Source organism: Desulfovibrio intestinalis (assembly GCF_014202345.1).
Taxonomy (GTDB): domain Bacteria; phylum Desulfobacterota; class Desulfovibrionia; order Desulfovibrionales; family Desulfovibrionaceae; genus Desulfovibrio; species Desulfovibrio intestinalis.
The window spans coordinates 227,404-646,695 of record NZ_JACHGO010000001.1 but is presented as its reverse complement, the minus strand read 5'-3'; the positions used below and the strand labels follow the sequence as shown (position 1 = coordinate 646,695).

The window sequence follows — 419,292 nt, the reverse complement described above, 5'->3', positions numbered from 1 at the left end:
TTGAGCGTATCCGGTATTAGCAGCCGTTTCCGACTGTTATCCCGATCATAAGGGCAGATTATCCACGTGTTACTCACCCGTGCGCCACTTTACTTAGGGCCGAAGCCCCTTTCACGTTCGACTTGCATGTGTTAAGCACGCCGCCAGCGTTCAATCTGAGCCAGAATCAAACTCTCCAGTTCAAATCTGTACAAGATTCCTGCTTTCGCAGAAATCGGAATCTCAAAGACTTTCTTCCCACTCGCTATTCACTTGTCAATGAACCACTCGGCCGTTTCGGCCCGCCGTCCTTTCGGGCGGCGCGAAGGAGGTTTATGCCCCCTTTCGTTCTCGCTGTCAACAACTTTTTTTCAATTCCGCCGAATTTCTTCAGGCGGCGTTGTTTCTAGCTGTATGCAGTTTTTGTAAGAACGAGGGAGGGTTATGCTCCCTTTCACTCAAGCTGTCAATCACTTTTCTTCGCTTTCTCGAAAATCTTTTCGGAGCAGCGAGTCAAAGTCATTATGCAGTTTTTCATGAGCGCGGAGGAGGTTTATGCCTCTCTTTGCCCAGACTGTCAATCACTTTTTTTCGCTTCCCAGAAAGTTTCCGGCATCGCAAGTCAAAGTCATTATTCAGTTTTGTATGAGCGAGGGAGACTTATGCTCCTCTTTTCGAACCCCGTCAATCACTTTTTTTCGACTTCGCGAAACTCTGTTTCGCTTGTGTGTCGTTTTGAAGTCACCGACGCGACGTGTTGGAAGATAGGCAACACGCTCTCTTTTGTCAACATAGATATTTGCCAGCAACGACTGAGAACAAACCAAAACACAAACATATTAAATTATTTCAGTTAATTAAAAATAAACATTATCCTTTAAGACAGAACGAGTTTCCCCAAAGGCAAACATGTACCTTATATTTCGCACAATAACGAAATATACTTGACACACAATATGTTCATTTTTATATTTCGCCAGAAGACGAATTAACACTTGTTAGTGTTCAGGTTTGCAGCCAACAGAAATAGCACCTTAAGGCAATCAGCCTATATTATAGGTGGCAACCGTTTGGAGCTTTACCAGTATCGAGGAGGGACGATGTTTAACTTTATCACGACAGTACGCGCACTTGGAGACGAAAATCGTGCTCGTATCCTCATGGCCCTGCGCCTGAGAACACTTTGCGTATGTGAAATTACAACGCTTCTCGGATTGGCGGCGTCTACCACATCCAAGCACCTGTACCTGCTCCGTCAGGCTCGACTTATTGAAAGCGTCAAAAAGGGCAGATGGGTCTACTATCGCCTGCCACACAACCCGTCACCGAGCATCCGTACCGCTCTCGACTGGGTTTCTTCCGAGCTGGCAGACAGCCCCCAAATTGCGCAAGACGAGGCTGCCTTGTTGGGCATCACCCATAACACCAACATTCATGAGTTTTTGAAACGCAAGCATATTCAAGTTCCCGCTGACGAAGTGGATGGCAGCGAAGACGCCTATACAAGCGTTGAAACTGTTTCCTCTGAAAAATAATGGCAATTGAACAGCACATCAGGTCTGCACAGGAGATTCACCCATGAGCAATTGCTCAACTGATCACAGCAAACATCAAGGCCAAGGTTGCGGCTGCTGCGCCACAGACAAGCTGACACCATTAGAAGAGCATGGACAAGCTTGCGCTTGCGTCGAAGCGTCGCCCACCGCTGCCCCCTCTGTTCTTAATGAAGAAGACTCTGGTTGCGGCTCCAGCTCCTGCGGTTGCCATAATCACGAGCACGGCCTGGGAGATGAAAAGCGCGAGCTTATGAGAATGGGCATCTCTGCCGTGCTTTTTGCTATTGGTATGGTTGCAGACGAGCGTATGGCCCAGCACATTCCCAACTGGCTGGTCATAACAATATTTTACGCACTGCCTTACATTCTTTGCGGTTACGATGTTCTTCGCCTGGGATTGCGCAGTATTCTGAATAAAGATTTCTTCAATGAGTTCACCTTAATGGGTGGAGCAACCATTGCGGCGATTGCATTGGGGCAGCTTCCAGAAGCCGTTGGTGTTATGCTGTTTTATTGTGTTGGTGAATTTGTGCAGGAACGGGCTGCCGGTCGTTCTCGGCGTTCGGTCAAAGCCCTTCTGGCTGCACGGCCGAGCATAGCGCATCAGGTCACAGACGACGGCAGTACACGAGATGTCAAACCTGAAGACCTTGGACCCGGCAGTCTCATTTTGGTGCGTCCTGGTGAAAAAATCCCGCTGGATGGTACAGTGCTCGAAGGGGATTCACAGGTTGATACATCGCCCCTTACCGGAGAATCCGTACCGCAACGGCTCTTGCCTGGCGGCCGTGTGCACGCAGGAACCATCAATCTTAATGGTTCTCTGCGGATAGAAGTTACTGCGGCCTTTGCCGAATCATCCATTGCTCGCATTCTGGAAATGGTAGAGACAGCAGTTGCCCGCAAGGCACCGACTGAACGCTTCATTACCCGCATGGCGCGCTGGTATACTCCGGCAGTTACGGGGCTCGCCCTGCTGGTCGCTGTAATTCCGCCGCTTTTAGGTTTGGGTGATTTTTCGCAATGGCTCTATCGTGCCCTTGTTCTTCTGGTTATTTCCTGCCCGTGCGCCCTGCTCATTTCCATACCCCTTGGCTACTTTGGCGGTATAGGCGCGGCATCGCGCAGGGGTATTCTTATTAAGGGCGGAGCAGTTTTGGACAGTTTGCGCGATATCAGAGTAGCTGCACTGGACAAGACAGGCACCCTGACCGAGGGCGTTTTTGAGGTCAATGCCGTGCTGCCCGCCTCAGGCATTGCGCCCAATGAATTGCTGGCAACGGCGGCTCTTGCTGAAAGTCGGTCCAACCACCCTATTGCGCGCTCTGTTATACGAGCGGCCCTTGCAGCTGATATTGTTACTGACGACGCAGCCATAACAAGCATGCAGGAAGTCCCTGGCAAAGGTGTGGTCGTCAGTATTGCCGACACGACCCTTCTGGCTGGTAACGCAGCTCTTATGGAGTCTCACGGTATCACGCCTCAGGTAGTGACCATCCCCGGAAGTGTCGTTCAAGTTGCCCAAAATGGACGTTTGCTTGGAGCCATTGTGGTTGCTGACCGACTCAAGCCTCAGTCACCGGAGGCCATTGAAGGACTGCGCCATATGGGTGTGAGCACCATAGCCATGCTTACCGGAGACCGCGAAGAGCAGGCCCGCCCCGTGGCACAACGTCTCAAGCTGGATATCCTCAAAGCTGACCTGCTGCCAGAGGACAAGGCCGGGGCTCTCGAAGCCCTTGGTCCCGTCAAGCATACGCTCTTTGTGGGAGACGGCATCAATGACGCGCCCGTACTGGCCACAGCAGGGGTAGGCGTGGCGATGGGCGGGCTTGGCGCAGAAGCCGCCATTGAAACCGCCGACGTTGTTATTCTTGATGACAACCCGGCCCGATTGCCCGAACTACTCCGCATTGCCCGCCGTACCAGAACCATTGTCTGGCAGAATATCATTATGGCACTGGGCATCAAAGGAGTGTTCATGGGCCTTGGCATTGTAGGTCTTTCAGGCCTGTGGGAAGCTGTTTTTGCTGATGTGGGCGTGGCCCTCATGGCTGTGCTTAATGCCGCTCGCGCAGGAAAGATTGATACCAAATAGAACGCTCACACTCTGCAACGCAATGAAGGGCATCGCTTACGAGCGATGCCCTTCATTCATTACTATGGAGGTGTTTGGGGATGGCACTGGGGCTTCGCTACAGCGGCCTAAAAGCCTGAGACGGCGCTTCCCTATTTTTCCAGCGGTAAAATAGCCCGGGGCACCTCATATCCAGCCAGTTCGAGAACCTCAAGCGCCTTCGTGAATTTTTCCTCTTTCACCAATATATAATCCGTGTCAAAGGTTGAAAGTGCAAAAATGCTGATGGCCGCCTGCGCCAAAACGGCAGATAAACCTGCCAGTACGCCCGTCAGACCAAAATCCATCTGCCCGGCAACTCGAAAGGCACGCCACCCGTCTTCACGCGCAAGACTTTGCGCCGGAGCATGTTCAACCAGATAAACCACAGACAATTCTGTGTCTGTTTTGCCCACAAATACCCAAGGCACGTCAAGGTTCACGGCTTTCATATCTGCCACCTTGCAGATGCAAAACTCTCCCTCCAACACCTCAAGCAGCATAGACTTTTCCGCCTATTATAAATGTAAACGGCCACCGCAAAACACAGGCAGCCGATTTCAACAACAATTTTTTGGTGAAACTCATTACGCGCACAAAACCGCGCAAACAGCTTTCGCCATATGCAACATCAGGAAAGCAGCAGCTTCAGATGCGTATAGGCTCTGGCAGTGGCCATACGACCACGCGGCGTACGCTTGAGAAAACCGCACTGGATGAGATATGGTTCGTAAATATCTTCAATGGTGCGCACTTCTTCAGAGCAGGCAACAGCCAGAGTTTTGATGCCTACAGGCCCACCATCATAATGCTTGATAAGCACTTCAAGCAGCTTGCGATCCATTTGGTCCAGGCCCTGCTCATCCACGTCCATACGCTTAAGCGCCACAGACGCCTCATTGCCCGTCACCTGGCCGTTACCATGCACCAGGGCAAAATCCCGCACGCGACGCAGCAGCCGATTGGCAATACGCGGTGTGCCACGGGATCGGCGGCCAATTTCTTCTGCTCCTTCAGGCGTGATAGCCACATCAAGAATACGGGCGGTACGCTGCACCACGCGGGCGAGATCGGCGGGGCTGTAATACTCAAGCCGGGCCACAATACCAAACCGGTCGCGCAGCGGAGACGAAATAAGCCCCATGCGAGTAGTGGCCCCTGCCAACGTGAAGGGCTCAAGATCAATTTTGACAGTTCTGGCTGCTGGCCCCTGACCGATAACAAGGTCGAGTTTGAAATCTTCCATAGCGGGGTAAAGAACTTCTTCCACTGCGATGGGCATACGGTGAATTTCGTCCACGAAAAGAATATCGTGGCGCCCCAGATTGGTAAGGATGGCGGCCAAATCGCCACTACGCTCCAGCACGGGGCCAGAGGTGCAGACCAGATTGACACCAAGTTCCGCAGCCATAATCTGGGCCAGCGTTGTCTTTCCCAAGCCGGGATTACCGTAAAAAAGCGTATGATCAAGCGCCTTGCCACGCTCACGGGCGGCATCAAGAAACACGCGGAGATTGGCCCGCAGGTCATCCTGACCAATAAAATCATCCAGGCTACGCGGGCGCACGCTATCGTCAATAGTAGCGCACTGGGGCTGACAGAGGTCCGACATCAGGATCTCCCTCTGGCCAGCGCTTTTAACGCGGCCCTTAGTGCGCCTGTCACGTCAAGATCAGGCTCTTCGAGTATGAGTTTTTTGACCATGGGAGCGCACTCGTCCTCGGCATAGCCCAGGTTGGCCAGGCCATCAAGTACGTCACGGAACACCGAACCGGGCTTTTGTCCAGTTGCAGCCAGAACAGCAGTTTGCGGAGCTTCATCGACCTTAAGTTTATACTTTAACTCCAAAAAAACATGCTGAGCTGTTTTTTTGCCGATTCCTGATACACGCGTAAGCGCCATCACGTCGTCTTCAAACACTATACGGCGCAAATCGTCGGGCCTGTAAATGGACAGAATGGACAAGGCCGTGCGTGCCCCCACTTTGGAGATGGAAACCAGCACTTCAAAGGTTTGCCGTTCTTCAAAGGTAGAGAAACCGAAAAGTTCCAGAGCATCTTCACGCACTGCAAGGCTGGTATACAAGGCGAGGTGCTCTCCCCTGCCTGGCAAACCTGATAACGTGTGCGCGGGCAGAGCCACTTCGTAGCCAACGCCGCTTTCTGTGACAAGCAGACAGGCATTACCCCATGTTTCGGCCAAACGGCCTTCCAGATAGGCTATCATGAATTCCCTTGCAGGTCTGAAAAGTACTGCTGATGATGCAAATTGCTATGCTACTGCTGGCTGCTATGCCCCTGCCTCAAAAAAATAGTCCTTTTAATGACGGGCGATTCTAATGACGGGCGATTCTGCTGTAATGGCAGAGCTTATTTTCGTTTTTCAATACCACTGCCCCTGATGAAAACATAAGTTCATCGGTGACAAAAAATTGCTCAGCATTGAAAACATCCGTGGTTTCAATTTTAACAAGCCTACACGGAACAACCTGAACTTTCAAATACCGCATGACTGGGCAACTAACCGCCGATACCTACCATCTGCTTACTCGCAACGGCCTCTTTGGTTCGACTGGCCAACAGCTCTGCGCCAATAGGTTTTTCAGCACAGGCCTGACTTAAAATTTGCCCGATTTGGGCATCAGTTACAGTGGTATTACGCAGCATATCGCGCAAACCGTATTCTTTGTCGTCAAAAAGGCAGGTACGAAGATTGCCGTCACTGGTAATCCGAAGCCGATTGCACGATCCACAAAAATGGCAGCTAACTGCTGTAATAAAGCCAAGTCGCCCCTGACCGCCCGCAACTGCAAACATACGGGCAGGCCCGGCCTCTGCCAAATCATCGCGCACAGGCAGAAGGCGGATTCTCTTCTCAGCTTCAGCGCGAATTTCTGAAGCAGGCCAAAAGGTGTTTTCATTCCAAAGAGTTCCACTCCCCATTGGCATAAACTCTATGAAACGCAAATCGACGGGCATGCTGCGGGCCGCGTGGACAAAATCGTCCATTTGACCGTCATTGATGCCGCGCATGGCCACAGCGTTGATTTTGACCTTGATGCCTGCTGCAAGTAATTTGTCCAGTGAGGCCAACACGGCGGGCAGCATGTCGCGCCCGGTTACACGGGCAAAGGTATCCCGGTCAAAGCTGTCCAGCGACATATTGACGACTTTGACGCCAACTTGTTGCAACAAGGGAATATGCGGTTCCAGTAAAGTTCCGTTGGTCGTAAGGCGGAGATCCAGGTCTGGAAAGCGCTTATGCAGCATAAACAAAAAATCGTCGCATCCCTTGCGAGCAAATGGCTCTCCACCCGTCAAACGAACCTTGACCACTCCCATGCGGGCCATGATGCCCACCATGCGGGCCATTTCTTCATACCGAAGAACCTGTGGATGAGGAATGCAGGTCTGCCGGGCATTGCTACAGCAGTAAATACAGCGAAGATTGCAACGGTCAGTAATGGAAAGCCGCAAATAGCGAACAATACGTCCGTGGCTGTCCACAAGGCGAGACAAACCGTGCTCGTCGGGGTTCGGACCGTTTTTTTTCATGACGTTGTCCGATTCCGTAACGTCTCCCCTGTTGCCAAGAAGCGAAAATGGATTTACATCTGCCTGCATGAAACACCTGCTTATAGGAGCGACCCTCGCGGTCATCCTGAGTTTTGCCTTGTTCGCCCCCCCGGATGCCCGGGCTTGGGACGGTTTTGACGCTGCCTCCTCAGACTTGGTGGAAGTAACCCCCGATCGTGTGCCTTCACAGGGCGACGCAGTGGATGTTCGTAATTACGATTCCGACACCATTGAAACTTGTCTTGTTGAAAGCGTTGCGCGAAATGCGCGTACCGTGGAACTGGTCGTACGCACCCCTTCTGGTGCAACGCGAACCCTTGTTATGGAAGGACGCTAACAGCCATTGGGCGCAGCCTGAATAGACAGCGCCCAATAGGCTTTTTCTTAATTGGGAGTACCTTCATCTGTGCCGTGCTCATAGCCCGGCAAAAGGATGCTGGCGCTCTCTGCCTGTCCCTGCCCCTTGGGGCACTGAGCCTGAAGATGGCAGATTTCACAGCCACCCCGAAATGGAAAATGCGTCACAACCGCATAGCGGCGGGCCAGTAACGTTCCACCGGGCTTATATTCAAGTCCAAGATCAGCCAAAGCGGTTCTCAGCGCTTCTGTAGGCCTGGGCGAAGGTGCACAGCCTGCGTCCTCCACCTGGGGAAGTATGGTCTGTACTGCGTTCATGCACATGAATTGCGCCAGATTGTTTATCATGAACCCGTCAGACGCAGACTTTCCCCAAGCCTCGTCCACTTCCACTTCCACTTCTTCTGGAAGCCATATTGCCAGATACGAAATTTTTCCGGTGGTGATTTCACGCACTTTGAGTTGCGGCAACCACTGCCCCCACAATTCGATCAAACGTTCCAGAACTGCGCCCCCAAGGCGGGTTTCTTGGCTCATGACCAAAAAACCTTCCATATCAAAATAGGGGCGGATGTCGTGTTCCTTCACGCCCGTGCTGTTTGCCTCGCTCACATATGCTCCTTCAATAGAAATAAAGAACGGCTTTTGGCCGTCACTGAAACAGATTTGCGACCGGCGACCGGATTCGCATACTCCCAACTAATAGTTTAACCAAGGGCCGGGTGTCGTCAAGAGCCCTAGGCACAAATTGAGCCAAGTTTATGCTGGCGTGCCAATATTCTTCGGCTATTTTCATAGGCGGCCAAGCAAAATAATCTTTGCACTCAGCCCACAGTTGTGAACAAAGCAAACACGCGGCCATTGGCATGGAAGCAGCTTTACTTGGCAGAGCCGCTTTTTTATCATATTCCATTGCCCCATACATATACGAAATGTAAAGGAAGGCGCATGAACAAACCAAACGCACATCCGGCTAAAATACGCTACAGATATAATACGGACAAAGAGGCCCGCCTTCAGACGGCCCACGGCGTGTGGGGAGGCATTAATCCTCAGGGCGAAATAGAAATGAACTTCTATCACGAAAGTGATTCGCTGCCTGCCTTTTCCGAGCAGCTTGTAGCCCCTGACGGCTCTATTGGCCATGAGATGGTGCCTGGTGAGGACGATTTGCGCGAGGTTACCCGCTGCATTCACAGCCGTGTTCTGCTCAACTATCATACGGCCCGCGCCGTACTGGACTGGCTGGAAGATCGCGTTGCCGCCCTTGAAGAGGAAGGGGCTTCCGGTATGTACGAGGCTGATCTGGATATCGAACAATAATCGCCATGACTGAAAAAACTTACCATATCATAACATTCGGCTGCCAAATGAATGTGCACGACTCCCAATGGTTGGGGCGTGCCCTCGCAACGCGCGGTTTTACCGAGGCTTCGCTTGAAGAGGCGCAGGTGGTTGTAGTCAATACCTGCTCGGTGCGCGAAAAACCGGAACAAAAAGTTATCAGCGCTCTTGGGCGCATCCGCCAGGTTACTGGGGGAAATCCCGGTGTTTTGGTGGGGGTGGCTGGCTGTGTTGCGCAACAGCTGGGCGAAGCATTTTTTGCAAAAGAAAAACAGGTTCGTCTGGTGGCAGGCAGTGACGGCATCAGCGGCGCTCCGGCGGCCATTGAGCGCCTGCTTGAAGATCCGGGCTTACGGCTTTCACTCTTGGACTTCACAAGCCATTATGTGGAACGGGAAGCCGGCCCAGAAACCTCTGCGGTTCCTTCTGGACCCGTGGCCTACATCAATATCATGCAGGGATGCGACAACTTCTGCGCCTATTGCATCGTCCCCTTCACACGCGGGCGGCAAAAATCGCGTTCCTCGACGGCCATCCTTGAAGAATGTCAGGCCGTTCTTGACAAGGGGGCACGAGAAATCAGCCTGCTTGGGCAAAACGTCAACGCCTTCGGTCAAGACAAAAGCGGTGATGGAACGAGCTTCGCGCAGTTGCTGCGGCAGGTGGCGGCCTTACCGGGTCTTGAACGTCTGCGGTATGTGACGCCACATCCCAAGGATATGGGCCCTGAAGACGTGGCAGCGTTTGCAGAACTGCCTCAATTGTGCCCGCGCCTTCACCTTCCCCTTCAGGCGGGTTCTGATGCTGTGCTCAAGAGTATGCGCCGCCGCTACGATAGCGAAGCCTTCTTGCGCCTTGTAGAAAACCTGCGCAACGCAAGGCCCGACCTAGCCTTGTCCACTGACCTTATCGTCGGTTTTCCAGGGGAAACAGAAGAAGACTTTCAGGCAACGCTGCACATGATGCGGGCCTGTGATTTTATGTCCAGTTTCTCCTTTATTTATTCAGACCGCCCTGGCGCACGAGCGGCACTTTTTCCAGATAAAGTCCCCGCAGACATCGCTCAGGACCGCCTGCTTCGCCTGCAAGCGCTTCAGGATGAACTGGGCGCGCGCTGGCTAGCTGACCGCAAAGAAGCGCACGAGCAAACCACCCTTCTGCTTGAAGGACCGAGCCCCAAGATCGGCGAAGGGCAGGAACCCAGCTGGCAGGGGCGCGATCCATATGGCGTGCCGGTGCATGTGCCCTTACCTGCAGGCACCGACCATACAGGGCGGCTGGTGCAGGCGCGTATTACTGAGGCAAAAAAGCACAGCCTTATGGCCATACGCACGGGGGAGCCATGGTAGAGATGAATGTCTTCGGCTTGACCATAGACCCGCAGACAAAAACCCCCATTGTCATTCTGCGCGAAGTGGACGGTGAAACCGTCCTGCCCGTCTGGGTTGGCGCTATGGAGGCTATGGCAGTATCTCTGGTGCTTAACAAGGAAAGCCTGCCGCGCCCACTCACGCACGACCTTTTACTTATGACCCTGAGGGCGCTCAAGGCATCACTCGCTCGGGTGGAAATCACAGATCTCAAGGAAGGCGTTTTTTTTGCCCTTCTGGTTCTTAATGGGCCAGAAGGACGAGTGCGGGTGGACTGCCGGCCGTCAGACGCCATTGCCTTGGCAATGCGAGCAGAAGCGCCAATTATGGTGAATGAGGACGTTTTGCGTAGGGCTGCAGAAGCTCAGGAAAAGGCGGAGCAACGGCTGCACGAAGAGGTTTTGTCGCCTGTGCCCGATGCAGCAACCGACATGGTTCGCAAGGCTGGTGCTCGCAAAGAGGCTGACATTTTACACAGTCAGCTGTTGCGCGGCACTACCCTGCCCGACAACATCGACCCGGAAGAAGATCGCCGTTTTCGTGAAATGCTGCGTTCACTCGAACCGATTTCACGCCGTAAAATGTGACTGAAATCCTGCTGGAAAATTCTATCAACTTTCCAGCTAGCTCAAAACATACGCAAAACCATAAGTATTGTTCACATACCTAGCGAAAGAACAGCTCAAACCCAGCCTAAAGCTTTTTTCTCCCATTCCGAAGAGATGGCATAACAGGGAAAAAAACATGCTGGACTATCGCCTTTTCAAAGAAATAAACGATCTTTTTACTTCGGGACAATATCGTAAGGCGCGTCACCTGCTCATGGAGGTTCAATCTCGGTCTATTGCGCTTCGTGACGAGATAAGCATGCTTCGTGCCCGCCTGAAAACACTGGAAGATGCAGCCTTTCTTAATGAGAATCTTCAATGCCAAAACGGATTTTATTGGCTGTTCACCAATAATTTGAGACAGGGACCGTTTTGTCCCCATTGCTACGAAAGTGAGGGCGGCCTCATCCGATTGGAACGCTCGCATAAAACTCTCTGTTGCCCGTACTGCCACGCCACATATCCAGGCATGGCAAATGAAGAGTTTCAAGAAGGTGACGCAGTGCGCCACGCCCGCATCATCCCCTTTGCCCGTTGATTCGCTTGCCTACAGAACCACACATCTATAGAATTTGTGGAGGAACATAACGGGCACCAACCCGTTGCAAATTTTCTACGCCTCCGGCGGCATTTGCCCCCTTGCCCGTAAGGATCTACATGACCCGCCCCACCTCTATGAATATTCTTCTCCTTTGCGAAAGCGATTCTCTGGCCAGCCTTGATCGTCGTGCCTTGCGCGATGCCGGGGCCAGCCGGGTGGAATGCATGACGTCAGGTATAGACGCAGCCCGAATGCTGGCTGGTCTTGACACTGGGCGGGCGTCCTTCATGCCTGATGTAGTCGTCTGCACGCAGAGACTGGCTGACATGGACGGCGAACAGTTCTGCGCGATCCTGCGTCAGCATCCCCTACTGCTGGATTTGCCCATTCTGCTTATTTTGCCCAATGACGGCGAAGTTGAGCAACTCAAGACCCTGGGCTGTGGAGCCAGTGCCTTACTGGCGCGCCCATATTCCATCAATGTTCTCAAAGCCCATCTTGAATCCCTTACTGCGTCGCGTCCGAGCTTGCAGCAGCTAGAGACCGCCCAGCGCTACACGGATACCAGTTCTTTTGATCAGGCGCTTGCCACCTACGGCATTTTGCTCAAACCAGTGCGCGAGCCTGAAGACTACTTTCGCGTTGGCATGCAATGCTTGCAGCAACGGCAGTGGAACAATGCCATAAATGCATTTCAGCGTGCGTTGTGCGGAGCACTTATTCAGGGTCATGCCGAATTGGGTATGGCTGTTGCCTGGAAAGGCAAGGGGGATGTAGCACGCTATCGGTACTATCTTGGGCTGGCCGCGACTACCTTTGTACGCGCCCGCCATTGGCACCGGGCACGGGCTGTATATGCTGGCCTGCTCAAGGAAGATCCGGAAGCCAAGAGCCCTTTTCTTGCAGAAACTTTTCAAATGATGCGCCAAGGGCAGTATGACGAAGCCGCCGAAATACTGTCGCAAGGGTATGACGTTACACCACGGCGTCAGCTCACTGAACGCGTAGCCCAGACCTGCCTTAGCGCTGACGCGCCGCAACATATGTTGGCGGAGCTGGAAGCAAGCCTTGGTCGTGTAATGGGCATGGCTGCTGGCCCGCTGACGGAAGCCATTCGTTCAAATCTGGAAAACCTTGCACGGCAGCAAGAAGAAAAAAAACGGCAGGAAGCGGCGGAAAGTCAGTGGTTAGCGGCCCGCCAAGCGGCTCGTCAACGCGAAAATGCCGAACAGCCTGAAAACATCCGAGATGCAGACGCATCAAAAACCCCAGCAAGCTCAAGCGTAAGCACTGCTACAGATGCTCAAGCGTCAGCGGCAGCCTCTGCGACAAATCCTTCCCGGGCTGCTAACGAAACGCAGGAAAAACAGCTTGGTGGAAATAGTGCTGCCGTTCTCCCCGTCCCCCTATGGGGACAGGGCAAAACGGAATTTATGGATATGGAGGTAGACTCGCAAAGCCTGCAAGCAAGAGAAAAAAACAAAGAACATCAGCAGGACGTGGACATATTTCCGCTGGAACCATTTGGCGAAGCCAGCAACAGTGACCAGGGCAACGGTAAATCCGGCCTTGGCGACCTGCTGTCTGTGATGAAATATACCTGGAAGATGGCCCGCCGACCCAAACAATAGCTTTCAACCCTACCGCCGAACCCGCCCAAGCGCCGCTTCTGGCGTAAGGCCATGCAAAAAGCGCACACGCAGCAAATAGCATAGGGCTCCGAACCCAAGGGCTGCAATGTAGGCTATCCAAAAGCCCTGCGCCCCCATAAGCGGAGTCAGCAGATTAGTGCGCGCCAGCACGAAGCCCAAGGGTAATCCAATAACCCAGTAGGCTATAAAACAGATCGCGGAAATGATCCGCGTATCGTTGTAGCCGCGTAATATGCCGATCCCTGTGACCTGAAGGCCGTCTACCACCTGATATGCCGCCTGAAAAAGCAAGAGGTGTATGGCAAGGGCCGTGACTTCTGGATTATCAGTATAAATGCGCACAATTTCCTGCCTGAACAGAACCGTGACGCAAGCAATGGCGAGCGCAAAGGCCACGCTGAGAATAAGGGCCGTCCGCGCTACCAGTTGGGCCCGTTCTACTTGCTGTGCACCAAGGCAGCGCCCCACGCGGATGGTTACGGTCATGCAAAGGGACAAGGGAATCATAAAAGCCAGCGAGCCAAAATTGAGTGCTATCTGGTGGCCTGCAACCATTACGGTGCCCAGCGGAGCCAACAATATGGCGCTGAGAGCAAAAAGCGAAACCTCAAAAAAAAGGGCCAGAGCTCCAGGCGTGCCGATGCGCAACACCCGCCAGACCAGCGCAGCGTCGAAACGTGGTTGCATCTCAACTTTCCCATCTCCATGCCCCTCTCTGCCAGAAGAAGCTTTACGCCACAAAGGCGCAAACAAGGGCTGTAGACAAGTATTTTTTGAGTCGCGGCGCACATAAAATAACATACTCAAAGCCATAACCCAAAAACTGATGGCAGTGGCTACGCCACACCCAACCCCGCCCAGCTCAGGCATGCCGAATTTGCCGTAAACAAAAATGAAATTGCATGGCACGTTGATGGTCAATCCAATGAGCCCGATAATCATTGCCGGACGTGTTCGTGCAAAACCTTCAAGAAAGCTTCGAAGATTCACAAAAAGCATAAATCCGGGCAATCCCCACATAATAGCACGTAAAAACCCTCCGGAAACGCGTGCCATTTCCGGCTCCAATCCAAAGGATTCCATCTTCCAAGAGGCCATGTAGAAAAAGCTCATAAGCACGATGCTCAACCCTAGGGTCAGCCACAACCCCTGACGCAAAAGGTGCGCGGCTTTTTCCGGCTTTCCAGAGCCAACCATCTGGGCACTCAAAGGGGGCAGGGCCAATAGACAGCCAATACCAAGCAGTGCAACAGGAACCCACACGCTGCTGCCCACAGCCACAGCCGCCATATGTTCGGCGCTGTACTGACCGGCAATGGCGGTATCGGCAAAAGTCATACCCGTCTGTGAAAGCTGGGCAATAAAGATTGGCAGGCCAATAGCGTAAAAACGCCGGGCTTCGGACCAGGAAAAATATTTGTGAAGCATACTAGTTTTTTTGGGGGGTTGAAAGTGATCCGTGGCGACTTGCCGCAAACATGACATGGCTGCCGAATACTGGCCGGTGCGATTTAAAGCCAGACAGGTTACGCAGTAATCACCAGAAATAAATAACGAAGAGCGGCAGTTTTACTGCCATTTGCGCTGTTAGCGCAGAAACAATCCCTCGGCAGGAAGGCTTTTACCCGCAAGTTTAGCGGCGCGTTGAACAAGATGCTCAATGGCAGATCGTCCTGCTGCTCCAAGATCCAGACTAAAATCCGTCACAAAGGTCTTGATGTGGGCGCGTGTAACATTTGCATCCATTTCCTGCGCATGGGAACGGATATATTCATGCGAAGCGTCCGGATGCGCGTTAGCATGAGCCAGACTGGCCGTTATGGCCCCCTGTACCCGGCGGGCCAGAGCTAAAGGCACATCCCTTCGTACCGCTATGGCGCCCAAAGGCAGGGGCAGATGAAATTCACTCTCCCACCATTGGCCCAGATCAAGTATCTTTGTCAGACCAAGTTTGTCGTATGTAAAACGTCCTTCGTGGATGACAAGGCCCATATCTGCCTCGCCTCTTGCCACGGCGGGCATGACGTCACTGAACAGCATTTCTTGCCGCGCCCCCTGAAAACCGCCGTGCAAGGTAAGCAGAAGGTTAGCTGTGGTCAACAGGCCTGGCACCGCCACAGTGGCATTTTTCCATTCTTCAGGCGACATCTCTTTTCGGGCCACAACCAGCGGACCGCACCCCCATCCCAAGGCCGCTCCCGAAGATAACAGGGCGTAGTTGTCCATAACTTCAGTTACTGCGCCCAATGAGAGCTTGGTGACTTCAAGTCGGCCTTTTTGCGCCAGAGAGTTCAACTCTTCCACATCAGCCATATGGGGACGCAGAGCCGCAGGCGCGGCCACAAGGCCGTGCAGCAAGGCATGAAAAATATAGGTGTCGTTGGGGCAAGGCGAAAGGCCAAACCTCAGAGTTGAAAACGGATTGTGGGGCAAAACAGAAGACATAGTTTCCTCACATTGACAGCGTGCGGCGGGCGGCCTACTCTGCTTTCGGTCATTTTGGCCCAATCCACCCCACAGGATTTCATCATGTTAGACGCCGCATACTACGCCGCACTTGGCCTTTCGTCCATCCACGAAAAAGTGCTTTCCGGGCAACGCCTGAGCTTTGAAGACGGCATTGCCTTGTTCAACTGTCCAGACATCACTGCCGTTGGAGCTCTTGCCCTGCATGTGCGATGCCGCTTGCACGGACACAACGCCTTTTATGTGGTGAACAGGCAAATCAATTATACCAATGTTTGCGTTAATGGCTGTACATTCTGCGCGTTTCGGCGTGATGCTGAAAGCGATTCAGGCGCGTTTGCGCTGAGTCTAGACGATGTGCTGGCACGTCTACGTGATGCTGATTCCACGCCACTGCACCTGGATGAACTGCACATTGTTGGCGGCTGCCATCCAACACGCCCACTGTCCTGGTTTGAAGACATGATTCGCTCTGTGCGCGCCTTCAATCCCGATCTGCCGGTAAAAGCCTTTACCGCTGTTGAGATAGAACATTTTTCCCGGCTTGAGGGCATCAGCACAGTTGAAGTTCTTCGCAGGCTGCAAGCCGCTGGCTTGGTCATGATGCCAGGAGGCGGCGCTGAAATTTTTGATGAAAAACTGCGACCGCAAATCTGCCCCCACAAAGCTGACGCTGCTGCGTGGCTGCGCATTTCTGGCGAAGCGCACAGTTTGGGGATCAAGACCAACTGCACCATGCTTTTTGGACACCTTGAAACCTATGAACACCGCATTGACCACCTTTGCCGCCTGCGCGAACAACAGGATAAAAGCGGCGGTTTCACCTGTTTCATTCCTCTGCCCTTCCTTACGGAAAACAGCCTTCTCAAACTGCCGGAAGACAAGGTCGGCCCGCAACGTGGCCTTGACCAACTCCGAACAGTAGCTGTTGCGCGCCTCATGCTGGACAATATCCCACATCTCAAGGCGTACTGGATCATGATGGGCCCCAAGCTGGCTCCCGTGGCTTTGTGGTATGGCGCAGACGACCTGGACGGCACTATCATTGAAGAGCGCATTGGACACATGGCTGGAGCACAGTCAGCTCAGGGCATGACCATTGCGGAACTGGAGCACACCATACGCGCTTCCGGCTTTACGCCTGTGCGACGTAACGCTACTTTTAACATTTTGGATGACTCAGACAGCCCGGAGGCGCGCCAGTGAGCAGCTTTACCCCCGCACACAGCCCCTTTGAAGAGCAAGGCCCGGAATTCGCCGACGTGCGCGAAGCCGCAAAGCTCGCAGCTAGTGGCCAAAGACTTGATCGCTCTGCCACTGAAGCCTTGTACTACAAGGCCAGCCTGCATACCTTGGCCCAGCTTGCACACCGCATGCGCTTGCGTATGCACCCCGAACCCATAGTTACCTATGTGGGCGACCGCAATATCAACTATTCCAATGTGTGTGTGTGCGCCTGTCGCTTCTGTGCCTTCTTTCGCGCTCCAGAGCATGAAGACTGCTATGTCATCAGCCGCGAAGAAATGGCTCAGAAGGTGGAAGAAACTCTGGAACTCGGCGGGACGCAGATACTGCTTCAGGGGGGCCATCACCCTGATTTGCCTCTTGAATGGTATGAGGATCTTTTACGCTGGCTGCGGCAAACGTGGCCTCAGCTGCATATTCACGCATTCTCTCCGCCGGAAATTTTCTTTTGGGCCGAAAAGTTCAATCTCTCCGTGCCAGAAGTGCTGAAACGCCTCAAAGATGCCGGGCTGCATTCTCTGCCTGGCGGCGGCGCTGAAATTTTGCATACAGGCGTGCGCGCACAGGTCTCACCCAACAAATGCACAGCCGAACAGTGGCTTGGCGTAATGGAAGAAGCACATAAGCTGGGACTGCGTACTACGGCTACGATGATGTTTGGGCACGAAGAAACCCCGGCGCACAGATTGGACCACCTTTTTGCTGTACGCGAAGTACAGGACCGGACGCACGGGTTCACGGCTTTTATTCCCTGGACTTTCCAGCCAGCCCATACCCGCATCCAAGTAGATCCTCTGCCTGCACCAGCCTATCTGCGCATGCTGGCAGTTTCACGCCTTGTGCTGGACAATGTGACCAACATCCAGGCGTCCTGGGTGACAATGGGACCGCATGTGGCCCAATTGGCGCTTTTTTACGGCGCCAATGACTTTGGCTCATTGATGATTGAAGAAAATGTCGTGGCTGCTGCGGGCGTGTCATTTCAAATGAGCCGGGCTGACATCCACAAGGTCATCAGCACCGCTGGCTTCACGCCGATACAGCGCACAATGGATTACAAACCTGTGGAACCACAGCCTGTAGCCTAAACTGATGAAAACAATCCCGGGAGGAAGCAACGAAACAGCTTTCCTCCCGGGTGTTTTCCACTCATTTTTTAGCAAGTTAGATTAACTGCTATATTTTTACACGTTGGCATTCTGCTCTGATGTGGTTTTCGGTTGGATTTCGCCGTATTGCTGCGGGCAGTTTGGCTTCCGCCAAGCAATCCCTTCCACCAATGTCAGAATACCCAAACCTGGAAGGCCGCTCTCCCCTTTTTCGCGTCAGGCTAACAACGCACACCCTCCAAACAAGATTGTCGCCATGACCAGTTCAACACAAAAGCCCACCTTGCGTATGGGCCGAATCGGCTACCTCAATGTTCTTCCTATCTACCATCCGCTGGAAGCGGGCATTCTGCCGCACGACTTTGAACTGGTCTCCGGCCCGCCAGCTCTGCTCAACAACATGATGGCACGGGGAGAACTGCACGTTTCTTCCACGTCCTGCTTTGAGTATGCAAGCCGCCCCGAGCGGTACTATCTTGTGGATGACCTCTCCATCGGTTCACGTGGCCCGGTCATGAGTGTGCTTCTCCTTTCCCGTGTCCCTCTGGATCAGCTGGATGGTCAGGAAATTCTAATCAGCGGGGAAACGCATACCTCTGTGGCGCTGCTTCGCCTGCTCATGCGTGACCGTTATAAGCTCAACGTTACTTACAGCACGGGGCAGGTGACTCCAGCCCTGCGCGGCGAAAAGCCACCCGTGGCTTTTTTGGCTATCGGCGATGAGGCTTTGCGCTTGCGCGATCACGCCGAGTACCCATATCGCCTTGATATGGCTGAAGCCTGGCGCGACTGGACTGGCCTACCCTTTATTTTCGGTCTGTGGGTTGTAAGCAGATCTGCTGCTGACGCAGGCCTCTTCACAACGGATCCAGGCGCGCTTTTGCGTCAGGGACGGGACTGGGGCTTAACCCACATGGATGTAATACTTGATCTTACCGGGCATGGCTGCCCCTTGAGCAGAGACGAATTGGCCCTCTATTACAGCAAGGGGCTTGTTTATAGCCTTGGGGAAGAAGAACAGCGCGGCCTGAAACTTTTTTACGAAAAACTGGCCGCCGCCCAGATGATACCCGCTGCGCCGCCCTTGGAATTTTTCAAATTATGACGCCAACAGGCAACAAAAAACCCGCTCAAGTGTGCGGGTTTTTTGTTGCCAAGAATCGTAATTAACCTAACAGGTTAATGTCTTGAAAAATTGCTGCGCGCTCCTGTTTTATACAACACTGGCACACTCAAATTTTTCGAAGTTCAAGTGCTACTGCAAAGCCTTCAAAATACTTCCGGCGGATACAGAGGAAAGAAGCTGTCCGTTCACGATAACTGCTGGCAGATTTTTGATTCCATAATACTTGCTGATCTGCTCAGCCTGATAGAGGTTCACGTTGCCCGCATCATAGCAATACTTGGCCACGCTCAATTCCTGGTTAGCAGGAACAGGCGGGCGCAAGCGTGAGAAATAGCTGTAATGGATGGGGTAGTCTGTGTTCTTGACGGTAGCGTCGTATTCGTTCTGGAAGGGAACAGCAAGGCCACGCGAACTCTTCTGCTCGGCTTTGACCTTGTTCCATTGGCCCAGAGCATAGGTCAGATATGGCATCGCCTGACCAGGACGTGAATGACTGATCCAGATGGCAAGCCCCATAAGATCGGTGCCGTAGTATTCCTTGCTGTTGGCGAAAACAGCTATTTTACACTGCTGGGGTGAAAGCGAACGGCTGGCTTCCACCACTGCCTGCCAGACTTTCTCACTCTGTGGCGCAGCAAAATCAAGCACTACAAGAATTTCGTGCGGCGCAGCGGCATTACCGAACACCACGGGATAAATTTCGCTTTTCCACTGCGGCCTGTGTCCGGCTTCACCTTCGATCGTCGGCACATTGCCGCCCAGCTTATTGAGCATGGCAGCTCCGTCTGGCGAGTTAGATCGAAGATTGGGCGTGTTTTGGTGCATGTAAGGGTTATACTGGTTTGCGTTGCCGTTTTGCACTGAGGCTGACAGGTTCACAGCCCCTCTGGGGCTGCTTTCCCCGCTGCTGGCAGCTCCACAACCAGAAAGCATCACGGCAAAAAGCAACGTGGCCATCAATATTCCGCGCATAAATCACCTCATGCAAATTCAAAGCAAAACTGGGCGGCACTATTGAGATGCCGCAGCCATATTTCAGCAAAACCGGCGTATTCCGCCGTACCTTTCAACACAGGTATGCACTGGCATCCCAAGGCTTCCACGCGGCTACGCCAGGATTGGTTGCCGTGGCCTGCCATATCCTTGAGAGCGTGGTTGCCTACGACGGAAAGCAAGGGCATGAGCCACACGCGCTCGGAAGAAAGCCGGGGTAAAATATCATCAAGCAGTACCGCTCCGTTCATAGCGCCAACATGCACTTTGGAATCAAGCGCATACACGGCCTGCGCAAGGTCGGCATAGCGCTCCACAGCGTGGTGCTCTGCTCCATGCCCCATAAAAATCACATCTTCATGAGCAGCGCGCTCTGCGGGCAGATGGTGCAACACAGCCTGCGCGGCTGCATGCAAGTCTTCTTCTGTGGTCAACAGAGGCACGCCTACCTGGCAACGCAGATTGTCCTGTGCCATAGCCTCGTCAACGGCTGCGCACACTTCACCGTGTTCGCGCCCGGGGATGGTTTGTAAAGGCTGCACGGCCACGTGCGTGAAACGTTCAAAGCTGAGACGTTGCAAAGCCTTACGTACAGAATCACTTTTTTGCCGGGCCTGCGCCAGGCGCTCGCGCAATAAAAGTGAGGTGTAGGCCCAGCGCACAGGGATTCCCGGGTAGCGTTGGCGAACCAGAGAATCAAAACCTTTAAGGGCATTTTGCCCCTGAGCGCTGCTTGCGCCGAAAGCTACCAATAATATCGCACGTCTCATAGGGCTCATTTGTACGTTACTTGCATTATGGTGGCAAGGAGGCAACTGCTGCAGAATTACCAATATGCGTTCCATATTGACCAGTGTGCCGCACAAAGATAGAGTACCCACAATATGGGGTCGCATACTCTCGGTAAAAATGGAGTATGACGCCTGGGAGGGTTTAAATGGCAAAGGCGCTGATTTTAGGGGGCGCAACCGGTCTGCTGGGGCAGGCTCTTGTGCATGTACTCATGGCACGAGGCTGGCAAGTTGAGACGTTGGGGCGGCAGGATGGCAATGTACTGGATTTCAGTTTTTTGCAATCCCGCCTGCATGCAGCCAACGCTGATGTAGTTTTTAATGCAGTAGGCTACACTGCTGTGGATGCTGCTGAAGACGATTCCCCCAGCGCGCGTGAGCTCAATCGAGCCTTACCGGATGCCCTGGCGCATATCCTTCGAGGTCTCGGTAATGGACATCTCGTCCATTACAGCACTGATTTTGTTTTTTCTGGTCATGGCGAAACCCCTTTGACCGAAGAAGACGAAGCACACCCGCAGTCAGTGTATGGCAGCACCAAGCTGGAGGGTGAGCAGGCGGTACTTCGCGTACTGCCAGAACGGTCCAGCGTACTGCGAACGGCTTGGCTTTTTGGCCCGGGCCGGAAAAATTTTGTGGATACCATTGTGGCCGCCTGTGAAAAGCGCGATGCCATCAATGTGGTTTATGATCAGGTTGGATCGCCTACTTACAGTATGGATCTCGCCCAATGGAGCGTGGCCCTGGCTGAAAAACAAGCCACAGGCTTATGGCATGCCGTCAATAGTGGTCAGGCAAGCTGGTGCGAGCTGGCGTGCGAATCCATAACGCTGGCTGCAGCTTCCTGCCGTGTGGTGCCCATTGATTCGGCACAATGGCCACAGAAAGCCCACCGCCCGACATTTTCCGTTCTGGACAACAGCAAGTTAAGCGCATTTCTTGGCAAAAAGCCGCGCCCCTGGCCTCAGGCTCTGCGCGACTATATCTATAGCGACTACCTCCCCACTCACCGAAAGGATAAGGATCTGCATTGATCGCAAGCCTGAATATACGCCCGCTGGAAGCTACTGAGGGACAGACCTTGCAGTTGACCGCCGCGCCAAAGGCGGGGACAGCGCGCGTTGTATCAGGCACACGCCCCACCACGACAGAAAAATCCTCTGCTGGCAGAAAATGTTCTGCTTTTATGCGAATTTTTCCGCAATTGCTTCTTGCGCTGCTAACTCTGCTTGTGTGGCCGCCTGAAGCTCAGGCACGTCCCAAAAGCATGCAAGAGCTGGCGTCCATTACGGGCAAGCTTGTGGAAACAGGGGTCGCGTACGGAGCGATTCCCTCGCTGTACAGGCCCCGTTACGATCGCGTGATGGATGCGGACCTCAACACCAGCGCTGAAGAAGTGGTTTTTGTTGTCATGCTGCCCAATGGGCCGCACATTTACCCGCAGCGCTTCATGGTCTGGCATCAGGTAGTTAATGAGCTGATAGATGATGTGGCCTATGCCATTACATATTGCCCGACTACCGGAACGCTTATGGCCTACAATGCCTCGATGGAGGGCCTCAACCTCATTTTTGACACTGAGGGCCGCCTCTACGACGGAAACAGCGTACTCATTGACCGGAACTCCGGCAGCCTATGGCTGCAAGAAACGGGGATGGCCTTTGAGGGGCCTCTTATGGGCCGAGGCATGCCCACTGTTCCGGTGTTCTGGACGACCTGGGGAGCGGCACGAAGCGTTTATCCCAATGCGCCTGTTATGGGCAAACCCGCAGGCACACGCCCTTATGGGCGAGATCCCTACGGCAACTATCAACGCAAGGGAACCTACTACGACAATGACAGGCTCATATACCCAGTGCAACGCATGGATAAGCGCTTTCCGCGTAAAACGCACATGCTTTGTCTGGAATATGAAGGCTATTTACTGGCCATTGACGTCGCTTATGTGAAAAAAAAGGGAACTGTGAACTTTTTTGTGGGACCAAACGCCCTCTTGGCCGCCCATGACCCAAAACTGGACGTCGTACGTGTGTTCAATCGGCAAATATGGGCAGAACCCTTTTTATTCATCAGCCGTTATGGCAAACTTATGGATCTGAAAACCCGCAGCGTCTGGGACCCCTCTACTGGTAAAGCCATTGAAGGAAATATGAAGGGCGCATCAATGCCGGAGTACTTCGGGGGCTATTCGATGTGGTTTGCCTGGTACAGTATTAACCCAGAAACGTTCACAGTACCTGGGCCCGGTGTTGTGCCAGAAAACCTGCTGTCGCCTGATGCACCGGGGAGTGACAATCTTGCTCCGGCGGCTCCAGCAGCTCCGGGCCCTTCCGTCATTCCCAACATGCCCGCAGCCCAATAATTCTACAGATTGTTCGAATCTGTCAGCATAGCCACAACACATAACAATTGAGTGCCATCTGTTGCGTTGCACCGGAATACAAAAACTGAGCAAGGCGTTGTCCTGTGAAGCCTACTCTGTATGAATGGTGGACTCTCTTCATGTTAACAGTAAAGCAGTATGGCGTACTGGGATTGATCAGTCTCAAACGCGCAAAGGCTATGGCTTCAAAAAGCTTGCATCGCCCTTATATGTCTAAAAATTACCAATAAAATAAGATCGATAGACAACATGACGAACAACGCTGTAAATGCTTCAATTAATCAAACACAGTTAATGTTTTCCATTAACAATCCATAGAATCAGCTCTGCGCAGATACCCGTAGCATCACGGCTGCCCCGCCCAATAGGTTCTGACGGCCAGAAACTGTAAGTCCCAAACGATAGACCAGGCCCTCCAATCCTCCGGCACGCATAAATAGCGAGGTATGGGCATACCAAACCCCACGCACACCAGCCGCCAATAAAGCACAAGGTAGTTCCAGATTTCGTTCGGCACACTTGAAGTCCACCACCAGCACTTCGCGCGCAGCAGCGGTAGTCAGACTCAAGAGAGCTTCTCCTTGTGCAAGCGGGAGGTAAAAAAGTCTGTAGGCCAAGCGTATGAGGGGCACGGGGCAATCTACCATATGCCGCAAGCTTGCAGGGGCGACATTGAGCGGCGCGGAGCCGACATCATCAGGCCAGGGAATTCTTGAAACAAGCGTGGCAAACGGAAAAAACCGGGGACAGGCAGGTAGGGCCAGATCTGACATTACTTCTTTATTTGGTAGCACAGAAACCTGCCCACTCGTTTGTGTGGAAGGTGCAACTTCAGAAAATTCCTTAGACGTGCGCTGAAATACTGCATTGGCTTCAGTACGATGGCGCGTCACGCAATGCTCCAAGCTTTTCAAGCAGCCCTTGCCGTACGGCCTTATACGGTGGAAAATCCGGCAACCCCTGCAGGAGATTCAGAGCATGCCCATCTTCCACAAACTGACGCCGGCTTGAATCAAAATGCATATCAAAAAACCAGGTACCCAGTAGAAGACGAAAATCATTCACACTGCGCAGGTCCGCATAGGCTGCCACACGTCCTTCAAGCGCAGCCTGTATCACCGCTTCGCTGTACATGCCCGCAGTATCGGGCAAACTTAAAACGACTGTGGGATTATAGGGTTTTGGGCCTTTCAGGTGCTCATCCATCACTTGCAGAATATCCAGCTTATCTGCATCACGCACAACATGCGCTGCGATCGCCGTATCCTCCGGCAGGCCTTCTGGCAAAGCGAAGCGGTTATGCAAAATCACGGCAGCCAGCACAGCTTTACGAATGGCAGGATCTTCGCCATCCAGGCGTTTTTCCTGTTTGAGAATGCGTAGCCCCAACTGCCCGTGGTTGCATGATTCTTTGTCTTTGAACGTGTGAAAACGCAGGTACTGCTCAAACCGGCCCACATCATGATATAAAGCAGCCAGAAGACATATTCGTCCCTGAACAACAGAAAACCGCTCGCTGTCCACCATACGCCGGGCATTATTCAGCACAGCCATACTGTGCCGGGTTTTCAGATGCATTGGGCCAACATCGCCACTGGGCCGGGCCGCTTCAATAGCACAGCGATTGGCGGCATAAGCCGCAAACCATTCTTCGTGATCTCCAATAAAACTGGCGCTTCCGAGGTTTGTTTCCATAGACCGTGTGTACTCCCAGGCGGCGCACAAGGCAATGTTCCGGCCTTGAGTATCAGCCTTCCAGCTATTGCTTGAGAGGCGGTGACTCATTTGCTATGCTTCACGACCTGACTCGCAGCGCGCATACGGCGCGCTGCCCCACACGCTTAAATCCACTCTGTTTAGTGCTTCCCGGAGCTTTCATGTCCGATTTCGTTCATTTGCATTGTCACACCGAATACAGCCTTCTGGACGGCGCCATACGCATCAAGGATCTTTGCGCCCGAGCCAAAGATTTTGGCATGCCCGCCTGCGCCATTACAGACCACGGCAATCTTTTTGGAGCAGCCTATTTCTATCAGGGCTGCAAAGAGTTCGGGGTAAAACCCATATTTGGCTGCGAAGTGTACGTTTGCCATGACCATACTGATAAAAAAACCGAATCTCCTCTGGCTCGTAAGCGCAATCATCTTATTTTGCTGGCGCAGAACAAGACAGGGTACCACAACCTGGTCAAACTGGTAAGCCAAGGCTTTCTTGAAGGATTTTACTATAAACCGCGTGTAGACAAAGCCCTTCTGCGAAAATATTCCGAAGGACTGACCTGCCTTTCGGCCTGCATTGCTGGTGAAATTCCTCGCGCAATCTTGGCCGACGATATGGATTTAGCCAGAAAACTCACTCTCGAATATGCCAGCATCTATCCCGGTCGGTTTTATCTTGAACTGCAATCAAATGGCTTGAAGGAACAGGAAAAAGCCAACACAGCCCTGATCGAGCTGGCTGAAACCTGCAACCTGCCGCTGGTGGCCACCAATGACTGCCACTATCTCAGTGCCGACGACGCTGAAGCCCATGAAGTGTTGCTCTGCATCCAGACGCAGACCACCATGGATGATCCCAAGCGTATGAAGTTTGGCACTCATGAACTGTATTATAAATCCATTGAAGAAATGGAAAAATCTTTCAGTCATGTACCCGAAGCTCTGTCCAACACCATGCGTATTGCTGAAGAATGCAATGTAGCGCTGGACTTCGGTAACCATTACTTCCCGGTATACCAATTGCCCGAAGGGGCCAGCATGGAATCTGAATTCCGTCATCTGGCTGAAGATGGGTTGAAAAAAAGACTGGAAAAGCACCCAGACCGGGCTTCCATCAATACTGAACTCTATCATGAACGCTTGCAGTATGAGTTGCGCGTCATTCTGGAAATGGGCTTTCCCAGCTATTTCCTCATCGTGCAGGAGTTTATCAACTGGGCAAAAAACAACAACATTCCTGTGGGGCCGGGGCGCGGATCCGCCGCCGGATCACTTGTGGCCTGGGCCTTGCGCATCACCAACCTGGACCCTATCCCCTATAATCTGCTGTTTGAACGTTTTTTGAACAGCGAACGCGTATCCCTGCCCGATATCGACGTCGACTTCTGCGAGCGGCGCCGCGGCGATGTCATCAAGCATATGGTTGAGACCTACGGAGAAGGCTCTGTTGCGCAGATTACCACGTTTGGCACGATGAAGGCCAAAGGTGTGGTTCGCGACGTAGGCCGCGCGTTGGGTATGAGTTTCGCCGAAACAGACCGGATTGCCAAACTGGTGCCCGCCGACCTCAAGATGACTATCAAAAAAGCTCTTGAAGCCGAGCCAGAGCTGGAAAAACTTTACCTCGAAGACTCGCAGGTCAAACACCTGCTTGATACAGCCCGCCGCCTTGAAGGTCTGGCTCGCCACGCCTCCACCCATGCCGCCGGCCTTGTGGTGTCTGACAAGCCTATGGAAGAATACTTGCCCCTTTATCTGGGCAAGCGCGGCGAACTTGTTACCCAGTTTGACGGCCCCATGACAGAAAAGGCGGGCTTGGTAAAATTCGACTTTCTGGGTCTCAAAACCATGACCCTTATTCAGGATACCCTGGATAACATCAGCCTTCAGGGCCAATCGCCGCCAGATCTTGACGATCTGCCTCTGACGGATTCAGAAACCTACGATCTCTACGCCAGAGGCGAGACCGACGGGGTTTTTCAGGTTGAAAGTTCCGGCATGCGACAGTATTTGCGCATGTTGCGGCCTACCTGCTTTGAAGATGTTATCGCTATGTTGGCTCTGTACCGTCCGGGGCCCCTTGGTTCTGGAATGGTTGACGAGTTCATCAAGCGAAAACACGGTCAGGTGCCCGTTATTTACCCCCATGACTCGCTTACTGACTGCCTGCGCGATACATACGGCGTTATTGTTTACCAAGAACAGGTCATGCAGATCGCCCAGATTATTGCCAGCTATACGCTGGGCGGGGCCGACCTTCTGCGCCGCGCCATGGGCAAGAAAAAAGCTGAAGCCATGGCCAAGGAGCGGGTCAGCTTTGTGGCCGGCGCCACGAAAAACAATATCACTGAAGAAAAAGCCAACGAAATATTTGACTTGATGGAAAAATTTGCGGAATACGGCTTCAACAAGTCGCACTCCGCCGCCTATGCCCTCATTTCATATTATACTGCCTACCTCAAGGTTCACTATAAAGTTGAGTTTATGGCAGCCCTGCTCACTTCAGAAATGGGCAATCAGGATAAACTGCTCAAGTATGTATCCTGCTGCAAGGATATGGGCATTGATGTCGTGCAGCCCTCAGTAAACCGCAGCCAACGCGAGTTTTCAGCTTACGAGGGCAAAGTGGTTTTTGGTTTGGGCGGCATTAAAAACGTGGGTGATGAAGCCATCCGCGAACTGGTCGAATCCCGCAGAGATGATGGAGAATTTGCTTCACTTTTTGACCTGTGCTGCCGCGTCAATCTTCGCAAAGTTACCAAGCGCGTGCTGGAATCTCTTATCAAGGGTGGCGCTTGCGACTGCTTTGGTGTGGCGCGTGCGGCCATGCTGGCTTCACTCGAAGCCGTGGTCACCCGCGCCCAAAAGAAAGCGAAAGATAAAAATTCCAATCAGGTTTCCTTGCTGGCTATGGCCCCTGCTGTGGAAAACGCGCCGCAGCCTGGCGTAGGGCTCGACTGCCCAGAGGCAGATATACCTGAAATGCCGGATGAAGATAAGCTTCGTGCTGAAAAAGAGGCCTTGGGCTTCTTTCTTACAAGCCACCCTTTGCAGCCCTTTGTGCGTGAAATACGCCGCCTGGGCCTTACAACGCTCGAAGATGCCCGGGATATGTTCCCCGGTGCAGAGGTGCGCTGCGCAGTGCTTGTGACCAGTGTTCGCGAGGTCATAACCAAGAGTAAGGGTGAACGCATGGCTTTCGCAGCCATTGAAGACCTTACTGGTCATGGCGAGGTTACTTTTTTCCCTCGCAGTTACGCTGAAGTGCGCCAGCTGCTGCATTCGGAACAGCCCCTTTGCCTCACCGCCCGGCTTGATAAAGAGCCGGAAGATAACCGGGATATGGACGAAGACAGTGAAGATGCCCCCCGTGAACTCAAACTGCTGGGGCAAAGCCTGCTGCTTATGGCCGAATGCTGCAGCCTCAACGACACCCCGGTGTGCGTCCAGATTCCTCCGCACCGCATGAGCAAAGAAGATTTACTGGCTTTGCGTAATATTCTCGAAGGCCATCCCGGTCCTGTGGAAACCCACGCACAGATCTGCCTGGATGGGCATGTCTGCCACCTGCATTTGGACAATACTCTCAAGGTCACTCCTGGCCCCGAGTTGGACAAGGCCCTTGCGGCATGGGCATCGTGAGGCCCACTCTTTTATGCTGAAATTTTTTGTTGTGACAGGCATTGGGCTGGCTCTTCTCAACGGCTGGATTATCTGGTGGCTATGGCGTGCTCTTGAGCATACGGGCTGGTTGCGTCCAATGCTTTGCCTTGTCGTGGCTGTATTGGGTGTTTCCTTTCCCCTGCTTTACAAGTTGGGAGGCGACTCCGCCATTGAAGTTTGGTTACTGCGGGCAGGGTCATTCTGGCTTGGCATGCTTTTCTATGTATTCATGCTGGTTCTGATCATGGATATATGGGGATTGGCCAGCCGCTTGTGGGCCGAGCCGCCCGTTGCCCCACGTTGGGGAGGCGCCCTGCTTGTTATGGGCCTTCCTCTCGTTATTGGCTGCGCCAGCTGGTTTAATGCCGCCAATCCTATCGTTCGGGAATATGATCTGACCATAAGCACCAACGACCCCGTGCCTCAGACTTATGCTCAATCTCCGCTGATATTGGGCGTGCTGGCTGACATGCACTTGGGCCGCATCATCACTGCACCGCGTCTTGTACGCGCGATGGATTTGCTGGCGCCTTACAAACCGGATGCAGTCCTGTATATTGGCGATATTATTGACGACCATATTCTTGTGGATGTTGAAGGCATGGCTGCGGCCCTGGCCCGCGTGGAGCCTCGGTTGGGGCATTGGGTTGTGCCAGGCAATCATGAATATATTTCAGGCTCCATCAAAGATAGCCTGGATATTTTGCGTCACAGCGGAATGCAGGTGTTACGGGATCAGTGGCGTATTCTGGACAACGCCTTTGTGCTCGTGGGTAGAGATGACATGAGCCGTCATGCTTTTGAAGGAACACCGCGAAAGAGCCTGCCTGAAATTCTTGCAGACATACCTCACGCGCACCGTAATCTGCCCATTTTCGTTATGGACCATCAACCAAGTATGCTGGACGAAGCGCGCACTGCCGGGGCAGTGCTGGAACTTTCGGGACATACCCACTTTGGGCAGCTTTGGCCCTTTCATTGGGTGGTAGAGAGTATGTATGAAAACCCGATGGGCCTACTGATCAAAAACGGGCTGCACTCCGTTGTATCGCCAGGCGTTGGCACATGGGGCCCGCCTATGCGTAATACTTCACGCGCGGAAGTGCTTATTGTCAAAGTACATTTTACGCAAACTGCTCAGTAGAAAAAAGGCGGCTCAGGCCGCCTTTAATTTATATCAAAATTTCTTTCTCTTATTCTTCTACCACTGGCGTTCCAGTGACAGGCAAAGACCCTTGCCGAATAAAGTGGTCTACGAGACCAAACACTATTTCGTTACCGCAAAAATTACCCGTTGCAATAGCGGCCTTGTAAGCGGGCAAGTTTGCTTCAAAGCGTTGCAGCAGCTCAGGCTCAAGGGTAAGCATATCGGCCTGCATGCCATAGCCAAGCCGATCAATATACAGGGCGTTGAACCGTTGCTCCACCATTGCTTTAAGAGGCAAGGTCAATATTGGCTTGCCAAGATACAGAGCCTCGCCCATGAGCGTATGCCCCCCCCCCTGAATGACATATGAGCACCCTTCAAGCAGGCGCAAAAAGCCCTCTTCGCTCTTGCGCATAAAAATAACGTTGTCTTCTTGCCCTTCAGTGCGGTCATAGCCGAAGACATAGCAGGTCTTACGGGTGGCAGCACGCAAAAAGTCTACCAGTTTGCGATGTGTGGAGTTGCTCTGGTACACAAGCACATGGCCGTCATCGCGCGGATTCAAGCCCAGAACGCTGTCACGCAGAATGGGCGGCGCCACCCGGGCTTTATACTGAGGCAACACCGGCGGCGCATAGAAAGAAATGATAAGGTTTTCTGCCGTGGGTCGAAAAAGATACCGTGGCGTCAGCCCTTGCACAAAGCTGTCCCACCACATATTCAAGGGCAGGTCATGACGGCAGCAGGTGATCACATGCTGGTGATCCAAAGTCAGACATGGCAGACCTGCTTTTTCTGCGGCCCGCGGCACAAAATACTCAAGGTCAGTCATGCACACATCGGGCTTGAATTCGTCAATCAGGCGTGAAACCTGATCAATATATCGCTGCCTGTGCCAGAGGATGGGCAGAGCCTTCGTGATGGTCGCTGCCAAGTCCACTTTATAATTCTTAAAAACCGTGCCCAAATTGGGCAGGCGGCGTACCGGGAACTCCGGTTCGAGAATTTTTGGGGCATCGTCGTTGGCAATAAAAAGGAATTCGTGGCGAGACAGTCGGCGAGCGATGGTCAGGCCACGCATGGCGTGGCCATGTCCTGTTCCGTGTATGCCATAAAGAACACGCGCCATAATATTCCTTTTCCAGTTGGTGAAATTGTCTGTAGCTGGCCGATCAAGCGTCGGCAGGCCAAATGTGCATGCGCTTTGGAGCAGATCAATTTTGAAATGCCCCATATTTTCAAAATTGCCGTTCTGACCAACAATGCGGTCTTCAGCAGAATCCACGCCGTTACGGTGCGCCGTTCCCTCGTGCAGCGTTAGAGCATGTAAACATTTTCAAATTAAAAATGCTAAACTTCTTAACAAAACCGATGCCTGCCCTGCCACACAATTGGGCAGGTTAGCAAGCAGCAAGGTCAACCGTCAATGGCACAGTTTCATCACACATCTGCAACGTCTTGACGGTACAGGCTTTTATTATCTAGCATCCTGACAACGGTTGCATGCTTGCCGATCGTTCTGGCAGTCTGACTGCCAACAACCCACTATTACTTTCTAAGCCTGTATTATAGACCAGATGAGGTAGCAATGAACAGCCGTAAAATTCGGGAAGACCTGGGCCGTGCCAGAGCCAGTAGCGCGCGCCGCGATCCTGAGCGCGCGCTCTACTTGACCATATCGGCCCTTAAGGACCTGGGTGGACTGCCTGCCCCCACTGACCTGCGCGGCGACTTGCGAACCACGGTTGGCGCGCTGACAGCAGATCCAGACCTGAAGGAGTATCTGCCAGCAGGCCTGGGCTACCAACCCGGCAACGAAAAAGATCTGCTTCAGGTTTTGGCTAATGCCTATCAAAACATGAAAGGTAGTGCAGAGCAGGAAGATTACGAAACAACCCTGCAGCGCAAGCTCAATATTGACCGCAACCTGCGGGACGGCAAAAAATTTCTTTCTGAGGGGCGTGCTTCAGAAGCTGATGCGTGCTTTGCAGAAGCCATGAAGTTTTACAAAGATGAGTTTGCTATCTTTGCCATGATGGGCACTGCCATGATCGATGCAGGGGAATACGTGCGTGCGCTCGGGCATGTTCGTAACGGTCTAAAAGAAGACCCTCAAAATGCGGAATTGATACACATGGCAAATGAATGCATCCGCCTGCGCAGCCTTAGCTGAAAAAGTTTAACTCATTACTGCTCTTGCAGTGCCATCAAAGCTGACTGCCAACGGTAAGTCCGCTCTTTTACCGGAACGCTGTCAGTTTATACTTGTGTGAGCTTGTCATGCTTCAAGAAAAAATCTAGAGTTTAGCGCCTATTCATTATCACTTTCCCATGAGGCCAAGCATGGACGTTGTACGTTATATTCACGCAGCCGATTTACATCTGGACACACCCTTCCGGGGGCTTTCTCGTGAAGCCGCTCAAGGCGGCCATCTGGCGCGCTTGCTGCACGAAGCAACCTTTAAAGCACTGGATAGGCTTTTTCGCCTGTGTGAAACGGAAAAACCAGACTTTCTAGTATTGGCTGGTGACGTGTATAATGAAGAAGACCGTAGTGTTAAGGCACAGTTACGTCTGCGCGATGGATGCTTGCGCCTGCGCGATGCTGGTGTGCGCGTCTTTATCGCCCACGGTAACCATGACCCTCTCAATTCCTTGCTCTCCTCCATTCGCTGGCCCGACAATGTGACCATTTTCGGCCCTGAAGTGGAACGTCACGTTGTTGAAAAAAATGGTAAAGCATTGGCTGTTGTGCATGGCATCAGCCATGCCAAAGCCCGCGAAGGCCGTAATCTGGCACGCCTTTTTCGCCGAGAATTCGAGCAGCCTTGCTTTCAGCTTGGCGTGATGCATTGCACTGTAGATGGTGAAACAAAGGCCGACCGCTACGCCCCCTGCTCGTTGGACGATCTTAAGGACACTGGTCTGGATGCCTGGGCTCTTGGGCATGTTCACGAACGCCGCACACTGAGCCAAGAGCCTTTTGTCGCATACAGCGGCAATAGCCAGGGGCTGCACGTCAATGAGGCTGGCCCCCGGGGCTGCCTTCTGGTGACGGCCCGCGCAGAAAATCTTCAAGCCGGGCAGTCCGACACCGCGTCATCGTGGCAATGTCAGGCTGACTTTGTGCGCCTTGGCCCGGTGCAGTGGACGACTCTGGATCTGGACATGAACGGCATCGAACAACTCGATCAAGTTGAAAACCGTTTGGTCCAGAGCCTGGATCAGGCTGCCGCAGACACCGATCCCGGCTGCGAAGCCCTGCTTGCCCGCGTGCGTCTGTATGGCAGCACGTCCCTTGACGCCATCCTGCGTGACTCCAACAACCAGGAAGACCTGCTGGAACGTCTGGGGCACCTTGCCTCTGGCACGCCCGGAGTTTGGGTCAAAGATTTGCGCATAGACACCATCCCGGCAATAGACCATGTCCAATACCTGCAACGTGAAGATCTGCTTGGCGAAACGCTGCGTATGGCTCAGCGCATGAGCGAAAGCCACGAGGCATTGCAAGAGGTAGCAGGGCCAGCTCTGGCTCCGCTTTTCACCCACGGCCAGTTGCGCAAGATTCTGGCGCAACCCGATGATACTCAGATGCAGGCACTGCTTGATGAGGCCCAACGACTTTGCACTGACCTTCTGGAGGTACGCTGATGTATATCCAGTCCTTTCATATGGACGGATTCGGCATTTTTTCTGATGTGACTGTAGAAGGTCTTGGCCCCGGTCTTTCCATTTTTTTGGGTGAAAACGAAGCAGGCAAGTCTACATGCCTGGAATTCTTGCGCTCGACACTGGCAGGGTATCCAGCTCCCAACAGTAAAGAAGGAAAGCTCATACCTGGCGCGCTTCGCGGCGGCAGCGCGGGTGGCAGCCTGACACTATATACTGGTGAAGACTCACTGATGCGCCTTACGCGCCGCCCCGGCGGCGGGGCAAACGGGCAGGTCTCTCTCACAGACAATCAGGGTAAACCGCTTGATGAAGATGTTTTGCGCCGGCTGCTCTCAGGTGTCAGCCGCGATGTTTACCGTAATGTCTTCGGCTTCAGCCTCACCGAGCTGGAGCATATGGGCAACCTCACCGGAGAAAGCGTGCGGCACGCTCTGTATGGGGCCAGCTTTGGCCCTGGCCTGCGCGCCCCTGGCGAAGTACTCAACATCCTGAAAAAACAGAACGACGAAATTTTTAAATCTGGCGGTAGCAAACCTCCTCTCAATCAGGCCCTCAAACAGCTCAACGACCTGCGTCAGCGCATGGCCGAACTGCGTCAGCAGCAAGCCGGATTTGACGAACTGGCCAGAGAATTGGATGAAAAACGCGAAGAGTTGGTTGCAGCGCGCGGCTATAAGGCCCAGTTGGAAGAAGAAAGGCGATTGCTCGAACGGCGTTTGGGCGTTTGGCTCCAATGGAATGAGTGGCGTATGGTCTGCGCTGCCCTGGAGCGGCTTGGTCCTGTCAATGAAACTTTTCCTGAAGACGGGCAGGCCCGCCTGGCCCGTGCTCAAGAAGCCCGCGAAATCTGCGAACGCCATTTGGCCGCCCGCACCGAAAAACTGAACCTCATGCGTGAACGCCGCGATGCGGTGCAACTTGATTTACCACTGCTGGACGCCCTGCCAGCACTGCGACGCATGGCCGAGCGCAAAAGCGGCTTCCGTCAGGCGTCAACTGCGCTGCCTGCGCAGAAGGACCGCTGCCGTCGCGCAGAGGAAGACCTTGCCCGAGAACTTGCGCGCCTTGGCCCTGACTGGAGTTGTGACCGCATCCGTCAAACCGACCGCTCGCTTTTTGCCCGCGAGGATCTTGAAAAACAAGCCCGCGAAATGACGGCGTCGGTTTCAGCCCATCAGGCCGCAGTGGACACATTGAACCAATGCAATCGCGAGGTGGAAACAGCCGAGCGTGATGTGGCCTCTTTCCAGAAAGATCTTGCCGTATTGCCTACACCGGTAGCTGCACTTGACGACGATCAGCGGGACACTTTGCGTCAGGCTTTGACCCGGCAGGAAGAAGCGCGCCGCCAGATACCATTGCGGCAACGTGCAGTGCAAGAAGCCCGCACGACGTTTGCTCGTGCTCTTACCCCACTGAGGCTTTCTGGCGTAGGCGCTACAGATGCCAGTGACACTGCTGTCGCCACACTCGACGCGCTGCTGACCCGGCAAGATGAAGCTCTGGAACTGGCGGCCAGTGTACAGGAACGGCTGGAGCATGCCTCTGAAGCAGCCCTGGCAGTACAGCAAGCTGAAGAGCAGATGGCTTCTGTCAAAGGCCGGATGGATGCCCTGCGCGAAGAACAAAGAGGTAAAAATGGCCCCACACGCGAAGATCTTGATGGACGCACAGCAGCGTTACGTTCTTTGCGCGCCCTGTCTTCATCACTCGGCACAGAAAGGCAAAGACTGGATGAAGTGGACGCGCGACTGGAAAACGAGCCGCCTGTCAAGAGTGTCAAAAATCTTCCTCTCCTGATTTTGGGGTTGATTTTCTTTGTAGCTGGCGTCGGCATGCTGCTTACATACTGGCGTCTTGGCCTCACGACCATCTCGCTGGCAGAGGGCATGGATTTGCCCGTCAACCTTTGGTCTGGCTACCTTATTTTGCTCTGTGGCGTGGGCTTTTTGGCTGGCGGCCTGCCGCACAACGGTCCTGAAGCGAAGCGTCGCAAAAAAGAGCTGACCAACCTTCAGAACCGCCGCGAAACATGTGCCAACCATGTGGCTGAACTCGAAGAGCAGGCACGGCAACTCTGCCAGACTGCACACGTTCAGAGCATGGATATGGTCACTCTTGAAGCTACCGAAGTGCTGCTGGAAAGAGAACGCGAACAGTGCTTTCATGAAGAGCGGGCGCGAAAGGATATGGAAGGCCTCAAGCGTGCGACAGACCTCGCTCGTACCGAGGTAAGCAGACGTCAGGCACTGTGTCAGGAAGTTGAAGGAGTCGTGCAACAAACCCGGCGCCGTTGGCATGAGTTTATGCTTACGCTCAAAGTTGGCAACGTTCCTGCCCCTGAGGGCGCTGCGGCCTTTTTTGCCAGAGCAGAATCAGCGCGGCTGGCATTTAGTGGCGTGGCTGCTGCTCAAGCTGAACTCAAATCCCTTGAAGATGACCTTGCGCGAACTGAAGAACGCATGCGCCAAGTCGCCGCAGTGGCGGAACGCCTTCCAACTGTGACCGATACTGCAAGTTCGTTGCAAACGGAAGAAAGCCTTTCAGATATACTTGCAGAAACCGCCCGACAGATACTGGAATCCTGCCGGGAAGCAGATGCCGCCCGTGAACAGCGCATCAAGGCCGAGGCTGCGTTGCAAAATGCTGAAAACGACAGGCAGCGCAGCAGAACAAGGCAAAACGAAGCCACAAACGAGCTGCGTGCGGCTGAAGAACGCCTTAACACGGCTCGCAGCCAATGGGCACATTGTCTTGAAGGACTTGGGCTGGGTACGGATCTTGACCCGGAAACGGTTCGCGAAGCTTTCAAGTATATGGAAAATTGTCTGGCTGCGGAATCCGCACTCGAGCGCGCCCATCTGGAGCAGGCGCAAAGCCTGGCAGAATTGGCTGCCCTGCGCGATCCCTTGTCTCAGCTGCTTGTCAGCCTGAACCGATCTCCCGTAATCGACAGTAACGAAGAACCTGATTGGCTGGCCAGCCTTGACGCCACTCTCGAGGCGGCAGAAGATATGGCCATTGCGCAGACCCGTCGGCACGGTCTGGACCAGGAACTGGCGGAGCTAGTAAGCGAAGCTCGGGCTGCAGAGGCCGCACTGGATTCAGCCGCGCACGCAGAACGCAGTCTTTTGGCCCTGGCCAGTGCTGTGGATTCTGAAGATTTCTTGCGACAGGCCGCCCGGCATGAAGAACAGCGTAACCTTGCCCACCGCAAGGTTGATCTTGAAGACGCTTTGCGGTTGGCTGCCGATAAGTGCCCCCTGGAAGAATTTTTGGCTCAATTTGAAACTGAAAGTCAAGAAACGCAGGAAAAACGCTGTACCAACATTAAAGATGAGCTAGCTCAACTTCAGGACAGAGAACAGGAATTGGGCGACAGAGTGAGTACGCTACGCTCTGGCGTCGAAGCCCTGTCTCATAACGATGAGTTGGCGCAACTGCAGCAGGAAGCTGCCACGCTGGAAGAAAGCATGCAACGCATGGCTTTTGACTGGAGCCGCAAGGCATTGGCGCGGGCGATTCTTGAAGCAGCAAAAAACAATTTTGAGCGAGAACGGCAACCTGAGGTTATTCGCCTCGCTTCAGAAATTTTTGCACGCATTACAGGGCGGCGCTGGTTGGGTATAAGCGCATCACTTGAGGACAAGACCTTAAGTATCCTGCCTGCACAGGGTGAAGCCCTTGCTCCGGAAAACCTTAGCAGAGGCGCACGCGAACAGGCCTACCTTGCGCTCCGCCTGGCTTACATCAAAAACCACGCAGCTCACGCCCTGCCCCTGCCCATAATTATGGATGAAGTACTCGTCAACTTTGACCCCCAAAGAGCTGAGCGTACAGCCCGTGCTTTTGTGGATTTGACTGATGCTGGAAGCAGTAACGGGCATCAACTCCTGTATTTTACATGCCAGCCCCACATGGTAGAGCTTCTGCGCAAAGCAGAGCCTACGGCAGCACTTTTTCATGTAGAGCAAGGTCAGATCTGGGCCGCCTGACACTGTTGTTCCACATAGCGCATTATTTGAAGCCGCCGCCTTATATAAGGTGGCGGCTTTTTCTGCCCACTGCTGATGGATTATGCAAGAATAAATAATCTAGCTAATTGTTGAACAACCCGCCTACAAAAATTGAGGCAACTAGCATCACACTAATTAGCTAGAATTTCATATCATAATAATTATTATTTGAAAAAGAATTTCATTTCTGTTGACATCGATTTTCAATCATGACAATGTGCGCCATGCCAATAACGCATTTCGGAGGAAAGCATGGCGCATAATGGTAGTTCCACTTTGAACTCAGACGTTACTCACCGCTTCAGTCACGACAACCTCCACATCAGCCTCAACGATCAGTTTGATTCTCCTCAGGCCGATGCCGTAATTGCCCTCCTGCAGCATAATCACATGAATTGTAAACGCATATTCATTGATGTGCGCCAAGTTCACCGCCCCAATCCTTCAGCGGTGGATATTCTGAAAAGCTCTCTACTTCTCAACGGATTCAACAAAGAGCAGGTAATCTTTAAAGGCAAAAGCGGCTTTGATATGGCCGTTAGCGGCAATCGTGTGCTCATCCAGCAAGAAAAAAAGCACGTTTGCAAAGGCAACTGCGCCAATTGCAAATGTGGACATCATAAAGGCGGACAGCACAAACACGATCATTCACATGACGATCACCACGCTCATCATGGGCACACAAATCATAATTGATAACTCTCAACCTCTAAAGTGCGCCTGGAACAAGAGTACTGCATTTCCACTGCAAGCGAATGAACCGCACACGTACCTTACTGGGATCGCACAGATCAGGCTCACAACGCGACAAGGTATTGGTTTACCCAATGCCGCAGCCGCGAAAACCATAACTGGAGGAAATGGTATGAATGCCAAAGAAAGGAAAGGGTTGCAACGCTTCAAAAAGACCTGCATGGTGGCACTGCTTGCCGCTGGTCTGCTGATGGGCGTGGCCGGGGGGGCCAAAGCCATCGAATTTAAAGCTCAGGGCGAATGGCTTGTAGGCTTTGGCCTCGCTGACGCCACGCTGTCTGAACACACCCGTGGGCCCAATCACGGCGCTAAAGAAAAAACCAACGACAACGATACCTTTGGTGCGGCTCAGCGTCTGCGTTTGCAGTTGGACGCAGTGGCTTCTGAAGCCCTGTCCGGTACTGTGTACTTTGAAATTGGCACGCAGAACTGGGGCAAGTCTGATGAAGGTGGTGCTCTTGGCGCTGATGGCAATAACGCCATCAAGCTCAAAAACGCCTATATTGACTGGCTCATTCCCCAGACTGACGCGCGAGTGCGTATGGGTATCCAGGCTCTGGCCCTGCCGAATATGGCTGGTGGCTCTTCGGTTCTGGATGCTGACGTTGCTGCTGTTGTGGCCAACTATAAATTCAATGAAAACGTTGGCCTTACCGCTTTTTGGGCGCGTCCTGTCAATGACAATTTTAACGCCAGCACCTACGGCAATGGCGATAGCAAAGCCAAGAGCAACTACCTCGACAATATGGACCTCTTTGCCGTCAGCCTGCCTATGACTTTTGACGGTGTTGAAGTGACGCCCTGGGCCATGTACGGCATGCTTGGCCGTAATGCTCTGCGCGGCCTTGAAACCATAGACGACAACGAACCTTGGGCGACAAACGACGGCGCTCTTGGTTTGACCATTCCTGGCTTAACACCTGGGTTCAACTACGTTAACGGCACTCCGCTTGACTCACGTACTACCAGCAAGCAATATGGCAACATGTTCTGGGTTGGTTTGCCTGTGGGCATCACCATGTTTGATCCCCTGAACATCGAATTCGACGTCAACTACGGCTATGTGGAAAGCATGGGCCGCTTTGATGTCAGCAAGCGCGGCAGCGACACTGACATCGTGCGCGGCAGCACTGAGCGTCAGGGCTTTGTCGTCAAGGCATTGGTGGAATACAAAATGGACTGGGCTACTCCCGGCATCTTCGGCTGGTACGGCTCCGGTGACGATGGCAATATCAAGAATGGTTCTGAGCGCATGCCTTCCATCGCGGGCGCTGGCAACTTTACCTCTTTCATCGGCGACGGCAACCTTGCCTGGGGCGCTGGCCCCGGTGATGTTGCTGACTGGAATATGACCTATGCTGGCACCTGGGGCATCGGCGGTCAGTTGAAAGACATGAGCTTCCTTGAAGACCTCAAGCACACCCTGCGCGTGGCCTACTGGGGCGGCACCAATGCTCCCTCTATGGTCAAGTATATGGCTGAGGCTTCTTCCTGGAGCGAAGGCTATGGCGGCGATGGTCCTTACCTGACCACCAACGATGGACTGCTGGAATTCAACTTGATCAACCAGTGGCAGATCTACGAAAACCTGGAAGCCAATCTTGAACTGGGCTATGTGGTCAACATGATTGACCAGGATACCTGGAAGAAAGACGGCTACTACAGCGGCGGCGGCAACGGCAGCTTTGATAAAAAAGATGCCTGGAAAGCCCAGCTTGTTTTTGCATACAGCTTCTAGCACCTGACTGCACACGCCGGGGCGCACGCGCCCCGGCAATTCAAACCACAACTGCGCGCGATTCCTTCCCGTGCGCTTCTTGGCCGCCGCCTTCTTAAATGAAGGCGGCGGTTTTGCCATCTGTGTGCTTGAGGCTTTAGGTCGTGCCGGGCTAGGCCCATGCCATCAGATAACAAAAATGCCCTCACGGATTTACCGCAAGGGCATTGAAAAGAAGCGAACAAGAGCAAAAACTATTCTTTGGCTTTCTGCAAAGAAAAAATTTCTTTATGCCTTGGCGCAGCTGGCGCAGGCCTCAGGTTCTTTACCGCTTTTCTTAAAGACGATCAGCGGACAGTTTTTACAAATGTCAGCGCCGGGGAAAGGATCGCCAGGACGTGTTATGGATGAGGCCCCGGTCTGGGCTATGCGTTCCATCAAGCGCTCAACCGTAGGACCAATGTGCGCCCCGGGTATGAACACGTTCAGTTCGCCGCGCTCGGTTTTTCCAGAGTTGTAGCTGCCAGAGCAGGATGGGCACATGTTCATGGTCTGCTCAAGGTGCGTAAATACAGACCCGCCGCAAGCGGATGAGCTCATGGTCACCATGGGGCGCAGGGGGTGGGTGTCTGTTGCCGCCATGTAATCAATGGCCAGATGGTAGGATTGCATGTTGTCGCAGTAAAAATGCACAACATCTGGCTGAATGACGGCATCCCCCAGCGGGGCGACAGACACCGCAACAATGGAGTTCAGCGGCAGACGGGGTTTGGAACGCATGAAGCGCTCGGCCTGCGCCAAGTCTTTGCAGTACTTGGCCTGTGTTTTTATTTCTTTATCGTCGATGTCCTTCCAGCCGAAGGAGACATGGGAGTTGGAACAGCCCAGATTTTCCTTGGTCGCCAGTACGGTCTGGCCCTGCATGCGGGCGGCTATTTCCCACTGACAGAAGGTGATCGGCTTGACGGGCTCAACATAGCGGGCCTTCTTTTTGAACGCTTCCACATCAGCCTGATCTTTGAAAAAATTTACAGCGATAGGATAATGATACAGCCGCAGCTCCCGCATCAGCAGATCCTGCATTTCTTTATAGCTCAGGGGCATTTCAGTCTCCTTTTGGTAATCTATAAACATTGCCAATATGGGTGGCAATACTAAAAGAAATTGTTCACTATGGCTATAGCCTAAAGCGCGTTTTTGAGGTTTTTACTTCAATGCGGCACAGCCCTTGGGCGGAATAAAAAAAGGACTCACGGAAATTCCGCAAGTCCTTGAATTTTCTGGTGCGCCCGACAAGAATCGAACTTGTGGCCTACAGCTTAGGAGGCTGTCGCTCTATCCAACTGAGCTACGAGCGCAACCTCATATATATATTTGTACGATTGCATGGTGTCAAGTTCTTTGCTTTTATTTGAAAATGATCCTGATGAGCAAACTCATCAGGATTGGTTAAAATTATCTTATAGGCGAAAAAGGGTGAAAAACTGTTTATGCGCATCTAGTAATTATTATGAAGGCTGTCGGCAAACTCTGCTCCCCGCTTATGGTACCAAACATGCCCCTCGCATTCCAAGACTGTAAAAAATTTTGAGTTAGATACCTACACCGGCAAAATTGCGCAGTATTGACCGACATTATAGACACACGCAAATGACACGCAGTTCTATCAATACTCATAATTCAGGGTTGGTCGTAGGCTGGGATCTCTGCAGGCGCAGTTATAAGGCAAGGGATCAGAAACGCCGAAAGGCAATGCAAAATGAAATTTTTGCTAAAAAAATCACTAACAAGCAAAGATGCTCCCCAATTGCCCATACTTTTTGGCCTGTTATTCCTATAGAATAAGTTTTTCCACCTTTTTTTCAGAAGGGAACTCGTTTTGTGTGTCTGCCCAGCAAACAGCCGAACGCATACCTAAAAAAAAACAACACAAAAGCTCATTCGGCGGTAAATAGAGGAACATCCCGCTAAAGCATAACGGTTGAACTTACAAAAACTGTCGTTCGACAAGCTCCTGAAGCACTCTGACTAGAAAAACAATACTTCCCTTGATGTTCGCCCTACCCGCCACACACTTTGCATGCCCGAAAGCCTTTTGCTCGTGCTTCTTGCGGGGATACCAACGGCACGGTGCAAGCCTTGCAATTGAAGTACTTACAGCCACTATTATGGTAAATACGGGATTTTGCGTTGCCCCTGTAGGCAGGCCACTCAGCCTGAGCTGTCATGCCGGGCGTCGCCGCCAGCAAAGCGAGAGTCAAAACAAATACTATTGTCAAAATACGTGGCATGCTACACCTCCAGTAAACGCATTTAGCTGAATGAATGCAACGCCGTAATCCCAAAGTAATATCAACCAAGCCAGTTATACAGCGTCACGGGGCGTCCTTGCCCACCATAGTCTTTGGCACTGCCAAGCCTGCCAGCTTCCATTAAATAATCAAAATACTTCTTCAAAGAAATTCTTGAAATTCCAGTTAATTGCTCAATGTCTTTCAAGCTGAATGGTGCAACTTGCTTCCGCAAAACACTCACAACTGTTTCAAGGGTTTGCGCATCCACCCCCTTGGGCCTTCCTGCTACCCCTTCGGGCTTCTTGATGAATATACGCCTGTCCAGAATATCCTGAGTCATAGGGACCTCAGGCGACAAGAGCAGACGGCGTTTTTCTTGAAACTGCAACATTGATTCGCGAAAGCGCTCAAAAGTAAAGGGTTTGACTATGTAGTCAGCCACTCCAAGGCGCAGAGCCTTCAAAATATCCTCGCGGTTCTGTGCCGCCGTGATCATAATGACATCAGAGTGGAAGAATTGAGACTTGATAATGCGAAGTAGCTCCATACCGTCCATGCCAGGCATAAAAACGTCAAGCAACACAAGATCCACATGGCACGTTTGCAACAGCTCCAGCCCGGCCTCGCCTGAGCGGGCAATATGGTCAAGGCAAAACCCATCAATGCGCTCTAGATATCCGGCAGCCAGATCGGCTACCATAGGATCATCTTCAACTATTATTGTGCGAATCACGCCTGTCCTCCGTCTGTGAGCCTGGACAAGGGAACATGCACGGTGAACGCTGTCCCCTGTCCCACACGAGAGTCTATTTCAATAGAGCCATCAAGCTCGTCAAGGGTCAAAAGCAGCATATACAAACCAATGCCTCTTCCCGCTCCCTTGGTTGAAAATCCCTTGCTAAAAATTTTCTGTATATGCTCTTCGCTGATACCATGTCCTGTATCCGCCACAGTTATAACAAGAGTGCCGTGATCACAGTGCACAGTCAGGGCTATGTGTTTTTCCTGTGTGTAACTGACGGCATCAAAAGCATTATCCACAAGATTTCCAAGCACAGTCACAAGAGCGTGCGCCCCCGTTGAAGAAAGATGTGGAATAACCCCACTGCCGCCCAGTGACAACGTAACGTTACGTTCGTGAGCACGGCTGAATTTGCTTTCCAAAAGCCCCACAAGTATGGGGTCTTGCACATTAACCTTGATAGACGAAGTTTCACGTATTTTACTGCCGATAATGTCCGACAAATACTCTTCCAGCTCATCATAGCGTTTATTGCGCAGCAGGCCAGAAATAACATGTAGTTTGTTCAGATATTCATGTGACCTGGAGCGCAATGCTTCAGCATAATTACTCAGGCCGGTCAATCGTTCCGCCAGGGCGCGCATCTCCGTCATATCCCGAAAAGTTGCCACAGCTCCCACAGTTTTACCCTGAATAATAATAGGGGCGCGGTTGGTCATGATGACCTGACCATTGATATTCTGCTCGCAGTCGTACTCTGGCTTGCCTTCGTTGAGAATGGAATCAAGCCTTGTTGACGGCACCACTTCATGCACGGGCCGCCCCAGCAACTCGCCTTTGACTCCAGCGGAACGAAGAATTTTCTCGGCCATCTCATTAACAACTACAAGCCTGTTGCTCTTGTTAATGGCAATAATGCCTTCACGAACAGTGCTCAAAATGGCGTTGCGCTCTTCAAGAAGCCGTGCAATTTGATGTGGCTCAAGCCCAAAAAGAATTTTTTTGATTTTGCGTGAAAGTTGTACCGCCAACAGCACCCCTATCAACAGCGCCAGGCTGAACAGCCATGTCATGGGGCTGGTAAGCCGGGAGACATTTTTTTCAATGTCTTTAGACATAATGCCAACAATCACAGCACCAATCTGCTTGCCATGCTCATCAAATACAGGCCTGAACGCGCGCTGCGAAAAGCCGAACGTGCCGCGGGCAGAAGATATATACGTCTTACCCTGCAAGGCATTTCCCTCATCTCCACCCACAACATGAGCGCCTATTTTAGGCGTTTCAGGGTGATAGATGCGGTTGCCATCCATATCAATAAGCACAATAAATTTAACGTTGGATACGCTGGTGAGCATTGTTAAAAAGTCGACCATCTGAAGCCACACGTCGCTATTCAAAGGCGACTGCATGCCCTCAATGACGGAAGGAGCTTCCGCTGAAAGCTGCGCCACGGTGGACACCGTCTGCTCCGCCTGCTCAAAGCCGTATTTGCTAATGAAATACGAACTTGCCAGATGACTCAAAAGTATGGGAGGGCAGAGAGCCAGACTGACCATAATGACAAGTTTGACAAACAAACTGTTGTTTCTGATAAAATTCATTTTGGAATGTGCCGGGCAATTGCCGAAGTTGGAAGTGCTTATACAGAAAACCAGAGCATGTTTTAACTAACTATCTGAAATACCGCTTAAACATCTGGAACACCTTGGAGAAGACAACCAAATTTTTCTATCGGTACTTCACACAAGCCTCAAGACAGCAAACAGGCGCTTTCGTATGGTGCTTTGACGTTGCAATGACATACTGGCACAATAAATATTCAATTATTACTATAATTAATTTTTGATATATAATTATTTTGCATAACAAGATACACCTATGATAGATGTCAAAAGATTAGCAATATGTTTATTCCTGCGGTCATCCATTATAATTGTGGCCGTAAATCATTCCTTCTCTTGCTGATTAACGCTATCAGAGGCGTTCGCTTTATTGGCAATATCCGGTTGATGATTTTCCACAGTTTTTTTATCAAACTGGCACACCCCAATGCAGCGTACACCGCCACAGTGCGGGCAGGAATTACGTGGTTGCGGCAAAAAAAGGTCACGAGCTATTTAAAAAAAATTGCTTATTTTCATACCATCCCTTTATCGCAGCGAAGGCTAAACCGCAACGCTGCCCGGGGCAAACAGCAGCTTGCCATTATCAACAAATTTAGTCGATTATGGGCAAAGAAAACGCTCACGCAAACATTGCAAAGGCAATAGAAGTGTCGAACAAAAAATTCATGAAAAAAGCCATCGAGCTTTCCGAAAAAAGTATGCGAACTGGCGGCGGTCCTTTTGGCGCAGTGATTGTGAAAGATGGCCAGGTAGTAGGAGAAGGCATGAACGGGGTTGTCCCCCTCAACGATCCAACAGCGCATGCCGAGGTCGTAGCCATACGCAATGCTTGCCAGAATCTTGCGACGTTTGACCTGTCTGGATCAGTGATATTCACGAGTTGCGAACCCTGCCCCATGTGCCTGAGCGCCATATGGTGGGCGCGCATTGAAAAAATATATTTCTGCAACACACGGGACGACGCAGCGGCAGCCGGATTTGACGATGCAGCCATCTACTGCGAGATATCAAAAAGCCTGCCAGAAAGAACCCTGCCCATCGAACAACTTTCGTGTGAAGGGGCATGCAAGGCTTTTCGCGACTGGCTGGGCAGCGAAAAAAAAGTAGCGTACTGACTTCGGGTATTGCGAACGGTCATGCCTCAAAGGCCTGACAAAATGCACAACGCCGCCTTTATTTATACAGACAAAGAATATGATGGCCGGCACTTACTTAGCTGCACCCCCTGACCAGGAGAGACCTTTCTTTGCAAGAGCCCACCTTGACAATCAGCCTTTTTAGCGCTAAGTGACATAAATTCAAAACCTGACGGTGCGCTCCAGTTTCATTGTGAATTATGGCGTCGCACCAAGCGGTAGGAATAAAAACTATCTTGTTGGTATCGCTCAAATTTCTTTTCACGCCGGTGATTTTTGGCGCTTTCTCTGCACCGCAAGAAAGCGCCCTTTTTTATGGTGGAGCACATACATGCAAGTAGCTGAATTAATTAGTACCATTGAAGAAATAGCCCCTCTGGAAGCTGCAGCATCCTGGGACATTTCTGGCCTTCAGGTGGCGGCCCTGCGGCAAGAGGTCAGCAGCGTAGCTGTGTGCCTTGACCCCACGCCACAATCAGTGAGGCAAAGTCTCGACCTTGGGGCGCAGTTTATTCTGAGCCACCACCCGCTCACGCTCAAGCCTGCCCTGCCTGCGAAGCTTGACGCATACCATGAAGTTTTGCGGCTGCTCATTCGCGCGGATGTGCCCCTGTATGCAGCGCATACATCACTGGATGTCAATCCATGCGGCCCAGTCGGCTGGCTTGCAGCAGATTTGAAGCTCGTCAACCTCACAGTGCTCGAACCCGTGCCCTCAACAATCGAGGGGCGCATACTAGGCTACGGCCTTGCAGGTGATCTTCCGCAGCCACAAACTGTGGAGCACATAATTCGGGCACTTGAAAGCATTCTCGACCTTTCCACAGCGACTCTAAGTGGGCCGCCCCCGGCAAAAATACACCGTCTGGCGTATTGCACCGGTTCCGGTTCATCGCTTCTTGCTGCGGCCCACAAGGCCGGAGCACAGTTGTTTATTACCGGAGATGTAAAATACCACACTGCGCTGGACGCGGAAATACCCCTTCTGGACGTGGGTCACCACAGCCTTGAAGAAGAAATGATGCGCCGCTTGTGCCACGTGCTCCAGCAACGGTGTAATGGCCTCACAGTGCACTTTGTGCCCTCTGCTTCGCCGTTCCGCACCGTTGCCCTGTCATGAATCACCAGGAGGATTTTTCGATGAGTAATGCCGTTTACTTTGAACAGATAAAGCAGCTTGTTGAGCTGCAAAAAGTTGATGATGCCATATACACCGTGCGGCAGGACATGGAGCGGGCCCCGAGCGAACTGGATTCGCTTGAACAGCGTTTCAATGCCAGCGAAACACAACGTAACTACATTGTGGACAAACTGACGCATCTGCAGGAGCAGCAGAAGCGCCTTTCGCTTGAAATTGATGATGATAGCGCCCGTATCAAAAAGAGCAAGAACAAGCTCATGCAGGTTGAGAACACGCGTGAATACCATGCCATGATGCGCGAAATGGACAGCATGGAAAAAGTGAACCGCTCCCGTGAGGAAGAGAAAATGACTCTTCTTGAAGAGCTGCAGTTCCAAAAAGACGCGCTGGCCGAAATTGACCTCACCCATACAGCTATTCAAGCCGAGCTTGAAGTCAAGCGTGACGGCCTTGAAGAAAAGCTGAAGAAAGGCAATGCCGCACTTAGCGAACTCAACGCCAAGCGCGCTCATGTCAGCAAGGCCATTCCCCAGCCTGTCTTCATGCGCTATGAATTCATCCGCGAACGGCTTGAGCACCCCGTGATCGTTGCCGTCAAAGAAGGCATCTGCTCCGGCTGCCACATTTCCGTTCCGCCGCAGTCCTTTATTGAACTGCAGCGCGGCCAGCAGATTTTGAGCTGCCCCAACTGTCAGCGCCTCATTTTCTGGTGCGAGCACTTTAGCGTGACTGATGCGCCGCAATGCGCTCCCAAGATGCAGCCGCTGACTGACTAAAACTTTTGCTCATGAAAATGACCGGGCCGCTCAGTGAATATTGCGCGGCCCGGTCTAGTGCGGCGTCCTTTGCCGCCCATGCAGCTATAGATTGCGGGAGTCGGACAGACCGTCGCCGCGGGTGAAAGCCCGGGGAGGAAAGTCCGGGCTCCACAGGGCAGAACGCTGGATAATACCCAGGGGGGGCGACCCTCGGACAGCGCCACAGAAAGCAAACCGCCCGATTTCGGTCGGGTAAGGGTGAAACGGTGGTGTAAGAGACCACCAGATGCCGCGGTGACGCGGCATGCTCGGCATACCCCGTTCGGAGCAAGACCAAATAGGGAAGGCGGCTGGCCCGGCCACAGCCTTCCGGGTAGGTTGCTTGAGGGTGCGAGTAATCGCACTCCTAGAGGAATGACGGTCACACGCGGGCAACCGTTGTGACAGAACCCGGCTTACAGTCCGACTCCCGCATACTGTCAGCCAAAGGCTCAGCCATGCCTGAATCTTCCATCCCCCCCCCAGGGCAAAGCAAGCCTTGGGCCATTTTACTGGCTGCCGGACAAGGCAGCCGTCTTGCTGCTGCCACAGGCGGCAGCGCCAAGCAGTTTATCTCGTGGCGTGGCGTGCCCCTGTACTGGCATGCAGCAAGAGCCATGAGCCGCAGTGCCACGATTGCCGGCATTGTTTTTGTTTTTCCCCAAATCGACCATAATGCGCATAAAGAGCGCTTGCGCGAGCTTCATGCCGCTGATGACCTGGGGTTGCCGTGGCTCACGGCGACCGGGGGCGAGCTGCGGCAAGATTCCGTATGGAACGGCCTGCGCGAACTGCCTGCTGATGCACGTCATGTTCTTATTCACGATGCGGCGCGTCCATTTGTGACACCTGTTTTGATCCGCAATGTGTGCGAAGCCCTGCAGCAAGGCATCGCCGGAGCCATTCCGGCCCTGCCCGTGACAGACACCATCAAGACTGTTGCTGATGGACTTGTTACTGGCACCCTGCCGCGCCAGACACTTGTGGCAGTTCAGACGCCACAAGGATTTTCTCTTGAACAGCTGCGCCAGGCCCATCTTAACGCCCAGGAAAAAGGATTGGGCGTTACTGACGATGCCTCATTGCTTGAAGCCTTGGGGTACAAGGTACATATAGTCGAAGGTGAGGTTTCCAACGTGAAAATTACCAATCCGGATGACCTGGCCCTTCTGCAGGATGCCCCGGCCCTTCCGCGCCCCTGCACAGGCATGGGTTACGATGTTCATCGGTATGCTCCGGGTCGCCCTATGAAACTTGGTGGAATTCTTATCCCCACGGGCCCTGAAGTTGTGGCCCATTCTGACGGCGATGTTCTTCTTCACGCCCTCACCGATGCGGTGTTGGGTTGCGCAGGGCTAGGCGACATTGGCCAGCATTTTTCTGATAAAGACCCCCGTTTTGACAATATCTCTTCATCTCTATTACTCGATCAGGCTCTCGACATGGCGCGTCAGGCAGGCGTTCGCCTCTGCCATGCCGACCTGACAGTCGTTGCCCAAACGCCGCGCCTGGCACCCTACCGCGAAGAAATCAAAAAAAACATTGCTCGCTTGCTGGCTCTGCCGCAAAGCTGCGTCAACGTTAAAGCCAGCACCGAAGAGGGGCTGGGTTTTACGGGCCGCGCCGAGGGCATCAAGGCGTATGCAGTTGTTACAGCGTGGGCGGAAACCGCCCCTGCACCTGTAGCGTCTTCCTCATTTTAACGCGACTTCTGATTCATAAGGATCGCCATGAACACAGAATTGTACCGTCCCTGGTTTGCCCACTATGACGCGTTTGTCCCCCGCATTACCGAGACATGGGACAAACCCCTATACGCCATGCTGGACGAAGCGGCGGACAGGTATCCCAACCGTCCGGCGATCATTTTTCATAATACTCGTATTTCCTATAAAAAATTGCGCGAATCCGCAGAACTTTTTGCAGGTGCGCTCAAGCGGATGGGGGTAAAAACAGGCCAGCGCGTGGCCCTCATGATGCCCAACATGCCCCAGACTGTGATAGCCTTTTGGGGCATCATCAAGGCCGGGGCAGTGGTGGTCATGACCAACCCCCTGTATATGGAAAAAGAGATTATGGCCAATATGCAGGACTCCGGTGCAGAGCATATTGTGATGCTCGACCTGCTCTGGCCCCGTGTTTCAGCTTTGCGCGACCGCCTGCCGTTACGTAACTTCATTATTACCGGCGCTGCCGATGCCCTGTCGTTTCCTCTTAACTGGTTGTACCGCCTTAAAAAGGCACGCAACAAAAAAGCGCCTATCCCATACGACGGAAAAAGCGTTTTTGAGTGGAAAAAAATATTCAAGGGCGCAGAACGCTATTCGGCTCCCATTGCCGATCCCCTGCATGATCCGATCATGCTTCAGTACACTGGCGGAACCACGGGCCTGCCCAAAGGGGTAACGCTTACACACAGCAACCTGGGCACAAACTGCCGCCAGGTTCTCGACATTATCAACGTAAAGGCCGAAGACCATCATACATTCATTTCTCTTCTGCCTTTCTTTCATGTGTACGGCCTCACCACTGGTCTCATCATTCCCATTGCCCTAGCCGCCACCACCCTGCCCCTGCCGCGCTATGTGCCGCAGGATGTGTTGCGCCTGATAGCGAAGCACAAACCCAGTATTTTTCCTGGGGCTCCCTCGGTATATATTTCGCTTTTGCAGCAAAAAAATCTGGCGCAGTTCGACCTGCACAGCATCAAAATATGCGTGTCCGGTTCTGCACCGCTGCCCAGAGAAATTTTCCGCCAGTTTCAGGAAACAACCGGAGCCTCCATCCTTGAAGGTTACGGACTTACCGAAGCGTCACCCATTACCCACTGTAACCCCTTGGGCAAACAGGGACAGAAAGCCAATTCCATTGGCATGCCGCTGCCGGGCACCGACGCCCGCATAGTGGATATGGAAGGCGGCTCTTTGACGCTTCCTCCTGGCAAAATGGGCGAACTCATCGTGTCCGGCCCGCAGATCATGAGCGGTTACTGGCGCCGTCCAGATGAATCGGCCAGCGCACTGCGCAATGGCTGGCTCTATACTGGCGACCTGGCCACTATGGATGAAGACGGCTATTTTTACATTGTCGACAGAAAAAAAGACATGGTCATCGTCAGCGGCTACAACGTCTATCCTCGCGAGGTAGATGAAGTATTGCTGGAGCATCCCAAAATTCAGGAAGCCGTGAGTGTGGGCATACGCGACGATATTCGCGGCGAGATACTCAAGGCCTATGTTGTGACGCAGGAAGATGAAGAACTTACCAAGGCCGATGTTATTGCATGGTGCCGCCAAAAGCTTGCGGGCTACAAGGTGCCGCGCCTTGTAGAATTTCGTAAGGAACTGCCCAAAACTATCGTGGGTAAAGTGCTCCGGCGCGCCCTGCGTGACGAAGAAGAAGCCAAGATAGCCAAGCGTAAGCAGCGCAAAGCGCAAAGTACCGCTGTTAACGCCGACAACGGTGAAGAACCTTTGGGACACTCCTGATGCGAATTTTGGCCCAAAGGGTGACTGAAGCTTCGGTAAGCGTTGATGGCCGCCAGGTGGCGGCCATCGGCCCCGGAATTATGGCCCTGGTGGGTTTTGGTCAGGATGATGGGGCGGACTTTCACACCCATCCTGCGTTTATGGGCATGATTCACAAACTTGTCGGTTTGCGCATTTTTCCCGGTCAAGGGACACTGGCCAACAAATTTCACACCTCTCTTGAAGAGTTCGGAGGTCAACTTCTGCTCGTGCCGCAGTTCACCCTGTATGCAGACTGCCGAAAAGGACGCCGCCCGTCTTTTACAGGTGCCGGAAATCCCACCTGGGCCGAGCCCATGTTTGACTATTTTGTGAAGATGGTTGACGAATCTTGTAACGTCAGCGTATCTTCAGGCATCTTCGGTGCCGATATGGCAATACGTCTGTGCAACTGGGGACCAGTCACTATATGGCTCGATTCAGAAAATCTGTTCAATAGTTGACGCCCCGCGTTATCCGGAGGACGGGCCTGTGTTTACCCTGCAAGCGGAGTCTCACAAAAACGTCATAGTTCTGCGCTACCTGGGCGACATGCAATTACCTGATGTACCCCAATTCAGCCGCCAATTGGACGAACACCTCCTGACTCCAGGCATCAAGCAGGTTGTTCTTGATCTGAGCCATGTAGGCAAGGTGGACACATCAGGCTTGGGGGTGCTTGTAAGCGCCAGTACCAAAAGCCGTGGACATGGCAGAAGACTTGTATTGCTAATGCCTGCTCCACATGTGGCAGATCTTTTGAAAAAAGTGGAAATTGAAGGATTTTTTCCTACCTTTGATACTGAAGAGGAATTGAAGGGCTATATTCCCGATACTGCGGACTAACCGCATCCGGGTGCATGCTCATCAGGTTCTACGGATGGTGCATGGTGCAATACTATCTGCGGCATTACTTCAATCCCGATTTTGACTACCTTCACCTTAAACCTGGTGGAGAGAACGGCTCGTCTGACGTCTACAGCCTGGGGTATGTCCAGAATGTCATTGACGGACAGGTGCTGGCCGAAATTATTCCGCTTGAAGATGCAGGGCCGGATCCTGACCCACGCTTCATGCTTGAAAAGCACAGGTTTCCTGCTGGCTCCAATACCCGCATAGACCCTCAGTATCCCAATTACCTTCTTGCTGCCGCCAATGGATATGTTTTCTATTTGGACGGTAGAATTACGGTAAAGTGCCTGCTCAATGTCCGTCAGGACATCAGTTTTCAAACCGGCAATATATTCTTTGTAGGCGACATGGCGATCCACGGCTCTGTACGGGCCGGATTTTCCGTGCAGGCCAATAATGTGCGTATAATGGGCATGGTTGAAGGCGGCGTGGTTCGCGCCCGGCGCAATCTCATGATTGACGGCGGCGTGCGCGGCGGTGCTGGGCAGCATAGCCTGGTAGACGCAGGCGGCAAACTTCTTTCTCCTTTTTTAGAAAAGGTAGAGGCCCGTGCACGCGACAATATCGTCATTGAAAAAAGCTGCCTCTACTCCACGGTTTATGCCGGAGCCAGCATGGTTGTGCGTGAGCTGGCCTACGGGGGCATCATCAATGCCTACGGCAGCGTTTACGTAGGCAAACAGCTTGGCAACAAAGCCGGAATCCCCACCAAAATCTATCTGGGCTATGACCCGCTGAGCATTCGCCAACTTGAAAAGATCGATGGCATCATTGCGCAGCAATCACAAACAATAACCCACCTCAACGCTGTTGCCGGGCACCTGGCGCCTGAAACCAATGAAACCAGCCGAAAACTGCAAGCCCTGCGGATACAGCGCACGCAACTGATCAAAAGACGCGACGAACTCTGGGCACGTCTTTCACAAGACGAAAGCTATATGCATAACTGCCGACTGCTCGTACCCGGGCGTATCTATCCCGGCGTGGAGCTCTCCATCGGCCGTGCCTACCTCACTATTGACCAGACGTATGACAAGGTTATGTGCCGTCTGGTTGAGCATGAAATTATTATTGAGCATTTACAGCACTCCCACCTTGGCGCTCCTCAATGACCCATCCAGACTCCCGGTCAGATCAGGTAGTATTCCGGGCGATCTTTCCTTCTGACGCCGTTTCTGGCGAACATGCGGCCCCCACTGATCTGGAAGCCGTTGTTGGCGCACGCAGCTTTGCCATGCTGTCTCCCGGCGGCCCGGCAAGAGAGACTGCGCTTGTGCAAACATTGCCATCTGAACACCTGGACACTGCCCTGCCAGTACTTCTTGGGTGCGGAATGGGCCACGCGCTGAAGCTTCTGCTGGAGCGTTGCTCCGGGCCAGTGGCTGTAGTGGAAAAAGAGCACGAAATCCAAAAAATAAGCGGGGCGCTTGCGTCTCTGACGCCACAAGACCGCCAAAGAGTGGAACTTGTTTCAACGGCCAATGCCGATGAAGCTCTGATGCAGCTGACTCATTGGCAATCGTGCCACAATGGGCTGCGCCTGCTGCCAATAGCCCTCCCCTTCTATCTCCGGCTTGACCGCGCCTACTACGGATGGCTGCAAAAAGAACTGGCCGCCAGTGCCCGCTTCGACTTCTGGAGCCGCGCGGCTGGCCCACGCTTTACAGGCAGCCAACCGCGCGTTCTTCTTCTTACCAGCAAATATTTTCTTATGGGCGAAGTTGAAGGCGCATGCCACACGCTTGGCATTGAGCACAAGCTTGTGCATATCAAAAATGATACCGTGGCCCGCACCGACTTTGTCGAACAGTTGCTTGAAGCTGTGGTTTCCTTTCGCCCAGACTGCTGCATAACGCTGAATCATATGGGCGTGGACGTTGAAGGCGTGCTTATGGACCTGCTTGCCCGCCTTCAGTTGCCTCTGGCCTCCTGGTTTGTGGACAATCCCCATCTGATCATCCACCTGTATTCACGTTGCGTCAGCCCCTGGACGGCTCTGTTTACCTGGGATGCGGACAACATTGAAAGCTTGCAGGCAGCAGGTTTTGAGCATGTGTTTTATCTGCCGCTCGGCACAGACCCGGATCGCTTCCATCCCGACAAGGGCGCAAGCGCCCCGGCTGCATGGCAGGCAGATCTTTCCTTTGTTGGAAATTCTATGGTGTACAAGGTGGGCAGCCGCCTGAAGAACGGGCGTTTTCCCCGTGATCTGCTGCTTCCCTTCTATAAGGTTTCACTCGCCTTTATGAAAAGCGAACAACGCTCTGTCGCTGAATTTCTGCGTGATGCCTTTCCACAGGTATTCACCCACTATGAGGCCCTGCCGGACAATGAAGCCAAGCTGGCCTATGAAACCGCAATCACCTGGCAGGCCACTCGTCTCTACCGCAATGGCTGTGTACGCCGGTTACTGCCCCTGAAGCCTCTTATTGTAGGTGATGACGGCTGGAAAATAGAATTCCGGCACGAACCTGTGCAGCCACGGTATATGGAACCATTGAGCTACTATACAGATTTACCGCGCTTCTATTGCCGCTCGCTTGTGAATTTCAACTGCACAAGCAAGCAAATGAAAGGGGCTGTGAACCAGAGAATCTTCGACGTGCCTGCCGCAGGGTCCTTTGTTTTGACTGACTGGCGTCCACAAATGGAACAGCTGTTTGAACCCCACGAAATGCTCTGCTATCGCGAGCCAGATGAAGCCCCCGAACTGGTACGGCATTATCTGACACACCATACTGAGCGTCAAAGCACTGCTCTGCGCGCGCGAAAACGGGTACTGGCCTGCCATACCTGGGCACACCGCCTGCAAACACTGCTGGAACGTATGCGGCAGGTCTATGGAACGCCCGTAGCCCAAAACTCCCAGAGGCGCAGGGAGCGTGCATGAGCGCCGACCCGATACTTATTCTCCAGATGCACCGCATGGGAGATTTGATTCTTACCATGCCCCTGCTTGTTCATTTACTCAGGCACTGGCCCGAGCACGAGGTTTGGGTCGCAGCCGAACCGCATTTTTTTCAAGGTCTCATGCCTCTTTTGCCCAATGTCGTTTTTTTCCCGCCAAGTCATTGTGCTGCTTTGGCAGAACGTCACTACGAAATCGCCATCAACCTGAGTAGCCGCCCTCAGGCGCTGGACTGTCAGGCACGCCTTAAGGCTGCCCGCAAACTTGGTCCTGAGTTTCTTTCTGGCAGTCACCCTTCTGATGGCTTAAATCAGCACATCCGCGGCTTTTGGCAGCTGTACCGGGCCGCCCTTACGCAAAACAATTGGAATAATGCCTTCCATTGGGCAGACCTTCACCTGCTCGACCTTTTTGAACACCCTAATCTTTCACGTGTGCCACATCCTCGGCCACAGGCTGCCAAGTCTGGCCGCATAGGGCTGGTTCTTGGCGCAAGCGAGGCGGCCAAGCGGCCAAGCATAGATTTTTGGGCCAGACTGGCCCGACGCCTGGCAACTGAAGGGGCCGTCCCCTTTCTGCTGGGCGGTTCTGCGGAGCAGGAACTGGGCCGTGAAGTAGCGCGAAGAGCCGATTTACAGGGATCTGACCTGTGTGGACGCCTGTCCATCAAGGATCTGGCCGCTCTAATGCGCACGCTGGACCTGTGCATTACCCCTGATACTGGTCCGATGCACCTGGCCGATCTTGTTGGCGTACCGGTACTCAACCTTTCAATGGGTCCGGTTCACGCCCGGGAAACAGGACCAACCTCGCCTGGGCAGTATGTGCTACGCGCTGCCATGAGCTGTGTTGGCTGTTGGCAATGTCATCGCAGCCAACTTTATTGCAAACAGGCCTTCACTCCGTCTGGAGTAGCGGCACTGGTTTTGAGCCTTCTGCGCGGCTCAGGGGAGCCATATGTTCCGCCAGGATTGGCTCTCTCACGCACTGGACGGGATTTTCTGGGACTGCACAGTCTTGAAAGACTTGGCACCGCCACCGAGTTAAGCTGCCGCCCCTTGCTGGAAGATTTTTGGCAGGCCATTTTTCTTTTTCTCTACGACCCCACACAAAACGCTTTGGTGACACAAAGGCTGAACCACTTGCGTTCAACCTTCCCCAATGTTGTGAGGAATATCGCCTCAGGGCTTGCTACGCTATGTAGCATCTGCGCGCAGCACCTCAAGACACACAACTCCCGCCTGTCGGACGATTTTTGGCGCTCACAGTCACCCTCCATTCGCCTTTTCAGTGGCTATATCCATATGCAACTGCAAAATGGCGGCTACTCCACACAAGCTTGGGGGGAAGCGTTGAAAAATCTGGACAAAACCAGCACTTTTTTTACAAATCCATCCTGAGCTCTCCTTCCCTTAAGTCATAAAAATTTCGCCTTGCTCCCTTGGGCTCTGCGCAGTTTCCGATGCAGAAACAGCATCGGCAATACTTGCCTTCTTCCCTCGCCACAACAAAGTTTAACACTATGATATAATTATATTTTAATTTTTGGAACAGTCTTTGAAAGAGATCTGGCGCAAGGAGTGCACGATGCAGATTATTCCCACTAGCGCCGGTTCATTTGATGTCCTCATCTCCAGCAGCAAGGAAAACTCATCCTTCGCTGACTTTTTCGCTTCCGTACATGAAGCTATTGACAGCATCGAGCGCGGTGAAAACGTTTCTGTCAGTACGGCGCTTGAAGAAGAGCAAACCACTACGGCTGCAACCCCCAAGGTGCAAAGCCCTTACAGTCGTTCCACCACCAATGGCGTGACCTATACCCTTGATGAAGTATGCTTCACCAAGCAGGAACTGGCCCAACTGCGCCGTGACCTCATCAAGTCAGGAGCACCCGAAAATGCTCTGAGCAAATTCGACGCTCTGGTCGGACAGCCTGATGGCGCAACGCTGGCTCAGGTCATGGCCAGTTTGCAGACTTTGAGCGGCGCTCCCCAGCTCAGTGATGATGACAAGGCTCAAATCACTTCACTGCTCAAAAAAATTGATTCTTCTGGCGTTCTGGACGCGAGAGTGCAGCAGCTCATGGCCGACGGTAAAGGCGAAGCGGCCCTTGGCACTGTCTACGCTTTTATCTCGCAGATGGACCCCACGACAGCCCTTGAAGTGGGCGCTACTGAGGCGATCGCTTTTGGCCGTGGCCTGGGCCTTGATACTTCAAGCCTGCAAACCTTGGCCAACAGTTTTGGAGGCAATAACAACGCCAATTTGCTTGTGGGGCAGCTCTCTGCCCTCATGGCTCCGGTAAGCAGTTTTTTCAATGAGCAGAAAACTGCTCAAAAACAGTTGGACACTGCCTTAAAAAATACCTTGCAACCGCTTGTAAGCAAGGCGCGGGCGCGCACTGAAAAAGAGCTTCAGGCCAGTGCGTTGCGCAACAAGGAAGCACAGCAAAGCAAGCTTCTCATCGACCAGACTGTCATGAAAAATAGCCGCCAAATGCTCGAAGAAACATTGGGCGCTGGCGGACAGGACGGGGCGAAGGCCGTCGATATGGAAACTGCGCTGCGCCAGAGCGACGCCATCAGCAAAAAGCTTGACGGCAGTCAAAGCGCTGGTGTTGGGCATGCTGGCAGCCAGGAGGCGAAAGCTTCTGCCGATACAGGCTTTTCCAAGGCTTCCTCCAACAAGGAGCAGGCTTCTAACGTCCAGAGCGCCACAAACAGACGCTCTGAGGACACTCCCTTGGCGCGCACCACCACAGACGAACGCCAAAACGAATCAGGGCGCCGCCACTCTGGTGACAATCGCCAGGAAGCCAACTCCGAAGCAGGGCGTGATCCGTCCTGGAATGAAGTTACCCGCAAAGTTGAAACAAATCCCCTCTTCACCATGCGGCAGGATAATCAGGTTGCGGCTTCTATGATCCAGAACCTCGGCGCTGCTGTTGAGCAACCCGAAGCCATTTCACAGCCTGCTCCTATTGCCAGGTATGTTTCCCAGCAAGTTGAGCAAGGGCTGCTCTCAAACTTCCGTAACGGCACTACCCGTCTCGACCTGCAACTGCATCCACAGGAGCTTGGAGCCATCACCCTCAGCCTCAGCCTGCGTAATGGCGAGGTAAGTGCGACCATTCGCTCTGAAAAAACGGAGACAGCCGAAATAGTCACACGCCAGCTTGAAGCCATTCGCACAAATCTTGAGCAGCAAGGGCTCAAAGTGGACAAGGTGGAAGTGCAGTTGAACTCGCGCCAGCAGGACGAAAATGCCTGGCAGAACCTCGATCAGCACAATTCGTGGCAGGAAGAAGATGCCCGGCGTGAAGAACTTGCGCGACTTAAGAATCTTTCAACAATGCGTAGTTCCTCAATTAATTCAGAATCAGCAGATTTGGAACAACCTGTGCATTCTTCTGTCCATGCGGCAAGATATGCCACCCGTACACTAAACGTGGTAGCGTAAAAACAGCCCCGTGTGAGGAATGAATCATGGCCAGCAGCATTACACAGTCACTGAACCAGACCAATAATGAGTTCAATACCGCCCTGAGCAAACAGAAGGGCAGTAATCTGGATAAGGACTCTTTCATGCTTTTGCTGGTAACGCAGTTCAAGTATCAGGATCCCTTGAATCCTATGGAAGACAAGGAATTTATTGCCCAGATGGCGCAATTCTCCAGTCTTGAACAGCTCATGAACCTCAATACCAGCATGGAAGGGCTCACTGACGCCACTAACAATCAACAGATGATCAACGCCACTTCCTACATCGGCAAACAGGTGACGGTTACCGGCAATTCTATCGGCAAAACCACGGACGAGACCACCAAGGAAACCACCATTACGCGCTTCCGGTATGCCCCTGCTGACAACACGGTTGGCGGCACTATCACAGTTCGTGATTCTGACAACAACGCTGTCTACGTTGAAGAAATCAGTGCCAAAAACAAGGGCACGACATACGAATTTCTGTGGAACGGCAAAAGCAATGACGGCACTGTGGCGGGCGACGGCGTATATACGGTCAGCCTTGTACTGCGTGATTCCAACGGAGACGCAGTTCTTTCCGATCAGGTGGTTGACGCCAAGGTTACAGGCGTTGTTACAGACAACGGTGTTGTCTACCTCGGCCTTGAAGGTGGTCAGCTCATGCCCCTTGCCAACGTGCGTCAGGTTATGCTGCCCGCAACCACGGCAGCCAGTGACGACAAGGACACGGGCACGGGCACCGATACAGGTACGGATAGTGGCAGTGGCACAGATACAAATAACAATGCCGCTGCCAGCAGCAAAAGCCTTGTTGGCGACGTCAATATCAGCAACATCAGTCTCAACGGCACACTTTTCTAACAGGCAACACGGCAATAGAGAGTCGGGGCAGCGCACAACAGCGCGCCCACTCTGAAAATACATATCCCCCTATCCCAAGACGCGGAGGAAATTATGGGTCTTTCAGCCAGCATGTGGACAAGCGTTTCAGGCCTGCTCACTCACGGCCAAAAAATGAATGTGGTCGGCAACAATATAGCTAACGTGAGCACTCTTGGTTTCAAGAGCCAGCGCATGGACTTCAACGATTATCTGTACAGGGGCATCGGCACAACCAGTGGCGGTAGCCAGATTGGTGCTGGCGCTGGCGTGTACGCCATCCTTGGCGACTTTTCACAGGGTTCGCTAGAGTCTACCAACTCTGTGACGGACCTTGCCATTGACGGTAACGGGTTCTTTCAGGTTCGCAAGACCAACAGCAACCAGATGTACTACACCCGCGCAGGTGATTTTTACTTCAACAAGGATCGTGAACTTCAGAATCCTGAAGGCTACTTGTTGCAGGGCTGGAAGGTCAACAACGAGAAAAAGCTGACTTTCAACAGCGGCGCGACCAATCTGGGCAACTCCAACCTGAGCGAATCTGCCTATGTTGGTTCCGGCACGCCCACCGACATTGTGCTGGACAGTTGGAACATTGTTCCCCAGCAGACTACCAACGTCACCTTTACTATGGGTCTTACTAATGACGGTAAGGGCGACCGCACGACCAGCAGCACCAGCCCCATGACGGCCCTCTTTGACTTGTGGGACGCCAGCAGCCAGCCTCCTCTGGCAGACACGTCTTATGCCACCCAATCCAGCATTGACGTTTATGACGAGGGTGGGGCCACCCACACGCTTACCGTGTACTATGACCAGGTAGACGCAAAAAAGACGGACACCAACGGCAACACTATTTATGACATCAAGGGTCTGCCTGCCGGGTACACCATGTATGAATACCTGGTGACCATTCCCCCGTCTGAAGACAAGCGCAGCTACGGTGGCGAAGGCTACAATGCTGCCACCAATACCTGGACCAAGGAACCCACGCAATTTTATGATGACCCGACCTTAGGCACCAACAAGCAGGCTGGTGTACTTATGAGTGGCGTCATGATCTTTGACGCCAGCGGACGCCTCGTCAACCAGACCGCTTATAGCTATGGTGCTACGGAAACCCCAGCCGCCAACAATCAGGTCGCCGTTGACCCGGCGGAAAAATCTTCCTGGCAGCCCACCAAAACGTCCAGCAATGGTCTGCCCGTGTTCTCGGCCAACTTTAGCGGCCAGCCTTTGGCCAACAGTGTGAGCGAGACCGTACAGACCAGCCTGGGGGGCACTCCTGTAAGCCAAGTGCAGAACTACATTACTGAGCTGGATTTCGGCCTGAAAAACATCGGCAATCCGGCCTGGAACAATCCTATGGCCACTGCCGTGAAGACCAACAGCCTCGGCCAGCCTGTCGACGCCAGCGATAATGCTCTCGGCATGGACAAGTACGGCTACTACTACATCGGCGCTCCCAATCCGGGTTCCTATGGCACGACGACCTCCGTTGGCGGCAGTACAGAGCAGGTTTACGCTGATACTACCGGCTACTACTATCTGAATGGCACTAACAAGGTCTATGGTTCCGCATCCGTTGGATCCCCTGCAGCCACAGTCGAAGCCTTAAGCAATGGCAGCAGCTATTACTTCGTCGATGCCACCAACGCCAACGCCAACTGCTTCAATACGACAGTTGTCGGCGGCAATACACTTCCTGCCTATCAGGACAGCTACGGTTATTATTATATGAGTGGCACCGATCAGGTGTACGGCAGCGTGCCCAGCGGTGAAGACGTACTGCACGACAGCAGCGGTTATTATTACATGGCAGGCGGCACTACCAAAACTTCTGTGACCTCCGGCAACTTCACAGCCGTTACGGCCACAGCGTTCAAGCCTGATTCGTATACAGTGCCTACGGATGCTTCACGCCCCGTTGCCGCTACTGAAACGGCTAACAACAGTCTGGCCAGTCTTACAACCATGTCCAGAGTCAGCGGTACCTCATCCACAGGTGTGCCGATCTTTGAGAACGTCATCAACTACGGCACCACTGTGCCCACCATGACCGGTGTGGAACGTCAGGAATACTCCAGCGTGGCCAACACGACATCATACACGGTGCAGAACCGTAGTCAGGACGGCTATGCCTCCGGCACGCTGAGCAACGTGAACATTGATAGTTCCGGTGTTGTTTACGGTATCTACTCCAACGGTAAAACCCTGCCGCTGTATCAGATAGCCCTGTATGACTTCCAGAACCATCAGGGGCTGTACCGCGAAGGCGGCAACCTCTTCTCCTCCACTCAGGATTCAGGTGAGCCCCAGTTGGGTGTTGCTGGCGACAACGGCTTTGGCACAACGCGAGCCTACAACATAGAACAATCCAACGTGGATATGACCACAGAATTCGTGCAGATGATTTCGACGCAGCGCGGGTTCCAGGCAAACTCCAAGGGCATCACCACTGTGGATACCATGCTGGAAACAGTTATCGGCATGAAGAGATAGTAATCGGTCTGTTTGAAAGGATGGAGAGTTCGGCTGTTCAGCTGAACGTCGAACTCTCCACGGCGTTGGGGATAGCGCCGTACCCTTTCTTCCGTGCAGGCGTCGGTTTTTGACCGACGCCTTTTCGTTTTAAATCCGCTTTATTAGCCAGTTTTAAGCCTACTGGCATCTCAATTATCCATCTTTATGTAACAATCTGAAAAAAATTGTAAAAATCCGCTTGACACTTTGCGTATTTTTCACATAAAAGAACACCTCACAGCGCGTCCCCATCGTCTAGCCGGCCCAGGACAACGGCCTTTCACGCCGTCGACAGGGGTTCAAATCCCCTTGGGGACGCCAAATGAAAAACACGGGTTATATCGAAAGATATAACCCTTTTTTCATGCAGAAGCGGCTACAGAAACGGTTTGAAAAAACTGTAAATAACAAAGGGGAGGCTCATACAAGAGCCTCCCCTTTGTTATTTTATATTTGATCCAGTCCTACAGCTTGTAGGCTTCTTCGCCGTGCAGACTTTCGTCCAGTCCCTTTATCTGCTCTTCAGCAGGCACGCGGATAGGCCCGATAGCATTAATGACTATGAGAATAATGTAGGTAACAACAAAGGAGTACGCTGCTACGCTGACAACGCCCAACAATTGCATAAGAAACTGATGCGAACTGGCATTAACCACATCAATGGTCCTGCTGGCCAGCACGCCCAATAGCAACGAACCTGTGACCCCGCCCATGCCGTGGGCGCGCCAGACTTCAAGGGCATCATCAAAGTGCAGGCGCTGCTGCACTACTTTGGCAAAATAGCACACCGTTGCCCCGGCTGCGCCGATGATTATGGCAGCCCAAGGATCTACATAACCTGCGCAAGGGGTAATGGTGGCAAGCCCGGCCACTGCGCCCACAAGAACGCCATCAAATGATGGTTTACGCGAAAGCGACCAGTCCAGGGCAAGCCAGACAACCATAGCCACAGAACCCGCCACAGTTGTGTTTACAAATGCGTAGCTGGCAAGAGCATTGGCGGCATAGGCACCGCCAGAATTGAAGCCAAACCAGCCGAACCACAGCAATCCCGCCCCTACGGCAACCAAGGGCAAGTTGTTGGGCGCCACTTCCTGTCCGGGTTTAACATCCTTACGCCATCCAAGATAAATCACGGTAGCCAGGGCAGAAAAACCTGCGCTCACATGCACCACAATACCGCCCGCAAAATCCACTACTCCAAGCTTGGCCAGCCAACCGCCGCCCCATATCCAATGGCAAACGGGCAGATAAATTACGATTGTCCAGAGTATCAAAAATTTGAGGTACCCCCTGAAATTGAAACGTCCGGCAAAGGCCCCGGTAATCAGAGCAGGAGTAATGATGGCGAACATCATCTGGTAGGCAAAGAACATGATAAAGGGAATGGTGGGCGCGTATACCGGGCTAGGATCGCCGCCCACCTTGTCCAGGGCAAAGTGATATGTGACGTCGCCGATGACGCCGCCAATATCCGGACCGAAGGCCAGACTGAACCCTCCAAATATCCAGATAAGAGCCACAATCCCCATCGATATGAAGCTCTGCATCATGATGGTCAGAACATCCTTGGCCCTGACCAAACCACCGTAGAAGAAGGCCAGGCCGGGCGTCATGACGCAGACCAGGGCTGTGCACAAAAGAATGAAAGCGGTATCACCCGAGTTCAAAACTGGCATAATTCCTCCACAATATTTTTAATTGCATTAAGCAAACTTGCTGGTGACGGCAGAAGTGGTACTTACGCCTTTACAATATACGGGTGCTCACGCAGCCCCAGAGTATTTAAAGGCAAAACGCTTTAGTTTCTGTGGGTTTCTGGCACCAGATCAAGATTGGGCAGCAGGAATATCCAAGCAGCCACAACAAAGGGGAAGGTAAGCGTAGGCACGCCGTAAACATTGAGCACGACGTTCAGGGCACCTTGGGCCACCACGGTAAAAATTGTTCCCACAATAGCGTAAATGGCTACACGCCAGGACGGACGATAAAAGGTCGTTCCCAGCCCAATAGCTGTCAGCACTGCGCTGAACTGAAAGAGGCCAGCCACGATGGCCGTAGTTCCTGCGCCCAGAAAAAGGGCCGTGCCTACGGCGAGCATAGAAGCCAGAAAAGCAAAAATGGCTGCCCAGACAAAATTGCAGGCCAGCCCCACCAGAAAAAAAACGCCCGTAACCACGTTATTAATCAGAAAAACCTGCGAAACTCCGGCAAAGGCGGCCTTCCAGAATTCGGGCATGGTAACAGCATAAATGTCTGTTGGTTGTACGGAAATACTGGCATGAGGAAGGCCCGAGATTTTGATATTGGCAAAATTGTACGCCGCAAACATCAAAAACCATGTAGTTATAACAAAGGGAGCCGTCATGGCGGCCACCTTCCAGGTCTTGAACACACGGGCTATGGCCAGCATAAGAATGGTAGAAAAAATGCCCCCGGCTACTATGTAGGCCCACAAAGTGGGCGTGGGAGAGAAAAAGGTAGGTAAAGCCACCCCGACAAGTACACCATTGTAGCCATGCAGGCCAATATTGATGTCTTCCTTGGGAGCGTTGATGGCATAGGCCGTCAGTGTGCCCATAAGAAGACCCAGCAGGCCGCCCCAGGCCACAGCGGGCATGTTAGCGCTATAGGCTCCCCAAAAGATGCCCACCAGAAACAGCAGGCCTGTGAGGGGATTGTTTTGAAACATGACCTGCCCTACGCCACGCAGCAGCACGTCCATAAAATGCAGCGCCGGATTTTTGGCCGCCGCGGTATTCCACCAGTTGGCGGGCATATCACTGGCTGTGCTCATAACACTGCCTCCAGTTTGTCCGTTTGAACCGTTACAGGGGTAAAATTTGCCCCCCAATTATGCGCTGCTAACTCTGGCAGTCGGCAAAATGAAGAAATCTCCAAAAGAATGACTGCCAAGCAGAAGCTCTATCGCCATAGAAATTCTGCGGGCAGCGACGCGCCCGTTATGACTTCACGGGCTGTGCCCCAAAATTTTCTGACCTTGGCCCTTACAGATTCGGAAGTATCGCCGAGAACCTTGAAGACCAGTCCATTCTCGCCGGGCAGCACTGAAGCCCCGAAGGCGATACGATTGGCAAAATCCACATCAGCACCCACAACATCGCGAATCTTGAGCGTATTTTCTGGCTGCGTGAGCAGCACTACGTTGCCGAAAACCTCAAATCCATTGTTAATGCCCGTGCCGAGCACTCCGGCAACCTTTGGCTCCAGAACAAATTTTTCGGCAAATATTTTTTCTCCACTTTCTTGCCGGATGGCCATAATGCGCGAAGAAAAAAGATCAAACCCGAAAAGCTCTTTTTCATGATGATACTTTCTGCCGGGTAGCAGAATTTCTGAATAAATCATGGATGCACTTTCCGAAATCTCAATGCGTGTTTCGGAAAGAAAGCGCGTATCGCGATGCAGGATGAGTGGGTCGGGCATAAATTCCAGATAGCCCCCCTGCTCCACCGTTATTTTCTGATACTGGGCGGCATAGTTGGCTTCCATCATGTGAACCTTTGTCGCAGATTGCGTGGTCACATGGCCCATAGCGTCAGGTTCCACATTGATTTCAAGATACATGCGGTCGCCCTGAATAACGCAGCCCGTGGTGCTGATTATGAAGATGCAGGGCATGCCGGGCAGCCCCTGATCCCAATACAGGCCGCGCTGCGCCAGAAATGGCACCCGCCTGTCAATATCGTACAAACGGCTATGCCCCTCAGCTTCCTTGCGGAACCCCAGGCGCAGATAGCCGTATTTGCCTACTACCCCGCTTTGCATCTGTATTGGCTCGTCCCGGTAGGGGCTGCACTCCACGGCCTCCTCGCAGATGCGGTCCAGCTCTTCCTTGGCAAGCTCCACCCGGGAGCGGCTGCTCGCAGCACTTATAGCCTCGCGCGCCAGAAGCGCCGCCTGTGGCGTAAGCAGGTATGCCGGTGCGTTCATGCTAGACTCCCTTCGGGTCTGGCTTGTAATCAAAGAGCGCGTCACGCACGATCATGTCCGTCAGCTCTTCAATGTTTTTTCCTGTCATGCAATTGGTGAAAATAAAGGGTTTGTCACCGCGCATAAGGCGCGAATCGCGGTCCATAACTTCAAGGCTGGCGTTCACATAAGGAGCGAGGTCTTCCTTGTTGATGACCAGAATGTCCGACTGACAAACACCCGGACCGTTTTTGCGGGGAATTTTGTCTCCCGCCGCCACGTCAATGACGTAGATGAAAAAATCTGCCAAAGCCGGGCTGAAGGTCAGGGTCAAGTTGTCGCCGCCGCTTTCGATGAATATGAGGTCACTGTCAGGGAAGCGCGTTTCAAGATCCTCAACAGCAGCCAGATTCATGCTGGGGTCTTCGCGTATGGCAGTGTGCGGGCAAGCTCCGGTTTCCACGCCCACAATGCGGTCTGCTTCAAGTATGCCAGCCAAGGTGCGCTGCACATGCTTGGCGTCTTCAGTGGTGACCACGTCGTTGGTGATAATGAGCGGTTTAAAACCGCGCTTGATAAGAACAGGAGTTACCGCCTCAATGATGGCCGTTTTTCCGGAGCCGACAGGCCCACCCACGCCAATGCGCGTAATTTTTTTCACGAAAATATCCTTGTATTTATGGCTGTCGGGCCTTGCGGCACACAGATCAGCCCTTTTTTACAATACAGTCAGTTCATGAACATGCGCACATGTGCCTTCACGTGCACTGCGCCAAGAATTTCAGACATGGGAGCATAAGTGGACATACGCTCAAGCGGCACTGAAGAAGCCACAGCGCACTGACGGTCAATATTTTCCATAAGTCGGAATAGGATGCGCTGTGTATCCAGATGAGTGACTCTCATGAGCCGCAAGGCCGCGTTAAGAATGGTTGCGGCAAGGCCATACTGGTGCACCACCAAAGCCTGCTGCACGGGCAGCCCCATGCGGCTGAACAACAAGCCAAGGCTTACGGGATAGGTGCCGGGCGTTTCGTGCGCATTAATGCGCCCGAGCCAGATATCCAGGCCAGACAGGCCCGTGGTGCTCAGGCACATTTCCACAAGCTTTTTCCCCATACGCACAGACATAAGGCGCGACTCTTCAGGCAGCCGGCGACAATGCACTTCATGATCCACCATGACGAGATCGTCCCAGGCGTCCTGCGCGGCATAGCGCATGGCCCAGGCAAGGCCGATGGCGTCACTTGTGGCGGCCTGTTCAATGGCGCAGGCCGTGTAATCCTGCAAATCTTGCGCGTCCCGCACTATGCCTTTCTGTACAGCCGATTCCAAAGCATTGGAAAAAGCGAAAGCGCCAATGGGCAATGTTGAATCGCCAAATTGCATCATGCGCACCAATGAAAGCACGCCACCGCCCATATGCCCGAACAAGCTTGAAGCCGAAGAGGTGAATACTCTTTGGCCGGATGCCGCATCTGGTTGCTCCGCCTGCCTGGCAGTTTTTACATTGGCGGTACGCCGTGATTTTTGCGGGTTTTTCATACCCTACCCGCCGTGCTTACGGCCGTGGCAGTGGTCATGCTTGTGGCCGTGATGCTCATGATGGTCGTGCTCATGATGCTTGCCCTTATGTCCATCGGCGTGATCATGCTTATGCTCGTGCCCTCCATCGTGCGGGTGCTTTTGCTCATGATTGCGCTGATGGTCTTCGCCGTGGCCTTCATAGCCGTCATGATGATGGTGTTCATGACCTTCGCCATCATGATGGTGATGGTGTTTGTGCTCGTTTTGGTGTTCGTGATGGTGACCATGCTCGTGGTGATGGTCGTGATCGTGCTCACGGTGATGCTTGTGTCCGTGGCTGGAATCTTCATCAAGAATGGCCACAGGCTTGTGCGAATGGCCGTGAGTGCGCGCATCAACGGGGCGTTCACTGCCACCAAACAGTCTGCGCGACTGTGCAGGAGAAAGCAGGGCCGCCACCTCTTCGCCAGAAACAAAACTGTAACGAACCCCAGCGAAATGATGCGTGTTCATGACGGAGTTCATGACTGTCCTGTCCACGGACATTGGCACATAAATTCTGCCTTCACGCACGACGGCAGGCCAGTGTTGATTGCCCAGCGCGTGCCCAAGGGCAACGCTGCGCTCAACCAGAGTGCCCGGATCAAGCTCCGTCAAGGCTTCCAGTTCCACCACCAGCACTTCACAAAGATCTATTTTGCAAACCACGGCGGTTTTTGACTCTTCATCCCAAACAAGAACATCGCCGTTATGCAAAAACTCATCACGATCAAGAGATACAGCCACAACACGCCCGCCCCTGCTTTGCTTGCGAAGGCGATTTTTTTGCGCGTCCCACTGGCTCAGATCAAGTATATCAATAGTGGCATCGACGAGTTTTTCTTTCCAATGACCGTATTCAACATTGCCAAGAACGTGTTCCACTAACTGCATAATGATCTTTCCTCGTATATATTTGGTTGCTTCCGGGGGTTTATGGCCCCCGGAGGCTCATGTATCAAATAAGATAATCTCCAGATCATTCTCGCCTTTACATCGGCCATACATCCGCAGTGGTGTCGCTGTGCAAAACAAAGCTTGTCAGGGCCAAAGTGTTTTGCACAGGCAAGCGCTGCTTGGTTTGACAGCTCAATGTAAAGTCCGCTTGCCCTAGCTGAAGAAATGCAGATGTCCCAGGGCAACCTTGCTGGCAGGTTTAACCGTGGCATGCACGCCGTCTACCTTGACGGCAAAGGTTTCCGGGTCAACATCAATGACCGGAGTTTTACCGTTGCGAACGAGATCATGCTTGGACAGACTGCGGATGCGTTTGACGGGTTCAACCATGCTGCACAGCCCCAGTTTGTTCTTGATGTCCCTTTCAGCCGCAGCCTGGGAAACAAAGGTGATGCGCGTGTCTGTGAGGGCCTTGCCATAGGCGCCGAACATGGGACGGTAATAGGTGGGTTGCGGCGTGGGCAGGGAGGCATTGGGGTCCCCCATATTGGCCCAGTTGATCATGCCGCCCTTGATGATCATTTTGGGTTTGGCCCCAAAGAAAGCGGGTTCCCACAGTACGAGGTCAGCGACCTTGCCAATTTCCACAGAACCCAGCAAATGGCTGAAACCATGGGTAATAGCTGGGTTGATAGTAATCTTGGCCACATAGCGCAGCACACGAAAGTTGTCGTTGCCGGGTGCGTCTTCAGGCAACTTGCCGCGCCCAGCTTTCATAGCGTCGGCGGTTTGGATGGCACGCAGCCAGTTTTCGCCCACACGGCCCATAGCCTGCGAATCGCTTGAAAACATTGAGATAACGCCCATGTCATGCAGAACGTTTTCAGCCGCAATGGTTTCAGCGCGCACGCGGCTTTCCGCAAAGGCCACGTCCGATGGCACATTATGATTGAGATTATGGCAGACCATAATCATGTCGAACAATTCTGCCTGGGTATTGATGCCGTAAGGCAAGGTAGGATTTGTCGAGCTGGGCAGCACATTGGGATAAGAGGCCACCTTGATGATGTCGGGAGCATGGCCGCCACCCGCACCTTCAGTGTGGTAGGTGTGGATGACACGGCCATCAATGGCGGCAATGGTGTCTTCAACATAGCCCGCCTCATTCAGGGTGTCGGTATGTACTGAAACCTGAACGTCCATCATGTCGGCCACGCTCAGAGCCGCATGCAGCAGCGCGGGCGTTGTTCCCCAGTCTTCGTGGCATTTGAGCCCCACGGCCCCAGCTTCAATCTGCTCTATAAGCGGCGCGGCATTGTAAGCGTGCCCCTTGCCCAGAAAACCCATATTGATGGGCAGACCTTCAGCGGCCTTTATCATCTTGGCGAGGTTCCACGAACCGGGAGTGATGGTTGTGCCATTGGTGCCATCGGTGGGGCCAACACCGCCGCCAATAAAGGTGGTCACGCCGTTGGATAAAGCCGCATAGGCCTGCTGGGGCGAAATCATGTGAATATGGGTGTCGATGCCCGCAGCAGTGAGGATGAGATGCTCGCCAGAGATGGCGTCAGTGGCATTGCCGCACACAAGATTGGGGTCCACATTGTCCATCATTGAGGGATTGCCAGCCTTGCCGATGCCAACAATCTTGCCATCGCGAATGCCCACGTCTGCCTTGATGACGCCCTGCACAGGGTCAACGATGGTGACGTTGGTGATGACTATATCAAGCACGCCCGTATCGCGGGTCATCCGGGCGTCACCGCCCATGCCGCCACGCAGGGTCTTGCCGCCGCCGTACACGGCTTCGTCGCCGTATCCGCGCAGATCTTTTTCAATTTCAATATAGAGGTCAGTGTCGCCCAGACGGATTTTGTCGCCAACGGTAGGGCCAAACAGAGCTGCGTATTCCTGATGAGAAATCTTGGGCATAATATTCTCCTTGCGTTAGCCAGCGTGATTCGCTGGCACAGCCGCGGAATTACTTGGAGTTTTTGAAGCCTATGTCTATGGCATTTTTGACATCAATAGGTTTGAGATGGGGATTGCCTGTCCAACCGTCCACCAAGTTGTTAAACCCGAAGGTGCTGGCCGTACCACCAATAGCCACCAGGCTGACGGTTTTCTCGTCGCCGGGTTCAAAACGGATGGCGGTGGTAGCTGAAATATTGAGGCGCATGCCGTAAGCGGCTGCACGGTCAAACTCAAGGGCCCGATTCACTTCAAAAAAATGATAATGCGAACCAACCTGGATGGGCCGGTCGCCTGTATTACGCACTTTGAGCGTCACAGTGGGACGCCCTTCGTTAAATTCAATGGGAGTATCAGAGTAGATGACGCCGCCCACGGGAACTTTGGATGATGAAGTTTGCGACATGTCCGGCCTCCTGATCAGTTGATGGGATGATGGATGGTAACCAGGCGACTGCCGTCAGTGAACACGGCTTCTACCTGTACGATAGGGATCATGTCGGCCACACCGTCCATAACATCGTCTTTGGTGAGCACCTTTCTGGTGCCGTCCATGACCTCTTCCACTGTTTTGCCTTCACGCGCACCTTCCAGAGCAGCAGCAGACAGAACAGCCACGGCTTCAGGATGGTTGAGTTTGAGCCCCTTAGCCTTGCGCTGCAGAGCCAGCATGGCCAGAGTATGGATCATCAATTTGTCCAATTCTCGCGGAGTAAGATGCATAGTGCTCTCCTTATTTGAAGAATGCCGGGGAATCTTCGCGTTAAGCGAAACACCGACGAAGAAATTTGGCTGGAATAGCAGAGAAGCGGTGCTCAAACCCTCTGGCAAGAGAGTAAGATTTTTCAGATGGGCAAACAGCTACACAGACCTGATGTGTGCTGGCGAGAGATTCTTGCTCTCTAGTGAGCTTTGTTCTCAAATATTTTCGCGGTCAATTAACGCAGCGACTATATACATTAATAGCTATCAGTTAGTTTATTTAGATACAAGGGACCAGGGGCAGTTTCGAAACAATAATTAAAACTAACCTTATAGTTTTCATAACATGCATGAATGTTTAAAAATTTACGACAATATTTTCGCCCTGACCTGCAACTCAATGAAATGATTTCAGCTTTGCAGTAAAATTTCTTTCGGCGGTGGTGGCGAGGGATAAATAACACATTCCCATTGAGCCAACAGGAAAAAAGACTAACAAATTACCCGCAACAGATAGAAATAGTTTAACATGTAAAAAAGGAAAAACTGGCATAGGTTGCCAGCATAGCTGTGAGAAGCAAGGTTGAGTACGACAGTTATTTTGTGCATATGGCTTTAACAATCTGATCGTGCTGATAAGTACTGCGCCCCCAGAAAACGTTTAGTACTGAAAAGTTCGTAAGAAGCCCCAATTAAGCAAACTGGGGCTTCTAATTTAAGCCCTACACATGGCATAAGCATAATATCAAACTGACTAAAGCTGTGCGGCCTACATTCAGATGATTGACTTTTCCTATGGAATCAAACGCAGGCAACCATTACTTGCCACATTGCTAGCGTTAGGCCATATAGCTATTTTTTGAACACTTCCTCCAGAAATGGGATCACCTGTTTTTTACGGCTCATGACGCCGGGCAGCCAGGCAGATGAATCCTTGAATTCAGTCTTGAAGGCCGTTGACGGAAGCGCGGAATCATCGCTTATCGCCAGCATTTCTGTACCTTGCTTGCTGATGTCGGTAAGCATAAGAAAAATGCTGTTCAGATTCGTTTCTTTTTTGATTTGGGCCATTGCGGCCAACAGGTCTTTTTTCTTTTCCGCCAACATGTCCAAGGAAAGTACTTCAAGCTGCCCCACTCCCACAGGGGTGCCGCTCATTTCAAAATTTTTATAGTCACGAAGCACCATTTCACGAGTAGAAACGCCGTCCAATGCTGATTTCGCCTTGAAAAGCTCGTGAGCCAGAGCCTTCTGGTCGCGTACACCCGAAATTTTGGCCAATGCGTTGCCAGCAGCCTTGTCACGCTCTGTGGTTGTAACAGACTGATACATGACCGTATCAGAAATAATGGCGCACAGCATTCCACCAGCAAGTTCTTTGGGAATGTCCACCTTATAAAAAAGCATCATTTCATAAAGCACGGTATTCACGCTGCCGAGCGGCAATAACCACACTTCCAGCGGAACAGCTGTACTCAAGCCTCCAAGTTTGTGGTGGTCGGCAATAAAAACCAAAGAAGCTTCTTTGAGGTCATCCGGCCCCTGTGCGGCATCGTTGAAGTCCACAATGCCCACAGACCTGCCAGCCACAGGACCAAGCATAGCGGGCATGGAAAGCCCAAACTTTTTAAGCACAAATTCCGTTTCAGGATTCGCCTTGCCCTGCGACATGGCAATGGCAGGCCTGCCGGTTTTATTTAGCAAATGGCTTGCAGCCAGTGCGCCCACAATACTATCTGTGTCAGGATTTTTGTGCCCGAATACAAGAATTGCTTCAGGCGAAGAGGACGCAGCAAAGCAACATGAAAATGCCAATGTGACTGTAAGTAGGGCGATGCTCAAACAACCAACGCATTTCCCCAGTAATGGAGCAATATTTTTAATCATATCATTCCCCTTGATTGATTACACCGTTGAAACAACCTTATGCACCAAGTAAAACATGCAGAAAAATCAGATTATCTTTTCAAGCACTTGCATAACTAGCATGTTTTCTATTAGCATATTCAGTAATAAATCATAAATAATAAATATTTATCGCTATAATAGTTATAGCTTATATATAATTATAATTACAAAACATGATTAATTATTGTCATTAATTATATATTATGAATTTCTATTACTTAAAAATATTGCTCGTTACAGTACTTTTACTATTCACAATTATCCAATATGAACTGCGAGTGTCGCATGGCATACTTGGCAAATTTGTCAGCACAGATCCGTCTTAAATATGGAGGCAGCCGCTCAAGTAATGAACTTCGCTCAACGGCATATGTCCTTTCACAAAGCAAATAGCACCTCATAAAAAAGCCCCCTGTGCGGAACCCGTCCGAACAAGGAGCTTTTATACAGACTATAAAAAACCAACGGTATCATATATGCTTTGTAGTTGTGCGCTGAAAATTACCTTGCGGGCAAAATCCTGCTACGCTGAACCGGATGGTCCTTCCTATCCGCCACGACAACAGAACTATTTAAAAACAAAAAGTTCTATTGCATATCCCGCAGCATCTTCAACTTGGAACCGCTGAACTTTCCGCCATCAGGCAGTTTCATGTGACCAAGGCCCTGCATCAGCACCTTACGGTAAAACTCATTGCCAGCGGCTACGACCTTGGGGATGGAGTAATAGTCCTGATCATCAACACTGAAAGAGATCTCCAGCGCTATGGGTTCACCGCCCCACGAAGCCGTCCAGGCTTCAAACGCAATTTCCGCCTCAACCCCAGCCAAATCCACCGAACCCATTTTGGCCGAATAGGTGCAGACATTCACTGCTTTAAGGATGGTATCAGCTGCAAGACCGCTCTTGGTGAGTGCAGGTACAAAGCGTGAAAACTGCTGCAAGCGCGGCCGGTCAAGTTCACCAAACGTATTTTCATCACCGCGTATGTTAACGCTTTTTTCCAACCTGGTGCCCATGTTACCCTGCGCGTCGAGGTAAGGATGGTCTTCAGCGGCTATCTCCCCCTTGATACCCACAGGAACCAGCGACGTTCCGAGGATAAAGGCAGGATCCTTACCGGATGTTTTCACTGTGAGCCTTCTGCCTTCTTTTACGCTGCCATCCTTTTTGTAATTGGTGGTAATGCGCACGACAAAGCCCGCATCCCGCAAGGCCAGATTATCCGTATCATAATAGCTTCGCATGCGCAGCCGCACCTTGCCCTTCTCGGACTTGGTCAGCAGAAAGCCGTTTTTTGAGGCTGAAGCAGACAGGGCGTCCCAAAGCTTGTTGAAAGAGGCTTTTGGCTTGTCTGTAGCAAAAAGTACCGGGTTAAGGGCCATTTTATACTCAAGGCCATTCACAGAGCCGTGAGGTTTCCAGGCCGCAACATTACTCTCATACTGAGATGGACCGGCAGCCAGCGCAACCGCAGCAGATAACAACACACTCACAACTAACAGTGGAATCAGTCTGAACATATAGACTCCTTGCAAGCAAATAAGGTTATTTGGCAAATTATGACAAATAACGCTTCGTTTTGTACAATAAAAATAAAATATACAAAATATAAGTTCGCCTTATGAAAGTTATATACATCGACGGTGAATCATAAATATAGCTTATGAATAACGCAGGCACTTCTGATTTTTATCTTGTGCCTGCCAGAGATACGTTAGCACAGACGTCAATGAGACGTTTTTATGAAATCCAAGGAGAATACAGTGGCTAAAGAAATTGAACGCAAATTCCTTATAAAGGGAGAAGCATGGCGCGCTCTGGCAGAGGGCACCATGTATCGTCAAGGCTACCTCAACAGCGCCAAGGAACGCACCGTTCGTGTGCGCACGGTGGGCGACAAGGCGTTCCTGACCATCAAGGGCATCACGGTGGGCGCCACTCGGGCAGAGTACGAGTATGAGATTCCCTTCGCCGACTGCAACGCTCTTTTGGACGACCTTGCCGAAAAGCCCTTGATCGAAAAGAAGCGCTACAAGATCAAGCAAGGCGAATTTACGTGGGAAATCGACGAATTCTTCGGCGACAACCAGGGGCTTATTGTGGCTGAAATCGAACTTACCAGCGAAGACCAGAAGTTCGACAAGCCAGACTGGATTGGTGATGAAGTGACCGGCGACCCGCGCTACTTCAACTCCAACCTCATCAAACATCCCTTTACCCGCTGGTAGATCAAGGAGAGTTCTCATGGCTGACGTCTTTGCTAAAAACGTTTCCACTTCTGCGGCTGAAGCCGAAAAAATCGTTCCCCGCGCAGAATTTCGTGTTTTCGGTCACGATATCATCGAAAAAGTCAAAGAAAGCATGTGGGGCTGCGGTGCTGTGCTATTCAAGGCCCGCAGAATGCCCGCTGAAACATACTTTCTGTCGGTGCACACTACAGAAGCCAACGTCAAAGTGCGCGACGGCTTGCTGGATATCAAAACCAAGGTGGGCGAAACCCCCGAAGGGTATGAAATTTTTCAACCTCGCGGCAAATTTCAGTTTCCCGTATCCAAGACCGATCTGGCCGTGATCCTTTCCCACCTCAAGGTGGAAATGCTCCTTGATAAGGATCAGTACGGCATTGACGAGTTCATTGAAATGGTGCGCAAACACCCGGATATGGCAGCCGTCAGCGTTGAAAAAATGCGCTATGGCTTCACGGTGGAAGGCATCATTTGTGAATACGCCCAGGTGTGGTTCAACGGTGCCCTGCTTGAGTCGGCCTGCTGCGAAAGTGAAGACTACGCAGGCATGAAGAAAGCGGTAGAAGCCCTTGGCATTGCTGCAATGCCCAACACCAACTACCTCAAGGCCGCACGCCGCGTTGTCGGCATGGAATAATTTGCTGAAGCAGTCGTCAGCCCCTCACTTCTGACGACGTTTCAGCGCCTTCCCAAAGGTCATCTCCCGTGGCCTTTGGGAAGGAGCCAGATCAAGGAGGCAACGTGTCGCAAGTAGCAAGCACCAAGGCCTTTGACCCTTTGGATATCAGGAATTACTCGCTTGATAAGCTTCCTGATCTCAAGGGTGGCGTCTGGATGGACCGCATAAAATTTGCGGGTCTTCCGCTCGGCGTTATCTCTTTTCTCTATTTTTACCTGCAATGGTGCGGCCCCATCGGGGTTTTTGAAGAACAAACAAAGGTTGCGCCCGAGCACTGCTATGCGGCACTAGGTATCTTTGTTTCATCGCTTATTCTCTGGCTTTCTGAAGCCATTCCCAATTACCTGACCTCATTTCTCATTATTGTTGCAACCATTCTCACCGGCGTTATGAAGATGCGCCCGGCCTTTGCCATGCTGGGCGAGCCGGTCATGATTCTTAATATCGCCAGTTTCATCATGGCCAGTGCCCTTGTAGTTACCGGGCTTGCCAAGCGCATATGCCTTTATGTGGTTTTATCAATGGGCAATAATGTTACACTCATTCTGGCCTGCTTTATCGCCCTTAATCTGCTTTTAGGCGCATTCATCAGCGCCACTTCAGCAAAAACAGCCCTGCTTCTTCCACTATTCATGGTTATATCCGCCATGTACGGCTCCACAGGCGGCGAAAACCGCAATAATGTGGGGCGCAACATGGTGCTGCAAAACCTGCTGGCCAACAACGTTTCAGCTTCTGCCTTCATCACCGGATCGGCAGCCAACCTTCTTGCCGCGCAACTGCTCGAGAACGCGGGTTACAAGGTTTACTACAGCGACTGGATCATGGCTCTTTTGCCTTTGTCCATCATCCAGTGCGCCTTTGCCTGGTATACGGGCACACGCCTGATATTCCCCATCCGCAAGGAAGACTCCACTCCCAAACTAGCCGGGGGACACGACAGACTGCGGCAGGAGCTTTTCAAGCTCGGCCCCATCTCATCTGCTGAAATTCGCGCTGGCATTGTTTTTCTTACTGTTCTTCTGCTTTGGGGCACTGACCGCTACCACGGCATACGGGCCGAGGTCATAGCCCTTATGGGCGCCATAGCTGTGCTTATGCCTGCGGTGTGCAAGTTGCCGCGTATTGGCGTCATCAAGTGGAACGACGCCGACATCCCCTGGCATATGCTCATGTTCAGTTGGGGAGCCTACGTTCTTGGCGGGCTTATGGACAAAACAGACATCGTAGGCCTGTGGATGCATTATTCCCTGGACGCGTGGGGCGCTGCCTCTTTGCCCAAGGTGGCGGTATTCACTCTGCTGGCTTCGCTTTTTGCCCTCACTACCCTTGTAAGCGAAAGCAAGACAGCCCGAACCATCGTGCTTTTCCCCATCATCATAAGCGTCGCCAAAAAATTCGGATGGGATGTCATTGGCTTTTGTTTGCCAATGGCCTTTCTTATCAACCAGGTTTACGTGCTTTATTTCAACTCCAAGCCTGCCAATATCAGCTACCTCACAAATCAGTACACCAGTTGGGAATCATTCAAGTTCGGCATATTCCAGCTGGCTGCGTGCGTAGGAATGCTCATTTTGTGGACGCAGTACGTCATGCCGCTTATGGGCTTTGACAGCAGGCTTTGGTAGCAATGCGCGCCATTGGCGCGGCAAGCTCAAACGGAGGGTTTATGCGCAAAGTACTTGGTCTATTGTTGCTGTTCGGCCTGCTGGCGGTAATTCCGGCCAAAGCCGCCGAAGTATACCAGCAGAACCTGTCACAATGGAAAGGACAGGTGAAAGAAATTACCGGGCGGGAATACAAATTCCTTGTGGCCCCGGAAAAAGTGAATGCCGATGTAACCAAGGCGTTCAAAGAAATATGGGATCAGGCAAAGGATGTAGCCGCCAAACTGAATATCAGCATGACGGAAAAGAAAAAAGATCCTTTCGCTCTGGCCCCTACCATCAAAACCTATTTTGACACCCCTGATTTTGCTTTGTGGCAAAAAGGATTCCTCATCCGCGTCACCACCAACTATCAGCGCGGCTACCCCGCAAGTCCGCTGCGTGTTTCGGTAAAGGGCATAAACGGTTCCTTCAGCAAGGTTCTTGCAACCAAGCTGGAAGCCAAAGGCGTAAAAAGCAGCAGCAATGCTGAAGACAACATTGGCATCGGCAAAGGCGGCCAGCTTGTAAGCTATGTGGACAAGGCCGTGAACTTTACGCTGACGCGCGGTGAACTCGGCCAGATGAACCTGGCGGACTTTGGCGCTTATGTGCCCGAACTGCTCAAACTCGGCCTGCCCGCAGACACCAAGTTGACGGCCCATGTGGCCTATGGCATGCGCTGCCGCCCCGGCCATATGGAATTGCCCGGTCTTGACAAGCCCCTTTCCGTTTCGATGGAGGCATGGTCGCGTACCGAGGGCGGAGCCCCCTTTGTTTATGATTTTTCATTCGGTTACGACGGCGACTTCACCAAGCAGATAGAAGCCCACAAAGCTGGTGAAAAGCTGATGCAGGCCCTCTATGCACAGCTGGGAGAAAAACTTGCGATGAAGGACGTGCACACATGGATAGGTTCCAAAGTACGCGTACTGCTTAACAAGCCGCTGTAAGGGCCAACCCCGGAGCAATATCATGAAAAAATATCTTGCTGTTATTTTTGGCACGCTCTTCGCCTTGGAAGGCGCGGCCCTGGCTGCTGAAAACCTTGACGTTCTTTACGGCATCGCCAACAGACCTTCCTACATCAAACACTATGAAGCGAATAAAGAACACAATGTCCTGCTTAATCCCTATCTTCAGGTAGCCACGAGGGGTGCCCACGCCGTGCTTGACGTCAAAAGGCCTGTGTACAACTTTGTAATCACCCCTGAAGGAGGCGTGGCCCTTATTGAAGAAGCGCCCCATCCTTATGGCCGCACTTATCCCAAGGGATTTTTCCGTCCGGAAGACAAATCCCAACGCAAGCCCGGCACCACTGAAAACTATGGGCATGTTTCTGGCACAGCTGGCGGTCCTGGCCGTATAAGCGGCGAAATCATCAACGACCGCAAGAACAGCTGCTGGCTGGTAAACAACAAGTCTGGCCGTTACTCCAAGCGCAATATCGACCGCACCCCGGAACAACTGCTCAATGCTTTTGTACTGATGCAGGAAACCATTGATCCGGGCGATCAGCCGTGGTGCAAGGGCGCGGCCTACCTGCTTGGCTATGCCCCCGATTACATCAGCGAGCCCCTGCGCAAGAGCCCTGAAATGCGCTATGAAGACCCCGATACCAAGAAAAATGCGCACATCCTTCTTGTCCCCGGCGTCAAACCGCCTCACTTCGCCATACCCCAGTACCAGCACATTTCCCTGGATGCTCTGCCCTCCGGCGACGCTGCTGGCGGACAAGCCAAGGAAGCAGCCAAGCCTGAAAGCAAATCTGCGGACAAATCCGGCAAGGGTGTTCCGGCTCCTGAAAAAGCCGCCTACAATGACGATCCCTCCTAAGGCCAGGCATGGCTAATCGGCAATACCATTCAGGAGCGTAATACCATGAAAAAGTATATCATTTTGTTTGCTTTGTGCCTTCTTGCCATGCCTCTGGCAGCCTTTGGCGAATCTGTTGGGGTTCGTGCCCAGCAATCTGTACTGAAAGGTGAAAAAAACTTTCTTGCTGACTACACCACCCACAATCAGGACGGTACCGTCAACGTGGTGGTTGAAATTCCTGCCGGAACAACGGCCAAATATGAGGTCGATCACAAGACAGGCCTTATGGTCCTTGAACAGAAAAACGGCCAGCCCCGTTATGTACAGTACCTGCCCTACCCCGGCAATTACGGCTTCGTGCCCCGCACAGTGCTTGCCAAGGAACTTGGCGGCGACGGCGACCCGCTTGATGTTATTGTTTTGGGTGACGCCGTCCCCAGAGGCAGTGTTATCAAGGCCCGCCCTCTGGGTGTGCTGACCTTGAAAGACGGTGGTGAGGAAGACAGCAAGGTCATCATGGCCGCCATCGGTTCACCCTTTGAAAAAGTACGCAGCGTGAAGCAGCTGAACGAGCAGTTTCCCGGCGTGACCGAAATCCTCCAGACCTGGTTCACTTCTTACAAGGGCAAGGACAAAACCGGCAAACTCCTGCTGAGCAGCGATGGCGTCAAGGAGCGTACCGAGGCCATTCGCGTGATCGGCGATGCCGCTCTGCAATTTGAGCGTTCCAAGGTATCGGAAGCCGACAAGCCCAAGCTCGACCCTGACGGCAACCCCTACGTGTATTTTTCACCCGAGGCGCGCAATATCAGCGATTAGGGCAGATCGTCTTGAGAATGTATATTCTCGAGGCTATGTAATCTGATTTTTCACACACACCCTCTAACAGAAGCCATTGCCAAAGAAAGCGCCCCAATGTGGGGCGCTTTCAATTTTATGGGTCTTGCCGGGCAAAGCCCGAGACACTGTCTAATGAAGACGGGCCAGAATATCTTCGGGCAAGGGCACGCCAAGTTCAAAGAGCATGGAAAGGAAGTGGCTTACCGTACGGCTCAGACGCTGGCCTTCCATATATACCAACGAATAGTTCACATGCAGGTCAAAGGATTTCAGCCGTAACTGGGTCAATTGCCCCGCTGCCAGCTCAAGAGCTGCGGCATACTTGGGCAGAGCCGTTATGCCTAGCCCGCTGATCACGAGCTGCTTGGCCACTTCCATATTGTCCACGGTCATGAACGAAGGCCGCTGCGGACTTTTTGCATGATTTTTGAACCATTCATGTACCTTGTTGGTCACGCGCGTGCCCTGCTCTCGCAAGATGAAAGGGTGCCCCAATAGTTCGTCGGCGCTGATGGGGCGTTCGATTTTCGCCAGATCGGATTTTTTTCCAGCCACCACAATAAGAGGTTCGCGGTGTAAAAAATGTGTTCGAAGGCTTGGATGCGATGGGGACGATCCGCAGAAACCGATTTCCAACTGGCCCTTGTACACTTTTTCGGCAATGATATGTGAGTTATGCACCGCCAGATCCAGCGTCACACCGGGGTACCGCTGATGAAACAGCACCATATAATTGGGCAGATAATAGGCGCTCATAACTGCCGAAGCGCCCAGCACCAGACGTCCTGTATTCAGGCTGCTCAAACTTTGAAATTCGTCCTGCATCTGCCCCACAAGGCTGAAAATACGCTGTGTGTATTCGTAGAGAACCCGCCCCTCGCTTGTAAGATTCACCTTGCGGCGCGAGCGGTCAAACAAGGGTACACCAAGAGTATTTTCAAGGCTTTGCACCTGCATGCTTACCGCAGGTTGCGTCAAAAAAAGATCACGGGCCGCCTGAGTAAAATTGCCGGTTTCAGCAATTCTGTGAAACGTCTTCAAATGATCTATATTCATGCGTTTACCGATCTTTGCTATACTATTTTGTCTTATTCCACTGATGCTGTGGCAGATGGAGCTAATTGTCAATCATTTCTGCCTGCTGGTTCATGCATTTCAATATAGCCATAACATGTATATTATATACACTTTTTACAATGAATAACGTTTCATTATCTTCACCATTGGCAATTCTGATTTTTACCAATGAGTGCCCCGCTGTAGGCTGCACACAGAAAGTAAAAAAGCATGAAGTGTCTGAGCAGGGCTGACCGCTGCTAGTGCAGGGGCAACCTGAAAGTAGATTAACCGTATCTGCACTACTGCATGGAGAATGCCAATGCGAAAGCTTTCCCCCCTGATTCTGGCCGCCGCGATCACTCTTGGCGGAGCAACCACAGCCAGCGCCATTGATTTCAAGATCAAGGGATACTGGAGCCTCTCTTACGAAGTGGCCACCAACAGCGCCTTTGCCAACAGCCGCGCTGGAGACAGTACCGGAGACGATTTTTCGGCTGGCGAAAGGTTGCGGTTACAACTTGAAGCCAAGGCGTCCAAGTATCTTTCAGGCACAGTGGGGCTTGAAATTGGCGACGTCTATTACGGAATGGCTGAAAAAAGGGGACGGAGCGTTGGCGGAGCTCTGGGTGCCGACGGCAATCCCATTAAACTTAAGCGCGCTTTTTTGGACTGGGAGGTACCCAGGACCGACATTAAGGTGCGCATGGGCATTCAGGGGATGAAGCTGCCCCTGTTCGCCTCTGACGGCAACTTTGTTCTTGATGACGATGCTGCGGGCATTGTGGTTTCTTCACGCGTCAATGAGAACGTATCCGTAACGGGTATGTGGGCAAGGCTGCTCAATGACAACCCCCTTGAAACTTCCCCTCAGTATCACGACAGCCTCAATTACGATGTCAGTAATCCCGATAATGACGCCCTTGATTTTTTCAGTCTGCTCGTTCCACTCCGGTTTAACGGCCTGCAAGTGACTCCCTGGCTGGGGCTTGCCACTATGGGTGACGGTATAGGCCGCAATCCCAACAAGGATTACTCTGAAGATTTCATCAGAACATCGCGCAAAAAACTTCAGGAAGGTATGGGCGTATATACCGGAACAGGCAAGGCCCCCATGCTGCTCGAATATGGCGGCGGCGAAACCTACACATGGTGGGGCGGCCTGTCTGCCAACCTGAGCCGCTTTGACCCGTTTATTCTGAAGTTTGACTTCATGTACGGCAACAAGCGCGGCAACGGTCTGTACAGGGACAAAACCTACACGAAGGATAACGGCAAGGTTAAAAAGCTGGGCAAGCACGCCCCCCTGGATGCAGACCGCTATAACCGCAGCGGCTGGTTTGCCAGCGTATTGGCCGAATACAAGCTGGATTGGGGCACGCCCGGAATTTTCGCATGGTACAGTTCAGGCGATGATGACGACCTTGGCAACGGTTCTGAACGTATGCCGGCCATGTCGGGCAACTGGGATTACACACACACGGGCTTCAAGGGCACCACAGCTTCTGGTGCTTATGACGGTCTGTTTGCCTACCAGCCTATCGGTCTCTGGGGGCTCGCCTTGCAACTGCGTGAGGTACCCTTGATGGAAGACCTCAAGACGCACCTCAAAGTTCTTTACATGCGCGGCACAAACTCCGCCAACATGCCAAAAAAGATAGCAGAATCGCAGTTCATGCTGGGTGAAAGCGTCAGCGGCATCGCGCCCGCAGGCGCCATCGGTTCCTACCTGACCACCAATGACTGGGCGATGGAAGTGGACTGGAACACCGAATACAAAATCTACGAGAACCTAAAGCTTATTGTGGAAGCCTCCTACCTCTACGTTGATTTTGACAAGGACACCTGGAGCTACACCGCACCGGACGGCGTGAAGTATGGGCGCGACTGGGTGCAGCGGCCTGACAACCCCAACGTGTTCAAGGTCGGCATGAACTTCCATTACTCGTTCTAAATCCTCCCCAGGCCCCTTCGGATGGAAATACGAAGGGGCTAGTCAGCCCCTCTTAGACGCGAAATAAGAGGGGCTTTCGTTACACATGAATTTCTGCCGCGGTGCACTCAGTCAGGGCCAACGACACAGATTGGAGCATTTTCCAATGAAAGAACTAAGGTACATTGCGGCGGAACCCCAAGCTGCCTGTCACAGGGCGGCTTGGGCATTCAGCTGAAATCTCATTTTTTGCTTCATGCCCGACTTTGCCAATACGAAATTTCAAAATTAAGCGGGTCAGCATACTGACCTGGCTGCTCAAGAAATCATATCTCCACGGGAATATGTATGTCAGTCGAAAACAAGGCGTGTAGATCAATTACATGCACGGGCAATCCTTCCCCCCACCGCGCGCCGTGGCTGTTTGATCCACAGGATCATCAACTCGTTCATCTGGTTAACGACTTTTCTGCCGCCCGTGCCAGCAACAAGCCATTATCCCAGCCAGACCCGGCCCTACACCCAAGTGGTATCATTGAACTAACTTCGGAACCCGGATTGCGCATGGCTCGGGCAGTAATCATCCTGCTCGAAAGCCTTGAAGCCGGGGGACCGCAGGAAAGGCTTCACGCTCTGCGCCGTTTGCACGACGAGGTGCTGTACGCAGTACATTCTCCACTGCAAAAAAACACCGCTCGCGTACTCATCCAGCTCATGAAGGATCTGGTTCGCTCTTGTCCGCACGCCCAGATGCAGTTGCCGCTTGCACATGAATTTCACCAAGCTGTGCGCGGCACACCACGCATCATACGCAAGTTGTTGTGTCGGTATCATCTGTTGGAAATGCCCGAGGCCTGGAACCAACAGGCTTTTGACCATCATGTGCACGACGCCAACACAAAGGGACGCAAAAACCCTACCCATCTGGTTATGGACGCATGGGTCAAGGGAATACGCTTTCTGACGGTCATCTATTACAATACCGTAGACCCGGAAGCCGCCAGCGAACTGCTGCGTGCCGCCCGTATCATGGGCATCAGCGTTCGTATTGGCATAGAATTTCGTGCTTGTTTACGCGAAAAAATGGTGGAGTTTACCTGGGTTCCCCTCAACACAGACAGTCCCAAGGCTTTTATTGATCTGCTGCACAGACCGGATATAGCCGCCATACTGGCTGCATACGCCCCGGTCAATACCTGGACCCAGCAGCATGTTCTGCACCTGCTGCGCGCCTGGAACCAGAAACATGTCCAGGTGCTGGCCGGACAGCTTGGCGTGGATGTCCCCTCCCCCATACAAGAAGACGCATTTCTGGCCTATGTGGGTCAACGTCAGCCTTCATCCCTGCACCTTGCCGAATACATTTTTTCCCAGTGGATTTCGCACATACGGCAGGCAAGTGCCGACCTGCGCAAAAAAATGAATAAGCAGAACGGGGCGGAGTACGCTGCCACACTGGGGGCCGTTACACGGCTGGAAGCTCTTGTTCCCGACACCATACGTACGGTGTGGCTGGGGCCAGAAGCCAATGCTGACCTTGTTTTTCCGCACAAACCACACAGGGATTTGCCAGAAATCCTTTTGCGTAAGCCGGAAGCTTTGCTTGAATCCCTCACACCGCTGCACCCGTGCCAAATGGTGCTTAACCTCGCCGGGTTGACGTCTCAGGACGTCTTGGAATTGCTATGGCGAGGCAAGGGACGCATCACCCATCTTGAACTTTTTAATCTGCGTGAATGGACCAGTGGGCAGCTTGACCATGCCGCGCCTATTAACAAACTGCAAAGGGCCATCAATGAAGGCAGCATCTTGCGCCTCAAGCAGGTGGTCAGACATATCGTGCGTGAAGGGCGAGAAGATCCGGACCGGCAACCCGTATTTCAGGCTATACTCAGTCATCTGCCCAGACTTCAGGAGTATTATTCAACCTTACGGCTGGGCTCGCGTATCGGCACGGACTCCACAAGCCGTTCACACCATACGCACGGCATGGGGCTTGTTTTTATTGAAACCCTGCCGCAGCAGGCCCGTAACGCCATGCGCCGCGAAGACAAGGAGCAAAGGCTAACCTTGCCCGTACACACGGATATATACAGTTTTGAGCAGCATCATGAACCACAGTATCCCCAACCGTGGTGGATCAGAATGCTGAGACGTCTTCCTGGCCTGGGTAAGCTGGGTTGCCATTCTGTAAGCGGCTGGGGGCTTGAAAAAAAGACAACCACAGTGGGACAAGACGGCAACCTTGTAACATTGGGCGGCGTTGACGCCAGAGGCATCAATACCGAAAACACCCCAATCAACTGCAAGACAGCGGCAGAAATAAGCCCCTGGAATCCTGCTTATATCAACAGCGACGTAATCAATACGCTCAAAATCATTGCGGGCTTTTTACCAGCGCAATGGGCCTTCTGGTATGTGGGCAGTTGGTGGGTGCTGACGTGGTTTGGCGCTCTGCTCTGGTTCGTCATCACTGCTGTACGCAACGTTGCACAGTCTATGGTAGGTGGCGGGGCCTTCAGTCGTTCTATGCTGCTGCCGTGGAACCGCTATGTCAGTTGGAGCCGCATGGCCGACTCTCTGCTATATACAGGAATTTCCGTCCCACTTCTTGAGGTGGTCGTGCGCCTGTGGCTGCTTGAAAACCTGTTGGGCATCACCGTACAGGACAATGCCGTGATGGTGTACACAGTCATCGCCCTGGTCAACAGCGTCTATATATCCGGGCACAATATCTTCAGGGGGCTGCCCAAGGAGGCCGTCATTGGCAACCTGTTCCGCAGCGCGCTGTCCATCCCCTTGTCAATGCTTCTCGGGCAGGCTTTGCTGCAATGCTTTATCCTCATGCATCTGCCTGACCCTATGGTTTTGCTGCAAAACTGCGCAGCCATTGTGTCCAAATGCTCCTCGGACGTCGTGGCGGCAGTCATTGAAGGTTTTGCTGACCGTAACCACTACCTGCGCATGCGGCAAAGCGATTATGACAGCAAGTTTGCGCAGATTTTTAAAAATCTGGCAAAACAGGAACTGCTGTTTCCACATCGCAATCTGACAAAAATGTTGCAATCTCCCCACGAATTCTGGAGCCAGCTGGGCAAAAAGGACGCGCTGGTTGCGCGACAGGCCTTGGAGCACATGCTGGACATGATGTATATGTGGTATTTTAAACCGCGTGCCCGGCAGGCTTTCTGGCAGAGAATAAACGCCATTCCGGCTGAAGAAAAACAGGGCATTCTTGCCTTGCACTCTCTGTTACGCCTTGAACATGAAATAACCACTCAACTCTTACAGGGATTACTTGGCAAGGATTTTTCGCGGGCCCTGACTTTCTATCTGCAAAAGCATCATGAATACCTTCAGGAACTTAAAAAATAGGCAACAGCACTAGAACTTCCAAGGCCCAGCCGGAACTAGTAAGCAAAGCCGCTCCCGGCCAAAAGCCGGGAGCGGCTTTGCATCAGTTAGCCGACTTTTTCCATCTTGCCGTAGACGTTGCGCATCCTCAGCACCAAAGCGGAGGCTTGTTCAAGAAGGCAACCAAGGCTGGCAATAACATATCCTTTCATGCGCATATTGTGCGGCGTGCTTCGCATAACCTTGACCACGCCAGTCAGCAACAAGTGCGTTTCAGCCAATAACCCGCGAAAATCTTCAACATGATATTTTTCCAACAGCTCTTGCTCATGCCGCACTTTTCCAGCAGGAAGATAATAGCAGCGGATTTCTCCACCCATGCCCTGCCCTTCTTTCGCAGGCTCATACATGGCAAGCAGGTCTTGGGCGGCTTTTTGAAAGTTTTCAATTCGCCGTGGCAATTCAAGGTCGGGTTGAAATTGAGAAGATGGCGCTAAAGGCTGCGAAGCAGCATTCGAAGAAAGATGGGGCATAAGAACCTCTCAGGATTTTTTGAGTGGAGCCTTTCAAACAAAAGACTCCGGGCGCTCAAAACTGCCTGAGAGCAGCGGACTATTTTCCGGCAAGCCGGTATTATATTTCGCCCACACCCGGAGATACAATGCAGGAAGAGCGTCCTCAAAAAAGGACGCAACAAGACCCACAAGCTTTCGGGGTGGGAAAACCGTCTCAGGAGGTGTTTTGAGCACCTTCACTATAAAATCATATTGAATTTCACACGTCAATGCGTCTTAGGCAAAGCCAAAACCTTTAACCCAGCGCCCATAAATCTGAATCACTGCAGGCGCAATACGGACAGGACAAGGCTGCCGTCTTGATTTTCAAATCTTGCCTATCCGCCGATGAAAGAAGCAACGTGACTAACAGCACGCGCGTGTTCTTCTGCAATCCTTAATCAGTAATATTATATAAATCATGACATACCACTCTCTTAGATTAAAAATTTTATTTAATTAAATTATATATTTAACTATCATATTAAGAATTTTATCACCCCTTCAACACACTCTTTTTATAAAATCGCGACTATTTCATCTTCTGCCACTTAATTACTGATAGTTCTTATTCATACTTTTAAGCTAGTTACAGCGTCACAAATATATACCCCGCCACGATCCTTATAACAATTCATATACATTGTTATTATTTATAAAAATCATTAAACTTATGAGTGAATACTATCCAGTCGATAGTATTAAGTTCACTGATTTGTCCCTCTGTTTTCATTTTCATCAAAAATTACAAGCGGAAACAACATATCCCAACGCACCAAACACCTGGATTGTGAAGCTACACATGGCGGCGACACAACATATCCATATGTTTTTCAATCCCCTCAAACTGGAAAGGCCCTGTCATGAGTAAAGAAGCTATTGTTGCCAGAATTGAAAAAAAGCCATTGAGCATGACTATAAATGGTAAAAAAATCGGTCCCATTGACGTTCCTGTTGGAATGCCGATGATCGATTTTTTACACCATTACCTTAACCTTACCGGAACGCACTTTGGCTGCGGCGAGGGGGTTTGCCATGCCTGCACTGTCGTGGAAGTAAAATCAGACGGAAGCATGGTTGATACGCGAACCTGCATTGCCAATGCACATTCCTTTGATGGTAAAACGATCATTACAATTGAAGGACAGGCCAAAACAGATGCGTCTGGCAATGTCACACAACTGACACCTATCCAGACCGCCTTCATTGAAAAATTTTCTTTTCAGTGCGGCTACTGCACATCAGGGTTTATTGCTGGAGCCACGGCGTTTATTGATCGATTGAAGCGTGAGCCAGTAAAGCGGGCTGACCTTGAAACCGCCATTGAAGAAGCGCTTAACGACCATATTTGCCGCTGCACGGGCTACGTACGATACTATGAAGCGGTGCGTGATGTGGCGCTTGCCACGCCCGGCTGTGTTATCGGCCAGGAGGACAAACGATGAAAAACCGTACCCTGCGCAATACAGTTGTATTTATCATCGCTTTGGGCGTTGTGGTGGCGCTTGCTGTTCTGCTCGGCACCTTTCGCTCGTCAAGCGTGGCTTCGCAGGCAGATCAACCTCTTTCACCTGAACAGATGCAGGCACTTATACCGCGTGGACGCGAACTGGCGCTGGCTGGCGACTGCTTTGGCTGCCATTCTCAGGCACAAGGGCCTATGGGAGCGGGAGGCCTGTCCATACCCACTCCTTTTGGTACGATTTTCTCGACCAATATCACACCTGACAAGCAGTACGGCATTGGCAATTATACCCGCGCAGACTACCACCGCGTGATGCGTGACGGCATAGCACCGGGCAATCGCAATCTTTATCCGGCCATGCCCTTTGTTTTCAGCCACATTACAACGCCTGACGATATTGATGCGCTCTATGCCTATAATATGAGTATTCCGGCCATGCCCGTGCCCAACAAGGCCAATACCGGAGTATTTGTTTTGCCTGTGCGTCCGTTCATGAACTTCTGGACGCTGTTGAACTTTCCTGACCGCAAAGCACCTCACAACGAACAGCGCTCTGCTGCCTGGAACCGGGGCGCATACCTCGTTGAAGGATTGGCGCATTGCGGCTCCTGCCATTCGCCCCGCAACTTCATGATGGGTCTGGAATTTTCACGAGCCCTGCAAGGTGGAGAAATCGACGGCGTGGCGGTTCCCAATATTACCGCCCCCTCGCTTGCCAAGCGTGGTTATGATGTTCCTTCTTTAAGCGCTTATCTCGCAACGGGAGTCTCCCCCCAGGGCACTTCATTCGACGCTATGTACACAGTCACCCACTTTTCGACCAGCGCTATGAATGCGGAAGATGTCAACGCAATTGCCGTTTATCTTCTTACTGACGCAAGCGGCAAGCTCACAACACCTTCCGCTCCCCCTGCCCCGCTGCCACAAGCTGTTTCTCCAGAATCCGGCACGCCTTTGGCCACAGGCCGGCTTGCCTACATGGCGTCCTGCGCAGGCTGCCACGGTTTAAATGGCGAGGGGATTCCCAATGTAAGCCCGGCCATGAAGGGCAATGCGGCGTTGGCGATGGAAAACCCGCAAACACTCATCAAAGTCATTCTCAACGGCGTTCCTACCCAGATCTTCAAGAACGGCCAGCGCATGTATGCCATGCCCCCGTTTGCACATCGCATGAGCGACGCCGAAGTCGCAGATATTGTGAGCTGGATCAGGGCGGAATGGGGCGGCCAGGGTACACCAGTAACCGCCAGTCAGGTGAGTGCCCAGGAAACAGCCGTAAAGTAACCGGAATGATGAACAACCCTGCTGCACGCAAAATTCTTCATCGTTCACGGTACTCGCAGTCTCCGACGCAAACGGATTCCGAACAGGAGAAAGACAATGACTATTGATATTTCACGGCGCAATTTTATCAAGCTGGGGACGTTTTTTGGCATTTCCGTATTGATCGGACGCCTGCCCGACGCCCATGCTCTTGAAATACATTCCGGCCCCAGTTCAACAGACTGGATATCGCCAGACGGAAAAGTACGCTATCGGTGGGATGCCCTGAATAAAGTGACAGGGCAAAAAAACTTTGCGCGAGATTTTCGTGCACAAGACTTGCCAGGCTGGCCTAAAAAACAGGCTCACGCATTTTTCATCAAGGCAACGCAAGCTGACCGCACCTTTGAGGGTGTTGATCTGAGCATTCTGGGGCCGGATATGCAGCCCGACCGCCTTATCCTGCAAGAAGACCTGACCGGCGATGGCGTGGCTGTTCCGCAGCCCGAGGGTCTGCCTACCGATTTTTACGGCCAGAACTTTCTGGTGCCTAAGGGGCATACGCCTCCCCTGCTCGGGCAGCCAGTGGCCCTGCTGATTTATCACGATTTTGACAAGTTTGAAGCTGCAAAACGTTCGCTGCGCTTTGCAGAAGGCGTTGTGAAGTATGGCGCAGAAACGGGCCCCAAACCGCCTTCCAACTACGGTGCGGCACGCTATGTTCGTATCGGTGGTGATACCCCTATTGCCTCTTCAGTCTATTCTCCCATGCAGGATGCCGTCATTTGGGGAGCTTTTGACGGCAACAAGCCCGTATGGCCGCCCGAAAGCCCCACAGGCGTTTTTGTGCCAGCCTCTGTTATGACCCTGCACCGTGGGGGCGGTGGTGTTCGCGACCCTAAAGCGGTTGCCCGCGAAACCTACGAACCAATGCGGCGTGGCATGAACGCGGCCGCTGACATTGAAAAGGCCATTGAAGCAGCGCGCCAGGATAAAAACAAGCTGGTGCTGGATCGCCACGGCTTCTCGCAATCAATCGACGCAAGTGCTATGGAGCCGGACAACGGCAACGCGTGGTATGACGCCAAAACCCACACGTTACATATAATTACGGCGGCCCAGTCGCCTTATGAAGTTGCCCGCGTTGCCGCGTTAATGGTTAAAAACAACAAACGCTTCCCGGTCAAAACCATCAAGCTGCTCACGGGCACCACCGTGGGTTACGGCACCAAGGACCACTCCATTTTCCCCTTCTATGCCATCGCAGCCTGCTTTTATGGAGGCGGACTGCCCGTGCGGCTTGCCAATGACCGTTACGAACAGTTCCAGCTTGGCATAAAGCGGCATTCCATAGAAATGGATGTGACCATTGTTGCCGACCGTAAAAGCGGCAAGTTTGAAATCATAAAAGGATTTTATAACCTCAATGGCGGCGGCCGGGCCAACTTCTCCTTCTCGGTTGCTCAGGTGGCGGCAACTGCAGCGCAGTCGATCTACTACTTCCCCAAATCCGACCTCGCGACAATCGCACTTGCAACACCAGCTGTAGAAGCCGGGTCCATGCGTGGCTATGGCACCATTCAGGCAATGAGCATCACGGAACTGCTGGTTGATGAAGTTGCCGCAGACCTGGGCATCGACCAGATTGAACTGCGTAAGCTCAACGCCATGCAGGCTGGATTCGAAAACACGCAAGGCGCGCAACCGCTTGGCGAGCTGAACAATATTGAAATGCTTGACCTTGCTGCCAAGCATCCGCTGTGGGTGAACCGCGCAAAGGCCAAGGCTGATTTTGACAAGGCCAACCCCGGAAAAATGTACGGCGTCGGCTTTGCGCAGGTACAAAAAGATTATGGCACCGGAGCGGATACCAGCGCCCTGACACTGGAATTTGATGCCAATGGCAAGGTGCGCATGCGCCATTGCGTGCAGGAAATAGGCACCGGAGCCACAACCGCACAGCAGGTCATTGTGCGTGACATGCTGGGTAAAGCGCCCGACGCCGTTGAATTTGGCGTTGCAGAATTTCCCGAACTGCCAGTGGTCAGCAACTGGTCGCCGTACACGACTACGCAAAAACAACAGGATGAATTCCAGAAAAATCCCCACTGGGTTCCGTTCATGCTGCCAGCAATGAGCGCCTCAAACAGCGCCTACTTCATTGGGTTTGGCACAAGGCAGGCTGCAAAGTTTCTTTTTGAAAACTCGCTGTGGCCTGCGGCACGCGCCATATGGAGCGAAGGCCCCGCTGGCGGGCAGATATCCAGCGGTTTCATGACAGTGAATGATCTGCGCGTTGTTGAAGGGGGCATTGGCGGTGGCGGTATGGAAACCCTTTCGTTTGAGCGCGTTGCCAAAAAAGCTCACGCAATGGGCTTGGTAACAGGGGTTTCCCTGCATTGCTTCAGCCGCTGGGAATGGGCCACTGCAACATTTGACGTCCCGACCATCGGACCAATCAAGGTAGCCGCAGACGTACTTTCCGTGCGCTACGGCGATGGGGCCGCCCCAAAGCTCAAAAAGCGCATGACCACCGGGGGATACGACTTCATCAAAAGAAGCAGCGTAAACTTCCCTTCCGTGCAGCGCAATAATGCCGGGGTAACTACCTACGCGCCTGCCGCCTGCATAGTTGAGCTCAATGTTAACAGCTTCACTGGCGAGGTTGAGATCATGCGCCACCACAATCTGCTCAACACTGGCAAGGTGATTGTGCCAGAGCTTGTCTCCGGCCAGTTGCAGGGCGGATTGGCTATGGGCATCGGGCATGCCCTGATGGAAGAATTGCCCCTTTATGCCGACGGCCCGGGCAATGGAACCTGGAACTTCAACCGTTACACGTTGCCGCGCGGTAAGGATGTGGCTGTCTGGAATCAAACCGCCGAATACCTTGCGCCGCTTTCTGACAGTTCCCCCACCAAGGGCATAGGAGAAGTGGTGATGGTTCCCGTTGTTGCGGCAACCGTCAACGCTATCACCCATGCCATTGGCAAACGCTTCTACGAGCTGCCTGTAACGCCTGAAAAAATCAAAAAGGCATTGGGGCAGTAAGCGCACAGCAGCGCAATGTGACGTGAATAGCCACTGCCTGCGGCAATTGGCTTGCTCACCTGACTGGCCTGCTTCCCGGCAGTGCTTGCCGCTGTCAGACACACCTTCAATTGAGTAAATGACATGCAAAAACGGGCCACATCGTGAGATGCGGCCCGTTTGTTATCAATGCAGCTACGCTGTTTTTACATGCGAATGCTGTTACGGATATCTTCCAGTCTGGCCTTGGCAAACAGCAGGTACGAGAGCACCAGCTCACCAGAATTGAAAGACGATGTAATATACAGCGGATCATAATCACAGATGCGGGTCAGGTACGACATGGCGGCAGCCATATTTTCTTCATTGTTCTTGGCCCGAATTTCCGGGTACAGCATGTAAAGGGTGTGGATGAAGTCACGCAGCACCAATACTATGCCCTGCACTTCGTAGATGCGGTTATCCAGAGTGTAAAAATTCATATCCTGAGCGTTTTGCAACAATCCCAAGGCATAACCCAGCATATTTTCGCCAGTCACAGCTACGAAAGACGCGTACAAGTCATCTGAGCGGCAGTTGAACACGCCAGTGCCGTTATCCAGAGATTTTTTGTATTCTTCAAGCAGTTTGAAGCCTTTTTTGTACGACCCTTCCGCAGAGGGCAGCATAAAGCTGCGTGGATCAATGGCAAAGCTGTTGATACGCGCCTTGTACAAAAACTCGCTTTCACGGTCGCTGGTTCCAAGCTTGGCTATCTGGCTGGAGTAAAGATCCAGCAGAAACCGCGTGGCATGGTAGACGCCGTACTGGCGATAGGCGCGGTTATCCATCACAAAGCGGTTAAAAATTATGTCGTTAACGCTCCAGCCAAAGGTAGAATCGAGTTCCCGCCGCATCTCGTAGGTGATGGAATCCAGCAGGATTTTTCCCTTTTCATTTTCAGGCAGTTTGTCTGCCTCGGCCGGCACAGGCATGGGTTCTGGGAAGGTCGTGGCGTCAATCAACGAATAAGCGCGTTGGGCCCCCCAGACCAGAAACAAGATACCCAAAAGAAGAGACAACTGAACGGCCAGAGTTTTGAGTACAACCTGCAATTTCAAAATTGGTGGAAGCGTGGGCAATTTCATATACTTAATCCTCAACGAAATCGTTCTTTTTGAAAAATATGAAGTGGGATACCGAGTCAATATACAGGCGAACAGGCAAATGGGGAAGAGCCTGATTTGCACCCTGTAAGCAGTAAGCCCCAGGATTTTAAATTTTACTACAGTTATCTGTGCATTGATGCCAGTTACGACGCACAACACTTTATCCACATACAAATACACCTGCTTCGCAGATAAAAAACGTCTTCATTTCATATTTATCAATATATTTTGTGCATATTATAGTTCAAATTTCAGAATATCAGCATATTCGTTAATTCCAGCCATCATCTTCAGATCATGTAACAGCTTATTATTTCTATTCAGGAATATTTATGCAAAATGGTCTTCATCGCTGCCTGTTATTGCAGAAAATGAAGACCATTCACATTATATTGTAAAACAGGTCAGTTTTACATCTTAATTCAAGGTTGTACGGCTGATTATTTCGTCCTGTACTTCCTTGCACAGTTCTACAAAAAAAGCGCTGTATCCAGCCACACGCACAATAAGATCACGGTGTGCTTCCGGGCTTTGTTGTGCCTGAACCAATGTTTCCCTGTCCACGCAGTTGAACTGCATTTGGGCATTGCCAAAAATTGAGGCCGTGCGGAGCAAAGAGCTCCATCCGGCGCGGCCATCCGGCGTATCCAGAACACTGCTGGCCAGTTTAAAGTTGTGGGCCATCCCCAGGCTCATTGATTCCACATTAATCTTTGAAACAGATTTTATAATGGCAGTCGGTCCGTTGTGGTCAGCCCCCTGAGAAGGACTCATAGCATCAGACAACGGCGCTTTTGCAAACCGCCCATTGGGGGTAGCGCCAATCATGCCGCCCAAAGGCGTGTTGAAAGATTGGGAGAGAGTGCCGTGAATGTGGCGGGCATAAAGGGATTTGTGCTGATTGAACATGCGCTCCGTATAGTCGACAATATCGGCAGCAATCAAATCAGCATAGTCGGCATCATTCCCGTACTTGGGCGCTGCGACGCAATCTTTGTGGACAGACTCATAACCCTTCCAGTTTGCATCAATAGCTTCTTTCAGCTCATGCAACGTATATTTTCTTTCATCATATACAAGCTTTTTTACAGCAGCCATACTATCAACATAGGTAGCAAGTCCGGCAAATATCGTTCCCGGCCCTTCATACAAGGCAGCACCACCAGCCGTGACGTCCTTTCCCGTCTGCATACAGCCGTCTACAAACAAAGACATATATGGCGTAGGGGTCATGTCCCTGACTGCTTTTTGAATAAGTACAGAGCCTCTGGCCGTGAGTTTGATAATATGGTCCAGCTGCCGTTTTACCGCAGCTTCAAACTGTTCGTAAGTCTTCAGATCGCCAAGATCTCCGGTATCCAGGCCCAGCTTCGTTCCATAGGAAGGAAGTACACCACGGTGAAAAACAAACTCTATGGCAATGGGCCACTGGGTAAAACCTCCAACAGTCCATTGATGGATACGGCCGGACTTCTGCGGTTCAACGCATCCCATAAGGCAGTAATCCCGGGCGTCGTCAAAATCGAAGCCCTTCCGCAGCATCATTTTGATATGCGCGTCGTCAAAATGGCAGGCAGGCATTCCCGCACCAGCCTTGATGACATCCAGAATTTTATCAATATATGGCTGCGGCGACTGGTTATGAATGCGGCATGCCAGCGAAGGCTGATACATTTTAACCTGTTCCACTGCATCCATGATGAGGTAGGTCAGGCCATTTGTGCCATCGCCCCCTTCCCGCCTGACGCCGCCCACACACATATTGATGAACGGCATGTACCCTGCAAAATAGGTTGCGGTAGACGCCGGAGTATACCAGATCATCTCGGAGCATTTGATAATGAAGCAGCCCATAAGCTCGAAAGCTTTCTCGTCACTCAAAGTTCCTGCTGCTATATCAGCAGCGTAGCACGGGTAAACATATTGATCGAGGCGACCCAAAGAAGTACTGCACTGGTTTTCTTCCATCAAAAACAGCGACTGTATTGTCCAGATAGCCTGTAGCGCTTCATGAAAAGTCTGCGGAGGATGGGCAGGAACACGAGCGTTCACCTTTGCTATTTCTTCCAGCTCGGCCTTCCGCTGCGGGTCTTGTTCTCGCCCAGCCATTTCCTGCGCATAGGCAGAAATGCGTGCGGCATACGTCAGAACACCTTCGCAAACCTCCAGCGCCGCCTGATAAAAAGAAGTTTTTTCCTGTGCATCTTTTGCGGCAGACGACAATTGGGCCAAATGCGCTTCTGCCTCTGCCTTCAAACCCAGTATGCCCTTTTTGAAGAGGAGTATGTCATAGCCTGGGCTTGTATCTCCCCCGCCGCTTGAAATGTGATAGGTCAAATCGCTCACGCAAGCTTCTGCACCGAATTCCCACAGACCTTCTTGCCGAAGTTCTTCTTCGCACGCCTCTGCAAGCGACTTTCCCTCCCAAAAAGGAAAAAGCTGCTCGCGCATGATCTGCTTATCTTTTTCACTAATAAAATATGGATCCTGGGTTCTTGTACCTATGGTTTCAAGTTCATCGCGCACCCACTTCCATGCCGTGTCGGGTGAAAAGGCTCCCGCGCGAGCTTTGCCACAAGGATGGCCCACAATAAGCTCGTCATCTTGAATAAGCATGGGGGCAGTTTCGCAAGCGCGTCTGAAAGCTTTGGCGCGCAAAAGATTTTTGGGCAGGTCGGGATATTCTTTTGCAACTTCGGTGTAAGCCAAGGCACGACCAATTGTAATACTTGGCTTGACTTTTAAGTACGCATCCTTAAGCCGCTGGAGACGTAGAGACAATTTTGTTTGCATTTGTAACATCCCTTATTGCCGTGAAGAATAGTGAGTACTTTATAGCGTACCCAGCCTTACAATAAGGTGCCAGCCAACTGGAAAGTCAATGCTTTTATCAATACTATAATCTTATATTATTTCGCATGCATATTTTATATTTAAACACGGATGATATAAAATATGGCATTTTCATGCCTTATAACATTCCCCCACAGGCAACCCTTGCAACTGCCAATATTGCCAAACTGCAAGTCTCACCCCTATCAAAACCCCTTTGAGGTGCACATATCGCCACAATAGTACGCGTAAAAATCAACCCCAATATGGCTTGTGCAATGCAGCTAGTAAAAATTTAAGTCGCGAAGTGAATGAAAGTCAGTACGCCTTGAGCCTATGAGTGAACAAGGTGTGCTCCCGCACGCCTTAAAATACTGAGGCACTCTCACTAACCCACTGTCCGTTTATCACACTGCGTTTTTTAAACGAGAATTGGCAGATTTCTAAACATTAGCACTCCAGTTCCTGTGTTAAAGAATTTTTCCACTCCGGTCATGCACAACAGACCAGCTGTATTCAAAAACAATACGCTATTACCATAAAAGTGCTGCCCTCTTTGCCTTCAAGGTTAATCAAATGGCTTGGGGCATATCTTAAGCATTTGTGACCAACGAATATGTATCAATGCCTGCAAGCATGCCCCACCCTGTTGTGGAGGCGCCAGACGCTGCGCTTGCACGTCTACACACCCCCACATTTACGAGCGTAAAAAGCATAGCCAACGCGCATTTTTGAAGATTGGCCAATGTTGCGTCGCACAGGATATTTCCCGTAAATTAGCTGTATTGGCTAATAAATAGGCATTCTCCCAAGCCACCGCAAGCCAGACATTCACCCAAGTATTCTAATTCAGAATATCAGGCCATGCTAAAAAACCATTTTGGCTTTTCATTTTCCTATGGCACAAACTCGGAAAAGAAATCCCATTTCAAATTCAAACCGAGGCTAGGATGAGTAAAGTCAACTGGTTTAAGCAAGTGTTTTGCGCCTGCCTGCTTACTGGCAGCGTGCTTTTGACGGGTCAGCAGGGTAATGCAGCTCCCGAGGCCAAGGACACTCTGAATTTCGTGAATTACCGTGACATTCGCGATCTTAACCCCCACCTGTACGCAGGGGAAATGTACGCCCAGGAAATGCTGTTTGAAACATTGGTGGACATTACGGCTGACGGCTACAAACCTTGCCTTGCTGAAAGCTGGGAAATTTCGCCCGATGGCAAGATTTATACCTTCAAAATTCGTAAAGGCGTAAAATTCACTGATGGTGAACCTTGCGACGCCTTTGCCATCAAGGCCAACTTTGACGCCATCATTGAAAATAAAAAACGTCATACGTGGCTTGAAATGATGCATCTGCTCGAAAAGGTCGAAGCCCCTGATGCCGAAACCTTTCGCATCACTATGAGTCAGCCCTATTATCCCATGCTGACCGAACTTGGCGTAACCCGCCCCTTTGCGATGATTTCTCCAAAGGCTATGAAAGATGGTTCCACCAAGGACGGCGTGCAGGCCTTCATCGGCACTGGCCCCTGGACGTTGGAGGAAGTAGTCACGGACGAATACGCGATCTTTAAGCGCAATGACAGTTATTGGGGCGAAAAACCCAAATTTGAACGCGTGATAGTCAAGGTTATTCCCGACAATCAGACTCGTATTCTCGCGCTGGAAAAAGGCGAGATTGACCTCATTTGGGGCAAGAACATGCTGGATGCCGATGCGCTGAACAAGTACAAAAACAGCGAAAAATTCGGTATCGAGCTTTCCGCGCCCACATCCACGCGCCAGATACTGCTCAACACCACCAATCCCATTCTTAAAGATCTCAATGTGCGCAAGGCTCTGCAACACGCCACCAACCGCGCGGCCATTGCCAAGGGAGTTTTTCACGGCCTGGAAACTCCAGCCGACACGCTGTATGCCCCCTCTGTTCCCTACTGCAACATTGGCCTCAAGCCCTTTGAGTATGACATGAAGAAGGCAGCGGCCCTGTTGGACCAAGCTGGCTGGAAGCCCGGCCCTGGCGGCGTGCGCATGAAGGATGGCCAGCCTCTGGCAATCAGCCTGCTCTACAACAGCAATAGCGTGACAGAGAAAAACATTGCCGAATACTTGCAGCATGAATTTGGCAAGCTTGGCATGAAGGTAAGCATCAGCGGCGAAGAAGAACAATCCTACCGCGACAACATGAAGAACGGCAAGTTCGACATGGTCTTCAACATCTGCTGGGGCACGCCCTACGATCCCCAGTCTTCGCTTTCCGCCATGCGCCAACGCGTGTACGGCGACTATGCCGCCCAGCTCGGTTTGGATGACAAGGCCGAAATAGACAAGGCCATCACGGCCATACCCACCACTACGGACAAAGAAGAACGGCAGAAGCTCTATTCGTATGTGCTGACCCATCTGCATGAAGATGCCGTGTACATTCCCCTGACCTTTGAATGCAACAAGGCTCTTTTCAACAAAAACCTCAAGGGCGTTGGTTTTACCCAAACCCAGTACGAAGTGCCCTTTACGCAAATCTACATGGTCCAATAACTGACTTCATGCGCGGTGACATACCGCGCAAATGAGCCAGAAATGCCCGGCTTCCCCCGGAAAGCCCTTCCAGCCGGATGCATATCTGGAATCTCCCGGCCCGTCAGCCACGACGGACCGGGAGGTTGAAACCCGACGCTACGAGATTACGGAATTATGGAACCAAGGGTATGAAACACTACGTCATCAAAAGGCTTCTGGCCACCCTGCCGCTTCTGTTGGGCATTTCCTTCCTGTGCTTCGTCTTCATCAACCTGATTCCTTCTGATCCGGCTGAGGTAGCCCTGCGCGTGCGGCAGACCCCCATCATAACCGAAGGGGCCATTGCGCAGATGCGTCAGGAACTTGGCCTGGATCAGCCTTTTATGGTGCGCTATGTGCGTTGGCTGTGGGACTGCCTGCACTTTGATTTTGGCATCAGCTACACAAACCCCACGCGTACAGTGCTGGGCGAAATCGCGCGGTGCCTGCCTGCTACTCTCAAACTGGCCGGGCTTTCCCCTGTATTTGTAATCGGCCTGAGCCTGCCCATAGGCTTTCTGAGCGCGGTGTATCAGGACTCCTGGTTTGACAGAATCATGCGCGGGGCAGTTTTTGCCACTACCGCCATGCCTGCCTACTGGGTGGGGTTGCTGCTCATCTGGCTTGTGAGCATCAAGATGGATCTTCTGCCCACCAGTGGCCACGGCGGATTTAAGCATCTCATTTTGCCGGCATTTACCGTGGCTCTGACCTATATTTCTACATATATCAGACTGATACGTAATAACATGCTTGAAAACATGCGTGAGGATTATGTGCTGTACGCCAATGCGCGTGGTCTCAAGCAGCGCAGCATCTTTGTACGGCATATTCTCAAAAACTCCCTGCAATCGTGCATCACGGCCATTGGCATGAGCATACCGCAGCTCATTGCCGGCACCATTGTCGTGGAAAACGTCTTTGCATGGCCCGGCATTGGAAAGCTGTGCATAACCTCCATATTTAACCGCGATTATCCCGTCATTCAGGCCTATGTGCTCATGATGGGTGTTCTTTTCGTATTCTTCAACCTGGCCTTTGACATAGTGCAATACGCCGCTGACCCACGCCTGCGCCAGGAGAGAGACTGATGCTCAAACAGCTCTTCAAAAACCCTATGCCCCTGTTATGCATGGTTATTATAGGCATTACGGCTTTGCTGGGCATCTTCGCCCCTTGGGTGGCCCCGCATGATCCTTATTCAAACGATATTCTCAACAAATTCGCTGGCCCGTCGTGGCTCTATCCCCTGGGCACAGACCAGTTGGGTCGTTGCGTATTTTCACGCATGCTCCACGGCATACGCCCCACTCTTTTTCTGGCCTTGTTAACTATGTTCGGCACGATGACGCTCGGTATCGTCATGGGTATGCTGGCCGGGTATTTTCGAGGAGTGGTGGACGAAATCATCATGCGCATCGTGGACGTTATGCTGTCCTTCCCCAGCCAGATCATGATTCTGGCTGTGGTGGCCCTGCTTGGTGTGGACATACGCAATGTCATCATCGCCAGCATATTCATCAAATGGGCCTGGTATGCCCGCATGATTCGCACAGCAACCATAAAGTACACTGAAACAAACTTCGTGCTCTATTCCCGCAGTGTGGGCTCTGGCAATTTTTACATACTTACGCGCCACATGCTGCCCTGCATTGCCGCTGAACTGGCGGTTCTGGCCAGCCTTGATACGGGTTGGGCCATCCTGAACATATCTACTCTATCCTTTCTGGGGCTTGGGGTTCAGGCGCCCACCCCCGAATGGGGAGCCATGCTCAACGAAGCCAAAAACGTCATGATTTCCAACCCGGAGCAGATGATCGTGCCAGGCATTGCCGTGGTGGTGCTGGTGGGGGCCTTCAACCTTCTGGGCGACAGCCTGCGCGACGCCCTTGACCCCAAGGCGGTGCGTCAATGAGCGCGGTGCTGACAGTCAAAGACCTGCATGTGCTTTTTCTGCATGAAGGCAAAAGCCTGCCTATTGTAAGCGACATCAATTTCAGCGTCCGGCGTGGTCAGTGCCTGGGCATACTGGGCGAATCTGGCAGCGGAAAAAGCATGACCTGCAAGGCCGTGCTTGGCCTGCTGGACAAAAATTTTGAAATTCGCGGCAGTGCGCGTTTTGAAAACCGTGAACTGCTGCTCGAAAGTGCCGAAAACCTGCGCAGGCTGCGTGGCTCAAAAATATGCACTGTCTTGCAGAACCCCATGTCGTGCTTCGACCCCTTGTTCCGCATCGGCGAACAGATGGAAGAAACCCTGGTGGAACATACGCCGCTGCGCCGCACCGCCCTGCGTGAAAAATGCCTGGAAATTCTCAACCTCATGCGCATCAACAATCCGCAGGAAGTCCTGCGTAAGTATCCTCATCAACTGAGTGGCGGCATGCTGCAAAGGGTCATGATAGGACTTGCCGTTGGCCTTGAGCCCGACCTTATTATAGCTGACGAACCCACCACTGCCATTGATTCCATAAGTCAGCACTCCATCATGCAGGAATTCATGCGCATCAAGCAGACGGGCAAAACATCTATGATCTTCATTTCCCACGATCTTGGCGTTCTTTCCTACATAGCGGACGAGGTGCTTGTTATGCACCGGGGGAAGGTTGTGGAACAAGGAAGCCCAGAGCATGTGTTTGACCATGCCTCTGATCCTTATACCCGTCATCTAATCGCACAACACAAAGCGGTCATGCGCAAATTTTTACGCGCCATTCACCCCGCTAGGGAGGCCATGGCATGAGCGCCGTGCTGACAGCCACAGATATTCAGGTGTCCTTTCTCAAAGAGAGCCAGAAAACCATTTTTTCTAAAGAACGCCAGCAGGTGCTGCGCGGCATAGACCTTGAAATAAATGAAGGAGAATGCCTTGGCATTATTGGCGAATCCGGCAGCGGAAAAAGCACTCTGGGGCGCGTACTGGCGGGCCTGCTGCAACCCGACAGCGGCAAAGTTGTTATTGAAGGCATTGACATCTACGACCGCAGCTTTCGCAAGCAGGCCGCTCTCAGGCACAACCTTGCCATAGTGTTTCAGGACTACACTTCTTCTGCCAACCCGCGTTTTCGCGTGTCGAGCATTATAGGCGAATCCCTGCGCGTGCTGGAAAAAACCGGGGAGCGTATAGATCGCAAAGCCCGTGTTGCCGAACTGCTTGAGCAGGTGGGATTGCCCACCGACTTTGCCGGGCGCTACCCCCACGAGCTCAGTGGCGGCCAGTTGCAGCGTGTGTGCATTGCCCGCGCCATAGCCTTGCGCCCCCGCGTCATCCTGCTGGATGAGGCTATCAGCTCTTTGGACGCCAGCACCCAGATTCAGGTCATGGACCTGCTTATGGACCTGCGCAAACGCCACGGTCTTTCATATCTCTTTATCACTCATGATCTGACCAGCATAACTTACCTCTGCGACCGCGTACTCTTTTTCCATAACGGCAGCGTGGTGGAACGCGTGGACCAGATGGACCGCATTGGTTTCATCCGCAACGACTATGCCCGGCGCCTGCTGGAATCGGTCATGGGCATCGGCGTGACTGGCGGCCTTCCCACGCAGGAACAAAATTCTCTGCAACCTGCCAGAACACGCATTGGCAATCTGCCATTGCATATGCCGCAGCAGATCAGGGCTGTCTGACGCAGACTGAACATACGACGCCAAAAACACAGTAAAAATTTCGACCAAAGGCCCTCAAGTGACTGTCCCCAATAGTTACATTAGCCAGCGCGACTACGTCCGCCTGCTCTTGCCCTTTGTGCTGGCCACCGCCACCCAACCTTTATTGGGGGCCGTGGATACCGCCGTGGCCGGGCATTTGCACAGTCCGGCCCACATTGCAGGTGTGGCCGTGGGAGCGGTTATTTTCAACACCATATACTGGTTACTGGGCTTTCTGCGCGTTGGGGTTACAGGATTCAGCGCGCAGGCGCAGGCCGGGGGGCAGCCTGACGAGATATGGGCCTCGTTTGCCCTGCCCTGCCTTTTGGCCGCCTTGCTGGGCGGGACAATCGTACTCCTTCAAAAACCTGTTTTCGCCGCCGCCATGCTGGTGCTGAAACTTGAAACAGACGCACGCGTGGTAACTGCCGCATACTATGGCATTCTGGTATGGGCGGCCCCACTGGTGCTCATTAACTACGTCATTCTGGGCTGGCTTATGGGCCAAGCCCGGATACGCGCCGCCCTGACCATGCAGATGGGCGGCAATGCCCTTAACATCGCGCTTGATATTCTGCTTGTGCTGAGAGGCGGATTCGGCGTGGAGGGCATAGCACTGGCCGCCTGCGCGGGTCACATTTTTTCTCTGTTGGCTGGCCTGTATTTTCTGCGCCCTCTTTTGCCGAGGGTGGATCACGTACGGGAAAAACTTCTGCAATTGGACGATCTGTGGCGCATGGTGCGCGTCAACGGAAACTTGCTCTTGCGCACAATCTGCCTGTTGGTTCAGACCAACATCTTTATGGCCTCTTCGGCATCCTTTGGCACCCTCACCCTTTCGGCCAACGCCATTCTTTTTCAGGTCATGCTCTGCTTTTCATATGTTTTTGAGGGCATTGCCAACACATCCAGTGTGCTGGCCGGCCGCGCGGCTGGCAGCCACTGCCCCGACATGCTGACCAGGGTACGCCACTGCACACTCCTGTGGACCATAGGCAGCGCCCTTGGCATGGCGGCTCTGTATCTGCCCTTGCGTACCTCCTTGTTGGCTCTATTCACTGATCTGCCAGATGTGCTGGCCACGGCAGCAACCTACAGCTTGTGGGGGGTACTTTTTCCCTTGTGCGCAGGTTGGGGTTTGACATTTTACGGCCTGTTTACGGGGGCCAGCGTGACCCGGCCTGTTTTTTTATCAACGCTTTGTGCCCTTGCGGCATTTGTTCTGGCCTGGGCTGTGGCTGTGCCCCTGTGGGGCAACAATGGTCTGTGGTTTGCCTACACGGTTTTTTATCTGGGACGCAGTGTTTTTCTCGCGCCCTGGTGGCAATTTTTGCGCCGCGCCGCCACCTTCGCGCCGCGCCCTGTTACCGCATAATAACTGAATCATTTGAGTATAAAGGAAGGACTAATGGACGACATCAAAAGCGTATGGAGCAGCATGAAAGCCGGAGAAAAAAAACGCGCCGTCATGTGTGCTGAAGACGTAGACATGCCTGCCACCATCATCACCGGACTGCGCCCAGGCAAAACTATTTTGCTTACTGCGGGCATTCACGGTTGCGAATATTGCAGCATACAGGCGGCCATTGAGCTGGCTGACGAACTGCGCCCCGAAGAAGTGAGCGGAACCTTGCTTATCATCCACATTGCCAATCCTTCTGGCTTCAAGGAACGCCTGCCCGAAGTGGTGGCCGAGGACGGCAAGAACCTTAACCGCGTTTTTCCCGGCAAGGCTGACGGCAGCAAGGCCGAACGCATCGCCTGGCATATTACTGCCCTACAGAAACGCGCCGACTTTTATATCGACATGCACGGCGGCGATCTACACGAAAGCATGCATCCCTTTGTTTTTATCCCCGGTGTGGCCGAGGAATCTGTAACCCAGGCCGCTCGCGATGCTGCACAGACTCTTTCCGTAGATATGCGTGTGCGCTCACGGGCAACCACCGGAGCCTATAATTCAGCCGCTATTTTGGGGGTGCCGTCCATGCTGATCGAGCGTGGGGGCAACGGCCAGATCAGCAGAACCGAGGTTGACGCCTATAAACGCGATGTTCGTTCTGTGCTGGCTCATCTAGCCGTATTGCCTGCCGACCGTCTTATACCGCCAGCACAGCGCCCGCAGCAACGTGAACTGGACAGCGCCGTCTACCTTGAAGCTGACACGGAGGGATGCTGGCACCCCTGTGTTGCACCTGGGCAGCCAGTGTCACAGGGGCAGCCCCTTGGCGAGGTTCGCACCAGTTTTGGTGAACCGTGCCGTCAGTATGCGGCTGAACGCGATGGCAGGGTTTTATACATGACCGTGTCTTTGGCTGTGGAAAAAGGCACCCCCCTTGTAGCTTACGGCTAGCAAAAGTTCGACCGCTCCGCTTCTTCAAGACATGTATGCCAATAGGTCACAGGTAAAATTATGGAATTTCGCCAACTGGAATGTTTTGTCCGCACCGCAGACTTCGGCAGCACATGCCGGGCCGCCGAATCACTGCATACTTCGCAGTCCAGTGTCAGCAAGCACATCACCGCTCTGGAACGTGAGCTTGAAATCACGCTTTTTGTGCGCACAAACCGGGGGGTACGCCTGACCCCCGACGGGCATGAACTGTACGATCATGCACGGCGCATACTGCAAAATGCCCGAATGATGCAGACAATGAGCGGAAAAAAACGGCATCAGAAATTCCGTATCGCCTGTTACGCCTCAGCGATGATCTCAAGGCTGTTTTGCGATTACTACATGACGTTACCGCAAGGGGAGTACAAAGGCATCTTTCTGGAGGGCACGGTCGAAGAAATTATTGACTATGTTCACAATGATATTACCGAGATCGGCATCGTTTTTCTTCCTGAAAACAAACACAAGTATTTTGAACGTCTGCTAGCTGGTAAGAATTTGGATTTTGTGGAGATTTCTCGCCACGATCTCTGCATTTATGCCAGTGAAAAAAGCTCTCTGTACAACAAAAGCATCGTCCATTTTTCAGAGCTTGAAAATATACGCTTCATTCAGCGTGTGGACGGATTTTTCTCTGTAGAAAACAACCTTGGCGGCTATGGTCAGGATCTTTTTGCAGATGTGCAGATCAACAAGGTCATTACCACCAATAGCGACAATCAACTCATAGAGACCATCCTCAACACCGACCTCTGCAACATCGGCATACGCCTTATCAACAGTAACTACCGTAAATACGCCATTAAAGACATCCCTATAGCGGGATGCAGCGGCTGCCTGAGCCTCGGTTACATCAGACGCAACAAAAGTACCATGTCGCCTGAAGTGGGCAGTTTTCTTAAACGCATTGTGGAAAACCTTTGCGCCGTGCAGCACGGCCAAAGGCGGGGGCACAAGCATAATCAGCACAGTTTTCTGTAAACCAATACGAGAGGAGAGGAGTTTTTCATGACACGCAAACTCACCACACTGCTTCTTGCAGCAACTATGCTTCTGGGAGCAGTCAGCGCCAGCCACGCTGTGGATTTCAAGATCAAGGGCGTCTGGAACATGAATTTTGAATACGGCAGCGGCGGCAATTTTACAGAGCGGGGGCGCTCTGTAAACGGCAACAAGGCGGCGCATGTGACGGGTTGGGGGCGGTATGGCGAAGACCAGTTTGAAGCCAAATCCCGTGTACGCCTGCAACTGGACGCGGTGGCCTCAGAATCACTGTCAGGCACTGTGTACTTTGAAATTGGCGGCGTCACCTGGGGCAGATCCAGCAAAGGCGGAGCGTTGGGTGCAGATGGCAGCAATGTGGTCAAGATCAAGCACAGCTATCTTGACTGGGTTGTACCGCAAACCAACGTCAAAGTGCGCATGGGTATACAGCGCGTCTTTTTGCCAGACTTTACTACCGAAGCTTCACAGGCATTCGATGCTGACGTAGCAGGCATTGTGGCTTCCGCCCCAATCAACGACAACCTTTCTCTGTCGGCATTTTGGGTTCGTCCCTATAACGACAACTGGGCCGGGGACACTCAATCCCCGCAGAATTATCTGGATAACTTCGACATTTTCGGGTTGAGCGCCCCGGTGCGCCTTGATGGCGTGAACGTCACGCCCTGGGCCATGCTTGGGATGTTCGGCAGCAATACGTTTCGCAAGGGCGATGATTTTTACGGCAAAAATTCCACTGGCGCGGGCGCTTTGGGCCTGGCCCCCGCCGTGTATGCCCTCAAAGATTCAAAAGTGGGCCGCCAGCTTGCCGATGCCTATTCCACAGTGCTTTGGGCGGGGATAACAGGTGAAGTGGTAAAATTTGACCCCTTCCGCGTAGCGGCCAGTTTTAACTATGGCGCGGTCGATACGGGCGTGGAAGCCCTCAACCGTAAAGGTTGGTACAGCGCACTGCTGGCTGAATACAAGCTCGACTGGGGAACGCCCGGCATATATGGCTGGTACTCCAGTGGCGATGACGACAACATCAAGAACGGCTCAGAGCGCATGCCCAATGTTGAAGCCAACAATGAAAGCACCAACGCCATGTCCAGCTTCGGTACTTTGGGCACCTGGACCTTGGGCCGTGATACCCTCATTGGCTCCACCTTCGCAGGCACCTGGGGCGTGGGCGCGCGCGTCAAGGACGTAAGCTTTTTTGATAAGCTCAAGCAGACCTTCCACGTGAATATCCTTGGCGGCACCAACAGCCCGTCAATGGCCAAGTACATCAAAGGGGCCAAGGGCGTGGACGGGCACACCAGCTTCACTCCCGATACGGGCACTGGCTCGGCTGATTTTAATTCCGCCAACTACTACGGTCTCTATCTGACCAGTCAGGACTACGCGGCAGAATTTGGCGTCACCACCACCTACCAGATATATGACAATCTGCGCATGCTGGTGGAAGCCAACTACATCGCCCTGTGGCTGGATCAATCGCGTGGCGTGTGGGGCGGCTACACGGCAACTGACGGCAGCCGGGTGGGCGGCAACAGCACCACCGATGCATGGAACGTCAACGTGAGCTTTATCTATAAGTTCTAGTTAATTACAGCAGAATATAAAATACAGCACGCGCAGAACCGTAAACTTTACGGTTCTGCGCGTGCTGTATTTATTATTGTTGCTTTTTCAATACGCCGACAAACGGCGTATTCTCATTATTACGGCTATTACTGCCCGGCGGGAAGGAAAGCAAAAGGCTTTGCTTCTTTAAAGAGCCCAGAAACTTCGCCAGCAAAAATTACCCCGCCCTGAAGAGTCAGCTTTTTCACAGGTGCGCCGGGCTTTAAGTCCAGCCTGTCCATAGAAACCCAGAAGGTGTTGGGAGTTGTGGCGGAATCAAAATAATAGGTCAAATTTTTCTGGTCAGCGATAGAACGCCAGATTGTTGAAGAAATATTCGGCTGGCCCGGTGTTGTAATGCCAAGCGGCACGCTGACCGCGCGCTGCAAGCTGAGCATGCTGGCAATCGCCTGATTGTTGAATGTTTTACCTGGAACTCCGGCAATATAGTTTTTATCCAGCGCTTTGGGTATGGCCTCCAGAAAAAAGGAGGCGCGGGCAAAGCGGTCAGCCGCGCGGTTGGTTCCGGGCAAAAACACAAGCCCCCCTATTTCCTTCCAGTAGGCGTTCAGGGCAAGCTGCTGATCGTAGCTGGGAGAGTTGGTCATGACGGTGTAATCCTTACCGTGGTGTATGACCAGCTTTCCCTTGATATATTCAAAAATGGCCGAATCGCCGCTGGCATCAGAAATAGCCAGATGCATCGTACTTGCGGCCCCGTTGGGCAGTTTGGGGGCGGCGATCTGAAAGGGTTCGCTCTTCAGAGCTTCTACCGTTTCTGCAACGTTGGCAAAATTATCCAGAACGTATTGGGCCCACGTTGCTATGGACATAACGGGCTTTTTGGGGTCACGCGCGCCATAATCGGATTCCGCCAAATACAAAATGCTGGTCACCAGGCCTTTTTCATTCATTCCATCCGCAGTGCCCACATCGTAACCAGCCGCTATAATGCTGCCGTATTTGGACACCCAGCGCACAGACTGGCTACCCGCTGCACCGTCTTTTTTCATGCCAGCTGGGAAGACCCACAGGTTGGTGCCCATATCTTCTTTCCAGTCCATATTGCGGCCTGTGATAACGACGTTTCCATCAGCAGAAACATACAGTGTTCGCGTGCAGGCAAGTACTGGTTCACAAGAAATTGCCGCAACAAGCAACAAGCCCATCAGAGAGGAAAATAATTTAAACTTCTTGATGTGTTGGATCATAGAATCGCTCCTGTGAGCTTGTTTTATAAAAACGACATGACAACTGTGGGCAGATTGGTGAAAAGCCCTTGCCCCCAATAATTTGCAGGCAGCAGTAACAAATTGCAGACAGCCCGCACGCGTAGCCGTAGCGTAGTAGCGTGCGGTAAAAAACTAGAGAGAAATGATCGCGCCGTCAAACACAGCCTGTGTTTATGGAGCGGCCCTTCCACACGGCAACAAAAAGAACCGCAAAACTGGCAAAGATAAAAGCCCCTGGCAGCAAAAGTGCCAAGGGCTTTTTTGTATGTAGCCCCCCCGCCTAGCGGGGGGGCTACATACAAAAAAGGCTGCATTTTCATGCAGCCTTTTTTCAAAGCTAACCCTGGGTTTAAACCCCTGCGGGTATCTGGTGAGGTTTTTAGCGTAACCTCTTGTAATCAGTTGGCGTCCCCAAGGGGATTTGAACCCCTGTCGACGGCGTGAAAGGCCGTTGTCCTGGGCCGGCTAGACGATGGGGACGCACTGTGTTTTGGCTGGGCTGCAAGGACTCGAACCTTGATTAACGGAGTCAGAATCCGTCGTCCTGCCAATTGAACGACAGCCCATCGCGAGGAATGTGTATATGTGATGGCCGCCTCGCTGTCAAGCAGAAAACGAAAAAATTTAATTTTTCTTATTTACTCTACGTAGATATGCCTACCCTTCTCCTGCCAACATGCGAAATGCATGAACAATACCCCGTTGCCAGCCAGAGCATAGTGCTCTCCAAACAGCATACGAAAACTGCGCGCAGAGGTGTTCTCGCAAACCGTCTCCTGCCCGAGCGCGCAGCCATAAGCATGTCTTCCAACACAAATTTACACGAATATCCGGTCAAGCATGTCCAGATACTCTATCCAATCAAGCCCAAGTTTATGTGAATTCTTCAGTCAGAAACCGTGAGAGGAACTATGGCATCCAGAATGCCCCGTATATTAACGGCCATATTTTTTCTTTCACAATCTACGTAAATACCAACGAATTTGCCCAGATTAACAAGTCATTTTGAATAGCACAGACATGAGAACGCGGCTGTGGCAACCGCAACCATGTAAATATTCAGCAATAAATCTCCTCAAATTATCGTTGTGCAACCAATCAAGAACCCTGCACAGGCTTGATCATTTCGCCGCCAACCCACCACAATCATTCACATCAAGACCATAAAGATACTTGCGCTATCGGATTTCCCATGCTACTCGGTTCAAAGACCTAGCCTTCTAACCCCAACAAGTTTGTGAAAAAATGTTTATAACCTAACACTGCATGATGCCGGAGGAAGACAATGGAAGACAAAGGACTGCTGGGTAAAATCATAGCAATTATTCCCGGCTTGGCACTGATGGTCGGCACATTAGCCGTACTTCGTATGTACGTGGTGCCCTGGTTGGGCGGCATAACGCTCTTTGGCATTAAGGGCTGGCCCGTCCAAGTGCTGAGCCTTAACTATATTCTGCTTTCCATCATTGCGGGCATGCTGTTCCGTAACTTGCTTTTTGGTGGAAAAATTCCCGGGTGGGCAGATGCTGGCTTTCGTACTACCCGTCTTTTCATAAAAACGGGCGTTATCATGCTGGGTTCGCTGTATACCCTGCAAAGCCTTCTCAAGCTTGGCATCAGCGCTGCTCTGCTGATCATGGCTTTTGTGTTCGGCACAGTTTTCCTCATTATGTGGTTAAGCAAGTTATGGAAAGTTGACCGGTCTGTGGCGGCGGTTATGGCCGCAGCCTGCGGCGTGTGCGGTGTTTCCGCGGCTGTGGCTGCTGCGCCCGGTGTGCGCGCCCGCCCTGTTGATCTGGCCCTTGCCATAGCCACTATTCTTGGCTTCGGCATTGTTACAATGTTTATCAGCCCCTTTATCGGCAAAGCCCTTAACCTGTCAGACCTCCAATACGGCGCATGGGTGGGTACGGGCATTCTGAACTCAGGGCAGGTACTTGCCACATGCCTTGCCTTCAACCCTGTGATCGCCCCAGGAACCGCTGTGGCTTACGGTGAAGTGTGGAACGTGGTGCGCGTCATCAGTATCCCCTTCGTGGTCTTTGCCATCACTGTCTGGTACTGGAAGGGCGAAGGCGAAGCCGAGCGCATCAGCCTTAAAGAAATCCTTATCTCCAAGTTCCCCATCTTCGTTCTGGGCTTTTTTGGCATGACCGCGTTGTCTTCTCTGGGCATGCTTGGCGCTGAAGGATCCGAGACTCTGCATTTCCTGCGTGACTGCATGCAGTGGATATTCGGCATCGGCCTTGTGGGTCAAGGAGCGTACATCGACTTTCGTGAAATCAAGGCAGCAGGCGGCAAGCCTTTGCGCCTTGGCCTGACTGCGGGTATGGCGAAGTATGTGCTGGCCCTCATCGTCATTATGTTGTTCATGCCCAAAACCGGCGCATTTTAGTCAAAGGAAGATGCAATGAGTAACGACAAGCAAAAAATGACGGTATTTAAAAATGACCGGCATGAAGATATCGCCTCCATCATCTTCGCCGGGCTTGTAGTAATTTTCGTGCTTGGCTACATGGCCTTTATTGTGCCCACGGTAAAAGTAAAAGCCAGTCAAGATGGAAAACTTGTTTCCGTGGCGGTTGAAAAAGGCTCCCAAGTCAAAAAAGGCGACACCATATACACTCTGGAAGTTGTTGAAAAGAAATGGAAAGACAACGTAATGGAAGAAAAGGTCGTCACCAGGGATATAAGTGTCAAAGCCAATGGTAAAGTGCTTGAAGTTCCCGGCAAACCAGGTTCTGCGGTGAAGAAAGGCAAAGACACCATCATAGTTCTGGACCATGAAAAAGGCACGCTACCTTAATGGTCACGGCAGCCCCCAAAAAAATATTACTGCTTCTTGATGAAGACAGCCCCGTGACGGCGGAAGCCGTGCGCATTGCACAGGAAAACTCCGCCCAGTTGACCGCCCTTTTCGTGCTGGACGCAACGTGGAATGACTATGTTGGGCATGACTGGCTTTCTGGCAGTGGCTCACGCGCAGACTTTATTGACTATGTGCAGCAGGAAGAAGAAAAAAGCGCGGAAAAGGCCTTTTCCCGGCTAAAAAACCTTGCGGGAGAAGCCATAGAAATTCAGTGCATCACCAAGGTCGGCAATGTGGTGGAACAGACGCGGCAGGAAATGGAAAAAGGCTATGATCTGCTCGTCGCATCCAACCCTTTACGGCGAGGTCTTGAACGGATTCGCGGCAATCTTGCCGCACTCTGCGAAAAGGCTCCCTGCCGGATACTGCTTGTACCAGCAGACATCTGACAGACTGGCATGTCCTGCTATGCAGCGGCACAGCTATTAAAAACTAGAACCCCCCGGCCATGGCCGGGGGGTTCTAGTTTATTGAAATCAGCTTACCCAATTACAAGATCAGCAATGATCTGCTTTTTGGGTTCAAAGCTCAGCTCTGCAATACTATTTGCCAAACAGAATTTCCTGATAGTTGGGCAAAGCCCACAGGTCATCGGCAACACGGGTTTCCAGCATGTCAGCATGGCTGCGCACCGTAGCCATATGCGGCAGCACCTCGCTGCAATAGCGGCGTGCTGCCTCAATGCCAACACCTTGAGCGTCCACATCGGCCAGCACGCTTTCAAGCGTCGCAGTGGCCGTCTGCATCTGGCGAAGCTGCTCGGTTACTTCCTCAAGGGTTATGGTCTTGGCGTCCAGCCCCAGAGACCTCATGCTGGCAGCAGTGCTTGCCAGCTCCCCCTGATAGCGCATGGCAGCCGGGAAGATGATAGTGCGGGCCATGCGGATGACGAGGTTTGCCTCGGTGCGCACAGTTTTGCAGTACTGCTCCACATAAATATCCTGACGGGCACGCAGCTCTGCCTTATTAAGCACGCCGGCCTTTTCATAGACCTCCACCACTTCGGGAGCCACAAGCTCTGGCAGGGCTTCGGGGGTGGTACGCAAATTGGGCAAGCCGCGGCGTACAGCTTCCTTGTGCCAGATCTCGGAATATCCGTCTCCGTTAAAAATAACGGCGCTATGTTCTTCAATAACATGACTGATAAAGGATTCCAGAGCTTCATTAAAGCTTCGGCCCTGCCCTGTTTCTCTTTCCAGCCAGTCGGCTGCAAAGCCCAGAGAATCCGCCATCATGACATTGAGTGCCGTAATGGACCCAGCGGCGGACTGGCTGGAACCCAGCGCGCGGAACTCAAAGCGGTTGCCCGTAAAAGCCACGGGGCTTGTACGGTTGCGGTCACCCGGATCGGCGGGCAGCGGCGGCAAGGTGTCCACACCAATGTTGAGCGCCCCACGTTTTTTGCCGTTGGCGGCATCGTCGATGCGGCCAGCGCGAAAGGCTTCAAACACTTCGGTGAGCATGTCGCCCAAAAAGATGGACATGATGGCCGGAGGAGCCTCATTCGCCCCCAGGCGGTGGTCGTTGCTGGCGCTGGCAACAGTGGCGCGCAAAAGGCCGCCAAACTTATGCACGCTACGGATCATGGCCGCGCAGAACACCAAAAACTTTGCATTGGCGTGAGGCGTTTCGCCAGGATCAAAAAGCGACCCCAGATCCGCGTTACCAATGGAATAATTTACGTGCTTGCCCGAACCGTTGACCCCTGCAAAAGGCTTTTCATGCAGCAGACACTTGAGCCCATAGCGTTTGGCCACATTGCGCAATGTGGACATAATGATGTGGTTGTGGTCCACGGCCAGATTACTGACCTCGTACAGAGGCGCGATTTCATACTGGCTGGGAGCCACTTCGTTATGGCGGCAGCGCACAGGCACGCCCAGCTTGTAAAGCTCGCGCTCCACTTCCATCATATAGGAAAGCACCCGCTGGGGAATGACGCCAAAATACTGGTCACTGAACTCCTGCCCCTTGGCCGGACGCGCACCAAAGAGGGTACGTCCCGCGATCTGGATATCGGGCCTGGCGAAGTTGAAGTTGTGATCAATGGCGAAATATTCCTGTTCAAGCCCGGCGTAGGCCACCACAGGCAGTTCTGTTTCCTGCCCGAAAAACCGCAGTACACGTTTGGCTTCGCGGTTGAGCGCCTGGCTGGAACGCAAAAGCGGTGTTTTTTTGTCCAGAGCCACACCAGTCCATGAAAGGAACATGGTGGGGATGCACAAAAAAGTGCCATTGGGGTTTTCCATAATATAGGCAGGGCTTGTCACGTCCCACGCCGTATAGCCGCGCGCCTCAAAGGTGGAGCGCAGGCCGCCGGAAGGAAAGGACGAGGCATCAGGTTCGCCTCGAATGAGCATGGACCCGGAAAATTCGGCAATCACCCCGCCGGAGCCGTCAGGCATGAGAAAGCTGTCATGCTTTTCGGCAGTCTGCCCGGTGAGCGGGTAAAAAATATGCGTAAAGTGAGTAGCCCCTTTTTCAATGGCCCAATCCTTCATGACCGCCGCCACGGTATCAGCAATGGAGGGGTCCATGCGCTGACCAAATTCAATGGTCTTGTGCAGGGAGCGATAAACGCTCTTGGGCAGACGCTCACGCATGACACGGTCATTGAAAACGTTACAGCCAAAAATATCCGTTGGCCTGGTATCGGCAAAATTAAGGGGGGCCGCTTCAGGCTTGTAGGTGGTGATAGCCTGAATGGCACTGTGTCGGGCGGACTTGCTGCTCATGTACGAACCTCGCGTCTAAAAGGGGGATGACGCACCAAAAAAATCGTTCTGAAACTCATCTGCCGAAAAGCTGCGCAGTAAAACTGCCGTGTTGCCGCATTCGGCAGAGCCTTATAAAAAAGGCCGGCAGACTGTCGCCCGCCGGCCTGACGTCTCATACTATTTGACGCCGACGATCTCGATTTCAAATGTGAGGGACTTGCCCGCCAAAGGATGGTTGGCGTCAAGGGTCACTTCGTCAGCGGTCACTTCGGTAATGGTCACGTCCATCTGGCCCTGCTCGTTGGACAGTTGCAGGGGTACGCCGACATTGAGGGGAATGTGATCCGGCACCTGAGCGCGGGCCACAGTGAAAATCAGCTCCGGATCGGCTTCGCCATAGGCTTCGGCGGGAGCGATGGTCACAGTGACAGTTTCTCCGGCTTCACGGCCTTCAACGGCGGCTTCAAAACCAGGAATAAGCATGCCCTGGCCCATGACGAACTCCAGGGGATCGCGCTCACGCGAGGAATCGAACACTGTGCCGTCGTCCAGGGTTCCCGTATAGTGCGCACGCACCGTATCGCCTTTTTTGATGGGCATAATAAATACTCCAAGGATAGTCTTGTGGGCGGTTTGGCGGGTGCCCTGCCGCATGGTTCCATCTGCACGGCCCAACGGCACAAGCGCATGAAAAGCGCCCGTTATCAAAAAAGAAAGCAAAACACGGCAGGCTTTTTATGTCAATCCAACATTGCCATACGAACACTTACAGGCGGGGCAAGACTTGACAGTGCGCACCTTGACCGGGATAATTATAAATTACACCCCCCAAGGTAAATTACTGCCCGGGCACGGGCGGCACCAGAAATTTTTGAGCTATCCCCAGAGGTATTTATGTCCGACATCCGCTCCAGCTATACTGATGATCTGCAATTTTACGGTCGCCACACCCCGCGCGAACTGGCCGAAACCTTTGGCACCCCGCTTTATGTGTATAATGAGAATGTGCTGCGCCAGCGCTGCCGCGACCTCATGGGTCTTTCGAAACACCCTGGCTTTGGCGTCAACTACTCCATCAAGGCCAACGCCAACCCTGTTCTTTTGCGTATGGTGCGCGAAGAGGGTCTGGTTGTGGACGCGATGAGCCCCGGTGAGCTTTATATGGACCAGCTTGCTGGCTTCTCGTCTGAACAGATCCTTTATATCTCTAATAATAATTCGCGCGAAGAGCTGAAAAATGCCCTCAAGCACAATCTGCTGGTCAGCGTGGACTCACTTTCGCAACTCGATGACCTGGGCGCCATCAACTGGGGCGGCAAGGTTATGGTACGTTTCAATCCCGGTATCGGCGCAGGCCACCACGCCAAGGTTGTGACTGCGGGCAAGGAAACCAAATTCGGCGTCAACCCCGGCCAAATGGACGAAGTTTTCGCCCTGCTGAAAAAGCACAACATGACCCTGGCCGGCATCAACCAGCATATCGGTTCGCTCTTTATGGAAGCCGAAGGTTACCTCAACGCTGCGGAAGTGCTGCTGCACATGGCAGAACAACTGCCCGAAAGCGCGCTGAAAGCTCTTGAAATCATCGACTTCGGCGGCGGCTTTGGCATCCCCTACCACAAGTATGAAGAACAACCCCGGCTGGACATGGCCGAACTGGGCAGCCGCCTGCATGCCCTTATCAGCGATTGGGCAGGAAAAACCGGCTATACTGGACGTTTTCTTGTTGAGCCGGGCCGCTATGTAGCGGCAGAATGCAGCGTACTGCTCGGCAGCGTGCATGCAGTGAAAAATAATGGCGAAAAGCGCTATGTGGGCACGGATCTTGGCTTCAACGTGCTGGTGCGCCCCGCCATGTATGATTCCTTCCACGATGTTGAAATTTATGGCAAGGCCGACGGCAATCCCCGCAAGGAGATGGTGCAGACCGTGGTTGGCAACATCTGCGAAAGCGGTGATATTCTTGCAAAAGATCGTGAACTCCCAGAAATATGTGAAGGAGATGTGCTCGGCATACTTGACGCGGGCGCATACGGATTTACAATGAGTTCGAATTATAACCAGCGCCAACGGCCTGCTGAGGTGCTCATTCAGAGCGACGGCACGGCAAGGCTCATCCGCCGACGTGAATCTCTTGAAGACCTGGTCAGCTGCCTTGAAGGACTCAACTAGAGCTTTTTGAACGTAAAATAGTCGCGTTAAGGCGAGCAACGCTCGCCTACGCCTATTTCGTGGCAAGAGTTTGCACGCAAAACCTTGCAGAACGATTGACTCATTTCATTCGTAACTTGCTCTAGCCACATATAACTTCGTAACGGACTGCCGTGACGGAACTGCGATTCTGCCGTGACTGAACAACGCGGTCTGTCCGCTTCTCAGAGTCGACCTAAACCCGACCTGAGCACATCTCCCCGTGCCGTATGGCGCCTCACATGGCCTCAGCTGCTCATGATGTACCTTGTGTTCTTCATGGGCTTGGTAGCAGTGTGGGTTGCAGGACAAATCAGCGCCGAAGTCCAGGCTGCTCTGGGCATGGTCAACCAATGCGGCATCTTGCTCATGGTGGTTGCCATGGCCATCTCCAGTGGAGCCACCGCCGCCGTAAGCCAGTCGCTTGGGGCGCTCAAGGTGGCGCGTGCCCAGCGTTATGTGGGCACGACCGTTGTGGGGTGTTTTGCTCTGGGCTTTGCGGTGGCGCTGTTTGGCTGGTATTTTGGAGATGCCATTCTGGGCATGCTTATGGTGCCAGACAGCATCATGCCTCTCACAAAAGAGCTTTGGCAGGTCGGCATGCTGGCACTGCCCGCTCAGTACGTTTATGCAGCCACAGGCGTTATGTTTCGTGCCACGCGGCAGGTTATTCCTCCTCTTTGGGTGGCCGCCATTGTTTGCGTGGTAAACCTGCTGGCCTGCCTTGGCTTTGGTCTGGGCTGGTTTGGTTTGCCCAACTGGGGCTATATGGGATTGGCGTGGGCCACCGTAGGCTCGCAGTGTCTTGGCGCAATTTGCAACTGCGCCCTGCTTATGCATTCTGGCTACCTGCAACGCCGAACCCTGCCCACACCACGCTGGCTCAAAGCAGGCCTGCCCTATCTGCTCAAAGTGGCCCTACCTGCCGGAGCCGCACAGATCGTCTGGCAATCGGGCTATCTGACCCTCTTTGTTCTGGTGGCCTCTCTGCCCTTTGACAGCGTCAACGCCCTGGCCGGACTCACCGCAGGCCTGAGAGTAGAAGCCTTGCTGTTCCTGCCCGGTATGGCGTTTAACATGAGCGTGGCCGTTCTTGTGGGCAACAGCCTTGGCGCTGGCAAGCCCGAAGAAGCCAAAAAAGTTGCTCTTACAATGGTGACTGTTTCGGCCATTGGCATGAGTCTCATTGCAGCCCTGCTCTGGCCTTTCAGGCAGGATATTGCTGTGCTGCTTTCTCAGGAACCGGGCACTCAGGCCCAGATTGTAAACTACCTGACCTATAACCTGCTCTCCACCCCCTTTTCTATTGCCAGCACCGTCATGGGCGGCGTCATGACAGGGGCGGGAGCGACCAAGTACAACCTGATGATTTTTGGCGGCACCTTCTGGCTGGTGCGGCTTCCCCTAGGCTGGCTGCTTGGGCATGTTCTTTGGGGCACTGCCTCTGGCGTATTTGTTGCCATGCTTGTTTCCCAATGCCTGCAAACCAGCATCATGCTTTATGTGGTGCTGCGCCGCGACTGGATGCGCTTTGCCATGAGCCGAAGCCGCCAGCCGCACCAGGTCTGACCCTGTCAGAAGCTGCAGATCCCCGCGCGGCCCCTTCCAAGGAGAGTATTGTGAGCAAAAGTTTTTCCCCCGTAAGTCTGGATGACAGTCAGCGGTATTATGAGCTCTGGCAGCGTACCCCTCAGCGTTCGCTGGACTATACCCTGGCCAACCTCTGGGGCTGGCAGGACTACTACGGTCTTGAGTGGTGCTTTGACGACAATCTTTGCTGGATACGCCAAATGCGCCCATATCCCATTTGCTGGGCTCCGGTGGGCGATTGGAACGCTGTTGACTGGAAAAGCCTTCTGCCCTGCTCATTCAACGAAAACGCACATGACGTGGTACGCGTGCCGGAAAAGCTGCTGTACATCTGGCAGGAACATCTGCCCGGCCTTGTAGATGCTGACGAAGACCGCGGGCAATGGGAATACCTTTACAAGCAGGAAGAGCTGGCAGAGCTGCCTGGTAACCGCTATCACAAAAAACGCAACCATTATAACAGCTACGTCAAAACCTACGGCGAACCGGACTATCACAGCCTTGATGATGCAATGGTGGAAGATGTGCTGGCAGTTCAGGACGACTGGTGCCAGTGGCATGAATGCGAAGAGTCCCCTTCCCTCAGGGCCGAAAATGAGGCCATCAACCGCGTGCTGAGCCATTGGAACAGCTTTCAGGGGCTCACGGGCGGTTCGCTCTATGTGGATGGTAAAATGGTAGCCTTCAGTGTTGGTGAAGACCTTGATGGCGAAAGCCTTGGTGTTCACTACGAAAAGGGCCTTAACGGATTCAAGGGCGTTTACCAGACCATCAACTGCACCTTCGCCCGGCGCGCGGGAGCAGGGTTCACCTATATGAACCGTGCACAGGATCTGGACGAAGAAGGCCTGCGCCAAGCCAAAATGACCTACCTTCCCGCCGATTTTCTGCGCAAGTACAAAGTGCGTATCCGCAAGGTCTGATGCCCGCACGGGTTTATCAAAAAATATTCACGCATAACAAATGATTACATCTGCAGATGACAATGCAGATATTACCCTCACGATCCGCACCCTGCGGGCCGTGAGGGTTTTTCTGGCCCACCAAATACCGCATGAGTAACAGCGTAGCTTATTGCAGCAGAGCGTCTCTCGACCTTGGGCTTTTGTTCTGGCATGCTGCCTTGCGAGGGGTTTCGTCAACAGCGCAAAACGCAATTTATGCCAAAGAAGCCGTATGATTTTAAAAACATTCTTGTTGTTTGTGGTGACTGCCATTGCTGAAATTGTCGGTTGCTACCTGCCCTATTTGTGGTTGCGAAAAGGCGGCTCGCCCTGGCTGCTTGTTCCGGCGGCATTAAGCCTTGCCGTTTTTGCATGGCTTCTGACCATGCACCCTGCGGCCAGCGGCAGAGTATATGCGGCTTACGGCTGCGTGTACGTTATAACGGCTCTTTCGTGGCTCAAGTTTGTGGACGGAATTTCTCTCTCCACTACAGATATGGTCGGCGGCGTAATCGCTCTTGCCGGAATGCTCATTATTGTTTCCGGTTGGGGCAGCGCGGCCTGAACCCGTCGGACAAACTGGAAAAAGCCGGTCTTAGACCGGCTTTTTTTGAGGGGAAGGAAAAGGAGATGATATAGAGGTGAAGTGCCTGCAGGAGAGGTTTCGGCTTGGGGCTGCCGAATGAATTAACCTTATAATTATCAACCTGTTTTGTTGTGTCAGCACTATGGCTTCTGGGTGACAAAATCTCGCTGGCCCAATGCACAAAATTTCAAAATATCAAACACTATTACTGGGCAGTAGACCACCCGCAAAACACTGCGTTTATTCCTGCCGCGCCCTTCCCGCTTCCTGAGCCGCCAAAGCCCATTCGTCCGCGAACCGCTGCAAATCAATATTGTCCTCATCAGCAAATGGGTACACATCAATTCTCTTTTTCAATTCCAGCATGCTTTCTTCAATAAGCTTCATGCGCAGATCAATTTCTTTCAGAACACTCAAAATCTTCAATAGAATTATGATGACAACCGCGAATAGAAAATAGCCCAAGTATCGTGCAAAAAGGCCAAACATGAAACCAAATTCTCTTGAAATTTTTAGATCATAGCTCATATAGAAAGAACATATGACAACACAGAAAAACAATCCCCAGATCACCACTGGCAGCAATCTTTTCAGTATAGCCCAAGACGAGGATAATTCTTCTTTGTCCATGTGTGACCGTGCTCCTGTTTTTCTATCCACCCTCACTCTGTGCGATGGAATTTTGTACAAATTCGCAATATTTCTTCAGCCATCCTCACAAACAGAGTCAGCATTTTTCTAATTTTGCTTTGATCCAAATGCGTTCAACATACTGCGCCAAAATGAGCCTGTACAACGCCAAGAACACATGCATTCAAGCATAGATTCAGTACTGCTTGTTGTATCAACCTTTTTAGGGTGCTCCATTCAAAAGTTCGCAAGAGGCAACCACACTGCCTTCGGAAACACCTAACAATTTCGCAATCTGCCCGATGCGCGCATAGGGCCAACCGAAACAACAAGGCAAAACGGCGGAAAAAACCCGCCCTGCGCCAGCCAGGACGGGCTCCCCTGCCTCTCCTTACTCTTCCCATAAACTTTTAGATAAATTCTATATACAGCAATAAGCATATCCATTGCCGCAGCGTCAACAATATAGACAAATAGAAAAAATTAGCTGCATAGCTTTAAAAAGACCCACCTTGCACTAGGGCAAGGTGGGCAGCTTCAATTGGCTGCATCCACACAGGAATACAGCCAGGGCCAACGAAGCACCATAACCATATAGACAGGGAAGAAAATTCGTCAAACTCTCTTTGTAATCGATAGCCTTCTTAAAAAAAACGAAGCTCTGGCAGAAGGACTGCCGTTGAACCAGCTCAAGGCACCTTGCAAGGAATTATCCGGCAAATCGTCTTCAGCCATACCTTTTATGTATGATTTCCCCGCAATACCGATACAGGTTGGGCAAATAAAGCTTTCAAATTCAATATCGGCTATTGCTAAAACACAGGCAAAAATATCAATATGTAAATCTTCAACTATCCTACATTGCAGATTTATGCCCGCATTGAAGAACAAATATACTAGTTAAGGGGCCGATGCGTGCCCGCCCGTTTTTACATGCTCTCTCCATTAGTCTGCGCAGTTCCGCAATGTGAGGATTCTCAAAAAACGATTGGCAACATTGCCTGCGTCTGCGCATAGAGCCGTATCCAAGTCAAAAACAACTTGCGTAGAACGACAAAAACGGAGAGAAATTCCCGCTTTTTTATTTGCACCAATATGCCAACATGCGCGCAAATCAATGACAGCCATCGCACCCGCTTGTTCCAGCGCGCTCAACTGGCTAAAGCCATAAAGAAAAAGGTACTTACAGCCAAAGACTGTAAGTACCTGATTTAATTTGGCGTCACCAACGGGATTTGAACCCGTCTTAGCGGCTTGAGAGGCCGCCGTCCTAACCGGATAGACGATGGTGACAGCGAAGTCTCTTTTAAGAAGGTAGCGAACTAATGTCAATATTACATATGCTGGCAACAGACGAAACCTGCTGAAAAGAATGCATTGCCGACTACATATTTGAAGTGCTAATATGTAAAAAGACCGGATGATCCCGGTTAATTCCCGCCCGGAGGGTCCCTCATGTTTTCCCGCCTTCGTCTGGTTTGTCTTGCATCCCTTCTGCTTCTGATGGCCGCATGTGGCGGTAAAAGTGTTCCTCCCCGCGATGGAAGTGCCCCCTCATGGATGGGCACCATAGCCGACCTGCGCCAATTCCCACAGAACCTTGAAGTTTACGCAAAAAACGCAGGGCAAAATAAAAGGCTTATTTCTCAGGCAGAACAGAGCCGTCAGCTTGCCCGCTTTGACCGAATTTTTTTTGGCCCCTGGGAAATGCGTAAAACCTCCGTGCGCAAACGCGATGTTGCCGTCATTTTCAATAAGGCCCGTGGCTATAAGCAAGGCAGCGAACGCTGGACCCAGATGGAATGGGACGCTATGGCCCGCAACGCCAACCTCAAAAACTTCCCCAATCGCGCTCAGGCTGCCATTACAGTACGCAATACAGACCTGCGTGAAATGCCCACGCACCTGACGCGTTTTTCCGAACCCACGCCTGACCCGCGTGCCAACCCATTCGACTACTTTCAGTATTCCTTACTGCCCCTGGGCACGCCTGTGCTGATTGCTCATACATCCAACGACGGCAGATGGCACTTTGTGGAATGCCCCATAGCGGGCGGATGGGTTGATGCCGAAGACCTGGCGCTGGTTGACGACAGCTTTATGTCGCTTTACCGCAATGCTTCGTTTGCGGCAGTTGTACGAGACAACGTGCGCCTCACAGACCAGACCGCCCAGTATGGGGCTTCCGCCTCAACCGGGGGGCAAAACGTAAGTATAGGCACCATACTGCCCACCCTTGCCGGAGGGGGCTTGAGTGCGTCAATCGTATACAACGACCCAGCAGCGCCGCCAGTCACCTTGCTGGCCCCGGTTAAAGACAGTAACGGCATGGCCCGCACAGCGCCATTCACGGTATCTTCATCTGATGTAGTTGCCCGCCCCCTGCCCCTGACGCCAGACAATGTGGCTGCCGTGGGCAATGTCATGATGGGGCAGCGCTATGGCTGGGGCGGCATGTTTGGCGAAAGGGATTGCTCTGCCCTCACCCGCGACATTTTCACGCCTTTCGGCATCTGGCTTCCCCGCAACTCCGGTGGGCAGGCCCGCGTAGGGGCCGTCAACTCCCTTGAAGGCATGACCACCAGAGAAAAAGAAGACACCATCCTGCGCTACGGCGTTCCCTTCCTGAGCCTTGTGGGCATGCGCGGGCACATCATGCTTTATGTGGGCAAATACGACGGTCGCCCGGCCATTTTCCACAATGTCTGGGGGGTTCGCACGGTAGAAGGCAATGACGACAATGCCCGCTTTGTCATTGGCAGAGCTGTTGTCACGTCCATCACGCCTGGCAGTGAACTGAAAAATCTGTACAGGGGCACGACCTTTGTGGACAGGTTGCGTACCCTTTCCACCCCGGCGGATACCCTTCAGTGAGCAGCCTGCAACTGGAAATCACCGCCGCTCAGGCAGGCCAGAGACTTGACCGTATACTGAGCGCCGCCAAACCTGATCTTTCGCGGGCGGCCCTGCAAAAAGCCATTCAGTCCGGCCACTGTACCGTGGACGGACTCGTCGAAACCAGACCCGCCGCCAAGGTCAAGACGGGGCAGCAGGTACACCTGCAACTGCCGGAAATATCCAGCCAGCTTCAGCCTGAAGACGGGCATCTGGAAGTACTCTGGCACGACGAACACCTTGTGGTTTGTAATAAACCTGCAGGTCTTACTGTGCATCCTTGCCCCTCCTGCCCGGAACAGACCTTGGTGCAGCGCCTTCTGGCGCGCTTTCCCCAGTTGGGCAAAATCGAAGGGCAACGCCCCGGCATTGTGCATCGGCTCGATAAAGACACCAGCGGCCTTCTGGTTGTGGCCCTTACCGAAATCGACCGTCTCAGCCTCAGCAACGCCTTTTCTGAACGCCAGGTCCACAAGGAATATCTGGCCCTTGTGGCAGGACTTCCTCCACAGAGCGGGCAGTGCCTTGAACCTGTGGGGCGTCACCCCACCGCCAAGGTAAAAATGGCCATTGTGCCGGAAAATCGCGGTGGCAGGCATGCCCATACGGAATGGCAGCGTCTCTGGCATTCGGAAGACAAGAGCATCTCACTACTCGCCGTGCGTATCCACACAGGACGAACCCATCAGATACGCGTACACATGACTCACTTGGGATACCCCCTGCTGGGCGATAAACTGTATGCCCCCAAAGCCGTGCAAAGCATGGCCCCCCGCCAAATGCTGCACGCGTGGCGCTTGAGCTTCACGCATCCTGTCAACGGCGAAGCCATGAATTTTTCCTGCCCGCCGCCCGACGACATGCCGGACGCAGCCCTGCAAACAGACAGCCGCATGCAGCGGCTTGTCATCACTGGCAACCCAGGCAGCGGCAAATCTGCCTTTACGGCTTTTCTGGCCCAAAAAGGCGTGCCTGTCATCAGTGCCGACACGATTGTGGCAGACCTTTATGCTCCCAAAGGCGCTGGCAGCCAATGGATAGGCCGATTGCGCGGTAGCAGCCTGCTTGAAGCTGACGGTTCCGTAAACAAGGAAGCTCTTTTAGCCGCCATGCAGGAAGATCCCGTGCTGCGTCGGGACGTGGAGCAGACCGTTCACGCCCTGACCAGACAGGCTGTGGAAATTTTTTGGTCGCACCTGGAAGATCAGGGTGCCCCCCTGGCAGCGGCTGAAATTCCTCTGTATTTCGAATGCGGCTGGCAGCAGCTTTTTTCGCCGAAGCCGTTGACCGTAGGGGTGCATTGCCCCCTGCCCCTGCGCACTGCACGCACGGCAGAGACCAGAGGGTGGAGCCCGGAAAAAATGGCTGCCCTTGAGGCCTGGCAATGGCCTGAAGAACGCAAGATGGCCGCGTGTGACATGATTATAACGAATGATAAGGATTTACAGCATCTTGATGAAAAAGCGGCTCGCTTTCTCCAACAACTGCGCCTTCATCTTGAGAAGAACCACCAGCAACAGGCCGATCGTCTTGCCTCTCTGTGGGTAGAGGACTAGAGCAGTTTAACTTTGAAATGCATTACATTTCACAGTTATCATTCTGCCGGAAATACGATTTTCGACGGAATTCACGCCGCGGTGCAGCGTTAGAGGATTTAAGCTTTTTCAAAGTTAAAATGCTCTAACGAAATACCAGCTCTATAGTGCCCCTTTTATTGACACCCCTCTCTTCAACCGGATATGGTGCCACCTTATCGCAGCAATTTGCTTAACCTTTTTTGGAGCGCCGCATGTCAGCCCCTTTCAAGGCCTCTGACGGCCCCTATGCCAACCCCCTGATTCTGGCACTGGAAATTTCCAGTTCAGCGCTCCTTCACGACCGTAAGGAACCCTTCCTGCAGGCCAGTCTGGCCAGTATTGGCGAAACCCTGCACTGCGGGCAGGTAACCCTTATAGAATACATCAACGACACATGGTTCGAGCCCTTTGCCTGGACAAGCGCCCGGCAAAGCTCAGCCTGCAGCCTGCCCCCGCCCACCCTTGATGATCTTGCCCCGGTGCTTGAAGCTTTTACCCGCCGGGCAAGCCTGTGCATTTCAGACGTTGAGCACTTGCCCGAAGGACCACAAAAAAAATCGCTGCAAGCCCGCCAGATCAAATCCGCATTCTGCATCCCTATCCTGCACGAAGGCCAGTTGTACGGGGGGCTTTGCCTCACCCGGCAAACCCAGGCGCGGGAATGGACGCCTGAAGAAACCAGTATCTGTCATTTACTGGGCAATATCCTGGCAATGGTACTGACGCACTTTCGTCTTTACGGGCGACTACGCCGAAAACATCGGCAACTGCGCGACATCTTGGACGCGTTTTCCAATCCTGTCTGTATTATTGACATGGAAACCAACAAGATACTGTTTTCAAACAAAAGCGTAAAAGAAACCTTTCCCGATCCTGAAGATCTACAACACGACATCTGCTACAAAAAACTCATGGGGCGCGAACACCCCTGTCCCTACTGCACAAATTCCATTATTCAGGAAACGGGCGAGCCATATCAATGGACCTACCAGAACGAGATGTCCAAGCGCACCTATACGGTTGTGGACAAAGTCATCAAGTGGGATGACGACAAACCCGTGCGCCTGTCTATCGCCACCGACGTTACAGATATTTTGCGCACGCGGCACGAAAAACAGTCTGCAGTCATTGCCTCGCAGGCAAAAAGCGAATTCCTGGCTCACATGAGCCACGAAATACGCACCCCGCTCAACGGCATCATCGGCCTCACACATCTGGCGCTGCAAAGCGCACCTGACGGGGATATTAAAGAATACCTGCACAAAATACGCTCATCCTCCACAAATCTGCTTGCAATCATTAACGACATCCTCGACCTCTCCAAAATTGAAGCCAACAAGATGGTGTTGGAAAACGTCAACTTTATGGTCGAAGAAGTTCTTGATTTTGTATACACATCCATTCGCTTTCCCCTGGAACAAAAGGGACTTCAGTACAAATGTGAACTGGCGGATGACGTGCCTCTCAAACTGTGGGGCGATGGCTTGCGCCTGAAACAGGTGTTGCTCAATCTTCTGAGCAACGCGGTCAAGTTCACGGCAAGGGGCAATGTAGGCCTGCAAATTATCAGAGAACAACACAAGTCAGAAGACAGCCTGCATTTTATCATTTCAGATACGGGCATGGGCATCAGCCGCGAATACCAGCAACATCTTTTCGACCCATATACTCAGGCCAGCTCCAGCATCAGCCGCCGCTTCGGCGGCACAGGCCTTGGACTGACCATCTGCAAGCGCATTGCGGAACTCATGCAGGGCAGCCTTTGGTGCGAAAGCGAACTCGGTTCCGGTTCGTGCTTCCACCTGCGCATCCCCTGCATGCCAGCCCGAAATGTATACAGCGAAGCCGAGGACGATTCACACGGCGTCCCCCCGCTGGAGAATACAGAAGATCTCAAGATACTTCTGGTGGAAGACAACGAGATCAATCAGGAAATCGCCAAGGCCATGCTGCGCCATCTTCACATTGAATGCGATCTGGCCCAAAATGGCCGGGAAGCCGTGCACATGGCGCTTGAAAATTCTTATGACGCCGTTCTTATGGACGTGTATATGCCGGTTATGGATGGCATGACCGCCACCACTGAAATCCGGCAAAAGATGAAAATCGGCAAAAAACCCTTGCCCATTATTGCAATGACCGCCGTTACCCTGCCCGAAACCGTAGATGAAATCATGCGCTCGGGCATGAGTGACCATATTTCCAAACCCGTCAGCCTGGCGGCTTTGCGTAAAAAATTGTCCCATTGGCTCAACCGTTCCTGACAATTTTTCGCCAACCGCCCAACTAACCGATCATGGCAGCCAAAATCAGCAAAACCAATGCCGCCCGGCAACTGGAAAATCAGGGCATCGCGTATACCCTGCATCAGGTTGACGTGGACGAAAACGACCTTTCTGGTGTCACGCTGGCCCACCATCTGGGAGTGGAGCCGAATACGGTCTTCAAAACACTTGTTGCCCGGGGTGATAAAACTGGCGTGCTTATGGCGTGCATACCCGCCAATGACGAGCTGAACCTCAAGGCTCTGGCCTCCGCCTCAGGCAACAAGCATGTGGAAATGGTACCCCTCAAAGACGTGCGCCCTCTTACCGGATATGTGCGGGGCGGCTGCTCCCCCCTGGGCGGCAAAAAAGATTATCCCGTCTATGTGGACCTCAGCGCGCTTGAGCATCAAAGTATATACATAAGCGCCGGACTACGCGGGGTTCAGATACTGCTGAACCCAGAAGATCTGTTGCGAGCCGTTAGCGGATCCCTGGCGGAAATTGCCCGCAACGCTGGCGACTAGCAAACAAACTTGAAAATGTTCGCACTTCAAAGTTGGCGTCCTGCTGGCAGCACGATCTCTTACTGAGTTTACGGCGCATCGCTGCAAACAACAATTCTGCTTTCCCGTTGTTAAACATCTTGCATTTGCAACGACAATGCGCCCAGCCAGCCGTAGCCCCCTATCAACCACGACATAGGGAGAAATATCATGACCAGTCCCCGCATTCTTGTGACAGATTTTGACGGAACCATCACCGCTCACGATTTTTACAAGATGGTGGTTGAAAATCTGTTAACACCGCAGGATATTGCCCCCTGGCAGGAATACCGAGAAGGAAAAATCACCCACCTTTCTGCGTTGCAGCAAATTCTTGCCAAGGTTCGCGCTTCGGAATCCGAACTGAACGCACTGGCCCTTGCAATGAATCCTGATCCACGCCTGAGCGCCGCTGTTGACAGTTTGCGCAACGCGGGCTGGGAAATTGTAGTGGCTTCAGCCGGGTGCGACTGGTATATCCGGCGGGTGCTGGCCGCAGCCGGAGTGGACCTTGAAATCTATTCAAATCCCACAAGCCTTGAGGACAACGGCAGCCTGCGTATGCAAGGCCCAGTGGATTCTCCTTTTTATTGTCACGAGACAGGCGTGGACAAGGCAGGTATTGTGCGGTCATACACACGCCAGGGCTACACCGTTGCCTTTGCTGGCGACGGATTTGCCGACCTGCCTGCCGCCCTTGGCGTAAACCCCGGCCTGCGGTTCGCCCGGGCCGATCTGGCCACAGCCCTTGGCCGCTATCACGAAGAATTTCAGAGTTTTTCTGTCTGGTCAGACGTAGCCGATGCCCTGCTTTCCAGAGACACGCAAAGGAGCGCTCAATGAACAACAGCCATATCCGTGTTCCTTACCTCGTGCGCATCAAACCGGGCGCATTGTCGCGCCTTGGCATCTACCTGAGCCGCTCCGGCTTTACCAATGTTCTCATACTGACCGGGCAACTGCCGGATGCCGTCACCCAAAAGGCTCGGAACGGACTGGAGGAAAACCACATCCACACCGGCCCCTGGATTGATGTGGACGACAACAGCTTTGAAGACGTGGTGGAGCTGTTCACCCTTCTGCCCAAAAAGACCACGGCCATTGTGGGGCTGGGCGGTGGTAAAGCCTTGGATATGGCAAAATATCTGGCTTTTCTGGCCCGGCTTCCCTACCTTGCCGTGCCCACCTCTCTTTCCAACGACGGCTTTTGTAGCCCGCAATCCAGCCTGACCATGCACGGGAAGCGCCGTTCCCTGGCAGCCACGCTGCCACAGGGCGTTATCATTGATGTGGACGTGTGCCTTTCAGCGCCGCGGTCTCTCTGGCTGTCGGGCATCGGTGACCTGGTGGCAAAACTCACCGCTGTCTATGACTGGAAACTGGCCTTTCACAACAAGGGCGAACCCGTCAACGATCTTGCGGCCCTGCTTTCCGATGCCACGGTGCACCAGTTTCTCGCCAATCCCTCGTATGACGCTCCCGGTATGGCCTTACTGGGCACGGCTCTCATGCTGAATGGCATAGCTATGGAAATCTGCGGCAGCTCTCGCCCCACAAGCGGCAGCGAGCATCTTATTTCTCACGCTCTGGATGCTACATCGGCGCATCCGCATTTGCATGGCCTTCAGGTTGGTATGGCCACCTACTTTGTCAGCCAGTTTCAAGAGCGGAATACGGAAATTCTGGCCGATGTTTTCACTAAAACCGGATTTTGGGATGCCCTGCGTGCCGCACCCTTTTCCCAACAGGAATGGCTTGAGGCCATTCGTCTTGCGCCCAGCATGAAAGAAGATTTTTTCACCGTGCTTTCACTGCGCGATTGTCTGCCTGAGGCGCGCCGCATTCTGGACGAAGACCCATTATTAAAAGGCTGCTTCGTCTAGCACACCTTGGCTCTGAAAGCAGATGACTTTAGCGTTGTTGCATGACGTATCTCGCTCGAAAATATGCGAGAGATCGTACTGCTCCGTCTTTTTCCTGGTACTGGGTAAATAGCCTCATTCTTTTCCGGAAAAAACGTAAGAGCACACTTCTGACATAGAAAAGCTGCTTTCCCTTATGTCATCTTCAGCCGCAGCTCGGCCTTGGCCGCTACCCCGCTTGATGCACATCTCGATTAATCAGGCAGCAATTCCTTTTATCCAGCCAATCCTACCATCCAAACAGCTTTGCCGAACATTTTTGCCTGACATCTTAGGCAGCAGCATCACATGATACATCCTCAGTTATATCAAAAATCACGCGCCTCGTATGCAGGATGTGTCCTCTAGCCGCGCTCGACGGGATCAAAGCGGAATTCGGCGCAGAAATAACTGAAAAGACGCTTGTGGCGACACAGCCTAACGCATGGTTAACGCCTTCTGCGGCAAGATGATTTTATGTTCTTTACCTCGTCAATGTCCATGTACGGAAACCGCGCCGCCCTTGACTTGGCAGCAGTGTGCGCTACCTTTTCACATGCATGTTTTTAGAGCATTTTACTCTTTAAATAGTCGCTTTACGGCAAGCAAAGCTCGCCAACGCCTATTTGGTGACACAGATTTACACACAAATTTGTGCAGAACAATTGACTTATTTCATTAATAAATTGTTCAAAATCATCTCTGTTTTCGCCTTTGAGGCCAGTAGTACGCACCCTCTGACTGCATGCCCCACACCGCAACCGGGACAACCAGATGACAATGACCAGCCCCGCAACTGAATCCATGCCAGATATAACGTCAGTTACAGATGCAACCCTTGAAAAAATAACATCTTTTCCCAAGGATTTTACACAGCATCGGCAGCTTCTTTCTGACCTCAAGGAAGATCTTGTGGCTTTGTGCGCCGCAAAATCAACCAGCGCAGACATCCCCGAAGATTTGCGCTGGAGCCTTGCCCGCGACATGCCGGATTTTTCCACTGATGTCCTGTATGTAAAGCGGTACTCCCTGCCGAGCATGGCAGGTATCGTTTTTCTTGGCTTCTTTATTGGCGGCCTGTTGTCAAACCTGTTGGGCCTCATAGATATGGGCGGGGAAATAATCCGCGTGACCACGGTGCTTGGCATGCTCTACGGCGCTGAGTATCTGGCAGGCAATCCCAAGGCACGAACCCGGCTTTTGATCTTTTTGGGTCTGGGCGCACTGGCAACCTTTGCCGCCAGCATAGTCGCCGGAATTCTTCGGCTGACCTCCTGGGCGGATTTCAAAAGTGCCGTTTTTGGAACAAGCAGCGCGCCGGGCCTCTTGAAGCGCACATATCTGCTGCTTGGAGCCGCATTTCTTTTTGTGCTACTGGCAAAAAAAACCACCTCGCTTGACGTAATTGCCTTCAAGCTTTCTTTGAACCAGCAGGCGCAAGCCCGCGCTCGTAATCTCATGACCTTTTTCTCTGTCTGGGACCAGTTGCAGGCAGAGCTGGACAGCCTCAGGGGCACAGAGCTGGCAACACCGCAATCGGGCAAATGCCACAGAAATGACTGCCCCCTGGCCCAAAGCGTTATTCACCTGCTGGACGGTATGGAGGAGGAGCCCAGACAGTTTCTCACAGAACAGCTTGCGTTTATGGGGTACAACCTTGCCGAAAACGATGGTCATATTCTGTGGGACGACGCCGTTCATGCAGAACTTTACGACACCATCGGCCTTGTGAAAAACGGCGACCATTGCCGTGTGCTACGCCGCTATTCCCGGGCAGGCGACGCGGTCATCAAGGGGCATGTACAGAAAGAAACCGCCCCCTTCGGGAGGGCCAGAGCATGAAAATACTGGGCATAGACCTTGGCACCAGCAACACCTACGTCTACGGCGCGCATAAAAGTTCATCGGCTCCACACCCCGTGATACTCCCTCGGGTCAGCGCGCCGGATGGTTGCGTTGAAACCGCCATTCTTTATGAAAACGATTCACCTCTTTTGATCGGCCATTTGGCAGAGAGCGAGTATTACGCCAATGCCAGCCTGCGTTCACGCCGCGAACTTCGCAGTCAGTTCAAACCAGAAATAGGCGAAGAAAATGCCGAGGCTGCACGCTGGATGACTGATTTTCTTCGCATGCTGCGCAAAGAATTGCCGCAGGATACTTTGGAATCAGATAGCCAGATATTTGTAGGTGTTCCCTCCAGAACGCGCGAAAGCTTCGGTATAAGCCTTTCACAATGCTTCAAAGATGCGGGCTGGCCTGCACCCTCCCTTATCAAGGAATCTGACGCGGCCATGATATCCTGCCTCCAGTCTGGGGCCATAGAGTTGGATGACCTGGAACACAGCCTGCTCATATTGGACTTTGGCGGCGGCACCTGCGATTTCACCCTGGCTGAGAATTCGGAAATCCTACAGTGCGGCGGCGATCGCCTGCTGGGTGGACGCCTTTTTGACGACCTGCTTTTTCAACTTTTCTGCCGCCACAACCCCGGCCTGCTCAATCAGGTCCAGGCTGACGTTTGTGAGTATTACGTCCACTGGGTTTTGTGTAAGGCAGAAAAGGAACGCTTTTCCAAAATATTGCAGCAGGATGTCAACAGTGCCGTCAGCCTGCACCTTTCGTGGTTCGATGCGCAGGGCAAACAAAAACACGCCTATTTACATGAGCTTACATGGCAGCAAGTGGTCAACGCGGCTGAAAGCTATACGGCTTCGGAATCGCTGTTGGGCATACTTCGTCAGTATGCCAACAGGGGCGCGCTGGGGGCTGTTGCCGGAGATATGCTGCAAGGCCGCCAAGTAGGGCTCATCTCCTGGTTCAAGGATATTCTTTACGAAATCAGGCGGCAAAAGAGCATAGACAAAGTCATTCTCACAGGCGGCAGCAGCGGCTGGTTTTTTGCGCACGATGCGGTTCGTGACGTTTTCGGCACAGATAATATTGTTATGAGCCCGCGCACCTATGAAGATATCGCCTTTGGGCTCGCCCTTTATCCTATGCTGCTGAACACCCACCTCAGGATAAAGACCCTGCTAGAGGAACAAAGCGAAGATTTTTGCATGAGGGTCTCTGATCTGGCACAGGGCATTTTTGAAAAGCACACCAAAATGGCAGCCAAAACCTGTGCAGAACGTATTGCTGTCAGAGATATATTAAGTGTTCTTGAATCTGCTCAGGAAGCCCGAAAAACGGTTGAAGACATCGAGCGGGAAATCAGCGAAAGAATCCAGAATGATACTGGCCTGTTAACCATAGTTCAAGAGCGAACAGAAGCAGCCCGCAAAGAAATTGAAAAAGAACTACGATTGCAATTCAACCGCTGGTTGCGTGAAAATGGCGTCTACCTCGCACCCAGACTGAATTTTTCAGCCCACACCCTCAGCACAAGTTTTTTCGACGCCGTGCAGGTGAAGGTTTCACGCCTTACGCTGCTTAATACTATGGATGTTATGGCTGTGGCCGTTTTGCCTGGTGTGGCGGCCTTTGCCATTGGCGAAAAAATGCTGCTTACAACAGGTGAGCCAATATCCGCGGTGCTCGGAGGGGCTGCAGCCTTTGCCGGAACATGGGCCTTGGGCAAATTTGGCAAAAAATTTCTACAGCGACAAAGACTGCCCAAATTTCTTCTCAATGAAAAAAATCGGGAAAAGATCACCGCAAAGAACAGAGAATATATTGAAGAGGTTCTGGGGCAGGCTTTTCAGGAAATTCGGCAAGACCTTATGGAAGACGCCAGAAGCAAGATCCGTTACGCCCTTAAGGGTTTGCTGCAACGGCTAACGGTTCTGAACCATATTCGGGTGGAACGCGGAAACACCGTATAGACAGAGCAAAAACTCTGTACATGCCTTTAAGGGAAGGTCATCTGCCTGCCCCCGTCATCTCGACACACAAAAACTCTCATAACAGCCAGATTTATCCCATAAACAGACAAGGCCGCCCCTTTGCCCGGGCGGCCTTGTTTTTGTAGTTATTCTGAGTGAAAAGGCGGCCTTGGTCACCAACATCTGCTTTTTTAGAGCATCAGCCACACGGGCCTGGGGGGCCTTTTCCCGCAGAACATTCATTGCACTAGCGTGTGCCGCTTCAAAAAAGGCAATCTGCCAAAGCACGATCTTTTACGAATCTACGCTCTTTGCAGCAGGTATTTCAACCTGTACTTTGGCGGATATTTTACTTTTTTTTGCAGTTACCATGCCCTAAGGCATCGTGTATTCACGCACGAAGTTGAACACATTGCCGTCCTCTTCCAACCCCTGAGCCTTGGCTTTCCCGTACCATATCTGCGCTTCAGCCTTGTTTTCAGGCACGCCGACACCGAATTCATAGCAGGCGCCTACATACCGTTCTGCCTGGGCATAGCCGTGATCAGCCGCAATTTTGGCCAACCGGAAACTTTCAGTGGGGTTTTTAGCAAAGCCGTACTTGCCCTGACCGTGGTAAAGGGCCAGATTGAACAGAGCTTCAGCATTACCGGCATTGGCGGCGCGGGTCATAAGGTCGACCACTGTCGCGTCATTCTTGGGTACGCCCACTCCCAACTCATACTGATACGCCAGAAGTACCTGGGCTTCGCTGTTGTTTTGCTCCGCCGCGAGACGGAACCACTTGGCAGCCATTTCCATATCCTGAGGCACACCAAGACCATTTTCATAACAACGGCCAAGGATAATCTGAGCCCGGGCGTTGCCGTCCGAAGCCAAAGGCTGCACCAGTTGCAGCACCTTCGGGTATTGGCCGATGTTATAGGCTGTCCACGCCTCGTCGAGTTTTTTCTCCACCTGATCCACGGGTTGCGCACCCGCGGTCAAAGCTGAGAACAAAAAAACCGCCATTGTCAGAAAAATCGCAGCGCATTTCTTTTTCATAAAACCTCCTCAGGCCTCGGCCAACGTGACCGTGCCCTCTGCCAAAAGATTAGCGCCGCCAATTGGACTTGGCAAGAGTTCAGGATGGGCATCCAGTGATACCACACAAAGCTTTTGCGCCACCTCAGGGCATACCCCTTGACGCTCCGGCATCCAGCAGGCACAAACACTGCAAGCCTTTGTTATCAGTCCTATCAATAATCCGCCCGCGTGAAAGGCACAGACCAGGAGGCCGAGCATGAGCCACCCCCCGAACGTTCCCCCAAACAATCCCGGCGATGAGCATTTGCCTCATGACGAGCGCCTGCCTGTTCCGGCAGAACGACAGGCAGGCAACGCCAATGCCGGGGATGAACAGCGGCGAGTTATTGATGCCGAAATAATTTTTGATTCATCCCACGAACAGGAAGGGGCCCATCACCAGGGTCAGACATTTGGACCGAATGGCGGCCAGGGCAGCCAGAACGGCTACAACCAGAATGACGCACAGGGACGTTTTTATCGTCGTACCTTCAATGGAGGCAACTTCGGCGGCTTCCAGGCCGGGTCACCCTTGGGCCAGATATGGATGACAGGCTCGGGAAATTCCAATGCCTGTCTTGCTCCTTGCGTCACCTTTGCCATTTTTCTCGTCTGCCTTGCACAGCTCGGATTTCTCGCTGGTCTGGGATTTGTATTTTTTCACACCATAGGTTCGATAGTTGGTACGTTGCGGCAAATGCGGCTCATGACCACGGGAGTCATGCCCAACCCCTGGCTCTGGCGCATGAGCAACTGGGTACTGTCCTTTTTTCTCACCGCATGGCTTGCCGGGGGCTTTGATTAACGCCCGTTGGCATCTTGTGAACGCTGCCCCCTGTAAAGGCAAAATAGGCCTTGCATGCGGATCATGAGGCTATGTGCCAATACGGCCAATATTCCTTAATGGTTAGCCAGGAATAAAGCCCTCTCTTGCAGACAGGACTAGAGCGAACCTTTACATGAACGAGCTATGACAGCATCATAACTATGTACAAAGAATGGCGATGACATCTGACTGCTGGCTGGTCTACCTTTTGGAATGTGCTGACGGCACGCTGTACTGCGGCGTTACCCGTGATATAGAGCGGCGTTTGGCGCAACACAACGGTGCCTTGCCGGGGGGAGCGCGTTACACGCGTGGCAGACGCCCGGTACATCTGCTGACCAGCCGAAGCTGCTCGTGCAAGTCTGACGCCTTGCGGCTGGAGATCGCAGTCAAGGGCAAACCCCGCCACGCCAAAATCGCATTTTTGCTGGATGGAGAACAAAAATAATGCTGACTGTGGACGTAGCTCTCGCTTTTTTTGCTGCTTCTCTTCTTCTGGGCATCGCACCGGGGCCGGATAATATTTTTGTGCTCACGCAGTCTGCCGTCTACGGCGTTGGCGCTGGCATTGTAACAACCCTGGGCCTCGTCACTGGCCTTTGTGTGCATACAGCTGCCGTTGCTTTAGGCGTGGCAGCCATTTTTCAAAGCTCTCCCCTGGCGTTCACAGTACTCAAAACTGTAGGCGCCGGGTATCTGCTGTGGCTGGCATGGCTGTCATTCAAGGCAGGAGCCGCTCTGGCTGTGACCAGGGGGGATGGTGCCCCCTTTCCCGGCTTCGCACCCTTGTATCGACGCGGCATTGTCATGAACGTGACCAACCCCAAGGTCTCGCTCTTTTTTCTCGCCTTTCTGCCGCAGTTCTGCGATCCGGCGCGAGGCAGCATGGTCATGCAGGTTCTGAGTCTGGGCCTTTTATTCATGCTGGCCACCATTGTGGTCTTTTTCAGTATAGCTTTGCTGGGCGGTCGGCTGGCCCTATGGTTCAACAAATCACCGGGCGGGCAGGTGCTTATCCACCGGGCGGCCGGATTGGTTTTTGTGGGCTTGGCCGTGGTTCTTCTTTTTGCCGGACTCTAGAAAATCATCGTTTAAAATAGGTGATTTACGGAGAATGCCGTTCACCTCTATCTATTTTGCGGCAAGAATCTGCGTTCCCCCCTGGAGAACAGATTAGTTCTGAAAGTACTGTCCTCTTGTGTAAAATACGCCTATTGCTGCGTTTAGGTCACACATCAATAGCCGTGCTTTTGCGCACGAACCGCCAAAGCATTTTCAAAGTGTAATGCTCTACTCTGTTGACATTGCCGTATTCAGGCATACATCAGCAAAACCACAACGACATATAAAATGCCGCAAAACAGCAGCCCCAAACACTTCACCCTGAAGCGAAGAACCTTTTTGGCGGGTCTGGCAGGATTGGCCTGTTTTGCAGGGCTATGCGCTCTACCCCGCCCCCTCGATGCCGCAGAGGCATTGGGATTTTCTTCATCATCGCTCTTGGGGCTTGGCCAGACCGAGCTGACGGGAAAACTTTCGCGGCTTGAGGCCGTGTCAGGCGGCAGGCTTGGTATAGCCCGCCTCGATTGCGCCACAGGGCGTCTGTATACTTACCGGGGCGAAGAAGCCTTTCCCGTTTGCAGCACGTTTAAAGTTCTAGTAGCAGCGGCCGTGCTCAAACAACACCCTCATAGAATAAATGACCTTGTGCATTACGGGCAGGCAAAAATCATTTCCTGGTCGCCCGTGACTGAAAAACATGTGAACACTGGCATGACAGTAGAGGCGCTGTGCGCAGCGGCAGTGCAATATAGTGATAACACCGCCGCCAACCTGCTTCTGGAAATGATCGGCGGGCCTGCTGGTCTGACAGCTTTTGCCCGCTCCATTGGAGACGATGTTTTTAGGCTCGATCGCATGGAGCCTGCCCTCAATCAGGCAGACCCCGGCGACATGCGCGACACATCAAGCCCCGCAGCTATGGCCTTGACGCTAAACGCTCTATTAATGAATGACATATTGCCTTCACAGCACCGCGCACTTTTACAGCAATGGTTAATGGAATGCGCTACCGGGGCCAGTCGCATACCTGCGGGTGCTCCATCCGGCTGGAAGGTCGGACACAAGACAGGCGGCGGCAACAATGGCACAGCCAATGACGTGGGTATTCTGCTGTCCCCAACGGGAAAGCCCGTTATACTGGCACTCTATCTTACCCAAAGTACAGTAACTGAAAGCGCCCGCGACGGCATTCTGGCAGAAGCCACCCGGCTGCTTTGCCTGCCCGCTGGGTAAAAATGGCCTTTGCTGTCTTTCTTGACAACTGGTATGAGCAAGGGTATGTAGTCCAACTTTCGAGGTACAGCATGCAAAATTATCGCATCTCTCTCAACGACCTCCCCCCGGAGGGCAGAGAATTTCACCTGGACGACCAGGCAATCTGGCAGAACTCCATTAAGGAGTTCGGTATGGACTGCCGCGTGACCAAGCCCCTGAGCGCCAGCATCTACGTGCTGCCCACTGAAGGTGGCTGGCTCGTGCGCGGCACTCTGACCGGCGAAGTGGCTCTGCCGTGCAGCCGCTGTGCCGAAGACGCCCCCGCTGTCGTCAATTCACGGTTTGAAGATTTTGAAGAACAGCCAGAAAGCGATGAGCTTGATAGCCCCGGTGTACATACCCCTGCCATGCCAGAGGAAGACACCGCCAGTCGCCTTGTTTTTGTAAACAATGCGCCCATGCTTGATCTGGCCGCCATCTGCTGGGAAGAACTTATGCTGGCCCTGCCCGTGACGCCCTTGTGCAACACGACGTGCAAAGGCCTGTGCCCCAATTGCGGAACAAACCTCAATGAAGGACTCTGCGCCTGCGAGCACGAAGAAGTTGACCCCCGTATGGCTGTTCTGCGGGGACTTACCCTGCACAAGAACTAAACAAATTTTGACAAGCCGACTCATCTTCACATCAGATGGCGGTTTGCAAAAAACGGCTCACGACTGACGGATTACTGTAGACGGAGCCTAGACATTTCTAAAGTTTTTTACTAAGCTGCTGAGTCTTGCGGGCAAGCCCTTTTTTGGAGCTACCCGCCATACCTTTGCCTTATGAGTCCGTAAGGACAGAAAAGGAGAATACCATGGCCGTTCAACAGAACAAAAAATCCCGCTCCCGTAAGGGTATGCGTCGCTCGCATGATCGTGTGGCCATTCCCGCCGTTATCTACTGTTCCTGCGGTGAGCCTACCGTGCCCCACTGCGTCTGCCCCAGCTGCGGTACGTACAAGGGTCGCCAGGTCGTTGCTAAGACCGATAGCGAGTAATGAACGAGCGCCCCATCATCGCCGTGGACGCCATGGGCGGGGACTTCGGTCCCTCCGTGGTGGTACCGGGCGCCATTGAGGCTGCCCGACTTTATGATCTGCATGTCCAGCTTGTGGGCGACACCCCCAAGCTGGAGGCCGAGCTGGATAAGCTTGACCTCAAAAACGTGCATTTTGATATTGTTCAGGCCGATGATGTGGTGCACATGAATGAGAAGCCCTCAGACGTTCTGCGCCGCAAAAAGAACTCTTCTATTCAGGTGGCCTGCCGCCTGGTTAAGGAGGGTGCCGCTGACGCCGTAGTCAGCGCCGGACATTCTGGCGCTACTGTGGCCTGTGGCATGTTCATTATGGGCCGCCTTCAAGGTGTGGAACGTCCGGCTCTGGCCGCATTGCTGCCCACGGAAAAGAATCCTGTGGTCGTGCTTGACGCCGGAGCCAACGTAGACTGTCGCCCCTACCACCTCTTTCAGTTTGGCCTTATGGGCGACGCCTTCGCAAGGGATCTGCTAAGCTATCCCTCGCCTCGAGTCAGCCTTCTGAGCATCGGCGAAGAGGAAGGAAAGGGCAACTCTCAGGTCAAAGAAGCCTATGAGCTTCTAAAGATGGCTCAAAACCTCAATTTTGTGGGTAACGCCGAAGGGCGTGACATCTTTACCGGCGATCTGGATGTAGTGGTCTGCGACGGTTTTGTAGGCAACGTGGTGGTCAAAATGAGCGAAGGCCTGGCCTCATCGCTCATGCGCATGCTTAAAAAGGTCTTTACCAGTGGCGTTCTGCCAGCCCTTGGCGGCATGCTGGCCAAAGGGGCTTTTAAGCGGTTTGCCAGCACCATTGACTATGCCGAATACGGCGGCGCGCCACTCTTGGGTCTTCAGGGGTTGGCCATTGTCTGTCATGGCCGCTCCAGTTCCCTGGCCATGACCAATGCCATCAAAATGGGCGGCACCTTTGTTCGCAAGGGCACCAACAGCCACCTTGCCGAGACCATTCTGGCCAACGAGGAGCTTACGCGCTTCTCACGCGCCATCTAACCGACGGTATTACAGCATGAATCCTCTTTGCCATTTGCTTGCCCTGAGCACCTATGTGCCGGACGCGGTCCTGACCAACCAAGACCTCACCAAGGTGGTTGACACCAATGAAGAATGGATTGTCACCCGCACTGGCATAAAGCAGCGTCACAAGCTGGCCGACGACGAAAACGCCTCCGATCTGGGCCTTAAAGCTTCCCGCAAGGCGCTGGCAGAAGCTGGTATTGAGGCCTCTGAGCTTACTCACGTCATCACAGCCACTTGCACCCCTGATGTGCTCTCCCCTTCTGTAGCCTGCATCATTGCGGGGCAGCTCGGCACCGGGCCTGTTATGGCTTTTGACTTTGGCGCGGCCTGTTCCGGCTTTATCTACGGGTTATCCCTTTGCCGCAGCCTGCTGGCCCACCAGCCAGATGCCAAAATACTTTTTGTGTGCACCGAAGCTCTGACCCGCCGTGTAAACTGGAGCGACAGAAGCACTTGTGTACTCTTTGGCGATGCGGCCACAGCATGCATTGTCACCGGATCTCCGGGCAATGTCCTTGCCGGACTTGAAGACGTAGTGTGCCAGAGCGACGGCACACAGCGGGATCTTATTGTGGTAGGCGGCGGCACCAGCAGCCGTTACGCCAAGGGTGATCCCATCGGTGACGACTTCTTCATCACCATGCAGGGACGCGAAACTTACAAGCACGCAGTTCGCAACATGGTGCATATTTGTGAAGAGGTGCTGACCCGCAATGGTCTTTCTACCAAAGACGTGAACCTGCTCGTCCCCCATCAAGCAAACATGCGCATTATTGAGGCCGTTGGAAGCCGCCTGGACATGGCCGGCGACCGTGTTTTTGTCAACGTGGACAAGTACGGCAATACATCTTCAGCCTCCATTCCGCTGGCCATTTCAGAGGCTCGTGCCGCCGGACGCATCAAACCTGGCGACCGTCTGCTTGTTACGGCTTTTGGCGCGGGCTTGACCTGGGGCGCGGCCCTGCTGCGATTTTAATCTTTTCATGATGTTCCGCGCTCAAGCCGCCAACCTGTAGCCTTTTTCACGCGCGGATTTTACACAAACGCCTCATGGCGAGGCCAGCCTCCGAAGGCGGCGCTTTCAGGCCAGAGCACAGTTTTGCTGTAGGACATATTTGATATTCCTTGTTCTCTGGCATTGAAATCAACGTATGGTCACGCTATAAACAGCACTCTCAGCAAAGGCAGAACGAGCATGAGTACAGAGCATTCCACGCCCACCGCTACGCCCACAGCTCTTGTGACTGGCGGCTCGCGCGGTATTGGGCGGGCTATTGCCCAAACCCTTGCCCGCGACGGTTTTCAGGTTTTTCTTACCTATGTGAGCCGCCCCACTGAAGCGGAGCAAGTGGTTGCCGAAATCAAGGCAGCTGGTGGACAGGCAAGGGCTTTTGCGCTGGACGTAAGCGACAGCGCCGCTGTTTCCGATTTTTTCGCTCGCGAGATCAAGGACAGCGCTAACCTTGCCGTGTTGGTCAACAATGCGGGTATCACCAAGGACGGCTTCCTTGTCCGTATGAAGGATGAGGATTTTGATCAGGTCATTAACGTCAACCTGCGCGGTGCCTTCATCTGTACTCGCGAGGCTGCCAAGATCATGAGCAAAAGCCGCAAGGGCCGCATTGTAAATATTTCTTCGGTGGTGGGTCAGATAGGCAACGCAAGCCAGGTCAACTACTCCTCGGCCAAAGCCGCCCTGTTGGGCCTCACCAAGTCCTGCGCCAAAGAACTGGCCGCCCGGCAGATTACGGTCAACGCTGTGGCCCCTGGCTTTATTGAAACAGACATGACCGCTATTCTCAGCGACGACGTGCGTAAAGGCTATGAGGATTCTATTCCGCTCAAGCGCATGGGCACAGCTCAGGAAGTGGCCGAAACTGTGGCCTTTCTAGCATCGGACAAAGCCGCCTACATCACCGGGCAGGTGCTTGGTGTAAATGGGGGCATGTACTGTTAGGCGAAGCTCCGAAGACACTCCCGATCTCAGCGGTCGGGTTTTGGAATGATCATTAAAATTACCTGGAGGATACCATGTCTGATGTCGCCGAAAAAGTTAAAAAAATTATTGTGGACCAGCTGGGCGTGAGCGCTGATGAAGTGAAGCCCGAAGCCAGCTTTGTGGAAGACCTGGGCGCTGACTCCCTTGACCTGACCGAACTGATCATGGCCATGGAAGAAGAGTTCGAAATCGAAATCGCCGACGACGATGCCCAGAAGCTTCTGAAGGTTCAGGACGCCATTTCCTATATTGAAGAAAAGAAATAGCCAAGGTTTTTTGTCAGATCTGCAGCGAGTGAGGGGGCTGTTAGCCCCCTTTCCGCCTCAAAGGAGCATGCATGACCCGTCCCCGCGTAGTAATCACTGGTGTTGGTGGCGTTACGCCCCTCGCCAACGATATTGAGAGCACCTGGAAAAAACTGCTCGCAGGCGAGTCGGGCATCGCGCCCATCACGCTTTTTGACGCTTCCGCCTATGATTCACGAATCGCTGGCGAAGTGAAAAATTTTGTGCCCGAAGATTTCATGCCCGCCAAGCAAGTGCGGCGCATGGACCGCTTTACCCAGTTTGCCGTGGCTTCGGCCCAGATGCTGCTCAAGGATGCGGGCTATGAAGTGACGGACGCCAATGCCTATGACACCGCCGTGATACTCGGCATTGGCCTTGGCGGCCTGCACACCCTTGAAACCTACCACGCCAAGCTTTTGGAACACGGCCCCAGCAAAATTTCGCCCTTCATGATTCCCATGCTTATTTCCAACATGGGTCCGGGCCAAATTTCCATTTTCACGGGAGCCAAGGGCCCCAATATTGTCACCACAACGGCGTGTGCCTCGGCTATTCACGCTATGGGCACGGCATTCAGCGAAATTTTGCTTGGCAGGGTCAAAGCTGTCATCAGCGGCGGCGTTGAAGCTACGGTTACTCCTCTTGGAGTCGCCGGATTCACGGCCCTCAAGGCGCTCTCAACCCAGAACAACGACGAACCAACAAAGGCTTCGCGTCCTTTTGATGCCAAGCGTGATGGTTTTGTTATTGGTGAAGGTGCTGGCCTGCTGCTGCTTGAAACGCTGGAGTCTGCGCAGGAACGCGGCGCGAAAATCTACGCCGAAATGGTGGGCTATGGCGCTTCGGGCGACGCCTACCATATGACCGCTCCTTGCGACAATGGTGAAGGCATGGCCCGCGCCATGCAGAACGCCCTGCGCGAAGCTGCCATTGATCCCGCAGCTATCGGCCATATCAATGCCCACGCGACTTCCACGATGCTCAACGACAGCATTGAAACCAAAGCCATCAAGCTTGTCTTTGGCGATCATGCGCGCAAGATCAAAATCTCGGCTACAAAGTCCATGACTGGGCACCTGCTTGGCGCAGCTGGCGGTATAGAATCCGTATTCACAGCTTTGGCCCTGCACGATGAAATGCTGCCTGGCACCATCAACCTTGAAAATCCTGATCCGGCCTGTGATCTTGATTATATGGCTGATGGATCAAAAAATATCGCCTGTGAGTACGCCATGTGCAACTCATTTGGTTTTGGCGGCACCAATGCCAGCCTGATATTGAAAAAGTGGGATAAATAGTGCGTTGTAACTAGCCCGCCTGTGTCAACAGGAAAACCCGGGAGTCCCTCGCTGCGACAAAACCGCAGCGATGCCCCCCGCGCCGGGTCCAGCCTATTCACATCACTGCCCGCCACTGTGGCGGGCAGTATATTTCGCTAAGGATGCCAAGTTCATGGATGAAATTCTGCTTCAGGATCCGGAAATCGCCCGGGCCATCGCGCTGGAATCACAGAGGCAAATGGGTAAGCTTGAGCTTATCGCTTCCGAAAATATTGTTTCCGCTGCAGTACGCCAGGCGCAAGGCAGCGTACTCACCAACAAGTATGCCGAAGGTTATCCGGGCAAACGCTATTACGGCGGTTGCGAATATGTGGATATGGTCGAGACTCTTGCCCAGGAAAGGGCCAAGCTGCTTTTTGACGCCCAATACGTCAACGTGCAGCCCCATTCCGGCTCGCAGGCCAACATGGCTGCCTACCTGGCCTTTCTTAAGCCAGGCGACACCATTCTTGGCATGGACCTTTCGCACGGCGGACACCTCACGCACGGCAGCCCGGTGAACTTCTCTGGCCGCCTTTTCAAGATCTTTTCCTACGGCGTGCAACGCGAAACCGGCCGGATCGACTATGATGATGTGGCAGCCAAAGCCCGCGAACACAAACCCAGTGTTATCGTGGCTGGCGCCAGTGCCTACCCCCGCGCCATCGACTTCATCCGCTTCCGCGCTATCGCTGATGAAGTAGGCGCCAAGCTTGTGGTGGATATGGCGCACATCGCTGGTCTTGTGGCCGCTGGTCTGCACCAGAGCCCGGTGCCTTATGCCCACATCACCACCACAACCACGCACAAAACCCTGCGTGGTCCCCGTGGCGGCATGATCCTGTCCACGGAAGACATGGCCAAAACGCTCAATAGCCAGATATTCCCCGGCATTCAGGGCGGCCCTCTCATGCATGTGGTAGCCGCCAAGGCTGTGGCTCTGGGCGAAGCGCTGCGCCCCTCATTCAAAGCCTATCAGCAGCAGGTGATAGACAACGCGGCCACCCTGGCTGGCTGCCTTACCGAAGCTGGCTACAACCTCGTTTCCGGCGGCACGGACAACCACCTCATGCTGGTTGACCTGACCAACAAGGACATTACGGGCAAAGACGCAGAAATCGCGCTGGATACTGCTGGTATCACTGTGAACAAAAACACTGTGCCTTTTGAAACGCGTTCTCCCTTTGTGACGTCTGGCGTACGTCTGGGCTCTGCGGCCCTGACGACGCGCGGCATGAAGCAGGATCACATGCGTACCGTGGCCCAGTTTATTGTGACGGCTCTTGAAAAACGCGACAACACAGCGGAACTTGAAAAAATCCGCAAAAATGTCGAAGAATTCGCCCATCAGTTCCCCTTGTTTGCCTATTAAGGCATAGTGCTTTTTACGGCCTTCCTCGGCCCGAGGGTTAACTACCTTCGGGCCGTACTTGTGAAGCGCCACTGTCACGCACAGGATGCTGAATTTCGCCTTGAGCGCGAATTATCTGAATTGTAAGGCGGGCAGATAAACGCTCTTGCCTTTTATTTTCAGCGCAGTTTTTCTCCTTGGGGGTTCCGTTCCGTAGCTTGGCTTTTACGCCGCCACTATGTACACTGAACAAAATTCTAACGGGTGCCCGATGCAAAGATTACCTTGGCCTGAATATTTCATGAATATCACTTATCTTGTAAGTGGGCGATCGACGTGCACCCGCCGTAAGGTTGGCGCTGTTGCCGTAAAGGACAAGCGTATTCTTGCAACAGGGTACAACGGTGCTCCGGCAGGCGTTCCTCACTGCTTAGAAGTGGGTTGCCTGCGCGAGCAGATGGGTATTCCTTCCGGCCAGCGGCATGAAATCTGCCGCGGTTTGCATGCCGAGCAGAACGTCATCATCCAGGCGGCTGTGCACGGCATCAATATCAGCGGCGCTGAGCTGTATTGTACCACCCATCCTTGTGTACAGTGCAGCAAAATGCTGATCAATTGCGGCATACGCCATATTTATTACGCGGAACAGTACCCTGACGAGCTTGCTACAACCATGCTCGACGAAGCAGGAGTACATGTGGAAAGACTGAACTTCGTTCCTCCTGTTATTAGCCCCCAGCCGGAGTAGGCGCCATGTCTGAACTGGATTACAGCCCCTTCATGCGTGAAGCCATTGCCCTTGCGCGAAAGGGTCGCTGGAAAACTTGGCCCAATCCAATGGTGGGCGCAGTACTGGTGCGTGACGGCCAAGTTGTGGCCAGGGGCTGGCACCGGGCCGCAGGGCAGGACCATGCCGAGGTAGCTTGCCTGAAAGACGCTGCCGCCAAGGGTATAGACGCGTCCCAATGCACGCTTGTTGTCACGCTTGAGCCCTGCTGCCATCAAGGCAAAACGCCGCCCTGCACCAACGCGGTGCGCCAGGCCGGGATTAAAAAAATTGTGGTTGGTCTGTCCGACCCCAACCCGGAAGCCTGTGGCGGAGCTTGCCAACTGCGTGAAGCCGGTTTGGAAGTCATTGAAGGCGTATGCGCTGAAGCCTGCCGTGATCTTGTGGCGGACTTTTTGGTCTGGCAGCAAAAGCAGCGGCCCTATGTCATTCTGAAGATGGCCGCGACGCTTGATGGCCGCATAGCTACCCGGCGGGGCGAATCACAGTGGATCAGCTCCGAAGAATCCCGGCAGGAAGTGCAACAACTGCGCGCTGGTATTGGCCGATGCGGCGGAGCTGTGCTTGTGGGTGGCGGCACCTTTCGGGCTGACAATCCCCGCCTCACAGTGCGCCCCATCAGCGAAGACGAACCCGACTGCCCTCAACCGCTGGCTTGTGTGCTGACCTCACGTCTGCCCCAGCCGGACGCAGATTTTTACCTGCTCAAGGAACGGCCAGCGCAGACAATATTTCTCGCTTCGCCCGCAGCGGCGGCCTCTACTACCGCCAAGGCTCTGCGAGATATGGGCGTACGCGTGCTTTCGCTTGGCCCCGCGCTGCGCGGCGGGCCAGACCTGACCCACATGCTGCACACCCTGTGGGAAGAGCTGCACTGCCCCTATCTTTTGTGCGAAGGCGGCGGCCATCTGGCCCTCAGCCTTCTGGAATCTGGCGTGGTGGACGAATTTCGCCTGCATATGGCCCCAATGATTCTGGGTGATGAGGACGCGCATCCGCTCTTTTCCGGCAGGGCTCCCCTGAGCCTGGACGAGGCTCTGCGCATGCGCGTTATTGGAACCCACATCAGCGGCGGCGACATTCATATTGAACTGCGCCCCTTGCAGCTTGCTGAAGGAAAGTAGAACTTCATGTTTACAGGCATCATCCAGGGACAAGGCGAAGTACGCTCACTCCGTAAAACAGGGGCTGAATGCCGCATCTGCCTGCGCCCCCTTTTTTCTCTGACTGACATTGTTGATGGCGAATCCATAGCAGTCAACGGTGCCTGCCTGTCTGTGGAAGAACACGGAGCCGACACGTTTACTGCCTACGCATCAAGCGAGACTCTCTCGCGTACCACACTGGGCAACCTGCAAACGGGGCATCTGGTCAACCTTGAGCGTGCCCTGGCACTGGGCGATCGGTTGGGCGGGCACCTTGTCAGCGGCCATGTGGACTGCCTTGCTACCGTGAGCGAAGTGCGCCAGGTGGGACAATCGCTACGTTGCCGCCTCTCCTTTCCTGCAGAATTCGGAGTTGAAATCATTTCCAAGGGTTCTGTAACCCTTGACGGCATTAGCCTTACGGTCAATGATTGTGGCCCGGATTTTCTTGAGGTCAATATCATACCAGACACCCAGAAGCGCACCACCATGCTGCACTGGCGTTCTGGCGTGTCCGTCAATATGGAAACAGACCTTATTGGCAAGTATGTGCGCAACCTGCTGGGTCCTTGGACAGCTGCTGCAAATGGAAAAAACGCGCCTCCGAAATCTTCTGGGTTGAACATGGAATTTTTGCTGCGACAGGGCTTTTTATAGGCACGGTTCGGGATCGCGCCCCCTGTTATTTTTGCACCACATTACTATAGAATGAAAGCGCATCACCATGCGCCGAGGAGTTGCCATGAACACAATGACAACCATTGCGGGCCAGTTGGACGCCAAGGGGCTTAAAGTAGCCATCGTGGCCACCCGCTTCAATGATTTCATCGTAGACCGCCTGGTGGGTGGTGCTCTTGATTATCTTGAACGTCACGGGCTGGACACGAAAAACGTCACTCTGGTGCGTATTCCCGGCGCTTTCGAAATGCCCCTGATTTGCCAGAAGCTCGCTGCATCGGGCAAGTATGACGGCATTCTTGCTCTGGGCGCTGTTATTCGCGGCGGCACCCCCCATTTTGACTATGTTTGCGCTGAAGCGAGCAAGGGAATTGCCCACAGCATGATGGAGCATAACATGCCCATCGGCTTCGGTTTGCTCACTTGCGATAATATTGAGCAAGCTATTGAGCGCGCCGGTTCCAAGGCTGGCAACAAGGGCGTGGAAGCTGCTGCTGCCATGCTGGAAACCATTCGCGTTATGGAGCAGTTGTAAACTTATGGCCAAGGCCAAAAATGCTACAAGACGCGGTGAACGCGAGCTGGCTTTTCAAGTTTTGTACGGTCTTTCCTTCACACCGGCCCGGACCCTTGAGGAACTGCGCCGCAGCTTCCGCACGTCACCGGACAATCTCGTGCGTAGTGAAGAAAGTGGCGTTCCTGTCGAAACCTGCGGTTTTTCCTGGGAGCTGGTGGAAGGCGTGTGGAGCAACAGCGACGCTCTGGATAAAGCCATCACCAAATTTTCCCACAACTGGCGTGTAGACCGTATGGGCCGAGTGGAACTGACGCTGCTGCGTCTGGCCGTATTTGAGCTTTTGTTCCGCAATGATGTGCCGCCCAAGGTTTCCATAAATGAAGCTCTGGAGCTAAGCCGCCAATTTGGCGAAGGCAATGCCAAAAACTTCATCAATGGTATTCTAGACGCTGTAGCCAAAGCTCTGGAATCTGGCGAACTGCAACGATCCGTCACATCAGCCAATTAATCTTTCTGAATCGGTATGCCCCATGACACACGAAGAACGCTACAATCCCCAAGCTATTGAAGAAAAATGGCAGGCCCGGTGGCAGGCTGAAAACGCTTTTGCCTGCAGCCATGACAGCAATAAGCCCAAATACTATGTGCTTGAGATGTTTCCCTATCCTTCGGGCAACATCCACATGGGCCATGTACGTAACTATTCCATCGGGGATGTGGTGGCACGCAGCAAGCGCATGCAGGGCTTCAACGTGATGCACCCAATGGGTTGGGACGCCTTTGGCCTGCCTGCCGAAAACGCAGCCATCAAAAATAATACCCACCCCGCTGAATGGACCTACGCCAATATCAGCAACATGCGTACGCAACTGAAGCGGTTGGGCTATTCTTATGACTGGTCCCGCGAACTCGCCACCTGCCGCCCGGAATACTACCGCTGGGAACAGATGTTTTTTTTGCGCCTGCTGGAAAAGGGCATGGTCTACCGCAAAAAAGCTCCTCAAAACTGGTGCCCGTCTTGCCATACCGTGCTGGCTAACGAACAGGTCATCGATGGCCTGTGCTGGCGTTGCGACAGCCCTGTGGTGCAAAAGGACCTGACGCAGTGGTTTCTCAAAATCACCGCCTATGGCGATGAGCTGCTTGAAGATCTTGCAAAACTCGAAGGTGGCTGGCCCGACCGCGTTATCGCCATGCAGCGCAACTGGATTGGCAAATCCACTGGCGCCTCCATTTCCTTTGGTCTTGAAAAAGCCATCAAGGGTATCGAAGGCATCGACGTGTTCACCACCAGGCCTGACACGGTCTTTGGTGTTACCTTCATGACCCTGGCGCCCGAGCATCCCCTGGTTGAAAAGCTTATTGAGGGATACCCCAAGGCCGAAGAAGTTCGTGCTTTTGTGGAACGTATCCGCAATATGGACCGTTTGGATCGCCAGTCTGATGCCGTCGAAAAAGAAGGCATTTTCACCGGAGCTTATGCCATACATCCGTTCACAGGGCAGCGCGTGCCTCTGTGGCTCGGCAATTTCGTTCTGGCCGACTATGGAACAGGCGCGGTCATGGGTGTGCCTGCCCACGACCAACGAGACTTTGAGTTTGCCCGCAAATATGGCCTGCCCCTGCACGTTGTCATAAATCCCGCAGGCGAGGCACTGGACCCGGAAACCATGACCGAGGCCTTCACCGGCGACGGCGTTATGGTCAACTCCGGCCCCTTTGACGGCATGCCCAACGATGATGGCAAAAAGGCCGTGGCCCAGAGCCTTGAAAAACAAGGCAAAGGCAAGGCCACCACACAGTTTCGCCTGCGCGACTGGAACATATCGCGCCAGCGCTACTGGGGTTCACCCATTCCTATAATTTATTGCGACCAGTGCGGGATTGTTCCTGAAAAGGAAGAAAACCTGCCTGTGCTTTTGCCTCTGGATGTAAAGACCCACAGCGATGGACGTTCGCCCCTGGCTGACACCCCATCGTTTGCGCACTGCACGTGTCCCACGTGCGGCGGCCCTGCCCGGCGCGAAACCGATACTATGGATACCTTTGTGGAATCGTCCTGGTATTTCGCCCGGTTTACCAGCGCCCGTGACAGTGAAGCCCCCTTCAATATAGAGGCCATAAAATACTGGCTGCCTGTGGATCAGTACATAGGCGGCGTGGAGCACGCTATTCTGCACCTGCTCTACTCCCGCTTTTTCACCAAATTGCTCCGCGATATGGGATTCTTTCCTGCGGAACTTGCCGAACCTTTCAGCAACCTGCTCACTCAGGGCATGGTGCTCAAAGACGGCGGCAAGATGTCCAAATCCAAGGGCAACGTGGTGGACCCCACGGCAATGATCAAAAAATACGGCGCTGATACCGTGCGTCTGTTCTGCCTTTTTGCTGCGCCGGCGGAACGCGATTTTGACTGGTCCGATTCCGGCATCGAGGGCGCTTCACGCTTTATTGGCCGCGTATGGCGACTGTTCTCGGAAGAACAGGAGCGTCTGCTGCCCATCAAGGCCTGCGCCTCCACCGAGCAGGACGCTGTAAGTTCCGAAGCCCGCGACCTGCGCCGCCGTGAACACCTCACTGTCAAAAAATCCAGAGAAGACATGGGCGATCGGTTCCAGTTCAACACGGCTATCGCCGCAGTTATGGAACTGGTCAACAGCATGTACCTTTCGCGGGAAAAGTTGGGCATGGATGAGGCTGACCGCCGCGTGTTCTCCTCCGCCATGAGCACAGTCATAACCTTGCTTTCGCCTATTATCCCCCACGTTTGTGATGAACTTTGGGAGCGTCTTGGTCACAGCACCCCGGTTTCTGACGAACTCTGGCCAGACTGGAGTCAGGCAGCAACCGCTCAGGACATGCTTACCGTAGCCCTTCAGGTCAATGGCAAACTGCGGGGCACTGTGGAAATTCCTGCTGAGGCTGACAAGGCCGCTATGGAAGCCACTGCCCTTGCCGACAGCGCTGTGCAGCGTCATCTTGCCGGGCTCACCGTACGCAAGGTGGTGGTGGTGCCGGGCAAGCTGGTCAACATTGTGGCCAACTAGGCTTCATAACGCTCCACTGGAACACTTTATTGAAGGGGCGCTTTTGCAAAAAAGCGTCCCTTCTCCTTTCCTCTTCCCTGCAAAAGCGTTTATCGGTATGCTACTGCCCTGACAGGCTTACCCTTGACACAATGGTCTGGCCACTGCCGGAACCACTACAGCACGGCATTCAAACATGAGCACCGCCCATCCCGGTTTTACCTTCCTTGTCTGCCCCGACGGGCAGCTGCTACGCGCCCATTTGAACCGACTGCTGGCCGCGCATCCTCCAGTAACTGGCGGCGGCCTTATGCCCCAGGCCAGTTCCGTTCAGTGGGAACGCCACGTTTATTGGGGGGATGAAGAACCTCCCCAGCGCTTCTGGGAACACCTCACGCTTCAAGGACTCTTTGGAGCGCCACGCGCCTTGATCATACGGCAGGCCAACCAGTGGCCCGCTGCTGTGTGGAAAAAAATTTCCCACGCTTTGGCTCGCCCTTCAGACCAATGCTGGCCTTTCTTCTGCCTTGAAGTAAACTGGGAACGGGGCCAACCCAAAATTCCCGCTCACTTGGGCAAATTGCCCTGCACGGGCTTTGCCGACAAGCAGGGCTGGATATGGCGGCATGAAGGGCTTAACGAGCGCACGGTTAAAAAACATGTGCTGCAACGCTGCCAATCACTTGGATTGCGGTTTGAGCCCGATGCTCTTGAGCAGTTCTGCGCTTCTGTTCCTCCTGACGCGCTGGCCATTGAAAATGAACTCGAAAAACTGCTTCTGCTCCGCGCAACGCTGACAAAGGGCGAAGATGTGGCGGGCAACCCCACTGGCGATGCGCCCGGCAACCCTGAGGGCAACATAAGCCTTGCAATGATTTCCACTGCCTCGTGGAGCCCGGAGTGTGACGTTTTTGCCTGCATACGCCATATGCAGGCTGGCAATTTGCCTGCCGTGTGGAGAGAGCTTGCGCGCAGTAAAGACGGCGACAGTCTGCTGTTTTCCCTTCTGGCTCTGTTGGCCCGCGAACTGCGCCTCCTCTGGCAGTGTCATGCAGGCGAAAACCCACGCATGCGCCCACAGGACGCTGGCACAAAGAAACAGCTCGCCCAACGCTTGGGGGCAGAAGGCATCGCTCAGGGGATGACCCTTGTGGTCGACGCGGAGCTGTTCGTAAAAAGTGGCCGGCGCAGCCCGGAACAAAGCCTGGATTTTCTGGCAGCCCGCATGACAGCCCTTTTTGCCCGCGCACAGGGCCGCGCATGATCCACCGCAAGCAACACCCAGTTTCCCGCCCACTGCGGGCAAAATCCCTGTAGTCACCTCTCTGCCTCTTGCATAACCTCCAAGACTGCTTACCTTATGACAGCAAAGCCAGACCCGACCCCACTACACGCAGGCCACAGAGCCAGACTGCGTGAGCGTTTTGAGCATGAACCAGCAGCTGTGGCAGATTACGAGGTACTGGAACTGCTGTTGGGCTATGGCCTCACACGGAAGGACACCAAACCTCTGGCCAAGGAACTGCTGCAAAGGTTTGGCAGCATCAGGGGCGTTATGGACGCCCGGCCAGATGAACTTCTGGCAGTCCCCGGTTTTGGGCCAGGACTGATGACCTTTTTTGAGGTCATACGCGAAACCCGCAGCCGTTATCTGGCTTCGGCCATGCGCAAAAGAGAAGTTCTGGCAACACCTCAAGCAGTGGCCCGCATGGCTCAAAGCCGATTGGCGGGTTGCCCTCACGAAGAATGCTGGCTGGCGCTGGTAGACCAGCGAAACAGGCTTACATCGTGGGAGTGTTTGCGGCGAGGTGGAGTTGCAGAGGTTTCTATGAAACCCAGAGAAGTGTTTGAGACAGCGCTGTTGCGTAAGGCCAGCGGTATCATAATGGTGCACAACCATCCCGGCGGCAACCCCGCTCCTTCGGAGGCGGACAAAACTTTTACCGCCGAACTGCAAAGACTTGCACCACAATTGGGCCTGCGCTTTCTGGATCACGTTATTGTTACTGAGGGAGACTGCTACAGCATCACGCAGATGCAGACCATATAATAGGCAGTCAGGGAGACTATATGGCTGATTACAATGACAAAAATATTTTCCTGAATATGGAAGAGCTCGGCTCAAGCACTGACCCGGGCATCGAAAATGAAGAACAGCGGGACACTAACCCTCTCGCGCAGGATACGTCGGAAAACGAAGGCGGCCTCATGGCTGCCATGCAAAGCATACCGGATACGCTGCCCGTTCTGCCCGTGCGCGACGTGGTTATTTTTAACTACATGATTCTACCCCTCTTCATTGGTCGTGAAAAATCCGTTCAGGCTGTGGATGCGGCCCTGAAAAACGGACGTCATCTGCTTGTCTGCGCCCAAAAAGAAGAAGGCACTGAAGACCCCGGCCCGGACGATCTCTATCAGGTTGGCACGGTTGTGCAGGTCATGCGCATGCTCAAGATGCCCGACTCTCGGGTGAAAATTCTTGTGCAGGGCGTAAGCCGCGCACGTGTACGCAGCTTCAGTCAGGTTGAGCCTTTCCTTGAAGCTCAGATTGAAACCCTGCAAGAAACCACGCCCAAGATAGATCCCACGGTGGAAGCCTTGCTGCGATCAGTACGCGAACAGAGCGAAAAGGTGCTGTCGTTGCGCGGCCTTTCTTCGCCGGACGTGCTGGCCGTTCTGCAAGGTGTTGACGATCCGGGTCGCCTGGCCGACCTCATTGCCGCCAATATGCGCATGAAGACCTCTGACGCCCAGCGTATTCTGGAGGCTGAAGATCCTCTGGACCGCCTCATGCTGGTCAATACCCAGCTGCAACGCGAGGTGGAGGTAGCCACAGTTCAGGCTCGCATCCAGAGTTCCGCACGCGAAGGGATGGATAAAGCGCAGAAAGACTACTTCTTGCGCGAACAGCTTAAAGCCATCCGCACGGAGCTTGGCGATAAGGAAGAGGAAGGCGAAGAGGAACTGGAAACCCTGAAGGCCGCTCTGGACAAGGCAGGCCTGCCCAAGGATGTTCGCAAGGAAGCTGACAAGCAACTGCGGCGTCTGGCGGGCATGCATGCGGATTCCTCCGAAGCCAACGTTGTGCGTACCTATCTTGACTGGATGGTAGAGCTGCCGTGGAAAAAGCTTTCGCGTGACAGGCTGGACATAGCCTATGCCAAGCAAATTCTAGATGAAGACCACTGTGGTCTGGAAAAGGTTAAAGACCGCATCCTTGAATTCCTGAGCGTGCGCAAGCTCAACCCGCAGTCCAAGGGGCCGATTCTCTGCTTCGCGGGCCCTCCCGGTGTTGGCAAAACCTCTTTGGGCCGCTCCATCGCTCGTGCGCTGGGCCGCAAGTTCCAAAGGCTTTCGCTGGGCGGTATGCACGATGAGGCAGAAATCCGCGGGCACAGGCGCACCTATATCGGAGCCATGCCTGGCCGCATCATTCAAAGCCTCAAACAGGCAGGCACGCGTAACCCGGTTATCGTGCTGGACGAAGTGGACAAGCTCGGCTCGGATTTCAGGGGCGACCCGTCTTCGGCCCTGCTGGAAGTGCTGGATCCGGAACAGAACTACACCTTCAGCGACCACTACCTGAATGTGCCCTTTGATCTGTCAAAGGTGATGTTTCTGTGCACGGCCAACCACCTTGAAACCATTCCGGCGGCCCTGCGAGACCGTATGGAGGTCATTACCCTACCCGGCTACACCATGCAGGAAAAAGCCGAAATAGCGCGTAAGCATCTGCTGCCCAAGAAAATCAAGGAAAACGGCCTGGAAGAAAAGGACGTGGTTCTGGAAGAAGCGGCGCTGGAAAAGGTTATTAAAGAATACACGCGCGAAGCGGGCCTGCGCAACCTCGAACGCGAATTGTCTTCCATCTGCCGCAAGCTTGCACGCCGCAAGGCTGAAGGCAAAAAAGGCCCCTTCAAGGTTGACGTGGCCGATGTGGAGAAGTTGCTGGGTGCGCCGCGCTTCATAGAAGACGAAAAGGAAAAGAAGCTCATGCCCGGCATGGCTCTTGGTCTGGCCTGGACTCCTGCGGGCGGCGAAGTGCTTACCGTGGAGGCCACTGTCATGAAGGGCAAGGGAGGCCTTACGCTCACAGGCCAGTTGGGTGATGTAATGAAGGAAAGCGCCCAGGCTGCACTGAGTTATATCCGCAGCCGCGCCGAAGAACTGGGTGTAAATCCGTCTTTTGTATCGGAATTCGACATCCATGTGCATGTGCCAGCCGGGGCCACCCCCAAGGATGGGCCGTCGGCAGGCGTCACCCTTACCACAGCCCTCATTTCGGCCCTCAGCGGCCGCCGTGTGCGGGCCGACCTGTGCATGACTGGTGAAATAACCCTTCAAGGCCGGGTGCTGCCCGTGGGCGGCATCAAGGAAAAAATTCTGGCAGGCGTGGCGCGTGGCCTCAAGAACGTGATCATCCCCTGGCAGAACACCAAGGATCTTGAAGATGTGCCCAAGGAACTGCTTAAGCGTATAAGCGTGCATCCTGTGCACCACTACGACGAGCTGCTCCCCCTCGTTTTTGAAGGCAAGAGCGGCCGGGGCGGGGCTTCAGGTTCCGACAAGAACGGCAAAAACAAAACTGAAGACGGCAAGAAGGACAAAGGCGTGGTAGCTGCCCGTGCTCGCAAGGCGACAGCTCCTGCTGGCCCCAGACGCAAGACCAGCCGCTCCGGCGATGAAGCTGGAGCCTGAGCCTAGTGAAGCTGCGCCAGTACCTTACTGAAGCCGCACAAACACTGCAAAAGGCGGGGGTGGACAGCCCCCGCCTTTGCGCGCATGTGCTGGTAGGCCACGTACTCGGCCTGGATCGTATCGCTTGCGTGGTCCAAGGCGAACGCGAACTGCTGGAACATGAACTTACCAGCCTTAATGCGCTCATTGGCCGCCGAACTGGTGGGGAACCGGTGGCCCACATAACAGGCAGCAAGGAATTTTACGGGCGCGACTTTTTGGTGACGTCCCATACGCTAATTCCACGCCCCGAAACAGAGTTGCTCATTGATAAAGCTCTTGAGGCGGCAAAAGAACTAGAATCCCAGATGGACATGCAGGGCGCAGGTCTTCATTTCGCAGACCTGGGCACAGGCTCGGGCTGCATTGGCATTACACTGGCTCTGGAGCTTCCCCGGTGGCATGGCCTGCTCATGGATATCAGCGGCAACGCACTGGAAACCGCACAGCAAAATGCTCATCGGCTCAAAGCGCAACACTGCGTGGCCCTCGTGCGTGGCGATATGCACAGAGCGCCTCTGGAGCAAGGGGCATACGCCATGCTGGTAAGCAACCCGCCATATATTGCCGAAGGCGAGCGCTCTATGGTAATGGACGAAGTGCTTGCTTACGAACCGCACAGCGCGCTATTTTCGCCGCATGAGGGGCTGGCCCACCTTGAAGCCGTTATTCATGCGGCAGGCGGTGCGCTCAAACCCGGTGGGCGGCTGTTGCTGGAACACGGCGCAGCACAGGGTGCAAGCACACGTCGCCTGCTGCGGGCGAGCAATTTTTTTGAACATACCGAGACTCATAGAGATTTGGCCGGGTTTGAGCGCTGCACAGTGGCTCGTCGAACCTGTCGCTAGTTTTTGACGACAAAACGCCATTTCTTCAGATTTGGCGCTGCTTTTTAGGACTTATCCGACTGCCGCGCCAGAGAAAGTTATAAAAAAAATTCGCAAAAATGCATTTTTTACTTGCCAAGCACATCAGAAGTCGCTAAATAGCACTCTTGCCGCTGGCGTAGCTCAACTGGCAGAGCAGCTGATTTGTAATCAGCAGGTTGCGGGTTCAAGTCCCATCGCCAGCTCCAGAATTACGCCGGTCAAAGGAAGGACACTTGCCCTACCTTAAGCGGCACGAGTGGAGGGGTTCCCGAGTGGCCAAAGGGAACAGACTGTAAATCTGTCGTCGTAAGACTTCGGTGGTTCAAATCCACCCCCCTCCACCACCACTTTTCCGTCTCCATAAACTCAGACGGTTGGTGGCTGGTTACAAAAAACTGCCTTGGCTGTAGGAGACAGGGTGCCTGTCGGGGAACTACGGTAGCGTGCGGGAATAGCTCAACGGCTAGAGCATCAGCCTTCCAAGCTGAGGGTTGCGGGTTCGAATCCCGTTTCCCGCTCCATTCCTGCTGATTTCCTCCCCTCAGTCAACCCGTCCGCCAATGCACGTTCCCTGGTGTCCAGGGACTGAATGCGGACAGCGGGCCGCCCAACGGTTTTTTTCCCACTGCCGCAGCCGTTACGCGAGGAGCAGGCGTTACACACGCAAAGCTTGAAGCACTTTTTTGTAACGCAGGTAAAACGCAAACATTATTTTCTCCAGGGAGACGTACAATGGGCAAGGAAAAATTTGAACGCAAAAAGCCCCATGTAAACATCGGCACCATCGGCCATATCGACCACGGCAAAACCACTCTGACTGCCGCCATCACCAAAGTGGCGAACATGAAGAACGGTGGCAAGTTCATTTCGTATGACGAAATCGACAAGGCCCCCGAAGAAAAGGAACGTGGTATCACCATCTCCACCTCGCATGTTGAGTACGAGACCCCCAATCGTCACTATGCGCACGTGGACTGCCCCGGTCACGCCGACTACATCAAGAACATGATCACCGGCGCTGCCCAGATGGACGGCGGTATCCTGGTGGTAGCAGCCACTGACGGCCCCATGCCCCAGACCCGTGAGCACATCCTGCTCGCCCGTCAGGTCGGTGTGCCCCAGCTGGTGGTGTTCCTGAACAAGTGCGATCTCGTGGACGACGAAGAGCTGCTTGAACTGGTGGAACTGGAAGTGCGCGAACTGCTGTCTTCCTATGACTTCCCCGGCGACGACGTGCCCGTTATCCGCGGTTCCGCTCTGAAGGCCCTTGAAACTGACAGCCCTGATTCCGCTGAAGCCAAGTGCATTCTCGACCTGCTGGAAGCTTGCGACTCTTTCATCCCCACGCCTGAGCGTGACATCGACAAGCCCTTCCTGATGCCCATCGAAGACGTGTTCTCCATCTCTGGCCGTGGCACCGTTGTGACCGGTCGTGTGGAACGCGGCGTGGTCAAGGTCGGCGAAGAAGTTGAAATCGTGGGTATCAAGCCCACCGTTAAGACCACCTGCACCGGCGTAGAAATGTTCCGCAAGCTGCTCGATCAGGGTGAAGCTGGCGACAACATCGGCGCCCTGCTGCGCGGCGTCAAGCGTGACGACGTGGAACGCGGCCAGGTTCTTGCTGCTCCCAAGAGCATCACGCCCCACAAGAAGTTTAAGGCTGAAGTGTACGTGCTCTCCAAGGAAGAAGGCGGCCGTCATACCCCGTTCTTCACTGGCTACCGTCCTCAGTTCTACTTCCGTACCACGGACATCACCGGTGTTATCGGTCTGCCCGAAGGCGTGGAAATGGTTATGCCTGGTGACAACTCGCAGTTCCTGGTGGAACTCATCGCTCCCATTGCCATGGAAGCTGGTCTGCGCTTCGCTATCCGCGAAGGTGGCCGCACCGTTGGCTCGGGTGTGGTGACCGAAATCACCGAGTAGACCTATGAGAGTTAACATACTTCTGGCTTGCACTGAGTGCAAACGCCGCAACTACAGCACCCGGAAGAACAAGAAAACTACTACCGGTCGGCTGGAAATGAAAAAGTATTGCCCCTGGGACAAGAAGCACACGTTGCATCGCGAAACCAGGTAACATAATTCCGCTGGGGGGCTTATAGCCCCCCGGACGGCACGCAGGGCAGTAGCTCTAACGGCTAGAGCGGCGGTCTCCAAAACCGCATGTTGGGGGTTCGAATCCCTCCTGCCCTGCCATTTTTTATCTCCGGACAACACCATGGCAAAAAAACAAGCTCAGGCTGGTGACCTCAAGGCCGACAAAGCCCCCAACGTTTTCGTACGCTTCCTGCGTTACGTAGAAGACGCCAAGGCAGAGTTGCGCAAGGTGACCTGGCCCACGGTAAAAGAAACACGCAAGGCCACTCTGGCTGTGTTGGGCTTTGTCGCCGTGATGGCCGTCATTCTTGGGCTGGTTGACCTTGGTCTGTCATCCCTGATCAAGACCATACTGTCCTGAAGGCCAATATGAAAGATCCCGCTATCGACGAAACTTCCGAGCTCTCTCAAAAGGCTCGCTGGTACATTGTGCATACCTACTCGGGATTCGAGCAGCGTGTGCAAAAAACCATTAACGAGTTGCGCCGCACCGGGCAGGAACAGGGCCTTATTGAGGAAGTGGTGGTACCCACCGAGAAGGTCATCGAACCCACCAAGGGTGGACAGCAGCGTACATCAACGCGCAAGTTCTACCCTGGCTATGTGATGGTTCGCATGGTCATGACCGACCTGTCCTGGCATCTGGTGCAGTCCATCCCCAAAGTTACCGGATTTGTGGGGGGGAAAAACCGTCCCACCCCCATGCGTGATGGCGAAGCCGAACGCATTCTGGAATTGATGGAATCACGCCAGGAAACCCCGCGGCCCAAGTTCAACTTTGACAGGGGTGACGATGTGCGCGTCATTGAAGGTCCCTTTGGGGGCTTTAACGGCGTGGTTGAAGACGTTAACTACGACAAGGGAAAGCTGCGGGTCTCCGTTTCCATTTTTGGGCGTCAAACCCCTGTGGAACTGGATTTCGCACAGGTTTCCAAAGGCTAGACCCCTTTCACACAAGGGTTCTGCGGACGGGATTCTCTCCTTGTCCGTACGGTGTGTTTGTACTACTTGCACAGCATGCCGGGGCAAATATCACCTAACCTTGCTTAATGACTTGCCCCCGCGCAGCGGCCTCATGCCGAGCAGCGCGAGCAGCGATGAAGGATAAAGCAAATGGCTAAAAAAGAAGTTGCCAAGATTAAATTGCAGATTCCTGCGGGCGCGGCCAACCCCTCCCCGCCGGTAGGTCCGGCCCTCGGTCAGCACGGCCTGAACATCATGGGCTTCTGCAAAGAATTCAATGCCCGCACTCAAGACCAGAAAGGCATGATCATCCCCGTGGTTATCACGGTGTATGCTGACCGCTCTTTCACCTTCATCACCAAGACCCCTCCGGCCTCGGTGCTGATCATGAAGGCCGCCAAGATTGAAAAAGGTTCTGGCGAACCCAACCGTAACAAGGTTGGCAGCCTGACCATGGCTCAGATTGAAGAAATCGCGAAGCTCAAGCTGCCCGATCTCAACGCAGCCAGCATTGAATCTGCGGTTAAGTCCATTGCGGGTACTGCTCGCAGCATGGGCATTGACGTAAAATAAGGCCATACCGCTTTGCGGAGGCAACGCTTCCGCAGTTTGCAGGTTTTCTGGCCTTGGGCGACGGTTCAGCAACTATTTAATAGTTCCGAAGTCGCCATCGTTGAAATCAATTGTACTGCTGCTTTCACTCAAGCTGAAGTGCGGCAGGAGATGCAAAACGACAAGGATTATCCCATGCCTAAACACGGCAAAAATTTTCGTAAAGTTCTCGAAGGCACCGATCTTCAGGAACGCTTCAGCATTGAAGACGCTGTAAGCAAATCGCTTGGCGCGGCCTTTGCCAAATTTGACGAAACCGTTGATGTGGCCATTCGTCTTGGCGTTGACCCCAAGTATTCTGACCAGATGGTGCGCGGCGCCGTTACCTTGCCCCACGGGCTTGGCAAAACTGTGCGCGTGGCCGTGTTCTGTAAGGGCGAAAAGCAGGCTGAAGCCCGTGAAGCCGGTGCAGACGTGGTTGGTGCCGAAGATCTGGTCGCTCAGATCAAGGAAGGCAACCTGAACTTTGACGCAGCCGTTGCTACCCCCGATGTTATGGCCCTTGTGGGTCAGATCGGCCGAGTGCTTGGCCCCCGTGGTCTTATGCCCAACGCCAAGACCGGCTCGGTGACCTTTGACGTTGCCAAGGCCGTGACCGAACTGAAGGCTGGCCGCGTTGACTTCAAGGTTGACAAGGCGGGCGTGCTGCACGCTCCCTTGGGCAAGGCCTCTTTTGGCGCTGAAAAGATTTTGGGCAACCTTAAGGCCCTGCTTGACGCTGTGAACCGCCTCAAGCCTTCGGCAGCCAAGGGTGCCTACATGGTTTCTATGGCGGTTTCCACCACCATGGGCCCTGGTTTCAAGGTTGATATGACCCAGGTCAAAAAATTTCTTGAGGGATAAACTCTCTCAAGAGTGATAGCGGCCTGTACTCCAGGCCGCTATTATTGTGTCTGAGGATCGGAATACGAGTCGAAGACGGCAGGCGGGTTCGCCCTTAATTGCCCTGCCCAGACGCTTCTACTTTGGCTCGGCATTCCACCTGGCAACCCCGAACGTGAGAGGTATCACGTGAACAGGTCTGAAAAAGCCGCAGTTATTGGAGCCATTAAGGCCAAGGCCGACAGTGCTTCCTTTGCTGTGCTGACGGACTTCAAGGGTATGACGGTGGAAGAGCTGACAAACCTTCGTGTTAGCCTGCGCAAGGCTGGCGGCGAATATCTCGTCGTTAAAAACACGTTGGCGCGTATTGCTCTGACCGACGGCACACATGATGTTATCAAGGATAACTTCCGCGAAAACATCGGTGTGGCCTTTGGGTTCGATGACCCCGTGGCGGTGGCCAAGGCGTTGAGTGATTTTGCCAAGCAAAGCAAGCTCTTTGAGCTTCGCTGCGCCAGCCTGGACGGTAAGGCTCTTGATGCCGCCCAGTTGGACGCGCTGGCCAAGCTGCCCGGCAGGGAACAGCTTCTTGGTCAGTTGCTCGGCACAATGAACGCCGTGCCCACCAACTTTGTGTCGCTGTTTGCCAACGTGCTGCGTGGCCTGCTCTATGCCCTCAAGGGTATCGAAGAGCAGAAGTCCAATGCAGCCTAGTTGGGCATCACCGCAATCATCAGAATTTAAGCCAAAGATTAGGAGACTATCATGGCCGTTACCAAAGAAGAAGTTGTTGAATTTATCTCCAGCATGACCGTCCTTGAACTTTCCGAGTTCATCAAAGAACTGGAAGAAAAGTTTGGCGTGTCCGCCGCTGCTCCTGCTGCCGCTATGATGATGGCCGCTCCCGCTGCCGCTGCTGAAGCTGCTGAAGAAAAGACCGAGTTCGACGTTATCCTGAAGGAAGCTGGCGCCAACAAGATCGGCGTCATCAAAGTCGTGCGCGCCCTGACCAGCCTTGGCCTCAAAGAAGCCAAAGAAAAGGTTGACGGCTGCCCCTCCACCCTGAAGGAAGGCGTGTCCAAGGACGAAGCCGAAGACGCCAAGAAGCAGCTGACCGAAGCCGGCGCTGTTGTCGAAGTGAAATAAGTTCGGTTCTACCGTGCTTTATGGGCGGGGCCTTTGGCCCCGCTTTTTTATTTTGGCTGCTTATTTTTAATCTATTTGAGGTGCAATTTCTTTTTGCCATCAATGTGATTTTTGTTTATATTTGCAAAGCGGTAAACATACCTCAAAAAAAAGCTTGCTAAAATTTAAAATTTCCATTATGTATCCTCTTTCATGAACGGCTTAGGAGGCCTTTTTCTGTTTAATATATCTTACTGTATAAGTACATATTTTTAAGGCTGATGCCTGAGCCCAAGCCCTGTTTACCCAGACAGGGATGGGTTTTTTTCGCCTTACCTACACAGTAAGCATTACCTCCCACCGTGATTTACGCTTTCAGGGTGCAGTGACAACAAGTTTTGCCCGCCGGCTTCGGCAGATGATTCACTTGTCGCTCCGCCGGGGCGCAACCGCTACCTATCTTGAGGTACCCATGGGCCAGCTCACCAAACAGTTCGGCAAGATCAAGATTTCCCTCCCCATCCCTCATCTGCTGAATCTGCAGATAGATTCATATGAAAAATTTCTTCAGGAAGGCGTTCCGGAAGCTGACCGCCGCCCTGATGAAGGACTCGAAGGCGTTTTTCATACAGTTTTCCCCATTGAGGACTTTAACAAGACCGCCAGCCTGGAGTTTGTCAGCTATGAAGTTGGCGAGCCCAAGTACGATCAGGCTGAATGTATCTCCAAGGGACTGACTTACGAAGCCCCCATGCGCATCAAGGTACGCCTTGTGGTTTATGATGCCGACGAAGCGTCAGGCAACCGAACCATTCGCGACATCAAGGAACAGGATATCTATTTTGGTACCCTGCCCCTGATGACCGAAAAAGGTACCTTTATCATAAACGGCACAGAGCGTGTCATCGTCAACCAGTTGCAGCGTTCACCTGGCATCATCTTCGAGCATGATGGCGGCAAAACGCATACCAGCCGTAAAGTGCTGTATTCGTGCCGCGTCATTCCCATGCGCGGCTCCTGGCTGGACTTTGACTTTGACCACAAGGACATTCTTTACGTCCGCATCGACCGTCGCCGCAAAATGCCCGCTACCATCCTGTTCAAGGCTATGGGCATGAGCAAGGAACAGATCCTCGACTACTTCTACTCTCGTGAAACTTACCGACTGGAAGATCGCAACGCGATCTACTGGGAAGTGCGCAAGGAGCTGTACCGCAAGGACAATGCCTATGCCGACATCGTTGACGGCGAAGGCAACGTCATTGTTAAAGCTGGCAAGCCCATTACCAAGCGCAGCTGGCGTCTTATCTGTGACGCAGGTATTGAGGCCATTGAAATGCGTCCCGATACTCTGGACAGCATGTTTCTGGCTGTGGATGTGGCTGACCCCAAGACCGGCGAACTTCTGGCAGAAGCAGCCGACGAAATCACGCCCGGCCTGCTGGATCGTATTCGTGAAGCGGGCATTGACCGCGTCAGCGTGCTGCATACCAAGGGTAACGACACGTCTTCTTCCATTCGCGACACCCTTATGCTGGACCGTATTCCCGACCAGCAGAAAGCGCAGGAAGAAATCTACCGTCGCCTGCGTCCCTCTTCGCCGCCCACGGCTGAAATTGCCGCCAGCTTCTTTGACAACCTGTTCCGCAATGGCGACTACTACGACCTGTCGCCCGTGGGCCGTTACAAACTCAACCAGCGCCTTGCTCTGGACGAGTCTTCCGACCTGCGCACCCTGACGGACAATGATATTCTCACCGCCATCAAGGTTCTGGTGAACCTCAAGGACAGTCACGGCCCTGCCGATGATATCGACCATCTTGGCAACCGCCGCGTACGACTGGTTGGCGAACTGGTGGAAAACCAGTACCGCATTGGCCTCGTGCGTATGGAGCGTGCCATCAAGGAACGCATGAGCCTGCAGGAAATTTCCACGCTCATGCCGCACGACCTTATCAATCCCAAGCCTGTGGCGGCTGTGCTCAAAGAATTCTTCGGCACTTCCCAGCTGTCCCAGTTCATGGACCAAACCAACTCCCTGTCTGAAGTGACGCACAAACGTCGTCTTTCAGCTCTTGGACCTGGCGGTCTGACCCGTGAACGCGCCGGCTTTGAAGTACGCGACGTGCACACCTCGCACTATGGCCGCATTTGCCCCATTGAAACGCCTGAAGGTCCCAACATCGGCCTTATTGTTTCACTGACCACCTTTGCCAAGGTCAATGACTTCGGCTTCATTGAAACGCCGTACCGCGTTGTTCGTGAAGCCCGCGTCACTGAAGACGTGGTGCATCTTGATGCCTCGCGTGAAGGCGACCAGGTCATTGCCCAGGCCAACGCGCTTGTGGACGAGGACGGCAATCTGCTGGACGAATTCGTCACAGTCCGCGTCAAGGGCGAAGTGGAAATGCGTCACCGTGACGAAGTGAACCTTATGGACATCTCGCCCAGCCAGATGGTTTCCATCTCTGCGGCGCTTATTCCCTTCCTGGAGCATGACGACGCCAACCGCGCGCTCATGGGTTCCAACATGCAACGCCAGGCTGTGCCGCTGCTGCGCTCTGAAAAGCCCCTTGTGGGCACGGGCATGGAAGTGGATGTGGCCCGCGACTCGGGCGCGTGCATCGTGGCCCCTGCCGATGGCAAGGTGGAGTACGTTGACGCCGACCGCATCGTGGTGGCCTATGAAGGCGAAGTGTACAAAAAGCAGGGCGGCGTGCGCGCCTATGACCTGCTGAAGTACCACAAGTCAAACCAGAACTCCTGCTTTGGTCAAAAGCCCACCTGCCGTCCTGGCCAACTGGTCAAAAAAGGCCAGATCCTGGCTGACGGCCCCGGCATTGACGATGGTGAACTGGCTCTGGGCAAGAACCTTGTAGTAGCCTTCATGCCCTGGTGCGGCTACAACTACGAAGACTCCATCCTTATCTCCGAACGTACGGTGAAAGAAGACGTCTTCACGTCAATCCACATCGAAGAATTCGAAGTGGTTGCCCGTGACACCAAGCTTGGACCCGAAGAAATCACCCGCGACATCCCCAACGTCAGCGAAGACATGCTGCGTAACCTGGATGAAAGCGGCATTATCCGCATTGGTGCTGCGGTCAAGCCCGACGACATTCTCGTGGGCAAAATCACCCCCAAGGGCGAAACCCAGCTGACACCTGAAGAAAAGCTGCTGCGCGCCATCTTCGGCGAAAAGGCCAGGGACGTGAAGAACACCTCCCTCAAGGTCCCGCCGGGAGTGGAAGGCACCATTATTGACGTCAAGGTCTTCAACCGCCGCTCGGGTGAAAAGGACGACCGCACTCTGGCTATTGAGGTTCACGACACGTCTGTGCTGGACCAGAAAGAAGCCGACCACTTGCGCGCCCTTACCGACCGTACGCGCGTGCTGCTGACACCGCACGTCAATGGCAAGCAGGTAGCCGCCTCTGTGCCTGGTAAAAAGAAGGGTGAAGTGCTGGTGGAAGCCGGTGCGGCCCTGACCGAAGATATGCTGGCTGACCTGCCCGTGAAAAAGCTGGCTGGCCTTTTCAAGAGCAAAGAGGTCAACGATGCCGTGGCTGACATTCTCAAGTCCTATGACCAGCAGGTCGATTACCTGCGGGCCATTTACGACTCCAAACGCGAGAAGGTCACCGAAGGCGACGATCTGCCCCCTGGCGTTATCAAGATGGTCAAGGTTCACATTGCCATCAAGCGTAAACTCTCTGTGGGCGACAAAATGGCTGGCCGCCACGGTAACAAGGGTGTTGTTTCCTGCATTCTGCCGGAAGAAGACATGCCTTTCTTTGCCGACGGCCGTCCTGTTGACATTGTGCTCAACCCCCTTGGCGTGCCTTCGCGAATGAACATCGGTCAGATCATGGAAACCCACCTTGGTTGGGGAGCCAAAGAACTGGGCCGTCAGTTGGCTGAATTGCTGGATTCTGGCGCGGCCATGCAGGTTCTGCGCGACGAGGTCAAGAACGTTTACAGCTCAAACGAGATCAGCACGCTGGTCGACGCAATGGACGACGAGGAATTCAAGGCCTCCGTTCTCAAACTGCGTAACGGTATTGTGACCAAGACTCCTGTATTTGACGGCGCTACTGAAGAAGAGATCTGGGGCTGGATGGAAAAAGCTGGGATTGCCAACGACGGCAAAACCACTCTTTACGACGGCCGTACCGGTGAAGCCTTCAAAAACCGCGTGACCACAGGCGTCATGTACATGCTCAAACTGCACCATCTGGTGGACGAAAAAATCCACGCCCGCTCCACGGGCCCCTACTCTCTGGTAACCCAGCAGCCCCTTGGCGGTAAGGCCCAGTTCGGTGGTCAGCGCTTGGGTGAAATGGAAGTGTGGGCGCTTGAAGCCTACGGTGCAGCCTATCTGTTGCAAGAATTCCTCACCGTCAAGTCAGACGACGTGACAGGACGCGTGAAGATGTACGAAAAAATAGTCAAGGGCGACAACTTCCTTGAAGCTGGCTTGCCCGAATCCTTCAACGTTCTGGTTAAGGAACTCATGAGCCTTGGGCTCAACGTCACCCTGCACCAGGAAGAAGGCAAGAAGAAGCCCAAGCGCGTGGGCTATATGAGAGAACGCGAGGACGAGGCGTAGACTGCCCGTTCTGGCGGCCCCGGATAATCGCTGCTTCATCCGCAAGCGGACAATCCTCTTGCGGATGAAGCAACATAGTTAACGATTCCATAGAGCTTTTACCAAAGCAGGTATTATATATGAGCCTGGACGATCTTTTCACCGCACGCGGCACGTCGGCCAACGTGACCAATATCCGCAATCTGAAAGCCATCCAGATTTCCATCGCCTCTCCTGAAGCCATTCGTGAATGGTCCTATGGCGAAGTGAAAAAACCGGAAACCATCAACTATCGTACCTTCAAGCCGGAACGTGACGGCCTTTTTTGTGCCAAAATTTTCGGCCCCGTGAAGGACTATGAATGCAACTGCGGCAAGTACAAACGCATGAAACACCGCGGTATTGTCTGCGAAAAGTGCGGCGTTGAAGTCATTGCCTCCAAGGTGCGTCGCGAACGCATGGGGCATATTGAACTGGCCGCTCCGGTTGCGCACATCTGGTTTTTGAAGACCCTGCCTTCCAAGATCGGCACTCTTCTGGACATGACCATGGCTGACCTTGAAAAAGTGCTGTACTTCGACTCGTACATCGTACTTGATGCAGGTCAGACCAATCTTCAGAAGCGTCAGGTCATCTCTGAAGATCAGTATCTTCAGATTCTTGATCATTACGGCAGCGACGAAGTTCTTACCGTGGGCATGGGCGCGGAAGCCGTGCGCAGCCTGCTGGAAGAACTGGATCTTGAAAAGCTGCGCACCGAACTGCGTGAAGAAGGCGAAGCCACCAAGAGCCAGACCAAGAAGAAAAAACTTACCAAGCGCCTCAAGATTGTTGAAGCTTTTCTTGAGTCGGACAACAAGCCCGAGTGGATGATTATGGAAGTTGTTCCTGTCATTCCGCCGGAACTTCGTCCCCTCGTGCCCCTGGATGGCGGACGCTTTGCTACTTCTGACCTCAATGACCTGTACCGCCGCGTCATCAACCGTAATAACCGTTTGAAACGGCTTATGGAACTTGGCGCTCCGGAAATCATCATCCGCAACGAAAAGCGTATGTTGCAGGAAGCCGTTGACGCCCTGTTCGACAACGGCCGCCGTGGCCGTGCCATTGCCGGCACCAACGGCCGCCCCCTCAAGTCCCTTTCAGACATGATCAAGGGTAAGCAGGGCCGCTTCCGTCAGAACCTGTTGGGCAAGCGCGTGGACTACTCTGGCCGTTCGGTTATTACCGTGGGCCCCTACCTCAAGCTGCACCAGTGCGGTCTGCCCAAGAAGATGGCACTGGAGCTGTTCAAGCCCTTCATCTACTCCGAACTGGAAAAAAGAGGGCATGCCTCTACCATCAAGAGTGCCAAAAAGATGGTGGAGCGCGAAGAGCTGGTGGTGTGGGATATCCTTTCAGAAGTGGTGCGCGAGTACCCCATTCTGCTCAACCGCGCGCCTACGCTGCACCGTCTTGGCATCCAGGCTTTCGAACCCCTGCTGGTCGAAGGCAAGGCCATCCGTCTGCATCCGTTGGTCTGCTCTGCGTACAACGCAGACTTTGACGGTGACCAGATGGCCGTGCATATTCCCCTGTCCGTGGAAGCGCAGATTGAATGCCGCGTGCTCATGATGAGCACCAACAACATTCTTTCGCCTGCCAACGGTGGCCCGGTTATCGTGCCCTCGCAGGACATCGTGCTTGGTCTTTACTACATGACCGCCGAACGCAGCTTCGAAAAGGGCGAAGGCATGTCCTTCTGCGCCCCCTGGGAAGTTGAAAGCGCTCACGATGCAGGCATCGTTTCCCTGCACGCCCGTGTGAAGGTGCGTATGCCCGACGGGTATACCTACGACACCACTCCCGGCCGTGTGCTTGTCAGCGATATCCTGCCCGAAAAGCTGTCGTTTGACCTTGTGAACTGCGTACTGACAAAGAAAAACATCGCCCGCCTTGTGGGCGCTGCGTATCGCGACTGCGGCATCAAGGCCACGGTTATTCTGTGCGACAAACTCAAGGATATGGGCTACGAGTTCGCCACGCGCGCCGGTGTGACCATCGGTGTGAAAGACCTGACCATTCCTGCCCGCAAGAAGGGCATTCTGGAAGCGTCTCAGGCCGAAGTGGACGACATCGAACATCAGTACCGCGACGGTATCATCACCCGTACTGAAAAGTACAACAAGGTGGTGGACGTGTGGACCAAGGCCACCCAGGACGTTTCCACTGAAATGATCAAGGAAATATCCTACGATGTGCTTACTGATCCCAAGACCGGCAAGCAGGAAAAGAACCAGAGCTTCAACCCCATCTTTATGATGTCCAACTCCGGTGCCCGAGGCAACCAGGACCAGATGCGCCAGCTTGCTGGTATGCGCGGTCTGATGGCCAAGCCTTCTGGTGAAATTATTGAAACGCCCATCACATCCTCCTTCCGCGAGGGTCTGTCGGTGTTGCAGTATTTCACCTCTACGCACGGTGCCCGTAAAGGTCTCGCGGACACGGCCCTCAAGACGGCCAACTCCGGTTACCTCACACGCCGCCTTGTCGACGTTGTGCAGGACGTCATAGTGTCTGAACTTGACTGCGGTACGGTTGACGGCATTGAACTGACCCACCTCAAGGACGGCGGCGACATCAAAACGCCGCTGGCCGAACGCATTATCGGTCGCGCTCTGCTTTACCCTGTGTACGATCCCGATGAACCGGAAAAAGTTCTGCTGCCCGAAAACACCATTATTTCGGAAGTGGAAGCCCAGATCATCAACGACAAGGGTATTTCTTCCGTTACCGTGCGTTCGCCTCTCACCTGCCAGGCCGAACGCGGCATCTGCGCCATGTGCTACGGGCGTGACCTTGGTCGCGGGCATCTGGTAAACACGGGTGAAACCGTGGGTATCATCGCCGCCCAGTCCATCGGTGAACCTGGCACGCAGCTGACCATGCGTACGTTCCATATCGGTGGAACAGCATCAAGCACCATTGAAAAGAACAAGTTCGAAGCTCTCAACACTGGTCGCGTGATCCTTAACCGGGTCAAGGCCGTGACCAACAGAGACGGCGTGCACCTCGTGCTGGGCAAGAGCGGTCAATTGGCCATTGTGGATGCTCAGGGCCGTGAACGCGAAAAGTACATCCTGCCCAACGGCGCCCGCTTGCTGGTGCACGACGGTCAGGAAGTCAACAAGGGTACAGTGCTGGCCGAATGGGACCCCTTCAACGAACCCTTTGTGTGCGAAGAAGAAGGTACCCTGCGCTTTACGGACATCGTGGACGGCAAAACCGTGCAGGAACGGGTGGACGACATCACCCGTCAGGCCAGCTTGACCATCATGGAATACCGCACCACCAACTTCCGCCCGGCCATCTCCATCTGCGATGATAACGGCAACGTCAAAAAGCGTAGCCACGGCGGCGCGGCGGCCATCTACAGCCTGCCCGTCGGCTCCATCATCATGGTTAAAGACGGCGAGAACATTCAGGCTGGTGACATCATTGCCCGTAAGCCGCGCGAAACTGCCAAGACCAAGGACATCGTGGGTGGTCTTCCCCGCGTGGCCGAGCTCTTTGAAGTTCGCAAGCCCAAGGATATGGCGGTTGTTTCCGAAATATCCGGCACAGTCACCTATGCTGGCGAATCCAAAGGCAAACGGAAGCTGGTTGTCACGCCCGAAATTGGCGAGGCTAAAGAATATCTGGTGCCTAAGGGCAAGCACATCACCGCAGCCGACGGCGACTTTGTTGAAGCCGGCGACCCGTTGACTGAAGGCTACCCCGAACTGCACGACATTCTGCGCACCAGGGGCGAAAAGTACCTGGCCCGCTACCTCGTGGACGAAATTCAGGAAGTCTACCGCTTCCAGGGCGTGGGCATCGACGACAAGCATATCGAAGTCATCGTGCGCCAGATGCTCAAGAAGGTCACTGTTCTGGACTCGGGCGGCACCAGCTTCCTGGTCGGCGAACAGGTAGACAAGGGAGAGTTTAAGCAGGAAAACCACAGGACTCTTGCCGAAGGCCGTCAGCCTGCCACGGCGGAACCGCTGGTGCTGGGTATCACCCAGGCTTCGCTCACCACGTCCTCCTTCATCTCGGCAGCTTCCTTCCAGGAAACGACCAAGGTGCTTACTGAAGCTTCGCTCAAGGGCAAAATGGACTACCTGCGCGGTCTCAAAGAAAACGTTATCGTTGGCCGCCTGATCCCCGCCGGAACAGGCTACCGCGAATACGTCAACGGAGATATCGTGGTACCCGAACAGAAAGAACGTCCCGACAAGTTCCTTGAAGAACTTGAGGACAACCCGATTCTGGTTGATCTGAACAGCTAGAACACCGGATATAGAGTATAAAAAAAGCGCAGGGTTTCCCTGCGCTTTTTTTGTGTCCCCCATCGCAGCCCTGCCATCAGCCCCTCCCCTCAGTCAATACTACCGCCTCTGCTAGAACCAGTCTGGCTTTACAAGCACACGCGGTGTCACAGCGCGTATACATGCGTACCTGCTGATTATTCAGAAATTATTATTCAGGTGTGCTCAACCTAGCCTGCGCACTTCTGCCCGCAGAAAGCCTTGCAACACGACCACTTTCTCCACTTGAACCTGACTGCATATTCACTGTGGCGAATAAAAGATGGGAAATACCAGCATAATTTGTGAAAATAGTCTCAATAGAACATTGTCTATAATATAAACATATTATAGACAGCTCTTTTGCTAGCAGCGATCAAAGGAATCAAGTTTGAAATCATAATTGCAGGATTTTGCCTCCCCTCAAATGCTTTTTTAGCGTCGTTATTTTCCTCCTCAGCTAAAGCCCTCCTTTTAGTTCACAAAAATTTCATAAGCAATTACTTGCGAATATAAAAACATACACAAAACGTATGTAAATGATTACACAGACAAACCATACTGCAGTAATAAAGTATGATTTTTACTGTAAGTAGACAATTAATACATTTGCATAACTACATGCTTGTGACCAAAATACTATATTTAACAAGTCAACTTTTATGATTAACAAACTAATATAGTTATAATTTTTTAATGCAAAAAAACAGAAACATCATTGACGCAGTATTTTTAATATAATATTTATTTTGTATTGATTAAGTAGATCAAGAATTTGAATGTTTAATTGCTCTTTATTAGTGCCTCATATACAATGGGGCGTAACCGCGCGTGACGCAAAGGGGTTGCCATGTCTGCTTTATCAGAACGTGAGTACCTGGCCGAAGAAATTTGCGAAATGTATTCCAAGCTTGCCGGTGATGCGTATGCGGAAGATCTTAACCGAGCCAAAGACCTGGCACAGGGCGATGCCCCCCACGATCATTGGCTGCAAACCAACCGACTGGACTATGAATCACGCCTTTTCCTCTACCTTTCAGCGGCTTTTGCCATGAGGTGTATGAAGAACGAGCCTTACAAATGCGCTGTTTTCATGCGCAATGCGGCTGAAACGCTTCACAGGGGCAACTCATAGCTAAGCACAAAACCAGGGGAAATCCCGATGCATGTGCTCGGGATTTCCTTATAATTTGCGCCCGGCCTGGTTAGTACGGGGCAACATCATCAGGATTATGCCAGGAAGTAAGGATTAACCATGCAGGAAAAAAACGTCAGATTCAGAATCATTCTCCCCTGCTTGTTGGTTTTGACCCTAGGCCTGGTGCTGTCTTCGGGCGAGGCCCTGGGTGAAGAGCGCATCCCCTTCACCTACCCGCCTTTCAGTGCCAAAAAGATGCCGCCGGTCTTCTTCACTCACGATCAACACATTGCCTACCTTGATGGCAAGGGGCAGGACTGTACAACCTGCCATGACATGACAGATGAGGGTCTTGCAGAGTCACTCATGAACGTTCGAAACATTGCCCCGCGAAAACAGATGGATTACCTGCACGCTACCTGTACCGAATGCCATGTAAAACTGTCCAAGGGCCCCCGCCTTGTTGACTGCCGGGTCTGCCATAGCGAACGCATTGCATCTGAGCATGCCGCCAAAAAATAGTCGGTAGCTCTTGTATCAGACAGAAAGAACGTAGGAGACGATCAGATGCTTGATTTCATTACCGGACCCTTGTTTGTCATTTCTCTTGTTATTTTTGTGGTGGGTATGCTGGCCCGTATTTTCTGGTATGTGCGCGGCCTGGACTGGCGGCTCGAACGTGTGGCCTACCGATATCATACAGACCGTTCTGTGCCTGGCGCGCTGGCGTCAATCTTCAAATGGCTGATCCCCGGCGGCACTGACGGCTGGCGAACGCAACCTGTTGCAGCTGTTCTCTTTTTCCTTTTGCATTTTGGCGCTGTTCTTGTGCCTCTCTTTTTGCTTGGACATACAGTGCTGCTTGAGCGCTATGTAGGGATAACCCTGCCCTCGCTGCCGGGAACACTGGCTGATATCCTCTCTGTACTGAGCCTTGCGGCCATTGTTTTGCTGGGCATACGCCGCATGGTATCACCTGCCCTTAGACAGCTGAACAGCGGATCAGACTGGCTCATACTGGTTTTGACATTTTTGCCCTTTGCCACGGGGCTTATAGCCCGGCTGGACACCTCCGCCTATCAAAGCTGGATGATTCTGCATGTGCTGAGCGGCGAACTTTTCCTTATTCTGGCACCCTTTACCAAGCTTTCACACATAGTTCTCTTCTTCATGTCGCGCGCTCAGATCGGTATGGACTTCGCCATCAAAAGAGGCGGAGCCACACGCGGTGGCGCATTCCCCTGGTAAATCGGGAAACTGTATCATTATTCTCGCCTGAAAGGAGCGGATTATGTCCGAATTGCTTTGCACCCCTACCCCAATCACCACCAAAGAAGGCATTCTTGAACTGCTGAAAGATAAGGTAGGGGCGCAATACTACAGCCAGATGAAGGAAATGAAAGTTGATCAGGCTGCCCTCGCCCGCGACTTGGAGCAGACCAGTAAATCTCGCACCCGCACATGGCTCAATGTCTGCGCACATTGCGCCATGTGTGCAGACAGCTGCTTTTTTTACAGAACAAACAACAATGATCCCACTCAGATTCCATCCTACAAAATTCAGGCGACCCTGGGCGAACTCATACGCCGCAAGGGCAAGGTTGATGCAGAGTTCATGATCAAGTGCATGGATGCGGCCTGGGGCAAGTGCACCTGTTGCAACCGCTGCGCTGTGTACTGCCCGCACGGCATAGACACTGGCGTCATGTTCAGCTACCTGCGCGGCATCCTCTTCAAGCATGGCTTTATTCCGTGGGAAATGAAGATCGGATCTGGCATGCACCGTGTGTATGGCGCGCAGATGGACGTAACCGAAGAAGATTGGTTGGAAACCTGCGAATGGATGGTGGAAGAACAGCAGGAAGAATGGCCTGACCTCGAAATTCCTGTGGAAAAAGAGCATGCGGATGTCATGTATATCCTCAATGCCCGTGAGGTTAAGCACTATCCAGAAGACATCGCGCTGGCCGCAATTCTTTTTCACGTCACAGATACCGACTGGACCGTGCCGCGCGAAGGGTGGGAAAATACCTCATTGACGATGTTTGCTGGCGACTGGGAAGGTTGCGCGCAGAATGTCAAACGCATTTACTCAGCCATAGACCGCATCAAGCCCAAGGTAGTTGTGGGAACGGAATGTGGACATGCCCATCGTGCCACGGTTGTCGAAGGGCCGTATTGGGCAGGACGCGAAAGCGGAGACGCGCCAGTACGCTTCATGCACTATGTTGAGTGGGTGGCCGAAATGCTGCGCACGGGCAAGCTGAAGATTGATCCCGCCAAAAAAATCAAGGTGCCGTGTACCTTGCAGGATTCCTGCAACTATGTCCGCAATGACGGACTCGGCAGCGCTACGCGGGAAATCATGAGCTACATAGCTGAAGATTTTAGAGAAATGGATCCCAAGGGGGATCATAACTTCTGCTGTGGCGGTGGTGGAGGACTCAACGGCATTGGCGTGTACCGCAAGGAACGAAATGTCGGCCTCAAAAACAAGCTGGATCAGATCAAGGCCACAGGGGCTGAGCTGGTCGTCACTCCTTGCCACAACTGCTGGGACGCCATCCGCGACATGATGGAAGTGTACGAGGAACACAATATCAAGTGGTCCTTCCTAAAACCCCTGCTTGCTGAAATGATAATCGTGCCTCCACACATTCGCCATAATGAGCTGGAGTAGCACAATAGCAGCAGAGAAACGGCGATTTTGTCCTTTTGCGACCGGGCCTCTGCTTTACATGGGCCTTTAAAGGCCGTTGGCCGGGCAAATATCCCATTGCCCGGCCAACAATAAAGACTCTGCCCAATGGCGCAGATGAAAGATTAGATATAAGCTATGGTTATGCGCTGGTTTGTCGCAAAAAGTAGCAGGCAAAAGCTAGCAGGCAAAAGCTGCCGAAACGGCACCCAATAGGGCATCACCTGAACAATTTTTGCTCAAAACGGGTATGCCGGTTCCAAAGCATACCGGCCTGGGGCCCACATTGGTGCAGACAATCGCCGGAATGCCACGGGTTTGCGAGTTCCTGCGCAAGCGGCTGTACATGATTGTTCCTGAAGTGCCTTCAAGATCAACATCAAAGATTATGCAATCAGGCTTGCGGTCATTGACCATATTCAGGCTTTCATCGCAGCTACAGGCCACACTTACCTGATAGTTAGACTGACGTAAGACCTGCGACATCCTGCTTAGGCTTGCGGCATCGCTGTCTACCAAGAGAATATGCTTTTGCATTGGAGCCTCCGGATTCGGATTCTGGGCGTCTTGAGGTTGCATGATCTGCCTTGCGGCGCGTGCCAGGGCGCTGGGAAAATCCCGCACTTTGGCGAACAGAACTAAGGGTCACTGCGTCCAGGGAGTTTTGTAAGGTCATGGCGGCCTTGTCCCAAACATCAAATGCAGCTTTGCCAGCAGGGGCTTCGCTGTTAACGCCAGGCAGGGTTATTCCCCCTTCAACAGCGTTAATTATGTCCGCAAGGGTTACGGCGTCAGGGTTACGGGCAAGCATATGCCCCCCAGCGATACCACGCACGCTTTTGACAATGCCTTCAGCCTGCAACAAACGCATGATCTTTTGCACAAATTTTTCAGAGATGCCTGTACATGCCGCAAGCTCTGAAGCAGATGCAGGCATGGCCTGATCTTGTTCAGAAAGGCACAATAGCAAATGCAGCGCATGACAGGCCATTGTGGAAATACGCATATTTATTCCTTATTTTGCTGGAGGCAATAAAGTTGACGATACTGGATGGGTCTAATTTAGACTGCTTTACTCATGATTCTTATCTCAAGCGACTTTGGGCGTCAAGCGACTCTGCGAAGCCGGTTTTCATGACTCATAAATTTCGCACAACCGCAAATTGAGAGTGTGAATACTTTCGCAATCAGTAAGATAAGACAAAAAAGTAATATCTTAATTGCTACAATGATGTTACTATTTACAGAATTCAGCTATGCTTCGGATACCGAATTTATGTCTCAGCCCGATGAGACGATCGGATCCTTTTGATTTCCCCTTTTACATATGCTCCTCGGGGGATTCGTAATGAAACTTTCAGCAAAAACACGCTATGCAGCCCGTATCTTGCTTTATTTGGCAAAAAATGGGCTTGAACAGCCTATATCATCAAGCCTGCTTGCAAACAAAACTGGCATCAGCTCGCAGTTTATTGAACAGATCCTGCGCCAGCTTCGTCTGGCTGGCATTACTGGCAGCGTGCGTGGCGCCAAGGGGGGGCATGTGCTCGTGCGCAAACCCGAGGATCTCACCTTTGGCTGTATTGTCCGGCTGATGGAAGGAGGCATTGAGCTAAGCGGCTGCCTGGAAAAGCCAGGAAACTGCTCCCGGTTTGATGCCTGTGAGGTACGCAAAGCGTGGGAAAGCCTTCAATCAACTCTGGATGGAGTGTTTGAATCCATTACCTTGCGTGACCTTATGCAGGACGACCGTCTTTTACGCTGAGGGATCTTCGCCACCGCAACGCCAAACCATTGTTGTTGTCCTGATGGTATCAGCGGCACACAAACGGCTCTTCCATTTTCAATTTGCACACGACTCCAATGAACACGCTTGCTAACGCAGCGTGTTCACCCCTCCCCTCCCCGGTTATTACGAACTCATGACAGGCCTTCTTGCGGGAAGCTTGGCGTCTGGGCAGGCCACCACCTTGCTACTTGCCGTGATAATTACGCACTATAATTACATAGTAATATCATATTAATTAGAATATAGTTTAGCTATCATTAACAATTTTTTACTATCTACTAGTTGTATTAGGTGATTTTTATTTTATAACACTCTGTACTATCTGGCTAACCTACATCACTATCCATATTTGACCACTATTTTCATAGTTTTTTGATATTATTTAAACATACAAATTAAATATGAAAATTCTTCTCTCAGTTTTATTACATGCAAAAAATATTTTTTCTTGCAAAAAACACTTTTTTTGGTCTTAATCTACTTGATTTTTTTAAACAAAATTAGGTCAATCATGATTAAAATTGTCGTGATGAATCCTTACGAAATCTTTGCATTATTTTTATATTTTATGTATCAGGAGTGCCATCGGGCGACTCTGTTCTACAGCTTATTGTGATGAATTCTCTGCCGGGAATATCGCCATAATTGCTCGTTCGATAATTATTAAGGAGAGGTTGCAAGGCAAGCAGACGCATGCCGGGCTTTTTGCGGCGCACGGCCGGGCCGGGCCCGTCGAACCCACGTTCCAGCGGCATCTTGACCCTACGGGAGAAAACGCATGACCACTTTGTTTTACATCTTGGGCTATTTGGCGGTAGCCGGCTTCATTTGCATGGCCTACTTGAAGATCAGATCTTACATGGCATCCAGCCCGTTGCATGTGCGCTGGGAACTTTATCCTGTGCCGCACGAGGGCAGTAAGACTGTTTACGGCGGCAGCTTCATGGAAGAAAAAGACTGGTGGACCAAGCCCCGCCACATTTCCCATTGGGGCGACATCAAGGCGCTGCTTACTGAAGTACTGTTTTTGCACGCCACGTTCGAGCATAACCTCAAGCTGTGGGTGCGCTCCTACCCCTTCCATGTGGGCATGTACATGCTCATGGGCGGCACTATCATCGTGCTTTGCGCAGTCTTTGCCCAGCTCTTTGGTCTGAACCCGCAGGGCGGCTTCATGATCTTTGTGGGCAATATTATCAACGCCGTGGTGCTGGTCGGCACGCTGTGCATCATCATTGGCGGCATCGGCCTGATTGAACGCCGCCGCAATGACGAAGGCCTGCGCCGCTACAGCACGCCCGAGCATTATTTCAATCTGGTCATATTCATAGTTTTCGGCCTGCTTGGTCTGGCCGCGTGGGCTTTCTCTCCTTCTTACTTCGAACTGGCCCGCACCTTTATTTACAATCTGATCACCTTCAACTTCGCTCCTCAAACCAGCGTTCTGTTCAGCCTGCACCTGTTGATCGGTTTCTTCCTGCTCATCTGGATTCCCATGACGCACATGGGCCATGTGTTCATGAAGTACTTCACCTATCATGACATCCGCTGGGGCGACGAGCCCACCAGCAGCAGCGACAAGAACAAAGCAAAGATTCTTGAGGCCCTCAAGTTCAATGTGACTTGGTCGGCCAAGCATATCGCCGGTGATGGCACCCCCAAGAGCTGGGTAGACGTTGCCACGACCAACCCCACAGAAAAGAAAGAAGACTAGGGAGTTCAGACATGAAAGACAACCTCCGTTTGACAGACGTCTCTACCGTCGACGGGCAGATGGTCAGCATTGACCTGAAGGAAATTCCCGATCTGGCCGTGGACATGCATACCATGCCCTGGAAGCCCTTCACCGACGAGCAGAAGGAAAACACGGCCTGTATTCTTGATGAAGTCAGCGTGCTGAACATCCCCAAGCCCAAGAACCGTGAAGAAGAGGAAGAGCTGGTCAACAAGTTCCTCGACGGTATGCGCAAGCTGTTCACCAAGGAAAACAACTGGACCTTCCTGCCCATGCTTGAAACCAGCATGGACTATTGCGCCCAGTGCAACTCCTGTTCTGAAGCCTGCCATCTCTATGAAATGTCAGGCGAAAACGAAATGTATCGCCCCAACTTTCGCTCTGAAATCTTTCGCCGCATTTACAAGCAGTATGTAAAGAAAGAACCCTTGGCCAAATGGCGTTACGGCGACATGCAACTGAACTGGAAGACAGTGGCCCGCCTGGGTGAACTGGCCTACCGCTGCAACCTTTGCCGCCGTTGCGCCCAGACCTGCCCCATTGGCGTGGACAACGGCCTTCTGGCCCGCGAAATCCGCAAGCTTTTCAGCCAGGAAATGGGCATCTACCCCCGCGAACTGCACGAACGCGGCACCATGAACCACATGAAGGCTGGTTCTTCTACGGGCATGACGCCCGAAGTGGTGAAGGAAAACGTAGAGTTTATTGATGAGGACTATACGGAAATCACCGGCGTGGGCATCCATACGCCCTTTGACGTGCAGGGCGCAGACATCATGCTGCTGCACAATGCCGGTGAAATCATGGCCTGGCCTGAAAACATCGCTTCTTTCTCTCTGATCTTTCAGGAAGCCGGCCTGTCGTGGACGCTTTCCAGCAAGGCTCTGGCCTATGACGGCGTGAACTACGGCGTGTTTTATGACGACGCCCAGACCGCCCGTATCGCCCTGCAGCACATGATGGCCGCCAAGGAACTGGGCGTGAAAAAGATCGTCATCGGCGAGTGCGGCCATGCCCACAAAGCCCTTACGGTCATCGCCGACCGCGTGATTCCCTTTGAGTATCAGGTGCCGCGCGAAAGCTGCTACGTCACCCTGCGTGACATCGTTATGAGTGGCCGCCTGAAGCTGGACCCCTCACGCAACGATTTCCCTGTGACGCTGCACGACCCCTGCAACGTGGTTCGCCTCATGGGCATCGTCGAACCCCAACGCGAAATTATCCGTAAGATCGCGCCCCAGTTCCGCGAAATGCCGCATAACGGAGTGGACAACTACTGCTGCGGCGGTGGCTCAGGCTTTGCCATCATGACGCGCAACAATATCGAACAATGGCGCGGCAACATCTCTGGCCGTAAAAAGATGTGGCAGATCAGCGAAGCTTTCAAGGATTGCCTGGGACCCGAAACCCGCAAGTACATCTGCGCCCCCTGCTCCAACTGCAAGGGCCAGATTCGTGAAATCCTTGAACACAACGACCTGTACACCAAGAACAACTTCGCCTACGGCGGCCTGGTGGAACTGATTGTTAACGCCATGACCAACGTGAACCCAGGCTTCATCAAGTTTGAAGGTGAAGAAGGCGCTGACGACTAAGCAACCAAAGAAACACAGACATGCCTTACCGCCTGTCTGCACCAATAAGGGGGGCGAAAGCCCCCTTTTTTTCGTCTTCTTTGACGCATCTCATGCCTTATCATACATCACACTGATATATCTAAACTATCATTAATATGATTCACGCACTGCCATAATCGAAAAACCCTGCACTTAAATATGTAACCCCCTAATTATTTTTCACTTGCCTTTGCACATCGAGGGCTATAATCTTATCGATAGCTTTTATGATAAAGGCAAACCAAGCTGGCTTTTCCAGCTCGATGCATCCCCACCCTCACGACTCACTTCCAACCAGCAAGCGTTGAGGTAACTATGGCACATCTTGAAACAACCGCTGAGGTTTTGCGCAACAGGGGCGTCAGCCGCCGGGACTTCATGAAGTTCTGCGCGCTTACTGCCGTTGCTATGGGGCTTGGCCCCGGCGCGGACTTGGCCATTGCTCAGGCCCTTTCTACCAAACCTCGTCTGCCGGTGCTCTGGATCAACGGACTTTCCTGTTCCTGCTGCACCGAATCCTTCCTGAGAACCGCCCATCCCCTTGCGGCGGACATTATTCTTTCCATGATTGCTCTGGACTACCAGGATACCATCATGGCTGCGGCTGGCCATCAGGCCAATGAAACTTACGAGCAGGCCATCGAGAAATACAAGGGCCAGTACATTCTGGCTCTTGAAGGCAACGTGCCCATGAACGAACAGGGCATGTACTGCATTGATGGCGGCAAGCCTTTTTATGAAAAGCTCAAGATGGGCGTGGAGCATGCCAAGGCTGTGGTAGCCTGGGGCACATGCGCATCCTGGGGCTGTGTACAGGCTGCTTCGCCCAACCCCACGGCAGCCACCCCTCTGCACAAGCTTTTCCCCAACAAGCCTCAGATCAAGGTTCCCGGCTGCCCGGCTATCCCGGAAGTCATGAGTGCTATTCTGACGTACATCATTACCTATGATCGTCTGCCGAGCCTTGATTCGCAGGGACGCCCAGAAATGTTTTACGGCGTGCGCGTGCACGACCAGTGCTACCGCCGCGCCCACTTCGATGCGGGCCAGTTTGTGGAATCGTGGGACGACGAGGGCGCACGCTCAGGCCTGTGTCTGTACAAAATGGGTTGCAAAGGCCCGACCACATACAATGCCTGCCCCTCCACCCGCTGGAACAACGGCGTATCCTTCCCCATCCAGTCCGGGCACGGCTGCATTGGCTGCTCGGAACAGAACTTCTGGGATCAGCAGTCATTCTATGACCGCATCACTACCATTCCGCATATGGGCACCAACTCCACGGCTGAAACCGTTGGTGTTGCCGCTGTGGCCGGTGTGGCAGCGGGTGTGGCCATTCATGGCGCGGCCAGCATGGTACGTCATGCCTGCTGCGACAAGAAGAAAGCCCCGGAAGTTAACGAAGACACCAGCAAGAGCTAAGGAACGCACCCATGTCCTACGAATACAAGACGCAAGGATATAACGTTGTTGACGCTGGCCGCCGCCTCGTCGTGGACCCTGTGACCCGCATTGAAGGGCACCTGCGCTGCGAAGTGAACATCAATGACGACAACGTCATTACCAATGCCGTTTCCTGCGGCACTATTTTTCGCGGTATAGAAATCATCCTCAAAGGCCGTGACCCCCGCGACGCCTGGGCCTTCACCGAACGGATCTGCGGCGTATGCACGGGCACGCACGCCCTGTCTTCTGTGCAGGCCGTTGAAAATGCGCTTGGCATTGATATTCCTGACAATGCCAACATCATCCGCAACCTCATGCAGCTCTGCCTCATGTACCATGACCATCTGGTACATTTGTACCACCTTACCGGTCTGGACTGGGTGGACGTGGTTTCGGCTTCCACAGCCGACCCCAAGGCAACTTCGGAACTGGCGCAAAAGCTGTCGCCCTGGCCCAACTCCTCGCCGGGCTACTTCCAGTCCGTCAAGGACAAGCTGCTCAAGCTCATCAATTCCGGGCAGCTCGGCATCTTCACCAACGGCTACTGGGGCCACCCGGCCTACAAGCTACCGCCCGAAGCCAACCTTATGGTGGTCGCCCACTATATTGAAGCTCTGGACTTCCAGAAAGACGTGGTGCACATCCACACCATCTTTGGCGGCAAGAACCCCCACCCCAACTGGTTGGTGGGCGGGGTGCCCTGCTCGCTCAACATTGACGGTGTGGGCGCGGCGGACGTCATCAACCAGGAACGCCTTGACTTCATCCTTCAGGTCATTGAACGCTGCCGCACCTTTGCCCAGCAAGTAGTTATTCCCGACACGCTGGCGCTTGCCAGTTTCTATGGCGACTGGCTCAACATCGGCGGCGGGTTGTCCAAGCTTTCGGTTTTGGCGTACGGCGGTATTCCCGACATTGCCAACGACTACACCGATAAAAGCCTGCTCCTGCCCCCCGGCGCCATCATTAACGGCAACTTCAACGAAGTGCTGCCCGTAAGCCTCACCGATCCTGAAGAAATTCAGGAAACGGTCAACCACTCATGGTACAAGTCCTACCCTGCCGGGAAAATTGGTCTGCACCCCTGGGAAGGCATTACGGAACCGCATTACAATCCTGGCCCCAATATCAAGGGCACACCCACTGCCCTCAAGCAGGTGGATGAACGGGACCGTTATTCCTGGCTCAAAACACCGCTGTGGCGCGGTCATCAGATGGAAGTTGGCCCTCTGGCCCGTATGCTTATTGGCTACGCCCGCAAGAATAGCGAAATAACGGATCTGGTTGATGATTTTCTGGGCCGCGCTGGCGGCGTGCCTGTCACCGTCCTTCAGTCCACCTTGGGCCGCATTGCAGCCCGTTCACTGGAACTGGCGTGGTCTGCGGAAAAAATGCGCTACTTCTATGACCGCCTTATCACCAACCTCAAAAACGGCGTGCGCGCAACGGCCAACACCACAAAGTGGAAGCCTGAAACCTGGCCCACAACCGAACTGCGTGGCGTTGGCTTTACCGAAGCTCCCCGTGGCGCTTTGGGCCACTGGATCAAGATCAAGGACCGCAAGATCGAAAACTATCAGTGCGTGGTGCCCACCACCTGGAACGGCGCGCCCCGCAGCCCTGATGGTCAGTTGAGCGCCTATGAAGCCTCACTTATGAACACGCATATGGACATTCCAGAGCAACCACTGGAAATCCTGCGTACACTGCACAGCTTTGACCCCTGCCTGGCCTGCTCTACCCACATTATTGGGCCTGACGGCAAGGATCTGCTCACTGTGCGCATGGATCGGGGCATGTAGCTCCAGCCCTGCTGACGCCGGCGCACAAGCGCCTCAAGCGTAGGAGAACTATCATGAGCGATATAAAAGAAACTCTGCCTGAAATGCCTTTGGGCAAGAGCGTCTACGTATTCCAACTGCCCATACGCATCTGGCACTGGGTCATGGTTATTTGCGTGTGCGTGCTCATTATTACAGGCTACATCATAGGCAAACCCTGGCTTTCTGTATCAGGAACTTCGGCCTACGATACCTTCTATATGGGCTATACGCGCATGGCGCACTTCATCGCAGGTTTTGTTCTCATCATATCCACAGTGTTTCGCTACCTGTACGGCATCTTCGGCAACCGTTATTCGCGTGAGCTGATCATTTTGCCAGTCTGGAGCAAAACATGGTGGAACGACCTGTGGCATGACATACGCTGGTACCTTTTTCTGGATAAGGAACCGCGCGCGTATGTGGGGCACAACCCCCTGGCGCAGGCCGGGATGGCTGTGGGCATGGTCTTCATGCTTATCATCATGCTTACAGGCCTTGGCATGTATGCTGAAAGCAGCCATCAGGCATTCTTCAAACCCTTCCTCTTTGTACTGGACTTCGCGTACTGGGTAGGCGGCAACGATCAAGAATTGCGCAGCTGGCACCGCCTTGGCATGCTGCTGCTTGTTACCTTTGTGACAGTACACATATACATGGTCATCCGTGAAGAAATCATGGGCAAGACCACTCTTGTATCCGCCATGTTCAGCGGTTACAGGGAACGGCGTAAGAGTTAAAGTCATCTCGGGCACGATAACAGGGCGGCCTCACTACAGTGAGGCCGCCTTCTGCATGCAGGCACTGTCTGCACAATAACAGGATTTTTCATGGAATCGGTAATCATCATCGGCTTGGGCAATATTCTCTACGGTGACGAAGGCTACGGCGTAAGGCTGGCCCAAAATATCTATTCGCGCTGGGACTTCCCCGAACATGTGGAAATTGTGGATGGCGGTACACAGGGGCAAACCCTGCTGACGCATGTAGAACGCGCAGATAAGCTACTTGTGCTGGATGCTGTGGATTTTGGTCTTGAACCGGGGGAAATGGTGTTGCGTGACCAAGTGCCAGCCTACCTCACAGCCCAGAAAATTGGACCTCACCAGAACAGCTTTTCCGAGGTGCTTGGCCTTGCGACCTTGCGCGGCAACATGCCCGAACACTGCGCGCTCATTGGCGTTCAACCCGCAGCCATGACGCTTGGCGCGTCTCTTTCTCCGGCTGTAGCCCTGTGCATGGACAAAGGTGAAGCTATGACACTGGATCTTTTGCGCACCTGGGGCGTGGAACCTGTACGCCGTAGCGAACCGCGCCATCTGTCAGCCTCGGCTCTGGATGCCCTGCTGCACTGATCTATCTGCGCTCTCTTTTGACTTTGCTTTGGGTTGATGTTTTTCAGGCAATTCTGACCGAATTTTCTGGCAACTGATATTTTTTAAAAATTCATTGTTATCTGATGCAGCCGAACTGCAACGCCATATAGTTTCCGAACGGGACACAAGCTTCTTGTGTTTGCCTTATGCTTAATACTGGCGCTGCTAGTGGAGCAGCTTCATATTCCTCTCAGGCCCCTTTCTGGGCTGCAGCCACAGCAAGGCGCAACGGCCTGAAGAGGCTTGCCGTTATCCTGGATCGGCGACTATTCCTTTATGATGACGCACCGTGCCCAAAGCATGCAAAACGTGCCCGTCTGTCAGCAGGAGGGCACGCTTTGCGTGATGCCCAGTCGAAGCATCAACGACCGAAAAAAAGCGACCCGATCTTAACAATCGGGTCGCTAAATTCAGAAGCAGAAGAGAGACGGTTAGACGCGTGCGCCGAGGCCTGCATTTCGCTCAATCAACGTTACAGCGCGGGCAATACGCCGTCCTTCGGTAGACTCTTTGGACAATTCACGTTCCAGAGAAGTGATGCCCTTGATGACAGTGGAATGACGGCGATTGAATTTCTCGCCTATTTCTTCAAGAGTCATTTCCGTGTGTTTGCGAGCCAGATAAAAAGCGGTATTGCGGCCAGTAACGCATTCCTTGCGGCGGGATTTCGAAGCCAATTGGCGTTCGTTGAGGCCGTAGCTTTCGCATACAAGACGCAGAATGGTTGAAAAGTCCGGGCCACAAGCAACATCTGCATACTGGCTCAGCACTTCCATGGCCAGATCAAGATTCAGGCCACAGTTGAGCAAGCGCGCCTTGAAAATAAGACTGTTAAGGCAAGACTCCATTTGCCGCACATCGCCGCTCAGGCGGCTGGCAAGCAATTCACAGACGGAATCGGGCAAAAGTACCTGAAAGCTTCTGGCCTTCTGCCCAAGGATGTCACAGCGCATATCCTTTGTGGGGCGGCCCATGTCCGTCAAAATTCCGGAGCAGAAGTGCGATACAAGCTGGCTGTCCACCTTCTGCAGTTCGCGAGGAGAAAAGGACGAGGTGAAGATGGCACGACCGCCCTTGGCCTGCAGATTTTTAACCACAGCCAGGGCCATATCCTGCATTTTTTCCTTACCCTGAAAAAAATGCACGTCTTCCATCAGCAGCACGTCCAACTCACGGAAACGGGCTTTGAAGCCTTCAATATCTTGCGCACGAAGAGCGGTAACAAAGCGCGAAGCAAATTCTTCGGCAGTTAGGTAACCCACGCGCGCATTGCCGCCTTCTTCATTGATTGCACGGCCCACGGCCTGCGCCAGATGCGTTTTTCCAAGGCCTGATGCAGAGTTTACAAACAGGGTGCGCACGCAGCCATATTTACGGCTAACATCCTGCGCGGCGGCCACTGCCATATTATTGGTGGGCCCCACAACAAAGTCGGCAAAAGAAAATCGCCAGTTCTGCGAACTGCGGTACACAGCGGCAGCCGGAAGAGGAAGAGATGCCTGCTGCAAAACAGAGCTTGCAGCCACCGTAACAGGTTCGGAAGAAGCTTCTGAAGGAGCAAGCTCAACCTCGGGTTTCTGCCCTGCGCTCTTATGCTCCACAGCAGTGGATACCTGAGCGTCCTGATCGGCTGCTTCAATGTGCACTTTTACCTGCGCAGGTTCGAGCCCCAATACGGGAGCTGCCGCCTCTTGCAAGGTCGTCAACATCATGCTTTCCAGCCTGCTTGCTACATAGGCATTGGGCGCAACAAGGCGCAACCCGAAGGTATCCACGGTAGCGTGTAAGGGAGCAATCCAGACTTTGAAAAGTCCGGATTTAAGCATTTTTTTGAGATTTACAGAAATTTCAGCCCATTTGTCTTGCATGAGGCCTTGTAGCCTAAAACGAGGGAGACGGGCAATTGATGATTAAAGGCTGTTTGAGGCAGAACGCCCTTTTGCTTTCCCCAACGGCCCTGCAGGATAATCAGCAGAGATTCTTTATTTTTTTGTATTTGGCGGTCTACATGGGCCGCCCTGAAAAGCCTTAGCACACAAGGGTTTTCAAAATAGATGCCTGCATATTAACAAATACAATTTTAGTTTTAAACAATTACAATTTAATTTTACTCTGTTTTTCTTAGAAATTCTCCGATTTTTTCGCATGTTCATAAAAAGTTCCGAACTGTAAGGCCGGGCTGATTGTCAAGGGGGAAAAAAGATTTTTTTCCATTAGCCAGAGTATTACAAATTTTCATTTTTTGTTTGGCAAAAGGTTCAAGGATAAAACAAAACAGACTTCTGATTTAGGTGATGGAGCAGTTTAAGGAATGGCTACAGTAACGCTTATCCTATAACTACAAAAGCTCCCCAGATACTCTGGGGAGCTTTCAAAGCCTGTGGCATGCTGCCCTTGAAGCGTCGGACATAAAACCCGACACCTGTGGACAGTAAGGATCAACCTAAAACGCCGCCGCAGTCTCAACTGGAGCAGGCATCACTATGCGGAAAACCCTTGTCTTTCTTTCTACGGCTTAGAAACCGTAACGCAGGCCAAGCATGAATTCGTTGTTGTAGGGGCGGTTGCCGATTTCATACTTAACGCCACCGACGTTGGCGCTGACTTCATTGTAGCCGAGGCCCACGAAGCGGTAAGAAGCGTCAACGGTGAAGTTTTCGTTAATGTTGTAGGCAACACCGGCGCCCAGGTTCCAGGCGAAGTTGGTGAAGCGGTCATCTGCTTCAAACTTGCTGCCGTCGTTGCCCCTGAGGGTGTAGCCCGTGTAGTTGAACGCCAGGCCGAGACCACCGCCCACATAGGGGGTGAAGGCGCTGTCGTTACGGAAATCCCAGAACAGGTTGGCAAAGAGGGTGGAGTTGTTCCACACGCCCTTGACGTCACGCAGGTTGGTACCACTGTCGCTCCAGCTTTTTTCGCTGTTGCCACGCAGGGCGAATTCAATTTCAGCGCGAATGGGCAGCATCTGCTGGGGCCAGAAGTCGTAACCCAGAGCCAGAGCGCCACCAAGGGTGAACTGGCTGTAGCTGTCCAAGCCACTGCCGGCCAGACCGCTGCTGCGTTCCATCTGTCCGGTGTTCTGCATGCTCATGAGAAATTTGGGGGCCAAATACATGCCGGTGCCCTCGGCAGCGGCCAAGCCCGGCAGCGCAAGCGAAAGAGCAAGCGCCATAGCAACTATAAAACGTTTCATGACAGTCCTCCTAGTACTTTCCCTCAGATTTTTACGAGGGCAGCCTTAAATTTGGGATAATCATTAGAAAATGTCAATAAATTTTCTATATTTTTCCTATCATATCTGCGCTGCTCAAGGAAATGCAGACGCTGAAAATTTCATTTTTGAACGAGTTTGGCATAGCCATATTCTTCAGACTTAACCTTTGACTCAACAGAAATATCACCCATTACTAGAGCATGTTACGAGTGAAATAAATTAATGACTCTGCAACTACTTGCGTGCAAACCCTTATCACGAAATAGGCGCAGGCGAACTATTCTCACTGTGAAACGACTATTTTAAGTGCAGAATGCTCTGGCTGGTGCAATATGATTACACTCAAATACGCCATTAATCATAACAGCAGCTCATTTGCCGTTGTCCTTGGTTTCAAAGCGGGATGTACATGAAGCCCGTGATTTCCTACAATGAAGAAAAGGGTTGCTTCAGCCAAATTCTGCCTTAAGCGACACAAAAATATCAAATATGCCGACACTACGTTTTGCCTTTCCGCTATGCCGCACTTCAAGGAGAAACCATGTCCCCTCTGCGACACAATGAACCTGCAAGCTGGCTTAGCGAGCTGGTGCGGCAGCATCCCGCCCACCTTAGCTGGGATATTTCCCTTCGCGCAGCTCTTTGTGTTGGGCTGCCCTTGTCCATTGGCATCATTGCAGGCGACATCATGATTGGCCTGTGGATATCTATGGGCACCCTGCTGCTTTGCTCCGGCGAAAGCGGAACTTCAACATACCGCGCACTTATCCGGCAAACCCTCATTTGCGTGCCTATTGGGGCTGCGGGCTATCTGGCTGGCTACCTTACGCTCTTGCCCTATCCCGCCACACTGGCGGCTATGACAGTCATTTCTTTTGCCGCCGCGATCATAAGCAGCTACGGCACGGTTTTTTCCGTAGGAAGCATGCAGGCCATGCTCACCGCCTGCATCGCCGTAGGCTTGCCCTTTATCGGCAATTTCTGGATGCCCGCCCTGCTCTTTCTCGTAGGCGCGGCCTTTTACATCCTGCTGCTGGGCCTGGAAATCCTCATGGACAGGCAACGCCCACAGCGGATTATTCTGGCCACGCATATTCGTGCCCTGGCGGCTTTTGCCGATCAAAAGGCTGACGATGGCGAAACTTCGATAAAGGAAGACAGCAGCGAACAGGCCCGCCGAAGAGTTACAGACAGCTTTGATCCCCTGTATGCGGCACTGATGGCCGAAGGCTACCGCAACAATCAGGGGCACTCCGCCGACCTCGCGCAGAAGGCTGCGGTAATCAAAGCGGCAGACAGTATTTTTTCCATTATAACTGCGACCCCAAAGACCGAAATTCAGAGCCTGCATGCGGTAGCCTTGTGGCTCAACACGCTAGCTGACGCACTGATCCACCGCAGCCCACCACCGTCCCTGCCAGATACCCTGACAACCCAGAGCCACCTGAACCACAGCTTGCAGCAGCTTGTGGATGCCATTTGGCATAAGGGAAGTCTCCCCTATGTGGACACGGCTCACCCCGATCAGGAGCAAGACCAGGCAGCCAACACAGCCCTTGCCCATACCACTGATATGGCGACGCATCCCGCCCCAAAAACCAAACTTCTGCCCCAAAATGAACGGGCTAAATACAAGGCTTGGCTTTTACGCGCCAAACTGGCCATTGGTCATGACGCTATCATCAATGCTTTTATTTTCGCGCTGTGCATGGGCGTGGCCTTTGCCAGCAAGTATGTGATTGACGGCAGCCACTGGTTTTGGGTTCCCCTTACTGTGGCGCTTGTTATGAAACCAGACTTCGGCTCTGTGTTCGCGCGCGCCGTCTTGCGCACCCTTGGCACTGCGGGCGGCGTTGTCATCGCAGCCCTGATGCTGGCCTACATACCAAAAGGTCAGCCGTTGGTCCTTGCCATCGCCCTGTTGGCTGGCCTGCTTTCCTGGGGCAAGGCACGCTCCTATGCCATGCAGGCAGTTATACTGGCCCCTCTGGTGCTGGTTCTGGTGGATGTGATCGTCCCCGGTGCAGGAACCATTGACTACGCATTGCAGCGCTTTGAGGACACTGCCATCGGTGGGCTTATTGTTATTGTCTTTGGCTATGCCTTCTGGCCCAAGGTGGACACGCAGCAATTGGGCAATTCCTTTATCATGGCTCTTACAGATGCCGCCAACTACCTGCGCGCAGCCTGCGCTCAAGACCGGGATGACGCCAGATTGCACAGCGTGCAGCGGCAACGCATTTTTGACGCCCGCCATCTGGCTTACAGGGATCTGTCCAACATCCGCTCGCAACTACAAAAACATATGGCGGAACCGCCCCCGGCAGGAATCCGTGCTGCGGCATGGCTGCCAATAATTGCCGGGGCTGAACGCCTGTGCGACAGCATTACGGCCTTTAGCTCTGGCCGAACCTTGGGCAGCGTCATGCCAGACCCGGCACAAGTGGAAGTTCTCGCCGGGCGGATGGAAAATCTGGCGCACGAAAACCACGCCCACGAGCAACGCGTATGCCCCTACGCGCACGATACGCGCAACGGCAGCTTTTTGTGCGACGTCAACAGCGAAATTGGCTATCTGGCAGGATTACTTGAACAGACGCCCGGAGTTTCGGCAAATTCCGCAGCAAGGGTATTGAGTGAAAATACGGCAAACGCCGACATTGCGGCGGCGAAACATCCCACAGGCGGGGCATGAAGAGCAGGTGAAAACCGTTGGAGAAAGCGGATACCCGGTATAAGCCCGGCAAAATCAGAACATCAGGGAAGGTGGATAATTCGGCACGTTATAGATTCACAATCTGTCGGGCTTGCCGCCCAAAGCCAGAGGCAAGGTCAATCCGGCTGCTTTTTGACCATCAGCCACGTTTGTATGGGCAGGCGTCTTTCAGTCCAGTGAGCCTTGTAGCCCATGCGCGGGCCAGTAAGCGGCCCCATATCATAACGGCTTGCCCCTTGCTCGCACAGCCATTCAACCTGCTCTAGTTGCATAAGGTTTCCGATGCCCGCGTCTTTCCATTCCAGATCATAACTGAATTGCTGGCCCCGGTACACATCGCCCGCCATGCCGCCAAAAATAAATCCCACATCCTGCCCCTCGTGCGTGGCAAACATAATGCGCGCGCCACGCGCGGGGGCAAGACGCCGCAACATGACGTCATAAAAACTTTTGGCGGGTTCTTCTGCCATGCCGCACTGCCCCACGCCCTTCCAACTCTTGTTCTCCACTGCCAGCATGCGCTCGAAAACAGCTTGAGCTTCAGCCCCGGTGGCGGGAATGTGCCGTTCGTACTCAATGCCGCGCTGTTGAGCGCGTCGCCGCCCCTTGGACAATTTTGCCCGATGATTGGCTGACCTGCGAGACAAAAACCCGTCCAAGCCGCCCTCAAGAGAGGCTGCGCATTGTATGGCTTCAGAGTGCATGAAGAAATCAAAACTGTATGCAAATGTCCGCAGCAGGCGCTGCGGCAGCAAACTGCCCGGTTGCAAGCCGCTGAGAACGATACGGGGAAAGAAAGGAGCGTAACGGGCTGCAAGTTCGTCCGTCACACGTGCCAGCATATCCACGGCATGAAGGCCGAGCAGAGGGGAACTGAAGAACCACAAGGTATCAATTGGCGTCAGCAGAACAGAATCTGCCGCAAACGCCTGCTCTGCCAGCACCAGCATACTGTGCGAAGTATGCCGCGCTTCGTGCCACACAAGAAGACGGCGTTCCGGCGCAAAAACCTCGTGAAAGGAAAGCTGCCATGCAGGCAGACAGCAAAAAGGGTCGGCCTGTCCAGAATGCAGCGCTGCTTGCTGCCACCCTTTATGCCCTTCAAGATCGTGAAATGGAATTTTTTCCATACGGTACAGATCTCGCTCGCCAGCTCCCTATGCTACGCTCTACCGGACTTCAGTAGGGCATTGTTCATTGCGGCTGGCATAAAAAAACCAGCCGGCATCTGAATCCTGCACGCGCTCGAAACAAAAATCACCAATCGCGCGCCAGAGGGTGGCAGGTTGCACTGTGGCAAAAGCGGCGCTGACGGCCTCAGCCTGAGGAATTTGGCCCGCAAGAACCTTGATGGTCTGAGCTACGCCCTCAAAATACCGGGCAGAGGAAGCAGCCGTATTAACCACCACGGCACGCTCTACTTTATCGTCAGCATTCAAAAAAAACGTTGCTGTCACTCCTTCGTCCAGAGTGCATATCTTTACCTGACCCTGATCCTGCACAGTAACAGAACCGGGAGTAAAAGCCTTCATCCATCTGGATTCAAATTCTTTCCAGACCAGATCGCCGCCGTCCGCATCCGCCGGAACGGCCAGAAGCAGAAGAAAAAGGCAGAGCAGCAGTTTTTTCATGGCAATGTCTCCTTTTTCAAAGATTTCGGGGTATAATAAATAACGGCGAAAGATACCGCTTGTTTATATATATGTGAGTAAACTGGTATTGGAAAGCATCTTTTTCAGCATGCTCCCCCGCTCTCAGGGCGGCCACGCGGAGCTTTCAAGGCTCTGTGCTCAAACCGTAAAAAACGGCATGAATGCATATTACCCAGTGCTCTTGTTTTTCAAAGCATTTTGATCGAAAATAAAAAAACATCTTGCTGGCATATCAGGATAACAATACATCCTGCTATGGAAAGCTTTCAACCTGAAGGCCAACCCGTTCGCCCCTAACCCTTCCCGCAGGAGAATTCTCCCCCACCATGCCCACGTTTTCACTGCCACCAGCCTGTGTTTTGCGCACCATCACCCGTATTAACAATACGGGCAGGCGCGAGGTGGAGGATATACTGCTGCGCGAAGAGGCTTACGACCTTATTTGTAATGACAAAACCGTAGCCCGCATGCACTGCATGCCCACGCACCTTGAGGAACTGGCGGTTGGCCGCCTTTTCACTATGGGTATGTTGCAGGATGCCTGCCAGATAACGTCCTTGCGCATCCAGCATCCCCTGGTTCAGAACGCCAGAACCTCAAAAGACCCGGCCCGCGCTACTTCTGACAAAGATCTTCCAGATCGGGATGTCACAAGCCAGGTTGCTGCGGCCCATACCATTGCTGCTACCCACGCCGAAAAGACAACCAGCGTAGAGGATACGGCATGCACCGCAACAATTTTGCAGCACGAGCAAAACCTTGAAGGCCAAAACCTTGAAGCGCAGAGCCTTGAAAAGCCTCGCAGTGCCGGAAGCATATGGATAACCACAACATCTGAACTTTCAACAGACAATGCCACTGAGGAAGCCGAGGTGCGGCTTACAGCTGCCCAGGTGCACAAACTTCAGGCGGAATTTGAAGAACGCTGCGTGCTCTTCCGGCAAACTGGGGCTGCCCACAGTTGCGCCCTGGCTACCGAGAAGGGCATTCTGATGTTTTATGAAGACATCGCCCGCCACAACGCCCTGGACAAGCTCATCGGGGCCATGCAGCTTCAAGCGGTGTCGCCGCAGGGCAAGCTTATGATATTCAGCGGGCGTCTGGCCGTGGATATGCTGGAAAAAGCCGTTGTGAGCGGTGTTCGTCTGCTTATAGCGCCGGGCGCGCCCTCCCTGGCTTCGGTAGAGCTGGCTGAAACCAAGCAGGTAAGCCTTCTTGGTTTCGTGCGCAAAGACAACATCAACATCTATACCTGCCCGCACAGGATAGTCTGATATGTCTTTTTGCCCACCCTATGCATCGCCGCATATATCAGGAAAAAAAGACATCCTGCCTCTGGAAAAAGCGCTGGCTGCCCTGCTTGCCTGCGCCCGCCCGACGGAGCAGACCCAACTTCTGCCCTTACTTGAGGCCTATGGACGCGTCAGCGCAGCCGACATTTGCGCCAGCCTGCCTCAGCCTCCTTTTGACCGCGCCCAGGTAGACGGCTATGCCCTGCGCAGCGCGGATATTGCCCTGGCCAATCCAGATTTTCCCGTCACCTTGCCAGTGGTTCAATACCTGTATGCGGGCGGCGGCCCAGGTGATCCTCTTTTGCCCGGACAGGCGGCCCGTATAACCACCGGGGCCATGATGCCCCAAGGGGCGGATTGCGTCATGTGGCAGGAAGACACAACGGTCGACAGCTGTGGCGTCACCATACGCCACAAGCTGTCCCCGGGCCGCAACTGCCATCCCTGCGGGCATGACGTCGCTGTGGGGCGGTCGCTGGTACGGCGCGGCGATGTTCTGCATAGCGGAACACTTGGTCTGCTGGCCGGGCAGGGGCACACGCACACATATGTATACAGTAGTCCCACGGTCAGCATGCTTTCTACGGGAGACGAGCTGTGCCCGCCGGGGCACCCTCTGCCCAGAGGCGGCATCTATAACATAAGCGGAACGCTGCTTGGCGTACGTTTGCAAAATCTTGGCGCCAGTGTTCAGAGCATGAGCACCTGCCCCGACAACTACGACAAGTTGCGGCGTCACATTGAAACCATGCTGGGGCAAAGCCATCTGGTCATCACCACTGGCGGCGTATCATGGGGGCCGCGTGACCTCATCTCGCGTCTGGCGGAAGAACTGGCGGCCCGTCACGGCGGCCGCATGCTGTTCCGAGGTTTGCACATGAAGCCCGGGGCCATGACCTTGGGCGCAGCTGTGGGCAACAGTGTTCTGCTTGGCCTTTCTGGCAACCCCGTGGCGGCTGCGGCGGCATTTGAACTGCTGGCCCGGCCTCTCATCCGTAAAATTTCCGGCCGGGCGCGCTACGGGTTACAAAGGCAGCGCGGTATAATGCGCAACGATTTCGGCTCATGCCGCAAGGACGCGCGCCGCCTTATGATGGCGCGGCTTGAAGGAACAGAGGTCTACATGCGACCCGAGAACGAAAGTATCGGGCAACCTGCCCTGTGGGATGACTGCAACTGCTTTGTGGACATACCGGCTGGATGCCCTCCTTTGCGACGCGGCATGGAGGTGGACGTCATTTTGGCTTAGGCGAAGCCCCACACTGTTGGGCGAACCAGCTCATCCTTGATAGAATAGTCACGCAAATTTCCTGCGGCCAGAAAAGGTATGGATACCAAATAGTAATAAACATTACTATTGCACACCACATAAATAGGCGTTACCATATAGCCACTTATAGAAAAAGCGTGAAGAAATTTATGGCGTGCTGCGCTCCGCCAATTCCCCATTGCCTTAACACTGTGAGCCAAATCATGTCCCACCATAAAGAGCCTTTCAGCCCGCGTACAGCTGTGTGTCACAGCAGGTACCGCGATGCTGAAAAACACCATAGCGTCTGTCTGTATTGTGCCATCGGCTGTAGTCTCAATATTTACAAATACAAGGGGGACGTCGTCGGCATTGAAGGCGATGACGAAAGCCCGGTGAACCGTGGACGCTTGTGTCCCAAGGGTTCCAATACCCTGCAGGTGGTGCGCAGCCCCCATCGCGTGGCAACCGTGCGCTACCGCGCGCCCTATTCAAGCCAGTGGGAAGACCGCCCGATGGATTGGGCAATGGACCGCATAGCCCAGCTCATGAAGGTTTCCCGCGAGGCGGGATTTCAGGAAAAAAACGCGGCGGGCATGACGGTTAATACATGCCACAGCATTGCTTCTCTTGGCGGTTCCGCCAGCGACAATGAAGAAAATTACCTCATGAAAAAACTCTTCACGGGCGGGCTCGGCATGCTCGACGTGGAAAACCAGGCCCGTCTCTGACACTCCGCATCCGTGCCCGGTCTGGGCGCATCATTCGGTTTCGGTGCCTGCACCAACTTCCCGCGCGACATGCGCAACAGCGACTGCATCCTTATTATGGGTTCCAACATGGCGGAGTCTCACCCTGTGGGCTTTCAGTGGGTAATGGAAGCCAAGGAACGGGGCGCGACCCTCATACATGTGGACCCGCGTTTCACGCGTACCTCGGCTGTAGCCGACCACCATGTGCGCATCAGGCCCGATTCAGACCTGGCCTTTCTTGGCGCGCTTATTAACCTTATTATCAAGAAAAAAGGTTATTTCACAGATTTTGTCAGCCAGTACACCAACGCTGCAACTCTGGTGAGCGAAAAGTTTTCCTTTGATGAAAATACGGGGCTTTTCGTGGGCTTTGATCCTGTCACGCGCACGTATGACCAGGAACCGGATGCCTGGGACTATGAGCTGGATGCCCAGGGCATGCCCGTAACAGATTCCACGCTGCAACATCCCCGGTGTGTGCTTCGCGTGCTCGAAAAGCATTTTGAAAGCTACACCTCGGAAAAAGCTGCGGAAACATGCGGATGTTCCCCGGAAGACGTTGAACTGGTGGCCGACCTGCTTATGGCCAATTCTGGCACTGACCGCACTTCGGTTATGGCCTATGCCCTTGGCTGGACCCAGCACACCAGCGGTACGCAAATCATCAAGGCCGCAGGCATCATCCAGTTGCTTCTGGGCAACATTGGCCGCCCCGGCAGCGGCATCGTAGCCTTGCGGGGCCATGCCAACGTGCAGGGCGCAACGGACATTCCCACCTTGTTTAACAATTTGCCCAACTATATTCCCCAGCCCAAGGCCATCCCCGAACACGCTACGCTCAAGAGTCTGCTTGAATACGGACACGGCCTGGGCGGACGCCGGGGCAAGGGCGAAAGAGGCATGTGGCGTCAGGAAGGCATCAAGGGCGCGTGGGCAGCCATGCCCTCTTACATGGTCAGCCTGCTCAAGGCCTGGTACGGCGATGCCGCCACAGCAGAAAATGAATATTGCTACCAAAATCTGCCCAAGATGCAGAAGGACGAATCCGAGCAGATATTCTTTAAGGAAACCTTGCAAGGCATTGTGCGCGGCATGTTTGTTTTTGGGCAAAATCCCGCTGTCAGCTCGCCCAACTCCGGCTTTCACCGTGAAGCCATGCGCAGGTTGGACTGGCTGGTTGTGGTGGACGCATTTGAAACAGAAAGCGCCGCCGTCTGGTATGCCGACCCCAACGGCCCCGGCCCTGAAACTGTAGGCACTGAAGTTTTTCTGCTGCCAGCTTCACTGGCAATGGAAAAAGGCGGTTCCGTCTCCAATACCGAACGTCTGGTGCAATGGCACGAACCTGTACTGGAAGCGCCCGGCGACAGTAAATCCGACCTCTGGTACGTCTACCAGTTGGGCAAGCGGCTCAAGGCCCTGTATGCCGATTCCACTCTGGAACGCGACAAGGCGTTGCAACAGCTTACCTGGGACTACTGCAAACCGGGTGACGATGAGCCAGACCCCGAGCTTGTGCTGCGCGAAATGAACGGCTTCAACACCGTCACTGGCGAACACCTCAAAAGCACGGGCCAGCTTGCAGCCGACGGCTCCACGGCCTGCGGCTGCCGCCTCTACTGCGGCGTTTACCCGGCACAAGACCAGAACCTTGCCAAAAGGCGCGGCACCATCAGCGACGACGAAAACTTCTATCTCAACTGGGCGTGGGCATGGCCCGGCAACTCGCGTATTCTTTACAACCGCGCCTCTGCCGACCCTGAAGGCAAGCCCTGGTCAGAGCGCAAGGCCATCATCCACTGGGACTCCAACGCCAAACGCTGGACCGGAGCAGACGTGCCCAACTATGTGTTGGACAAGGCCCCAGATTACCGCCCCACCCCGGAAAGCAGGGGAATGGACGCCATACCGGGCAACGCGCCCTTTACGGTGCATTTTGACGGACTGGGCTGGCTCTTTGCGCCCTTTGGCCTGTCGGACGGCCCCATGCCTGTGCACTATGAAGCGCTGGAAACCCCTGTACGCAATACGATGGCAGCACAGCAGATATCGCCTTCCACCACGCTTATTGAAGATTCGCGCAACGCCATCGCAGCCCAGGGCGACCCGCGCTACCCGATTATCCTTACAAGCTACCGGGTAACGGAACAGTTTGTGGCCGGCGTTATGACGCGGCGGTCAAGCTGGATCAACGAACTGCAACCCAGCCTGTTTTTTGAAATGGATCAGGAACTGGCTGAAAGCCTCAACCTGCGCACTTTGGACTGGGTTATTGCCGAAAGCAAACGGGGATCCATTGAAGGACGGGTGCTGGTAACGCCGAGGATGGCTCCCCTCATGGTCTGCGGCAGCAAGGTGCATGTTGTTGGCGTGCCCATGCATTTTGGTTTCAAGGGCGAAGTGACCGGCGATTCTGTCAACGTGCTCACCGCCTTGTCCCTTGGCCCCAATTCGGACATTGCCAGCGTCAAATCCATCGCCTGCCGCATCAGGCCGGGCAGGCTCACTCCTCGCAGCGAGCATAAGGACGATTTCCGCGACGCGTACACGCCCCTGCCGGATGCCCCTATGAAAAACGTGCCCTGGATTTGCAAGCCCGAAGGGAGGTTGGATTATGACAACTGATACGCAGCATCTTCCGCAGAAACCGCGTGGGTTCCTGCAACGGGTGATCTATCCCTTCCAGCGCGGCGCGCAACCAGAGCAGCAGGAAGCCGTGGGCTTTTTTACCGACACGTCCGTCTGCATCGGCTGCAAGGCCTGTCAGGTGGGCTGCAAACACTGGAACATGCTGCCCGGCCTCGAGCCGCGCCTTTCAGGCCGCAGCTACGACAACACGCTGGAGCTGTCAGCAAAAACATGGCGGCATGTTAAATTTGCGGAAGTCATCACCCCGGACGTGCCAGCCAACAATCGCCAAGGGCTACGCTGGCTGCTGGCCAGCGACAGCTGCAAGCACTGTGAAGACGCCCCCTGCCTGCGGGCCTGCCCTACGGGCGCGCTTATCCGCACCGAGGTAGGCGGCGTATACCCGCAATCGGACATCTGCAACGGCTGCGCCTCATGCGTGGCGGCCTGTCCCTTCGGCGTCATAGCCAGAAGCGAGGAAACAGGTCATTCGCACAAGTGTACCTTCTGCCTTGACCGTGTGAGAGACGGCCTGCATCCGGCCTGCGCCAAAACCTGCCCGGCGGCCTCCATACGTTTTGGCAAACTTGAAGACATGCGTAATGCGGCCCGCAACCGCCTTACCCAGTTGCAGGCCCAAGGAGTAACCAACGCCCGGCTTTACGGGCTGGACGCCACAGAGAACTACTCTTCCCTGCATAATATTTTTCTGTTGTTGGATAATCCTGCAAAATACGGACTGCCCGAAGACCCTATACATCCGGCCCGGCGCCTCAAGGGTGATTATGCACGGGCCATTGCCGGGGTTTTGGCGGGCATGGCAATAGTGGGCGCATCCGTAGTTTTTGGAGGATACCTGTAATGGAGACGACCAAAACCATGCAAAAAGACACTCCGCAGAGTGCCTGCAAGGCATACAGCCAGGACTATTCAGAAGACGTCATCCCGCACCTTCCTCCGTGGGGAGTCATGACCGTTATTGACGTCTGGCTCAACAACGCGGCTTTGGGACTCTACATTGTAACGGCGTGCGCCCTGCTGCTACGGCCGGTGACCTTCGGCATTCTGGCCCAACCTGCGTTTGTGCTGGCATGGCTGCTTCTTGTTGCCGACCTGCTCATGCTTGTGGCCGACCTTGGCGACCCGCGCCGTTTTCACCACATGCTGCGCACTTTTCGTCCAACCTCACCCATGTGGGTTGGCGTATGGGCATTGACCCTGTCGTCAGTGACCATTCTCATTCCGGCCCTTTGGGGAGCGCTGGGCCTTATGAACGGTTTTGAGCTGCTGCCCCCGGCATGCGCGGCCAGCATTATGGCCGTTCTTGATTCAGATGCGGCGGTGAACATACTGGTGACGTTCATAGCCCTTGGCATCATCTGCGCTGCTGGCGGGCTCTGCTACAAGGGTGTGCTTTTTTCTGCCACCTCACGGCCAGTATGGCGTAAGACGCGCTGGTTTTCGGCCTATCTGACCAATGGCGGTATACTGCTTGGCTGCGCACTGTTTATCGGTTTGGGCATGGCCCTGCACGTAACCAATGGCCTGCACAAACTTTTCCCCGCCATGCTGGTAATGCTGGTAATCGACATGCTGTTGCTCCAATTTCATTTGCGGCCAGCCATGCGCGACGGCTCCAGCACTCTGCAACGCAGAAATCTCGGCACAGCAACCGTGCTTGACGCAGCGGCCTTTGCCTGTCTGCTGGCTGTAATAGCTGGTGTGGGAAATCCGGCCCTGGTAGCGCTTGCCGTGCTGGCTATTGCCGCATCGGCCCTTATGGGCCGCCACAGCTTTGTACTGCCCACACGCGGCGTGTAGGGATTTTCATCTGTGCAAAGCGAGAAGCATCACAGTTGAGTCTTTGCCGCAACTGCCAGAGCATATTTACTTTGCATTGCCTTGTGGGAGAGGCCCCTTTTACAAAAGGGGCCTCTCCCACTTCCCTTAGAAAGCGTTACGGTTTTTCCAGCAAGTCACATATGGATTCCCAATTTGAAACCGAAGGGCACAAATAACCCCTTCGAGACAACACGCCTTCTCACAGTAAGATTTCACTAAAATCCAAAATATCAACGCACGTTACAAATTGAGCAGCAGCGCCACTATGTAGAGTATGGCGCTGCTGCTCAATTTTGACGTGGCAACCTGTTCGGGGACTTTCAGAAAAAAATCTGTGTGGAAACTCTCAAGGGGTTGAGCTTGAATGCTTGCCGCAAATTTGGCATACGCAAGCCTTGCCCCCGGTTAAGCTCATGCCGCAAGGGTTAACTGCCCTGCCAGATATTTCTTGCCGCACTGCTTAAACGCCCGCACAGAGCGCACAAATTTCCCAACAGCATATTTTCCAAACCCAACAAGTTAATAAATAAAATCTAACCTTGATTTACGCACTATTATATCTTATAGTACAAAAACATTCCGATAAAAACTTTTAATTCTTGCATGTTAATAATTTTTTAGCAACACTTTCATATACTGGACGTGCACGATCCTAAAAATAGAGTCATAATAAATAAATCATATTAAAATTACACATAAAAAAGGTACTACAATCACAGAATACACAAGAAAAATAATCCAACCACAACAATTCAACGACACTTAAAAACCCTAACCCCTCTCACAATCTTGCCTTCTGAGCTGTCTCTGTCGGCTCATCTGCAACCGCTCTATTTCTCTGCGTCTTGGAGGAGCAAAAAGAAGAAATACCCTGACCAGTTTTTCGGCTAGTGGATATGTTTGTCTTAATCACGATTGTTTTTAACATTTTATGGAAGTTCGGTTTATACCGAGGAGGCGTTCATCTGCTGGTGCCCTCAACGCTGATGACTCCAGCAAGTTCGTTTTGACGGTCACACATTGGTCGTCCTTCCATATACTCGTCCGTTTACGGACTACACCCGCGGCATGCAAATGCCCCGGCAGAAGGAGGGTATATGGCAAAAATTTCTATCCAAAACGTTTCTAAGGTTTTTGGTCCACATCCCAAACAAGCTCTTGAGCTTGCAGCCAAAGGCGTCTCGCGGGCTGACATTCTGCGCAAAACCCGCACCACAGTTGCCCTGTTCGACATCTCTTTAGACATCACCGACAGTGAATTGCTTGTCATAATGGGCCTTTCCGGCAGTGGCAAGTCAACACTGTTGCGTTGCCTCAATGGCCTTATCATGCCGACTACCGGGCGCATTCTTGTGGACGGCGAAGACATCACCACCATGAACGATCAAAAGCTGCGTCATGTGCGACATCGCTGCTTTGGCATGGTCTTTCAGAACTTTGCGCTCTTTCCCCATAGAACGGTCTTGCAGAACACAGCCTTCGGCCTTGAGGTTATGGGAATACCCAAAGCCGACCGCCTGAAAAAAAGTGAAGAAGTGCTTGAACGGGTGGGACTGGCGCAGTGGAAAAATTCTTCCCCCGGGCAGCTTTCTGGCGGCATGAAGCAGCGTGTTGGCCTTGCCCGCGCCCTTGCCCTGGAGCCGGAAGTTCTGCTTATGGACGAAGCTTTCAGCGCTCTTGACCCTCTTATCAGGCAAGAGATGCAGGACGAACTGCTTGCGCTTCAGGAAGACATACAGAAGACCATTGTCTTCATTACACATGACCTGAACGAAGCTTTCAAACTTGGGGACCGTATCGTCCTGCTTCAGGACGGAACTGTCGTTCAGACTGGCACCCCTGAAAACATTCTGCAGGCTCCTGCCAATGATTATGTAGCCCGCTTTGTGGCCTCGGCAGACGCATCGCAGGTGCTTACAGCAGCCAGCGTCATGAAGCGCTCGGAAGATGTCGCGGTGCTGGGGCTGGACGGGCCTCGCGCTGCCCTTCGTAAAATGCGGGCCTATTCCATCGCGTCGCTTTTCGTGCTGGACAGGCATCGCCGCTTTGTTGGCGTCATAAACGCCGCAGACGCAAAACAAATGGTCACAGAAGGACGATCCGACCTCACTGAAATCACCAGCACAGACATTGTCACCGTCAGCCCCGACACCTCGGTTACTGAAATTGTGCCCCTTATGGCCGAACTGCCATATCCCCTGGCTGTGGTTGATGAACGCCGACGCCTTCAGGGCGTTATAGTTCGCGGCCTGTTGCTTGGCTCTCTTGTGGAGCACAGTAAGGGAGGCGCAAATGCTGCCTAGATTGCCATTGGCCAGCTATGTGGACAGCCTTGTGGAGTTTTTGGTTGAGCATGTTTCCGGCTTTACCCGCGCCGGATCAGAATTCATGCTGGGCCTGCTGGACAATTTCGAGCAGATGCTCCTTTTGCCGCCACCGTGGCTTTTCATCCTGTTACTGGCTGGTATTGCATGGTGGGTGACACGCAAACCCGGCCTGTCAGTGTTCGTCGTTCTGGGGTTCGGTCTGCTGTGGAATCTGGGCCTCTGGGTTCCTTCCATCAGCACTCTTGCACTGGTGCTTTCCGCCACCCTGCTTTCCGTACTTATTGGCGTACCCTGCGGCATTATGGCTGCAATGTACCCTGCGGTGCGCAAGGTGGTCATGCCTGTGCTGGACGTCATGCAAACCATGCCGGCATTTGTCTACCTTATCCCGGCCATCCCCTTCTTCGGTATTGGCAAGGTCAGCGCCGTGGTAGCCACTGTCATCTTTTCAGTGCCGCCAGCCATTCGCCTGACATGCCTGGGTATTCAGCAAGTGCCGCAGGACCTTGTCGAGTGCTCAGAAGCCTTTGGGGCCACACGCATGCAGCGCCTCTACAAACTGGAGTTGCCTCTGGCCATGCCCACCATTGTGGCAGGCGTTAACCAGACCATCATGCTGGCCCTCTCTATGGCCGTCATCGCGGCCATGATTGGCGCACGCGGCTTGGGCGGCGAAGTGTGGAAGGCTATTCAGCGCCTTAATATCGGCATGGGATTTGAAGCCGGACTTGGCATAGTCATTGTGGCCATCACCCTTGATCGGCTGTTCCGCGCTCTGGCCCAAAGAAGTTCAGGCAAATGCGCCTAGCGCTGAGTAGTTTTGAGCATATATGCTCTCAAAGTCTAAAGCACACGCGGTACGGCGTTTAATCGCGCAATAAATAGCGCGTACGCCTCCACGGCTGGTGTCTGCTCATGCCGCCGCCAGAGCGTTTCAAGGTAAACATGCTCTGGCCGAAAAACCACGCGGCTGCGGATACTGCAACAATATTCTTATAAGGAATACCAATGAAATCTCGCATACTGGGCCTTGCCCTGGCTATAGTGATGCTGTTCGCCGTTGGCGCAACAGCCAAGGATACGAATGAGAACAAGAACCTCAAACTGGTCTATGTGGAATGGGACTGCGCCAATGCGTCAAGCCATCTGGCCAAAGCCGTTCTTGAAGACAAACTTGGCTATAAGGTGGAGCTGCTGCCAGTTACGCTTCCCATCCTCTGGACCAGCCTGGCCACTGGCGACGCCGATGCTATGGTGACAGCATGGCTGCCCAATACCAATAAAGACATGTACGACAAGTACAAAGATAAGCTGGAAGTGTTGGGCAAGCTTACGGATGGCGCACGGATTGGCCTTGCCGTACCCGATTATGTTCCCCTGCGCTCCGTGGAAGAGCTGAAAGCCAATGCCGGCAAATTCAAGGGGCAGATTATTGGCATTGATCCCGGCGCGGCCATCATGCGTCTTACCGAAAATCTTCTGAAAGATTACAGCATAGATAATATGGAACTGATGGAAGGCAGCGATGCCATCATGACATCCAGTCTGGCCGAGGCTATCCGCAACAAAAAGTGGATTGTGATCACCGCTTGGTCGCCCCACTGGCTTTTTGGCCGCTGGAACCTGCACTATCTTGAAGACCCCAAGGGGAGCCTTGGCAGCGAAGAAGCCATCTATAATGTTGGACGCAAAGATCTGAAAAAAGACCATCCTGAAGCACATGCCTTTTTGTCCAAGTTCGCCTTCACTGGCGCAGATCAGTTGCAGCAGCTCATGGCCTGGAATCAGGAAAAGGGTGCAGACCCGATGAAAAACGCCCGCAGATTCATGACGGAGCACCCGGAAATGGTGGAAGCCTGGCTGAAAAAATAAACTGCCATACCCGCGCCGCAGGCATCGCACCCCAATGCGTGCATATGATGCTTTTGTGCAATAGAAAAACCCCCGGCGCCGTTGCTGCGTCGGGGGTTTTGTATGTTTGGTGCCGCCCTGGCAAAGTAATTACGAGATACACGTTATTGTTGAAGAACGAACCCTTTATGCAGGGACAGTCTTATTATACTCGACCGGAATAACGCTGAAATTCATCGCAAATCAACTGGAAAGGCGCGCGCAAAACCATTGCCTAGGCTTTCTTCATATTACTGATAAGCGCGCTCAACCGATGGGCCTGCTGCGCAAGTTCGGTAACGGCTTGGGCGGCTTCGCTCATGGCCTGGGCGGTTTGCCCGGACATATCGTTGACCTGCACAATGGACTGGTTGATTTCTTCGCTGGCGGCAGACTGTTCTTCACTTGCCGTGGCGATAGCCCGTACCTGATCTGCTGTAGTTTCCACATTGCTGACAATTTGGCGAAGAGCCTCGCCAGATTGCCGGGCAAAGCCCGTGGCGGTTTCAACTTCCGTAAGCGCCTTGTCCATACCGCTCACGCTTTTGGCTGTACTTTCCTGAATGGCCTTGATGGCATTGCCCACATCCTGAGTGGAGGCCATTGTCTTTTCAGCCAGTTTGCGCACTTCGTCGGCCACTACCGCAAAGCCGCGTCCAGCATCGCCAGCGCGTGCAGCCTCAATGGCGGCGTTAAGGGCAAGCAGGTTGGTCTGGTCGGCAATATCAGAAATGACGCCCATAATGCGGTTAATCGCCAGGGCGTGCTCATTCAGCTGAGACATATCACCCTTGAGCTCCATAGAAACGCTGTGCACATGGTCAATGCTCTCCAGGGCCTGCCGCACGATCTGCGCTCCGTTTTCGGCATTGCCCCTAGTTTCATCTGACATGGACGAAGCAGCGGAAGCATTGCCAGCAACTTCGCGCACGGTTGCGTTCATCTGGTTCATGGCTGTGGCGGCCTCACTGAGGCGCGTTGCGGATTCCGCAGAAATATGGTCCGACTGCGCAATACGGGCCGAAAGCTGATTGGATGCGGAAGAGATGACCAACACCACTTCTTCCAGCTGCCCTGCTGCGGCCAGCATGCCGTCACGCCTTGCGTTTTCAGCCTGTTGACGGGCAGCCTCTGCCTGTTCTGTGGCAGCCTTGGCCAGCAGGGTTTGCTCTTCGGCTTCGTTGCTCTTTTGATGCGCGGTTGTAATCATGTTTTGCAGATTGGTGACCATGTTGAGCAACGAATGGCGCAGTTCCGCCAATTCTCCGTAAAAGTCACGCGGTTCCAGATGCACATCAAGGTTGCCCTGAGAAATCTTGTCTGCCTCTGCAACGATGAGGTGCAGGGGCCGATTGATGGACCGCACGATATACCAGGCCACTGCCAGCATGATGAGAGTCACTATGCCGTAAATGATTGACACAGAACGTATGGCTTCGTTGGCGCTGGCAAAAATTTCGCTCTCGTCCTGAATAACCACAATCTTCCAGCCAAAGCTGGTTGTAAACACGTTGGCTCGAACAGGCACATCTTTTATGCGGGTGAGCACAAGGCCATCCTGCGTGCTGAACAACTGCTCCAGCCCGGGATCCTTGACTTCCGTGCCAATAACCTTGCCCGTGAGATCTTTATCTCTTGGATCGCAGAGAATGCGCCCCGTATTTTCAATGAGCATGAAATAGCCGGTGCTTCCGAAATTCAGTGAGGTAAATTTTTCTGAAAGCCCGTTGAGTGAAACGTCCACCCCCAACACGCCCTTGATTGCACCCTTGTCGCTGCGAAGGATGTGTGTAACAGCCAGCACCATTTCGCCTGAAATGGACAGGTAGCTGTTGGCAAGCCCCATAGGTTTGCCGGAATTCATCTGCCCCACATACCAGGGCCGCTTGGAAGAGTTGAATCCGGCGGGAATCGGGCCTTCCTTCATTGAGGTTCCGTAACTGCCGTCAGGGTACCCCGCATAAACTTCCGCATAGGCAGGATTGGCCTCAGCCACGCGCGCAATGAGCATGGCTGCTTTGGCTGCCTCAGAATCAAGGTCAGAGCGCTTGTAGGCCGTTTCACTGGTTTTGTTTACATAGATGGGAAAAAGCCCTTCTGCATTAATAAGAACCTCATCAGCTGCCAGAACTGCAAGATTGCGCTCAGCCTCGCCAATAAAGCCTTCAATATAGCTTCCCATAATCTGCAATTGCTCGTGGGAAGCTTCCATGTAAGCCTGCTCGGCATTTTCACGCATTTTACTGGTAACATAAGGAATGGTGCTGCCAGCCATGACAATGATTGTCAGCAAAAAACCTAATATAACCCTGGCCTTGATTGTCATGTGCAGTTCCTCCTCTGCCTGCTCTCACCGTGCAGGCAATCTCAGGCAGCTTCTCTTGCGTTCGGGGCAGTCCGCTATTCTCTTAAAGACAAATCATCACAATATGATAATCGCCCGAATATCTTATTCCTTAAGAGCGTTACAAAAAGTAATTGGTAAGTTTGTCAAAAAAGCCAACCCGACAGATCTACTACCTGCTTGATGTGAATATGACGTGTATTTTTTGTTTCGCTATTTGTACAAATAAATAAATTCTGGTCAGAATTGTTTATCAGACATGCTATGTCAATAACATTTAATTTTGAATTAAAGGCAGACATATAAAGACAGCTGGATATAAAAACAACCAATACAGCTCTTACTTCAGTTTATCTATCTGTATTATATTTGCAAGTTCGTATTTGACCTTTGATAACAGGCTACTGTATCATATCACCAATAATTATCAGTAATAAACGATATAACCTGCCATTACATATTTCTCCGGAGCCTGCATGCCCATCTCTTCCCAGCATCGTAACTTCATGGTCCGAGGCGTTCTTTACATGCTGGCCATGTGCATTCCCATTATTATCAGCCAAGTCTGGAATAAACCGGAAGTTGCTTTGCTTGGCGCACTGGGGGCGCTGTTCGCCCTGTTCATTGCGCCACGTTATAGCCCTTTGCCACGCGTATTATGCATAGGCGCAGGCGGCCTGCTCGTGTGCATAGCCGCTTCAGTGGGCGTTTTGACCCAAGGCAATAACAATCTTGCCCTTATTCCTCTGGTACTGTTCAGTTGGCTTGCGGCTCTGCCCCGTCCAGACCAGGCCTACCTCAGCCTTGTAGTCAAAAACATGTCCGCGGCCGCCCTGCTTACGCACTTTGGTATGGCCAACTCTTTGGCAGCAGCAGAACTTTTTATGGCGGGTCTGGCCTTTGGTGCGCTGCTCAGCGTGCTTGGCATCCAGTTTGGCAGCGGGCAAGGCGATGGAGCAAGCCCCTTTGAAGAGTTCAAGGCGTTCAAAAGCGGAGCCATGAATGACTACCTCTTCGGTATGGCAGTGCCGCTGACGGTTCTTGTCTGTACCCTGGCTGCGCGGGGCCTGAACTTCAGCCACCCCGCGTGGGTTGGCCTGACCGTGCTTTTTGTCATGCACAGTAACGGCGCAACCGAACTACGCCGCATCCGTGACCGCGCCCTGGGTACAGTGCTGGGCGTTATAGCGGCGGCTCCTGCTGTTTTCAGCATACCCACCCCTCTGCCTCTTGCCATTGCCATCGGCCTTGCAGCTCTTTTCATTCCTTACGCCCAAGCCGGGCATTATATGCTGTTCAGCTTCATCATCACCTTCATCGTGCTGCTGCTCATTGATCTAGCCATGCTGAATGCAGGAGGCGACATTTCTTTACTGAGTTGGCGGTTGCTTGATACCATACTGGCTTGCGGTGGCGTTCTTATATCCAACATGATTCTTCGGCTGATAGAGCGCAAACGAAGTCATAAGTAAAAGCATATAAAAGCACTTAGACGGGTGAAATAATAACAATTAAAACCTGTCACTTACCATTTAAACATTGTAATTAAAAGTACGTATAAACTTTTAGTTGATAAAAACCTTGCCAGCCACCAACAAGATTGTTAACCTGAACCTAATACATCTGTTTTCGCAGGCATTGCAGCCATGCAGGACAGTCGCTGTACCCACCACAAAAAACTTTTCAGCCCGCCTTATGTGGGCTGACCCAAGCCCGCCGCGCGGCATGCCCAGCTTGAAGGCACGGTTGACGCGGTTTGTGAGACAGTCATGACTGATAAAAATGAATTTGAAACAACCTTGCAGAGGCTTATGCTGGCTTTGAACGCCTCAACCGATGCAGAGCTGGCCCGTGCCCTCGGCATCACACCGCAATCTGTCAGCGGCGCACGCAAACGTGGAGAAGTGCCACCTGCCTGGATTCAGACCTGCGCGGCAGAAACCGGAGTAAACGCCCACTGGCTGTTTTTCGGCAGCGGCCCCATGCGTCTTCCTGAAGCGGCAGACGGTGAACTGCCAACCAGCCCCGCCGACTGCGAAACAGATCTTATTCATGTTCCCCTGGCTGAAGCCCGCCTTTCTGCGGGCACGGGCAGCCTTGAAGTCAGCGAACGCAGTGATGACAGCTACGCCTTCAGGGGAGATTTTTTACGCCGCAAAGGCAACCCCAGGCGCATGGTTTTGATGCGTGTATCCGGGGACAGCATGGTACCTGAAATTTTTGATAATGACCTTGTGCTGCTGGACAAAGGACAGACGGAAATCAGCCCTGGCCGCCTGTATGCGGTTGGCTTTGAAGACGCCATTTATATCAAGCGGATAGACAAGGTGCCCGGCAAAATCATATTGCACAGCGTCAATCCGGCCTATCCCCCCGTCAACCTTGATTTACGCGGCGACATAGCCGACCAGTTCAGAGTTATCGGCAGAGTTCTCTGGTCAGGAAGAGAATACCGCTAAGAACTGCACTGGCAAAAACATAACCTTCTGATTAAATCAGATTATGCCCTTGAGCCCCTTGCGCCCCTCTGGCCGTGCGCGTACACTGAAGGCATAATTGTTATTTCCACTAAGGAGTGCAGGATGTTGCGAAACTGTTTGGCGTTTTTTCGCGTAACTTTGCCTGTTTTTACCATTCTGGCTCTGCTGGCTTTTGCCTTGCCCGCTGTCAGCGCGGAAAACCGCACTAACGCGCACCCTGCCCCCCCTACCGCCGGACAGTCCACTACCACTAATGGTAAGGAAGCTCCTGCCAGTGATACGACCGCCGCCGTAAAGGCAGACCCGGCGCAAGACAAAGAGCAAGACGATATTTCGCCGGTTCAGGCTGAAAGCCTGTACAGCACTGAATACCAGATATGCATGGACAGCGCCGCCGGAGTGACCACAGAAATGCAGGACTGCATCAACACAGAATTGGGGCGGCTGGAAAAAATTATTGCTTTCAAGCAGGTAGCGCTGGCTCCTGTGCTGGGGGAAGAAAGAAGCAAGTCTCTGCATGAAGCCGTCACTGCCTGGGAAGCCTTGCGCAAGCATGGTTCAGCGACCATGTATGACCCTGACGGAGGAACACTTTCTCCGCTTATCGCCTCGCTGTGGCATCTGGAACAGACCGCACGCATGGCACAATGGCTTAACAGTCTCGCTGAAAGTGCTGAATAAGGTTTTTTGCCAACTGGACACAGCCTTGAAAACAACTTCGGCGGCTAGCTAGCCACCCTGTGCTTCCCATCAGCCAGCATTTTGAATCCCTGATAATAAACAAAGATCCCGGTCAAGGCCGGGATCTTTGTTTATTGGCGTATCGTTAAAACGCCGCCGGGGGCGGCCATCAAAGGCCGCCGCCCGGGGGAAGGTCGCCCACAACCTGACCGGTGGTTGAGGGCATTTGTGCCAGAGGAAGGCTGAGACAGAATACTGCCCCGCCTTCCTGGCGATTGGCGGCGGAGAGTTCACCACCGCGCGCGTGCGCCAGCGAACGGGCCACGGCAAGACCGAGACCCGCATAGCGGCCCATGTGGGATTGTGTGGCAGGACCGGGGCGCATGGTGCTGCCGTTGTGACCGTCATGGTATTGGACATGACCGCCGCATCCGCTTTGAAGGGCACGCGAACTAAAAAATGGCTCGAAAATATGGGGCATTATGTCCGGCGCGATGCCGGGGCCGTTGTCAGCCACGAGCATATCGTACCAGCTCCTGCCCTGGCCGTCACGCCTTACCCTGGCCGTCACCTGTACAAATCCACCTTCGAGCATGGCATCCAAAGCATTTTCAAATAGATGCAGGAATATCTGCCGCAGCTCTGGTGCGGACCCCCAAGGTCGCCAAGCGCCTTCAACAACCAGATCATCCGCCGCAGCTTCTCCTTCTGGCAGGCGAGCGCCTGAAAGATCCACCTGATAATGCAGCCCTGCTGCCTCTGATCTGTGCCGCAGCAGATCTATAACTTCTTCAACGATCGCCGCTACGTCCAGCGGACCAGTACGCGCGTCCAACCCATGCCCAACCATGAGCAGCTTGCGGGTAATCTCGCGCACGCGCAGGCTTTGCGTGCGTATGGTATTAACGGCCCCGCGCAGTTCATCAATATCCGGCAGAGCTTCAGCTTCCGGCTCTTCCAGGCAATCGCGAATAAGACCTGCAGCCTGCACCACGATATTCAGCGGGTTGTTCACTTCGTGGGCTACACCTTCTGCCACTCGGCCCAGGCTGCGCCAGCGCGCGGCTTCTGCCAGACGGGCAGCTTCTTGCCGCACGGCTGCCCGCTCACGCGCCTTGTGGCATTCTTCCAGCACCTGCTCGATGTCCACAGGCTTGGAGAGCCAGTTGAAAGCCCCTCGTCGCATGGCCTGCACGGCCTTCCCCATATCTGCCGCGCCGGAAAGCATGACCACGTCAGTTTGCGGGTGCTTTTCGCGTATGATCTTGAGTAGGGCCACACCGTCCATGCCGGGCAGGCCCACGTCAAGAAACACCAGCTCAGCAGGCCACGCGTGCAAGATATTCAAGGCTTCGTTGGCATCGTGGGCCGTGCGCGTTTCCATGCCGCGCAGGCCCAAGCGCTGAGCCAAAGGCCCGGCAAAAGCCAGTTCGTCGTCAACAATCAACACGCGCATGGACGCTCCCATAGAGCGGCCCTATCAGGCCGCCGCCATTTGTCTATTTTTCGTGATCTTGCAGGATATCCTTTTCGTTCAGCACATCGCGGGCGGAATCAAAGTCGCCGCCTTCAGCCAATGACACTGCCACCATGGCATTTTCCAGCTTGTCCCGGTAAGCCATACGGATGCTGCTGAGCAGTTCGTCAATATCCATAGGTTTGCGCAGGAAGTTGTAAGCGCCCATGCGGTAGGCGGTCTGTTCTTCGGCATCACCGCCGTGCCCGGTCAGGATGATGACCTGCACCTGCGGATTGCTTTTCTTCACATTGCGCAGCACTTCAAAACCGTCCATGCCGGGCATGCGCAGGTCGAGCACGATAACGTCCGTGGCATGTTCAACAGCACGCAGTGCTTCAGGCCCGTCGTAAGCCACTCTGGCGGCAAAACCGCGCATGGCAAGACGCTCGGCCAGCGTGTCCACGAATTGTTTTTCATCGTCCACCAGCAGGATCTTGATGTCTTCCTTGGTCATGGAGTTCTCCTTGAAGGCCCTGGCACATGCCGGAGCAGGTTATGCTGCATCTGAATCGCAGGCGGAAAGTGAAAGAAAGAAGCGCGGTCCCTGTTCACGCCACGGCATGAGCGCTGCCCGCCAGCCGGGGCGCATACCGCTGAGCATGGGGCTGCCTGTCATGGCAGCCAGGGCCAGCTCACGATTGGCCCCTTCCAGCACTTCCACCACAATGCCTTCTTCCTTCTGCCGTCGCCCGGCGGTAAAGCGCAGCTGCACCTGACCGCCAACGGAAGCACAAAGGTCGAAAATTTCAAGCAGGGCGCGCAGCACATCCATTGGGGGCACCGCCGCCCAAACAGGTTCTGCGCTTTCGCCGCTTACAAGGTTTATCTGGGCCGCGCGGGCCTGCCGCGCTGCCAACAGGCAAAAACTGCGGTTAACGCGAACAAGATCGCAGGGGCCGCCATGCTCGCCGCTTTCCGCACCGCCAGATTGAGCCAGGTAATCCATAGCTTCCGCCAAGGCTGCTCCCTGCCCCACTGAACGCTGCACTTCGGTCAGTGCTAACCCAAGCCTTTGCTGCCCGGCGGCTGCATCACTATTGCCCCCGGTTTTTCCACTGCCAGAAGCGTCTGCCAGTGCGGCCAGATCTTGCGCAAGCCCGGCAGACTCGCGAATCACCGCAAGCACGTTGCGCATGTCGTGTACTGCCGAGGCCAAGAGGCGTGCCGTGCATTGACTGGTATTCATGAACGGCCTCCTTGGCGGGACTCGGCCGCGCGGCCTTCGCGAACGGCGGATTCCAAAGTTTCAAGAAATACGTTGAAACTCAATGGCTTGGTAAGGCAGGCATAGGCCTGGCAAACTGGGGACAAGCCCGTGTCATCCACAACTTCATGCCCAGTGAGCAGAATTATGGGCAGACCGGGCTGAACATTTTTGAGGCGGCGCAAGACTTCATCGCCAGGCAGACCGGGCATAAGCAAATCTAGCACCACCACATCGGGCGTATCTTCAGCGGCGGCATTCAGGGCAGCAATGCCGTCAAAAACCACACGCACGCTGTGCCCGCGCAATTCAAGTCTTTCCGCAAGGGTTTCCACAAAGTCTTTTTCGTCATCAGCAAGAAGTATGCGCAGCGCCATTTCTATACCTCCACAGAGCCGTCGGGCGGGGTCAGGGGCAGGGTTACACGCACTGTGCTGCCGCGGCCTTCTTCGCTCTCCACGAAGATTTCACCGCCAAGCCGGCGCACAATGCCGTAGGTGATAAACATGCCAAGCCCCGTGCCCTTATCTTTTTTGGTAGAATAGAACGGCTCAAAGATATGTCGCAACACTTCCTGAGGCATGCCTTTGCCATTATCGCGCACGGTCACTTCAAGCGCGCATTCTCCCGCCGGAACGCATTGCACTTTCACAAAGCGTTGCTGCCCGTCCTTGGTGTCGCTGGGAAGCGGGCAGCCCGTCACAGCATCCAGAGCGTTGCCCACAATATTCAAAAAAATCTGCTGCAATTGACCACGATCTGATACAATTTCGGGCAGGTTGGCGGCCAGATCCATCTCCAACTTTACGCCCCTGTTTTTGGCTTCACGCTCAAGAAAAGACAGCGTTTCAGTAATGACTTCTTCAATGTGCAGGCTCTGCCTGTTGGCCTCCATTCGCCGGGCGAAGCCCAACAGCCTGTGAGTAATGCCACGCGCCCTTTCTACTGTGCTTTCAATGCCTTCCAGCAACGAATTAAGCCTTTCCTTGTCCTTGCTCTCTTCGCACACCTTGCCCATGTTGATGAGATCACGCGCCAGGCCAGCTTTTTCATAAATGACCGCCAACGGGTTGTTTACCTCGTGGGCCACCCCGGCTGCCAGTCTGCCAATGGAAGAAAGCTTCTGGTTGTGCTCCATCTGGGCGAAAACTGCCACACGGCGCTCGTCACTGGCCTGCAGCCTGTTGACGAGTTGCTTCATGAGCAGTTGCGACACCAGAACGATAAGGGCCACACCACCGCAAAGAACAAGCAGCAGCTCGGTGCGCAAAGCCGTCCAGGGACGGAAGGCATCAGCCACAGGTTTGACCGCCAGCAGCGTAAAATCCGTGCCAGCCAGCCCGCACGAGGCAACCATAAGTTTACGCCCGGACGGTTCGGTCACGGTGCGCACAACTGTTTCAGCGGTAGCCTGAGGTACGGGCAGGGGGCAGGGATCCAGAGCTTTGCCGTAAAGGTGGGAGTCTGTCTGCAAGACTCCCTCTCTGTCTACAAGAAAAACGTCGGTATCCTGTTCCGGCCCCACAGCGGAGAGCACCTGTTGCAGGCGCAAAGTATCGACCGCCACCCGCAAGGTCCACGAAAGGCCGCTTTCTTCCATTCTGTGAACGGCTATGACCATATGCGGATAGCCGCGGTACCCCAGAAAAACATTGCTCAGATAACGGCTCTTGATCTCTGTTTCACGCAGCCAGGGCTTGCCCGCATAGTCCACGCCCTTGAGCTTGTACGGCCCTATGTAGGAAATCTGCATGCCCTCGGAATTTACCAGCCCCATATCCACAAAGCCCTGAAATTCACTTCTCAGTGACAGGAACACCCTGTTGAGAGTGCGCTCATCCGCCAGATCCTTAAAAGTATAAGCATGGGCGATAAAGCTAACTGTGGATTCACGTTCGCCCAGATAAAGCTCCAGCGCCGCTTGAGACTTGCGGGCCAACGCATAGATGGGACTTTCCATCTCGCGTTCCAGAGTTCTGGTATACTGCACATGGCTTATGCCCGAGAGCAAAAGCAGCGGCGTTACAGACACCACCACCATAAGCATGGTCATAAGCCGCCGGAGAGAGCGGTACCGGGCCGGGGATACGGCCTCGGGCACTTCCAGCAAATGCGCGAACGTGTTTTTTATGACGGCAAACATGGTTCCTCCGAGGTCTGCGCCGCAAGGCGCTCTGAGGTGCTTCAGACGTGCGTTTCCGCAGCGCAGACCTTGGTGAGCGGGCTAATGCGCCCCAGCTACCAGAACGCCGGACGCAGCCAAACTCAGTACCAGCACTTCAGCAATGGCAATACACATCATGAGCCACTGCTTGCGCCGGGCCAAGCTCCAGGCAAGCTGCACAAAGCAGAAGATCGTCAGGGCCGCTAGAAAGGCTATGCCCAAAAAGTTGCATATATCGCCTTTACCTACGAGAGCAAGCCAGCCCCAGCCCTGAGGAATATTTCCGGCAGCACGGTAGGCGGCAGCGCTGTGCGTCCACAGGCGCGGCATTTCATCAAGGGGAATCTGCGGTTCAAGCACGCCAAACACATAGAGCGCATACGTGATCAGCATCGTCACAAAGCCGATGAGTGAACCGTAGAACAGCGTATCAGCATAGCGCAGTTGCGCCGGTGAAGCCTTGATTTCGTTCTTAACATCCATAGTATTCATACTATCCTCCCAAAAAGTCCAGTCCGGGCGAAAACTACCAGCCCAGGCCCTTCATGAGGGCTTTGACGCCGGAGAAAAGAAGCACAAAAATCACCATGTAGCGGATGAATTTGGGCTTGGCCACGGCAAGCAGGCGCACACCGACCACTGAACCGAGCATGAGACCCACAATGGAGGGAATTGCCATAAGGGGAATAACGCAGCCCTGATTAAGGTAAACCCAGGCAGCGGAAGTATCCGTAATGGAAAGAAGGAACTTGGATGTGCCCACACTTACCTTGAGCGGCGCGCCCATGAGCAGGTTGAGCACCGGCACGTTGGCCCATCCGGCTCCAAGGCCGAACATACCCGCCATAATACCAATAACAATAAAGAGCAGAAGGCCCGCCAGCGTGCGGTGGGTTTTCCATTCCACCACTTCACCTGTGCTGGGCTCAAGAAAAACTCCATCCATGCCCAGGGCCACACTAATGGCATCCTGCTTGTTCACCACGGGCCGAACGGAGTTTTTGGAAAGCAACAAGAGCACGGCGATGGCTAAAATGGTACCGCCAAGGCAGGTCTGAATGATATGCGTGGGCAGGGCCAGCCCCAGCATGGCGCCCACAATGGCGCAGGCAGACGCGATCAGCGCCACGGGGAGAGCCAGGCGCAAATTTGCGAAATTACGACGCAGCAAACCGGGACCAGCAGCCAATGCGCCTGCCAGAGCAACCAGCAGACCAGCACCGCGCACGAAGTCTAGATGGAAGGGGAAGAAGCCGCTAACCAGCGGCACAAAAAGCACGCCGCCGCCTACCCCGGCCATAACGGCAATTATGCCAAGAATGAAGCAGAACCCCAGCAAAGCAAGGGGCCAGAACCACCAGGGATGGTTATCCACCGGGGCCATGTCAGCAGCCTGTGCAGTGGGTTGCGCGGTCTGAAGGGCTGCCGCATCCGCCGGAGCAGCTGTGGCGGGAGCCACAACGTCAGCGGAACTGGAAGCAGGAGCCGAACTCTGTGCAGCGGGTTGGACCTGATCCCCATTCTGGGCCAAGGCCGCCATTGGTGCGGCTAAAAGCAGAAAAAGCATGACGGGCAACAGCACGAGCATTGCCGCATAGTCCCTTGCGCCTCTTTTGAGGTATTCACGAAAAACACAGGCCATTGTCTCCCCCTTGCGCCCTTGACCGACGCATTTGTTTTTTCGGTTAGGGCAAGACTAGGCTGGGCAGCCTGCCCACACCATCGGGAGAATCCTGATTTGTGAAAGAAAGTTCTAAGGATTTTCCCCAGGCAGACACACGGATTGCAGGCCCGGCTGAAAACCGTGCACGGCGGGGAATCAGAGGGAATAGTGGAAGAGGTAATTTGACGGCGGCGACGTCATTTGCCCTTATTGAAGGCAAAAAACAGCCAATGCAAATCGGCCTGCTCGGCACAATATATTGCGAATTCCAGGCAGTCATTGCCAGATGAAGTCTTGTTATATCAAGAAGAACTGGGCTGTTATGTAGAGAATGTACTTTGGAGATATTCGACCGGAATAATAAGAAGAAATTCGAAGCACAAAGAGCTGAAAAGGCCTTTTTGACGGCACTGCCCAGAGCCCTTCAACTTTGAAAATACGTCAGACCTTGAGCAGACCGTGGCGGATGGCAATCTTGACCAGATCCCCCACAGATCCGGCCTGCAGCTTGGTGAGCAGGTTATACTTGTGGGTTTCAACGGTTTTGGGGCTTATGTGCAGATCGCCAGCAATGGCCTTGATGCTCTGGCCGTCTGCCAGAAGGCGGAATATTTCCTTTTCCCGAGGCGAAAGAGCACTCAGGTCGCCAGCCCCTTCGCCGCCAAAATCATCTGCGGCCTGACGGCGCTCTCGCAACAGGGCCGCCAGACGCCCCCCGGGGTCGGAAAAACTCAGGAATATTTCACCCTGGCGCACACTTTCAATGGCGCGCAAAAGCACACCCGGCTGTTCAGATTTGCGCACATGGCCCATGATGCCGATATCAAGAAGTTCCGGCAGCCAGCGCTGATCCTCATGCCCGGTATAAATAAGAATGCGTGTTCCAGGGCGTACTTCGAGCACGGCGCGAGCTGTTTCAACACCGTTCATGCCGGGCATGCCCAAGTCCAGAACCATAAGGTGCGGAGCCAAGGATGCGGCCAGAGCCACGGCTTCTCCACCTGAAAGCGCCATACCCACTACCCGCAGATGAGCGTAGGGAGCCAGCAGGCTGCGCACGCCTTCCATCAGCAGTTTGTGGTCATCTACCAGCAAAATGCGGCAAATTTCATGTTGCGCCTGTGCCATATGCCTGTCCAGTCTCCCGGCTTCGCAATTGCCGCCTGCCAGCATAAAGACAGACTGCCTGCAACGGGCGATTCAGGTTGTGCAGAGCTACAATAAAAAGAGTGATGCCAGCCCGAGAAAAATGAAAAAGCCTGCGCCGTCTGTGATTGTGGTGAGAAAAATACTGGAAGCATGCGCGGGGTCACGCCCAAGGGCGCGAAAAATAAGAGGTATAGAACCGCCAGAGATGGCCCCCAGCAGCATATCGCACATGAGCGCCCCGCCCATAACAGCGCCAATGGCCGCCACACCCGTGAACATCCACGCGCCGATAAAGGCTGTAATAGCCATAACGACACCAGTGACAAGGCCAATCTTGCCTTCGCGCACAACGGCCATCCAGGCTTTTTTCTGGTCAAAACGGTCTGTGGCCAACTGGCGAATCATAACGGCCAGAGCCTGCTGCCCCGTATTGCCCGCCTGATTGGCCACCATAGGCATGAGCACGGCCAGCACGGCCATTTCGGCTATGCTGCCCTCGAACATATACACTACCGAAGCTGACAGGGCCGAGTTGAACATGTTCACAAAGAGCCAGGGCAGGCGCTTGCGCACGCTTTCTTTCCAGGGCGTGTCCACGCTTTCTTCCGGGTCAGCGCCCACCATGCCCAGCATGTCAGCGCTGGCCTCTTCGTGCATGATGTCCATAATATCGTCATAGGTGATAACACCCATGATATGCCCGTCATTGTCCACAACAGGCATGGCCATGAAATTGTAGTGCGAGAGCAGGCTGGCCACTTCACGTCTGTCAGTATCGTAGGTAACGCTGATAACGCTTTGCCCGGATACCGCGTCGCCCACAATAGTGCCGGGGCGGGCCAGCATAAGGTCGCGCAAGGAAAGCACGCCTACAAGCACGTCGTGCGAATCTACCACATAGCCGTAATAAGGGCTTTCTTTTTCAGACATCTCAGCGCGAATATGCGCAATGGCCTCATCCACAGTCTGGTTGCCTTCCAGCAGGATGAGCTCGGTGTTCATGACACCGCCAGCGGAATCCGGGTCGAAATTGAGCAGGCTGCGCAGTTCGTCGGAATCTTCGCGGGTCAGCTTTTCCAGCAGAGCGTCGCGGTGGTCCTCGTCCAGCTCGTCCAGAACGTCGGCTGCGTCGTCCGGGGACATCTCGGCAATGATCTGGGCGGCAACGTCCGTATCCAGATTTTCCAGCACATCGACGGCCATATTGCCGTCAAGTTCAGCCAGGGCTTCGGCGGCGTCTTCCTTGGGCATGCGAACAAGAGTGCTCACCTGCCTTTCAAGGCTCATATTCTCAAGATGGTCGGCCATGTCGGCCGGATGGATGAACTCCTGATCCATAAGTTCGGGATCGTATTCCTCGTCAATGGAATCAGAAGAACTTGAGGCAGGATGCGCCGTGGGAGTTCCGGCCTTTATGGGATTAGATACAGGGGGCACCGCGTCCAAGTCGCGTTCGACGCCAGAACTGGCATCAGATATGGCGTCGGCGTAATCTTCAGCATACCCGCTGCCCGTGCTTGCAGCTTCGGTACGGTCATTTTTGCACGAGACGGCGTTCACGGTTGCGGATTTTACGAACGCGCTTGACTGCGGGTCCGTCAGTGAAGCCGCAGGCTGAATTCCACGGGTTTCTTCCCGCTCCATGCCTTCTTCGGCTCCAGTGTGCTGCTTGTCTTTGTAATCTGCCATAGCGCGCCTTTCATCCAAAAAATACGTCCCGAAGGAGCAATAATGCCGTAAACTGCGCCTTTCAGACGGTAAGACGCACATGTGAAAATGCTCTCTAGGTTCACGCGGCTTGACGCGACGCACTGGGCATTCTATCTACTTCAAATAACCCGCACAACGGCGCAATCCGCCGTGTGAGGGCCATCACGCCGTATGTGGCGTCTGGCCACGGCGGGCGCCCTTTCACTTAGCATGCGTAAGAAATGGGGACAAGCGCAATGTATACGCCCTGGGCCGCTTTTTTTTCACCGGAAGGACAGCGGCTTCTTCAAAAATGCATCGATCTCGCCCTGGAAGAAGACGGCCCAGAACTGACCGCCTTGGGCCTTTTTACTCCCAACGCGTACCTGCATGCCGCCATACGCGCCAAACAGGACACTCTGGTGGTGGGCCTTCCCGTTATTGGCCCGGTGTTCCGGGCTCTGGGCTCACCCTTCAAGTGGCAGGCCCTGGCCGCCGAAGCTGCCCCGGTACCCGCCATGACAGAGGTGGCCCGCATCACTGCACCAGCCGTGGCCATGCTCAAAGCCGAGCGCGTTATCCTCAATTTTATAACCCACCTTTCTGGTATAGCCAACCTTACAGCGTGCTACGTGCGCGAACTGGAAGGCACGGGAGTGCGCCTGCTCGACACGCGTAAAACCACTCCCGGTATGCGCTGGCCCGAAAAATACGCCGTACAGGCAGGCGGAGCCTGCAATCACCGCAAAAATCTTGCGGAAATGCTCATGCTCAAGGACAACCACATCGACGCCGCAGGTTCTATCACCGCTGCGGTGGCGGCCTTGCGCGCCCGCTACACCCCCTGCCCGCCCATTGAAGTGGAATGCCGCACCCTCGATCATGTGCGTGAAGGCATTGCCGCAGGCGCCGACCGTATTATGATGGACAATATGGACGGTCCGCTTCTGAGCCAAGCCCTGGCCCTGGTGCCAGAAGGCATTGAAACAGAGGTGAGCGGCGGCGTACGTCTGGAAAACATTCGTGAACTTGCCCTTACTGCTCCACGCAGGCCTGACTTCATTTCTGTGGGGCGGCTTACCCATTCTGCCGTTGCGGCAGACTTCAGCATGACCCTGCTGCCGGCCTGAAACCGCCAGGGTCAGCACCTTTTCAGTACAGGGAACAAGACCATGCAAAATATCAGTGCCGAAATTCAGGCTATCAAGCGACAATTGGGCGACAAGCTCTGCATCATGGGGCACCACTACCAGAACGATGCCGTGGTGCAGCACTGCGACATCGCCGGAGATTCACTGGAACTGGCTCGCCGTGTGCCGCAGGTAAACGCAGACTACATAGTATTTTGCGGCGTCTACTTTATGGGCGAATCTGCCGCTCTGCTGGCCAAGCCGGGGCAGGCCGTCTACCTGCCAAGCATGGACGCAGACTGCCTTATGTCACAAATGACGCCAGCGCCCCTGGCCCGCAAGGTTCTTGAACAGCTTTACGAACGTGGCCGCAAGGTTATTCCTTTGGCCTACGCCAATACGGATCTGGCCCTCAAGGCTGTGGTGGGAGAATACGGCGGAGCCGTCTGTACCTCGGCCAATGCGGGCGTCATGCTGCAATGGGCCATGAAGCAGGGAGACGGCGTGCTTTTTCTGCCCGACAGGCACCTTGGCAACAACACGGCGACGGCTTTGGGCATTCCCCCGCAAGACCGTCATGTGCTGCGCATTGGCTCCAAGGGCTTGGTTGATCCTGAAACCCTGCCTCTGGACAAAAAGCTGCTACTCTGGCCGGGCTGCTGCGCCATCCATGCCCGCTTTGACCCCGATGATGTGCGCGAAATGCGCGCCGCCCACCCCGGCTGCCGCGTCATTGCCCATCCAGAATGCCGTGAAGAAGTCATTTCCGTCTGTGACGGCGCAGGCTCCACATCCTTCCTTATCAAGGACGCGGCCCGTATAGCCGCCGAAGCTCCGGGCACGACCCTTATTGTTGGCACGGAGAACCACCTTGTGCACCGTCTTGCCGACCGCTTCAAGGACCAGTGCCGCATCATCCCCTTGGGCCACGCCGTTTGCGGCAACATGGCCAAGGTGACGGAAAAGAAACTTTGGACTATACTTACTGAAATTGTTTCGCAAAAAGCCATCCCTCTGGCGATCGAGGAGGAACTCTGCCCCCCCGCCCGTCTCTCGTTAACCCGCATGCTGGAAGTATGCGGCCAATGAGGTTAGCACAGTGAATGTCAGTCGCCGTCATGTGCCCGTATTGATTATCGGTTCGGGCATTGCCGGATGCACCGCCGCCCTGACCCTGGCCGACGCCGGTTATGAAGTGCTTATTATCAATGCCGGAACCCAGTTGGCTGACGGCAACTCCGAACTGGCGCAAGGGGGCATCATCTACCGTGCCGATCCTGACGCCAACGGAGATATCAATGGCTCCGGCAAGCACGAGGCCGGGCCGAATGATGATGCTCAGGCCCTTGAAAAGGATATATTTGTAGCAGGCCATAACTATAACTATGGCAAGGCTGTGCGTTTTCTATGCGATCAGGGGCCAACGTGCGTTGACAATGTGCTCATAGAGCGCGCCAAGGTGCCCTTTGACCGTAATGAGGACGGCAGTTTTAACCTGACCCGTGAAGGCGGGCACTCTGCCCCGCGCATCCTGCATTGCCGTGATTATTCGGGGCGTGCTATGATGGACGGCCTGACGGCTCAGGTTCTGGCCCACCCACGCATCACGCGCCTGCATCGGCGCGCCGCCATTGACCTCCTTACCAGCCATCACCACGCCAAGGGTTCGCAACTCCGCTACGAAGTGGACAACCGCTGCCTCGGCGCATATGTGCTCAACGAAGAAAGCGGCGAACCTGAAACGATTCTGGCCGACTGGACAGTGCTGGCTACCGGCGGCGTAGGGCAGGTGTTCCTGCATTCCACCAATGCGCAGGGCTGCGTGGGCACGGGCGTGTCTATGGCCTTTCGCGCTGGCGTATCCCTGGCCAACCTGGAATTCATGCAGTTTCACCCCACTGCCCTGTATGAGGAACGCAGCACCCGCCGCTCCCTCATTACCGAAGCTATGCGAGGTGAAGGCGCGCGCCTGCTCAACCACAAGGGGCAGGCATTCATGAAAGACTACGATCCGCGCGCCGACCTGGCCCCGAGAGACGTTGTTTCACAGGCCATGATGGACGAAATGCTGCACAATGGCGCGCCCTGCCTTTTCCTGGATGTGAGCGGCGTGCAACAGGATTTGCCCACGCGCTTTCCCACTGTTTTCCAGAAATGCCTTGAAGCTGGCATCGATATACGCCGGGAGCCCATACCTGTTGTGCCTGCCGCGCATTACTTTTGCGGCGGCGTTCTCACCGACGTACACGGGCGCACGTCCATGCGCGGGCTTTATGCCATTGGTGAATGCGCCTGCACGGGCCTGCACGGAGCCAACCGCCTTGCCAGCACGTCCCTGCTTGAGGCCCTGGTGTGGGGCGTCAGCTGCGGCAAGGATCTTGCCCACCGCCTCAATGCCGAAGACGGCCTGCCCCAGAATCTCATCGCCTCCATCCCTGACTGGCTGCATGAAGGCGACGAACGCCGTGACGACCCGGCCCTGGTTGCCCAGGATTGGACCAATATCCGCAACACCATGTGGAACTACGTGGGCATCTCACGCACTGATGCCCGCCTGCGCAGAGCCTTTGAAGACATGCGCGACCTCGTGCGGCATATTCACGATTTTTACAAGCACACACGCATTTCGCGGCGTCTGGTGGACCTTTTCCACGGTTCGCAAACCGCCTATGTCATTACCCAGGCAGCCATGCGTAACCGCACCAGCCTGGGCTGCCACCACAGGGTGGATTGACGGCGGCCTGCTCATAGCGGGGCCATTTCTGGCATGCGTGCCCAGCGCAAAGCATGCGATACACCGTACGCCATACCAACCAACGAAGGAATAAACCTGTAATGAAAAAACTGCTGAAAACTCTGATACTACTGGCAGTTATTATTGCTGTCGGCCTGACAGCGCTGGGTTTCGGACTGCGCTCATCCATAAAGGAACAGCTTCTCAGCGGGCTTGGCAACATGTCCATTGACCCGCAGGGCAAGGCCTACACAGCCACCGCAGATCAGGTGGATTTTTCGCCTTTCACGCGTGAGGTTTCCATCCGTGGCCTGTCACTGCGCGGCGAACAGGCAAGGGGACCGGAAACGTGGCTTGTTTCCGAAGCTTCATTCCGGTTGCCAGTGCGCATGTTGCTGGTTCTCACACCCCTGCGCGACATGGTTCTTGACGGCAACAACCTTGTGGATATTGCTGAAAATGTGGTCGTGCGTAACGTCACGATGACCACTCCCAACAGCAGGGTCACTGTGCAGCGGGAAGAAATCGACGTTATTCGCGCCAAGCCCTTTGTGGTGGCCCAGGCTCTTGACAAAAACGAACCCATCGACATGGTGACCGCCACATACAGCATGGGGGCGGACAATACCCGCGCCTACTTTGTCAATGCGGAGGTTATCGACGCCAACGGTCCAATCAAGGTAAGTTTTAAAGAAATGCACATGGCAGGTTGGCAGGAACACGCCATTGCAAGCCTTGCTATCGATGATCTTGCTGTTCGGGTCGGCGGCGCGCAGGGGCTGGCCATCGGGCATCTTCGTCAAGAAGGCATCTTTTTGCCTGAAGAAAATCTCATGCGGCAGCTTGTGATCCTCAGTGAAGATCCTGAATCGCCGGAAGCCCAGCAGCAGCTTATGCCGCTTGTAGAAAGCATGTTGAATGCAGAACCGCCCTTACTGCGCAAATTCCAAACTACAGACATGAACTTTGCTGTGGAAACAGGCGCCGTGCAGGTCAAGGATGCCCAGTTTGAATGGCTTTCCAATGCGCCCTCGCACACCCGCAGCAGCATTACTGGCCTTACTGCCCCCTCCAGCCTGCTGTATGCGCTGCTGGAACTGACCCTGCCCCCCCTCAATATGGATATGGCTTTTGAGTCCCAAACCAAGGGCGCTGTCAGCCATAAAAAAGCCACAATACAATCCGTGGGCATGGGGCAGCTTGAGTGCTCCCTGAACATGAGCGAAAAGCCCGGCGCTCGTATGGCGGAAGACCTTCTTACCCAGAGTTTCAGTGACTTTACCCTGAACTACAAGGATGAAGGCGCTACCGCATGGCTGGGCCTGAACATTTCTCCCAGCGTGCCGCAGGCAGTGGCCACGCTTGAAGCCCTTGCCGCTTTGCCCGGCATCAAGGAAACCCCGCAGAACAAGGCCATTCGCCAAAGCCTGCAAGCTTTTGCGGCCAAACCGGGCAAGCTTGATATTCAGAGCACACCCGGACGGACGGTTCTTGTGCTTGACCTCATTGCCATGCTGGACAATCCCGGTATGTTGCTTACCTTCACTGCAAAGCAGGGAGACCGTAGCCTTGCGGAACAGATGGAAGGCCTGAAGCTGCCGTTTGAAGCTGTGCGGGCCATGAGCACGCAGCAGTAAAGTGTGGTGTCACATCTTGCGGCGGAGCTTTTAAGCCGCCGCAAGGTGATAAACATGCTGCAAACAACTTTTGAAGCCTGTATGCAAGACGCCGCAAAACCGACGTATACGCCCCAAAAGCTTGACGCCGGAAGCGCACGGGCGCAAACTGCATGACTGCAATATTTTTGACGCCATGCCCCGATGGATAAGACGGCAACCGCACACTACGGCGCGACAGGACTACGCATCATCCGGCGCATAAACCACGAGGAACAGCCACATGCTCAACAAGTTTCGCCTGCTCACTCCCGGCCCCACGCCTCTGCCGGAGCGCGTGCGCCTGGTTCTGGCCAGGGACATGATCCATCACCGCAAGGGTGAATTCAAAGAGATCATGGCGCAGGTACAGGTAAGCCTGAAAACGCTTTTTGGCACTACCAGCACAGTGTTGCCCTTGTCCTGTTCCGGTACGGGCGCAATGACGGCGGCTGTTTACAATCTCTTTGCCCCCGGCCAGAAAGTGCTGGTGATTGAGGGCGGCAAGTTCGGCCAGCGGTGGCGTGAAATTGCCCTTTCGCACGGCCTTGAGGTAGAATCCATTGTTGTGCCCTGGGGTAAAGCTGTCGCACCGCAGGCTGTGGAAGCGGCCCTGAAGGCTGATCCGTCCATCGCTGGCGTGCTTATTCAGCTTTCTGAAACGTCTACGGGCGTGCTGCATCCTGTGGAAGAAGTGGCCCGCATCACGCGCAACAGCGAAACGCTGCTGCTGGTGGACGGCATATCCGCAGTGGGGCTTTCCCCCTGCCCGATGGACGCCTGGGGCGTGGACTGCCTGCTCACTGGCTCGCAAAAAGGCCTTATGCTGCCTCCTGGCCTCGCCCTGCTGGCCCTGTCCGAAAGGGCGTGGGCATGCGCCGAAAAACAGACGCCGGGCTGTTTCTATTTCAATTTGATCAAGGAACGGGAGTACGTTCACAAGGGCCAGACGCTCTTCACTTCCCCCGTGGGGCTTATCCTTGGGCTCAAGGAAAGCCTGGATATGCTGCTTGAGAACGGCCTTAGAGCTCTTTATGCCAAGCAATGGGCGCTGACCATGCTGACCCGCGCCAGCCTTACGGCTATGGGGCTGGAGCTATTTGCCAAAAAAGACTTTGCCTGGGGCATCACCAGTGTGATGCTGCCTGACGGCGTTGACGGCGTTGAAGTTCTGCGCATGGCGCAGGAAAAACACGGCGTGTCGATGGCAGGCGGGCAGGACCACTTCAAGGGCCGCATGGCGCGCGTTGGGCACATGGGCTGGGTAGACTGGGCCGATGTGGTTGCCGGTATTTACGCGCTTAATGACTGCCTGTGCTCCGTGGGCGGATATTGTGGCTCACGTGATTACATTGAACAGGGTTTGGCCGCCTACCGCGCCGCTCTTGCGGGCGAACCGGGCGAACCTCTGCCCCTTGTGTACAACAGTTAGGGCATTTAACGTAAAAAAGCCCACATGCTCTAACGTTGCGCAAGCGCACAGCGTGCCGCAACAAGTGTATATTCTGCCGAAAGTTGTACTTTGGGCAGAATGACAGCTTTGAAATGTAAAGTATTTCAGAGCTAATCGGCTCCAGAGCAGTGCTATCGAAATACGTTGCTTAACGTTGGCCAAGGCAGCTTGCGCCTGGTTTGCAGCAACGATTTGAGGACAAATACCCAAAGCATTTCAGGTGTGAGATGCTCTGTAACTTGTCCTTACCACTTACCTGGTGCGGCCTGCCGTGCCTGACAAGCCAGGCGCCCCGCGCCACGAGGTCACCATGAGCCAGAATTCCTGCGGATGCTCATCCGGGCCTATGCCTGAAGTGACGTTTTCTACGTTTATTCTTTCTCTTGCTTCTTCCGCTCTGGTGCACTTGGGTGAAGTTCCCAACCCGGAAACCGGAAGTATGGAAACCAGCCTGCCTATGGCCAAGCACAGTATTGACGTGCTTGAGATGCTGCACATGAAGACACAGAACTGCCTTGACGATCAGGAGCGCAAGCTGCTTGAAAGCATTCTGTTTGAACTGCGCATGAAGTTTGTCATGAAATGCGGGCCCAACTGTGAATGCCTGTCCGGCAAGGATCAGAAGCCCGCATAAATTTCGCGCATGCGCCCACGGGCGCTGGCGGCGAACATGTAATCAAAAGGCGCGTCTGTCTTACAAGCGGCGGGCGTTGTGTACAATTTTCAGATGCCTTGACGGCGTGCAAGAAGGATTGGGGCATGAAGACATTCAAAGCTGGTCTGGTGGGTATTACGGGGTATGCGGGCATGGAACTGGCGCGGCTTTTGGTCAGCCATCCGTCTATGCGCCTAAGCATGGCCTGTTCGCGGGCCGAGGCTGGCAAACGCCTTGGCGAATACTACCCATTTCTGGAACACATGCCCGGTTCGGATGTTGTCATAAGCGTCTTTGATGCAGAACAGGCTGCCAAAGAATGTGATGTGGTTTTTCTTGCCGTGCCTGCGGGTACAGCTATGGACATGGCCGCGCCCTTGCTGAAGGCCGGAACCAAAGTTGTGGACCTTTCTGCCGATTTTCGCCTGCGTGACCCTGAAATCTATACTGAATGGTACAGGCACGAACACACGCACAAAGACATCCTGCCCAGAGCCGTCTATGGCCTGCCGGAACTCTATGCTGCGGAAGTGTCGCGCGCCAGCCTTATCGCCAACCCCGGCTGCTATCCCACATCGGTGATTCTGGGCCTCTACGCGGCAATAAAGAACGGGCTTGTTGAAACAGACGATATTGTGGTGGACGCCAAGTCCGGTGCTACAGGTGCGGGCCGCAAGGCCGCTTTGGGAACGCTTTTCTGCGAAGTGTCGGATAATTTCCGCGCTTACGGCCTGCCCACGCACAGGCACACGCCGGAAATCGAGCAGGAGGTCTCTCTCCTGGCTGGTCACGAGGTGCGCCTTTCTTTCAACACCCATATTTTGCCGCTCAACCGGGGTATTTTGTCCACCATTTATACAAAACTGAAGAACCCTGCCACAACGCTGGATCAAGTACGCGAAGCCTTTATGGCCACCTGGGCGCACAGCCCCTGGATACGCGTGTTGCCCAAGGGATCTTTGCCCGAAACACGCTATGTGCGCGGCAGCATGTTCTGCGATCTTGGTCTTGTGGTAGACCCCCGCACAGGCAGGCTCACCATTTTGTCTGCCATTGACAATCTGTGCCGCGGCGCTTCGGGGCAGGCTCTGGCCAATGCCAACCTTATGTGCGGTCTGCCCGTGGGAACGGGGCTGGATATGCTGGCCCCCCTGCCCTAAACAGCAGGCAGTGAGATAAATTTTCTAATAATATCAGCTTACCCTGGCGCAAGTTTTGTAATAAAACAGCACGGCTGAACAACGCCTGCCTTTGGGGTAAACGCCAACTTGGCTCATACTCCGGCAGCAGGTTCCTGGTCAGTTGCGGGCATTGCCACACAGGGCAGGTAACTTTTGAGGGCACACATCCTCAAAGGCTGAGACATGCCCGTTGTGGCAAGCGTTTACTGCGCAGCCCCTAAGGCATTGCAAAAAATGCTCTAAAGTCGGGGCAGCGCAGAACAATGGGCGTACAACAAGAACTGCACTTGAGCAGATCAACGTTGGAATACAATGCATTTCAACGTTGATCTGCCAAAAGATACGATTTTCAGTAGAATCCACGCCCGTTGCGGCACGCTGCAATCTTGTGCAGTGTCAGAGCATTTAAACTTTTTCAATGTTAAAATGCTCTAATTTTACATCTACATAGCCTCACTGGCAGGTGGGTGTAAAAGCTGCTGAAATTGAGACGGATTAGAGCATTTCAACTTTGAAATACTCAGGTGTCTGCGTAAGCAGACGCCCGCCGTGGAGGCGCAACGCAGCTTCAGCCGTTGCGGCGCAAGAAGCTACGGATGAAGACAGCACCGCTATTTATTTGCGCGATTAAACGCCGTAACGAGCGTGTATTGAACTTTGAAAATATACATTTTCAAAGTTAATCTGCTCTAGTTGAGTAGATTTAACAGAACACAGTATGACGCCTTGCCAGCCTTGAAACGCACACTGCAATAAAGGGAGCATCATGCAACTGGAACAAGCCTTTCAGGATCCCCAGCTCTGCCGCAGCCTGCTGGACCGCCTCAACAGGGCGCTAGACGGGCGCTCCATGCGATTTATGGAAGTATGCGGCACACATACGGTTGCCATTTTTCAAAGCGGCCTGCGCTCCCTGCTGCCTGATACGGTGGCCCACCTTTCCGGGCCGGGCTGTCCCGTCTGTGTCACGCATGACGCAGAAGTGGCCGCTTTTCTTGATCTGGCAGGACGCGACAACGTTATCATAGCCACGTTTGGCGATTTGCTGCGTGTGCCTGGCCCCGGCGGCCGCAGCCTCAAGCACGCCCAGGCCCAAGGGGCCCGTGTTGAGATTGTGTATTCCCCGCTGGACGCCCTTACCCTTGCGGCCAATAACCCCGGCGATATCGTAGTGTTTCTGGGCATTGGTTTTGAAACCACTGCCCCCACCGTGGCCGCCACCCTGCTGACGGCCCGCCAGCGCAAGCTTGAGAATTTCTGCGTGCTTTCATTGCACAAACTGGTGCCCCCGGCTTTGCGCACCCTGCTGGATGACAGCCAGTGTGCTGTAGAGGCCTTTTTACTGCCCGGCCATGTGTCCACCATCCTTGGGCTGGAGCCTTACGGTTTTCTTGCCAAGGACTATCACGTTCCCGGCGTGGTAGGAGGCTTTCAGCCTGCCGACATTCTTCTGGCCCTGTGCATGATGGCCGAACAAATTCGTGACAATGCCCCGGCGGTGGTCAATGCCTACCCCCGGGCAGTGGGCGATGCGGGCAACCCGCGCGCACGCGCCCTGCTGGAACAGTTTTTTATGCCAGCGGACGCCCTTTGGCGCGGCATCGGCAGCATTCCGCAAAGCGGTCTGACACTCAGGCCGGAATACGAAGACATGAACGCGATGGTTCGCCTTGATCTCACGCTGCCCGACGTTCCGCCCCTGCCCGGCTGTCGCTGCGGGGACGTACTCAAGGGCCGCATGGCTCCGCCCGACTGTCCCCTGTTTGGTAAAAAATGCACGCCTGCAACCCCTGTGGGGCCGTGCATGGTGTCGACCGAGGGCAGTTGCGCCGCCTACTTCAAATATTCGGAGCGATAATGGAAGACTGTCTTCTTCTGGATGCGGGCAGCGGTGGCCGCGCCTCGCAGCGTCTGATATCCCAGTGTTTTTTTCGCCATTTCGCCAACCCCCTGCTGGAGCGGATGGACGATGCCGCCCTGCTGACGGACATTCACGGCCCGCTGGCCATGAGCACAGACTCGTACACGGTGACGCCACTTATTTTTCCTGGCGGCAGCATCGGCAGTCTGGCCGTACACGGTACGGTCAACGACGTGGCCATGCTGGGCGCACGCCCCCGCTACCTGAGTTGCGCCTTTATTCTTGAAGAAGGCCTTTCTCTGGAAACGCTGGAACGCATCACTGCCGACATGGCCGCAGCCGCCCGCGAAGCCGGGGTGCATATTGTCACTGGAGACACCAAGGTTGTACCCCGTGGGGCCTGCGATAAAATTTTCATCAATACTACTGGTATAGGTGAAGTTTTTGCCAACCCCGTGCCCTCCGGGCACAGCGCACGCCCCGGTGATGCCGTGCTGGTAAGCGGCGCTATGGGCGATCACGGGCTTACCGTAATGGGCAGCCGTGAAGGATTGTCATTCCTCACGGACGTGGCATCGGATTCCGCCCCGCTCAACCATATGATTGAAGACATTCTTCAGTCCGCCGAAGAGGTGCATGTGCTGCGCGACCCCACGCGTGGCGGTCTTGCCACCACACTCAATGAAATTGCCGAACAATCGCAGGTGGGCATTCTTTTGGAAGAAACAGCCATACCTGTTCACGAAGCCGTAAGGAACGGCTGCTCATTTTTGGGCCTGGACCCGCTCTATCTGGCCAATGAAGGCAAATGCATCTGCATTGTGCCCGAAGATAAGGCCGAGGCCGCCCTTGAGGCCATGCGCCGCTCACCCTATGGCAAAGAAGCCACGCGCGTGGGCACAGTCACAGAAGGCAAGGCGCAGGTGAGCCTGCAAACCCGCATCGGTGGCCGCCGCCTGCTGGGTATGCTTGAAGGGGCGCAATTGCCGCGAATTTGCTGATTATAACTAGCTGATTGAGCGGCGGCTCGTAAGCCTGCCCGCATAAATTATATTAAAAGCCAGCATCCCTTTGTAACTTGGGATTGCTGGCTTTTGCTTTTTCTGTCGCACTTAGATGGCGTAATAAGTGCATCGTGAACTTTGAGAGTTCATCTGTCCAATGAACCCACTTTAAAGCAAAAATCGCCACTGCAACAAAACTGACTAAAAATCAGTTTAGGGAAGCACTGATTAAAGAGTCTCCTGGAAACGCGCAGTTATTTCATTTGGCAAGGCGCGATTTTTTTTGAAGCAGGAGTGGACTCTTCCGACCTTGGCTGTTTCAAAAAAATGAAGCAACGCCGCCAAACGGAATAAATCAGCGTTTCCTTAGAAAAATCGCCCCTATTTTTTGGGCTTCCTGCTTATGACCAAGGACATGTAGGGCGGCGTGCCTTCTTCAAGGTCTATGCCCTGACGCAGCCGCTCGGCAGGCTGTTCCACATGGCTTGCCAGCATACAGGAGTCCAGGCGGTCTGTGGCGCGCAGGGCATCCACTATGGCCGGAAGGTTGCGGTAGGCTTTGAGAATAACGGCGGTATCAGCGCCATCGAGCGCTTTTTCAAGCTCCTCGCGGCTGTTGATGCCGGGGATGATACGCAGGCTTTCACTGTTCTCACACAGTATTGTTCCTGTGCGGGCGGCAGCGGCCTGAATGGAAGTAATACCGGAAATGATTTCAACCGGCAGGTGCGGCGCGCGTTGCTTGAGAGTCTGCATAAGGTAGCCAAAGGTGCTGTAAACCAGCGGGTCGCCAATGGTCAGAAAAGCGGCGTTTTCACCGTTCTCCAGCACCTTCTGCGTTTCTTCGGCAGCCACGCGCCAGGCCTCGTGCAACACGGCACGGTCCCGTGTCATTGGAAATTCCAGACGCAACATGCGCACGTCGGGCCGCAGATGAGGCCGGGCCGTTTCCAGTGCGGCGGAATAGTCATTGCGAGGCGAAGCCGCCGCCAGTATCACGTCCACCTTGCCAAGAACATTCACTGCCCGCAGCGTCAGCAAATCCGGAGCGCCAGGCCCAACGCCCACGCCGTACAAAACTCCTGTCATGCTCTACTCTCTTGTCCTGTCGCCAGAATATCAGGTTACTGTAAAAATCAGCGCGCCGCCTGAGGATGCAGAAAGCGCCCCAGCGCTTCGGCGGCATCCACAGAACGCGGGCCCGGACGGGCAAAAAAATCTTCATCCACTGTCAGCACCCGGCCATCACGCACCGCACGCAAGTTCTTGTAGTGCGGCCGCTGGTCCAAGGGTTGCGGGTCAGGATTCATCGGGCCGCGCTGCACAAGATAGGCATCGGGGTCAGCGGCCAGCAAAGCTTCTTCATTGAACCGCACCAGCTTTTTTTCGTCTGTGACAACATTTCGCGCGCCCGCGTGAGCCATGATGTCATCCACTATTCCGCCCCGCCCTGCGGCAAGCAGATTGGGGTAACGCACCTCATAAAAAACACTTACAGGCTCCTGATTCGCGTAGTGCGCTTCAAGGTCGGCAAGCCTTTTCTGCCATGCGCCGATCAGTTTGGAAGCTTCGGCTTCACGCCCGGTGAGTTGACCAAGCTTCTCCATCACGCCAAACATCTGCTCAAAAGAATTCATTTCAAAAATAAGCACATTGAGACCAAGGCCGCGCAAGGCTTCTGTCTGCAACAGCGCTTCGTTACGCCCGGCAAGCTGAATAACCAGATCGGGCGACTGCTGCACGATGAGCTCGGCATTGGGGCGCATATGGGTGCCAATGGCAGGCAAATGCGCCAAACCGGGAATGTCGGCATCAGCCACGGTGCGAGCCGCCAGACTGTCGCCAGCGCCCAGGGCCAGCAAAAGTTCGTTGAAAGCCCCGTACAACGCTATGATGCGCTTGGCTGGAGCTTTCAGTTGCATCTCATACCCAGTATCATCCCGAACAGTGACTGGAGAAAAATGTGATGAACCTGCTGATTCCGGCGCGCTTGAGACCGGGTGCCTATCAACACCAGCCTGGGTGGGAGATGAGCTTCCCGCAGATTCGGCGGCCAGAGCCTTAGTCGTCGACTCCAGCGTCAGAACCGGAATCAGGAGCAGCACCAAGGCCAGCAGCATGACTGCGGGGCCCGTGCGCGCGGGCCAGAAGGGCTTGTGGCAAGCCCCAGAGCGGGTGCTGCAAAACGCCGATCGGGATATCGTAAAGGGCACTGAGCTTCTCCTCGGTGAAAACCGCATCCACAGAACCATCAAAAACAAGCCTTCCCGCCTTGAGACCCAGCAGCCTTGTGGCATAGATGGCAGCCAGATTACAGTCATGCACGGCCATGAGCACACAAGCCCCGGCAGCGCGGCGGCGTTCCAGCAGGTCAAAAAGTCCGGCCATGCGTGCCATGTCCAGCCCGGCAGCCAGTTCGTCCAGCAACAGAAGCGGGCTTTCCTGCGCCAGTGCGCGGGCCAGCAGCACCCGTTGCAATTCGCCGCCCGACAGTTCCGCAAGACGGCGTGGAGCCAGCATGGTAGCCCCACAGGCTTCCAAAGCTTCATCCACCGCAGCATGATCCCTGCTGCCGTAACAGCCCAACCACGAAAGATGCGGGTACCGCCCAAGCAGCACCATCTGCCGCGCTGTAAGCTCACGCGGATATTCACCGCCCTGCGGCACAACAGCCGCCAGCCGCGCACGTTGACGCGGCTTTAAGGCCGTGAGCGCCCTGCCCTGAAGAAAAATATCCCCTTCCTTCGCCTGCAGCACGCCAGAAAGGCTGCGCAAAAGCGTGGTCTTGCCGCTGCCATTGGGGCCGAGCAAGGCCAGGCACTCGCCGCCGCGAGCCGCAAAACTCACGTCCTGCAATACTGGCCGCCCTTTATAGCCGCAACACAGGTTGCGCACCTCCAGCATGGACGGCTGGGATGTCGTGGCAGAAAAGCCGATCAACGCCGCCCCCTGAACTGCTCTGCGAAAAAGACTCTGAGGCACGTCATGAACTGTTGTGCGGTCTGCGCTGCGGCATGACCTGCCCGACGATCTATCCGGCCATCTATCCGGCAATCAGCCCGAACAGCAGCCCGAGCAGTAGTCTGATACGCGGGCTGATGGCCTAGCTGATAGCATGACTGATCCCATGGCAGATAGCGTGCCCTATGGCCTAGCGGGTAGCTTGGCTGATGGCACGCAAGCAGCGGCATAAGCAAAAACCGCATCATGGCCGCCTCCGCACCAGCAGGGCAAAAAACGGACCGCCCAGAAGAGCCGTCACCACACCCACGGGCAATTCCTGCCCCCCATCCAGCACACAGCGGGCCAGCACGTCGGCCCAAACAAGCAGCACCCCACCGCCAAAAAATGCTCCAGCCAGCAGAGGGCCGTGACCGCAGCCCAGCACAAGGCGCAGCACATGAGGCACAACCAGACCCACAAAGCCGATAACTCCGGCTATGGCCACGCAACCCGCCGTCATGCAGCTTGCCCCGGCCAGCAGCCAAAGCCGCGCCCGCCCCACATGCAGACCAAGCTGGGCAGCCTGCTCGTCGCCCAAGGTCAGCACGTCCAGCGCCCGCCACCCCCAAACAACCGCCGCAAGACCGGGCACAAGGGTTGCCAGCAACAAGGGCAGACTGTCCCAGCCACGCCCCTGAAAAGACCCCATAATCCAAAAAACTATGCTGGTTACAGACTCTTCATTGAGCGCCTTGATCAGGGCCACCAGCGCGCCAAGAAAAGCTGCCACGGCAATGCCCGCAAGTATGACGCTCTCACGCCTGAATCCGCCGTCGCCCCTGCCGAGCCACAAGGCTCCTGCCAGTGCCAGCAGTGCGCCCAGCAAGGCAGCGGGAGCCACAAGAGCCGCCGACCCCGGCAATGAAATATGCAGTGCCGACAACGGGCCGCTTAACGCCGCGCCGATGATTCCCCCAAGGGCGAGAGCCATGCTCGCGCCACAGGCCGCTCCGGCAGAAATACCCAGCGTAAAGGGATCAGCCAAAGGATTGCGCAACACCCCCTGCAAAGCCACGCCCGCTACCGCCAAGGCTCCACCGCACAAGGCTGCAAGGCACACGCGGGCAAGACGAATCTGCCCCACTACCAGCATAAGTGCCGTCTCCTGCGGCGGTGCGGCCAGCCCCAATTGCGCGGCCAAAGCGTGAAAAACCTGCCCTGCCGATAGTGAAACCGGCCCCGGCAGGCAGGCCAGCGGCAAGGAAACAAGCCACAGCAGCGCCAGAACCGCAAACGCGGGCCACAGGCGTGCAGAAGTATGTACGGAAGGGGAGGAGGAATATGGTATCGCGGTCATGCCCGCCCTTTGCAGACCCAGCGTGAACCGCATGGGCATAAAAAAGGCCTCTTCCGCCACAAAACACTAGCTGTTTCATGAAGGAAGAGGCCCGTATTTCCTCAATCCTGCCGGCAAAATCCCGTTGCCGTGGCGGCTCAGGCCGCAACCCCGGCCCGTCACAAAATAGTGGGGCCGTGGGGCAAGGCAGGTCTTCCGGCTTGGCTCCCTTTCACCGGCCTTCCCGTTTCCAGTGGCGCTGTATGGTGCGAGGTTCATGAGCCTTACGGCGGCGGGTCCGCTCCCGCATCTCACGGGATTCCCTTTTCAAGCCGGGCAACCCGGCTACCATTGCCGCGCCTACTGTAGGCGGGGGCGGCAGGCCTGTCAATGCCGGGCAAACATATGCAAAAGAACCGGACAAAAAGCACCACACCACTATTGTTTTTGCGCTTTTGCCGGGCTAACATGCGGGAGATTTTTACAAATCTCGAAGGGATGTATATGAACATTGCGTATGACGGATTTTTCCTGAAAGAAGGCCTTCAAAGCCTGGGGCACACGCTCATTGATCTTTCGCCTTACAGGGAGAAAAACCTCACACAAACCCTCGCCAGCTTAGACTCTCAAGTGGACATCGTGCTGGTGGAACTTTTTGGAGGCAAAAAACTTCCTTCTGACCTGCATCAATGCCAAACCCGTCTGGCGGCATACTGCATTGACTCAAGCATCAACGCTTTCTGGCTCGAACATATCTGCAAGGCCTTCGACGATGTTTTCGTCGATCAGCTAGAAACGGTCTCAACCCTGCGCAAAGCTGGAATCAAGGCTTTATGGCTGCCTCTCTGTGCTCAGAAGGCGGAGTTCCGGTCTCCACCACCGCAAAAAAAATACGATATCTCCTTTGTAGGTACCAATACCCCGCAACGACCCAAAAGATACAACATCCTCAACCTGCTGTTGCAAAACTATGACGTGCACATCCGTCAGGACGTCAGCAACAGAGAAATGCTTGATATTTTTTCAGAATCCCGAATAGTCCTGAACGAAAACCTTTTTGACGGACTCACCCTGCGAATTTTTCAGGGGCTTGCCTCAGGCAGCCTGCTACTTACCGAAGCCTGGGGTGCTGGCACGCAGCAGCATTTTACCGACGGACAGCACCTTGTCTGTTACACGCCGCAAACGCTCCTCCCCTTGGTGAAGCGCATTCTGGAGCGGCCAGAAACCTACGCGCCCATCGCTCAGGCAGGGCAAAGCATTTGTCGCCAAAAACATACTTCAGAGATTCGTGCGGCCCAAATGCTGTCTGCTCTTGAAAACAATAGCGCGCGCACGGCGCGGCCTAGCGCCACAGAACGCCAGTATGGCGAAGCCAAGGCGCATTGCCTGCGCTGCCTGCGGTTCGGCGGGCATGCCTTACCAGCAATGCAGAGTTTGAAACAGGTTGCCGTGCTGGCGCAGCCAGGCGACAAGAATCAGCCGACAAGCAGCGCGGCAGATGCGTTGCGCACTCTTGCAGACATGAACCTGCGGCAGGGCCGCATCGGCCAAGCCAAAGAGTTGTATCAGGCCGCGTGTGATGCTGGCGACAGGCTTCTTGCCGGTCTTAAACTTGGCATGGCCCATCTGGCCGAAAATAACGTGCCCCTGGCCCAAATTGCGGTTGCACGAGCGGTGGAAAACATGCCCAAGGCGCAGCTGATACGTCACAAACATATCCTGCCGCTATTGGCAGCAGCTCACAACGAAGCGGATATGTTTCTGGTGCTGGCCCATATTTTTTACGCGCTGGGCAGAAGTATGGACACCGGATTCTGGAAGCAGACACCTGATCTCTGCCCGGACACGGCTCTGGAGCTGGCACATATGTCCTGGAATCTGTCACCCAGCCCAGAAAGTATGGACCTTTTGCTGAAGGCGGCGGGAGACCTGGGCGGGGAATTGCTGCCCGAACTACTGGATGCTGTACTTAAAGGCCTGCTTGAAGACCGCCATATTGTGCACACGGCAGCCCTCGCCGAATCCTATTATGCTCCGGAAGTGGCAGTTCAACTGTTGTCTGGCCTCAAACGCAGGAGATTGCATGAGGCCACTCAACCCGCTGGCAAAAATCACTCTGAATAACTAGTATTGCCGATAGCAAAAAAACGGTTCTTTTCATTGCGGTGAAGTGCGGCAAGAACGCTCCACTAAAATGAAAAGAACCGTCCGACACCCCAATTATCAGAGCTGTCTAAAGCGACCTTCAGTTTTTCTGAATCCAGATGATGCTGGCCTGGCGACCGGAAGCTTTGGCGCAGCGGTACGAGAAAAACTGGTAGTTATTGCTGGCCGTGCAGAGGTCGAGGCCAAAAATATTGCGCACTGGAATTCCGGCCTGCACAAGCTGATGACGGGTTAATCCCCAGAGGTCCATAGTATTATTGCTTGCATCGAACCAGGGGCTGAACTGTGCCCCCCATTCCCTGTCAAAATTGACAAATTCCGCTTTGCCGGGGCCAAGGCTCGGCCCCCGGACAGCAAACACGTCCTGCGGTTTGATGTCATAGCGCTCACAAAAACGCACCACGCCCGACAGGGGAAAATCACAACGGTTGCCACGCCAGCCCGCGTGCATGGCCGCCACATATTTGCCGCTTTTGTGGGCAAGCAAAATGGGCTGGCAATCCGCCGTCTTTATGAGCAGCCCCATACCGGGCTCTGCCGTGGCCATGCCGTCGCCCTCTTCCTGCGTTGTTGCATTGCAGGCTACCGGAGCGGGCTCAAAGGCCATTACATCGCCGTGCACCTGCAACAATTCAGCCCATTGGCACAAGCCCTGAGGTTGCAGACTTGCCAGCATGTTTTCGCGATTGGCCGTGACGAGCGCCGCATCATCCCCCACGCTGAAAGAAATATTGCCGCCGCCGTATTCTCCGTGACAAACACCGCCAGGGCGGGTCTGAAAGATGCAGCGCACAGAATCCAGACCGGGAAACACAAAGGGTATATAGCTTATAGACACAGCATACGCTCTTCAGTGCATAAATGGTGAACCCGCTGGTCCCAGGGGGCCAGAGGAAGAGAAGGAACAAGCTGAAAATCAAAACAAAACCCTAGACGGGGGCAGTCAAGCCCGGCCTCTAAAAAGCGGTCATAATAACCGCCGCCGTAACCAAGGCGCCCGCCTGTAAGGTCAAAAGCCAGGCCAGGCAAAATCATCAGCTGGGGGGCAAATACATTACCGCTGCCAGAAGAGGCCGCGTGCGCTGCCCCGGCGGCCACATCTTCCGGGCCAACGCCCGGCAAATCTGTATCAGGCTCAAGCAGGCCAAAGGGCCCGGGCCGCAGCTGTTCACGGCTGGAGCAAGCCACAAAATCCATAATACCGGGTTGCCCGCGCCGCACACGCGGCAGCCAGAGCGTGCGCCCTTCGTTCCACGCGGCATCAAGCAGCAGGCTGGTGTCCATCTCGTCCTTGATGCCAACATAGAGCGCCACCGAAGACGCCCTGCGCCAACAGTCAGCCATAAGCAGATTCTTTTGCGCTGCCTCGGCACGCTTTTCCGCAAGATGGGCGGGCTGTTCACGCCGCAGCGTGCTCATGCGTTCACGCAGCGCTTGCTTGCGTTCGGCCAGTTCGCCCGGCGATCCCGGCGAGGCGGGCGGTACGGACATGCAATCGCCTTGTACCGTGTTTTTTTCACTCATGCCGGGCCTTTCCTTATGTACTGAAGTATGGCAGCATCATTGAAGCGTTACTATAACAAAGGACACACTGCCATGCCAAGCTCTGACACTCAGGACTACCTCTGGATCGCTGTGGGCGACATCCACGACGAAACTGAACGTTTTGCCCAAATTCCTGAACTGGGCCAGGCTGACGGCATCATCGTCACCGGCGACCTCACGGTGACGGGCAGCGTCAAACAGGCAGAGCTGGTGATGGACTCCTTGCGCAGCCATAATTCTATGATTCTTGCACAGATAGGCAATATGGACCGCCCGGAAGTAGACCAGTGGCTTAGTGAAAAGGGCTGGAACCTGCATACCGTCACACGCGAACTTACGCCGGATACGGCTATTTTTGGTGTTGGCGCTTCGACCTTCACACCTTTCGGCACGCCCAGCGAATTTCCAGAGTCAACTTTCGCCGCATGGCTTGAAGGCTGCTGGCAAAAGGCGCGGACCTATCCGCACAGCGTGCTTGTCTCGCATAATCCGCCCAGGGACACAGCTTGCGACGTTATTCCCGGCGATATACATGTCGGCTCCACAGCAGTGCGCGAATTTCTTGAAGAAGCCCAGCCGGACATCTGCCTGTGCGGTCACATTCATGAAGCACGGGCTGTAGACCGCGTAGGGCGCACCATTGTTGTTAACCCCGGCGCTCTGGCTCAGGGCGGTTATGTACTTTTGCGCTATAACTCCGGCCAGTTATCCGCAGAACTCAAGGTTCTTGAAGAAGATTAGAGGGCAGACTCGCCTGCCCCCCAGCATGAATATAAAAATGCCGCCCGAATTCAAAACCGGGCGGTATTTTTTATGACAAATAAAGTCTGCGCAGTGTATTTGAAATAACTAAAAAAATATTTGTATTAGCCATGTGCGGACGGCCCTGCATCCCCCGCATTCCACAGGAAAGCTTGCATATTTTTCAAAAAAACGTACTCTCCAACAAGCAGACTAGTATGCCTACTGCAAAAGCGCGCCACACGGTGCTGCTGCGGTAAATTTCTCATGAAATTCAGGCATGCTGCTGAAATTTTTCGTGGAGGCGAACCCGCCCCGCAGACAAAGGATGTTCATGACCAAAGACCAAGAAACCCCCGTGACAGAGACCAAAAATTCAGGCGAAACAAGCCCGAAACCCTCAAAACCCAAAACACGCACCCCTGCCAGAGGAAAGACAGCTACTGCCCCCGCAGCATCTGCCAAAAAGGCGGAAAAAACTTCGCCTCCCTCCTCCCCTGCTTCCAATACATCTCCCAAGGATTCCTCTTCATCCGCCAGTGCGGACTCCGCGCCCAAAGCTACCACGGCCAAAGCTACCAGAAGGCCAGCAGGCAAAGCAGTTGCCAGTAAAAAAAGCGCAACGCCTGATACAGCCAAGGCCGAAAAGCCAGGCAGTGTGTCCGGTGCAGCGGTAAAACCTGCAAAATCAGCAGAGCCTGCCACTGCCAGTGCGGACAAAGCCACAGCCAAAAGCGCGGAAAAGACCTCTGCCCCCAAGGCCGATGCTTCAACATCTGTTACTGCTGACTCTGGCAAAAAAAATACCGCCAAGCCAGCCGCCGCTCGCGGTAGAAAGCCAACGGCCAAAACGGGCAAGGATACCGCAGCCCCTGCAAAAGCAAGCGCCAAGACAGCTTCGGTGGCAGCCGCCCAGGAAAAAACTCCTGCCGGCGTGAGCGTTGCCGCCAAGAGCCGCTCCCCCAAGGCCGATGAGTCCAAAGCTCCGGCTAGGCCCGATGTTGCCAAAACAGAAGCCATCAAGCCCGATGCATCCAAGAGCGCTGCTGGCAAGCCTGCCAGCGCAGAACTGGGCAAAACCGCTGCTGGCGGCCCCGGAACTGACACTAGGTCTTCTGGCGCGCCCAAGCCCCGCCCTTCTACCAGAGCGCGCACCGCAGCCCCCCGCAAAAAAACGGCTGCTCAAAGCTCCACCGGAAAGCCTGCTGCACATATTGAAAATAAAATTTCCCCTGCTTCCCCCGCCTCAGCTAATGCAGCCCAGCCCCAGAATGTACCCGATTCTCCTGCCAATGCGGGTCAGAAGCCCTCTCAGGCCGCACGGGCAGTCAGTCCTGTAACTGCTTTTGAAGACCAGATTTTTTCGCTCACTGCCACAGCCACCTCAAGTAGTGAGGTACTGGCTCTGGCTTCCGGTGAAAAGCTGGCTATCACCAGCCGTGAATCTCTTGCCATTACAGGCTCTGAAACCCTTGCGCTTGTAGCTACGACCGATTCGCAGGATGCAGACGGACACACTGAAGGTTCCGGCGATGCCCCGCGCCGCAAGAATAGACGCGGACGCCGCGGTGGACGCGGGCGCAACCGCAGAAAAGAGCAGAATGGCGATACCGCCGAAATGCAATCTGCCGACAACGCTGCGGATGACGATGTAAAGGACGCCGTGGCACAAAACGGCCAGAGCCAGACCACGGCTGAAGCGGATCAGGCCCGCTCGCCATCGCCAGCCGATACTTCAGAAAAAGGAAAGTCCGAAGCTGTCAGGCCTGCCAGCAACAAAACTGCTCCTGCAGCTGTAGCGGGAAAGGTAAAGTCTGAGACAGGCTCTGGACGTCGGCGCATGTTCATCAGCGTTCTGCCGGGCGAACAGGTCGAAGTGGCTCTGACAGAAGACGGACAGTTGCTGGAATATTATCTGGATATGCTGCACCAGCGCAAGATCAAGGGTAATATCTATAAGGGCGTCATCCATAATATCGACACAAATCTTCAGGCCGCTTTTGTCAGCTACGGTGCTGGCAAGAACGGTTTCTTGCAGATTGACGAAATTCATCCCGAGTACTGGCTGACGCATCATGAGCCCGCCAAGGGCAAAAAATTTCCGCCAATCCAGAAGGTGCTTAAAGCCGGACAGGAAGTGCTTGTACAGGTTGTAAAGGAGCCCACGGGCAGCAAGGGCGCGTTTTTGACCACATGGCTGTCCCTTGCCGGGCGTTTTCTTGTGCTCACCCCCGGACAGGAACAGATTGGGGTTTCGCGCAAGGTGGACGACGATGAAGAACGCACCCGCCTGCGCGAGATGATGAACGGTATTGATCCCGGCCAGGGTCTGGGCGTCATAGTACGCACGGTCAGCGCAGGCACCACCAAAACGACGCTCAAGAACGACCTGCAGTATTTGAAGCGCGTCTGGCGCGATATACGCAAAAAAGCCACTGAAGTTACGGCCCCTTCCCTTATCTACCAGGAGCCGGGACTGTCCGAACGCGCGGTGCGTGACTATCTGACGGAAGATGTGGGCGAAATATGGGTGGACAACGAAGACGTGGCCCAGAGCATTCGCGAAACCGTCAATCTGCTGTTCCCCCGCAAAAGCGATCTGGTGCGTCTGCACAGCGATGCGCGCACTTCCATGTGGGAACGCTTCAACCTGCGCCGCCAGCTGGACCAGATCTACACCCGTGAAGTCTTGCTGCCGTCAGGCGGGCGGCTGGTCTTTGACCAGACCGAAGCTCTTATGGCCATTGACATCAACTCTGGCAAAATTTCCGGCAAGGGCAACTTTGAAGCTATGGCCCATAAAACAAATATGGAAGCCGCTGAAGCTATCGCCCGACACCTCAAGCTACGCGATATCGGCGGGCAGGTTGTCATCGACTTCATTGAAATGCGCGACAAAAAGCACGTTATTGAAGTGGAAAAAACCCTGCGCACCATCATGAAAAATGATCGCGCCCGGCACGATGTGGGCCGCATGAGTTCATTTGGCCTTTTGGAACTGGTGCGCCAGCGCACAGGTTCGTCGGCACTGGCCATCACGATGGAACCCTGCCCCGCATGCGGCGGCACGGGCCAGCGCCGCAATCTTGAATGGCAGGCCCTTCAGGTTTTGCGGGAACTACGCCGCATGATGCGCGCAGAAAGCAAAGAAAAGTGCATCTATAGCGCCTCGCCTGAGCTCGCCCTGTATCTGCTCAACCATAAGCGCGACAGTTTGCGTGAAATGGAGCAGGCCTACAGCAAATGTCTGGAAATATCCGTGCGACCTTAACAGACCGCGCAAATTATAGCCTCCGGAAAGCCCGCCTTTCCGGAGGCTGCTGAAGCTCACCTTCCTGTGCCTATGCCCTCTGCCGCCCCCGAACTCTATATGAACGAATTTACTCCCAAATGCGATGCGCGCAGCCTGCTGCTGCACGTTTGTTGCGGCCCTTGCGCTGTCATGCCGATCACGCGGCTGCTTGATGAGGGTTTTGCTGTCACAGCCTGGTATATGAATCCCAACATACATCCCCTGTCCGAATACCTGCGCAGAAGGGATGCGGCGAGCGAATGCGCCGAAAGGCTGGGCATTCCCATTTTGTATGATGACGCCAGCTGGAACATCACATCCTGGTTGCGCGCCGTAGCAGGACGAGATACCGCGCCCCAACGTTGCACGTATTGCTGCTCAAGCCGCATTGAGGCGGCATTTGCCACAGCCAGACGGCTTGGCTTCGCTTTTGTGAGCAGCAGCCTGCTCTATTCACGCTATCAGCCTCACGAGGTCATCAGGCAGGCAGGAGAACGCCTGGCGTGCGCAGACGGCACCGGGCCTGATTTCGTGTACAGGGATTTTCGCGAAGACTGGCAGGAAGGCATTGATAGATCCAAGGAAATGGAGCTGTACCGCCAGCCCTATTGCGGTTGTATTTATAGCGAAGCTGAACGGTATGAAAAGAAGCTGACGCGCCTTATAAAAATATGATTCAAATTATTTACATTTTTTGCTTGACCTTACCCGGGATTTTCCGTAAACACTTTCTTGCCTGAACGATCCCCGATAGCTCAATTGGCAGAGCGGGTGACTGTTAATCACTAGGTTGGCGGTTCAAGTCCGTCTCGGGGAGCCAAAGAAATCAAGCCCTTACAGCTAATCACTGTAAGGGCTTTTTCTGTTGGGCTACCACCGGGCTACCACCACCGAAAATAAAATATATGGGTCTACCACCCAAGCCAAGGATACGCATTCCTCCCTAGGTCGTTTTTTGACACTTTCAACCTGCTCCACAGCCATTCCAGGGTAATCCCCCCAGAAAGAACTGCCCTCCCCACTAAAAGATTTTCCTGGCAATCTAAAGGCCAACATCATTCCCCTGCGTAAAAAGTGGCTAGCTGTTCGAGCATATTTTTTACAATTGATTCCTTATTATCTTTCCATAGCTTCGCTGCAATAAAAGGGATCTTATTATCCTCGGATATCTTCCTAAAACGCTTTAGTTTTCGGCTTACAAAGGTTCTGCTATTATCTTCGTCTTTGCTATGCTTCCACACTTCTTGATCTATCTCTGCCCACCTAAGGCCCTCAATCGCCAGCATATACGCCTTAATCACTTTTAGATTGTCTTCATCATTTATATAAATTTCTTGCAATCTTTTACACCGATCTAACATGTACTGTTTGGGGTCATCAGAGATAAATTTTTTCTCTATTTCATATTCGAGAACATTACGAATCTCATTTTCATCAAACATCAGCTTCTCTATGTAATTGAAAAACTCTTTCCGAGATTTCTCTTCATCATCAAAAAAATGGAAACGCTTCTTGTATTCATCAAAATTGAAAATAAAAAAATCTTCCTCATGACTTAATGGATTTGAGTACGATAAATCTTCCTTATTAAAATAATCACTAGTGTACTGATATTGATGTGCATAAGTATATTTACAATTTTTATCAACATTTATAAATTTTTTACATTCTCTATTGAGAACATTTTTCTCAAATACTATCTGTATTATATCTATATTATACTCATATAAAATATATTTAATGCTTCCAAAACTGTCTTGCTCTTTTTTTATGCATAGATTTGTTATACACCTTTTTATTCCACCACAATATTCTTTATTCAAAACATTACAATTATTGTGCAAAGTTAACTCAAGATATTCAAGAGCAATCTCACATTCCTGTTTATTCAGTTCAAAAAATATCTTCTCATTTTTATATACATGGATAACATCAGGTTGAAATGGACTATTCCGCAGATCATTGCAATAAACGATATATTCACCATCATCAAACTTCATCCTCATACCTTTGATATTTTTCAAACGTTGTTCATCCATTGCTATCAAAACGTTGTACAAATATTTTCCTTTGGAGTCATTCCCGGAATGCAAATCAATATCTTGCTCAACGGGAGAATTAACTTTTCTATCGACATATACGCTAAAGTCTTCAGCTGCTTTTGTACTGATTGCAATGATGGCGTTGGCATTGGATGGAATTATCGTGAAGATTGTATTGTCAGGATACTTGAATCTTGTGTTGCACTGACTCGAAGCCAAAATCTGACGCCCGTCATCAAAATGATAGGCTGCCAACTTTCCTGCGTGGCAAAGTTCCGCCAACCTCAGCAATGGAATGTTCAATTTTTCGCAAATCTGCTTCCCCAATAGAAATTTTGCATATCCCATCGCGCTAGCTCCAAGTTTTTTGATGTAACAGATCACTATAATTATCAAAAACCTAGGCAATCAAATAAGTAAATGCGTGGCAGTATAGTCTCGACAAGTTCCCCTTGCCGTTGAAATCCTCAGGTACACGCCATCAGAAATGATAAATGCATTCTTCCTTGGAGCGCATCCGCGCGCTAAAGCTCCAGGAGGGGAGAAGGTAAGTTCACTGTAAGTTTATATTTATATAACATACTGTAATAAAATGAAAAAAAAATCCAAACATCCATCCCAATGAAAGTAAAATGACAGTGCTTTAGCAAGCACCAGATGCTACTATGCAAACAACATCTTGAAAAGGAGGTGATGAAAGTGTCTGTGGCAAATATCCAACCCAGCCCAAATCGTTGGCTCACAGAAAAGCAGGTTGAAGAGCGTACTGGCATAAGCAGAAGCACCCTTCAGAAGCAGCGGTTCAATAGGACTGGCCTACCATATGTAAAGGTTGGCGCTCGTCTTGTCCGTTATTCTGAGGCTGAGATCGTCAAATATATGCTGGCGCGTCAAATTGATCCCATCAACTAGGTCGTCTGCCCTCTATCCTCGGCGAAGGGCGGGATGAGAGTAATTAATAAAACAGGCTAGGGTCGAAAGAATCAAACCCAAGTTCTTTGATAATTGAATAGAGAACTTTGAAAAGGACGATGCGGCAGTGTCGCGTAGTCCCCGTGGTTGCTAATGAGGCCTCGGCTCCTGACAGATGTGTTGTTCGCTTTTTGCTAAAACTCTACCCATAACCACTCCTAAAAGTTGGGAGTGCCATTTTGGAAAATTCATATGTCAAATGAAAAACCTACAGCACCGCTTAGCATGAACACCGCTAGTGCTCAAAGCTATAATCCGAAAATGATGGATCATGATACACGTAACGCAATTTTCAGCTTCAGAGAAGAAATTCATGAGGCGCTTCAGCTCCCTCCGGAAGATATGGCCAAAATTGACTATATCGAGTGGCAGTTGAACTGGAAACCCGTACTTACCGCTTGTGTTTACCCTAAAAAATCCTAGACCTAAGAGCATGAGAAGCAGGCGTTGCCTGCTTCTCATGCTCACGGAGAAAAAAATGCCCCCTTATTATCGAGAGATGATTAACGAAGCAGTGGAGACCGGCCAACCAGTCAGAAGGGTTTGCCAACTCGATTGCCACTACAATGTTCCTGCCTCAGTGCCCAAAATGACTATTGATACTACGGCAAGGGTTGCGCCTTCAAGCCGTTGTTGCCACGGCTATCCAGCCTCACTTACTCCGGCGCCTTACACTCGCGCGTATTTGGAAAGATTCATCGACAATTGGCCTGCTCGCAAGCAGGCCCATACAACTGAAAAGGGCATTGCCCTGGCAGGAAAGGATTCGTTCTCTTCTGCCTTTAACAGGGCGTTCAGTATGTCTAATGTCACGAATACCTATGCCCCGGATGACGACCTGATCAAGGCAGCTGTTTTTGAAGCTCTTCTTGAGCGGGAGGCATCTTGCCAGTTCGCTTCCGGCAGCAATGCCAATCTTCATGCGCTTTTGAATATCAAGGAAAGCCATGGCCGTGAGAGCATGACGGTTTCTGGCGAGCTTGGGCCAGATAACGAACTGAGGTGGGCCCTTAACCACGGCAGAACCACAGGCAGGACATGGGCGAAGCTGCTTGGCATTGTTTATAGCTTGTCCCACATGGACGCCTTGGCGACTCTGGCCAATATCCTGAGCATGAGCTTTGATAACCTTTCTAAGCTTTCCAGTGATAGACACGCTGTTGAATTGAATGGTGGATCGCGGCCAATCGAAGACGTGCCAGACACTCTTCATCTGCCTGGGCTTCCGACTGGATCGGCTTGCGCTGAGTTGATGGAGACAAGGTACATCTACGGCAATGCCGGGCAGAGAATCGGAGCCATCCTGCGCTATCAGTTGAATGGAAGTGATTTCTGTCTGCCTGCCACGGTTGGTCATGGGGTTCTTTGCGTGGGAAAATACAAGCCGACAGCCCACTTCCTCAATCAGCACCTCATGGACAAGCACCAGTTTGCCAAAATTATTTTTTGCCAAGACATGCGCACAGCCCTTGCCCTTGAGCGTATGCTTGGCGAAGCGCGAGGTTACGACCCCGAAAAATTCATTGTGACGGCCCATTTGGGCACTGACCTTTCCGTGCTTCCCTGGAATTATTTTTATGGTCATGAGGTTGTGTTTATCCATGCTCCGACAAAAAAATGCATGGCGCTGGTCAAATTGTACAAGGATTACAGTGCGGGTGCACAGGCTAAGAGTTTCCGTATCTACTCTGGCTTTCTTCTGCATTCCCAGCCAGGTCGTGACCTAATAGGCCATGTGGAAGGCATCACAGATGCCGAGGAAGAACTGCTGCATAAATCGGTATGGCTTGATACCGTTGAGCGTCCCACGTGGCTGATGGAACAGGTGGTCAAGCAGGGCGTTTCCTACGATGAATTCGTGGCATGGGGGCAAAGCTTGAACATTTTCAAAGGATCCCACAAAACCAGCAAAGTATCGCCAACGGGGCAATCATACTCGCTCCCAACTGCGGATCCCGCTCTGACACCTCCGCTTGCACACAGCTTAGATATAGTATCGCTTTACCACATCATACGCCCAGGTAGCCTTGTTGCGCTCGTGGGGCCTAAGGGGTCTGGAAAAACTCAGTTTGCGATGTCTGTTTGCCGTGGGGGCATCTATGGCAACACGACATGGCCTTTATTTAGTGGAAATGGGGTTAGCGCTGGCAATGTTGCCTATATTGACGCAGAAACGCCCTATGATGAATTTTGCGCCAACCAACAGCAGCACGGCCTTACCGAAGTATGCGGCACCCGTTTTTTTGGGCTGTCGAGGTTCGATCCTCACCTCCCAGGTTTTTGCAATACCTTTTCTTTGACGGATGCAGTATTTCGCGAAGGTTTAGCCACCTACCTCCTAAAAAATAAATGCCGCGTCGTTGTTTTGGACAACCTCACAGCCTTGATGGGCGACGGCGTACATCACGGAAAGGCGGCTGAAACCTTGCTCGATTGGGTCAAAATGTTGCAAAGCCATGGGCTGTGTGTGGTGCTTGTTCACCACAAAACGACCGATGTAGGAACTCCCCAGCATGGTGTTCAAGCAAGAGGCAGCCATCTCTACACCACCCTGGCCAGAACGGTCATTACTCTCGTAAGTAGCTCAGAAATACTGAATAATAGTGTCGCACCGAAAATAGCCCAAACTAAAGCGGCACAGGATGGGTTGACTGTGGGGATACGGTTTGACGCGAGCAAGCCTGCTCCAGTTCTTGATAAGAAATCCTTTTGGCTGCACTTGTCGTTTGGGGCTTCAGAGTGGCAGTTCCTGGCCGCTACCGGAGCAGATGGGAAGGAAATTGAGTTTGCCCAAGTCTGCTCTAAGCCGAAGGTTGATCTTATAGTTCAAGACGCCCCCTCAATTAATGCGCCTAAGTCTGAGGATATAGCGATCCTTGACCAACTGTCTTCCGACGAAAAGTCGGTATACGACATGGCCAAGATTGCAGGAACGGTTAAAACCGCTGATATCGCGCAGGAACTGGGTTGTAGTGACAGAAAAGCCCGTAACCTCACAAAAAAGCTTAGAGGAACGCGGACTTCTTGAACCCAACGGAAACTTCGGCTCCCAACAGGGATATCGCGTAAAAAATTAGTTCTGTCCGCCTATTCTTAATAGCGCGTGGCTTTCGGGTCACGCGCTATTTTTTTGTCTTTAACACAACAGTATTGCGCATATTGCTTGGCCTGACGCAGTGTCCCGTCGGAAGCAGCAACCTGCATTCCTGCATCGGCCTGCAAGCGCCTTCTGCGTTGAGTGCGAAGTTAGATGTCAAGCCTGCACCTCTCTCGCATTTGGCCTGCATTATAATGAAACGTTCCTGCATTGTTGCCTGCATTTACCCTGCAAAATAGCCTGCATGCAGGATCCGAAAAAAGTCGTTGATAAGCATTTCAGCATGTTAAGCTAGTATCCATTTTACATGGGGAGGGCAAAAAGGCGTTAAATGCAATTTGATTTGTGGGGGATGAGTTACAAGATGCCTATGCCTCCATGAGCGTGAACACCTTGGCCCCTGTAGTTGGGCTGAATGAAAACATTCCAGAAGTTGTAGCCGCACAAGGCGATGCTAATATTCCACACAGCGCTGTGCAAAATTTTTGTTCCCCACCCCACCTTTTCAGGTGTATTGGCTTTCGCACACCTCGCACACCTCGCACAGCGTAAAAACACGCTTCCTCAAAAACAAAATTAAAAAATACATTTCTGCTGATTAGTATATGTGTAATAGCCCGATGCAGACCATTCTGGCCCTGAACGACTATCGCACGCATACTTATCAGGAGTTGTCATGGAAAGCTTGAATGGTTCCTCAACGCCAACAGGACAAAAGGAAGAACGGATAGTCTACGCGGGCCATGCTGATCAGGAACACGCAGACTTTGCGGAAATGCCTCGGCAATGGAGAGAATACCCTGCCTCAGAAGAAGGCATCAGAGAAGCAGTAGCTGACGGCTATACAGCCATTTCTATTTACGAATTCAGTCACCCTTTTGAAAAAGGCAAAGCTCAGCCCATGCGCTACGGTGACATGGTGTTAGACTTCGATGCCAAGAAAGAGCTGTTTGATAACGATGGCATTTCTTTGGGCAAGGTGGGTGATATTGGTAAGGCGCTTGAAGCTGTTCGCATTTTCAGCAGGCTGCTTACCCAAAAATATGACGTGAACCCCAACCAGTTGCATTATTACGCCAGTGGCGGCAAGGGCTTCCATGTGGTTATCCCACGAGAGCTTATAGGTTCAGAAGCTGGTGATATTGAGTTGCCTGCCATTTACAGGCGTACCCTTGATTCCATTCTGAATCTTTTTGCCCATAAGGAGCTCTGGGATGGTACTGTCTTTGGTGCGCTCAAAGATCGCCATAAATTGGCCCCTGAAGACCTTTGTATCGACCCAAACGGATTCAAGGGAGGCAAAGGCCAGCTCATACGCCTGCCCCACATTCAACGGGCTGACGGCAATTACAAGGTGCCGGTGACATGTGACGAGATCATGCACAATGGGGCTTCCTTTTTTGAGGAACTCGTCAAGAAAGATCGGCATATTGAAGGGGAAGGAAGCCGGAATGGTATCACGTGCGCTCCCATGCTGGAAGAAGTTTACCTACAAGCCAAAAAGTTTGTTTGTCTTTCCAGCGACAGGCGCAATGCCAATAGTCAGATTGCAAGCCTTGAAACAGAATGTAAATTTGTGACCTTCTGTGCCCAGCATGCGGGTGAGGTTACAGAGCCCCAATGGTTTGTGCTCGCCAAGATTATGGCTCACTGTGGAGCGATGGGGCAAAAGCTGTTCCACATATACAGTCAGCTTGATCCGCACCGCTATAATGAAGAAGAAACACAAAAGAAGCTGGATAATGCCCGCAATTATCCCATCATCACCTGCAAAGAGGTCCAAAAAGTATTCCCTTGTTCAGGCGACTGCCGGGTAAAATGCCCTATGGATATTTATCGGCGAAAGCTCGCTGCGACTCTCGAAGTTGATGCCTTTGCCGTACTGGACGAAGGGCTTGTGTTTTATCCAGATGCCAGCGACAAAACCACTTATGAAAAAATCTCTTCATCACTTGAAGTAAAGGCTTCTGCTCGTGACGCTGAAAGTTGTGGTTGGTCAAAAATTATTGAAGTGCGCGATCCTGACGACATACTCCATCAGTGCCTAGTACCCTTCACATCCTTAAATGGTTCAGGTGAAGAAGCTCTTGCGCTCCTGTCGGAAGCAGGTTTGCTACTGGAACCAGGCAGACTGCCCCGCCAGCGGCTTATACAGTACCTCAACAAGGCAATCCCAAAGCAGCGGGCTTTGATTGTTGAGAAAAATGGTTGGGTTGAAAAGGCCAATAAATTTGTACCTTTTGATCTGGGAACTCAGCACGGCCAATGCGAGTATCTATGCTCCCGCTTCCCTGTGGCGTCCAAGCTGTTTGAGTCAAAGGGAACACTCGAAGAATGGAAAGAGCATGTGGGGAGGTATTGCGAGAGCAACCCCCTTTTGCAGGTGACGATTATTGCGGCCCTGTCCGGCCCCTTGTTGACGCTCATGAGACATTCAGGTTTTGGCATTCATCTTTATGGCAATTCTTCCAGCGGCAAGACGACGAGCCTTTATATTGCGGGCTCTGTCACTGGCGGTGAGCTTAAGTCATGGCGAACAACAGACAACGGACTCGAAGGCATAGCGGAACAACATAACGACAACTGCCTTTTGCTTGATGAAATCAACCAATGTGACCCTGATGTGGTGGCCCAGGCAGCCTATATGCTTGCCAATGGCCAAGGCAAATCACGTTCTTCAAAGACCGGTGTCAGCCGTCGTGTACCGACGTGGAATTTGACATTTCTGTCTTCAGGCGAAGTGTCCATATCTGATCGTGCTGATCAGGGTTATAGGAATAAAGCCATGGCAGGTCATGAGGTGCGCGTTGTTAGCATCCTCGCAGACGGTGGTGCTGGTCACGGTACTTTCACGATCATACCTAATGGCATGCCTGCCGGAGAATTTTCCGACATGCTGGTACAAAACAGTAAAGAATACCGGGGCGCCCCATTACGGGCTATGATCCAGCACATCAAAGACGACCAGGATAAAATTTGTGATGCGGTCAGTGAGCATATGGATCAGTTCCTTGACGGATTTGACCGCATCACCTTGTCGTCACAATCTAAGCGAGTAACCAATCATTTTGCCTTCCTGGCTGGTGTAGGTGAAATCGCCATACGTCTCAACATACTGCCCTGGTCGACTGGAGAAGCAATGGCCGCTATGAAGCATTGCTTTGACTGGTGGCTCCGGGACAGAAATGGTGCGGTAGACTTTGAGATTGAAAAAGCAACAGAGAAGCTCCTGTCTCTGGCCCGTGCTGAGTTCTACGGGAAAGTTGGCGACACCTACCCAATCAAGAGGCTTGCTGCAGATAACCAAGACTGCTTTTTTATCCCCCGTACATACACAGTAGCCGTGATCTGTAAGGATTTTCAGTATAAATCTCTTGTCACTAATCTGAAAGAGAAAGGGCTGTTGATTCTGACCAAGGACGGTGAAGTGCGAGAGCAGTTCTGGCAAGGTTGTAACGATAATCGGCCAAGGGGGTTCGCTATTATCAGAGACAATTTGTACGGTGAATCTGCGGCTGGTATTATTGAGAGTCCTTTGCCTTTAGGGGAAAAGCTTTCAATTGTGTATCAGACCGTTGACGATAATGATTTTTGAAATTGAAAAAATGCCGTGTGCGTAGTGTGCGAGCTGTGCGAGTGTGCGGAAATTCAAATACAGAGGGTAGTAGGAAAATTAAATTCCTACTGCCCATCTCTATATAGTATGCCCAACACTACACAATTTAGCCCGATGAGGTAGCCACATGCGGCCATATCGTTCTCACATTACCAATCTCTACGGCACAGATCGTTTTTTCGACGCCTTGGAAAAAGAACTTCCACCAGTGTTCACGCGAGATGCCGCGTCAAAATGTATGGGGGGACTTCTGTCCGCTAAGACTATGTCAAATGCCGATGCCATGGGGATGGGACCATCTGTCCGAGTAAGAGTTGGAAAAAAAATTGCCTATGAGCGCACAAGTTTTATGACATGGCTCAGACAAAAATTGAGCGCATAGAACTCATAATACGACGTCATTGCTCTCCAGCCATTTTTGACTCGCATTCCCACCAGTGTCCAGTAATATGCAATTTGGCATTTCAGGTTGACGATTGTCATTATTAGAGTCAAATTTAAGATATTACTACAGCAGTTCGGTGGACCGAACTGCTGTAGTATGCTAAATTAATTTAAAATCGAGGGAGGATATATGTCCGAACCTCTGAATAGAAAATACGAAATTGGCAAGGTATACCCAATAAATATAAACGAGTTGCAACCTACCCCAGAGCAACCTAGAAAATACTTTGATGAAGGTGAGATCAAGGCACTTGCAGCAGACATTGAAGCAAATGGCCTTTTGCAAAATATCACGTTTACCTGCCATGAGGACAAGCTGATAATCATCTCTGGAGAAAGGCGAGTACGGGCGCACAATCAGTTGGGAAAGGAAGTAATAGAAGGCAAGTATGTTGAAGGTGATCTCTTGACCCTGGCCTTGATGGAAAACATCCTTCGGTCTGACTTGACAGCCATTGAGTTTGCTGAATCTGTAGCAGCCTTGCAAAAGCAAAAAAATTGCTCAAATGATGACATTGCGAGAATAATTGGCAAGAAAAAAAGTACCACGAGTGAAATATTAAAAATTGCGTCACTCCCTGAAAAAATTCGGAATGACGCCAGAACAAAGCCCTATATGACCCGCGAGCGCCTGTTGAAGGTCGCTCGCCGTAAGGATGCTGATATTCAGAAAAAGACGTATAACAAGCTGTGTCATATGCTTGAAAAGCCAGAGAACGCACCTAGAAAATCTTCTGAAAAATCTCAAGGAAACAAGAAAACCGGAAACCGTTTTGTTAATGCACATATCCGTAAAATCGAAAGAATGACGGAAGACCTCAACGTATCTTACGAAAAAATGCATTCAAAAATAAAGACTGAGCTTACAGATGAAGAAAAACAGGGACTGATAATAGCACTTGAAAAAATGCGGACTGCGATTGAAGTGATTATACCAAAGCAATAGAAAAATTGTGACGATTTGACTTTCAAAACTACACAAGCTCTAAATACACGGTGTAGGCTGGAGGACTAATGGCGGCTCTTAATCAGGCAAGAATCATCACTGCTTTGGAAAAAATTGTGACCGAAGCGCGGGAAGACTTCATATTCTCCTTTCTTCTGGCCTATGGGACGCCCAGAGCCACCGTCAAGCGCCTCCAGATGGGTGACAAGCAACGCAACCTCGCACAAGCCGCTAGTGATATTGGCGTGGCTCAAAAAATATATTTCCGCCCTCTGAAAAAGGGGGAGGACCCTCAAGACACTTTAACGTCTCTTCTTGCGTTGCCTCTAAAGAAGTGCTCCCCCAAATTTGGACAGGTATGATAGCTACTCAGTCATCAAAGGAGAGCACCCATGTCCAAGAGAAAAAATCATGCCCCGGCGTTCAAGGCCAGGGTGGCTTTGGCTGCCCTTTCCGGTGAGAAAACCGTTGCCGAACTCAGCGCCGAGTTTGGCGTCCATCAGACCTCATCCACAAATGGGTGAAGCAGCTCAAGGCGTCGGCAGCCGGTATTTTTACAGGTGAAATCAAGACCGAAGAGGCCAGGAAGGAAAAACAACTCCAGGTACTTCATGCCAAAATCGGTCAACTCACCGTGGAACGAGATTTTTTAGCAGAAGTCTGGGGGAAGCGGTGAGCGTCTCCCGCAGGCAAAGCATGGTTGATTCCAGCCATGCGCAGCTCAGTATGGTTCGTCAATGCGCTCTGCTCAAAATAGCCCGTTCCGGCCTGTATTATGTGCCCAAAGGCGAATCGGCCCTGACTCTTGCTCTTATGCAGGAAATCGACAGAGCCTTTACCGAATGGCCGTTCCTGGGAGTGCGCCAGATGCGTGATTATCTGGTACTGCTGGGCTATGGCGTGGGCAGAAAACGCGTTCGGCGTCTTATGCGCCTGATGGGGCTGATGGCGGTGTACCAGAAGCCCAAAAACAGTATTCCTCATCCAGAGCATACGCGCTACCCGTATCTCTTGCGGAGATTGTCCATCACCAGACCCAATCAAGTCTGGTGCGCGGATATCACGTACATCCCCATGCGCAAAAGATTTTTGTACCTGGTGGCCGTTATGGACTGGCACAGTAAAAAGGTGCTGTCCTGGAAACTTTCCAACACCATGGATGCGGATTTTTGTGTCGCGGCCCTGGAAGAAGCCTTGGCGAAACACGGCAAGCCCGATATCTTCAACACCGACCAAGGCAGCCAATTCACCAGCTTCGCGTTTACCAATGTCTTGCAGGAGAACGGTATCCGCATTTCCATGGATGGCCGTGGCCGCTGGCTGGACAACGTCTTCATCGAACGCCTCTGGCGCTCGCTCAAGTATGAATGTGTGTATCTGCACGCTTTTGAAACCGGCTCCGAAGCTCGTGCCGGAATCGGCAGGTGGATCGACTTTTACAATCGGCTCCGGCCTCACAGCCGCTTAGGCGGCTTGCCTCCGGACACTTACTACGAACAGGGGCTTGTAAAGGCAGCCTGATAAGGGAAAAGGCAGAAGAAGAAGAAGAAGAAGAAGAAAGACAAGCTAAGGAACCGCTAAAACCTGTCCGAACAACAGGGACCACCTTACTGGATGAAGGCTGGCGCTGCGGCGGATAAAACAAATGGAAACAGTTGAGTTATATGAACAGGAACCAGTGATGCTGCTAGATAAGAAAAGAAGCCCTTCCATACCTCAACCAGGGGAAGAAACGCTCTCGTCTATGCGAGAAAGGTCCGTGGTTTCGTTTTTTTGCGGATGCGGAGGGCTTGACTTGGGGTTTCTCGGGGGCTTTTCGTACAAGGGCACCAAAGTCCCCAAGCTTCCATTCAAACTTCTCGCCGCTTATGACCATGATGACAAGTGCGTTCAGACATACCTCAAGAATATTTCTGATCACGCAGAAGTTCGGGACCTATCCAGCTATAACCCTATTGAAGTTCCGGCCGCCGAAGTTTTGATAGGGGGATTCCCTTGCCAGGATTTCGCCACGTGCGGGCCACGTCATGGGCTGAAGTCCACCCGTGGAAGGTTGTACCAAGCACTGATTCAATACATGGAGGTTCACAGACCCCTTGTCGTCATCGGTGAAAATGTTCCAGGTCTCGCCAATATGAAACAAGGAGATGTGTTAAATACGATAAAACAGGACATCGCTTCGGCCGGATACAGGGTCGAGGTTTGGACTCTTTTTGCTCCAGATTATGGCGTTCCCCAGAGGAGGACGAGACTTTTCATTGTGGCGGTCAGAGACGATTTGCAGGGGTTTCCGGTCATGCCTAAGAGAACTCACACCGAGGAACACTACAGGACGACTCGCTGGGCGATAGAAGATCTTGAAGGGATATCGGACGATTCAATTCCAAACCAGTCGCAATATTTCAGAGCGTCAAGAGCAAAAAAAGGAAATGGCCAAGGAGACGAGACCACACCAGCCGATTCGCCTTCATACACAATCAGGGCGAACGCGAAGTCCCGTGTGCAGTTTCACTACTCTCTTGATAGACGGTTGACTGTCCGCGAGTGTGCCAGGTTGCAGACGTTTCCCGACAATTTTGATTTTCCCCATTCGGCCACGTCTAACATCATGCAAATTGGCAACGCCGTACCGCCGATTCTGGGAAATAAAGTTGCAAGAGCTATCGCCAAATATCTGGAGGGCGTGAAATGAAATCAGAGTCGCTAATAACGCAAGTCGTCGACATCACACCCACCCCGAAAATCCTTAGAACGTTGGGTGACATTCCGTTTGCCGCTTGGCAATGCTTGGCGGAACTGACCGACAATTCGCTGGACGCTTTTTCTGAGGCCGAAAACAAGGGGAAAGTTATAAATGGCCCCAGGGTCGATATCCATTGGTCCAGTGATTCTGTCGCCGCTTATGATAGAGAAATTGTCGTTCAGGACAACGGTCTCGGCATGGAACTCGAAGTCCTCCAGAAAGCTGCCAAGGCGGGGTATTCAAGCAACGATCCCATCCACAACCTTGGACTATTTGGAATGGGTTTCAATATCGCCACTGCCCGACTTGGAGATGAAACCCTTTTCCTTTCGGCGACTCCAGATGGAACTGAATGGGTTGGAATTAAAATCAGTTTTGAACAATTGATAAAGGAACAAACCTTTTCCGCTCCTGTTGTTAGGGAACCCAAAAAAACGCCTGACGAATCCGGCACTAAAATAATTGTCAAGAGCTTGAAGGACGGTGTTTTCGCGGAAATAAGGAAAAAGGAAAGCGCGATAAGAAGACAGTTGGAGACAATTTACACACCGATACTCAGCAGGAAAAAGGTTTCAATATTTGTACAGGGAAAGCAGCTTTCCCCCCGTCCACATTGCGTTTGGAGCGATTCAAGGTTTGTGGTTCGTAAAGGGGTTCGAGTAGAGGCGATCCAAAGAATAAACCGAGACCTCGGAGAGACATACTTCGACTCTCTGAAAAATCGCTACCTGACCGAAGACGAAGCCGCTGATCTCGATGTATCGATTAGTAAAGGTGGTGTTTTTCCGACACACATAGTCAAACGTGCCCGTCGGCTTAAGGGTTGGATTGGTATTCAGCGGTATGCCGACCCATCTGATTTTGGTGTGGATTTTGTTCGTAACGGACGGAAAATATTGGTTTCCGACAAATCCCTTTTCGGCTATGAAAATCCGGATACAGGAACTGACACGTCTGAATACCCAGTCGAACTAGGATCGACTGTTGGCGGGAGAATCGTTGGCGAGCTCCATGTTGATTACCTGATCCCGACGTATCAAAAGAATGGGTTTGATATCACAGACAGAGCATGGCGACTCACACGGGAAGCCGTTCGAGGCGCTGGACCGATTCTTCCCAAGAAAAGGCAAGCTTTGGGATACGATGGGGACAACGAGTCTCCTCTCGGTAGATTGGTTAACGCATACAGAAGAACAGACCCTGGCACAAAAAATCTCGCGGTTCCTAATTCATTGGCGAGAGAATTCGCCAAGCGTTTCTTTTCCGGGGACTTGGAGTACGAAACCGATGATAAGTGGTACAAGGTCGCTCAGGAATCAGACAGAGAACGGGGGGATGGCGGTAAAGGATTGACTCCGGTAAATTCTGGAGAGACTCCGTCAGATGACATTTCTAGCTATTTGCCCGGCGCTCAATCTGGAACTGGCTCTCATGCTGCCCCCTCTGTCAGTACTCCAGCACTGCCAGCACCTACTGTGGCTCCCGTTCCGGCGACTTCTGATAGAGATCTCTTGATTCAGCATTCTGACAAAGAGGAATCATTGTCAGGAAAATACTCTTACGACACAACTCCCGGAATGGAAATAACCGCCTGGAGAGTGCGTGACAGCCAAATCAAAATCCAAGGAAGCAGAGTGCCATGTCACCTTTATCAGGATGGAATCGAGGTTGATTTCTTTTTCGATCCGACTCATCCAATTCTATCCGAGTATCCACTTTCCCCTAAGCAATTGTTGCTGCAGGGCTTGGCAGAAAAGTTTGCGCTCCGTGATCCTGGCGTGTCTATTCAAGCGGCGTTTATTGGGCTCGTTGACAATCATTTGCTTGAAGAACGGATCAATCCCCAAGCTCTACAAGAACGGGCGCATTCGATTGTTTTGTCAATACGCGAAAAGCTGCCTTCTTTGCTCGGGCATCGATTTGCCAAGGTAAAAGAAGTTATTCAGTCTGTTGAAGCTGAAGAGGAAGAACTGGCAAAACGCCTGCTTGATGAGGCTCCAAATCTGCTCGGTGCCTATCAAGACTCCAGTGAAGAATCGATTCAGTCCCTGGCGTTTGTTTGCGACACGACTATAAAACGGCTGATAGCCGAATTTCCGGAAGAGTTTATGGACAACAAGCTTTTCGCGCAGCCTTTTGCCGACCTAAAGATTGGTAATGAGGCGATGCGTGAACGGTTGCGGAAAAACTCCCTTGAACGGGTCCTGTCCTATTTTTCCGATGTTATTTTGCTTCTTCAGGGCGGAAGAACGCAGAGCAAACAAGAACTTTTGAGGCACGCGAACACACTGTCTCTGTTGGAAGGACTCCTGGAATGAGTGAACCACAGAATGCGACTTTCCTGACTGAGGCTGTAATGGCGGGAGGAGACTGGAGAGCTCTTGAGCTCGCAGTCTCCAGGTTATTGCTGCACTGCGGTTGGAAAAATATCCAATATGTTGGTGAGAGTGGAGACAAAGGGGCTGACGTCTTAGCAGTGAGAGCGAACCCCACGAAAGGCATTGACGATTCATACCTCATACAAGTCAAAGCGGTCAATTCGTACTCTTATGTTGGCAAGTCCGCTGTCGATCAAGCCGTCAAGGGTCAAGCCTACTACAAAGCCAAAGTGGTAGTCGTTGCCACAAATGGGGACTTTACAAAATCAGCGTATGATAGAAGAGATGACCTCAACAGACAGGGGTATGATGTTAGGCTTTGGAACGGAAAATTTCTGACAGATCTTGTTGCAAAATGGCCTGAATACAGTGAAGAAAAGAGGTCGCCTCGTGAATATCAGTCAAAGATAGTCGACTCGGTTGTAAAGGGTTTTCACAGTGGCCGTAGAAAAGCGCTATTCGTTGTCGCGACCGGACTCGGAAAAACCGTCATCGCCTCATCGGTCGCCGACCTTCTTTATTCGACTGGCCTAAAAAAGATACTAGTCCTATGTCACGCTACAGACTTGGCTTTTCAACTCCAACGATCTTTCTGGGCGCAGATTTCCAAAAACATACCAACGAGAATATTTATGGATGGAGAGCCCCCTGTTCCTTCCGACGGAATCAACTTCGGGCTGTATCAGACGCTGTTTGGGTATCTTGGAGGAATCGAGCCAACCGCTTTTGATCTCATTATCGTAGACGAGGCCCACCACGCTTTGGCAAACGCTTTTTCGTCATGCATTGAGCATCTTTCCCCAAAACTTCTTATTGGCATGACGGCCACTCCCTGGCGTGGCGACGGTACATCGATTGAGTCTATTTTTGGCGAGCCGATTGAAAAGGTGTCGTTGGTCGATGGCATGAGGATGGGGTTCCTTGCCAAAGTCGATTATCGGATGATGTGTGACAACATCGATTGGGGACAAGTTCCGAAACTGGCTCGCACCTCGTTGTCCATCCGAGACCTTAACAAGCGACTTTTCCTGCCACAGAGGGATGACGCTGTTATCGCCAAGCTTCTTGAGTTGACCGCATCCATGGAACGTCCACGGATCGCGATATTTTCACCCTCAAAAAACCATGCGGACACATTCGCGGGGAAACTGGTGTCCTCGGGCATTCCAGCAGCCAACATGTCTGTTGATGACAAGGTTAAACGGCGACAGGTTCTGTTGAATTTCTCATCTGGAAAAATCAAAGCGGTTACGGCGGTCGATGTCCTGAATGAAGGTATTGACGTGCCTGACGTGAATATCCTTGTGTTCTTAAGGGCTACCCACTCCAGAAGGATATTCGTGCAACAACTCGGTAGAGGGCTCAGGATCTCACCAGGAAAAGAAAAAGTCATTGTACTGGACTTTGTCACGGATATAAGACGATTGGCGGCGGTCAAGGAGCTTGACAAGGAGGCCAAGGCCGACCCCAAGCCAGGTGAAGTTGAGACGGTTTTCCTGCGGAACGGGGTGGTGACGTTTAGCAATGAAAAAGCGCAGAAGTTCGTGGATGCATGGCTTGATGATGTGGCCAGCCTGCAGGACCAAGACGACGCTGAACGTCTGGCTTTTCCTGACACGGAGGCTTGGTCATGAGCAAAAAGGTTCCTGATGATATTGCTAAAGAGATAAAAGAATGCGTCTTTCAAGAGGCTGACCGAGTTAATTACCTCGCACGTTCTAGGACAGACAACGGCAATTTCCTCGCGCAACTGGTCACCATGTCAAATGTAGGAGGAAGATTGTCTCAGTACATGAAAAAAGCCGAGGTCCGCACATATATTAAAGACGCGATTCTCAATCGATATTCAAAAGATAAAACACAAGAGGAACGCCCAGACGATCTTGGGCCAATAATTTTGGAAAAGATAGGGATTCAAGCACTCTTTGTGGAACAAGAGGCAAAAAGTCAGATTTTACTATTCAAGTCCCCTGCCGACGCCAGTTTTGTGGTTGTGGCGGATGGCACAGTTCTAAAATGGGAAACCGCTTTACGCAAAGCGTTGCTTTATGTTGCCTCCAAACCGTTCTCCGAAAGCTCCAATGCCTCAATAAGGATTGTTTTGATGTTGTTCGCTAGGCACCAGAAGGTGTCTCCTTCCGATTTGCGCCATTTGGAAAAGGCGCTTTCGATGTGCAATGCGAAACCGTACATCTATGGAGAAGGGTGATTGGACAATATCAGCAAAGAAGAACGAAGCCGAGTGATGGCTGCTGTAAAGCAAAAGGACACCAAGCCAGAAATGAAGGTGCGCTCTTTCTTGCACAAACATGGGCTGCGATATCGGCTTCACGACAACAAGCTGCCAGGAAAACCAGACCTTGTTTTCCCAAGGTTTCGGACGGTTCTATTTATCCATGGCTGCTTTTGGCACGGCCATCCAGACGAGCAATGCAAATTAGCCAGAATCCCTAAATCGAATGTCAAATTTTGGAAAGACAAAATACGGGCAAACCGACAACGAGATGATAGAAATATCAAGCTACTGCAGGATCTCGGATGGAATGTTGTGGTGATATGGGAGTGTCAGCTTTGTAATAACGCAGCATTAGATGGGCTTGTATTTCAAATTCGTAGCGCTCCAACGTTAAGGGACAAAGATCAAAAACGCTCAAGTGCAGAAGAACAACCATGAAGTCATGGGGAAAGCATGTCTATCGCATCGGCTCAGAGGAGCGCCATGAAGCTCGCACAGGTGTCTTAGGCTCTACCTGTAATCGCTCCTAAAAATGGGGGGATTACCATTGTACCTTAATACGTTTTGTGGCACTTATAAGCATCCACATATTAGATGGTGTCGTCAAATTATTTTAGCCCATAATAAAATGCACCTGATTTGGACAGCGGCAAGAAAGGAACTGCTCCTCTTTGTATATCGTGTTGCGATTCCGCGCCAACGCTTCAAGTGTAAAAAAGCATTCTCGACAAGATGCCGGAGTTTGTAGACGTATTTATCATAATTGCGTTGGACTTTACGGTTTTTCTTGGACGGAATGATAGGCTCCATATCAGCCTTTACAGCCATTTCGACTATTTCGTCTGTGTCATATCCTCGATCAGCCAAAAGTGCTTCTGCGTTCAATCCGTCAATCAAAGCACAGGCTTCCTTGCAATCAGCTCTGGTACCTTCTGTAATAATAACTCTGACCGGCATACCATGCGCATCCACGGCCAAGTGTATCTTGGTGTTGAGCCCCCTTTTGTACGGCTCATGGCCTAGTTGCCACCGATAGCTCCTGCTGCGTGCGGATGCACCTTGCAGTGGCTCGCGTCAATCATCAGCCACTCATAGTCCGGTTCGACAATAAGCGCTTCAAGGAGCCCCTCCCAAACACCTCTGTCTCGCCAGCGACAAAAACGGCGATGGGTGTTTTTCCAATCTCCATAGTCTGGCGGCAAATCTCGCCAAGGAGCGCCAGTGCGCAGCATCCAAAAAACAGCATTAATAAACAGCCTGTTATCGCCGGCAGGGCGACCAACACTCCCTTCGCTTCCAGGAAGAAGCGGCTTTAAAAGCTCCCAAACTTTATCTGAAATGTCATGCATGCGGTGCGCTTGCATAGTCCCTCCAAGGTGTCTGTGAAGAGACTATAGCAGGTTATTTTTAATTTGATGACACTATCTAACTTAGACGTCGAAATTTTGCCGGCGGTTTATATATTAAAAAGGCGCAATTATGACCCTCCCCCCGAAAAGTATTCCATTGAAAATTTAGTGTGGTATAGGAGCATAAGGATGGAATATAGGATAATGTTATTCATAAAACCTTAAGAATATATTACTCTTACAAGAACACCAGAGTAATGTTTAAAATCACCCATAAAGCCCTGTCCAGCACTACGCTGGGCGGGGCTTTGTCATTTTGCTATCGACGGAGGATGCTCATATGAACCAATATCAATCCGAAAGTATCACCGACCTGGCTAAGGCCCTGCTCTGCGTACAGAGAACCGTTCAACCTGCTACAAAAGACGCGGAAAATCCCTTCACCCAAAGCTGGTACGCCAGCCTCAACAGCGTTATGGACGCCTGCCGGGACGCGCTCATCGAAAACGGCATCTGGTTGTGCCAGTACCCCGTGCCTGTGGAGCAGCCCAATTCCTTGGGGCTGGTTACCAAGCTGACGCATGCAGAGTCTGGTCAGTGGCAAAGCTCTCTTGCCGTGATTCCTTTGCCCAAGGCCGACCCGCAGGGCATGGGATCGGCAATGACATACGCCCGCCGCTACGCTCTAACCGCCATGTTGGGCATGGTCACGGAAGATGATGATGGCGAAGGGGCTAAAAACGGCAAAAAATCGCCTACACGGCCTAAATTGCCTGTAATAGCCCCTGAATCGCAAAAATCGCGTCAACGCGACCCATCCACCGCAAACAACATTTCGACCCCCTCAAATCGTCCGTCAGCAAGCCTTGAAAATCTCCCACCGCTGGAAGGTGTCACCTACCAGCAGATAACGGCTCAAGATGGGCGGCCCTGCATCATCGCTACCGGCAACATGCAGGCCAAAAAAGAATTGCTTACCGGCGCGGGCTTCCGCTGGAATGCGCAGCGCAAAATCTGGTGGAAATACGCTGAGGCTGCATAGTAAAAATCAAAATACCGAGTGAGAGGGCTGCCTGATGGCGGCCCTTTCGCTTTTATGGAGGCAGAGCATGGAACAGAAAGACCGCACGGAAGGATTACGTGCGTTAATTAGGCAAGGCCTGCAAGCCGTGGCCCACAAAGACACACTGGCCCATCTGGGCGACCGCTCCAGTTACATTGGCATGAGCGACATTGGCCAGCACTGGGAATGCCCACGAGCTGCACTGGCCAAAAAGGTGCTGTCCACCACAAATAACCTGGAGCGCCTTCTGACCCTGCAGCGCGGGCATTGGTTTGAATCCGGGGTTGGGCAAGCTCTGGCATCGCTGGGCCTGCATGTGCTGCCCCAGCTTGAGATCAACTGGCAACATCAGGGCGTGCCCATCAAGGCGCATCTGGACTTTGTGCTGGTCTGGGGTGCGCCCGTCAATGCCATACGCATTCTGGAAGTAAAAAGCACCGATAAGTTGCCTACTTCGCCGCATGATTCCCACCTGCTGCAACTACACGGGCAAATAGGTCTGCTGGCCCAATCTTGGGACAAGCCTGTATTCAGCCTGCGTGCTGAAGACGGTACGCTTCTGCATGACAAAATGACCTTTCCGCAACTTTGCCTTGCCCATCTTGGCCTGCATCTGCCCACAACTGCTACCGAGGCAAGTATGGAGGCATGGTTGCTCTGCCTTTCCATGAAAGAGGTAAGGGCGTTCGGCCCCTATGGCTTCAATCAGACCATGCTGGACACGACTCTTACCCATGCGATTCAGCTTTGGAGTGAGCTCACAGCATTTCGAACAGGGCAATTGTCCCTGGCGCAGGTAGATTGCGCTCAAGGCTTTTACCCATTGTGCTCGTACTGCGAATACAACACCGACTGCCCCAAATTCCCACAGGGTGTGCAGATGCCGCAATGGGAGCCAGCACTGGAAAAGCTGGCGTCCCTTAAGGAGCAGCGCACGGCTTTGGATAACGAAATCAAAGAAATGGAGACAGTGCTCAAACTTGTTCATCGTCAGGCTGGCACACGGGACTGGGTGGATACCGGCAAGTACCGCTTTCGCGTTTCAACTACATCAGGGCGTAGCACACTTAATCGTGACGTCCTGCATGAAGAACTGACCGACATCTTCCGCTTTGAGCATCTGGACGACATCGACGTGGACGCCCTGCTGGCCCGCTGTGAGAGTGTCGGTGCATCTTCCGAGCGCCTGTCAATTTCGCCAATAAATTTAATATAAAGGAGAATTGCTATGGGGTATTATTCTGACGTGCCCCTGTGCCGAATCAAAACAGGCGGTGTCTTTAAAAACAATCTGCTGGCATGGGTTTGCGCAGCAGATTGCGCTTGGGGGAGCGGGATAGGGCTTTTCGCTAAAGTTTGTCATGCAAGAGATAACTTCTGGCGGAATGGTGAATCCCTCATTCCCTTCAATTTCATAAAGCATTTGGTAATTCGTATGCACAATCAGCATGCGGACGCCATCCACCGGACTTTTTCGGCCTGATAAAGGGAAATCAGCAAGTTGCTCCGCAGCCTGCGAAAATTTTGTATCTAACCACAGGGCTGCATCACTACTGTCCGTAGCAATGTAATCGAAAATCTCTTCACGTCGTTGCATAGCGTGGGGGGACCATACAACCTTCACTTGCGGACAACCATCCTCTTAAGATCTGCACGTTTGGCAGAAAAGTAGCGTTCTACCTCTTCATTGGGAACGGCTTTACCATTTGTAAACGAATCCCGCCCGGCCTTTACCTCTGCATGTAGTAAGCTGACATCATTCAGATAGCTGTCCAATGCCTCGTTAATAATGGCTTCACGCGAGGTTGATTGCGCTACGGCAATGTCATCAAGTCGGGCCAGTCTGGTCTGATCCAGTTGTACTTGTGTCATGGACATGGTTGTCCTCCGTTGTTTCAACCATAATAACCGAGTGAGCGGCCTCCCGTCAAAGGGAGGCTGTTCGCGTTTCAGGAGCGAATATGAAAAGTGTTTCCAACGACCTCGCGAGCCTCCAGCCTACCGACCTTGACGCCGGGCAGGTTTTCAGCGGCAAATCATCCGGCACCACAGTCAAGGGCTACGCGGCAGCATCTGCATACACCCCGGCAATAGACTTCGACTACATATTCCACGAGTCCAGTCGGGATATTGTGGTCTGGTTTCTCGCTTCAGCCGTAGGTGAGTCTGCGAGCCGTACGGATGAAGACAGCAATTGGTTACACGGTAATTCATCAACGCAACCACTGTCGCTATCCGTAAGCGGTAAAGCCGCTAACGGCTACCGCAACCTGCAGGGACTGCAGGAACCGCTGTACGTCTTTGGCCCCACAGGCTGCGGCAAAACAAGCTGCATCAAGCAACTGGCAGCTAGGCTTAACTACCCCGTCTTTGAGGTGACAGGACACGGGCGGCTGGAATTTGCCGATCTGGTGGGGCACCTGACGGTCAAGGACGGCAACATGGTCTTTGAGTACGGCCCGTTGGCACTGGCCATGCGCCACGGAGCAATTCTGCTCCTGAATGAAATCGACTTAACTTCGCCAGAAATCGCCGCCGGGCTGAACAGCGTCTTGGATGGCTCCCCTCTGTGCATAGCGGAAAATGGGGGCGAAATCATCACCCCGCACCCCATGTTCCGTTTCGTAGCCACGGCCAATACCAATGGCGCTGGCGACGACACGGGCCTGTACCAGGGCACGCAACGGCAGAACCTCGCCTGGCTGGACCGCTTCACTATCTGCGAAGTGGGCTACCCCGATGCAGTTGTAGAGAAAAGGCTGCTGTCCCAGCGCTACCCCTCTCTGCCCGAAGCGCTTTGTGCCACCATGGTGGAGTATGCCAATGAAATCCGCAAACTGTTCATGGGCGAAGCTTCAACCGGCAATCTGACTAACACTATTGAAGTTACCTTCTCTACGCGCAGTTTGCTGCGCTGGGGAGATCTGACCGTGCGTTTCCAGCCTTTGGCTCATCAGGGCATACAGCCTGTCACCTACGCCCTTGATCGTGCTCTGGCATACCGCGCCAGCCGTGAAACACGCGCCATGCTCCACGAGCTGGCCCAACGCATGTTCCCGCAACAGGTGGAAGCTGAAGCCCTTAAAACCAAAACGACTGAAACAGAAAGCCTGCAAGGTGAACAAGCCCTGCGCTTCATGCGCAGCCATTTGAGAAACACTCCCACGGTGGCAAAGCCGCGTGTTCATTTGGAGGTAGCTCATACCTCTCTCGGTAAAAAACAGAGCGGAAAGTTCTGGATTGGCGAGGCCAGACCTGAAGGCCTTATGCTTCATTGGGGCAAGCCGGACACTGCCGGGCAACAACACTCTATCCCTGCTGAAAATTGTGCGGGCAACAATTCCGTGCTGGAGCTTGAAACGCGTGCAGCCAAAAAGCTCACCGAAGGCTACGTCCTCAACACTACAAAAAGCTCATTTTAGGAGGCTCTTATGACACCGCTTGTTTCTGACATTCGCATTCTGGATAATTTGCTGGCCCTCAACCTCAATGTCAGCCTGTGGTCAGCCCGGTGCAAGATGAGCCAGGAAGACCTGGGCGGTGCGGAACTGCCCCCTGAAGACCTGGCATCTCTGGGATCAAAGCGCATTGCTGACCCGGAAAACCTCAAGGTGTTCGGTACGCTCAAGGCTCGCGTCTTCAACTATCTCGATCGGCACGGAGTACGCTTCATGTCCGGCTGGGCCATCCCTGAAGAAAAAGCCGGTGAAATTGTGCAAGAGCTTTGCAATATACGCAACGACTTCCAGAAAGAAAAAGAAGCCTTTCTGGCAGGCTATGATCAGAATGTGCAGGCCTGGATAGAAAAGCATCATCAATGGGGTGAAATTATCCGTAACTCCATTGTGGGGCCGGACTATGTGCGTGCCCGCATGGATTTCCGCTGGCAGTTGTACAAGGTGTCCCCGCTGGCGCAACATACAGATAACACAGCCGTGCTGGAAGCCGGTCTGGCAGAAGAGGTGCAGGGTCTGGGCGGCACACTCTTCGGCGAAGTGGCCAAGTCTGCCGAAGACATCTGGCGCAGAGTGTACCACGGCAAGACGGAAGTGACCCACAAAGCGCTTTCGCCGTTGCGAACTCTGCATGCCAAGCTCACGGGTCTGTCTTTCGTAGAGCCGCACGTGGCTCCGGTGGCAGATATCGTGCAGGCCGCACTGCTACGCATGCCCAAGAAGGGCAACATCACCGGCACAGACCTGCTGCTGTTGCAGGGGTTGGTCTGCCTGCTCAAGGACAGTACTGCCCTTGTTGGCCACGCCCAAAAAGTTATTGAGGGCTACGGCCCGGCCTTTGTGCTGGACGCCTTGCTGGCTGGGCCGGACAGCACGGCTGCGCAGGAGGACAACGCAATGCAGATAGACGATGTAGTTAATGAGGATATGGATGACGCTCCCATACTGCCGGACATCCCCGTGGCAGACAACACGCTGCCTCATCCTGCTATTCCTAGCCTGGGCCTGTGGTGATGCCGTGATACGTACAAAAGATATTCTCAACTGCCTGCCCCTGCTGGCGTCCATCCTTGGTGACCGTTATGGAGTGCAGGTTCGTATCAGCGGCAAGGAGGCCTGCACCAACGGTAAGGTTATCCATCTGCCATCATTGCCCATGGATTGTGAGCCTGAATTGCTGGCACTGGCCAACGGCTTCACAGACCATGAGGCAGCTCATATCCGGCACACTGATTTTAGCGTATTGAAAACTGCAAACCTTGATCCTGTGACCTTCAATTTGTTCAACTGCCTTGAAGACTGGCGTGTTGAAAGGAAGCTGTCTGGCATTTTCCCTGGCTGCCGACAAAATCTGAACTGGCTGATACGACGATTCTTTGTGGAGCAGGCACAGCCAAGGGCCGGGGATGATTCCCCGGCCCTTGCTGTTTTGGACTATGTGCTGTTGACCGTACGGGCCTGGGATGTGGAAGAAGTGAACATTCCACGCATAGCAACAGCAGAGGTGTTACGCCAAAACTTCCCCGGCGTTAGGGAAGTGCTGGATGCAATTCTGGCCAAGGTTTACATCCATTGCCCGGGCACAGCTTCAGCTATCGCCTATGCTCGTCAATTGGCACAGAGCATTCGGCAGTGGGAGCCGCAACAGCAGACAGAAAGCGACGAAAACAACGTGCAAAAAGGAGGAAACAAGCCCAATACCACCGAAATACGGCGCAAAAACCACGCCTCAGGGCCGCATGAGGGCCACAGGTATAGTGCCGCCCACAACGGCTCTGCCCCTCAACCGGAGCAAATCCCCACGTCCGCTTGCGCATCTCAAGCGCAGCCGCCCATATCCCCCAGCAAGGCCAAAACCCAGCTTACAGCCCTGTTCCATGCCGAAGCCCAAGACCTGCCTCAAAACCTGGGTGAGCTTCTTTCAACGGCGCTTACCCTTTGCCAGGCAGAATCAGCCTTTGAGAGCGTTACGGTGGCGGTGGAAGGGTTTCGACCTTCGGGAGTGCTGCCAGAACCGCAAAAGCTTAAAGCCCTTCAGGCCAGCATTGCCTTGCGAACCCGTCTTCAGGGGCTTTTACAGGCTCGGACACAAAGGCGGTGCAGCGTCGGCCGGCGCGGGGCCTTACACCCCGGCTCACTCCATCGGCTGCAGACGGGTAATCCACGTATCTTCCGCAGGGAGGCAGAACAGGCGGGCCTCAACACTGCTGTGCATATTCTGCTGGACGTCAGCGGCAGTATGAGCGGAACGCCGATAGCTCTGGCAAGGCAGGCGTGCTTTGCTGTGGCAAAAGCGCTGGAAAATATCAAAGGTGTAAATCCAGCGGTCACGGCTTTTCCTGCGATGGCTTCCACAAATTCTGTATTCCCCATTATGCGGCATGGTCAAAAGGTGCCGGACAGCCTTGACATCAATGCTTCAGGCGGAACCCCTCTGGCTGCGGCTTTGTGGTGGGTTATGCAGACAATGCTGTTCCTTAAGGAGCAAAGGAAAATCATCCTCATCATTACAGACGGAATACCTGATAGCACACACGCAGCAACCCATGTCGTGAGCGTCGCGCAACGGCTTGGTTTTGAGGTGTATGGCCTTGGGATACGTGACGATCATATAGGCCAGCTGTTGCCACAGACCAGTCGGGTTATCAACGATCTGCCTGATTTGGCACCTACTATGTTTGATATGCTTCAGGATGCTCTGCTGAAAGGATGGGCATCATGATGGTACCACTGGACTTTTGCCGTTGGAGCCCGGCACGGCCCATTTCAACCATTATCAATTTCAACCAGCGACGCATTCCGCGCTGCTGACACATAAGGAGGCTAATATGAACCCACTGGCATGGATACCTGTTGCCATTGCTGTGTTGCAGGTCATCAAGGAAAATTGGGACAACTAAACTATTCAAAGTGACAAACGAACAGTGGGCGGGAGCGATCCCGCCTTCTGCAATTGCACAACTGAAAAGGAGAATAACCATGAGTAGTAGATGGACATTTATAGGCGGCATACTGGCCGGAATCGCAGGAGTATTCACTGCTGCGGCGGTATCAATAGAGCTGGAAAGCCGGAAAAACGGCAGCCTCGATGCCGTGGATGAACCGGAAAGGTTAGCTTTGCCTGAAAGCGAGGGTGTGTAGGTGCTATAGTTTAATTGCAGGGCGGGAACCTTTTGGGGTTCCGGCCCTGTTCACATACATTTCAAAGTTCGCTTTTTTAACAGAAGCATGTACAAATACTGACAAAAAATGATTATGGTTGCAAGGTTCCCTTTTCCGCTTCCATGCACACACGCAGGGCATCGTTCATGGCCTGCTGGTATCCTTTGCCCTTGCCCCTGTAATATTCAACAAGGTCCGCATCATATCGCACAGTCAGGGATTGCTTGGCAGCCCGCTTCTTGAGGGTACGCAGGCGCTCGACCAAAGTTTCCCCCCGCACGTCAGCGAGGCGCACAAAACCCGCCAGTTCTCTATCAGTCAAGGATTGGGCGTCAGGACTGGAAGTTACACGCTTCGCCGTGACCTTATCGGTGCCGTTCATAGTACCTTACCTCCTGCCGCGTGGCCTTACGGGCGGATATAATACGGATAACGTCTTGCTCGGTGAATACCACCAGCAGTACCAGCGTAGTGCCCACCATACCTAGGAGATGAAAGCGGTCTTCCTCCTGACTGTGAGCCGCATCGTATCGCACCAAGGCGCAAGGATCGTCAAAGGCGCTGACGGCCTGTTCGAAGCCCACTCCGTGCTTGCGCCGATTGCTTTCCGCTTTGGCTTCATCCCACTTAAAAATCGCATGGTCTATCCAGTGCTGCTTGACCATATTGTAACTACACTTTGTTGTATGTCAATAAAAGTATGCTCTGCACTTACTCAGCTGCCTTTTTGAAGGGCAAGACTTTGCCCCCACTAAAATCCTTCTGAATCTGCGCAGCGGTTTCGGCTGCGGCAACGGCGACAGGATTATCCGCAAGGTGAGCGTAGCGTGCTGTTGTCGCCGCCTGGGTATGGCCAAGGATAGCTCCGATAACAGGCAAACTCTTGCCGGAGCATGCGGCATAACTGGCGTAGGCGTGGCGTAAATCGTGGATGCGCCAACCTGTGAGCCGGGCTGTGTCGAGAAGTCGCCTCCATGTATCTTTGACGTTCACGATATGGCCCGTTCCTCTTCTACCCGGAAAACAATATTCGTTTATACGCGGAAGAGCAGCCAGCACGGCCAGAGCAGGTGGAGGAAGGTGCAAAGACTTCGCCCCTGTCTTTGAATCAGGCAAATTAGCAATGCTCCGGTCGATGTCGATATACTCCCACTTGAGCGTAAGTACTTCCATGCAGCGCGCACCCGTAAAAAGCATCACCTTGAGAGCTGCAGCAATGCTCGGATCAAAGGTCGTAACCTTTCCCGTTTTGGGGTTTGTATATCCTTGGGTTTCCATGATGCGGAAGGCATTGCCCAAGGCTTCAAGTTCCTCTCGCCCCATGAAGGCTTGACGCTTTTGCTCTTCATACTTCTCGAGGCCGACAACGGGATTGCTACCGCGCTCCCGATATCCGTTTTTTTCACACCAGCCAAAGAATTTGGATAGCAGCGCCGCCATCCTATTCGCCTGGTACGGCGTATCCTTCATCGCATAGTGGAGGGACGCAACTTGTCGATACTGAACGGCTGCGACCTTGATGCTCCCTATAGCGGGGAAAATATATTGCTCTGCTATCCGGTGGTAAGCTGCGGAGGTGCTCGATTTGATCTTTGTATCATGCTGTTCAAAAAAAGAGATAAAAGCTGTTTTTATTGTTGGGGCAACTTTATACTCACTTACCTGCTCTGCCGGATCCTCCCCAAGCGCAACTTGCGCGGCTTTTTGTTTGGCAATGTCACGGGCTTGTTCAACTGACATCGTCGGAAATGTTCCTAGACGAAGCCACCGTTTTGTGGCCGCCCGCCCTTTCCCTGCCCTGTAGACCAAATAAAAAGATTTATCGCCGGAGGCTCCAACCCTTACAGCAAAGCCTGTTACATCTCTATCAAAAACGCCATATCGCTTGCCTGTGACTTGCAGCGCCTCAACAGCTCTTTTTGTCAGCTTCATTTTCAGGCATCTCCTGCTAAATTTTCCGGGCTACCACCGGGCTACCACGCGAAAAGAAAACAATGGGTATTCACTGCGACTTAATGCAAAACTAACTATCTGAATTTTCAACATTATACAATAAGATGAAAATAAAAGAAACAAAAACCGCACGACTGTTAATCACTAGGTTGGCGGTTCAAGTCCGTCTCGGGGAGCCAAAAGAAAGTAAGGGCTTACGCAAAGCGTAAGCCCTTTTTTCATGCCCTTTTATATCCAGTTGCACCAAATCTGCACCAAGCAGGCTTTTATCCTTACCCGTCGCCAAATACACCAACGCTTTTGCTGTGCGCACCTTGCCCTAACGGGGGTACTTACGCGGCTCCGCACGGTCACTCCTGCAAATGCCCTCCCTCATCAATCTTCCCGCCTTCATGCAGCTTGCGCAGCAGATTAAGGCATTCTTCCACACTTATGGCGCTTCCCGCTTTTAACGACCAGTAAAAGCCGCCAATTTCAAGCACAGGGGTTTTTCCTATCAAGCCCATGCGCCCGATGAGCGGCGGCTCAGACATACTTGAGACCAGCCCGCGCTGGCCAAGCTGTTGCATTGCGATGCGCAAGTTTCTGTCAATACATGCAATACGTTGCGCATTGGTATCCCAAATGATGATCTTCATAAGCTGTTTTCCGGCATGTTATGAAACGGATAAACTACTCCAGTCACCCTAGCGATCTAACATACCTGTCCGCCATAAGCGCCGCTATGGTGCCGTCAGCTGCTGCCGTAGTAAGTTGACGAAACTGTTTAACATTAATATCGCCAGCAGAGAATACTCCAGGAATATTCGTCTGCATGTCAGCATCGGCAAGAACATACCCTGCTTCATTGACCCTGATGGCATCCTTAAAAAGCTCATTATTCGGAATCTGGCCCAGAAAAACAAACACGCCATCAGCTTCAACCACAGCACACTCGCCCGACGCGCAGTTTTCCAGAACAGCGCCAGTTAATACTCCATTGACCACCGCAAGATCCTTCACCTTCGTGCCAAGAACGCAACGGACGTTATCACAACCAAGCAAAGCGTCCTGAGCGGCTTGGGCGGCAAACAGGCGGTTCATTTCCTCAACTATGGTTATCTGCGCAACGCCAAGATGCTTCAGGTACAGACCTTCATCAAAAGCGCTGTTGCCTCCACCCACCAGAAGAATTTTCTTGCCTGCGTAGGGTGCCCCGTCACAGATGGCACAATAGTGAACCTGTTCGCACTCCGTGGGCACGTCCAGCAACACGGGCTTTCTACCTGTGGCAAGGATAACACTTTTGGCAAGATAAACTGCCTCTTCGGTTTCAATGCGTTTGTATGGAGCCTCAAGATCCACGCTTTGAATTTCGCAAACTTCTTCAACAGCAACCCCAAGGCTGTCCACCTGATCACGGCATTTCTGCATGAGCTCCATGCCGTGAATCGAGGTATACGAGGGAAAATTCTCTACAAGATACGTGGAATTGGTCAAACCTCCGGTGATGTTGCTCTCAAGTATAACGCAACTTCTGTTGGCGCGCGCCGCATAGACGCCAGCGGTCATACCGGCCATGCCGCCGCCGATGACGGCGATATCATAGTGTAGGATGTCTTTCATGCCAGCACCCTACTTTGCGCTACTGTAGAATGCGGCCAGTTCACGAGGATTCATGAGCCCAGGCTTGCGAGCCACAGCCTTGCCGTCTTTGATAACAATGACTGTGGGCACTCTTTCCGCGCCAAGGGCAGTCATGGCTTCGGGCGATTCTTCGCTATCTACTTTCAAGAACATGACGTCAGGAAACTGCGCCTTGAATTTCTCAACGACCTTTTCCATATTCTTGCAATGTGAGCAGAGTTTTTTTGAACAAAGCAAAATACCGCTATTGGTGGCAGCAATAGCAGCTTCAACCGATTCACTGGTAAGCATCGTATACATATCAATCTCCATTTTTCTGCATCAGATCAAACTATCGGCACCTGATGACGTTGCCGAAAACTTACAACGGTATTCGGCAAAATCAGACCAGAAGGCCCAAGACAATCGTACCGAAAATCTTGGGCCTTCTAAGCCTGCCAGTTAAGAGGTCATCAATTCGCCCATGAATTCTTTCAATCGCAGGAGCATCTCCTTGCCAACTTCGGGGTGCTTATCCAGCACGTTCTTGAGTTGGAAGGGGTCTTTTCTTCTATCATAGAGTTCGTCTGTTTCAGGCACTTCCGCCACGCTGTTGGGCGAGCAAGTCCACTGATCGGCTCCGTCCAGGCTGGACAGCACTGTGCCTGCGGGCTTTTCGCTGTCATCAGCGCCGAAGCCCTTGCGCCATTCTTCCATATACCCCTTGCCGCCCGTTGCCGTGATGTGCGAACTGTCTATGCTCTCACTATAAAATTCCGCAGCCATTTTATCGCTGTCGCGGTTTTCAGGCTGCAACCAATGGATGTAGCTCCAGTCATCTGTAAACATCCCCCACGAATAGGAGTGGTAGCCTGCGATGGCAAAGTCGCGCACCTTGTCCACCTCTCCCCGCACCAGGGGCAAAAGGCTTTTCCCCTGCATATCCGGGTGAATGCCTATGCCCAGCCAGTCACACACGGTGGGCGCCACGTCGCACGACTGAACAAAAGACTTTATGCGTTGCCCGGCCTTGATTCCAGGGGCACGCAACAGCATGGGGGTGTGAGCAAGCTCTTCATAAGGCCAGGGACGAACCTTGGTCATGATCCCGTGGCCGTGCTCGCCATTGCCCAAGTGTTCGCCGTGGTCGGAAACCATCATGAACAGGGTGTTTTCTTCCAGGCCCATAGCCTTCACGGTGTCCATCAACTTGCCAAGATATTCGTCACACAGGGTGATGGTTTCAGCATAAAGCATGCGGATGTGGTGCAACTGCTCTTCTGTGAACACTCCGTCCACTGGGCCTTCACAAGGATACGGTTGCGGCTTACCCTTGTAGTCCGGGTCGTACGGGCAGGGGCGGCCTTCCGTAACGGAAGGCGGATACCACGGCTCATGCGGATCGAAGGAATCTACCCAGAGGAAAAAAGACTTGTTGCGGTCAACGCCGCCCAGATAGTCGATGGCAGCATCGACAGTACGCGCGACAAAGTGATCTTCCTTGCTGCGCCAGTACTGGCGCTGACGAAGAAAAATTCCCAGTTCCGTGAGGTTGCCGGCAAGCGCCGCTTCACCCATTTTTTCCGCATAGGCCTTGGCGCACGCTTCTTCAACGTAGTCGTCAATGGAGAGATTGATTAGCGGATCATACTCGTAAAAATTATCGGCTTCCTGCCCGCGGGTATACCAGACCTTGTCGAAACCACGGGTATAGCCAAACTTGGGCAAGCGGTAGTTGGGACAGTCAAACACAAGGCCAGTCTGGATGGGCCGCCCCCAACAAAGATCGGCGATGGTGGTATCTTCTTCAGAAAGTGCGACCCAGCCAGCTTTTTGCAAAGTATAACGCCCGGTGTGCATCGCCCGGCGGCAAGGCACGGTGGGCAAGCCTTCGGTGTAGCAGTTTTCAAAAAGCACGCCTTCTCTCGCGAGCCTGTCCATATTGGGTGTTTTTATCCATTCATTGCCGTAGCAGCCAAGATAATTGTACTGCAGGCTGTCGAACATGATGACGATGACATTCTTTGGCATACAATGCGCCTCACATTATAAATATGTTAAAATACTCAAGCAAAAACGCTTCACTACTGATGGAGTGCACTCAATATGAGCAAAAGCTGTGCCTAAATTTTATATTCAAATATTCTAATAAGTAATAAACAAATCAAAAGTTATTTACTTCGCCAGATGACAAAACTATCGTTTTTTACGACAATGAAAAAAATTTCATGGGTATTACATATGCAAAAAAATACAGATCTCTCACAGGTAGAAATGCGCAACAGCTATACACGATTGCTCAATCTTCTTCCTGGCGCAGTGTTTCGTTCTGAAATATCTGAAAGGAAACACGCTTTTTCTAAAGATTATGGAGTTTGCCTGAAGTTTGTCAGTGATGGCATGTACAAACTGATTGATGTCACGCCGGACACACTGGACCATGGCACGAACCTTGTGGATTCACTGATTCTGCCTGAAGACCGTGATGCGGTAAGGGGAAAAATCTATACAAGCTTTGTGGAGGATCGTCCTTACCAGATGGTGTACCGCATGCGGCTTCCCTGCGGGACCATAAAATGGATATGGGAACAGGGTGAAGTTGTCTGCGGAGAATCTGGGGAACTGCTGTTTCTTGAGGGCATTATGATGGACCTCAGCGAATACAAGGCCATCGAAAACTCGATTAAAGAAGAAAGTAGCATATCAGTTCTTTCCTGTCGCACAGCCAATGGCTTTGGCTTGATGGTAGGCACCAGCGCCCCCATGCAAACCCTGTATTCGCAAATAGAAAAAGCGGCTCAAAGCAGCAGTAATGTGCTTATCTTGGGTGAAACCGGCACAGGAAAAGAACTTTGCGCCCAGACCATTCACGAACTGAGCGGGCGCAAGGGAGCTTTTGTGCCTGTAAACTGCGGTGCCATCCCCGAGCAACTCATCGAGAGCGAATTTTTTGGTCATGTGCGCGGGGCGTTCACCGGGGCTGTTGGCAACAGAGACGGCTTCATCAAGGCTGCTCATGAAGGCACACTTTTTCTTGATGAAATTGGCGAATTGCCTTTGCACCTTCAGGTCAAACTTTTGCGCACCCTTGAAAGCAAACAATTTACACCCGTTGGCAGCAATACCCCCCAGCGATCCACATTCCGCCTTATCGCTGCGACCCATCAAAATCTGCCCAGCATGGTAAAAAATAAAACCATGCGGTCAGATTTTTTCTATAGAATTAATGTATTAATGGTAAAAGTTCCGCCGTTGCGTGAAAGGTGCGGCGACCTTGATCTGCTCATTGAGGCATACTTGAACGCTAACGACACTGCGGGGCAGGTGCCTCAACACGTGCGCGCGGCTATGGAACAGCACTCATGGCCAGGCAATATCCGCGAGATGCACAACTTTCTTGAACGCTTTTTCATGTTCGGTGACGCGTCTATCGAGGGTTTTGATTGCGACGACTGCGAGGCGTTTTTTTCAGATACCGACACACCTCTGGAAGAATCCGTCAGGGCTTTCGAGTACAGACTGATCGTGCAGGCTATGGAAAAATGCCGCTGGCGACAGGGTGAGGCAGCCAAGCTTCTTGGGCTTAATTTGAGAACATTTCAGAGGAAAATTAAGTGCCACAACCTGTCAAAATAGATTATCCGCAAGTTTTCTGGCCCCAATAAAAAGAAACAGGACTTACACGCACAGTAAGACCTGTCTTCATGTCTTTTGCACCCAGCCTGCAATACATACGGGAAACACGGGGTTCGTATCTGCGGTTTTCCCTATTTTGCGGAAAAAGCGCGGCTTCGACCCGATTTTTGACGCGCACGCTCCAGACTTACCGCCATATGGCCAAGTTTCTTAAAAGGATCAGGCAGAGCCACCAGAAGCATATCCCAAAACCCCTGCCGCACTTTTACAGACAACTGCCGCTCAACAAGCTTGCAGAATGGAAGGGTATCGTTTGTCATACTGACCTCCACCGCAATACTGACTGCTGTATCTGACCAGCGTATGACAAAACGAAAGCTTTTTCGTGCCGCCCTACTGCGGCTCAAAAAACATCAATGCGGCGAAGATATGAGTATTTGGAATAAATGGAGAAAAGCAGAGAAACGAGGCATTCTAATTTCGCTTACAAAGAAAAAGCAGCTTCAAGGTTAGAGCATGTTCACTTAGAAAAAGTTTAAATGCTCTAAGAAGCCAGCAAGGTAGAAAGCTCGCCCCGAGGGTAACAATACCTGGAATCAGGGAAATCAGACTCCGCGTATCACCCGCGCGGCTTCCTGCGCCATAAGAACGTGCCCGGCTTCGCTGGCGTGCAAGCCGTCAGTATACAAGGCATCAAAGGTTGCTCTGTCTCCGCCCTGCATTGCCGAGGCCGAAATCTCTTCAAAACAGCGGTAAAAATCTACCTTTAGCAAAGAAAAGTCTTCGGCCAGGCTGCGCAGCCAGAGCCGCAAATCTTCATAGGCGGCGCAAGCCCGCGCCACATCCATACTGGCAAGCAGCGGAAAGGTGATGGGGTGGCGCACAGGGATGGGAATGCCGAGCAAGGGCTTGATGCGGGCGTTGAAGCACTGCTGCACCAGAGCGAATATATTGGCTTTTACCACACCAAGTTCCGCCCCCAAAGCCAGATCATTGAAACCGCCCATAAGAATGGCCGCATGAGCGTCTCTAGCGGCCCCGTGGGCCTGAAAACGGGCCAGCATGCCGCCAGTGGTATCGCCGTTGATGCCCCAGTTATACACCCGCAGGCCTGTAGCTCCGGCCAGCAAGGAGGGCCAGACGCGGGGACGGGGAATGCCGTAGCCATATGTGAGGCTGTCGCCTAAACAGATCAAAGTCATGCCCGTTTTCTACTCCTCTACCGCTTCGGCGTCAAAGAACAGGCCGCGCTGGCGGAGCAACCAGCACGGCCCCGTGCCGTCGCACTCAATGCGGCACGGTATCCAACGGATCCGGGACAGAAAGCCTGCCCGTTCCCGCCCCGGATCCGCAGGTTGCGAAAAGGCCATGCGCCTCAAGCGCAAGTTTACAAAGGCAAACCCAGTTGCAGGCGAATATGGCGCACATCCGCCTCTTCGGGCTTGAAAGGATAGTTTCGTATGCCCGGTCCGGGCCGCGAATTGGCGTAAGGGCGATTGCAGGCCACCTCGCCGTCAGGCCTGTGCAGCCGCAGGTACGGAAGCGCTCGCCAGTGTTAATGACGCGCTCCAGCGCATCCTTTGGCAAATCATACCCGATGATGGCCCGCCGCTGGTTGTAGGTGAAACCTTCTGCCCGGGCATAATTGTGATCGATAAGCCAGCGCGCCAATTGGATGCGGCGGTATTGGTCAATGGACGGGGGCAGACTGTCTGCCAGTGGAGGCCCCCTTCGGGGAAAAATGAAAGCAAATGTGTACTGCAGCCTATATCATGCACACACTGCATGCGCGGCACATTTCTTCCTCAAAAATTGAACTCAAAGACATTCTTGAGGGCGGTTTTCTGGAGCTTATCAACAATAAGGACCAGCATATCAAAATATTGGTGCGTCCCTGACCTTTTCACTGTTGAAAACTCCGGCCTCCTGAACGTGACAGCCAAGCCCCGGCGGTGCCTCTAAGCAGGCCTACCGCCATGAATATGCGCCGGATATGTGCATATCCGGCGCAGAATGTCTTGGCCTTAAACCATTCCCACATGTTCACGCTTTTCTTTTGCGGACGCTGCCTTGAATTGTGGCAGGTATATGCCACTGAAGGCTAATCACTCGGCTAGCTGTGCCAACCATGCGCCTGTACCCTGTGGCTGTGCATATGCCTGCAAATATAGTTGGCAGGGTGACGTAAGGCGCTGCAAGCGACCATATACCTGCATCACAGCCCAGGAACATGCTGACAGAACAGAATGCAAAACGGCAATACTGAGCGCCAGAGCAATTTCTAACCCCAAAAGCTCAGGCACAATTGTCTATGTCAGTAATGCTTTTGCTATGGCTTCGCTTTTATCAAGATCGTCTTTTTCCGGGTTCCATTGTGAACGTATGCTTTCTTCAACAACGTGGAATCCCGCCTTGTTAAGCTCTTCAGTCAGCACTTTGTTCCCCTCGCCGCTCCAGCCGTAACAACCAAACACGGCGGCTTTTTTATTTTTAAACTTCAAAGAGCTCAAAAAGTGCAGCCAGCCTGCCACGCTGGACAAGATGGTGCTGCTGACCGTTGGGGAGCCCACAGCGATGGCACGGGATTTAAATACTTCAGTCATGATTTCATTTTTGTCAGTTTTGGAAATATTGAAAACCTTGACCTCGGTATCCGGGCTGACTCTACCCGCCTGCTCTGCAATGGCGTGAGCGATTCTTGTCGTACCTTCCCACATGGTGTCATAGACTATGGTGAGCTGGTCTTCCTGATATTCTTGTGCCCATTGCGCGTACTTTTCAACAATTTGCAGCGGATTGTCGCGCCATATGACACCGTGGCTGGGGGCAATCATGTCGATAGGAATGTTCAGTTTTACAATTTCTTCAATTTTTTTGCTTACAAAGGGAGAAAAAGGATTCAGAATATTCGCATAGTATTTCATCGCCTCTTTCTCAAGCAAACATTGATTGGCTTTGTCGTTAAAAAGACCTTCAACGGCAAAGTGCTGTCCAAAGGCGTCGTTGGAGAAAAGAAGGTTATCGGCAGTAAGGTATGTGGCCATGCTGTCGGGCCAGTGCAACATCCGCATTTCGACAAACACGAGCTTTTTGCCATTGCCTATATCAAGGGAATCGCCAGTTTTTACAACGTTGAAATTCCAGCCGTGTTTTCCATACTGCCCTTCAAGGCTTTTGACTGCATTGGCGGTGCAGTAAATGGGCAAATCAGGGCGTTCCTTCATTAGTTCGGTCAGCGCCCCTGAATGGTCTATTTCACCGTGGTTGGCCACCACATAATCTAACTTTTCCAGATCAATTTCTGACTTGAGGTTTTCAATAAACTCAAAGCGGTGTGGAGCCCACACCGTATCAATGAGCACGGTTTTTTCTTCTTCAATCAGATACGCATTTTGGCTTGAGCCATTGATGATAGAATATTCGTCTCCGTGAAACTGCTGCAATTCCCAATCTATGTAACCAACCCAGCTAACATTCGACTTTACATGCTTTTTCATGATAAAATCATCCTTTGTGTTTTCTGCTTGCACACAGCTGCCAACGGCCAGCCAGCAGTTAAAAACTGTAATGCCCGCTTTGCGCAGTTAGAGCAGTTGGGCTTTTTCAACGTTAAATATATTGCAAAAAACCAGACTGGCAAAACAGGTCAGACATGCGCCAAACACATGAAACCGTGGACAATGTAGCGGATGAAATTGCGTTAGTCAGTGGGCCATAAAAAAATGACAGCCTGTCTGTTCAAGATCAATAAAGCACGGTTGAAGCACACAAACATGCTGCCCCCCCGACTATCTGCTTCATCAGGCAGTTCCTGTTTGTCCGGTTCAAAATCTGGGAGCATTTGCAGCCAACCTGCTCTTCCCAGTTACTCTTAGTGTCACACAGTTCTGGCAAGTGAGTAAAGCCCCATAAAAGAAAACCCCGGCCTGGCAATGCCAGAACCGGGGAATATTTTTATCAATCTGATCGGCCTTGCAGGGCCGCTCAAAGGATCGAGAAGAGACGGTATTAGAACGTATATCCCACTGAGAACATGTAGATATTGGCCTGCACGTTCTCCGAATGGCCGCCCTTGATCCCCGCTGACTTAATGCCGGATGATTCAGTATTGTCATAGTCCACAGGGTTGATCCACAGGTGGGCATAGGCCAGATCAAGGGTCCAGTTTTCCCAGGCAAAGCCAGTGCCAAGGCTCATAATGGTGCGGCCATTGGTGGGCATCATATAGTCACTGTAGCTCTCGTTAACGACCGGGGTTTCATAGGCAACGCCAGCGCGCAAGGTCCACCAGTCCAGGGGCTTGTACTCAACGCTGCCGTTGAAATTCCAGCCGTCACGCCATTCCTTGTTGTTGACCGAGGAATAGTCGTCGCCCATGTTGATATTCAGGGCGTTGTAGGTGGACCAGCGGGTAAAGACCGTGCCAACTTCAAAGCTCAGATTGTCCAAAGGCTTATAGGCAAGCCCCCAGGCGATGGAGTCAGGCAGCTGCAACGTGGCGTTGGCGCTGCGATCACGCGCTTCAGGCAGATTTCTCGATTTGGCTATGAGGTTGTTACCTTCATAGCCGAAATCCACGTCTCCATAAAGATTAAGCGTAACCTGACTCTTGTACGACAAGCCCATAGACCACTGATCATTGAAGCGCATATGCATGCCGAGGTGCGCGCCTACGCCCCAGCCGCTGCCTTCCAGCTGCAGGTCGTTGTCAAAGGGGTTCGGATAAGAAGCGGCCGTTACTGTGGGAATCTTGTTGCCCCTGTACACATGGGCATACATGGCCTCAACCCCTACGGACAGGGAAAGCGTATCGTTGACCTTGTAGGCCAGGGTGGGAACAAAGGATATGGTTTGCAGGCCGATGTCATACATATTGTATTTACCGACCCACTGACTGTCGAAGGAATTGCCCAGGCCAAAGCGGCTGAAGGAAGCAAATCCAAGCCAGACCCTGTCATTCAGCTGATGGCTGACAAAACCATGCGGAGCCATCCAGACATCAGGCTTGGTGGAAGTGTACTTTGTGCCCTTGTCCATATCGGCTACGATTGTACCCATGGGCGCAATGAAGGCCAGTCCACCCATAACGTGTGTGCCGGGCACCTGGGTTATACCCGCCGCATTGTAGGCCAGGGTGGAAACATCGTCGGCACGCCCTATCATGCCGCCGGAAAGAGCCACACCACGGGCGCTCCATTCATTAAGAGCAAAGCCTTCGGCCCGGATATTGGCCGAACAGCAAATAACCAGCGCCAGCGCCAGCCCCAACGCACGAAAAACCTTCATCCTTCCTCCCCATGCCTCGGCCGCCATCACGACCTGTCTTCAAAAAGACCAGAGCTACCAGACAGGCCGCTCACACAAGCGGCTTGAACACTGCCCACAAAGTGGCACATATAGCACTGGAAAAAACCGCCCTGAACCCGATGCGGGAAGACGGCTACCCCCAACAGCCTGCAAAAAAGCAATTGCCATTCACAACATATTTACAGGATCGAGGTCAAGAAAAAGTCGTAGGTTTTTGGTATATTTTTGCGCTGCAGCAAAAAAATACAGGGCACGTATGGCCTGCCAATCCTGCCCTTTCACAAGGCAGGTGTACCGGCGGCGACCGCGCAACAAGGCCAGCGGGGCGGGGGCCGGGCCCAACAGTTGCAAACCAAGCTCCGCCGCACGCCCACGCATGGCGGCAGCCAGATCATTGACGGCAGCCACTGCGGTGTTTTCCTCCACAGCGTGCGATATTCGTATCAATGCAAGCCGTACAAAAGGCGGATACCGCCGCAGTTTACGGCGAGCCAGTTCGGCTGCGTAAAATCCCTCATAGTCGGCTTCGCGCACGTACTGCCAGCAGTAGTGGCTTACATCACGCGTCTGGATAAGTACCTGGCCGGGTTTATCGCCTCGCCCCGCCCGGCCGGAAGATTGCACCAGCAATTGAAACGTGCGCTCCGCAGCACGGTAGTCTGGCAGATTAAGCCCAAGGTCGCCGTCTGCGATCACGGCCAGGGTCACATTGGGAAAATGGTGCCCCTTGGAAAGCATTTGCGTGCCCACAAGAATGGGAGATTCCTGACGGGCGAAGGCAGCCAGAATTTCCTCCATCCGCCCAGGACGGCGCGTACTGTCTCTGTCCAGACGCAGTACAGGCCCCCCTGCCAGCACACTAAGGCGCTCGGCCAAACGCTCCGTGCCCTCACCCATTGGCAGAAAATTCATACCCTTACATTCCGGGCAAGGAGAAGGAAAAGGCCTGCTGTATCCACAATAGTGACAGACCAGTTTTTCCCGCCCCTTATGGTAGGTGAGCCCTATTTCGCATTGAGGACAACGGAGCGTGCGCCCGCAATCAAGGCAGTACATAAGGGGCGCATAGCCACGGCGGTTGAGCAGAACCACGGCCTGCTCTCCTCTGCTTATGACCTCCTGCAGAGCCTGCTCGCTTTGCGGCGCCAGAAGACCGTGCTCCGTCGTGGCAGCAGGAGAAAGCGAACTGATGTCCACCAGCTCCACAGGCGGCAAATCGCGCCCACCCACGCGCCGCGGCAGGCGCAATACGGGCAGGTGCCCGCCTTCCGCAGCATGAAACGTCTTGAGGTCAGGTGTGGCCGATCCCAGCACCAGCAGGCCGTTCTTCTGGGCCATGCGGAACCAGGCAACTTCCTTGGCCTGATAGGCCAGACTTTCGTCCTGCTTGAAAGATGCGTCATGTTCCTCATCCAGAACAACGCAAGCCAAATGTGGCACAGGCAGGAACAGGGCCGAACGTGTACCCACCACCAGGCAGGGTTCCTGGCGCACGGCCAGTTGCCTGTAGGTAGCTTCACGACGGGCTGGAGACTGGTAGCCGTGGTGGAAAAAAAGCGGAATTTCCGGAAGCGCGCAAGCTGCGTCTCGCCGCAGTTTGTAAGCCAGGGCCACCTCTGGCGCGAGCAAAAGCAGACTCTTGCCAGCAGCCAGACACGCACGGGCCAATTCAAGGTATACGGCGGTTTTACCACTGCCCGTCACGCCATAGAGCAGACGGGATACAGCACGTTTTTCCGTCTGGGCAGTCTCAAGAGCGGTCTTCATCTCGTTCAGAGCAGCAGCCTGATCGTCATTCAGAACAAAGGGAGCGGGCGGAGGCGGCAAAAGGCCTTGCTCCACGGCTTCCACTTCATCTTCGGCATCCTGCCGCGTCAGCGCAACGTGCCCGGCGGACAAGAGCGACTGTAAGGGAACACCAGTTCCCTGCCCCAAGGCGCGGGTGAGATTCCGCCGGCTGACGGACCCGTGTTCCTGCAAATATTCCAGCAGCTCTATCTGCCGTGAAGCAGAAGGCCGCACAGGCCACGGAGGATCCACGCGCAGAACGCAAAATTCTTCACTGGCGGCATCAGTGCCAGGGGGCAGCAATCTTGCCTCGCCTTGGGCCAGAGCTTGAGCCAAATGACGTCTTGTACCCTCATCCGCTCCGCGAATACGAGCCAACGGCCAGGAGGTAGCCCCCTTTTCGTTTACAAGCCGCAGTTGCACACGCGTGATTCGAAGCCCCTGGGGCAACACATGGCCCAAAATATGGCCGGGGTTCAATGCCTGACGCAGAGCGAGGTCCTGTGCCAGAGCCAGCAATTCGCCTGTAAGGACGGGCTGTTCCTCAAGGGGCCAGCATACGGTCTTGCAAGCCACCCCCTTGGGCAGATCAAGGGTTTCGCTGGTTTCAAGCACGATCCCTGCACGCAGAGCAGCCTTTTCGCCTCGCCCCAAGGGGACTGCCACACGCAATCCAGGCCTCCAGAAATCATCAGGAAATTCCGGTGGCAGAGCGTAGCTCAAAGTGGAATAAGGGGGACTCAGAAGAGCGATGCTGGCGTACATGTGGGGCAGAGTTAATCAATACTGGGGGGAAAGCAAGTCTCCCCCCGCCGCAACCAGTGCGGGCAGGGGGAGAGATAAAACGGATGCAGCCATTCTTTGGCGCGGATTACAGGCAGTTTCGCGGCAAATCGGCCTGAGGGCTGTTCCCCAATAATTCTTTTGCTCAACTGTCTGCGTCAAAAGGCTGTTTTTACTCCGATCATGTACCGCGAGTACACTTTTTCCGTAAACAAGGCCTTTTTCTTTGCCCTTGGCGCAAAATTATTTATTTAAAAACAGCCTCTAGTGAAACTGCACAAAATTTTTAAGCAGGCTCAGCAGATCGTAGCGTAATTCTTCATCCTGCAAGGCAAAATAGATATTGGCAGTCAAAAATTCGGCCCAGTCGCCAGCGTCAAAACGCATGCCCGACATACGCACGGCCATCATGCCCCTGTCTTGAGCAAGCGCCTGAAGCGCATCAGTAAGCTGAATTTCGCCGCCGTGACCAGGGGTGACTTTTTCAAGATAGTCAAAAATATCCGGCGTGAGTACATAGCGCCCCACAATGGCCATGCGCGAAGGAGCTTTTTCCCTTTCGGGTTTTTCAACCATGCTCTTGACTCTGAAAACGCCGGGGGCCACTTCGTCACCATCAATGATGCCATAACGGCTGACTTTTTCCCACGGCACTTCCATAACGCCGATGACGGGCATTTTTTCCGCCATAGCCACTTCAATAAGCTGGCCAATTCCGGGCACGCCGCCAAACATGAGGTCATCGCCAACCATAACGGCAAAGGGGTCATCGCGTACGAGTTCGCGCGCGCAAAGCACGGCATGACCAAGACCAAGCTGCTTTTTCTGCCGCACGGACATGATATTGACCATTTCGGCCACTTTGCGCACTTCAGCAAGCTTGTCCAGTTTTCCGGCGCGTTCCAGTACTGATTCCAGCTGCAGGTTGTAGTCAAAGTGGTCTTCAATAACGCTCTTGTCACGGTTGGTCACAAAAATTACATCCTGAATGTTGGCCTTCTGGGCCTCTTCCACCACATACTGGATGACAGGCTTGTTATAGATGGGCAGCATTTCCTTGGGAATATTCTTGGTCGCAGGCAATGAACGCGTGCCCCATCCGGCCACGGGAATAATAACCTTGCGAATATCCTTCATGCTCGCCTCCGCTGTTTGTTTTGCTTGATATATATTCGGCCAAAACCGGAATAGATGCAATAATCAAGGTGGCGTCAGCATCTGATTATTCACGGCAATGCGTGCCCGCCGCAGGCATAAATGCCTGCGGGCAAGGGCCACCGCCAGAATTCTCAGCATGGGCCAAGGGCCCCCTACTGTCGCGTCATTCTCGTTTACGTTATTGCCGGAGTGGCAACCAGGATCATCAGAATTTTCAGCCAGACGCTAGCGCAGTTCGCGTTCGACGACCTGTGCCAGGTCTTCGGCATATTCCCGCACTTTGTCGGGATTTTCCCCTTCGACCATGACGCGGCAAAGAGCTTCGGTGCCGGAGTAGCGCAAAAGCACCCTGCCACGTCCGCCCAGTTCTTTTTCAACCTGAGCCACGGCTTCGCCAATGGCCGGGCGTTCTTCAAACGGCAGACGTTTTTCCACCCGCACATTGATGAGCTTTTGCGGAAAAGGCGTCAGCAGGCCAGCCAGTTCAGAAAGGGGACGTTCTTTTTCACGCATGATGCGCAATATCTGCAAGGCTGCCAGCAGGCCGTCGCCTGTTGTGCTGTACTTGTGGAAAATGAGGTGCCCGGACTGTTCGCCGCCAAGCATTGCCCCTTCACGCCGCATGGCTTCCATAACGTAGCGATCGCCAACCTTGGTCCGCAAAAGATGCCCGCCGTGGTCACGCATGAATATTTCAAGGGCCATATTGCTCATGGCGGTGGCCACCAGCAGATTGCCGGGCAGCTCGCCTCTCGCCATCATGGCCTGTGCGCACAGGGCCATGATCTGATCGCCGTCCAAAATAACACCGTGCTCATCCACAACGATAAGGCGGTCGGCATCGCCGTCCAGCGCAAGACCGATGTCAGCGCGCACCTCACGAACTTTGGCGGCCACCACTTCAGGATGAAGAGAGCCGCAATGCTCGTTGATATTGGTACCGTCAGGATTTGTGCCGATGCGAAAAACTTCGGCCCCCAGCTCTTCAAGAGCCAGAGGAGCGACCTTGTAACTGGCGCCATTGGCACAATCAACAACGATGCGCAGGCCAGAAAGCGTCAGCTGGGCAGGAAAGCAGCTTTTGGTGTAGACGATATAACGGCCGCCAGCATCCTCGATCTTGGTGGCGCGCCCTACTCCTCTGGAGTCTGGGTAGGGCCAGGAAAAATCAGTGTCCAGCACCATACCAGCGATTTCGTCTTCGGCCAGATCCGGCAGTTTGTAGCCATCGGCATCAAAAAACTTGATGCCGTTGTCGTGAAAAGGATTGTGCGATGCCGAAATAACCACGCCAAGATCCGCGCGCATGCTGCGCGTCAGAAAAGATATGGCCGGGGTTGGCAGAGGGCCAGTCATGATAACATGCATGCCCGCCGCGCATAGTCCCGCCGTAAGGGCGGATTCGAACATATAGCCCGAAAGGCGCGTATCCTTGCCAATAACCACTTTATGCTGGTGCTGGCCCCGCCGAAAACGTACTCCGGCAGCCAAGCCCAGACGCAAAGCCACATCTACGGTCATCGGGTAATTGTTCACCGTGCCACGCAAACCATCAGTGCCGAAAAGACGATCGGCCATGCCATCTCCTTCAGGGCCGCAAGGCGGCCTCCGCCTCCCGCAACGTGCCGGGAGAGCGGGCTATTTTTTCTTGCGGCTTACCGTAACTTCTTCTGTGCCGGGGTTCAAGAGCGTCATGCCTTCCGGCAAGCGAAAACGAAGCTCAACCACACGGCTTTCACCTTCTTCCATATCCGGCGGGCTGACCGTCGCCTCCAGCTGCCCAAGATATTGAGCATTTTTTGCCAGAGCGTCAGGCACTTCAACGTGAACGCTGACCTCACCCGGAGTCACCAGGTACTGGCGGCGGTTTTCAGCCAAAACTTCCACCTTGCATCGGCGGGTTACTTCTGTACGGCCGCTTGTGATGCTGTACTGCACTTTGACAGTAGGCGGTGTGGATGTGATCAGGCTTGGCGTATCCAGTGTAACCACCTGTTGTACGGTGGTGCCTGCCGCCTTGGGGTCAGCCATGATGGGTACGGGCACACTGGAAATCTCTTCCACCACTGTTTCCGGACCACGCAAAATGACGGTAGTGGGGGTGACGCTGACTTTTTCCACGGTCAATGCACCGTTGCGCAATGGCGAATCCACCGTAACGCGCACGGGTACAGAGCGTTCTATCAGAGTGTCTGCTTTGACGACAATGCGTGGCGGCTGCACGTCGATCAACTCAAAGGCTCGAAACGTCGGCCCAAGATGTTCGGCAGTCAAAGGCACTACCGTGACGCCTTTTTTGATTTGGGAAAGATTCACAGCCTGGATCAGTTTGCCCTGAGTCACGGACCGCAACAGTGTCTCGGGTCCGCGCAGGCGAATTATGGCCTTGTTTATAAGGCCGTCTGTTATGACAAGATTGGCCGGTATGCCATAGTAATCCAAGGTGACTTCAAGCTGCGCTTCCACGCGCTCACGCACACTGACCACATACCACATACTCACGGCGGCCAGAACGGCCACAAGCATAGACACCAGGTGTGGCGTGCGCCGGAAAAGACTAGAGGACTTCATTAAGAACCTCACGCAAACGAGTCGAGTCCAGGGCGCGCATCAGTTCGCCCTTCATGGCTACAGAAATTTCACCCCGTTCTTCCGATACAACAATAGTGACTGCGTCGCTTTCTGAAGTGACCCCAAGGGCAGCCCGGTGCCGGGTTCCAAAGCTCTGCCCCTTGGCCTCGGCCAGGGGAAGAATGCAGGCGGCAGCCATAAGCCTGCCCTTGCTGATAACCACTGCGCCATCGTGCAGAGGGGCTTTGGGGTAAAAAATATTCATGAGCAACTGGCGGGAAAGTTGCGCGTCAACACGCACGCCTTCACGCTTGATCATGTCGCCAAGCCGCATGCTGCGTTCCACAACAATAAGCGCACCCACACGCAGGCGGGCCATTTCAACGCAGGCCATGACCACTTCTTCAACGCCATCCTGCATGAGCTGCTTTCGCCGGAACAGGCGTTTCGTGCCCATTTCGCCCAAAGCCTGCCGGATGTCAGACTGGAAGATGACCACGATTAGAATAAAAAGGGAGCTGAAGATATGCTGCAAAAGCCAGCTCAGCGTATACAGCCCCATGCCTTTGGCAAAAAAGAACAGCAGAGTCAGCAAGCCAAGACCGGTCAACACAGCCAGTGCCCGCGAACCGCGCACCAGTTGTATAACCTGGTACAAAAGAACGCTGACCACACCTATGTCCAGAAGGTCACGCCATTCAACAGGAATATTGTCCAGCACCGTATATGATCCTTGAGCTGAAAGTATCAGAGCTCACATGACCACGGTCGCCTGTTTGTAAGGCCAGACAGACCGAAGCCTTCCGTTTTCGTACATTTCGCCTGGTTCGCCATTGCAGTGCGGCTTATCGAGCAACAAGTCGAATATGCCGCCGGTGGCGTTCCTTATCCTGATACATGGCCTTATCTGCCCTCGAGAGCAGCTCGTCAAGCGTTTGCCCGTCATCAGGATATTCAGCTTTGCCCACACTAAAGCTTATGGGCACGTTCGGTCCTTCGCCGGGCAAGCCTTTTGCCAGATCGGCAGCTACTCTGGCGAGGCCAGATGTTATGTGATCGTGAGTGCATGCACAGAATAGCACCAGAATGAATTCGTCCCCTCCCATACGGGCAAAGGCACTGTCTTTGGGCGCCACTGCTTGTATGGCAGCTGCGAAATGTTGCAATACGCGGTCGCCAGCTTTATGTCCATAGGTATCATTAATGGCTTTAAACTGGTTCAAATCCATATAGTACAGACAAAATTTTTCATTATTCCCGTTGCCGGCCCGATCCGCCATAACCTGAAAAAGACCCCTGCGATTCAAAATCCCTGTAAGGGTATCTTTATACACCATTTCTTCAAGACGACGGCGGGCATTGGCCAGATCATGATTGCGTTGCGCAAGCGAGGCGAGCAGAAGGCTGAGCACTGAGGCGAAAAATATATAAATCCAGTTTTCAAAAGATTGGTACCACGCCTCGCTCGAAGAAATACGAAAATACCAATGCGCATTGAATATCTGTAGAGGCATTACCAAATGCGGCGCGCCGGCATCAAAAGCCCGGGCACTGGCAGCAATGGTTTCCTGTTCCTGATTTTTAGGATTAACTTTCAAGATTTCATATGTAAGCCCCTGCGCCTCAAGCAGGTCAAGATCCGCAGCTTCCAGTGTTTGAGGAAACTTGAGCGCTATTGAGGCTATACCCCAAAACCTGCGCTGCCCATCAGCATCTTTCAAAAAAACTGGCAGCCGCCCTACCAACACGGCGGTGCCGTCAGGTTGCTTCATCGGGCCATAAAGACTGATGCCAGCATTACTGGTTGGGGTGATCGCGGCGGCATTATCAGATGAATCAAGCAGGTTCATCCCCAGCAAGGTTTCGTGGCCCTGCAATGGGTAGACATAGGAAACCACTCCTGCTGGGGCCAATGCAAGAGTTTCTATATTATCGTTGTCGGCAATGACGTTAGCGACGTCGTTAAACCCAATGACACGCCCGTCATTTTGAACAACAAGGGCAGCCAGTACCTGCGTTTTGAAAAGCAGGCTGGTCAGCTCAGTCTTGAGGTCGTCTCTCTGAGCCAGAATAATATTTTCCAGGCGTGAAAATTCCACCTGCGCTCTGCGCTGCACAAGAAAAAACACAGCCAGCAGGCAACAGCACAAGCTTGCCGTAAATACTATAAAAAAAGTGCTGGGTTTTCGCACTGGATCACGCTCTATTCCTGAATGGTAAGGGCATCCGGCCAATCCTTATCGCCCTACTTCATACATCTGGTGCTCACTGGCCTGCAGCGCTGAACGCAGTAGCCACCGCAAGGCCTTGCCGTGCTTCGGCCACATGGTGCACCCTGTGCCAAAATACTCCCTTGGAGCGCAAAAGGGCTGTTGCCGCAATTGTGGCAGGCCCGCGTTGCGCCGGAGCCAAATTAAGTAACCCCCCGAAAACGGACTTCATTGAAAGCGCCATCAGCACAGGTCTGCCGAAGCCGAGCCAGTCTTCCGGGTGGGCCAGCAGTTCCAGATTATGCTTCAGCACTTTGCCAAACCCTATGCCGGGATCAAGCACAATGCGGTTTTCCGGCACACCAGCCCGCACAAGCTTGCCAAGGTTGAATTCAAAAAATTCCCGCACTTCACGGCGCACATCGTCATAACGGGGATTATGCTGCATGACCTCTGGGCGTCCCTGGCTGTGCATGAGCACATAGCCGGGCTTGTACTGCACGAGCACATCCAGCAGCTCAGGGTCAAAAGCACAAGCCGAAATATCATTAATAATAACAGCGCCCTGTTCCAGAACCGATGCCGCCGTGGCCGCATGGTATGTATCCACTGAAACAGTGGCCCAAGGCGCCCGGTGGCGCAACCCCGCGAGCACGGGCGTAATACGCTGTATTTCTTCATCAGGCGACAGTTCAACTGCGCCCGGACGGGAGGATTCCGCCCCAAGATCAAGAATGTCCGCGCCCTGATCAAGCAGGGTCAGGGCATGCTCAAGACCAGCAAGGGGTTTGTGATGAACACCCCCGTCATAAAACGAATCGGGGGTAAGATTGACTATGCCCATGACGCCAAAGGGGGAGGGCGTTTTTAGCGCCCGCCCCCCTCTGACATACCAGGCTGCATCCGCTATGGACGCCACCGGGAATGAATTATTCATTTCTTCTATCGCTTCTTGTCGTCTTCGCCGTTCTGGCCCGAAGCCTTTTCTGCCTCTGACTCGACGCCCCCAGCCGATGTGGGCGCTTCGTGAGGAGCAACGGAACCGTCGAGGTGGTCAGGCTCAAGGGTAAATTCTGCCGCATCAGCAGCAGGAGCCTCGGCCGTGGCTTCCGCAGGCTTATCCTCTCCACTGCCCTTGCTCGGACGGCTGGGCGCTTCAGAATATTTCATGGGCTTGCCGTTACCATCCAGAGGCGGCAGTTCCTTGTCTTCCATCAGAAGGTCAAGTTCTTCGCCAGTGATGGTTTCGCGATCCAGCAGGGCGCGGGCAATACGGTGCAGGATTTCTTCATTCTCTTTGAGCAGTACGCGGCAGCGCTCATGCGCCTCGTCCACAATCCGCTTTACTTCCGAATCCACCAGACGGGCGGTGTCTTCACTGAAGTTCTTGTTCTGCACCCACTCGCGGCCAATAAATACTTCTTCACCTGTTTCACCGATGGCAAGAGTACCTACGGCTTCACTCATGCCCCACTCGCACACCATTTTACGGGCCATGCGGGTGACGCGCTCAATGTCATTGGAAGCGCCAGTGGTGATATCGTCAAAAATAATTTCCTCAGCCACCCGGCCCCCCAGCAGCACCACCAAGTTGTTGCGCAGGAAGGAACGCGAGTAACCGTGGCGGTCTTCTTCAGGCAACTGCATGGTTACGCCCAAGGCGCGGCCACGGGGGATGATGGTGATCTTGTGCACCGGGTCAGACCCGGGCAGCAGACGGGCCGCCAAGGCGTGACCGCCCTCATGATAGGCCGTGATGCGCTTTTCGTCGTCAGACAAAAGAAGGCTGCGGCGTTCGCGCCCCATAAGCACTTTATCTTTGGCGTATTCAAAATCGTGCATATCCAGTCTGTCCTGATTCAGCTTGGCAGCCTGCAAAGCAGCCTCGTTGACCAGATTTTCCAGATCCGCACCCGAGAAACCCGGTGTGCCGCGCGCCAGAACCTCCAGATCCACATCGCCAGACAAAGGCGTACGCTTGGTGTGTACCTCAAGAATACGACGGCGACCACGCAGGTCTGGCGTGGGCACAACAACCTGACGGTCAAAGCGGCCAGGACGCAGCAACGCAGGGTCAAGCACGTCAGGACGGTTGGTGGCGGCAATAAGAATAACGCCCTCATTGCTTTCAAAACCGTCCATTTCAACCAGCATCTGGTTCAGTGTCTGCTCACGCTCGTCGTGGCCACCGCCGAGCCCGGCTCCACGCTGACGGCCCACGGCGTCAATTTCGTCAATAAAGATAAGGCAGGGAGCATTTTTTTTGCCCTGTACAAAAAGATCGCGCACGCGCGAAGCGCCCACGCCCACAAACATTTCAACAAAGTCTGAGCCTGAAATGGAAAAGAAGGGCACCCCCGCCTCACCGGCAACTGCGCGCGCAAGAAGCGTCTTACCCGTGCCAGGAGGCCCCACAAGCAACACGCCTTTGGGGATACGCCCGCCAAGACGGGTAAACTTTTTGGGATTGGACAAAAATTCGACAACTTCGGCCAATTCATCCTTGGCCTCGTCAATTCCGGCCACGTCAGCAAAGGTAATCCTTACGCTGTCCTGATTGAGCATGCGCGCACGCGACCGGCCAAAATTCATGGCCTTGCCGCCGCCGCCCTGCATCTGGCGCATAAAGAAAATCCACACGCCAACAAGAAGCAGCATGGGGAACCACGAAACCAGCAAGGTCATATACCAGGGCTGCTCTTCCGGCGGCTCTGCCTTAACCTCCACCTTTTTTTCGATGAGGCGGTTGACCAGACCCAGATCCTGCGGAGCATATGTCTGCACAGTCTTGCCGTCTGATGTTTTACCTGTGAGCGTGTGCCCTTGCATGGTGACAGACAGAATCTGCCCGCCATCGACCTGACTCAGAAAGTCTGAATAAGGCACTCGCTGCATCACGCCCTGCGGTTGCTGGAACATATTAAAAAGCATAACCATTGCCAGGACGATAATGGCCCACAGCATCAGGTTGCGACTCATCTGGTTCAACATTGCCTCCGTTACGTTTTCCGTGCGCGGCAGCGCATGGTCAGGGCCTGAACATTGGCCCACGCAGGCAAGAAATACTACCTGCATACGGCCGCTGTCAAATGACCGAATTCCACTGTTCACCGGCAATACGTTTTTTCACATATAATGCTCAGTTATAATTTGGCAATGGGTAAAAAAACACTTTGCGGACAATATTACCGACACTTGCGAGTTTTTTTATTTTCGCATAGTCTACAGATAATTATGAGGAGACGTTTCGCCACCGGTGTGGCGCCCGGTCTTCAAAACCGGTGGCAGGCTTTACCGTCTGCGGTAGGTTCGACCCCTATACGTCTCCGCCATACTGAACATCCTTGCTTCCAAAAAATTATTAAAAAATTAGACACTGTTGCGGTTTTTTCGCCACAATGTCTTTTTTATTATCCGACTGCCTCTCACGGCCCCCAGGCAACCAACCCGCCCTTTTCCCCTTCTTGTCAGGCGACTCAAGCCATAAAAAACGACTTTCCTGATCTTGTTCTCAACGCATAATAACGCCGAACCTCAGAAGAGTGTGAATGTTATGAAGTCTGCTTCCCATGTTGGAACAGTACACATAACTAGTTTAATAAGCAGGCAATTTATGGCGAAGACAATGCAGGCAAAATGAATTTAGGGAGCTCACACGGTTGCTCTGTCTTGCGCGGCAGCAGCAGATAAATATGAATCGTGCGTCATTTTTAATATTTCAGGCGGTTTTTTATGTACGCTCAGTCCAAAGCACGATCCCTGACCTTCCTCTCCTAGCTGTGCTTTGCGCTGGCCGACGTGCGGGATGGCTTGGGGCCGTTCTTTGGCGTTTTCTGCAAAGCAAGGGCTGGCTGCCTGACGAAATCGGGCATGTCATGACCGCCGGGGGGCTAGCCGGAATGCTTCGCACCACCCTCTGGGCGGGCTTGCAGACAGGGCCGAGAGAAAGCGGCGGCTCCTTGGCGTCACGGTTATCATGACTGTAGTGGCTTGCGGATTGGTCTTTGTATGGACCAACGCGGTTTCGGTCTGGACCTCAAGAATTTCGCAGGGGGCTTTGGCGGCGGCGATTGCCCCCACGCTTTTCGGCATAACTTTGGGTATGATCGGCCAGAAGGGTTTGCCAGCGTGCCTTGGCAAAAATGAAGCCTGGAACCACTTCGGTAATGGCGCGACAGCTCTTCTTGGAACTCTTGCCAGCTACTACTGCGGCATCCCCGGCGTCTTCTTAGTTATGGCGGGCATGAAGTACTTTGCATTATTTGCCTTGGCGGCATCAACCCCGCGTGTATTAACAGTGCAACAGCACGCGGCCAGGAAGAAAACCAGGAAAAACAAGAACCCGCCCCAATACCTGTGCGGGCACTTTTTTCAGACCGAGCCTTGCTGACCATAGCAATTACCCAGACTTTTTTCATCTTGGCAATGCGGCCATGCTTTCCCTGTTCTCTGTTGCAGATGAATCTGGCATCCTCAGGTTCACCCCGATGAAGACCATATACATTTCGTGCTCTCCGTCAGGAGCCTCTTCAAATTCCAGCCGCCCCGCAGCGTATTGCACAACCATCGGCGTCACGCGGCCCTCGCTAAAAAGATTCACAATGCCCTTGGCCCGGCAAAGCCCCGGCCCAGCAGCCAGGATCATCTCCCGCAGGGTGTTGGCATCCACTGGTTGCGACAAGGGCACAGTGTATGAGGCAAACCCCTCATCTGTATGTGTGCACAGCCCCTGTGGCAAGAACGTCAGATGAGGCCGCCGCGAAGGAGGACGAACCCCGCGGTCAAGCCAGCCCGCAAGAAAGGAATTCAACCGGGCGAAGGTGATATTGCCCTGCACGGCGGGCAGGATTATTGCCTCGGCGTTGCAGGTGCGCAGAACATCCATGACGGCGTGCAGCTCTTCCGCCCTAACGATGTCGGCTTTGTTGGCTATGATAACGTCAGCCTGTTCGACCTGAACCCGCCGCAACCCCTGCGGACCATCCCCGGCGCATACGCTGCCCTGCCATTCCAGCACATCAACCACGGTGATTACGAGGCCGGGGCGAACCATGTCCGCCAACTGGCCCAGCGAGTCAAGAACGTTAGCGGGATTGGCCACCCCCGTGGTTTCAAGAATAACCTGATCTGCCGGGGCGGCATCCAGCAGACGGCGCAGGCCGGGACGCAAACTATCGGCCAAAGAGCAGCATACGCAGCCTTCATCCAGCAGTTCTACCCTGGTTTCGCCCCGTGTGAGGGTGGCGTCCAGGCCGATAGCACCGAATTCATTTTGAATGACTGCGGCAAACTGCTCGCAACCATTGAGAAAATCCAGCCAGCGGCGAAGAAAAGTGGTTTTGCCCGCCCCCAGAAAGCCTGTGAGTACATGCATGACCGGCAGGCGGGCCAATTCATCTTCTCTGGGCACATACCGCCCCGGCAGGCCTGACAGAATCTTGCCACGGACGGAAAAAACGGCCTTCCCGGCATTGTGTTCCATTGATATTTCATCCCCCTGCTCCGCGCCGAAGGCTGCTTCCAGACGCATCTGCCAGGAAGGCTCAACTTTCCCGCAATGCAGATGTTCCAAGGGATTGGGCGTCACGCGCATGGCAAGACGAGGGGCATCGTCCAAAAGAACGGCTGCCGTGCCCGCTAAGGCCGCGAAAGGCCGCAGCAGCAGCCTGAAAGCTGGTAAATCATATTCCAGCTCGCCGGGAGCAACAATCCACTGCGTTTCTTGCTCGTCTCCAGGGGCGCTGTCTGCCTTGTCGCTGGCGGGTACGGCAATGCCTTTCGTGCTGAAGGCACGGTGTCTGGCCTGAGCTGACAGCTCCAGAGCCAGTGATGAGCCATCCAATGCCGCTGCAAGCCTCATCTGCCCCAGACAAAATGGGGCAAGAGTCTCGGCATGGGCCGAAAGTTCACGCACCGCCACGCCGTAGTCTGGGCCAAGGGCTACAGCCAGGGCCTGAAGGGGAAATTTGTCCAGCAGTGGGTCTGCTGCTGCGGGAAAGACATAAAACCCAAACATGCCGTATAGCTGCTTCTCCCATACATATTCGTCCATAAAAACAAGGCCGTATATATGCGGAACAGAGGCCGTGCGGCAGGTCCAGGCGGCCCCGTGCAGCGCCGAGGGGCGCACTCCGCGCCACCCCAGGGCATGGGCCTGCCTGCGGTCAAGATGAATGCCCGAAAGCAGGGCTGTCATGATGGACGGACTTTCCGGGCCGCCCTGCGGGTCCAGAGGGCGCGGCAAAAGATTTTCCATACGCATGGTGGCGACTCCTTTGGCACAATGTGCCCTGCCTCCGTAACCGGCCCATGGGAGCCGGTTACGGTAAAAAGAGGCAAAAGGTCAGGAGGGGAACTTGATCACGTCGCCATTACCGAGATAGTTGGTAGTTTTGGAGCGGAACCGGGCCGTGCCCTTGACCACAGGGTAGCCCGCGTCAACGAACTTCTGGGCCGTGATGAGGCCTGTGCAGTGGTTGCAGCCTACTCTTTGGAGATCCCACTTCTTGAGGCCGATGACGAGGTCGTCGTACTTGGGATCCCAGTCGTCAAAAGGAGAAATGTGCAGGCCGCCATAGAGGCCGTAGAACTGGTCGTTTTCATAGGCCAATTCCTTGTAGGCTGTGTCGGCAAAAAGGATGATGCCCTGGTGGCAGCAGCCGGTGATACTCACCAGCCCAACATCCTTGACGTTGCAGTACATTGAAAGCTCCCCAAAAACCCGGAAGATGATGGGGCAGTCAAAGGTATACAGGGCCACGCCACTTTCAAGCTTGTGCAAGCCCTTGGGCACCTCCGTCCATTTGCCCACATGCCCGCAGTCTTTCAGATACTGCTTGCCCTCTGGATAAAACGTATTGGGCGTGTACACATGGATGTTGGGATTGTACTTGGTGACGGCGGGAAACCCCCAATAATGGTCCATATGTTCGTGGGTCTGGATGAAGGCCTTGATTTCATTATTGGCCAGCATCGTATCAATGCCTTCCCGCTGGTAGCAGGAATCCATCCATTTATAATTCCAGCCAGAGTCGAAAAGGTACTTGTTGACCTTACCGTCCATATCTTCAATTTCTACCAGGCAGGAAAATCCCCCGGCATTATCGGCATGCACGCTCTTTTCACGCGCGATGTCCCATGCCTCGTCCAGCCTGCGGGGCAGCAGATGCTTGATATGTTTGATGCCTTCAGCATATCCGCCCTTGCCCAGTCCCTTGCCGTTGCCGAAGGGCGCCCAGTTAAAAGAGTATTGGTCCACCAGCAGGCCGCCTGCACCGGTGACATCCTGCATGAGAGTACCGTTGTCAAACCAGCTCGTTTCCGAAATGTTGGTAATGCGCACGGCCTTGCAAACGCCTATATCCGTCGAGCCGCGCTTGACGTCTTGAAGAAAGGCTCTGCGCATGGGGGAATACGAGTACGCTCCCATGGCGCCGATGGCCCCCACGCCCACGCCCAGAGCAGCACCCTTGATGAATTCACGTCTATTCATGATCTCCCCCTATTGCACCAGGGTAAAATGCGCGCTGAACCACGGCAACGCCGCTACAATGGCAAAATAGCCAGCTACGCCAACGATAATGCCAACTACCAAGCCGGGAACCATAGCGGGGCTCCAGGCGCTGCGCTCTTCAAAGTCGCGCTCATCGGCCCTGATTTCCTCAACGCTGCGAAGTTCACGCCGCCAGCCGGGCCAGCCGTCCATGAACCACCAGTTGATGAGCCAGATATTGATAAGCCAGATCATTGGGATCATTGGAAATTGCTGCGGATGAGAAAAACCTTTCTGCGTGCCCAGTACGAAGTGGGCATACTGGTAGTACAGGCAATAGATGATGATGCCCCCCACGGCTACAAGCAGCGTGCGGAACAGGATATTTACAGGTGTGCTGAACTTGTTGGGCCAATTGCCGCAATAAAACTGAAGGAACAATGCGGGCACCAGAAAGAAAATGGCCGTTTCGCCCACATGCAGCCAGCGCCAGTCCGGCGCGGCATCACGCTTGTGACCACGAATGGCGTCACCCCAGACCAGTTCCTGCATGTACCAGAAGAAAAAGCACAGAGATACGGAGATGACGATAATACCGAAGAAGAGAGAAAAACGCCGCAACCAGGGAGTTTTGATGAGGCAGAAGGGATAGCGCTCCCATATGCCTTCCATAAACCACACCACAACCGTGCAGCACATGATCCAGGCCACATGGAAGTTGGCGGAAACGGTCTGGGCGAAGTTCTCCCAATACGGCGGTGTGATGGCCGTAAAGTACTGCCAGGGGTAATACAGTATGCCCATATGGTTGTGCATGGTCATAAAGTAGATCACAAGGCTCAGGCAGAAGGTGCCCAGCCAGATGCTGAAGCCCTTGACGGGCTGGCGCTCGTTCTGCCAGGGGCGGCCTTCCAGGGCGACCAGCCACGCGGGGCTAAGCCATGAGGCTATGACCGCGAACATCATGCAGGCCTGTGCCGCGTATTCTACAGCGTAAAATTCTGTCAGCCCCGGCAGCTTCTGCAACTGGGTTGGGCTAAAATAGGCAAAAGCGAAATTGCCCAAAACGCCTTCAAAAAATCCGTGGATAAGAACAATCATAAGGCCGACAGAAATAAGAGACAGCACCAACCCTTTCTGCAAGGGATGGGCGTTGCGGATCCAGTCTTTTTTGAAAGGCCAGAAGTCGAAAATGTAGGCCATCCAGATGAGAATAACCAACCACCAGCGACAATAGTTGTAGCCCACATAGGGAGTATAGAAACGCATTACACCGCGCGGATCCTGAAAAAACCACCAGGTAACGGCAAAAATCAACAGGGTGAAGACCATGTTTGCCAGAACGGGCAAAGGGCCTCGCCAGCGTTTGATAAGTTTGCGCTCCTCAAGATAGGGAATGTCGTGGTCAGCCACGGGGACCTCCTCGGGGTTACAGGCTGTCCGCTCACACAGACGGACGGCCGGGGGCGCGCATGGCCTGCGCAACGGCCCGGACTAGAGCTTCCTTGTCCATTGTATCCACGGGCAGTCCCAGGCGCTGCCCTTCCAGCCGCAGCATGGCCGGCGAGAATTCCGGCGGTAGAAGACCGGGAAGCTCGTCCCCGGAAGTAACCGCCCTACTCTCGGCAGCCATAGGCAGGGGTTGCGCGCGCCACACCCCCCGCAGAAAATTTCGCCTGCTTTTGCAGGTCACGCTTCTTCTCCCATGCATTGCAGAAGACAAGAGGCATATGCGGTCGCCGCAGCAGTGGTGGCCTGCGCATCCGCATGGCGCAAACCGTGCAGCGTGCGAGCCAGATGTTTGAAAAATTCTTCCAGCCGGACATGGCTGCTTTCCTGCAGCAGACGGGCCAGAGCATGGGCGTCGGGCAGGGTTGCGGCCCCGGCCTGCGCCAGACGGGCGTTGCCTGTGGCCTGCAAAAGAGTTGAGAAAAAACGGAGATGATTTTGGGCGAAAAGCCGCATGTCTCCAGCATGCAGGGCCATGCCTGCCGAAGGAAGATGGCGCTCCAGCGCCAGCATGACTGATGGCGGAAGAGTCCCGGCCATGGCGGAAAGCAGGGGCGGCATGACAATACGAAAGGCACGCAGGCTGTCGGCCAGGCCCGTGCTGTCGGCGCGGCAGGGCAATGCCCGCACAAAGGTTCCGCTGCCGCGGCGCGTCTCCAGAATGCCCCGCCCCACAAGGGTATGCAGGGCCGTGCGCAAGGTGGCTCTGCTTACGCCCAGCTCTTCAGCCAGAGGGCGCTCTGCGGGCAGCCGCTCAAACAGCGTCCATTTCCCCCGCAGCAGGGCCTGTTCCAATCTGCGTTCCGTATTTGCCGGCGTGTTCATGACCGTCTCCTGGCAAAACGTTGTGCGTGTTTTCTGTGTGCCTGATACTGCCAGCTCTAAAAAAATGTAGCAATAATCCTTCAGCTTTGGTCTGGTATGCATCTAATATATTGAAAAATAAAAAATACTTTTTTAAAACTGGTATGACCATAATAAAATTTAAAGAATTTTATAGGTTATAAAAGCTTATTTTTCGCCCAGTTTATCAGTATAACCAATCATAATAAAAAATTGGTATAACCAATCTACATTGAAAAAAACCTCCCTGCCATCTATCTTACCTGCATAGTAGCCACGCAGCGGCGGAACTAGATTGATTGCAAGAAAAGGAGTTTCTATGCCGCGTTTTTCGCAATGGCGGAACGGTTTTCCCGGTTTATTGTGGAGCATACGGCAGCGCGAATCGCGCTTGAAGCTGTTCACGCGCTGGCAATTGGAGGGCGTGGATGCCCCCCAGCTGCTCAAAAATGCCTCTTACCGAAAAGAGATCGTGGTTTCTGAAGACTACCCGCTGCTGGTGGAATTTTGGGACATGATTCATGCGGCGCGTCCGGCTTCGGCCATTTTTCGCATCCGGCCCGACGGCGGACGCAAGCCGCTTATGCTCCAGGGGTGGCCCGGCCCGGAGGAAGATCTGTACAGCGGTTTTCTCAAGGAAGCTTTTTTTCCCGGCGGCTACGGTGCGGAATGTTATAAGGCACAGTTGCGCATGAACGTGGGCGACGCGGACTACCCTGTATTTACTCTGGACATGCAATCCCGCGAAATCAGAGAAGCCAATGCGGCGGCCCGCGGCCTTTTTTTGGGTGAAGGGCAAGCGTCGCGCACATTGACCTTGCGCGACGCTGCTCCTGATGATCTGGGCACGCAGTTGTTTGCCGCAGCCGACAAAGCTGTGAATAACGATGCATGGTCTGGCAAGCTCATGCTGGGCAATGCGGAACGAGGTCTTTTTTCGGCGCATGCACGCCTGACGCCCTGGGGCGGACACCACGGGCAAGTGGTGCGGGCAGCCCTGGTCAATGTAGACGCCAGACAATTTCCCATTATGCAGACTGAAGAGACGGATAAAACCCTGCGCCCCGGCGGATTGCGCGTGGCAATGGAGGAATTGTACGCGCAATGCGGCCCGGAGGTGGACGGAATGCTGCTTTCGCACATCCAGTCCAACAGGGGGCGAGTAGCTGTTTTCGGTGTGGGTGGCGCGTTCAAAGATCTGGAATGGGGCGCGCTCCATGCCTATGAAGGCACCATAGCACAGGATATTGAACGCTTTGGGCTTAGCTACCTTTTAGTGGAAGACACGCAGGACAGCGTGAAATCCATTGACTGGGCATTGTTTGCGCCGCTGGGCATACGGTCATACTACGCCAAACCCTTCTACGACGAGCACGGATTGCTGGCAGTCCTGATTTTGGTCAGTCACCGGACAAAGACCTTTGGGCCAGACGCCGACAGCCACTATGCGGACATTGCAGCAGGCTTCGGCCGCCTGCTGCAGCGCTGGCAGCCCCGGCCAGGAACCCCCTAACATATGTGCTTCATGCTGCAGACTCCACAAGAACCACAAAAAAACTCTTTTCAGACCGCATGGAACGGAAACGAGCGCCCTCATCTATCTTTACCCATCCCCCTCCTGATCACTGCCCTCCGCACGCCTGAAAGCCTCACATAAAATTTGACGCAGCCAATTGGACAAAAGAATTATTTAGAAACAGCCCCTAGGGCAAAGCGCACCGCAACACACCGTATATTCAGACTAAGATTGCATTTTTGGTTGAACGGCAATTTTTAAGCGCGAAGCATCCCCCAATTAATCCAGTCTAAACAGTGCCGCCATCAGCGCCTTTCCAGCTATTTTTGCGTCTAAATCGTCCTTAAACCAATGCTGACAATTCCGTAGCAGGCAATATTGAACTATCTATTATCAACTGCTATGGTTTGGTAGAAGTAAGTTTTTTGGGGAGAAGGAGTTGGCCTGTCTGTTTTTCAACACGAAATAATACCATACGGAGTTAAAAATGGAACGCATTCTGCCCGAACTTCCCTATGCGATGGACGCCCTGGCTCCAGCCATTTCACAGGAAACGATGGAATACCACTATGGCAAGCACCATAGAGCCTATGTAACCAACCTGAATAATCTTCAGGAAGGCACCGAGTATAAAGACATGTCTCTTGAGGATATAATCAAAAAAGCTCCTCCTTCAGGCATTTATAACAACGCCGCGCAAGTATGGAACCATACCTTCTTCTGGAGCTGTTTGCGGCCCAATGGCGGAGGAAAGCCCGTGTGCCCTCTGGCAGACGCCATCAACGCGCAGTGGGGAAGCTTTGACAAATTCAAGGAAGATTTTTCAGCCAAAGCCGCTGGCAACTTTGGTTCAGGCTGGACATATCTTGTTAAAAAATCCGACGGCGCGCTGGAAATCCAGAACCTGGGCGCTGCTGGCAACCCACTGAAAACTGGCGACACCCCCATTCTGACCATTGATGTATGGGAACACGCTTACTACATCGACTACCGTAATGCCCGGCCCAAGTTCATTGAGACATTTTTCGAAAAACTGGTTAACTGGGATTTTGCAGCTAATAATTTCAAAGGCTGATCCACTTCGTACAAATGCCAAGGGGCATGCGCTAAAGCACGCCCCTTGGCATAACATTACCGACAGCCATACGCCGCCCCAAATCAGTCCGCGCTCTTATCAATTGCATTCACTCAAATATAGCCTCAATGCCTCGTTCCCACAAAGATTTTGCCCATCTTGCACAAGGCTTCACGCGATCAAAGAATCTCCTTATTAGATGAAGGAGAACCAGCCTGTTATGTGGAAAATGCACCCAGGCAGCACGCTACCGGAATAAAAGAAAAATTCGGCACTGAAACACCTGAAAAGGCGCTTGTAACGGACGGCCTTGACGTCAGTGCCCACGCTTCCCAAGCAGGGACAAAAAGACGCATCTTCGCTTTTTGTTGCACAACAAATCCGATTACTGCCCACGAATATTATCACTTCTTATATGGATATATTCATTAAAGACCAGTGACTTCACATGGTAAAACAAAGACAGAAGTTGCATATTATTTGGTCATAATCACAGCAAACGTCCCAGCATAGAAACATTTACACTGCCGATATTACAATATGTCTGGCTAAAAAATGGACATAAACATATTGTTGTGACAACAATATACGTTGTTGTGGAAAACGTGATTATTAAAAGTATATTGTTCCACAAAACATACCAGCAGTCATAAAAAGGCTGCTTAACTACGGAGAATTCTAAATGAAAAAAACTCTCAGCCTTGTTCTGGCCGCTGTGCTCATCATGAGTGCCGCTGTTGTTTTTGCTACCGAAGTCAAGACCCCTCACTTCACAATAACACTCCCCGCAGACTGGATTCAGCCTTCCGAGGTCATCAGCCAGCAGGGTTCCAGCGTGGCTTTGTTCCAAAACAAGAGCAATGGTACCGCAGTGACCATCACTATCGTTGACGCGCCGATGAGCGCCAAAGACGTGGCCGAACAGACCACCGCCAATATGAAAAGCGGCGGCATGTCCCCCAGCACCCCCAAGGAAGAAAACGGTTTCTATGTGTCTACCTTCGAGCAAGGCAGCGGCAAGGGCATTTCCTACTTCGGCTCCAACGGCAAGGCTTTTGCCGTGACCACCATTGTGGGTTCCGATGTGGCTGTGGGCAAAGATCTGCTCAAGCATCTCAAGGCTACTGATGCCAAGCTCATTCCCTCATTCTAATTTTCGGCAGATTCTTTCTGCCGAATCCAGATAAATGAAAGTCCCGGCTCTTGCCGGGACTTTCATTTTCTCATATGCTATTGCAGCAGCGAAAGCGTAAGCCCCAAGCCGAGACTTGGGGCTTGCATAAACCAAGTTCAAAAACTTTTTGAATCTCGGTTTGTTACGCAGATTTATTGTTATCGTTGCTGTTATTGCGGGCAGTTATGTCAATTTCATCGGGCTCAGTGGTTGCCTTTTTGAAATTTTTGATAGCCCTGCCAAGCCCGCCGCCTATTTCAGGCAGTTTTTTCGAGCCAAACAACAACAGTACTACAACCAGCACCACCAGCAAATGCTGTATACTTAATGCACCCATAAAAACCGTCCTTCCTGTTAAAGGCCGTTAGTTGGCTGCCAGAACAGGCCCCTACGTTCAGCCATTTTCTCGACTATACTCTCTCAGGGCACAAATGCAAACAGCCATAAACCAGTGAGGGCGGGCTTTTCCCCAGGCTAGGCTGACCCTTCCGGTACTGAAACCGGATATTAACACATCATACTCATTGTGTATTGCGCAGGATGGGGCTATATTTCCCCACCCCGAAAATCCCTTCCGTAAAATTTTATTTCAGGAACAGCATGACCGCATCTTTTGAAGATCTGGGTTTATCCCGCGAATTATTGAAAGCAGTTGAAGATCTTGGGTTTGAAGAACCCTCCCCCATACAGGTCTTGGCCATCCCCGCGCTACTGGCGGGTAGAGATGCCCTTGGCCAGGCGCAGACAGGAACCGGAAAAACCGCGGCCTTTGGCCTGCCTCTTCTGGAAAAACTGACGAATGCCAAACACGTGCAAGCTCTGGTGCTCTGCCCTACGCGTGAACTGGCCATTCAGGTGGCCGAAGAACTGAACAAGCTTGCAGCCCGCAAGCGTGGCGTTGCCATTCTTCCCATTTATGGCGGGCAGCCCATTGAACGGCAGTTGCGTGCTCTCGACAAGGGCGTACAGATTGTGGTTGGTACGCCTGGCCGCGTTATGGACCACATGAAGCGCGGCACGCTGAAGCTCAACTCCATTACCGCAGCCGTGCTGGACGAAGCCGACGAAATGCTGGATATGGGCTTTCGTGAAGATATCGAAGCCATCCTTGAGCAGACCCCCGCTAACTGCCAGCGAGTGCTGTTTTCGGCCACAGTGCCAGGGCCTATCCGCGAGCTGTGCAAACGCTTTTTGCGTGACCCTGAAATGCTCACGGTCGCTCAAAAAATGCTTACGGTTCCCGCCATTGAGCAGGTTTACTATGAGGTGCGTCCTCATCAGAAAATGGACGCTCTCTGCCGTCTGCTGGATTCGCAGGGTTTTCGCAAAGCCCTGGTTTTCTGCTCAACCAAACGTAGCGTGGATGAAGTGACCCTGCACCTGCAGCAGCGCGGCTATCAGGCTGACGGTCTGCACGGCAACCTGGCCCAGTCACAGCGTGACCGGGTAATGCAGCGTTTTCGTACCGACGGCCTGGACGTGCTTGTGGCTACTGACGTTGCCGCGCGCGGCCTGGACGTGGATGACGTGGACGCCGTCGTCAACTATGACATCCCGCACGATGTTGAAAAATATGTACACCGCATTGGCCGTACCGGACGCGCAGGACGTGTTGGCAGCGCCTTCACCTTTGTGACCATGCGCGAACATTACAAGATGCGCGACATCATCCGCTTTACCAAGGCACGCATTACTGAAGGCCGCCTGCCAAGCCTGCGCGACGTGGACAGCATCCGCACGTCCCGCCTGCTGGATGAAGTACGCCAGACTCTCGAAGGCGGACCGCTGGAACGCTGGCTGGTGCTGGTCGAAGAATTTCTGGCCGCGCAGTTTCCCGACGGTGAGGTCACCAATCGCGACGTATCAGCCGCGCTGCTCAAGCTTTTGATGCAGAGAGACTTTGGCGATCAGGACAAAGCTTCTGAACAGGATCCCCTGTCCATGCCTCCCCGTCGCCCGGCAAACGAAGGATCGTTCGACAGGCGTGACGCTGGCCGGTCTGGCGCAAAGCCGCAACGCCGTGAAAATGACGGTCCCATGACCAAGCTGCACGTCAATGTGGGTCACATGAACAAGGTCAGCCCCCGCGAACTGGTTGGGGCCATCACTGGTGAAACGGGCATTTCCAGCCGCCATATCGGCGCTATCAGCATTCAAAAAGGGTTTTCTCTGGTAGAAATCTCTTCAGATATGGCAGAAGACGTGATGTCTGTGCTCAACAGAGGCGTGTTCATCGCAGGAACGCGTGTGGCTGCGAAAATGGATAGCGGCAGACCGGGAACACCCCGTCCACGTAAGCCCGGCGCCCCAGGGGCGCGTCGCCAGCCGCCTGCCAGATATGGCAAAAAGCCCCGCGGCTTCTTGGGAGATAACGACGACTAGTCGTGCTTTTTCATATAGCATATGCGTAATGACCGCCCGCCCTGATTAAAAGGGGTGGGCGGTTTTGTTTTACCCCTCTATTACCAATGACCAGCCAATTCAGCGCACTGAACTATTTCAAATTTCTCGCGTTTTATTCTCAGTACTCATCCTTGCCTGCATAAAGCAACACTACATTCATTATTACCAACAACACCCTAATTTCACTATACTATTTATATAAAACCCGAAAACAGAGACTGTAACAGCAAAAAACAGGCGCCTACTGCCCCAACGAATGCTATAAAAAATTATGTATTAAATATTCTTTAATTATAGCATGTTAACAAAAAATTATACATATTTATGATAATTATCTCAATATATCCATAATCAGTATCTCTAACTAACCGATGAGTATATCTATCGAAGTATATTTTCTTACGTTTTAATGGGTACTATAGAGCCCATTAATCTGTCGTCTGCAAGGATTGATGCAGATAACCCTATACTATTGTTTATTATTCATAAGGAGAGCGTGCATGAAACTTGGTTTGTTGGCCAAAATGATTCTTTTCATTCTTGTTCCGGCGGTTCTTGGTTTGATGCTGCTCGCAGGCGTAAGCTACAAAATGTCAGAAAAAATTCTGCGCGAGCAGATAGAAACTGACATGAAAATAGTGCTGCAAACCCAGGCATCAGGTATTCACGCTGTCCTTATGGGATTGAAAGATTCCCTTGGCATCGTGGCCCAAAACAACAGGATAACGCTGTACATAAACAGGTACAGCACTGGCGAAGATGGGGCGCTCTCTTCGCCACAAGCGCTCGCGGCGGATACTGCGTTGCAGGAATTCACCGATGTTAGCGACAACATCTCCTATAGCGCACTTATTGCTCCAGATGGCAAAGTCATTGCACATCATGTTAGCGGACAAACAGGGCCAAGCAAATCTGTAGGGACCGATTTTTCCCAGCGTTCTTACTTTACCGAAGCATTGAAGGGCAAAACAAGCATCGTTGATGTCATCAGCGCCACAACCGGACAACCTACGACAGTTATTGCCGTTCCAGTCGAACGCAACAAAAAAATCGTAGGCGTCATCACTGTAGGTATCAGCAACAGCAACCTTGCCGACGACACAACAAATCTCGTCAAGGTGGGTGAAAAGGGATTTGCATTTATATATGACATGTCCGGAAAAATGGTCATGCACCCTGACCCGAAAACACTCTCTCGCGAAGACGGCAACAAGCCTCATGTACGCGAGATGATGACGGCAAAGCATGGCCGTGTTGATTATGCTGACAACAAGGGGGATGCAAAATTCATCTATTTTCAGGAACTGCCTGAAGAAAACTGGATTATCGGTCTTGAGCTTGACCGCAGTGAAATTCTGGCGCCAGTACACAGAATGTTTACCAATGCCCTGCTGGTGGCCGCAGTATGCGTTCTGATTGTCGGCTTTATGATCATTTTCTCGGCACGCGGCATAGCACATATGGTACGCGGGTTCTCCAACATGGCGAACGCTGTGGCTGGGGGCAGACTTGAAACCGATCCGGCAGAAACACGTTTACTGTCGCAAGCACAAAACCGCAGGGATGAATTCAGTGTTCTCGGCCAGGGGATGGGGCACATGATGGGCAACATCAAAACCCTGCTTGAAGAGAGCGACCAGAAAACATTGGCAGCCCAACAGGCCACAGAGGCAGCCCAACAGGCCACCCTGCGGGCCGAAGAGGCAGCTCATCAGGCCGAGAACGCCAAACGCGAAGGCATGTTGGCCGCCGCTGGCCAGCTGGAAGGTGTCGTTTCCATTATTTCTTCTGCCTCAAGCCAGCTTTCTGCCCAGATAGAGCAATCTGACCGCGGCGCTGTTGAATCAGCCCAACGCCTGGGTGAAGCAGCCACTGCCATGAACGAAATGAACGCCACCGTGCAGGAGGTTGCCCGCAACGCCTCTTCTGCCGCATCCGTATCAACGGAAACCAGAGCCAACGCCGAAGATGGCGCAAAAATAGTACAAAGCGCCCTGAAGAGTATCGATCAGGTGCATAAGGTATCATTGGAGCTCAAGACCGACATGTCAAAGCTCAATGACCACGCCCAGGCTATCAACCGCATTATGAACGTCATTTCGGACATTGCGGATCAGACCAACCTGCTGGCGCTCAACGCCGCCATCGAAGCGGCCCGTGCCGGGGATGCTGGCCGGGGATTTGCCGTGGTTGCAGACGAGGTACGCAAGCTGGCTGAAAAGACTATGGCTTCAACAAACGATGTGGGTAGCGCCATATCCTCTATTCAGGAAAGTGCTTCCCAAAGTGTTGCAGCTATGGACAAGGCTTTGCAGGAAGTGGAAACAGCGACCCTCTTTGCCAGTCAGTCTGGTGATGCCTTGCGGCAGATCGTTACCAATGTTGAAGCCACGGCAGATCAGGTAGGCGCTATCGCCACTGCCAGTGAGGAGCAATCCGCCGCCAGTGAAGAAATAAATCAGTCCATTGCCCAAGTGAACGATATGTCCAGCCAGACAGCACAGGCTATGGGCGAAGCTGCGCAAGCAGTGACTGAACTGGCCCGGCAAGCGCAGGCGCTCAATCAGCTTATCGCCGAAATGAAGCGGGGATAACCCGCTGTTTTCCCGAAGAACAACCTGACCCCCTGCACCAATGAGGGGGTCTTTTCATTGCCCATCACCCTGATCTACGGTTCCATCCATCCGTAATTTACCGCTCCAACGCGCTTTTCCGGTACTCAGGTCAAATCAGGCAATGCCACTGTCCCCGCTGGCGAAAGTATATTTTTTACGCTACGGTTTTCGCAAGCAACGGCAAATCAGCCATTGCCAGGGCGTGCTTCATGCGCCCTGCTTCCTCCTTACACCACGGCTACCCCACAACAAAAGGCAGGCCTCATGCATATCTCCAAGTCTTCATCATGGTTTGACGGCCTGCTGGCCGATGATTGTCCCGGCCCGGATATGACGGTTGAAATGTTGGGTATTGGTTCCCAGACAGGGGCTATGTTTTTCAGCCCCCGCCAACAGGGAGTCATCAGCGGCGTGGAAGAAGCCGAGCAATTGCTGCTGCGCTGCGGGCTTTCCGTCAGACGGCAGATCAATAACGGCGGTACAGCCGAAGCGGATGAAGTTTTTCTTGAAGCAAGAGGATCTGCGGCGGCTCTGCACCGGGGCTGGAAGATAAGCCAGACTGTTTTGGAATACATGTCTGGCATTGCAAGGCGTTGTGCGCTGATGGTTGAGCGCGCCTCTGCCGTGCGCCCCGGCGTGCAAGTAGCTGTAACGCGCAAGAATTTTCCCGGGGCAAAAGCCCTGTGCCTTGAGGCCGCAATAGACGGCGGAGCGGCTATTCACCGTCAAAACCTCTCCGATTCCATTTTGGTTTTCGCCCAACACTTGCAGTTTTTTGCCAAGGGCGGGCAGCAGACGCCAATGGAATTTTTTGCCAGGCAGGTACAAAATTTGCGCGCCCGCATGCCAGAAAAAAAACTTTCCGCCGAGGTAGATACGCTTGAAGACGCACTGCTGGTAACCTCCGCCGGAATAGATATGGTTCAGTGCGAAAAATTCACCTGCGAGAATCTGGCTGCCACTGTCGGCGCGTTGCGGGGCACACGCCCTGACATTCTCATACTGGCCGCCGGGGGCATCACGGGCGAAAATGCTGCGGAATACGCCGCCACTGGCGTGGACGTTCTGGTCACAACATGGCCCTACTTTGGCAAACCTGCAGACATAAAAGTAGTTATGGAATCTGACGGCGACAGCTAGATATAATGTTCTGACAGGTTGTTCCCGCTGCCCCGGATTACTGCTGGCAACGGCCCCTGGCGGAACCTGAGTAATACGCGAGGCCCGCACAAAGAGAAGATGCTCTTTGCACGGGCCTCGTTTTTTGTATAAACTTTTGTAAAAACGTATCCGGGTATTGGCAGCACATGGCAGGCAAGGCTTGAAGTAACCGTGCTACGGCCCCTCTTTCTCCGCAACGGTTTAAGCGCAAACAACTGCGGTCATTTCAAACCAGACATTCCTAAGGAAGCATAGTACTCGACTGAAATAAAAAGCGAAGTTCAACGCAGAAATAACGGGAAAGGCGCTTGTGACGACACTGCCTAAGAAGCTGTGCTTTCCCTTTGCGCAGCAGCCTTGGCCGCGATGCGCAAAAACTTTTCGCCCAATATGCCGGGGGCGATTTTTGTTTTGGCTCCAGAAGAGGTGCGCACACAGCCTGTGATTTCCATTGGCTCACTGCTGTACGCGCCTTGCAGCGCTTCTTCCATTGCGTGCCGCAAAAGTTCAAAGGAAGCTTCCACCTCAGGATAGTCATTGCCCTCGCGCCAGGGCAGCACAAGAGTACGCGTCCAGGCATGCCCCTTGTGCGAAGGGGCTTCAAGCACATGAAAAATTTTGGGGCTATAGCCGGAAGCGCGTTCCAGCAGGCCGGGATAGCAATAGTCCTGTCTGTCTTCTTCCGGCTTGGGAATGCTTGATACAATGCTCACCACGGGCAGGGCCAAAGCCTTTTCATGGTCTTCGAGGTGTACGCAGTAGCTGAGGACAGGCCGCAAATTGCCTCTTTTCTTGGTTATTTTCCATTCAATTTGCATATCTTTCTCGCAAAGGCACAGACGTGCCCGGTAGTTGGCCCGGTAAGCGGGCCGCGTGGCCCGTCAGGGTCACAAGCTCCCCGAAGGGCGGTGTCTCGGGCCGGGCCTCGCTGCATACCCACAGTACGGGATAGTCTGGCTCTTCAGGAAAGCGGTTGCACTCAAGGTCCGTAAACCAGACAAGGCAGGTTGGGCGCAACTGCTGTTCTTCAATATGGGCACATATGGGCCGGTAATCCGTACCGCCGCCGCCCACAGGCGTAATATCCCTGGGCATGCTCATACGGTTAAACGTCATCTCGCCCTGAATTCTTGTATCGTGAAACAGCACAGTGAGCGTGGTGTCATACGCATCCAGCACCGAAAACAGCTCTGTGCAGAACAGTGACAGCGAGGCTTCATCCACAGATCCGGAGCAGTCCACAGCCAAAACAACGTGAGGCAAACGCGCCTCACGCCGGGAAGGGAGGTAAATCTGCTGATACAGATAACGCCTGTTGGGTGTGGACCACGAATAATCATTGTCCGCACAATGTTCGAGAAAGCGGCGCAGAAGTTCCCGCCAGTCCAGCTCGGGGCATCTCTCTTTCTTGAGCAAACGTGTGAATCCGGCGGGCAGGCTGCCCATATGTCTGGCCCTCTGCACCGCCTGTGAAAGGGCCACATCGGCCTCCTGCTCCGCCAGTTTCAGGGCGTGCTCGTTCTCCAGACCTTGCAGGTCGGGGTGGTCGCGTACCTCACCAGTAAATGAGGTCTTTCCCTCCCCTTGCGCTGGAGAGCCCTGATTTTTTTCCTTGGCGGCCTTTGACCCGGCCTGGGCCTGATCTTCCCCGCCCTGATCGGGATTTTCCTTTTTGCCGCCCTGAGACTGCGCGGCGCTTTTGCCGCCCAGTTCCTTGCCGCCGTCAAAGCTCATGGCCCCTGCGCCCTCTTCATCCTGACCGTCAGCGCGGGCGGAATCGTTGCTAGCCTCGCCCTTGGAGGCGCTTTCTTGCAGGGCCGCAAGAGCCTCATAAATATCATCGGCAGACATGCCAGCATAGGCGGGATCGTGGGCAAAGCCTTCGGGCAGGTCAAAGCCCGATTCCTGTAAAATATGGTTTATGGCCAGGTCGCAGGCGCGGTTCCACATTTTTTCTTCGCGGCTCTTACGGCGCAAATGGTGCCCAAAGGCCAGATGCATCACCTCATGGGCCTGCGCCGCCACCAGTTTGGGTTCGGGCAACGTAGCAGCATATACGGGGTTGAACCCCAGATTCATGCCGTCTGTCCACATATCCGCGCAGGTTTTGTCTTCCTTGAAGCGCAATTTCAAAGCCAGAGAACCGAAAAAAGGATGATCCAGCACAAGGGCTGTTCTGGCTTTTTTCATGGCCAGGGCAGCCTGAAGGGATTGCGCGTCCAGATCGGGAACCGCACGGTTTGCCACAGGTGCGGCGCTTGCGGGGCTGACGTCTTCCTTCATGACCTACATCAGCACTTCGGCATTTTTTTCAGCCCAGCGTGAAAAGGCCTCGGTCTGCACTAGATCCGTATCCTGACAAACGGCATCACGCATAAGCAGCACGCCGAATTCCGAGGGCAGGCGTTCAGCGTAGGCAGTGAGCGCTTCGATGGTTTCTGTGCTGGCCCTGAGGCTCAAGGCTTCACACATGGCATAGAGGGCCGCTGGTTCCAGCGGAACCATAGCAGAGGCCGGGGCGGCCAGCACTTCATCCACCGTGGGCAGTTCGCGCCAAACCGAAAGAAAGCCCATAAATTCCGCAGCGCCCGCCGAACCCACTGTGCCCTGAAACAGTTCGTACTCCACGTCAGCATCAGGCCCGGCATCCAGAACGCGCGATACAAATTCCCACGAACGCGGCGAAGCAAAGGCTTTTTCCGCTTTCAGCGGGTCAAAATCGTGCAGCAAGCGGGGGCGAAACCGCAAAAATGCGCAAACCTCTGCGCGGATGCCCGAACCTTGCGCCCAGGAGAGCCAGTCATCCAGATTGGCATCAAACTCCAAGTGCACCATGCGGTTAGCCAAAGCCGAAGGCATCCGGTAAGACACGGCCTTGTCCTTTTCCCTGTTGCCAGCAGCCACAATGGACCAGCCGTCTGGCAGGCGGTATTCCCCGATGGCGCGGTCAAGAATAAGCTGATAGCAGGCGGCCTGCACCAGAGGCGGCGCGGCATTCAGCTCATCCAGAAAAATGATGCCTTCTTCAGGATCAGACGGTGTTGGCAGAAACGCAGGAGGACACCACACGGCAACCCCCTGATCCGTAATGCGCGGCAGCCCGCGCAGGTCAACAGGGTCCAGCAGCACGGCGCGGATGTCGCGCAGGGCCATACCCCGGGCCTCGGCCACCTGGGCTACGATCTGGCTTTTGCCTACGCCCGGCGCGCCCCAGATAAAAACCGGCTGACGGATGGAAATAAGGGAATTTAGTGCAGATACGATTTGCGAAGGTGTCATGATATTCCTGCAAGCCATTCGAGGCGGATAGTTTAGAATGGATGCATGCTGCCTCACATGAAAATGAAAGTCAATGTCACAAGGCCACCACGAACTGCCTTCCCTGCCGTCAGATTGCCTGCTGCTCGCGCGTGCGCCAACCCGTTTTGAAAGGAATGCCGTACAAAACGCCCACTCCCTCCCAGGGAGCAGGCGCGTGAAAAGCCCGGTTGCGGTCAGTCAACCGAGCAGGAGGGCAAAATGGTAAACAATGGCAGCCATTACAACAGGTAGGATAAGCGAGTAAGCAAACATTGCAGCCAGAATTTTGAGTGAGCGGGATTCGCTGTACAGAATGCCAATGGTCGCCACGCAAGGAATGAACAGACTTTGCGCACACATAAAAGCCACGGCGCTGGCCTGGCTGACGCTGTGCCGCAAAATTTCCGGCAACTGGTCGGTAGTCGCGGCAAAAAGCACGCCGATGGTGGCCATCACAGCCTCTTTGCTGACGCCAGAGGCCAGCAGCGCCGTCATGAACCGCCAATCCACCCCCATAATATCGCCAAGGGGCTGCAACATCCTGCCCAGTTGCCCGATGAGACTGGTTTCGATGTCGGCTGTGGGATAGTAGGACAAAAACCAGATCAACACGCTGAAAGCCACAATAAGCGTTGAAGCTTTTTTCAGAAAGGCCAGCACGTTGCGCCACACATAGCGGCCAATGGCGCGCGGGTTGGGTTTATGAAAATGCGGCAGTTCCATAACAAGGCCGCCAAGAGAATCTGTGGGGGGCATAACTTTGCCAGCCAGCAGGCTTATGCCGCCCAGCACCAGCATATTCATAGCCAACAGCGCCAGAACAACCAGCACGGCGGATAAGGGCGTAAACAGCCACGATGCCAGAGTAACCATTACCACGATTTTGGCAGTGCAGGGAACCAGAGGCACAAGCAGTATGGTCAGCAGCCGCTGCCGGGGATCATCAATGGTTCGGCAGCCAACCACCCCCGAGATATTGCAAGGAATGGCAAACAGTAAAGGAACAAAGGCCTTGCCGTTCAGACCTATGCGGCTCATGGCCCTGTCCATAATAAAAGCCGCGCGGGCCATATACCCCACGTCTTCAAGAAAGGCGAAAATGGCGTAAAAAACTACAATAAACGGCAGCATTACAACAACAGCCCCCACGCCGCGCCAAACACCGATGGTCATAGCTGCCAACAAGTGCTTGCCCTCCTGCCCCCAGGCAAGAATATGCGGCTCGGGCAGTGAAAACAGATAGGCTGTGCCCCCGGCCAACGGAAAGCCAATACCAAAACCCGCCACCAGAGTAAGCAGCAAAAAGCCTGTCATGGTAGCCAGACCCCACACGGGATGCAGCAACCACGCGTCCCAGGCCACAGTGGCGCTACGCTTGCCCAAGGCCTCTACGCTGTCGCGTCCCACAAGCTTTTCCAGCCAGGTCTGCCGTGCCTCGCTGAACTGATGGCGATGTTCTTCAGAGCACAAAGCGGCTAAAACAGCACGACAATCCTCACCCTGCGCATGGTTCGCCGCCTCGGCATTTTGCCCGGCAGAGCCTCTGCCTTGTATGCCGTCAGCATCCAGCGCGCTGCCCTGCTTCCAGTCTGCACCGTGCGCCTTTGTCAGAGCGCCAGCGCCTTTTGCTTTACGGCCCATGCCAAAGACACCTGTTTCATCCGGGTCCGGCGCGCTTCCGCTCAAGGCCTGCCATAATAAGGACAAAGCCCGTCCCTCATCTATTCCGTGCGAAAGCAGCCAATCCCTGACCTGAAACACCTCGCGCCGCAACGGGTCGGGCAAAAGTTTGAACACTGCTTCTGGAACACGGCCAGATGCAGGTGGCCGCCGCAATGCCTGCCCTATGGATTCACTCAATGGTTCCACACCGTTTTTGCGCACGGCGGAAAGCAATACCACTGGCACGCCAAAGCCAGCAGCCAAGGTCGAGACATCCAGGTTCACCCCACTACTGGCGGCCATATCCACCATATTAAGCGCCAGTATAATGGGCCGCCCCAGAGCTAGCACATCCAGAGCATAAGCCAAGGTGCGCTCCGGGCTGACAGCGCTGGCCACCACCACGGTGACGTCCGGCGAGCTGCCCAGCAGATACTCTACGGCAATATTTTCTTCCGGTGACTGAGCGTGCAGGCTGTAACTGCCGGGCAGATCGACTACATTGTAGCCGCCCTGCCCTACAGGGGCTTTGCCCTGCTTTTTTTCCACAGTCTTTCCCGGCCAGTTGCCCACCTCTTGATGCATGCCCGTAAGCGCACTGAAAATGGTGGATTTTCCCGTATTGGGCTGCCCCGCCACGGCCACCCACATATCAGTCAGACCAGTTATCGTCGCCTGCCTCATTTCTGCCTGCCATTCGCCTTATCCGCGTGTTTCATAGTGTGATTCACCGCTATATGACGGGCAAAATCCCGCCCTACAGCAATGAAGGTGCCGCAGCATTCCAGCACGAGCACCTTGCCCGTGCGCAGCACCCGCACGGCGCATCCGGGTATGAGCCCCAAAGCCGCGAGGCGCTGCGTGACCGGGCCGGAGCAGTTCACCCCGCAGACCGAAGCAATACCGCCGGAAGGCACCTCCGCCAGTTGTGATAGCGCCCGCCGCGACACATCAAGGCTGGCTGACAACGCGTTATCGTCCTCATCTTTTCCCGTATGGGCCAAAGTTGCCGCACAATCCGGCATGGCCGAGCCACGCTCTCTTGTCTGCCTGAGGCACACGCCAAAGAAGATGAGAAACAGAAGGTTGTTCCAGCCGCCTCCCACAAGCGTCGTCAACGGTGACGGCAAATGGCTGAAAGCCATGCCACACAGGATGAGCGGCAGCGGTGAAAACAGAACTGTGTATTTTCTGTACAGGGTTTTGCCGCCAAGCACGGCATAGATGAAAAGCAGGCTGGCCAAAGCCATTGGCAGCACTGCCCCCATAGTCAGGGCGTTTATGTAATTTGCTGCACTGGACACTTCCTGATGACTGCCAACCGCCGCATAGTGTGGATAGTGGCTGTGGTACGCCCCACCATAGACCATAGCCAGACAGAACAACCCCATAATGGCCCAACGCAGGACGGGATGTTCCCGCCGCACCATAGCCGTTACACCGTAAAATCCGGCGGCATAGAGAAATCCTGCCAGCGGGCCCAGGCCCCCGCCCAGCATAATACGGAACGGAGAGTCCGCGGCCACCTCCTGCATGACGGCAGTAACGCCTTCAGGCGAAATGTCGGTATTGGACAGCCTGCCGAAAAGCAGCATATCGCCTGCGTACATGAGCAAGGCTCCGGACATTCCCACATACAATGCGCGGATGGCCCACGCATGGCCGCCGGAGCGGGAAGCGGGAACGGCAGGCGACTGGCGCTCATCGGCCTGGCCCCCTACAGATATTCTTTCTCTTGAATCGGTCATAGCTTGTCCTTATGCCGTTCTGACTGGTTTTCCTCTGTGGCTGGCCATACAGCCGCATGCACGAGGAAGCCCCCACGCATGACGGATGCAAGCCCGGCCAATCAGATAAAGATGGATGCCCCAAAGGCGGAGCTAGAAAGTATACCCGCACTGCACGCCGACAACCAGAGGTTCACCCGCGCGCTTTGCTCCGCTGAAGGCCGTAGTAGCATACCGCTCGTCCAGCAAGTTCCTGCCGTACAGATAGACGTCCCAGTTGTCCTTTTCATAGCCGATCTTGGCGTTGAGCAGCATGTAGGCGTTCTGTTTGAGTGAATTGTCTTCCACAAGATACTTGCGGCCGCTAATGCTGCTGTCCACGCCCGCATAAAAGCCCGATTCCGTGCGGAACACGGTGCCGAGGCCAACGGTATAGGCATTGGTGAAGGGCAGTTTTTTTCCGGAAAGGTCTGTGGTGGCGTCTTTGCGAAATTCGTCAAATTCGTACTGAAACATATAGCCAAGGCTGGCGAACACTTCCCAACCCGGCATGATCAAGGCCCGGGCCTCAAGCTCCATGCCGCTGGAGTGCGCGCGGCCCGCGTTCATTTTCTGATAGGGGTTAAACATGCCTTCAGTGCTTTCAATATCCACCTGCATGTTGTCCCAGTCGATGTAGAACAGGGCGGCATTGAGCTCCAGACGGTTCTCCAGCAGTCTGCCTTTATAGCCCACTTCGTAGGTGGTGGTATATTCCGGGTCAACGGCGTGCTCCACCAGCGGCACTTCAACCATGACATTGTTGAAATCGCCGGACTTGAAACCTCTGGCAATGGAGCCATACACGCGCTGCTTTTCCGCAAACAGCCAAGCTATGCTGGCTGAGGGTGACAAGGCCAGCCAATCCTTGCTCATATCAAGCTTGCCCGTGGGCACATAATCAAGGTTGGTTTTGTTTTTCCAGTCCAGCGTCTTGCGCTCGTAGTCAAAGCGCACCGCGCCCGTAAGCTCGATGGACGGAAAAAGGCGGTAGACAATCTGCCCGAAAGAAGAGCCAATATAGCTGTTTACCGTGGAGTTTTGCTGCGCGTGGTCGCCGGGGCTCATGCCACTGGCAGCGGCGTCATCACCGAAAAGAATGTTGGTCTTGGTGTCAATGCGTTCCCAAAGGCCAAAAAGGCCGAACATCCATTTGAATTCGTCGCTGCCGCCATTGAAACGCAGTTCCTGACTGAGGGTATTGAAATCCTCGTCATAGGTGGAATACATGATGTCAAAACGGCTGAAATCCCAGTCCTGAAGGTAATTATAGTTGGAACGGCTGTAATTGCTGATGGAGGTTACGTTTACAGCACCAAAATCCTTTTCCCATGTAAGAGTGGGTGACAGCAGGTAGCCGTCGTTATGGCCGCGCCTGTTGTTTTCAGTATTCAATGTTACGTCGCCATTGGCGGGCCCGTAACTGTCGAAGGCCGACTCGTATTTGTCGGCATACATGCCAAGGGTAAGTTTGCTTTTGTCGTCAGCCTGAAGAAGAACCTTGCCGCGCGCGGTGAACTGCTCGTTATTATTGGTGTCGTTCTTGTCGTAATATTCGTTGTGAAAGTAACCGTCCGAACGCTTGTAGGCCACGGCCATACGGTAAGAGGCCACGTCATTTATGGGGCTGCCCACAGCTGCCCGCGCTTTCAGCGTATTGAAGCTTTCGTAGTTGAGCGTGACATTGCCGTTGGCACTGCTGCCGGGGTCTTTGGTGACGATGTTGACGGCCCCGGCGTGAGTATTGCGTCCGTAAAGCGCCCCCTGGCTGCCGCGCAGAAATTCCACGCGGTCCACATCCAGAAACGTATCCAGCCCCACATAGGGTATGGCTACGCCGTCCATGTTGATGTTCCACACCTTGTTCATATTGGCCATGCCGCCGATGCCGCGAAAGACCACCTGGGTGCTGTATGTGTCGATTTTTGAAATGCCGATATTGGGGGCCAGGGCGCTCAGTCCTTCCAGATTGTCCACACCGCTGTCCTGCATGGTCTTGCTGTCGACAACACTGATATTGGAAGGCACGTCCTGCTTGTCTGTTCTGAATTTTTGCGCGCTGACCACTACGGAATCAAGCTGGATGGGCTCCTCCTCCGAAGCGAAGACCGTATTGCTCACCAGGGGAGCCAACAAGGTCGCCGCAAGTATGCCCAGCCTGCCGATTGTAAAAACTCTTCTCATTTCTCGCCCCCATTGCACATTTTCTGAAATGTTATGCCGCTCGCTGATCCCCTTTCGGCGACACATCTTGGTAAACCGCAAGCAAAATCAAATCTTCCCCGTCAGGGATAAATTTTACTCACTCAGGCGAGAAAAAATGGAAAAATAGCCGGGATATCCAGGTTTGGTGCGGAGCAGGCAAGATTGACACTATGTAGAAAATGAATTTTAATTTCATTTAGACACAATAACTTGACCACTGGAGACAATGATGCAGCGCTTATCATGCGCCAGCCAAGCGCGCCCTGTGCAGCAGCTTCCACTGCCCCAATGCGGCCTTTGGGGTATGCAGATAATGCCGGGAATTACACTGAATATTATGGATTTCAAGCCAGATGAAGAGATCTCTATTGATACGGGCCTGCGTGGCGACAGCCTGGAATTTGCCTTTGTGTTGAGTGGTGAAGCCGAATACAGGGCACATGCCGCTGAAAAACCCTGCAGGCTTGGAGCAGGGCCGGATACGGGCATTGCCTTTTACATGCCGGACAGCCAGGGCATTTTTTCCATATGCAAAAAGCAACCTGTGCAGATGCTGGGGCTCAGCCTTGAAGCCCAGTGCCTGAGAAATCTTATGGGCCTTGAAAAGGCCGCCCCCTTGCACAAGGCACTGCCAACCAACCAGAACAGCCGCCTCAACCCCACGTTGCGCATGTTGGTTTCGCAGTTTTTCTCCTGCCGCAAAAGCGGTGTGTCGCTGGAGCTTTATCTTCAGGGCAAAGCGCTACAGCTGCTGTCTGAGGTGATAGACGAAATAGGCCGCGAGGGCTTGCATTCACGAAGCAGATCCTGCCCCCTCAATACTGGCGACATTGAGCACATCCGCCGGGCACGGCATCTGCTCTGCGCCCACATGACGGATCCCCCCTCCTTGCCGGATCTGGCCGCCAAGGTAGGCATGAACGTCAACAAGCTCAAGGCGGGTTTTCAGCGCCTGTATGATATGGCCCCGTATCGCTGCCTGCATGAAGACCGCATGCACAAGGCTGGTCAGCTGCTGGAGGCTGGCGATATGAATGTGAGCGAGGTTGCCTGGGCTGTGGGCTACACCAATGTGGGGCATTTTGGCGCAGCTTTTTCCAAATTCTTTGGCGTCAAACCAAAATCTTACCAGATGGACGCGCACAGGAAGCTCGGCCTGCGGGGGTAGTTGCCTACCGCAGCTTCCAGTTGCACGGTTTGCAAACAACGAAAAAAGGCGGCTTAAGCCGCCCTTTTTCGTTAAAAACACAAAACTACACTGCAACTCAGCCCAGTACGGCTCTTGCTTCTGCCAGCCGGGCTTCGTCTTCCCGGTCAAGGGCGCGCAAGGCTCGAGCCAGGGTCTGCCAGGCTTCGGGCCTGTCGTGCAGGCCAGCGCTTTTACGGGCCAGCAATTCGGCCATGGCCGGGTCTTCGTTACCGTCAAGGTAGATGTTGGCCAGCAGCAGCATGGACGCAGGATCCTGCGGATTACGCAGCAAGGCCTCATGCAGCAGTTCACGGGCTTCGCCGCCCTTGCGCTGCCGGGCCGCCACACGGGCCAGATGCCGTCTGGCGACGCCGGGCCGCCCGGGAGTGGCGTCCTCAATGGCGGCGGCCAGTTCATAATAGCGGCGGGCTTCTGCCCTTCTGCCGCCCTGCTCGCACAACTGCCCCAGACGGATATGGGCAAAAAGATGGTCAGGAGCCACCTTGACGCACTGGCGGTAGTAGCGGGCGGCGGCGCGGCGTTCTCCCAGGCTTTGGCAGACATTGCCAAGATTATAGTAAATCTGCTTGGCTGCCCCGTCGTCCGGCTTGTGCCGCAGAGCCTCAAGAAAATGCCTTCTCGCCTCATGCCCGCGCCCCAGGGCCGCCATGCATACGCCAAGAGAGTTCCAGGCCATAACATTGGTTTCGTCAGCCAGCAGCGAAAGCTTGTACTCTTCAAGCGCGCCAAAAACATCGCCAAGGCTATAACGGCGGTCAGCGCTGATATTAAGGGCCAGCGAACTGCATTGTCCCACTCTGGGATGGGGCAGAAGAAGGGCGTATTCCAAGGCCTTGAGTGCGCAGTCCGGCATCTCGGCTTTGCGGTATTGCAGGAAGGGAAAGGCCGCTAGTCCCGCAGCAGCATCAATACCCCCGTCTTTCAAGGCAGTGCACAAGCCTTCATACAGGGCTGTCACATTTTGCGGCTCCATACCTGGATGGAAAAATATCAGGCTGTTGCTGCCATAAAGGCCAGCCAGAGGCGCAGCCCCCGCTTCACTCAAGGCTGCCTTGTTCAGCAGCTTCTCCCACAGGCCCAGGGCTGTTGCCGCGGTTGAACTGGTAGCACCTTCCATACGGACGATGGCAAGCACAAAGCGCGCGCAACGTTCGCTTTCCTGCGCAAAACGATTGAGAAAATCACCGTGTCCACAAAGCGTCATTGACTCGCTTTGTTCCGTTTTTTCAGCATGAACAGCAGGAGCAGGCTCAGGCTGGGAACTGCCCGTTGCGTGCTTTTCACCTTCGCCTGGGGGCACCAGTTCATCGGCGGGCTGCTCGACGCTGCCTCCTGACAAAGGTGCTTTGGCTTCAGGCTGATCCGGCGTATGCCCGGGCGTATGCGCGGCGGTTTCCCCCTGCGAAGAGGATTCCGCTTTTTGCTGCAAAGCCGCTGTGGGTGGTGTAGGCGGTGTGGAAAGAAAATCTTGCGTTCCCGAAAAACTCAGTGCCGGGTCGTGACCGTCAAGGTCCGGGCTGAGCACCGGGCTTTGTCCAAGAAGGGCCAGACTGTCGCCAGGCGCAGGCAGAAATGTTGTGTCTGCCAAGTGCAAAATTTCAGCAATGGAGTCTTTGTCGCCCACGCGCAGCAGTACGATTTCACCCTTATGGCGCGCCTTCGGCCCCGGAGCAGCGCTCCATACCGCGAACCGCATACCTTCGCGGGCCTTGGCCTGCCGGCCCAGGCTGATGCGCAGGCGTCCCACTGGCAGGGCTTCCAGCACAAGCCCGCCTTCTTGCAGAATACGGGCAAAAGGCATTATGCGCCCCTCGCCAGAGCGATTGCCAGCAGCGCCCGTGGCCGTCTGACCCGCAACGTCTGCCGCCAGTCTGGCTCTTGCCATCAGCAAGCGGGCCTGCTCATACATGCCGAGCCTCATTTCTGGACCCTGCATGTCCTGCGGATACAAGGCATGCCCCGCGCACAGGCGCAGAGCTGCGGGCTGCTTCGTCAGCGCCGATACAGGGCGCAAAGCTTCCATACGGGCCAGAACAGACCGGGCAAGTTTGTGGCATGCGCCGCGCCCGCTGGCCGAAAGCAGAAGAGCTATTTCGTGCGAGCCCACACGCGCAGCCAGCACATCCGAGGGCAGAACAGCCCGGCAAGCATCGGCAAGCTGGCTCATGACGTTTTCGCCAAAGGCAAAACCATGCCGCCGCACCATGCCCGGCCCGTTGCCCAGCCGCAGCAGCACAATTCCCATACACATGCGGTACATAGGAATCGCAAGACCTTCCGGCGCGGAAGGTTCTTTAAGGTGCGCGCGCACTCTTTCGGCTTCACCTTCCATTCGGGCAAAAAGGCTTTCTTCCGTGGCCAGCGCAGTAACGGCATCAGTGCGTGCCGCTTTGGCGCGTGCAAGATTTTCAAGACACAAAGAGGCAAGGGCTGGCAGCACTTTCAGAAGAGGACGCACCTCACGCGCACGCACACCGTGCAGCATGACCATGCCGAGCAGGCGATCGTGCCAGAACAGGGGCAAAAGCAACCTGCGTTCGCGCGCCAGCAACTGGGGCTCATCCTGGGCATGATCTCTGGGAAAATAGAGCGCATGGCCGCTGAAGCTCAAAAAGGCTGACAGCTGGCGGCATAGCAATCCTTCCATTTCTATGAGGTCTTCACGGGCAAGTTCCTGTATATAACGCAGCTCTGACCATACCCGCTCGTTGCCGCTTTCACCGCGCATCGGCACATCCCAGAAGGACTCGGCTCTTCCCGCCCATTCCGGGCGGGCTGCTTCGCCAGACGGTTCGCCCTGAGCGGCTGCGCCGGGCTGGGCATTCCGCGTATCATGACTCTTGCCCTTCTTGTCTACTCTGGCATTTTTCCGTGTCGTGTGCTGGGTCATGTCCTAAAGTCCTTCTCGGGTCATAAAATCCTGTTTCATGGCGGCAGTGTAGTGTGCCGGTAGGAGCTTGTCTAGAAAATATCTTGAAAAACTGCTGCTCAGTGCCCAAAGAGCCCATGCAATACTTGCCCCGCAAAAATTAAGAGGATAGTATCGGACGGACGAAAGTCATAAACCGCGCTGCTGGCCCTTGAGGCGCGTCCCGCCGAGCTTCGCACGGCATCCATATCTACAAGGAATATACGCATGGCCGTTGCCACTTTTCCCATAGGCCCACTACAGACCAACAGCTATCTTATCCATAACGGCCCAAGAGCTGTGGCCATTGACGTGGGCGGCGACCCCGAACCCATGCTGGAGTATCTGAAAGCACACCGCTTGACGCTTGATGCCATCTGCATAACGCACCGTCATTTCGACCATATTTATGGTGTGGCTGCGCTGGAAGATGCCACTGGCTCCCTGGTCTATGTTCCGCAGGGCGACGACAGCCTTGCAGAAACAGAATCCGGCAAGGGCGGCATATGGGGCTTCCCTGAAGTGCCAGAATTTACGGGCTGCCGTATACCTACGGGTAAGGTAATTCTTGGCGATATGCTTTGTGAAGTGCTTGAAACCCCGGGGCACACCCCAGGTGGAGTTTCATACTATTTTCCTAATGAAAATGTGGTCTTTACAGGCGACGCCCTGTTCTACCGCTCCATTGGCCGCACGGACTTTCCCGGCGGCGACCATGACACCCTACTGCGCTCAGTCAGGGACGTGCTTTTCAAGCTGCCCGCAGAAACACTGGTCTACCCCGGGCACGGGCCGGCCAGCAAAATTGGCGACGAAGCCGCCAACAACCCCTTTTGTGGTGAGTTCAGGCCATGAGCAACCCGGTAGCCCTCCTTTGCAGCCCGCACCCCAACGGAGTTTCAGACTCCATAGCCCGTCTTGTGGCTGAAGGCGTGGCCGAAGCTGGAGCCTGCCTGCAAACTGTAGCTCTGCGCGATTATACATTTGAAGGCTGTATTGACTGTGGCGGCTGCACCAAGCCGCCGCATAAATGCACTCTTGCGGGCCGAAATTCCGGCGGAAACATCGACAGGGCTGAAGAAATATTTTCTCTTATCGAAGCCGCTCCCCTGCTCTTCATATCCGCGCCTATCTATTTTTACTCCCTGCCCGCCCATTTCAAGGCGCTTATTGACCGCACCCAACGCTTTTGGGCAGCGCAAAACCACACCCCGGCGGGCAAGCCCACGTTGCCCCGCGCCCCGATCAAACCCACGCTGGTAAGCCTTGTGGCCGGAAGACCTCGGGGTAAGCTGCTTTTTTCAGGCTCCCTGCTGACGTTGCGCTATTTCCTTTCTCCGCTTAACGCAACCATCAGCGAAACCCGGCTGCTGCGCGGGCTTGAAAAAGTAAAAGACCTTGAAGAGCGTCCCGCCGTGCGTGCCGCGCTGCGTGCGTGGGGACACGACTGGGGCTGCAGACTCATGGCTGGCAAGGTGCCGGGTTATGACCCCAGCACAGCTCCCGGCCCCGGCTGCGGCAAAGACGGCGCATCAAGCCCCTGCTGATCGGCCCTCGCCAATCCTCCTATCTGTGAAATCATATCTGGCCCATATCGTAAACCGGACGGTCAGGTAGCAAGATGAACCTGCAACTTGGCCGCAGGCTCTCCATTGCCGCCCAGCGCCTGGGTCTTGCCCAGATGCGATGCTTTCATTGCCTGCGCCCGTTCAGCCCCGGTTACGAAACTTTTTCAGACCAGACATGCGCCGCCGCTACGGATATTTTCACGCCTGCCAACCCGCTGTGCCCCCAGTGCCGCAGCCTGCTCGCTCCCTACAAGGGACCCCGTTGCCCGTTGTGCGGCTTGCCCGTCATGCCTTCCATCCTTGCCGGTGAACCTTCACACTTTGAGCAAAAAGCCAGTCTGTGCGGGCGCTGCCTCACAGACCCGCCGCCCTGGAGGCAAACGGCATTTCACGGGCTTTATCGTGAATCCTTGCGCCATGTGCTTCTGCGGCTCAAGTTTGACGGGCACCTTTATCTGGCCCCTCTTCTCAGTTCTTTTCTTGTTGAAGCGGCCCGCTGCCTGCCTGAAGCCGATGCGCTGGTGGCTGTGCCCCAATACCCTGCTCATTTGCGGCAAAGAGGATACAATCAGGCCCATGAGCTTGCCAAGGCACTGCACGCGCAGACCGGATTTGCGCTCAGGCCCGATCTGCTTTGCCGCACCCGGCCCGGTCCTGCCCAAATTGGCCTCAGTGCCCGCTCGCGGCCTGAAAATGTACGCCACAGCTTCGAGGCTTCCCCACAAACCAGAGGGCTGCGCCTGTGGCTGGTGGATGATGTTATGACCACGGGCAGCACGCTTCGGTCGGCTGGTTTGGCCCTGCTCAAGGCAGGAGCGAAACGTGTGGACGTGCTGGTTGTGGCGCGTACCCCCAAAGACGATGCCGAATACGCAAGCGATCCCGTATTTTCATGCGCCAACGGGCAAGAAAGTCACCAGTCTGCCACATGACAATGCATGAGCGTTCTGTTACGTTGGCGAAAATAGAACGTTCCGCCCTTGGGCTCAGCACCGTTTTGAGCTACAGGGCCGCCACTTTGGGCATTTCAGGAGCATTCATGCCGCGCCTTTTCTTTTCATTCAGCCTGCCACGCATGGCGGGCGTAATTTTGTCTGCTGCCTTTTGGGTAGCCTTGTGCTGTACCCTTTCAACGGTTTCAGCCAGCGCCCAGGTCACCTTGCTGGTGCCAAGTCAGCCCAGCATTGAAGCTCCGCCAAAGAGCGACAAGGCAGAACCGGCGGCCAAGCGCGAAGATAAAAAGCAGGATAACAAACAGCCTGCGGCCAAGCCTGAAAAAAGCACAGACGCTGGCAAAACCGCCGCAACCGCACGCAAGCCAGACCCCGCCGCGCCTGCCAAAGCCACCCCCAATGGGGATCAGGCCTCAACCCAGGCTCCCGCGCAGGCGGGGGCAGATGCCCCTACGCCGCCCCCTGCGCCAGAGCTTCCTTCCATTGACGAGCAGGTCGATGTGCTCATCACAATGATGCGCCCCTTCCAGAATCAGGGCCTTGTCATGGACATGCCGCAGTTGTTCGCCGCGTTGCGTTATGACAACGCCAGCCCCGTCAAGGATGGGCTGGTTCAGCCAGAACGCCGCGACCTTTTGGGCGATGTGGAAGAAATAGGCTACCTGGACCAGAAAGCCTGGGGCGCCAATGTGGCTCTGACCACTCCCGGTCTTTATCAGTTTATTATTGAAGGCCGCCCCTGGTGGGACGCAGCTCAAGGGCAGTTTTTGCAGCATTACGTCAAAACCATGCTGCCCGTGCACGGCGTGGAGCGCGGATGGGATCAGCCTGTTGGCCAGACATTCGAAATTCAGGCTCTTACCCGACCCTTCGGGCTCACCGCGCCCGCCCTCTTTACAGGGGTAGCCCTGCTGAATGGCAAGCCTTTGCCCAATGCTGCGGTACGTATGGCACGCATCAATACAGAAAAGCGCACCGTTCCCACGCCCTGGCACGAAGAGCTGTCAGCCCGCACAGACAAGGCAGGACAGTTTTCCTTCATTCTTAATCAGCCGGGCTGGTGGTGCTGCACGGCAATGACTCCCGGGGACCCGCTTAAAGGATCAGACGGCCAGCCCAAGCCACTCAGTCTTGGCGCGCTGCTCTGGATGTATGTGGACGGTCAGGCCGACGCCCGCAAGCGCTGATTGCCATGCCGGGGCTGCCGAGCAAACAGACGCTTTTGCGCGTGCATCTCGCTGGCAGTGAAACGGAAATAAAAAATATCGCCCGTTTTCAATACTGTTGGTTTGCATTTATTGCAGATCAACGTTGAAATGCTTCACATTGCAGTATTTTCATTCTGTCGGAAAATGCAATTTTCGGCAAAATCCACGGGGAGTTGCGACGCACTGCGCGAGAGTGCAGCGTTTGCTATAACGCACCATAAAAAAGTTCTTTTTTCTTGTTTCACTGCAAGGGCCGGACAAAAATCCGGCCCTTGCCTTTTCTGTCACAATGTTTATGGTACAAAAAGGCTAAACAGACCGTGCGACCATCGCACCCTGCAACCCAACAACCCCCTCATGGGAGCTGTTCATGAAATTTAGTGCCTTTCTGACCATTGTGCTTTTTCTCTGCTGTTCCATCATGCTTGCCCTGCCCGACAGTACCGAAGCTGCCCGCCTGGGAGGTGGACGCTCTTTCGGTAGCAAGCCCTTTATGAGTACCCCCGCGCAAAAACCGGCCATGCGGCAAGACGCCACCCAAGCTCCACGCCAGCCTGCAAATCAGGCACAGGCTGCGCCACAGGGCCCGCGCCCCGGCATGTTCGGCGGTATGGGCGGCCTTTTTGGCGGCCTTCTGGCAGGTACGCTGCTCGGCTCTCTGCTGTCTGGCGGAGGCTTTGCGGGCGGCGGCTTTATGGATATCATCCTCTTTGGGCTGCTGGCTTTTCTGGGTCTCAAGCTCTTTGCCCGTTTTCGCAACCGTCAGGCTCCCGCAGCTGCTGGCGCGGGCGCGCAGGGCAACGCCTATGAAGACCGTGCGCAGGGCATGCAGCGCGAATCCACAGGCAGCAACGGCTGGGACGTACTGCGTGGCAACGCGCAAGGCGCGGCGCCTCAGGCTGCCGCTGGCCCCAATATTCCCATGCCTGAAGGCTTTGATGCTGAAGAATTTTTGCGCGGCGCCAAGATGGCCTATACCCGGCTGCAAAATGCCTGGGACAAGCGCGATATGAACGATGTGGCCCAATTCACCAGCGCCGCCGTGCAGCATTCCGTGCGTGAACAGATGGACGCCGACCCCAAGCCCAGCACGACAGAGCTTCTGCTGGTCAATGCCCAGCTGCTTGGTGTGGAAAATGAAGGCAACGAGCAGTACGCGCAGGTATTCTTTGATGTGCTGATGCGCGAAAGCCCGGACCAGCAGGCTCCGTCTACCGTACGCGAAGTATGGCACTTCATGCGCCCTGTGCAGGGTGGCAGCTGGAAGCTGGACGGCATTCAGCAGGTAGAGTAATATTTACACTCCGCACTGACGGATACGTTACTGTAGACACTGTGCCGGAAGCCTTTGGCTTCCGGCTTGCTTTTGGCAACCTTGGAGAACACATGAGAAACTACGTCGAAAAACACGACAAACTTGTGCGCTACCTGCAAATGACCATTGAAACCGCCACTCCCGAATTCGCCCGAGTGACCATGCCCATTACCGAAAACCATAAAAACGGCATGGGAATGGCCCACGGCGGCGCTATTTTCGCACTAGCGGATGTGGCCTTTGGAGCTGCGGCCAATGCGGGCAAAGATATGGGAGTAGTAAGCCTTTCAACCACCATTGAATTCCTGCGCCCTGGCAAATGCGGCCCCTTGGCGGCTGAATCCTATGTCGTACGCAAGGGTCAACGCATACAGAGCTATATTGTTAAGGTGTTTGATGGCGACGGAGAGCTTATCGCCCAGTGCATGGCTTCCGGATACCAGACAGACGTTCCACTGCCTGATTAACCATCTCGGCAGAAAGACACTCTCTCAGCCCGGCGGCCTTTTAGGTTTGCCGGGCTGCTTTCTTTTTCTGCCTGTCAGATTTATATTTCATACACTGGCTGTAGACGAAACAGCCCCGAGAAGGAGGACGTCATGGCAAGCGGTTGGGCCGGAGACGGCGCGGTGCAGGACCAGATTCAGGATTCCATCAATGACGAAGTTGCCCGTGCGCGGCGCAACCTTCCCAGTGGTGAAAGCCTGACGCATTGCGAAGAATGCGGCGACGCCATACCACAGGCACGGCAAAAAGCCTTGCCCGGCGTGCGCCTGTGCATTGCCTGCCAGCAGGAGACGGATCAGGAACAAAAAACAGTCTCTCTCTATAACAGGCGCGGCAGCAAGGACAGCCAATTGCGGTAGCCCGGCCTGTAGCGCGAAGTACCTTCGCCAACGGTGCAGCGGTTTTCTGCATGCGCCAAGTATTTATTGTGCCCGATTTACACGGCCAATGCAGAATCGGCAAAGGGCACGCTATTTTCACCTGATTTTCACCTGCTCTTCCATCCGCGTCGTGCCTGCAATATCCGCACGGTTGCTTCGCACCAACTCCATCCCGCAACACACCATCGCAACACTTACTCTTCCTTTAACAAAACCTTTCTGCGAAATGCCGTGAACCTCAAAAAAATTCGCGCCCGCAACACATGTTCCTCGCCTTGCTCCTTGAGACTACAAATTGTTTTTCAATTAGCCGCACAAAAAATCCGTGTCAGGCGAATTTAATTCCTGCTGTGAGCGCGTGTTGCCGCAACGCCTCCAGGTACTTCCATAGAAGTTGTTCAGCATCCTGAGCGGGATGAATTGATTTCAGAACGCTGACAGCCGCCCACCTTTGAGGTACCGTGCTGCCCATGAGCCAGCATTTCAACAACTTCATGCAAATTGAGCGGCATCTGGACAGTCTGGGGCTTTTCCATATGGACATGGGCCTGGACCGCATGCGGCGCGCCCTGTCGGCCCTGGGCCTTGCCCGGCCACCCTTTGTGACTGTGCAGATACTCGGCACCAACGGCAAGGGATCCACCGCAGCGTTTCTTTCCTCGCTGTGCGCTGCCCACGGCCTGCGCACGGGCTTGTATACCTCGCCCCACTTTGTCAGCCCCACCGAACGCATCCGCGTTGACGGCCAGCCCTGGCCGCAAGAACTGTGGGCGGCGCAGGCCAACAAGGTTATGAGCGCCGCGCCGGAGCTGACCTATTTTGAATTTATTACAGTGCTGGCTTTGCTGGCCTTTGCGGAAGAACAGGTAGATGTGGCGATTCTGGAGGCCGGACTTGGCGGCAGCCACGACGCCACCACCGCAATCAGTGCCGACATGCTCTGCTTCGCCCCCATAGCAATGGACCACAAAGACGTGCTTGGCCCCAATCTGGCCGCCATTGCCGCTGACAAGGCGGGGGCCATCCGCTCGGCGGCCCCCGTATGCTCGGCCCGTCAGTTTCCGCAGGCTGCCCGCGTACTTGAAGCCGCCGCCCTTGCTCAAAGGGCCCCGCTTGTTTGGGCCGACGCTGTTGACACTTCCCTTGAATTGGGACTCCTGGGGCCGCACCAAAGAAACAACGCAGGCCTGGCCCTGGCCGCATGGCAACAACTGGCCCCCATGCTCGGCAAAAACCCGCAATACACGCAGCTGCAAAAGCAAGGAATGGCACAGGCCTTCATTCCTGGCCGCCTGCAGTATGTACCTGCCACAAACGGCATGCCTCCCCTCTTACTGGACGGCGCGCATAACCCCCACGGCATGACAGCGTTAATCAAGGCACTGCAGCAGACAGGACATCAACCCGCAGCCGTGGTCTTTTCCTGCCTGGGCGACAAGGATTGGCAAACAGCGGCGGGTATGTTTAAAAAACAGTTGGGGGAGGTTCCCATCTTTGTGCCGACGCTGCATAATCCCAGAGCAGCCAAAGCGGAGGATGTGGCGCAGTTTTTCAACGGCATGCCGCCTGCCACAGCTCAGGCCATGCCCGCCCCGCCCCATGTGACAACGAACGCGCCTACGGATAGCCCGACGGCAACGCCGCTGGATGTTAACGGCGCACTGTCCACGGCTCTTGCCCGAGCCTTTGCGCACGCCACGTCGATTGCCCGTTCCGGTGCGAAAGCGCAGCCAGTGCTGATAACAGGCTCGCTTTACCTGCTGGCCGAATTTTTCAGCCTTTACCCCGCGTACCTTTCGCCCACAGCTTCAGCCCAAGGGAGAAAAGCTCATGAATGAACTATTTCGCGCCATCCCGGCTGTGGACATTTGCCTTGCAGCCCTTTGCGAAGCCGATCCCCTTATGATCGACGCGCCGCGTTCCCTTGCCCGTGATCTGGTGACGGCATTCTGGGATCAGCAGCGCAAGGCTATCCGCGAGGGCCGATACAGCACTGCCGGTCAGTTGACGCTTGAAGCCCGCCTGCCCGACCTTTTGGCCCATGTCCGGGCAGGACTGCGCAGCCGGTTCAGCGCGGCCCTCAACGCTACCGGGGTGGTGGTGCATACCAACATGGGGCGCTCGGTGCTGGCAAAGGAAGCCCGCGAGGCAGTCATCACCGCTGCCACTGGCTACTGCAATCTGGAACTGAATATGGAAACCGGAGGGCGCGGCAGCCGCCATGCCCTGGTGGAAGATCTGCTGTGCCGCCTCACAGGGGCTGAATCCGCCCTGGTGGTCAACAACAATGCCGCTGCCGTGCTGCTTGTGCTGGACACCTTCTGCAAAGGCGGCGAAGTGGTCGTTTCGCGCGGCGAACTGGTGGAAATCGGCGGCAGCTTCCGCATTCCTGAAGTTATGGAAAAAAGCGGAGCCACCCTGCGGGAAGTCGGGGCCACCAACCGCACCCACTTGCGTGACTACCGCGCCGCCATCAATGAGAATACCCGCGCCCTCATGCGCGTGCACACGTCGAACTACCGCATTGTAGGCTTTCACTCCGCCGTGCCCCTGCCGGAACTGGCAGAGCTGGCAAAAGAATACAATCTTCCGCTTATTGAAGACCTGGGCAGCGGCAGCCTGACGGATTTTTCCTCCTTTGGCCTGCCCAACGAACCTACGGTTCCTTCTGTGCTGGCGCAGGGGGCGGACATTGCCACATTTTCGGGCGACAAGGTACTGGGCGGCCCGCAAGCAGGCATCATTACTGGCCGCAAGCACATGATAGACAAGCTCAAAAGCAATCCGCTCACCCGCGCCCTGCGCTGCGACAAACTCTGCCTCGCCGCGCTGGAAGCCACGTTGCGCCTCTATCTTGACCCTGAGAAGGCCCGGCAAAGCGTGCCCACCCTGCGCATGATATGCCGCACTGCCGAAGAACTGGACAAGGCGGCCCGATCCCTGGGCACTGCACTGCGCAAGAGCCTTAATTCCAGCCCGGAAACATCCTGCCGCATAAGCCTGCAAGCCGATGTTTCCCGCGTGGGCGGCGGCGCTTTTCCCCAGTACGACCTGCCTACCACCCTCGTATGCCTCAAGCCCGCCGCATGCAGCCCAACGGCACTCAAGGCCGCGCTGCTGCGCACTGATCCACCGCTCATAGGCAGGCTGGAAGATGACAGTTTTTGCCTTGACCCCCGCACACTGGACGTTGCCGACAGACCAGTTTTGCTGCGCGTGTTGCGCGAGGCACTGGCCCTGGCCGCCAACGGACTTATATAGGTATCAAGAATGACCGCTGCCCCAAGGGCATAAAGGAAAACATCATGGAAAAAATTCTGGCATACAAACCCAAGAATGCCTGGGAAGATGCAGACGCCAAGACCCGCAAGCAGATGGAGTCTCTGGCTCTTCGCTATATGGATTTCATCACGCGCTGCAAGACAGAGCGTGAAACTGTGGAATACGTTCGTGAGCGCCTGAGCGCGCAAGGCTATACAGAAGACTTCAGCGGCGACCGCGTTATGCGGCCCATGCGTGGCAAGGCCATCTTTGCCGCCCGCCGTGGCAAACTGCCTCTGGATCAGGGGCTTGCCCTGCTTGCCGCCCACGCCGATACGCCGCGTCTTGATTTCAAGCAGCGTCCCCTCATTGAGCAGCCCGGCGTGGCCCAGGCCAAAACCCACTACTACGGCGGCATACGCAAGTACCAGTGGCTGGCGCGTCCCCTTGCCCTGCACGGCGTTGTGATTCGGGCCGATGGCTCTGTTCTTGAAGTCACCATTGGTGAAAAACCCGGCGAACCCGTGTTCTGCATTGCCGACCTTCTGCCTCATCTGGCCCAGAAGCAGGCCACGCAAACAGTAAGCGACGCCTTTGAAGGCGAAAAGCTCAACATCATCCTCGGGCATAGCCCCAATGCCTCCAAGGGCAAGAAAGATGAAGCGCCCAAGGATCCCATCAAGACGCAGCTGCTTGAAATCCTGCACAAAAAATACGCCATTACTGAAGAAGATCTAATTACTGCCGAGCTTCAGGCCGTGCCCGCTGGCCCGGCGCGTTTCGTTGGTTTCGACAAGGCTCTGGTAGGCGGCTACGGGCAGGACGACCGCATCTGCGTCTTCACCGCCCTTGAAGCCCTGCTGGAAGCCGAAGCCACAGGGCGCAGCATGGCCGTTATCTTCTGGGACAAGGAAGAAATCGGTTCGGACGGCGCAACCGGCGCGGCTTCGCGCTTTCTGCAATACTGCATTGAAGACCTGACCCAGGCGTGGGCTCCCGGCCTGCCTGCTTCTCGCGTATTTATGGAAACCCGCGCCCTTTCGGCCGACGTTCAGGCCGCCCTGGACCCGGACTTCCAAGAAGTGCACGAAAAACAGAACGCAGCGCAGCTGGGCTACGGCCCCTGCTTCTCAAAGTTCACAGGTTCCCGAGGCAAGTACGGGGCCAGCGAAGCCGATGCCGAGTTCTTCGGCGCGCTGCGCAACCTGTACAATAGCAAAAACATCCCCTGGCAGGCTGCGGAACTGGGCCGCGTGGATCACGGCGGCGGCGGCACTGTGGCGCTTTTTCTGGCGGCCTACGGCATGCACGTCATTGACCTTGGCCCTGCCGTGCTGTCCATGCACAGCCCCTTTGAACTGGCAAGCTGCGCCGACTTGTACACTACAGCGCTAGCTTACCGCGCGTTTCTTGAATCAAACATCTAAGGTGGCAGGGGTGGTTTCGCGTTGCGGGGCCACCCCTTCACGTTACGACCTCCAAAAGCGCTTTACCGTGTATCTGAGGCCGCATCAGACCAAACCGGACCCGCTATGAACATAGACAATCAGAGGCTGGACCAGCTCAACAGCGGTCGGGCCGCTTCAAGCAATCTGGCCGAAGCCCTTGCCGTGAACTTTGCCGTTCTTATGGCGGCGGCCATGCCAGATGTGCCCGCCAGCGGCGTTGTGACGCTGCGCGAAATGGCAGACCAGGGAGTTTCCAAACGTATGCGGGTGGCAGGAAAACTGCTGTTTGACACGTTTGGGCCTGACGGGCTGGCTCCGGCTATGGCGCACCCTTCAGACACGGTGCGCGGCTGGGCCTGCTTTGCCCTTGCGCTCTGCCCCGCTGCAAGCATTGGGGAACGCCTGGAAGCCATACGCCCCCTTGCCGACGACGCGCACTTCGGCGTGCGGGAATGGGTCTGGATGGCTGTTCGCCCTCACCTTGCTGAAGACCTTGATGCCGCCATAGCTCACCTCAGCGGCTGGACAGGTGATACTTCAGAAAGGGTGCGGCGCTTTGCCAGCGAGAGCATTCGCCCGCGCGGTGTCTGGTGCAGCCATATTGAAACGCTCAAGCAAAACCCAGCCCTGGCCTTGCCAGTGCTGGAACCCCTGCGGGCTGACCCTGCGGCCTATGTGCAAGACAGCGTGGGCAACTGGCTCAATGACGCGTCCAAGTCTCAGCCCCAATGGGTGCAGGATGTCTGCGCCCGCTGGCTGGCAGAAAATCCTTGCAAGGCAACAGAACGAATTTGCAAACGCGCCTCGCGCAGTATCAAGAAGTAAAGCCGGCAGCTTTGGAAAAAGCAGATTTTTCGGATTTGACGCAATGTGTGATGTGCGATGTGTGATGCGCAGTGGGCGTATGGGTTTTGTGGCAAAGTGCATTCCCACAAAAAAATGCCTTTGAAAGACAAATATCATTCAGAATTTTGATTCAGATGCAAGAAAGGCGCGCCAATGGCGCGCCTTTTTCATATTAAAAATAGTCTGAAAAATAGGGTTTGTCTGGAGGAATCAGCGCTTCAAGCGTTTTGAGCAGATGATAGTCCATATCAATGCGGTCGTTGTTGTACAGATAGGTTGGCCGCTTGTACCCCATAAGCATGGTTGTCAGGGTCTGAATATCCAGCGCGATGCGGTGTCCCGAATGACATGTGGCCACTTGCTCGCACACAGCCTCGCCATCTTGCCAGCTCACATGAAAGATTCCGTTGTTCCAGGGGGCAATGGGGTCTTTGACCTCAAAATCCAGGGTAAGCCTGGGATCGCTGAACTGAAACGGATAAAACTCCATAAAGCGCTGCACATCCACAATACGAGCCATGCCATATGGCTGAATTGTTTCATCAATTTCACTGTCTTCAAGCTGAAAGGCCATGGCTTCACCCGTATAGTTTGCGCCCTCGACCTTTGTAATCATTGAAAAATGCGCACTGATATAGTTCCAGATGCCGTATTTGGCCTCCTGATTCAGGTAGACCATCTCCTTGATGCTGAAAACCTCGTTTTCAATGTAGTAAATAACATAGCCCAAGGGTTTACGGTCTACGCTGTAATATACCGCCGCCATAACGTCGTCCGAATCCCAGCGCCAGTATTCTTCCCACTCCAAAGCGCCGCGTATGAGCGCGCCGTGCTCCTGAAGCGCAAAGTATTTGTAAACCTTATGCAGGTCTTCGCTTTCAATGTCCACGCGCTCTATCTGACCCTCCACGGGATGCCGCGCCGGAAGCTGCGTATCCTTGATGGCAAAGGTCATCTTGTCTGACACGATTTCCCAACCGTGCTTGCGGTAGAGAGGGATGGAGTACGGACAAAGGTAAGAGATGATCTGCTGCTGGTCGCGCATATATTCAAGGCTTTTGGCAAGAAGCGAATGGATCAGTCCGCGCCCGGTATATTCGGGATAGGTTGCCACCCCCGTAATGCCGCCCATTTTGCAAATTTCGCCCTGAACGTTCACTTCCATAGGGTAGATAACCACTTGCGAAGCAAGACGCCCCTTATAAAACCAGCCCATCACATGAGACGCTTCAAAAATGGGCTTTTTGGAAAGTTTCATCTCCCTGTCTGACCAGCCAATGCGGGCCATTTCGGACGAACTCACCTGAAAGGCGTACCGCAGCAAGGCTTCAAACTGCTCAAAGTCTTCCTTGCCAAGCTGGCGGAAGTCAAAGGCGTCGTGAGCGCCGTGGGGCGGTTGTCGGTCCCCGTCCTTGTGTTCGGTATTCACGGCTGCTCCTTCGCCGCGTTGGTCTGCGGCCATGTCGGTGCGGCGGGCCTCAAGGCCGTGCTCCCGACGGTTCACTGGCACCAGCGGCGCGCCATTGCTTTTGTCAGGCGGCATGCCTGCGGCGCGAAAAGGGTGGGGTTCCAGCCGTGGACCATCAAGAGGCGGCAAATGCTGTTGCTTGTGTAAGATACGCATGCCTGTTTTTCCGGTAAATGCTCATAAAATTATCTGGCGTAACCAGCACGCCCAGCGCGAACCTTTTGTCTGCGCCTCGGCGAGATGCACTGCGGGGCATGGCAAAAAAGAATTGCCTTCAAGCCGCTGTAACGCGCAGAACAGTTTTGCGCAAGGCATGAAAATGCCTCAAGTAAAAAAACAGGTAAAGAATAAGGCTGGTTGAAAAACAACCGGGGCATGATGAAAATGACGGTCTTCAAGTAAAATCTGGTCTGACGGGCAAAATACGAAAAAAGAAACAAAACTGCCGCAAGAATGCAGGCTAAGAAGCCTGGGCGCAAAAATCGGTCAGACGGGCAATCCTTCTGCAATACGTCTCTCGCGCAGATTGTCCAGCACATCAACGCCAATCCGAAGCTTGCCATAACCTTTGCCAAGCTGGATGGCGGGCTTGTTGTTTCCGTGATAGTCCGACCCGCCGCTGACCCCCAAACCAAAACGTTTGGCCAATGCAAGGCAGGCGCGCACATCCGCTTCGGAATGTTCGCTGTGCAGGGCTTCAATGGCGCTCAGCCCACAATCCTTGAGGCGCGCTATCTGGGTGTCTATCCATCCGGGCGGGCCTTTCCACAGCATGGGGTGAGCCAGGCTCACGGTTGCCCCCATATCCGCCAGAAGGCGCACGCTTTCTTCGGGTTCAAGCACTTCCTTGGGCAAATAGGCCTTGCCGTGGCACCCCAGATATTCCTTGAACACTTCGCGTGAATTTTTGGCATATCCCTTTCGCAACAGCACTTCTGCGATATGGGGTCTTCCCACGCTTTCACCCTTGGCAGTGGCCAGCACCTCTTCCATTGTAATGTCCAGCCCAAGATCCTGAAGTTTGCGTACTATGCCTTCGTTGCGTTCAGCGCGCTTGATACGCAAAAAGGCCAGCTTTTCCTGCAAAACCACAGGATTTTCCGGCAGCCACAGGCCCAGAATATGCAGTTCGCCAAGCTCTGTGCCCGTTGAGATTTCGCAGCCGCGTATAAGTTCAACCCCGCACTCCCGCCCGGCTTCGGCTGCTTCATCCAGACCGGAGAGCGTGTCGTGATCTGTAACGGCCACGGCCTTCAGCCCTGTCTGGGCGGCCTTGGCCATAAGCAACGCAGGGGTATCGGTACCATCTGAGGCAGAAGTGTGGGTATGCAGGTCAATAAGTTCCATACACCATAAACCTTACTAAAGGTGAGTTTTTATTAATAGCGCAAAATATCAATATGGTGCAAGCCTTGAACTGAACGCCGCATCGCTGTATAGTCTTTGCCCACGCCGATATAAGAGGAAAATATATGCCCGTGAACACTGAAGAACTTTTGCGTATCCTGGCCTGCCCCAAATGCCTTGGCAGCCTTGCAGCTCTGGAAGAAAATGAAAACACGGCGGGTTTTGCCTGTACAGCCTGTCAGGTTGTGTTTCCCGTTCGTGAAGATATACCCGTCATGCTGGTGGAAGAAGCGATTGACCTTCCCACCTGGAACGCCCAGCATTCCCAGGCTAAGGAACGCGCCTGATGCGTCTGCTCATTGCCTCCGACCTGCATGGCTCCATTGAAAGCCTGCGCTTTCTGGTGGAAAAGGCGCGCCAGCTGGAACCCGACATGCTGGTGCTGCTGGGTGACCTAGTGTACCACGGCCCGCGCAATCCCTTGCCTTTGGGCTACGACACCAAGTCGGTCATGCGTGAAATGCCCGATCTGAATGCTCTGCCCTGCCCAGTTACCGCTGTGCGCGGCAACTGCGACGCCGAAGTGGATTTGGGACTGCTGCCTTTCAACGTAGCCGATTCAGCATGGCTGGAAGCTGACGGCTTGTGCATCTTCGCCAGCCACGGCCACCACCTGCCGGAAAATCCCCCCTGCCCCGGCTTCAAGCCCGGCACTGTCATCCTGCGAGGGCATACCCACGTTCCGCGTGGCGAAACCCTTGACGGTCTGCACTTCTGGAATCCTGGCTCTCTGTCGCTGCCCAAGGGCGACTCTCCGCGCAGCTACGGAGTTTATGAAAACGGCCTGTTCCGCGTGCTGGACATGCAGGATCGGGAACTTCTGCGCCATACCCCGGCGTAACCGCCGCATGCCAGTATTTGCACACGCACCGCAATGATGACTCAATCCTCTCAGCGCTCACCGCTTTTCACCTTGGCCCCTGGCTACAGACTGTTGCTGGCTTCGGCCTCGCCTCGGCGCCGACAGTTTTTGTCAGAATGGAGCCTGCCTTTTGAACTGGCCCGCCCTGATGGGGCAGAACCGCTTCCTGAACCTGGTGAAAACCCTGACGCCTATACCCGAAGAGCAGCCACAGCCAAAGCGCATGCCGTGGCTGCGGGTATGCACAGTGCATCCGCTACTGAGGCGGCGCAGCCTCACAGCAGAACAATCATTCTTGCTGCCGACACGGTTGTAACTGTGGACGGAGACATTCTGGGCAAACCAAATGATTCCTGCCATGCTTTGAATATGCTGCAACGCCTTACAGGGCGCGGGCATGAGGTCATCAGCGCCGTATGCCTGCTCTTGCCGTCGCCCGCTGGCACTGCGTCAGTGGATGAAGCCGGGCGTCCTGTGCACACGGAAGAACTGGTTTTCAGCGATGTAAGCCGCGTTTTTTTCCACCCCTGGCCTGAAGATGTGCTGCGGGCCTATGTGGATACGGGAGAACCCCACGACAAGGCAGGGGCCTACGCCATTCAGGGGCAAGGGGCTTTTCTTGTAGACAAGATTGAAGGTTCGTGGAGCACCGTGGTGGGCCTGCCAGTCACTCAACTGGCTCATCTGCTGCTTAACCGGGGTTTCATGCGACCTTACACACCCCACTCTCCATTCTAGAGCAGATTAACTTTGAAATGCATTACATTTCAAAGTTGTCATTCTGCCGAAAATGCGATTTTCGGCAGAATCCACGCCGCATTGAGGCGCGCTGCACGCTTGTGCAGCGTTAGGGCATTTAGACTTTTTCAAGGTTAAAATACCCTAGGTAGTCTCGTTACCAGCACTTTTTCTGGAATTTTTGCGTCCAACGTTTCCTTTTATTCCGGCGAGTACCGTCTGCCCACTCCCTGCATAAAAAGTACGCTCTCCTTGCTATAATGCAAAAATTCCTCTCACGGCGATACTGCGCCTAAAATATCTTCACTTCGGCATTCCGGCCCAAAGGGCAATGCATCTCTGCTGCCCTAGCGGCACCGCAAGATTGGTTGTAGCTACTTTAAACTACAGGCTAAAGCATGCAAGCCTCACGCTGTGTTGCGTCCAATTTCGCAAAAACCTGCGCAGACCAGCGAAGTTCCTTCAAAAGCAACTGGGCCCCTCTGCGCCTTCTCTTCATATAAGCCTCTTCACTCTGGTGTGAAGCATTAACTCCCATATGCTGTGCCTCAAAAAGCCATCACCCACATCCAGATCATTTACACCTTCAAATATTCTGATGGCCGCCTAAGCAAGCGCGATCGTGGCCGAACAAGCGCAACAGAACGGCTATTTATTCACGAGATTGCAATCCGCCACCAAATCTGAAAATTTTTTATATTTTTTTACCCCATAATTGTGAAAATTTTCTTCAATTGTAATGGTATTCCAATCCCCGCAAAATGGTAAAAAATACCAAATTTTTGTAATTTTGATATTTTTTTCACAACTATGACTGAAAGCACAAACAGGAATCTGGCTCTTGACTGTTATTTAAAATCTCTTTACTCGAGTATCATGGCGAATTCTCATCTTTTCAATTTACTGTTTAGACAAGATGGAGGACTGGATCATGTCTCAGGAACGGATCACGACACTGTTGAATGAAAATCGCAGCTATCTTCCACCAGAGCACGGCAAAACATCTGCCTGGGTATGCGGAGCAGAAGAATACGATGCACTGTGCCGTCGTGCCTTGGAAGACCCCAGTGACTTTTGGGGTGCTCGAGCTTCGCAGTTGGTCCATTGGTTCAAGCGCTGGGACAAGGTACTAGAAGCTGATGAGGTAAATCATAAATACAAGTGGTTTACCGGGGGCAAACTTAATGCCTCGTTCAACTGCATAGATAGACACCTTATTTCAGGTCGCCGCAACAAAGCCGCCCTCATCTGGCAGGGTGAAAAAGAAACCGATGTACGCTGCTATACCTATCAGATGCTCTACACTGAAGTCTGCCGGGTAGCCCACGCACTGAGCTCGCTGCGCATCCGCAAAGGCGATCATGTGGCCTTGTACATGCCGATGATTCCCGAGCTTTTCATCGCAATGCTGGCCTGCGCCCGCATTGGGGCCATACACACGGCCATCTTCTCCGGCTATGCCGAAGGCGGCGTGCGCAGCCGTATTCAGGGTTGCAAGGCGCGCGTTGTCATCACGGCGGATGCCGCCGTGCGCGGCGGCAAATTCAAGCCGCTCAAGGCCAATCTTGATCCCATTCTTGAAAAGTGTCCGTCTGTGGCCCATGTGGTGGTGGTCAAGCATGCAGGACTTGAGAATGTCCATATGCAGCGCAACCGGGACATCTGGTGGCACGACCTTATCGACGACTTTACACTGAACCCCGACTTTCCCTGTGAGCCAATGGATTCCAATGACACGCTCTTTTTGCTGCACACCAGCGGCAGCACGGGCAAGCCAACCGGCGTCATGCATTCCACAGGCGGGTATTTGACCTATGCGGCCCACACTACCCAGTGGTGCTTCGACATGCGCGACGACGACGTGTACTGGTGCACAGCCGACGCAGGCTGGATCACCGGGCATACCTACGGCGTTTACGGGCCGCTTTCTCTGGGGGCCACGACGCTCATGTTCGAGGGTATACCCACCTGGCCCTACCCTGACCGCTACTGGCGCATTGTTGAAAACTTTCGTGTCAACATCCTGTACACGGCCCCCACCGTCATCCGTTCGCTTATGCGCATGAACGAAGCGTGGACAGAGCGCTATGACCTGCGCAGCCTGCGCATCTTGGGCAGTGTGGGCGAACCCATCAACCCCGAAGCCTGGCAATGGTACCACAAGCATATCGGCAGCGGCGAGCTGCCCATTGTAGACACATGGTGGCAAACGGAAACCGGCGGAGCCATGATCGCTCCCATGCCATATGCCACAAAGCTCAAACCCGGTTCGGCCTCCAAGCCCCTGCCCGGCATTGACGCCACTGTTATGGGTTCAGCGGCACGCGACGGTGAAGAACCCGAAGCGGGCTGCAAGGCCGGACATCTGGTCATTCGCCGCCCCTGGCCCGGCATGATGCAAGGTGTTTTCAATGATGAAGAGAAATATCAGTCCTACTTCTCACGATTCGGCTGCTATGCCTCCGGAGACGCGGCTGAAATAGATCAGGACGGATACTTCTGGATTCTGGGCCGTATTGACGACTCCATCAACGTGTCAGGACACCGCCTCTCCACAGCCGAAATTGAAGCCGTACTGGCTACCTGCCCCGAAGTGGGCGAGGCTGCGGTTGTTCCCATGCCGCATGCCCTCAAGGGCGAAGGCATCTACGCATATGTGGTCACACGCGATGAAGTGCCGTGGAGCGCCGACCTGCGTGCCAAACTTCGTGACGCCGTGCGGCGTGATATTGGGGCGCTGGCTACCCCGGAATACATCCAGTTTGTGGACGGCATGCCCAAGACGACCTCGGGCAAGATCATCCGGCGCATGCTGCGCAAGATAGCTGGCGACAGTTATGAAGATATTGGCGACACCACCTCTCTGGCTGAACCCGAAGTGATACCCAAAATCATTTCCGGGCACCGCAACCTTGTGGCGGGGCGGCATGAAACGGAAAACGCGCCTGAAGGCGGCGACAACTCCAATGCTGAATAACCGCGCGGAATAACCCCATCAAAACAAGCAAAAGCCATCCGCATGCGGGTGGCTTTTGCTTTGCGCATGCGCGATCACCTGAACAAGACCAAAAACAAGGGCTGGGGCATTACGTTGCCCCAGCCCTTTACATTGATAAATCTTAGTTTTTTACAAAGCCTTACGGCGCACCCATACATGGCGCGAGGCCAATGCCGCCCAAGCCAGACCAGCTGCCACATGCAGGCTCTTGCCTCCGGCAAGTCCGGTAAGCAGGCAAAGACTGCCCGCACCAAACATGGCCCGCACCGCAAATTTACGCTGGCTTATCCCCATAATCTTGCCGTTGCCGGTTCCCGATACAAGGGGCTGCAGAAAAGCTGGCACCTGCATGTCGCCAAGCATGTCGCCAAAGCCTATGCCCTGCCCCTTGCCCTTGCGTGCGGCCTGCTTGGCGGCAAACTGCGAACGCTTTTCGGCTCTATGGACTGCGGCAACTTCCGCCTTGGGCTTGAGAAGGGCCGGCACCTTTTTTTCAAGGCGCTTACAAATGGCGGCAAAATCAGTACCGGGCGCCATCAGCAGCAAAAGAGACTCGGAACCGGAACGCACTTCGCTAACCCCGGTTTCGCCTTGCAGCAAAGCCTGCGCCGCGCCGCGAACCTTGGTATCGGCCAGAGCAGGATGACGCAGACGCGCCCTGCCTTCCATCACATGCACAACATAAGAAGACGGCATGGGGCCTCCTTGGTAGAATGCGGGTCGAATAAGGCCCGGTTTGAAATTGACTTTCTTTTTTCTTGACATATCTTACTAGCGGGAGCAAGCTTACTGCCAAGCCTGTAGATCTTTGGCGCTCATGCCACCTCAGCTGACGCAGTACAAATAGTGCGCGCTGGTTGAGCATGGGCCGGAACTCATAAATTTACTGTACCACAGCCTTGAGGCTAAAAAAAGAGAGAACACGCAATGAGCCAGATTGTCAATCTACGTCAGATGCAGGTGGGCCAGCAGGGCAAAATCGCCGCTGTGGAAGCCCTTGGCGAAATGAACCGCCGCATTCGTGACATGGGGCTCATCCCCGGCACTACGGTTTCAATCGTGGGCCGTGCGCCCCTCAAAGATCCTGTCGCCCTGCGCCTTTCAGGCGTCACTATCTCGCTCCGTAACAGCGAAGCCGACTTTATCAAGGTCGACCTGGCTGCCTCTGACAGCTAGACTTCCCAATCTATCGCAATTGTAATAGTCTTGCCTCATCCCTGTCACGCAAGTGTGGCAGGGATGAGGGCTTTTAGTCTGCCGTCCAGCGTGGCTTGCCGCGCGAACGGTTTGCAACGCGATCATTTAAGGAGGCATATATGAACAATGGACTGAAATACGGCCTTTGGTTTCTGGGTGGTCTGATTGTCGGCGCTGCGGGCACTGCGGCTGTGAGCCGCGGCAAGTTTGATTTCAAACCTATGGCAACTGACCTTATCAGCCGCGGCATTGACGTTAAAGATGCCCTGCTGACCAAGGTTGAAGCCCTTAAAGAAGATGTGGAAGACCTTACGGCTGAAGCCCGCATGGCTTCTGATAAGCGTAAGGCCACCAAGGACAAGGCTGAAGCCTAGACCAATTTTGCACGGCAAGTCTCGCTCCGGCGCAAGCTTTTGCCCGCTCTCTGCATTTGCAGCGTGTAACGACGCGTGAACCTGCCACGAAAATGCCCGGCGTCGGAATAGTCAATTTTAAAACTGACTATTCCGGCGTCCCAGACAACTGCACAATGTCGAAAGTGGCTGACAGCAAACTTTGCCCCCAACCACTACGCCTGACCGCCTTTTGTCAGGTCAGACAGGCAAGCGCTACGCTTCAATTCGTGCGAACGCGCACAGTTGTTCTTCCCAAATGGGCACCCCCATCGCAAAGATTAAATTTATATATGGAACAGGAGCGCGCGCATGCGTTTTTATATTGTTCATGAGCTGCGTGGTCTAACCACGCCCGATTCCGGCAGAATGCGCGTGCGCGCCTCTGGCCCCCTCGGCATGGCGCAGGCCGAAGCCCTGGCTGGTGCGCTGGCCACGCTGCCTGGCATAAGCGAGGTAAGCGTCAATCCCCGTCTGGGCAGCTTGCTCTTTTTCTTTGAAAATGAAGATAGCCGCGAAACAGCTTTGACCCTCTTTGTTGGAGCTGGAGGCGATGATGGCCCTCTGGCAGAGTTGGGAGACGACCCCACGCCCCAACCAGGAGAAGCCACACTGACTGAAGGGCTGATGCCCGTTTTTCAATATATTTTTGTGCGCCCTCTGCTGCCTATGGCCTTGCGCGTAGTCAACAGTGTTGTCAGCGCCGTTCCTTTTCTTTTCAAAGGTGTCCGGGCTGTACTGCGCGGCGCGCTCAACGTGGATGTTCTGGACGCAGCCGCCATCGGCGCGTCGCTTGTCATGCGTGATTTCCGTACGGTCAGCCTGCTTACCCTGCTGCTGGGCCTTGGCGAAACGCTGGAATACTGGACGCGTCGCCGTTCCATGGCCACTCTCACTGAAAGTTTGGCCCTCAACGTGGAAAACGTATGGCTGCTGGCCGAAGGAACCGAGATTTCCGTTCCCCTGGCTCAGGTAAAGGAAGGCGACCTGGTCGTTGTGCGCGACGGAGGCAGCATTCCCGTAGACGGCGTGGTTGAAGATGGCTGCGCAGTGGTCAACCAGTCGTCAATGACGGGCGAGCCGCTGGGCGTCAAACGCACCACTGGAGCCTCAGTATTCGCTGGCACAGTTGTGGAAGAAGGCCGCCTGGTCATTCGCGCCCGCCATGTGGGTGATGGCACGAGGCTTCGTCAGGTTGTCAAATTCATTGAAGAATCTGAGTCTCTCAAGGCCGGAATCCAGGGCAAGTACGAGCGTCTCGCCGACATGGCCGTGCCCTTCACCTTTGGCCTGGCCGCCCTTGTCTGGCTGCTCACGCGCGACTTCCGCCGTGCGGCCTCGGTACTGCTTGTAGATTACTCCTGCGCGCTCAAGCTTGCGACCCCCCTGGCAGTGCTGGCTTCCATGCGCGAAGGCGCGCGGCATGGCATGGCCATCAAGGGCGGACGTTATCTCGAAGCCCTCAATGAAGCTGACACTGTGGTCTTTGACAAGACAGGCACTCTCACTCAGGCCAGCCCTGAAGTGGTGGAAGTTTTTCCCGCGCCTGGCTTTGACCGCACAGAGGTATTGCGCGTCATGGCCTGCCTTGAGGAACATTTTCCGCATCCCGTGGCCCGCGCCGTTGTCCGCAAGGCCGATGAAGAAGGCCTTCAGCATGCCGAAGAGCACGCCCATGTGGAATATGTAGTTGCTCACGGTGTGGCCTCTTCCTTGTACGGAAAGAAAATGCGCGTGGGCAGCCGCCATTATATAGAGCATGACGAAGGCGTTGACCTTTCGGCTCTGGCCGAAGCGATTGAAGAACAGACCAGTATGGGGCGTTCTTTGCTCTTTATGAGCGAAGACGGCAAGGTGGCTGGCATGGTTTCCATTGAGGACCCCATGCGCTCCGAAGCTCCCCGCGTGGTCGAAGAGCTTCGCGGTCTGGGCTTTAACCGCATTCTTATGTTGACGGGCGACGATGAACGCACGGCCCGCGCAGTGGCGGCTCGTGTGGGCATCAACGAATACCGCTCGCAAGTGCTGCCCACAGATAAGGCCCGTATTATTCAAGAGCTGACAGAACAGGGCTGCAAAGTGCTTATGGTCGGCGACGGCATCAATGATGCCCCGGCGCTTTCCGCTTCACATGTGGGCGTGGCCATGAGCGACGGCACTGATCTGGCCCGCGAGGTGGCCAACGTATTGTTGACCCACCCCAACCTTGAAGGCCTTGTCAACGCCCGTCTGCTGGGCAGACGCACGTTACGCCGCATCCATTTCAACTTTGTGGCTACGTTGACGCTCAACAGCGCTTTCTTGCTGGGCGGCCTCTTTATGTTTATGGGGCCAGGAGTTTCAGCCCTGCTGCATAATGTCACCACACTGGGCGTTGCCCTCAATGCCATGCGCCCGAATTTGCCCAGAAAGGCCCTGCCGGGCGAGGAGAGCCGTTTTGAGCACCCTGCATCTTCTTAAATATGTGCGTAGTTTCGTAGATGGCCGAGTGCGCATACGTCACCCTGCCCTGCACAATGAAGCTGTGGCAGCCCTGGCTGAAGCTCGTATGAAAGCCATTGCCGGGGTCATTTCCGTGGAATGCAATCCCGTGAGCGGTTCCGTGCTGCTTACCTATGACAGCACGGCCATCCCCAGGGATCGCCTCTTTGCCATCGGCGAAGCGTGGGCTGTCTATCTGGATAAGGTCAAGGCAGGAAAACCTGCTGATGTGCCGAAATTCTAAGACAAAACGTTATCCATAATACAGTAAAGGCCCTGGAATTGTTTTCCGGGGCCTTTACTGTAAAATAGGCGGTTTACGGGCGGCAAGAGTACTGCTATTGTCAATCAGTTCATATTCATTTTGAAATATTCGGCGTAGGAGCAGCTTGAGCCGTTGCCCGCAGGCTTAAAAAGTTGTGTTCAGGACACGCTTGAAGACCGCTTGTGTAAAACACGGCTCTGCGAAGCAACGGGTGAAGCCCCCGCAAGCACAGACGCAACCTGTTTCTTGCAGGTGCTGTTGCAATTTTCAACTTCCTGCGCAGTAACGTCTGGCGCAAAAACAGCACAGCTATTTACACAGTAAAATACTGTAACATACATGCCTTAAACTTTGATAATCTACACTTTCAAAGTTAATCTGCCCCAAAATCCACTGAATCAACTTTCCGATAATGGATAAATACGGAGGAACAAACGTGCGCGTAGCCATCGTACATTACTGGCTCGTCAATATGGGCGGGGGCGAAAAAGTATTGGAATCTTTATGCCGCTTGTACCCCCAAGCTCATATCTATACGCACGTTCTTGACCCGCACAAGCTTTCTCCGGTCATAGCCGAGCACCCCATCCACACGACATTCATCAATAAACTGCCCTTCAGCAAGAAACGCTACCAGAGCTATCTGCCGCTTATGCCTCTGGCCCTCGAGCAGCTTGATCTCACGAGCTACGACTTGGTGATCTCCAGCGAATCTGGCCCGGCCAAGGGCGTGATTACCAGGGCCGATACCCCGCACATCTGTTATTGCCACACCCCCATGCGTTACCTGTGGGATAACTGGGCAGAATATCTCTCCACAGCTGGCGTTTTGACTCGCTGTGGCATGCGCCTGCTCCTGCCTTCTCTTCGTCGATGGGATCTGGCCAGCTCTTTTAGAGTGGACCACTTCGTGGCCAATTCACACAATGTGGCGCGCCGGATCCGCAAACATTGGCGGCGTGACGCCGCCGTCGTGCCCCCACCTGTGAATACCAGCAGTTTCACGCCCAAAAGCAGCCCCGGCGGAGAGCACTACCTCTGCTTCGGGCGGCTGACTGCCTACAAGCGGGTGGACTTGGCCGTCAGGGCCTGCACCATGCTCGAAAAACCGCTAGTGGTCATGGGTGAGGGCGAAGAAATGGATAAGCTCAAAGCCTTGGCTGGACCGACGGTGCGCTTTCTCGGACGAGTGGAGGACAGTCAAGCCGCAGCGGCGCTGGCAAACAGCAAGGCTTTGCTTTTTCCGGGGGAGGAGGATTTTGGTATTGTGCCGCTGGAAGCTGCGGCAAGCGGTGTGCCAGTTCTGGCCTATGGGCGGGGCGGCGCATTAGAAACAGTGCGAAATCACGAAACGGGGCTGTTTTTCGATCAGCAGACCCCAGAAGCCTTGGCAACGGCAATTAATGAATTTGAGCAATGTGAAATGGGCTTTGACCCTGCCCTTATTCGCCGTCATGCGGAGAATTTTTCAGAGCACCACTTTCAAACCCGCTTTGCTCGCGAGGTCGACACGGCCTGCCGTGCTATGACTATGGGGCAAGCTTAAGAAAAACACTGCCAGATACGCTGATTGAAGAGTCTGGCAGACCAGCTTTGAAATGCTTGATCGTTCAACGCTGCTATTCTGCTAAAAAATATAATCTCGGCAAAATCCACGCCGTGTTACAACGAGTTGCACTCACGCAACGTTAGCGCTGTTAAACTTTTTCAAAGTTAAAATGCTCTAATAGGCTCCGTACCCCAGAATGACCACGGGGACAGTCTTGCCCAGAATCCACAAATCCATCCACACCGACCAGTTGTTGATATAGTACTGGTCGAAATTTACCCGTTCCTGATATGTGGTGTTATTGCGCCCGGAAACTTGCCATAACCCGGTGATGCCGGGCTTGACCATGCAGTACTCTTCAAACACAGCGCCGTATTTTTTCTCTTCAGAATGCACAATGGGGCGCGGTCCAACAAGGCTCATGTCGCCCATAACAACGTTGATAAGCTGGGGCAGTTCATCAAGACTGAGTTTGCGCAGCAGACGCCCCACACGGGTAATTCGGGGATCACACTTGAGCTTCCGGTCGCATGCCCATTCCTGACGCAGAGAAGCGTCGCGCGCCAACACTTCTTTGAGAACACTGTCCGCATTCTGCACCATAGTGCGAAACTTGAAGATGCGAATTTCTCTCCCATGCTGGCCAACGCGCTTCTGCCGGTAAAAAACCGGGCCAGGACTGTCTGCCTTTATGATGAGAGCCAGGGCAGCGCCGAGAGGCAGCAGAATGACCGCTCCCATAAGGCACAAAAACAGGTCAAGACAGCGCTTGACGAAAAGCCTTCTCTTGTCACGCAAATTCTGGCGCACCAGCAGCCCGACGGCGCTGCCAAGATCACGCGGCGTCAGCCAGTGCACCCGAAACCCGCCACCAAATGCAGGCACTACCAAGGTATTGCTAAAGTAGCGGCAAGCTTCTGTAGTAACGTCCGTGTCCGGCGCCTGACCCACTTTTTGCAGAAGCAGGGCCATTGCCTTGGGATACCGGGCAGAGACAGAGATGAACAGCAGTCGCATTTCATCAGGGGTATCGGGCAGATCGTAAATGGCAGTGGGATTCAAGCCTCTTTCAGGGTGCCGTTTGAGATACCGCCACAATTCGCGCCCTTCCCTGCAATGGTCAAAAATAACCAGAGGCTTGCCCCACCAGCGTTTGCGGGAATAAATACGCCGGCACAGATAGCGCGCCAAGGGCATGGTGAACAGTGTTGCAGCCCAACTGCCCATGATGACAATGCGTGAGTAAGCATCCCCCATCTTGGACAAAAAGAGAACGGCCAGAATAATGGCGTACAGCAGGCTGACCAATTGAAACAGAGCTTTGAGCTCACGGTGCGGCGCGGGACTGATAGTCTGGTAAAGCCCCAACCCGGCCCCAAAAAAAGGCCCCAAAAAAAGCATGGGCACCACCCAGTGGTACAACACCGGATCAAGACCACCAAACGCGGCACGCACAAAAAAAACAAGCAGGGCCGTTCCAAGAAGAGCCAGCAGGTCAAAAAAGCAGAGCAAAAGCTTTTGCGTTGAAATGCCGGTCAGCGTGGAAAGCTGTTCCCAAAACGAGGTCTTCGTCATAGTCATCATGCCCAAAAAAGCGTTGCGGAAGGCTGAAAACCTGGCTGGAGCCAGTACGGCATTTTAAATATATCCGAGTAAAACATCTCTACATGCGTTGCCGGATGTTACTCATAATGCAGCATAAATATACCATATTTAGTTATGCTGCAAATAACAAAGCGGTCAGCTATGCCGCCCTTGCGTCACGACAAAGCTTCTGTTAGATAAAACCATTGTTTTGCCGTAGTTCGCGCCGAGGCAAGCCTGGTGCCTGCCTGCACGCGCCTGTGCGCTCATGCGGTTTTGCCGCAGCGCATGTCCATCCTTAGACGGCTACCGCCATGCACCCGCGTGGCTCATCCGCCAACGGCCACCGCCATATTCCGAGGGGGAAACTGAGCATGAAAAAACTTCTTGTCTGCGCACTGCTGGCCGCCGTTATGGCTGCCGTGCCCGCTTTTGCAAAAAAAAGCTATGTGAACGGCATTGACCCCAATTACCCGCCTTTCGCCTATGTAGACGAAAAAACCGGTCAACCCGCTGGCTTTGACGTAGACTCCCTCAACTGGATAGCCAAAAATATGGGCTTTGAAATTACCCATAAGCCCATGGCGTGGGACGGCATCATTCCTGCCCTTGTAGCCAAACAGATCGACATGGTTGATTCTGGCATGAGCATCACGCCCGAACGCGCCAAGGTTGTTGAATTTTCTGATCCTTACTGGACCGTTTCACGCGTGTTTCTTGTCCCCGCCAACTCCACGCTGACCCCGCAGGATGTTCTGACCAAGAAGGTCAAGCTCGGCGTGCAGCGCGGCACCTCCGAAGCCAACGCCATCAAGCAGGAACAGCAGGAAAAGGGCTATCCCTTTGAACTGCGTTTCTATGAATCCGCTCCTCTTGCGGTAGAAGACCTGCTCAATGGCCGCATTGAAGTGGCCCTTATGGACGAGCTGCCCGCCGATGACGCCATCTCCAAGGGACGTGGCGTGAAAAAGGCTGGCACCCACGGCGAACCCGACAAATTCGGCGTTGCCATGCGCAAGGATGACAAGGAACTGCAAAAGCTCATCAATGATGGCTACAAAAAGCTCATGGCCGATCCTTATTGGCAGGAGCTGCAGAAGAAATACCTGAACAAGTAAACAACGCAATAGCGCTGATTGGCTGGCGCGGATCGCTGGATTTTCCGGCGGTCCGCGCTGTTCTGCCCAACCTACGGCAAACTCCCGCATATGGATTCACTTCTTGTAGTTTACCACGCTCTGCCTTCCATGCTGTCTGGCAGTCTGGTCACAGTTGGCAATGTGACCATCTCTCTGGCGATGGGCCTTGTGCTCGGCGTGCCCTTGGCCGTGGCCCAGGTGTATGGCGGTCCTTGGCTGCGCCGTTTGGTTGCGCTCTATGTATGGTTTTTCCGCGGTGTGCCCATTCTTGTGCTGCTCTTCCTGTGCTACGGGCTTTTCATCAGCCTGGGCCTTCCGGCAGATCCTTTTTTGGTATGCTGCCTTGTGCTCGGCTGCACCAGCACGGCCTACCAATCTCAAATTTTCCGTGGAGCCATTGAAAGCCTGCCGCAGGGGCAGCTCAACGCGGCCCGCGCTCTTGGCATGGGCGAAACCACCGGTATTTGCACCATTATCTTGCCTCAGGCCATGCGTCTTTCCATACCGGGATGGGCCAACGAATTTTCGATCCTGCTCAAGGATTCGGCCATTTGCTACGTTCTTGGCACGCAGGATATCATGGCCAGAACATCTTTTGTGGCCGCGCGTACGCACGAACATCTGGCCCTGTACGCAGCGGCGGGCTGTATTTATTTTCTGCTGACTCTGGTGGTGCTGAAAGTTTTGCGCCGGCTGGAAGAAAAGGTCCATGTGCCGGGCTATTCCTCAGGAATGGGCTCGGAAGGCATGGGCGTGGGATAAGCCATGAATGTGGACGAACAAGCTATTTTGCGCATCGAGGGCATCTCGAAGATGCTGGGCGGCAAGCCCATTCTGAACAATTGCAGCCTCTCGGTACGCCGTGGTGAACTCAAGGTGCTCATAGGGCCGTCAGGTGCTGGCAAAAGCACCCTGCTTCAGAGCATTAACTGCCTCATTCCCCCTGATAAGGGCGACATTTACCTTGAAGGGCAGAGGCTTGACCGCACGAGCAAACCAGCTTTGTGCGCGTTTCGCGCGCAGGTAGGTATGATCTTTCAGGATTTCAACCTGTTTGACCATCTTACTGCTGAGGAAAACGTGGCCATTGCTCTGCGCAAGGTGCGCGGCATGAATCCCAAAGACGCCAAAGCCCGTGCACAAGAAGAGCTTGCCCGCGTGGGGCTTGCCCGCCGTGCCCTGCTCTACCCTGCCCAGCTTTCCGGCGGCCAGAAGCAGCGAGTGGCTATGGCCCGCGCCCTGGCTATGGACCCCAAGGTCATCTTGCTGGACGAACCCACCTCAGCTCTGGACCCGGAACTGGTGGGCGAAGTTCTGGCCGTCATTCGCGACCTTGCTGGCGGCGGTATGACAATGATTATGGCCACGCACCAGATGGACTTTGCCCGTGCCCTGGCCACTGAAATCATATTTATGGAGCAAGGCAAGCTCATTGAACAGGGAGCGCCCGACGTGCTTCTGGCAGAGGGCTCCACCACGCGCACGCGCGACTTCTGCCAACGCCTGTTGGAGATGGGGGGCTAGCGTGCTGGACACGGCCTTTTTCAGCAACGAGCTTCTTCCTGCCCTCAACAAAGGCTTGCTCGTTTCACTGGCACTCATTATCCCTGCGGGCAGTCTGGGCTTTGTGGGCGGCGTGCTTCTAGGCTGTGCACGTTCCTTTGGGCCGCGCTGGATGCGCCGCCTTGGTGACGGCTTCACAGCAGTGGTGCGCGGCGTGCCCCTTGTTGTGCAATTGATGATGATCTACTACGCACTGCCCAAGCTTGGCATATACTTTCCGCCTTATGGTGCAGCCCTCACAAGCTTTACTCTCTGCACGGCGGCCTACCAGAGTGAATATGTGCGGGGAGCCCTGCTCTCTATCCGTCAGGGGCAGATACGCGCCGCTGAAGCTCTGGGCTTCAGCACATGGCAGACTGTAGCCTGGATAGTGGTTCCTCAGGCTGCCCGCCGCGCCCTGCCCGGTTGCGGCAATGAGATAATCTACCTCATCAAGTACAGCTCTCTTGCCTACCTTGTGACCTGTATGGAGCTTATGGGCGAGGGCAAGGTTGTGGCCTCGGACACGTTTCGTTTTACCGAAGTTTTCATCACAGTAGGAGCCTATTACCTTGGCATGGTAACACTGGCCACCTTCTTTTTGCGCTGGCTTGAGAAGCGTTTTCATGTTCCGGGCTTCGGAGCCCGCTAACGCGCATTTTCCAGCACAGTTTTTACTGATCGCCGCCCCCTGCATGACATGACGACAGTAAAACAAGACGTTCTTTTGCAGCAGATGGATCAAGCTTGAATTAAAACTCCCGGTAAGATTTAAGCCCTTTGCTCGTACTGATTCCACAAAGACATTCAAAAGGCCGTGCGTCGTAAACGCACGGCCTTTTTCATTTCTGCCAGCAATATCAAGCATTGCCTGATATTTTTCTCACGGTGCCACACAAGCAGTCCAACTGTAACGGTCAATCCAAGAGGGGTTTTCCAGGTAACGGAACTGGCCCGCAAACAAAAAAACGATCCTTTTCTTCCAGGTCAGATTCGCAAGAATACCTGACCAGGAAGAAAAGGACCGCTTTTACAGCCAATTGGCAAGAGAATTGCTCAGAGCATGTTAACTTTGAAAAAGCCTAACTGCTCTAACATTGCACAAGAGTGCAACGCGCCGCTACTCGGCATAGATTCTGCCGAAAATTGTGTTTTCGGCAGAATGCCAACTGTGAAATGTAATACATTTCGTAGTTAATCTGTTTTAGAAGCAAGCTTATAGAAGCAGCCCCTAGAAACAGGCCCTAGTTTTCATGCCAGCCCAAAAACATCTTGTACGCGGGATTTTCCGTTTCTTCCACATGGGGGTAGCCCATACGTTCAACCCGATGTAAAAAGTCTTCAAAGGCTTCGCGCTTTTCTTCAGGAGCCTCAAAACCCACCAGCACACGGCCAAAATCTGCACCGTGATACCGATACTGAAACAGCGTTATGCTGAAGTCCACGCGCATGGCGTCCATAAAATCCAGCAACGCGCCGGGCCGTTCCGGAAAGGTAAAACGCAACAGCCGTTCGTGCAGAACCTGAGGCGCATTACCGCCCACAAGATGCCGCAGATGCATTTTGACGAGTTCGTTATCCGTCAGATCAATGGCCTCGAAGCCCTTGCCACGCAACTCTGCAAGCACCTCGGACACATCGTCGCGCCCGCTGATTTTGATACCCACCAGCACACGCGCCTTTTCCGGATCGGAAAAACGCGTGCACAATTCGGTAATGTTGCGACTGCCGAAGGAGGCGCACAAAGCACGAAAACTGCCTACAGCTTCTGGAATGGCCACGGCCAATAAGGCTTCGCGGTGTGCGCCAATTTCTGACCGGTCAACCACATGGCTCAGGCGGTCAAAATTCATGTTGGCGCCGCTGATGATGGCCACCAGGGTAGCGTCACGTAAGCCGCTATCCGCAGCATAGGCCCGCAGCCCAGCCAGGGCCAGAGCGCCAGCCGGCTCGGCCACCAGGCGTGTATCTTCAAAAATATCCTTTATGGCACCGCAAATGGCGTCGGTATCCACAACGATAATATCGTCCAGCAGGTCACGGCACAGGGCAAAAGTGTGTTCGCCCACGAGCTTCACGGCCACGCCGTCGGCAAACAGGCCCACATCCTGCAGTTCCACTCGGTGCCCGGCCATAACCGAGCGGCGCATGGCGTCAGAATCCACAGGCTCTACACCGATAACGCGGATTTCAGGGCGCAAATTTTTAATGTAAGCCGCAACGCCAGCCGCCATGCCGCCGCCGCCGATGGGAACAAAAACCGCGTGAATATCGCCAGGGTGCTGACGAAGAATTTCCATAGCGATGGTGCCCTGACCAGCTATGACATCTGGGTCATCAAAAGGCGGAATATAAATGCAGCCGCTTTCCTTGATAAGATCAAGCGTATGTTGCCATGCATCGCTAAATGACTCACCCGACAGAACAACCTGACCACCCAGGCGGCGCACTGCGTCCACTTTAATGGCTGGTGTGGTCACGGGCATGACAATGGTGGCCTCACAACCAAGCTTGCGCGCGGCCAGGGCCACGCCTTGGGCATGGTTTCCGGCTGAAGCCGCAATAACACCGCGCCGCAGGTCTTCAGGCGAAAGGCGGGCCATTTTGTTATACGCGCCGCGCAGCTTGAAGGAAAAAACAGGCTGAAAGTCTTCACGCTTGAAAAAAATTCGGTTGCCGAGACGCCGGGAAAGGGTCTTGGCTTCTTCAAGAGGAGTCTCCACCGCCACGTCATAAACGCGGCTCAACAGTATGCGGTTCAGGTACTCGCTGTGCTTGTGCATGATCTATCCTTGCGACAACAAAAAAATGATACGGCCGCCATGCAGCCGTACGAAAAGGGCATGTAACATCCGCCACATTTCCTATATACCCGCCGCCGCCACACCTCAAGCCCCTTATCTGGAGCAGATTCGCTTTAAGTTTGACCGCAATTTCAAAGCTGCCATTTAGCCGAAACGCTTTTATCAACTCCCTCCACGTCCCATTGCGGCAGGCGACACCGCCTGTTCACCGCCATGCATTTCAATTCTCTGGAAACTAAAAAAACAGGTTGTGTCGTCACGAAATGCATGTCCCGCTACATCAAGGAGAAATCCGACGCAGAAATAACCGTAAAATCGCTCGCGACGACACTACCAACTACGGCGGGTCCGGATGTATCCATCAAAACAACCGCACTGCCGGGCTGTATTTAACAGTACATACCGTTGTCTGCGCATGCTGTTCAGGCTACGCGCATGCAAGGCATTTTGTGGCGTCGATCGGTAGCTCCATCAGGCCGCCCCCTTCTGCCAATGGCTCTGTACACTCCAAGCCCAATAGGCTATTCTTCGCAAGAGAAACATATGCCATCAGAATATCCGCAAAACGAAGACAAGGGTTTGCAGGCCTACCAGCCGCATATTACCGTACGAGCCGCCGAACGCCTGTGGCAACTCAGCCGCGCTGCCGATCTTGAACAACTCTGGGAGGCCATGACGGCAGATTCCCGCGACTTTGAGGACGAGCGCCTGCCCTACTGGACAGAACTTTGGCCCTCAAGCGTGGCTTTGGCCTCATGGCTGCATGAACGCAAAGATGAAATCGCCGGACAATCCTGTCTTGATATCGGTTGCGGGCTGGGCCTCACGGCCATGGTCGGCCAATGGCTTGGCGCGCGCGTAACGGCTATGGACTATGAAGAAGAAGCCGTTCGCTTTGCCGCCCGTAATGCTGATATCAATGAAGTGCCTCAGCCCCTGTGGGCTGTTATGGATTGGCGCAATCCTGCCCTGCGTGCTGGCAGCATGCACCGCGTGTGGGGTGGTGACATCATGTATGAAAAACGTTTTGTGGCCCCGGTGCTGCGCTTTTTAAACCACGCGCTGTCTTCTGACGGCGCGGCCTGGGTAGCCGAACCGGGACGCTCTGTATACGAAACATTTCTGCACGCCCTGCAAAGCGGCGGCTGGCAAGGCAGACGTGTGTATAGCCAAAAAGTGGAAGCTATTTACGCCCAACCTGTGCCAGTTACTGTTCAGGTGTGGGAAATTCGCCGCGCCTGACGCGGCAACAACATAAACCACGCACCCGCTTCCTGTAGGAGGCGTTGCAGGATATTGCTATGGGAAATCTGGCACGCTTTGGAGTTTCACTGGACGAAGATCTTCTGGAACCTTTTGACGAACTCTGCCGGCGCAAAAGTTACCCCAACCGCTCCGAGGCCATACGAGATCTCATCCGCAAGGCGCTGGTGGAAGAAAAATGGAATAGCGACGCATACGGCGCGGGCACGCTCACGCTGGTTTACGATCATCACAAAAACGATCTTTCCCGCCGCCTCATGCAGATCCAGCATGACGACCACGACCTCATAGTCACCACCCTGCATGTGCATCTTGACCACTACAATTGCCTTGAGGTGCTGGTGCTCAAAGGAGAGCCCACCCGGATGCGCGCTTTGGCCGACAAGCTTATCGCCTGCCGTGGCGTCAAGCACGGCACCTTCACCGGCACTACCACAGGAGAGGACCTGGCATAATGGAAGACGTGCAAAGCCATGCCCCGCAGGTGGCCCTGAACATAGACCGCGTTGGCGTGCGCGAACTGAAGCTGCCTCTGCTGGTGCGCGACCGCACCCAGGGCACTCAACAGACTGTGGCCAGTGTTGACCTTGGCGTGGACCTGCCCTCTGAATTCAAGGGCACCCACATGAGCCGTTTTGTTGAGGCGCTGGAACAGTGGAATGATGAGATAAGCTACCAGTCGGTGCGCCGTCTGTTGCTGGATATCAAACAGCGCCTTGAAGCCAGACGAGCTTACGCGCGCTTCTGTTTTCCCTATTTTATCAAAAAAAATGCCCCGGCTTCGGGCAGTCCGGCTCTGGTGAGCTACCAGTGCCGCCTTACTGGAGAGCTGGACGATGAAGGCCAGCATTTTTGCCTTGAGGTTGATGTGCCGGTCATGACAGTCTGCCCTTGCTCCAAGGCCATCAGTGACGAAGGCGCGCACAGCCAGCGGGCAATGGTGCGCATGAGCCTGCGCATGAAAGTTTTTTCCTGGCTTGAAGACTTCATTGATATAGCTGAAGCCTCGGGTTCGTCGGCAGTGTATACCCTGCTCAAGCGAGAAGACGAAAAATACGTTACCGAACACGCATTTGCCCACCCCACATTTGTGGAGGACGTAGTGCGCAACGTGGCGCAGCGTCTTTCAGAGCATGGCCAGGTTGAATGGTTCAGTGTTGAGGTTGAAAGTATGGAATCTATCCATAATCATAATGCATTCGCGCGGATAGAGCGCCAGATCAGCAGCTAATAAACAGACTGCCCCTTGGCGCTGCACGGCAAAAAAGTTTTTTGCAATCATCTGATGGTTGTGCTAATTCTGCCGTAAGGTACAAGTGATGAGCAGTATCAGCACCAGCATGCAATTGGGCGCGTCGGCCATGAACACCCATTCGTGGGGTATGGCTGTGACCGCTCATAATGTGGCCAATGTCAGCACCGCTGGCTTTGAGCCTCAACGTGCGGTCTATGCCACAGGTCCTGCAGGCCAGGGTGTGCGCCTTGACGCAGTGCTTCAGGGTAATGGTGCCCCCAATGCTGGCAGCACTCCTTTCAGTGCCGCTCAAGCGGTGTACGACGTAACGTCGGGTCTGCCGCTTGAGGCCACTAACCCCAGCGGCACTGACCTGGGCCGTGAAATGGTATCTATGATCACCAGCCAGCACGCGTACAAGGCCAATGCAGCGGTTGTTCGCACAGGTGACGCCATGCTTGGCACCCTGCTGGATATCAAGGCCTAAGCGCCATAGCACAAATGCTCCGGTCTTGCGGGATCGGGCCAGACATAGAAAAGGGCCGCGAACCCTACAGTTTACGCCGGGCATGCCCGCATTCTGACCGACCAGCCGCCGCACCTGCGGCAGGCACAACATTTGTGGAGCGCTGATGGGAAAATGTCTTAAACTGTGCGCGTTGATGATGGGCTGCATACTGGCCTTCGGTTGCGCCGCAAAAAATAGCCCGCGAGAAGACAGCGTCAACAGCATTCACGCCGAACGGTTTCGCCGCTCATATGAAGCTGCTTTTGACTCCAATCAGCAAGAATCCGGCCAGCAGCTGCTGCGCAAGGCCAGATCAGCCATCGGCACCCCCTATGTGCGTGGTGGAACTACCCCGGACGGTTTTGACTGTTCGGGTTTTGTGTGCTGGACGTATAAAAGCGTTGGCGTGCAGCTTCCCCGCACCGCCCGTGAACAGTCCGTCATAGGTCAGCGTATCACTAACGTTGAGGATATGCGCGCGGGAGACATCGTGGCTTTTCGCCATCCCCGCCGCGGCTATCATACGGGCATTTATGTGGGCGACGGCAAGTTCATCCACAGCCCCCGCAAACGGACAAGCGTGCGCGTCAACTCGCTTGACGATCCCTACTTCAAAAATACTTTTCTTGGCGCACGCCGCGTAAAGGTTGACGGCGGCCCAACTATGGTCGCCCAGGCCGAAAGCCGCCTCAACGACTTTACGGAAGAAAGAGTGGTGCGTGAGCTCTCCCGCGACAAGAAAAAGGCTGGCAAGTCTGCCGCATGCGGCAGCAAACGCGACGACAGCCGTGATGACAGCCGAGGCAAGAAAAAAGACAAAGTCGTGCAGGTTGCCAGCAACGATAAAAAAAGCAGTTCCGCGAATCGGCAGCAGGCTTCCTCCTCTGCAAAATCCGGCAAAACTTCAGCTCAGTCCAGCTCTAACAAGTCCTCGGCCCAGTCTGGTTCAAGCAAATCTTCCGCGCAGGCCAGTTCGAGCAAGGCTTCCGCAGATAAAGACAAGGCATCCAAGTCTTCCAAGCCTTCCAGCCAGAAAGCTGAAAGCAAAAAAAGCGACACTAAAAAGTCAGCCCCGGACAAGGTAGCAACCAAGGCCGACCCCAAGGGCAAAAAAGATCAGCCCAAGGGCAAGGGCGGCAACTCGTAAAGAATACAAATGGCAGGCGGGGTATGCTTACCCCGCCTTAATGCGCCGGGCTGTACCGCCAGACATGCAACACGCAGCCATTATTACCCCATATTTCAGCCTGCCGCCGCATCAAATCAAAGGTGCCTGCAGGCAACAGACTCTACCATTCCATAGTTGCTGAAAGCCTTTCATGCTACCAGCCAAATCACCCCCAATAATCATGCGTCAATCATCACGCCCATGCGGCAGGCTTGCACCAAGCCCGACCGGCCATATCCATCTGGGTAATGCCTGGGCTTTTCTGCTCGCCTGGCTGGCTGCGCGGTCGCAAGACGGCCAGATCGTCATGCGCCTTGAAGACATTGATCCGCAACGGTCCCGGCCAGAGTACGCGACGCACCTTCTTGAAGATCTGCGCTGGCTTGGCCTGGATTGGGACTACGGCCCGGATGTGGGAGGCCCTGCAGGCCCCTACACCCAAAGCGACCGTGGAGAAGTGTACGCCAGCGCTCTGAAGCAGCTGGAAGAAGCAGGCATGACCTACCCCTGTTTTTGCACGCGTAAAGAGTTACGCCAACTGGCTGCGGCTCCGCATATTGATGACGCAGGCGCGCCCTACCCTGGCACCTGCCGCAACCTGAATGAAGAACAAATTCAGGACATGATCCGCAACGGGAGACGGGCCAGCATTCGCCTGCGTTGCCCGCAATCCCCCATATCTTTTGACGACATGCTGCTTGGCCCACAAACGTTTTCGCTTGCTGACTGCGGCGGCGACTTTGCCCTGTGCCGCTCAGACGGCGTTGTGGCCTACCAACTCGCTGTCGCTGTTGACGATGCCCTTATGGGAGTCAACCAGGTTGTCCGCGGGCGAGACATCCTGCCTTCTACTCCTCGCCAGATTGCGCTTCTCCAACTCTTGAGCTATGGTGCGCCTTCCTACGCTCATGTGCCCCTGCTTCTTGACGAAGAAGGAGAGCGCCTGGCCAAGCGCCACAACAGCCTGTCCCTGCGGTATTTGCGGGAACAGGGAGTTGACCCGAACCGTATTGTGGGATTGCTTGGCATGCTGGCTGGTCTGGAGGTATCGTCGCGGGCCATCAACCCGGGTGAACTTCTGCCAGCCTTTGCATGGAGCCGCCTGCCCCGGCAGGATGTGCGTATTGAAAACAGCCATTTACGCGCACTGCTGCAATAAAAACACGCTGGTTTGGTTGCAGTAGGCAAAAAAGCAGGCCCGTCATGGGCAAGCAAATCCTAAAGACAAGCCGTAGCATTATTTTAATGACAGCGTATCTCATAGCCTGATGGGGGAGTGCATGACTTCGCAAAATCTGAATCAGACTTTTCTGGATGAAATTTTTCCTGCCACTCGTGCGGATGATTTTTTTGACGCCCTTTTTGGCGGTGCGGAAGAAGGTGCCTACGATATCGGCCTTGTGTGCCGGCAGGTAACTCCTGAAGCTGCGCATCTGGCCTTTGAACTGCGCCAGCGCCCCGGTAAATGCCTTGTTTGCAACCTGACGTATGGTCTGCCGCAGGTTTTTCAGCGCCATCCCATCCTCAATGTGGCGGGTGTGGCTCGTAATGTGGCGCAACAGCTGGGCTGGGCTGCTGAAGGCGTTAACTGGAAGCTGGGTCACACAGAAGAAGTGAGCCGCGAGCTGCACGCCATTCCCCTGATTATTGAAAAGGCCTAGCACCACGACCAAGTTGCCTTGACAAGCAGATATTTTTTTGGCAATAGAACCCGGTCGTCTGCTTCACGAAATGGGTCGAACCACTGATGCGCCCTAAAACGCACGTTGTTAGTTCTGATCTGTGAGGCTTGAGGGACTTAGTGGTTGTCATGAGCATCTTTTGATGACATTTCAACCATACAGTCCGAGACCGAAGTAAATTTCCATTGCCGCCTTGGCTCAGTTGGTAGAGCGACTGATTCGTAATAGACCAGCTTGTCAACTGGCTAAAAGTAGAAAGTCGCTGCAAAAGTGACGAAAAAAGTTTTACAAAACAGGTATTTGCCAGCTTAGCTCACTTGGTAGAGCAGCTGATTCGTAATCAGCAGGTAGCGAGTTCAATTCTCGCAGCTGGCTCCATAAATTACAGGGGTTTAGGTGCAAAAAAGGCACTTAAACCCCTGTTTTGCGTCCAAAGGGCTTTTCTAGCCTATTTAGAGCATGACAGCGGAATCGCTTTTCGAGCGTATTTAGAGCATGTCCGGGTTTTCTCCCCGTACGGGGTGGAAATATGACCGGCAACCGTTGCGGGCATGACCCAAAGCACCCCAGGCTTTCCCCAGCCAAACCTATCCGAAAAGGCAAAGGCGGTTTGCCGCGTATCCTGTCACTGGCCGCAGAGAGGGCCAAGGCGTGGTACTACCATCCTAAGAAGTGCAAGCTGCTCCAACCCCACCCACACCGAAAAACACGCTCAGAAAGGCGTGAGGCGTGTCAGACAGTCATTGAGACTATCTTGTCCCACCTTGACCTTGCTTCGCTTTGTCTGGGTACGCCTACGCTTGAAAATGGCTTCATCGACATTGACATGCGAACCATAGTCCGAGATTCAGGTATCGGCCAGCGCCGGTGCGAACGGGCTATTGCCCTGCTGAAAGAGGCGGGCTTTATGAAGGTGAAGCAACCCCGCGCCACCAACGACCAGGGCGACTATGTGGGCCTTCGGGCTATCCGCGTTGTGACCACGCTTTTTTTTGAATTTCTGAACCTTGGGCCGATGCTCCAGAGAGAACGTGCCAGAGCCACAGAGAGGCTCCAACGCCGGGCCAGAAAAGCCCAACGCAAACTGACCGACTTCATGCGCCGAGGGACCAAAGGACTTCGCAATTCATTTGGATGGAAGTCCCGCCTTTCGCAAGCCGATATGGAAAAGCACCAGGAAGAAACCCGGCGCTGGAATATGGCTTGCGCGAAATATATGATTGCTGGCCTTGATCCAGACGAATGCCGACGGCAAACCAACACAGACTTCGGATTGCCCGCCGACTACAGCCCCGGCAGACGTGCATAACAGAGCTTGTGAGTCTGGCCGCGCGGCCGTTTTCTGATTTTTGAGCCATTTTTGCCCTTGCCTACCCCATCAAAATCGAAATTTCTGCCCCCAATTGCCCATGCCGGTGACTTATTCACCTGATATGCCAGCACCACAAAAATAAGTGTCGCATAGTTGGCCCGTAGGTGTCGCGCATAAAACCCAAAAGGCAAAAAATTAAGAAAGAAAAAGGAAGGAAACCAATTTTATTATAGCTGCCCCGCCGTAGTCGTTCCTAATTATGGCGAATCTGCCATAATAAATCGGACTCAGCGGAGAGAGACACACGTGCCTTCGTCGCGGCCCGTGGGGGAGAGTTTTCTGCTCTGGCTGGACAGTTGATCAGGTAGAGCTGCTAGCGATGTTTTTTGAGTATCTCAATTGTTTTCAGGAGTTCTTTACAACAACAGTTTTTAAATTTAATTCCAGACCCACAAGGACATGGTGCATTGCGGCTAACAATTTTCTTCAGCATTTCTTGCAGTGTATATCTCCAAAAGCTTAAATATTTGAACAGCTCCGCGTCTTCACCGCGAAGAGTCACAACATTTTCGTATGGCTTTTTCACGAAATTTTGAACGCTAAACAAGCATTCTGTTACGTCTATAAATAAATCTACGAGCTGGTTTTTAGAAAGATTATGCCTAATATTATCAATTTGATAACCATTATACTTCTTTTTGCCATCTGGAACAAAAAGGATGTTAGGGTGTGCAACGTCTTTAGGAGTTATGTCAACATACTTACCAGTTGGATTTTTCCATACCGCATGAAATTCAGCTTCAATGAAAAATCCCGGCCACATCCATATTTGCCATCCATACTCGATTGAACCTCCATCCTTAGCTATTTTTGCCGCAACATTTTCAAAACAATACCCCATCCTACAGTATGTCTCGGGTAATACAGGGACATAACATGGTGTCTGCCTGGGGGATACTTTTGAACAAAAATTCATCACATGATCTGTGAGTTTTTCAGGGACTATGGTTAGTGAATCATTCTTCATTTTCAATATACCTGATGTACTGTTCTTTTCCTTTTATGGAGCGCATACTTTTTTCAAAAGAAGCCGTGCTTAGCATGGGTTGCCTTCTCACATTATGTTTGGCTGCCCACAGGTTTCGCTTATAGCTCCGGGGTACTTTAGGTTTGTCTCCATTGACGTTTAATCCGGTGACGATGGCAGGCAAACTCCCTCTGGAAAAGAATTCTTTCTTGCGGTTTAAAACAAATCCTTCCGCCATAATGAGTTCGCGGATTCTGCCTCGCGTGTTTTCAGTAATAAAATCGCCAGAAATAGTAATATCGTCAATATAGCGAGAGTATACCAACCTTTTAGGGACAACGAATTCTTTTATTTTTGCATCCAGTGGCAAGCACATCATGTTCAACAAGGCAGCGCTAGTGGAGAATCCTTGTGTCAGATGATAATCAAACGTCGTCAGCCGGGTTATCAGGCTGGCAACTGCCGGACTACATCGCAAATTTTCTTCAAATAGCTTGCGAACACGCGAGGAATGGATTTTGGGAAAACAGGATTTAAGATCAATGCCGAATACACACTTATTACCGGCATGAACTGCGGCGTTTGTTTTGGAGGAGTGGCCGGGCACCGCACCGTGCGCGTCTAGACTTATAGGAATCGAAGTGAGGAGGTTATCCAAGATGCTGCGCTGGATAAATTTTAACAAGGAATTCGTTTGAGCAACATCACGAATTTTACCTTTCTTTGTGGTTTTTGACTTAATTGTACAGTAAGAGTCAATATCACCAGCGACCATCTCTAAAGTGTCAAGAGAGATATTGAGCCGTAGGGCTAAATGTTGTTTTTTCCATATATTAAGCATGATTCTGATCAAGCAGAATAATCTGCATGGCCGACTTCTTCATATTCAGGAAAAGTTGTTTATCTTTGTCTGTCATTTCGTTGGGGACATCACACCCGGCAATGAGCAGAATTTCTTTTGAAATACCTAACTTCCGTGCAAATTCGTCAACTTTTGTGACGCTTACGGCCTTCTTGCCGTGTTCTACCTGGGATAAAAAATTTTGAGTAACCCCAAGGCGTTCAGCCATCTGCCCTTGGGAGATGGCCCGATGCGCCCTGATAAGTTTGAGAATATTACCGATTGAAGACATATATATACCCCATTTGGTCAGGGTTGTTTCTTGGGCACTTGGGTCTACATCCCCCTGACTACTATCACTGCTACTTTTCATTGCTGATAATTTGCTTCCAAATATACCCTGGAAGCCCCAAAGCAATCTTCCACAGTAGCGGCAGCCATGGAAAGGATACGTGGGAATCAGAGACAGTTACGCGGCGCAGCTTCAGCATAAAGGCGTTTTTCAGAATTCTCATCCGGAATTCCATTTCTGTAATGCGCATGGTGGTATCCTCCTCATGCGTTAATGGTTACACAACAACGCATGCAAGGAGCACCCAATGTAGCTCCTTGCATGCGATTAGCCGAAGAGGTTCTTTCCCACTTCGACCTGTTGTGCCAAAGTGCATTAACGCAAAAAAACGGAGTGAGCTGCTTCGCATATACGATATTACAGTGCGTTGCGTCGGCGTCGCCCGTGTCGTGGGCGTCGTCATGCGCACTCCTTCCGCCCGCTTCATCAAAGAAGTGGGAGCCGACAGATGCCGACCAATAGCTCCCCGAAGGGAGATGAGTAGGCTAACCACCAAGTACAAGGAGTATTCAGTCTCTGATTGTCAAAGAACGCTACGGCGTAACGCCGTCTTCGCAAACAATATATAAGAGGAAAGACGACAAGTCAATGTTTTTTGCTATAAAAGCAAAAAACATTGACTTGTCGTCTTTATTAAAAATTTCTTCATCGACAATCGGATTAAAAAGAACACCGTTAGCTGTCGCACACAACAAACCAAACGACAAAAAAGCTAAGTAAGCATTGAAAAAATTGGCTGCTCAATCCTGCTAAGACCGTAACTTTCTTATTGTGGTAATTTAGCCATACTTAAATGCCTGAAAGGCACGCGCCTCCGGCGCGGCCAATGCGAACAGAATTGATTAGGATTCCCGTTGAGCATCTTGACTTTGTCAGAAACTAGAATATATTTCTGACATAAGAGGTACATCATGTCTTCACTTGCTCAACATATACTCACCAATGCCGGCCAGTTACCCGAAGGCGGGGTCTGCTCACCCAAAGATTTTTTGCATTTAGCGAGCCGGGAAGCGGTTGATCAGACGTTTACCCGCTTGGTGAAAGGAAATAAGCTACTGCGGGTTGGGAGGGGACTGTATACGCTTCCCTTGCAGGGGCGCTTTGGCCCTCGCCCCCCTTCCCCGGAGCGACTTATTGCTGCCTTGACGAAAAAAACTGGTGAGACAGTGGTTACGCATGGAGCAGCGGCGGCTAACCGCCTAGGCCTGACCACACAAGTGCCCGTTCGTGAGATTTTTTTGACATCGGGACGGAGCCGTGCCTTGAGGCTAGGCTCTCGTGTTTTGGAAATCAAACACGCCCCACCGTGGCAATTACTCTTTGGAGATAGTTCCGAGGGCGCATTGCTTAGAGCCTTGGCTTGGCTTGGACCGAAGCAGGTAGAAATGGTTATGCCGCAAGCATACAAAATTATACCCGCCAAAGAATGGCAGGCGGTAGCTGCTGTGCGTTCTGAATTACCCTCATGGCTGGCTAGAACTGTGAGTCGATTGGAACAACATGCCTGAAACATATTTTTCTCTTACCACGTCGGAAAAGGCCGAACTTTTGGACACCGCTTCTTCACGTTCTGGCCGCCCTGCCCACCTTCTTGAAAAAGACGTTTGGGTTGTCTGGACATTGTCCTGCCTTTTTTCTTCCTCGCTGACGGACAGGCTTACCTTCAAGGGAGGCACATCACTTTCCAAGGCTTACAACGTCATTGACCGTTTTTCGGAGGATATTGACCTCACCTGTGATATTCGCTGTCTGCTTCCAGATATGGTGACAGAACCAGAAGGAATCCCTCCCACATCAAGCAAGGCCGCGAAATGGACAAAGGCTGTGCGTTCCCGCCTACCGCAATGGATCGAAGAAAGCGTAATTCCACTTCTCCAAGCGGAACTGGCTGATAATGGCATGGAGGCCACTCTCGCCATCATCGGCAAAGACAATGACAGTATTCTTGTGAAATACCCGCCGTTGCGACAGGGCACCGGATATGTCGCACCGCATATCCGGTTGGAGTTCGGAGCGCGGTCTACCGGCGAGCCTTGTGAGCTTCTGCCAGTTGTCTGCGACCTTGCCCAGTTAATCCCTGGAATTGTCTTTCCCCAAGCCCGGCCACGGGTCATGAAAATGGAACGCACCTTTTGGGAAAAAGCGACAGCCATACACGTCTTTTGCCGTCAGGCAAAAATGCGCGGTAACCGTTTTGCACGGCACTGGCACGATCTTTTGCAACTGGCAGCAACCGAGCGCATCCAGAACGCACTTACAGATAAGTCTTGGCTGGAACAGGTTGTGCGGCACAAGGCTATGTTCTTTCAGGAAAAGGATCAGGCTGGAGCGCCCATTGACTATCGGGAGTGCCTGAATGGGCAGCTATGCCTTGTGCCTGATGGGGCAGCGCGTGAAGCCCTGCGTGAAGACTATAACAGCATGATCCAAGATGGAATTTTGCTAACACAGGCTTTAGAGTTTGACATTATTCTGGAGCAATGCGAACGCTTACAAACAAAAATTAACTCCAACAGTGCTAACAGTGAGTTTTTGCGATGAGTTTGACAACAAATTTAGCCGGTAGATTGCGGAACACTCCGCTTCCGCGAACCCATGCACTGCTCCCATTGTTTGAGGCGGTTGTTAACTCGATTCATGCATGTGAAAATGAAGCCGGCAGTGCCACTGAAGGTCGTTCGATAACCGTTCACATTTTGCGCGAACCTAAAGAAACTCCGCAAGTTGATCTGCTTAATGATGAACCTCGAAAAGCAGGAGTCGAAGCGTTACCTGAAATAAAGGGGTTCACGATTATAGACAACGGAGTTGGTTTTAATGATGCAAATATGGAGTCATTCAAGACTCTTGATAGCGATTATAAAGAACAAAAAGGGTGTCGCGGCGTAGGGAGGCTTCTATGGCTCAAGGCGTTCAAAACAGTTGAGGTGTTGAGCCGTTATGCAGAGCCAAATGGTAGCATGCGTCAGCGGAATTTTTCATTCAGCAAAGAAGGTGTCATGCCCTCAGCCCCAGAGGGCAAGCCGACTACGGCAACGACTATTCAAACGACTGTTACAATGTCAGAATTTTACCCTGCATATAGAAAGTATGCGCCAAAAACAATTCATAAAATCTCTGAGTTGTTACTGGAACATTGCCTTTGGTACTTTATTCGAGAGGGCGGAAGACCACAGATAAAACTTATTGATGGCGACGAGAGCGTTGAGCTGGATGCTTTGTTTGATAGCTACACACTTGGGAATATTGAATATGACTTTGCAAGCATTGGTAGTCATAGGTTTGAGTTGACATATATAAAGGCTCGAAACCCTAGTTTGAGCAATCATGAAATCTGCTACTGCGCTGCAAGCCGCCTCGTAAAAAAAGTTAATATAACAAATAAAATACCCGGATTATATAAACGCATTGCAGATCAATATGGTGCATTCGCTTACATGTGCTTCGTAACATCACCATTCTTAGATGAGCGCGTTCGCTCTGAGCGAACAGGATTTGAGATAGAAGATAGCAGGAGTGAAGGCGACCAAGGCTCTTTGTTTAACGCTACTGTTGGTGTTATTGTTAATGATATCGTGTTTGACGATATAGATAAGGTTGTTCTGAGCAAAATTTCCGAAAAAATTGGCGATACGCTGGCGACAAGCCAGCAAACAGGACGGCAACGAGTGGAGGTATTTGTTGATAATACCGCACCAAAGTATAAATCCATAATGCGCCATTATCCAAACTTCTCAGTAGACCCCGACACCACAGACAAGGAATTAGATATTCTATTGTACAAAAAGCTTTCTGAGCTTGAAGTAGAAGTCATATCGAAAGGGCATGAATTGTCCACACCAGAAGAAAATGAACCATTTGAAGACTATAGCGAGCGATTAAATGACTATCTCGCTAAGGTTAATGACATAAAAATGGCAGATTTGGCCAACTATGTTTTCCATAGAAAAGTAGTGTTAGATTTTTTTGAAGAAATCATCCTGCGACATAGAGATGGAAAATATTCGCAAGAAAATATTGTCCACCGCCTTATAATGCCAATGCAGGTTGAATCTGATGAAATAAAATTGGAAAATGCAAACTTATGGCTTATTGATGAACGTCTCGCGTTTCATAATTATTTAGCATCTGACAAAGCTCTAAAGGTCATGCCAATAACAGAGTCTGAAGAAACAGTAAGGCCGGATATTGTATCGCTCGGTGTGTATGATAACCCTTTGCTCGTCAATAACGGCAAACAGCTTCCACTAGCAAGTATTACAGTCATTGAAATAAAGAGACCCATGCGTAATGACTTCTCTGAGGGCGAGGAAGATAACCCCATTGAGCAAGCCTTGGCATATGTAAAAAAAATTCGTGCTGGTGGAACAAAAACAAAAGACGGACGGGCAATTCCTCAGTCAGCATCAATACCTGCCTTTTGCTACATTCTAGCAGACTTGACACCTACTATGGAAACTCGCGCACAAAACGCGGCACTAACTGTTACCAGTGACCATATGGGCTATTTTGGCTACAACCCTTCCCATAATGCCTATATTGAAGTCATTGGCTTTGACCGATTAATCACTGCGGCAAAAGAAAGAAATAAGGCCTTTTTTGATAAACTTGGGTTGCCTTCAAATTAATATAGCGGATAACCTCAAAAACAATCTTTATTCATCAAGACGCCTTTGGAGCTCAGATATAAATTGTGACGGGTTACGGGCAGAGAACATCATATGCACTTCTGTTTTGGCACGGGTAAGACCAACATAAAACAGCCGTCGTGACTCGACCAGCTCACGGCTGGTTAAATTTCTTCGCGGTAGTCGCCCTGCATCTATGCCAAACATGATAACAACTGAAAACTCTCGTCCTTTAGAACTGTGTAACGTGGTCAAATTGAGGCTATCCAGCCCAGTTCCTTGACCTGCAAATTGGCTAATAGTCATTGCTTGGCAATCACCCTCCGAACAACGTCCAATAAATGCACGTAAGATTTCGACGTCATCTTCCATCGTTCGGCATGCTTTCGCTAAATCACTGATTAAGGCATCATACAAATTTCGAAGCCAACAAGCTAAAAGCTCAGATTCATTTTTTTGCCCCCATAATACATCAATAAGTCTTTGCTGGAAAACAAGTCGCGCATCTTCAGTTGAAAGAACTTCTGCAAATAAATGTTGTCCCTCACTAGTTATGCGCCCAAAACGTGGCGAACCACGTCTCCAGCCACCACAACACCACTCAGCGCACTGCTCCAGCCAACGCATAAGACGACTTCCACGTGGATAAAGTGCATTCCCATCGCTTCGGAGGATTGAAAGCCCTGCCGTCTGAGCGGCCTCGGCAACATGATCGCCTATAAATGCAGCAGGATAGAGAACTGCGATATCACCGAGCTTCAGATGGGGAAGCCGCGTACGTATCTCTGGCAACAAAGTGGAGCATAGAAAGGTGGCCTGCGTCGGATAGGCCTCATTCTGTGGGTGAAAATAAACTGTCCCTTCCCCAGTCCCCCTTGCCGCCTCATAATCCCTGTCTTCTCCTAAAGCATAAGTCGCGGCAGTGACAATGCGAGAACCACATCGATAGTTCAGACGAAGCTTGATAGTTTCCACGTCATCACGCTCAGATAGCTCTTGAAGTAGTTCTGGACTCGCGCCTGTAAATCCGTAAATGGATTGGTCTACATCGCCAACTGCAAAAAGACGCATACCCGTGTTGAAGCAAAGTGCCATCACCATCTGGTGGAGAGCCAAGCCTAAATCTTGGTATTCATCAACAACAAGAATGGGATATTTTGCATACAAAGCGTTCCGTAACCAATTATGTTGCTGTAAAGATCTTATTGCCAGCAAGGGCATATCATCAAAATCAATACGCCCAACTTTTCGCAATTCTGTTTCAAATGTTTCTACAAGTTGGGCGAGTTGAGGATCCCGTTCTTTCCACTCCCTGCCTGTTCGATCAATGATCGACTTCCTGTACCTATTCATCGGCAAATCCCAACTTTGTGGGTTTTCTGGGCCTCCTATGGCCTGAAAAAAAGCACGCTCTAAAGCCGTTCTTTGCTCTGAACGCGAGGCCACCTTAAAGTCATCAGGCAAACCCATCTGAGCTACTTTTGCATAAGGAAGAATAATTTGGGTAAGCGAAAAAGAGTGGACTGTTCCAATAAATACACGTCCTCCTGGCTCAACACCCAGTGCTCCAAGACGTTCCTCCAGTTCCCTAGCACACTCGTTGTTGTAAGTGATGCAGGCGAGTCCTCGTGGCGCTTGAACGTCTTCTATAAGCATACGAGCGAGTTTGAGCGTCAGAGTCTTTGTCTTGCCACTTCCTGGCCCAGCCAGGACAACACAGTTGCCTTGGGATTCATAAGCATCCCACTGACCTTTGTTTAAGCGCAAGTCTTCCGCAACGCGTAGATATAGAGTGCTATTAGACACGGCTAACCACGTATTCAACTGCTTTTTGTATATATTTAGGTGGCTTCATGCCGCTAACACGGGAAGCGAGGCGTTGCGCAAAGCGTCCCTTCCCAATAGTTTCGATCAGCCTCAAATAAATATCAACATCCAGCATGCTTTTATCCGCAGACCATTCCTCGATCCATCCTTTTCTTTTGCTCCCCCACCGTTGCTCATTAAGGGTGGCAATGATCTCCTCGTGAAAGCCATCGTTAAACAGATCTACCTCTAACGTGTGGTAATTAGTGAAGATGCCGAAGTCTTCACATCTATTGCAAAATACAATTTCGCCTTCTTGTTCCAATAATTGATTGAGCTCCCCTCGAAGGCCCTTTTGCGATGAACCTGATCGAATTTCCTCACTCACTAAAACTAGCTGCTTTGAGCGATTTATGCCCCGTGGTCTATTTTTACCAGCGGGATCCCAATCTGTAATAACGGCAAATGGGATTCCTAGCGCACTAAAAAATTTAACATATGGAGTGAAATTTGTTCCAGAGACGGAGCAAACTGTTATACCGAGATAGTCAAGATTGTGACCGAGCGTTTTGGCAAAAACAGGTACAAGAAACTTTTCTGCATCACCTTCAACAAGAATTACTCCTCGCGAAAAAAGCATTTCCGCACGAGTCACATCGAGATAGCGCTCGAGATCCTCTACGTCCGCGTCTGTCAACGAAATACGGGCGGTTGAGTGACCAATAGTGCCATCTTCCGTATCCTTTAACAAAAGGAGAGAACTCAGCGGGGCAATACTCGCAATATGAGGGGAATGCGTTGTCAGAATAATTGATAACGCATTTTTATCTTCCCCATTGGCAAATGTCATAAAAAGATGACGATAAACAGAACGTTGCAAATGCGGGTGTAAATGGGCTTCAGGTTCTTCAATTGCAAAAATAGTATGATCTCGACTGTTTTCGTCAATTTGAAGCTGTAACTCTAAAGCCTTGAGAGTAAGTAGCACTAGGTTTGCAGAGCCCAGACTGGCATCAGAAATTGATCGACGTCCTTCATCAATCAACAGCTTGATATTTCTGTAAATATGAGCAAGGCTTGTAGTTGCAACCCCCAAGTTCAGTTTTACATCTTGTTTGGGGCCGCTCATCTCTGTAAAAAGCTCTTTAAGTTGCCCTTCAAGTGTCTCTACAGACTCAAATTCAGTAAGCTTGTCTGTTGCACCCTCCATGGCCTCTCTGATTTCATCAAGATCTTCACGGTCAATACTGCTAAAAGCTCTTTCAAGTAGAGTTCTTAATGGGGAACGCCGCCAGTTAGCCAATTCTCCCTCTGCATCCCGCAAAGCCGGAAGCAAGTCCAGTCGGATTCGGCGCCGCAAATCGTGACCAAATCGTTTCGTCTCGCTTTCGCCACCATAGCAAATGAATTCATAGTCATCTTCAGATGTGGGCTCGTTCTCAAGGCTTGGTTTAGGGCGAAACTCATAGGTTAACCGAACCGTCTGAGGGTCACTATCAACTCTAAAATCAGTAAGAATGGCTAACAGATCGAGATCACTTTCAAAATTTACAATCTCAACCATGATGGTTATTTTGTCCTCTGAGCCTATATCCTCCAAGCCGTCCCAAAAATCTGCCAAGGTGAGTTGTCGTGCGCTATCTGGCAAACCTGGGTCAAATAGTAGCTGAAGAGCGTACATCAGGTTACTTTTACCCACACGGTTTTCTCCAACTACGACAATATTGCCATTAAGCGCCACATCAAAATCGGAAAAATTCCGAAAATTTTCAATTTTCATTCGAGAAATATTCAAGTTTCCCCCCTATAAATCTACTACCCGTAGCATCTATTTTTGCAGCATCTGATGTTAAATTAGCCGATTACGCTCTTCAAGTCATCCTCATAAGCTCCTCGTTTTGCCCATAACGCACTGCACAGGCATATTCAGCCATACACAGATGGAGCGCATTCATAATTTAGCGCCGGCAAGCATAGACAACAATCCATAGCCATAGATTGCAATAAGTAAACATAATACCGGCTTATGTATTCTTAAATCGCTATTCATATGCTACTGTATGGGCATTTAAGAGGACAGGACAGAGGAAGTGTACCCACCTTCAGTGGTTCCATTCCATTCCTGCCCTGCGGGGCTGCTTATTCGCGTTCCGCTCAACGCATAATCAGAGGGCTGGCCCAATGAAAAAAATACTCACGCTGGTAGCTCTGCTTTGTCTGCATACGCCAACAGTTGCAGCGGAACTTTACGCCAAGCCAGAGCCGCCCGCCCAACTGGTGGAAGCTATCGCCCTTCAGGAATCCGGCCTAAACCCTTTTGCGGTCAATATAGCCGGAAGATCCTACTCCCCTGCCACGCGGGAGAAAGCGGAACAGCTCATACAAAGGGCGATTGCGGCTGGCCTGTCTTTTGACGTTGGCAAAATGCAGATAAATTCATGGTGGATGGAGCGTTACGGCATAGACCCGCTATCACTGCTCGACCCGGCCACCAATGAGCGTTGGGGTACATGGATACTTGCGGAAGAGATCGCCCGGCACGGACTGAACTGGAAAGCCGTGGGCAAATACCATTCCCCAGACCCGGAGCGTGGCAGGCGCTACGCTTGGCTCGTTTATCGTCACTATGCAGGCCTAGGAGCCTCCAGAATTCAGGAGGCTCCTTGTGTCGAGCAAAAAGTTGATTCTCAGAACCTATCTGACCCCAGAGGAACACGCACAGATCAGAGCATCGGCCCGCAAGGCGGGGCTGTCCCTTTCCACGTTCAGCAAAAGGGTGTGCCTTGGGTTTTCCGTCCCAAGCCTGGAACATCAGGAGGCAAGGATTGAATTACGACGGCTAAAAGGCGACCTCGGCAGACTTGGCGGGCTGGTGAAGCAGGCATTGGCAAATGGCGCGGACAGGCAGACAGTTCACCGTCTTTTACATGAGCTGGACGCCCGGCAGCGGGAAGTTCAGCAGGCCATAGCGGTCATACGATGATCAGCAAAAAAGTGGACATTAGCCCCAAAAATGCCAGCTACGCCCGTCTTGCAGAGTACATTGCCGATGCCAGGCATGGAGGCGAAAAATGTCTCATGCGCTGGTGCGCCGGATGCCTTGGTGACGATGATTACCATGAGGCTATTGCCGATGTCATAGATGTTCAGGCCATGAACACTCGCAGCCGACAGGGCAAGACCTATCACCTTATAATCAGCTTCCGCTCGGAGGACGAGGCCAAGCTGACGCCAGCGCTTTTCAGGGTCATCGAAGAACGCTTTGCCACCGCATTGGGATATGCCGAGCATCAGCGACATTGCGGCGTCCACAAAAACACGGCCAATCTTCATATGCACATAGCATACAGCATGATCCACCCGGAGAAATATACTCGGCATGAACCATTCCGCGATTACTGGAAGCGGGACAAAATATGCCGAGAACTGGAGTGGGAATATGGTCTTACCATTGATAATGGCCGAACTAAAGACAAGCAACGACCTTTGAGCGCGAAAGCCATGCTTATTGAAACCCATACTGGCCAGCAATCATTTGAGTCGTATGCCCAAGGCCGCAGAGACAGCATTTTATATCTTCTGACAGCGGCAACGGACTGGCAAACACTTCATGAGAGGCTTGCCCGGCATGGCTTGGTGATAAAACCACGTGGTAACGGTCTAATTCTGGCTGATCGCCATAATCAGCGGCATACCGCAAAAGCCAGCATGGTAGACAGAGCCTTGTCGCTGAAAAAGTTGGAGGAAAAATTCGGGCTGTACCTTCCAGCGCGGAACTTGGGAAAAATACCAGAGCAAAGCCGGTATCAGGCAACCCCCTTGCATCGTTCTCCAGAACGCGGCGCTTTGTATGCGGAATACCAACAAGGCATTGAAAAACGAAAATCAGGCTTGGCCACCGTCAAGGATCAGGAAGGCGCTGCTATAGTTGCGATCAAAGAAAAATGGGCGGCCAAACGCAGGGAATTGGAACGGCTGAACATAGCAAAAAAGAACCGCCTTGGTCTGCTGCAACTGGCCCACAAGCATGAGGCAGAGGAAATCGCCAGAGCCAAACTGCCGTTTCAATCTACTCGTGAGGATATACGTGGAGAGGTTCCTTTCACTTCATGGAATGGTTTCCTGCAATATAAAGCTGGTCAGGGCAATGAAATCGCTTTAGCCATTTTGCGTTCCAAACAGAGGACTGCGGAGCCGGAGCGGGAACCGCAATCCACTAGAGCAAAAGCATGGTCACAGCACAGCAAGGAAAAGTTCGCAGAGAACCATTCAAAAATCCAGGTAGAATACGCAGCCAGGGAAGTAGCCGCCTTGAAGAATGAAAACCTGAGCTGTCAGGGCAGAAAGCAGCTTTTGGCGATATTACGCATGGAGCAGATTGCCGCCCATTTCTCTGCAATAATAGACCGCAAGGGAACCGTCATCTTCTCCCTGCCCGACGGCGGAAGAATTATGGACAGCGGAAAGGAGATACTCTTTTCGGGCAACAATGAGGCCGCACGGCACACAGCAGTTCAGTACGCGCAGAAAAAATGGGGAAAGGGGATGCATGTAGAGGAAAACAAAATTGTGCGGCTGAAAAAAAAGCTGGAGAAGGAGCAGCACTGGAAGCAACAACAGAGTAGGGAGCGGTAGTTATTGTTGTTCCATTTTTTCGGCAACGGGGTCAAGCAGCTTTCCGGGGGTTGTGTCCAACGCCTTGGCAAGCCGAAAGATCATTTCAAAACTTGGCTGCCTTGCACCATTTTCCAGTGAGCTAATAAAAGTCCGCAAAACATCGACACGCTCACTAAGCTGCTCTTGTGTGAGCTGCCTTTCAATCCTGTAAGCGCGTAATACTTCGCCGAAATATGGACTCTTTTTTACTCGTCGATTTGCCATAATTTGACATAATAGACGAGTAGGTGAAATTTGTTTGACAGCCAGGGATGTCGCTAGCGCAGATTATCGTGCCCACAAATGTCGGCACGGGTTAAATTGTGAGGAATGCTATTCAAGACTGATCAGAGCCAAAAAAGTCAGGATGGATTCTCTCACGGCCATTGCAGCAGATGGTAGACCCTTTATTTCTCCACCATGCTTGATTAGTTCCGATTCGCATGTGAGCAAAACCCCACTAATCACTTCACGGCAAAGTTGTTCTAATTTTTCCAATTCAATTTTGTCCCTATCCATACAAAAACTCCTTTTGGAGTTTTCCGCACACCGCGACGATGCAGCTCCATACAAAAAAACCGCCTGTAACAAGTACAAAGCGGTTATAAAAGCCACAAGCGAGAAATAGTTGATCCATTTCTCAAGAGTCAACGCACAAAGGCATCAAAGACATACAAAGTGCAGTATGCTGATGTTAAATGCCTTACTGTGCGCAGCAGCTTGGGCAGACTTTTCATTGCCAATTCGCTCGTAACGGCGAACTTAGCGTTGTTCGCTCTTTTTCAAATTCTCCTATTTAACAGTAAGTTGAATTACTATCCGCTTGCTATTTCTCCATTTTGAAGTCCACTTTGACCTTGTATAGTCTGGTCATTGGAAGGTTCAGAACGGCAATGCCCATTTTATCTGCTATGCCGTCAACAATAGCGCAAAGCATTTCCCATGAAGGTGCTATGCAAGTAAACCAAACGTTATATTCGTGGCTGCGTAGATAGTTGTGGGTAACGCCAGGATGGGCGTTAACTTCGGCCACAAATGCGGCCAGTTTTGCCTCCGGCACTTTTGCAGCACAGAGCGTACTCCTGAATCCGAGCTTGGCCGCGTCAAAATTTGCACCAATCCTACGAATGGTTTTCCGCCCCTTCATTTTTTGGACGCGGGAAAAAGCCTCTTCCTCCGACACACCCGCAGCCCGCCCGATAACGGCATAGGGTCGAGACTCTAGCGGAAATGAACTCTGGATGATGTTGAGAATGCGGCGGTCAACAGAATCAAGCATATCATCAGGGCAAGGATCGATAGCTCCCCCGTCTAATTCGTGTCTTGGCGAGATTGCGTCATTGCCTGTCATCAGTACTGTTTCCTCTGTGCTATAACAGTTTGTCCGGCAAACACACTCTCCCCTATTGAAACAATGGGGGAGTAGTTTTCTGGCAGATACAGGTCTACTCTGGAGCCAAATTTAATCATGCCGAAGCGTTCACCGCGTTTCAGTTCATCCGCTTCATCGACACGACACACGATGCGCTGTGCCACCAATCCCGCAATTTGTACCATGACAAAATTTCCATCCGAGCTTTCAATGGAGTAGGCGCACCGTTCGTTGTACTTGGACGCTTTATCCAGTGAGGCGTTAAAAAACTTTCCAGGATAATAGGTAATAGCGGAGATTTTGGCCGTTACTGGCACCCTGTTCACATGCACGTTGAACAGATTCATAAAGACACTGATGCACACACGAGGTTGCCCCGTAAACGGCTCTGGCGCTTCCTGAATCTTAACAACTTTCCCATCCGCAGGGCTGACGGCAATTCCCTCTTCGGTTGGAACGACTCTTTCAGGATCACGAAAAAAATGACTGGAAAACCACGTGGCCACAAGCAGAACAAGTGTCAACGGCCAGCAGCCAATAAGCGAAAATATCAGGGCGGAAAAAGAGCACAAAAGAATGAATGGTAAGCCTTCAACCGCAAGGCCAATAGATGCTTTTTTCATGGGGATCTCATTCGCATTTGAAGTGTTGAAGCTAACGCCACAGCCAGTCCTAGCTTTTGGAAATTTTAATGCTTATAGTCACTATAAGGTCAAGGTAATCCAACAAATATCTTTTATGGTGGGAAAATAATGAAAATTGGTGAGTTGGCAAAATTATCTGGGATTCAGACTGTCACGATACGGTTTTATGAAAAGGAAGGTTTGCTGGATGCTCCTGTCCGCTCCGATTCAAATTACAGAATTTATGGAAACGACGATTTTGAACGGCTGCGATTCATAAAACATTGCCGTCAACACGGCATAGGATTGTCCGACATTCGTCAACTTTTGGCTTACAAAAATAACCCACAAGCAAGATGTGAATTTGCCAATGCTCTGGTAAAAAAACATATTGTCAATGTGCGAATGCAAATAGAATCACTTGTCCACCTGGAATGGCAGTTGGAACAATTGCTGGAATGCGCCAGAAAAAAACCCGGCCGAGGGATAATCGACAGTCTGAACAAGGGGGATAGTTGTCCCGACTGTGCACGCCATCGTCAGCAAAAAGCACGGGGTTAAAATAAAAAAAGAGGCCATATAGCGTCCCGAAAATTTTCTGGCTGTTTAAACCCTCTATATTTAGATTTGGGATCTCAGCAGATCGTCATCTTCGGGGATAACCATCTTGAAGGTTGGCTATAACAACCTTAACGAACTGGCGGACTTCTTTTCTGCCAATCATTGCATGACCTACTGCGTCCAGATAGGAAGCAATAATCTTTGTTTCTTCTGGGGTTTCTCGTATAACTTCGGCAATATCTTTCAGGCCCATAATAATAGAGCTAGTCAGAAATTGTCATCCGACGCCAGTGAAGAACCGGAGCACAGTTTTTACAGGATCACTAACTTTTCAATGGCATACTTTTCTGAGGGAGGGTCAACAGCGGATACTAGGGGGAGTTGGGGTTCACTTGATTTTTTCAAGAAAAAACATCGTTAATTTAGAATTAGATCCTGTATCCACAAAAACCACAATGATAAGGTCACTCTTAATCAGAAACATTTCCTCACCAATGAGTGCGGGAAACAACTTTTAAGGAGTGACTTATGAATATTAAGCAAATTCGAAGTGCTATGGTTCGCATTGATTATGCAGGAAAAACCTTTTTGACTGACCCCTGGTTGGGGGAAAAAGGCAGCATGGGGCCCTTTACTGACCCATCATTTCGCTATTGCAATCCAGAGCAAGCCAAGATTGCCATGCCCATGTGCGACTTGCCAATGTCCGTTGAAGAAATCTTGAGAGGCGTCGATGCCTACATCGTGACCCATGTTCACCCGGACCATATTGACATGGCCGCCGATGGCACAGTTGGTGCTCCTATGGATAAAAATATTCCGGTTTTTGTGCAGAGTGAAGATGATGGCGAGATTCTGAAGCGGTCAGGTTTCACATCAGTAAGCGTACTGTCAGAAAATTCCTTTTTCCATGACATTAAACTTATTAAGACCCCTGGCCTGCACGGAACAAAAATTCCTTGTGGGCCATCCTGCGGTGTAATCTTTGAGCACCAGAATGAAAAAAAACTATACGTTGCTGGTGACACTATCTGGTATTCGGGAGTGGCCGATACGCTAACGAAATTCAATCCCGATGTTATCATCCTCAATGCCTGCGCAGCAGAATTTATTGACCAAGGGCGGCTAATTATGGACGATAATGATGTCAATGAAGTTTATATCGCTTGCCCTGAGTCCAATATCATTATCAGCCATATGGATAATGTGGCGCATGCTTCGATCACCAGGGAAACCATGCGTGAACGTCTGACAGAGCGCGGCATATGGAACAAAGTCTTCATGCCTAATGACGGAGAAGACTACAGCTTCTGATTTCGACACATCTGAACGGAGAAAACTCCCTGACAGCCCCCCCATCCTCTGGCAGTATTTTTATGACAGCTCGGATGGGGGGATAACTTTTTAAAGGAACAGGACTTCAATGTATTTAGTCTTCAAAATCTTGCATGTTCTTTAAAACAAGATTTACCTCACAACGACCAACCTCTTCAATATCCTTGAGAAAACTATGTAGATCTTCAATCTCAAGGAATGCCATATCAAAAACATAACATTGTTCTCCCGTAACTTGGTAGCAATGTATCATGCGGTACCTGTCATTCTTTAATTTTTTTTCATAATTGCCAAGATTTGACTTTTCCATCTGCAAACGTATGAGTGCATGAATTTTGAAACCAAAAACTGGACAATCTATGTTTATAGTATATTTTTGAAGCACACCAATATCTTCAAGCTTCTCGACCCTATTTTTTGCAGCTTGGCCAGAAAGATGTACCATATCACCTAGTTCTTTCATGGTGATACGCCCATTCTTTCTTAAACAATATATGATACGTTCATCTATTTCATCTATTTTATTTTTCATTCTACCTCCAAACAAAAAAATACCACAACGTATTACAACTATCATATCAGCATGATTAATTGTATGTTGACCATAATAACATTTTAAACATTATTCTAAGATGTACTTCTGGAGTTTAATTTTTAAATTTACAACACCAACTCCCCAGAAATCCCCCCCTGCGCCCCCCCATAGAAATATCTACGGCTCAAAGTCGAATTCAGCCTCCCTTCCCGTAGATAGCAGACGGAACGAGATTGAACGAGTGTGGCCAGCAACGGATAAGAATGGCATATCGTTAACATGAAGTGATTACCCTTGCCTCCCCATACTCCTCACGAATTTTCCCAAGAACAAACTCTAATTTATTTCCGTCTTTAAGCAAAGCAAATGGAAGCATTTTAACATCAGGGAAGCATTTAAGCAACACCAACAAATGATGTCGCCCATCCATTAACTCTATAGAGCTATTCAATGCACGTGGTTTATAATTTATTGTTGGACAATAAAATATAATATCTGAATTTTTTGTTTTATCACACACCTTCTGCAATTTTATTGGATTATAATATTGCATGCCTCGACAAAAAAGTAGCTCAAATATTTTTTCTGTTTTTATTTCTATCAGCCAAATTCCACCATCACGTGGCACCATGTGAATATCTGAAAACACAATCTCACTTTGCAATTTAATAGGAAGATCTGACAACTCACGGCACATAATTTCTGAATTTGATGAACGCATTCTCACCCCTGTCACTTATGATGCGTTGACGATAGAAAGCACAGTGAATCATATCACAATCACTGCATTTTAACTATCTAAAATTTAAAGACTATCATGCTTTTTAATAATAAAAATGGTGTCTTGCCTGGCTAAGCCAACCATGATTGGCTTAGCCAGGTATATCAAAAAAACAAGTATGCGACTCGTTCGAAAATCTTAGAGGCCAAAATCATTTAAATCGTGAGATTTTTTGCCGTTGACTTGGATGCCTTGCAGATTGCGCAAATCGCAGGTGTGAACCGAGATACTGTGAATAGGTATTTGGCGGCATTTCGCCAGGGCATGGCCCATTTCTGCAAGGCTGAATCTTCTGTAAAGGGCGAAGTTGGGGTTGACGAAAGCTACTTCCGCGCTCGCCGAGTTATCCAAGGATTGGAATCAGCTGACAAGCAGGGGTAACCGTCGCTTGCCTTGTAGCTTGCGAATGCGTCAGAATACATATGTCCTGTTTTTTGTTGTGACATGTCTTTCTCCGTAGAAAAATCGATTTCATAGGGTTATTGCAGGAAAGAACAAACAATAGTTTTCCCCAGCAGGTTTTTCTGTTATTTGCGCATTGCCCGCAGCCCGTTGGCGACAACCACCAGGGCCGCGCCTACATCCGCGAAGACAGCCATCCACATGGTCGCAAGACCCATGAAGGTCAGAGCGAAGAACAACGCCTTCACACCAAGGGCAAAGACAATGTTCTGCACAAGAATGGCGTATGTGGATTTAGACAGGCCGATGAAGCGCGGTATCTTGCGCAGGTCATCGTCCATCAGGGCAACATCGGCGGTTTCTATGGCCGTGTCCGTGCCGCCGCCCGCCATGGCGAAGCCGATATTGGCCTTGGCCAGAGCCGGGGCGTCATTGATCCCGTCACCCACCATACCGACCTTGCCACCAGCCTTTTCAAGCTCTTCAATGACACGGAGCTTGTCTTCGGGCAACAGATTGCCCTTAAAGGAATCCACACCCACCTGCTCGGCAATAGCCAATGCCGTGTGCTCGTTGTCGCCGGTCAGCATCATGGTCTTGACGCCGAGCTTCTTGAGTTCGCGGATAGCTTCAATACTGGAGTCTTTCAATGTATCGGCCACGGCGAACAAGCCCTGCACGCCTTTTTCTCCGACAAGAGCGACGACGGTTTTCCCCATTTTTTCCAGTGCGAAAATACGTTCTTCCAACGTGGTCGAGCATTTCTTCAACTCTTCCACCATGCGGTGATTGCCGAGATACCACTTCTGCCCTCCGATTACGCCGCAGACGCCCTGGCCCGGAATTGCTGCGAAATCGTCCACACCCAACAGCTCAATCTTGTTCTCAACGGCTTTTTCCGCGATGGCTCTGGATACAGGGTGGTCGGAACGGGCGGCAATACTGGCGGCAAGAGCAGTTGTTCTGTAGTCGCCCATGTTGCCGATTTCCACGAAATCCGTCTGGCACGGTTTGCCGTGGGTGATGGTGCCGGTTTTATCCAGCGCCAGCCATGTGAGAAGTCGCCCCTGTTCCAGAAAAGTGCCGCCCTTGATCAGAATGCCGTAGCGTGTGGCCGCGGCCATGCCGGAAACGATGCTGACCGGCGTGGAAATAACCAGGGCGCAGGGGCAACCGATGACGAGGATAACCAGCGCAGTGTAAATGGAGGGGTAAACCTCGGCCCCCAGAACAGTGGCGGGATAACAGCCGCGAGGATGGCGGTCAGGAACACTGCGGGGGTGTAATACTTTGCAAACTGGTCAACAAAGCGTTGCATTGGCGCACGCGCTCCCTGCGCTTCTTCAACAGCATGAATAATTCGGGAGAGTGTGGAATTCGTGGCCGCTGCCGTTACTTCAAATTCGAACGAGCCGGAGTCGTTGATGGTGCCCGCATAAACGGTATCACCGATAGTTTTTTCAACCGGCATACTTTCACCGGTAATGGGTGCCTGATTGATGGCGGATTGGCCCTGCACGATGGTTCCATCAAGGCCGACCTTTTCGCCGGGCTTTACACGCACACGGCTGCCAACGGCCACCTGACGAATATCCATTTCCACCCATGCGCCGTCAGGCCGTAAAACAGTGGCCTTTTCCGGCGCGAGAGCCAGCAAGTCCTTGATGGCGTTTCTGGCCCTGTCCAATGCCTTGGCTTCAATTGCCTCCGACAAGTTGAACAGTACCATGACCATTGCGGCTTCGGGGTATTGCCCAATGATGACCGCGCCGGTTACGGCCACGGACATGAGAGCATTAATGTTCAGGTTGAAATTGGAGATAGCCAGCCAACCCTTTCTGTACGTGGAAAGACCTGCGAAAACGATGGCAAGCACGGCAAAGAGCAAAGGCAACCATTCCAATACGTCAAAGCCGTTTATCTTCCATGTGCTGATATCAACCCCAAATGGCTTTGTCCCCCATTCGCTTATCAGCTCAAAGGCTTCAGAAAGCCCGGCTGCAACACCAGCGATTGCCAGCTTGCCCCAGGGAATTTTGGGTTCGGGAATAACGTTGCTTTCTCCCGCTTCCATATCCATGAGCTTGGCATTCATGTTCAGAGATATGAGAGCTTCGGAAATGGATGGGAGAGCCGACGGCTCGTGCCGCACCCTCAACGTGCGCTGCATCAGGTTGAATTCAAGTCCCAACACGCCGGGCATTCCGTTCAACTTGGCCCTGATCAGATTTTCCTCAACCGGGCAATCCATGCCGTTAACCGAGAACATGGCTACCGTGCCTTGTTTCGCGCTAATTACTTCGGGCGTCATGTCGATAGCTTTCAAGGCCGCGATAATGGGTTCCGTGGAGGGCAATTCATGGTCAACGGTCAGAACACGCTGCATCAAGTTGAAATCAAGGTTGGTGATGCCCGGAACTCCCCCCAGTTTTTTGCGAATAAGAGCTTCTTCCATGGGGCAGTCCATATTCATGATGCGGTAGATGGCGCGGGTATCGGAAGCCTCACCAATGGCTGCGAGGTCAACTGGCGCAGCTTCAGCGTGGTCATGACCGCAGCAACCGCCGTCCGCATGAGCGTGGTCGTGACTGTGAGCATGCGCGGATTGATGACCATGCCCGGCACAGCCACTATGGTCATGGCTATGAGCATGGGCCGGTTCATGCGCATGGTCATGTTCCGTATGATCATGGTTGCACGATTCGCTGCGGGTGTGTTCGTAAACTTTTTGGGTATGGTTGTGGGAACAACCGCATGAATCGTGTTTTTGTGAGGCAAGAAGGGAAGCGGCCTTCTCACAAAGAAACCCTGTCGGATGCAGGGAACCGCAAGGGCACGCTACTGTTGGACTACTCATGGATTTCTCCGGGCATATGATTGAGATTGATGGGCGTTATTGCCTTCTCATCCATCTTTTTGCTAAAACTAGTGTCTATAGAGGCTATAGGGTCAAGCTGATTTTAGAATCATTTTTCCGTGAGCCATCACCCTTGAGTGCAGACTAATGTCTATAGGAAGTATAGGGTCAAGGCTTTTTGTAAAACTCTCACGAAAAATATTTTCTTAAAATTTCGCAATGTTGAATTGACTCAACAAGAATGAGCGATACTTAGCCTGCATCCCGTTGACTCTATAGTGAGTATAGAGATTAGTTTTAGCTCGAGGAACGGATGAGTGATTTTGGGGATGCACTTTCGTGGCGTGCTCGCCATTAGCGCAAAAATTTACGTCACCAATACCTATACTTACTAGAGGGTTTATTGGGCAGTTATGGAGACACCATGAAAATGAAAATCGGGGAGCTAGCCAAAATGGTTGGCTGCAAGGTCGTAACGATACGATTCTATGAAAAGGAAGGGCTTTTGAAAGAGCCGGATCGCACCGGAGCCAATTATAGGCTTTATGGCGACAAGGAAATTGAGCGGTTGCGCTTTATCAGACATTGTCGCCGCCATGGCATGACACTCTCGGAAATCCGTGAGCTTTTGGCGTTCAGAGATACCCCGAAAGCAAATTGCGATTGGGTGGGCACTCTTGTCCAAAAACACATCGTCAACGTGGAAGAGCAGATAGAATCACTGACTCAGTTGAAAGCCCAGTTAGAGCATTTGCGACACAAATGTTCTAAAGGAAAAAACGGAGAATGTGGCATTATCGAAAGCCTGAGCGACAGCAAAGGCTGTCCTTTTTGTGAAGATTTTCGTTGCCGCAGTGAGCAGCACGAAAAACAAAGGAGGTTACAAGAAATAGCACTCAAAAATAACACTTCTTTTGCCAGCTAGAATGCGCGGTCCGGCGATCTAGGCTTGTTTTCGATGAGAGTAAAAAAAGGCTTGGCGCTATACTGCGTATCACCATTAAACATTTATTTATTCAAGACTGATTTTCGCGTTTCAAATGTTTGCAGACGCTTTATACTTTATAAAATACACCCGCCGAACTAGTTTACCGCTGAATCAGCGGGCGTCCTCTCGTTAATTATGCTTTGCCGTCACACTCCGGCCAGTCGGAGCAGCCCCAAAAATCATAACCGCCCTTGCCATCTTTGCCGGGCTTTTTCATCCGATGCACCATAGGTTTGCCACATTTTTCGCAAACTTTGCCCGTGGCCTTGGCAAATGCCTGTACTTCATTGGAAAGCCGGTCATAGGCTGAAGCTATGACGGCGTGGTATTCCGCTTTCCCTTCCGCAATATCATCAAGGGATTGTTCCATCGTGCGGGTGAAGTCGTACTCAATGAAAGAAAAATGTCCGCAAAGACCAGAAACAATCTTTTCCCCCAAGACCGTGGGCACAAGAAAGCGTTTTTCCGTGGTGACATATTGCCGGTTGGAGATGGTGTCTATAATTGCCGCATAGGTAGACGGACGCCCAATGCCGCGTTTTTCCAGCTCGCGGATAAGGCTGGCTTCCGTAAAGCGGGAGGCGGGTTTAGTCTTTTTCGTCGTGACCGTTCCCGTCAGTGCCGTGGCTTTTGTGCCGGGCTTCATGGCCGGGACGAGGTTGGAAGGCTCTTTTTCACCTTCCGCATCATCTTCCGATGTCGCCAGAACCTTCCAACCTGGCGAAAGCAGCGTTCGGCCTTTTGCCTCAAATAATGCCTGGTTTCCGTCCGTATCCGCGCCAAGCTGGAGAGTCCGAACCGCATAAGCAGCATCTTCCAACTGGCAAGCCAGAGAACGAATCCGGATAAGAAGATACAAAGCTTTTTCGTCCGCAGTTTCCCCGGCTTCCTCAATTTCAATGTGAGTCGGTCTAATGGCCTCATGTGCTTCTTGCGCCCCCTCTTTGGATTTCCAATTGCGGGGCGTTTCCACCAGCGGCCAGCCCTTTGTTTCGCAATACACCCGGATAGCGTATACCGCTTCTTGCGAAAGGTTGGGGCTGTCTGTTCTCATGTAGGTAATCGCGCCTTGTTCATAAAGGCGTTGCGCAAATTGCATTGTCTGCTTTGGTGTGAATCTGAGTGACAAGCTGGCTGCCTGCTGCAATGTGGAGGTCGTGAAGGGAGCCGGAGGCGCGGCGTGGCTTTCAGATTCCGTGCAGTCCAGCACATCCAGCGTCCGCAGCGCAGCCGCTTTTTCCGCAAGGGATTTATCCAGCAAATATTCTTGTCCCTCTTCAAGACAAGGATTGACCAGAAGCGTGGCTTTCCAGCCGTCCGTGATATTGTCCACATTTTCAAAGGTAAGTTCCGCGCCGTAATGCGTTGTGCTGGAAAAGGCTTTGATTTCATTTTCCCGCTCCACCACCAGACGTACCGCCGGGCTTTGCACCCGGCCAGCGGAAAGTTTTTCTCCAACGGCATTGGAGAGCGGCCTGGACACCAGATAACCGCAGAATCGATCCAGCACCCGCCGCCCTTCTTGCGCGGCGACCAGGGCCATATCAATGGAACGAGGGTTGGAGAGCGCAGCGCGTATGGCCGCTTCCGTAATTTCTGTATAGGTGACGCGCTTGGCATTTTTCAGTTTCAGGGCGTCTTGCAGATGCCACGCAATAGCTTCCCCCTCTCTATCGGGGTCTGTGGCAAGAAAAACCTCGTCCGCGTGCTTCACCAGCCCGGCTAGCCGGGACAACACCTCCTTGCCCCTATCTGTTGGAAGATACTGCGGTTTGAAGTCAGGAACGACCACGCCCATTTCCTTGACGGGCAGATCACGCACATGGCCCACAGAGGCCGCAACCCTCCAGCCAGAGCCGAGGATTTCCTGTACCTTTTTCACCTTGCCGGGGGATTCGAGGATCAACAATTTCGTGCACATGACTTTTCCTTAAGGGGCCGTCATGCGGCGCGAGATTGGGGCGCGAGGCCCGCAGAGCGCTTAAATTAAGAAATCATATTTCTTTTGCCAACATTGGTGAAACGTCCCGCTGTAAATATGTTCCATGATACTCAAGCAAGTTGAGTATGATTTTTTCCAAGAATAACAGTAATATTGTATGCGTTTCCATGAGAAGAACCGCACTGCGATCCATATCTGGAATTATTTTTTGCTCGGAATGCACTAAATCATTCCTTATGCGATTTACAAGGTCAAATGGAGTCGAGCCACAACAAGCGCCAAGAGCCTGTAGTTCTCTCGCATTGCCCAAAAAAACATTTGCAGAAATACTCTCTAAGTATTTTTCGATTTTACCAAATGATTTGTTTTTTTCCCAATTTTCTTCTGAAATAAAAGAAGGGGTTGGTATTCTATCAATCAATACCTCTATAGCAGTCTTTGATATAATAACACTTGATATTAAATCTATATTACGACTTGAATTTACTGTTAAATACATGCTTATGACTCTCTTCAATGATTCAAAGTCACATATACATATAAATTTTTCAAATAGATGATTGATTTTGGCTTCCATTTCTTCTGTCAACACGCTGTGGGATGCTTTAGTTTGTAGACCAGGGAATAACTGGATAAGGACTCTTTCATTGTTTTTATCGAATAATTCTATCGAATTCGAATTTATGAATCTGCCATTTAGAAAAGATATAAAATAGCGAATTTGATTTAAAAATAACATCATTTCATCAATTTCTATATCAGAGTTGTCACTTTTCTTGATTTTAATAACATTACTTTCATCTTCGTCGCTTATGTGAAAACTGTAATTCATCAATGTGCTAAATTTAAAAATATTTTTTACATTTATATTTTTTCCAAATTTAAGTATAGCGTGCTCGCATAAGCCAGGAGCAACATTAATTTCCAGTTTATTTATGCTAGTTCCAATATATACTTCATGATTTTTGCAAAACACAGTATCAGTATATATAATAAAACCACGTATCACTCTGCCATTAATTTCCATATCAACATATGGATTTTCTTGAATTGCATATGAGCAATCCGTCATGAATCGTTGAGACTCTATATCATCGGCGCTAAAGTTGATAATTATTTTACCTTCTAATACACCTATTTTTGCTTTTTTCGTAATTGATTTATCTCTATATTTGTCTAGAGTGATACAAATATCCGTATCTAGATAGTATACTACTTTTTCAAAATTAGACTTCACTTCGTATGATTCCTTTTTAAAAAGCCTATAAAATAACTGGATTAAGAACTGTAAACATGTCGCAGAATTGTTATTCTACTCTCTTTTTATAACATGCTGACATTGTGTGAGCGTTGTATTTGAATTTTTAGTGTGCCAGAGATTGGCGTCAAAATCTAGCCAAGATAGGGCGATATTAAGCCGCCAGACGGCGCGAGATTGGGGCGCGAGGCCCGCAGAAGTAAGAATTAGAGGCTCATACCCCTTTCCATCTCTTGAGGGTGTGATTTCTTCCGGTCAACGCCTTTCTGCAGAACGAGGCCCACTTGCCGTTTCACTTCATCTAGGCCACGCGACTGGTGCAAATCGTTAAAGTCCGTCAACCCCTTTGCCCGTTCTTCATCAGTGAAGACCGGAGCCACGACCTTGCCCCCGATCTCTTGAGCGGCTCTTTGAGCTAGTTCCACCCCCTTGTTCCAGGGTTCTGTCCCCTCCGGCGTTCGTCGCGTATGCTGATGATCATTGTCGGCGCAGATAGTGATCGCGGCATTGGGGAATTTTTCCCGCAGTTTTTTGGCTACAGGTTCTAGATTGCCCGCGTCAAAGGCCACGGCCACGGGCTTTTCCGTTGCCATGTGCAGCGTCGCCCCTGTGGCGTAGCCTTCGGCCAGAATGATTTCCCCGTGGGCCAAATCTTTGGAAAGGTCTTTGTCGGGATTGACAAACATGTGGAAGTTGCCGTTTTTCTCCATCCCGTACATGAAACTCTTTGTGCCATCCTGGGTGATGGTTTGCAGGCCGCGCAGTTCCTTGTCCACCGTCATAACGGGAACCAGCAGAGTGCCGTCCACCTTCTCACGCACACCAAAAGGCTGAACGCCCTTGGCCTGCAAATATGGGTTGTCGGCAGAGGCCCAATCATGAGCGATCCATTCCGCATGAGCGTCCCGCGCCGTCTTTTGCTGGCGCTCCAGAATAAACCGCTGGCGTTCTTCCTGCTTTCTGGCAATTTCGATGCGTTGGGCCTCCACCTCTTCCTTGCTCAGAGTGTGGCCCGTGGCAACCCAGGTCGTTTTTTCGCCGGCACTGAAATTATGCACCCAGCCAGCAGGCCGTTCATCAAGATAGCCGCAGTATGCGCCGTCAAGGTCGCCGCCGTTCCTGCCGATGAGCGGAACACGATGTATCTGCCCATCCATGATCGGCGCTTTGCCGCGCAAATCCAGCCCGGCTTGTTCCAGAGCATTGGCAAACTCTTCTTTTGGAGACAAAAATAGTTCCGGCGCTAGGGCTTTTTCCGGCGTCTTTTCTGGAACCCATCTCGCCAGCGGCGTGAGGTCGGTTCCTTCCGGCGCAAACCAGAGCTTGTTTTCCTTGTCCCACTTCGCGCCGAACTTCTTGGCCCGCTCTTTTTCCCGATACGGAACGGCAAGGAAGGTTTTCTCCGGAGCCGGATTCGCAGGAACACCCATAGCGGCTATTTGCTCCCTTTTTTCAAAGGATTTTCCTCGTTGCGCAGACTTCTCCGGCTGCACAACCTGTTCCGGGCCTTCCTGCCGGAGTTCCTTTTTCCGCTCCAGGTCAAAGACGTATTCCTTGATTTTTTCCGCGTCCCGGCAAGCTCGCACAACTTCATAGGGGTCTTCTTTCAGGGCTTGAATCCATGACTGCACATAGGCGGCATGTTGGCCGGGATCGTGGCCGATGCCGATTTCCTGTCCGAGCATCCACGAGGCGATTTCCGCCCGCAGCTCTTCCCGCGCATATGTTTCCGAACCCAAGGGGCCAAACTCACGGTTCAGACGGTTTTCTTCACCTGTCCAGTGGCCCAACTCGTGCAAGGCCGTTGCATAGTATTTATCCGGCGCGTCAAAGTTTTCCTTGGGCGGCAGATGAATGGCGTCTTCCATACGCCGATAAAAGGCCCGGTTGCTCTGATCGTGTTTTATGATCGCGCCGGAAGCGGCAAGGATGTTTTCCGCCTTTTCAATGGGTTCCCACTCATAGGCTTTATCCGTGAGCTGGAGCGGAGGAATGCCGTCAACCTGTTCGGCATTGAACACGTGGGCGAAACGGACAATGGGTTTATCCAATTCCACCTTTTCTTTTTCCGGCTTGCCGTCGGCATTAAGGACGGGCTTACCCTCTTTATCCAGCTTGTCTTTTTCTTCGGTGAACTGAAAATAGACCACCGGTGTGGCCTTGCTGCCGGGCAAAATGCTGTAACCGTTGTCATTGGCCTGTTTCAGCGTCATCCAGCGCGGATCGTCATAGCCGGAAAGCGCCAGATGCACCCGGTTCATGCCCCGGTACACAGTGCCGGAGGCGGGATTGTGGGGAACCAGAGAGACTTTCCCCGGCGTCCAGGGAACTTGCCACGGGGCTGTGCCTTGCTGGAGGCGTTCAATGATTTTGCTGGCAAACTCTTCATGGAACGGGGGACGCTTCGGCTTCTGCGGCTTCTGAGTGCCGGTTTTGGTGTTAGCCGACATAGACCACCTCCCCGGAATCGGTGACCGTCAGAAGGCCGTCTTCCACCATGTCAGCCAGCGTGATGGCCTCTTCAGGGAAAGCCCCCATATAGTCCGCAACGTCAGGGTCAAGCGGGACACCGTAAATTACGACATTGCCTTCAATCTGCCGCGCAATGACTTTTGCCGCAGCGCGTAAATATTCTTTGTCTTGCATGGTCAATTTCCTTTTGGGGTAAAAACAAAAACAGGTTCGACCCATTGGAGGCTTTCCAGCGGAACGAACCCGAAATAGCGGCTGTCGAAACTGCCGGGATGATCGGCCAGCACCAACGCCATGCCGGAAGGCACGACACCCGACATCCACGGAAGCAGAGCCGACGGCATGGGCCGTCCCTGACTGTCCACGGCGCGGATCGGGAATGCGGAAGGATCAACAAAGTCGCCCGGCAGCGCGGCCAGACGTTTGAGCAAAGGCCGCAGCCCGGAGGGACAGGAACCAGGTTCCAGATAGCCGCGCTCCAAAGCCAATTCCGCGAACTCGCCTTCCAAGCAAAAACTCACCAGATTATTTTTTGTTGGAGCTTCGGAAACAAGGCAATAGATGCCCTTGGGCAAAGACGGTGTGGGGTTGAAGCGCAGGCCCGCACAAAAAAACAGGACGAGGGTCAGAGCCAGTCCGATCACGGCGAACAGCGCCCGCCGCAGCACGCTACTCAACGAAATACTGCTCACTGGAAGCCTCTTTCTTTTCAGAGATTGCGGCGGGAGCTGGCGTTGCGGCATACCACGCCGCAGGACGCGGCGCATAAATGGAATCCGATACCCCGCTTTGGTATTGAGGTGTCAGGCCGGGAACGGGGATTTTTGCGCGAGCCGAGAAAACCGGATCGAAGAAAAAGAGAATTTGCCGACCGTAGATAGGCGACTGCCCGGTGGTGAAAATCAGCATATCGCCGGGTTTGACCACCTTGCCCAGTGAATCCTTCTCCGGGCCGGGGAGCCTCATGCACTCGTCAGGCGTGAGCAGGGGCCGGGCCGTTTCGGAGACGTTGACCGAGGCGTTTTTCATATGCCCGGTTCTTGAACCGGAGAGAGAAACTTTTTCTTCCACAACAGTGGTTTTGCCAGTTATATCGGAAATAATTTTGGCCGTTTCAATGGTGTTGGGGGCGTAAGCAATGCGAACATGGCAGTTCGCCATGAGAGCGTTATCCTTGCCGTACACGGCGTTCATTTGGGTAATGTCCTGAACAATGATGTAGACCTTGCCGCCGTATCCGGCGATATAGGCCAACGCCTTTTCCATGATTGGTAGCTTGCCCAGACTGGTGAACTCGTCCAGCAGGAGCAGAAGGCGGTGTTTGTACCCGGCCACACTTACGCCGTCCGCAAACTCCATCTTGGCGCAGATACGGCGCACAATCATATCCACCATGAGCCGCAGGAGGGGCCGCATCCGGTCAATATCCGCAGGGGATATGACAAGATACAGATTCACCGGCTTTTCATGGTTCATCAGGTCATGGATAAGAAAATCGCAAGAAGCGGTGTTCAGAGCCACCACCGGATCGCGGTAGAGCGCAAGATTGGTCAAAGCCGTGGAAACCACGCCGCTGGCTTCGTTTTCCGCCTTATTCAACAGCTCTCTGGCGGAACTGGCGATAAAGATATGCGCTTTGTCACCGCTTTCAGCGCCGGGGAATATCTCCTGAAGCAGCACGGCGTGATCCGTTTCCACCATTTCTTTGAACAGGTCTTGAATGGTGCGGCTCTCGTCCGCCAACATGCAGGAGAGATCATAGAGGGTTGCCGTCCGCTTTTGGGCGTGACGGGTCATAATGCAGCAATGCAGAATCGCCCCACCGAGCATGGCGAAAGCCGCCTTGCTCCAATGGTCTTCCAGCCCCTTGCCAGTGGGGTCAACCAGCATGGCAGCCATATTCTGCACGTCCGGTATCGCCAGCAGCGTATCGAGGCGGAGTTCTTCCAGGGGATTGAAGCGGGCCGACGCGCCGGAAGGATCGGAGGGGTCGAAACGCAAAACGATCTGATCTTGGGATTTGCGCCACCCGGCAGTTAAAGCCCAGTTTTCGCCTTTAATATCAAGAACGATGCTGGAGCCTTCCCAGGCCAGGAGTGTGGGCAGAATCAGGCCCACCCCCTTGCCCGAACGTGTAGGCGCAAAGACTATGAGGTGTTCCGGGCCGTTGTGCCGGAGGTAGAGCTGTGTTTCTTCGGGCCGGGATTTGAGCTTTCGCAGTAGGAGTGCGACCCCGGCATATTTTTTCAGCCAGCCGCCTACATAAACGCCCTTGCCATCAAAGTAGCCCATTGTGCGGATTTCGCGCTCTTCCGCCCACCGCGCCGAGCCATGCAGATTGGCATTAGATCGCAATTTTTTCTGAAAACAGAGCCAGACGCCAATGATGACGAATTGAGGAAGCAGGAAAAGAGCCTGGCTGTGGGCAATGGCCTGATCAATAAAACCGTTGGAATCGCTTGCCCCAAGCCGCTCTTGCCAGGCAAAGACCGACCACGGGGCATACCACAGAAGGCCAAAGGCGACTCCCCACGGCTGGCCGAGAGCGGCCTGATACCCAAAAAACGCCGCTATGCGCTGAGTCGCCAGAACCATGTTGCCAATACCGAGCAGCAGTATGAACGGCAGATACAGCCAGCGTAGCGGCGTTTTTTGAGGGGATTTCTCCCTCAAACCGTATTGAACTTTTTTCGCGCACATGACGTCCTCTTGTGGAGGCCGTCAAGCGGCGCGGGGTTGGAGCACATAGCCCGCAATCAATAAGGATGACTAGGACGTTAAACCTTCTTGGGCTGCAATATATTCTGTCCTAAAAATATTATCGAGTGTGTTCCAAATTTTCTTATAACTATCGTCAACTATACCACTTTCTGGATTTATTTCATATATACAGTTTTTTTCTGGCGTATTAAAAAAATTAGGTATTTTTTTATACATCCCAGATAATGCGGCATCAAGCTTTCCTCTATCCCCTTTTGTTGTTGTGGAGTACCTCCCTATCCCATTTAAAATTAAGTTGTAATATTCCACAAGTTCACTACTCTTACTATTTTCAAATACAATATTACATTCCTTAAAAAACTTAATTATGTCATGATGACGATGCGCCTTATCCACTTCTTCACCTGCAATCACACCACGCACAGCAAGGATTGACTTCAGATTTAGTTCGAAAGATAAAGCTGTACAATAATCTATAACGTGCACTACTGCTGAAAAATTTGCTCTCAACGATTCAGCAGAAATAAAAAACTCTTTTGCTCGTTGATTTAGTCTGGACGCCAAAAGCATGCTTCTCTGAGGAACTCTCATACAAACTCCTTATACTGACTTGAAACCCACTATTTAAGCTTCTACCCAAACTGGTACTTAGCATATAAAATTTTATGTGTAGAGTCCGTCGGATGACGCGTAGCCAGAGACATCGACAACAGGAAGAAATGATCATCTCTGAGGTCGATAAGGCCGCTCAAATACCATATCTTTGGTGACGATGACGTTAAACTGGTAGCCTGGTCGGATTTCTAGTGAGGGCTTGATGTTCAGATTCTTTTGCAGGAGTTGGAGCGTGGTCTGTCCAAGTTGCGCGGCTAGTGCGGAACCCATTTCATTCTGGAGAGTTGGCTTGTCCCTGTTAGAAGCACTATTATCCAACGAATCCATTGTAAAAGCCATGCCACCAGACATCATGCTCATCAACACTGCGGAACCGAAAATGCGGAAATAATGGTTGTTCACCTCATCTGTGTATCCGGCGTTGCCCGCCATATCCGAACCGGGCATGGCTCCAAGGGTAACAGCCGAGCCATCAGGGAACATCACGCGATTCCAGGCGACCAGGACCCGTTCCTGTCCATAGATCACGCGGGAATCGTACACGCCGAAGAGCTTTGCCCCTTGGGGCAGCAGTAAGTGATTGCCCGTGGCCGAATCAAAGACGTTTTGCGACACTTGGGCAATGATGTTGCCGGGCAGATCAGAATTGATGCCCGTCACCATGACACTGGGAATCACCGCGCCTGTTTTGACTTCATACTTTTGCCCGGCCATGCGCGGGTGAGGCAAAATCCAGCTTGTATCTTTCCCGGCCCGATCAAAGAATGCCTCTTTGTCCTTGTCCGCATTCGGGTCATAGGAGCTTTCCCGAACACCATACGGATCGACGGGCATAGGCATGGAAGATTTACCAGGGGCAGAACCGGAATCCGTATAGGGAACCGGACCTGCATTTGGCTGGCTGGCCTTTTTCACGCCAAGGGGAGCCGAAAGCGCGGTCAGATGGGCTTGCGCCTTCATACGCCGGAGGTTTTCCAATTCCTGCCGGTAGTTGTCGGACTGGCCTTTGTCGGATTGCACCACGATCAGCGGTTCCCGGCTTGCGACATTCTGCGTAGGTCTATCCGGCTGCATGACAGCGGGTGAACCAGCAGGGGGAGCCAAGGCAAGGCCGCGCCCTTCACCCATCAGCAGCGGTTTTTCTTCCTCCTTGATATCTACCTTGGGAGTGCCGCCTTGTTCCTCTTCCTGATTGTGGGCAAAGTTCACGCTGTAAACCAGTATGCCGAACAGGAGCAGCCCGGCCAGCAGCACGGCATAGAGCGGCCACTTGCTCATGCGGGCGGCATTGATCGTTTTTGTCGGTTCCAGACTGTTGGGGCTTGTAGCAGACATATCGCCCCCTACTCGAAAAGAGCGTTGCGGGTGGTGTCCGTGACTTCTTCCAGCATGGAACGCTTGAGTGCGGTTTCCGTGCGACTTTGTCCGGCTTCCGGCTGGCCGCTGGGGGTGTAGGCCCGTGCGATGGATATGCCATCTGTTTTGCTGTCAAAAATGCGGAGTTGCAGATACCATGTGCGTTCTTCGCCTTTCTCGGAAAGCGCATCCAACGTGTAGGCCACTGCCACAGCATCAGCCCGCGCATCGGGAGCCAGCGTAAAGCCTTTTGTCCGTAAACCACCTTCAAAGTCTTGTACAAAAGTATTTTCTACATTTTTGGCCGGGACGAGGTGGACGGCGGTATGCCCCGGAGGATACAGGTTTGATAGTAAGTCCACGGCATCGGCGGCAATAGCAGCAACGGTCTTGCCTTCCGCCAGAGGGCCACAATAGGAACCCACAGACCCACGCCCCGCACAGCCCGAAGCCAGTAGCACCATGAGCAGCAAAGGGAAAATGAGGATACGCATCACTTGTTTCCCCTTATGACTTCCACCTTTTCCTGATCGCCGCCCACACCGACAATGAGCGCGATACGCTCAAATAGTCCGTCCACCACCATAGCGGTATCCTTCACTCGGTAATTAACCAGCACATCACGGCTTCCCTTGCGGACAAGCAGCACAGGCATTTCCCCTGACGCCGTTTTTTTCGGCAGTTGGATAAAGGTTTGCCGCCCGTCATCATAAACACGCTCTGGCTTCCAAGCGGCTTTGCCCTTCACCTCATAACGAAAATTGAGCTTGGATAAATCCGCCTGCTGGCCGTCTACATTAGTGGAATTCCATTCGCGCTCTTTGGCTTCTTTCGCTTGCCGGGATGCGCTTTGGCGGTTCAGGGAGTCCGCATAGAGGAAACCGACATAGGGCGTGTGCCCTTTGCGTTGCGACACAAGGCGCAAGTGGTACGCACGACGATTTGTGGTGATCACTGTGGAGCTTTCCAGCCCTGCATCCACAGGTTTGATGAATAGATGCACCTTGGCATCCGGACCAGAACCAGCGGAGCCAGATTCCACCATCCAACGAGCCGAGTCGCCCACCACGATTTCATTGACCACCTCTCCGGCCTCAAGCTCCACATCCGAAACCTGCATAGGCGTTGCCACAATCGTGGGCAGGCTGGCCCCGTGGACGTACACCACCTTGCCGCCGCCGGACAGAACCGGATCAACATTTTGCCGCGCCCACTCATCGGAAAGGCTGAGAGCCTTTCTTTCCTTCGGGGTCAGCGGTACGACCTTGGAGCTGATATAGTCGATTTCCTGTACGGGCTGGCTGGCGCTCATGCCGTCTAGGGGCGGAGGATAACCGGATGGAATATTTTGAGCCGCAAACGTGGTATGGGCGCAGAGCGCAAGGGTGACAGCTAGCAATATCTTTTTCATGGTAGACCTCATTGCTCTTTCTGAATGGATGGGGTCTGCGCGCCGAGGACTTTTCCGGCCGACAGCGCCGTAATATATACACCACCCGGATTGCGGAGCAGAACAGCGTCCACCGTGGGCGGGTTGATCTGGATTGTCACAGTGGCCTCATAATTGTGCGAATCCAACATGATGCCCGCATGACTGCGGACGGTTTCAACCCATTCCACCCGGTACGAGTCAGAACTGACTGGCAGCGGCAACCCTTTGATTTCCACATGCACGAGCTTGCCGGTCTTGGCGATTTCATAGGGATTGTTGGCCTCATACCACTGGCGCAAAACGCCCTTGGCGCTTCCGGCCATGAAAAAGGAAAGCCGCTCGATCATTTTTTGCTGGAGTTCCACGTCCGCCGTGACCGTGCGCCAATCACTTACGCACTTGGCAATTTCCGCCTGGATCAGCCGCTGCGGAGTTTTGCTAGCCGCATCCGCCCGCGCCACAACCGCCGCTTTGCCAAGAGCGTCCACTTCAATAATGTAGGGAATGGCCTTTGCCTGGCTGACCTGCATGACGTTGCCAGTGATAGAAACGCTGGTGATAAGCAGACAGAGGAAGGCGACAATACGCCATTGCGCCGCACGGCTGATATAGGAGCCATAGCGTTCAAGCCACTCTTCACGTCCGTTCAGGTAGGGGCTTCCCCCTTTTTCTCGCCCAGGTAGTTCCGCTAGTGATTTGAAAAAAGACATAGATACCGCCTTATGTGTCGTTATTCATTTTGGCCCGTTCAAGCCGATCCTGCATTTCAGACCGGGTACGGGTACTGAGGGCTTTTTCGCCTGAAGCCTTGGCATCCTGCCGCGCTCCCCACAGCGATTTCGCCATGTGCTCCGCTTTGCCCAGACCTCTGGCCCCATCCATTCCTGCCACCTTGGCCGCGTCTTTCACGTTCTGCACGGTGTTGCTCCCCGCGACCATTGCGCCGATAGCCGCCCCACCCACGGCGGCAGCCGAGGTTGTAAGCGCCGCACCGTTGGCAACATGGGAACCGTTGATAATGCCCGCGCATACATCCGGCAGCGATTTGACCAGGGCAAGAAGCACCACGGATGCGCCAATGACCACAAAGATATCCTGCAATTCCGCCGTGGACGTAGAAAAATCTTCAATGAAGGCAATGCCCACGCCAAGAACGAGCTGCATCACAAAGAGTTTGAAGGCCACGGCCAGAACGTAACGGATAGCGTTGACGGCATAATCCTTGAGGAAAGCGCTACCGCCGAAGCCGACCAAAATCACAGCCGCCGCCATTGCCACCATTGCTTCGCACTTGATGAAGACTACTTGTGCAGAAATCAGGGCAAAACAGACGATGATCACCAGGGCGGCAATGAGCAGGGCTATGGAGTTGCCCGGCGACCAGACGGAGAGTTTATCCAGCACCAGTTTGACGAGCTGCATGCCGGTCAGAAACGGAGACTCCGAAGAGTAGCCACCGGGAGTCAGTTCCCTGCCGATTGCGCTCAGGCCATTGATCAAATTCCACGACCATTCCTTGTAATACGTGATAACGGCCATGAAAAACCCGGCCATGAGCAAGAGCATGACAAACTGTTTCAGAATGTCGCCAAGCTGATCTCGGTTGAGGGCGGCCTTGATGCCGAGAAAGCACACTTCCAGAATAACTAGCCAACGGAACACGGTCAGCGCGTACCGCTTCAAGGTCGGTTCCCAGACGCTTGTCTTTGAATAGAACTCATGCACCAGCCGTGACACAAAATCTTCATCAGCGGCATGGGCCTGTTCCGGCAAAAGCAGAAGCACCAGCGCCGGAAGGCAGAGCACGGCCAGAAGCAGCAAATACTTTTTCATGATCGCCGCCTAAAAGGGATCGGGCTTGGCTTTTGCACTGCCGATCCGATTTGTTTTCAGAGTGTCCCGCCACGCCTCTTCTGCCATTTGGCTTTCCTTTTCCGACTTCATCTGACTGGCCAAGTTGGACTGCACCTGTGTGGCCATGAGTTCGCGGAGCTGCCGAGCCTCCTGCACCTGAAGGGCCGAAAGCTGGTTTCCGGCCATGATCGCCTTTTGTTGGCCGTCCGGCGTGGAAAGCAGCTCGTCAAGGTAGGACTGGAAGCGCCCGGCGTCTTTTTGCAAATCTTCAAGCTGATAGCCGGAAAGCTGGAACGTGGCCTGGGAAGCCTGATCCACGGTTGCAGACCACTTGTCCCACTGTTGCTGATATTTCGCGTTGGCGGCTTCCACTTGTGTCGGGCTGGCCCCAGCCAGATCGCCAAAGAGGGATTGCTCAGGGAACAGAGAATTGAACACTTGCCCCAGGCCCACAATATCGCCGCGCATCGTCTTGAGGTCGCCGGAGAGATTGGCGAGGCGGGTCAGGTTGCCCTTGAGTTCGCTCACCAGATTGGCCGGAAGCTGGGCCGTGTTTTGCAGCATATTGGCGTATTGCTCGATATTTTGCTGCACCATGCGGATTTGTTGCGCGGTTTGTGTTATGGATTCGCGGTATTCGCTGATGAGCGTAGAAAGTTGCTCCATGTTTGTGGCGCGATCCAACGCCTGCAAAAGACTGTTGCTGCAATTCACACAAGAAACAGTCAGAGCATGGGCGGGAGTGGCGAACATGCACATGACGGCCAGGATAAACAGTAGCTTTTTCATAAAAACTCCTTGTTATGCCGCGCCGCGTTCCCGCAGCCATTGGTGTTGCCAGTCGCTAGAGCCATATTCCGCAGCAAGTGCCTGAATCCGGGTAATGCTCTCCTTGTCTGAGGAACCGACAAAGGCCAGGGTTTTGGGGCCAAGGGCAAGCTGCACTTGCCGCCTGCCGAAGGGCGAGACAATGTAGTAGTCCCGCTTTGGTGTGGCGCGGGCGATAATGTTGATCTGGGTTTCATTGAGCCCCATGCCCACATAGAGTTCGCGCTGCGCCTCCTGTGTGGCCGTGATGTTGGGCAGGAATATTTTGGTCGGACAGGATTCGGCCAGAACGTCCAGAATGCCGGAGTTCTTGGCGTCCGAAAGGCTTTGCGTGGCAAGGATCACCGCACAGTTCGCCTTACGCATGACTTTCAGCCATTCGCGTATCTTTGCCCGGAAAACAGGGTGGCCGAGCATGATCCAGGCTTCATCCAGCACAAGGATGGTCGGCGTCCCGTCCAAAGAAGTTTCGATGCGGTGAAAGAGATAGGTCAGCACCGGGATCAGGTTCTTGTCGCCCAGGTTCATCAGATCTTCAATTTCAAAGACCATAAGCGGCGAAAGAGTCAGATCGTCCGTGTCCGCATCCAGCAGCCGCCCCATTGCCCCTTGCGCTGTGTAGTGCTGGATCGTGTCTTTAATCTGGTTATCCTGTACAATGTGGTAGAAGCTGGTCAGAGAGCGCAGATTTTCCGGCTGTGCCGACAAGTCCAGCATGGCCGCGTGAATGGCGTTGCGGTGTGAGGGCATGACCGTGATGTGCTGCAACTCCATAAGGGAAGCGATCCACTCTTCCGCCCAGGCCCGTTCCGCTTCGGAGTCAATGCGCTGGAGCGGCGCGAAGGAAAGCTGATCGGAATTGCCAATGTTGTAGTGCGTCCCGCCTGAGCCGAGGCAAAGCGGGAAAATGCTCATGCCCTTGTCAAAAGCGTAGATGCGGGCGTTTTCATAGCAGCGAAATTGCGCGGCCAGCGTTGCCAGCAAGGTGGATTTGCCCGCGCCGGTAGGCCCGAAAATCAAGGTGTGGCCGAGGTCACCCACATGGATATTGAACCAGAACGGTGTTGACTTATCCGTGGTCAGCACGGCCAAGGGCCGGGAGTTGGACGGATAGAACGGACAGGGGCAGACGGGCGAACCAGTCCAGACCGAAGCCAGGGGCAACAGGTCAGCCAGGTTCAGGGTATTGACCATAGGCCGCCGCAGATTGGCGTATCCGTTGCCCGGATGCGTTCCAAGCCAGGCTTCTAGAGCGTTGATCTTTTCAATCCGGCAGCCGAAACCAAAGGTCTGGATGTTTCGGCGCAGTTCCCGCGCCCAATCCTGCAACTGCCCCTGATTTTCGTGCATCAACACGATGCTGGAGGTCAGGTAGCCAGCGCCCACATAGCCGCCCTGTACTTCGGTCAGGGCGGTTTCCGCGTCTTCGGCCATAAGCAAAGCGTCACGGTTGGCGCGGGCGTTGGGGTTGTTGAAAAACTGATCAAGGAAGCGATACACCTGTTGCCGCCAGCCCTTGCGATAGGAGTCTATTTCCTTTGTGGCATCGTACTGGTCAAGGCAGATAAAGCGCGTGGAAAACCGATACTCCAGCGGAAGAGACTCCAAATCCGCGAACATGGCCGGGAAGGATTCTTGCGGCAGCCCGTCAATGGAAAGCAGCGCAAGGTACTTCCCGCCGAGGCGGGGAATGATGCCCCCCACCAGATCATTGCTGGCGAGAAGGTGATCCAGATACATGGCTCTTTTCGGCACATGCAGTGGGTGCAGATCGCCGGAAACACAATGTTGGATATGGGAGAGAAGGTCAGATTGCGTGTAGGTTTCGCCGTCATCGGCGCACTCCTCATATTCCGAAAGCCGTTGCATACACAGAACCGAAGACAAGGCGTCTTCCAGGTCTTCAAGGGTATTCTGGAACTGCCCCAAGGCTTTTTCCAGCGCGGGACTTGTAACCGTCCCTGCCTGCACCTTTCCGGCGAGTTTCGCGGCTTCAAAACTCGTCTTGTAGGTGACAGAAAAAACGGTGCTGGTACTGAAACAACGGTTGCCGCTAAAAAAGGCCCGGCGTTCATCGTCAATGAGCTGTGTCACCGGATCGGGGAAGTGCCCTTTCTCCGGCGCGGGATACGCCCGATGACTACTGCGGATGGAATCCACATGAAGCATCCAGCCCGTACCGAGCAACCGGGTCGCGTTATTGAACTGTGCGGACACAAATGCCAGCTCGTCCGGCGTGGAACTAGCGGTATCCTGCCCCCGGATTTCCCAGGCAGCCAGAAACGAACCGTCTTTATTGAGGATGACGCCCGGCGCAATCAGCGCTGCATAGGGGAGCAAATCCGGCAGACCTTTAGCTCTGGAACGGTAGTCTTTGAGTTTCAGCATTTGAAACCCCCTACAGCCCGCCAGCGGCTTGCCTTTGCCGGGTAAAACTCCTGTTGCTTGATATGCCTCAGCCAGATCCGACTCATGATCGGATCAGCCTTTGCCATGCGCCGGAGCGCAAACACCGCTACCATCCAGAAGCCCATTGCGGACGTGATAGAAACCGCAGTCAGCCCACCCACACCCACCAGCAAAGCAATCAGGGCGCTGGTCATAACCAGTTCCCTTTCCGCGCCAAGAATATGGGCATGGCGGTGCAAGGATTGGTGGATGGGGAGCAACCTCATATGACTGCCCCGGAAAAAGAAAATACGCTGTTGACGATGCTGGCCGCAAAGGCGATAAAGCTGATGCCAAAAACCACGGACAACAACAGCTTAAAACCGCCTGAGATATCATCCTTATTCATGATAAAGATGACGCCACACAGCGCCATTGCCACAATGGAAATCCATTTACCAGCCGGGCCGGTGATGGTGTTCACCACCCGCTCCAGAGGACTGGAAAATTCCGTGATACCGCCCGATGCCACGACAATATCGGGGAAGCAAAGGCAGGCAGTCCAAAAGCTGAAAACGGCAAGGCGGGAGAGAAAGGCTTTACGAGAGGGAAGAAGATTGGTTACGCGCATGACGATCTCCGTGGAGGCCGTCTTTTCCCGATTGGTGCGGCGCGAGGTTGGGGCTTACTGCCCGCAGGACTATTCTGCTTTTGCAGCGAGGGCAAAAAAGCTCGATTTCTCCAGCTTCAATGTGGCCTTTTGCCAGAAGTTTGTTGCACTTCCCGCAACGAAGGTTGGTGGGGCCGTACGCCTGTTCGGTTCTCATAAGCCTTGTTCCGCCTTTACGTTGTAAAGATATTCCATTTTATAGGTGTCCGTTTTCGTGTTGAAGCCGTCCACGCGCAGAATGTTTGATATTTGCCGCCGATTTTCTAGAGTTTTCTCCATGAAAACCACCAGATCAACCGCCCGACCTATCAATTTTTGTTTGGGGCCAAGGCCCGCTTCCTCTACCAGTTCTTCTAGCCGAGGAAGGGCTTCTTCCGCGCTGTCTGCGTGAAAAGTACCAATCCCACCCGGATGCCCTGTATTCCACAGCTTCAAAAGCTCCAGAGCGGCGGCGTCCCTCACTTCACCAATCAGAATACGCTTGGGAGCGTAGCGCATACTGACCTTTGCCAGCTTCCGCATATCAACGTCAGCAATGACCGAGGTACGGAAGAATACGGCGTTAGCGCTTTTGGACTGGAGTTCCGCCGTATCCTCGATGATGATCAGGCGGTGAGAGGGCGTGAGCGTGGAAACAGCGTCAATGACCGCGTTGACAAAGGTGGTTTTGCCGCTGGAGGTTCCCCCGACAACTACAATATTCCAGCGCCGCAACACGGCGTCATGGATGATTTCAATCACCCGCGTTGTGATGGTGCCGGAGGCCAGGTATTCTTGAAGGGTAAACACCCGGCTAGCCTTTTTGCGGAGCGAGAATGAAGGGCCGGGGCCAACAATGGGCGGAAACGTGCCTTCAAAGCGGGAGCCGTCCAGCGGAAATTCACCCTCCACTATAGGGTTGCGCTCATTGACCGTCAGATTCAGGCTGCTTGCCACCAGAGAAAGTATCAAACGGCTTTGGACAGATGAGATAGTACCCACACATTCATGGTCTTGTCCGTACTTTTCAATCCACAACGAGCCGTCCGGGTTAAGCATGATTTCTATGACTTCCGGACTTTCCAGCGCGTCCATAAACACAGGCCCGCAGGAATGGCGCAGACCGGCCAGTAACCGAGGATCGGTGCAGGCCCCCTGCATCAGTGCAGCCCGCCCAGGATGAAGACCGCCACATTAAGCAGCGCCGACATGCCGACTATGACGGCGGCAAAGTACACATTGTTCTTGAAGGTTGAAAGCCGGGCCGCGTGATCGTCAAAAACCTTGCGGATGCCTTCAACTGAGGCTGAGGAAAGGCTTGCGGAAAGCTGGTTCACCGCCACTTGTACACGGGAAACATACTCGTCCGTTTTGTCGGCCATGAGCCGGGTCAGCCCTTTTTTATGCATGGCATGAAGCTTGTCCACTTCCGTCAGGTAGGCATTGAGGATCGTGGCGATCATCAACGTGGCATCGTCTTTGGGCAGCATCACGTTATGGGCATTGGACACCACGGAACGAATTTGCTCCAGCGTGAAGCCCACACCCGGCGCGTTGCCCAATTCCTTTTCGAGAGGCGTAAGATCGTCAGAAGAAAGTTCTTGTGACATGGCTTCCCCATTACGCGATAGCCGCGTTGCTTACGGCTTCCACTAGTTCGTTCCGATAGCGTTGCAGACGGGAACGCACGACTATGGACTGACCGGAGTTGATCGCCGTCTCAAAGCTCTGGCGCTTGGCGAACAGGGTTTCCAGGTCTTTGCCGATGGTGGCCTTGTTGCCTTGAGGGATGGTGATAATGGCATGAAACTGCCCGCCAAACTCCTGATAGACCTTAAACTCCTCAAAGGGCCTACCATCCATGACGATTTCCCCGAAATAAGGATTCAGCCAGACCACAATGGGCGTTGCGGGAAAACCGAGAGCCATAGAGCGTAGGCCGAGAACTGTATCCCCAATGGCTTGCCCGCCCGTGATAACCGAATGAAAAAAGACGGAATGCCCACCTTCTTCCAGAATGTCGATGATGTTATTTTCCTTGATATAACTGTTGAGCGCGAGAAACGAGGACGCGCCGTTGTCCACTATGACATGGGTTTCCGGGCCTTGTTCCATAATCGCGTCGATCAACGCGTCAAACTGGCGGGGGTCAATGTCGCCGTTTTTTAGGATATCAAGGCACGCCACCTCAAATTCTTTAAACCCGGCCAACGTAGCGTTTACTGGGTCAGTATCAAAGGCGGCGACCTGTTTGCCGAGCAGACGCAATACCTGATACAAGATCGACGCAATCATGGATTTGCCCACGCCGCCCTTGCCCTGTTGAATGAAATGCACCGTAGCCATTATGTAGACTCCCATAGGGTTAAATGCCGTCTTCCAGGCTCATTTTGCGTGGGTCGGGAAACGGTTCTTTGGCGGAATTGACGACTCGTGGACTGGATGATGAGAGATGGTTTGCTATTTGCGGCTGTGTGGCACGGGCGAGATTTTGCTCTTTAGAAGCGGCGGAAGCGCCATTCTGGATTTCTTTCTGTAATATTTGGCAAAAAGTGACATAGGCCATAGAGATACGCTGCTGTTCCGCAAGGCGTTCATGGATCAGTTTTTTCGAATAGCCTTGGGCCAGCAGGGATTTTATCTCTTTCAGCTGCGCGAGAAATTGCACATAGGCCATTGAGCGCCGCAGCGGTTCATTTGTGGGCATGGCCCGACTCACAATCGCGCTGGATTTCACGGAGCTTGGTGTCTAACAATACCTCGATACGCGGAGGGAGCACTTCCCCTCTTTCGATTTTTCGCCGTATTTTCCTGTAATGCCGTGGGGTATATCCAAGTATTTCCGCAACTTTTTCATGTGACCCAAACTGGATGAAAAGCGAATTAACCGCGTCAGGCATAGGATTTCTCCCAATTTTTATAAAACCAGAATTTCCTCTTATATATACCCTTGTTTTCTTGTAGACAAGGTCAGAAAATCCGGGTAGGAAAAACCCAACGGATTGCACAGCAAGGGAGCAGTGATGAGCGAGGCTAATTTTGCGAACAAGGTTGAGAGGGCTTTTGTACAGCTTATTGAAGAGCGGGCGGAGTCCAGGTTCAAAAAGGGCGAGTTCGCTGCTAAACTTTGGCCAGAGATGTCTCCGAAGGCGGCAGCTTCGCGCTGGACTTCAATAAGAACAAAGGCATCCAACACCGGCAAGCCGCAATCCGTGTCGGTTGCCGATGCACAACGCATGGCAGAGGTGATCGGGAAAGAGTTGAGCTACTTACTAGCGGTTGCGGCAGAGCGGGCCAGTGGACAGAAGTGAACATGTCGATAAAAGGAGTTACGCCATAATGCGGCAACAAACTGAAAAAATGAAGGAATATGAGGAAAAAGCGAACGAGCTGGTATCCTTGACTCTCAACGTGTGCGAGGAAAGATTGACACAGCCCATAGAACCTACCGCACTCCAAGGGGATGCCCTAGCATCCGCCGCCATGAGCGTTCGGGCTTCTGTGAATACATTTATTGCCGTGTCACGGCTTTCTGTCGAAAAGAGCTAGCTCTATTTTTTTGACCTTTTTCACAAGAATTTCTTGTTAAAAAGGTGTCTTTTTATGGCCATCACTTGCCAATGCAGGCCGTGGAATGCCTTAAGTGCATTTCATGTCTGACAGGCTGGAGGAATCAAATGCCGCCTAAAGATTTCTTTCCTTCCAACGAGGAAGAGCTGGAAAAATATTTGGCTGTGGAGCAGATGAAAGCCCATATCCAAGCCGAACTCAACGGAAAACTCAGCACTGTTCTGTCCCGCATGGACTCCATGCAGGAAACCTTTGAACGGACACTTGGACCGCTGGCGGCTTCAGTGCAGGATATTGAGGAAATAAAGCGAAAAATCAATCTCACGCCGGAAGAGGTCGAAAGGGTCTATGGCCTGAATGCTGCGACCTTGGCCAATAAAAGGGCCAAGGCCGCAGGGCCGCGCTATATCAAGGATGGTGGAAAAATTTTGTATCCTCAAAAGGAGCTTCGTCAATATCTCACTGCCCGTGAAATATTGACGAATGACGACTAATCGGCCTTTGCCAGCCAGTCCAAAACCGCTTGCGGAACATTCCCCACACCTTTTTCCGCAATAAGGCTGGCAAGTATGGTGCTGATCTGACTCAGCGTTGTGTCACTGTATTTGCTTATCAAATTCTGTGACTCAGTGACCGGACAAAGGTGAGCATACCTTTCTGTCATTGTCGTGGTTTTATGCCCGACAAGACGCGCAATTTTGAACAGTGGAGTACCGTTAATCGCTTCCCAGGAACAATATGTATGCCTCAAGGTATGGAAGACAACTTTATCAAGCGAATCAATACCGGCAGGATTGAGTCCGCATTCATTAGCGGAGCGATCAAAAGTCTTGGTATTGCTGGAGCTGATGTGAACCCCGCCTCTGCCGGTAAAGATCAAATCGGAAGAGCATTTGTTGATCCACTCTTCAAATATCGGCCTGACTACCTCGGTGATGCGGTAGGTTTTACATTTTCCACCGTTCCTTCTCCGATAATTAATAATGCCACGCTCCATATCCACACAGTCCAAATGCAGATAGCATACATCCGTAGGAAAGAGTCCGGTTTCCTGGGAGACGAAGGAGATGGTATCCTGATCCACAAGCCCACTGGTAAACACAATAATTCTTTGTCGCCTTTCCAGAGCTTCCATGAAGGCGTTCCAGGCTGCATCATTGAGCGTGATACTGCGCCGCCCGGTTTTACCCTTGATCTGCCAGACCCGCGTTTCATGCTGCAAGTCATGAACCCGCGTGCCAGTCACTTCGCTAAGCCTGGCTCCAGAGTTCAGGGATATGGTGGTAATCAAAAACCACTTGCGGCTGTGCGAGTTGATGGTGTCCAGCAGCAAGGCAGCTTCACTCTTGGACAAAAATCGGGTTCGGGCGTTGTCCACCTTGGGCATGTCCACCTGCTCAAAGGGACTGTCTCCTTTGAACAGCCCCCATTTTTTGAGCTTATTGATCACGTTCCGCATATCACCCAAGATCAAACGGACGGTGGCCGGGGCGAGTCCTTTTTTGAGCAAAGCGAGCTTGTAATCTTCCAGTTCCAGAGGAGTAATCTTGTCTACCGGCTTATCTGCGAAAAGTGGAGCCGTGTGGACACGGTAACGCAGCGCAATATCAGCGCCGTTGTTTTTCAGGTTTGGGAACCATTTCTCCGCAAAAACTTCATAGCCCTGGCCGAAGGTAATCCCCTTTCTCTTTTTGGTTTGCTGGGGCGCTTCCCCATTTCGTGCGGCTACCATGAACTCGCTGCGCTTATCCGCCGCATACTGAGCAGTCACTTTTTCGCTGCGCCAGCCGACCTTGTGCCAACGGAATTTTTTATCCTCATCTCGGTAGCTGTAGTAAAAGCACTCATCGGGCTTTCCCTCAAACCGTTTTGTATCGCTAACATACCGATAAACACCAATAAATTTTGTCTTAGCCATGCCTTTCATTTTTCTAGCTCCCTTATAGCTAGAAGCGCATTTCTAGCTTTTTCTAGCTGCTTTTCGAGCCTGCTGCGGGGTAAATTATGACCCTCTGTGAAAAGCATTGGCTCAAAAAAACCAAGGATAACAAGGAAAATGAAGCGCTATTATCCCTGGTGATGTCCTGTGACTCACCGGGAACAATATTCGTAATCAGTAGATCATCAGTTCAAATCTGATAGGCGGCTCCAAATTAAAGGGCTTACGCACTCCGTAAGCCCTTTTTTTGTGGTAAATTCCGCACCAATTTGCACCAGGTCTTTTTCTTCCACGCCAGTCCAATCGGCATATCCCTGTCAGAGAGGGTTACACGGCGCATGTTGACCTGATTGCTGCCTCGTACAAAACAATCGCTGGAACCAGAACGGCTGTTTAAATACCACAAGTAAGAAACAGCCTGCCCGTTTCTTAAAACAACACACAACAGCATCACAAAACATGCTGATATGGACGCCTTGCTGTGTGCAGCAGATTGGGAAAAATGAAATTATCGCAAAACAACTCCCTCGGCAGTGAAGCAAAACTGCTTCATAAAATTAAGCGAGATACTATTTTCTAGAGGGAATGCATTGCTTGCCGATTGACGACCAGTTCAAGCTCTTCCTCTGAATGAGTCGCAAGAATTTCCTTTATATGGGCAATCACATCCAGCATCATTTCTCTATCGCCCGTATGGAAACGAAAATGCAGTGGGTTCAAATAATGAACAGCTTCATAATAAAGGTCAGCCGTGAGGTGCTCAAAGAAGAAAAGCATTTCTTCCATTTTTTCTTTTTCGGAAGCCTCCACAAACTCACCTCTTTTCACCATCTCGGGAAGGGATGAGCCGGAAAACACCGTCAATCCGGTTGGCATGACTCGTTCCGCATTCACAGAATTAAGAAATTCGGCTGTCGCAATGCCGCTTTCACGCCCTTTACCCTTTCCGGCCATACCAATAATGTACTGGCATGTGTACTTGATTCCCACAGCATCCAAGCGCCAAAGCTGATTACGGGCTTCCTGCACGGTATGCCCTTTATTCATTATGCGCAGAGCTTCTTCGCTTCCGTTTTCCGTACCGATAAACAGATGTCGGATTCCCAGATCGTAGAGCAATTGTAACTCTTCGTCTGTTTTCTTTTCAATATCGTCAACGCGGGAGTGCATACTGATTTTGATAAAATCAGGAAAATGTTCGCGGAGTAATTCTGCATATTGCCTGAGTGTTCCTACAGGCAAGGTGAAGGGGTTTGATCCAATCATGAATATGGATGGATCCGATCCGAACAAATGCTTTTGTGAACAAATTTCTTTTTCCATGTGTTCAAGAGAGGCAGCCATAAACGGATAGCCTTGTGACATGTAACAGAAATTGCATTTGTTCCAGGTACAGCTTTGGGTTCCTCTTACTAGAACGGATTGGGCCTCCATCGGAGGCCGGAAAACAGGTTCTGTGAAACGCAACATTTTCTATCTCCACTGGTGAAAACATAAGCGCTCCCGGCGATGACACCGGAAGCGCTTTGAAATGCCCGTTGTGCCAGTAGTGGCAATTAGGCAACGTCGTAGATACGGACTTCGGGCTCAGCGTCGAGCAGAGGGGCCAGGCCCGCTACAACGTCATCGTTGAACATCTGGCTCTTGAGATAGGCCTGAGCGTCAGCCACGCTGGCAAAACCATGAAGAACCTGAACGTCTTCGTCACGAATAAGCAGCTCCTTACTTTTCGCGCCAGTTATTTCTTTAAGAAATGGGCCTTTGTAGTCGTTGTATACCTTGGCGGCGGCAGAACGATTATTGTTGGAAACTTTGAGGGTAATTTCAAGATAAGCCATTGTCATTCTCCAAACGTTAAAATGGTGTATTCAGCTAATCGCTGTTGAAGAGACAATAGCTGCTCCTAAATCCGGAGAGAAATTCTCTTTTAACATGCCATATATAGTCTGCACCTATGAATATTTTTCCATGCGCAAAAGGTATTTTCCAATCCCCTGCCATCCACGTATCAACAGAACACCTGACATAATGCATGACCCTACGCGACATACTGCACGTCAACAATTTCATTCTGTAAAAACACGCTGATAACAACGCCGAAAACAGGCAGAAAGCCCTCCAGGTCGGAAAGCGCTCTACACGCGCAGCAGCCAAAGCCACACCGCTGACAAGGGCAACAATGCTTGTTTGATAAGCCAGGCTGTCAAGCAAGGGCTTACTTACGGTGTACCCTGTATCACCGAAAGACATTGACAACCCAGTAAAATAGCAAACGCAGCTTACATATTATATGACCGCTGAAAAGGCCTGATCAATATCTTCCAGAATATCTTCCACATCCTCCAAGCCGACCGAAAGACGGATCATTCCTGGCAGAACGCCCGCCTCAGCAAGCTGCTTTTCGTTGAGTTGACGATGCGTGGCACTTGCAGGATGCAGGACGCAGGTTCTGATATCAGCCACATGCACCTCGTTGGAAGCCAACCGTAGCGAATTCATGAACGTCACGGCGTTCTTTTTTCCCCCTTTGATCACAAAGGAAATGACTCCGCTAGCTCCTTTCAAATACTTGCTCGCCAGTGGGTAATATGGATCATCAGCCAGACCGGGATACAGCACTGCCTCCACAAGGGGATGTCCCTTCAAATAGTTGGCAACAGCCAAAGCGTTCTCACAATAACGCTCCATACGCAGGGCCAGAGTTTCCAGCCCCAGGTTGAGCAAGAAGGCCGAGTGTGCGGCAGGATATGCGCCAAAGTCCCGCATCAGTTGCATACGGGCCTTCACAATGAAGGCGGCAGGGCCGTATTTGTCCACATAAGTGATGCCGTGATAAGAGGGATCAGGCGTGGTCAAGCCGGTGAAAGGCCTTTGGCTCCAGTCGAATTTACCGCTGTCCACGATAACCCCTCCGACTTGCACAGCATGGCCGTCCATATATTTAGAGGTGGAATGCACGATGACATCCGCCCCGTAATCAAAGGGTTTGCAAAGGATGGGCGTTGCAAAGGTGTTATCCACAACCAGCGGCAGGTGATTGGCATGGGCAACCTGCGCAAACCGCTCAATATCCAGAACGGCAAGTGCGGGATTTGCTATGGTTTCACCGAACAGCAGTTTCGTGTTTGGCCGGATGGCCGCCTGGATTGCATCGGGGGTTGCATCGGGATCGATGAAAATACACTCTATGCCCTGCTGCCTCAACGTGTGGGAAAAAAGATTCGATGTACCGCCGTATATTTTGGTGGAGCTGACAATGCTGTCGCCGGAGCAGCATATATTGAGAACAGCCAGAAGAATCGCCGCCTGCCCCGAACTGGTGCAAAGTGCGCCTGCGCCCCCTTCAAGGTCCGCAATTTTGTTTTCAACCGCCATAACTGTGGGATTTCCGAAGCGGGAATATATGAGACTTTTCATCGGGTCATCGAATACGTCGCCGATGTCCGTAGTCGAATCGTAGACATAGGTCGTGCTCTGCACGATGGGGACAACCCGAGGATCGGCGTTGCCGGGAACATAGCCGGAATGAAGGCATTTGGTAGCGTCTCGCATAGTAATACAGGGAAGGCGGCGAAAACATGCACCATTGCCTTCCTGACTCCTTATCATCGTGAATTGATATTATTTAGAAAACAGCAAAATTATGGCCTATTTGACTGCCCAGACCGTACATATGTACTGAGGTCGGCTCGTAGTATCCTGTCCAGCTCCCGCCGATCATCAGCAGGTGTTTGGGCAAAGACAAAAGCAAACATGGGGTCATCTGGTTTTTCCATGCGGCGCAGTTCCAGAACATTCGAAAAACTGTCCTGCACAGCATCATAGTCGTAGGAGGCATTACCGGGGGCAATACCCGAAGGTTTTTCCAAAAGAATCATGGAAAAAATCTGGTTGTCTTTGCCATCGAACAGGCTATCCCAATCAGGACGGCGATTTTCAAGATAGTACGCATATGTTCTGATGCCGAATGCGTGGTAGGCAATTTCGTTCGTGCACCACCCGGAAAACCGGATGGGATTGCACTCGATAGGTATGATGGTTCCATCATGCATCACGCGAAGCTCTATATGCGCCGGAAAATTCTTAACTTTCACAATGCTATTCATTGCCGCAAAAAAGCGTGTAAACGAAGCATGATTATTGCTGATGATATTTTTTGATGTAAAATAAAGCCTGTCCTTAACATCATCACCAGAGGCAAATTCATGATGCATGATATTGAGGATTACTGGTTCTCCAGCATCATCAAAGTACACATCAACGGCATACTCGTCACCTTCAATAAATGACTCGATAAGAAAATTTGCATCGCCGATTACACTGGCGGGATAGCGCAACTTCCATGACTCCATATTCTTCGCTATATCCGCAAGCGCCGCTCGCCAATCTTGCTCGTTGGTAATTGTGTAAACACCAACGCTGAAGAAGCCCACAGAAGGCTTGAGGATAAAAGGCATTTCCAGTTCTGCCACATTCACACCACAAAGCTGCGAAACAGATACTTGCCGAAAAAGATACTGCGGGTACATGGGCTTGAGCGCAGTACGCAAAGCAAATTTGTCCTTCATGAGCCTGATACCGCGAAGGAGTTCTTTGTCTTCTATATTTGCGTATATCCAATCAAGTGCATTTTCTGAGGTCGCATAGAGGCGTTTGCCCGAAGAAGCTTGTTTCGCAAACGTGTGTTCGTCCACAAGGTTAAGATCAAAACGTGTACTCAGCTCACGGGCATATGCATTATTGAGGACAGGATGCTTTGTTTCAGCCGCATAGGATGCCGAAATATCTGAAACGTAAGGTTTGTCGAAAATTATCATCCATTTCTCCTAGAAGTGCTTGTACTAACTGTTTCCCCGGAGGCGCGCCCTTCCTCAATGATTTTTTTCAGATCATTCTGGGCCGCTGACCCGGCGTGTAGCCTAATAGCCAGTGTTACAGGAGGCCATGCTGCGAGCAGTCGAAAGGCGTGACCAGATTTCAAGGCCGCTTCAGAAATACCCGGCGCTCAAAATACTCTGTAATTTACCCAGCTAGGGGATATCCATACATCCAGAGTAGTTTAACCTTGAAACACCCTAACACACTGAAATATAAAACTGCCGACAGAATAGGCTCCTTCTAGCGGCAGCAAAAATTTTCTTTTCGCATGGCACTTATTTTCTATGACTATAAATCCATTGCGTGCAGATTCTCGATTTACGAAGCTGAAGTGACAGAAAAAACTTCGGTTTACTCCCAAAGCAATAGGAAACGGCGGGCAAGCCTTACGGACCGTAACGGGGATTCCGCTCACGCTGGGCAATCAGTTGGCTATTCACCAAAGGTGTTCAGCCAAGGGCAACGGTTGTCTTTTTGTGGGTGAGGTAATACGAAGAATAAAAGACGATTTTATAGCGGCTAGCAGCACAAGGATTATTCTATGAACTTGAATCAGTTACGATATGCGAAAGCAGTTACCGACACAGGCTCCTTCACTCTCGCAGCCGAACAATGCTATGTTACACAGCCGACACTATCCAATGGCATAGCCCAACTGGAGCAGGAGTTTGGAGATAAAATATTCAAGCGTACCACACGCACGGTGTCGCTAACGCCGTTCGGTGAACATATCATGCCTTTCATAGAGCACTCTTTGAGCGCTAATGACGAACTTATTCGTGAAACACGAAATTTTGTAAGCCCCGCCCGCACGGCTGTGCGCGTGGGCACTTCCCCGCTCGTCAATACCGGGTGGATGGCTCCCATGCTTGAAAAATTCAGAGAAAGACAGCCAGAGGTAGAAGTCATCTTGCATGAACAGAATATGGCCGACCTCTACCGCATGCTGGACGAAGGTTTGCTGGATATCGTCTTCGGCGTTGCCGATACCAGCAAAGCAACCTGGAAAACCGCCTTTCTTTACAGGGAACCGCTGTATTTTATCCCGCGCGGAGCCAACTATCCTGACGGAGAGGGTACTGTTGTTTTTGAGGAAATTTCAGGAGAAACCTTCGTCATGGTGCCGAATGTCTGCGGGCTTGCCAAAACGACACGCAGCCTTTTTAGAAGCCACAGAAAAAAATTGAACGAATATTCCGGCGAGGCGTTGAGCTATCAGGTCCTTGAGCAATGGGCATCTTTAGGGCTTGGCGCGGCTATTTTGCCCAAGTCAAAACTGGTACCTTCCGAACGCAAGGCATATGCCCTCACCGATAAGAGCGGAAATGAACTTTTTATTGATTTCGAAGCCGTTTGGCTAGCAAGCGGCGAACATACTCCGCATCAGCAAGAATACATTAGTTTTTTGAAGGAATATTGCGCAATTTATAGCCCAGATGAATAAATAGCATTTGAAAAGAAAATTTACCTTTAAGGGGCGCAATCAATATTCTCCTCACAGTCTAAGCTCAAGGATGCATCATGAAAAAACCTTCTGTGGGGTTAGCCCGTGAAGGGCTGCCCATTATTTGCCTTTGCGCCTTCTCAAGCCTGATTTTATCTTTGATCGGCTGCTGGCCTGTAGCTATAATTTTTCTGTGCATAACATGGTTCGCGTGTTTTTTCTTTCGCGACCCTGAGCGGGCTGTGCCAGCTGAAAAAGGTTTAGTGGTAAGCCCTGCGGACGGAAAGGTTGTTCGGATCCAGGAATTGCCAGAGCCTTTTGAAGGAGAAAAACGCCTGTGTGTGAGCGTCTTCATGAGCCTTTTTAGCGTTCATGTGAACCGGATGCCTGTAGATGGAAAAATCACGTCAATTTTATACAGCCCCGGAAAGTTCTTCAACGCCGCCTGGGATAAAGCGTCAGAGTTCAACGAAAGATGCGCCTATAAGCTGACCAGTAAAGATGACACCTTTGCTATGGTGCAAATTGCCGGGCTTGTCGCACAACGTATTGTATGCCGGGTGGAAAATGGAGAAGAACTGGAGCGTGGGGAACGATTTGGCATGATCAAATTTGGCTCCAGGGTGGATGTGTATCTGCCTGCAAGTTATGCGCCCAGTGTTGCGGTCGGCCAGCAGGTTTTCGCCGGGCAGACCGTTCTTGCAAAAAAGAGCTAAACTGCTTTGCTAACAAACAAAAATTACAATAAACATTGCGCACATAAAAAAAATAGGCTCCGGCTGTTGGTCTGCCCCTTGTCTTATTGACAGAGAGCAGATCAACAGCCGGAAATTTTTTAGAGTGTTTGAACTTTTTCAAAATTCAAATACTCTAACCGGGGCTTGCACGACGCGCTGATTTTCTGTTTATACGGCGAATTCACTACGCATGTGCATATACGCTTCTTTGACCGAAGGAATGATTTCGCGTTGTTCGTTCCGCCCAAGGTAAACCGCGAACATCTGATCGCCTGCGGCGTCAAAAAACTGCACCGAGTGGCTTTCTTTATTGAAAAATGGCTTGGATACAAACCAGATGTGCTCAAGCCTGTTAATGAACAGATGCCCCCCCAGAGGGCATTGCTTGTCCGTCAGATTAAACATGCCGTGCATAAAGTTGCCTTGCGGCAGTTTGCCTTCAACCTCCACAACACCGCCACAGCCTATTGTTATAAAGGTGCAGGATTCCCAGCCCGTCATGGCAGCCCATATGGCTCCAAAGTCGTTTTTGCTCACGCGCACACGCATCTCATCCGGCAGGGCCGCCACTACATCTGCCTCTGGCCTGCCGAGCTCCTTGGCCAGACTCATCAGCATTACACTGGGATTTTCCGTAACCTTTTGCCGTACAACCTGCACAAAATCAGACATAACAGCTCCTTATTTTTTACGCAGAGATGTCTGAAAGCGGAACCTGCCAACGGCAGACCTCAGACATGAATTCAAGATCATGAGTGATAACAATGACTGTGGCCCCGGCCTCCGCTGCCCTTCGCAGATCATCGGCCATACGCAGCATGTTCTTGCCGTCAAGGCCACTGGTGGGTTCATCCAGAAAAACCACGTCAGGCTTGCGAATCATCGCTGCGGCAACGCTCAGGCGTTGCTTTTCGCCACCAGAGAGAGATTGCGGATGCCTGCCCGCCAGAGGTAAAAGATCATATGTGGACAACGTCTGCTCAATGCGCTGCGTGGATTCTGCAATGGGCAGTCCCACCAGAGCATCCGCCAATTCTGCACGTACGCTGTCCATGCGCAATTGATGATCAGCGTTCTGCAAAACCAGCCCCACACGCCGCGCTCTCCCCCGTTGTGGCAGTTGCTCGCCGCCACAAACAAATTCTCCATCCCGGCTTTTGATCATCCCTGCGGCAAGCTTTGCCAACGTTGTTTTTCCGCAGCCATTGTGCCCCACCAGTGCCGAGACCTGGCCAGAGGGAAAATGCGCCGACATATTTTGAAACAAAGGGTTTTCCCCCTTAAAGGCAAATGAAAGGTTTGCAACAGCAAATCCTGTGGCAGCCTCTTTGCCTGCAAAGCGGGGTAATTCAGAGCGGGGATCAGCCCATTCAACTGCGCGCAAACCGTGACGCCGGCGCAGGTCATCGTCCTCAAGCAGGCTGAAGTCGCCCTCGGCAACCATCTGCCCCTGGTCCATAACGACGACCCTGTCGGCAACATCACGCAGCCAGGCCAGACGGTGATCCACCACCAGAACGGCCATACCTTTGGCTTTGAGCGCTTGCAGAATAACCGCAAGTTCGCGAGCAGACTCCGGGTCAAGGTTGGCCGAAGGTTCGTCCAAAACCAGCGCGCGAGGATTTTGAGCCAGCAGTCCGGCCAGGGCCACTTTTTGTTTTTGCCCCTCTGAAAGGCCCAACACAGATTGTCCGCCCGCATCCGCCATACCCACTTGCGCCAGCGCCTCCCGCGCCGCAACCGTGCAGACATCCTCTGGCAGCCCCCGGCACTCAAGGGCAATGGCAACTTCGTCTTCAACGGTAAGAGCAAAAAACTGCGCTTCGGGATTCTGAAAAAGCGTGCCCACATCCTGGCTGATTTCTGCCAGCGGGCGCTGACGGTTACATTTGCCCGCAACCAATATCTGTCCTTCCAGCTCACCCTTGTAATAGTGCGGAGCCAGACCATTGAGCAGACGGATCAGGGTTGATTTGCCGCAACCGCTCCGCCCGGTGCAAAGCACAAGTTCGCCTGGCGCCACATGCAGGCTCATTTTTTTTATGCCCGCCCCCTGACCATGCGGGTAGGTGTAGCTGACATTGTTCAATTCAAGCACGGTTCACCTCTGTACTAATAACTTCTGCCCAGTGTCTCAGCCCCATATACTGCCTCCCCCCTGAATGGCCTGCAGGCAAACGGCCAAAGCCAAACCAAGAATGCACCCCCCCAAGGCAAGTATGTCACTTCTGCCAAAAGGCACTGCCTTTCGGGCCAACCGCTTGTGGTTCCCCACGCCCTTCAATTCTGCTGCAACGGAAAGATCATCCGCCGAACCGAGCAGCCTGAAGGTAAGAGGCACCAAAAATCCCCGCCAGACAGAAGACACCCTGGCTCCAAAGCCCTGCCCGCCAAGCGGTTGGCGCAGGCGATAGGCATCCCTTATCTGGGCGCAATCGTCCAGAAACGTTGGCAAAAACCGCACTGCCACTGTCAGGGGCACATGAAGCCACACCATACGGCCAAAGGATTGCAGTTCGCGCATGACTTCCTGAATTCGAGACGAAAAAGCCAGAACCAGCAAGGCGTTGAACGAGAGAAGCATACGCATGTAGGGCACGGCGAACCGCCACGACTCCCACACCACAAGCTGGGGCATGACCAGAGAAACCAGCGACATGAATCCCAAAGACACCAGGCACATGAGAACAAACACGCTGTATGCCTTAAGCATGGCCCAAGGGCTCAGAGCCGTCAGGGCGTAGACCATACTGGCAAGGCACAACAGAGCCAGACTTTGGGGGTTACTCAGCACAATAGCTGCCAGGGATGAAACCAGACAGAGCATGAGCTTGGTACGGATATTTAATCGTCCTGCCCATGAGGTGTCTGGCTTGCGGTCAAGAAATGAAAGAGGCATGACGCAACTCCTTCACAAGTTTCGTTCCGCCAGCCAGCCCCACTACGGAGCCCAGTGCGCCGATACTGATGAATACCACCGGAACGGCAATAAGAGCTGGCTGCTCACGGTAATACATCCAGGCCACAGCCAGGCTCACCAC

351 protein-coding genes, 12 tRNA genes, 1 rRNA gene, 1 other RNA gene, 4 pseudogenes and 1 riboswitch (1 of these 370 only partly in view) are annotated in these 419,292 nt (G+C 53.0%); of the genes and pseudogenes, 222 read left to right on the top strand and 147 right to left on the bottom strand.

The window, feature by feature from the left end; genetic code table 11:
* Window positions 1-182: ribosomal RNA gene (locus tag HNQ38_RS02805) — 16S ribosomal RNA — on the bottom strand; the annotation flags it as partial.
* Window positions 183-1,079: 897 nt separating this feature from the next.
* On the opposite strand from HNQ38_RS02805, the gene HNQ38_RS02800 reads away from it, so the two are divergent.
* Window positions 1,080-1,514 (top strand): ArsR/SmtB family transcription factor, encoded by a 435-nt coding sequence (locus tag HNQ38_RS02800; protein WP_183717866.1) that lies wholly within the window; start codon window positions 1,080-1,082, stop codon window positions 1,512-1,514.
* A 43-nt stretch (window positions 1,515-1,557) separates the two neighbouring features.
* Window positions 1,558-3,633 (top strand): heavy metal translocating P-type ATPase, encoded by a 2,076-nt coding sequence (locus tag HNQ38_RS02795; protein WP_246387940.1) that lies wholly within the window; start codon window positions 1,558-1,560, stop codon window positions 3,631-3,633.
* Window positions 3,634-3,764: 131 nt separating this feature from the next.
* Here the strand turns inward: HNQ38_RS02795 and HNQ38_RS02790 are convergent, their stop codons facing one another.
* The 4 genes from HNQ38_RS02790 to moaA form a co-directional block, all read right to left on the bottom strand.
* Window positions 3,765-4,103, bottom strand: coding sequence for an ACT domain-containing protein (locus HNQ38_RS02790; RefSeq protein ID WP_246387939.1), 339 nt, complete (start codon window positions 4,101-4,103; stop codon window positions 3,765-3,767).
* Between the two features lie 179 nt (window positions 4,104-4,282).
* Window positions 4,283-5,263, bottom strand: a complete 981-nt coding sequence (ruvB, locus tag HNQ38_RS02785) for a Holliday junction branch migration DNA helicase RuvB (protein WP_183717864.1) — start codon at window positions 5,261-5,263, stop codon at window positions 4,283-4,285.
* Window positions 5,263-5,877 carry a Holliday junction branch migration protein RuvA gene (gene ruvA / locus HNQ38_RS02780; protein ID WP_183717863.1) on the bottom strand — a complete coding sequence of 205 codons (615 nt, stop codon included), beginning with the start codon at window positions 5,875-5,877 and terminating at the stop codon, window positions 5,263-5,265. The genes ruvB and ruvA overlap by 1 nt, the downstream gene beginning before the upstream one ends.
* Window positions 5,878-6,170: 293 nt before the next feature.
* The gene (gene moaA / locus HNQ38_RS02775) at window positions 6,171-7,205 is read right to left on the bottom strand and encodes a GTP 3',8-cyclase MoaA (RefSeq protein WP_183717909.1); all 1,035 of its coding nucleotides are present in this window, start codon (window positions 7,203-7,205) and stop codon (window positions 6,171-6,173) included.
* Window positions 7,206-7,272: 67 nt separating this feature from the next.
* Here moaA and HNQ38_RS02770 point away from each other — a divergent pair, with 67 nt between their 5' ends.
* A complete protein-coding gene (locus HNQ38_RS02770) occupies window positions 7,273-7,563 on the top strand; it encodes a DUF5334 domain-containing protein (protein ID WP_183717862.1) in 291 nt (96 codons plus the stop codon).
* Window positions 7,564-7,610: 47 nt separating this feature from the next.
* On the opposite strand, the gene HNQ38_RS02765 is transcribed toward HNQ38_RS02770, so the two are convergent.
* Window positions 7,611-8,138 (bottom strand): hypothetical protein, encoded by a 528-nt coding sequence (locus HNQ38_RS02765; protein WP_183717908.1) that lies wholly within the window; start codon window positions 8,136-8,138, stop codon window positions 7,611-7,613.
* A gap of 393 nt (window positions 8,139-8,531) precedes the next feature.
* Here HNQ38_RS02765 and HNQ38_RS02760 point away from each other — a divergent pair, with 393 nt between their 5' ends.
* The 5 genes from HNQ38_RS02760 (at window position 8,532) to HNQ38_RS02740 (ending at window position 13,077) form a co-directional block, all read left to right on the top strand.
* Window positions 8,532-8,906: a hypothetical protein gene (locus tag HNQ38_RS02760; protein ID WP_183717861.1), complete on the top strand. Its 375-nt coding sequence runs from the start codon at window positions 8,532-8,534 to the stop codon at window positions 8,904-8,906.
* 5 nt (window positions 8,907-8,911) lie between these two features.
* Window positions 8,912-10,276 (top strand): tRNA (N6-isopentenyl adenosine(37)-C2)-methylthiotransferase MiaB, encoded by a 1,365-nt coding sequence (gene miaB / locus HNQ38_RS02755; protein ID WP_183717860.1) that lies wholly within the window; start codon window positions 8,912-8,914, stop codon window positions 10,274-10,276.
* On the top strand, window positions 10,270-10,884 hold the full coding sequence (locus HNQ38_RS02750; protein ID WP_183717859.1) for a bifunctional nuclease family protein: 615 nt from the start codon (window positions 10,270-10,272) through the stop codon (window positions 10,882-10,884). The genes miaB and HNQ38_RS02750 overlap by 7 nt, the downstream gene beginning before the upstream one ends.
* A gap of 157 nt (window positions 10,885-11,041) precedes the next feature.
* Window positions 11,042-11,443 carry a hypothetical protein gene (locus HNQ38_RS02745; RefSeq protein ID WP_183717858.1) on the top strand — a complete coding sequence of 134 codons (402 nt, stop codon included), beginning with the start codon at window positions 11,042-11,044 and terminating at the stop codon, window positions 11,441-11,443.
* Between the two features lie 119 nt (window positions 11,444-11,562).
* Complete coding sequence (locus tag HNQ38_RS02740; RefSeq protein ID WP_183717857.1) at window positions 11,563-13,077, top strand: response regulator; 1,515 nt, start codon at window positions 11,563-11,565, stop codon at window positions 13,075-13,077.
* 9 nt (window positions 13,078-13,086) lie between these two features.
* On the opposite strand, the gene HNQ38_RS02735 is transcribed toward HNQ38_RS02740, so the two are convergent.
* Window positions 13,087-14,526, bottom strand: a complete 1,440-nt coding sequence (locus tag HNQ38_RS02735) for an MATE family efflux transporter (RefSeq protein WP_183717856.1) — start codon at window positions 14,524-14,526, stop codon at window positions 13,087-13,089.
* A gap of 159 nt (window positions 14,527-14,685) precedes the next feature.
* Window positions 14,686-15,543: a 1,4-dihydroxy-6-naphtoate synthase gene (locus HNQ38_RS02730; RefSeq protein WP_183717855.1), complete on the bottom strand. Its 858-nt coding sequence runs from the start codon at window positions 15,541-15,543 to the stop codon at window positions 14,686-14,688.
* An 84-nt stretch (window positions 15,544-15,627) separates the two neighbouring features.
* Here HNQ38_RS02730 and mqnE point away from each other — a divergent pair, with 84 nt between their 5' ends.
* The 3 genes from mqnE to HNQ38_RS02715 all read left to right on the top strand — a co-directional run bounded on the left by mqnE (window position 15,628) and on the right by HNQ38_RS02715 (window position 19,023).
* Entirely contained in the window at window positions 15,628-16,770 is a 1,143-nt protein-coding gene (gene mqnE / locus HNQ38_RS02725) for an aminofutalosine synthase MqnE (RefSeq protein ID WP_183717854.1), read from the top strand.
* Window positions 16,767-17,897: a cyclic dehypoxanthinyl futalosine synthase gene (gene mqnC / locus HNQ38_RS02720; RefSeq protein WP_183717853.1), complete on the top strand. Its 1,131-nt coding sequence runs from the start codon at window positions 16,767-16,769 to the stop codon at window positions 17,895-17,897. Before mqnE ends, mqnC begins: the two co-directional genes overlap by 4 nt.
* A gap of 277 nt (window positions 17,898-18,174) precedes the next feature.
* Window positions 18,175-19,023 carry a menaquinone biosynthetic enzyme MqnA/MqnD family protein gene (locus HNQ38_RS02715; RefSeq protein WP_183717852.1) on the top strand — a complete coding sequence of 283 codons (849 nt, stop codon included), beginning with the start codon at window positions 18,175-18,177 and terminating at the stop codon, window positions 19,021-19,023.
* Between the two features lie 150 nt (window positions 19,024-19,173).
* Here the strand turns inward: HNQ38_RS02715 and HNQ38_RS02710 are convergent, their stop codons facing one another.
* Both HNQ38_RS02710 and HNQ38_RS02705 read right to left on the bottom strand, forming a co-directional pair.
* Window positions 19,174-19,818, bottom strand: coding sequence for a hypothetical protein (locus HNQ38_RS02710; protein ID WP_246387938.1), 645 nt, complete (start codon window positions 19,816-19,818; stop codon window positions 19,174-19,176).
* Between the two features lie 206 nt (window positions 19,819-20,024).
* A complete protein-coding gene (locus tag HNQ38_RS02705; RefSeq protein ID WP_183717850.1) occupies window positions 20,025-20,807 on the bottom strand; it encodes a sirohydrochlorin cobaltochelatase in 783 nt (260 codons plus the stop codon).
* A gap of 167 nt (window positions 20,808-20,974) precedes the next feature.
* Here HNQ38_RS02705 and rfbD point away from each other — a divergent pair, with 167 nt between their 5' ends.
* Together rfbD and HNQ38_RS02695 are read left to right on the top strand one after the other, a co-directional pair.
* The gene (gene rfbD, locus HNQ38_RS02700) at window positions 20,975-21,862 is read left to right on the top strand and encodes a dTDP-4-dehydrorhamnose reductase (RefSeq protein ID WP_183717849.1); all 888 of its coding nucleotides are present in this window, start codon (window positions 20,975-20,977) and stop codon (window positions 21,860-21,862) included.
* The gene (locus HNQ38_RS02695) at window positions 21,859-23,190 is read left to right on the top strand and encodes a DUF3179 domain-containing protein (RefSeq protein WP_246387937.1); all 1,332 of its coding nucleotides are present in this window, start codon (window positions 21,859-21,861) and stop codon (window positions 23,188-23,190) included. Before rfbD ends, HNQ38_RS02695 begins: the two co-directional genes overlap by 4 nt.
* 341 nt (window positions 23,191-23,531) lie before the next feature.
* Here the strand turns inward: HNQ38_RS02695 and HNQ38_RS02690 are convergent, their stop codons facing one another.
* Window positions 23,532-23,780, bottom strand: a complete 249-nt coding sequence (locus HNQ38_RS02690) for a hypothetical protein (RefSeq protein ID WP_183717848.1) — start codon at window positions 23,778-23,780, stop codon at window positions 23,532-23,534.
* A gap of 304 nt (window positions 23,781-24,084) precedes the next feature.
* Window positions 24,085-24,906: an HD domain-containing protein gene (locus HNQ38_RS02685; RefSeq protein ID WP_183717847.1), complete on the bottom strand. Its 822-nt coding sequence runs from the start codon at window positions 24,904-24,906 to the stop codon at window positions 24,085-24,087.
* A 182-nt stretch (window positions 24,907-25,088) separates the two neighbouring features.
* On the opposite strand from HNQ38_RS02685, the gene dnaE reads away from it, so the two are divergent.
* Both dnaE and HNQ38_RS02675 read left to right on the top strand, forming a co-directional pair.
* A complete protein-coding gene (gene dnaE / locus HNQ38_RS02680) occupies window positions 25,089-28,571 on the top strand; it encodes a DNA polymerase III subunit alpha (protein ID WP_183717846.1) in 3,483 nt (1,160 codons plus the stop codon).
* A gap of 13 nt (window positions 28,572-28,584) precedes the next feature.
* Window positions 28,585-29,736 carry a metallophosphoesterase gene (locus HNQ38_RS02675; RefSeq protein ID WP_183717845.1) on the top strand — a complete coding sequence of 384 codons (1,152 nt, stop codon included), beginning with the start codon at window positions 28,585-28,587 and terminating at the stop codon, window positions 29,734-29,736.
* A 49-nt stretch (window positions 29,737-29,785) separates the two neighbouring features.
* On the opposite strand, the gene HNQ38_RS02670 is transcribed toward HNQ38_RS02675, so the two are convergent.
* A complete protein-coding gene (locus HNQ38_RS02670; protein WP_343060068.1) occupies window positions 29,786-31,024 on the bottom strand; it encodes a glycosyltransferase family protein in 1,239 nt (412 codons plus the stop codon).
* A gap of 303 nt (window positions 31,025-31,327) precedes the next feature.
* Here HNQ38_RS02670 and HNQ38_RS02665 point away from each other — a divergent pair, with 303 nt between their 5' ends.
* From HNQ38_RS02665 to HNQ38_RS02645, 5 genes are all read left to right on the top strand, one after another.
* Window positions 31,328-31,912, top strand: a complete 585-nt coding sequence (locus tag HNQ38_RS02665) for a hypothetical protein (protein WP_183717844.1) — start codon at window positions 31,328-31,330, stop codon at window positions 31,910-31,912.
* Between the two features lie 170 nt (window positions 31,913-32,082).
* Complete coding sequence (locus tag HNQ38_RS02660; protein ID WP_183717843.1) at window positions 32,083-33,390, top strand: metallophosphoesterase family protein; 1,308 nt, start codon at window positions 32,083-32,085, stop codon at window positions 33,388-33,390.
* Entirely contained in the window at window positions 33,390-37,406 is a 4,017-nt protein-coding gene (locus tag HNQ38_RS02655; RefSeq protein WP_183717842.1) for an AAA family ATPase, read from the top strand. The genes HNQ38_RS02660 and HNQ38_RS02655 overlap by 1 nt, the downstream gene beginning before the upstream one ends.
* A gap of 273 nt (window positions 37,407-37,679) precedes the next feature.
* Complete coding sequence (locus tag HNQ38_RS02650) at window positions 37,680-38,123, top strand: squalene cyclase (protein WP_183717841.1); 444 nt, start codon at window positions 37,680-37,682, stop codon at window positions 38,121-38,123.
* 169 nt (window positions 38,124-38,292) lie between these two features.
* On the top strand, window positions 38,293-39,918 hold the full coding sequence (locus HNQ38_RS02645; protein WP_183717840.1) for an outer membrane homotrimeric porin: 1,626 nt from the start codon (window positions 38,293-38,295) through the stop codon (window positions 39,916-39,918).
* Between the two features lie 267 nt (window positions 39,919-40,185).
* Here the strand turns inward: HNQ38_RS02645 and HNQ38_RS02640 are convergent, their stop codons facing one another.
* From HNQ38_RS02640 to dcuS, 4 genes are all read right to left on the bottom strand, one after another.
* On the bottom strand, window positions 40,186-41,001 hold the full coding sequence (locus HNQ38_RS02640) for a DUF169 domain-containing protein (protein WP_183717839.1): 816 nt from the start codon (window positions 40,999-41,001) through the stop codon (window positions 40,186-40,188).
* Between the two features lie 177 nt (window positions 41,002-41,178).
* Window positions 41,179-41,255 (bottom strand) — tRNA-Arg (locus HNQ38_RS02635).
* 994 nt (window positions 41,256-42,249) lie between these two features.
* Complete coding sequence (locus HNQ38_RS02630) at window positions 42,250-42,924, bottom strand: response regulator (RefSeq protein WP_183717838.1); 675 nt, start codon at window positions 42,922-42,924, stop codon at window positions 42,250-42,252.
* Complete coding sequence (gene dcuS, locus HNQ38_RS02625; RefSeq protein WP_183717837.1) at window positions 42,921-44,513, bottom strand: DcuS/MalK family sensor histidine kinase; 1,593 nt, start codon at window positions 44,511-44,513, stop codon at window positions 42,921-42,923. The genes HNQ38_RS02630 and dcuS overlap by 4 nt, the downstream gene beginning before the upstream one ends.
* A 327-nt stretch (window positions 44,514-44,840) precedes the next feature.
* On the opposite strand from dcuS, the gene HNQ38_RS02620 reads away from it, so the two are divergent.
* From HNQ38_RS02620 to HNQ38_RS02545, 16 genes are all read left to right on the top strand, one after another.
* Entirely contained in the window at window positions 44,841-45,206 is a 366-nt protein-coding gene (locus HNQ38_RS02620) for a hypothetical protein (protein WP_183717836.1), read from the top strand.
* Window positions 45,164-45,676, top strand: a complete 513-nt coding sequence (locus tag HNQ38_RS02615) for a nucleoside deaminase (protein ID WP_221277769.1) — start codon at window positions 45,164-45,166, stop codon at window positions 45,674-45,676. The genes HNQ38_RS02620 and HNQ38_RS02615 overlap by 43 nt, the downstream gene beginning before the upstream one ends.
* A gap of 352 nt (window positions 45,677-46,028) precedes the next feature.
* On the top strand, window positions 46,029-46,817 hold the full coding sequence (locus HNQ38_RS02610) for a Nif3-like dinuclear metal center hexameric protein (protein ID WP_183717835.1): 789 nt from the start codon (window positions 46,029-46,031) through the stop codon (window positions 46,815-46,817).
* Between the two features lie 20 nt (window positions 46,818-46,837).
* Entirely contained in the window at window positions 46,838-47,614 is a 777-nt protein-coding gene (locus tag HNQ38_RS02605) for a zinc ribbon domain-containing protein (RefSeq protein ID WP_183717834.1), read from the top strand.
* Window positions 47,615-47,710: 96 nt separating this feature from the next.
* Window positions 47,711-48,070: RNase P RNA component class A (gene rnpB, locus HNQ38_RS02600), an RNA gene on the top strand.
* A gap of 23 nt (window positions 48,071-48,093) precedes the next feature.
* Window positions 48,094-49,338: a 2-C-methyl-D-erythritol 4-phosphate cytidylyltransferase gene (ispD, locus tag HNQ38_RS02595; RefSeq protein ID WP_183717833.1), complete on the top strand. Its 1,245-nt coding sequence runs from the start codon at window positions 48,094-48,096 to the stop codon at window positions 49,336-49,338.
* A 27-nt stretch (window positions 49,339-49,365) separates the two neighbouring features.
* Window positions 49,366-51,123, top strand: coding sequence for a long-chain-fatty-acid--CoA ligase (locus tag HNQ38_RS02590; RefSeq protein WP_183717832.1), 1,758 nt, complete (start codon window positions 49,366-49,368; stop codon window positions 51,121-51,123).
* Entirely contained in the window at window positions 51,123-51,605 is a 483-nt protein-coding gene (gene dtd / locus HNQ38_RS02585; protein WP_183717831.1) for a D-aminoacyl-tRNA deacylase, read from the top strand. Before HNQ38_RS02590 ends, dtd begins: the two co-directional genes overlap by 1 nt.
* Before the next feature lie 28 nt (window positions 51,606-51,633).
* The gene (locus tag HNQ38_RS02580; RefSeq protein ID WP_183717830.1) at window positions 51,634-51,987 is read left to right on the top strand and encodes an anti-sigma factor antagonist; all 354 of its coding nucleotides are present in this window, start codon (window positions 51,634-51,636) and stop codon (window positions 51,985-51,987) included.
* A gap of 41 nt (window positions 51,988-52,028) precedes the next feature.
* Window positions 52,029-53,165, top strand: a complete 1,137-nt coding sequence (locus tag HNQ38_RS02575; protein WP_183717829.1) for a FapA family protein — start codon at window positions 52,029-52,031, stop codon at window positions 53,163-53,165.
* The gene (locus HNQ38_RS02570; protein ID WP_183717828.1) at window positions 53,162-54,943 is read left to right on the top strand and encodes a CgeB family protein; all 1,782 of its coding nucleotides are present in this window, start codon (window positions 53,162-53,164) and stop codon (window positions 54,941-54,943) included. Before HNQ38_RS02575 ends, HNQ38_RS02570 begins: the two co-directional genes overlap by 4 nt.
* On the top strand, window positions 54,940-56,361 hold the full coding sequence (locus tag HNQ38_RS02565) for a glycosyltransferase family 9 protein (protein ID WP_183717827.1): 1,422 nt from the start codon (window positions 54,940-54,942) through the stop codon (window positions 56,359-56,361). The genes HNQ38_RS02570 and HNQ38_RS02565 overlap by 4 nt, the downstream gene beginning before the upstream one ends.
* Window positions 56,362-56,548: 187 nt before the next feature.
* Complete coding sequence (locus HNQ38_RS02560) at window positions 56,549-58,420, top strand: flagellar hook-length control protein FliK (RefSeq protein ID WP_183717826.1); 1,872 nt, start codon at window positions 56,549-56,551, stop codon at window positions 58,418-58,420.
* A gap of 26 nt (window positions 58,421-58,446) precedes the next feature.
* Entirely contained in the window at window positions 58,447-59,307 is an 861-nt protein-coding gene (locus tag HNQ38_RS02555; RefSeq protein WP_183717825.1) for a flagellar hook assembly protein FlgD, read from the top strand.
* A 93-nt stretch (window positions 59,308-59,400) separates the two neighbouring features.
* Window positions 59,401-61,830, top strand: a complete 2,430-nt coding sequence (locus tag HNQ38_RS02550; RefSeq protein ID WP_183717824.1) for a flagellar hook-basal body complex protein — start codon at window positions 59,401-59,403, stop codon at window positions 61,828-61,830.
* A 265-nt stretch (window positions 61,831-62,095) separates the two neighbouring features.
* Window positions 62,096-62,172 (top strand) — tRNA-Glu (locus HNQ38_RS02545).
* A gap of 143 nt (window positions 62,173-62,315) precedes the next feature.
* On the opposite strand, the gene HNQ38_RS02540 is transcribed toward HNQ38_RS02545, so the two are convergent.
* The 11 genes from HNQ38_RS02540 to HNQ38_RS02490 form a co-directional block, all read right to left on the bottom strand.
* A complete protein-coding gene (locus HNQ38_RS02540) occupies window positions 62,316-63,530 on the bottom strand; it encodes an ammonium transporter (RefSeq protein ID WP_183717823.1) in 1,215 nt (404 codons plus the stop codon).
* A gap of 122 nt (window positions 63,531-63,652) precedes the next feature.
* Window positions 63,653-64,648: an urea transporter gene (yut, locus tag HNQ38_RS02535; protein WP_183717822.1), complete on the bottom strand. Its 996-nt coding sequence runs from the start codon at window positions 64,646-64,648 to the stop codon at window positions 63,653-63,655.
* A 128-nt stretch (window positions 64,649-64,776) separates the two neighbouring features.
* Window positions 64,777-65,805 (bottom strand): urease accessory protein UreD, encoded by a 1,029-nt coding sequence (locus tag HNQ38_RS02530; RefSeq protein ID WP_183717821.1) that lies wholly within the window; start codon window positions 65,803-65,805, stop codon window positions 64,777-64,779.
* A 1-nt stretch (window position 65,806) separates the two neighbouring features.
* Window positions 65,807-66,445 (bottom strand): urease accessory protein UreG, encoded by a 639-nt coding sequence (ureG, locus tag HNQ38_RS02525; protein WP_183717820.1) that lies wholly within the window; start codon window positions 66,443-66,445, stop codon window positions 65,807-65,809.
* 68 nt (window positions 66,446-66,513) lie between these two features.
* A complete protein-coding gene (locus HNQ38_RS02520) occupies window positions 66,514-67,329 on the bottom strand; it encodes an urease accessory protein UreF (RefSeq protein WP_221277768.1) in 816 nt (271 codons plus the stop codon).
* A 3-nt stretch (window positions 67,330-67,332) separates the two neighbouring features.
* On the bottom strand, window positions 67,333-68,244 hold the full coding sequence (locus HNQ38_RS02515; protein WP_183717819.1) for an urease accessory protein UreE: 912 nt from the start codon (window positions 68,242-68,244) through the stop codon (window positions 67,333-67,335).
* Between the two features lie 216 nt (window positions 68,245-68,460).
* Complete coding sequence (locus tag HNQ38_RS02510) at window positions 68,461-70,179, bottom strand: urease subunit alpha (RefSeq protein ID WP_183717818.1); 1,719 nt, start codon at window positions 70,177-70,179, stop codon at window positions 68,461-68,463.
* Window positions 70,180-70,228: 49 nt separating this feature from the next.
* Complete coding sequence (locus HNQ38_RS02505; protein ID WP_183717817.1) at window positions 70,229-70,624, bottom strand: urease subunit beta; 396 nt, start codon at window positions 70,622-70,624, stop codon at window positions 70,229-70,231.
* A 14-nt stretch (window positions 70,625-70,638) separates the two neighbouring features.
* Complete coding sequence (locus HNQ38_RS02500; protein ID WP_183717816.1) at window positions 70,639-70,941, bottom strand: urease subunit gamma; 303 nt, start codon at window positions 70,939-70,941, stop codon at window positions 70,639-70,641.
* An 831-nt stretch (window positions 70,942-71,772) separates the two neighbouring features.
* Window positions 71,773-72,807 carry a manganese-dependent inorganic pyrophosphatase gene (locus HNQ38_RS02495; RefSeq protein ID WP_183717815.1) on the bottom strand — a complete coding sequence of 345 codons (1,035 nt, stop codon included), beginning with the start codon at window positions 72,805-72,807 and terminating at the stop codon, window positions 71,773-71,775.
* 609 nt (window positions 72,808-73,416) lie between these two features.
* Entirely contained in the window at window positions 73,417-74,352 is a 936-nt protein-coding gene (locus HNQ38_RS02490) for a hypothetical protein (protein WP_183717814.1), read from the bottom strand.
* 243 nt (window positions 74,353-74,595) lie between these two features.
* Here HNQ38_RS02490 and HNQ38_RS02485 point away from each other — a divergent pair, with 243 nt between their 5' ends.
* The 6 genes from HNQ38_RS02485 to HNQ38_RS02460 all read left to right on the top strand — a co-directional run bounded on the left by HNQ38_RS02485 (window position 74,596) and on the right by HNQ38_RS02460 (window position 80,040).
* Window positions 74,596-75,060: a CYTH domain-containing protein gene (locus tag HNQ38_RS02485; protein ID WP_183717813.1), complete on the top strand. Its 465-nt coding sequence runs from the start codon at window positions 74,596-74,598 to the stop codon at window positions 75,058-75,060.
* 16 nt (window positions 75,061-75,076) lie between these two features.
* Entirely contained in the window at window positions 75,077-75,715 is a 639-nt protein-coding gene (locus tag HNQ38_RS02480; protein WP_183717812.1) for a hypothetical protein, read from the top strand.
* A gap of 104 nt (window positions 75,716-75,819) precedes the next feature.
* Complete coding sequence (locus HNQ38_RS02475; RefSeq protein ID WP_183717811.1) at window positions 75,820-77,385, top strand: SLC13 family permease; 1,566 nt, start codon at window positions 75,820-75,822, stop codon at window positions 77,383-77,385.
* A 41-nt stretch (window positions 77,386-77,426) separates the two neighbouring features.
* Window positions 77,427-78,356: a hypothetical protein gene (locus tag HNQ38_RS02470; protein ID WP_183717810.1), complete on the top strand. Its 930-nt coding sequence runs from the start codon at window positions 77,427-77,429 to the stop codon at window positions 78,354-78,356.
* A gap of 22 nt (window positions 78,357-78,378) precedes the next feature.
* Entirely contained in the window at window positions 78,379-79,239 is an 861-nt protein-coding gene (locus HNQ38_RS02465) for a hypothetical protein (protein WP_183717809.1), read from the top strand.
* Window positions 79,240-79,284: 45 nt separating this feature from the next.
* On the top strand, window positions 79,285-80,040 hold the full coding sequence (locus HNQ38_RS02460; protein WP_183717808.1) for an inorganic diphosphatase: 756 nt from the start codon (window positions 79,285-79,287) through the stop codon (window positions 80,038-80,040).
* A 150-nt stretch (window positions 80,041-80,190) separates the two neighbouring features.
* Here the strand turns inward: HNQ38_RS02460 and HNQ38_RS02455 are convergent, their stop codons facing one another.
* The gene (locus tag HNQ38_RS02455) at window positions 80,191-81,117 is read right to left on the bottom strand and encodes a LysR family transcriptional regulator (protein ID WP_183717807.1); all 927 of its coding nucleotides are present in this window, start codon (window positions 81,115-81,117) and stop codon (window positions 80,191-80,193) included.
* 322 nt (window positions 81,118-81,439) lie between these two features.
* Here HNQ38_RS02455 and HNQ38_RS02450 point away from each other — a divergent pair, with 322 nt between their 5' ends.
* Together HNQ38_RS02450 and HNQ38_RS02445 are read left to right on the top strand one after the other, a co-directional pair.
* Complete coding sequence (locus HNQ38_RS02450) at window positions 81,440-83,071, top strand: outer membrane homotrimeric porin (protein ID WP_183717806.1); 1,632 nt, start codon at window positions 81,440-81,442, stop codon at window positions 83,069-83,071.
* 327 nt (window positions 83,072-83,398) lie between these two features.
* Window positions 83,399-86,425, top strand: coding sequence for a hypothetical protein (locus HNQ38_RS02445; protein ID WP_183717805.1), 3,027 nt, complete (start codon window positions 83,399-83,401; stop codon window positions 86,423-86,425).
* Between the two features lie 86 nt (window positions 86,426-86,511).
* Here the strand turns inward: HNQ38_RS02445 and HNQ38_RS02440 are convergent, their stop codons facing one another.
* Window positions 86,512-86,937 (bottom strand): ATPase, encoded by a 426-nt coding sequence (locus HNQ38_RS02440; protein WP_183717804.1) that lies wholly within the window; start codon window positions 86,935-86,937, stop codon window positions 86,512-86,514.
* A gap of 884 nt (window positions 86,938-87,821) precedes the next feature.
* On the opposite strand from HNQ38_RS02440, the gene HNQ38_RS02435 reads away from it, so the two are divergent.
* From HNQ38_RS02435 to HNQ38_RS02425, 3 genes are all read left to right on the top strand, one after another.
* Complete coding sequence (locus tag HNQ38_RS02435; protein WP_183717803.1) at window positions 87,822-88,403, top strand: (2Fe-2S)-binding protein; 582 nt, start codon at window positions 87,822-87,824, stop codon at window positions 88,401-88,403.
* Window positions 88,400-89,707 (top strand): cytochrome c, encoded by a 1,308-nt coding sequence (locus HNQ38_RS02430; protein ID WP_183717802.1) that lies wholly within the window; start codon window positions 88,400-88,402, stop codon window positions 89,705-89,707. Before HNQ38_RS02435 ends, HNQ38_RS02430 begins: the two co-directional genes overlap by 4 nt.
* Window positions 89,708-89,803: 96 nt before the next feature.
* Window positions 89,804-92,737: a xanthine dehydrogenase family protein molybdopterin-binding subunit gene (locus HNQ38_RS02425; protein ID WP_183717801.1), complete on the top strand. Its 2,934-nt coding sequence runs from the start codon at window positions 89,804-89,806 to the stop codon at window positions 92,735-92,737.
* A 185-nt stretch (window positions 92,738-92,922) separates the two neighbouring features.
* Here HNQ38_RS02425 and HNQ38_RS02420 read toward each other — a convergent pair whose 3' ends face one another.
* Window positions 92,923-93,843, bottom strand: coding sequence for a DUF2333 family protein (locus HNQ38_RS02420; RefSeq protein WP_183717800.1), 921 nt, complete (start codon window positions 93,841-93,843; stop codon window positions 92,923-92,925).
* Between the two features lie 438 nt (window positions 93,844-94,281).
* Window positions 94,282-96,657 carry a choline trimethylamine-lyase gene (gene cutC, locus HNQ38_RS02415; RefSeq protein WP_246387936.1) on the bottom strand — a complete coding sequence of 792 codons (2,376 nt, stop codon included), beginning with the start codon at window positions 96,655-96,657 and terminating at the stop codon, window positions 94,282-94,284.
* Between the two features lie 989 nt (window positions 96,658-97,646).
* Here cutC and nikA point away from each other — a divergent pair.
* The 9 genes from nikA (at window position 97,647) to HNQ38_RS02370 (ending at window position 107,891) form a co-directional block, all read left to right on the top strand.
* Window positions 97,647-99,233, top strand: coding sequence for a nickel ABC transporter substrate-binding protein (gene nikA / locus HNQ38_RS02410; RefSeq protein ID WP_183717798.1), 1,587 nt, complete (start codon window positions 97,647-97,649; stop codon window positions 99,231-99,233).
* A gap of 170 nt (window positions 99,234-99,403) precedes the next feature.
* Window positions 99,404-100,345 (top strand): nickel/cobalt ABC transporter permease, encoded by a 942-nt coding sequence (gene opp1B / locus HNQ38_RS02405; protein ID WP_183717797.1) that lies wholly within the window; start codon window positions 99,404-99,406, stop codon window positions 100,343-100,345.
* On the top strand, window positions 100,345-101,169 hold the full coding sequence (opp1C, locus tag HNQ38_RS02400; RefSeq protein WP_183717796.1) for a nickel/cobalt ABC transporter permease: 825 nt from the start codon (window positions 100,345-100,347) through the stop codon (window positions 101,167-101,169). Before opp1B ends, opp1C begins: the two co-directional genes overlap by 1 nt.
* Entirely contained in the window at window positions 101,166-101,996 is an 831-nt protein-coding gene (locus tag HNQ38_RS02395; protein WP_183717795.1) for an ABC transporter ATP-binding protein, read from the top strand. Before opp1C ends, HNQ38_RS02395 begins: the two co-directional genes overlap by 4 nt.
* Complete coding sequence (locus tag HNQ38_RS02390; protein ID WP_183717794.1) at window positions 101,993-102,886, top strand: ABC transporter ATP-binding protein; 894 nt, start codon at window positions 101,993-101,995, stop codon at window positions 102,884-102,886. Before HNQ38_RS02395 ends, HNQ38_RS02390 begins: the two co-directional genes overlap by 4 nt.
* A gap of 58 nt (window positions 102,887-102,944) precedes the next feature.
* Window positions 102,945-104,282, top strand: a complete 1,338-nt coding sequence (locus HNQ38_RS02385; RefSeq protein ID WP_183717793.1) for an MATE family efflux transporter — start codon at window positions 102,945-102,947, stop codon at window positions 104,280-104,282.
* Between the two features lie 33 nt (window positions 104,283-104,315).
* Window positions 104,316-105,260: a M14 family metallopeptidase gene (locus HNQ38_RS02380; RefSeq protein ID WP_183717792.1), complete on the top strand. Its 945-nt coding sequence runs from the start codon at window positions 104,316-104,318 to the stop codon at window positions 105,258-105,260.
* 60 nt (window positions 105,261-105,320) lie between these two features.
* Complete coding sequence (locus HNQ38_RS02375; RefSeq protein WP_183717791.1) at window positions 105,321-106,283, top strand: LysR family transcriptional regulator; 963 nt, start codon at window positions 105,321-105,323, stop codon at window positions 106,281-106,283.
* Between the two features lie 27 nt (window positions 106,284-106,310).
* A complete protein-coding gene (locus HNQ38_RS02370; RefSeq protein ID WP_183717790.1) occupies window positions 106,311-107,891 on the top strand; it encodes an outer membrane homotrimeric porin in 1,581 nt (526 codons plus the stop codon).
* Window positions 107,892-108,019: 128 nt separating this feature from the next.
* Here the strand turns inward: HNQ38_RS02370 and HNQ38_RS02365 are convergent, their stop codons facing one another.
* From HNQ38_RS02365 to HNQ38_RS02355, 3 genes are all read right to left on the bottom strand, one after another.
* Window positions 108,020-109,123, bottom strand: a complete 1,104-nt coding sequence (locus HNQ38_RS02365; protein ID WP_183717789.1) for a linear amide C-N hydrolase — start codon at window positions 109,121-109,123, stop codon at window positions 108,020-108,022.
* Window positions 109,124-109,547: 424 nt separating this feature from the next.
* Window positions 109,548-109,624, bottom strand: a tRNA-Glu gene (locus HNQ38_RS02360).
* Window positions 109,625-109,635: 11 nt separating this feature from the next.
* Window positions 109,636-109,710, bottom strand: a tRNA-Gln gene (locus tag HNQ38_RS02355).
* A gap of 719 nt (window positions 109,711-110,429) precedes the next feature.
* On the opposite strand from HNQ38_RS02355, the gene HNQ38_RS02350 reads away from it, so the two are divergent.
* The 3 genes from HNQ38_RS02350 to HNQ38_RS02340 are packed head-to-tail and all read left to right on the top strand — an operon-like array spanning window position 110,430 to window position 112,402.
* Complete coding sequence (locus tag HNQ38_RS02350; RefSeq protein WP_183717788.1) at window positions 110,430-111,539, top strand: YeiH family protein; 1,110 nt, start codon at window positions 110,430-110,432, stop codon at window positions 111,537-111,539.
* 15 nt (window positions 111,540-111,554) lie between these two features.
* The gene (locus HNQ38_RS02345; protein WP_183717787.1) at window positions 111,555-111,950 is read left to right on the top strand and encodes a biotin/lipoyl attachment domain-containing protein; all 396 of its coding nucleotides are present in this window, start codon (window positions 111,555-111,557) and stop codon (window positions 111,948-111,950) included.
* Window positions 111,950-112,402 carry a universal stress protein gene (locus HNQ38_RS02340; RefSeq protein WP_183717786.1) on the top strand — a complete coding sequence of 151 codons (453 nt, stop codon included), beginning with the start codon at window positions 111,950-111,952 and terminating at the stop codon, window positions 112,400-112,402. Before HNQ38_RS02345 ends, HNQ38_RS02340 begins: the two co-directional genes overlap by 1 nt.
* Before the next feature lie 153 nt (window positions 112,403-112,555).
* Here the strand turns inward: HNQ38_RS02340 and HNQ38_RS02335 are convergent, their stop codons facing one another.
* Both HNQ38_RS02335 and HNQ38_RS02330 read right to left on the bottom strand, forming a co-directional pair.
* The gene (locus tag HNQ38_RS02335) at window positions 112,556-114,748 is read right to left on the bottom strand and encodes a glutamine synthetase III family protein (RefSeq protein ID WP_183717785.1); all 2,193 of its coding nucleotides are present in this window, start codon (window positions 114,746-114,748) and stop codon (window positions 112,556-112,558) included.
* Between the two features lie 159 nt (window positions 114,749-114,907).
* Window positions 114,908-115,330, bottom strand: a complete 423-nt coding sequence (locus HNQ38_RS02330; RefSeq protein ID WP_183717784.1) for an FKBP-type peptidyl-prolyl cis-trans isomerase — start codon at window positions 115,328-115,330, stop codon at window positions 114,908-114,910.
* Between the two features lie 294 nt (window positions 115,331-115,624).
* Here HNQ38_RS02330 and lysA point away from each other — a divergent pair, with 294 nt between their 5' ends.
* From lysA to HNQ38_RS02310, 4 genes are all read left to right on the top strand, one after another.
* A complete protein-coding gene (gene lysA / locus HNQ38_RS02325; RefSeq protein WP_183717783.1) occupies window positions 115,625-116,902 on the top strand; it encodes a diaminopimelate decarboxylase in 1,278 nt (425 codons plus the stop codon).
* A 276-nt stretch (window positions 116,903-117,178) separates the two neighbouring features.
* Window positions 117,179-118,489, top strand: a complete 1,311-nt coding sequence (locus HNQ38_RS02320; RefSeq protein ID WP_246387935.1) for an MATE family efflux transporter — start codon at window positions 117,179-117,181, stop codon at window positions 118,487-118,489.
* Window positions 118,490-118,539: 50 nt separating this feature from the next.
* Window positions 118,540-119,433: a phosphatidylglycerol lysyltransferase domain-containing protein gene (locus HNQ38_RS02315; RefSeq protein WP_183717782.1), complete on the top strand. Its 894-nt coding sequence runs from the start codon at window positions 118,540-118,542 to the stop codon at window positions 119,431-119,433.
* A 253-nt stretch (window positions 119,434-119,686) separates the two neighbouring features.
* On the top strand, window positions 119,687-120,019 hold the full coding sequence (locus HNQ38_RS02310; protein ID WP_183717781.1) for a YnfA family protein: 333 nt from the start codon (window positions 119,687-119,689) through the stop codon (window positions 120,017-120,019).
* 261 nt (window positions 120,020-120,280) lie between these two features.
* Here HNQ38_RS02310 and HNQ38_RS02305 read toward each other — a convergent pair whose 3' ends face one another.
* Window positions 120,281-120,670, bottom strand: coding sequence for a hypothetical protein (locus HNQ38_RS02305; protein WP_183717780.1), 390 nt, complete (start codon window positions 120,668-120,670; stop codon window positions 120,281-120,283).
* Window positions 120,671-121,887: 1,217 nt separating this feature from the next.
* Window positions 121,888-121,963, bottom strand: a tRNA-Glu gene (locus HNQ38_RS02300).
* 162 nt (window positions 121,964-122,125) lie between these two features.
* Here HNQ38_RS02300 and HNQ38_RS02295 point away from each other — a divergent pair.
* The 8 genes from HNQ38_RS02295 (at window position 122,126) to HNQ38_RS02260 (ending at window position 133,679) form a co-directional block, all read left to right on the top strand.
* Window positions 122,126-123,544 carry an NlpC/P60 family N-terminal domain-containing protein gene (locus HNQ38_RS02295; RefSeq protein ID WP_183717779.1) on the top strand — a complete coding sequence of 473 codons (1,419 nt, stop codon included), beginning with the start codon at window positions 122,126-122,128 and terminating at the stop codon, window positions 123,542-123,544.
* A complete protein-coding gene (locus HNQ38_RS02290) occupies window positions 123,541-125,121 on the top strand; it encodes a dephospho-CoA kinase (RefSeq protein ID WP_183717778.1) in 1,581 nt (526 codons plus the stop codon). Before HNQ38_RS02295 ends, HNQ38_RS02290 begins: the two co-directional genes overlap by 4 nt.
* A gap of 233 nt (window positions 125,122-125,354) precedes the next feature.
* On the top strand, window positions 125,355-127,406 hold the full coding sequence (locus HNQ38_RS02285; RefSeq protein WP_183717777.1) for an ATP-binding protein: 2,052 nt from the start codon (window positions 125,355-125,357) through the stop codon (window positions 127,404-127,406).
* Window positions 127,407-127,438: 32 nt separating this feature from the next.
* Window positions 127,439-127,933, top strand: a complete 495-nt coding sequence (gene ybaK, locus HNQ38_RS02280) for a Cys-tRNA(Pro) deacylase (RefSeq protein ID WP_183717776.1) — start codon at window positions 127,439-127,441, stop codon at window positions 127,931-127,933.
* Window positions 127,934-128,122: 189 nt separating this feature from the next.
* Complete coding sequence (locus HNQ38_RS02275) at window positions 128,123-128,794, top strand: MtnX-like HAD-IB family phosphatase (RefSeq protein ID WP_183717775.1); 672 nt, start codon at window positions 128,123-128,125, stop codon at window positions 128,792-128,794.
* On the top strand, window positions 128,791-129,834 hold the full coding sequence (locus tag HNQ38_RS02270) for an iron-containing alcohol dehydrogenase family protein (protein WP_183717774.1): 1,044 nt from the start codon (window positions 128,791-128,793) through the stop codon (window positions 129,832-129,834). The genes HNQ38_RS02275 and HNQ38_RS02270 overlap by 4 nt, the downstream gene beginning before the upstream one ends.
* Before the next feature lie 792 nt (window positions 129,835-130,626).
* Window positions 130,627-131,694 carry an adenosine deaminase gene (locus HNQ38_RS02265; RefSeq protein ID WP_183717773.1) on the top strand — a complete coding sequence of 356 codons (1,068 nt, stop codon included), beginning with the start codon at window positions 130,627-130,629 and terminating at the stop codon, window positions 131,692-131,694.
* Window positions 131,691-133,679 carry an Hsp70 family protein gene (locus HNQ38_RS02260; RefSeq protein WP_183717772.1) on the top strand — a complete coding sequence of 663 codons (1,989 nt, stop codon included), beginning with the start codon at window positions 131,691-131,693 and terminating at the stop codon, window positions 133,677-133,679. Before HNQ38_RS02265 ends, HNQ38_RS02260 begins: the two co-directional genes overlap by 4 nt.
* Window positions 133,680-134,054: 375 nt before the next feature.
* On the opposite strand, the gene HNQ38_RS02255 is transcribed toward HNQ38_RS02260, so the two are convergent.
* Window positions 134,055-134,723 (bottom strand): tetratricopeptide repeat protein, encoded by a 669-nt coding sequence (locus tag HNQ38_RS02255; RefSeq protein ID WP_183717771.1) that lies wholly within the window; start codon window positions 134,721-134,723, stop codon window positions 134,055-134,057.
* Between the two features lie 238 nt (window positions 134,724-134,961).
* On the opposite strand from HNQ38_RS02255, the gene HNQ38_RS02250 reads away from it, so the two are divergent.
* From HNQ38_RS02250 to hmcF, 40 genes are all read left to right on the top strand, one after another.
* Window positions 134,962-135,549 (top strand): hypothetical protein, encoded by a 588-nt coding sequence (locus tag HNQ38_RS02250; protein WP_183717770.1) that lies wholly within the window; start codon window positions 134,962-134,964, stop codon window positions 135,547-135,549.
* A 199-nt stretch (window positions 135,550-135,748) separates the two neighbouring features.
* Window positions 135,749-136,018 carry a GIY-YIG nuclease family protein gene (locus HNQ38_RS02245; RefSeq protein WP_183717769.1) on the top strand — a complete coding sequence of 90 codons (270 nt, stop codon included), beginning with the start codon at window positions 135,749-135,751 and terminating at the stop codon, window positions 136,016-136,018.
* Window positions 136,018-136,650 (top strand): LysE family translocator, encoded by a 633-nt coding sequence (locus HNQ38_RS02240; RefSeq protein WP_183717768.1) that lies wholly within the window; start codon window positions 136,018-136,020, stop codon window positions 136,648-136,650. Before HNQ38_RS02245 ends, HNQ38_RS02240 begins: the two co-directional genes overlap by 1 nt.
* 270 nt (window positions 136,651-136,920) lie before the next feature.
* Window positions 136,921-137,865, top strand: a complete 945-nt coding sequence (bla, locus tag HNQ38_RS02235) for a class A beta-lactamase (RefSeq protein ID WP_183717767.1) — start codon at window positions 136,921-136,923, stop codon at window positions 137,863-137,865.
* A gap of 71 nt (window positions 137,866-137,936) precedes the next feature.
* On the top strand, window positions 137,937-138,500 hold the full coding sequence (locus HNQ38_RS02230) for a YceD family protein (RefSeq protein ID WP_183717766.1): 564 nt from the start codon (window positions 137,937-137,939) through the stop codon (window positions 138,498-138,500).
* Between the two features lie 203 nt (window positions 138,501-138,703).
* A complete protein-coding gene (rpmF, locus tag HNQ38_RS02225) occupies window positions 138,704-138,886 on the top strand; it encodes a 50S ribosomal protein L32 (RefSeq protein ID WP_179981261.1) in 183 nt (60 codons plus the stop codon).
* Window positions 138,886-139,920 (top strand): phosphate acyltransferase PlsX, encoded by a 1,035-nt coding sequence (gene plsX, locus HNQ38_RS02220; protein WP_183717765.1) that lies wholly within the window; start codon window positions 138,886-138,888, stop codon window positions 139,918-139,920. Before rpmF ends, plsX begins: the two co-directional genes overlap by 1 nt.
* Before the next feature lie 16 nt (window positions 139,921-139,936).
* Window positions 139,937-140,923, top strand: coding sequence for a beta-ketoacyl-ACP synthase III (locus tag HNQ38_RS02215; protein WP_183717764.1), 987 nt, complete (start codon window positions 139,937-139,939; stop codon window positions 140,921-140,923).
* A 219-nt stretch (window positions 140,924-141,142) separates the two neighbouring features.
* Window positions 141,143-141,904: a 3-oxoacyl-[acyl-carrier-protein] reductase gene (gene fabG / locus HNQ38_RS02210; RefSeq protein ID WP_183717763.1), complete on the top strand. Its 762-nt coding sequence runs from the start codon at window positions 141,143-141,145 to the stop codon at window positions 141,902-141,904.
* 74 nt (window positions 141,905-141,978) lie between these two features.
* The gene (locus tag HNQ38_RS02205) at window positions 141,979-142,212 is read left to right on the top strand and encodes an acyl carrier protein (protein ID WP_183717762.1); all 234 of its coding nucleotides are present in this window, start codon (window positions 141,979-141,981) and stop codon (window positions 142,210-142,212) included.
* Between the two features lie 71 nt (window positions 142,213-142,283).
* On the top strand, window positions 142,284-143,531 hold the full coding sequence (fabF, locus tag HNQ38_RS02200) for a beta-ketoacyl-ACP synthase II (protein WP_183717761.1): 1,248 nt from the start codon (window positions 142,284-142,286) through the stop codon (window positions 143,529-143,531).
* A 154-nt stretch (window positions 143,532-143,685) separates the two neighbouring features.
* Complete coding sequence (gene glyA / locus HNQ38_RS02195) at window positions 143,686-144,924, top strand: serine hydroxymethyltransferase (RefSeq protein WP_183717760.1); 1,239 nt, start codon at window positions 143,686-143,688, stop codon at window positions 144,922-144,924.
* Between the two features lie 250 nt (window positions 144,925-145,174).
* The gene (locus tag HNQ38_RS02190; protein WP_183717759.1) at window positions 145,175-145,651 is read left to right on the top strand and encodes a deoxycytidylate deaminase; all 477 of its coding nucleotides are present in this window, start codon (window positions 145,175-145,177) and stop codon (window positions 145,649-145,651) included.
* A gap of 5 nt (window positions 145,652-145,656) precedes the next feature.
* Window positions 145,657-146,814, top strand: coding sequence for a bifunctional diaminohydroxyphosphoribosylaminopyrimidine deaminase/5-amino-6-(5-phosphoribosylamino)uracil reductase RibD (ribD, locus tag HNQ38_RS02185; protein WP_183717758.1), 1,158 nt, complete (start codon window positions 145,657-145,659; stop codon window positions 146,812-146,814).
* Window positions 146,815-146,820: 6 nt separating this feature from the next.
* Window positions 146,821-147,492, top strand: coding sequence for a riboflavin synthase (locus HNQ38_RS02180; RefSeq protein ID WP_183717757.1), 672 nt, complete (start codon window positions 146,821-146,823; stop codon window positions 147,490-147,492).
* 85 nt (window positions 147,493-147,577) lie between these two features.
* Complete coding sequence (gene ribH / locus HNQ38_RS02175) at window positions 147,578-148,048, top strand: 6,7-dimethyl-8-ribityllumazine synthase (RefSeq protein WP_183717756.1); 471 nt, start codon at window positions 147,578-147,580, stop codon at window positions 148,046-148,048.
* 4 nt (window positions 148,049-148,052) lie between these two features.
* Complete coding sequence (gene nusB, locus HNQ38_RS02170) at window positions 148,053-148,538, top strand: transcription antitermination factor NusB (protein WP_183717755.1); 486 nt, start codon at window positions 148,053-148,055, stop codon at window positions 148,536-148,538.
* A 22-nt stretch (window positions 148,539-148,560) separates the two neighbouring features.
* Window positions 148,561-151,077: a leucine--tRNA ligase gene (gene leuS / locus HNQ38_RS02165; protein WP_183717754.1), complete on the top strand. Its 2,517-nt coding sequence runs from the start codon at window positions 148,561-148,563 to the stop codon at window positions 151,075-151,077.
* Between the two features lie 175 nt (window positions 151,078-151,252).
* A complete protein-coding gene (locus HNQ38_RS02160) occupies window positions 151,253-152,320 on the top strand; it encodes a DNA polymerase III subunit delta (RefSeq protein ID WP_183717753.1) in 1,068 nt (355 codons plus the stop codon).
* Window positions 152,321-152,416: 96 nt separating this feature from the next.
* Window positions 152,417-153,106, top strand: a complete 690-nt coding sequence (locus HNQ38_RS02155) for a JAB domain-containing protein (protein ID WP_183717752.1) — start codon at window positions 152,417-152,419, stop codon at window positions 153,104-153,106.
* A gap of 20 nt (window positions 153,107-153,126) precedes the next feature.
* The gene (lon, locus tag HNQ38_RS02150) at window positions 153,127-155,754 is read left to right on the top strand and encodes an endopeptidase La (protein WP_183717751.1); all 2,628 of its coding nucleotides are present in this window, start codon (window positions 153,127-153,129) and stop codon (window positions 155,752-155,754) included.
* Between the two features lie 5 nt (window positions 155,755-155,759).
* The gene (prmC, locus tag HNQ38_RS02145; RefSeq protein WP_183717750.1) at window positions 155,760-156,641 is read left to right on the top strand and encodes a peptide chain release factor N(5)-glutamine methyltransferase; all 882 of its coding nucleotides are present in this window, start codon (window positions 155,760-155,762) and stop codon (window positions 156,639-156,641) included.
* 151 nt (window positions 156,642-156,792) lie between these two features.
* Window positions 156,793-156,868, top strand: a tRNA-Thr gene (locus HNQ38_RS02140).
* 52 nt (window positions 156,869-156,920) lie between these two features.
* Window positions 156,921-157,006: transfer RNA gene (locus tag HNQ38_RS02135), tRNA-Tyr, on the top strand.
* A 101-nt stretch (window positions 157,007-157,107) separates the two neighbouring features.
* Window positions 157,108-157,183, top strand: a tRNA-Gly gene (locus HNQ38_RS02130).
* Between the two features lie 211 nt (window positions 157,184-157,394).
* Window positions 157,395-158,588 (top strand): elongation factor Tu, encoded by a 1,194-nt coding sequence (gene tuf / locus HNQ38_RS02125; protein WP_183717749.1) that lies wholly within the window; start codon window positions 157,395-157,397, stop codon window positions 158,586-158,588.
* 4 nt (window positions 158,589-158,592) lie between these two features.
* Window positions 158,593-158,742, top strand: coding sequence for a 50S ribosomal protein L33 (gene rpmG, locus HNQ38_RS02120; RefSeq protein ID WP_183717748.1), 150 nt, complete (start codon window positions 158,593-158,595; stop codon window positions 158,740-158,742).
* A 42-nt stretch (window positions 158,743-158,784) separates the two neighbouring features.
* Window positions 158,785-158,861 (top strand) — tRNA-Trp (locus tag HNQ38_RS02115).
* 22 nt (window positions 158,862-158,883) lie between these two features.
* Window positions 158,884-159,123: a preprotein translocase subunit SecE gene (secE, locus tag HNQ38_RS02110; protein ID WP_183717747.1), complete on the top strand. Its 240-nt coding sequence runs from the start codon at window positions 158,884-158,886 to the stop codon at window positions 159,121-159,123.
* A gap of 8 nt (window positions 159,124-159,131) precedes the next feature.
* The gene (nusG, locus tag HNQ38_RS02105) at window positions 159,132-159,704 is read left to right on the top strand and encodes a transcription termination/antitermination protein NusG (RefSeq protein WP_183717746.1); all 573 of its coding nucleotides are present in this window, start codon (window positions 159,132-159,134) and stop codon (window positions 159,702-159,704) included.
* 171 nt (window positions 159,705-159,875) lie between these two features.
* Window positions 159,876-160,298 (top strand): 50S ribosomal protein L11, encoded by a 423-nt coding sequence (gene rplK, locus HNQ38_RS02100; protein ID WP_183717745.1) that lies wholly within the window; start codon window positions 159,876-159,878, stop codon window positions 160,296-160,298.
* 174 nt (window positions 160,299-160,472) lie between these two features.
* Window positions 160,473-161,180 carry a 50S ribosomal protein L1 gene (gene rplA, locus HNQ38_RS02095; RefSeq protein WP_183717744.1) on the top strand — a complete coding sequence of 236 codons (708 nt, stop codon included), beginning with the start codon at window positions 160,473-160,475 and terminating at the stop codon, window positions 161,178-161,180.
* A 168-nt stretch (window positions 161,181-161,348) separates the two neighbouring features.
* Complete coding sequence (rplJ, locus tag HNQ38_RS02090) at window positions 161,349-161,873, top strand: 50S ribosomal protein L10 (protein WP_183717743.1); 525 nt, start codon at window positions 161,349-161,351, stop codon at window positions 161,871-161,873.
* 51 nt (window positions 161,874-161,924) lie between these two features.
* Window positions 161,925-162,305: a 50S ribosomal protein L7/L12 gene (gene rplL / locus HNQ38_RS02085; protein ID WP_183717742.1), complete on the top strand. Its 381-nt coding sequence runs from the start codon at window positions 161,925-161,927 to the stop codon at window positions 162,303-162,305.
* A gap of 451 nt (window positions 162,306-162,756) precedes the next feature.
* Window positions 162,757-166,893 carry a DNA-directed RNA polymerase subunit beta gene (rpoB, locus tag HNQ38_RS02080; RefSeq protein WP_183717741.1) on the top strand — a complete coding sequence of 1,379 codons (4,137 nt, stop codon included), beginning with the start codon at window positions 162,757-162,759 and terminating at the stop codon, window positions 166,891-166,893.
* Window positions 166,894-167,012: 119 nt separating this feature from the next.
* Window positions 167,013-171,182, top strand: a complete 4,170-nt coding sequence (rpoC, locus tag HNQ38_RS02075; RefSeq protein WP_183717740.1) for a DNA-directed RNA polymerase subunit beta' — start codon at window positions 167,013-167,015, stop codon at window positions 171,180-171,182.
* Between the two features lie 868 nt (window positions 171,183-172,050).
* Window positions 172,051-172,335, top strand: coding sequence for a hypothetical protein (locus HNQ38_RS02070; protein ID WP_183717739.1), 285 nt, complete (start codon window positions 172,051-172,053; stop codon window positions 172,333-172,335).
* Window positions 172,336-172,455: 120 nt separating this feature from the next.
* Window positions 172,456-172,860 (top strand): cytochrome c3 family protein, encoded by a 405-nt coding sequence (locus HNQ38_RS02065; protein ID WP_183717738.1) that lies wholly within the window; start codon window positions 172,456-172,458, stop codon window positions 172,858-172,860.
* 45 nt (window positions 172,861-172,905) lie between these two features.
* Complete coding sequence (gene hmcE / locus HNQ38_RS02060) at window positions 172,906-173,586, top strand: sulfate respiration complex protein HmcE (RefSeq protein WP_183717737.1); 681 nt, start codon at window positions 172,906-172,908, stop codon at window positions 173,584-173,586.
* A 43-nt stretch (window positions 173,587-173,629) separates the two neighbouring features.
* A complete protein-coding gene (gene hmcF, locus HNQ38_RS02055; RefSeq protein ID WP_183717736.1) occupies window positions 173,630-175,018 on the top strand; it encodes a sulfate respiration complex iron-sulfur protein HmcF in 1,389 nt (462 codons plus the stop codon).
* A gap of 198 nt (window positions 175,019-175,216) precedes the next feature.
* Here hmcF and HNQ38_RS02050 read toward each other — a convergent pair whose 3' ends face one another.
* Both HNQ38_RS02050 and HNQ38_RS02045 read right to left on the bottom strand, forming a co-directional pair.
* Window positions 175,217-175,522 (bottom strand): response regulator, encoded by a 306-nt coding sequence (locus HNQ38_RS02050; RefSeq protein WP_246387934.1) that lies wholly within the window; start codon window positions 175,520-175,522, stop codon window positions 175,217-175,219.
* Window positions 175,497-176,042, bottom strand: coding sequence for an RrF2 family transcriptional regulator (locus tag HNQ38_RS02045; protein WP_183717734.1), 546 nt, complete (start codon window positions 176,040-176,042; stop codon window positions 175,497-175,499). The genes HNQ38_RS02050 and HNQ38_RS02045 overlap by 26 nt, the downstream gene beginning before the upstream one ends.
* 342 nt (window positions 176,043-176,384) lie before the next feature.
* Between HNQ38_RS02045 and HNQ38_RS02040 the strand changes: the two genes are divergently transcribed.
* The 7 genes from HNQ38_RS02040 to HNQ38_RS02010 all read left to right on the top strand — a co-directional run bounded on the left by HNQ38_RS02040 (window position 176,385) and on the right by HNQ38_RS02010 (window position 184,797).
* On the top strand, window positions 176,385-176,801 hold the full coding sequence (locus HNQ38_RS02040; RefSeq protein WP_183717733.1) for an RrF2 family transcriptional regulator: 417 nt from the start codon (window positions 176,385-176,387) through the stop codon (window positions 176,799-176,801).
* An 802-nt stretch (window positions 176,802-177,603) separates the two neighbouring features.
* The gene (locus HNQ38_RS02035) at window positions 177,604-178,539 is read left to right on the top strand and encodes a respiratory nitrate reductase subunit gamma (protein WP_183717732.1); all 936 of its coding nucleotides are present in this window, start codon (window positions 177,604-177,606) and stop codon (window positions 178,537-178,539) included.
* Window positions 178,540-178,550: 11 nt separating this feature from the next.
* On the top strand, window positions 178,551-180,155 hold the full coding sequence (locus HNQ38_RS02030; protein ID WP_183717731.1) for a (Fe-S)-binding protein: 1,605 nt from the start codon (window positions 178,551-178,553) through the stop codon (window positions 180,153-180,155).
* A 336-nt stretch (window positions 180,156-180,491) separates the two neighbouring features.
* Window positions 180,492-181,598 (top strand): hydrogenase small subunit, encoded by a 1,107-nt coding sequence (locus tag HNQ38_RS02025; RefSeq protein ID WP_183717730.1) that lies wholly within the window; start codon window positions 180,492-180,494, stop codon window positions 181,596-181,598.
* A gap of 11 nt (window positions 181,599-181,609) precedes the next feature.
* Window positions 181,610-183,424: a nickel-dependent hydrogenase large subunit gene (locus HNQ38_RS02020; protein WP_183717729.1), complete on the top strand. Its 1,815-nt coding sequence runs from the start codon at window positions 181,610-181,612 to the stop codon at window positions 183,422-183,424.
* Window positions 183,425-183,477: 53 nt separating this feature from the next.
* Window positions 183,478-184,182 (top strand): Ni/Fe-hydrogenase, b-type cytochrome subunit, encoded by a 705-nt coding sequence (cybH, locus tag HNQ38_RS02015; RefSeq protein WP_183717728.1) that lies wholly within the window; start codon window positions 183,478-183,480, stop codon window positions 184,180-184,182.
* A 90-nt stretch (window positions 184,183-184,272) separates the two neighbouring features.
* Entirely contained in the window at window positions 184,273-184,797 is a 525-nt protein-coding gene (locus HNQ38_RS02010; protein ID WP_183717727.1) for a hydrogenase maturation protease, read from the top strand.
* A 452-nt stretch (window positions 184,798-185,249) separates the two neighbouring features.
* On the opposite strand, the gene HNQ38_RS02005 is transcribed toward HNQ38_RS02010, so the two are convergent.
* Complete coding sequence (locus HNQ38_RS02005) at window positions 185,250-186,686, bottom strand: DnaA ATPase domain-containing protein (RefSeq protein WP_183717726.1); 1,437 nt, start codon at window positions 186,684-186,686, stop codon at window positions 185,250-185,252.
* Window positions 186,687-187,333: 647 nt separating this feature from the next.
* On the bottom strand, window positions 187,334-188,011 hold the full coding sequence (locus tag HNQ38_RS02000; RefSeq protein ID WP_183717725.1) for an outer membrane protein: 678 nt from the start codon (window positions 188,009-188,011) through the stop codon (window positions 187,334-187,336).
* A 562-nt stretch (window positions 188,012-188,573) separates the two neighbouring features.
* Between HNQ38_RS02000 and HNQ38_RS01995 the strand changes: the two genes are divergently transcribed.
* A complete protein-coding gene (locus tag HNQ38_RS01995) occupies window positions 188,574-190,727 on the top strand; it encodes an FUSC family protein (protein ID WP_183717724.1) in 2,154 nt (717 codons plus the stop codon).
* A 137-nt stretch (window positions 190,728-190,864) separates the two neighbouring features.
* Here the strand turns inward: HNQ38_RS01995 and HNQ38_RS01990 are convergent, their stop codons facing one another.
* Window positions 190,865-191,878, bottom strand: coding sequence for a GNAT family N-acetyltransferase (locus HNQ38_RS01990; protein WP_183717723.1), 1,014 nt, complete (start codon window positions 191,876-191,878; stop codon window positions 190,865-190,867).
* A gap of 39 nt (window positions 191,879-191,917) precedes the next feature.
* A complete protein-coding gene (locus HNQ38_RS01985; protein WP_183717721.1) occupies window positions 191,918-192,379 on the bottom strand; it encodes a hypothetical protein in 462 nt (153 codons plus the stop codon).
* 347 nt (window positions 192,380-192,726) lie between these two features.
* Here HNQ38_RS01985 and HNQ38_RS01980 point away from each other — a divergent pair, with 347 nt between their 5' ends.
* The 9 genes from HNQ38_RS01980 to HNQ38_RS01940 all read left to right on the top strand — a co-directional run bounded on the left by HNQ38_RS01980 (window position 192,727) and on the right by HNQ38_RS01940 (window position 204,362).
* The gene (locus HNQ38_RS01980; protein ID WP_183717719.1) at window positions 192,727-193,674 is read left to right on the top strand and encodes a formate dehydrogenase accessory sulfurtransferase FdhD; all 948 of its coding nucleotides are present in this window, start codon (window positions 192,727-192,729) and stop codon (window positions 193,672-193,674) included.
* A gap of 1 nt (window position 193,675) precedes the next feature.
* Window positions 193,676-194,941 (top strand): molybdopterin molybdotransferase MoeA, encoded by a 1,266-nt coding sequence (locus HNQ38_RS01975; RefSeq protein WP_183717717.1) that lies wholly within the window; start codon window positions 193,676-193,678, stop codon window positions 194,939-194,941.
* 224 nt (window positions 194,942-195,165) lie between these two features.
* Entirely contained in the window at window positions 195,166-195,672 is a 507-nt protein-coding gene (locus HNQ38_RS01970) for a dehydrogenase (protein ID WP_183717715.1), read from the top strand.
* A gap of 12 nt (window positions 195,673-195,684) precedes the next feature.
* The gene (locus tag HNQ38_RS01965) at window positions 195,685-198,318 is read left to right on the top strand and encodes a molybdopterin-dependent oxidoreductase (protein WP_183717713.1); all 2,634 of its coding nucleotides are present in this window, start codon (window positions 195,685-195,687) and stop codon (window positions 198,316-198,318) included.
* A complete protein-coding gene (locus tag HNQ38_RS01960) occupies window positions 198,308-199,183 on the top strand; it encodes a 4Fe-4S dicluster domain-containing protein (RefSeq protein WP_183717711.1) in 876 nt (291 codons plus the stop codon). Before HNQ38_RS01965 ends, HNQ38_RS01960 begins: the two co-directional genes overlap by 11 nt.
* Complete coding sequence (gene nrfD / locus HNQ38_RS01955) at window positions 199,183-200,142, top strand: NrfD/PsrC family molybdoenzyme membrane anchor subunit (protein WP_183717710.1); 960 nt, start codon at window positions 199,183-199,185, stop codon at window positions 200,140-200,142. The genes HNQ38_RS01960 and nrfD overlap by 1 nt, the downstream gene beginning before the upstream one ends.
* Before the next feature lie 1,118 nt (window positions 200,143-201,260).
* Window positions 201,261-202,466, top strand: coding sequence for a quaternary amine ABC transporter ATP-binding protein (locus tag HNQ38_RS01950; RefSeq protein ID WP_183717708.1), 1,206 nt, complete (start codon window positions 201,261-201,263; stop codon window positions 202,464-202,466).
* On the top strand, window positions 202,456-203,298 hold the full coding sequence (locus HNQ38_RS01945; protein WP_183717706.1) for an ABC transporter permease: 843 nt from the start codon (window positions 202,456-202,458) through the stop codon (window positions 203,296-203,298). Before HNQ38_RS01950 ends, HNQ38_RS01945 begins: the two co-directional genes overlap by 11 nt.
* Window positions 203,299-203,498: 200 nt before the next feature.
* Entirely contained in the window at window positions 203,499-204,362 is an 864-nt protein-coding gene (locus HNQ38_RS01940; RefSeq protein ID WP_183717704.1) for a glycine betaine ABC transporter substrate-binding protein, read from the top strand.
* A 253-nt stretch (window positions 204,363-204,615) separates the two neighbouring features.
* On the opposite strand, the gene HNQ38_RS01935 is transcribed toward HNQ38_RS01940, so the two are convergent.
* Complete coding sequence (locus HNQ38_RS01935; RefSeq protein WP_183717702.1) at window positions 204,616-206,706, bottom strand: methyl-accepting chemotaxis protein; 2,091 nt, start codon at window positions 206,704-206,706, stop codon at window positions 204,616-204,618.
* A 494-nt stretch (window positions 206,707-207,200) separates the two neighbouring features.
* Between HNQ38_RS01935 and HNQ38_RS01930 the strand changes: the two genes are divergently transcribed.
* From HNQ38_RS01930 to HNQ38_RS01920, 3 genes are all read left to right on the top strand, one after another.
* A complete protein-coding gene (locus tag HNQ38_RS01930) occupies window positions 207,201-208,196 on the top strand; it encodes an FUSC family protein (protein WP_183717700.1) in 996 nt (331 codons plus the stop codon).
* Between the two features lie 297 nt (window positions 208,197-208,493).
* Complete coding sequence (locus tag HNQ38_RS01925; protein WP_183717698.1) at window positions 208,494-209,183, top strand: LexA family transcriptional regulator; 690 nt, start codon at window positions 208,494-208,496, stop codon at window positions 209,181-209,183.
* Between the two features lie 123 nt (window positions 209,184-209,306).
* Window positions 209,307-209,885 (top strand): lysozyme inhibitor LprI family protein, encoded by a 579-nt coding sequence (locus tag HNQ38_RS01920; protein ID WP_183717696.1) that lies wholly within the window; start codon window positions 209,307-209,309, stop codon window positions 209,883-209,885.
* 169 nt (window positions 209,886-210,054) lie between these two features.
* On the opposite strand, the gene HNQ38_RS01915 is transcribed toward HNQ38_RS01920, so the two are convergent.
* The 9 genes from HNQ38_RS01915 to mgtE all read right to left on the bottom strand — a co-directional run bounded on the left by HNQ38_RS01915 (window position 210,055) and on the right by mgtE (window position 219,273).
* Complete coding sequence (locus HNQ38_RS01915; RefSeq protein ID WP_183717694.1) at window positions 210,055-211,341, bottom strand: hybrid sensor histidine kinase/response regulator; 1,287 nt, start codon at window positions 211,339-211,341, stop codon at window positions 210,055-210,057.
* 43 nt (window positions 211,342-211,384) lie between these two features.
* Complete coding sequence (locus HNQ38_RS01910) at window positions 211,385-211,858, bottom strand: response regulator (protein ID WP_183717692.1); 474 nt, start codon at window positions 211,856-211,858, stop codon at window positions 211,385-211,387.
* A gap of 39 nt (window positions 211,859-211,897) precedes the next feature.
* Entirely contained in the window at window positions 211,898-212,590 is a 693-nt protein-coding gene (locus HNQ38_RS01905; RefSeq protein WP_183717690.1) for a sensor histidine kinase, read from the bottom strand.
* Window positions 212,587-212,985: a response regulator transcription factor gene (locus HNQ38_RS01900; protein ID WP_183717688.1), complete on the bottom strand. Its 399-nt coding sequence runs from the start codon at window positions 212,983-212,985 to the stop codon at window positions 212,587-212,589. The genes HNQ38_RS01905 and HNQ38_RS01900 overlap by 4 nt, the downstream gene beginning before the upstream one ends.
* 2 nt (window positions 212,986-212,987) lie before the next feature.
* Window positions 212,988-214,751, bottom strand: a complete 1,764-nt coding sequence (locus tag HNQ38_RS01895; RefSeq protein ID WP_183717686.1) for a sensor histidine kinase — start codon at window positions 214,749-214,751, stop codon at window positions 212,988-212,990.
* A gap of 81 nt (window positions 214,752-214,832) precedes the next feature.
* On the bottom strand, window positions 214,833-215,264 hold the full coding sequence (locus tag HNQ38_RS01890; RefSeq protein WP_183717684.1) for a DUF1634 domain-containing protein: 432 nt from the start codon (window positions 215,262-215,264) through the stop codon (window positions 214,833-214,835).
* Window positions 215,265-215,298: 34 nt separating this feature from the next.
* Window positions 215,299-216,414: a sulfite exporter TauE/SafE family protein gene (locus HNQ38_RS01885; protein ID WP_221277765.1), complete on the bottom strand. Its 1,116-nt coding sequence runs from the start codon at window positions 216,412-216,414 to the stop codon at window positions 215,299-215,301.
* A 462-nt stretch (window positions 216,415-216,876) separates the two neighbouring features.
* Complete coding sequence (locus HNQ38_RS01880) at window positions 216,877-217,563, bottom strand: response regulator (RefSeq protein WP_183717682.1); 687 nt, start codon at window positions 217,561-217,563, stop codon at window positions 216,877-216,879.
* 87 nt (window positions 217,564-217,650) lie between these two features.
* Window positions 217,651-219,273, bottom strand: a complete 1,623-nt coding sequence (mgtE, locus tag HNQ38_RS01875) for a magnesium transporter (protein WP_246387933.1) — start codon at window positions 219,271-219,273, stop codon at window positions 217,651-217,653.
* Window positions 219,274-219,530: 257 nt separating this feature from the next.
* Here mgtE and nadC point away from each other — a divergent pair, with 257 nt between their 5' ends.
* The 9 genes from nadC to hypE all read left to right on the top strand — a co-directional run bounded on the left by nadC (window position 219,531) and on the right by hypE (window position 230,943).
* Entirely contained in the window at window positions 219,531-220,403 is an 873-nt protein-coding gene (gene nadC, locus HNQ38_RS01870; RefSeq protein ID WP_183717680.1) for a carboxylating nicotinate-nucleotide diphosphorylase, read from the top strand.
* Window positions 220,404-220,445: 42 nt separating this feature from the next.
* Window positions 220,446-221,492: a quinolinate synthase gene (locus HNQ38_RS01865; protein ID WP_183717679.1), complete on the top strand. Its 1,047-nt coding sequence runs from the start codon at window positions 220,446-220,448 to the stop codon at window positions 221,490-221,492.
* A gap of 10 nt (window positions 221,493-221,502) precedes the next feature.
* Entirely contained in the window at window positions 221,503-223,137 is a 1,635-nt protein-coding gene (nadB, locus tag HNQ38_RS01860; RefSeq protein ID WP_183717677.1) for an L-aspartate oxidase, read from the top strand.
* 101 nt (window positions 223,138-223,238) lie between these two features.
* Entirely contained in the window at window positions 223,239-224,774 is a 1,536-nt protein-coding gene (locus HNQ38_RS01855) for a hypothetical protein (RefSeq protein ID WP_183717675.1), read from the top strand.
* Window positions 224,775-225,036: 262 nt separating this feature from the next.
* Complete coding sequence (locus tag HNQ38_RS01850; protein ID WP_183717673.1) at window positions 225,037-226,224, top strand: pyridoxal-phosphate-dependent aminotransferase family protein; 1,188 nt, start codon at window positions 225,037-225,039, stop codon at window positions 226,222-226,224.
* A 331-nt stretch (window positions 226,225-226,555) separates the two neighbouring features.
* Window positions 226,556-226,879: a DUF1844 domain-containing protein gene (locus tag HNQ38_RS01845; protein ID WP_183717671.1), complete on the top strand. Its 324-nt coding sequence runs from the start codon at window positions 226,556-226,558 to the stop codon at window positions 226,877-226,879.
* Window positions 226,880-227,004: 125 nt separating this feature from the next.
* Complete coding sequence (argC, locus tag HNQ38_RS01840; protein WP_183717669.1) at window positions 227,005-228,060, top strand: N-acetyl-gamma-glutamyl-phosphate reductase; 1,056 nt, start codon at window positions 227,005-227,007, stop codon at window positions 228,058-228,060.
* Window positions 228,061-228,847: 787 nt separating this feature from the next.
* Window positions 228,848-229,939, top strand: a complete 1,092-nt coding sequence (gene hypD, locus HNQ38_RS01835; RefSeq protein WP_183717667.1) for a hydrogenase formation protein HypD — start codon at window positions 228,848-228,850, stop codon at window positions 229,937-229,939.
* Window positions 229,939-230,943: a hydrogenase expression/formation protein HypE gene (gene hypE / locus HNQ38_RS01830; protein ID WP_183717665.1), complete on the top strand. Its 1,005-nt coding sequence runs from the start codon at window positions 229,939-229,941 to the stop codon at window positions 230,941-230,943. Before hypD ends, hypE begins: the two co-directional genes overlap by 1 nt.
* Before the next feature lie 384 nt (window positions 230,944-231,327).
* Here the strand turns inward: hypE and cobI are convergent, their stop codons facing one another.
* The 4 genes from cobI to HNQ38_RS01810 form a co-directional block, all read right to left on the bottom strand.
* Window positions 231,328-232,035, bottom strand: coding sequence for a precorrin-2 C(20)-methyltransferase (gene cobI, locus HNQ38_RS01825; RefSeq protein ID WP_183717663.1), 708 nt, complete (start codon window positions 232,033-232,035; stop codon window positions 231,328-231,330).
* Window positions 232,036-232,082: 47 nt separating this feature from the next.
* Window positions 232,083-233,066 carry an ABC transporter substrate-binding protein gene (locus HNQ38_RS01820; RefSeq protein ID WP_183717661.1) on the bottom strand — a complete coding sequence of 328 codons (984 nt, stop codon included), beginning with the start codon at window positions 233,064-233,066 and terminating at the stop codon, window positions 232,083-232,085.
* On the bottom strand, window positions 233,008-233,886 hold the full coding sequence (locus tag HNQ38_RS01815) for an ABC transporter ATP-binding protein (protein ID WP_343060066.1): 879 nt from the start codon (window positions 233,884-233,886) through the stop codon (window positions 233,008-233,010). Before HNQ38_RS01815 ends, HNQ38_RS01820 begins: the two co-directional genes overlap by 59 nt.
* A 265-nt stretch (window positions 233,887-234,151) precedes the next feature.
* Window positions 234,152-235,246 carry a FecCD family ABC transporter permease gene (locus HNQ38_RS01810; protein ID WP_246387932.1) on the bottom strand — a complete coding sequence of 365 codons (1,095 nt, stop codon included), beginning with the start codon at window positions 235,244-235,246 and terminating at the stop codon, window positions 234,152-234,154.
* Between the two features lie 168 nt (window positions 235,247-235,414).
* A riboswitch (cobalamin riboswitch) is annotated at window positions 235,415-235,594 on the bottom strand.
* 135 nt (window positions 235,595-235,729) lie between these two features.
* Between HNQ38_RS01810 and HNQ38_RS01805 the strand changes: the two genes are divergently transcribed.
* The gene (locus HNQ38_RS01805) at window positions 235,730-237,352 is read left to right on the top strand and encodes a glycosyltransferase family protein (RefSeq protein WP_183717659.1); all 1,623 of its coding nucleotides are present in this window, start codon (window positions 235,730-235,732) and stop codon (window positions 237,350-237,352) included.
* 121 nt (window positions 237,353-237,473) lie between these two features.
* Here HNQ38_RS01805 and HNQ38_RS01800 read toward each other — a convergent pair whose 3' ends face one another.
* A complete protein-coding gene (locus tag HNQ38_RS01800) occupies window positions 237,474-238,232 on the bottom strand; it encodes a laccase domain-containing protein (RefSeq protein WP_183717657.1) in 759 nt (252 codons plus the stop codon).
* Window positions 238,223-238,918 carry a 5-formyltetrahydrofolate cyclo-ligase gene (locus HNQ38_RS01795; protein WP_246387931.1) on the bottom strand — a complete coding sequence of 232 codons (696 nt, stop codon included), beginning with the start codon at window positions 238,916-238,918 and terminating at the stop codon, window positions 238,223-238,225. The genes HNQ38_RS01800 and HNQ38_RS01795 overlap by 10 nt, the downstream gene beginning before the upstream one ends.
* Before the next feature lie 72 nt (window positions 238,919-238,990).
* On the opposite strand from HNQ38_RS01795, the gene HNQ38_RS01790 reads away from it, so the two are divergent.
* The 4 genes from HNQ38_RS01790 to HNQ38_RS01775 all read left to right on the top strand — a co-directional run bounded on the left by HNQ38_RS01790 (window position 238,991) and on the right by HNQ38_RS01775 (window position 243,792).
* Window positions 238,991-239,680 carry a metallophosphoesterase gene (locus HNQ38_RS01790; protein ID WP_183717655.1) on the top strand — a complete coding sequence of 230 codons (690 nt, stop codon included), beginning with the start codon at window positions 238,991-238,993 and terminating at the stop codon, window positions 239,678-239,680.
* 334 nt (window positions 239,681-240,014) lie between these two features.
* The gene (locus HNQ38_RS01785; RefSeq protein WP_183717653.1) at window positions 240,015-242,951 is read left to right on the top strand and encodes an Rne/Rng family ribonuclease; all 2,937 of its coding nucleotides are present in this window, start codon (window positions 240,015-240,017) and stop codon (window positions 242,949-242,951) included.
* Between the two features lie 99 nt (window positions 242,952-243,050).
* Window positions 243,051-243,647: an epoxyqueuosine reductase QueH gene (locus HNQ38_RS01780; RefSeq protein ID WP_183717651.1), complete on the top strand. Its 597-nt coding sequence runs from the start codon at window positions 243,051-243,053 to the stop codon at window positions 243,645-243,647.
* Between the two features lie 69 nt (window positions 243,648-243,716).
* Window positions 243,717-243,792, top strand: a tRNA-Asn gene (locus tag HNQ38_RS01775).
* A 235-nt stretch (window positions 243,793-244,027) separates the two neighbouring features.
* On the opposite strand, the gene HNQ38_RS01770 is transcribed toward HNQ38_RS01775, so the two are convergent.
* On the bottom strand, window positions 244,028-245,362 hold the full coding sequence (locus HNQ38_RS01770; protein ID WP_183717649.1) for a hypothetical protein: 1,335 nt from the start codon (window positions 245,360-245,362) through the stop codon (window positions 244,028-244,030).
* Window positions 245,363-245,671: 309 nt separating this feature from the next.
* Between HNQ38_RS01770 and HNQ38_RS14530 the strand changes: the two genes are divergently transcribed.
* From HNQ38_RS14530 to HNQ38_RS01710, 12 genes and pseudogenes are all read left to right on the top strand, one after another.
* The gene (locus HNQ38_RS14530; RefSeq protein ID WP_425485975.1) at window positions 245,672-245,926 is read left to right on the top strand and encodes a helix-turn-helix transcriptional regulator; all 255 of its coding nucleotides are present in this window, start codon (window positions 245,672-245,674) and stop codon (window positions 245,924-245,926) included.
* Window positions 245,927-246,178: 252 nt separating this feature from the next.
* On the top strand, window positions 246,179-246,409 hold the full coding sequence (locus tag HNQ38_RS01760) for a hypothetical protein (protein ID WP_183717645.1): 231 nt from the start codon (window positions 246,179-246,181) through the stop codon (window positions 246,407-246,409).
* Window positions 246,410-246,464: 55 nt separating this feature from the next.
* Window positions 246,465-249,014: an AAA family ATPase gene (locus tag HNQ38_RS01755; RefSeq protein ID WP_183717643.1), complete on the top strand. Its 2,550-nt coding sequence runs from the start codon at window positions 246,465-246,467 to the stop codon at window positions 249,012-249,014.
* A gap of 745 nt (window positions 249,015-249,759) precedes the next feature.
* The gene (locus HNQ38_RS01750; protein ID WP_183717641.1) at window positions 249,760-252,678 is read left to right on the top strand and encodes a DUF927 domain-containing protein; all 2,919 of its coding nucleotides are present in this window, start codon (window positions 249,760-249,762) and stop codon (window positions 252,676-252,678) included.
* Window positions 252,679-253,273: 595 nt separating this feature from the next.
* On the top strand, window positions 253,274-254,089 hold the full coding sequence (locus HNQ38_RS01745) for a ParB/RepB/Spo0J family partition protein (protein ID WP_183717640.1): 816 nt from the start codon (window positions 253,274-253,276) through the stop codon (window positions 254,087-254,089).
* Between the two features lie 68 nt (window positions 254,090-254,157).
* Window positions 254,158-254,451 (top strand): hypothetical protein, encoded by a 294-nt coding sequence (locus HNQ38_RS01740; protein WP_183717638.1) that lies wholly within the window; start codon window positions 254,158-254,160, stop codon window positions 254,449-254,451.
* Between the two features lie 30 nt (window positions 254,452-254,481).
* Window positions 254,482-255,610, top strand: a pseudogene (locus HNQ38_RS01735) (IS3 family transposase).
* Window positions 255,611-255,734: 124 nt separating this feature from the next.
* On the top strand, window positions 255,735-256,781 hold the full coding sequence (locus tag HNQ38_RS01730) for a DNA cytosine methyltransferase (RefSeq protein WP_221277764.1): 1,047 nt from the start codon (window positions 255,735-255,737) through the stop codon (window positions 256,779-256,781).
* On the top strand, window positions 256,778-259,150 hold the full coding sequence (locus HNQ38_RS01725) for an ATP-binding protein (protein ID WP_183717636.1): 2,373 nt from the start codon (window positions 256,778-256,780) through the stop codon (window positions 259,148-259,150). The genes HNQ38_RS01730 and HNQ38_RS01725 overlap by 4 nt, the downstream gene beginning before the upstream one ends.
* Complete coding sequence (locus HNQ38_RS01720; RefSeq protein WP_183717634.1) at window positions 259,147-260,844, top strand: DEAD/DEAH box helicase family protein; 1,698 nt, start codon at window positions 259,147-259,149, stop codon at window positions 260,842-260,844. Before HNQ38_RS01725 ends, HNQ38_RS01720 begins: the two co-directional genes overlap by 4 nt.
* Window positions 260,841-261,419 (top strand): hypothetical protein, encoded by a 579-nt coding sequence (locus HNQ38_RS01715; protein ID WP_183717633.1) that lies wholly within the window; start codon window positions 260,841-260,843, stop codon window positions 261,417-261,419. The genes HNQ38_RS01720 and HNQ38_RS01715 overlap by 4 nt, the downstream gene beginning before the upstream one ends.
* Window positions 261,420-261,884, top strand: coding sequence for a very short patch repair endonuclease (locus HNQ38_RS01710; protein ID WP_183717631.1), 465 nt, complete (start codon window positions 261,420-261,422; stop codon window positions 261,882-261,884).
* Between the two features lie 165 nt (window positions 261,885-262,049).
* Here the strand turns inward: HNQ38_RS01710 and HNQ38_RS01705 are convergent.
* Window positions 262,050-262,810 (bottom strand): annotated as a pseudogene (locus tag HNQ38_RS01705) (IS5 family transposase).
* 325 nt (window positions 262,811-263,135) lie between these two features.
* Between HNQ38_RS01705 and HNQ38_RS01700 the strand changes: the two are divergent.
* A complete protein-coding gene (locus HNQ38_RS01700) occupies window positions 263,136-263,837 on the top strand; it encodes an ERF family protein (protein ID WP_183717629.1) in 702 nt (233 codons plus the stop codon).
* Between the two features lie 67 nt (window positions 263,838-263,904).
* The gene (locus HNQ38_RS01695) at window positions 263,905-265,074 is read left to right on the top strand and encodes a hypothetical protein (RefSeq protein ID WP_183717627.1); all 1,170 of its coding nucleotides are present in this window, start codon (window positions 263,905-263,907) and stop codon (window positions 265,072-265,074) included.
* On the opposite strand, the gene HNQ38_RS01690 is transcribed toward HNQ38_RS01695, so the two are convergent.
* Window positions 265,066-265,482: a type II toxin-antitoxin system RelE/ParE family toxin gene (locus HNQ38_RS01690; protein ID WP_183717625.1), complete on the bottom strand. Its 417-nt coding sequence runs from the start codon at window positions 265,480-265,482 to the stop codon at window positions 265,066-265,068. The genes HNQ38_RS01695 and HNQ38_RS01690 overlap by 9 nt on opposite strands.
* Window positions 265,479-265,730: a CopG family ribbon-helix-helix protein gene (locus HNQ38_RS01685; RefSeq protein WP_183717623.1), complete on the bottom strand. Its 252-nt coding sequence runs from the start codon at window positions 265,728-265,730 to the stop codon at window positions 265,479-265,481. Before HNQ38_RS01685 ends, HNQ38_RS01690 begins: the two co-directional genes overlap by 4 nt.
* An 89-nt stretch (window positions 265,731-265,819) precedes the next feature.
* Between HNQ38_RS01685 and HNQ38_RS14125 the strand changes: the two are divergent.
* From HNQ38_RS14125 to HNQ38_RS01665, 4 genes and pseudogenes are all read left to right on the top strand, one after another.
* Window positions 265,820-266,920 (top strand): annotated as a pseudogene (locus tag HNQ38_RS14125) (AAA family ATPase); the annotation flags it as partial.
* 369 nt (window positions 266,921-267,289) lie between these two features.
* Entirely contained in the window at window positions 267,290-268,327 is a 1,038-nt protein-coding gene (locus HNQ38_RS01675) for a DUF3150 domain-containing protein (protein WP_183717621.1), read from the top strand.
* Between the two features lie 4 nt (window positions 268,328-268,331).
* The gene (locus HNQ38_RS01670; protein WP_183717619.1) at window positions 268,332-270,035 is read left to right on the top strand and encodes a cobaltochelatase CobT-related protein; all 1,704 of its coding nucleotides are present in this window, start codon (window positions 268,332-268,334) and stop codon (window positions 270,033-270,035) included.
* A 257-nt stretch (window positions 270,036-270,292) separates the two neighbouring features.
* On the top strand, window positions 270,293-270,454 hold the full coding sequence (locus tag HNQ38_RS01665) for a hypothetical protein (protein ID WP_183717617.1): 162 nt from the start codon (window positions 270,293-270,295) through the stop codon (window positions 270,452-270,454).
* A gap of 112 nt (window positions 270,455-270,566) precedes the next feature.
* Here the strand turns inward: HNQ38_RS01665 and HNQ38_RS01660 are convergent, their stop codons facing one another.
* From HNQ38_RS01660 to HNQ38_RS01630, 7 genes are all read right to left on the bottom strand, one after another.
* A complete protein-coding gene (locus tag HNQ38_RS01660) occupies window positions 270,567-270,857 on the bottom strand; it encodes a BrnA antitoxin family protein (protein WP_183717615.1) in 291 nt (96 codons plus the stop codon).
* Window positions 270,841-271,140: a BrnT family toxin gene (locus HNQ38_RS01655; RefSeq protein WP_183717613.1), complete on the bottom strand. Its 300-nt coding sequence runs from the start codon at window positions 271,138-271,140 to the stop codon at window positions 270,841-270,843. Before HNQ38_RS01655 ends, HNQ38_RS01660 begins: the two co-directional genes overlap by 17 nt.
* Window positions 271,141-271,186: 46 nt before the next feature.
* Window positions 271,187-272,407, bottom strand: coding sequence for a tyrosine-type recombinase/integrase (locus HNQ38_RS01650; RefSeq protein ID WP_183717611.1), 1,221 nt, complete (start codon window positions 272,405-272,407; stop codon window positions 271,187-271,189).
* 371 nt (window positions 272,408-272,778) lie between these two features.
* On the bottom strand, window positions 272,779-273,066 hold the full coding sequence (locus tag HNQ38_RS01645) for a hypothetical protein (protein WP_183717609.1): 288 nt from the start codon (window positions 273,064-273,066) through the stop codon (window positions 272,779-272,781).
* A 43-nt stretch (window positions 273,067-273,109) separates the two neighbouring features.
* Window positions 273,110-274,033: an NAD(P)/FAD-dependent oxidoreductase gene (locus HNQ38_RS01640; protein ID WP_183717607.1), complete on the bottom strand. Its 924-nt coding sequence runs from the start codon at window positions 274,031-274,033 to the stop codon at window positions 273,110-273,112.
* 9 nt (window positions 274,034-274,042) lie between these two features.
* A complete protein-coding gene (locus HNQ38_RS01635) occupies window positions 274,043-274,354 on the bottom strand; it encodes a thioredoxin family protein (protein ID WP_183717605.1) in 312 nt (103 codons plus the stop codon).
* A 141-nt stretch (window positions 274,355-274,495) separates the two neighbouring features.
* Window positions 274,496-276,064 carry a sulfatase family protein gene (locus HNQ38_RS01630; RefSeq protein ID WP_183717603.1) on the bottom strand — a complete coding sequence of 523 codons (1,569 nt, stop codon included), beginning with the start codon at window positions 276,062-276,064 and terminating at the stop codon, window positions 274,496-274,498.
* A gap of 183 nt (window positions 276,065-276,247) precedes the next feature.
* On the opposite strand from HNQ38_RS01630, the gene HNQ38_RS01625 reads away from it, so the two are divergent.
* Window positions 276,248-277,669, top strand: a complete 1,422-nt coding sequence (locus HNQ38_RS01625) for a sigma 54-interacting transcriptional regulator (RefSeq protein ID WP_425485974.1) — start codon at window positions 276,248-276,250, stop codon at window positions 277,667-277,669.
* A 131-nt stretch (window positions 277,670-277,800) separates the two neighbouring features.
* On the opposite strand, the gene HNQ38_RS01620 is transcribed toward HNQ38_RS01625, so the two are convergent.
* Both HNQ38_RS01620 and HNQ38_RS01615 read right to left on the bottom strand, forming a co-directional pair.
* A complete protein-coding gene (locus tag HNQ38_RS01620; protein ID WP_183717599.1) occupies window positions 277,801-277,989 on the bottom strand; it encodes a hypothetical protein in 189 nt (62 codons plus the stop codon).
* A 285-nt stretch (window positions 277,990-278,274) separates the two neighbouring features.
* Window positions 278,275-278,871, bottom strand: coding sequence for a GDSL-type esterase/lipase family protein (locus HNQ38_RS01615; protein WP_183717597.1), 597 nt, complete (start codon window positions 278,869-278,871; stop codon window positions 278,275-278,277).
* 570 nt (window positions 278,872-279,441) lie between these two features.
* Here HNQ38_RS01615 and HNQ38_RS14340 point away from each other — a divergent pair.
* Window positions 279,442-279,567: a hypothetical protein gene (locus HNQ38_RS14340; protein WP_281377779.1), complete on the top strand. Its 126-nt coding sequence runs from the start codon at window positions 279,442-279,444 to the stop codon at window positions 279,565-279,567.
* Between the two features lie 411 nt (window positions 279,568-279,978).
* On the opposite strand, the gene HNQ38_RS01610 is transcribed toward HNQ38_RS14340, so the two are convergent.
* The 10 genes from HNQ38_RS01610 to ftsH form a co-directional block, all read right to left on the bottom strand.
* Entirely contained in the window at window positions 279,979-281,199 is a 1,221-nt protein-coding gene (locus tag HNQ38_RS01610) for an oxygen-binding di-iron domain-containing protein (RefSeq protein WP_343060065.1), read from the bottom strand.
* A 478-nt stretch (window positions 281,200-281,677) separates the two neighbouring features.
* Complete coding sequence (locus HNQ38_RS01605) at window positions 281,678-282,955, bottom strand: OmpP1/FadL family transporter (RefSeq protein ID WP_183717595.1); 1,278 nt, start codon at window positions 282,953-282,955, stop codon at window positions 281,678-281,680.
* Between the two features lie 189 nt (window positions 282,956-283,144).
* On the bottom strand, window positions 283,145-285,529 hold the full coding sequence (gene priA, locus HNQ38_RS01600) for a replication restart helicase PriA (protein ID WP_183717593.1): 2,385 nt from the start codon (window positions 285,527-285,529) through the stop codon (window positions 283,145-283,147).
* Window positions 285,530-285,811: 282 nt separating this feature from the next.
* Window positions 285,812-286,684 (bottom strand): UTP--glucose-1-phosphate uridylyltransferase GalU, encoded by an 873-nt coding sequence (gene galU / locus HNQ38_RS01595; protein ID WP_183717591.1) that lies wholly within the window; start codon window positions 286,682-286,684, stop codon window positions 285,812-285,814.
* A gap of 246 nt (window positions 286,685-286,930) precedes the next feature.
* Entirely contained in the window at window positions 286,931-288,283 is a 1,353-nt protein-coding gene (glmM, locus tag HNQ38_RS01590) for a phosphoglucosamine mutase (protein WP_183717589.1), read from the bottom strand.
* A 60-nt stretch (window positions 288,284-288,343) separates the two neighbouring features.
* Complete coding sequence (locus HNQ38_RS01585; protein WP_183717587.1) at window positions 288,344-289,276, bottom strand: CdaR family protein; 933 nt, start codon at window positions 289,274-289,276, stop codon at window positions 288,344-288,346.
* On the bottom strand, window positions 289,263-289,994 hold the full coding sequence (gene cdaA / locus HNQ38_RS01580; RefSeq protein ID WP_221277780.1) for a diadenylate cyclase CdaA: 732 nt from the start codon (window positions 289,992-289,994) through the stop codon (window positions 289,263-289,265). The genes HNQ38_RS01585 and cdaA overlap by 14 nt, the downstream gene beginning before the upstream one ends.
* A 127-nt stretch (window positions 289,995-290,121) precedes the next feature.
* Window positions 290,122-291,375, bottom strand: coding sequence for a diguanylate cyclase domain-containing protein (locus HNQ38_RS01575; protein WP_183717585.1), 1,254 nt, complete (start codon window positions 291,373-291,375; stop codon window positions 290,122-290,124).
* 166 nt (window positions 291,376-291,541) lie between these two features.
* The gene (gene folP / locus HNQ38_RS01570) at window positions 291,542-292,423 is read right to left on the bottom strand and encodes a dihydropteroate synthase (protein ID WP_183717583.1); all 882 of its coding nucleotides are present in this window, start codon (window positions 292,421-292,423) and stop codon (window positions 291,542-291,544) included.
* Between the two features lie 5 nt (window positions 292,424-292,428).
* A complete protein-coding gene (ftsH, locus tag HNQ38_RS01565; RefSeq protein ID WP_281377778.1) occupies window positions 292,429-294,474 on the bottom strand; it encodes an ATP-dependent zinc metalloprotease FtsH in 2,046 nt (681 codons plus the stop codon).
* A 250-nt stretch (window positions 294,475-294,724) separates the two neighbouring features.
* Here ftsH and HNQ38_RS01560 point away from each other — a divergent pair.
* A tRNA-Sec gene (locus HNQ38_RS01560) sits at window positions 294,725-294,818 on the top strand.
* A 584-nt stretch (window positions 294,819-295,402) separates the two neighbouring features.
* Window positions 295,403-295,876 carry an MFS transporter gene (locus HNQ38_RS01555; RefSeq protein WP_183717893.1) on the top strand — a complete coding sequence of 158 codons (474 nt, stop codon included), beginning with the start codon at window positions 295,403-295,405 and terminating at the stop codon, window positions 295,874-295,876.
* Between the two features lie 24 nt (window positions 295,877-295,900).
* Here HNQ38_RS01555 and HNQ38_RS01550 read toward each other — a convergent pair whose 3' ends face one another.
* The 5 genes from HNQ38_RS01550 to HNQ38_RS01530 all read right to left on the bottom strand — a co-directional run bounded on the left by HNQ38_RS01550 (window position 295,901) and on the right by HNQ38_RS01530 (window position 301,312).
* Window positions 295,901-297,748, bottom strand: a complete 1,848-nt coding sequence (locus tag HNQ38_RS01550; protein WP_183717581.1) for a CobW family GTP-binding protein — start codon at window positions 297,746-297,748, stop codon at window positions 295,901-295,903.
* Window positions 297,749-297,829: 81 nt separating this feature from the next.
* Window positions 297,830-298,978, bottom strand: a complete 1,149-nt coding sequence (locus HNQ38_RS01545) for a twin-arginine translocation signal domain-containing protein (RefSeq protein ID WP_183717579.1) — start codon at window positions 298,976-298,978, stop codon at window positions 297,830-297,832.
* A 9-nt stretch (window positions 298,979-298,987) separates the two neighbouring features.
* On the bottom strand, window positions 298,988-300,391 hold the full coding sequence (locus tag HNQ38_RS01540; protein ID WP_183717577.1) for a hypothetical protein: 1,404 nt from the start codon (window positions 300,389-300,391) through the stop codon (window positions 298,988-298,990).
* A 31-nt stretch (window positions 300,392-300,422) separates the two neighbouring features.
* Window positions 300,423-300,671, bottom strand: a complete 249-nt coding sequence (locus HNQ38_RS01535) for an apoptosis regulator Bcl-2 (RefSeq protein ID WP_183717576.1) — start codon at window positions 300,669-300,671, stop codon at window positions 300,423-300,425.
* Window positions 300,668-301,312: a FadR/GntR family transcriptional regulator gene (locus HNQ38_RS01530; protein WP_183717574.1), complete on the bottom strand. Its 645-nt coding sequence runs from the start codon at window positions 301,310-301,312 to the stop codon at window positions 300,668-300,670. The genes HNQ38_RS01535 and HNQ38_RS01530 overlap by 4 nt, the downstream gene beginning before the upstream one ends.
* A 337-nt stretch (window positions 301,313-301,649) precedes the next feature.
* On the opposite strand from HNQ38_RS01530, the gene HNQ38_RS01525 reads away from it, so the two are divergent.
* From HNQ38_RS01525 to HNQ38_RS01515, 3 genes are all read left to right on the top strand, one after another.
* Window positions 301,650-302,843: a PAS domain-containing protein gene (locus tag HNQ38_RS01525; protein WP_183717572.1), complete on the top strand. Its 1,194-nt coding sequence runs from the start codon at window positions 301,650-301,652 to the stop codon at window positions 302,841-302,843.
* Window positions 302,844-303,333: 490 nt separating this feature from the next.
* Window positions 303,334-303,921, top strand: coding sequence for a superoxide dismutase (locus HNQ38_RS01520; protein WP_183717570.1), 588 nt, complete (start codon window positions 303,334-303,336; stop codon window positions 303,919-303,921).
* Between the two features lie 682 nt (window positions 303,922-304,603).
* Entirely contained in the window at window positions 304,604-305,074 is a 471-nt protein-coding gene (locus HNQ38_RS01515) for a hypothetical protein (protein WP_183717568.1), read from the top strand.
* A gap of 163 nt (window positions 305,075-305,237) precedes the next feature.
* Here HNQ38_RS01515 and HNQ38_RS01510 read toward each other — a convergent pair whose 3' ends face one another.
* Window positions 305,238-305,432 (bottom strand): twin-arginine translocase TatA/TatE family subunit, encoded by a 195-nt coding sequence (locus tag HNQ38_RS01510; protein WP_183717566.1) that lies wholly within the window; start codon window positions 305,430-305,432, stop codon window positions 305,238-305,240.
* Window positions 305,433-305,695: 263 nt separating this feature from the next.
* Between HNQ38_RS01510 and HNQ38_RS01505 the strand changes: the two genes are divergently transcribed.
* The 3 genes from HNQ38_RS01505 (at window position 305,696) to modD (ending at window position 311,253) form a co-directional block, all read left to right on the top strand.
* Complete coding sequence (locus HNQ38_RS01505; protein ID WP_183717564.1) at window positions 305,696-307,477, top strand: DEAD/DEAH box helicase; 1,782 nt, start codon at window positions 305,696-305,698, stop codon at window positions 307,475-307,477.
* A 521-nt stretch (window positions 307,478-307,998) separates the two neighbouring features.
* Window positions 307,999-310,092, top strand: coding sequence for a methyl-accepting chemotaxis protein (locus HNQ38_RS01500; protein ID WP_183717562.1), 2,094 nt, complete (start codon window positions 307,999-308,001; stop codon window positions 310,090-310,092).
* A 285-nt stretch (window positions 310,093-310,377) separates the two neighbouring features.
* Window positions 310,378-311,253: a ModD protein gene (gene modD / locus HNQ38_RS01495; protein WP_183717560.1), complete on the top strand. Its 876-nt coding sequence runs from the start codon at window positions 310,378-310,380 to the stop codon at window positions 311,251-311,253.
* 344 nt (window positions 311,254-311,597) lie between these two features.
* On the opposite strand, the gene HNQ38_RS01490 is transcribed toward modD, so the two are convergent.
* The 6 genes from HNQ38_RS01490 to HNQ38_RS01465 all read right to left on the bottom strand — a co-directional run bounded on the left by HNQ38_RS01490 (window position 311,598) and on the right by HNQ38_RS01465 (window position 320,186).
* On the bottom strand, window positions 311,598-312,092 hold the full coding sequence (locus HNQ38_RS01490) for a hypothetical protein (protein ID WP_183717558.1): 495 nt from the start codon (window positions 312,090-312,092) through the stop codon (window positions 311,598-311,600).
* The gene (locus tag HNQ38_RS01485; protein ID WP_183717556.1) at window positions 312,082-313,557 is read right to left on the bottom strand and encodes a vWA domain-containing protein; all 1,476 of its coding nucleotides are present in this window, start codon (window positions 313,555-313,557) and stop codon (window positions 312,082-312,084) included. Before HNQ38_RS01485 ends, HNQ38_RS01490 begins: the two co-directional genes overlap by 11 nt.
* Before the next feature lie 3 nt (window positions 313,558-313,560).
* The gene (locus HNQ38_RS01480; protein ID WP_183717554.1) at window positions 313,561-314,553 is read right to left on the bottom strand and encodes an AAA family ATPase; all 993 of its coding nucleotides are present in this window, start codon (window positions 314,551-314,553) and stop codon (window positions 313,561-313,563) included.
* Window positions 314,554-314,772: 219 nt separating this feature from the next.
* Window positions 314,773-316,920, bottom strand: coding sequence for a ferrous iron transport protein B (gene feoB / locus HNQ38_RS01475; RefSeq protein ID WP_183717552.1), 2,148 nt, complete (start codon window positions 316,918-316,920; stop codon window positions 314,773-314,775).
* Window positions 316,917-317,984 (bottom strand): FeoA family protein, encoded by a 1,068-nt coding sequence (locus HNQ38_RS01470; RefSeq protein ID WP_183717550.1) that lies wholly within the window; start codon window positions 317,982-317,984, stop codon window positions 316,917-316,919. Before HNQ38_RS01470 ends, feoB begins: the two co-directional genes overlap by 4 nt.
* 132 nt (window positions 317,985-318,116) lie before the next feature.
* The gene (locus HNQ38_RS01465) at window positions 318,117-320,186 is read right to left on the bottom strand and encodes a TonB-dependent receptor (RefSeq protein ID WP_183717548.1); all 2,070 of its coding nucleotides are present in this window, start codon (window positions 320,184-320,186) and stop codon (window positions 318,117-318,119) included.
* A 250-nt stretch (window positions 320,187-320,436) separates the two neighbouring features.
* On the opposite strand from HNQ38_RS01465, the gene HNQ38_RS01460 reads away from it, so the two are divergent.
* Window positions 320,437-321,375, top strand: coding sequence for an AraC family transcriptional regulator (locus tag HNQ38_RS01460; RefSeq protein WP_183717546.1), 939 nt, complete (start codon window positions 320,437-320,439; stop codon window positions 321,373-321,375).
* A gap of 97 nt (window positions 321,376-321,472) precedes the next feature.
* Here the strand turns inward: HNQ38_RS01460 and HNQ38_RS01455 are convergent, their stop codons facing one another.
* Window positions 321,473-324,307, bottom strand: a complete 2,835-nt coding sequence (locus tag HNQ38_RS01455; protein WP_183717544.1) for a tetratricopeptide repeat protein — start codon at window positions 324,305-324,307, stop codon at window positions 321,473-321,475.
* 246 nt (window positions 324,308-324,553) lie between these two features.
* On the opposite strand from HNQ38_RS01455, the gene HNQ38_RS01450 reads away from it, so the two are divergent.
* From HNQ38_RS01450 to HNQ38_RS01400, 11 genes are all read left to right on the top strand, one after another.
* Entirely contained in the window at window positions 324,554-325,180 is a 627-nt protein-coding gene (locus tag HNQ38_RS01450) for an MBL fold metallo-hydrolase (RefSeq protein WP_183717542.1), read from the top strand.
* Window positions 325,177-325,872, top strand: coding sequence for a flavodoxin family protein (locus HNQ38_RS01445; RefSeq protein WP_183717540.1), 696 nt, complete (start codon window positions 325,177-325,179; stop codon window positions 325,870-325,872). Before HNQ38_RS01450 ends, HNQ38_RS01445 begins: the two co-directional genes overlap by 4 nt.
* A 74-nt stretch (window positions 325,873-325,946) precedes the next feature.
* The gene (locus HNQ38_RS01440) at window positions 325,947-326,825 is read left to right on the top strand and encodes a ComF family protein (RefSeq protein ID WP_183717539.1); all 879 of its coding nucleotides are present in this window, start codon (window positions 325,947-325,949) and stop codon (window positions 326,823-326,825) included.
* Between the two features lie 107 nt (window positions 326,826-326,932).
* Window positions 326,933-328,033, top strand: a complete 1,101-nt coding sequence (locus tag HNQ38_RS01435) for a DUF4198 domain-containing protein (RefSeq protein WP_183717537.1) — start codon at window positions 326,933-326,935, stop codon at window positions 328,031-328,033.
* Between the two features lie 391 nt (window positions 328,034-328,424).
* The gene (locus HNQ38_RS01430) at window positions 328,425-329,348 is read left to right on the top strand and encodes a Tim44 domain-containing protein (RefSeq protein WP_183717535.1); all 924 of its coding nucleotides are present in this window, start codon (window positions 328,425-328,427) and stop codon (window positions 329,346-329,348) included.
* 92 nt (window positions 329,349-329,440) lie between these two features.
* Window positions 329,441-329,836, top strand: coding sequence for a PaaI family thioesterase (locus tag HNQ38_RS01425; protein ID WP_183717533.1), 396 nt, complete (start codon window positions 329,441-329,443; stop codon window positions 329,834-329,836).
* 132 nt (window positions 329,837-329,968) lie between these two features.
* A complete protein-coding gene (locus HNQ38_RS01420) occupies window positions 329,969-330,235 on the top strand; it encodes a DksA/TraR family C4-type zinc finger protein (protein ID WP_183717531.1) in 267 nt (88 codons plus the stop codon).
* A 491-nt stretch (window positions 330,236-330,726) separates the two neighbouring features.
* On the top strand, window positions 330,727-332,094 hold the full coding sequence (locus tag HNQ38_RS01415; protein WP_183717530.1) for a bifunctional folylpolyglutamate synthase/dihydrofolate synthase: 1,368 nt from the start codon (window positions 330,727-330,729) through the stop codon (window positions 332,092-332,094).
* Window positions 332,087-333,517: an L-seryl-tRNA(Sec) selenium transferase gene (gene selA / locus HNQ38_RS01410; protein ID WP_183717528.1), complete on the top strand. Its 1,431-nt coding sequence runs from the start codon at window positions 332,087-332,089 to the stop codon at window positions 333,515-333,517. Before HNQ38_RS01415 ends, selA begins: the two co-directional genes overlap by 8 nt.
* Window positions 333,518-333,561: 44 nt before the next feature.
* Window positions 333,562-334,944, top strand: coding sequence for an aminopeptidase (locus tag HNQ38_RS01405; RefSeq protein WP_183717526.1), 1,383 nt, complete (start codon window positions 333,562-333,564; stop codon window positions 334,942-334,944).
* Window positions 334,945-335,049: 105 nt separating this feature from the next.
* Window positions 335,050-335,790, top strand: coding sequence for a DNA alkylation repair protein (locus HNQ38_RS01400; protein ID WP_183717524.1), 741 nt, complete (start codon window positions 335,050-335,052; stop codon window positions 335,788-335,790).
* A 193-nt stretch (window positions 335,791-335,983) separates the two neighbouring features.
* On the opposite strand, the gene HNQ38_RS01395 is transcribed toward HNQ38_RS01400, so the two are convergent.
* Window positions 335,984-337,435, bottom strand: a complete 1,452-nt coding sequence (locus HNQ38_RS01395) for a GNAT family N-acetyltransferase (RefSeq protein WP_246387928.1) — start codon at window positions 337,433-337,435, stop codon at window positions 335,984-335,986.
* Between the two features lie 330 nt (window positions 337,436-337,765).
* Window positions 337,766-338,626, bottom strand: coding sequence for a PHP domain-containing protein (locus HNQ38_RS01390; RefSeq protein ID WP_183717523.1), 861 nt, complete (start codon window positions 338,624-338,626; stop codon window positions 337,766-337,768).
* A 125-nt stretch (window positions 338,627-338,751) separates the two neighbouring features.
* On the opposite strand from HNQ38_RS01390, the gene HNQ38_RS01385 reads away from it, so the two are divergent.
* The 4 genes from HNQ38_RS01385 to acs all read left to right on the top strand — a co-directional run bounded on the left by HNQ38_RS01385 (window position 338,752) and on the right by acs (window position 343,263).
* Entirely contained in the window at window positions 338,752-338,973 is a 222-nt protein-coding gene (locus HNQ38_RS01385; protein WP_183717521.1) for a Trm112 family protein, read from the top strand.
* On the top strand, window positions 338,973-339,527 hold the full coding sequence (gene yfcE / locus HNQ38_RS01380) for a phosphodiesterase (RefSeq protein WP_183717519.1): 555 nt from the start codon (window positions 338,973-338,975) through the stop codon (window positions 339,525-339,527). The genes HNQ38_RS01385 and yfcE overlap by 1 nt, the downstream gene beginning before the upstream one ends.
* Before the next feature lie 33 nt (window positions 339,528-339,560).
* On the top strand, window positions 339,561-340,286 hold the full coding sequence (locus HNQ38_RS01375) for a Maf family nucleotide pyrophosphatase (protein WP_425485973.1): 726 nt from the start codon (window positions 339,561-339,563) through the stop codon (window positions 340,284-340,286).
* Between the two features lie 931 nt (window positions 340,287-341,217).
* On the top strand, window positions 341,218-343,263 hold the full coding sequence (acs, locus tag HNQ38_RS01370) for an acetate--CoA ligase (RefSeq protein ID WP_183717517.1): 2,046 nt from the start codon (window positions 341,218-341,220) through the stop codon (window positions 343,261-343,263).
* Between the two features lie 150 nt (window positions 343,264-343,413).
* Here the strand turns inward: acs and HNQ38_RS01365 are convergent, their stop codons facing one another.
* The gene (locus HNQ38_RS01365; protein ID WP_183717515.1) at window positions 343,414-343,980 is read right to left on the bottom strand and encodes a hypothetical protein; all 567 of its coding nucleotides are present in this window, start codon (window positions 343,978-343,980) and stop codon (window positions 343,414-343,416) included.
* 231 nt (window positions 343,981-344,211) lie between these two features.
* On the opposite strand from HNQ38_RS01365, the gene HNQ38_RS01360 reads away from it, so the two are divergent.
* From HNQ38_RS01360 to HNQ38_RS01340, 5 genes are all read left to right on the top strand, one after another.
* On the top strand, window positions 344,212-344,460 hold the full coding sequence (locus HNQ38_RS01360) for a FeoA family protein (protein ID WP_183717514.1): 249 nt from the start codon (window positions 344,212-344,214) through the stop codon (window positions 344,458-344,460).
* A 140-nt stretch (window positions 344,461-344,600) separates the two neighbouring features.
* Window positions 344,601-344,855, top strand: coding sequence for a hypothetical protein (locus tag HNQ38_RS01355; RefSeq protein WP_183717512.1), 255 nt, complete (start codon window positions 344,601-344,603; stop codon window positions 344,853-344,855).
* A 330-nt stretch (window positions 344,856-345,185) separates the two neighbouring features.
* Complete coding sequence (locus HNQ38_RS01350) at window positions 345,186-347,333, top strand: heavy metal translocating P-type ATPase (protein ID WP_183717510.1); 2,148 nt, start codon at window positions 345,186-345,188, stop codon at window positions 347,331-347,333.
* On the top strand, window positions 347,311-347,598 hold the full coding sequence (locus tag HNQ38_RS01345; RefSeq protein WP_183717508.1) for an HMA2 domain-containing protein: 288 nt from the start codon (window positions 347,311-347,313) through the stop codon (window positions 347,596-347,598). Before HNQ38_RS01350 ends, HNQ38_RS01345 begins: the two co-directional genes overlap by 23 nt.
* Window positions 347,599-348,055: 457 nt before the next feature.
* On the top strand, window positions 348,056-349,165 hold the full coding sequence (locus HNQ38_RS01340) for a glycosyltransferase (protein WP_183717506.1): 1,110 nt from the start codon (window positions 348,056-348,058) through the stop codon (window positions 349,163-349,165).
* A 177-nt stretch (window positions 349,166-349,342) separates the two neighbouring features.
* Here the strand turns inward: HNQ38_RS01340 and wbaP are convergent, their stop codons facing one another.
* A complete protein-coding gene (wbaP, locus tag HNQ38_RS01335; RefSeq protein ID WP_183717504.1) occupies window positions 349,343-350,743 on the bottom strand; it encodes an undecaprenyl-phosphate galactose phosphotransferase WbaP in 1,401 nt (466 codons plus the stop codon).
* A gap of 383 nt (window positions 350,744-351,126) precedes the next feature.
* On the opposite strand from wbaP, the gene HNQ38_RS01330 reads away from it, so the two are divergent.
* The 4 genes from HNQ38_RS01330 to HNQ38_RS01315 all read left to right on the top strand — a co-directional run bounded on the left by HNQ38_RS01330 (window position 351,127) and on the right by HNQ38_RS01315 (window position 354,085).
* Window positions 351,127-351,870, top strand: coding sequence for an ABC transporter substrate-binding protein (locus HNQ38_RS01330; RefSeq protein ID WP_183717502.1), 744 nt, complete (start codon window positions 351,127-351,129; stop codon window positions 351,868-351,870).
* Between the two features lie 90 nt (window positions 351,871-351,960).
* Window positions 351,961-352,653 carry an amino acid ABC transporter permease gene (locus tag HNQ38_RS01325; protein WP_183717500.1) on the top strand — a complete coding sequence of 231 codons (693 nt, stop codon included), beginning with the start codon at window positions 351,961-351,963 and terminating at the stop codon, window positions 352,651-352,653.
* A gap of 3 nt (window positions 352,654-352,656) precedes the next feature.
* Window positions 352,657-353,415 (top strand): amino acid ABC transporter ATP-binding protein, encoded by a 759-nt coding sequence (locus HNQ38_RS01320; protein WP_183717498.1) that lies wholly within the window; start codon window positions 352,657-352,659, stop codon window positions 353,413-353,415.
* Window position 353,416: 1 nt separating this feature from the next.
* Window positions 353,417-354,085, top strand: a complete 669-nt coding sequence (locus HNQ38_RS01315; RefSeq protein WP_183717496.1) for an ABC transporter permease subunit — start codon at window positions 353,417-353,419, stop codon at window positions 354,083-354,085.
* Between the two features lie 592 nt (window positions 354,086-354,677).
* Here HNQ38_RS01315 and ilvA read toward each other — a convergent pair.
* Window positions 354,678-356,216, bottom strand: a complete 1,539-nt coding sequence (gene ilvA, locus HNQ38_RS01310) for a threonine ammonia-lyase, biosynthetic (RefSeq protein ID WP_183717494.1) — start codon at window positions 356,214-356,216, stop codon at window positions 354,678-354,680.
* Window positions 356,217-356,780: 564 nt separating this feature from the next.
* Between ilvA and HNQ38_RS01305 the strand changes: the two genes are divergently transcribed.
* The 9 genes from HNQ38_RS01305 (at window position 356,781) to HNQ38_RS01265 (ending at window position 363,401) form a co-directional block, all read left to right on the top strand.
* A complete protein-coding gene (locus tag HNQ38_RS01305) occupies window positions 356,781-357,479 on the top strand; it encodes a class I SAM-dependent methyltransferase (protein ID WP_183717492.1) in 699 nt (232 codons plus the stop codon).
* Window positions 357,480-357,538: 59 nt separating this feature from the next.
* The gene (gene nikR / locus HNQ38_RS01300; protein WP_183717490.1) at window positions 357,539-357,955 is read left to right on the top strand and encodes a nickel-responsive transcriptional regulator NikR; all 417 of its coding nucleotides are present in this window, start codon (window positions 357,539-357,541) and stop codon (window positions 357,953-357,955) included.
* Entirely contained in the window at window positions 357,955-358,731 is a 777-nt protein-coding gene (folE2, locus tag HNQ38_RS01295; protein ID WP_183717488.1) for a GTP cyclohydrolase FolE2, read from the top strand. Before nikR ends, folE2 begins: the two co-directional genes overlap by 1 nt.
* A gap of 88 nt (window positions 358,732-358,819) precedes the next feature.
* Entirely contained in the window at window positions 358,820-359,221 is a 402-nt protein-coding gene (locus tag HNQ38_RS01290) for a flagellar basal body rod C-terminal domain-containing protein (RefSeq protein WP_183717486.1), read from the top strand.
* A gap of 145 nt (window positions 359,222-359,366) precedes the next feature.
* Complete coding sequence (locus HNQ38_RS01285) at window positions 359,367-360,389, top strand: C40 family peptidase (protein WP_183717484.1); 1,023 nt, start codon at window positions 359,367-359,369, stop codon at window positions 360,387-360,389.
* Window positions 360,390-360,591: 202 nt separating this feature from the next.
* Entirely contained in the window at window positions 360,592-361,569 is a 978-nt protein-coding gene (gene gluQRS / locus HNQ38_RS01280; RefSeq protein WP_246387927.1) for a tRNA glutamyl-Q(34) synthetase GluQRS, read from the top strand.
* A 121-nt stretch (window positions 361,570-361,690) separates the two neighbouring features.
* On the top strand, window positions 361,691-362,071 hold the full coding sequence (locus tag HNQ38_RS01275; protein WP_183717480.1) for a hypothetical protein: 381 nt from the start codon (window positions 361,691-361,693) through the stop codon (window positions 362,069-362,071).
* A 323-nt stretch (window positions 362,072-362,394) separates the two neighbouring features.
* Window positions 362,395-362,470 (top strand) — tRNA-Thr (locus tag HNQ38_RS01270).
* 376 nt (window positions 362,471-362,846) lie between these two features.
* Window positions 362,847-363,401, top strand: coding sequence for a hypothetical protein (locus tag HNQ38_RS01265; RefSeq protein ID WP_246387926.1), 555 nt, complete (start codon window positions 362,847-362,849; stop codon window positions 363,399-363,401).
* Between the two features lie 376 nt (window positions 363,402-363,777).
* Here HNQ38_RS01265 and HNQ38_RS01260 read toward each other — a convergent pair whose 3' ends face one another.
* From HNQ38_RS01260 to HNQ38_RS01245, 4 genes are read right to left on the bottom strand one after another with little or no spacing between them, the layout of a single operon-like run.
* Window positions 363,778-364,431: a YecA family protein gene (locus HNQ38_RS01260; protein ID WP_183717476.1), complete on the bottom strand. Its 654-nt coding sequence runs from the start codon at window positions 364,429-364,431 to the stop codon at window positions 363,778-363,780.
* Entirely contained in the window at window positions 364,421-365,272 is an 852-nt protein-coding gene (locus HNQ38_RS01255) for a reverse transcriptase family protein (protein WP_183717474.1), read from the bottom strand. Before HNQ38_RS01255 ends, HNQ38_RS01260 begins: the two co-directional genes overlap by 11 nt.
* Window positions 365,265-365,645 (bottom strand): helix-turn-helix domain-containing protein, encoded by a 381-nt coding sequence (locus tag HNQ38_RS01250; protein ID WP_183717472.1) that lies wholly within the window; start codon window positions 365,643-365,645, stop codon window positions 365,265-365,267. Before HNQ38_RS01250 ends, HNQ38_RS01255 begins: the two co-directional genes overlap by 8 nt.
* A complete protein-coding gene (locus HNQ38_RS01245; RefSeq protein WP_183717470.1) occupies window positions 365,635-365,814 on the bottom strand; it encodes a hypothetical protein in 180 nt (59 codons plus the stop codon). Before HNQ38_RS01245 ends, HNQ38_RS01250 begins: the two co-directional genes overlap by 11 nt.
* A gap of 721 nt (window positions 365,815-366,535) precedes the next feature.
* On the opposite strand from HNQ38_RS01245, the gene HNQ38_RS14425 reads away from it, so the two are divergent.
* The 3 genes from HNQ38_RS14425 to HNQ38_RS01235 are packed head-to-tail and all read left to right on the top strand — an operon-like array spanning window position 366,536 to window position 370,252.
* A complete protein-coding gene (locus HNQ38_RS14425; RefSeq protein ID WP_221277762.1) occupies window positions 366,536-367,132 on the top strand; it encodes a DUF6088 family protein in 597 nt (198 codons plus the stop codon).
* Window positions 367,125-368,165 carry a nucleotidyl transferase AbiEii/AbiGii toxin family protein gene (locus HNQ38_RS01240; protein ID WP_183717468.1) on the top strand — a complete coding sequence of 347 codons (1,041 nt, stop codon included), beginning with the start codon at window positions 367,125-367,127 and terminating at the stop codon, window positions 368,163-368,165. The genes HNQ38_RS14425 and HNQ38_RS01240 overlap by 8 nt, the downstream gene beginning before the upstream one ends.
* Complete coding sequence (locus HNQ38_RS01235; RefSeq protein ID WP_183717466.1) at window positions 368,162-370,252, top strand: ATP-binding protein; 2,091 nt, start codon at window positions 368,162-368,164, stop codon at window positions 370,250-370,252. Before HNQ38_RS01240 ends, HNQ38_RS01235 begins: the two co-directional genes overlap by 4 nt.
* 27 nt (window positions 370,253-370,279) lie before the next feature.
* On the opposite strand, the gene HNQ38_RS01230 is transcribed toward HNQ38_RS01235, so the two are convergent.
* Both HNQ38_RS01230 and HNQ38_RS01225 read right to left on the bottom strand, forming a co-directional pair.
* Entirely contained in the window at window positions 370,280-372,058 is a 1,779-nt protein-coding gene (locus tag HNQ38_RS01230; RefSeq protein ID WP_183717464.1) for a UvrD-helicase domain-containing protein, read from the bottom strand.
* The gene (locus tag HNQ38_RS01225) at window positions 372,051-373,853 is read right to left on the bottom strand and encodes an ATP-dependent nuclease (RefSeq protein WP_183717462.1); all 1,803 of its coding nucleotides are present in this window, start codon (window positions 373,851-373,853) and stop codon (window positions 372,051-372,053) included. Before HNQ38_RS01225 ends, HNQ38_RS01230 begins: the two co-directional genes overlap by 8 nt.
* A 386-nt stretch (window positions 373,854-374,239) precedes the next feature.
* Here HNQ38_RS01225 and HNQ38_RS01220 point away from each other — a divergent pair, with 386 nt between their 5' ends.
* From HNQ38_RS01220 to traI, 3 genes are read left to right on the top strand one after another with little or no spacing between them, the layout of a single operon-like run.
* On the top strand, window positions 374,240-374,887 hold the full coding sequence (locus HNQ38_RS01220) for a lytic transglycosylase domain-containing protein (RefSeq protein ID WP_246387925.1): 648 nt from the start codon (window positions 374,240-374,242) through the stop codon (window positions 374,885-374,887).
* Window positions 374,781-375,041 (top strand): plasmid mobilization protein, encoded by a 261-nt coding sequence (locus tag HNQ38_RS14525; protein WP_425485976.1) that lies wholly within the window; start codon window positions 374,781-374,783, stop codon window positions 375,039-375,041. The genes HNQ38_RS01220 and HNQ38_RS14525 overlap by 107 nt, the downstream gene beginning before the upstream one ends.
* The gene (gene traI, locus HNQ38_RS01215; RefSeq protein ID WP_183717460.1) at window positions 375,038-376,693 is read left to right on the top strand and encodes a TraI/MobA(P) family conjugative relaxase; all 1,656 of its coding nucleotides are present in this window, start codon (window positions 375,038-375,040) and stop codon (window positions 376,691-376,693) included. Before HNQ38_RS14525 ends, traI begins: the two co-directional genes overlap by 4 nt.
* On the opposite strand, the gene HNQ38_RS01210 is transcribed toward traI, so the two are convergent.
* The 4 genes from HNQ38_RS01210 to HNQ38_RS01195 all read right to left on the bottom strand — a co-directional run bounded on the left by HNQ38_RS01210 (window position 376,694) and on the right by HNQ38_RS01195 (window position 378,709).
* Entirely contained in the window at window positions 376,694-376,939 is a 246-nt protein-coding gene (locus tag HNQ38_RS01210) for a helix-turn-helix domain-containing protein (RefSeq protein WP_183717458.1), read from the bottom strand.
* Between the two features lie 108 nt (window positions 376,940-377,047).
* On the bottom strand, window positions 377,048-377,233 hold the full coding sequence (locus tag HNQ38_RS01205) for a hypothetical protein (protein WP_183717457.1): 186 nt from the start codon (window positions 377,231-377,233) through the stop codon (window positions 377,048-377,050).
* 307 nt (window positions 377,234-377,540) lie between these two features.
* Entirely contained in the window at window positions 377,541-377,993 is a 453-nt protein-coding gene (ahbA, locus tag HNQ38_RS01200) for a siroheme decarboxylase subunit alpha (protein ID WP_246387951.1), read from the bottom strand.
* Window positions 377,994-378,064: 71 nt separating this feature from the next.
* A complete protein-coding gene (locus HNQ38_RS01195) occupies window positions 378,065-378,709 on the bottom strand; it encodes a phosphatidylserine decarboxylase family protein (RefSeq protein WP_183717453.1) in 645 nt (214 codons plus the stop codon).
* 129 nt (window positions 378,710-378,838) lie between these two features.
* Here HNQ38_RS01195 and HNQ38_RS01190 point away from each other — a divergent pair, with 129 nt between their 5' ends.
* Window positions 378,839-379,270, top strand: a complete 432-nt coding sequence (locus tag HNQ38_RS01190; RefSeq protein ID WP_183717451.1) for a MerR family transcriptional regulator — start codon at window positions 378,839-378,841, stop codon at window positions 379,268-379,270.
* A gap of 528 nt (window positions 379,271-379,798) precedes the next feature.
* Window positions 379,799-380,584: an MBL fold metallo-hydrolase gene (locus tag HNQ38_RS01185; RefSeq protein ID WP_183717449.1), complete on the top strand. Its 786-nt coding sequence runs from the start codon at window positions 379,799-379,801 to the stop codon at window positions 380,582-380,584.
* A 115-nt stretch (window positions 380,585-380,699) separates the two neighbouring features.
* Here the strand turns inward: HNQ38_RS01185 and HNQ38_RS01180 are convergent, their stop codons facing one another.
* Together HNQ38_RS01180 and HNQ38_RS01175 are read right to left on the bottom strand one after the other, a co-directional pair.
* Window positions 380,700-381,137, bottom strand: a complete 438-nt coding sequence (locus tag HNQ38_RS01180; RefSeq protein ID WP_183717447.1) for an Lrp/AsnC family transcriptional regulator — start codon at window positions 381,135-381,137, stop codon at window positions 380,700-380,702.
* Between the two features lie 277 nt (window positions 381,138-381,414).
* Window positions 381,415-381,861, bottom strand: coding sequence for a hypothetical protein (locus tag HNQ38_RS01175; RefSeq protein ID WP_183717445.1), 447 nt, complete (start codon window positions 381,859-381,861; stop codon window positions 381,415-381,417).
* A gap of 219 nt (window positions 381,862-382,080) precedes the next feature.
* Between HNQ38_RS01175 and HNQ38_RS01170 the strand changes: the two are divergent.
* Window positions 382,081-382,266: pseudogene (locus HNQ38_RS01170) on the top strand (IS1595 family transposase); the annotation flags it as partial.
* Between the two features lie 182 nt (window positions 382,267-382,448).
* On the opposite strand, the gene HNQ38_RS14520 reads toward HNQ38_RS01170, so the two are convergent.
* Window positions 382,449-383,483 carry a heavy metal translocating P-type ATPase gene (locus HNQ38_RS14520; protein WP_281377786.1) on the bottom strand — a complete coding sequence of 345 codons (1,035 nt, stop codon included), beginning with the start codon at window positions 383,481-383,483 and terminating at the stop codon, window positions 382,449-382,451.
* Entirely contained in the window at window positions 383,417-384,778 is a 1,362-nt protein-coding gene (locus tag HNQ38_RS14515) for a cation-translocating P-type ATPase (RefSeq protein WP_281377777.1), read from the bottom strand. Before HNQ38_RS14515 ends, HNQ38_RS14520 begins: the two co-directional genes overlap by 67 nt.
* Before the next feature lie 93 nt (window positions 384,779-384,871).
* Between HNQ38_RS14515 and HNQ38_RS14120 the strand changes: the two genes are divergently transcribed.
* Both HNQ38_RS14120 and cadR read left to right on the top strand, forming a co-directional pair.
* Window positions 384,872-385,081: a hypothetical protein gene (locus tag HNQ38_RS14120; RefSeq protein ID WP_246387924.1), complete on the top strand. Its 210-nt coding sequence runs from the start codon at window positions 384,872-384,874 to the stop codon at window positions 385,079-385,081.
* Window positions 385,082-385,604: 523 nt separating this feature from the next.
* Complete coding sequence (gene cadR / locus HNQ38_RS01160; protein WP_183717443.1) at window positions 385,605-386,105, top strand: Cd(II)/Pb(II)-responsive transcriptional regulator; 501 nt, start codon at window positions 385,605-385,607, stop codon at window positions 386,103-386,105.
* Window positions 386,106-386,301: 196 nt separating this feature from the next.
* Here cadR and topA read toward each other — a convergent pair whose 3' ends face one another.
* From topA to HNQ38_RS01055, 21 genes are all read right to left on the bottom strand, one after another.
* Complete coding sequence (gene topA / locus HNQ38_RS01155; protein ID WP_183717441.1) at window positions 386,302-388,089, bottom strand: type I DNA topoisomerase; 1,788 nt, start codon at window positions 388,087-388,089, stop codon at window positions 386,302-386,304.
* A 73-nt stretch (window positions 388,090-388,162) separates the two neighbouring features.
* Window positions 388,163-389,347: a hypothetical protein gene (locus tag HNQ38_RS01150; protein ID WP_183717439.1), complete on the bottom strand. Its 1,185-nt coding sequence runs from the start codon at window positions 389,345-389,347 to the stop codon at window positions 388,163-388,165.
* Between the two features lie 227 nt (window positions 389,348-389,574).
* Window positions 389,575-391,818, bottom strand: a complete 2,244-nt coding sequence (locus tag HNQ38_RS01145) for a zincin-like metallopeptidase domain-containing protein (RefSeq protein ID WP_183717437.1) — start codon at window positions 391,816-391,818, stop codon at window positions 389,575-389,577.
* Window positions 391,808-392,014, bottom strand: coding sequence for a hypothetical protein (locus HNQ38_RS01140; RefSeq protein WP_183717435.1), 207 nt, complete (start codon window positions 392,012-392,014; stop codon window positions 391,808-391,810). The genes HNQ38_RS01145 and HNQ38_RS01140 overlap by 11 nt, the downstream gene beginning before the upstream one ends.
* A gap of 2 nt (window positions 392,015-392,016) precedes the next feature.
* Window positions 392,017-392,532, bottom strand: a complete 516-nt coding sequence (gene traF, locus HNQ38_RS01135; protein WP_183717433.1) for a conjugative transfer signal peptidase TraF — start codon at window positions 392,530-392,532, stop codon at window positions 392,017-392,019.
* Window positions 392,510-394,540, bottom strand: coding sequence for a type IV secretory system conjugative DNA transfer family protein (locus tag HNQ38_RS01130; RefSeq protein WP_183717431.1), 2,031 nt, complete (start codon window positions 394,538-394,540; stop codon window positions 392,510-392,512). Before HNQ38_RS01130 ends, traF begins: the two co-directional genes overlap by 23 nt.
* A 69-nt stretch (window positions 394,541-394,609) precedes the next feature.
* Complete coding sequence (locus HNQ38_RS01125) at window positions 394,610-395,152, bottom strand: hypothetical protein (protein WP_183717429.1); 543 nt, start codon at window positions 395,150-395,152, stop codon at window positions 394,610-394,612.
* Window positions 395,153-395,284: 132 nt separating this feature from the next.
* Window positions 395,285-396,511: a TrbI/VirB10 family protein gene (locus tag HNQ38_RS01120; RefSeq protein ID WP_183717427.1), complete on the bottom strand. Its 1,227-nt coding sequence runs from the start codon at window positions 396,509-396,511 to the stop codon at window positions 395,285-395,287.
* A gap of 8 nt (window positions 396,512-396,519) precedes the next feature.
* Window positions 396,520-397,026, bottom strand: coding sequence for a hypothetical protein (locus tag HNQ38_RS01115; RefSeq protein ID WP_183717425.1), 507 nt, complete (start codon window positions 397,024-397,026; stop codon window positions 396,520-396,522).
* Window positions 397,026-397,943, bottom strand: a complete 918-nt coding sequence (gene trbG, locus HNQ38_RS01110; protein ID WP_183717422.1) for a P-type conjugative transfer protein TrbG — start codon at window positions 397,941-397,943, stop codon at window positions 397,026-397,028. Before trbG ends, HNQ38_RS01115 begins: the two co-directional genes overlap by 1 nt.
* 8 nt (window positions 397,944-397,951) lie before the next feature.
* Window positions 397,952-398,674 carry a VirB8 family type IV secretion system protein gene (locus tag HNQ38_RS01105; protein ID WP_183717420.1) on the bottom strand — a complete coding sequence of 241 codons (723 nt, stop codon included), beginning with the start codon at window positions 398,672-398,674 and terminating at the stop codon, window positions 397,952-397,954.
* Window positions 398,675-398,684: 10 nt separating this feature from the next.
* Window positions 398,685-399,797, bottom strand: coding sequence for a P-type conjugative transfer protein TrbL (gene trbL / locus HNQ38_RS01100; RefSeq protein WP_183717418.1), 1,113 nt, complete (start codon window positions 399,795-399,797; stop codon window positions 398,685-398,687).
* Between the two features lie 9 nt (window positions 399,798-399,806).
* Window positions 399,807-400,607 (bottom strand): P-type conjugative transfer protein TrbJ, encoded by an 801-nt coding sequence (trbJ, locus tag HNQ38_RS01095; protein ID WP_183717416.1) that lies wholly within the window; start codon window positions 400,605-400,607, stop codon window positions 399,807-399,809.
* Between the two features lie 12 nt (window positions 400,608-400,619).
* Window positions 400,620-403,034 carry a VirB4 family type IV secretion/conjugal transfer ATPase gene (locus HNQ38_RS01090; RefSeq protein WP_183717414.1) on the bottom strand — a complete coding sequence of 805 codons (2,415 nt, stop codon included), beginning with the start codon at window positions 403,032-403,034 and terminating at the stop codon, window positions 400,620-400,622.
* Window positions 403,028-403,321 carry a conjugal transfer protein TrbD gene (gene trbD / locus HNQ38_RS01085; RefSeq protein WP_183717412.1) on the bottom strand — a complete coding sequence of 98 codons (294 nt, stop codon included), beginning with the start codon at window positions 403,319-403,321 and terminating at the stop codon, window positions 403,028-403,030. Before trbD ends, HNQ38_RS01090 begins: the two co-directional genes overlap by 7 nt.
* Entirely contained in the window at window positions 403,318-403,665 is a 348-nt protein-coding gene (locus HNQ38_RS01080; protein WP_183717410.1) for a TrbC/VirB2 family type IV secretion system protein, read from the bottom strand. Before HNQ38_RS01080 ends, trbD begins: the two co-directional genes overlap by 4 nt.
* A complete protein-coding gene (locus tag HNQ38_RS01075; protein WP_183717408.1) occupies window positions 403,634-403,861 on the bottom strand; it encodes a Com family DNA-binding transcriptional regulator in 228 nt (75 codons plus the stop codon). The genes HNQ38_RS01080 and HNQ38_RS01075 overlap by 32 nt, the downstream gene beginning before the upstream one ends.
* Window positions 403,858-404,844 carry a P-type conjugative transfer ATPase TrbB gene (gene trbB, locus HNQ38_RS01070; RefSeq protein ID WP_183717406.1) on the bottom strand — a complete coding sequence of 329 codons (987 nt, stop codon included), beginning with the start codon at window positions 404,842-404,844 and terminating at the stop codon, window positions 403,858-403,860. The genes HNQ38_RS01075 and trbB overlap by 4 nt, the downstream gene beginning before the upstream one ends.
* A complete protein-coding gene (locus HNQ38_RS01065; protein ID WP_183717404.1) occupies window positions 404,844-405,293 on the bottom strand; it encodes a hypothetical protein in 450 nt (149 codons plus the stop codon). Before HNQ38_RS01065 ends, trbB begins: the two co-directional genes overlap by 1 nt.
* 10 nt (window positions 405,294-405,303) lie before the next feature.
* A complete protein-coding gene (locus HNQ38_RS01060; protein WP_183717403.1) occupies window positions 405,304-406,029 on the bottom strand; it encodes a nucleotide-binding protein in 726 nt (241 codons plus the stop codon).
* Window positions 406,030-406,048: 19 nt separating this feature from the next.
* A complete protein-coding gene (locus tag HNQ38_RS01055) occupies window positions 406,049-406,420 on the bottom strand; it encodes a TraK family protein (RefSeq protein ID WP_183717401.1) in 372 nt (123 codons plus the stop codon).
* Between the two features lie 286 nt (window positions 406,421-406,706).
* Here HNQ38_RS01055 and HNQ38_RS01050 point away from each other — a divergent pair, with 286 nt between their 5' ends.
* Both HNQ38_RS01050 and HNQ38_RS14075 read left to right on the top strand, forming a co-directional pair.
* Window positions 406,707-406,994 carry an immunity protein gene (locus HNQ38_RS01050; protein WP_221277761.1) on the top strand — a complete coding sequence of 96 codons (288 nt, stop codon included), beginning with the start codon at window positions 406,707-406,709 and terminating at the stop codon, window positions 406,992-406,994.
* 366 nt (window positions 406,995-407,360) lie between these two features.
* The gene (locus tag HNQ38_RS14075) at window positions 407,361-407,747 is read left to right on the top strand and encodes a hypothetical protein (RefSeq protein ID WP_221277760.1); all 387 of its coding nucleotides are present in this window, start codon (window positions 407,361-407,363) and stop codon (window positions 407,745-407,747) included.
* Here HNQ38_RS14075 and HNQ38_RS01040 read toward each other — a convergent pair.
* From HNQ38_RS01040 to HNQ38_RS01020, 5 genes are all read right to left on the bottom strand, one after another.
* Window positions 407,744-409,180, bottom strand: coding sequence for a tyrosine-type recombinase/integrase (locus HNQ38_RS01040; protein WP_183717399.1), 1,437 nt, complete (start codon window positions 409,178-409,180; stop codon window positions 407,744-407,746). The genes HNQ38_RS14075 and HNQ38_RS01040 overlap by 4 nt on opposite strands.
* A gap of 588 nt (window positions 409,181-409,768) precedes the next feature.
* Window positions 409,769-410,626, bottom strand: coding sequence for a radical SAM protein (locus tag HNQ38_RS01035; RefSeq protein WP_281377784.1), 858 nt, complete (start codon window positions 410,624-410,626; stop codon window positions 409,769-409,771).
* Window positions 410,627-410,748: 122 nt separating this feature from the next.
* Window positions 410,749-411,030, bottom strand: coding sequence for a hypothetical protein (locus HNQ38_RS01030; protein ID WP_183717395.1), 282 nt, complete (start codon window positions 411,028-411,030; stop codon window positions 410,749-410,751).
* A 448-nt stretch (window positions 411,031-411,478) separates the two neighbouring features.
* Window positions 411,479-412,744 (bottom strand): O-acetylhomoserine aminocarboxypropyltransferase/cysteine synthase family protein, encoded by a 1,266-nt coding sequence (locus HNQ38_RS01025; RefSeq protein ID WP_183717393.1) that lies wholly within the window; start codon window positions 412,742-412,744, stop codon window positions 411,479-411,481.
* Between the two features lie 89 nt (window positions 412,745-412,833).
* A complete protein-coding gene (locus HNQ38_RS01020) occupies window positions 412,834-414,009 on the bottom strand; it encodes an ATP-grasp domain-containing protein (RefSeq protein WP_183717391.1) in 1,176 nt (391 codons plus the stop codon).
* A 602-nt stretch (window positions 414,010-414,611) separates the two neighbouring features.
* Here HNQ38_RS01020 and HNQ38_RS01015 point away from each other — a divergent pair.
* Window positions 414,612-415,514, top strand: coding sequence for a LysR family transcriptional regulator (locus HNQ38_RS01015; RefSeq protein ID WP_183717389.1), 903 nt, complete (start codon window positions 414,612-414,614; stop codon window positions 415,512-415,514).
* 77 nt (window positions 415,515-415,591) lie between these two features.
* Entirely contained in the window at window positions 415,592-416,230 is a 639-nt protein-coding gene (locus tag HNQ38_RS01010) for a phosphatidylserine decarboxylase family protein (protein ID WP_183717387.1), read from the top strand.
* A 189-nt stretch (window positions 416,231-416,419) separates the two neighbouring features.
* Here the strand turns inward: HNQ38_RS01010 and hutX are convergent, their stop codons facing one another.
* The 4 genes in view from hutX to HNQ38_RS00990 are tightly spaced (at most 36 nt apart) and all read right to left on the bottom strand, a layout consistent with a single transcriptional unit that may run on beyond the window.
* Window positions 416,420-416,923: a heme utilization cystosolic carrier protein HutX gene (gene hutX, locus HNQ38_RS01005; protein WP_183717385.1), complete on the bottom strand. Its 504-nt coding sequence runs from the start codon at window positions 416,921-416,923 to the stop codon at window positions 416,420-416,422.
* Window positions 416,924-416,939: 16 nt separating this feature from the next.
* Entirely contained in the window at window positions 416,940-418,349 is a 1,410-nt protein-coding gene (locus tag HNQ38_RS01000; protein ID WP_183717383.1) for an ATP-binding cassette domain-containing protein, read from the bottom strand.
* Window positions 418,350-418,385: 36 nt separating this feature from the next.
* Window positions 418,386-419,150, bottom strand: coding sequence for an energy-coupling factor transporter transmembrane component T family protein (locus tag HNQ38_RS00995; RefSeq protein ID WP_183717381.1), 765 nt, complete (start codon window positions 419,148-419,150; stop codon window positions 418,386-418,388).
* A protein-coding gene (locus HNQ38_RS00990) for an MptD family putative ECF transporter S component (RefSeq protein WP_183717379.1) crosses the window boundary here: on the bottom strand, window positions 419,131-419,292 show its 3' portion. The gene runs 405 nt beyond the window's last position; only the last 162 of its 567 coding nucleotides appear in the window; the start codon falls outside the window, past its right edge; it ends in the stop codon at window positions 419,131-419,133. Before HNQ38_RS00990 ends, HNQ38_RS00995 begins: the two co-directional genes overlap by 20 nt.

What these genes read in the sequence shown, in the direction of transcription:
- HNQ38_RS01400 (WP_183717524.1), top strand. Translation starts at nt 335,050, where the DNA reads ATGAACATAGACAATCAGAGGCTGGACCAGCTCAACAGCGGTCGGGCC.
- HNQ38_RS02190 (WP_183717759.1), top strand. Translation starts at nt 145,175, where the DNA reads ATGCAAAGATTACCTTGGCCTGAATATTTCATGAATATCACTTATCTT.
- HNQ38_RS01975 (WP_183717717.1), top strand. Translation starts at nt 193,676, where the DNA reads ATGTCTTTTTGCCCACCCTATGCATCGCCGCATATATCAGGAAAAAAA.
- HNQ38_RS01040 (WP_183717399.1), bottom strand. Translation starts at nt 409,180, where the DNA reads ATGAAAGGCATGGCTAAGACAAAATTTATTGGTGTTTATCGGTATGTT.
- HNQ38_RS01750 (WP_183717641.1), top strand. Translation starts at nt 249,760, where the DNA reads ATGGAAAGCTTGAATGGTTCCTCAACGCCAACAGGACAAAAGGAAGAA.
- HNQ38_RS01330 (WP_183717502.1), top strand. Translation starts at nt 351,127, where the DNA reads ATGAAAAAACTTCTTGTCTGCGCACTGCTGGCCGCCGTTATGGCTGCC.
- HNQ38_RS02470 (WP_183717810.1), top strand. Translation starts at nt 77,427, where the DNA reads ATGCGCAAAGTACTTGGTCTATTGTTGCTGTTCGGCCTGCTGGCGGTA.
- HNQ38_RS01195 (WP_183717453.1), bottom strand. Translation starts at nt 378,709, where the DNA reads ATGAAAAAAGCATCTATTGGCCTTGCGGTTGAAGGCTTACCATTCATT.
- HNQ38_RS01990 (WP_183717723.1), bottom strand. Translation starts at nt 191,878, where the DNA reads ATGGAAAAAATTCCATTTCACGATCTTGAAGGGCATAAAGGGTGGCAG.
- trbG (WP_183717422.1), bottom strand. Translation starts at nt 397,943, where the DNA reads ATGAAAAAGATATTGCTAGCTGTCACCCTTGCGCTCTGCGCCCATACC.
- nikR (WP_183717490.1), top strand. Translation starts at nt 357,539, where the DNA reads ATGGGAAATCTGGCACGCTTTGGAGTTTCACTGGACGAAGATCTTCTG.
- HNQ38_RS01910 (WP_183717692.1), bottom strand. Translation starts at nt 211,858, where the DNA reads ATGACCAAGGAAGACATCAAGATCCTGCTGGTGGACGATGAAAAACAA.
- HNQ38_RS01415 (WP_183717530.1), top strand. Translation starts at nt 330,727, where the DNA reads ATGAGCCAGCATTTCAACAACTTCATGCAAATTGAGCGGCATCTGGAC.
- HNQ38_RS02665 (WP_183717844.1), top strand. Translation starts at nt 31,328, where the DNA reads ATGAACAGCCGTAAAATTCGGGAAGACCTGGGCCGTGCCAGAGCCAGT.
- HNQ38_RS02380 (WP_183717792.1), top strand. Translation starts at nt 104,316, where the DNA reads ATGGACGACATCAAAAGCGTATGGAGCAGCATGAAAGCCGGAGAAAAA.
- priA (WP_183717593.1), bottom strand. Translation starts at nt 285,529, where the DNA reads ATGTACGCCAGCATCGCTCTTCTGAGTCCCCCTTATTCCACTTTGAGC.
- rpoB (WP_183717741.1), top strand. Translation starts at nt 162,757, where the DNA reads ATGGGCCAGCTCACCAAACAGTTCGGCAAGATCAAGATTTCCCTCCCC.
- HNQ38_RS01640 (WP_183717607.1), bottom strand. Translation starts at nt 274,033, where the DNA reads ATGAAAGACATCCTACACTATGATATCGCCGTCATCGGCGGCGGCATG.
- HNQ38_RS01390 (WP_183717523.1), bottom strand. Translation starts at nt 338,626, where the DNA reads ATGGAACTTATTGACCTGCATACCCACACTTCTGCCTCAGATGGTACC.
- HNQ38_RS02345 (WP_183717787.1), top strand. Translation starts at nt 111,555, where the DNA reads ATGAGTAACGACAAGCAAAAAATGACGGTATTTAAAAATGACCGGCAT.
- HNQ38_RS01305 (WP_183717492.1), top strand. Translation starts at nt 356,781, where the DNA reads ATGCCATCAGAATATCCGCAAAACGAAGACAAGGGTTTGCAGGCCTAC.
- dnaE (WP_183717846.1), top strand. Translation starts at nt 25,089, where the DNA reads ATGTCCGATTTCGTTCATTTGCATTGTCACACCGAATACAGCCTTCTG.
- HNQ38_RS14515 (WP_281377777.1), bottom strand. Translation starts at nt 384,778, where the DNA reads ATGGAAGAAGCTCTTATTCGCAAAAAACTGGGGGGAGTTCCGGGCATC.
- cadR (WP_183717443.1), top strand. Translation starts at nt 385,605, where the DNA reads ATGAAAATGAAAATCGGGGAGCTAGCCAAAATGGTTGGCTGCAAGGTC.
- nikA (WP_183717798.1), top strand. Translation starts at nt 97,647, where the DNA reads ATGAGTAAAGTCAACTGGTTTAAGCAAGTGTTTTGCGCCTGCCTGCTT.
- HNQ38_RS01945 (WP_183717706.1), top strand. Translation starts at nt 202,456, where the DNA reads ATGCTGCCTAGATTGCCATTGGCCAGCTATGTGGACAGCCTTGTGGAG.
- rpoC (WP_183717740.1), top strand. Translation starts at nt 167,013, where the DNA reads ATGAGCCTGGACGATCTTTTCACCGCACGCGGCACGTCGGCCAACGTG.
- HNQ38_RS01715 (WP_183717633.1), top strand. Translation starts at nt 260,841, where the DNA reads ATGAGCAAAAAGGTTCCTGATGATATTGCTAAAGAGATAAAAGAATGC.
- HNQ38_RS02335 (WP_183717785.1), bottom strand. Translation starts at nt 114,748, where the DNA reads ATGAGCAGCAAGTCCGCCCGACACAGTGCCATTCAGGCTATCACCACC.
- HNQ38_RS14075 (WP_221277760.1), top strand. Translation starts at nt 407,361, where the DNA reads ATGCCGCCTAAAGATTTCTTTCCTTCCAACGAGGAAGAGCTGGAAAAA.
- HNQ38_RS02605 (WP_183717834.1), top strand. Translation starts at nt 46,838, where the DNA reads ATGAGTAATGCCGTTTACTTTGAACAGATAAAGCAGCTTGTTGAGCTG.
- HNQ38_RS01075 (WP_183717408.1), bottom strand. Translation starts at nt 403,861, where the DNA reads ATGAGAACCGAACAGGCGTACGGCCCCACCAACCTTCGTTGCGGGAAG.
- HNQ38_RS01985 (WP_183717721.1), bottom strand. Translation starts at nt 192,379, where the DNA reads ATGAAAAAACTGCTGCTCTGCCTTTTTCTTCTGCTTCTGGCCGTTCCG.
- HNQ38_RS02710 (WP_246387938.1), bottom strand. Translation starts at nt 19,818, where the DNA reads ATGCTCAATAAGCTGGGCGGCAATGTGCCGACGATCGAAGGTGAAGCC.
- HNQ38_RS02615 (WP_221277769.1), top strand. Translation starts at nt 45,164, where the DNA reads ATGGGCAAAGAAAACGCTCACGCAAACATTGCAAAGGCAATAGAAGTG.
- HNQ38_RS01725 (WP_183717636.1), top strand. Translation starts at nt 256,778, where the DNA reads ATGAAATCAGAGTCGCTAATAACGCAAGTCGTCGACATCACACCCACC.
- HNQ38_RS01065 (WP_183717404.1), bottom strand. Translation starts at nt 405,293, where the DNA reads ATGTCACAAGAACTTTCTTCTGACGATCTTACGCCTCTCGAAAAGGAA.
- feoB (WP_183717552.1), bottom strand. Translation starts at nt 316,920, where the DNA reads ATGAGGCAGGCGACGATAACTGGTCTGACTGATATGTGGGTGGCCGTG.
- HNQ38_RS01520 (WP_183717570.1), top strand. Translation starts at nt 303,334, where the DNA reads ATGGAACGCATTCTGCCCGAACTTCCCTATGCGATGGACGCCCTGGCT.
- HNQ38_RS01430 (WP_183717535.1), top strand. Translation starts at nt 328,425, where the DNA reads ATGAAATTTAGTGCCTTTCTGACCATTGTGCTTTTTCTCTGCTGTTCC.
- HNQ38_RS01145 (WP_183717437.1), bottom strand. Translation starts at nt 391,818, where the DNA reads ATGTCGGCTAACACCAAAACCGGCACTCAGAAGCCGCAGAAGCCGAAG.
- glyA (WP_183717760.1), top strand. Translation starts at nt 143,686, where the DNA reads ATGGATGAAATTCTGCTTCAGGATCCGGAAATCGCCCGGGCCATCGCG.
- HNQ38_RS01260 (WP_183717476.1), bottom strand. Translation starts at nt 364,431, where the DNA reads ATGAAGAATGATTCACTAACCATAGTCCCTGAAAAACTCACAGATCAT.
- HNQ38_RS02065 (WP_183717738.1), top strand. Translation starts at nt 172,456, where the DNA reads ATGCAGGAAAAAAACGTCAGATTCAGAATCATTCTCCCCTGCTTGTTG.
- ruvB (WP_183717864.1), bottom strand. Translation starts at nt 5,263, where the DNA reads ATGTCGGACCTCTGTCAGCCCCAGTGCGCTACTATTGACGATAGCGTG.
- HNQ38_RS01615 (WP_183717597.1), bottom strand. Translation starts at nt 278,871, where the DNA reads ATGACTTTGATCTGTTTAGGCGACAGCCTCACATATGGCTACGGCATT.
- HNQ38_RS01405 (WP_183717526.1), top strand. Translation starts at nt 333,562, where the DNA reads ATGGAAAAAATTCTGGCATACAAACCCAAGAATGCCTGGGAAGATGCA.
- HNQ38_RS01795 (WP_246387931.1), bottom strand. Translation starts at nt 238,918, where the DNA reads ATGAGTGAAAAAAACACGGTACAAGGCGATTGCATGTCCGTACCGCCC.
- HNQ38_RS01995 (WP_183717724.1), top strand. Translation starts at nt 188,574, where the DNA reads ATGTCCCCTCTGCGACACAATGAACCTGCAAGCTGGCTTAGCGAGCTG.
- nusG (WP_183717746.1), top strand. Translation starts at nt 159,132, where the DNA reads ATGAAAGATCCCGCTATCGACGAAACTTCCGAGCTCTCTCAAAAGGCT.
- HNQ38_RS02740 (WP_183717857.1), top strand. Translation starts at nt 11,563, where the DNA reads ATGACCCGCCCCACCTCTATGAATATTCTTCTCCTTTGCGAAAGCGAT.
- HNQ38_RS02305 (WP_183717780.1), bottom strand. Translation starts at nt 120,670, where the DNA reads ATGGACAAAGAAGAATTATCCTCGTCTTGGGCTATACTGAAAAGATTG.
- HNQ38_RS02390 (WP_183717794.1), top strand. Translation starts at nt 101,993, where the DNA reads ATGAGCGCCGTGCTGACAGCCACAGATATTCAGGTGTCCTTTCTCAAA.
- HNQ38_RS02765 (WP_183717908.1), bottom strand. Translation starts at nt 8,138, where the DNA reads ATGGAAGGTTTTTTGGTCATGAGCCAAGAAACCCGCCTTGGGGGCGCA.
- HNQ38_RS01285 (WP_183717484.1), top strand. Translation starts at nt 359,367, where the DNA reads ATGGGAAAATGTCTTAAACTGTGCGCGTTGATGATGGGCTGCATACTG.
- HNQ38_RS01030 (WP_183717395.1), bottom strand. Translation starts at nt 411,030, where the DNA reads ATGGCTTATCTTGAAATTACCCTCAAAGTTTCCAACAATAATCGTTCT.
- HNQ38_RS02790 (WP_246387939.1), bottom strand. Translation starts at nt 4,103, where the DNA reads ATGAAAGCCGTGAACCTTGACGTGCCTTGGGTATTTGTGGGCAAAACA.
- opp1B (WP_183717797.1), top strand. Translation starts at nt 99,404, where the DNA reads ATGAAACACTACGTCATCAAAAGGCTTCTGGCCACCCTGCCGCTTCTG.
- hypE (WP_183717665.1), top strand. Translation starts at nt 229,939, where the DNA reads ATGGAAGACTGTCTTCTTCTGGATGCGGGCAGCGGTGGCCGCGCCTCG.
- HNQ38_RS02530 (WP_183717821.1), bottom strand. Translation starts at nt 65,805, where the DNA reads ATGAACGCACCGGCATACCTGCTTACGCCACAGGCGGCGCTTCTGGCG.
- rplK (WP_183717745.1), top strand. Translation starts at nt 159,876, where the DNA reads ATGGCTAAAAAAGAAGTTGCCAAGATTAAATTGCAGATTCCTGCGGGC.
- HNQ38_RS01645 (WP_183717609.1), bottom strand. Translation starts at nt 273,066, where the DNA reads ATGAAGATCATCATTTGGGATACCAATGCGCAACGTATTGCATGTATT.
- HNQ38_RS14425 (WP_221277762.1), top strand. Translation starts at nt 366,536, where the DNA reads ATGTCTTCACTTGCTCAACATATACTCACCAATGCCGGCCAGTTACCC.
- galU (WP_183717591.1), bottom strand. Translation starts at nt 286,684, where the DNA reads ATGAAGGATATTCGCAAGGTTATTATTCCCGTGGCCGGATGGGGCACG.
- HNQ38_RS02705 (WP_183717850.1), bottom strand. Translation starts at nt 20,807, where the DNA reads ATGAGACGTGCGATATTATTGGTAGCTTTCGGCGCAAGCAGCGCTCAG.
- HNQ38_RS01060 (WP_183717403.1), bottom strand. Translation starts at nt 406,029, where the DNA reads ATGGCTACGGTGCATTTCATTCAACAGGGCAAGGGCGGCGTGGGCAAA.
- nrfD (WP_183717710.1), top strand. Translation starts at nt 199,183, where the DNA reads ATGGAGACGACCAAAACCATGCAAAAAGACACTCCGCAGAGTGCCTGC.
- rpmF (WP_179981261.1), top strand. Translation starts at nt 138,704, where the DNA reads ATGGCCGTTCAACAGAACAAAAAATCCCGCTCCCGTAAGGGTATGCGT.
- HNQ38_RS01180 (WP_183717447.1), bottom strand. Translation starts at nt 381,137, where the DNA reads ATGAAAAATAAAATAGATGAAATAGATGAACGTATCATATATTGTTTA.
- HNQ38_RS01185 (WP_183717449.1), top strand. Translation starts at nt 379,799, where the DNA reads ATGAATATTAAGCAAATTCGAAGTGCTATGGTTCGCATTGATTATGCA.
- HNQ38_RS01015 (WP_183717389.1), top strand. Translation starts at nt 414,612, where the DNA reads ATGAACTTGAATCAGTTACGATATGCGAAAGCAGTTACCGACACAGGC.
- lon (WP_183717751.1), top strand. Translation starts at nt 153,127, where the DNA reads ATGGCTGATTACAATGACAAAAATATTTTCCTGAATATGGAAGAGCTC.
- HNQ38_RS02370 (WP_183717790.1), top strand. Translation starts at nt 106,311, where the DNA reads ATGACACGCAAACTCACCACACTGCTTCTTGCAGCAACTATGCTTCTG.
- nadC (WP_183717680.1), top strand. Translation starts at nt 219,531, where the DNA reads ATGTATACGCCCTGGGCCGCTTTTTTTTCACCGGAAGGACAGCGGCTT.
- HNQ38_RS01235 (WP_183717466.1), top strand. Translation starts at nt 368,162, where the DNA reads ATGAGTTTGACAACAAATTTAGCCGGTAGATTGCGGAACACTCCGCTT.
- selA (WP_183717528.1), top strand. Translation starts at nt 332,087, where the DNA reads ATGAATGAACTATTTCGCGCCATCCCGGCTGTGGACATTTGCCTTGCA.
- HNQ38_RS01175 (WP_183717445.1), bottom strand. Translation starts at nt 381,861, where the DNA reads ATGCGTTCATCAAATTCAGAAATTATGTGCCGTGAGTTGTCAGATCTT.
- HNQ38_RS14120 (WP_246387924.1), top strand. Translation starts at nt 384,872, where the DNA reads ATGACCGCAGCAACCGCCGTCCGCATGAGCGTGGTCGTGACTGTGAGC.
- HNQ38_RS02455 (WP_183717807.1), bottom strand. Translation starts at nt 81,117, where the DNA reads ATGAATATAGATCATTTGAAGACGTTTCACAGAATTGCTGAAACCGGC.
- HNQ38_RS02215 (WP_183717764.1), top strand. Translation starts at nt 139,937, where the DNA reads ATGAATCCTCTTTGCCATTTGCTTGCCCTGAGCACCTATGTGCCGGAC.
- HNQ38_RS01845 (WP_183717671.1), top strand. Translation starts at nt 226,556, where the DNA reads ATGAGCCAGAATTCCTGCGGATGCTCATCCGGGCCTATGCCTGAAGTG.
- HNQ38_RS02285 (WP_183717777.1), top strand. Translation starts at nt 125,355, where the DNA reads ATGTCAGCCCCTTTCAAGGCCTCTGACGGCCCCTATGCCAACCCCCTG.
- HNQ38_RS01050 (WP_221277761.1), top strand. Translation starts at nt 406,707, where the DNA reads ATGAGCGAGGCTAATTTTGCGAACAAGGTTGAGAGGGCTTTTGTACAG.
- wbaP (WP_183717504.1), bottom strand. Translation starts at nt 350,743, where the DNA reads ATGACGAAGACCTCGTTTTGGGAACAGCTTTCCACGCTGACCGGCATT.
- HNQ38_RS01125 (WP_183717429.1), bottom strand. Translation starts at nt 395,152, where the DNA reads ATGAGAGTTCCTCAGAGAAGCATGCTTTTGGCGTCCAGACTAAATCAA.
- HNQ38_RS01395 (WP_246387928.1), bottom strand. Translation starts at nt 337,435, where the DNA reads ATGCGTATCTTACACAAGCAACAGCATTTGCCGCCTCTTGATGGTCCA.
- HNQ38_RS02350 (WP_183717788.1), top strand. Translation starts at nt 110,430, where the DNA reads ATGGAAGACAAAGGACTGCTGGGTAAAATCATAGCAATTATTCCCGGC.
- HNQ38_RS01650 (WP_183717611.1), bottom strand. Translation starts at nt 272,407, where the DNA reads ATGAAGCTGACAAAAAGAGCTGTTGAGGCGCTGCAAGTCACAGGCAAG.
- HNQ38_RS02505 (WP_183717817.1), bottom strand. Translation starts at nt 70,624, where the DNA reads ATGTCGCAAACTTCATCATCCAAAGTTCCCGTGGGCGGCGTCATCTAC.
- plsX (WP_183717765.1), top strand. Translation starts at nt 138,886, where the DNA reads ATGAACGAGCGCCCCATCATCGCCGTGGACGCCATGGGCGGGGACTTC.
- nusB (WP_183717755.1), top strand. Translation starts at nt 148,053, where the DNA reads ATGGCCAAGGCCAAAAATGCTACAAGACGCGGTGAACGCGAGCTGGCT.
- HNQ38_RS02745 (WP_183717858.1), top strand. Translation starts at nt 11,042, where the DNA reads ATGCTGGACTATCGCCTTTTCAAAGAAATAAACGATCTTTTTACTTCG.
- HNQ38_RS01115 (WP_183717425.1), bottom strand. Translation starts at nt 397,026, where the DNA reads ATGCGTATCCTCATTTTCCCTTTGCTGCTCATGGTGCTACTGGCTTCG.
- HNQ38_RS02310 (WP_183717781.1), top strand. Translation starts at nt 119,687, where the DNA reads ATGATTTTAAAAACATTCTTGTTGTTTGTGGTGACTGCCATTGCTGAA.
- HNQ38_RS01760 (WP_183717645.1), top strand. Translation starts at nt 246,179, where the DNA reads ATGTCAAATGAAAAACCTACAGCACCGCTTAGCATGAACACCGCTAGT.
- HNQ38_RS14340 (WP_281377779.1), top strand. Translation starts at nt 279,442, where the DNA reads ATGCACACACTGCATGCGCGGCACATTTCTTCCTCAAAAATTGAACTC.
- HNQ38_RS01855 (WP_183717675.1), top strand. Translation starts at nt 223,239, where the DNA reads ATGAAAAAACTGCTGAAAACTCTGATACTACTGGCAGTTATTATTGCT.
- HNQ38_RS01970 (WP_183717715.1), top strand. Translation starts at nt 195,166, where the DNA reads ATGTCCCACCATAAAGAGCCTTTCAGCCCGCGTACAGCTGTGTGTCAC.
- HNQ38_RS02460 (WP_183717808.1), top strand. Translation starts at nt 79,285, where the DNA reads ATGAAAAAGTATATCATTTTGTTTGCTTTGTGCCTTCTTGCCATGCCT.
- HNQ38_RS02440 (WP_183717804.1), bottom strand. Translation starts at nt 86,937, where the DNA reads ATGCCCCATCTTTCTTCGAATGCTGCTTCGCAGCCTTTAGCGCCATCT.
- HNQ38_RS01605 (WP_183717595.1), bottom strand. Translation starts at nt 282,955, where the DNA reads ATGAAGGTTTTTCGTGCGTTGGGGCTGGCGCTGGCGCTGGTTATTTGC.
- trbD (WP_183717412.1), bottom strand. Translation starts at nt 403,321, where the DNA reads ATGAGGTTGCTCCCCATCCACCAATCCTTGCACCGCCATGCCCATATT.
- HNQ38_RS02160 (WP_183717753.1), top strand. Translation starts at nt 151,253, where the DNA reads ATGAGCACCGCCCATCCCGGTTTTACCTTCCTTGTCTGCCCCGACGGG.
- HNQ38_RS02560 (WP_183717826.1), top strand. Translation starts at nt 56,549, where the DNA reads ATGCAGATTATTCCCACTAGCGCCGGTTCATTTGATGTCCTCATCTCC.
- HNQ38_RS01035 (WP_281377784.1), bottom strand. Translation starts at nt 410,626, where the DNA reads ATGGAGGCCCAATCCGTTCTAGTAAGAGGAACCCAAAGCTGTACCTGG.
- HNQ38_RS01930 (WP_183717700.1), top strand. Translation starts at nt 207,201, where the DNA reads ATGCCCATCTCTTCCCAGCATCGTAACTTCATGGTCCGAGGCGTTCTT.
- HNQ38_RS02050 (WP_246387934.1), bottom strand. Translation starts at nt 175,522, where the DNA reads ATGTCGCAGGTCTTACGTCAGTCTAACTATCAGGTAAGTGTGGCCTGT.
- HNQ38_RS02800 (WP_183717866.1), top strand. Translation starts at nt 1,080, where the DNA reads ATGTTTAACTTTATCACGACAGTACGCGCACTTGGAGACGAAAATCGT.
- HNQ38_RS02760 (WP_183717861.1), top strand. Translation starts at nt 8,532, where the DNA reads ATGAACAAACCAAACGCACATCCGGCTAAAATACGCTACAGATATAAT.
- HNQ38_RS02445 (WP_183717805.1), top strand. Translation starts at nt 83,399, where the DNA reads ATGTCAGTCGAAAACAAGGCGTGTAGATCAATTACATGCACGGGCAAT.
- HNQ38_RS02550 (WP_183717824.1), top strand. Translation starts at nt 59,401, where the DNA reads ATGGGTCTTTCAGCCAGCATGTGGACAAGCGTTTCAGGCCTGCTCACT.
- HNQ38_RS01630 (WP_183717603.1), bottom strand. Translation starts at nt 276,064, where the DNA reads ATGCCAAAGAATGTCATCGTCATCATGTTCGACAGCCTGCAGTACAAT.
- HNQ38_RS01720 (WP_183717634.1), top strand. Translation starts at nt 259,147, where the DNA reads ATGAGTGAACCACAGAATGCGACTTTCCTGACTGAGGCTGTAATGGCG.
- tuf (WP_183717749.1), top strand. Translation starts at nt 157,395, where the DNA reads ATGGGCAAGGAAAAATTTGAACGCAAAAAGCCCCATGTAAACATCGGC.
- HNQ38_RS02000 (WP_183717725.1), bottom strand. Translation starts at nt 188,011, where the DNA reads ATGAAACGTTTTATAGTTGCTATGGCGCTTGCTCTTTCGCTTGCGCTG.
- HNQ38_RS02480 (WP_183717812.1), top strand. Translation starts at nt 75,077, where the DNA reads ATGGCTGACGTCTTTGCTAAAAACGTTTCCACTTCTGCGGCTGAAGCC.
- HNQ38_RS01090 (WP_183717414.1), bottom strand. Translation starts at nt 403,034, where the DNA reads ATGCTGAAACTCAAAGACTACCGTTCCAGAGCTAAAGGTCTGCCGGAT.
- HNQ38_RS01450 (WP_183717542.1), top strand. Translation starts at nt 324,554, where the DNA reads ATGGCCGTTGCCACTTTTCCCATAGGCCCACTACAGACCAACAGCTAT.
- hutX (WP_183717385.1), bottom strand. Translation starts at nt 416,923, where the DNA reads ATGTCTGATTTTGTGCAGGTTGTACGGCAAAAGGTTACGGAAAATCCC.
- secE (WP_183717747.1), top strand. Translation starts at nt 158,884, where the DNA reads ATGGCAAAAAAACAAGCTCAGGCTGGTGACCTCAAGGCCGACAAAGCC.
- HNQ38_RS02510 (WP_183717818.1), bottom strand. Translation starts at nt 70,179, where the DNA reads ATGCCCAAGATTTCTCATCAGGAATACGCAGCTCTGTTTGGCCCTACC.
- HNQ38_RS02770 (WP_183717862.1), top strand. Translation starts at nt 7,273, where the DNA reads ATGAAACACCTGCTTATAGGAGCGACCCTCGCGGTCATCCTGAGTTTT.
- HNQ38_RS02230 (WP_183717766.1), top strand. Translation starts at nt 137,937, where the DNA reads ATGCAAAATTATCGCATCTCTCTCAACGACCTCCCCCCGGAGGGCAGA.
- HNQ38_RS01805 (WP_183717659.1), top strand. Translation starts at nt 235,730, where the DNA reads ATGAACATTGCGTATGACGGATTTTTCCTGAAAGAAGGCCTTCAAAGC.
- HNQ38_RS02365 (WP_183717789.1), bottom strand. Translation starts at nt 109,123, where the DNA reads ATGATCCAACACATCAAGAAGTTTAAATTATTTTCCTCTCTGATGGGC.
- traI (WP_183717460.1), top strand. Translation starts at nt 375,038, where the DNA reads ATGATCAGCAAAAAAGTGGACATTAGCCCCAAAAATGCCAGCTACGCC.
- acs (WP_183717517.1), top strand. Translation starts at nt 341,218, where the DNA reads ATGTCTCAGGAACGGATCACGACACTGTTGAATGAAAATCGCAGCTAT.
- HNQ38_RS02450 (WP_183717806.1), top strand. Translation starts at nt 81,440, where the DNA reads ATGCGAAAGCTTTCCCCCCTGATTCTGGCCGCCGCGATCACTCTTGGC.
- cybH (WP_183717728.1), top strand. Translation starts at nt 183,478, where the DNA reads ATGAGCGATATAAAAGAAACTCTGCCTGAAATGCCTTTGGGCAAGAGC.
- HNQ38_RS01730 (WP_221277764.1), top strand. Translation starts at nt 255,735, where the DNA reads ATGGAAACAGTTGAGTTATATGAACAGGAACCAGTGATGCTGCTAGAT.
- HNQ38_RS01625 (WP_425485974.1), top strand. Translation starts at nt 276,248, where the DNA reads ATGAAAAAAATTTCATGGGTATTACATATGCAAAAAAATACAGATCTC.
- HNQ38_RS01470 (WP_183717550.1), bottom strand. Translation starts at nt 317,984, where the DNA reads ATGACCGATTCAAGAGAAAGAATATCTGTAGGGGGCCAGGCCGATGAG.
- HNQ38_RS01940 (WP_183717704.1), top strand. Translation starts at nt 203,499, where the DNA reads ATGAAATCTCGCATACTGGGCCTTGCCCTGGCTATAGTGATGCTGTTC.
- HNQ38_RS02620 (WP_183717836.1), top strand. Translation starts at nt 44,841, where the DNA reads ATGTTTATTCCTGCGGTCATCCATTATAATTGTGGCCGTAAATCATTC.
- ahbA (WP_246387951.1), bottom strand. Translation starts at nt 377,993, where the DNA reads ATGCTTGATTCTGTTGACCGCCGCATTCTCAACATCATCCAGAGTTCA.
- HNQ38_RS01700 (WP_183717629.1), top strand. Translation starts at nt 263,136, where the DNA reads ATGAACCAATATCAATCCGAAAGTATCACCGACCTGGCTAAGGCCCTG.
- HNQ38_RS01780 (WP_183717651.1), top strand. Translation starts at nt 243,051, where the DNA reads ATGAACGAATTTACTCCCAAATGCGATGCGCGCAGCCTGCTGCTGCAC.
- HNQ38_RS01895 (WP_183717686.1), bottom strand. Translation starts at nt 214,751, where the DNA reads ATGTTTGCCGTCATAAAAAACACGTTCGCGCATTTGCTGGAAGTGCCC.
- rfbD (WP_183717849.1), top strand. Translation starts at nt 20,975, where the DNA reads ATGGCAAAGGCGCTGATTTTAGGGGGCGCAACCGGTCTGCTGGGGCAG.
- HNQ38_RS02520 (WP_221277768.1), bottom strand. Translation starts at nt 67,329, where the DNA reads ATGAAAAACCCGCAAAAATCACGGCGTACCGCCAATGTAAAAACTGCC.
- HNQ38_RS02540 (WP_183717823.1), bottom strand. Translation starts at nt 63,530, where the DNA reads ATGCCAGTTTTGAACTCGGGTGATACCGCTTTCATTCTTTTGTGCACA.
- HNQ38_RS02500 (WP_183717816.1), bottom strand. Translation starts at nt 70,941, where the DNA reads ATGCATCTTACTCCGCGAGAATTGGACAAATTGATGATCCATACTCTG.
- HNQ38_RS01545 (WP_183717579.1), bottom strand. Translation starts at nt 298,978, where the DNA reads ATGAATAGACGTGAATTCATCAAGGGTGCTGCTCTGGGCGTGGGCGTG.
- topA (WP_183717441.1), bottom strand. Translation starts at nt 388,089, where the DNA reads ATGTGCACGAAATTGTTGATCCTCGAATCCCCCGGCAAGGTGAAAAAG.
- ilvA (WP_183717494.1), bottom strand. Translation starts at nt 356,216, where the DNA reads ATGCACAAGCACAGCGAGTACCTGAACCGCATACTGTTGAGCCGCGTT.
- ribD (WP_183717758.1), top strand. Translation starts at nt 145,657, where the DNA reads ATGTCTGAACTGGATTACAGCCCCTTCATGCGTGAAGCCATTGCCCTT.
- HNQ38_RS01455 (WP_183717544.1), bottom strand. Translation starts at nt 324,307, where the DNA reads ATGACCCAGCACACGACACGGAAAAATGCCAGAGTAGACAAGAAGGGC.
- HNQ38_RS02555 (WP_183717825.1), top strand. Translation starts at nt 58,447, where the DNA reads ATGGCCAGCAGCATTACACAGTCACTGAACCAGACCAATAATGAGTTC.
- HNQ38_RS01250 (WP_183717472.1), bottom strand. Translation starts at nt 365,645, where the DNA reads ATGAAAAGTAGCAGTGATAGTAGTCAGGGGGATGTAGACCCAAGTGCC.
- HNQ38_RS02155 (WP_183717752.1), top strand. Translation starts at nt 152,417, where the DNA reads ATGACAGCAAAGCCAGACCCGACCCCACTACACGCAGGCCACAGAGCC.
- HNQ38_RS02655 (WP_183717842.1), top strand. Translation starts at nt 33,390, where the DNA reads ATGTATATCCAGTCCTTTCATATGGACGGATTCGGCATTTTTTCTGAT.
- ribH (WP_183717756.1), top strand. Translation starts at nt 147,578, where the DNA reads ATGAACACAATGACAACCATTGCGGGCCAGTTGGACGCCAAGGGGCTT.
- cutC (WP_246387936.1), bottom strand. Translation starts at nt 96,657, where the DNA reads ATGCAAACAAAATTGTCTCTACGTCTCCAGCGGCTTAAGGATGCGTAC.
- rplL (WP_183717742.1), top strand. Translation starts at nt 161,925, where the DNA reads ATGGCCGTTACCAAAGAAGAAGTTGTTGAATTTATCTCCAGCATGACC.
- HNQ38_RS01490 (WP_183717558.1), bottom strand. Translation starts at nt 312,092, where the DNA reads ATGCAAATTGAATGGAAAATAACCAAGAAAAGAGGCAATTTGCGGCCT.
- HNQ38_RS02685 (WP_183717847.1), bottom strand. Translation starts at nt 24,906, where the DNA reads ATGGAAACAAACCTCGGAAGCGCCAGTTTTATTGGAGATCACGAAGAA.
- HNQ38_RS01120 (WP_183717427.1), bottom strand. Translation starts at nt 396,511, where the DNA reads ATGTCTGCTACAAGCCCCAACAGTCTGGAACCGACAAAAACGATCAAT.
- HNQ38_RS01950 (WP_183717708.1), top strand. Translation starts at nt 201,261, where the DNA reads ATGGCAAAAATTTCTATCCAAAACGTTTCTAAGGTTTTTGGTCCACAT.
- HNQ38_RS02430 (WP_183717802.1), top strand. Translation starts at nt 88,400, where the DNA reads ATGAAAAACCGTACCCTGCGCAATACAGTTGTATTTATCATCGCTTTG.
- HNQ38_RS01525 (WP_183717572.1), top strand. Translation starts at nt 301,650, where the DNA reads ATGCCGCGTTTTTCGCAATGGCGGAACGGTTTTCCCGGTTTATTGTGG.
- HNQ38_RS02030 (WP_183717731.1), top strand. Translation starts at nt 178,551, where the DNA reads ATGAAAGACAACCTCCGTTTGACAGACGTCTCTACCGTCGACGGGCAG.
- HNQ38_RS01425 (WP_183717533.1), top strand. Translation starts at nt 329,441, where the DNA reads ATGAGAAACTACGTCGAAAAACACGACAAACTTGTGCGCTACCTGCAA.
- trbJ (WP_183717416.1), bottom strand. Translation starts at nt 400,607, where the DNA reads ATGAAAAAGCTACTGTTTATCCTGGCCGTCATGTGCATGTTCGCCACT.
- HNQ38_RS01020 (WP_183717391.1), bottom strand. Translation starts at nt 414,009, where the DNA reads ATGATAATTTTCGACAAACCTTACGTTTCAGATATTTCGGCATCCTAT.
- HNQ38_RS02675 (WP_183717845.1), top strand. Translation starts at nt 28,585, where the DNA reads ATGCTGAAATTTTTTGTTGTGACAGGCATTGGGCTGGCTCTTCTCAAC.
- HNQ38_RS02490 (WP_183717814.1), bottom strand. Translation starts at nt 74,352, where the DNA reads ATGTTCAGACTGATTCCACTGTTAGTTGTGAGTGTGTTGTTATCTGCT.
- bla (WP_183717767.1), top strand. Translation starts at nt 136,921, where the DNA reads ATGCCGCAAAACAGCAGCCCCAAACACTTCACCCTGAAGCGAAGAACC.
- HNQ38_RS01820 (WP_183717661.1), bottom strand. Translation starts at nt 233,066, where the DNA reads ATGCTGCTGGCCTTGGTGCTGCTCCTGATTCCGGTTCTGACGCTGGAG.
- HNQ38_RS01900 (WP_183717688.1), bottom strand. Translation starts at nt 212,985, where the DNA reads ATGGCGCTGCGCATACTTCTTGCTGATGACGAAAAAGACTTTGTGGAA.
- HNQ38_RS01080 (WP_183717410.1), bottom strand. Translation starts at nt 403,665, where the DNA reads ATGCGCGTAACCAATCTTCTTCCCTCTCGTAAAGCCTTTCTCTCCCGC.
- HNQ38_RS01790 (WP_183717655.1), top strand. Translation starts at nt 238,991, where the DNA reads ATGCCAAGCTCTGACACTCAGGACTACCTCTGGATCGCTGTGGGCGAC.
- HNQ38_RS02265 (WP_183717773.1), top strand. Translation starts at nt 130,627, where the DNA reads ATGACAATGACCAGCCCCGCAACTGAATCCATGCCAGATATAACGTCA.
- HNQ38_RS01385 (WP_183717521.1), top strand. Translation starts at nt 338,752, where the DNA reads ATGCCCGTGAACACTGAAGAACTTTTGCGTATCCTGGCCTGCCCCAAA.
- HNQ38_RS01980 (WP_183717719.1), top strand. Translation starts at nt 192,727, where the DNA reads ATGCCCACGTTTTCACTGCCACCAGCCTGTGTTTTGCGCACCATCACC.
- HNQ38_RS01255 (WP_183717474.1), bottom strand. Translation starts at nt 365,272, where the DNA reads ATGCTTAATATATGGAAAAAACAACATTTAGCCCTACGGCTCAATATC.
- HNQ38_RS01660 (WP_183717615.1), bottom strand. Translation starts at nt 270,857, where the DNA reads ATGAACGGCACCGATAAGGTCACGGCGAAGCGTGTAACTTCCAGTCCT.
- mqnE (WP_183717854.1), top strand. Translation starts at nt 15,628, where the DNA reads ATGTTAGACGCCGCATACTACGCCGCACTTGGCCTTTCGTCCATCCAC.
- HNQ38_RS01620 (WP_183717599.1), bottom strand. Translation starts at nt 277,989, where the DNA reads ATGACAAACGATACCCTTCCATTCTGCAAGCTTGTTGAGCGGCAGTTG.
- fabF (WP_183717761.1), top strand. Translation starts at nt 142,284, where the DNA reads ATGACCCGTCCCCGCGTAGTAATCACTGGTGTTGGTGGCGTTACGCCC.
- HNQ38_RS02205 (WP_183717762.1), top strand. Translation starts at nt 141,979, where the DNA reads ATGTCTGATGTCGCCGAAAAAGTTAAAAAAATTATTGTGGACCAGCTG.
- HNQ38_RS02250 (WP_183717770.1), top strand. Translation starts at nt 134,962, where the DNA reads ATGAGCCACCCCCCGAACGTTCCCCCAAACAATCCCGGCGATGAGCAT.
- HNQ38_RS02070 (WP_183717739.1), top strand. Translation starts at nt 172,051, where the DNA reads ATGTCTGCTTTATCAGAACGTGAGTACCTGGCCGAAGAAATTTGCGAA.
- HNQ38_RS01550 (WP_183717581.1), bottom strand. Translation starts at nt 297,748, where the DNA reads ATGCGTATGGAAAATCTTTTGCCGCGCCCTCTGGACCCGCAGGGCGGC.
- hypD (WP_183717667.1), top strand. Translation starts at nt 228,848, where the DNA reads ATGCAACTGGAACAAGCCTTTCAGGATCCCCAGCTCTGCCGCAGCCTG.
- HNQ38_RS14530 (WP_425485975.1), top strand. Translation starts at nt 245,672, where the DNA reads ATGCTACTATGCAAACAACATCTTGAAAAGGAGGTGATGAAAGTGTCT.
- modD (WP_183717560.1), top strand. Translation starts at nt 310,378, where the DNA reads ATGCATATCTCCAAGTCTTCATCATGGTTTGACGGCCTGCTGGCCGAT.
- HNQ38_RS02020 (WP_183717729.1), top strand. Translation starts at nt 181,610, where the DNA reads ATGTCCTACGAATACAAGACGCAAGGATATAACGTTGTTGACGCTGGC.
- HNQ38_RS01465 (WP_183717548.1), bottom strand. Translation starts at nt 320,186, where the DNA reads ATGAGAAGAGTTTTTACAATCGGCAGGCTGGGCATACTTGCGGCGACC.
- fabG (WP_183717763.1), top strand. Translation starts at nt 141,143, where the DNA reads ATGAGTACAGAGCATTCCACGCCCACCGCTACGCCCACAGCTCTTGTG.
- HNQ38_RS01190 (WP_183717451.1), top strand. Translation starts at nt 378,839, where the DNA reads ATGAAAATTGGTGAGTTGGCAAAATTATCTGGGATTCAGACTGTCACG.
- HNQ38_RS02575 (WP_183717829.1), top strand. Translation starts at nt 52,029, where the DNA reads ATGGTGCAATACTATCTGCGGCATTACTTCAATCCCGATTTTGACTAC.
- dtd (WP_183717831.1), top strand. Translation starts at nt 51,123, where the DNA reads ATGCGAATTTTGGCCCAAAGGGTGACTGAAGCTTCGGTAAGCGTTGAT.
- moaA (WP_183717909.1), bottom strand. Translation starts at nt 7,205, where the DNA reads ATGAAAAAAAACGGTCCGAACCCCGACGAGCACGGTTTGTCTCGCCTT.
- HNQ38_RS01755 (WP_183717643.1), top strand. Translation starts at nt 246,465, where the DNA reads ATGCCCCCTTATTATCGAGAGATGATTAACGAAGCAGTGGAGACCGGC.
- HNQ38_RS02645 (WP_183717840.1), top strand. Translation starts at nt 38,293, where the DNA reads ATGAATGCCAAAGAAAGGAAAGGGTTGCAACGCTTCAAAAAGACCTGC.
- HNQ38_RS01745 (WP_183717640.1), top strand. Translation starts at nt 253,274, where the DNA reads ATGTCCGAACCTCTGAATAGAAAATACGAAATTGGCAAGGTATACCCA.
- HNQ38_RS02565 (WP_183717827.1), top strand. Translation starts at nt 54,940, where the DNA reads ATGAGCGCCGACCCGATACTTATTCTCCAGATGCACCGCATGGGAGAT.
- HNQ38_RS02270 (WP_183717774.1), top strand. Translation starts at nt 128,791, where the DNA reads ATGAACAACAGCCATATCCGTGTTCCTTACCTCGTGCGCATCAAACCG.
- HNQ38_RS00995 (WP_183717381.1), bottom strand. Translation starts at nt 419,150, where the DNA reads ATGCCTCTTTCATTTCTTGACCGCAAGCCAGACACCTCATGGGCAGGA.
- HNQ38_RS02025 (WP_183717730.1), top strand. Translation starts at nt 180,492, where the DNA reads ATGGCACATCTTGAAACAACCGCTGAGGTTTTGCGCAACAGGGGCGTC.
- HNQ38_RS01885 (WP_221277765.1), bottom strand. Translation starts at nt 216,414, where the DNA reads ATGGCCTGTGTTTTTCGTGAATACCTCAAAAGAGGCGCAAGGGACTAT.
- HNQ38_RS02245 (WP_183717769.1), top strand. Translation starts at nt 135,749, where the DNA reads ATGACATCTGACTGCTGGCTGGTCTACCTTTTGGAATGTGCTGACGGC.
- cobI (WP_183717663.1), bottom strand. Translation starts at nt 232,035, where the DNA reads ATGACAGGAGTTTTGTACGGCGTGGGCGTTGGGCCTGGCGCTCCGGAT.
- opp1C (WP_183717796.1), top strand. Translation starts at nt 100,345, where the DNA reads ATGCTCAAACAGCTCTTCAAAAACCCTATGCCCCTGTTATGCATGGTT.
- HNQ38_RS01480 (WP_183717554.1), bottom strand. Translation starts at nt 314,553, where the DNA reads ATGACACCTTCGCAAATCGTATCTGCACTAAATTCCCTTATTTCCATC.
- HNQ38_RS02590 (WP_183717832.1), top strand. Translation starts at nt 49,366, where the DNA reads ATGAACACAGAATTGTACCGTCCCTGGTTTGCCCACTATGACGCGTTT.
- HNQ38_RS02420 (WP_183717800.1), bottom strand. Translation starts at nt 93,843, where the DNA reads ATGAAATTGCCCACGCTTCCACCAATTTTGAAATTGCAGGTTGTACTC.
- HNQ38_RS01140 (WP_183717435.1), bottom strand. Translation starts at nt 392,014, where the DNA reads ATGCAAGACAAAGAATATTTACGCGCTGCGGCAAAAGTCATTGCGCGG.
- HNQ38_RS01350 (WP_183717510.1), top strand. Translation starts at nt 345,186, where the DNA reads ATGCGTTTTTATATTGTTCATGAGCTGCGTGGTCTAACCACGCCCGAT.
- HNQ38_RS01960 (WP_183717711.1), top strand. Translation starts at nt 198,308, where the DNA reads ATGACAACTGATACGCAGCATCTTCCGCAGAAACCGCGTGGGTTCCTG.
- HNQ38_RS01325 (WP_183717500.1), top strand. Translation starts at nt 351,961, where the DNA reads ATGGATTCACTTCTTGTAGTTTACCACGCTCTGCCTTCCATGCTGTCT.
- HNQ38_RS01130 (WP_183717431.1), bottom strand. Translation starts at nt 394,540, where the DNA reads ATGTGCGCGAAAAAAGTTCAATACGGTTTGAGGGAGAAATCCCCTCAA.
- HNQ38_RS01515 (WP_183717568.1), top strand. Translation starts at nt 304,604, where the DNA reads ATGAAAAAAACTCTCAGCCTTGTTCTGGCCGCTGTGCTCATCATGAGT.
- HNQ38_RS02045 (WP_183717734.1), bottom strand. Translation starts at nt 176,042, where the DNA reads ATGCGTATTTCCACAATGGCCTGTCATGCGCTGCATTTGCTATTGTGC.
- HNQ38_RS01440 (WP_183717539.1), top strand. Translation starts at nt 325,947, where the DNA reads ATGAACCTGCAACTTGGCCGCAGGCTCTCCATTGCCGCCCAGCGCCTG.
- HNQ38_RS01360 (WP_183717514.1), top strand. Translation starts at nt 344,212, where the DNA reads ATGAGCCAGATTGTCAATCTACGTCAGATGCAGGTGGGCCAGCAGGGC.
- HNQ38_RS01375 (WP_425485973.1), top strand. Translation starts at nt 339,561, where the DNA reads ATGATGACTCAATCCTCTCAGCGCTCACCGCTTTTCACCTTGGCCCCT.
- HNQ38_RS01675 (WP_183717621.1), top strand. Translation starts at nt 267,290, where the DNA reads ATGACACCGCTTGTTTCTGACATTCGCATTCTGGATAATTTGCTGGCC.
- HNQ38_RS01865 (WP_183717679.1), top strand. Translation starts at nt 220,446, where the DNA reads ATGCAAAATATCAGTGCCGAAATTCAGGCTATCAAGCGACAATTGGGC.
- HNQ38_RS01220 (WP_246387925.1), top strand. Translation starts at nt 374,240, where the DNA reads ATGAAAAAAATACTCACGCTGGTAGCTCTGCTTTGTCTGCATACGCCA.
- HNQ38_RS02570 (WP_183717828.1), top strand. Translation starts at nt 53,162, where the DNA reads ATGACCCATCCAGACTCCCGGTCAGATCAGGTAGTATTCCGGGCGATC.
- HNQ38_RS02610 (WP_183717835.1), top strand. Translation starts at nt 46,029, where the DNA reads ATGCAAGTAGCTGAATTAATTAGTACCATTGAAGAAATAGCCCCTCTG.
- HNQ38_RS01905 (WP_183717690.1), bottom strand. Translation starts at nt 212,590, where the DNA reads ATGAATACCAGTCAATGCACGGCACGCCTCTTGGCCTCGGCAGTACAC.
- HNQ38_RS02425 (WP_183717801.1), top strand. Translation starts at nt 89,804, where the DNA reads ATGACTATTGATATTTCACGGCGCAATTTTATCAAGCTGGGGACGTTT.
- HNQ38_RS02320 (WP_246387935.1), top strand. Translation starts at nt 117,179, where the DNA reads ATGATGTACCTTGTGTTCTTCATGGGCTTGGTAGCAGTGTGGGTTGCA.
- gluQRS (WP_246387927.1), top strand. Translation starts at nt 360,592, where the DNA reads ATGCGTCAATCATCACGCCCATGCGGCAGGCTTGCACCAAGCCCGACC.
- lysA (WP_183717783.1), top strand. Translation starts at nt 115,625, where the DNA reads ATGTCCGACATCCGCTCCAGCTATACTGATGATCTGCAATTTTACGGT.
- yut (WP_183717822.1), bottom strand. Translation starts at nt 64,648, where the DNA reads ATGAGCACAGCCAGTGATATGCCCGCCAACTGGTGGAATACCGCGGCG.
- rpmG (WP_183717748.1), top strand. Translation starts at nt 158,593, where the DNA reads ATGAGAGTTAACATACTTCTGGCTTGCACTGAGTGCAAACGCCGCAAC.
- HNQ38_RS02715 (WP_183717852.1), top strand. Translation starts at nt 18,175, where the DNA reads ATGACCAGTTCAACACAAAAGCCCACCTTGCGTATGGGCCGAATCGGC.
- HNQ38_RS01505 (WP_183717564.1), top strand. Translation starts at nt 305,696, where the DNA reads ATGACCGCATCTTTTGAAGATCTGGGTTTATCCCGCGAATTATTGAAA.
- HNQ38_RS02330 (WP_183717784.1), bottom strand. Translation starts at nt 115,330, where the DNA reads ATGCCCATCAAAAAAGGCGATACGGTGCGTGCGCACTATACGGGAACC.
- HNQ38_RS02750 (WP_183717859.1), top strand. Translation starts at nt 10,270, where the DNA reads ATGGTAGAGATGAATGTCTTCGGCTTGACCATAGACCCGCAGACAAAA.
- HNQ38_RS01290 (WP_183717486.1), top strand. Translation starts at nt 358,820, where the DNA reads ATGAGCAGTATCAGCACCAGCATGCAATTGGGCGCGTCGGCCATGAAC.
- HNQ38_RS01665 (WP_183717617.1), top strand. Translation starts at nt 270,293, where the DNA reads ATGAGTAGTAGATGGACATTTATAGGCGGCATACTGGCCGGAATCGCA.
- HNQ38_RS02010 (WP_183717727.1), top strand. Translation starts at nt 184,273, where the DNA reads ATGGAATCGGTAATCATCATCGGCTTGGGCAATATTCTCTACGGTGAC.
- HNQ38_RS02640 (WP_183717839.1), bottom strand. Translation starts at nt 41,001, where the DNA reads ATGCCCCTGAGCTATAAAGAAATGCAGGATCTGCTGATGCGGGAGCTG.
- HNQ38_RS01935 (WP_183717702.1), bottom strand. Translation starts at nt 206,706, where the DNA reads ATGACAATCAAGGCCAGGGTTATATTAGGTTTTTTGCTGACAATCATT.
- HNQ38_RS01785 (WP_183717653.1), top strand. Translation starts at nt 240,015, where the DNA reads ATGACCAAAGACCAAGAAACCCCCGTGACAGAGACCAAAAATTCAGGC.
- HNQ38_RS02435 (WP_183717803.1), top strand. Translation starts at nt 87,822, where the DNA reads ATGAGTAAAGAAGCTATTGTTGCCAGAATTGAAAAAAAGCCATTGAGC.
- HNQ38_RS01740 (WP_183717638.1), top strand. Translation starts at nt 254,158, where the DNA reads ATGGCGGCTCTTAATCAGGCAAGAATCATCACTGCTTTGGAAAAAATT.
- HNQ38_RS01320 (WP_183717498.1), top strand. Translation starts at nt 352,657, where the DNA reads ATGAATGTGGACGAACAAGCTATTTTGCGCATCGAGGGCATCTCGAAG.
- HNQ38_RS02255 (WP_183717771.1), bottom strand. Translation starts at nt 134,723, where the DNA reads ATGAAAAAGAAATGCGCTGCGATTTTTCTGACAATGGCGGTTTTTTTG.
- trbL (WP_183717418.1), bottom strand. Translation starts at nt 399,797, where the DNA reads ATGAAAAAGTATTTGCTGCTTCTGGCCGTGCTCTGCCTTCCGGCGCTG.
- HNQ38_RS02040 (WP_183717733.1), top strand. Translation starts at nt 176,385, where the DNA reads ATGAAACTTTCAGCAAAAACACGCTATGCAGCCCGTATCTTGCTTTAT.
- HNQ38_RS02180 (WP_183717757.1), top strand. Translation starts at nt 146,821, where the DNA reads ATGTTTACAGGCATCATCCAGGGACAAGGCGAAGTACGCTCACTCCGT.
- ispD (WP_183717833.1), top strand. Translation starts at nt 48,094, where the DNA reads ATGCCTGAATCTTCCATCCCCCCCCCAGGGCAAAGCAAGCCTTGGGCC.
- HNQ38_RS01880 (WP_183717682.1), bottom strand. Translation starts at nt 217,563, where the DNA reads ATGGCACAGGCGCAACATGAAATTTGCCGCATTTTGCTGGTAGATGAC.
- HNQ38_RS01485 (WP_183717556.1), bottom strand. Translation starts at nt 313,557, where the DNA reads ATGAAGGAAGACGTCAGCCCCGCAAGCGCCGCACCTGTGGCAAACCGT.
- HNQ38_RS01585 (WP_183717587.1), bottom strand. Translation starts at nt 289,276, where the DNA reads ATGAAGTCCTCTAGTCTTTTCCGGCGCACGCCACACCTGGTGTCTATG.
- HNQ38_RS02260 (WP_183717772.1), top strand. Translation starts at nt 131,691, where the DNA reads ATGAAAATACTGGGCATAGACCTTGGCACCAGCAACACCTACGTCTAC.
- HNQ38_RS01695 (WP_183717627.1), top strand. Translation starts at nt 263,905, where the DNA reads ATGGAACAGAAAGACCGCACGGAAGGATTACGTGCGTTAATTAGGCAA.
- HNQ38_RS01685 (WP_183717623.1), bottom strand. Translation starts at nt 265,730, where the DNA reads ATGACACAAGTACAACTGGATCAGACCAGACTGGCCCGACTTGATGAC.
- HNQ38_RS01890 (WP_183717684.1), bottom strand. Translation starts at nt 215,264, where the DNA reads ATGAATACTATGGATGTTAAGAACGAAATCAAGGCTTCACCGGCGCAA.
- HNQ38_RS01530 (WP_183717574.1), bottom strand. Translation starts at nt 301,312, where the DNA reads ATGAACACGCCGGCAAATACGGAACGCAGATTGGAACAGGCCCTGCTG.
- HNQ38_RS01210 (WP_183717458.1), bottom strand. Translation starts at nt 376,939, where the DNA reads ATGGCAAATCGACGAGTAAAAAAGAGTCCATATTTCGGCGAAGTATTA.
- HNQ38_RS01435 (WP_183717537.1), top strand. Translation starts at nt 326,933, where the DNA reads ATGCCGCGCCTTTTCTTTTCATTCAGCCTGCCACGCATGGCGGGCGTA.
- HNQ38_RS01010 (WP_183717387.1), top strand. Translation starts at nt 415,592, where the DNA reads ATGAAAAAACCTTCTGTGGGGTTAGCCCGTGAAGGGCTGCCCATTATT.
- HNQ38_RS02660 (WP_183717843.1), top strand. Translation starts at nt 32,083, where the DNA reads ATGGACGTTGTACGTTATATTCACGCAGCCGATTTACATCTGGACACA.
- HNQ38_RS01925 (WP_183717698.1), top strand. Translation starts at nt 208,494, where the DNA reads ATGACTGATAAAAATGAATTTGAAACAACCTTGCAGAGGCTTATGCTG.
- HNQ38_RS01275 (WP_183717480.1), top strand. Translation starts at nt 361,691, where the DNA reads ATGACTTCGCAAAATCTGAATCAGACTTTTCTGGATGAAATTTTTCCT.
- rplA (WP_183717744.1), top strand. Translation starts at nt 160,473, where the DNA reads ATGCCTAAACACGGCAAAAATTTTCGTAAAGTTCTCGAAGGCACCGAT.
- HNQ38_RS01445 (WP_183717540.1), top strand. Translation starts at nt 325,177, where the DNA reads ATGAGCAACCCGGTAGCCCTCCTTTGCAGCCCGCACCCCAACGGAGTT.
- folP (WP_183717583.1), bottom strand. Translation starts at nt 292,423, where the DNA reads ATGAATAATTCATTCCCGGTGGCGTCCATAGCGGATGCAGCCTGGTAT.
- HNQ38_RS01240 (WP_183717468.1), top strand. Translation starts at nt 367,125, where the DNA reads ATGCCTGAAACATATTTTTCTCTTACCACGTCGGAAAAGGCCGAACTT.
- HNQ38_RS01810 (WP_246387932.1), bottom strand. Translation starts at nt 235,246, where the DNA reads ATGACCGCGATACCATATTCCTCCTCCCCTTCCGTACATACTTCTGCA.
- HNQ38_RS01025 (WP_183717393.1), bottom strand. Translation starts at nt 412,744, where the DNA reads ATGCGAGACGCTACCAAATGCCTTCATTCCGGCTATGTTCCCGGCAAC.
- HNQ38_RS01770 (WP_183717649.1), bottom strand. Translation starts at nt 245,362, where the DNA reads ATGGGATATGCAAAATTTCTATTGGGGAAGCAGATTTGCGAAAAATTG.
- HNQ38_RS01850 (WP_183717673.1), top strand. Translation starts at nt 225,037, where the DNA reads ATGCTCAACAAGTTTCGCCTGCTCACTCCCGGCCCCACGCCTCTGCCG.
- HNQ38_RS02515 (WP_183717819.1), bottom strand. Translation starts at nt 68,244, where the DNA reads ATGCAGTTAGTGGAACACGTTCTTGGCAATGTTGAATACGGTCATTGG.
- trbB (WP_183717406.1), bottom strand. Translation starts at nt 404,844, where the DNA reads ATGCAGGGGGCCTGCACCGATCCTCGGTTACTGGCCGGTCTGCGCCAT.
- ruvA (WP_183717863.1), bottom strand. Translation starts at nt 5,877, where the DNA reads ATGATAGCCTATCTGGAAGGCCGTTTGGCCGAAACATGGGGTAATGCC.
- HNQ38_RS02035 (WP_183717732.1), top strand. Translation starts at nt 177,604, where the DNA reads ATGACCACTTTGTTTTACATCTTGGGCTATTTGGCGGTAGCCGGCTTC.
- HNQ38_RS02730 (WP_183717855.1), bottom strand. Translation starts at nt 15,543, where the DNA reads ATGTCTTCTGTTTTGCCCCACAATCCGTTTTCAACTCTGAGGTTTGGC.
- HNQ38_RS01105 (WP_183717420.1), bottom strand. Translation starts at nt 398,674, where the DNA reads ATGTCTTTTTTCAAATCACTAGCGGAACTACCTGGGCGAGAAAAAGGG.
- HNQ38_RS01655 (WP_183717613.1), bottom strand. Translation starts at nt 271,140, where the DNA reads ATGGTCAAGCAGCACTGGATAGACCATGCGATTTTTAAGTGGGATGAA.
- folE2 (WP_183717488.1), top strand. Translation starts at nt 357,955, where the DNA reads ATGGAAGACGTGCAAAGCCATGCCCCGCAGGTGGCCCTGAACATAGAC.
- HNQ38_RS01460 (WP_183717546.1), top strand. Translation starts at nt 320,437, where the DNA reads ATGCAGCGCTTATCATGCGCCAGCCAAGCGCGCCCTGTGCAGCAGCTT.
- yfcE (WP_183717519.1), top strand. Translation starts at nt 338,973, where the DNA reads ATGCGTCTGCTCATTGCCTCCGACCTGCATGGCTCCATTGAAAGCCTG.
- miaB (WP_183717860.1), top strand. Translation starts at nt 8,912, where the DNA reads ATGACTGAAAAAACTTACCATATCATAACATTCGGCTGCCAAATGAAT.
- argC (WP_183717669.1), top strand. Translation starts at nt 227,005, where the DNA reads ATGAAGACATTCAAAGCTGGTCTGGTGGGTATTACGGGGTATGCGGGC.
- HNQ38_RS01205 (WP_183717457.1), bottom strand. Translation starts at nt 377,233, where the DNA reads ATGGATAGGGACAAAATTGAATTGGAAAAATTAGAACAACTTTGCCGT.
- HNQ38_RS01915 (WP_183717694.1), bottom strand. Translation starts at nt 211,341, where the DNA reads ATGCGCGTGTTGATTGTTGACGACGAACTGGCTTTTGCCGGGCCTTTG.
- HNQ38_RS01920 (WP_183717696.1), top strand. Translation starts at nt 209,307, where the DNA reads ATGTTGCGAAACTGTTTGGCGTTTTTTCGCGTAACTTTGCCTGTTTTT.
- HNQ38_RS01355 (WP_183717512.1), top strand. Translation starts at nt 344,601, where the DNA reads ATGAACAATGGACTGAAATACGGCCTTTGGTTTCTGGGTGGTCTGATT.
- HNQ38_RS02275 (WP_183717775.1), top strand. Translation starts at nt 128,123, where the DNA reads ATGACCAGTCCCCGCATTCTTGTGACAGATTTTGACGGAACCATCACC.
- glmM (WP_183717589.1), bottom strand. Translation starts at nt 288,283, where the DNA reads ATGGCCGATCGTCTTTTCGGCACTGATGGTTTGCGTGGCACGGTGAAC.
- HNQ38_RS01420 (WP_183717531.1), top strand. Translation starts at nt 329,969, where the DNA reads ATGGCAAGCGGTTGGGCCGGAGACGGCGCGGTGCAGGACCAGATTCAG.
- ybaK (WP_183717776.1), top strand. Translation starts at nt 127,439, where the DNA reads ATGGCAGCCAAAATCAGCAAAACCAATGCCGCCCGGCAACTGGAAAAT.
- mgtE (WP_246387933.1), bottom strand. Translation starts at nt 219,273, where the DNA reads ATGGCAGATTACAAAGACAAGCAGCACACTGGAGCCGAAGAAGGCATG.
- HNQ38_RS02395 (WP_183717795.1), top strand. Translation starts at nt 101,166, where the DNA reads ATGAGCGCGGTGCTGACAGTCAAAGACCTGCATGTGCTTTTTCTGCAT.
- hmcE (WP_183717737.1), top strand. Translation starts at nt 172,906, where the DNA reads ATGCTTGATTTCATTACCGGACCCTTGTTTGTCATTTCTCTTGTTATT.
- leuS (WP_183717754.1), top strand. Translation starts at nt 148,561, where the DNA reads ATGACACACGAAGAACGCTACAATCCCCAAGCTATTGAAGAAAAATGG.
- hmcF (WP_183717736.1), top strand. Translation starts at nt 173,630, where the DNA reads ATGTCCGAATTGCTTTGCACCCCTACCCCAATCACCACCAAAGAAGGC.
- HNQ38_RS02735 (WP_183717856.1), bottom strand. Translation starts at nt 14,526, where the DNA reads ATGCTTCACAAATATTTTTCCTGGTCCGAAGCCCGGCGTTTTTACGCT.
- HNQ38_RS01635 (WP_183717605.1), bottom strand. Translation starts at nt 274,354, where the DNA reads ATGTATACGATGCTTACCAGTGAATCGGTTGAAGCTGCTATTGCTGCC.
- HNQ38_RS02005 (WP_183717726.1), bottom strand. Translation starts at nt 186,686, where the DNA reads ATGCAAGACAAATGGGCTGAAATTTCTGTAAATCTCAAAAAAATGCTT.
- HNQ38_RS01245 (WP_183717470.1), bottom strand. Translation starts at nt 365,814, where the DNA reads ATGCGCATTACAGAAATGGAATTCCGGATGAGAATTCTGAAAAACGCC.
- HNQ38_RS02295 (WP_183717779.1), top strand. Translation starts at nt 122,126, where the DNA reads ATGTTTTCCCGCCTTCGTCTGGTTTGTCTTGCATCCCTTCTGCTTCTG.
- HNQ38_RS02495 (WP_183717815.1), bottom strand. Translation starts at nt 72,807, where the DNA reads ATGATTAAAAATATTGCTCCATTACTGGGGAAATGCGTTGGTTGTTTG.
- HNQ38_RS02375 (WP_183717791.1), top strand. Translation starts at nt 105,321, where the DNA reads ATGGAATTTCGCCAACTGGAATGTTTTGTCCGCACCGCAGACTTCGGC.
- HNQ38_RS02795 (WP_246387940.1), top strand. Translation starts at nt 1,558, where the DNA reads ATGAGCAATTGCTCAACTGATCACAGCAAACATCAAGGCCAAGGTTGC.
- HNQ38_RS02650 (WP_183717841.1), top strand. Translation starts at nt 37,680, where the DNA reads ATGGCGCATAATGGTAGTTCCACTTTGAACTCAGACGTTACTCACCGC.
- HNQ38_RS02340 (WP_183717786.1), top strand. Translation starts at nt 111,950, where the DNA reads ATGGTCACGGCAGCCCCCAAAAAAATATTACTGCTTCTTGATGAAGAC.
- HNQ38_RS02240 (WP_183717768.1), top strand. Translation starts at nt 136,018, where the DNA reads ATGCTGACTGTGGACGTAGCTCTCGCTTTTTTTGCTGCTTCTCTTCTT.
- HNQ38_RS01510 (WP_183717566.1), bottom strand. Translation starts at nt 305,432, where the DNA reads ATGGGTGCATTAAGTATACAGCATTTGCTGGTGGTGCTGGTTGTAGTA.
- HNQ38_RS01365 (WP_183717515.1), bottom strand. Translation starts at nt 343,980, where the DNA reads ATGCCGTCTTCTTATGTTGTGCATGTGATGGAAGGCAGGGCGCGTCTG.
- HNQ38_RS01500 (WP_183717562.1), top strand. Translation starts at nt 307,999, where the DNA reads ATGAAACTTGGTTTGTTGGCCAAAATGATTCTTTTCATTCTTGTTCCG.
- HNQ38_RS02465 (WP_183717809.1), top strand. Translation starts at nt 78,379, where the DNA reads ATGAAAAAATATCTTGCTGTTATTTTTGGCACGCTCTTCGCCTTGGAA.